Below are 410,233 nucleotides of genomic sequence, written 5' to 3' on the forward strand. Positions count from 1 at the left end.
GCGCCCGCACGACCGGATCGCCCGCGAGCCGCTCCAGCAGCGGCGGCAGGGAACGCCACATCGCGGCCGTCATGGCGTTGCGCTTCTCGGGATGGCGGATGACGACCGTCGCGACCGAGTCGGTCACGCTGTACAGCAACTGCGGCTCCATGCGCCGGATGCTATCCGGATGCCAAACCCGTACAACCCGAATAGTTCGCCGAGACGGCACAACAGGGACAGGACCAGTCCCACAACTGACCGTGTCATACGCCAACGGTCATAAGCGCTCGATAGTTGCTGACTTCTGTTCAGCTCTGGGGTAGGGAGCGCATCCTTACCAACACTCGGGGTGTGGCGACAATCGAGCGCGAGGGTGGCGACCGGACGATGGACAACGACGGGCGTGGGTTCGGCCCACGTCCAGAGGGCGGCGCGGCGCCCCTCGGCCCCGGGCCCGCGGATCCGCTGCCGTACGAAGGAGTCTGGCGGTTCACCGCACCGGCGGTCGACGCCTCGGTGCCGCAGGCGCGGCACGCCGTACGGGACCTGCTGACGCGTCAGGGGGTGCCCGTCTCGGACGATCTGGCCCAGGGGCTGCTGCTGATCGTCTCGGAGCTGGTGACGAACGCCGTGAAGCACGCGGCGGTGCTCTCACCGACCATCGCCGTCGAACTGGCCGTCGGTGCCGAATGGCTGCGCGTGGCCGTGGAGGACAACCACCCGTACCGGCCGACCGCACTGGAGACCGACCACGGCCGGACCGGCGGCCGCGGACTGCTGCTGGTGCGGGAGATCACCCGGGAGGCGGGCGGGGTGTGCGAGGTCGACCACACCGCGAGCGGCGGCAAGGTGATCTGGGCCACCCTGCCACTCAAACCCGTGCGTTTCCCCTAGAGGGCCCGAGGGTCGGTCGTCACCAGCCGGCCGACGTGCCGGTCAGCTCCCTGATCGCCGGCCGGGCCGCGTCCAGGACGGTCATGAACCAGGACGAGAAGGTGTCCTTGGCGTGCCGCTCCGCCAGCTCGGGCGGGGTCACGAACGCCGTCGACGCCACCTCCTGGGGATCCGGCCGCAGCACGGCCTGCACCATCCCGACGAAGAGGTGGTTGTACTCCTGCTCCACCAGACCGGACTCCGGGTCCGGGTGGTTGTAGCGGACCGTGCCCGCCTCGGCCAGCAGGGACGGGGAGGCGCCGAGTTCCTCGAAGGTCCGCCGCGCCGCCGCCGCGAAGGGCGCCTCACCGGGGTAGGGGTGGCCGCAGCAGGTGTTCGACCACACACCGGGGGAGTGGTACTTGCCCAGCGCCCGCTGCTGGAGCAGCAGCCGGCCGTACTCGTCGAAGAGGAACACGGAGAACGCGCGGTGCAACTGCCCGGGTGGCTGATGGGCGGCGAGCTTCTCCGCGGTGCCGATCGTCACGCCGTCCTCGTCGACCAGTTCCAGCAAAATCGCGTCTGCGGTGCCGCTCGACGGGCTGTGCGTCGCGGTGGCAGGTGTGATCGGCATACCCATCCTTCACATCGGTCTTCGCGCCCCAAGTCTGCCGTACGAATCCGGCACTCCCGGCACTTCGCGACGCGCCCGCATGTCCCGCGCGGTGGCGCGGAGCGCGGCGGCGCCGCTCGGACACCGGAAGAGGGACCCAGGAGGGGATCGTGCCCGGCGCGGTGGGCCGAAAATCGTCCCCGCGCATGCGGTGAGAGCCAGGGCGCGGGCGCGCGCCGGAGAGCTGCGTACCCCGGCGCACCCTCAGCACACTGCGCCCCACCAGCGACATCAGCCCCGGAAGTCTCAGGGGCGGCGCGTCAGTGACAGAGGCGCGCCTCGTGCTCCGCGTGCCCGCCCGGCTCCAGCTGGAAGGTGCAGTGCTCCACGTCGAAGTGGCCGCCGAGACAGTCCTGGAGCTCGTGGAGCATCTTCTCGTGGCCTATCGCGCTCAGCACGTCCGAGCTGACGACCACGTGCGCCGACAGCACCGGCATGCCGGAGGTGATCGTCCAGGCGTGCAGGTCGTGAACGTCCTCCACCCCGTCGGTCGCCAGGATGTGGGCCCGCACCTCCGCCATGTCGACACCCTTGGGCGCCGCCTCCAGCAGGACGTTCAGGGTCTCGCGCAGCAGCTTCACCGTGCGCGGCACGATCATCAGGGCGATGACGAGCGAGGCGATCGGGTCGGCGGCCTGCCAGCCGGTGAACATGATCACCAGGGCGGAGACGATCACCGTGACCGAACCCAGGGCGTCCGCCGCCACCTCCAGGAAGGCGCCGCGGACGTTCAGGCTCTCCTTCTGGCCGCGCATCAGCAGCGCCAGCGACACCATGTTGGCGACCAAGCCGATGACACCGAACACGACAGCCAGGTGGCCCTCGGTGTCCGCCGGAGTGACGAAGCGCTGGACCGACTCGTACAGGACGTACCCGCCGACCCCGAGCAGCAGCAGACAGTTGGCCAGGGCGGCGAGTATCTCGGCGCGGGCGTAGCCGAAGGTCGCCTGGTCGCTGGGCGGGCGGTTGGCGAAGTGGATCGCGAGCAGCGCCATGCCCAGGCCCAGCGCGTCCGTCGCCATGTGCGCCGAGTCCGCGACCAGCGCGAGGGAGTCGGCGAGCAGCCCGCCGACGATCTGGACGACCACGATGCCGAGCGTGATCGCCAGCGCGACCCGCAGCCTGCCGCGGTACGCCGAGGTCGCCGTACCGGCCGGCGCGCCGTGCGCGTGCCCGTGATCGTGCCCAGCCCCCATGAAAGCCGCCCTCCGGTGTTCACCCGATTGTCGCTCTGATCGTGATCGAGCACCCCAGTGAACTACGGGGAGGGGGTATGCGCAACGCGGCACTGAACACCGTTGTCATCTGCTCTGACCTGCGGAAACGATGCGCAGGTCAGAGCACCTCAGCGAGTCAGGAGGAGCCGTGGTGCAGGAGCCAGCCGCGCCAGGCCGACTCGGCCATCTCGCGCACTCCGCGCCGCGCGGTCCAGCCGAGTTCCTCCGCCGCCCGGGCCGCCGAGGCGACCGCCCGCGGCGCGTCGCCGGGCCGGCGGCCCTCGACCAGCGGTGGCCGGTGGTCACCGGTGACTTCGCCGATGACCGTGATGAGTTCGCGCACCGAGACGCCCTCGCCCCGGCCGATGTTGACCGTCAGATCGCCCGTGACGCCCCCGTCGGCGAGCCGCCGGGCCGCCGCGAGATGTGCCTCGGCCAGGTCGGCGACGTGAATGTAGTCACGGACGCAGGTGCCGTCCGGGGTCGGGTAGTCGTCACCGAAGATCCTGGGCGCCTCGTCGCGTGTGAGCCGGTCGAAGACCATCGGGACGATGTTGAAGACGCCCGTGTCGGCCAGTTCCGGCGCGGCAGCGCCCGCCACGTTGAAATAGCGCAGACATACGGTGGAGATCCCGTGCCCCCGGCCCGCCGCCCGCACCAGCCACTCCCCGGCGAGCTTGGTCTCGCCGTACGGGTTCACCGGCGCGCAGGGCGTGTCCTCCGTGATGAGGTCCACACCCGGGTCGCCGTACACCGCAGCCGACGACGAGAACACGAAGCGCTCGATCCCGGCCCCGGCGACCGCGTCCAGGAGGGTCACCAGACCACCGACGTTCTCCCGGTAGTACCGCGTCGGCTGCGCGACGGACTGGGCGACCTGCTTGCGCGCCGCGAGATGCACCACACCCGTCACACCGTACTCGGCGAACACCCGTTTCAGCAGGTCACCGTCGAGCGACGAGCCTTCGACGAGCGGTACGCCCGCGGGGAGCCGTGCGGGCACCCCGGCCGAGAGGTCGTCCAGGGCGAGGACGCGCTCCCCGGCCTCGTCCATGGCCCTGGCCACGTGGGCCCCGATGTAGCCGGCCCCGCCGGTGATCAGCCAAGTCATGGTCGCCCACCCTATGCGGCCACGGCCGGACCCGGCCCGATGTCCTCGATGTCCGGTCTGGGGGGCGCGGTTTGTGGGGCGGGCCCCGGATCCACGATGATGATCGCGGCAAAGGCCTGAGCGAACCGCGTCGATCGATCTGCCGAACAGGCGGTGAACGGGGCCCTCCGGGCATCCGATAGCCTCTGCCGAATGCCGCCCGGGAGCTTTCCGGCGCGGGCGCCCCCACCATGTACAGCACTGGCGCGGACGCGTCGGTACCCAGGGAGTGAATTCGGTTGTCGACCGCCATCCTCACCGGTCAGCCGGTCCCCGGATCGTCGATCGAGGGCGATCTGCGGTCCCTCGGCTTCGACGTGCGGGTCGCGGCCGACGTCGCCGAGGCCGAGACCCTGCTCGCCGGGGTGCCGGGCGAGCAGCGCGTGGCCCTGGTCGACGCCCGGTTCGTGGGGCATGTGCACGCGCTGCGCCTCGGCCTCACCGACCCCCGCTTCCCGCTCGCCGCGATCCCCGGCGCCGTCACGGCCCAGCCGGCCGGCCGCCAGGCCCTGACCCGGGCGATGGCCCGCGAGAACTCCGCGGGCGGCGGCACCACCCTGGTCGACAGCCTCGCCGACCGCATCGTCACCTCGCTGGACGCCGACGGCACCGAGGTGCACCGCCCCGAGCTGGGCAGCCTCGTCGCCACCGTCCCCGCCGACCCGCAGGCCCGCAACGAGGCACGGCAGGCCGTGACGGACGTCGACGACGAGGCCGTACGCCTGAAGTCGGCCGTGAAGTCCCGCGACGGCTTCTTCACCACCTACTGCATCAGCCCGTACTCCCGGTACATCGCCCGCTGGTGCGCCCGCCGCGGCCTGACCCCGAACCAGGTCACCACCGCCTCGCTGCTCACCGCCCTCATAGCGGCGGCCTGCGCGGCCACCGGCACCCGCGGCGGCTTCGTCGCGGCAGGCGTCCTGCTGATCGCGTCCTTCGTACTGGACTGCACCGACGGCCAGCTCGCCCGCTACTCCCTTCAGTACTCCACGCTCGGCGCCTGGCTCGACGCCACCTTCGACCGGGCCAAGGAGTACGCCTACTACGCCGGCCTCGCCCTGGGGGCGGCCCGCGGCGGCGACGACGTCTGGGCCCTCGCCCTCGGGGCCATGGTCCTGCAGACCTGCCGGCACGTCGTGGACTTCTCCTTCAACGAGGCCAACCACGACGCCACCGCCAACACCAGCCCCACCGCCGCCCTCTCCGACAAGCTCGACAGCGTCGGCTGGACGGTCTGGGTGCGGCGCATGATCGTCCTGCCCATCGGCGAGCGCTGGGCCATGATCGCCGTGCTCACGGCGGCCACCACTCCCCGCATCACCTTCTACGCGCTGCTCATCGGCTGCGCCTTCGCGGCGACGTACACGACAGCGGGCCGCGTGCTGCGCTCCCTGACGCGCAAGGCCAGCCGCACCGACCGGGCGGCCGGGGCGATCGCCGACCTCGCGGACAGCGGCCCGTTCGCCCAGGGCATCGCGGAGGCCTTCAAGAAGGCCGCGCGCAGGCTGCCGGGCTTCACCGCCCCCGCCGTCGCCCTCCTCGGCGGTCTCGCCGTGGTCCTCACGGCCGCGCTGACCGGCTTCGGCGGACCCTGGCCGCTGGTCGCGGCCCTCGTGTACGCCCTCACCTCCGGCCTCGCCGTCGCCCGCCCCCTCAAGGGCGCCCTCGACTGGCTGGTCCCGCCGTTCCTGCGCGCCGCCGAGTACGGCACCGTGCTCGTCCTGGCGGCCAAGGCGGACGTCAGCGGAGCCCTTCCTGCGGCTTTCGGGCTGGTGGGCGCGGTCGCCTACCATCACTACGACACGGTGTACCGCATCCGCGGCAACGCCGGAGCGCCCCCGGCCTGGCTGGTGCGTTCCATCGGGGGGCACGAAGGACGGACGCTGCTCGTCACCGTCCTCGCCGCGCTGCTCACCGCCTCGCAGTTCACAGTCGCGCTCACGGCTCTCGCCGTGGCCGTGGCCCTGGTGGTGCTCGTCGAGAGCATCCGCTTCTGGGTGTCCGCAGGGGCGCCCGCCGTACACGATGAAGGAGAACCCGCATGATCGGCCTCGTGCTGGCGGCCGGCGCCGGACGGCGTCTGCGCCCCTACACCGACAGCCTTCCCAAGGCGCTGGTGCCGGTGGGTCCTGCGGGCATAGAGGGCGAACCCACGGTCCTGGACCTGACACTCGGCAACTTCGCCGAGATCGGCCTGACCGAGGTCGCGGTCATCGTCGGCTACCGCAAGGAAGCCGTGTACGAGCGCAAGGAAGCGCTGGAGAAGAAGTACGGCCTCAAGCTCACCCTCATCGACAACGACAAGGCCGAGGAGTGGAACAACGCCTACTCCCTGTGGTGCGGGCGTGACGCCCTCAGGGACGGAGTGATCCTCGCCAACGGCGACACCGTCCACCCGGTCTCCGTCGAGAAGACGCTGCTCGCCGCCCGCGGCGACGGCAAGAAGATCATCCTCGCGCTGGACACCGTGAAGGACTTGGCCGACGAGGAGATGAAGGTCGTCGTCGACCCCGAGAAGGGCATGACGAAGATCACCAAGCTGATGGACCCCGCCGAGGCCACCGGCGAGTACATCGGCGTCACCCTCATCGAGGGCGACGCGGCCCCCGAGCTGGCCGACGCGCTCAAGACCGTGTGGGAGACCGACCCGCAGCAGTTCTACGAGCACGGCTACCAGGAGCTGGTGAACCGCGGCTTCCGTATCGACGTGGCGCCGATCGGCGACGTCAAGTGGGTGGAGATCGACAACCACGACGATCTCGCCCGTGGACGGGAGATCGCATGCCAGTACTGACCCGGCTCATCCCCTCGCCGCTGGTCGTGGACATCCGCCCGGGTGCCCTCGACGACTTGGCGTGCGTCCTCGCCGACGAGCGCATCTCGCACTCCGGCCGCCTCGCCGTCGCCGTCAGCGGCGGCTCCGGCGCCAGGCTGCGCGAGCGCATCTCGCCGAGCATGCCCGGCGCCACCTGGTACGAGGTCGGCGGCGGCACCCTCGACGACGCGGTCCGGCTGGCCAGTGACATAAAGGCCGGCCACTACGACGCGGTCGTCGGCCTCGGTGGCGGCAAGATCATCGACTGCGCGAAGTTCGCCGCGGCACGCGTCGGCCTGCCCCTGGTCGCCGTGCCCACGAACCTCGCGCACGACGGCCTGTGCTCGCCGGTCGCCACCCTCGACAACGACGCGGGCCGCGGCTCCTACGGTGTGCCGAACCCGATCGCGGTCGTCATCGACCTGGACGTCATCCGCGAGGCCCCGGTCCGTTTCGTCCGCGCCGGCATCGGCGACGCCGTCTCCAACATCTCGGCGATCGCCGACTGGGAGCTGGCGAACCGCGTCAAGGGGGAGCGGATCGACGGCCTCGCCGCGGCCATGGCCCGCCAGGCCGGCGAGGCCGTACTGCGGCACCCGGGCGGCGTCGGGGACAACGACTTCCTCCAGGTGCTCGCCGAGGCGCTGGTCCTCAGCGGCATCGCCATGTCGGTCTCGGGCGACTCGCGGCCGTCCTCCGGGGCGTGCCACGAGATCAACCACGCCTTCGACCTGCTCTACCCGAAGCGGGCCGCCGCCCACGGCGAGCAGTGCGGTCTCGGCGCGGCCTTCGCGATGTGGCTGCGCGGGGCGCACGAACAGTCGGCGTACATGGCCGAGGTACTGCGCCGGCACGGGCTGCCCGTGCTGCCGGACGAGATCGGCTTCACGACGGACGAGTTCGTCAAGGCCGTCGAGTTCGCCCCGGAGACCCGGCCCGGCCGCTACACCATCCTCGAACACCTCGACCTGAACACCGAACAGATCAAGGACACCTACACCGACTATGTCAAGGCCATCGGTAGCTGAACTACGCCCCGTCGTTCACCCCCCGGGGGTGAAGGACCGGCGCAGCGGTGAGCACTGGATGGGACGCCTCTACATGCGTGAGGTGTCCCTGCGGGTCGACCGTTACCTGGTCAACACCAGGGTCACACCCAACCAGCTCACCTACCTGATGACCGTCTTCGGTGTGCTCGCGGCCCCGGCACTTCTCGTGCCGGGGATCCCGGGCGCCGTGCTCGGCGTGGTGTGCGTCCAGATGTACCTCCTCCTGGACTGTGTCGACGGCGAGATCGCGCGCTGGAAGAAGCAGTACTCCCTCAACGGCGTCTACCTGGACCGCGTCGGCGCCTACCTCACCGACGCCGCCGTGCTCGCCGGCTTCGGCCTGCGCGCCGCCGACCTGTGGGGCAGCGGCCGGATCGACTGGCTGTGGGCCTTCCTCGGCACCCTGGCCGCCCTCGGCGCCATCCTGATCAAGGCCGAGACCGACCTCGTCGGCGTCGCCCGGCACCAGGCCGGGAAGCCGCCGGTCCAGGAGGCCGCCGCCGAGATCCGCTCCTCCGGCATGGCGCTGGCCCGCAAGGCCGCCGCCGCGCTCAAGTTCCACCGCCTGATCCTCGGCATCGAGGCGTCCCTGCTGATCCTCGTCCTGGCGATCGTCGACCAGGTCCGCGGCGACCTGTTCTTCTCCCGGCTCGGCGTGGCCGTGCTGGCCGGCATCGCGCTGGTGCAGACCCTGCTCCACCTGGTGTCCATCCTCGCTTCGAGCAGGCTGAAGTGAGCGGTATGAAGGTCGGCGCCGTCATCATCACCATGGGCAACCGCCCCGACGAGCTGCGCGCCCTGCTCGACTCGGTCGCGGGGCAGGACGGCGACCCGGTCGAGGTGGTCGTCGTCGGCAACGGCTCGCCCGTCCCGGACGTCCCCGAGGGCGTCCGCACGATCGAACTGCCCGAGAACCTCGGCATCCCCGGCGGCCGCAACGTCGGCATCGAGGCCTTCGGCCCGGCCGGCCGGGACGTCGACATCCTGCTGTTCCTCGACGACGACGGCTTGCTGGCCGGCCACGACACCGCCGAGCTGTGCCGCAAGGCCTTCGAGGCCGACCCGAAGCTCGGCATCATCAGCTTCCGCATAGCCGACCCGGACACCGGCGTCACCCAGCGCCGCCACGTCCCCCGGCTGCGCGCCTCCGACCCGATGCGCTCCTCCAGGGTCACCACCTTCCTCGGCGGCGCCAACGCCGTCCGCACCCGCGTCTTCGCCGAGGTCGGCGGACTCCCGGACGCTTTCTTCTACGCCCACGAGGAAACCGACCTGGCATGGCGGGCCCTCGACGCGGGCTGGATGATCGACTACCGGTCCGACATGGTGCTGTACCACCCGACGACCGCTCCCTCGCGGCACGCGGTCTACCACCGCATGGTCGCCCGCAACCGCGTCTGGCTCGCCCGCCGCAACCTCCCCGCACCGCTCGTCCCCGTCTACCTCGGCGTGTGGCTGCTGCTCACCCTCGTACGCCGTCCCTCCGGCCCCGCCCTGCGGGCCTGGTTCGGCGGATTCCGCGAGGGCTGGGCCACCCCGTGCGGGCCACGCCGTCCGATGAAGTGGCGTACGGTGTGGCGGCTGACCCGGCTGGGCCGGCCCCCCGTCATCTGACAAGCTCGTATCGGAGTATCCGGGAGCACCCGGGCCGTACCCTGGCCCCCGGCTCATGCAGGCCCGGACAGGCCGCGCATCTCGAAGACGAAAGTTTCCACTAGTGAGTGAGACAACGCACGACGCCACGGTCGCGGTCAGCGCGCCCGCGGCGCCCGACGAGGGACTCACGGCGAGGGAGCTCGCCGCCAAGTACGGGCTGAGCGTGAGCGGCGCCCGGCCGTCCCTCATCGAGTACGTCCGTCAGCTCTGGGACCGGCGGCACTTCATCCTCGCCTTCTCCCGCGCGAAGCTGACCGCCCAGTACAGCCAGGCCAAGCTCGGCCAGCTGTGGCAGGTGGCCACACCACTGCTGAACGCGGCCGTGTACTTCTTCATCTTCGGCCTGCTCCTGGAGGCCGACCGGGGCATGTCCCGCGAGGTGTACATCCCGTTCCTGGTCACGGGCGTGTTCGTGTTCACCTTCACGCAGAGCTCGGTGATGGCGGGCGTGCGCGCGATCTCCGGCAACCTAGGCCTGGTCCGCGCCCTGCACTTCCCGCGCGCCTCGCTGCCGATCTCCTTCGCGCTCCAGCAGCTCCAGCAGCTGCTGTTCTCGATGATCGTGCTGTTCGCCGTCGCGGTCGGCTTCGGTCATTACCCGGACCTGTCCTGGGTGCTGATCGTGCCGGTGCTCGTCCTGCAGTTCTGCTTCAACACCGGCCTCGCGCTGATCATGGCCCGGGCGGGCGCCAAGACCCCGGACCTCGCGCAGCTGATGCCGTTCGTGATGCGGACGTGGATGTACGCGTCCGGTGTGATGTTCTCCATCCCGATCTTCCTCGAGGACAAGCCGGACTGGATCGCGAACATCCTCCAGTGGAACCCGGCCGCGATCTACATGGACCTGATGCGGTTCGCCCTCATCGACGACTACGGCTCCGAGTACCTCCCCGACCACGTGTGGGCGGCCGCGGGCGGCTGGGCCGTGCTGTTCGCCCTGGGGGGCTTCGTGTACTTCTGGAAGGCGGAGGAGAGGTACGGCCGTGGCTGAGCAGAAGCAGGACGAGCGGATCCCCACCGTCATCGCGGACGACCTGCACATCGTCTACCGCGTCAACGGCGCCAAGAGCGGCAAGGGCAGCGCCACGGCCGCCCTCAGCCGCATCCTCAAGCGCGGCGAGGAGCGCGGCGTGCGCAAGGTGCACGCGGTGCGCGGTGTCTCCTTCGTCGCCTACCGCGGCGAGGCCATCGGCCTGATCGGCTCCAACGGCTCCGGCAAGTCGACGCTGCTGCGCGCCATCGCCGGGCTGCTCCCCGCCGAGCAGGGCAAGGTCTACACCGACGGCCAGCCCTCGCTGCTCGGCGTCAACGCGGCCCTGATGAACGACCTCACCGGCGAGCGGAACGTCATATTGGGCGGGCTCGCCATGGGCATGTCCCGGGAGGAGATCAAGGAGCGCTACCAGGACATCGTCGACTTCTCCGGCATCAACGAGAAGGGCGACTTCATCACCCTGCCCATGCGCACCTACTCCTCCGGCATGGCGGCCCGTCTCCGCTTCTCCATCGCCGCGGCCAAGGACCACGACGTCCTGATGATCGACGAGGCCCTGGCCACCGGTGACCGCAAGTTCCAGAAGCGCTCCGAGGACCGCATCCGGGAGCTGCGCAAGGAAGCCGGCACCGTGTTTCTGGTCAGTCACAACAACAAGTCCATCCGCGACACCTGCAACCGCGTCCTGTGGCTGGAACGCGGCGAGCTGCGCATGGACGGCCCGACCGACGAGGTGCTCAAGGAGTACGAGAAGTTCACCGGCAAGTAGTCCGGTCCGGCCAGGGCCCCGCCGGAACTGCTCCGGCGGGGCCCCGCGTGTGCAAAAGAAGCGTCAACTCCGGGCCTGCTTAGGAATCTTGGGGCCAATCGGTGTGTTCTCGTGATGTGCCGGACACCCTGGCGATCATCGATGCGTTGTACAACGTAAGCTGTACCGGTCCCGAAACGCGGCAATCAGGGCGATAATGCGCGACATCGCTCGTCGCACCGCCGTGCGGACGGCTGGGCGGCGTGTCCGAAATAGTGTGTATTGGGTCGGCAGTGTAGAACGGGAGATGTGACGGCGATGGCTACGGAAACTCCCCAGCTCCACGCAGCACGTGCCGTCCTCGCGCCGGGCAGCCGGCGGTGACGGGAACCGGCACGGCGCGCGCCCTCGACCCGGAGCGCGGCACGCTGGACAAGGCCGCGGGCGAGAACTTCCCGGTGGCCCCGTTCTTCCTGCCCCGGGCCTGGCGCACCGACCTCATGGCCGTCTACGGCTTCGCCCGTCTCGTCGACGACATCGGCGACGGCGACCTGGCCCCCGGCGGCGCCGACGCCCGACTTCTCGGCGTGTCCCCGCAGGAGGCCGAGGACCGGCTGGTCCTGCTGGACGCTTTCGAGGCCGACCTGCGCAGGGTCTTCGACTCGACCCCGCGTCACCCCCTGCTGCGCCGCCTCCAGCCGGCCGTCCGCCGGTGCTCCCTGACCCCCGAGCCGTTCCTCGGCCTGATCGCCGCCAACCGCCAGGACCAGCTGGTCGGCCGGTACGAGACCTACGACGACCTCCTCGCCTACTGCGAGCTCTCCGCCAACCCCGTCGGCCGTCTAGTCCTCGCCGTCACCGGCACCTCGACGCCCGAGCGGATCCGCCGCTCCGACATGATCTGCACGGCCCTCCAGATCGTCGAGCACCTCCAGGACGTGGCCGAGGACCTCGGCCGCGACCGTATCTACCTGCCCGCCGCCGACATGAAGCGCTTTCACGTCGAGGAGGCGGACCTCGCCACGACATCCGCCGGAGCGTCGGTCCGTGCGCTGATTGCGTACGAAGCGCAAAGGGCCCGGGATCTCCTGAATGAAGGCGCCCCCCTGGTGGGTAGCGTCCACGGCAGGTTGAAGCTGCTGCTCGCAGGGTTCGTGGCGGGAGGAAGGGCGGCCGTCCACGCGATCGCCGCCGCCGATTACGACGTACTTCCCGGCCCGCCCAAGCCCGGCAAGGTCCGGTTGCTGCGTGAGGTGGGCGTGACTCTGCGAGGAGAGGGGTGATCCGGACCGTGGAGTCGGAACCACACGCGTCCCCACCGGTACTCGCCGCATACAGCTACTGCGAGGCCGTCACCGGGCGGCAGGCCCGTAACTTCGCCTACGGCATCCGGCTGCTGCCGACGCCCCAGCGACGTGCGATGTCGGCGCTGTACGCGTTCTCGCGGCGGGTCGACGACATCGGCGACGGTGCGCTCGCCGACGACGTCAAGGTGGCCAGGCTGGAGGAGACCCGGGCGCTGCTCACCCGGATCCGCGAGGGCGAGGTGGCGCAGGACGACACGGACCCGGTCGCCGTCGCCCTCACGCACGCCGCCGGGCACTTCCCGATCCCGCTCGGCGGCCTGGACGAGCTCATCGACGGCGTCCTGATGGACGTACGCGGCGAGACCTACGAGACCTGGGACGACCTGAAGGTGTACTGCCGCTGTGTGGCCGGGGCCATCGGGCGGCTCTCGCTCGGCGTGTTCGGCACCGAGCCGGGGGCGCGCGGCGTCGAGCGCGCGCCCGAGTATGCCGACACGCTGGGGCTCGCGCTCCAGCTCACCAACATCCTCAGGGACGTCCGTGAGGACGCCGTGGGCGGGCGCACCTATCTGCCCGCCGACGACCTCGCCAAATTCGGCTGCTCGGCCGGGTTCTCCGGGCCACGGCCACCGGAGGGCTCCGACTTCGCGGGCCTCGTGCACTTCGAAGTGCGACGGGCCCGCGCTCTTTTCGCCGAGGGCTACCGGCTGCTCCCCATGCTCGACCGGCGCAGCGGCGCCTGTGTCGCCGCCATGGCCGGCATCTACCGCCGCCTCCTCGACCGCATCGAGCGCGACCCGGAGGCCGTGCTGCGCGGCCGCGTCTCCCTGCCCGGGCGGGAGAAGGCCTACGTCGCCGTGCGCGGCCTGTCCGGCCTGGACGCCCGCCACGTGACCCGACGGACCGTCAGGAGGCGCGCGTGACGAACGAACCGGTCCAGTCAGCCGCCACCGACCCCCGCCCAGCGGTTGCGGGTCCCCGCTGCCAGGCGGCGCCGCACAGCCCGGCGCCGCACGCCCGGCGGGCCTGCCATGAGACCGAGGGGGTGTTCTCCCTGGTCCGCCGGCGAGGGAGTGTCGGGGTCGTCGGCGGCTGGCCGGGCGGTCTCGCCGGCGTGAGTCCGGTGGCCGAGCGCGCGTATGACGCCCCGCAGGCCCGCCATGAGACGGAACCGGTGCTCTCCCTGGCCCGCCGACGGGGGCGTGTTGGGGTCGTCGGTGGCGGGTCGGGTGGTTCCGCGCGCGTGGCCCTGGTGGCCGGGCTTGGGTACGACGTCCCGCAGGCCTGCCACGGGACCGAGCCGGTGTTCTCCCCGGTCCGCCGGCGCAGGAGCGTCGGAGTCGGGTCGCGGGGTCTCGCCGGCGTGGCCCTGGCGGCCGAGCCCGGGCACGGCGCCTCGTCCGGCCGCACCGTCGCAGACAAGCGGCGGGCAACCCTCCGGCGTGAGGTGGCGTCCCTGACGGAGACGGTCGGTCGTGCGTCGTTCGAGCAGTACGGCCGCCGCGCAGGGGAGGGTGCGCGATGACCCAAGGCAGGGGATCCCGGGGACCGGTCGCCGACGGGCGGCACACCGTCGTGGTGGGCGGTGGGCTCGCCGGCGTCACCGCCGCGCTCGCGCTCGCCGACGCCGGCGTGCGCGTCACCCTGCTGGAGGGCAGGCCGAGACTCGGCGGCCTGGCCTTCTCCTTCCAGCGCGGCGAGCTGACCGTCGACAACGGACAGCATGTGTACCTGCGCTGCTGCACCGCCTACCGCTGGTTCCTCGACCGCATCGAGGGCGCGGCGCTGGCCCCGCTCCAGGACCGGCTCGACGTGCCCGTCCTGGACGCCGCGCGGCCCGCGGGACGACGGCTCGGCAGGCTGCGGCGCGACGCGCTGCCCGTGCCCCTGCACCTGGGCCGCAGCCTCGCCACCTATCCGCACCTGTCGCTCGCCGACCGCGCCAAGGTGGGCCGGGCCGCACTCGCGCTCAAGGGGCTCGACCTCGCCGACCCGGCCTTGGACACGCAGGACTTCGGAAGCTGGCTCGCCGCGCACGGGCAGTCGAGGCGCGCCGTCGAGGCCCTGTGGGACCTGGTCGGGGTCGCCACCCTGAACGCCGTCGCGGGCGACGCCTCCCTGGGGCTCGCCGCGATGGTGTTCAAGACCGGTCTGCTGTCCGACCCGGGCGCGGCCGACATCGGCTGGGCGCGGGTCCCGCTCGGCGACCTGCACGACCGGCTGGCCCGCAAGGCGCTCGACTCCGCGGGGGTCCGTACCGAGGTCCGTACGCGCGTCTCCTCCGTCTGCGAGCATGTGAACGGAGGGTGGAGCGTCCAGGTCCCCGGCGCCACGCTTCAGGCCGACGCCGTCGTGCTCGCCGTACCGCAGCGCGAGGCGCACGACCTGCTGCCCGCGGGTGCCCTAGACGCGCCGGAGCGGCTCCTGGAGATCGGCACCGCGCCGATCCTCAACGTCCATGTGGTGTACGACCGCAAGGTGCTCACCCGGCCGTTCTTCGCCGCCCTCGGCACCCCGGTGCAGTGGGTGTTCGACCGGACCGGGGCGTCCGGACTGCGCGAGGGGCAGTACCTCGCGCTGTCGCAGTCGGTGGCCCAGGACGAGATCGACGAACCCGTGGCCGTGCTGCGCGAGCGGTACCTGCCCGAGCTGGAGCGGCTGCTGCCGCCGGCCCGCGGCGCCGAAGTGAAGGACTTCTTCGTCACCCGGGAGCGCACCGCGACGTTCGCTCCCACCCCCGGCGTCGGGCGCCTCAGGCCCGGCGCCCGCACCAAGGCATCCGGCCTCTACCTGGCCGGAGCGTGGACCGCCACCGGGTGGCCCGCGACCATGGAGAGTGCGGTCCGCAGTGGTGTGAGCGCGGCGGACGCCGTGCTGGGCGCCCTGGGCCGGCCCCGCCCGCGGCACCTCTTCGAGTTCGAGGAGGCGGCGTGATGCTCGCTCAGGACAGCGCGGCAGACGGCCCCCGCACCCCCGGTACCGCAACAAGAGGAGAGACTGTGCCCACTGTGCCCCCGGCCTCGAAGACTGCCGAGGCGGTGGACGTGACCGCGCTCCTGGAGCGCGGCCGGACCCTGGCCACTCCGGTACTGCGGGCGGCCATCGACCGCCTGGCACCTCCCATGGACACTGTTGCCGCCTACCACTTCGGATGGATCGACGCCCAGGGCAGGCCCGCGGAGGGGGACGGCGGCAAGGCCGTGCGCCCCGCCCTCGCGGTGCTGTCCGCCGAGGTCATGTCCACCGCTCCCGAGACCGGTATCCCCGGCGCCGTCGCCGTGGAACTCGTCCACAACTTCTCCCTCCTCCACGACGACCTGATGGACGGCGACGAGCAGCGCCGTCACCGCGACACGGTGTGGAAGGTGCACGGCCCCGCCCAGGCCATCCTGGTCGGCGACGCCCTGTTCGCCCTCGCGAACGAGGTGCTGCTCGAACTCGGCACCGCCGAGGCCGGCCGCGCCACCCGCCGCCTGACCACCGCCACGCGTGCCCTGATCGACGGTCAGGCCCAGGACATCTCCTACGAGCACCGCGACCGGGTCACCGTCGAGGAGTGCCTGGAGATGGAGGGCAACAAGACCGGTGCCCTGCTCGCCTGCGCCAGCTCCATCGGTGCGGTCCTCGGCGGCGCCGACGAGCGCACCGCAGACACGCTGGAGAAGTACGGCTACCACCTGGGCCTCGCCTTCCAGGCCGTCGACGACCTCCTCGGGATCTGGGGCGACCCGGTCGCCACCGGCAAGCAGACCTGGAGCGACCTGCGTCAGCGCAAGAAGTCACTGCCCGTCGTGGCCGCCCTCGCGGCCGGCGGCCCCGCCTCCGAGCGGCTCGGCGAGATCCTCGCCGCCGACGCCAAGACCAGCGACTTCGAGAACTTCTCCGAGGAGGAGTTCGCGGCCCGCGCCGCCCTCATCGAGGAGGCGGGCGGCCGCGAATGGACCGCCGACGAGGCACGCCGTCAGCACACCATCGCCATCGAAGCCCTCGACGCCGTCGACATGCCCGACCGGGTGCGGGAGCAGTTCACGGCCCTCGCGGACTTCGTCGTCGTACGAAAGAGATGATCACTATCGGTCGAATAGCCCTCGCGTAGTCGCCGGCCGGTGCCGCGAGACACCACGGAGCACCGGCCGACGGCGGACCCACAGCAGCTGCACACCTTGCACCACTGCACGAAGGGGAAGCCATGACAGCGACGACCGACGGAAGCACCGGGGCCCTGCCACCCCGCGCTGCCGCGGCCAGCGACACCGCCATCGACAACACCACCCCCGCGGCGGCCGGGGTACCGCAAGCCGCCGCCCGCGCCGCACAACGCGCCACCGACTTCCTGCTCTCCCTCCAGGACGCCCAGGGCTGGTGGAAGGGCGACCTCGAGACCAACGTCACGATGGACGCCGAGGACCTGATGCTCCGCCAGTTCCTCGGCATCCGCGACGAGAGGACCACCCAGGCCGCCGCGCTCTTCATCCGCGGCGAGCAGCGCGAGGACGGCACCTGGGCCACCTTCTACGGCGGCCCCGGCGAACTCTCCGCCACCATCGAGGCCTACGTCGCCCTCCGCCTGGCCGGCGACGAGCCCGGCGCACCGCACATGGCGAAGGCCTCAGCCTGGGTCCGCGAGCAGGGCGGCATCGCCGCCGCCCGGGTCTTCACCCGGATCTGGCTGGCCCTGTTCGGCTGGTGGAAGTGGGAGGACCTGCCCGAACTGCCCCCGGAGCTCATCTACTTCCCGAAGTGGGTGCCGCTCAACATCTACGACTTCGGCTGCTGGGCGCGGCAGACCATCGTCCCGCTGACGATCGTCTCCGCGAAGCGGCCGGTACGCCCCGCGCCCTTCCTGCTGGACGAGCTGCACACCGACCCGGACCATCCGAACCCGGCCAAGCCGCTCGCCCCGGTGTTCAGTTGGGACGGCGCCTTCCAGCGGATGGACAAGGGCCTGCACGCCCTGCGGAAGGTCGCGCCGCGCCGGCTGCGCAGAGCCGCGATGAACAGCGCAGCCCGCTGGATCATCGAGCGGCAGGAGAACGACGGCTGCTGGGGCGGCATCCAGCCCCCGGCCGTGTACTCCATCATCGCCCTGCACCTGCTCGGCTACGACCTGGAGCACCCGGTGATGCGGGAGGGGCTGGCGTCCCTGGACCGGTTCGCCGTGTGGCGCGAGGACGGGGCCCGGATGATCGAGGCCTGCCAGTCGCCGGTGTGGGACACCTGCCTGGCCGCGATCGCGCTCGCGGACGCCGGACTGCCCGCCGACCACCCGCAGTTGGTGAAGGCCGCGGACTGGATGCTGGGCGAGGAGATCGTCCGGCCCGGTGACTGGTCGGTGCAGCGGCCCGGACTGCCGCCAGGGGGCTGGGCATTCGAGTTCCACAACGACAACTACCCCGACATCGACGACACCGCCGAGGTGATCCTCGCGCTGCGCCGGATCGCCCACCACGACCCGGTGCGGGTCGACAAGGCCGTCGGGCGCGGGGTGCGCTGGACGCTCGGCATGCAGTCGAAGAACGGCGCGTGGGCCGCCTTCGACGTCGACAACACCAGCCCGTTCCCGAACCGGCTGCCCTTCTGCGACTTCGGCGAGGTCATCGACCCGCCCTCCGTCGACGTCACCGCGCACGTCGTCGAGATGCTCGCCGTGGAGGGCCTCGCCCACGACCCGCGCACCCGGCGCGGCATCGAGTGGCTGCTGGCCGAACAGGAGCCCGACGGCTCCTGGTTCGGGCGCTGGGGCGTCAACTACGTCTACGGCACCGGGTCCGTCGTACCCGCTCTGGTCGCCGCGGGCATCCCCGCCGCGCACCCGGCGATCCGCCGGGCCGTGACCTGGCTGGAGTCGGTCCAGAACGACGACGGCGGCTGGGGCGAGGACCTGCGCTCCTACAAGTACGTCAAGGAGTGGAGCGGCAGGGGCGCCTCGACCGCCTCCCAGACGGCATGGGCCCTGATGGCCCTGCTCGCGGCGGGGGAGCGGGACTCCAAGGCCGTCGAACGCGGCATCGAGTGGCTCGCCGCCACCCAGCGGGAGGACGGTTCCTGGGACGAGCCGCACTTCACGGGGACGGGCTTCCCGTGGGACTTCTCGATCAACTACCACCTCTACCGGCAGGTGTTCCCGCTCACCGCGCTCGGCCGGTATCTGCACGGCGATCCCTTCGCCGGCCGGCACCAGGAGAGCGGGGCGGCCGGGAAGCCGCTCGCCGCGGGCCAGGGGAGCGGGGAGACCGGGAAACCGCTCGCCGACGCCAAGGGGAGCGGATGAGCCCACAGTCCGCTCCGGCCCCGCTGCTGATCGCCTGCGCGCTCGGCATCGAGCAGTTCGCCCTGCGCGCGGGGGACCGTGGCGGCGCCGGCGGGCCGGTCACCGTGCTGCGGACCGGCATGGGGCCGGCGGCGGCCGAGCGGTCCGTCACCCGGATGCTCGCCGGCCCGTCCCTGCGCGGCGCCGCGGTCCTGGCCACCGGCTTCTGCGCGGGGCTCGCGCCCGGCATGCACCCCGGTGACCTGGTGGTCGCCGAGGAGACCCGCGACCCGCGCGGTACGACCGCCTGCGTCGGGACCGACCTGCTGGTCAAGGAGCTGGGCCGCACGGTGCCCGGGCGGACCGTGCACACCGGGCCGCTCACCGGCTCCGACCGCGTCGTGCGCGGTCACGAACGGTCGAGTTTGCTCGCGACCGGCGCGATCGCGGCCGATATGGAATCGGCGGCCACGCTCCTGAGCGCCGTGCGCGCGGGCGAGCGTCCGGTTGCGGCCGTCCGGGTGGTCGTGGACGCTCCAGAACATGAACTCGTCCGGATCGGCACGGTGCGCGGTGGAATATCAGCTTTCCGCGTTCTTCGTTCTGTCCTACCCGCTTTCTTCGAATGGCACCGTTCCTTGCTGCTCCCCAGGAGGTGAGCCAGATGGCCATGCCGCTCCGACAGTCCATCAAGGTCGCTACGTACTTGGCTGAACAGAAGCTCCGCCGGCGGGACAAGTTCCCGCTCATCGTCGAGCTGGAGCCGCTGTACGCCTGCAACCTCAAGTGCGAGGGGTGCGGCAAGATCCAGCACCCGGCCGGGGTGCTCAAGCAGCGGATGCCGGTCGCCCAGGCCGTGGGGGCCGTGCTGGAGTCCGGCGCCCCCATGGTGTCCATCGCCGGCGGCGAGCCGCTGATGCACCCGCAGATCGACGAGATCGTGCGTCAGCTGGTGGCCAGGCGGAAGTACGTTTTCCTGTGCACCAACGCCCTGCTGCTGCGCAAGAAGATGGACAAGTTCAAGCCCTCCCCCTACTTCGCGTTCGCGGTGCACATCGACGGGCTGCGCGAGCGGCACGACGAGTCGGTGGCGAAGGAGGGCGTGTTCGACGAGGCGGTCGAGGCCATCAAGGAGGCCAAGCGGCAGGGCTTCCGGGTGACCACCAACTCGACCTTCTTCAACACCGACACCCCGCAGACCATCATCGAGGTGCTGAACTTCCTCAACGACGACCTCAAGGTCGACGAGATGATGATCTCGCCCGCCTACGCCTACGAGAAGGCCCCCGACCAGGAGCACTTCCTCGGCGTGGAGCAGACCCGCGAGCTGTTCAAGAAGGCCTTCGCGGGCGGCAACCGGCGCCGCTGGCGGCTCAACCACTCCCCGCTCTTCCTGGACTTCCTGGAGGGCAAGGTCGACTTCCCGTGCACCGCTTGGGCTATCCCGAACTACTCGCTCTTCGGCTGGCAGCGCCCCTGCTACCTGATGAGCGACGGCTATGTGCCGACGTACCGGGAACTGGTCGAGGACACCGACTGGGACAAGTACGGCCGCGGCAAGGACCCGCGCTGCGCCAACTGCATGGCGCACTGCGGCTACGAACCCACCGCCGTTCTCGCGACCATGGGATCGCTGAAGGAGTCCCTGCGCGCCATGCGCGAGACGGTCTCCGGAAACCGGGAGTGAGGCCATGACCGCCATCCCGCTGGGCGTTCCTGAGGTACCGGTCCGGCCGATCGCCGAGCGGCGCGTCTCGCGCCGGATCCAGGTCGGTCCGGTGGCGGTCGGGGGCGGGGCCCCGGTGTCGGTGCAGTCGATGACGACGACCCGTACGTCGGACGTCGGCGCCACCTTGCAGCAGATCGCCGAACTCACCGCGTCCGGCTGCCAGATCGTCCGGGTCGCCTGCCCCACGCAGGACGACGCGGACGCGCTCGCGACCATCGCGCGCAAGTCGCAGATCCCGGTGATCGCGGACATCCACTTCCAGCCGAAGTACGTGTTCGCGGCCATCGAGGCGGGCTGCGCCGCGGTCCGCGTCAATCCCGGCAACATCAAGCAGTTCGACGACCGGGTCAAGGAGATCGCGCAGGCCGCCAAGGACCACGGCACCCCGATCCGGATCGGCGTCAACGCCGGGTCGCTGGACCGGCGGCTGCTCCAGAAGTACGGCAAGGCGACCCCGGAGGCGCTCGTCGAGAGCGCGCTGTGGGAGGCGTCCCTGTTCGAGGAGCACGACTTCCGGGACATCAAGATCTCCGTCAAGCACAACGACCCGGTCGTGATGATCGAGGCGTACCGGCAGCTCGCCGAGAGTTGCGACTACCCGCTGCACCTCGGGGTGACGGAGGCGGGCCCGGCGTTCCAGGGCACGATCAAGTCGGCGGTGGCCTTCGGCGCGCTGCTGTCGCGGGGCATCGGCGACACGATCCGGGTGTCGCTGTCCGCGCCGCCGGCCGAGGAGGTCAAGGTCGGCATCCAGATCCTGGAGTCCCTGGGGCTGCGGCAGCGCCGGCTGGAGATCGTCTCCTGCCCCTCCTGCGGACGCGCCCAGGTGGATGTCTACAAGCTCGCCGACGAGGTCACGGCGGGACTCGAGGGCATGGAAGTGCCGCTGCGGGTCGCCGTCATGGGGTGTGTGGTCAATGGCCCCGGCGAGGCACGGGAGGCCGATCTGGGGGTGGCCTCGGGCAACGGCAAGGGGCAGATCTTCGTCAAGGGCGAGGTCATCAAGACCGTCCCCGAGTCGAAGATCGTCGAGACGCTGATCGAAGAGGCGATGAAGCTCGCCGAGCAGATGGAGCAGGACGGCGTGGGGTCGGGGGAGCCGGCCGTCACCGTGAGCTGAAGAGCACGGAATTCGAAGGGGGCCCGAGCGTGACGATTCTGGAGAGCATCCGGGGACCACGTGACCTGAAGGCGCTGTCCGAGCCGGAACTCGGCCGACTGTCCGACGAGATCAGGGAGTTCCTGGTGCAGGCGGTCGCCAGGACCGGGGGCCACCTGGGACCCAACCTGGGGGTGGTGGAGCTCACCGTCGCCCTGCACCGGGTCTTCGAGTCGCCGGTCGACCGCATCCTGTGGGACACCGGCCACCAGAGCTACGTCCACAAACTGCTGACCGGACGCCAGGACTTCTCCAAGCTGCGCGGCAAGGGCGGCCTGTCCGGCTACCCCTCGCGCGAGGAGTCCGAGCACGACGTCATCGAGAACAGCCACGCCTCCACGGCGCTCGGCTGGGCCGACGGGCTCGCCAAGGCCCGCCAGGTACAGGGGGAGAAGGGCCACGTCGTCGCGGTCATCGGCGACGGCGCCCTGACCGGCGGCATGGCCTGGGAGGCGCTCAACAACATCGCGGCCGCCAAGCACCGCCCGCTGATCATCGTCGTCAACGACAACGAACGCTCCTACGCCCCGACCATCGGCGGCCTCGCCAACCACCTCGCGACGCTGCGCACGACCGATGGTTACGAGCGGGTCCTCGCCTGGGGCAAGGACGTGCTCCAGGCCACGCCCTTCGTCGGTACCACCCTTTACGAGGCCCTGCACGGCGCGAAGAAGGGCTTCAAGGACGCGTTCGCCCCGCAGGGCCTGTTCGAGGACCTGGGCCTGAAGTACGTGGGCCCGATCGACGGGCACGACATCGGGGCCGTGGAGTCCGCCCTGCGGCGCGCGAAACGCTTCCACGGACCGGTCCTCGTCCACTGCCTCACGGAGAAGGGCCGCGGTTACGAACCCGCCCTCGCCCACGAGGAGGACCACTTCCACACCGTCGGCGTCATGGACCCGCTGACCTGCGCGCCGCTCTCGCCGGCGGGCGGCCCCTCGTGGACCTCCGTGTTCGGTGACGAGATCGTCAGGATCGGCGAGGAACGGGACGACGTCGTCGCGATAACCGCCGCCATGCTGCATCCGGTCGGCCTGGGCAGGTTCGCCGAGCGGTTCCCGGACCGGGTGTGGGACGTCGGTATAGCCGAGCAGCACGCGGCCGTGTCCGCGGCGGGCCTGGCGACGGGCGGCCTGCACCCGGTCGTCGCCGTCTACGCCACGTTCCTCAACCGGGCCTTCGACCAGCTCCTGATGGACGTGGCCCTGCACCGGTGCGGGGTGACCTTCGTGCTGGACCGGGCCGGTGTCACCGGCGTCGACGGGCCCTCCCACAACGGCATGTGGGACATGTCGGTCCTCCAGGTCGTCCCCGGCCTCAGGATCGCCGCGCCGCGGGACGCCGACCAGCTGCGCGCCCAGCTGCGCGAGGCCGTCGCCGTCGACGACGCGCCGACGCTGCTGCGCTTCCCGAAGGAGTCCGTCGGCCCGTCGATCCCGGCCGTGGACCGGGTGGGCGGACTGGACGTGCTGCACCGTGCTCCCGAGCCGCAGGTTCTGCTGGTGGCCGTGGGCGTGATGGCGCCCGTCTGCCTCCAGGCCGCCGAGCTGCTCGAAGCCCGCGGCATCGGCTGCACCGTCGTCGACCCGCGCTGGGTCAAGCCCGTCGACCCGGCGCTGCCCGCTCTCGCCGCCGAACACCGCCTGGTCGCCGTCGTCGAGGACAACAGCCGGGCGGCCGGGGTGGGCTCGGCCGTGGCGCTGGCCCTGGGAGACGCCGAAGTCGACGTGCCCGTACGGCGCTTCGGGATCCCGGAGCAGTTCCTCGCGCACGCCAAGCGCGGCGAGGTGCTCGCCGACATCGGCCTGACACCCGTCGAGGTCGCCGGGCGGATCAGCGCGAGCCTGACCGTGAAGCAAGAGCTGTCCAAGGAGCCACAGGAATGACCACCGCCGAACCCGCGTCGGAGTCGTCGCAGGCCGGGGAGTTCGACCTCGGCGCAACTCTGGCCGAGCGCGGAGCCGAGCGCTACGAGCTGCACACCCGGTACCTCAACCACCAGCTCCCGCGCATGCTGCACACCATCGGCTTCGACAAGGTCTACGAGCGCGCCGAGGGTGCCTACTTCTACGACGCGGACGGCAACGACTACCTGGACATGCTCGCCGGGTTCGGGGTGATGGGCCTCGGCCGCCACCACCCCGTCGTGCGCAAGGCACTGCACGACGTCCTGGACGCCCAGCTCGCCGATCTCACCCGCTTCGACTGCCAGCCGCTCCCGGGCCTGCTGGCCGAGAAGCTGCTCGCGCACAGCCCGCACCTGGACCGGGTGTTCTTCGGCAACAGCGGCACGGAGGCCGTCGAGGGAGCGCTGAAGTTCGCCCGGTACGCCACCGGCAGGCCCAGGATCCTGTACTGCGCGCACGCCTTCCACGGCCTGACCACCGGCTCCCTCTCCGTCAACGGGGAGTCGGGTTTCCGCGACGGCTTCGCCCCGCTGCTGCCCGACACGGCCGTACCGCTCGGCGACCTCGACGCACTGGAAAGGGAGTTGCGCAAGGGCGACGTCGCCGCCCTGATCGTCGAGCCGATCCAGGGCAAGGGCGTGCTGGAGTCCCCGCCCGGTTACCTCTTGGCCGCCCAGGAACTGCTGCACCGGCACAAGGCGCTGCTGATCGCCGACGAGGTGCAGACGGGCCTCGGCCGCACCGGCGACTTCTACGCCTACCAGCACGAGGAGGGCGTGGAACCCGACCTGGTGTGCGTGGCCAAGGCACTCTCCGGCGGCTACGTACCGGTGGGAGCGACGCTCGGCAAGGACTGGATCTTCAAGAAGGTCTACTCGTCGATGGACCGGGTGCTGGTCCACTCGGCGAGCTTCGGGTCCAACGCGCAGGCCATGGCTGCGGGCCTGGCGGTGCTGTCGGTGATGGAGAACGAGCAGATCGTCGCGGGGGTCCGTGCCACCGGGGAACTGTTCAGATCCCGGCTCGCGGCGCTGACGGACAAGTACGAGATGCTCGCCGACGTCCGCGGGCGGGGCCTGATGATCGGCATCGAGTTCGGCCGGCCGAAGTCGCTGAAGCTGCGCAGCCGCTGGGCCATGCTCCAGGCCGCGCGCAAGGGGCTGTTCGCGCAGATGGTCGTCGTACCGCTGCTCCAGAAGCACCGGATCCTCACCCAGGTCTCCGGCGACCACATGGAGGTGATCAAGCTGATCCCGCCGCTGATCATCGGGGAGCGGGAGGTGGACCGGTTCGTCGACGCCTTCACGGCCGTGATGGACGACGCGCACGACGGCGGCCTGATGTGGGACTTCGGCAAGACGCTCGTCAAACAGGCGGTGGCGAACCGCTGACTTTGCCTCTGAGGCAACAAATTTGCCGCTCGGGCAAGACTGCGGCTGAATGGAGGCATGAGCTCCTCCGAGACCGAGCGGTCCTCCGGGGCCGCCCCGTCGCCCGACCAGGCGGCGGATGCGCTGCCCGCCGTCGCGCCGCAGCTGCGGTCGCTGCGACGCCAGGCCTCCCTGACCCTGGAGGCCGCGGCCCGCGCCGCCGGACTGTCGCCCGCCCACCTCTCCCGCCTCGAGACCGGGCAGCGCCAGCCCTCCCTGCCGATGCTGCTCGCGCTCGCCCGCATCTACGGTACGACCGTCGCCGAGCTGCTCGGCGAGACGGCCGCCGCCCGGGACGCCGTCATACGCGCCACCGGCATGGAACCGACCGAGGCGGGCGGCTGGACGTACTGGCAGGCCGGCGCGCCCGGGCGCGGGATGCAGGCCCTGCGCGTCCACGTCCCGTACGGGTCCCAGGGCGACATCGTGCGCGTCCATCCCGGCGAGGAGTGGCTCCATGTCCTCCGGGGACGGCTGCGACTGCGCCTCGGCGACACCACGCACCAGCTCGCGCCGGGCGACAGCGCCCACTTCGACTCGCTGACCCCGCACCGGATCGCCGCTCAGGACCCGGACGGTGTCGAACTGCTCTTCGTCCACACCCTCTTGCAGAGTCCCACGGCCGCCCTGTGCCTGGGCCCCACCCCGGGAGACAGGCCGTGAAGGACATGGAGGAGAAGTTCCCCCGCGCCCTGTGGGTGCGGCTGTTCATCTACCTCGTCGTGGGCCATGTCTTCGCGGCCTTCGTGTACCTGCTGTTCGAGGTGGGCGCCAAGTAGCCGCCGGGCCGGTGCCGTACGTCAGTCGAGCAGCCGCTCGCGCAGCCGCTCGCGGGTCTGCGGCGTGAGCCCGAGCCCCTTCTCCAGATACGTGTCGACGCCGCCCCAGGTCTCCTCGATGGTGTCGAAGGCCGCCGTCAGGTACTCGACCCGCGCGTCGAACAGGGGGCTGAGCAGCTCCATGACCTCGGGGGAGTAGGCCGAGGCGGCGGAACTGCTGCGGTGCACCTTGTAGCGCCGGTGCTTGGCGTTGGACTTCAGGTAGTCGTCGATGATCGCCTCGCGCTCGACACCCAGGGCGAGCAGCGTCACCGCGATGGACAGACCCGCCCGGTCCTTGCCCGCCGCGCAGTGCATCAGCGCGGGGACGCTGTCCTGCGCGAGCGCGTGCAGCACCCGCGAGTGCTCGCCCGTCCGCTCCTTGATGATCATGCGATACGAGGCGATCATCCGGTCCGCGCCCTTGCCGTCCGCGAGGATCGCGCGCAGCTGGTCCAGGTCGCCGTCGCGCACCAGCCTCCAGAACTCGGCGCCGTGGGCGGGGTCGCTCAGCGGCAGGTTCACATTGCGCACGCCCGGCAGCTCTACGTCCGGCCCTTCGAGCTTCTGGTCGGCCGCGTTGCGGAAGTCGAAGATCGTGTGCAGACCCAGGGTGGTCAGGAAGGCGGCGTCCTCCCCGGTCGCATGGGCGAGGTGGCCGCTGCGGAACAGCACTCCCTGCCGCACCCGCCGTCCGTCCACGGTCGGCAATCCGCCCACATCGCGGAAGTTGCGCACTCCGGCCAGTTCGGGCTCGGTCGACGGGACCTGCTGCGTCACGAGGGCTCCTCCCCTTCGGCGCCGCCGGCGCGGCTCGTCGACGGGCACCACTCGACGATACGACATGCCTGCCTAGGGCAATGAGTTGTCCACAGGCGTTGCCGGGAGCCCCCACTGCCCTTGATGATGTCGGAGCCTGATCGCACCTGGTTGGGCTTGTTCGAATCTGTGAGGCCCTGATGCTGGACATCTCCGAAGACGGTCGTACATGGGTGCTCTCCGGGCCGGCCAGCAGCTACGCCGTCCATGTCACCGGCCGGGACGAACTGCTGCACCTGCACTGGGGCGCCCGGATCGGCCTCGCCGACGCCGAGGCCCTCGCCGTCCGTCCGCTGCCGGACTACTGGCCCTTCGAGTCACCGCTCGACGGACGCGAGGAGTATCCGGTCGAGGGTGGCCCCCGTTTCACCCGGCCCGCCCTGTCCGTACGCACCGGTTTGCGGCGCGGCACGGAGTGGACCTACGAGGGGCACGACACCGAGGACGATGGGCTGCGGCTGCGCTTCCGTGACGGCGACCTGGCCATCACGCTGCACTACCGGATGCGCTCCGCCACGGACGTCGTCGAACGCTGGGTGACCCTCGACAACCACGGACCGGCCGTCGAGGTGCTGCGTGCCGACTCCGCCACCTGGACCCTGCCCGACCGCGACTCCTGGCGGCTGTCCCAGCTGCACGGCCGCTGGGGCGCCGAGTCCCGGCTGGAGCGCTCCGACCTCACCCACGGCGAGAAGGTCATCGGCAGCCGCCGCGGCCACACCGGTCACCAGCACCTGCCGTGGGTCGCGCTCGACACCGACGCGACCGAGGAGCACGGCGAGGTCTACGGATGCGCCCTGGGCTGGTCCGGGTCCTGGCGGATCGCCGTGGCCCAGCTCCCGGACGCACGCGTGCAGATCACCGGCGGGGCCGGCTACGACGACTCGGGGCTGCTGATGCTGGGCACGGGGGAGTCGTACACGACCCCCGTCTTCGCCGGGCTCTGGAGCGACGGCGGCCACGGCGGGGCCAGCCGCGCCTGGCACGCCTATCAGCGGGCGTACGTGATCCCGGGCGCCGACCACGACCGGCCCGTGCTGTTCAACTCCTGGGAGGCCACCGAGTTCGACATCTCCGAGGAGCAGCAGCGGGCGCTCGCCGAGCGGGCCGCCGCCATGGGCGTCGAGCTGTTCGTGGTGGACGACGGCTGGTTCGGGACACGCACCAGTGACCGGGCCGGACTCGGCGACTGGACCCCCAACCCCGACCGCTTCCCGGGCGGCCTGAAGCCGCTCGCCGAGCACGTGCACGGCCTCGGTATGCAGTTCGGCATCTGGGTCGAGCCGGAGATGGTCAACCCGGACAGCGAGCTGTACCGCGCGCACCCCGACTGGGTGCAGTACCAACCAGGACGAAAGCGGACGGAGTTCCGCAATCAGCTCGTACTGAACCTCGCCCGCGAGGACGTCCAGGAGTACCTCTGGGAGCAGCTCGACGGGCTCCTGTCCAGCGCGCCGATCGACTACGTCAAGTGGGACTTCAACCGCTGCTTCACCGACGCCGGCTGGCCGGACGACCCCTACCCGCAGCGGCTGTGGGTCGACCACGTGCACGCCCTGTACGCCCTGCTGGACCGGCTGCGGGCCGCCCACCCCCGGGTGGCCTTCGAATCCTGCTCGGGCGGCGGCGGCCGGATCGACCTCGGTGTGCTCGGCCGCACGGACCAGGTGTGGACCTCGGACAACACCGACCCGCTCGACCGGCTCGCCATCCAGCACGGCTTCAGCCAGATCCATCCGGCCCGGGTCATGGCCGCCTGGGTGACTGACAGCCCGAACGCCATGCTCAACCAGCGGGCCAGCTCCCTGCGGTTCCGGTTCGTCAGCGCCATGGCCGGGGTGCTCGGGGTCGGCGGCGACCTCACGAAGTGGACGGATCGGGAACTCGCCGAGGCGCGGGACTGGGTGGGGCTCTACAAGGAGATCCGGCCCGTGGTGCAGCGCGGCGACCTGTATCGGCTGCGCCCGCCGGAGGGCGGCCTGAGCGCCGTGCAGTACGTCCTCGGTGACGAGACCGTGGTCCTCGCCTGGCTCCAGGCGCAGCGCTACGGCGAGCCCGTTCCGGCGCTCCGGATGCGGGGTCTCGACCCGGCGGCGTCGTACGAATGCCTCGAAACGGGCGAAGTTCACCGGGGGGCCGTGCTGCTCCAGCACGGGCTGCGGATCGGTCTGCGCGGGGATCTGGACGCCACTGTCGTCCGGCTTAAGCGCAAGTAGCCCTTCTGTCCGAATAGGGAGCGCTTCGGCTGTTTAGGTATAACGTGCCCCGGCTGTAAAGAAGATGAGGCCGGGGTGCGTGAGCATCGTCATATTCGTGACGATGTGTGGTTGCCATGTGCACGTAATTCCGGTGCTATTCAGGGGTATTGCGGGAGGTGGGAGATCGGTAACCCACGCTCCGTGACGGAATTAAGTGCCGGCGCGTCAAGAGAAACGCCGCCAAAGGCAACCGCGAGCTTGTCCCTTTGCGTCCTGGTCGCTTACGTTCCACACCCATCCGGACGGACGCCTAATCCTGCCGCCGCCCGGAGCCCGTACTCACTGACCCGACGTACGGCAGGAGCGGGGGACCCACAGGTAAGACGCCTGTTCCGGTTCCCGGAACGGCTTGGGGTTAAGCCGCGCCTCGGCGTGGCCGGGCATCTCCAGTCCGAACCCGACAGCTCACCTCGCAGGCGACGGAGAGGAATTCGCCATGCCCGCGAAGGGTAAGCATCGCCGCCCGAAGTCCCAGCGTTTCACCCGCTCCATCGCCGTCGCCGGAACCGGTGGGGCGGCTCTCGCCCTTCCGCTCATGGGGGCCGCCGGCGCCCACGCCGCCACCCCGCAGTCGGCTCCGGAAAAGGCCGTCCAGTCCGCGCCGGCCGCCGAGAAAAAGGCCGCCGAAAAGGCCACGGGCGTCCGCTCGTACACCGTGCGGGCCGGTGACTATCTCGCGAAGATCGCCGACGAGCAGAACGTCGACGGCGGCTGGAAGAAGCTCTACTCGGACAACCGTGACGCCGTCGGCGACGACCCGTCGCTGATCCACCCGGGACTTAAGCTGGCGATCGGCAAGAAGGCGGCGGCGAGCGGGTCCGAGTCCTCGGCCCCGAAGGCCTCGGCTTCCAAGCCCTCGAAGGCCCCGGCGTCGAAGTCGTCCGCCGCCGAGTCGCCCTCGAAGCCGGCCGCCGCCAAGCCGGCCGCCGCGACCTCCAGCGGTTACACCCTTCCGGTGGAGGGCGCCACCGTCGGCACCCCGTACCACATGTCCGGCAGCATGTGGTCCAGCGGCTACCACACCGGTGTCGACTTCGTCGTCCCGACCGGTACCTCGCTCAAGGCCGTCAGCGCGGGCACGGTCGTCTCCGCCGGCTGGGGCGGCGCGTACGGCAACCAGGTCGTCATCAGGCTGAACGACGGCAGCTACGCGCAGTACGCCCACCTGTCCTCGCTCTCCGTCTCGGCCGGCCAGACCGTCAGCGCCGGGCAGCAGATCGGCCTGTCCGGTGCCACCGGCAACGTGACCGGACCGCACCTGCACTTCGAGATCCGCACCACGCCGGACTACGGCTCGGACGTGGACCCGGTCGCCTTCCTGCGCTCGCACGGCGTCTCCGTCGGCTGACCGACCGCGTCACCACCTGCCTGACACGCGACCGAAGGCCGGACCCCGATCCCCGGGTCCGGCCTTCGGTGTGTGCGCGCACCATCCGAGCGTCCCAAGGGGTCGACAGCGGGCGGCAGTTGGGACACAGTGACCCCGTCCGGAGCGCAAGCGCTTTCTAGGGCCTTCCAGGCGGATCCCCCAAGGAGACCTGTCCCGTGCCGACCACTCGCAGAGCGTTCGCCACCCTGGCCGCCGGAGCCGCCGCGGTGGCCCTCGTCCCGACGGGCGCCGCGTATGCCGCGCCCCGGCACCGTCGCCTCATCGCCCGGGACGACTTCTGTCACGGTCTCGCCCAGTGGGCGACCGAACTCCAGGACGGCGGCACCGTCACCGCGTCCCGTGGCGTTCTGGAGATCGACGTGCCGAGCGGGGCGACCGTATGGTTCAGGCGGCGGCTCGAAGGGCCGTACGCCCTCGAATACACCGCCACGCCGGTCTCCGAGGGTGGAGCCAACGACCGTGTCTCGGACCTCAACAACTTCTGGAACGCGACCGACGTCCGCTCCCCGGGCGACCTCTTCGCCACGCCGCGCGGTGGGGCGCTGGAGGAGTACGACCATCTGACGACGTACTACGCCGGTTACGGTGCCAACTACAACACCACGACCCGGCTGCGGCGGTACGTCGGGCAGCCCGGTGTCCGGCCCCTGGTCTACGACTACACCGAGCCGCTGCTGGTGCCGGGTGAGCCGAACCGGGTGCGGATCGTCTCCGACGGCTCGACGGTGCGGTGGTGGAACAACGGCAGGCTCGTCTTCGACTACCGCGATCCGGAGCCGTACACGAGTGGGCATTTCGGTTTCCGGACCGTGTGGAGTCACTTCCGGATCACGGGATTCCGGGTGTGGCGACTGACCCCCCAACAGCGCTGACGGGTCTCCTATTCCGGAGTTGGTGAACACTTGGGGAGTGGCTTATCTCACCGCCCGTCAACCCTTTCCTACGGTCGCGTAAGTCACATTAGAAGGTGAATCATGTGCTGCTGTGGCAGACGATTCGAAGAGTGACAGCAGAGCAGTGATCGGGTCGTACGTGGCGGTGGGGGACAGCTTCACCGAGGGCGTCGGTGATCCCGGCCCCGACGGGGCGTTCGTCGGCTGGGCCGACCGGTTCGCCGTCCTGCTCGCCGACCGCCGGCCCGAAGGCGACTTCCAATACACCAACCTCGCCGTGCGCGGGAAGCTCCTCGACCAGATCGTGGCGGACCAGGTTCCGCGGGCCGTGGAAATGGCCCCGGACCTCGTTTCCTTCTGCGCCGGGGGCAACGACATCCTCCGGCCGGGTACCGACCCGGACGAGGTGGCCGAGCGCTTCGAGCGGGCCCTTGTGCGGCTCACCGCGGTGGCCGGCACGGTGATGGTGACGACCGGGTTCGACACGCGCGGGGTGCCCGTGCTCAAGCACCTGCGCGGCAAGATCGCGACGTACAACGGGCATGTGCGGGCCATCGCCGACCGGTACGGCTGCCCGGTGCTCGACCTGTGGTCCCTGCGCAGTGTCCAGGACCGCAGGGCCTGGGACGCCGACCGGCTGCACCTGTCACCGGAGGGGCACACGCGGGTGGCGCTCCGCGCGGGGCAGGTGCTCGGGCTGGAGGTTCCGGCGGACCCGGAGCAGCCGTGGCCGCCGCTGCCGGCTCGGGGGCCTCTTGAGGTCCGGCGGGACGACGTGCACTGGGCGCGGGAGTTTCTGGTGCCGTGGATCGGGCGGCGGCTGCGTGGGGAGTCGTCGGGGGATCATGTGACGGCGAAGGGTGCGTTGTCGCCGGAGGACATCAGGATGCGGATCGCTTCTGTGGCGTGAAGGTGCGGATGCGGTTGCGTGTGCGGGGCGGATGCCTGCGGCGGTCTGCGCGGGTGTCGTGGGAGTGCGCGTCGCGCCTGCGGCTGGCTTGTGGGTCGGGGCCGCGCCGGGGGGTGTCCGTCCTCGGAACGGCGCGATGGGGTCGGATACCGACTGACTGGCGTTGACGCGCCAACCGCTGCGGGCGGACACCCCCCGACACGTCCCCTTCCGTGCGTGCGCGGGTGCGGGCGCGTCTCGGCTGCTTCTCGATCCTTCTGGCTCAGTCCGTCGACGCGGTCCGCTCGGTCCGATGGCCGCCGAACACCTCCTTGACGAGCCTCTGTGTCGCCTTCTGGAACGGCCCGGCCAGGGACATCGCTGCGTCGTCCACGTAATTGAGCGCGGCGGTCAGCGTCTTGCTGCCGTCGGGCGTGCTGTACATCAGCGCCGCGTGGCCGGTGATGCCGCCGTTGTGGGTGATGATCGTGCCGTCGCCCTCCGTGTCCTGCACGAACACCCCCAGGCCGTAGCCCGCCTTGGGATGCGGCGTGCACATCTCGGCCAGTAGCGGAGCAGGCAGGAGCTTGCCGCCCAGGAGCCCGGAGATGAACGTGTGGAGGTCCCGGGTGGTCGAGATCATGTCACCGCCGCCGGAGATCCAGGAGGGGTTCTGCCGGGTGACGTCCACCGTCTTCTGCCGGCCGTCCTCCTCCTCGTACCGGTAGTAGGCGTGGGCATGCGGCTCAGGGACCTCAAGCTGGGTGTACGGCGCAACGGTGCCCGACAGCCCGAGCGGCTCGATGATTCGCCGCTGCATCTCCTCGGCCGGCGAGCGGCCGGTGACCTTCTCGATCAGCAGCCTGGCCAGCACGTAGTTGGTGTTGGAGTAATTCCAGTCCGTCCCCGGCTCGAACCGCGCCGGCTTGGACAACGCCAGCTGCACCAGTTCCTGCGGCCGGTAGGTCTTGAATCGGTTGTCCACCCACTCCTTGCCCCTGACGGGGATGCCCGGCGCGAACGTCCCGTCGTCGTAGAACTCGCCGGTGAAGTTGAACACCCCGCTGGTGTGCTGGAGCAGCATCCGCACCGTGATCCGGCGGTCCAGCCCGAACTCGGGCAGGTAGTCATCCGCCGGGGTGTCCAGCCCGATCCTGCCTTCGGCCACCAGACGCAGGACCAGGGCCGCGGTGAAGGTCTTGGTGTTGCTGCCGATCCGGCAGTGTCCGTCGGCCGGCGGCTCGGAGCTCTCGCCCAGCTCGCGTAAGCCGGCGCTGCCGACCCACTCGCCCCGCTCGTCGTGCACGCGCAGCTGCACCCCGGTGAAACCGGAATCGACGATCTCCTGCATGGCCTTCTCCAACTCCGGGCGACCGGTCACCGTGCTCTCCTTCGTTCGTTGTTTCGGACACCGGAAAAGCTACGTTGCGTTCAATGGAACTGCAACAGTGTTATTGCGTTCGATCGCAGTTTTTGCAGGTGAAAGCGAGGAGATCGTTGCGATGGCTTTGAATTCAATGCAACAACCGTTGTTCTGTCCGTTGCAATATGAGGACAGTGAACGCTATGCTCGCGGCACCTTGGAGCACGAAGGAGTTCGCGATGCCGGGAGGCAGGCTCACCCTGCAGGAGCGTCAGCAGATCGCGCAGGGGCTGGGTGATGGTCTCGCCTACGCGGAGATCGCCAGGCGTCTCGGTCGCCCCACCTCGACGGTCACGCGTGAGGTGATGCGCAACGGCGGCCCGACCGCCTACCGTGCCGACCTGGCCCACCGCGCCACCGAACGCCGGACCCACCGGCGCAGGCAGGCCGCACCCCGGGGCGCGCAGGCGCCTGCGCCGGACCACGGGCGTGACGTCGAGGCCGTGCGCGAGTACGAGGAGATGTTCACCACCCTCCTCATGGGGCAGGGCCTGCCCAAGATGATGTCCCGGGTGCTGACCTGCCTCTACACCACCGACGCGGGCAGCCTCACCGCGGCAGAACTCGTCCGGCACCTTCAGGTCAGCCCGGCCTCCGTGTCCAAGGCGGTCGCGTTCCTGGAGAGTCAGGGGCTCATCCGCCGGGAGCGGGGCGAGGGCCGCCGCGAGCGCTACGCCGTCGACGACGACGTCTTCTACCAGTCGATGATCGCCAGCGCCCGGTCCAGTACCCAACTGGCCGCGGCCGCACGGCAGGGCGTCGGCGTCCTCGGTCCGGACACCCCGGCCGCCATCCGCCTGGAGAACATCGCCCGCTTCGTCGACTTCGTCGCCGAGAACCTCATCCGCGCCGCTGAGCAGGCCCGCGAGGTGCTCCACAGCAGAGCCGAAACGACCTCGGGCGGCACCGACCCTGGATAGGCGGCTGCTTCGGGTCGCGCCCGGTCAGGCGTGGGTCAAGGCCGCCGGTTCCAGGCCCAGTTCGCGGGCCAGTGCTTCCTCGGCCCACTCCCGGGCCCGGGCCCGCGGTACCGCGCCCGGGTAGGAGGTCAGCTGGACGGCGAGGCCGTCGAGGAGGGCGGTGAGGCGCAGGGCCGTGCCGTGGGGGTCGGGGCAGTGGAACTCGCCGGCCGCCATGCCCTCCGCGATGACCTCGGCGAGCGCCGCCTTCCACTGCCGGTCGAGATCCTGGGTGACCTCCCGCAGCGCGGGCTCGCGCAGTGCCGCCGCCCAGCCCTCGATCCACAGCCGCCAGCCCTTGGCCTGGCCGGTCGGGGCGTACCACCGCACGGCCGACCGCAGCCGGCGCAGTGCCGACGTGCGGCGGCCGAGCAGCCGGCGCAGATGCGTGAGGTCGGCCTCGGCCGCGTGCCGGAACGCGGCGGCGACCAGCTTCTCCTTCGTCGAGAAGTGATAGAGCACCAGCGCGTTGCTCACACCGAGCGCCGAGGCCACGTCGGCGATCCTGACGGCTGCCACACCCCGGGCCTCGATCTGCTCGACGGCGGCCCGCAGCAGCTCCCCGCGCCGTTCCGCCACGCTCAACCGGACTCTCGTCACGCCGTCACCCTACACACGCGCACGCACCCTCCTGACCGGTGTATTCGGCCGGTACGGCAAGGGGCCCGGGGCTGCTGCGCCGTCTGTCAGCGGTAGCAGCCGAACCGTTCCGCCATGACCGGCAGCCGGTCCGCCACGAGCGCGTGGGCGGCGGCCCGCGGCGTCGCGCCGTCGGCCTCTGCGCGGGCCAGCATCCGCTCCACCAGGGACCGCATCGAGCGGCGCGTGTGCGCGAACGCCTCCTCGGCGTCGGGGCCGATGTCCCCGAACAGCGTCCACCACCACCAGGCGTTCGTCCCGGAGTTGACCACGACGTCGGGCAGCACGGTCACGCCGCGCGCGGCGAGCAGCAGCTCCGCCTCCGGTCGTACGGGCATGTTGGCCGCCTCGACGACCCAGCGGGCGGTGATCCGCTCCTGGTTCCCGGCGTCGATCGCGTACGAGACGGCCGCGGGGACCATGACGTCCGCGTCGGCCGACACCCAGGCGTCGCCCGGCAGTTCGCGGTCGCCGGGGCGCAGGGCGGAGCGGTCCACGGTGCCGTGCGCGTCCCGCGCGGCGAGCAGTGCCTCGACGTCGAGCCCCGCCGGGTTGGCGATCGTGCCCTTGACGTCGGCGACGGCCACGACCCTGAGTCCCGCGCGCGTGAGGAAGCGCGCGGTGGCCCCGCCCATGGTGCCCAGCCCCTGGAGGGCGACCCGCGTCCCCGCGTGGGGCACCCCGGCGTGGTCCAGTGCCGTGAGGGCCGCCTCGGCGACACCGCAGCCGCCGGCCAGTTCGTCCAGGCCGATGCCGTCCACCTCGACCGCGAAGGCGTCCCGCAGCCGCCGCCGGGCCTCGGCCTCGTCGTCCAGCAGCGGGTAGACGGCCTGGATGGAGGAGACCAGTCCGGCCTCGGCCGCGGCCCGGTCCACCAGGTCCTGGGTGAGCCCGAGGTCCTCGCCGGTCGTCCAGAAGCTCTCGATGCAGGGCCGCATGGCGCGCAGGTACCGCACCAGCAGCGGGTAGGCCTCCGGGTCGCGCGGGTCGCAGTCGATGCCGCCCTTGGCGCCGCCGAGCGGGACGTAGCGGGCGGCGGGGTCGTAGTGCAGCGCCTCCTTCATGGTCATGCCGCGGGCCAGGCCGGTGACCTCGTCCAGGGTGCAGCCCGCGCGCATCCGCAGGCCGCCGCTGGCGACACCGCGCACCAGCCGGTCGACGACCAGGAAGCCCTGGCGGCCGGTGATGTGGTCGGTCCAGGTGAGGGACAGCAGGGGGCTGGCCATACGGGCTCCTTCGCCGCGATTACTGAATACGCGTTCAGTATCACCGTCGTGGGACCCCTGGGTCCCGGTGTTCGTGGAGGGGCCGACCATAATGGAAAGCCTGACCGACTCCACCTGGAGGTACCGTGGCCGGTTTCCGTTCCCCGAGCTCCGGGCTCCGTGCGCTCCGGCCCGGGGCGTTCGGCGCGGATCCGAGCGGTGAGCGCATGGCGCGCATCCGCAGATCGCCCCACTTCAAGGACGGGGTCTTCCAGAACCCCGGAGGTCCCGCGCGGACCCGGCCCTCGGGCTCCACCCTCGAACTCGCCAAGGTCTTCTTCGACAAGGAGACCCGGCCCCGCCGTGCCCCGAAGGGCACCGTGCCGGTGCACGCCACCACCCTCGCCGACATCGCCCGGCCCCCGGCCACCGGGCTGCGCCTGACCTGGATGGGGCACTCCAGCGTGCTCGCCGAGATCGACGGCCGGCGCGTGCTGTTCGACCCCGTGTGGGGCGAGCGCTGCTCCCCGTTCCCGTTCGCCGGGCCGAAGCGGCTGCACCCGGTGCCCCTGCCGCTGGCCGCGCTCGGCCCGGTCGACGTCGTGGTCATCTCGCACGACCACTACGACCACCTGGACATGCCCACCATCAAGGCCCTGGCCGGCACGGACACGCTGTTCGCCGTGCCGCTCGGCGTCGGGGCGCACCTGGAGCACTGGGGCGTGTCCGCCGGCCGGCTGCGCGAACTGGACTGGCACGAGTCGACGCAGATCGGCGGCCTCACCCTGACCGCCACTCCGGCCCGGCACTTCTGCGGCCGGGGCCTGCGCAACACCCAGCACACCCTGTGGGCCTCCTGGGTCGTCGCCGGCGAGGAGCACCGGATCTACCACAGCGGCGACACCGGCTACTTCGACGGCTTCAAGGAGATCGGCGCCGACCATGGGCCGTTCGACGCCACGATGATCCAGATCGGCGCGTACTCCGACTTCTGGCCCGACATCCACATGACCCCCGAGGAGGGCATGCGCGCCCACCTCGACCTCCAGGGCGGACCGGAGCACGGCCCGATGCTGCCGATCCACTGGGCCACGTTCAACCTCGCGACCCACCCGTGGGCCGATCCCGGCGAGGGGACGGTCGCGGCCGCCCGCGCCGTGGGCGCCCGGATCGCCCTGCCCCACCCCGGCGAGCCCTTCGAGCCCACGGCCGAGACCGTCCCCTCCGAGCCGTGGTGGCGCGGGGTGGCGCTCGCCCCGGCGGGTGGCTTTCCGGCCGGCGAAGCCCTTGCCGACGCCGCGATCAAGACCACGTCGGGCGCGGCAGCCGTGGCCCAGGCCGATACGTTGAGTGACGATGACGGCAAGGCGGCGAAGGGTATGGAGGACCCGGAAACGCTTCCGGCGGGCTGAGCCCGGAGCGAGCGGAGGATCGACCATGAGGGCCGGGGAGCCACAGGCTCTCCGGCCCTCGCCGTGCCCGTGTGACCATTTCTGACCAGGTCGGATCGAACTGTTGCCGTTCGCGTTCGGAGGTGTGAGGGGGTTATCGGTCTGTCGTACGAGACCTCATACCAGAGCGGGACGCTCACCGTATGAGTTTGTCAACTGCCCACCGCACATGATGCGCTGACGACTACTGTCAGTGTCCGTCGGGGAACAGGCGGATCAGGGAGTGGGGACCGGTACGTGCAGGCGCATGGCGGACGAGGGAGCCGACGCGAGGGGGATCCCCGCTGCCCGCGCACCACCGACGCCGGGACGAGGGCCGCCGTGGTGGCCACCTCCGGGCCCGGGCGGCACACGGACTCCGGGCCCGGCGGTGCCGGGCGGGAGCTGGACGGGCCCGGGCGGGCAGCCCGGGGCGTGCGCAAGCGGCCGCGTGAGCCCGGCCGCACCACCGCAAGCCCCCCTGGCACCCAGGACCGACGGACCAGTACGAGGACACCGATGTCTCACCTCCGCGCCCCGGCCGCACGCGCAGACCGCCGTGAGGGCGGGCGGCACGGGCGGCCGGCCGGCCGCACCGCACCCGCGCTGCCCGAGACCCATATACGGCCCCAGCTGCTGCGTCTCGCCGTGCTGCCGCCCGTCGCCGTCGCCCTCAGCGGCTGTGCCGCCGTCCTCTTCACCGTCCGGTCCACCGGGGCGCGGCCGGGGCCGACGCTGTGGGCCGTGCTCTCCGGGGCGGTCTCGGTGACCCTCGTCGGCATCGTCGTCGCCGCGGTGGCCGCCAACCGGGCCGCCCGGTCCGTGCACGACCGCATCGGCGTCCTGCGCCGCACCACCGCGCGGCGCGAGGCCGACCTGCGCGCCCTGGTCGAGGCGCTGCGCCGCGGCGACGTTCCGCCGCAGCCCGGCCCGCAGAGCAGTCCACGCGGCGGCCCCGCCGAGGGCGCAGACGACTTCGAAATCCTCGCCTCCGACCTGACCCGCGCGCACGACGGCGCCGTCACCGCCGTCGTCCAGGCCTCACAGCTCTCCAGTCAGGCGGGCAGCGAACAGAAGCTCGAGGTGTTCGTCAACCTCGCCCGGCGCCTGCAGTCGCTCGTGCACCGCGAGATCTCCATCCTCGACGAGCTGGAGAACGAGATGGAGGACCCCGACCTGCTCAAGGGGCTCTTCCACGTCGACCACCTGGCCACCCGCATCCGCCGCCACGCCGAGAACCTCGCCGTGCTCGGCGGGGCCGTCTCCCGCCGTCAGTGGAGCAACCCGGTCTCCATGACCGAGGTGCTGCGCTCCGCCATCGCCGAGGTCGAGCACTACTCGCGGGTCAAGCTCGTGCCGCCGATCGACGGCACCCTGCGCGGACACGCCGTGGCCGACGTCATCCACCTGCTGGCCGAACTCGTCGAGAACGCCACGGTGTTCTCCGCCCCGCACACGCAGGTGCTGCTGCGCGCCAGCCTCGTCACCTCCGGGCTCGCCGTCGAGGTCGAGGACCGTGGACTGGGCATGCCGCTGGAGGAGCAGACGCGGATGAACGCCCTGCTCGCCGACCCGGACCAGGTGAACGTCGCCCGGCTCCTCGCGGACGGCCGCATCGGGTTGTTCGTCGTCTCGCAGCTGGCCCGGCGGCACGGCATCACCGTCCGCCTCCAGAGCAACATCTATGGCGGAGTGCAGGCGGTGCTCGTCGTGCCGCAGGCGCTGCTGGGGGCGGAAGCGGGCGCGCCCGGGGGCACCGGGCAGGCCGAAGGCGGGGCGGGAGATTCAGGCGGGAGCGGGCCCGAGTCCGGAGCCGGAGCGGTCTCCAGGAGGGGGTCGTCCCGAGCCGAGGGGGCTGTGTCAGGGGTCTCGGCGGTGTACGGGTTCTCCTCCGGGTCGGGTGCCGCGTCCGAAGCGTTGCCGTCGGTATCGCGGACCGCCGGCGGGTCCCGGGCGCACCAGCAGGAGGCCGAACGGGCCTCGGGCGGAAGCCGGCAGAGCGGTCGGCCCGCGCCGCCCCTGCCCGTGCGCGGGACCCATCGGGAGCGGCCCAACCCGGCCGAGGCGAGGCCCGGCATCGGCCCCGACGACCGGCGCATCATCGCCGACAACGTGACCGCGCCGCCCACCCTGCGCAACGGCATGGTGCGCGGCACCATGGACAAGCCCCAACTGCCCCGCCGCCGTGCCCAGGAACACATCGCCCCCCAGTTGCGCGACGGTCCCGCACCGCGCCAGGACTCCGAACTCCTCGTCGGCCACGATCCCGGCCTGATGGCGGCCTTCCAGCGCGGCATCAGCCTCGCCGAGGCCCAGCAGCACATGGAGGCCGGGAACATGGACTGGGGCGACACGGCCCCGTCGACGCACACGGAGTCGGCACACATGGAGTCGGCCCACGTGACGCCGCTCCACAGGGAGCCCGCACCAAGGGAGCCCGCACCAAGGGAGCCCGCACACCGGGGCCCGATCCCCATGGAGCCGGTGCACACCGAGTCCCTCCCCACCGTGGACGCGGCCCGCACCACCGAGGCGCGCGGCGCACGGGACGGTGTGACCGCGTCCCGCCCCGACCACACCACCACCCGGCACGACGGGAGCGCACCCGCCGGATGACCACCTCTCTTTCCACCCGCGTTTCCACCTCCACCCCCAGCGCTCCCGCAGACCTTCGTACCCCAAGGAGTCGATCCACCATGGCGAGCGATGCGCCGACCGCCCATGTATCCGATCTCGACTGGCTGATGAGCGGCCTCGTGCAGCGCGTACCGCACACGAGCGCCGCGGTGCTCCTGTCCTGCGACGGACTCGTGAAGTCCGTGCACGGCCTCGACCCGGACAGTGCCGACCACATGGCCGCCCTGGCCTCCGGCCTGTACTCCCTCGGCCGCAGCGCCGGCGTCCGCTTCGGTGACGGCGGCGACGTCCGGCAGGTCGTGGTCGAACTCGCCTCGACCCTGCTGTTCGTCACCACCGCCGGCTCCGGCACCTGCCTGGCCGTGCTCGCGGGCCGCGAGGCCGACGCGGCCGTCCTCGGCTACGAGATGGCGATGCTGGTCAAGAGCGTCCGCCCGTACCTGGTCACCGCTCCCCGCCAGCAGTCCGTCGAATCCCCGGCGATGAGGCCTTGAGCGTGACGGCGGCCGGTGACGGGCCCTGGCTCGACGACGCGGCCGGGCGGCTGGTGCGCCCGTTCACGGTCAGCAACGGCCGCACCCGTCCCACCGTCGCGCTCGACCTCGTGTCGCAGGTGATGGCCACCGGGGCGAGCCCTCTCGGCTACCTCGGCCCCGAGCACGCGCAGGCGCTCGAACGGTGCCGGGTACCCGTCGCCGTCGCCGAGGTCGCCGCCCATCTGAAGCTGCCGGTGGCCGTCACCAAGGTGCTGCTGGCGGACCTCGTCGACTGCGGGGCGCTGACCACCAAGCCCCCCGCGTTCCACCACAACCCGACGGACCGGGCCCTTCTGGAGGCAGTGCTCGATGGACTACGACGACAGCTCTGACTACGCCGACGCTTCCGGCCACGGCGGCGATCCGTTCCCCACCGCCCTCAAGATCCTGGTGGCGGGCGGGTTCGGCGTGGGCAAGACGACCTTCGTCGGCGCGGTCAGCGAGATCGCGCCGCTCAGCACGGAGGAACTGCTCACCACCGTCGGTGCCGCGACCGACAACCTCGACGGCATCGAGAACAAGGTCGAGACGACCGTGGCCATGGAACTTCGGCCGCATCACGCTCGACCCGAAACACGTGCTGTACCTGTTCGGCACCCCCGGGCAGGAGCGGTTCTGGTTCATGTGGGACGAGTTGTGCGCGGGGGCACTCGGGGCGGTCATCCTCGCCGACACCCGCCGTCTCGAGGAGTGTTTCGCGGCCGTCGACTTCTTCGAACAACGCGGCCTCGGCTTCATCGTCGCCGTCAACGAGTTCGACGGTGCCTACCGCTACGACCCGGGGGAGGTGCGCGCGGCCCTCGACCTGCCCGAGGAGATCCCCGTCGTGTGCTGTGACGCCCGGATCTCCAGCTCCGGGGTCCAGACCCTGCTGACCCTCGTACGCCACCTCATCGCCCATGCGCCGGCCTCCACGACCGGGTATGGCGCCCACATGTGATCCCCCAACACCAGTCAGGAAGCCCGTATATGACGCGTGCCCACAGTCCGGGAGGACGCCCATGAGCTACGACCCGCCGCGCCCGGCCGGTCGTCTGCTGCTCACACCCGAGGACAAGGAGGCCCCCGCCCGCGCCGGCCGACTGCGCCTGCTGGGTCTGGGGGAGCGCCCCGAACCCGCACTCGACGCCTTCGCGCACGGTCTCGCCGAGCTCACCGGGGCGCCGTACGCGATGGTCAACTTCCCGGACGAGCGGGGCCAGTTCTACGCGGGCCTGTACGTGCCGGCCGTCGCGCCGGTGGTGCGGAGCGACGGCACCAGCCCCCGGGTGGGCCGTACTCTGCCCCGCGACCATGGCTTCTGCCCCCATGTGGTGGCGCGACGCAAGGCCCTGGTCCTGGAGGACGTCCACGACTATCCGCGGTTCGCGGGCAATCCGGTGGTCGACGAGTTCGGTATCCGCTCCTATCTGGGAGCACCGCTCATCGACGGTACGGGCCTGGTGCTGGGCACGGTCAGCGTCGCCGACGTCGGGCCCCGGCCGTGGGGGAAGCCGGGCCTGACGGCCATCAAGGACCACGCCGCGCAGCTCGTCGCACAGCTGGAGGGCCGGGACGGCATGCTGCCCTACTGACGCGCCCGGCGTTGCGCAGGGCACGCAGGGGGCGTGAAGGAAAGCTGAGGCGGCGCTTAAGAAAACCTCGATGGACCGGTGCGGCCGGCGTACGGCAGATTGCGGTGCGATTCCACTCCTCTCCCGGCTCAGGGGCTCCTTCGGCGTGCCCGGAGCCGGGACTCACCCCCAGGAGCCGTAGCGGTGAAGGCGCTGGTCAAACAGAAGGCGGAACCCGGGCTGTGGCTCGCGGACGTCCCCGAGCCCGCCGTCGGGCCGGGCGACGTACTGATCAAGGTGCTGCGCACCGGCATCTGCGGCACCGACCTGCACATCAGGGCCTGGGACGGCTGGGCGCGGCAGGCGATCCGCACCCCGCTCGTGGTCGGGCACGAGTTCGTCGGCGAGGTCGTCGAGACCGGGCGGGACGTCATCGACACAGCCGTCGGCGACCGGGTGAGCGGCGAAGGCCACCTGGTGTGCGGCAAGTGCCGCAACTGTCAGGCCGGGCGTCGTCACCTGTGCCGGGCCACCATAGGGCTGGGCGTGGGCCGGGACGGGGCATTCGCGGAGTACGTCGTGCTGCCCGCCGCCAACGTCTGGGTGCACCGGGTGCCCGTCGACCTCGACGTGGCCGCGATCTTCGACCCGTTCGGCAACGCCGTGCACACCGCGCTGTCGTTCCCGCTCGTCGGCGAGGACGTGCTGATCACCGGCGCGGGCCCGATCGGTCTGATGGCCGCCGCCGTGGCCCGGCACGCGGGCGCCCGCAACGTCATGATCACCGACGTCAGCGAGGAGCGGCTGGACCTGGCCCGCAAGGTCGGGGCCAGCCTCGCGCTCAATGTCGCGGACGCCACCATCGCCGACGGGCAGCGCACGCTCGGCCTGCGCGAGGGCTTCGACATCGGCCTGGAGATGTCCGGCCGCCCCGAGGCCATGCGGGACATGATCGCCAACATGACGCACGGCGGCCGGATCGCGATGCTCGGCCTGCCCGCGCAGGAGTTCCCGGTCGACTGGGCCCGGATCGTCACCTCGATGATCACGATCAAGGGCATCTACGGCCGCGAGATGTTCGAGACCTGGTACGCGATGTCCGTGCTGCTGGAAGGCGGCCTCGACCTCGCGCCCGTGATCACCGGCCGGTACGGCTTCCGCGACTTCGAGGCGGCGTTCGCCGACGCGGCGAGCGGCCGCGGCGGCAAGGTCATCCTCGACTGGACCGCGTAACTCCCCCTCACCGCCAAGCACTTCAGGAGCCCTCATGTTCGACTCCGTGCGCGACGACCTGCGCGCCACCCTCGACGAGATCCGCGCCGCCGGACTGCACAAGCCCGAGCGCGTGATCGGCAGCCCGCAGTCCGCCACCGTGAACGTCACCGCGGGCGGCCGACCGGGCGAGGTCCTCAACTTCTGCGCCAACAACTACCTCGGCCTCGCCGACCACCCCGAGGTCGTCGCCGCCGCCCACGAGGCCCTGGACCGCTGGGGCTACGGCATGGCCTCCGTCCGCTTCATCTGCGGCACCCAGGAGGTGCACAAGGAACTGGAGGCGCGGCTGTCGGCGTTCCTCGGCCAGGAGGACACGATCCTGTACTCCTCCTGCTTCGACGCCAACGGCGGTGTGTTCGAGACGCTGCTCGGCCCGGAGGACGCGGTCATCTCCGACGCGCTCAACCACGCGTCGATCATCGACGGCATCCGGCTGTCCAAGGCCCGCCGCCTGCGCTACGCCAACCGCGACCTCGCCGAGCTGGAGGCCCGCCTCAAGGAGGCCTCCGACGCGCGCCGCCGCCTGATCGTCACCGACGGCGTCTTCTCCATGGACGGCTACGTGGCCCCGCTGCGCGAGATCTGCGACCTCGCCGACCGCTACGACGCGATGGTCATGGTCGACGACTCGCACGCCGTCGGCTTCGTCGGCCCCGGCGGCCGCGGCACGCCCGAGCTGCACGGCGTCATGGACCGCGTCGACATCATCACCGGCACCCTCGGCAAGGCGCTCGGCGGTGCCTCCGGCGGCTATGTCGCCGCGCGCGCCGAGATCGTCGCCCTGCTGCGCCAGCGCTCCCGTCCGTACCTCTTCTCGAACACGCTCGCCCCGGTGATCGCGGCGGCTTCGCTCAAGGTGCTCGACCTGCTGGAGTCGGCGGACGATCTGCGCGTCCGGCTCGCCGAGAACACGGCCCTCTTCCGCGGCCGGATGACCGGGGAGGGCTTCGACGTCCTCCCCGGTGACCACCCCATCGCCCCGGTGATGATCGGGGACGCGGCGGTCGCCGGGCGCATGGCGGAGCTGCTGCTGGAGCGCGGCGTGTACGTGATCGGCTTCTCGTACCCGGTGGTGCCGCAGGGCCAGGCCCGGATCCGCGTCCAGCTGTCGGCCGCGCACTCCACGGAGGACGTGAACCGGGCGGTGGACGCCTTCGTGGCGGCCCGGGCGGAGCTGGAGGGCTGAAAACCGCCGCCGACCTGAGAGAATCGATCGCATGATCGAAGCGCGGCGGCTCCACATCCTCCGTGCGGTGGCCGACCACCGTACGGTGACGGCGGCTGCCGCCGCGCTGTACCTGACCCCGTCGGCCGTGTCCCAGCAGCTCGCCGCGCTGGAACAGGAGACCGGGCACCGGCTCGTCGAGCGCGGCGCCAAGGGCGTACGCCTCACCCCCGCCGGCGAGATCCTGCTCAGCCACACCAACGCGGTCCTCGCCCAACTGGAGCGCGCGGAGGCCGAGTTGGCTGCCTACAGCTCGGGAGCGGCCGGCACCGTCACAGTCGCCTCCTTCGCGACCGGCATCGCGCTGGTCGTCGCGCCGGCGGTGGCCCGTCTCGCCGAGTCGGCGCCCGGGATCCACATCCGGGTCCAGGACGCCGAGGGCGACGCCAGCCTGCCGATGGTGCTGGACCGGCAGGTCGACGTCGCCGTCGCCGTCGAGTACCGGGGCGCCCCACCCGCCGACGACCCGCGGCTGACCCACGTACCGCTGTACGCCGAGCCCTTCGACGCGGTCGTCCCGGTCACCCACCGCCTGGCCGACACGGCGGAGGTCCCGCTCGCCGAACTGGCCAAGGACGCGTGGATCGGCCCGTACCCCGGCAACCCCTGCCACGACGTGGTGGTCCTGGCCTGCGAGAACGCCGGCTTCCAGCCCCGCATGGAGCACTCCTCGGACGACTTCCGCGCGGTCGTCGCTCTCGCCTCCGCAGACGCGGGCGTCGCCCTCGTGCCGCGCTCGGCGCTGCGCGGCATGGATCTCGCCGGGGTGGTCGTCCGTCCTGTCGACGGCACGGCGCCCACCCGGCGGGTCTTCGCCGCGGTGCGCCGGGGAGCCGAGGAGCACCCCCTGATCCGCCCGGTGCTGGACGCGCTCGGCGTGGCGGCCCAGGTGTGAGGACTCCTTAAGGCGGTTGTCTCATATTCGGGATATCGTCCCGCATATGAGAAGCGACGATACGCCCGCGATCGACACCCGGCTGGGCGCCCGCCTGGCCGAGCTGCGGACCGAACATCGCTACTCCCTGGGTGAGTTGGCAGACCGCAGCGGAGTGAGCCGGTCCACGCTGTCCCGGGCCGAGCGGGCGGAGATCAGCCCCACGGCCTCCCTCCTGAACCGCCTGTGTGCCGTCTACGGGCGGACCATGTCGCAACTGCTCAGCGAGGTCGAGGCCGAGCCGGCACCCGTGCTGCGGGCCGACGGCCAGCCCGTCTGGCAGGACCAGGCCTCCGGCTTCGTACGGCGGTCCGTGTCACCGCCGCATCCCGCCCTGCGCGGCGAACTCGTCGAGGCCCGCCTCGCACCCGGCGCCGACATCGCCTACGACCGTCCGCCCGTCACCGGCCTGGAGCAGCACATCTGGGTCCTGGAAGGGATCCTCGACGTGACCGTGCAGGAGACTGAGCACCACCTCGGCACCGGTGACTGTCTGCGCATGCGGGTGTGGGGACCGACCCGGTTCCGCTGTGCCGCTCCCGAGGGCGTCCGGTATCTGCTGGCGGTGGTGCGGCCGTGATCCGTCTGGACGAGGATGAACTGCTCCGATCCGCCGGGGCATTGGCGGACCTGCTGACCGACACCGTGAACGGCGGTGCGTCGGTCGGCTTCCTCGCCCCGCTCGACCGTGCCGAGGCCCTCGCCTGGTGGCAGGAACGGGCCGCGGACATGGCGGCGGGCCGGCTCGCCGTGTGGGCGGTGTACGACGCAGGCCGGGTGCTGGGCACCGTGAGCCTGGCCTTCCCCGCCAAGCCGAACAGCCGTCACCGTGCCGAGCTCGTCAAGCTCATGGTGCACCGCGACGCCCGCGGCCGTGGTCTCGGACGCAGGCTCCTGACCACGGCGGAGGGCGCCGCCGCCAAGGTCGGCGTCACGCTCCTGCACCTGGACACCGAGAGCGGCAGCCCCGCCGAGCGTCTGTACCGGTCCGCCGGCTGGACGGCGATCGGCGCGATCCCCGACTACGCGGCGAGCCCCGACGGGGAGCTGCGGCCGACGACGATCTACTACAAGCGCATACCGGCAACCGCTCTCACCAGGTGATTGTCAGTGGCAGCCGCTACCGTGCCTGCCATGCCGGATGCCGAAGACGTACGACGTATCGCCCTGTCCCTGCCGGACACGACGGAGAAGATCGCCTGGAGCATGCCCACGTTCCGGGTCGCGGGGAAGATGTTCGCCACGCTGCCGGAGGACGAGACGTCCATCGCCGTGCGCTGCCCCAAGGAGGAGCGGGACGAACTGGTGCTCGCCGAGCCGGGGAAGTTCTGGATCGCCGACCACGAGGCCCAGTTCGCCTGGGTGCGGGTCCGGCTCGACGCGCTGGAGGACGAGGGCGAACTGCGGGACATCCTGGCCGACTCCTGGCGCCAGGCGGCCCCGACCCGGCTCCTGGAGGCACATCCCCGGCTGGGCCTCCCCGCGGTGGAGTGATTCCCTCGCCCTGACGGACCGCTGCTCATCTCGGCCCCCGGAAACGGATGCGCGATCACCGGCGCGAGTGCGGTATTGTTTCCCTGCGCGTTCGGCCGGGGAATCCCCAGGTCAGATGGGCAACGGGACGTGGCGCAGCTTGGTAGCGCACTTGACTGGGGGTCAAGGGGTCGCAGGTTCAAATCCTGTCGTCCCGACTTGTGAGGTCGCAGGTCGAAGGTCATACCGTGCATGACGGTATGACCTTTTCGTTGTTTCCGTGACGGTCACATCATGATGCAGCCATTGGTGCTGACCGATGAGGACGAAGAGACGGTGCTGGCCAGCAGGTCGGGGCCCCGGTGGCTCGCCCGGACCTTGCGGAAACCTTGCAGGGGCCGCTCCGGGAGGCCGGAGCGGCTGTGTCAGCCGCCCCCGTCGAGGTCGTCGCGGCGGCGCAGCACCGTCAGTTCGTGACCGCTGAGCTCCATCTCGTAGAGCTTCCCACGCGCGTTCTCGAAGGGCCGGTGGAGGATCATCATCAGGCGGCCGTCGAAGGTGTGGAACAGCATGCCGTGGCCGCTGTCGTCGCGGACCAGCGGCCGGTGCTGCCGCCACGGGCCCTGGAGGTCCCCGGACCTCGACACGGCGTAGGTCTGCACGTAGCCGCCGCTGACCGTGCCGTCCGGCCCGGCCGTGTTCTTCTCGTACGTCGACCACAGCATCAGCAGGGACCCGTCAGGGGTGCGGTACAGCTGGGGGCCGTCGGTGATGTACGGCGGCAGCTGGTGCGGTACGCCCGCCGGGATCTGCTCGGCGGTCCAGGGCGCGTCCGAGGCCTTGAAGAGGTACACCGGGTCGCCGGCCGTCCGGGAGAGGTCGGGAGCCAGCCGTACCGCCTCCATCGTTCCGTCGATCGTCTGGAGCCACTCGTGCGCGTACACCATCCAGGGCTGCCCGGCCGGGTCGACGTACAGCGTGCCGTCGAGGGTCATGAGGTGCTCGGGCGGGACGGGGCGGGCCGGGTCGAGCACGGTGAACGGGCCGAGCAGTGAGTCGGAGACGGCCGTGATCGTGCCCCGCATATGGGTCGGGGTCCGGAACGGGACACCCCACGGGTTGGGTGGCGGGACCGGGAGCGGTCGCTTCTCGTCGTGCAGCGTGGTGAAGAGGTAGTACCTGCCCTCCCAGGCGTGCACCTCCGGGGCCCATGCGCCGTCCGTCGCCCAGATGCCCTCCTGCTCGGCCGTCAGGAACACCACGCGGGGGCGCGTCCAGTCGCGCAGGTCGTGGCTGCGGTAGACCATCGTGCCCGTGCCGTCCACGCCCGATACGGAGGGGTCGTTGGACGTGTAGAGGTGGTAGGTGCGCGTCGGTACGTCGGCGACGACGAACGGGTCGTGCAGCGGCATGTCGGGAAGCCGCATCAGCTCACCCCCCGGTGCCGGCCCGCCCTCGTCAGATCGCGCAGCCCGCATGGGCCAGCGCCTGCTTGAGCAGCACCCCGTGACCACCCGGCATCTCGCTCTGCACCGCCTCCGAGACGGCCTCCTGCGGGCTGAACCACACCAGGTCGAGAGCATCCTGCCGAGGCCGGCAGTCGCCCGTCACCGGCACGATGTAGGCGAGGGACACCGCGTGCTGGCGGGGGTCGTGGTACGGCGTGATGCCCTGCGTCGGGAAGTACTCCGCGACCGTGAACGGCTGGAGCGACGCCGGGACGCGGGGCAGCGCGACCGGGCCGAGGTCCTTCTCCAGGTGGCGCAGCAGGGCGTCCCGGACGCGTTCGTGGTGCAGCACGCGGCCGGACACCAGCGTCCGGCTGACCGTCCCGTCGGGGCCGATGCGCAGCAGCACGCCGACACTCGTGACTTCACCGCTGTCGTCGACACGGACCGGGACGGCGTCGACGTACAGGATCGGCATACGGGCGCGTGTCATCTCCAGTTCGTCGGAGGACAGCCAGCCGGGCGTGGTTTCGGTCATGTCAGACATCGCTTGATCATACTTTCAGCCGTTCGGACTTCCTGGATAGCCGCTCGGGAGGAACTGTGACCGGCCACACGCGGTTCAACCGTCCTCCGGGGTGGCATCCGGGAACCGGTAGACCCGCAGGGCGTTGTCCCGGCCCGCCCACCGGGCGATCCGCAGCGCGTCCGGCAGGGACAGCTCGTCGGCGTCCACCCGCTCCTGGAGCAGTTCCGCCAGGCCCTGCCGGAAGGCGAGCGCCCCGAGGTGGAAGAACTCCGGCGCACCATAGGCGTCGGAGCTGTACAGAAGTTTGCGGAACGGTGTGATCTCCAGGGCCTCCGCCAGCACCGCACCGGCCCTGGCCGGGCCGACGTGGTGGAGGGTGAGGCCGACGTCGAGATACACCCGCTCGAAGACCGCCGCGAGGTACGCGGCCTGCCGCTGGTACGGCCAGCAGTGCAGCAACAGGACCGGGATCGTCCCGGCCGTCAGACGCAGCCAGTCCGTGAGGCGGGCCGGGTCGGCCCGGTGCAGCCGGATGTCGTTGTCGCCGAACCCCGTGTGCAGCTGGAGCGGCAGGCCGAGGTCGACGGCGGTCCACAGCAGGTGCCGGATCAGGACCGGGTCGTCCAGCCGGCCGCCGCGGGCCGCCCAGTGCCGGGCGGCGCCGGTGACCTCCGCGTCCGAGGGGCGGGCCGGGTCCAGGCCGAAACCGGTGCGGTAGGCCGCCACCGACTTCACGGCCACCACGCCGGGTTTCCGTACGGCGTCCAGCGCCGCCGCGCGGAAGGCGTCGGCGTAGGCGTCCGGCTCGACCCCCGCGGCGCGGACCGACTCGGCGACGCTCTCCAGCCGCACCACCTCGTACGCCGTCCCGCCCGCGGCCTCGGCGACCTCGCCCGGGGTGGTGAGCCGTTCGGCGGCGAAGCCGGTGTCGACGCAGAAGACGCCCGTGCCCGAGGCGCGCAGGAAGCGCCGCTGCACCTCACGCCGGCCGAGCTGCGAACGCCGGGCCAGGTACTGCTCGACGGGGGCGTGCCGCGGCAGGTCCAGCAGGGGCGCGCAGTGGCGGCGCACGGCCACGCCCACGGGGCTGTCGAAGGGCGAGACACCCGGCCACGCGTCGCCCTCGGTGAGGAGCGGCTCGAAGGCCTCCCGGTCGAGATCGGCGGCCACCGTGCCATGGCAGTGGTGGTCGATCAGGCTCAGCGCGTCGAGCGCTTCGCGGACCGCGCCCACGTCAGTACTTCCACCGGTACGCCGCCGCCACCCGGTCGTCGTCGAACCCGGCGACGGACGCCAGCTCTCCCCGCCGTACGGCGATCACCGCGTCGGCCAGGACCGGGCCGAGAGCCGCCCGCAGCACACCGTCCTCGCGGAACTCCTCGACGGCCTGCTCCAGCGAGACCGGCAGCCGCCGTACGCCCCGGGCCGCCGCCTCCGCCTCGCCCAGCCGCGCCGGGTCCCCGGTGGTCTCCCCGGGCAGGGCGGCGGACGACGTCAGGCCGTCCAGCCCGGCGGCGATCAGGGAGCCGATCGCGAGGTAGGGGTTGGCGGCCAGGTCGACGGGTTTGATCTCCAGGTTGGCCGCCTGGTCGCGCAGGCCCGCGGTGCCCGTGACGACCCGCAGGGCGGTCTCCCGGGTCTCGCGGCCCCACGCGGTGAACACCCCGGCCCACTGGGAGGGCCTGAGCCGCAGATAGCTGGCGGGGCTCGGCGCGGTCACGGCCATGAGACCGGGCAGATGTGCGAGGAGGCCGGCGGTGAACGACTCCGCCCCGGCCGTCATGCCGTACGGGCCCTCGCCCCCGGAGTGCAGATTGACCCCGCCGCGCCAGGCGGAGAGATGGACGTGCCCGCCGTTGCCGACGCCCTGCCCCACGACGGCCGGGGCGAAGGAGACGCGCAGCCCGTGCCGCTGGGCCACCGCGCGGATCGTCTGCCGCACCAGCACGCTGCGGTCGGCAGCCGCCACCGGGTCGACGGCCCCCACCGAGATCTCGAACTGCCCGGCCGCGTACTCGGGATGGACCTGTTCCACGTCGAGCCCCTGGGACGCGCACGCCGCCAGCAGGTCGGCGGCGTAGTCGCTGAGCTCGACCTGCCGCGCCGCCCCGTACGCCGGGCCGGTCGTCGCGGGCACGAACGCGTCACCGGGCGCGTCCCCGCGGGCCAGGGTCCACTCGACCTCCACGGCGGCCTTGAACGTCAGGCCGTGCCGCTCGGCCGCCTCGGCGACGACCCGGCGCAGGAACGTACGCCCGCAGCCGGGATGCCGCTCCCCTTCCTGCGTGACCCGGTCGACCGGTGCCCATGCCCAGCCGGGCTGCGCGGCCAGCACCACGAGCTGGTCGAGGTCCGGGTAGAGACGCAGATCGCCGTCGGGGGAGCCGAGGACGTCGGTGGTGACGATGGAGTCGTTCCCCAGGAACGTGTCGAACACCGGGGACATGCCGATACCCCAGGCCGCGGCGGAGGCGAGCCGGGCCGTCGGGATCGTCTTCACCCTGCCGATGCCCGCGGTGTCGACGTAGGACAGCACGATGCCGTGCACCCCCCGCCCCGACAGCTCGCCGCTCAGCGCGGTGGCCCGCTCGACATCGCCGGGACGGCCGCCGGGCACCGGATCGGCCAGGGTCGTCATACGTCCTCCTCGATACGTCCTCCTCGACGGGACGGTCGCCGGGGGTCAGGCCTTGACGGCCACCGCGCCGTACTGCGGCACCAGCACGGCCGAGCCGGCGTCGGCACGCCACTGGCCGCACGACACCAGGCCCGGTTCGAGCAGCTCCAGACCGTCGAAGAACGCGGCGATGTCCGCGCCGCTGCGGGCGGTGATCGGGGGAGTGGCGTTCTCGTTCCAGAACTTCATGGCCGGGATCTGCCCCGCGCCGCCGAGCTCGTCGTCGTGGGTGGGGTGGGTGAGGACCAGGTAGCTGCCGGAGGGGACCGCGGCCATCACCCGGCGCACGATGTCCCGGGCCTTCTCGGTGTCCAGGACGAAGTTGAGGATGCCCAGCATCATGACGGCGACGGGCCGGGCGAGGTCGAGGGTGTGCCCGGCCTGTTCGAGGATGGCGTCCGGGTCGTGCACGTCGGCGTCGATGTAGGCGGTGGCGCCGTCGGAGGTGCCGGTCAGCAGGGTGCGGGCGTGCACCAGCACGATCGGGTCGTTGTCGACGTAGACGATCCGGGAGTCGGGCGCGAGCCGCTGGGCGATCTCGTGGGTGTTGGCCGCCGTCGGCAGCCCCGTGCCGATGTCGAGGAACTGCCGCACTCCGCGCTCGCCGGCCAGGAACGACACGGCCCGGCCCAGGAAGTCCCGGTCCGCGCGGGCGATGTCCCGGATGATCGGGAACATGCCGGCCACCTGCTCGCCGACCTGCTGGTCGACCTCGTAGTTGTCCTTGCCGCCGATCCAGTAGTTCCACACGCGCGCGTTGTGCGCCACACCGGTGTTCAGCCGCGCCGAGCCGCTCGGCGGTGTGTGGCTCTCACTCACGTCTCTTCCTCTCCTCGCACGAGCGACCGGTACCGGTCATCGCCGCCATTGTGCCGCTCCGATGATCACCTGTCCCCGGAATCGGCAGAAGCCCGGGGGCGTGGACACGCGGTGGGGAGAGCCGTGGAATGGGTTACTCGACCTCGCCGGGGTCCGGGGAGGGCGTCCTGCCGGCCAGCACGTCCTTCAGGCGCTGGGTACCGAGCCGCACCGCCTGCCCGACGGAGTCGCTCTCGCCCCCGTCCAGCCCGCCCGCCGTGACGGTGATCGCGTCGTCGCCGACGCGTACCGCGGCGACGTCCAGGGTCAGCGTGGCCTGCGTGCCGCCGGTGGTCCCCCGTACCGTCACACGCAGGCCCTCGCGGGCGTCGCCCACACCGGGCAGCGAGGTCTCGACGACCTGCACGGTGCGCTGTTCGCCCTCGTCGGTGACGGTGAACTGGTCGCACTTCTCCGGCAGGTTCGCCATCCAGTTCAAGGAGTCCTGCGGGCCGGCCGGTTCGTACGAGGCGACCTGGTACAGCAGGCGCGAGTCGCCCTGCTCGAAGCCGCGCAGTCCGGACGCTCCGGACGGCCTGCCCAGCAGATCGTCGTCGTAGAGGGAGTCGAGGAGCCGCTGACAGTCTGCGGCCTGGGCCTTGGCGGTGAGGAAGTCGGAGACGTCGACCCTGCCGATGAGCAGGCTGTCGTGCCAGTTCTCGGCCTCCGTGTCCTTGACCTGGGTCCAGTCGTCCTCGATGTCCGCCTCGGTGATCAGCGCGGTCCGTGCGCCGTCCGTGGTGAGGGTGGCGGTCGGTGAGGGGGTCTGCCGCTTCCCGGCGACCTGTGACGCGGCCACGTCCGAGACACGCGAGCCGTCCGTGTCGCCGTCGTCCGAGCAGGCGGCGGTGGCCAGCAGCGTGCCCGCCGCCAGGGCGGAGGAGAGAACACGGACGAGCCGGTTCGGACGACGGGTCATCGGGAGAGCCTCCTGAGAGCGTGACGCGTGCCCTCAGCGCACCACCGGCACCGACGGCCCACCACCGGCACCGGACTGTTCGGGTGAGCGCCGCCCGCGGCGCGGGCGCCTTCACGCTCCGGCCCGGGCGTGCCCGTTCTGCCAGGCCCAGGCCGCGTTCTCGGCGTTGGTCCGGCCGAGGGCGACCAGGCGGACCACGTCCGGCTCCCGCTGCGTCAGCGGCTCCCGGAGCGGCGGCGCGGGGGCCGGGGCAGCCGGTCGTGGCGCGGTGGCGGCGGCCGTCGGCGCGGTGACGTGCGTGAGCAGCCGGACCGTGACCGACGGGGAGACCAGCGAGTCGCCCGCGGCGGCGGCTTCGGCCTCGTCGGCCTGACGGAACGCGTGACGGCGCTGGGCGGCGGACTGCGTGCCGGGCCGCGGGCGGGGGAGGGCGAGGGGTGGCGGGTGACGGCGACGTTCCCGCCGGCGAGGAGCTGAGGGAAGCGGGGCGGCGGGCTCGCTCGCGTGTGCGCCGTCTCTGGCGTGGCGCACCCCACCGGCTGTTCAATGAGGCTGCACACCCGCTCACTGGGGAGAGGAGCCGCCCGTGTCCCCCGCCGTCGTGCCGCCCGTCGGTGCGCGCATCCGGCAGGCGCGTCTGGAGCGCGGGACGAGCCTGCGCGCGCTCGCCCGGGAGGCCGGCGTGTCGGCGAGCCTCGTGTCGCAGATCGAGACCGGCAAGAGCCAGCCCTCCGTCAGCACGCTGTACGCGATCACGACGGCCCTGGGCATCTCCGTCGAGTCCCTCTTCGACGCGCGGGAGAGCGCCGGACTCCCGCAGCACGGAGCGCCCCCGCCCATGGCGGCGGCCTCCGGCACCGTCCTGCACGCCCTGGCCGCCTTCGCCGCCGACCCGGGGCGGCGGATCGGCCCGCTGGTCGGCGCCGGTGAGCGCGAGACACTGGAGCTGGACTCGGGCGTCGTCTGGGAGCGCCTGGGCCGGGTGCCGGGCGTGGACGTCGACTTCCTGCTGGTGACCTACCGGCCCGGCGGCTCCTCCTCCGGCTCCGGCGCCCTGATGCGGCACTCCGGCACCGAATACGGCTATCTGACCTCCGGCGAACTGATCCTCACCCTCGGTTTCGACGAGTACACCGTGCGCCCGGGCGACGCCGTCTCCTTCGAGTCGACGACCCCCCACCGTTACCGCAACGATGGAGAGGTACCGGCTGTCGGTGTCTGGTTCGTGTCCGGCGATGTTCAGTGACACTTGACACCCGCAGGACCCGGGCGTTCACTCCGAAGTGGGGGTGGTCGCCATGGCGATCCGCACATACGGCCCCAACGCCGTCGACTGGGAAGAGCGCGTCGACCTGGACCGGCTGCGCGGACAGCGCCTGGCCCGGCTGCACGAGTCCCTGAACGGCTCCGAGCTCGGCGCGCTGCTCAGCTTCGACTTCGCCAACATCCGCTACATGACCGCCACGCACATCGGCACCTGGGCGATGGACAAGCTGATCCGCTTCGCCCTCCTGGTGCGCGACGGCGAACCCGTCGTCTGGGACTTCGGTTCCGCCGCCCGCCACCACCAGCTGTACAACCCGTGGCTCGACTACAGCGACGGCAAGGGCGGCCCGCCCACCGGGGCCCGCGCCGGCATCTCCACCCTGCGCGGCGCCTTCCACCCGGACGCGGGCATCGCGCAGGACGTGGCCGCCAAGATCGCCGCCGAGCTGCGCGACCACGGGCTGGCGAACGAACCGCTCGGCGTCGACGTCGCCGAGATGCCCGTCCTCGCCGCCCTGCGCGCCGAGGGCATCGACGTGGTCGACGGGCAGCAGGTCTTCCTGGAGGCCCGCCGGATCAAGACCGGCGACGAGATCGCGCTGCTCACCCAGGCCTGCGCCATGGTCGACGCGGCCTACGAGGAGCTGTACGGGTATCTGCGCCCGGGCGTGCGCGAGAACGAGTGCGTCGGGGTCGTGGCCAAGGTCCTGTACGACCTCGGCAGCGAGTACGTCGAGGGCGTCAACGCCATCTCGGGCGAGCGCTGTTCACCGCACCCGCACGTCTACAGCGACCGCCTGGTCCGCCCCGGCGACCCCGCCTTCTTCGACATCCTGCACAGCCACCTCGGCTATCGCACCTGCTACTACCGCACGTTCGCCGTGGGCAGCGCCTCCCGTGCGCAGCGGGACGCCTATGTGCGCTGCCGCGCCTACATGGACCAGGCGATCGCGCTCGTCCGGCCCGGCGCGAGCACCGCCGACATCGTGCGGGTGTGGCCGCGCGCGGAGGAGTTCGGCTTCGCCGACGAGACCGCCGCGTTCGCCCTCCAGTACGGGCACGGCGTCGGACTGTCGATCTGGGAGAAGCCGATCTTCAGCCGCCTGGTCTCCCTCGACCACCCCGAAGTCCTCGAAGAGGGCATGGTGTTCGCCCTGGAGACCTACTGGCCGGCCGCCGACGGCTGGTCCGCCGCCCGGATCGAGGAGGAGCTCGTCGTCACCGCCGACGGCTGCGAGGTCATCACCAAGTTCCCCGCCGAGGAACTGCTGGTGGCCGGGCGCAAGTACTGGACGGTGGGCGGTGAGCTGAACACCCGCCGGGAAGCGCAGTCCCATCTCAACACCTCTCGTGACGAGGGAGCGGACTGATGGACGCCGCCGGGCTCCTCGCCTGCTACGAGCGGATGGCCGTCATCCGCCGTACGGAGAAGGCCGCCCACGACCTGTTCCTCCAGGGCCTGGTGAAGGGCACCACCCATCTCGCCGCCGGGCAGGAGGCGATCGCCGTGGGTGCGAGCGCCGCCCTGCGCCCGGACGACTATGTGTTCGCCACCTACAGGGGCCACCACCACGCCCTCGCCCGGGGCGCCACGCCCGAGGAGTGCCTCGCCGAGCTGATGAGCCGGGCGACCGGGCTGTGCAGGGCCAAGGGCGGCTCCATGCACCTGACCAAGGCGGCCACCGGCATGCTCGGCTCGTACGCCATCGTCGGATCCCACCTCCCGATGGCGGTCGGCGCGGCCTGGTCGGCCCGGCTGCGCGGCACGGACCAGCTGGCGGTCGCCTTCTTCGGTGACGGCGCGACCAACATCGGCGCCTTCCACGAGTCGCTCAACCTGGCCGCCGTGTGGAAGCTGCCGGTGCTGTTCGTGTGCGAGAACAACCTGTACATGGAGTACACGCCGATCGCCGACGTCACGGCGGTGGCCCGGCCCGCCGCCGACCGGGCGCCCGCCCACGGCATCCCGGGCGAGGCCGTCGACGGCAACGACGTCGAGGCCGTCGAGGAGGCGGTGACGCGGCTCGCGCGGCGGGCCCGGGCGGGGGACGGGCCCGCCGTCCTGGAGGCCGAGACCTACCGGCACTTCGGGCACAGCCGCACCGACCCGGCCGCCTACCGTCCGGCCGAGGAGGTCGAACGGTGGCTCAAGCACGACCCGCTGGACCTCGCCCGGGGGCGGCTCGCCGAGCTGGGGGCCGGGGCGCGGGCGGTGGCGGAGGCCGACGAGCGTGCCAGGGCCGTCGTGGAGCGGGCCGTCGAGGCGGCGAAGGCCGGGCCGCCGCCCGATCCGCGGGAGGCGCTGACCGACGTGTGGGCGGACGGAGGTGCCGCATGGCGGACGTGATCACCTACCGGGAAGCGGTCGCCGAGGGCATCGCGCGCGAGATGCGCCGGGACACGTCGGTCGTGTGCCTCGGGGAGGACATCGCCGCGGCCGGCGGCGTGTTCAAGACGACCGTGGGCCTGCTGAAGGAGTTCGGGCCGGAGCGGGTGTGGGACACGCCCATATCCGAGCAGGCCATCGTGGGGGCGGCGATGGGCGCCGCGATGACCGGGATGCGGCCCGTCGTGGAGATCATGTTCTCCGACTTCCTGGCCTGCTGCTGGGACTACCTCGCCAACGAGATCCCCAAGGTCCGCTACATGACCGGCGGCCAGGTGACGGTGCCCCTGGTCGTGCGCACCGCCAACGGCGGCGGGCTCGGCTTCGGCGCCCAGCACTCCCAGGCCACCGAGAACTGGGCACTGACCGTCCCCGGCCTGAAGATCGCGGCACCGGCCACACCCGCCGACGTCATCGGCATGATGGCGGCGGCGATCCGCAGCGACGACCCCGTGGTCTTCTTCGAGCACAAGGCCCTCCTGGCCACCAAAGGGCCACCGCCACCTCCTGACCATGTCGCCGAGCTGGGCCGGGCCGCCGTCGTACGCGAGGGCGCCGACGTCACGCTCGTCGCGCTCGCCTCGACGGTGCCCCTGGCGCAGAAGGCCGCCGACGTGCTGTCGGGGGAGGGGATCGAGGCGGAGGTGATCGACCTGCGCTGCCTGGTCCCGCTGGACGCCGCGACCGTCCTCGCCTCACTGAGCAAGACCTCGCGGCTCGTCACCGTCGAGGAGAACCCGTACCAGGGCGGCTGGGGCGGCACCGTCGTCTCGATCGTCGCCGACGAGGGCTTCGGCCTGCTGGACGCGCCCGTGCGGCGGGTGGCGGGGGAGTGCGTCCCGCTGCCGTTCGCCGACGCGCTGGAGGATCAGGTCATCCCCACCGCCGACAAGGTCGTCACGGCGGTCCGCGCACTCGCCGCCTATTGAGCCGCCCGCCCACCCACGTACCGAAGACCCCATGGGAGGAAGCGCGATGACCACGAGAACACTTCTGCGCAATGGTCACGTGATCTCGATGGACCCCGCCATCGGGGATCTGCCCCAGGGGGACGTCCTCGTCGAGGACGGCCGGATCGCGGCCGTCGAGCCCGAGATCAGCGCCGACGCCGAAGTCCTGGACATGAGCGGCCACATCGTGATCCCCGGCTTCGTCGACACCCACCGCCACACCTGGGAGGCGCCGATCCGCGGAGTCGCCCCCGACGCCACCCTCGACGACTACTTCGTCGACATCCTCGACACCTTCGCACCCCTCTACACCCCGGAGGACGTCTACGCGGCCAACCTCGCGGGCGCGCTGGAATGCCTCGACGCCGGTATCACCACCCTCGTCGACTGGTCGCACATCAACAACACCCCGGACCACCCGGACGCCGCGATCCAGGGCCTGAAGGAGTCCGGCATCCGGGCGCAGTACGCGTACGGCAGCGCCAACACCTCCCTCGCCGACTACTGGTTCGAGAGCAAGATCGCGATACCGGCCGACGACGTCCGGCGGATCCGCACGACGTACTTCGCGTCCGACGACGGCCTGCTGACCATGGGCCTCGCCACCCGCGGACCCGGCTTCTGCGTAGGCGACGTCGTCGCCTCCGAGTGGGCCCTCGCCCGCGAACTCGGCATCCCGATCACCGTGCACGTGGCCATGGGGCGGCTGGCCGGCCGCTTCGGCATGGTCAAGCAGCTCCACGGCATGGGGCTCCTCGGCCCGGACACCACCTACGTCCACTGCTGCTACCTCAGCGAGGAGGAGTGGCGGATGGTCGCCGACAGCGGCGGCACGGTGTCCGTCGCGCCGCAGGTGGAGCTCCAGATGGGGCACGGCTGGCCGCCCGTGATGCAGGCGATCGAGCACGGGCTGCGGCCGTCGCTCAGCATCGACGTCGTCACCACCGTGCCCGGCGACATGTTCACCCAGATCCGCGCGGCCTTCGGCGCCGAACGCGCCCGCGTCAACGCCGACTGCTGGCAGGCCAACCTGCCCGTTCCCAGCAGCATGCTGACAGCACGTCAGATGCTGGAGATCGCCACCGTCAACGGCGCCCATGTCGCGGGCCTGGAGGACCGCACCGGTTCCCTGACCCCCGGCAAGCGCGCCGATGTCGTCGCGATCGACGCCACCGCGCTGAACGTCGCGCCCGTGCACGACGCGGCGGCCGCGGTGACCCTGTGCGCGGACGTGTCCAACGTGGGCACCGTCCTCGTCGACGGTGTGATCCACAAGCGCGACGGCACGCTGCTCGCCGACGCCGGGCGTGCCCTGCGGCTCGTCTCCGAGGCCCGCGACCGGCTCCTCGCGGTGAAGGAGATGAAGGCGCCGAAGGGGGAGAAGGCCCCGGCATGACGCATCATCTGATCCGCCGCGCGGCCGAGCTGCCGGCTCCGCCGTACGACGCCCTCGGATACCGGCGGCGGACGCTGGTCGGCGAGGGCGACGGCAGCGTGCACACCGGGTTCGGCCTGTGCGAACTGCGCCCGGACGGCCGTGTGCCGGCCCGGGTGCACTCGTACGAGGAGAGCTTCCACGTGCTCGGCGGGGCCGTGGTCCTCGACGTGCCCGAGGGCTCGTACCTGCTGGAGGAGGGTGACTACGGCCTGCTGCCGATCGGCGTCCCGCACGCCTGGCGCGGTGCCGGGGGCACCGGCGGCCGCTGGGCGGCCATGCTCGCCCCCGTGCCGCGGGCCCGCTACGGGTACGACACGCAGACCGTGCCGGACCTGCCCGTTCGCGACCCCGTCCGGGTCGACGTCCGCGACCCGCGCACCCGCTCCTTCGGCCACTTCGAGCCCGCCCAGATGGACCCCGGCCGGCAGTCCCAGGACCTGCTGGCCGTCACCGCGAGCATGCGTACCGCGCTGCTGGTCTACAGCGGCATCACCGTGAAGATGATGGTCGACAGCGACCTGGGCGCGGCCGGCTCGACGATGTTCATGGTGCAGTACGCCTCCGACGGCGTGATCGGCGCCCACGACCACCCCTTCGAGGAGACGTATCTGATCCTGGAGGGCGTCGCCGAGACCACCCTCGACGGTGAGCGGTACCGGCTGGAGCCCGGGGACCTCGCCTGGGCGGGCACCGGCTGCGTGCATGGGTTCGTCAATGCCGGGCAGGGGCCCCTGCGTTGGCTGGAGACGCAGGCGCCGCAGCCGCCGGCTCGGCACTCGTACCGGTTCACCAGGGACTGGGACTATCTGCGCCAGGTGCTTGAGGAGGGGTCATGAGCAGTGTCCTTGTCGTCGGCGGCACGTCGGGCATCGGCCTCGCGTTCGCCCGGGCCCGCGCCGAGCAGGGTGACGACGTGGTCCTCACCGGCCGCGACGCCCACCGCGCCGACCTGATCGCCAAGGAGTTCGGCGCCCGGGGCATCGCCCTCGATCTGGGGCGGCCGCTGGAGATCGCGGCGGCGCTGGCCGATGTGGGACGCGTCGACCATCTGGTGGTCGCGGGCGTCTCCCGCGACGACAACAAGGTGAGCGAGTACGACATCGACGCCGCCCTGCGGCTGGTCACCCTCAAACTCGTCGGCTACACCGAGGTCGTGCACACGCTGCGGACCCGGCTGCACGACGACAGCGCCATCGTGCTCTTCGGCGGACAGGCCAAGGAACGTCCCTACCCGGGGGCGACGACCGTGGCGACGGTCAACGCCGGCGTGCGGGGCCTGATGAACTCCCTCGCGGTCGAGCTCGCTCCCGTCCGGGTCAACGCGGTGCACCCAGGCGTCGTCGGCGACAGCCCGTACTGGCAGGCCAAGCCGGAGAAGGTACTCGACGTGCTGCGCACCGAGACACCCACCGGGCGGCTGGCCTCCCTGGCGGACGTGGTGGACGCGGTCGACTTCCTGCTGCGCAACCGGTCGGTCAACGCGGTGGAGCTGCCGGTGGACGGGGGCTGGTTGCTGGGATGAGTCGGTCGCCGGGATGACTGGGTTGCCGGGATGACTCGGTTGCCGGGATGAGTGATGAGTGCCGTTGAGTGGCGGGCCCGGGATGGTCAGGCCGCCCGCCGCAGTGTGCCGTCGGCCACGTCCTTGTCCACCGCCGCCCTCACCAGCGCCGCGGCGAGGACGGCCGGGTCCGTCCGCCCGGCCAGTTCGATGAGGCGGTCCGTGTCCTTCGGCAGCTTCAGCCGCTCGGCACCCTGAAGGGCCTTGGCATCGAGGTAGGGGGCGGCCTCCGGCCACACGCCCTGCACCTCGCGCAGGAAGATGTCGGCTCCGGCCGGGCCGATCCCGGGGAACTCCTGGAGCAGGTGGCGCAGCTCGGACACCTTGCCGTCCGCCTCCCGGCGCAGTCGCCGCAGATCCCCGCCCCACCGTTCGTTCAACAGCTCGGCGGCCTCACCGAGCTGGGTCGCCGTGCGCTCGTCGTAGCGCCGGTAGCCGCCCCGGCCGAGCGCGTCCACCCGCTCCTGCCAGTCGGCCTGTGCCATGCGGCGCGGGTCGCGCAGCCCCGCCTCGTGCAGGGCACGGGCGGTGGCCAGCGCGATCGAGCCGCGGATGCGGGCGCTGAGCAGATGGGCCAGCACCAGCAGCCGGTACAGCGGCTGCGGGGTGTCCTTCAGCGGGATGCCCGCCTCGTCCGCGTACGTCCGGCCGTGCGCGTCGAGAAGTTCGCGCACGACGCGCTCCTGCCGGTCCACGATCTACCCCTTGAGGGGATCGTGGCCGACCGTCATCAGGCGGCGCCGGCGGCGCGTGTCCTCGGCCGTCACCTCGGGCATCGGCTCGTTCTCCAGGTCCACCTGCGAGGTGACCCTGTCCACGACGTTCCGCATCACGCGCAGATCGTCCTCGGTCAGGTCGGTGCGCCGCTTCTGGAGGATCGCCAGGACGTGCTGTCCGGTCTCGGTCCCGGCCTGGTCGGGCAGCGGCTCCGCGTCCTCGTCGGCGTCCCGCATCCGCAACCAGGCCGCGAGCTCCTGCGAGGTCATGTTCACCACGCGGTGGAAGTCCTCCCACAGCGCGTCCAGTTCAAGGGCGTCGGTCATCTCATGCCCCTTCCGTACGTACGTGCGCGCTGGTCAGCCCTCGCGGGGGAAGTTCTCGGCGTCGAACATCCAGCGCTGCTTCTCCAGCTCGGCGGTGATACTGATCAGCAGATCCTGGGTGACCAGGTCGGCCTTCTCGGTCGCGTCGATGCGCTCGCGCAGCCGGCCGATGGCGTCCTGGAGGGACTCCACCATCACCTGCACGGCGTCCGAGTCGCGCACCCAGCCCTCCTCGGGGGCGGGCAGCGTGAAGGCCTTGGCGATCGTCTCGGGACGGCCGTCCGGCGGGACGCCGAGCGCCGCGGACCGCTCCGCCACCGTGTCGGCGAAGTTCCGCGCGGACGCGACCACCTCGTCGAGCTGGAGGTGGATCGACCGGAACCGCGGTCCGACGATGTTCCAGTGCGCCTGCTTCCCGATCAGCGAGAGCCCGAGCAGATCCACCAAGGTGTCTTGCAGTGCCTCGCACGAGACCCGGCGGGCTTCGTCGGGCAGTGTGCTCCGCACAGCCGTCATAGGGCGCTTCTCCTTCTCGCGTCGTTCCTCATGGTCCGGAGCAGTGCGTCGCGCTCCTCCTCGCAGGTTCCGCCCCACACGCCCGCGGCCTGGCCGCTGCTCAGCGCGAAGCTCAAGCACTGGTCGGTCACCGGGCAGCGCGCACAGATCCGCTTCGCGGCGTCGACGTCGCGCAGGGCCGGACCTGCCGTGCCCACGGGGAAGAACAGTTCGGGGTCCTCGTCCACACAGGCGGCGCTCCGCAACCACTCCATGGACGCGCGGGTGCCCAGGGCGCACGGGGGCAAACTCGATGCGGAAGCATGGAGACCGGTTGTTCCGACCTGCGATAACGCCCTCCGGGAGCACTTCTGCCCCCGGAATCTTCACAGGGAGCGAACCGAGGGTCTATAGTCCGAAACTAGCAGTGCTAATTATGCGGTGTGAGGAGTCCTCTCGTGCGTCCCGTCCACTTCGCGGCCGCCCGCCGCACGCCCATCGGCAAGCTGCGGGGTTCCCTTTCCTCCGTACGGCCCGACGACCTCGCCGCGACCGTCGTCCGCGCCCTGGTCGGCGACGTGCCCGCCCTCGACCCGGCCCGGATCGACGACGTCTACTGGGGTGCCGCCAACCAGGCCGGCGAGGACAACCGCAACGTCGCCCGCATGGCCGCGCTGCTCGCCGGTCTCCCCGAGTCCGTGCCCGGCGCCACCGTCAACCGTCTCTGCGCCTCCGGCCTGGAGGCCGTGACCACGGCGGCCCGCACCATCGCCGCCGGCGAGGCCGACATCGTGATCGCGGGCGGCTCCGAGTCGATGAGCCGCGCCCCCTTCGTCCTGCCCCGCCCCGACGAAGCCCTGCCGCACCGCATCGAGACCGCCGACACCCGCCTCGGCTGGCGCCTGGTCAACCCCGCGATGCGGGACCTGCACGGCCTGCTCTCCATGGGAGAGACGGCGGAGGAGGTCGCCGCGCGCTACGGCATCCCGCGCGGGCGCCAGGACGACTTCGCCCTGCGCAGCCACCAGCGCGCCGCCCTCGCCCGCAAGAACGGCCACTTCGACGACGAACTCCTGCCCGTGGAACGCCCCGACGGGGTGGTCGTCGACACCGACGAGTGCGTCCGCGAGGACACCTCGTACGAGAAGCTGTCCCGGCTGAAGCCGGTCTTCCGGGACGGCGGCACGGTCACCGCGGGCAACGCCTCCCCGATGAACGACGGCGCCGCCGGCCTCCTCCTGGTCAGCGAGGACGCCCTGCGCGAGCTGGGCCTGGAGTCCCTGGGCCGCTATGTCGCCGGAGCCTCGGCAGGCGTTCACCCCGACGTCATGGGCATCGGCCCGGTCCCCGCCACCCGCAAGGTACTGGCCCGAGCCGGCTGGAACATCGGCGACCTGGAGGAGGCCGAGTTCAACGAGGCCTTCGCGGCCCAGGCCCTGGCCTGCGTGGACCAGCTGGGCATCGACCCCGACCTGGTCAACCCGAGCGGCGGAGCCATCGCCCTCGGCCACCCGCTGGGCTGCTCGGGCGCCCGCATCCTGACGACGCTGCTCCACCGGATGCGGCGAACCGGGGCGGGGCGGGGCCTGGCGACGATGTGTGTCGGGGTGGGACAGGGGAGCGCGCTGCTGGTCGAGCGGGCGTAGCCGTCCCGGCGCGGGCAGCCGCCGAGCGCGGTCGGGCCGAGGCCGGCCGGCAGTCGGCGCACGGCCGGTGTCACGGCCTCCTGAGCCGTGCTGAACAGGCCGGGGTCCAAAGTGACGAAGCCCCGAGGGCCGCCCACGGCCGCCGATCGTGCCCGACCGGCGAGACGGCTCCGCGAGGCCCGGTTCGTTGCACATAGCATCAGTGCTCGCATGAACACGATGACGCTCTGGTCCATCACCGGCTGGCAGTTCGCCGCGCTCGCCTTCGCGGCCCTGCTCGTCGGCTTCTCGAAGACCGCCGTGAGCGGGGCCAACACGGTCAGCCTCGCCATCTTCGCCGCGGTGCTGCCCGCCCGTGCCTCCACCGGGGTGCTGCTGCCGGTCCTGATCGCCGGTGACCTGCTCGCCGTCGCCACCTACCGGCGGCACGCCCACTGGCCCACGCTGTGGCGGCTGTTCCCGGCGGTCGCCGCGGGCGTCGTCGTCGGCACGGTGTTCCTGATGTGGGCGGACGACGCGATCATACGGACCTCGATCGGCGCCATCCTGCTGCTGATGGCCGCGGTGACGGTCTGGCGCAGGCGTACGGCGGACGCGGAACAGGAGCCGGAGTCGGTCACGACCCCGGCGGGCCGGATCAAAGCCCGCTCCTACGGCGTCCTCGGCGGCTTCACCACCATGGTCGCCAACGCGGGCGGCCCGGTGATGTCGATGTACCTGCTGTCCGCGGGCTTCCGCAAGCTGGGCTTCCTCGGCACGTCGGCCTTCTTCTTCCTGATCGTCAACGTCTCCAAGCTGCCCTTCAGCGCCGGTCTCGGCCTGATCGACGGCCACTCCCTGCTCCTCGACCTGACGCTCGTGGTGTTCGTCGTGCCCGGCGCGTTCTTCGGCAAGTGGGCGGTCAACAAGATCAACCAGCGGTTGTTCGAACAGCTGGTCATCGCGGCGACGGTCGTGGGCGGACTGCAGCTACTGCTGCGCTGAACCCCGGAGGAGCGCGGGAAGGTCCGCGAAGGAGTCGATCACGTGCTCGGGCGTGCCGTCGGCGGCCCGGAGGGCCTCCGGCTGGAACTTGCCGGTCCGGACGAGGACCCCGGTGATGCCGGCCCGCTGCGCACCGAGCACGTCGGACTCGACATCGTCGCCCACCATCACGGCCTCGCCCGCACCCGCGCCCAGCCGCGCGAGCGCCGCCTCGAAGAACGCCCGGGCCGGTTTACCGGTGATCTCGGCCTCCACTCGGGCGGCCTGCTCCAGCCCGGCCAGGAACGCCCCCGAGTCCAGGCGCAGCCTCTCGGCCGTACGCCAGTACAGGTTGCGGTGCATCGCCACCAGCCGGGCCCCGCGCTGCAGCTGCCCGAAGGCCCGGTCCAGCGCCGCATAGCCGAACTCCGGACCGGCCCCGCCGATCAGCACGACATCCGGCACGGTGGAGGAGTCCCCCGCGTCGACGACGGTCACACCGTCGAGGTCCTCCGTGATGTCGCCGCTGTTCAGCAGGGCGCACCGGGCGCCCGGGCAGTGCTCGGCGAGGTAGGAGGCGGTGGCGGCGGGCGCGGTCAGGATGTCCTCGGCGGACACCGGGAACCCGGCCTCCACGAGCGTCCCGGCGATCGACGCCCGCGTCCGGGACGTCGTGTTGGTGACCAGCAGCACGGCGAACCCGGCTTCCCGGATCTCCCGCAACGCCTCCACGGCCCCTGGCAGGGGACGCCACGAGACGGTCAGCACCCCGTCGATGTCGACGAGCACGGCACGCACGGACTCCATGCCTGGACGATAACCACGGTGAGCCGTCTCCGCCGGTCGGTACCCGCCGCGTGGAGCCGGGTGTCGGACTCCCGGACGATCCGCCGTATGGTGTCCAGGTCGGTACTGTCGATGATCTTGACGGCGACGCCACCGGTCCCGGTGACACGCGCCCCAGCCGTGTCAGTCGCGGGGGTGCCGGCGCAGCAGATACGTGTCCATGATCCAGCCCTTGCGCTCGCGGGCCTCGGCACGCAGCCGCTCGATCCGAGGCCCGGCCTCGGCGATCGGACCGGAGACGAGGATCTCGTCCGGGGTGCCGAGGTAGGCGCCCCAGTAGATCTCGATGTCGTCGTCCGCGTACTGCCGGAAGGCCTGGTGCGCGTCGAGCATCACCACCACGTCGTCCACGCCCTCGGGGAAGCCCGCCGCGAGCCGCCGGCCGGTGGTGATCTGCACGGGCCGGGCGACCCGGTTGAGCCCCGTCCGGTGCCGGGCGGCGAGCGCCGAGACGCTGGATATGCCCGGCACGACGTCGTACTCGAACGCCACCGCGCCCCGCTCCAGCACCTCCTCCAGGATCCCCAGCGTGCTGTCGTACAGCGCCGGGTCGCCCCACACCAGGAACGCGCCCGTCTCCTGCGCGCCGAGCTCCTCGCCGATCAGCCGCTCGTAGACCACGGCGCGGGCGCTGCGCCACTCCTCGACGGCGGGGGAGTAGGCCCCGCCGCCGGCGGTCCGGTCCCGCTCCGGGTCACGGGCCTCGACGACCCGGTACGTCGCCCCGTCCGGTAGGTGCGCGTCGAGCATGTCCCGCCGCAGCCGGGTGAGGTCGGCCTTCACCTCGCCCTTGTCCAGGACGAAGAACACGTCCGTGCTCCGCAGCGCCCTGACCGCCTGGAGGGTGAGCTGCTCGGGGTCGCCCGCGCCGATACCGATGACATGAATCTTCCGCACACCGACGAGTCTCCCGCAGCCCACTGACAACGCCGGGCACGCCCCACTCCGCGGGGCTGCTCCGCCCAGCGCCCGGGGCCTCGCGCGTCCCGGGCGGCGCCCGTGCCCGGCTCAGGTGTCCTGGATCGGGGCTTGCGCGCTCCGGATCGACCGGCCGGCCGCCGGATGCGCGGGGGGCCGGGTGGTGCGGCGGGGCCGTGCCGTCATACGGGGGTGCTCGTGCTCCATGGACCGGGTGGCGCGCTGCTCCCGCCCCGGGGCCCGGATCGGGTCGGGCGGGTCCCTCTGGCCGTAGCCGGGGTGGCTGTGCCAGGGGTGTGGCGGGTGTGGATCGAGGCCGGGTGCCCGGGCCGACACCGGGGTGGCCGGGCCGGGTGTCCCGGGTCATGGCCCCGAGTCCATGACCCCAGCCGAGGCCCTGCACCTCGGGCGCCGGGCCCCGGTCGGCCTTCCGCGCTCGCTTCCACACCCGGCGTGCTCCTGCTCCGTGTCCGCCTGGTCAGCGGCCCGCCTCCGCACCCCGCAACCGGGGCGCCCGGGCCCCCGCGTCCACCGGGCTGCCCTCCCGCTCCACCTCCTCGGCCAGCTCCCGTGCCCAGGCGGCGACGCTGCCGATGTCGATCCCGTGCGGCGTCGCCTCCCCGGAGGCGGACGCCCACTCCTCGGCCGCGCCCGCGCCGCGCCGCAGCAGACGCGCCCCGCCCGTGAGGTTGCCGCGGGCGGTGTGTGTCAGGCCGACCGCGAGCTGGGCGAGGCCGCGCCACAGTTCCCGTTCCGTGTCGGGGCCCGACTTCCAGGCGTCCTCGAAGACCTCGTGCGCGTGGAACGGTTTCCCCTCGTCCAGCAGTCGCTGCGCCTCGGCGACGGTCTCCTCCGGCGCGCGGACGACGCCCTCGGGCTGCCGCGGCACGCCCGGCGCGTCGTACGGCAGGGGCCGGCCCAGGCCGTCCCGCGGCCGGGCGTTGCGCGCCCGCCCCTCGCTGTCGCGGTCCCGGGCGCCACCGGGCCGGCCCGTGGCCGTGCCCCCCGTGTGTCCCGTGTTCTCGGAGTTTCCCCTGCTGTCTGTGCTGCCCATACGGTGATTGTCCCGCTCCGGGGGCCGACTTTCGGCGTGGGCGGGGGTGTGGGGTAAAGTGCTGTTCGCGCGATCACGCGGTTCACCGCGGTGGGCGCGCATCGGGACGTGGCGCAGCTTGGTAGCGCACTTGACTGGGGGTCAAGGGGTCGCAGGTTCAAATCCTGTCGTCCCGACTTGTGACGTAGCAGGTCGGAGGTCATTTCCGGTTCATCGGAAGTGGCCTCTTCGTCGTTCCTGGGGACCAGAGGCGGCCGGGCGTCGATCGGGGCGCTCGCCCAACGCTCTTGACCGGCCGACGTTTCCCTTGCCGCCGCGTCCGGCAACACCCCCTTTCCGCGCGAGCAGGTTCGCCGAGGTGGGCTCCTCCGGTGAGCCATTGGGTGATTTGATGCGATATGTGCTTGGTCGTGCCTTATGGGGCCCCTAGTGTTCGCCGAGAGGGAATCGCTGCGGGGTCCGAGTCCTGTGCCACCGTCCGGAAACGAGGTGTGGAGCGCGTGCACGCGAGGTGCGGCTGCCGGCCCCTTTCGGGTCAGAGGGGACGTCCGAGAGGGACGCGATGGCTGCGGGCGTTCGCAGTACTGCCGTTGCTGGCTTCGGTGCTCGCCGCTTGTGGCAGTGACGAGGGCTCCGGCAGGCCCACCCTGAACTGGTACAACTTCCCCGACGACTCCGGTGCGCTCCAGAAGGCGGCCGACCGGTGCAGCCAGGCGTCGGGCGGTCGCTACCGGATCAGTTACAACAAGCTCCCGCGTGCGGCGGACGGCCAACGCCAGCAGCTTGTCCGCAGACTCGCCGCCGAGGACGAATCGCTCGACATCCTGGGCCTGGACGTCACCTGGGCGGCGGAGTTCGCCGAGGCGCGCTGGATCCGGGAATGGACGGGGACGGCGAAACGGCAGGCCGTCGAGGGCACCCTGCGCGTACCGCTGCAGACCGCGACCTGGAAAGGCAAGTTGTACGCCGTCCCGTACAACACCAACACCCAGCTCCTGTGGTACCGCAAGGACCTGGTGCCCACCCCGCCCAGGACCTGGGCCGAAATGCTGGACATGGCCGGCGCTCTCGCCCGGCAGGGCAAGCCGCACTTCGTGGAGATCCAGGGCGCCCAGTACGAGGGCCTGACCGTCTGGTTCAACACGCTGATCAACAGTGCGGGCGGCTCCATTCTCAACGCGAGCGCGACCGAGCCTGCTCTCGGTCCTCCTGCCTCGCGGGCCGCCGGGATCATGCGTGATCTGGCGAAGTCCCCGGCCGCGGACCCCTCCCTGTCGAACCAGATGGAGGACCAGAACCGCCTCGCCATGGAGTCGGGGGTAGCGGCGTTCGAGCTCAACTACCCGTTCGTCTATCCGTCGATGAAGGCGAACAACGCCGCGTTGTTCAAGAACTTCCGCTGGGCGCCGTACCCTCGGGTCGACGCGAACCGCCCGGCACGGCCCACGATCGGGGGCATCGATCTGGCTGTGAGCGCCTACTCGCGCCACCCCGACCTGGCCTTCGAGGCGGCGCTGTGCCTGCGTAACCGGGAGAACCAGCTCACCGCCGCGCTCGAGGGCGGTCTGCCGCCCACGTTGCGCGGCCTGTACGACGAGCCGGCGTTCATGAAGGCATACCCGTTCTCGCGGGAGGTCCTGGCCTCCCTGCAGGCGGCGAGCGTACGGCCGCTCACTCCGGCCTACCAGAACATCTCGATCGCGGTCTCCCACACGCTGTCCCCGCCGTCGGGGATCAAGCCGGTGAGCTCCATCGAGACCATCAGGGATCAGATCGACGATGCCCTGCGATCCGAGGGTGTGATCCCGTGAGCATGCAAGCGGAACCGGCCGGAGCACCGGCTCCCCCCGAGGCGGAGCAGACACGGCAGGACAAGGCGGCGCTCTCGGTGGGCGCCCGGCAGGAGCGGCGGCTCGGCTGGCTGCTGTGCGCACCCGCCGTCGTCGTCATGCTCGCCGTGACCGCGTATCCCATCGGATACGCCGTCTACCTGTCCCTCCAGCGGTACGACCTGCGCTTTCCGGGGCAGGCGAAGTTCGTGGGCCTGAGCAACTACGGGGCCGTACTGACCTCCCAGTTCTGGTGGGACGCGTTCTGGGTGACGCTGTTCGTCACCGCCGTGTCCGTGGCCATCGAACTGGTCCTCGGCATGTGCCTCGCCCTGGTCATGCACCGCACGATCTTCGCGCGCGGCGTCGTCCGCACGTCGGTCCTCATCCCGTACGGCATCGTCACCGTGGTCGCCGCCTTCTCGTGGCAGTACGCCTGGACCCCGGACCTCGGCTACCTCGCCGAGCTGCTGCCCGCGGGCGAGGCCCCGCTGACCGAGCAGTGGCCGGCCCTGTGGCTGATCGTCCTCGCGGAGGTGTGGAAGACGACCCCGTTCATGGCCCTGCTGCTGCTCGCCGGCCTCGCCCTGGTCCCCGAGGAGACCCTGAGGGCGGCCATGGTGGACGGCGCCACCCCGTGGCAGCGCTTCACCAAGGTCATGCTGCCGCTGATGAAGCCGGCCGTCCTGGTGGCGCTGCTCTTCCGCACACTGGACGCGTTCCGGATCTTCGACAACATCTACATCCTGACCGCGGGGGCCCAGGGAACCGGCTCCGTGTCGATTCTCGGGTACGACAACCTGTTCACCGCGCTGAACCTGGGCATCGGGTCGGCGATCTCGGTCCTGATCTTCATCTGCGTCGGGATCATCGCCTTCACCTTCGTCAAGCTGTTCGGCGCAGCCGCACCCGGCGCGGAGGTGAAGCGCTGATGGCCGCCGTAGGCAAGACGCATGCCGCCCGATGGACCGTCGTGAACGTCGTGGTGGTCCTGTACGCCCTGTTCCCGGTGTGGTGGATCGCCGCGTTGTCGTTCAAGGACCCCAGCACCCTCACGGACGGCGACTACATCCCGAGGGACTGGACCTGGGAGAACTACCGGGGCATCTTCGCGACCTCCGAGTTCACCCGGGCGCTGATCAACTCCATCGGCATCGCCCTCATCGCCACGGCGATCGCGGTGGCGCTGGGCACCATGGCCGCCTATGCGGTGGCCAGGCTGCGCTTCCCCGGCAAGCGGGTGCTCATCGGCATGTCACTGCTGATCGCCATGTTCCCGCCGATCTCCCTGGTGTCACCCCTGTTCAACATCGAGCGGATCATCGGGATCTTCGACACCTGGGTCGGACTGATCATCCCGTACATGACCTTCTCCCTGCCGCTCGCGATCTACACCCTGTCGGCTTTCTTCCGGGAGATCCCCTGGGATCTGGAGAAGGCGGCCAAAGTCGACGGGGCGACGCCCGCGCAGGCCTTCCGGATGGTCATCGTGCCGCTGGCCGCGCCGGGCGTGTTCACCACGGCCATTCTCGTGTTCATCTTCTGCTGGAACGACTTCCTGTTCGCGATCTCGCTCACTTCCACCGAGTCCGCGCGCACGGTGCCGGCCGCGATCGCGTTCTTCACCGGGAGCTCCCAGTTCCAGCAGCCCACAGGGTCGATCGCCGCCGCCGCTGTGGTCATCACCATCCCGATCATCGTTTTCGTCCTGTTCTTCCAGCGGCGGATCGTCGCCGGACTGACCTCAGGGGCAGTCAAGGGGTGAACGGGCCGACCGCGGCAGACAGGCCACCGGTCCGAGACACCGACCGCGGTATCCGGACCCGGAAGGCATGAAGGCAAGGAGGCACCATCGATGGCCGAGATCATCCTTGAGGGAGTCACCAAGCGCTTTCCCGACGGGGCCCTCGCCGTGAAGGACGTGGACCTCGAGATCGCCGACGGCGAGTTCGTGATCCTGGTCGGTCCGTCGGGATGCGGCAAGTCCACCACACTGAACATGATCGCGGGACTCGAGGACATCACCGAGGGCACCCTGCGCATCGGAGACCGAGTCGTCAACGACCTGGCTCCCAAGGAACGCGACGTCGCCATGGTGTTCCAGAGCTATGCCCTGTACCCGCACATGAGCGTCGGTGAGAACATGGGCTTCCCGCTGCGCCTGGCCAAGGTGGACAAGGCCACCATCGACGCCAAGGTGGCGGAAGCCGCCCGGATCCTCGACCTGACCGAGCACCTGGACCGCAAGCCCTCCAACCTCTCGGGCGGCCAGCGCCAGCGGGTGGCCATGGGCCGGGCGATCGTCCGTGATCCCAAGGCGTTCTTGATGGACGAGCCGCTGTCCAACCTGGACGCCAAACTACGGGTACAGATGCGCACCCAGATCTCCCGGCTGCAGCGCCGCCTCGGCACGACCACCGTGTACGTCACCCACGACCAGACCGAGGCGATGACGCTCGGCGACCGGGTCGTGGTCATGAGGCAGGGCCTGGTCCAGCAGATCGGCACACCCGCCGAGCTGTACGACCTCCCGCGCAACATCTTCGTCGCGGGTTTCATCGGCTCCCCGGCCATGAACTTCCTGAACGCCACCCTGGAGGGCGGTGTCCTGCGCTCGCCCGTGGGTGACCTTCCCCTCGACGACCGTACGAGACAGGCACTGGAACGGCAGAACGCCCCGCGCGAGGTCATCCTCGGTCTGCGGCCGGAGGCATTCGAGGACGTGGCCCTGGCGCACGACCGTGACCGAACGGGCCCGGTCTTCACCACCACCGTGGAGGTGCTGGAGTCGCTGGGCTCCGATGTGTATGTCTACTTCACCGCGGAGGGCGGTCCCGCGACGAGCGCAGAGTTGGAGGAGCTGGCCACGGACTCGGGCATGCGTGACACCGGCGCAGACGCCAGTCACCTCGTCGCCCGCCTGGACGCCGCCACGCGTGCCCGCGAGGGTGAACCGGTGGAGCTGCAGGTCGACATGGCCAAGGCCCACGTGTTCCACCCGGGGACCGGAGCCAACCTCACGCATCCTTTGAGGGCGGACTGACGACGCACCACACAGGGCGCGAGTCACTGGGTGCACCCGGCGACTCAAGAGGCGGCTCGTCTTCGCCCTGTTCCCTGTGCGGCCTTCGTCCGCCGCAGGCCCTTGACCTCAAGTGCGCTCCAAGCTGAAGACTCCCCTTCGTGCCCCGGGATCCGGGGCGGCGACGGAGGGAGCAACAGCCATGCGCTACCGCACGATCGGCACGGACCCGCGCACGCGCCGCGAGGTGAGCGTGCTCGCACTCGGCGCGATGCTGTTCGGTTCGGTGACGGACGAGAAGACGTCCTTCGCCGTCCTCGACCGGTACGTCGAAGCCGGTGGGAACTTCATCGACACGTCCGACAACTACGCGTTCTGGGCCGACGGCGGCCAGGGCGGCCAGAGCGAGGAACTCCTCGGCCGCTGGCGGCGCAGCCGCGGCATCGGCGACGAGATCGTCATCGCGACCAAGCTGGGCGCCCGCCCGCTTGCCCCCGGCACCAGCTACGTCGACAACCCCGAAGGCCTGTCGGCGAAGGTGATCCACGAGTCTGCCGAACGCAGCCGCGAGCGGCTCGGCACGGCGAAGCTGGACCTGCTGTACGCGCACATCGAGGACCACGAGGTCCCCCTCCAGGAGACCGTCGAGGGCTTCGCCGAACTAGTCGCCGAGGGCACCGTAGGACTGCTCGGCGTCAGCAACCACGCGACCTGGCGCGTCGAGCGGGCCCGTGCCCTCGCCGCCGCGGCCGGACTGCCCGGCTACGAAGTGCTCCAGTACGCGCACAGCCACCTGCGCCCCCGCACCGACGTACCCGAGGAACTCTTCCCGGACGGCAGCCTCGGCCACGCCGGCCCCGACCTGCTGAGCTACCTGCGGGCCGAGCCCGGACTGACACTTGTCGCCTACTCGCCCCTGCTGAAGGGCGCCTACACCCACCCGGGCCGGCTGCCCGCGGACTTCGACCACCCTGGCACCCCGGCCAGGCTGGTGGCGCTGCGGGAGGTGGCCCGGGAGACCGGCGCGACCGTCAACCAGGTCGTGCTGGCGTGGCAGATCGGCGGCGACCTGCCGATCGTCCCGCTGGCCGGGGTCTCCTCGGTGGCCCAGCTGGAAGAGAACCTCGCCGCGGTGGACCTGGAACTGACCGCCGAGCAGCGGGCCAGGCTGGACGCGGCGCACTGAGCCCGTGGGACCGTGGAGGGAACCGGACATCCGGACCTCCGGAAGGAGCACCGGCCATGACCACCCACCCGGCCCACCTCGCCGCCCGGTCGATCAGGACCACCCCCGAAGGCCTCATGTGGGAGCCCAGCGAGCGCTGGGTGCGCGGCCGCAAGCGCGACATCACCGTCGTCGACAGCCGGCACCCGGTCCTCGTCTGGGAACCCCACCTGCCCGTGCCGCAGTACGCCTTCCCGCACGACGACGTCCGCACCGACCTCCTCCACCCGGCGCAGCACCCGCCCACCGGCAAGCACACCGGCTCCCGGATCTTCTACGACCTCGACGCCGACGGCGAGGTGCGCGCGAACGCGGCCTGGACGTTCCCCGCCGACGACCTGGCCGGCTACATCGCCTTCGAGTGGTTCCCGCGCACCGACACGGGCCTCGACCACTGGTACGAGGAGGAGGAAGAGATCTTCATCCACCCTCGTGACCCGCACAAGCGCGTCGACGCACTGCCGAGCAGCCGCCATGTCCGGGTCGAGATCGAGGACCAGGTCGTCGCGGACACCCACGCCCCGGTCCTGCTCTTCGAGACCTCCCTGCCGACCCGCTACTACTTCCCCCGCGAGGACGTCCGCCTGGACCTGTTCGACGCCACCGACCACAGCACCGGATGCCCCTACAAGGGCACCGCCGAGTACTGGTCCTGGCGCGGCGAGGGCGATGTGCCGCCCAACATCGCCTGGAGCTACCCCGAGCCACTACCGGCCGTGGCGGCGATCCAGGGGCGGGTCGCCTTCTTCAACGAGGCCGTCGACATCACGCTGGACGGCGAGCGCCTGGAACGCCCGGACACGCCGTTCAGCCGGATGCTGCGGAAGCGGGACCGCTCTTGAAGCTGTCGAGCAGGGCGTCGAGCCCGGCAGCGAGGCCCTCGGGGCCGCCCCGCTCGGCGAGCGCCGCCGCGGTCTCCCGCAGCGTCGGCAGCTCCCTGGCGGACAGGCGGTGCAGCCCCAGCCGGAAGGCCGGATCGGTCTCGTCCGGATTGTCCACCATCGGGCGCAGCTCCACGGACACGTAGCCGAGCAGCCAGGCGGTGAAGGCGCGGAACACGGCGGGGGCGGTGGCCTCGTCGAACCCGGCCTGCCGCAGCAGCGTGAGCACGCGTTCATGATCCCTCAGCACCGCGGCGGGCCGCCGGGCCAGCGGGACCGCCAGCAGCCGTGTGGCGAGCAGCGGCACGGCCTGGGGGTGCGCGAGGCACACGTCGTAGGTCGCGCGGGCGATGCGGTGGAGCCCGGCCCGCCAGTGGGCATCCTCACCGGCGTCGGCGGCCAGCTGCTCCTCCAGCTCCAGATACAGGGCCTCGACCAGCCCGTCGAGCAGGGCGTCCTTGCTCGCCGCGTACCGGTAGAGCGCCATGGCCTCGACCCCGAGCTCGGCACCCAGACGGCGCATGCTCAGTGCCGACAGGCCTTCGCGATCCACCAGTTCCAGGGCGGTGACCAGCACCTGCTCCCGGCTCAGCCGGCCGTAGCGGCCCCGGTCGCTGGCGCGGCGGGCCTCGCCCGGCCCAGGGCCGTTCGCCATGCTGCCTCCTCGGTGTGCGAAAGGCGGAGCCGACTCCGCTACGACGTACACATACACGATGAGGGCCGAGTCGCACCTCAGCCACACTGCCCCGATGATAAAAAGAGATGATATGGGCATCTTTGCGGGCATCTGGCTGGAGGGAGTGCCGGATGACGTTCACCGAGGAGCTGAGAGGCCTCCTGCCCCTGCGCCCCGCCGCTCTCCTGACGCGTCCCGCCGACGTTCTCGCGGCACGCAGGCTCGCGGACTCCCTCAGCGCCCAGGGTGTCCGGCACGGTGACCCCGGCAGACCGCGGCGGACCTTCTCCGACCTCCTCGTCTTCCGGATCGACGGCGACGATGCGCCGGCCGCCATGGTCAAGCACCCCCGCAGCGCACGCGCGACCGCGTCGCTGGCGCATGAGTGCGACGCCGTACGCCGACTGGCCGGGGACGAGCGGCTCGGCTCGTGGCGGCGGCTGCTGCCCCTGGTGGAGGAGCGCCGTCTGGAGGGGCCGCTGCCCCTGGTGGTGGAGACCTGTCTGCCCGGTGTGGAGGCCGATGCACTGCTGCGGCGTTCCCCGGAACTGGCCCGTCGGGTCACCGAGTCCGCACTCACGACGATCCATGAGCTGCACCTCGCCACGGGACGGACGGAGGAGGTGACACCCCACATCGCAAACTGGGTGGAGCCCCGGCTGGCCGTCCTGGCCGAGGAGGTCCGCTGGTGCCGCCGAGGCGAGGGCGCGCGGGCCCTGCCGGCGGTGCGTGAGCAGGTGGAGCGCGCCCTGGCCGGGCGCCGACTGCTGGTGGCCTGGACGCACGGTGACTTCCACCCGGGAAACGTGCTGCTGACGGAGGGCCGGGGGCCCCTGTCGGGGGTGATCGACTGGGCGGGCGCCGTCCCCCACGGCCCGGCTCTGCTCGACTGCCACACCTTCGTGCTGACCATGCGGCACCAGCTCGCCGGACGGGAGTTCGGCGCAGTCGTCGCCGACGTGGTGCGGCGTGCCTCCCTCCGGCCCGAGGACAGGCGGCTGCTCGCCGAGGGGAGGGCTCTGGCTCCCGGCCCGGAGGCGGAGACCGCGGTCACGTTGCTGGCCTGGCTGTGGCACGTTGCGGGGAATCTCGAGAAGTCGGCCCGGTACGGGCGCAGCCACCGGTGGGTCGCCGACAACGTCGTCTCCGTCCTCGGTGAGGTACTAGCGCACAACAGCCCGCAGAGTCCACGTTCCCGCTGGAGAACGCCGTGAACACACCCGCTGAACTCCTGATCGACACCGCCGCAGGTCCCGCACACGTGACGACCCCGGCCCCCCGCGCCTCCTGGTGGGAACTGGCCGCGCAGGACGCGGACACGAGCGTCACACAGACGCCGACGTGGCTCGACTGCCTGTGCGAGACGGGGCTGTACCGGGATGCCAGCCGCCTCTACGCGTTCGGCGAGGGCGTCCGGATCGTACTGCCGCTCGTCAGCAGGGGACGGCGTCCACGACTGCTGGACGTGGAGGAGTCCTGGCCGGCCGGCTGGGGGACCGGAGGCCCGGTGGTCCCAGGAGGAGCCGGCCCCGAGCATGCGCGGGCGGTTTTCGAGGACCTGGGGCGCCGGCCGGCCCTGCGGGTCGGCGTGCGCTTCCGGCCGCAGGACGCCGAGACGTGGCAGCGGGCCGCTCCTGGGAACTTCCGGCTGGAGCCCCACCTGACCCAGGTGCTGGATCTGGACGGCGGTTTCGGCGCCGTGTGGCAGCACCGTTTCCACGGCCGGGCCCGGCGTGACATCAAACGCGCCGAGAAGGCGCACGTCGAGGTCGAGGTGGACCGCACCGGCCGGCTCGTCCCGGTCTTCGAGCGGCTGTACGACCGGTCCATCGAGCGCTGGGCCAGGAAGCAGCACGAGCCGCTGGCTCTGGCCCGGTGGCGCCAGCGGCGGGAGTTCCCCATGGGGCGACTGGCCACCGTGGCCGCCCGATTCGGCGAGTCCTGTGCGATCTGGGTGGCCTGGCGTGACGGGGAGCCCGCCGCCTCCATCGTCGTCCTGCGGCACGGCCCGTACGCCAAATACTGGCGATCGGCCATGAACCGGGACCTGGCCCATCGGACCTGGGCCATCCCTCTGCTGACCCGGCTGGCCATCGAGGAGGCGTGCGAGACAGGCTGCCAGGTCTACGACATGGGCGAGTCCGCCCCGGGCTCCTCACTGGAGCACTTCAAGGCGGGATTCGGAGCGGTGGGCCGCCCGTCCCCCCGTTACGCGCGAGAACGGCTGCCCGTCTCCGCAGTGGAGCACGGGGTGCGTAAGGCCGTCAAACGCGTCATCCGGTTCCAGGACGCCTGACGGACCGGTCAGTCGCTGTCCTTCCAGATGTCCAGGGGCTTCGCCTGGGCGCTGTGGCCGAGCGGGTCGAGGTCGTAGGCGTCCAGGATCGTGCGCAACAGCCCGTACAGGTTGTTGGGCTGATCATGGTCGCCCGGCTTCACCTGCTCGCCCACGATAACGGTCGGGATGTGGTTGTCCTCGTCCTCGCCGCCCTCGTCCTCGTCCCACGTGACCACCAGCAGGCTGTTGTGGGACATCGCCCACTCCGCGTAGTCCCCGAGGTTCTCCCGGAGCCAGGCGTCGCCCTGCTTGATGCTCCCGTCGTGCATGTCGTTGTCCAGGTTGGGGACGACGAAGGAGACCTCCGGCAGGTCTGAGAAGTCCTTCGGGAAGTCCGTCCAAGGGCGGTTGACGGAGTCCGGCAGGTTGGTGAAGTTCACCCACGGCGCGTGCCGGCGTACGTAGGGGCCACTGGTGCAGCCCTTGAAGCCGACGCTCGGCAGGCTCTCGGCGTAGCCGGTGAACGCCAGGTCGTCCTGTATCAGCTGGGAGGCGAGGTTGCGGGACGAGAAGTCGTTCGGGCAGTCGTTGTCGACGCCCTGCGTGGAACCCGAGAACAGGGCCAGATAGTTCGGCTGGCTCGGATAGGTGATGGCGAAGAACTGGGTGAGGTTGGCGCCCTTGCGGGCCAGTTCGTTGAGGAACGGCGCCTCGGGCGAGCCGATGATGTCCTCATAACCCCGGTTCTCCTCAACGACCACCACGATGTGGTCCGGCCGGGGGACGCCGTCGCCCTCCTGCGAGGAGCCGCAGCCCGCGACCGGCAGGAGCACCCCCAAGGCGGCGGACGCGGCGACGAGCGACTTCCGCATGCGGTCCACCGGGCGGGACGGCGTCATCAGTCGTGCTGTCACTGCTTTCCCCTGACGGTCGGTCCATCCGCGCTGCCGGTCGCAGCAAAGGGCAGTAACGTAATTTTTAGCACTTATGGCGCATATTGGTCGGCATGGATCGCTGGTGTGTGCCGATGGAGGGAGCGCCGCGCACGGCGCTCCCGGTCTGGTCGTCGCACCCGCCGTGCGGGAGGCATATCCATGGGCAAGCGTTCGCCGCTGACGATGGGTCAGTGGGCGCCGCGTGCTCCCCTGGAGACGCGGCGACCCGGCGGGACGCCGGCGCCGCCGCCCGGCCGCCGGCGGGCCACGGCAGGGCAGTGGGTGGCGCGTGCGGCCCTGCCCGTCGCGCTCGCCCTGTGGCTGCTCTCCCTGCGCCACGTGAACCTGAACGCCATGACGGACCTGGGTCTGCTCCAGGTGCTTCCGGTGCTCTTCTGGGTCGCTCTCGGTCTGCTCGCCGCCGGCTTCTGCGTGGCCCTGTCCGACCGGCGGACCCGGGGCGGCTGGTTCGCCGCCTACGTCCTCGGCCTGATCGCGATCCTGCACGCCACTCCCGCCCTGCTGTACCCCACCCTGCGCTACGGCTGGGCGTGGAAGCACGTGGCGGTCGTGGACGCCGTGATCCGCAACGGCGGCAGTGTGCCCGGCGCGGAGAAACTCGACGTCTACGACCAGTGGCCGGGCTTCTTCCACCTCAACGCCCTGGCGGTGCAGGCCACCGGCCTGGAGTCGTCCCTCGGCTACGCGGTGTGGGCCCCGCCCGTCAACAACGTCCTGCTGCTCGCCCCGCTGCTCCTGATCTACCGGGCCGTGACCACGAACCGGAGGCTCGTCTGGGGAGCCGTCTGGATCTTCTACTCCTGCTCGTGGGTCGGGCAGGACTACTTCGCCCCCCAGGCGTTCGCGTTCCTGCTCTTCGTCACGCTCATCGCCCTCGTCATGGGGCAACTGCGGGGCTGTGCCGAGCGGCCACCGGGCGACAAGGCCAGGGCATGGCCCGTCGGCCGGTACCTGCTCGTCGTACTGATCATGGCCGTGATCGTCTGCTCGCACCCACTGAGCCCGCTGATGATGGTCAGCGCCCTGGTCGCACTGTCGCTTCCGCGCCGCAACCGGCGGGTGCTGCTGCCGGTGCTGGGCGCCGGGGTGCTGCTGACCGTGGTCTGGGACGTCACCGTCGCGCGCCCCTTCGTCTCGGCCAACCTGGGCGAGTTCGTCAGCGCGTTGCTGGAGCCGGACTCCAACGTGGTCTCCGGGCTGGCCGCCCTGGGCACCGCCGCACCCGGGCAGGTGCAGGTCTCGTGGATCGACCGGAGTCTGTCCGCCGCGGTCTTCCTGCTGGCGGCCTTGGCGTTCGTCAGGCGCCGTTGGACCCGCCGTACCGGCTTGCCGCTGCTCGTCCTGGCTCCGCTGCCGGTCCTCGTCGCGAACTCCTACGGCGGCGAGATGATCTTCCGCGCCTACCTGTTCGCGCTGCCCGCCGCCGCCCTGCTCATCTCGGCCCTGCTGTTCGAGTCACGAAGACATCCGCGGCTGCGCGTGTTCCTGGTCGCCCCGCTGCTGCTGGCGATGCTCGGCGGCCTGCTCTTCGGCTACTACGGCAAGGAGTCGGCCAACTACTTCACCAAGGAGGAGGTGGCGGCCACCCACTTCGTCACGGCCACCACGCCTCCCGGGTCCCTCATCGTCTCCCTCACGTCGGACGTGCCCGGCCTGGAGATGAACTACGACAAACATCCGCGGATCCAGCTCAACGAACAGGACCTCAAGGTGCGGCAACGGCTGGTGGAGGACCCGATCGAGGGTCTGGAGCCGTTCATCGACGGTGCCACCGTGCGCGAACCGGCGTACATCGTGCTGAGCCGCGCCCAGGCGGCGGAGTGCTACCTCAACGGCAGCCTGCCCGCCGACACCATGCAGCGCATGGACCGGGCGATGTCGAATACCTACGGATTCGTGCGAGTGTTCCGCAACCAGGACGCGGTGGTCTTCCGCTACCAGAACCCAGACGCGGGAGAAGCGCCATGACCACGCTCCCCACGAGCCTTCCGCCACGCTGGAGATGGCCGCTGCGCATCGCGCTCGCGCTGTCCGGCTGGCTCGCCCTCGCCGCGACCCTGGCCCTGCCGGACGGGGGTGTCCCGCTTCTTCTGATCATCTGCGTGTTCCTGCTGCTGTGCCCGGGGTTCGCGGCCACCCGGTGGGCCAGGCCCACGCCCTGGCACGAGCGGGGGTGGCCGTTCGTCGTGGAGACCGCGTTCCTGGCCGTGGTGCTCAGCTTGTGCCTGGGTGTCCTCGCGGTGGAGCCGTTCTACCTCAGCGAATCCTTCACCACCACGCGCGTGATCGTCACCCTCGCCGTCATGACGTCCGTCCTGGCCCTGTTGCCCGCACCGGGCAGCCGCCGGCCCCGACCGAGGCCTATCGCCCCGGACGACGCACCGCCGTCCCCCGGCGCCCGGCCCGCGTCGGCGACGGACACACCGCACGAGCCGGGCACGACGGCACCGACGGCCCCCGGCAAACCGCCCCCGCGGCCGCGGGGCCCCGGCCCGCCGAGCGACGGAGGCATCGTCGCCGTCGTCGGAGCCGGACCCTACGGCCTGGCCACCGCCTGCCACTTGCGAGCGGCCCGGGTGCGGCTGCGGGTCTTCGGGGAAACCATGGAGTCGTGGCGCGCCCACATGCCCGACGGCATGCTCCTGCAGACCGTCCCGGCCGCCTCGGCGATCGCCACCCCACGGCACAATTACGCCCTCGCGGACTTCCGCGCCGCACTGGGCCTGGACGGGGCCAACGACACCCGCCCGGTGCCGCTCGCCGAGTACATCGACTACGGACGCTGGTTCCAGGAGCACCTGGTGCCGGAGCTGGAGCCGCGCCGGGTGCGCCGGATCCGGGCCGCGGAGGACGGCTTCCGGCTGCTCCTCGACTCCGGCGAGGAACCGCTCGCCGCCTCCGTGGTGCTCGCCACCGGCGCGGTGCCCTACGCCTACGTCCCTCGGGCGTTGCGTGCGTGCGCCGAGGAAGGGCTCGCCTCACACACCAGCCGGCACCGAGATCTGCGCCGCTTCACGGGAGAGCGCGTGGCCGTCCTCGGGGCCGGGCAGTCCGCCCTCGAGTACGCGACCCTGCTGCACGAGGCGCGGGCCCGCCCCACCGTCGTCGCCCGCACGCCGGCCGTGGTCTTCGACCCACCGCCGCCGAACGGCGCGGGCGACCGTTCCCGGCCGCCGGGGCCAGGTTCACCGCTCGGCAGCGGGCACCCGCTGCTGGGCGTCGTGTGCCGGAGCGGGGCGGCCTACCGCCGCCTCCCCGCACCGCTGCGCATGGAGTTGCTGCGCGCCGTACCGCGACCGTCCGGCGCCTGGTGGCTGAAGGAGCGGGCCGCGGGCCGGTTCCCGGTGCTGTGCGGCCGTACCCTGGTCGCCGCCGAGCCGGGGCACGGGGTGGTCCGGCTGCGGCTGCTCGACGAGCACGGCTGGCCGGAGGACATCGTGGTCGATCACGTCCTGGCCGCCACGGGTTACCGGGTCGACCTTCGCCGCCTGGACCTTCTCGATCCGGACCTGCGGCAGTCGCTGCGCGTCTTCGCCGGAGCGCCGGTGCTGACCTCCGGGTTCGAGTCGTCGACGCCCGGCCTGTACTTCACCGGGCTCGCGGCGGCCCCGAGCTTCGGGCCACTGCTGCGGTTCGTCACCGGCACCGGCTTCTCCGCCCGCCGCCTCACCGCCGCCGTGACGGCCGGAAAACGGCGGTAGCCCCGTGCGCGCGCGACGGCTGCGCCCCGCTCTGGCCGCGTTGGCACTGGTGCTGGCCTTCGGCTGCGGCGCCACCGAGCCGGACGTGGCCCGGCCGAAGCCCGTGCCACAGGACTGGGACCTGACGTTCCACGACGAGTTCGACGGCTCGGACCTCGACACCGACCGCTGGGCGACCTGCTACGACTGGAACGAGGACGGTTGCACGAACAGCGGCAACGACGAGGAGCAGTGGTACCTGCCCGGCCAGGTCTCCGTCGGGGACGGTGAGCTGAGCCTGGACGCCGAGCGGCGCAGCACACGCGGCAGCGACGACAAGACGTACCCCTGGCGGTCCGGCATGATCTCGACCGGCAGGGACGACTGGTACGGCGAGCCCCGGCACGTCTTCACCTACGGGTACTTCGAGGCGTCCATCCGCATTCCCGAGCAGGCGGGCATGTTCCCGGCCTTCTGGCTGATGCCGGCGTCCAAGTTCACGCCCCCCGAACTCGACATCATGGAGTTCCTCGGAGGCACCGAACAGGTTTTCATGTACGCGCACTGGCGCAGCCCGGAGGGCGACCAGCGGGCACGTGGCACCTACGGGCCCGTTCCCTTCCCGGACAAGCACCACGACTTCGGCATGCTCTGGACCCCCGACGAGGTGAGCTGGTACGTCGACGGGATCCGGCGCTTCCGCGTGACCGAACCCGAGCGGATCCCGCACGTGCCGATGGAGGTCCTGGTCAACCTCGCGGTCGGAGTACCGCAGTCGCCGCCCCCCTCGGTGGACTCCGCCCGGATGACGGTGGACTGGGTGCGTGTCTGGCAGGAGTGACGGACCCTCACCCGGCGTGCGTGGGCAGCGATGGGTAGGGGTGGTCGATGCCGGCCAGCAGGCGCCGGTAGCCGCGCCAGGCCTTGGTCCTGGCCCGCTCGGGGAACGGAGCCACGGGCGCGCCCGCGCCGTGTGCCCAGGCCAGGAAGCGGTCCCGGGTGGTGTCGGCGCGCACCATCAGCCGGGCAATACGCAAGGGTTCGTCCGCGCCGGAGCTGAAGCCGTAGCGGACGGCCGTGGCCGAGGTCCAGCCCGCCTCGTCCACCAGCCGGCGGACCGAGCGGCTGGAGTAGCCATGAGGGTAGGCGAAGGCGTCGACACGATGCCCGAGGGCGTCCTCCAGACGGGCCTTGCAGCCCTCGACCTCTTCCCGGGCGTCCTGCCGCAGGAGAGTGTCCAGCTGGGGGTGGCTCCGGGTGTGCCCGCCGATCTCGACGAGCAAGTCCACTTCCCGCACCTGACGCCAGGTCAGCATCGGTGCGGGCGGGAGGAGACTGCCCCTCTCCGGCGGCCAGGACGGTCCACCCAGCGCGCCCGTCGTGACGTAGAGGGTCGCCGGCAGCCCCCGGGCGGCGAGCAGCGGAGCCACGGTGGAGTGGAAGTCCGCGAACCCGTCGTCGAAGGTCAGCACGGCCGAGCGGGGCGGCAGCGGCGGACCGCCGCGCAGCGCGGCGACCAGGCGCCGCAGCGGGACGATCTCGAGACCGCTGTCCGTGAGGAGATCGAGCTGCTCGGCGAAGACCCGCGGGCGCACCGTGAAGGGGGCGATCCACGACGCGGGGTCGGCGGACACCGAGTGGTACAAGAAGACGGGGACGGGGTGGTGCGTCATGCCGCCCGCTCCCTCGCCGGAACGCGGTGGGCCGGTTCAGCGGGCGTGGAGCGCCGGGTGCGCACCGAGCCCACGGCGTAACCTGCGGCGGTGGCGCCGACACCGAGGGTCAGGGCGAGGACCGTCCGCGCCGGGGCCGGCCGGGCGCGGCGGAGGGCCTCGCGGTAGGCGCGGGGGATGGTCGACGTGAGGTAGGCGCGCTCGCTGGACAGGGGGGCGGCGCCCTCGCTGTACCTCGCCACCAAGGCTTTGGAGAGCCCCTCGGCGTAGCAGCGGGCCCGGAAGTACGACCATGTGGCGCGTGTGGCGGGGACGCGGTGCCGGACGGCGACCGAGGGGTCGTAGAGCAGGACGGCGTCCGGGCGGCGGGACCTGATGCGCAGGCACAGTTCGGTCTCCTCGCACCCGAGGGGCCGGGTCCCCACCCGGCCCAGGTCCGTGCGGAAGCCGCCGGCCGCGCGGAGCACATCCCTGCGGAAGGACATGTTGGCCCCGATGAAGTTGCGGATCGGTGCGGGTTCTTCGGGCAGTCCGCGGTACGAGCAGCCGACCACCCAGTCGAACTCCGGGGGGAACCAGGGCGGCCGGTCCGTCTCCCACCAGGGCACGACGAGCCCACCGACCCCGGCGACCCGCGGATCGCGGTGGTCCGCCAGGATGCGGGCCGTCCATGACGGATGTGCGGTGGCGTCGTCGTCGAGGAAGGCCACCACATCCCCGACGGCCGCCTCGACGCCGGTGTTCCTGGCGCCGGACAGGCCCTTGTGCTGCTGGTTGGGCAGCACCCGGACGCCGTGCAGCATGCGGGCGGCGAGGCGGTGGAGTCCCGGGCAGTGGTCGACGACCAGCAGGACCTCGTCCGGCGGACGGCCCTGGGACTGGATGGAGGCGATGGCGGCCTGGATGTCCTCCCAGCGGCCGAGCGTGTAGGCGCACACGATGACGGAGAGGCTCGGTGCGGTGTTCATGAGGTACTCCCGGAGTTCATGGCGTCCTGCCGGGAGGGGGCCGTCAGCCAGCGGGACCGCCAGATCAGCAAATACGTGGCGATGAGGCACTCCGCCGCCAGCCAGGCGACACCCGCGCCTGTCACCCCGAGCACCGGCAGCAGCAGATGCACCAGCCCCAGCACCAGCACGCACAGGGCGACCTGCAGCGCGACCACCAAGCGCATGCGCCGGCGGGCACGCAACACGTCCACGGCCACGCTGAACACCAGGTTGGGTAGTGCGGAGAGGGCGAGCAGACGCAGCAGGGTGGTGCCGTTCTCGGCGTAGCCGGGCCCGAACAGCTTCAGGATCCATGGGGCCGCGGCGACGATCACGGCGACACCGATGGCCAGCAGCATCCCGGAGTGGCGCAGCACCCGCAGCCCGTGTTCCGCCAGCCGTTCGGGGCGGCGCACCGCCTCGACGACCAGCGAGCTGCCCATGTTGCGCACCACCAGGAACAGCACGTAGCCGATGATCCAGGCGAGTGAGAAGTAAGCGCTCTGCTTCGCCCCGAGGGCGCTCAGCACCATCAGGGGCACGAGCGTGTAAGCGGCCATGCGGAACAGGGAGCCCGTGTAGTCGGCCGCGGCGTAGCTGAGCAGCCGCGGCGGGCGCACGGCGTCCGGGTTCTCCCGTTCGTGGCGTGGCACCGCCCGTCGCAGCAGGAGGTAGTTGGCCACGAGAAGGGAGACGAGCAGGGCTCCCGCCCAGGACAGCAGGATCCCGGTCTTCAGGACCAGGAGCGCGCCACCGGCGAGCAGCGCGATCTTGACGAACGCGAAGACCATGTTCTCCGCCACCACCCAGCCAGGGCGGCGCATGGCCGTCAGTGCCCCGTCCTGCAGGACGAAGATGGTGTACGCGGCGGTCGCCGCCACGAACCAGACCGCGACCAAGGGGTCGCGCAGGAAGGCCAGTTCGGGCGAGAGGGCGGGCACGAGGAGGACGAAGACGAGGCAGACCACGGCGCTCCACGACGCGGTCACCGCGTAGCAGGTGAGCAGCAGTCTGCGGGTCTGGCGTCCGGAGCACGGCAGGAACCGGATCAGGAAGTCGTTGAGGTTGAGCTGGCCGATGTTGGCCAGGAGCAGGGACGCGGACAGGGCGGAGTAACTCACGCCCACGACCTCGTCGTCGTACCAGTGGGTGGCGAACAGCCAGAAAATCGCGCCGACTCCCGCGTTGACCAGAGAACTGATCGCCAGCAGATGGCCGTTGCGCACCAGCGGCTCGCTGGGCAGGACGCGGGCGATCCCGGCGCGCACCGCCGTGGTCAGAGACCGCCCCGGGCCGGGTGTGTCCGTGGCCTCGGGGCTGTCGGTTGTCTCCCCGGGCATGGTGTCCTGAGTCGTGTACACAATCTCTCCTCAGGCCCCGGCGCTGCCGGTGCGGTTCCGGCGGCGGCTGCGGAGATAGCCGACCGGCCCGTACAGCAGGCCGCGCAGTTCCAGGTGGGCGAGCCGTCGTGTCCGGGGGTTGTCCGCGTGCGCCGACCGGTGCGTCTGTGCCAGGGCGTACCGGACGCCGCGGGGCAGCCTGCGCAGCAGGGCCGGGATCATGCGGGGCTCGTTCACCAGGGCGCCGGTGAGGTACGCGCCGAGACCGGCCCCGTAGCCGAACGCCTGGGCGTCCAGGGCGTCTTGCGTGCGGCGGTGGCGGTGCCAGACGATCGCGTCCGGCTGGTAGGCCAGGGTGTGACCGGCCGTCAGGATCCGGAAGAAGGCGAGCAGGTCGTCGCCGCCGTGGGCCGGGGTCCCGGTACCCGTGGCCGGGTCGAAGCCGCCCAGCGCCCGCAGCGTGGACATGCGGAAGGCCATGTTGGTGCCGGAGCCGAAGCGCCCCGCCGTGAACGGGAACAGGGGGTCCTTCGGCGGGTCGCGCAGGGACCAGGTGCGCGGTGCGTACCCCTTGGCGAAACCGCCATGGTGCTCCAGCGCCGCCTGGGCCGCGGTCTCCAACTCGGCCGGGACGATGAGTCCGGTGACGCAGCTGACGCCGGGATCCTGGGCGAAGCCCTCCGCGATTGCGGTGAGCCAACCCGGATCGACCAGGGTGTCGTCGTCGGTGAAGGCGGCGATCTCGCCGCAAGCGGCGGCCAGGCCCCGGTTGTGCGCGTGGGCCAGGCCTGCCGTCGGCTCCCGGACGTAGCGCACCCGGCCCCCGTACGCGTCGCGGACCAGCCGCTCGGCCGCGTCGTCGGCCGGGGCGTTGTCCACGACGATCACCTCGAAGTGCGGATAGTCCACCCGCAGCAGGGAGTTCAGGCACTCCCGGAGCATCCGTGGCCGGTTGTGCGTCGCGATGATCACGCTCATGGATGGCGGCGCGAGCACGCCTGTCCGGCCGGGACTTCCCGTGTACGGAAGCGGGAACCGCTGCCGTGCCGTGTCCGCCGCCGACCGCCACAGGTCCTCGGGCGTGCCGCCCTTTTCGCCGGCTACCGTGACCAGCCCCAGGGGACGGCCGCGCAGCCGCACCAGGGCCAGCACCGGCGCCGTCGGGCGGACCGGTCCCGGGCCCCCGGGCCGGCGGAAATCGTTGGGTCGTGTCAGATCCATGTCGACGACCGCGACCGGCGCGTACGCCCGCTCGGCCGGACCTGGTTTCGTCGCCGGAGAGCGGGAAGGGACCGCCGGGCGCCGCGTGGCGCTCATGCCAGGCCCCTTGCGGCCCGTTGGGTAGGCCGGGCCCCGGGCCGCTCGGACAGCAGCGTGCGCAGCACCCGGCGGCCGTCCGAGATCGCGTGCAGGTTGGAACGTCCGCTGCGCCGGGGCAGTTCGAGGCTCGGCACCTCGGCGATGCGCAGCCCCGAACGCAGGGCGTGCGCGATCATCTCGGTCTCGATCTCGAACCCCGAGGAGTGCAGGTCGAGGTCGTCGAGGAAGTCGCGGCGGAAGGCGCAGAACCCGTAGCACAGATCCGTCAGCTTGGCGTCGTAGAGGTGGTTCACGGCGGCCAGCAGCACCTGGTTGCCGAGCCGCCGGATACGCGTGATGTCGAGGGAGCCGCCGCCCGCGATGAACCTGGAGCCCTTGACGAAGTCGAAGCCGTTGTCGAGGAAGTGCAGGTAGTGCGGGATCTCACCGGGCAGCATGCTGCCGTCCGCGTCCATCATCACGACGTAGTCGCCGGTCGCGGCGAGGAAGCCGGTGCGCAGGGCGTTCCCCTTGCCCGGGCCGCTCTGCTCGACGTGGCGGACGGTCGGCAGGCACCGGGTCGCCATGTGCACCGTGCAGTCGGCGGAGTCCCCGTCGACCAGGATGACCTCGTCGACGCAGTCCGGGATCTGCTCGAAGACCCAGGGGATGTTGCGCGCCTCGTTGCGGGCGGGGACGACCAGGCTCACGGTGGCGCGGGGCGGCGGGCGGTCCCCGGCCCGGCGCAGGGGGTGCGCGGTCCGATCGGTGCGGGCGGAGCCGCTGGCGCCGGCCTGGGCGACGAAGGAGGGGTGCTCGGTCAGACGATGCGTGTTTTCCATGATGCCGTGTCTTCCGGTGCTACGTCCCCGTGAAGGAGACGACATATATTTACGGCGTATACGTACATATTCCCCCTTTTGTTTCTGAGGTCAAGAGCTGCCTGTTGCCCGCGGCCGGGGAAGTCTGTGCGGGGCGTTATGTCCGGCGTAGGGTGGAAGGAGGCAAAGTGCACGTCGGCGTAACCCCCGATCATGAATGCACCCATCGAGGAATACGCCCTCGTCAGCGATCTGGAGACGGCCGCCATGGTCGGCCGGGACGGGTCGATCGACTGGCTCTGCCTGCCACGCTTCGACTCGCCGGCCTGCCTGGCGGCCCTGCTGGGCACCGAGGACAACGGACACTGGCGCCTGGCCCCCGTCTCCGGCGGCCACTGCGCCCGCCGCTCCTATCGCGCCGACACGCTGGTCCTCGACTCCGTCTGGGAAACCCCCACGGGGACGGTGCGCGTGACCGACCTGATGCCTCCGCGGGCCGACGTACCGTGCATCGTCCGGCTCGTCGAGGGCCTGTCGGGCACCGTGGACCTGCGCAGCGACCTGCGGCTCCGCTTCCACCAGGGCCGGGTCGTGCCCTGGATCCGGGACGTCGGCCACTGCACCGTCGCGGTCGCCGGCCCGGACGCCGTCTGGCTCGGCGCCGACGGCCATGTGCGGGACCGGGGCGACCAGGACGCCACCGTCTGGGAATTCACCGTCACGGCCGGGCGCCGGCTGGCCCTCACCCTGGGATGGACCCCCTCGCACCGCCCCGCCTCTCCGACGCCCATGTCCGTCCCGGCGGAGACCGCCCTGAAGGAGACCGCCGACTTCTGGCGTCGCTGGGCCGCCCGGTGCCGCTACCAGGGACCGTGGCGGGACGCCGTGGTGCGTTCGCTCATCACGCTCAAGGCCCTCACCTACGCCCCCACGGGCGGCATCGTCGCCGCCCCCACCACCTCGCTGCCCGGACGCATCGGCGGCGAGAGCAACTGGGACTACCGGTTCTGCTGGCTGCGCGACTCCAGCCGGACCCTGTCCTGCCTGCTGCGCAGTGGATACCGGGACGAGGCCACGGCCTGGCTCGACTGGCTGGTGCGGGCCATCGCGGGGGACCCCGCCGACCTGCAGACGGTCTACGGCGTCAAGGGGCAGCGGCTGCTGCCCGAGACCGAAGCCCCCTGGCTGCCGGGTTACGAGGGCTCCCAGCCCGTGCGGTTCGGGACCTCGGCGGTCAGCTGCTTCCAACTGGACCTTTACGGCGAAGTCATGGACACGCTGTGGCTCTCGCTGCGCGCGGGCATCCCGATGCCGGCCCATGTGTGGGAGCTGGTCGAGTCGCTCATGGGATTCCTGCTGCGGCACTGGCGCGAACCGGACCAGGGCCTGTGGCAGGTCGGCGGCCGGCGACACCAGTTCGTGCACTCCAAGGTCATGACGTGGGTGGCCGCCGACCGCGCCGTGCGCATGGGCGAGTTGCTCGGGCGCAATGGCTCCTCCGGGCAGTGGCGGGCCATGCGCGAGGAGGTGCACCGGGAGGTCTGCCGGGAGGGTTGGGACACCACTCAGCGGTCCTTCGTGCAGTCCTACGGCGCACCCGGCCTGGACGCCTCGGCGCTGCTCATCCCCCGGGTCGGGTTCCTGCCCGCCGGTGACGAGCGGGTGTGCGCCACCGTGCGCGCACTGAGCCGGCTCGATCACGGCGGGTTCGTCCGGCGGTACACGCAGGGCGCCGGGCCGGATGAACCGGACGACACCGAGGGCACTTTCGTCTCCTGCTCCCTCTGGTACGCCGACGCCCTCGCCGCCACAGGGCACCGGAGGCAAGCACAAGAGGCCTTCGAACGGGTCCTCGCCACCCGTAATGACGTCGGTCTGCTGGCCGAGCAGTGGGACCCGGTCACGGGCCGCCAACTCGGCAACGCGCCAAAGGCGTTCAGTCACATCGCGCTGGTGGAGACGGCGTTCGGACTGTCACCGGCGTCCCCGTGGAGCCGGCGAAGTCCGCGGGCCCGGTGGTGAAGTCGGCGGTCCTCGCCCTCAACCGGCCGTCCGGTGCCCGTCGTTGCGCTGCCGCACCAAGGCCTCGCCCTGTTCCAGCGTCGAGGGCCGGGCGAACAGGAAACCCTGCCCGTACCGGCATCCGATGCCCGCCAGCAGTTCCTGCTGCGGCTCCTCCTCGATGCCCTCGGCGATCACCTGGAGGCCCAGGGTGTCGGCGAGATGGACGATGCCCTCGACCAGGGCGACCTGCTGGGGGTCCTGCGGGACGCCGTCGATGAACGACTTGTCGATTTTCAGTACGTCGATGGGGAAGTCCCGGAGATAGCGCAGCGAGGAGAACCCGGTGCCGAAGTCGTCGACCGCGATGCGCACCCCGCGGTCCTTCAGTGCCTGGATCTGCGCCTCGATCTGCTCGGTCCGCCGCATGAGCACCGACTCGGTGAGTTCCAGCTGCAGCGTGCCCATGGCGAGGCCGGTGGTGTCCAGGGCGGTGCACACCTCGTCCAGGAAGCTGTTGTCCCGCCACTGCCGGGCGGACACGTTGACGCTGAGGTACGGCGGGGCGAACCCCGGCGTGCGGTGCTGGAGCCGGGCGAGGTCGGCCGTGGCCCTGCGCAGCACCCAGGCGCCCAGCGCCGAGATGTGCCCGGTCTCCTCGGCGAGCGGGATGAACTGCCCCGGTGGGACCGGATCGGGTCCGAGTTCCGGCCAGCGGACGAGAGCCTCGAAGCCCACGACCTCGCCCCCCGCGAGGTCCACCACCGGCTGATAGCGCATGCCGAACTGCTCCTTCCTCACCGCCTGGTCGAGCCGTGCCTGCAGGTCGTGCCGCTCCACCACGCGAATCCGCTGGTGGGGCCGGAACCGGCGCCAGGTGCGCTTGCCGGACGTCTTGGCCGCGTAGAGGGCCAGGTCGGCCAGGGCCAGCAGGTCCCCGGCGTCCGTGCTGTCCTCCGCCGTGGCCACACCCACGCTGGCCGAGACGCTCACCGTCTCCACATCCAGATGGAACGGCCGGCTCAGCGTCCGGACCACGTGGGCGGCCAGCACTTCGGCGTCGAGGGGCTGCTCCGCGTCCTCGACCAGCACGGCGAACTCGTCGCCGCCGAGCCGCGCCGCGGTGTCGGTACGGCGCAGCGTCCCCGACAGGCGCTCGGCCACGGCGCACAGCAGCCGGTCGCCGACCGCGTGGCCGAGCGTGTCGTTGACGATCTTGAAGTCGTCCAGGTCGACGAAGAGCAGGCAGGTGGTCGTCGACTCCCGGTGGCCCCGGCGCAGCGCGCGTTCGGTCCGCTCCAGCAGCAGGGCGCGGTTGGGCAGGCCGGTCAGGGAGTCGTGGAAGGCCCTCCGGGTGAGTTCGTGCTCCAGCTGCCGCTGCTCGGTGACGTCCCGCAGGGTGACGACGAGGCCGCCCACGGTCGGGTCCCGGCGCAGGTCGCGGCAGCGCACCTCCACCTCGATGCGGTCCGTGTCCCGGAGCACCCGCCAGCTGTCGTGCGCTTCCTGCGGGCCGATGTCGCTCGTGGCCGCCAGGGTCCGGACGACCCGGTCCTGTTCCAAGGGGTCCACCAGGTCCGGCAGCCGGATGCCGGTGAGTTCGGTGCTGCCGAACACGCTCGGCGCGGACGGACTGGCGTAGCGGACGGTGGTGTCGTCGTCGACGATGAGGATGACGTCCGAGGCGTTGTGCACGAGCGTGCGGAAGTACGCCTCGTTCTCCTTGCGGTTCACCTCCCGTCGCAGAGCGATGCGTTCCGTCGCGAGCCCCACATGTGAGGCGAGCAGCTCCAGCGAGCCGCGCATCTCGCTGAGCTCGCGTTCGGACCCGGCCGCCAGCAGCGAGCCCGGGAGCTCGCTGCCGGCCGGCCGCGCGGACTGGACCATGGGGCAGAGCAGGGCAGTCGGCAGCGCGCCGAGCCGGGCGGCGATCTCGGGCCCGAGTGCGTCGACCGGAACCATGACGGTGCGGCCCCGGGCCACCTCGGCGGCCCCGTCTCGCGTGGCACCGGGGCCGTCTTCCCAGGCGGGGCAGCGCGCCAGGCGCGCGTAGAGGTCCCGGGCCTCCCCGGCCGACAGGAGCAGGGTCACGTGCCGGCCCTGCGGCCCGAAGAGGGCGGTGACCGCGTCGTCGCACACCCGCTCGACCTCCGCCGGCCAGAATGTGCCGACCAGGGACGCGGCCGCGGTGCGCAGGGCCAGCTCTCGCGTCATGGCCCGGCGGTGCGCGACGACCATCAGAGCGAGCCGGAGGATCACCAGCACGAACAGCGCCCCGGAGAACGCGGCCAGCACGGTGGCGTCGTAGGCCAGACCCAGGCTCTCCTCGTGGACGAGGATCGTGGGCGGGATCAGGGTCGCGGCGGCGAGCAGCAGCAGCCGCCACAGGGGTGGCAGCAGGGACGGCGACAGGGAGTCCGGGGCGGTCAGCCGAGCCATGGAGGGATGCAGCGCGGCGAGGCCGCACGCCGTGCAGAACACGATCCAGCCGGCGTCCAGCGGCGTGCCCGCCTGCCAGGTGCCGTTCAGCTGGAGGACGCCGCGGGCGGTGTCGAAGCCGAACAGGGCGCAGATGCCCAGGACGAGCAGCTGGACGGACGGCCGGGCGCCCGGCCCGGAGCCGCCGCGGGCGACGAGCCGGGCGAGGAGGGCGAGCAGCAGGACGTCCCCGAGCGGGGAGGCGACGCTGACCAGGCGCTGCTGCCACGTGAGTCCTTCCTGCCGGGCGAGCGGCTGCAGCAGGTACACCCACACGGGCAGTGCGAGGCCGACCGTGATGACCAGGGCGTCGAGAAGACCGGGTAGGTCACGGCCCCTCCAGCGCACCAGACCGGACAGGCTCACGGCGAAAAGGCCGAACGCGACGAGGTAACCGGCGTCTGCCGGGGAGGGGAACGCATGCGGCGTGGAGAAGTACGCTTGCTGTGCGTTGCCGTAGGTGGCGCCCGCGGTGAAGGCCAGCAACCCGGCGGCGAGCACCAGCCACGGCCGGCGATGCAGGGGCCGGTGGACCCGCACCCCGACGACGACGGCGGTCACCCCCGACAGGCCGATGAGGGCCCACAGCGGTGTCCGAAGCACCGGGACGCTCATCCCGAGCACGGTGAGGATGCCGGCCGGCACGAGGTAGGCGGCCATCAGCCTGCGGGCCGATGACGTCTTCGGACGCCGGATGCGGCTCACCATACGGGTCGCGCGGAAAGCCAGGGGCCGCATGGCGGCTACTCCTTCTTCTCCGGCCCCCGCGCGGTGTCCTCGTAACCGTGCGGGTTGAGTCGCTGGAAATGCCAGGCGTCCAGGCACACGTCGGTGAGATCCCGGGTGGGATGCCAGCCCCAGGCACGCCCCACGGCCGTCGCGTCGGCCACCAGCTCGGCGACGTCTCCGGGGCGGCGCGGCGCGATGTCGTACGGGATCGACCTGCCGCTGGCCCGGGAGAACGCCGTGATGACATCGAGGACCGAGCTGCCCGAGCCTCCTCCCAGGTTGTACACGTGCATGCCCGGGGCACCGCCCAGGTGGTCCAGCGCCACGCGGTGCGCCTCGACGGCGTCCATCACGTGCAGATAGTCCCGGATCCCGGTGCCGTCGCGGGTCGGATAGTCGGTGCCGAACACGCGGAGCCGCTCGCGCCGGCCGACGGCCACCTGCGCGAGGTACGGCAGCAGGTTCTCGGGTGTGTGGCGCGGGTCCTCGCCGAGCAGACCGCTGGGGTGGGCCCCGGCCGGCACGGGATAACGCAGGCACACCACCGTGTAGCCGGGATCTCGGCGGCAGATGTCGGCGAGGATCTGTTCGCAGATCCACTTCGAGGCCGCGTACGGCGTGCCGGGCCGGACGGGCGTGTTCTCGTCGAGCGGACCGCGCCCGGCGTCGCCGTAGACCCAGCAGGAGGACGGATAGACCAGCCGGTGCACGCCGTGCTCGTGCATGGTCCGCAGCAGGGCGGTGGTGCCGCCGACGTTGGTGTCGTAGTACTGGATGGGCATCCGCGTCGACGCGCCCCCGGCCTTGTGCGCGGCAAAGTGCACGACGGCGTCCACGGAGTGTCGGTCGAAGACGGCTGAGAGGGCGTGCCGATCACGGATGTCCAGTTCGTAGACGGCGCCGACGAAGCGGCCGGCGATCCGTTCCACCCGGGCGAAGACCTGCGGAGTGCTGTTGGAGTAGTCGTCGACCACGATCACCTCGTAGCCGTGGTCGAGCAGTTCCACGCAGGTGTGGCTGCCGATGAAACCGGCCCCGCCCGTGACGAGGACTGTCGAGGGTGCCCAGGAGGATCCGGGCCCTCGGGCGGTCGGCGACTGGTTCCTGCGGGCCATGCCAGACTCCCGCGTCAGGTGCGGTCAGGCACCGTATGTTTACGGTGTATATGTACGACTTTGCACCCGGGTTCGGGGTCCGGTCAAGGCCTCACCAGCAACTGGAAGTCGAACGTGTACCGCGACGCCCGGTAGAGGTGCGTCCCGTACTCGACCGCGCGACCCGTGTCGTCGTAGGCCGTGCGCTGCATGGTGAGCAGCGCCGCGCCCTCCTCCTCGTCCAGCCGGGCGGCCTCCTGCGCGGTGGCCGCTCGGGCGCTGACGCGCTGCCGGGCGCTGTGCAGGGTGATGCCCGCCGAGCGCATCACCCGGTACAGGCCCGTCGACTCCAGGCGTGTGTCGTCGAGGGGCACGAGAGACGTCGGCAGGTAGTTGCACAGCAGGGCCACCGGCTGGCCGTGCGTGCAGCGCAGCCGGTCCAGGACGGTGACCTCGCTGCCTTCCGCGACGCCGAGGGCGGCGGCCACGTCGCAGGAGGCCGGGACGACCTCGTGGCGCACGACCTGTGTGGTGGGCCCCTGCCCGGCCTCCTCCAGGTCGTCGTAGAGGCTGCTCAGCTCGAGCGGGCGCTTGACCTGGCTGTGCACCACCTGCGTGCCCACGCCGCGCCGCCGGACCAGCAGCCCCTTGTCGACGAGGGACTGGATGGCCTGGCGGACCGTGGGACGGGACAGTCCGAGGCGCACCGAGAGGTCGACCTCGTTGCCCAGGAGGTCCCCCGGGGCGAGGACCCCGTGCTCGATCGCCGCCTCCAGCTGCTGCGCGAGCTGGTAGTACAGCGGCACGGGGCTGCCCCGGTCCAGGGCGAAGTCCAGCGAGCTGAGCGCGGGAGCGGCCGCGGTGCGGGCCCGGCCACCGGTCCTCGCCATGGATGATCCCCCCTTCGGCGTCAGGAGTTGCTCGGGAAACCGAGATTGATGCCGCCGGCGTCGGCCGGGTCCGGCCAGCGCGTGGTGATCACCTTGCCCTGGGTGTAGAAGGCGATGCCATCGTTGCCGTAGATGTGCAGGTCGCCGAAGAGCGAGTCCTTCCAGCCGCCGAAGGAGTGGTAGCCGACCGGGACCGGGATCGGCACGTTGACGCCCACCATGCCCGCCTTGACCTCCAGCTGGAAGCGGCGGGCCGCGCCGCCGTCCCGGGTGAAGATCGCGGTGCCGTTGCCCCAGCGGGAGTCGTTGATCAGCTTGATGGCCTCCTCGTACGTCTCCGCGCGGACCACGCACAGCACCGGGCCGAAGATCTCGTCCCGGTACGCGTCCGCCGTCAGCGGCACCCGGTCCAGGAGGGAGACGCCGAGGAAGAAGCCGTCCTCGTGGCCCTCGACCGAGAAGCCGGTGCCGTCGACCACGACCTGTGCGCCCTGCTCGGCGGCCGACGCCACGTACGACGCCACCTTGTCGCGGTGCTCGCGGGTGATCAGCGGGCCCATCTCGGACGCCGGGTCGTCGCCGGGGCCGATCCTCAGGTTCTTCGCGCGCTCCGCGATCTTGCCGACCAGCTCGTCACCGGTGTCGCCGACCGCGACCACGACCGACACGGCCATGCAGCGCTCGCCCGCCGAGCCGTACGCCGCGTTGATCGCCTGGTCGGCGGCGTGGTCCAGGTCGGCGTCGGGCAGGACCAGCATGTGGTTCTTGGCGCCGCCCAGGGCCTGCACCCGCTTGCCGTGCTCGACGGCCTTGAGCTGGATGTACTTGGCGATCGGCGTCGAGCCGACGAAGGAGACCGCCTCGATGTCCGGGTGCTCCAGAATGCGGTCCACGGCGGTCTTGTCGCCCTGCACGACGTTCAGGACGCCGTCCGGCAGGCCCGCTTCGGAGGCCAGCTCGGCCAGGCGGAAGGAGGCCGACGGGTCCTTCTCCGACGGCTTCAGCACGAACGTGTTGCCGCACGCGATGGCCAGCGGGAACATCCACATCGGCACCATCGCCGGGAAGTTGAACGGGGTGATGCCCGCGACCACGCCCAGCGGCTGACGGATCGAGGCGACGTCGACCCGGGTGGAGACCTGCGTGGACAGCTCGCCCTTGAGCTGGACGCTGATCCCGCACGCGAGCTCCACGATCTCCATGCCGCGCGCGACCTCGCCGAGCGCGTCGGAGTGCACCTTGCCGTGCTCGGCGGTGATCAGCTCGGCGATCTCGTCGCGGTGGGCGTCCAGCAGCTCGCGGTACTTGAACAGCACCGCCGTGCGCTTGGCGAGCGAGGACTCCCCCCAGGACTCGAAAGCGGCCTTGGCGGAGGCGACGGCGGCGTCCACCTCGTCGACGGCCGCGAACGCGACCTGCTTCTCCTGGGCGCCGGTGGCCGGGTTGTAGACGGGGCCGAAGCGGCCGGAGGTGCCCTCGACGGGCTTGCCGTCGATCCAGTGGGTGATGGTCTTCATGAGGAGCAAGGGCCTTTCGTGGAGCCTGATGTCACGGGGAGTTCGCGGGGACTTCGCGGGTGTTCAGAAGTGGCGACGGCACTTCGCGGGAGTTCAGAGGTGGCGACGGCACCTGGCGGGAGTTCAGAGGTGGCGACGGCGTCCGGCGACCTGCCGGTCGTAGCGCTCGCGGGCCTCGACGGCGGCCTCGCGGGAGGCGGTCTCGGCCACCGGCACGTCCCACCAGGCCTCGGCCGGGGGAGCGGTCGGAGCCGGGTCGGTCTCGACGTACACGCACGTCGGCCGGTCGGAGGCACGGGCCGAGGCCAGCGCCTCGCGCAGCTCGCGCACCGTCTTGGCGCGCAGTACGTCCATGCCGAGGCTGGCCGCGTTGGCGGCCAGGTCGACGGGCAGCGGGGCGCCGGTGAAGGTGCCGTCGGCGGCCCGGAAGCGGTAGGCGGTGCCGAACCGCTCGCCGCCGGTCTCCTCCGACAGACCGCCGATGGAGGCGTAGCCGTGGTTCTGGAGCAGGACGATGTTGAGGGGCAGGCCCTCCTGGACGGCCGTGACGATCTCCGTCGGCATCATCAGGTAGGTGCCGTCGCCGACCAGCGCCCACACCGGCGTACCCGGGGCGGCCTGCTGGACGCCGATGCCGGCCGGGATCTCGTAGCCCATGCAGGAGTAGCCGTATTCCAGGTGGTACTGGCGCGGGCTGCGGGAGCGCCACAGCTTGTGCAGGTCGCCGGGGAGCGAGCCGGCCGCGTTGATCACCACGTCGTCGTCGCCGACGGCCGCGTCCAGCGCGCCGAGCACCTGCGTCTGGGTCGGGACGGCGCTCTCGTCGTCGGCGCGGTAGGAGGCCTCGACGATCTCGTCCCAGCGCTCCTTGCCGGCGCGGTACTCGGCCTCGTACGCCTCGCTCACGCGGTGGCCGGAGAGCTCCTCCAGCAGCCTTTCGAGGCCGGACCTCGCGTCGCACACCAGCGTGCGCGCGGCCAGTTTGTGCGCGTCGAAGCCGGTGATGTTGAGGTTGAGGAACCGCACGCCCGGGTTCTGGAAGAGCGTGCCGGAGGCCGTGGTGAAGTCCGTGTAGCGGGTGCCCACGCCGATGACGAGGTCGGCGGTGCGGGCGAGGTCGTCGCTGACGGCCGTGCCGGTGTGGCCGATGCCGCCGAGGTCGGCGGGGTGGTCGTGGCGGAGCGACCCCTTGCCCGCCTGGGTCGAGGCGACGGGGATGCCGGTGGCGTCCGTGAACGCCTTCAGCGCCGCCTCGGCCTCGCTGTGGTGGACGCCGCCGCCCGCGACGATCAGGGGCCGCTCGGCCGACCGGATCGCCTCGACGGCCGCGGTCAGCTCCACCGGGTCCGGCGCGGGACGCCGCACGTACCAGACGCGCTCGGCGAAGAACTCCTCCGGCCAGTCGTACGCCTCCGCCTGCACGTCCTGCGGCAGGGCCAGGGTGACGGCGCCGGTCTCGGCCGGGTCGGCCAGCACGCGCATGGCCTGGAGCGCCGAGGGGATCAGCGCCTCGGGGCGGGTGATCCGGTCGAAGTACCTCGACACCGGGCGCAGGGTGTCGTTGACCGACACGTCGGCCTCGACCGGGTGCTCCAGCTGCTGGAGCAGCGGGTCGGGGGCGTGCGAGGCGAAGTAGTCGCCGGGCAGCAGCAGCACCGGCAGCCGGTTGATCGTCGCCAGGGCGGCACCGGTGACCAGGTTGGTGGCGCCCGGGCCGATCGAGGTCGTCACGGCCTGCGCGGACAGGCGGTTGAGCTGCCGGGCGTAGCCGACCGCCGCGTGCACCATCGACTGCTCGTTGCGGCCCTGGTGGAACGGCATGACGGCGTCCGGCCCGATGCCTGCCTCCATCAGCGCCTGGCCGACACCCGCCACGTTGCCGTGGCCGAAGATGCCCCAGGTCCCGGCGATCAGCCGGCGCCGCACGCCGTCCCGCTCGGTGTACTGGACGGACAGGAACCGCACCAGCGCCTGGGCGGTCGTCAGTCGGCGGGTGGTGGCGCTCATGCGGAGGTCTCCGGGGCGGTGTAGAGAGGGAGTCGGGGATCGACCGGCTGGTCCGGCCAGGTGTCGCGGACCCAGGCGTGGTCGGGGTGGTCGCAGATCAGCCAGGCGCGCTCGGCCTCCGGGCCCGCCATGACGTTGAGGTAGTACATGTGGTGGCCGGGCGTGGCCATCGACGGCCCGTGCCAGCCGTCCGGGATCAGGACGACATCGCCGTCGCGGACCTCCGCCAGCACGTCGGTGTCCCGGCCCGGGCCGGACGGGGAGACGCGCTGGTAGCCGAGGCCGGGGATGCCGTCGTGGCCCGCGAACTCGAAGTAGTAGATCTCCTCCAGCACCGACTCCTCGCCCGGCCGGTGCTCGTCGTGCTTGTGCGGCGGGAACGACGACCAGTTGCCGCCCGGGGTGATCACCTCGACCGCGATGAGCTTGTCGCACTCGAAGACCCCGGCCGCGCCGAAGTTGTTGACCTGCCGGGAGCAGTTGCCGGTGCCCCGCAGCTCCACGGGCACCTCGGAGGCGGGGCCGTAGCGGGCGGGCAGCCGGCGGGTGCAGCGCGCGCCGGTCAGCGCGAACCGGCCGCCGGCGGCGGAGGTCACGCTCGCCCGGGCGTCGCGCGGCACGTACGCGAAGTCGCTGACGCCGCTGAAGACGTCCCTGCGGCCCTGGAGCTCGAAGGTGTCCTGGCCGAAGTCGTCCGTCACGGCGACCGTGCAGCCGCCGGCCAGGGGGACGACGATCCACTCGCTGTCGCCGGCCTCGAAGGAGTGCGTGCCGCCCGGCGGCAGCTCCAGGATCCGCAGGCTGGAGTGGTCCCAGCCGGCCTTCTCGGGCGTGACGTCGACGGTGTAGGGGCCGCCGAGGGCCTTACCCGCGGGGAGGTGATACGTCATCGTGTGCCTTTCGGGTCACAGCGGAGCGACTCACAACAGACAGATTGAGACCTGTTCACAGCAGACCGACGGCCGTGTCCACTGCCTCTTCCACGCTGCCCCCGGCCGGGTAGAGCAGCGAGCGCCCGACGACCATGCCCTGCACGGTGGGCAGGCGCAGGGCCTTGCGCCAGCGTTCGTACGCGCCCTCCTGGTCGCCGCCGACCTCGCCGCCGAGCAGGACGACGGGAAGCGTGGAGGTCTCCAGGACCTGGGCCATGTCGTCCGGGTCGTCGGTGACGGGCAGCTTCAGCCAGGTGTAGGCGGAGGTGCCGCCCAGGCCCGCGGAGATCGCGATGGACCGGGTGACGGCCTCGGCGGACAAATCGTTGCGCACCTTTCCGTCGACCCGCCGGGAGATGAACGGCTCGACGAACAGGGGGAGCCGCCGGGCCGCCATGGCGTCGACCGCCCGCGCGGTGGACTCCAGGGTGGTGAGCGAGCCCGGGTCGTCGTAGTCGATGCGCACCAGGAGCTTGCCCGCGTCGAAGCGGAGCCGGGCGATGTCCTCGGCGCGGTGGCCGGTGAAACGGTCGTCCATCTCGAACGTGGCGCCGGCCAGACCGCCGCGGTTCATCGAGCCCATGACGACCTTGTTCTCCAGCACCCCGAGCAGGAGCAGGTCCTCCAGGATGTCGGCGGTGGCGAGCACCCCGTCGACCCCGGGCCGCGACAGCGCGACGCAGAGCCGTTCCAGCAGATCGGCGCGGTTGGCCATGGCCAGGCGCCGGTCACCGACCCCGAGGGCGCCGCGCGCCGGGTGGTCGGCGGCCACGATCATCAGCCGGCCGCTGTCGCCGATCAGCGGGCGGCGCACCCGGCGGGCGGCCGCCTCGGCGACGGCCTCGGGATTGCGGGCCCGGACCGTGGTGAGGTCGGGGATGCCGATGTTCAATGCAGGCTCCGTTCAGTGACTCGTGCTCGGCGACGACACCGTGGCGAGGAGGTCCTCGACCTCGGACTCGGCGGGCATCGCGGAGGAGCAGGCGAGGCGGGAGGCGACGAGGGCGCCGGCGGCGTTGGCGTGCCGCATGGTCTTCTCCAGGTCCCAGCCGGCGAGCAGGCCGTGGCAGAGGGAACCGCCGAAGGCGTCGCCCGCGCCCAGGCCGTTGACCACCTCGACCGGCACCGGCGGCACCTCGGCCCGGGTGCCGTCGCGGTGCACGGCCAGGACGCCCTTGGGGCCCTGCTTGACGACGGCCAGTTCCACGCCCGCCTCCAGCAGCGCGTCGGCGCAGGCCTGCGGTTCGCGCACGCCGGTGGCGATCTCGCACTCGTCGAGGTTGCCGACCGCGACGGTGGCGTGGCGCAGCGCCTCGCGGTAGTACGGGCGGGCCTCCTCGGGATCGGACCAGAACATCGGCCGCCAGTCGAGGTCGAAGACGGTGATGCCCGCCTTGTCGCGGGCCTTGAGGGCGGCGAGCGTGGCGGAGCGGCTCGGCTCCTCGCTCAGGCCGGTCCCGGTGATCCAGAAGATCCGGGCCCCGCGGATCGCGAAGAAGTCCAGCTCGTCGGTGTGGATCTCCAGGTCGGGAGCCTTGGGGCGGCGGTAGAAGTACAGCGGGAAGTCGTCCGGCGGGAAGATCTCGCAGAAGGTGACCGGCGTCGGGTAGGCGTCGACCGGGGTGACCCAGCGGTCGTCCACGCCGAAGGACGTCAGCTCCTCGTGCAGATAGGTGCCGAAGGGGTCGTTGCCGGTCCGGGTGATCACGGCCGTACGGCGTCCGAGGCGCGCCGCTGCGACCGCCACATTGGCCGCCGAACCTCCCAGAAATTTCCCGAACGTCTCCACCTGGGGCAGCGGGACGCCGGTCTGGAGGGGATAGAGGTCGACCCCGATGCGGCCCATCGTGATCAAGTCGAAATACTGGGCTGGCTCGGCCATGCGCGACCTCCTCGGGAAGCTGGGGATGCGGGGCCGGGGCCGTCCTGACACCGTGGGGCGTGGATGACCTGGGACCTGCCGCCCTACAGGTGTAGGCGGCGGAGGACGGCCCTGTCAATAGTTTGTACTTACATTCGGACCTGCTTGTGAAATGATGTCTTAACAAAGTATTGACAGCGGGCGCGGCAAGGACTTGTATCCCGTGGCATCGCAACAATCTGTTTGCGGCATCATGATCCGGACTCCGTAAGGCTCCGGGACCACGGATCCCTCGTGATCCCTCCCCTTTCCCCCGCAGTAGCACAGTGAGGTGCCAGGAAAGATGGACCGCTCTTCTCACCCCCGCTCCCGCAGGATCGCGCCCGTAGTCGCCGTTGCCGCGGCGGCGGCCCTGACCCTCGCCGGCTGCTCCAGCAGTTCCGGGGGCAAGAAGTCCGAGGAAGGCGCCGCGAACGCCTCCGCCGGCAAGGCGACCACGCCCCGTATGACCGTCGCCCTGGTCACGCACCAGGCGCCCGGTGACACCTTCTGGGACACCGTGCGCAAGGGCGCCGAGGCCGCCGCCGCCAAGGACAACATCAAGCTCGTCTACTCCGCCGACCCGAACGCGGGCAACCAGGCCAACCTGGTCCAGAACGCGATCGACCAGAAGGTCGACGGCATCGCCGTCACCCTCGCCAAGCCGGACGCCCTCAAGGGCGTCATAGGCAAGGCCGAGAAGGCCGGCATACCCGTGGTCGGACTCAACTCCGGCCTCAGCGACTGGAAGAAGCTCAACCTGCTGGAGTTCTTCGGCCAGGACGAGTCCGTGGCCGGCGAGGCCTTCGGCAAGAAGCTCAACGACGTCGGCGCCAAGCACGCCCTCTGTGTCGTGCAGGAGCAGGGCAACGTCGGCCTGACCCAGCGCTGCGACGGCGTCGAGAAGACCTTCGAGGGCAAGCTCGACACCCAGAACGTCAACGGCACCGACATGCCCTCCGTGAAGTCGACGATCACCGCCAAGCTGAAGCAGGACCCGTCCATCGACTACGTCGTCACGCTCGGCGCCCCCTTCGCGCTGACCGCGGTGCAGTCCGTCGGCGACGCCGGCAGCAAGGCGAAGGTCGCCACCTTCGACCTCAACAAGGACCTCATCAAGGGCATCAAGGACGACTCCATCCAGTTCGCCGTCGACCAGCAGCCCTACCTCCAGGGCTACCTGGCCGTCGACGGCCTGTGGCTCTACAAGAACAACGGCAACTACAGCGGCGGCGGCGAGCAGCCCGTGCTGACCGGCCCGGCCTTCGTCGACAAGTCCAACGTCGACAAGATCGGGGAGTTCGCCGCGAAGGGCACCCGGTGATGAGCATGACCCAGCAGGCCACGCCGGCGGTGGACACACCGCCGGCCCCCGGCCAGAAGCAGTCCGACGGCCGGACGCGGCAGCGCCCCCTGGCGCTGCGGCTGCTCGCCCGGCCCGAGGTCGGCGTCTTCCTCGGCGCCGTCGCCGTGCTCGTGTTCTTCCTGTTCGCGGCACCGCCGGTGCGCGACGGCAGCTCGATGGCCAACATCCTGTACCAGTCGTCGACCATCGGGATCATGGCGCTGCCCGTGGCGCTGCTGATGATCGGCGGCGAGTTCGACCTGTCGGCCGGTGTCGCCGTGGTCACCTCGGCGCTCACCGCGTCGATGCTGAGCTACCAGCTGACCATGAACGTCTGGGTGGGCGTGATCGTCGCCCTCCTCGTGTCGCTCGCGATCGGCGCGTTCAACGGCTGGATGCTGGTCAAGACCGGGTTGCCCAGCTTCCTGGTCACCCTCGGCACCTTCCTGATCCTCCAGGGCGTGAACCTCGCCGTGACCAAGCTGGTCACCGGCAACGTCGCCACCGACGACATCAGCGACATGGACGGCTTCACCCAGGCGCAGAAGATCTTCGCCTCGACGTTCGAGGTCGGTGGCGTCAACGTCAAGATCACCGTCGTGTGGTGGCTGGTCTTCGCGGCCCTGGCCACCTGGGTGCTGCTGCGCACCAAGTACGGCAACTGGATCTTCGCGGTCGGCGGCAACAAGCACTCCGCGCGGGCCGTCGGTGTCCCGGTGACCTTCACCAAGATCTCCCTGTTCATGCTGGTCGGGTTCGGCGCCTGGTTCGTCGGCATGCACCAGCTGTTCTCCTTCAACACCGTGCAGTCCGGCGAGGGCGTGGGCCAGGAGCTCATCTACATCGCCGCGGCCGTCATCGGCGGCTGTCTGCTGACCGGTGGCTACGGCTCCGCGATCGGCCCGGTCTTCGGCGCCTTCATGTTCGGCATGGTGCAGCAGGGCATCGTCTACGCCGGCTGGAACCCGGACTGGTTCAAGGCCTTCCTCGGCGTGATGCTCCTCGGCGCCGTCCTCATCAATCTGTGGGTCCAGCGCACGGCGACCCGGAGGTGACCGCAATGACCAGCAACGAAACCGGCACCCACGGGGCCGTCCTGAAGGACACGCCGCCCGCGGAGGACCGAGCCCTCGTCGAACTCCGCGGTGCGGGCAAGTCCTACGGCAACATCCGCGCCCTGCACGGCGTCGACCTGAAGGTCTTCCCCAACCAGGTCACCTGCGTCCTCGGCGACAACGGCGCAGGCAAGTCCACCCTCATCAAGATCATCTCTGGTCTGCACCAGCACACCGAGGGCGAGTTCCTCGTCGACGGCGAACCGGTGCGCTTCTCCACCCCGCGCGAGGCCCTCGACAAGGGCATCGCCACGGTGTACCAGGACCTCGCGGTCGTCCCGCTGATGCCGGTGTGGCGCAACTTCTTCCTCGGCTCCGAGATGACCAAGGGCCCCTGGCCGGTCCGCCGTCTCGACATCGAGAGGATGAAGAAGACCGCGGACGAGGAACTGCGCAACATGGGCATCGTCCTCGACGACATGGAGCAGCCCATCGGCACCCTGTCCGGTGGCCAGCGCCAGTGCGTCGCGATCGCCCGCGCCGTCTACTTCGGTGCCCGCGTCCTCATCCTGGACGAGCCGACCGCCGCCCTCGGCGTCAAGCAGTCCGGTGTGGTGCTGAAGTACATCGCCGCCGCCCGCGAGAAGGGCCTGGGCGTCATCTTCATCACCCACAACCCGCACCACGCCTACATGGTCGGCGACCACTTCAGCGTGCTGCGCCTGGGCACCATGGAACTGTCCGCCTCCCGCAGCGAGGTCAGCCTCGAGGAGCTGACCAACCACATGGCCGGTGGCACCGAACTGGCCTCCCTCAAGCACGAGTTGGCGCAGGTCCGCGGCGTCGACGTCGAGGAGCTCCCCGAGGCGGGAGACCTCACCGCCCCCGTAGCCACGTCTTCGGAAGGAAAGTCCTGACATGGCCCTCGCGCTCGACCGCATCCGGGTCGGCTCGGCCCCCGACTCCTGGGGCGTATGGTTCCCCGACGACCCCCAGCAGGTGCCCTGGGAACGCTTCCTCGACGAGGTCGCCGAGGCCGGCTACTCGTGGATCGAACTCGGCCCGTACGGCTACCTGCCGACCGACCCGGCCCGGCTCACCGACGAGGTGACCAAGCGGAACCTGAAGGTCTCCGCCGGCACGATCTTCTGCGGTCTGCACCGCGGCCCGTCCGAGTGGGACTCCACCTGGGAGCAGGTCAGCCGCGTCGCCGCCCTCACCCAGGCCATGGACGCGAAGCACCTGGTCGTCATCCCGTCCTTCTGGCGGGACGACAAGACCGCCGAGATCCTGGAGCCCCCGGAGCTCACCACCGAGCAGTGGCGCAACCTCACCACGGGCATGGAGCGCCTCGGCCGTGAGGTGAAGGACAAGTACGGTCTGGACATCGTCGTCCACCCGCACGCCGACACCCACATCGACACCGAGGAGCACGTCGAGCAGTTCCTCGACTCCACCGACTCCGACGCGGTCAACCTCTGCCTGGACACCGGGCACTACGCCTACTGCGGCGGCGACAGCGTCAAGCTGATCGAGACGTACGGCGAGCGCATCGGCTACCTGCACCTCAAGCAGGTCGACCCGGACATCCTCGCCGACGTGGTCAAGAACGAGGTCCCGTTCGGACCCGCCGTGGCGCGCGGTGTGATGTGCGAACCGCCCGCCGGTGTCCCGGAGCTGGGCCCGGTTCTCACGGCCGCCCAGAAGCTGGGCGTGGACCTGTTCGCCATCGTCGAGCAGGACATGTACCCCTGCGAGCCGGACAAGCCGCTGCCGATCGCGGTGCGCACCCGCAAGTTCCTGAGGTCCTGCGGCGCCTGACGACCCGAAAGGACGGCCATGGCTGAGCGCGCCACTCTGGGAGTCGCGGTCATCGGTACCGGAAGGATGGGCGCGGACCATGTGCGCCGCATCCACGAAGTCATCAGCGGAGCACGGGTGGTCGCCGTCGCCGACGTCGACGCGGAGCGCGCGAAGGCCGTCGCCGCACGCGTCGACGGCTGTGCCGCCCACACCGACCCGGCCGCCGCGCTGGCGGCCGCCGACGTCGACGCCGTCCTGATCGCTTCCCCGGGCCCGGCCCACGAGGCCACACTGCTCGCCGCCTTCGAGCGCGATCTGCCCGTCCTGTGCGAGAAGCCGCTCACCCCCGACGCGGCCTCCGCCCTGCGCGTCCTCGAAGCCGAACTGCGCCTTGGCCACCGCCGTGTCCAGGTCGGCTTCATGCGCCGCTACGACCCCGAGTACGCGAAGCTGAAGGCGCTGCTGACCACGGGGCAGCTGGGTCGTCCCCTGATGGTGCACAACCGGCACCGCAACGTCGCCAGCCCGCCCTTCTTCACCAGCTCCATGCTCATCAGCGACTCGGTCGCCCACGAGGCGGACGCGACCCGCTGGCTGCTCGACCACGAGATCACGGCGGTCACGGTGCTGCGCCCGGCGCCGTCCGCCAACGCCCCCGACGGGCTGCGCGATCCGCAGTTCGTCGTCTTCGAGACCGACGGCGGCGCCCTCAGCGACGTGGAGATCTTCGTCAACTGCGGCTTCGGTTACCAGGTGCAGGCCGAGGTGGTCTGCGAACGCGGCACCGCCCGCATCGGCGACGGCCACGCCCTGGTCACCAACATGGCCGGCCGCTGGGGCGGCACCATCGCCCAGGACTGGACCGAACGCTTCGAAACGGCCTACGACCGGGAGGTCCAGACGTGGGTCGACGCCACCCGCCGCGGCGAGGTGACCGGCCCGAGCGTCTGGGACGGCTACGCCGCCGCCGCGGTGTGCGAGGCGGGGGTACGGGCGATGGAGGACGGCGGCCGGGTCGAGGTCGAACTGGTCGAGAAACCCGCGCTGTACACGTGAACGGGCCGAGCGGGCCGGGGGCGCACCCCCGGCCCGCTCGGCGTGTCCTCAGACCCTGGTACGGGGGCGGGGCTCGAACCCGGCCGCCCGGTAACAGTCGTCGATGAGCTCCATCGTCGTCACCGCGTCGTCCGCGCCCAGGGGCAGCGCCGCACCGTCACGCACGCAGGCCGCGAACGCCTCCAGCTGGTACGTGTACGACGAGCGCGTCCCGAGGCGCTCCGTGCGCTCGCCCTCCGGGGTGCGGACCACGATCCGGTCGTCCATCTGCGGCAGCACGAAGTTCGGAGCCGTGGCCTCGCCCCGGGAGCCGGTGATCCGGATGCTCATGTCCAGCCCCTCGTACGCCATGTGGCAGCGGGCCGAGCCCGTCGCACCGCCGGGAAACTCCACCTCGGCGTCCAGCCACTCGTCGACCCCGGGCGCACCCGCGCGCTCTTCGCCCCGTGCCCCGGCCAGGCGGGGTGCGCCACCCGCCCAGGGGGCGAGCATGCGCAGCGCGTGCAGGCTGTAGCAGCCCAGGTCCATCAGGGCGCCGCCGGCCAGCGGGAGCGACCAGCGCGGGTCGGTGTCCGGCGGGGCGGCGATGGCCACCATCGCCTCCACGTGCCGCAGTTCGCCGAGCTCACCGGAGTCCAGCAGCTCGTGCAGGCGGCGGGTGACCGGGTGGAAGAGGTAGTGGAAGGCCTCCATGAAGACCGTCCCGGCCTTCCCGGCGGCTTCCCGCACCTCCGCCGCCTCCCGCGCGTTGCTCGCCGACGGCTTCTCCGACAGCACGTGCTTGCCCGCCGCGAGGGCGGCCAGGTTCCACGGGCCGTGCAGACCGTTGGCGAGCGGGTTGTAGACGACGTCGACCTCGGGATCGGCCACCAGTTCGGCGTACGAACCCGCCACCCGCTCCACGTCGTGCTCCGCGGCGAACGCCTCGGCTCGGTCGCGGTCACGGGCGGCCACCGCGACGAGGCGGTGGCCGGTCGCCCGGGCCGGGTCGATCAGGGACCGCTCGGTGATCCGCGCGGCTCCCAGCACTCCTATGCGCAGTGGTTCCCGGCCCTTCTCGCTCATGCCTGCCGTACCTCCTCGATCGTCACGGGACGGTGCTCGTGCAGCGACAGTGTGCACGCGTCGGCGATCCAGCCCGCCTCCAGGGCGTCCTCGATCGTGCAGGGGGAGGGGCGGGTGCCGGCGACGACCTCGGTGAACGCGGTCAGTTCGGCACGGTAGGCCTCGGTGAAGCGGTCCATGAAGAAGTCGTGCGGAGTGCCCGCCGGGAAGGTCACGCCCGGTTCGACCGAGCGCAGCGGCAGCTTGTCCTCCAGGCCGACGGCGATGGAGTCCGTGAAGCCGTGGATCTCCATGCGGACGTCATAACCTCGGGCGTTGTGGCGGGAGTTGGAGACGACCGCGATGGTGCCGTCGTCCAGGGTGAGGATCGCGCCGGTGGTGTCGGCGTCACCGGCCTCCTTGATGAAGTCGGCACCGCGGTTGCCGCCCACGGCGTACACCTCGGTCACCTCGCGGCCCGTCACCCAGCGGATGATGTCGAAGTCGTGCACCGAGCAGTCGCGGAAGATGCCGCCGGAGGCGGCGATGTACGCGGCGGGCGGCGGCGCCGGGTCCAGCGTGGTCGAGCGGACCGTGTGCAGCGTGCCGAGCTCCCCGCTCCGCACGGCGGCGCGGGCGTTGACGAAACCGGCGTCGAAACGGCGGTTGTAGCCGATCTGGATCGGCACGCCCTTGCCCTGGACGGCCTTCAGCACCTCGACGCCCTCGCTCATGGTCCTGGCGACGGGCTTCTCGCAGAAGACCGGGATACCGGCCTCGACCCCGGCAAGGATCAGCGCGGGGTGGGCGTCCGTGGCGGCCGCGACGACGATGCCGTCCACGCCGGCGGCCAGCAGGGCCTCCGGCGAGTCCACGACCTCGGCACCGAACCGCTCGGCGGCTGCCTTGGCGGCGTCCGCGAACGGGTCGGTGACGACGAGGGACTCGACGACGTCGAGCCCGGAGAGAGTCTCGGCGTGAAAGGCACCGATACGGCCGAGCCCGAGAATTCCGATACGCATGGGGTGTTGCTCCTTGTTGCAGGGTGTGATGCGCCCCCGAAGGGGCGCGGGGAACTGCGCGACCAGCCACAACGGCGCCGCACACGACCAACGACAAAGCGCGGCAAATCCTCAGTCGAGTCCGCCCAACACGTTCTGATCCCAATCAATAACCGACCCGGTAACCACCCCGGACCGCTCCGACAGCAGAAACACAACGAACTCGGCGATCTCATCCGGCTGGCCCAACTTGCCCATGGGCAACCGGGCAGCAGCGACCTCACGCCAGCCATCCCCCGCGCCGTGGAACACGCGCTGCGTGGCGTCCTCGCCTTCCGTCGCCGTCCAGCCGATGTTCAGCCCGTTGATCCGGATCCGGTCCCACCGATGCGCGTGCGCGGCGTTACGAGTCAGCCCGATCAGGCCGGCCTTCGCAGCGACGTACGGGGCAAGAAACGGCTGCCCGCCGTGCGCCGACGACGTGATGATGTTGACGATCGTGCCGGGCGCCTGACGCGCCACCATGTCCGCGACCGCCGCCTGCATCGCGAAGAACGGCCCCTTGAGGTTGATCGCGATGTGCTGGTCGAACAACTCGGGCGTGGTGTCCAGCAGCGTCCCCCGTGAGGTCAGCCCGGCGGAGTTCACGAGGCAGTCGACGCGGCCGTACGCCTCCACGACCCGGGCCACGGAGGCCTTCGCCTGCTCCGCGTCCGACAGGTCGGCCCGCACGTACAGGGCCTTGCCGCCGGCGGCGGTCAGCTCCGCCACCAGGGCCTCACCGGGCCCGGGGCGCCGCCCGGTGACGGCCACGACCGCACTCTCGCGGACCGCGGCCCACGCGATGGCGGCGCCGACACCCTGAGTGCCGCCGTTGACCAGGACGATCTTGTCGTCGAGAAGTCCCACGAGGTTCCTCAGCTCTCCCGCCGTGCGGTACCGGCCCGCAGCTCCGCCCGGAGCGCCTCCGGGGACCACCCCTCGTACAGGGCCCGCCGTACGAGGTCCGCCTGCGAGGGCGGGGCCAGGCCGTCGACCGGCGGGTCGCTGTCGAGGTTGGTCGGGAAGGGGTAGCCCTCGGCGCTCGCCGCGATGACGTTGGCCAGCCACGCGTCGCTCGCGCCCTCGGCCTTCCGCTTCAGCAGCACGGGGTACACCGCGTTCGCCACGGCCTCGCGGTCCACCGTCTCCATCGCGCGCCCGAACGCGGACGACACCTGCAACAGGTTGGCCATGCGCCGGATGTCCGCCGAGCGGTTGGTGCCGGCGGCGTGGAAGAGCGCCGGGTTGAAGAAGACCGCGTCGCCCTTCGCGAGCGGCAGCTGCATCTGGTGCGCCTCGAAGTACGCCCGGAACTCCGGGCGCCGCCAGGCGAGATACCCCGCCTCGTACTTCTGCGAGTGCGGCAGGTACATCGTCGGCCCGGACTCCACCGGCATGTCGCAGTGCGCGACCGCGCCCTGGAGGGTCAGCACGGGGGAGAGGCGGTGCACGTGCCCGGGGTAGGCGGCGGCGGCCTCGTCGGACAGGAAGCCCAGATGGTAGTCGCGGTGCGGGGCCTGGGCGGCGCCGCCCGGGTTGACCACGTTGAGCTGCGAGGTGACCTGGTAGCCGGGACCCAGCCAGGCCGTCGCCACGAGGGCGAGGACGTCGTTGGCGTAGTAGTCGCAGAACACCTCCGCGTCGTACAGGGCCATCTTCTCCAGCGCGTTCCACACCCGGTCGTTGGCGCCCGGCTTCGCGAAGTGGTCACCGGCCGTCGCGCCCGAGGCGCGCTGCTCGGCGATCAGGCAGCCGAACACGGCGGTGGTCCGGTCCACGACCTCCGGGTCGGGAAAGGCGCCGCGGAAGACGACGATGCCGGGCCCGTCGGCGAGCGCCCGCACCAGCTCGGCCTGGACCACCCGGTCGCCTTCGAGCAGGCCGGTGTCGTAGATCAGTACGTTCCGCTCCACGGCGGAGGCGTGCGGATAGTCGGCGGGATCGGTCGCCTGCTCGACCAGCGCGCGGAACGCGTCGAGGTCGCAGTCCTGCTCGGACAGCCAGGCGCGGCGGTGTACGGAAGTGAAGGACATCGTCGTCCCTTCGGGGTCACGGAGCGACGCAGCCCTGTCATTCTTGTCAGTACAAACCCCTCGAACAACCAGCAGTGAGCCATCAAAAACCCCTCAAGGAGCCGGAGCATGGGCCACCCCTTCCCGATCCGGGAGATCGCACGTCAGGCGGGCCTGAGCGAGGCGACCGTCGACCGGGTCCTGAACGGCAGGGGAGGGGTGCGGGAGAGCACGGCCCGGGAGGTGCGCCAGGCCATCGCCGACCTGGACCGCCAGCGCACCCAGGTCCGGCTCGTCGGCCGGACGTTCATGGTCGACATCGTGATGCAGGCGCCCGAGCGCTTCACCACCGCGATCCGCGCCGCCCTGGAGGCCGAGCTGCCGTCCCTGCACCCGGCGGTGCTGCGCTCCCGCTTCCACTTCCGCGAGACCGGCCCGGTCGGGGAGCTGGTGCGGATCCTGGACCGGATCGCCCGGCGCGGCTCGCAGGGCGTGATCCTCAAGGCCCCGGACGTCCCCGAGGTCACCGCCGCCGTCGGCCGTCTCGCGGCCGCCGGCATCCCGGTCGTGACCCTGGTGACCGACCTGCCCGCCAGTGCCCGCCTCGCCTACGTCGGCATCGACGACCGGGCGGCGGGCGCGACGGCCGCCTATCTGACGGGCCAGTGGCTGGGGGCGCGCCCGGGCAACATCCTGACCAGCCTCAGCAGCGGTTTCTTCCGCAACGAGGAGGAGCGCGAGATGGGCTTCCGCAGCGCCATGCGGGCCCGGCACCCCGAGCGCACGCTGGTCGAGATCGCCGAGGGGCAGGGGCTGGACGCCACCCAGTACGACCTCGTCCGGGCCGCTCTGGAACGCGACCCGGACATCCGCGCGGTGTACTCGATCGGCGGCGGCAACATCGCCACGCTGCAGGCCTTCGACGACCTCGGCCGCGAGTGCGCCGTGTTCGTCGCGCACGACCTCGACCACGACAACACCCGGCTGCTGCGAGCGCACCGCCTGTCCGCGGTGCTCCACCACGACCTGCGCCAGGACGTGCGCGAGGCCTGCCACACCGTCATGCGGGCACACGGGGCGCTGCCGCCGGCCGGTCCCTCGCTGCCGTCGGCGATCCAGGTGGTGACGCCGTACAACATGCCCCCGCAGGCGACGGCCGTGTGAGCCGGGACGGTGGCGGGAGCGGGGCCCGGCGTGTATCCGGAGCGCGGTGCGCCACGGCCCCTACGGTCGTCCTCATGTGGACCTCACGCCCGGACGGCGGGCCGGACCGGTTGCTGACGCTCGCCGACGGCGTGTTCGCCATCGCCATCACGCTGCTGGTCCTGGACCTCTACGTCCCGCGGGAACTGGACGCGGACCGGTACCACGAGGCCCTGCGCCGGCTGCTCCCGGACCTCGGCGCCTACGCGCTCAGCGTCGCGGTGCTCGGCAGTTTCTGGCACGACCACCGCAGGATCTTCCGTGACGTACGGGAGGTCGACGGACAGGTGATCATCCTGTCCCTCGCCGGCCTGGGTGTCGCGGCCCTGGTGCCCTTCCCGACCAGGCTGCTCGCGGAGTACGGCGACGAGCCCGTGTCGGTCGCCGTCTACGCGGCGGCGGTCGCCGCGCTCGCCGCCTGCCATCTGGCAGTGGCCGCCGTCCTGGCCAAGCGCCCATGGCTGCGCGACGGCACCTCCTCCGACACGGGCAGCACGCCCTACCTCCTCGAGAGCGCCACGCTGGTGGTGGTGTTCGCCGTGACCGTCCCGCTGGCCCTGGTGGCCGGGGGCCACGCCATGTGGCTGTGGCTCGTCCTCGTCCCGGTGAGGTTCGTCCTGGGCCGCCGCCTCGAGAAGGCCGGCTGAACGTCAGGCCCCCACGGACACGTCCGCCCAGGCGCCGCTCGACGCCGACCGCGCCATCGCGTCCAGGGCGGCCGCACTGCGTACGGCATCGGCGAGGGTCGCCCCGTGCGGGGTGCCCTCGGCGACCGACCGGAGGAACCGGTACGCCTCGATGACCTTCAGGTCGTCGTACCCCATGGCGTTCGCCGCGCCGGGCTGGAACGCGGCGAACTCGCCGTGGCCCGGGCCGACGTACACCGTCGTCACGGCCTGGTCCTGGTACGTCGTGCCCCGGCTGATCCCCAGCTCGTTCATGCGGCGGAAGTCCCAGAACACCGCGCCCTTGGTGCCGTGCACCTCGAAGCCGTAGTTGTTCTGCTCGCCGACCGAGACCCGGCAGGCCTCCAGCACGCCGCGCGCCCCGGAGGCGAAGCGCAGCAGGCAGCTGACGTAGTCCTCGTTCTCCACCGGGCCGAGCTCGCCGCCCGAGGCGCGGCTGTGGCCCGCGGTCGCCCCGGTGGGACGGGCCCGCTCCGGCAGGAAGATCGCCGTGTCCGCCGTCAGGGACGCGATGTCGCCCAGCAGATGACGGGCCAGGTCCGCGCCGTGCGAGGCGAGGTCGCCCAGCACGCCACTGCCGCCCCGCTCCCGCTCGTACCGCCACGTCAGCGCGCCCTCGGGATGGGCGGCGTAGTCGCTGAACAGCCGGATGCGGACATGCGTGACCGTGCCGATCTCGCCCGAGGCGATCAGCTCGCGGGCCGCCTCGACGGCGGGCGCGTTGCGGTAGTTGAAGCCAACGGTGCCCTGCACACCGGCCTCGGCCACCGCGTCCGCCACCGCACGGGCGTCCTCGGTGGTCAGACCGACCGGCTTCTCGATCCAGATGTGCTTGCCCGCCTCCGCCATGGCGACGCCGATCTCGCGGTGCAGGAAGTTCGGCGCGGTGATGCTCACCGCCCGCACCCGCGGGTCGGCGACCACCTCGCGCCAGTCCCGCGTGGTCGACGCGAACCCGAACTGCGCGGCGGCCTCCGCCGCCCGGCCCGGCACCTCCTCGGCGACCGTGACCAGCTCCGGAACGAGGGGCAGCTGCGGGTAGTGGTGCCGCACGCGCGCGTACGCCTGGGTGTGCACCCGCCCCATCCAGCCGAAACCGACGACGGCGACGCCGAGCGTGTCCACCATGAGAGCCCCTCTTTGGACCGTTCCAGAACCTGTCCAGCCCACCCTGGGCGCGGTTTCCCGTCGCTGTCAACCCTTTGACAAGGCCACGACCCGCATGGAACGGTCCATGTCATGAGACCGCCGACGATCCGCGATGTAGCCGAACGGGCCGGCGTCTCCAAGTCGCTGGTCTCCCTGGTGCTGCGCGGCTCCGACCAGGTACGCCCCGAGAAGCGCCAGGCCGTCCTCCGGGCCGCCCAGGAGCTCGGCTACCGGCCCAACGCCGCCGCGCGCAGCCTCAGCGAGCAGCGCACCCGCACGGTCGGCGTCCTCCTGAACGACCTGCGCAACCCCTGGTTCGTGGACCTCCTCGACGGCCTGAACTCGCTCCTGCACGCAGGCGGCCTGCAGATGCTGCTCGCCGACGCCCGCCTCAACCGCCGCACCGGCCAGGATCCGGCCGACCCGCTCCTCGACCGCGTCGACGGCCTGGTCGTGGTCGGCACCCTGCCCGACCCGGCGGCCCTCCGTGCGGTCGCCGAGCGGATGCCGGTCGTCCTGGCCGGCGCCCGCGAGCCCGTGCCGCCCGGGGTGGACCAGGTCGCCGGCGACGACGAGCAGGGCGCCCGGCTGGTCACCGAGCACCTCATCGGCCTCGGCCACCGCCGCATCGCGCACCTCGCGGGCTACGGAGCCGTCGGTGAACTCCGCCGCCGCAGCTTCGAGGCGACGATGCGGGCGCACGGGCTGGCGGACCGGGCCGTCGTCGAGACCGGCGACATGACCGAGGAGGGGGGCTACCGCGCCACCGTCCGCCTCCTCAGTCGTGCCGACCGCCCCACCGCGGTCTTCGCCGTCAACGACATCACCTGCGTCGGCGCCCTCTCGGCGGCGGAGGAACTGGGCCTGCGCGTCCCGCACGACGTGTCCGTCGTCGGCTACGACAACACGAGCATCTCCAGGCTGCGCCACCTGTGGCTCACCACCGTCGACAACGCCGGCCACGAGGTCGGCCGCCGCGCCGCCCGCTTCCTCCTCGACCGCTTCGAGCGGCCCGGGGGAGAGGGACGGATCCATCTGGCGGCCCCGACACTGGAGATCCGGGGGACGACGGCGCGGCCGTCGTAGTCCCGCACGCCTTGCGAAACCTCCACGCACTCCATGGTCTTCATCGGCCTGGCCGCCGTACGCGGTGCGCGCCGGGCGGTGGGGGAGAGGGCGGGGCGGGATCTCACCGGCGCCCATTGAGCGGGGAATCGGCCCACGGTGTCCGTCTCGACCTCTATGCCCTGGTCCGATGCACCCGTTGACTTAGCGTATTGTTTGCGGCATATGCCCACGGGGTGAGGCTCGTGGGCATCCTAGGGCGAAGGGGGAGCAAAGGGTGGATGACGCGCGGGACCGGCGTGTCCGGCGAGCCGAAACGACCGGAGGTGCCGTCACGGGGCTCCTCGCCCTCGCGTCCTGCGCCGGACACGCGACCAAGGCGGAACTGCCCTGGTGGGCCGTACTCGCCGTCGCCGTGTCGACGGCCGGCCTCGCCGGCTGGACCGGGGCGCATCTCGGCCGCCGGCGCGGGGGAGGCGACGAGGCCGTCCTGGATGCCGGGGGGAGTCCCCTCGGCGCGTACGCGAACCTCACGCCGCACCGCGGTCACGCCCCGTGTGACGCCCACGAGGGTCAGGGGTGCGGATGCGGTAGGGTTGACCTGCGCGATCACGCGGGTCACCCCGCGCGAGCCGCATCGGGACGTGGCGCAGCTTGGTAGCGCACTTGACTGGGGGTCAAGGGGTCGCAGGTTCAAATCCTGTCGTCCCGACGTGTGAGGCGGCAGACCGAGAGGCCGTACCGGAACTATCCGGTACGGCCTCTCGGCCGTTCCCTGCGGAGCCGGACCGAGCCCCCAGCCCGCGTGCGTCAGATGAGCTGCGCCTCCGGCGCCCCGTTCCTGCGCACCCACTCCACCCGGTGCTCGGCGGCCAGGGCCAGGCCCCGGCGGCCGGCCTCGGCGGGTACCGGGAGCCGGCACAGGGCGTCGAGCGTGCGCAGCATCGTCTCCGCGAAGTGCCGCCCCAGTGCCGTGAGGCGGCCCGAGGACAGCAGGACCTCCGTGGCCTCCCGGGCGCCCGCCCGCCAACGGGCGAACTGGGCGTGCGCCCGGGCGAGTTCCTCGGGGTCCTGTTCCACGGCCCGGTGCCGGTTCCAGAACTGTGCCACCCCCAGGTGCGCGTACGCCCCGTGGAACAGTCCGATCAGAGGCCGGGGGTCCGGGCGCCAGGGCGCGTAGTACCGCTCCTCGCCGCTGGGCTCGAACAGGTCGAAGAGGTGCAGGACGGCGGCGAACTTGCTGTGCTGCAACTCGTGGGCGAGGGACAGGGCGAGAGCGCGGCCGGTGCGCGGCCGGGACAGCGCCATGGAGCCGAACGCGTCCGCGCTGCTGCCGCTGAAGCTGCCCGTGCGGCCGAGGGGCACCAAGGTGCGCGGGCCGGCGGCGAGTTCGGCGAACGTCCCCGGGTGGTGGTCCCGCAGCAGCCGGCAGGCCTCCCGGGCCGTGGCCTCCCACCAGCGCAGATCGTCCGCCGTCAGACCCAGCGGCCGCTCGGGCACGCCGGGGAAGCGCAGCGGGTCCACATCGTCCAGGAGCAGGGGCGCGCCGGTGTCCAGCACGACGAGCCGGTGCGCCGCCCGCCACCGTCCCGACGGCGCGTACGGCACCTTCGGCACGGGCACAGGGCCGGGAACGGAGCCCCGCCCCGCCACTCCGATCCGGGCCCCGCCGGCGGCATCGGTCTCCACCTCGGCCAGGTCACCGGGCCCGGCGCCGGAGAAGCGGACGCCGCCTAGCGAGGGCAGGAAGACCTGATCCGTCGTCAGGGGCCAACGCACCTGTGCGGACACGCCCGCGCGGACCGCCGCCGCCGCGGCGAGGGAGCTGAACCAGTGGACCGGCGGCTCACCCACCTGCCCGGACGCGCCCTCGACGACACGGTCCAGCCGGGCCAGCAGGCCCGTCAGCGCCGTGCCCGTCGACGGATGGGTGAGGACCGCCGACACCGCCCGGGGATCGGCCCGATGGGCGGCCGCGAGGAGCTCCCAGGCCTGCCCGGCCGCCTCGCCCACGCCGCCGCCGATCTCACGGGCGGCCTCCGTGACCGCGTGCGCGCAGGCCAGGCGGCGGCTGTACTCGGCACGGGCGAGCAGTTCCAGTGCCTCGGCCCCGCCGCCGCCCGTCGCGAGTGCGGTGAAGAGCCTGCCGGGCACACGGATCGGCACGGGGCTCATGCCGCTTCCGCCGGGGCGCTGCGCAGCCGTTCCAGGTCCCCGGCGAGCCGCTCCCTGACCCGCCCGATCAGTGTGGCCAGGTCGGCGCAGTAGACGCTGGGGTTGGCGAACCCGGTGGCGGGCCGGTAGCGGTTGGCGTAGTGGCCGCCGCCGCACACCCGCAGCAGCCGGCAGCCCCGGCACTGCGCGGAGAGACCGTCGGCGCCCCACTGGCGGGCCGCGACGCCAGGATGGCGCAGCAGCGCGTCGAAGGAGTCACGCTCGACATGGAGGCCGGTCCGCGCGGCGCCGGCGTAGGCGGTACGCAGCGTGTCGTCCTGGGCGAGCGCGCCGTCCGTCTCCACCACGGCGTACCGCACCGGCGCCAGGCCCAGCGCCTCCGTCTCCGGGGCGCCGCCGAGCAGCAGCGTCATCATGTCCTCGAGCAGCCGCACCCGGGTCTCCCGCCGCGGGGCCCCGTACCACCGCTCGAACACCCGCCACAGCCAGTCGGCGTACGGTGCGCCCGGCAGTCCGGGCCGCAGTCCTGGCGGGGGAGTGTGCCAGTTGCCCTGCGGCAGCAGGAAGTCCACCGCGGGCGGGCGGTACGTCAGCAGGTGCTCGTAAGCGCGCACCGGGTCGTTGCCGAGGTCGATGGTGCACAACAGGCCCGCGAACAGCTCGCGATGGGGTCCGTCGGCCAGCCGGTGCAGGGCGGCGGCGACCCGGGCGTGGCTGCCGCGCCCGTCGGCGCCCCGGCGGTTCCGGTCGTGTGCGGCGCGGTCGCCGTCCAGGCTGACCGAGATCCGGATGCCGTGGGCGGCGCACAGGTCGAGCCAGCGTTCGGTCAGCCGCACGCCGTTGGTCTGGAGCGCGAGGTGCAGCCGTACGCCCGGACCGGCCGCGGCGCGCAGGACCGAGGCGGCCCGGCCGACGGCGGCCTCCCCGGCGAGCAGCGGCTCGCCCCCGTGCAGCACCACCCCGGCCTCGCGTGTCCCGTGCGCCGCCAGGTGCTCGGCGATGCGCTCAGCCGTGCGGTCCAGTGTCTCCGGTGCCATGGTGCGCGGCTGTTCGCGCCAACTGCTGTCGTGCGAGCGGTACATGTAGCAGTACCGGCAGGCGAGGTCGCAGCGGCTGTGCACCTTCAGCACGAAGGAGTGGAACGCAGTGGGCGTCCATCCGGCCGCTTCCCGCGCCGCGACATCGGCCGCGACCGGCCACGGTGGCTCCGCATGGCGCAGTCGATTCATACGTACCCCCCGGTTCGCATGCCGACCGGCCCGGTGCCCGTCCGGCCGGCCCACGCCATTGGGCTCAGTATTCGGCGCCGGTGACAGACCGTCAACATCGAGATTCCGTCGTCCGGGCCGCCCCCGCCCGAAAGTAGCCGTTTTCCCGGGCCGCCCCGTGGGGACGTCAACACTGGACACGACGTCCCCGGACACGGACGCGCAGGCGTGCGGGACCGCCGCGTACGGCGGTCCGTGGGGCACCGCGGAGGATGGGGCCATGGCAGAGCTCGAGGAAGCGGGTGCCGAGCAGGGCGAGGCGACCCTGGAGTCCGTCGTGCTCGACCTCACCGGCGTGCCGCTGGACGACGTCGCCGCGCTGCCGTCCTCGGTGCTCGGGGAGACCCTGCGCCGGCTGCGGACGGGGCGTACCCCGGGCGACCCCTTCGTGACCGGGTTCAGCGAGAGCCAGTGACCGGCTCCGCGTGCGGACACCCCCTAGCGCGAAACCGCCTGATCAGGGGCAACCCGCCTTATACTGACCGTCCCTGACTGTCGTGCTCCACCGTCCAGCACCTGCCGTCGAAGCGGAGTGGCCATGCCCGACCCCCACGCAGCCGACCGCCCGGGACGGTTCGCCCTCTTCTGCTCCACCGCGGAGAACCTCGGCGTCAGCACGACCGTGCGCAACGTCGCCGACCTGCTGGCCGCGGGCAACCGCAGCGTCCTGATCGTGGACGGCCGCGCCCCGGGCACACCGGAGAACACATCGACGCCCGAGCCCGAGCCCGGACGGACCGCCCTCGTGGCACGCCCGGACGCGGCGTCCCTCCTCGCCCTCGCCTCGGACCCCGCCGCACTGCGCTACGACCATGTCCTCGTCGAGGCGCCGCTGCCCGACGCGCCCGGCGCGCCGCCCGAGGGCAGGCTCGGCTCGCTGGCCGACTCGCTGGTGCTCTGCTTCGCCATGACGGCCTGGTCCATCGACGGCGCCGCCGCCCTGGCCGAGCAGATGAGCGGCGGCCGCTCCGGCCGGCCCGTACGCCTCATGGCCCTCGGCCTGAAGAGCAACGTCGAGTCGCACGACCGGCTGCGCGGCGCCCGCGAACGGGTCCGCCGCAAGTTCGGCCCCCTCACACGCACCTCCGGCACGGCCGAGCTCGCCTTCCTGGAGATCCCGTACAACCCGCTCTACCTGGACACCCGGCAGCTCGCCGTGGAGAGCGAGCCGGAAGGCTCCGTGACCGGTCTGCGCCCCTACTACGAGCGGCTCGCCGACTGGCTGCGCAACCGGCGGCCGGTGCCGCTCAGCCGGGTCACCATCGTCCACTCCCAGCGGCACGCCCCCTGGGCGGCCTGGCTGGAGGACCAGTTCCGGCGCGGCGGCATCCGCACCGAACTGCGCGCCCAGGACGCCTACTCCGGCGACCGGCCGGCCCCCGGCACGGCCCTGCTGTTCCTCTCCCCGGCGGACATGGACCACGCCGCGCTGGCGCAGCTCGCCGCGCTGTCCCACCCCGACGTCCGGATCGTGCTGGCCGACGAGCCCTTCCCGGACCCGGGGGCCGCCCACCACGAGCGCATCGACCTGCGCGGGACCGACGAGGACGAGGCCGTGCGGCGGCTGTGGTCCGGACTCGGCCTCAGCACCCCGCCCCCGGCGGACGGCCACCCCGGCCCACGGTTCCCGCGCCTGCCCGCCGTGACCAACGTGGCCCCCCGCTACAGCGGTTTCGTCGGCCGGGACGACGTCCTCGGTACTCTCCTGGAGGAACTGCACACGGCCGGCCGGGACCGCACCCCGCTGGTCGTGCACGCCGCGAGCGGCTGGGGCAAGAGCGAGACCGTCCGGGAGCTGTGCCACCGTTTCGGCTCGGCCTACGACGTCGTCTGGTGGGTGCGCTCCTGGGAGATCCCGCGCGCCCGCCGCGGCCTGAACCGGCTCGCCGGCCGGCTGGACCTGGTCACGACGGGCGACGGCGCCTCCCCGGAGCTGTTCGAGCACCTCTCCCGCACCGACACCCAGAGCTGGCTGCTCGTCTACGACGGAGCCGAAAGCCCCGACGGGCTGCGGGAGTTGCTGCCCACCCCGCACGCACGCGGGCACGTACTGATCACCAGCCGCACCGCCCCGGCCACGGGCGGCATGGCGGCCTTCGCCCTGCCGCCCATGTCGCCCGGAGAATGCCGGGCCGTCCTGGCGGAGCAGCTCCCGGAGATCGACGAGGACCAGGCCGAGCACGTCGGACAGGTCGTGGGCTTCGTCCCGCTCGCCGTGCGCATCGCCGCCCTCTGTCTCGCCGAGCGCGCCGCGGCACACCGGCGCGACGACAGCATGAGCGAGAGGGCCGCCGCCCGGGCGGCCGTCGCCCATCTCCTGGCCGAGTACCGCACCGCCCAGCAGGCCCTGCTCGAACGCGAGAGCGCGGCGCCGCCCGTGACGGTCATGGTGAAGGTGGCCCGGCAGACGGTGCTGCACACGCCGGGCGCCGCAGCCTGGCGCGCCGAGAGCCGCACCAGCGACGCCCTCGGCTGGCTGCTGAACGCGGCGTCCCTGCTCACCGGGCGCGGCATGGGGCTGGAACTCCTGCGGTCGAGACGCATCCTCGCGGAGCTGGCCCACGACGGTACGAGGGCCCGGAACCCGGGCGCGCCACGGAACCCGGCCGACACGCGGCTGCCCGACGAGCACATGGTGAGCGTCGCCCTGTGGGCCCTGTCCCGGGTCGGACTCCTGGACGTCGACTTCGACCGCACCGAGCAGCCCCTCGGACAGCACCACGCCGTACGGGACGCCGTCCGCGCCGGCATGGAACCGGCAGAGCGCGCCCACATCGAGCACGTGCTGCGCGGCACCCTCGCCGAGTTCACCCCGGACGAGAACCGTGACCTGCCCGCCGACTGGGCGCGCGAGGTGTACTCCCTGCGGCTGTGGGAGGACCACCGGCCCCGCGTCCGGCGGTCCCTGCTGCGCCACCTCAACGCCCTGAGCCAGCGCGGCGAGACCGCCGACCGGGCCCGCATGCTCGACATCTCCGAGCGCGCGCAGCGGGCCTGGTACCCGGAGGGCGACGACCCGTCACCGGAGTACCTGCGCCTGCTCAACCTCACGGCCCGCGCCCACCGCCTCGAAGGCGCCTACGAGCAGGCCCGTCAACTGGCCGAACAGGCCCTGCGCGGCCACCGCCGACTGCTGGGTCCGCTGCACCCGAGAACGCTGCTGTCCGCCGACTCCTACGGCGCCGTCCTGCGCTCCCTCGGCAGGTTCTCCGACGCGCTGTTCCAGGCCCGGCCCGTGCTGGAGGGCCTGACGCTGCTGCTCGGCCCGCAGCACAGCGCGTCCGTACAGGCCGAGCACAACCTCGCGTTCACCGAGGCGCTGAGCGGACGGGCCCCCGACGCACTGGCCCGGCTCCTCGCCCGGCTCCGCTACCGGCAGGCCGTCGGCGGCGAGGACGACCCGGTCGTCTGGCAGTTCGCCGACCTGCTCGCCTGGGTCTACCGGACCCTGGGCCGCGACGCGGAGTCCCAGGACCTGCTGCGGCAGTGGCTGCACCGGCACGGCGACGTCCCCACCGGCACCCGGCTGGGCATCGAACGCGGCCTGGCCATCAGCGAACGGCGCATCACCTACAACTCCGCCCGCTCGCACGAGACCGTCTACGGCTACGAGAAGGCCCTGGAGCGCGACCGGCGGGTGCTCGCCGAGTCCACCAGCCGGTTCGGCGCCGACCAGCTCGAGACCGTCCGCTGCCGTTTCAGCCTGGCGGCCGACCTGCACGCGCTCGGCAAGCACGACGAGGCCGAACACGAGGCCCGCCAGTGCAGCCGCGCCCTGGAGAGCACGCTCGGCGCCTGGCACCCCTACGCCGGACTGGCCGGGATCCGGCACGCGGTGTACCTGCGGGCCACGGGCGCCGTCGAGGAGGCCGAGGCCGCCGGCAGGGCCGCGCTCAACCTCCTTCAGGACCGGCTCGGCGACAGCCACCCCTGGGTGTCCGCCGCGGAGAACTCCCTCGCGGCCACCCTCGCCGCGGCCGGGCGGACGGAGGAGGCCGTCGCACTCGCCGAGCGCGCCCTGCGCCGTTTGCGGGACCTGGACATGGGGCATCGGCCCGACGGGCGGCGGGTGAGTGCCCACCACACCTGGCTCACCTCCCGGACGACCGGATCCACCCCACCGGCCAGGGACTTCGACATCGATCTGGAACTGCCCGGCATCTAGGGGGCTTCTGATGGATCTCCGTGGAAGAAGGAGCGGCGTTCGGTGCGTGCTCTCGGCGTGCCGGGCGTCGCGACGCCGCGGAGATCCATCAGAAGCCCCCTAGGCCCGACTTGCGGGCAAAAGACCAAGGCCCGGCGCCGTCGCCCGGCGACGGTTCCACGACGGAAGGTGAGCGTACGTGGCAGCAGCCCCGCACCCGGAGACCGAGCTCTTCACGGAGTCACACTGGTCCCCGGAGGTCCACGGCCGAATAACAGAGCTGTGCCAAGGGGCCTTCGCCGGCGTCCCCGCCCTCAGGTCGGTGTCCCACTACAGCAACGGCATCGTCGACTTCGTCGTCCGCAGGGGCGACTGCCCTCCGCTGAGCAGCCTGGTCACCGAGCAGGGCGAGGACATCGCGAACGAGTCCCTGCCCGGCAGCCGGCTCCTGCTGTGCACCCAGGATCTGAACGCCGTGATGCGGCCGCTGGGCACGGGCGAGCTGATGCGAGTCGTGCTCGCCAACGCGCGCGGCGGTCTGTGGGGCGGTCGCGTCAAGACGGGGGAGTACGTGTCCGCCCTCACCGACACGCCCGGCGGGATGCCCGCGACGGACGCGGCCATGAACGGCCTCGTCTCCGCCATCCGCACCCAGGTGCTCTCCCTTCCCGACGAACTGCCCGGTGGCCTGACGGGCCCTGCGGAACTGCTGCGGGAACACAAGGAGCGGCTGCGCATCGACTTCGGGACGGCGACGGCCGAACACGACGGACTGTCCGAGATGCGGCTGCGGGCCCTGTGGGGCGGCCACGTCAACACCCTCGACCTGCAGTACGCCGCCTTCTACCGGGACTGGAAACTCGTCTGCGCGGGCGACGTCTTCGAGAACCCCGAGCTCGGTCCCCGCTTCCTCGACGTCAGCGTGCGCTCACGCCGTACCGCCTACCGCGACCTCGCCCAGAACCTGCGCGGCCATCTCGCCCGGCTCACCGACGCCCTGCGGCTGGTGGTGCAGCCGCCCGCCGACCGCCTGGTCCTGGACGTCCAGGAGGGCGCCGTGTTCGTGACCTGGCTGTCGCCGCGGGACTATGTCCTCGGGGTGACGCTGGACCAGCGGCAGGTCGGCCACGCGGAGAGCCGGCTGCACGACCTGGCGGGCGCCCTGCGGGAGGTCACGGCGCCCGAACGGCACTGACCAGCGCGCCCCACACCTCGTCGGCGAGCGCCTCCACGGCGCGCGCCGCCGTGGGCCGGTGCGCAGGGCCGGGACTGCCGAGGGACTGCACGGGCAGCACCTCCACCGCCGTCTCGTACTCCCGGCAGACCCGGCGCAGCCGTGCCCACTGCTCCTCGGTCGGCGCGCCGGGCGCGGCCGAGCGGAACCAGGAGTCGGCGCCCGTACGGAACCGCTCCGTCAGCTGCCGGACCAGGGTGGCGCATCCCAGCGCCGTGAGATCGGCCTGCCCCGCCCGCGGCAGCGGGCCCTCGCCGTCGCCGGCCGGGCGGCCGGCCAGCCGCTCCACGGCCGCGTCGAGCAGCGTGAACACCTCCTCGAACCGGCCCTCGACGGGCTCCGGCAGCGCCGACCGCGCCGGGCCGGGCGCCACCGCGACCAGATCGCGCCGGGCCAGATCGCTCACCGTCCGGCGCAGCTGGCCCAGTTGGGCGCTGTGCTCGCCGAGCGCACCGCGCAGCTCGCTGGTCAGCTCCGCGAGATCGGCCTCCTGGCGAAGCTCCGTGAGGCGTGAGCGCAGCCGGTCCAGAGCCTCGTTCACAGCTCTCGGGAAGTCGCCCGGGCGGTACAGCAGGGGCTGCGAGCCGAGCGAGCGCGCCAGCCGGTCCCGCATGGTCCGCGACACATGGCCGTTGACCACCAGCAGCACCTCGGCCTGGGCCGGATGCAGCGCGCCGCGCAGCGCCCGGACGCGCGCGGTGATGCGTTCCTGGTCGTCCGCCACGAGCACCGAACCGGTGACCACGATCGCGATGTAGGCGTTCGGCACCGGCTCCAGCCAGTACGCCACCACCAGCGAGCCGTCGTCGGACGACGCCCGCGCCGGGACCGGGTCGCGCGACGCGATGCGCCACTGCCCGAGGGCCAGCGCGTCGTGGATCGTGGAGAGCACCTGGTCCTCGGACACGTTGTCGTGCAGCCCGCGTACGGCCCTCAGCACGGTCGCGGCGTTCACCTCCCGCACCGCGCCGCCGCCGTCCTCGCTCAACTGCCAGGCGTGATGACAGGTCTTGAGGATCTCGCGGGGCACCCCGCCGGTGAGTTCCTGAAGGATCGCCACCGACTCGGCACCGAACGGCGCCGGCCATCGCTCGACCGCGCCCGTGCCCTCGGCGGACGCGGGGCGGGGGCCGGAACCGACGTACTCGGCGACGAGTTCCGCGGTGAGTTCCGCACTGAAGCGGGTCGGCCAGAGCTGCACCACGCGCTCGTGCAGGCTCGGGCGGAACGCGTTGAGCCCGCGCGGCGAGGTGCAGAACACCAGCAGACCGCCGCGGCTCACATAGACGTTGACCAGACGCTCGAAGGCGTCGACGAACGTCCGCCGGGACTCCTCCGGCCAGTCCAGCACCTTCTCCAGCGAGTCGATCAGCAGGACGTACGGCTTGCCGACCCTGCCGTGCAGGAAGCCCTGGACGGCCAGCGCGTCGAAGACCGGGTCGATGCCCGTGACGGCGTCCTTGATGCCGCGTTCCTTCAGCTGCTGCGCCGGCTCGTCCCCGGTCAGCCACGCCCACACCATCGAGGTGAACCGCGGGTCCTGGAGCAGGGCGAGCGCGGTGGCGAACCGCCGATGCTCCGTCACCTCGCCGAGGGTGACCCGCAGATCGGCGTGCAGCACCTCGGGGTCGTAGCGCAGGGCCGAGACCACCTTGTCCGGGTCGAGCACGCGGTCGCGCAGCCCGGTGGCGATGTCGTCGAGGGCGATGTCGTCGAGCGGCACGTCGTCCAGCCGGCCGGGCCGCGGGCCGGAGCTCTGCTCGCCGACCCGGACCGCCGTCACATAGGCGTAGTAGTCCCGGACGAGTTCCTCGAGCGCGGCCCGGCCCTCCGGGGTGTCCGCGGGGCCGCGCAGCCGGTCGCGGTACATACGGCCGAAGTCCTGCGCCGGTTCGTCGACGATCCACATGGCCGGGCCGTCCGGACGGGCCAGACCGTTGCACACCTCCCGGGCCGCGTGGCTCTTGCCGAGGCCGAACTCGCCCACCACGGCGATGGCCCGGCCGCGCCGGCCGCCCCGGGGCTGGTCGCGGAGGTAGTCGCGCACCAGGTCCTGGAGTTCCCGCAGGATCCGGGTGGGGACGTGGGCGTTGCCCGAGTCCGCGGCCTCGACCGGAGCGTCACCGAGATCGGCCGAGGGGCCGAGCCGCACGACCGGCACCAGGGGGAAAGGGTTGCTGTACCAGGTGTCTGCGCTGTTTGCGGCCACGATGGCACTCCTTGCGGGTCCTGTCAGGCGCGGTCGAGGTGGCGTGGCGGGCGTCAGCCGCCGGGGCGGGGCCGGATCGGATCGCGGAGCAGGGCGTCGCGGCTCGCCCGCCGCCGCTCCCAGTAGGGTCTGAGCGCGTCGGCGTCGATCGGCCAGGGGTGCGGTGCGCAGCGGAGGGCGTCCGCCGCCGAGTGGAAGACCTTCCGCAGTTCGCGTACGTCGCGCGGCTTCCACTCGTCGTGCGCTGCCATCAGAGAGCTCCTGTCCGGCTCGACCAGGGTGTGCGGTCCGCCGTGGCCCGGCCGGGCGCTGCGGCTGAACCGCCAGATGTCCTCGGAGTTCAGCTCGCTCAGCGCGAGATGGGTGACCGCCGCCGATCCGCTGAGGGCGGCGGCCACTTCCTTCGCCGTCTCCGCCGCGCCCTGGCTCACTTCGACGAACAGTACGATCCTCGGGTGCGCATGACTCAGACAGGTGCGCAGAAACGCCGCCCTGAGGTGTGCGTCGTTCCACCGTATGTGCGGGATCACGGCGAAGAGCAGCGCGTTGCGATGGACCAGCAGATCGCTCATCTCGCCGTAGGCCTGGAACGGATCCTGTTCGTCGATGATCGCCTTGACGCGCGACTCGGGGAAGTCGTGGGTCCGCAGCCGCTTCGCGAGCTCGCGGCGTATGCGGTCGTTGATCAGCCTGGTCGGCGCGAACGACTCGCCGTCCGGATCGACACTGATCCGGCGGCCGTCGTTCTCCAGCCCCGCCGTCGGCACGAACACCGGGAGCGGGTTCCCCACCGCGGCCCCGTCCACCGCCAGGCGCCGCTTCACCTCGTACAGGCACCGGTGGATGAGTGTCGTCTTCCCCATGCCGGCCGGGCCGCTGACGATCACGACACGGCCGTACCCCTTGTTCGAGTCGAGGAGTTCGCCCAGCTCGGACAAGGTCCCGCTGAAGCGGTCCAGTGCCTCCTGGGAGTGGTCCACGTCCACCCACTGGTGCATGTGGTCCGGCTCCTTCCACGGCACCAGGGGGTGGTCGGCGCTGAGCGCGCAGGCGCCGTTCTGACCGCTGTTCATGCCGTTCGGTCCGTACGGTTTGCGCACTCCGTAGGGGTTCGCCCAGTCGGAGCTGGTCATGCGTGAGGTCCTCCGGGGCTTGTGGGACGGCGGTCGCCGCGTAATCTCCGCAGCCACCACAGGGGCGCGGGGCGCAGCAGTTCCCCCACGTCCCGTGCCTGCCGGTCCACAGTGGTGCGCACGGCGCTCGCCTCGCTCTTTCTCTCGTGCGGTCCCAGGAGCTGCCCGCCGCGGCTGCCCGGCAGTGGCTCCGCCAGGGGCAGGGAGTCGGCCAGCCGGCGGGCCGCCTCGCTGCGCGGAGCCGGGCCGGGCACCAGGGCCAGCAGGCCGGAGAGCGCCTCCCTGGCCCGTAGCGCCTCGGCGTGGTCCGCGTCGGGATCCTGCTCGTACGCCGCGAGATACAGCCATGCGATCCTCCGGAATTCCCGTACCGCCGCCGCCAGTTGCCGGCCGCGTGTGCGCCGCTCCGCCGAGATCCGTTCCGTCATCTGCCCGACCAGGGTGAGCGCCGCTCCCGCCGCGAGCAGGTACACCGCGTCGAGGAACCCGCCCTGCCCCGAACCGCCCTTGTCCGCGGACGCCCCCGGTGGGTCGCCCGCGGCGGCCAGCAGCGCGTCGCAGACCCGCTCGAAGTCCCCCCGGTGCCGCTGTGCCCACTCCTCCAGCGACAGCACGCCGCCCTCGCGCCCGGGAACCTCGACGGCGTTCACACCACCGCCCGTCCCCGCCGGCCGTCGCACCACACCGAGCCGCAGTGCCGCGTCCCTGAGGTCGCCCCGGTGCTCGTCGGCCAGGCAGTACACCAGCCGGACATCGCTCCTGCCGGTGTCCGCGACGGCCGGCCCAGCGCTGGCGGGAAGCAGCAGCAGGGCGAGGACCGGGACGCCGAGCACAGCCCGCCGCCCGCCCCCGCTCCCTCTCCGTTCACCCATCCGGCCTCCCCGTGCCCCTGGCCGCGGCCGCGCCCGGCCGCCGCACACCATCCGGTTATGCGGAGGACCGCAGTCCGTCGGCCGTGGCCGGAGGGGCCGGCGGCCCGCCGCCCTCGCCCGCCGGGCGTTCGGGGAGACGCTCCAGGACGCCCCGGGGTTGCCGGTTCCTCCGCGACCGGTGGCGCGACCAGCAGCCGAACCCGATCTGCGCCCCGTAGTGCAACAGGTTGACCGTCACCACGGCCGGGGCGACGATGCCGACCGTCTTCGGGAAGTCGCGTTCGAGGGTGAGGGCGAGCAGCACGGCCGTGAGGCCGTTCTGCTGGCCGGTTCCCAGCAGGAACCGGTCCCTGCCCGACAGACCGCGGACGAAGAGGGGCATCAGCAGCACGGCCACCACCGCCTGCGCCGCGAACGCCGTGGCACCGAGCAGCACACCCGGGGCCGGCGACACTCCCTGGGCGACGAACAGCCCCAGCAGGGCGGTGGCGAGCAGGAAGGCACTGGAGACCGCTCGCGCGAGCGGCCGGCTGAACGCCTTCGTCCGCAGGAACAGACCGGCGACGGCCACGGCGAGCATCAGCATGTTCGCGGCGGCGAGCACGAGCACGGCCACGGCCAGCAGGGCGGCGAGCGGCGTCGCCGGCCGCCGGGTCCCGCCGGCGTCGAGCTCCTTCCGGGCGGGCCACAGCCTGCCGCCCGCCCACCACAACAGCAGGGCACCGGCCAGGAGCAGCGCATTGAGCGCGAGTCCGAGGGCGTAACCGCGGGTGCCGCCGCCCACCACCGAGGGCGTGCCCGCGTGCCCCGCGGCCGTGTAGGCGTATCCGGCGACGTACAGCGTCAGCAGGACCGTCATCGGATCGTCGAAGGAGGCCCACGCGGTGAGCAGGGACCGGGCGCGCTGCGACATGTGCCCGTCCCTGCTGAGGGCGGCCACCGACAGCGGGTCGATCTGCGCGACGACGATGCCGAGGATCAGGTACTCCGGGCGGCCGAAGGCCAGGACCATGACACCGGAGATGATCCCCGCCTTGAGGACGACCCCCAGGGTGACGGCCGCCACCACACCGCGCAGATCACGGCGCAGGTCGGCGAGGTCGATGCCGTACGTGCTGCCGTACAGGCCGACGGCCAGCAGCAGTCCGGTGGCGAAGACGTATCCGGTGGTGCCGACCATGCGCGACGGATCCGTCGCCAGGCCGATCACCGTCCCGAGGACCAGAGCGCCGAGCGCGCCGAGCAGAACGGCCGGAACCGCCTCCGGCAGTCTCGGCCGCCAGGCACGGTTACGTCGGGACGTCTCCACTGGCTCCCCCCATCACCCGGTGTTACGCCGCGAGCGTAGTCGGGCCGCCGGCACCTCGTGCGCATTCTGGTACGTACGTGCAACCGCGAGAGCAATCAAGCGTAGGCTTCATCATCCGGACGGCGTAACGCCATTGCCAGCCGTTCCCTTGCACGATGCCCGGCCGCGGCGGCCGTTGAACGCTCTTCACCCCTGGGGTGGATCCACGGCACCACGGCCGGTGCGCCCCGCGTCCGCCCCGCAGCCCTCGACGAGGCTCTCGACGGCATCGCGTCCGGCGGCCGTGCGCCCCCCGCTCCGGCCGACATCGGCGTGCACGAGCGGAGGGCGGCGCACGCGCTGGAGGGCGGGAACGCGACGGTGCGGGACGCGTGGAGGGGGACAAGACGCATGGCGTGGCCGAGGAAGCATGGCGTGGTCGAGGACGTCACCCACCCCCCGATGAGGTGACGTCCCCGACCGCTCCCCCGGCGCCGGACTGTGGCTCAGGTGTCCGCGCGGCGGGCCCGTGCCGTCACCAGCACAATGCCGAGCGCGTGCCCGATCTCGTGCAGGGCCGTCCCGCGCTTCCCGGGCGCGGTCAGGTCCCAGCCGAAGTTCATGGTGCGCTCGTGCCGGCCGGCCGGCAGCGCGTCCCGGCCCACCGCCGACCAGGAGCCGGCGCCGAGCTGGAACCCGATGCGCAGTTCGGCCTCCGAGCGGTCGCCGACCTCGGCGAAGGTGAGCCCGATCCCGAGGTCCTGCCACTGCGCGAAGCACCCGCGCGCCACGTCCCGCTGCTCCTCGGACCCGGTCCACGGCACGCGTCGCGTCATCCCCGTCCCCGGCACGGGGATGACGGACGCGTCGGTGTCATGGTCGAAGAAGCAGTAGTGCGGGACCGTGCCGTTGACCCACATCCGCCGCCCGCTCGCGAGCGCGCTCAGCCGCTCGGCCGCCGGCCCCGGTGCGAAGGCGGGCGCCGGCGCCTGTGCCAGCGAGCAGTGGCGTGCGGTCATGGCCCACAGCCTGCCCCGCGGCCGCTCCCGGGCGCCTGAGTCGGGGGCTACTCAAGTCGCCCTGTATCAGAAGTGAGTAGCCGCGCTCATGTCTGTGTGACGACTTACGAGAGGGACGCGACGACGCTGGAGCTGCCCTGGCCGTTCGCCGGGCGGGAGGACGAACTGGAGCTGGTCCGCCGGTCGCTGGCCGGCGGACGCCGCGGCATCGTGGTGACGGGCCCGGCGGGCCGCGGCAAGACCCGCCTCGTCACCGAGGCGCTCCGCGGCACCGACTGCGCCCGGGCGGTCGGCACGCCCGGGAGCCGGGCCATCCCCTTCGCCGCGTTCGCCCATCTGCTGCCCGAGTCGGTCACCCTGCACCGTGCGGTCCAGCTCCTGTCGGGTGTACGGACGCTGGTCGTGGACGACGCCCAGCTGCTCGACGACGCCTCCGCCGCCCTGGTCCACCAGCTCGCCGTGCACGGCCGCACCCGCCTGCTGGTCGTCGCCACGGACGGCGCCCCGGTGCCGGGCGCGATCTCCCGGCTGTGGACGGGGGAACTCCTGCCGCGGCTCACGCTGGAGCAGCTGCCCGAGGAGGAGACCGCAAAGCTGCTCACCGCCGGCGCCGGCCCTCTCGAAGCGCTCACCGTCAACCGGCTGCGGCGCCTGAGCCGGGGCGACCTGCGGCTGCTGCGCGACCTGCTCGGGGCGGTGCGGGGGCGGCTCACCCTCGAACCGGACACCGGCGAACGGGCGTGGCGGGGCCCCGTGCCGCTGACCACGGCCGTCCGTGAGCGGACCGCCCCCGTCCTCGGGCGCGCCCGCCCGCTCGAACGGGAGATCCTCGACCGCCTGGCCTTCGCCGAACCGCTGTCGTTGCCGCCGGACGATCTGGACCTCGGGGCGCTCGACGTCCTGGAGTCCGACGGCCTGATCGAGGTCGACGACCTGTGTGGCGTCCGCCTGGCCCATCCCCTGCACGGCCCGGTGCTCAGAGCAGCGGCGGGCCGGCTGCGGGCACGCCGGCTGGCCCGGACACCGGACGCGTACGCCGCCGCCCTCGACGCCGAGTCGGCCGCACTGGCCGACCGGATCGACCAGGACGACGTACGGGCGATGCCCACGCCGGTGGGGGAGTGGCTGGTCGCCGAGGGCGGCCCGCTGCCCGGCCGGTACGCCGCGGTGCGCGCCCGGTTCGCCCGGCTGCGGGGGGAGCTGAGGGAGGCCGCGGCCTGGGCGAGGGAGGGGCTGCGCAGCGATCCCGGGGACGCCGCCTGCCGGGCGGAACTCGCCTGCGCCTGCACACCGGTGGACAGCGGCGGGGACCTGGACCTCGACGCCCTCGCCGATCCCTACGACGCCGTTCGCCTCGGCTGTCCCGAGAAGGTCATCGACCGGCTGACCGGGGTGTTCGCCCGGCACGCCGACGCGCTCACCCGGGCCGACGGTCCGGCCCTGGACGAGGTGGCCGAGGAGCTGGAGCGGCGCGGTTTCACGCTGTTCGCCGCGGAGGCACACGCCCAGGCCGTGCGCGCCCACCGCGATCCGAGCGCCGCCCGGCACTCGCGCACCCGGGCCGTCGCCCTGGCCCGGCGCTGCCAGGGTGCCCGCACACCGGCCCTGTCCGGGCTGGTCCTCGGCGAACTCACCGTCCGGCAACGGCAGATCGTCACGCTCGCGGCGGCGGGCCTGAGCAACCGGCAGATCGCCGAGCGCCTCACCCTGTCCATCCGGACCGTCGGCAACCACCTGTACAGCGCCTACGCCCGGCTCGGTGCGAGCGACCGCGGCGCCCTGCCCCGGCCGGCGGAAGTCCCGGAGGCCCAGCCGGCCTGAGCGCCACCACCCAGACCGGCGGCCTGACCCGCACAGGGGACGGGTCAGGCCGCCCCGAACGCCGAGAACGCCCACCCCGTGGCCTGGTGCAGCGCGTCGCCCGGCAGTGCGGCCCGGGCGTCGCGCAGCGCCTCCGCCAGGGACAGCCCGGCCCCCAGGCCCTTGTGCAGCGCGAGCATCAGCGGCACAACCGCGGCGTCGTTGACGGGCGCGCTGCACGCCACCACCCCGGCCGTGCCGAGCGGCAGCAGCGCGGTGACCAGACCGAGCAGTTCGTCGGCGCCGACGGAGGCGAGGAGGGCGGTGTCGCAGCAGGACAGGATGATCCGGTAGGGACTGCGGGCCAGACGCTCGAAGTCGTGCACGACGATCGGGCCGTCGGCCATCCGCAGCGAGGAGAACAGCGGGCTGTCCGCGCGGAACGTGCCGTGCGCGGCGATGTGCGCCAGGGCGGCCCCGTCCAGCTCCTCCAGCACCCGCGGCACCCGCGCCTCGTCCTCCTCCAGGACCGTCGCGCAGGCGTACCGGCCGGCCAGTTCGGGCACTTCGGCGCCGCCCGTGGCCAGGCCCGGGCCGCGTACCAGCACATGGCGACCGTCCGACGGTGGCGCCGTCTCCCGCGCCCGCAGCCAACTGCCCGCCGACGGCGACACGCTGAGCACCCGTTCCCGCAGCGACGGCAGCAGCGCCCACGGCACCCGGTGCAGCCGTCCCGGCGGCACGATCACCACCGGGCCGCCGCCCAGATGCGCCGCGGCCGGTCCGAGCAGCAGCTCCTCCAGCCGCCGCCCCGCGGCCTCCACCACCGCAAGCCGCGCCTCGGCCCCGGGGTGCGCCAGCCGCCGCAGCCCCGACTGCACGTGCTCGGCCTCGGTCTCCGCGTCGGCCAGCAGCCCGGCCTCGAACCTGCGCACCCGCCCCTGCCCGCACAGCAGCACCTGCACCCGCCCGTCGAGCACGGCGAGTTCCACCAGCCGCACCTCGTCGCCCAGCCGTTCCAGCAGCCGGCCGACCTCGAAACGGTCGCCGCCACCGGGGGCCTCACCGCGCATGTGCAGGGTCCGGGAGCGGATCTGCCGCTCCAGGCGCCGCTGTTCACGCTCCAGTGCGGGAACCGGCCTGCCCTCCATCCGGGCGGCCTCCGCGCGGGAGGCTATCTCACGGAAGGCGGTCATGCCGCTGAGCAGTTCCGGGTCGGCGGGCGGCCGGGTCGGCGGGGTGGACAGCACGGTGGCCCGCCAGCGCTCGCTCCACACCAGCAGCCGCCGCGGCCCGCCGGAGACCAGACTGGCCCGCTGCGCCAACGCGGCCAGTTCCGCGCCCTGTTCGGTGGCACGGGCCCGAAGCTCCGAGGCGCCCAGCGTCATCCGGTGGTCGTCGAGCACGTCCAGGCCGCGCCGGCACGCCTCCAGCACGCCCCGGGTGGAGCCGGCGGCCCGGGCCCGCAGCGCCTGCGCCGCCCAGCCCGTCATCCGCGCCAGCGGCGGGCCGCCCCGCCGGCTGCGGGCGGCGACGGCCAAGTGCCGCTCCGCGTCCGCCGTCCAGCCCAGCCCCAGCGCGATCCGGCCCGCCAGCAGCGACGCCTCCGGCGCGGCCGGCGCACCGAAGGCGGCCAGCTTCTCGGCCACCGCGGCCGCGTCGGCGACCAACCGCCCCGAACCGCGCCCGGCCGCGTGCCGCGCCTCGATCAGCACCAGCCGGGCGTGCGTCTCCCACCAGGTGCGCCGCTGCCCGGCGAACAGCCGCACCGCCAGGGCGGCACGGGCGATCGCGGTGTGCGGGTCCCCGGCCAGCCGTGCGGCCCGCGCGGCGGCCAGCAGCAGCTCCGCCTTGCGGGTGGACTGCCCGCCGATCCCGTCCAGTTTCCCGATCGCCGCGTCCGCCTCGGCCAGCGCCTCGGGAGCCAGCCCGGCCGCCATCAGCACCTCGCAGCGCCGGATGTTCAGCATGAACGTCGGCGTGCCCAGCCGGGCGTACCGCTCCTGCGCCTCGTCGAGCAGCCGCAGTGCCGCCGGCACGTCACCGGACCGGAACGCGGTGAGCCCCCGGCTCTCCACCGCGTCGGCCTTGTCGTGTTCCTGGCCGGTGGTGTCCCACAGGGCCTCGGCCGCGGTGAAGTCCGCCTCGGCCCGCTCCACCGACCCCAGCGCAAGGTGCACGGTCGCCCGCAGGGTCAGCGCCCGCGCCGTCCAGATCACGTCCTCGGCCTGCCGCAGCACGGGGACCGCCCGGCGTACGTCCTCCAGCGCCTCGCGATGGTGACCGAGCACCCACCACACGTAGGCCCGCCGGTACAGCACCCGCGCCCGCGTGTGCCCGCCGCCCCGCGCGACCCCCCGCTCGAACGCCGACAGGCCCTCCCGGGTACGGCCCGCGTGCACCAGCGCCACACCCAGGGTGGCCAGCACGTCCGCCTCCCGGTCGGCCGAGTCCGCCCGCGCCGCGAACTCCCGGGCCCGCCGCAGATGCTTCAGCGCGAGCCGCAGATCACCGAAGTCCCGCTGCCAGATGCCGATCACCTGGTGGGCGACGGAGGCGTCCAGCGGCAAGGGATCGGCGTCGAGGAGCGCCCGGGCCCTCGCGAGAGCCTCGCCCGGGTCGGCGAACACCATCGGCAGCAGTTCCCGCACCGAGCCGCTTCCCGCTGTCACTCCTCGGATGGTAGTGGCCCCCGAACCGCGGCACACAGGGTTGGCTCTGTATCAAAAAGCCGCCCGGCGGCTCTTGTCGACGAGCGCCGACGACCGTTCGCCGCACCGACCGAAGCCGTCGCCCAGTGGGAGGACCCGCATGGCACCTCAGCGATTCCACGAGCAGTTCGACCAGATCCAGCGCTCGATGCCCGACGTCCCCCTGGCCATGGGACCCGACGACTCGGCCGAGTTCATGTACGAGAAGGGCGTCGTCCTCGTCCGCGACGGCGAGGAGGCCCGGGTCGTCGAGGACACCGTACGGGCGCACTTCACGGCGGCACCCGACCTGGACCAGGACCAGGTCCGCCGGGCCGGCCCGCAGGCCAACCGCAGCGGCGTCACCCGGATCCGGGTCGGCGACCCCGGCGAGGGAAGCCGGGGAACCGACCGGGCCGTCGCGCAGGCGCTGCGGGCCGTACGCGAACGCGAGGCCCGGGCCGGGCACCGGATGGTCGCCCGCAACCACGTGGTGCACATCGCGGTCAACGCCTGCCCCGGCGACGAACCCGTGCCCGTCCTGGCGACCGAGCCGCCCAACCCGGCCGCCGCGGACACGGCCCACGACCCGGACAGCGCCGTCGGCGTCCTCGTCGTCGACACCGGCCTCACACACGACTACCGCTCCTGCGCGCTCCTCGCCCACACCGACGGCGACGCCCAGGTCCAGGAGTGCGACGAGCAGGGGATCCTCCAGCAGTACGTCGGGCACGGCACGTTCATCGCCGGGCTCGTCGCCGCCGTCGCGCCCAACACCGACATCACCGTGCGCGGCAGCCTCAACGACGCGGGCGCCGTCCTGGAGTCGGAGTTCGGCGAGAAGCTCTTCGAGGCCGTCGACGCCGGCGGCTGGCCCGACGTCCTGAGCCTGTCCGCCGGCACCTCCAACGGCCGCACCGACGGCCTGCTCGGCGTGGAGAACTTCATGCGGGAACTGCGCGAGCAGCGCACCCTGCTGGTCGCCGCCGCCGGCAACAACGGCAGCGCCACGCCCTTCTGGCCCGCCGCCTACGCCGACCTGCCCGGCTGGGAGGACTCCGTGCTGTCGGTGGGCGCGCTGCGCAGCGACGGCGAGTCCGGCGCCTGCTTCACCAACCACGGCCCGTGGGTGAAGGTCTTCGCCCCCGGCGAGCGCCTCACCAGCGCCCTCACCGGCTTCGAGACGCCCGTCCCGTACGTCTACCAGCACTCCACGTACGACGCCTGCCGCTACGGCTTCTCCTACGGCTGCACCTGCCGGCACCCCCGCCACAGCGGCGTGCTCAGCGACGAGGGCGACGCCGCCAAGCCCGACCAGGTGATGTTCGAGGGGTACGCGCAGTGGAGCGGCACCTCCTTCGCCACCCCCGTGACCGCCGGCCTGGTCGCCGCGCACATGACGGCGCACAAGGAGACCGACCCGCGCGCGGCCCGGCGGCAACTGCTCGCCGCCGTCACCGGGGTCGCGGACGTGCGCGGGGCGCAGGTGCCCGCGCTGCGCCCGCCCACCTGGCGCCCCGTCCCTGTCGTGCGCCTCACCCCCGGGCCGTGAGGGCCGGAACCGCCCCCTCCGCGGCGTACGATGACGTGCCGTACTCGAGGGGTGGGGCTGCCGTGGACCGTACTGATGCCGGCGCGCTCGTCCAGGCCGCCGCCGACGGCGACGCGGCGGCCTGGAAGGCGCTCGTGGAAGGGCTGAGCCCCCTGGTGTGGTCCGTGGTGCGGGCCCACCGGCTGTCCGACGCGGACGCCCACGAGGTGTACCAGACCGCCTGGTTCCGCTTCGCCCAGCACCTCGGGCGGATCCGGGAACCCGTCAAGGCCGGCGCGTGGCTGGCGAGCACCGCGCGCCACGAGTGCCTGAAGGTCATCCGGAGCTCGCAGCGGCTGACCCTGACGGACGACCCGCAGCTCCTGGACCGGGTCAGCGAGGACGGCACGCCGGAACAGTCGCTGCTCGACTCCGAGGAGGCCGCCGCCCAGAGCGAACGCGTGCGGCGGCTGTGGCAGGAGTTCGAGGAACTGGGCGAGCGGTGCCGGCAGTTGCTGCGGGTACTGATGGCCACGCCGCCGCCCAGCTACCAGGACGTGTCCGCCGCGCTCGGGATCGCGGTGGGCAGCATCGGGCCGCTGCGCCAGCGCTGTCTGCGGCGCCTGCGGGCCCGGCTCGAAGCGCGGGGGGCGATGTGAGCGACATGAACGACGACGAGCTGTTCGACGAAGAGGGCTGGGGGGACGAGGAGTTGGACACGGGACTGCTGGAGGAGGAGCTCCGGCGGGCCGCCGCCGTCCTGGACCCCGTGCCGGCGGAGCTCCAGCAGATCGCCGTCGACGCCTACGCGCTGCACGACCTGGACGCCCGCGTCGCGGAACTCACCTTCGACTCGCTGGTCGACGCCCTCCCGGTCCGGGGAGCCGGCGGCCCGCCCCGGATGCTGACCTTCCAGGCGGGCGAGGTGACCGTCGACGTCGAGGTCACCGCACATGGGCTGATGGGCCAGGTACTGCCGCCGCAGCAGGCCAGGATCGAGGTCCTGGGCGGACCACGCCCCGGGTCCCCGCTCACGGCCGACGACCTGGGCCGCTTCACCGCCGCCACACCCCCGTCGGGCCCGTTCGCCCTCCGGCTGCGGACCGGCGGGGACGTGGTGGTGACGGAGTGGCTGCGGGCCTAGGCCGTGTCCGCAAAGTCCCGCCTGCCCCGCGACGCCTGGCACGCCCTCTCGCCGCACCGGACGAAGCCCCAAGATCCAGTACGAGGGACTCCGCCCGGCGCACCGAGAGCACGCACCAGACGCCGCGAGGCCCGCCCTCCGGGCGGAAGAGGGACTTTGCGGACAGCACACCTAGGCCGTGTCCGTCCGCAGAGCCCGCCCCCTGGGCGGGCTGCGGGACTTGACGGACGCCCTCTGGGCGCCGGACTCGGCGGTCGGGTCGAGTCGCGAGCCTGCCGTCGCTGCGGTGCCGGTCAGCCGGAGGCGGCGTCGACCAGGTGGGCCAGCGCGGCGGCGAGCCGCTCCAGACCGGGACCGGCGGGACCACCCGGCTCGGTCATGTAGGTGTCCCGGCGGATCTCCACCATCAGCGCCTGAACCCGCGGGTCGGTCCCGTAGAACTCGAGCGGCACGTAGGCGCCCCTGAAGGGGCTGTCGAGCCCTGCCTCCCCGATGTCCCCGAAGGCCTGCCGCGCGGCGTCCCGCAGCCCAGGAGGGGTGTGGAAGGAGTCGGTGCCGAGACACACCGGCGGCCGCGGCCCCTCCCCGTGCAGCTCGTACGGCAGCCGGGCCCGTGGGTACGAGTGCACGTCGATGATCACGGCCCGCCCGGTGGCCGCCAGCCGGTCCGCCACGGCCTGTGTCATCGCCCGCGCGTACGGCAGGAAGTACCGCGCGACGAGCGGCCCGGCCTCGGCGTCCCCGGACCGCAGTACACCGCCGTGCGTGGTCCGGGTGTAGACCGCGCCCATGCCGACGGCCCGCATCTCCTCCCGCTCGTCGGGGAAGCGCTCCGGGTCGACGACCAGCCGCGACAGCCGGTTGACGAACCGCCACGGAACGACGCCCGCCGCCCGGGCCGCCGCCTCGGCGATCCGAGCCGTGTGCGCGTCGGTGATGTGGTCCAGTTCCCGCGCGAGCTCGTCGTCGCCCAGCACGATGCCCGCCCGTACGGACGGCGGTATCTCCCGCGCCGAGTGCGGGACATGCAGGATGACGGGGGAGTGCCCGGCGCCGGGCAGGACGTCGAAGCACGGGGAGTCGAAGGACGAGGGGTCGTCGGTCACACGGCGGCTCCACGGGGACGTGGTCGGGGGGCTTCACTCGAAAGCCCGGCCTCTTCGAACATAACTCCGCCCCGGCCGGGCGGTGCGCCGGCCGGGGCGGAGCGGGTGGGCCGATGGGGCCCGGGGCGTCAGCTCAGGGACGCCAGCGCCTCGTTCCACGTGGCGGACGGGCGCATGACCTCGGCGGCCTTCGCCGGGTCGGGCTGGTAGTAGCCGCCGATGTCGGCCGGCTTGCCCTGGACGGCGGCCAGCTCGTCGACGATCTTCTGCTCGTTGGTGGCGAGCGTCTCGGCGATCGGCGCGAACGCCTTCGCCAGGTCCGCGTCGTCGGTCTGCCGGGCCAGCTCCTGCGCCCAGTACAGGGACAGGTAGAAGTGGCTGCCGCGGTTGTCGATGCCGCCGACGCGGCGGGTCGGTGACTTGTCCTCGTTGAGGAAGGTCGCCGTGGCGCGGTCGAGGGCGTCGGCGAGGATCTGGGCGCGGGCGTTGCCCGTCACCTTGGCGAACTGCTCGAGGGACGGCACCAGGGCGAAGAACTCACCCAGGGAGTCCCAGCGCAGGTAGTTCTCCTTGACCAGCTGCTGCACGTGCTTCGGCGCCGAGCCGCCCGCACCCGTCTCGAACAGGCCGCCGCCCGCCATCAGCGGGACGACCGACAGCATCTTGGCGCTGGTGCCCAGCTCCAGGATCGGGAACAGGTCGGTCAGGTAGTCGCGCAGCACGTTGCCGGTCACCGAAATGGTGTTCTCGCCGCGGCGGATGCGCTCCACCGACAGCTTCGTGGCCTCGACCGGGTTCAGGATCCGGATGTCCAGGCCCTCGGTGTCGTGCTCCGGCAGGTACGCCTTGACCTTGGCGATCAGGTTGGCGTCGTGCGCGCGGGTCTCGTCCAGCCAGAACACCGCCGGGTCGCCGGTGGCGCGGGCGCGGGTGACGGCCAGCTTCACCCAGTCCCGGATCGGCGCGTCCTTGGTCTGGCAGGCGCGGAAGATGTCACCGGCCGAGACGGTCTGCTCGATGAGCGCGGTGCCGTTCTGGTCGACCAGGCGGACCGTGCCCGTGGTGGCGATCTCGAAGGTCTTGTCGTGGCTGCCGTACTCCTCGGCCTTCTGGGCCATGAGGCCGACGTTCGGCACCGTGCCCATCGTGGACGGGTCGAAGGCGCCGTTGGCCTTGCAGTCCTCGATGACGGCCTGGTAGACGCCCGCGTAGGAGGAGTCCGGGATGACCGCCAGGGCGTCGTGCTCCTGCCCGTCCGGGCCCCACATGTGGCCCGAGCTGCGGATCATGGCCGGCATGGAGGCGTCGATGATGACGTCGGAGGGCACGTGCAGGTTGGTGATGCCCTTGTCGGAGTCGACCATCGCCAGCTCCGGGCCCTCGGTGAGCTCGGCGTCGAAGGAGGCCTTGATCTCGGCGCCTTCCGGCAGGGCGTCCAGGCCCTTGTAGATGCCGCCCAGACCGTCGTTCGGGCTCAGGCCGGCCGCGGCGAGCTTGTCGCCGTACTTCGCGAACGTCTTCGGGAAGAAGACGCGCACCACGTGGCCGAAGACGATCGGGTCGGAGACCTTCATCATCGTCGCCTTCAGGTGCACCGAGAACAGCACGCCCTGGGCCTTGGCCTCGGCGACCTGCGCCGCCAGGAACTCGCGCAGTGCGGCGACTCGCATCACGGAGGCGTCGACGACCTCGCCCTGCTGGACGGGTACGGACTCGCGCAGCACGGTGGTGGTGCCGTCGTCGCCGACGAGCTCGATGCGCAGCGCGCCGTCCTCGGCGATCACCACGGACTTCTCGGTGGAGCGGAAGTCGTTCTGGCCCATGGTCGCCACGCTCGTCTTGGAGTCGGCGGACCAGGCGCCCATGCGGTGCGGGTGGGTCTTGGCGTAGTTCTTGACCGAGACGGGGGCCCGGCGGTCCGAGTTGCCCTCACGCAGGACCGGGTTCACGGCGGAGCCCTTGACCTTGTCGTAGCGGGCGCGGATCTCGCGCTCCTCGTCGGTCTTCGGGTCGTCCGGGTAGTCCGGCAGCGCGTAGCCCTGGCCCTGGAGCTCGGCGACGGCGGCCTTGAGCTGCGGGATCGACGCCGAGATGTTCGGCAGCTTGATGATGTTGGCGGCGGGCGTCTTGGCCAGCTCGCCGAGCTCCGCGAGCGCGTCCGGGATGCGCTGGTCCTCCGTGAGGTACTCCGGGAACAGGGCGATGATGCGCCCGGCCAGCGAGATGTCGCGGGTCTCGACGGCGACACCCGCCTGCGAGGCGTACGCCTGGACCACCGGCAGGAAGGAATACGTCGCCAGGGCCGGGGCCTCGTCAGTGTGCGTATAGATGATGGTCGAGTCAGTCACCGGGTGCTCCGCTCCACGTCTGCAACATTGCTCGACATCAAGATATCTCCTGACCGACCTGGTCTCGACAGGGGTCCACGCCCAGTTTCGCGCCACCGGTCGCCCCGGCGCCCGGGCCGGTGGCGGCGGCGTGGGCTTCTCCGGCCCCTGAGCGCGCCGCCCGGCCGCCTCGCCCGCTCGTCAGCTTCCCGCGAACGCCCGGGCGGGAACGGAAGGGGGCTGCCCACGCCGGCGGCCGGCTCCGGAGCGATCTGTGACCGGTGACCGGCGAGCGGATCGCGTACGCGTACCCGTCCCGCTCGCTCATGACCCCGGGTGGTGCAGGTCACGGTGGCCGACCACCTGCTCAAGAGCGCCGCAGCGGCCCCTGCGAGGCTCAGTCGAACCGGGCCGGGGCGATCTCGTTCGGCTCGATCTCGCCCGTGCGCTGCTGCGGGATGACCACCCCGCCCTGCTGAAGCGCAACCGTGCGGGCCGGAGCGGGGATGCGGATGCCCTCCGCGCGGTAGCGCTTGTGCAGCCGCTTGATGAACTCGTGCTTGATCCGGTACTGGTCGCTGAACTCTCCGACGCCCAGGATCACCGTGAAGCCGATGCGCGAGTCGCCGAAGGTGTGGAACCGGATGATCGGCTCGTGGTCCGGCACGGCCCCCTCGACCTCGGTCATCGTCTCGGCGATGACCTCGTTGGTCACCCGCTCCACGTGCTCCAGGTCGCTGTCGTAGGCCACCCCGACCTGGACCAGGATGGTCAGCTGCTCCTCCGGCCGCATGAAGTTGGTCATGTTCGCCTGGGCCAGCTGCCCGTTGGGGATCACGACGAGGTTGTTGGACAGGTTGCGGATGGTCGTCTGCCGCCAGTTGATGTCCTCGACGTAGCCCTCCTCACCGCTGCTGAGACGGATGTAGTCACCAGGCTGGACGGTCTTGGACGCGAGGATGTGGATGCCCGCGAAGAGGTTGGCGAGAGTGTCCTGGAGCGCCAGCGCGACCGCCAGACCGCCGACGCCCAGGGCGGTGAGCAGCGGGGCTATGGAGATCCCCAGGGTTTGGAGCACCACCAGGAAGCCGATCGCCAGGACCAGGATCCGGGTGATGTTGACGAAGATCGTGGCCGAGCCGGCGACCCCGGAGCGGGACTGGGTGACCGTGCGCACCAGTCCGGCCACCACCCGCGCCGCCGACACCGTCGCCACGAAGATCAGCAGCACGGTGAGCACCTGGTTGGTGGTGTGCTGCACCGTCCGGTTCAGGGGGAGTACCGCAGCGGCGCCCGCCGCGCCGCCCACCACCGCGGCCCATGGCAGCACGGCCCGTAGTGCGTGCACGATGACGTCGTCCCCGCTCCAGCGGGTGCGGTCGGCGTGCCCGCCCAGCCAGCGCAGCAGCATGCGCAGTGCGAAGGCCGCCAGCAGGCCCGACGCCAGGGCGATGCCGGCGAAGACCAGATCGTCCGCGGTGAGCGCCCGGTTCACTTGTCACCTCCGGGAAGAAGAACTGCGGCGAACGCCGTTTCCGGCCGCCGGATGTGAAGTTTCGTCACGTCGTCACCTGTTCGTCCTGCGGGATGTTCCGCCGTGCCGGCCACCCTGACCTGCGGTCGGCACGACCGTTCATCCTGCCGCATTCCGCACGGGGTTTCGTACCGGGGAACGGGCCAAGCCAGGGTGCACCGCGAGGGCACTGCGGGCCTGTCGGGCGGTCAGATCACCTTCAGCCGCACCAGCGCCGCCAGCGTCAGCGCGCCCGGAAGCAGCGGCAGCCAGACCGTGATGACGCGGAAGGCGAGGACCACGGCCGTGGCCACCGCGGCCGGGCCGCCCGCCGCCACCAGCGCCATGACCAGCGCCGCCTCCACCGAGCCGATCCCGCCCGGTGTGGGCACCAGCGCGACGGCGACCGTCGCCGCCAGGTAGGCCACCGCCATGTGCGCGGGCGGTACGTCCAGTCCCATCGCCCGGCCCACCAGCACCAGGACGGTCGCCTGCAACGCGGGGAACGCGAAGGATCCGCCCCACAGGGCGAAGGCCCGGGCCGGACGGGTGTGCACGGAGCGGGCCTCGCCCAGCGCCGTCCGCAGGAAGGACAGCACGGCCGAGCGCACCCTCCGCACCAGGGTCAGCGCGGCCACCGCGATGACGAACACCACACCGGCACCGGCCAGTAGCGGGCCGAACGCCGTCTCCGGAACCAGGGCGCCGAGCCGCAGCGCGTCGGGGAACGCGACGAGCAGGGCACCCAGCAGGGCCACCCGGCCGATGCTCTCCGCCAGCAGATACAGCGCGAGAGCCGCCGACGAACGGGCGAGCGGCAGCCCGCACACCGTCATGAACCGCAGGTTGACCGCGCTCGCGCCCAGCCCGGTCGGCAGCAGGTGGTTGGCGGCGCCGGCCGCGAACTGCGTGGCCAGCAGCCGCCGTCGGGGCAGCCGCTCGACGACCGCACCCTGCCGGGTGCAGGCGGCGGCGACCCAGGTCAGGCAGGTCGCGCCGACCGCGGCCAGCAGCCACGGCCACTCGGCGTCGCCCAGATGCGCGAAGCCCTCGGCGAGCACCGACCGGTGCCGCACGGCGACCACGGTGACCAGCAGGAGCGGAAGCAGACACAGGATCTGGCGCAGGCGGCGGACCGGGACACGGGGGAGCCGTCCCGGGCGGAGTTCGGGGAGTTGTACCGCTGTCACGTCCGCAGAGGCTTCCCAGGCCCCGCCAACGGCGGGTTGCGGACGTGCGGACGGCGTCTTACGGACGGGGAGCGGCTGGGAGGAGAGCGTCATCGGGGCCTTTGCGGGGGGAACGGGGAGACGGGGCCGGGGAGTCGGGCAGCGGGAAGAGAGGGATCGTGCCGATTGTGCGGGATGTCGGGGCGATGTGCGAGCGCCTTGACCTCAAGATTGCTTGAGGTTCTACGTTCTCTGCCATGAGTATGGAGACCACAGCGTGGACACAACTGCACAGCGTCATGAACGCCCAGGAGGAGCGCCGCCCCCTCGCCATCGCCACCCTGCGCCGCATCGGAGCGTTCGCCCGCCCGCACCGGCGCCGCATCGCCCTGTTCGTCCTGCTCGGAGTGGGGACCGCCCTGCTCGCCGTGGCGACTCCGGTGCTGGCCGGGAGCGTCGTCGACGCGATCGTCTCGGACGGCACGGAGGGCACCGTCGTACGCCTGTCCCTGCTCATCGCGCTGATCGCGGTGGCGGAGGCGGCGCTCGGCATCCTCGGCCGGAGGCTATCGGCGACGCTCGGCGAGCACCTCATCCTCGATCTGCGGACCGCCGTCTTCGACCATGTGCAGCGCATGCCCGTGGCGTTCTTCACACGCACTCGTACGGGCGCCCTGGTCTCCCGACTCAACAACGACGTCATCGGCGCCCAGCGCGCGTTCAGCAACACCCTGTCCGGAGTGGTCAGCAACCTCGTCACGCTGCTGCTCACCCTGGCCGTGATGCTCACGCTGTCCTGGCAGGTCACCCTGCTCGCGCTGGTGCTGCTGCCGGTGTTCGTGATCCCGGCCCGCCGCATGGGCAGCCGGATGGCCCGTATGCAGCGGGAGGCCGCGACGCTCAACGCGGCCATGGGCACCCGCATGACCGAGCGCTTCTCCGCGCCCGGCGCCACCCTGGTCAAGCTCTTCGGACGCCCCGAGGAGGAGTCGGCGGAGTTCGCCGAACGCGCCCGCCGGGTCGCGGACATCGGCGTCCGGACAGCGACCGCCCAGGCCGCGTTCATCACCGCCCTCACCCTGGTCTCCGCGCTCGCCCTGGCTCTGGTCTACGGCCTCGGCGGCGCCCTCGCCCTGCGCGGCACGCTGGAGCCCGGAGCGGTCGTGTCGCTGGCACTGCTCCTCACCCGGCTGTACGCGCCGCTCACCGCGCTCGCCGGGGCGCGGGTCGAGGTGATGAGCGCCCTCGTCAGCTTCGAGCGGGTCTTCGAGGTGCTCGACCTGAAGCCGCTCATCGAGGAGAAGCCGGACGCGCGCCGGGTGCCCGACGGGCCCGTCGCGGTCGAGTTCGACCACGTCCGCTTCGGCTACCCCGCCGCCGACAAGGTCTCCCTGGCCTCCCTGGAGGAGGTCGCCACGCTCGACAGGCGGGGCGGTGACGAGGTCCTGCACGGCATCTCCTTCCGCGCCGAACCGGGGCAGACCGTGGCGCTCGTCGGCTCCTCCGGCGCGGGCAAGTCGACCGTCGCGCAACTGCTGCCGCGCCTGTACGACGTCGACGACGGCGCCGTACGCGTCGGCGGCGTCGACGTCCGCGACCTGAGCGCCCGTTCCCTGCGGGAGACCCTCGGCATGGTCACCCAGGACGGGCACCTCTTCCACGACACCGTCCGCGCCAACCTCCTCCTGGCCCGCCCCACGGCCACGGAGAGCGACCTGTGGGACGCCCTGCGCCGCGCCCGCCTCGACGACCTCGTACGGTCGCTGCCCGACGGTCTCGACACGGTGGTCGGCGAACGCGGCTACCGGCTCTCCGGCGGCGAGCGCCAGCGCATGACCATCGCCCGGCTGCTGCTGGCCCGTCAGCGCGTCGTCATCCTCGACGAGGCCACCGCCCACCTCGACAACACCTCCGAGGCCGCCGTCCAGGAGGCACTCGCCGAAGCCCTCGAAGGCAGGACGGCGGTCGTGATCGCCCACCGGCTCTCCACGGTCCGCACGGCCGACCAGATCCTGGTGGTCGAGGCCGGCCGGATCGTGGAACGCGGCACGCACGAGGAACTCCTGGCGGCCGGGGAGCGGTACGCGCAGCTGTACCGGACCCAGTTCGGCGGGACGGAGAGCACGGTCGCGGACGGGGCCGCCGCGTAACGCGCCCGACCTCGGTGAACGGCGCCGGGCGCCCTTTCGTACCCCTGACGAGTACTCCTGCCCGCCCACGAGGGCGGGACGGTCCGCATCCGGAGAGACGACGTGTCCCAGCAGCAACCGCACGCACGATCCAGCCGCCGGCCCCGTTCCCGCACCCTGCGGCTGCGCGCCGCCGCGCCGGCCGCCGCGCTGGTGATGCTCCCCCTGGTCACCGCCTGCGGCGGCGGTGACGACGACAAGCCCGCCGCCGGTGGCAGGACGGCACCCCCGAGCGGGTCCGCCGCTCCCGCCGCCGGCGTGGTCGCGCCGGCGAAGGTGGAGGTGATCGCCGGCCTGACCGGCTGCAAGGTGAAGATCCGCACCGAGGCGGAGGAACTGCGCGAGGGCGTCTGCCACACCGAGAAGGGCGACTACCTCATCACCACCTTCCCCCAGGAGAAGCTCAAGGAGACCTGGCTGGAGGCGGCCCGGGTGTACGGGGGCACCTACCTCGTCGGCATGCGCTGGGTGGTCAGCGCCAAGCCGGAGATGCTGGAGCCCCTCCGCGCGAAACTCGGCGGCACGGTCAGGGAGTTGCGGGGCATCGGCCCGAGCGCGAGCACCTCCTGACGTCACCGCCGCCCGGGCCGGAACCAGCCGCCGGCCCGGGCCGCGGTCCGGGACGTCTCCTGGCACCTCACTTCCGGTTTCGCCTGGCCGGGGTCATGATTGTGCGACTCGGCACATGAGCCGCCCCACCTGTGTCGGCATCGAAGTGAGTTCATTGTGGTCGCCACCTTTCGTCGCCATTCGCTCGCGGGCGAGATGCTGGTGCTCCAGCTCGCCATCGTCGTGATGGTGCTGCTGGCGGTCGCCGCGGTCTCGCTCGCCCAGTCGCAGGCCACCTTCGACCGGGTCGAGGGACGCCGGGTGAGCGCACTGGCCGAACAGCTGGCCGCCAACCCCCTGGTGCGCAGCCAGCTGGCGCGTCCCGCGCCCGGGGAGACGCTCGCCCCGCTGGTGCACGCCACGCAGGCGCAGTCCTCAGTGACCTCGGTGACGGTGGCCGACGCCTCGCGCCGGATCGTCAGCTCCACGAACCCCACGGTGGTCGGCGAGCGGCTGCCCGCCGAGCCGGGCGCCGACCGGGCGCGAGGCTGGTCGGGGCAGCTGACGCTGGACGGCAGCCGCGAACTGGCCGCCCAGGTCCCCGTCCTCGGGGCGACGGAGGAGAACCTCGGCCGGATCCTCGGCACGGTGATGATCGGCGAGGCCGACCCGACCGTCTGGCAGCGGCTCAGCGGTGCCTCCTCGTATCTGCTCGCCTATCTGGGTATCGCCAGCGGGCTCGGTGTGGCCGGCTCCTGGCTGCTCGCGCGGCGGGTGAAGCGGCAGACCCTCGGGCTGGAGCCGGGGGAGATCGCGGGACTCGCCGAGCACCGGGAGGCGATGCTGTACGGGATCGCCGAGGGCGTCGTCGCCCTGGACCCGCAGCACCGGCTCACCCTCGTCAACGACATGGGCCGGCGCCTGCTCGACCTGCCCGAGGACTGCGTCGGCCAGAGCCTGGACGGTCTGGGCATCGACGGACGGCTGCGCGATGTGCTGGCCGGCACCGCCGCGGGCCAGGGGGACGAGGTCGTCGTCCGCCACGGCCGGGTCCTGGTGATGAACCGGATGACCGTCACCAAGGACGGCCGGCTCCTGGGCTCGGTCACCACCCTGCGCGACCGCACCGAACTGGCCCGCCTGGAGCGGGAGATCGGCTCCTTCCGCAGCTCCTCGGAGCTCCTGCGAGCGCAGGCGCACGAGTTCGCCAACCAACTGCACACCATCTCCGGGCTGATCCAGATCGGCGAGCAGGACGAAGTCGTGCGCTACATCCGCGCGTTGAACCAGCGCCGCCAGTCGCTGGACGTCACCCTCAGCCGCCGCGTCCGCGACACGGCCGTGGCAGCGCTGCTGATGGCGAAGTCGTCCCTCGCGGCCGAACGGAAGGTCAGCCTGCGCATCTCGGACGACAGCGCGCTGGAGCGGCTGGCCCCGGAGGACGCCGCCGACGTGGCGACCGTCGTGGGAAACCTCGTGGACAACGCCGTCGACGCCGCGGCGCACGCCGGGGAACGATGGGTCGAGGTGGCGCTGCGCCAGGACGCCTCCAGTGTGGAGATCGCGGTCCGCGACTCGGGGCCGGGCGTGGCTCCCGAACTGGCCCGCGAGGTGTTCTCCCACGGCTTCACCACCAAGGCCGCGCGGGAGGGCGAGCGCGGCATCGGACTGGCCCTGACCAAGCTGGTCTGTGAACGGCACGGGGGAGAGATCTCGGTGGCCAACACCCCCGACGGGGCCGTGTTCACCGCACGCATGACCGTCAGCCACCTCCCCGAAGCGGTGGCGGAAGGAGCGGCCCCATGACCGGACCAGGCGACATGACCAGACCGGGCGACATGACCAGAACAAGCAACATGACCAGATCAGGCGACACGGACGGATCGGGCGACACGACCGGAACACGCCCCAAGGCGGGCACGATCGACGTCCTCGTGGTCGACGACGACTTCATGGTGGCCCGGGTCCACCGCGCGTACGTCGAACGCGTCGAGCCATTCCGGGTCGTCGGCGTGGCGTACACCGGCGGACAGGCGATCGAGGCCGTGGAGGAACTGCGCCCCGACCTCGTCCTGCTCGACCTGTATCTCCCCGACCTCTTCGGCCTGGACGTCATCCCCCGGTTGCGCACCGCCGGCCACGACTGCGACGTCATGGTCATCAGCGCCGCGCAGGAGACCGACACGGTCCGGGGCGCCGTCCGGCAGGGAGTCGTCGACTACCTCCTGAAACCCTTCGACTTCGATGATCTGCGTCCCCGCCTGGAGCGCTACGCCGCCCAACGGGGCCGGCTGCTCATGGCGGTGGTGCGAGGCCAGGCCGACATCGACCGGGTGCTGGCCGGAGCCGGCGTCCCCGCACCTGCCCCCGCGCTGCCCAAGGGCATGAGCGTGGAGACCGCCGAGCTCGTCGAGCGGGCCCTGCGCGAGGCGGACGGCACCCTGTCCGCCTCCGAGTGCGCCGCGCTGACCGGCGTGTCCCGGGTGAGCGCCCGCCGCTACCTGGAGTACTTCCACGGCACCGGCAGCGCGGAGGTGTCCCTGCGCTACGGCGTCGCCGGCCGGCCCGAACGGCGGTACGCCTGGCGGGCGTGAGCCCCCAGGCTACGGCGGGCCGTCGGTCCTGGGCGTCGGGACGCCCGGCTTCCCGGGCGTGTCCTCGGCGATCCGCACGGTGTACAGGCCGGGGCTCTGGTCATGCCACCGCCCGGGTTCCGGTTCGAGGGCCGTCGCGACGGTCAGGGGGAGCACCACGGCCCCGGTGAGGGCCAGGACCCAGCCGAGGACGGGGCTCAGGAACGCGGCGGCGGTCCGGTGGTACGTGTCGTGGTAGGCCAACTGTCGTCCCGGTGGTTCGACTCGACGTCATGTACTGCCCCCATGGGACTCACTGTCGCAGCCGCCGCCCGCCCACGGAATCTTGAAAGTTGAAGTCTCACGCGTTGCACAGAAATTTCACAGTGGACTCAGGGCCGGCTGGTCAAGTAGCCGCCCATGGTGGTGAAGTACTCGGTCGCGGGCAGCTCCCGGCCGTCCTCGGTCCGGACCCGCGTGATGGCCAGGCCGTGGTTGCGGCCGGTGCGGGCGTCGGCTCCGGCGACGATCACCACGCCCTCGCCCTCGCGGTAGAAGACGCGGCCGGGTGTGCCGCCGTACCGGCCCTCGGAGACGACGGCGGCCAGCACCTCCAGCCGCTTGCCCTTGTGGAAGGTGAAGGCGCTGGGGTACGGCTCGGACTGCGCGCGGACCAGCCGCTCCAGGTCCTCGGCCGGCCAGGTCCAGTCGATGCGGCTGTCCTCGATGGACCGCTTGTGGAAGAAGCTGGCCTGGGAACGGTCCTGCTTGGTGAACTCCGTCTGCCCCGAGGCGATGAGGCCGAGCGCGCCGATGGTGACCGGGGCGATGAGGTCGACGGTCTTGTGGAACAGGTCGGTCGCCGTGTCGGCCGGCCCGACTGCCACCGCCTCCTGACGCACGATGTCGCCGGCGTCGAGTTCGTCGTTCATCATGTGCGCGGTGACGCCCACTTCGGGCTCGCCGTTGATCAGCGCCCAGATCAGCGGCGAGAAGCCGGCGTACTTCGGCAGCAGCGAGTCGTGCACGTTCAGCGTGCCGTGGCGCGGCAGGTCGAAGATGCGCGGCGGAATCCACGTACGCCAGTTGTTGGCCACGATGATGTCCGGGTCGGCCTCCTTGAGGCGCTCGAACAGCTCGTCGTCGTCAGGGCGGTTGCGGATCACGACCGGTACGCCGTTCTCCTCGGCGAGGTCGGCGACCGAGTCGCTCCAGATCTTCTCGTAGGCGTGCTCGCTCTTGGGGTGCGTCACGACCAGGACCACGTCGTGCTCGGAGTCCAGGAGGGCTTGGAGGGTGCGGTGGCCCCAGGTCTGGTAACCGAACATGACGACCCGCATGGGGTTCCTCCTCGAGGCAGGGAATAGCCGAGGTCAGTAAAGCAAGGCTTACCTAAGTGGTCAACGGGGCCGTTTTTCAGGCGTGTTGGTGATCGGGCGCTCGCCGCGTGTCCGTTTTGTCTATGGACAGCCCCAGGGGATGAACTTAGCCTTACCTAAGTTTTGGGTGGTGCCTCTTTCGGCCTGCCCGACTTCGTACGATGGGAGTGACATGGCACAGGCTCGTCCTGGCGACGCCCCTTTGATCCACGACCTCATTGGCATCGGCTTCGGGCCGTCCAACGTGGCCATGGCGATCGCGCTCAGCGAGCACAACGCGCGCGCCGGTGGGGAAGAGGCGGTCTCCGCTCACTTCTTCGAGCAACAGCCGCGCTTCGGCTGGCACCGGGGCATGCTCATCGACGACGCGACCATGCAGGTGTCCTTCCTCAAGGACCTGGTGACGCTCCGGAACCCGGCCAGCGAGTACAGCTTCCTGTGCTACCTCAAGAGCAGGGGACGGCTGATCGACTTCATCAACCACAAGAACCTCTTCCCGCTGCGGGTGGAGTTCCACGACTACTTCGAGTGGGCAGCGGCCCAGGTCGACGACATGGTCTCCTACGGCCACGAGGTCGTCGGCGTCATGCCCGTCCTGCGCGACGGTGCCGTGGAGTACCTGGATGTGACGGTCCGTTCGGGGGAGGGCCTGGAGGTCCACCGGGCCCGCAACCTCGTCCTCGGCACCGGCCTGCGTCCCCTCATGCCGGAGGGCGTGGAGCGCAGCGACCGCGTCTGGCACAACTCCGAACTGCTGGGCCGGGTCGACGCGTTGGAGGGCACCTCGCCGTCCCGGTTCGTCGTCGTGGGCGCGGGTCAGAGTGCCGCCGAGAACGTCGCCTACCTGCACCGGCGCTTCCCCGAGGCCGAGGTCTGCGCCGTCTTCTCCCGCTACGGCTACAGCCCCGCCGACGACAGCGCCTTCGCCAACCGGATCTTCGACCCCGAGGCCGTCGACGAGTTCTTCGCGGCGCCGAAGGACGTCAAACGCCGGCTGATGAACTACCACGGCAACACCAACTACTCCGTGGTGGACATCGACCTGATCGACGATCTGTACCGGCAGATGTACCAGGAGAAGGTCCTCGGCACCGAGCGCCTGCGCTTCCTCAACGTCTCCAGGCTCACCGGTGTCAAGGAGACGCCGGACAAGGTCACCGCCGCCGTCACGTCCCTCGTCACCGGCGAGGAGACCTCCCTGGAGGCCGACGTCGTGGTCTTCGCCACCGGCTACAGCCCCGCCGACCCCGTCGGTCTGCTCGGCGAGGTGGCCGACCGCTGCCTGCGTGACGACGAGGGCAGGGTCCGCGTCGAGCGCGACTACCGCATCGCGACGGAGCCGGACCTGCACTGCGGCATCTACCTCCAGGGCGGCACCGAGCACACGCACGGCATCACCTCGTCCTTGCTCTCCAACACCGCCGTCAGGGTCGGCGAGATCCTCGACTCGCTCCTCGGCCGGGGCCGCAAGCCCGTGTCCGACGCGGCCCGGACGGTCGCCGACGGAACGGGCAGCACGGCGCGTTAGCTCCGCTGGTGAGGCCGCATTGCGTGTGCGGGCCGAATGTGGCTGGGCGCGCCGTTCCCCGCGCCCCTTGGGGCGCTGCCGTTCTCGCTGATCAAAGGGATAACGTACGTCGACATGGGCACGATCGCAGTGGAGCGCCCCGCGTCCGAGGTCGCAACTCGGGCCCGTCGGCGGCGAGTTGTGGGACTCGGCGCGCTGGCGCTGGTCCTCGTGGCCGTGGGGGCGGTGTCGTTGGCCGTCGGGGCGCGCGCGCTGAGCCCCGGCGAGGTGTGGCACGCGCTGTTCGCGCGGCCGGAGTCCGACCAGCGGCTCACCGAGATCAGGCTCATCGTCGAGACCGTGCGGGTGCCCCGGACGGTGCTCGCGATCGTGGCGGGCGTCGCCCTCGGGGTCGGCGGGGCACTGATCCAGGGGTACACGCGCAACCCGATCGCCGACACCGGCCTCCTGGGCGTGAACTCCGGCGCCTCGTTCGCCGTCGTGACGGTGATCGCCGTGTTCGGGCTCTCCGATCCGTTCCAGTACATCTGGTTCGCGTTCCTGGGGGCGGCCGTCGCCGGCGTCGTGGTGTTCGGCCTTGCGAGCATCGGCCGGGGCGCCGGGAACCCACTGACGCTCGCCCTGGCCGGGCAGGGAGTCACGGTGTTCCTCGCGGCGATGACCACGGCGATCGCCCTGTCGGACCAGAAGTCGCTGAACGCGCTGCGGTTCTGGAACGCGGGCTCCGTGGCCGGCGTGGGATTCGGCGTCATCTGGCCGGTGACCGGGTTCATCGCGGCCGGACTGGTGCTGGCCCTGATCACGCTGCCCGCCCTCAACCTGCTCAACCTGGGTGACGACGTGGCGCGCGGGCTCGGGGTGAACATCGCACTGAGCCGGACCATCGGCATCACCGCCATCACCCTGCTGGCGGGCGCCGCGACGGCCGCCTGCGGGCCCATCGCGTTCCTCGGGCTCATGGTGGCCCACGTGGCCCGGTACCTGACCGGGCCCGACTACCGCTGGCTGGTGCCGTACGCGGGACTGCTCGGCGCCGTCGTCCTGTTGGTCTGCGACATCGTGGGCCGCCTGGTGGTGCGGCCGAGCGAGCTGGACGCGGGGGTCGTCGTCGCTCTGCTGGGCGCCCCGTTCTTCGCGGCTCTGGTGTGGCGCGGAAAGTTCAAGAGCGCATGAACAGGACAGGTGTGGAGCCGCGCACGAACGGGACAGACGTGAAGCCGTCGGTGACGCCGGGCGTGCGGCTCGGCCGGGTGTCGTTCGTGTGGCGGCCGTGGATCGTGTGCGTCTCGCTGCTGCTCGCGGCGGCGACGTTCCTGGTGTTCTGTCTGTCCATCGGCGTCGGGGACTTCCCCATCGGACTGCCCCAGGTGATCGCCACGCTCCTCGGCCGGGGCGAGCGGGTCGACGAGTTCGTGATCATGGACCTGCGGATGCCGCGGGCCCTGGCCGGGCTCGTCGTGGGCATCGCGCTGGGGGTGTCCGGAGCACTCACGCAGTCCATCGCCCGCAACCCGCTGGCCAGTCCGGACGTCCTGGGGATCACGAACGGCGCCAGCGCGGTCGCGGTGTTCCTGGTGACGGTGTCGGGCGGGACGGCCGCGGCGGTCGTCAACTCCGTGGGCCTGTCGGCGGCGGCGCTCATGGGCGGTCTCGGCACCGGCCTGCTGGTGTACTTCCTCGCCTGGCGGCGCGGCATCGACGGCCTGCGGCTCATCCTCATCGGCATCTCGGTGAGCGCCGTGATGGAGGCCCTCACGACCTGGCTGCTCGTCACGGCCGACATCAGGGACGTGGCCCAGGCTCAGGCATGGCTGGTGGGCTCGCTGGACGACCGGTCGTGGGGCGAGGTCCAGGTGGCCCTCTGGGGCACGCTCGTCCTCCTGGTCGTCGTGGCGGGCGCCGCTTTCCAGTTCAAGCCGATGCACCTCGGTGACGACGTCGCCGCCGGCCTGGGCGTCCGTTACTCGGCCGTGCGGGCGGTCCTCCTGCTGTGCGCCGTGCTGCTGGCCGGCGTGGCGGTGAGCGCGGCGGGCCCGGTCCCGTTCGTGGCGCTGGTGGCCCCGCAGGTGGCGATGCGTCTGGCACGCTGCCCGACGCCGCCCATGGTGGCCTCCGCGCTGGTCGGCGGGCTGCTGCTGACCGGCTCGGACCTGGTCGCCCGCACGGCACTGCCCGTCAGTCTCCCGGTCGGCGTGGTCACCGCGGCGATCGGCGGCCCCTTCCTCGTCTATCTGCTGGTACGGGCGAACCGGCGATAGCTGATACAAAGTCAGGCGAGCCTAAGTAAGGGGGCCTTGTGGTCACTCAGTCCGTCACCGGGGTCGAGTCGAAGTCCGATCAAGCCTCACGGCTGGCAGCCAGGGGCGTCACGGTCGGCTACGGCGCCCGGACCGTCATCGACGATCTCGACGTGGCGATACCCCCCGCCGTGATCACCACCATCATCGGCCCCAACGGCTGTGGAAAATCGACCCTGTTGCGCACCCTGTCCCGGCTGCTCAAACCGTCCAGGGGGACGGTCGTGCTGGACGGCGACGACATCGCCCGGCTCCGGACCAGGGACGTGGCGAGGAAACTCGGCCTGCTCCCGCAGGCGCCGGTCGCGCCCGAGGGATTGACGGTGGCCGACCTGGTCGCCAGGGGCCGCCATCCGCACCAGAGCTGGCTGCGGCAGTGGTCCTCGGACGACGCCGACGTCGTGGAGCGCGCGCTGGCCATGACTGGCGTCTCCGACCTGGCCGACCGTCCGGTCGACGCGCTGTCGGGCGGACAGCGGCAGCGCGTCTGGATCTCGATGACCCTGGCCCAGGGCACCGATCTGCTCCTGCTGGACGAGCCGACCACCTACCTCGACCTGGCGCACGCGATGGACGTGCTCGATCTGGTCGACGATCTGCACGAGTCGGGCTGCACCGTGGTGATGGTGCTGCACGACCTCAATCTGGCCGCGCGCTACAGCGACAACCTCATCGTGATGCGGGCGGGGTCGATCCTGGCGCAGGGGCATCCCCGTGACGTGCTGACCGCCGAGCTGCTGCAGGAGGCGTTCGGACTGCACGCCAAGATCATCGACGACCCGGTGGGGGACCGGCCGCTCATCGTCCCGATCGGTCGCACGCATGTCCAACTCGACTAGCCCGCCAGAAAGTTATGCAAGTAAGGCTAGGCTTACCTTACCGCCTTGCGGTACGGTTTGCCTGCCCTTACCCGGGGGCGTACTGGACAGTGCGGAAAAGCAAGGGGATTGACGGATGCTCCTCCACAGAACGACGCACAGGAAGCCATGGCGGCGGGTCGCGGCACTGCTCTCCGTCGCCACGCTCGGCGTCGGCCTCCTCACGGGGTGCGGTTCCGAATCGGACTCGGCGGACAAGGGCAACGACACCACCTCGACCGCCGCGGCCGGCGCCTTCCCGGTCACCGTGGAGCACGCGTTCGGCACCACGAAGGTCACCGAGGCCCCGAAGCGGGTCGTCACGGTCGGCTACACCGACGACCAGAGCGTCCTGGCGTTCGGCATCAAGCCGGTCGGCATGACCGACCAGTACCCGAACCCGGCGGGCAAGAGCCCCGACATCAACACCCAGTGGCCCTGGGTGAAGGACAAGTGGGGCGACACCAAGCCCGAGGTCATCATGAAGAACGGTGACACCGGCCCCAACTACGAGAAGATCGCCGCCCTGCGCCCCGACCTGATCATCGCGGTCTACTCCGAGATCGACCAGGCCGGCTACGACAAGCTCTCCAGGATCGCGCCGACGGTGGCCCGCACCAAGGCCGAGAAGGAGCCGTTCAGCGCCCCCTGGCAGGACAACGCCCTGCACATCGCCAAGGCACTCGGCAAGGCCGAGGAGGGCGAGAAGATGGTGCGGGACATCCAGGGCAAGCTGGACACGGCCAAGAAGGCGCACCCCGAGTTCGCGAAGCAGAAGGCCGTCGTACTGTCCTGGTACGAGAACTCGGTGGCGCCGTTCACCTCCACCGATGTGCGCGGCCGGCTCGTGACGGGCATCGGCTTCCAGTACCAGACCGAGATCGACAAGGTCGCCGACGGCAGCTTCTACACCAAGCTCTCGCCCGAACGCGTCGACCTGGTCGACGTCGACCGCGTCTTCGTCATCAACGACAAGGCCGACACGGCGGCCCTGAAGAAGTTCAAGCTGTTCGCCAACCTGGACGCCGTGAAGAAGGGCGAGGTGTCCTACCTGCTGGACAGCGAAGGCCCGGCAGTCGGCGCCGCCATCTCCCAGGGCACCCTGCTGTCCATGCCGTACGCCGTCGACGAGCTCGTGAAGTCGGTGGCCGAGTAGCGATGCCGGTCACCCTGTCCTGTCCCCTGCCCGCCCGGGTCGCGGTGTGAGCGCGACCGCCACCCGCCCCGCCCCGGCAGCCCTGCACACGGCGACCGGGCGCGAGGCCTCCCGATGGGTCGCGGCGCACTGCCGCGAGGTGCCCTGGCTGTCGGCGGCCACCGTGCTCACCACGGTGGCCGGCGCGGCGCTCCAGGTGCTGCCGGTCCTGCTGCTCGGCCGGGTGGTCGACGGCGTGGTCGAGGGCGAGTCGCGCTCGGTCCTGGTCACCATCGGGGTCCTGATCGGGGCCGCCGCGCTGCTCGGCGCGGCGGCCACCGCGGTGTCGACGTACCTGATCGGCCGGCTGGGCGCCGACCTGCTCGCGCGACTTCGGGAAGGGGCCGTCCGGGCGGTGCTGGGGATGCCGAGCGCCCGCATCGAACAGGTCGGCCGGGGAGACGTGCTCTCCAGGGTCGGCGATGACGTCGCCGTCATCTCCAAGGGCATCCGAACGGCCATCCCCACGGTGTTCTCGGCCGGAGTGCTGGTCGCCATCGCCACGTTCGGCATGTTCGGGCTGGACTGGCGGCTCGGACTGGCGGGCGCCGGCGCCCTGCCCGCGTACGCGCTGGCCTTGCGCTGGTACCTCCCCCGCTCAGCGCCGCTCTACCGCAAACAGCGGGTGGCCCAGGCCGACCGTGCGCAGGCGTTGATCAGCGGTCTGAACGGGATCGACACGGTCCGTGCGTACCGGCTGGAGGGCGCCTTCCGTGAGAAGGTCACCAGCGAGTCCTGGCGGGTGCGGGATCTCGGTATCGAGGTGTTCCGGTTCTTCGGCCGGTTCGTCGGCCGGGAGAACCGCGCCGAGTTCATCGGGCTGGTCCTGATCATCGTGGTGGGGTACGCCCTGCTGGAGGCCGACGCCGCCACCCTGGGCGAGGTGTCGGCGGCCCCGCTGCTGTTCCACCGGCTGTTCGGCCCGCTGGGCCTCATCATGTTCACCTTCGACGAGGCGCAGAAGTCGGGCGCGAGCCTGACCCGGCTCGTCGGCGTGCTGGGGGAGGCCGGTGAGGGCCGGCTGGTGGGTGACCCGGCCGTCGCGCCAGCGGACGCCGAGCCGCTTCCGGTGACGGTGCGGGGGCTGACGTTCCGTTACCCCGGTGCCGAGGAACCGGTGCTGAGGGAGGTCGATCTGACGATCCCGGCCGGTGCTTCGCTCGCCCTGGTGGGCGCGACGGGTGCGGGCAAGACGACCCTGGCCGCGCTGATCGCGGGCATCGGGACGCTCGAGGCCGGCTCCGTGCGCATCGGCACGACCGACCTGGCCGGTCTGGACGAGGCCGGGGCGCGGGCCCTGGTCAGCATCCTGACGCAGGAGACGCATGTGTTCTCCGGCCCGCTCGCCGACGACCTGCGGCTGTCCGCGCCCGGGGCGACCGACGCCGAACTGACGGACGCACTGCGCACGGTCGGCGCCGACGCCTGGGTCCAGGCGCTGCCCGGCGGGCTGAACACCACGGTCGGCGAGGGCGGTGAGCGCCTGGACGTCACCAAGATCGCCCAGATCGCCCTGGCCCGGCTGGTGCTGGCCCGCTCGCCCGTGGTGGTGCTCGACGAGTCCACCGCGGAGGCCGGCAGCGAGGGCGCCGCCGAGCTGGAACGCGCGGTCGTGGCGGCCTGCGCGGGCCGGACCACCCTGTTCGTGGCGCACCGGCTGACCCAGGCGATGGCGGCGGACCGGATCGCCGTGCTGGACGCGGGCCGCGTCGTCGAGCAGGGCACACACGACGAGTTGGTGGCTCTGGGCGGCCGGTACGCCCGGCTGTGGCAGGCATGGCGCGAGGGTAGTTAGGCAGGCCCGAGCCGGGCTGGGCTTGATTTCTGGTTTCCTTGAAAGGGTGCTGAGTCTTCGATGATGGAACCGAGCGCTCGTCTCGTACGGCTTTCTCCCGCACGCCTGGCCGACGTACGCCGGCGGACTGGCGACCACTCCGACAGGACCATCACCGAAGCCTGCGCCATCGGGCTGTCGTACTGGACGACGGGTGAGAGCCCCGACGGCATCGACCTCACCCCCGGCACCCTGTTCGCCGACGTCCTCGGATGGGTCGACAACGGCGGGGCCGGCCCCGGAGACTGGGAGGTCGGCGCGGACGGCCGGAGCATCCGCGTGCCCGACGGCGTCTCGCCGGCCGAGGCGCAGCTCGCGCTGGACGACCTGGCCGACTTCCCGGACCGGCCTCTCGGCACCATCGGCCCGTCCAGCGTGGCGGCCAGACTCGAACTCCTGGCCCGGTGGAACGACACCGGGGCCGACCGGAGCCGCCCCACCATCGTCGAGATGTTCCACGAGCAGGCGCGTACCAGGCCGGACGCCGTCGCCATCGTGGACGAGCGCCGTTCACTGACCTACCGTCAGGCAGCCGACCTTTCCAGCCAGTTGGCCCACCACTTGATCGAGCGCGGCCTCGGCCACGAACAGGTCGTCGGCATCTCACTGGGCCGCTCCGCCGAGATGGTCGTCGGGCTGCTCGCCGTGCTCCGGGCGGGGTGCGCGTTCGTGCCGCTCGATCCGCAGTGGCCCGCCGCGCGCCGGGCCGTCGTCATCGAGGACGCCCGCGTCGTCGTGCAGCTCAACGACTCGGGTGAGCACGACCCGGCCGAACCGCCGGCCGTGGCCGTCGACCTCGACGACTGGCGCCACGGATCCCACCCCACCGAGGGGACCGGCATCACCGTCCACGGCGACGCCCTCGCCTACGTGATCTTCACGTCCGGCTCCACCGGACGGCCCAAGGGCGCCATGATCCGGCACGAGGCGATCAGCGAGCGCCTGCTGTGGCAGGCGAACGAGATCCTGGGCTTCGGCCACGACGACGCCTCGCTGTTCAAGGCGCCGTTGTCCTTCGACATCTCCATCAACGAGATATTCCTGCCGCTGGTGTCCGGCGCCCGCCTGGTGGTGCTGCGCCCCGGCGGTGAACGCGACCCGCACCACCTGCTGAGCGTCATCGCCGAACAGCGCGTCACCTTCACCTACTTGGTGTCGTCCATGCTGGACGTGCTGCTGGAGATCGCCGGCGACTCCGGGCGGCTGGACAGCCTCAGGCACGTGTGGTGCGGCGGCGAGGTGCTGACCCCGGAGCTGTACGAGAGGTTCCGCACCAAGCTCGACATCCCCATGTACCACGGCTATGGCCCGGCCGAGACGACCATCGGCGTCTCGCACGTCATCTACCGGGGAGAGGCGGAGCGCCTGTCGACCTCCATCGGCAAGGCCAACCCCAACACCCAGCTGTACGTCCTCGACGAGGAGCTGCGCCCGGTCCCCGTCGGTGTCGGCGGCGAACTGTACGTGGGCGGGTTCCTCCTGGGGCGTGGCTACGTGGGCGCGCCCGGTCTGACGGCCTCCCGGTTCGTCGCCAACCCCTTCGCGAACGACGGCTCCCGCCTCTACCGCACCGGCGACCTCGCCCGGTTCGCCCCGGACGGCTCCCTGGACTTCCTCGGGCGTGCCGACAACCAGATCAAGATCCGCGGCATGCGGCTGGAGATCGAGGACGTCGAGGTCGGCCTCGCCGAGCACCCCGGCGTACGGCACACCTGCGTCGTCGCCCGGAAGAACGCGGCGGGCGGCACTTATCTGGTGGGCTACGTCATCCCGGCCGCGGGCAGCGAGGACCTGCGGGCGGACGAGGTCAAGGCGTGGGCAGCCGAGCACATGGTCGAGTACATGGTGCCCGCCCACATCGTCGTCATGACGGAGTTCCCGCTCACCGCCAACGGCAAGCTCGACCGCAACGCCCTGCCGGAGCCCACGATCGGCACGGGCACCCTCGTACGGCCCACCACCGACGACGAGCGCGCGGTCTGCGCGGCGGTCGCGGCGGTGCTGCGGCTCGAAGAGGTCGGCGTCGACCAGGACTTCTTCCAGCTCGGCGGCGACAGCATCCTGGCGATCTCGCTGTTGACCGCGCTGCGCGACGCGGGCCTGTACGTCACGGCGCGGCAGATCTTCACCCACAGCACCGTGGGTGCCCTGGCCGCGGTCGCGAGCCGGGAGGACGTCTCCACGGTCGACCACCGCGACGTCGCGACCGGGCCCGTCGTGGGCTCGCCCATCGTGCAGTGGCTCGGCGAGACCACCGACGCGATCGACGGCTTCGTGCAGTCCGTCGTGCTGAACACCCCGCCGGACCTGACCGCCGACGCGCTCGACGAGATCCTCACCGCCGTGGTCCGCCGGCACGACATGCTGCGCGCCAGGCTGGTGCGCGCGGACCGCTGGAGCTTCGACATCCCGGAGCCGGACCGGGCCGTCACCGGTTGGCAGGAGAGCGACCGGCCGCTCGACGTGTGCGTCGCACTCGCCACCGACGCCCTGGACCCCGACAACGGGCTGATGCTGCGAGCCGTCTGGCGCCCCGCGGCGCGGCAGCTGGTCCTGGTCGCCCATCACGTGGTGATCGACGGTGTGTCCTGGCGGATCCTGATGGACGACCTGGCCACGGCCTGGCGGCAGCTCACCTCGGGTGCCCCCGTCGAGCTGCCCCCGGTGGGCACGTCCTTCCGCCGCTGGACGCAGTTGCTGGAGCGCGCGGCCTTCGACGCGGACGGTTCCTACTACTGGCGCCCGCTGCCGGGAGAGGACCGCCCGGTGGGCAGGCGCGCGCTGTCCGAAGCCGACACCGTCGCCACGGAGCGACTTCGCACCGTCTCGGCCGGCCCGGAGGTCACGGCCGCGCTGCTGGGCGACATCCCCGCGAAGTTCCACGCGGGCGTCAACGACGTCCTGCTCACCGGGCTCGCCGTCGCGCTCGCCCGATGGCGCCGCGACCTGGGACAGGATCAGACCTTCGCGCACATCGAACTGGAAGGCCACGGCCGCGAGGGACAGTTCGTGGCCGCCTCCGCCGGTTTCGAGCCCGAACTGTCGCGAACCGTCGGCTGGTTCACCACCCTCTTCCCGGTCACCGTCGATCCCGGCACGGCGGCCGACTTCACCGACCCCGCCTATCTGACCGCCGCCCTCAAGGCGGTCAAGGAAGACCTCGCCCGGGTGCCGGACAACGGCGTCTCCTACGGCGCCCTGCGGTACCTGACCGACACCGAGTTCGACGCGCCCGCACCGCAGGTGCTCTTCAACTACCTGGGCCGCTTCGCCGCCGGAGAGCCCGGCGACTGGCAACTCGCCCGCGCGACAGGCCAGTTGGGCGAGAAGCGTGATCCGCGCATGCGTCTGCCGCGCGCCCTGGAGTTCAACGCGATCGCCGAACCCGCTCCGACCGGCGAGTACGACCTGGTCACCACCATCTCCTGGCCCGACGGCATGTTCACCGACGAGGACATCGCCACCATCGGCGGCTACTTCCGGGACGCCCTGGCCGGACTGGCCGCACTCGACCCGCACGGCGGCCACTCGCCCAGCGACTTCGGCCTGGTGCCGCTGACGCAGGCCGACGTCGACGCCCTGGACGGCCCGTCGCTGCGGGACATCCTGCCGCTGACGCCGTTGCAGGAGGGCCTGTACTTCCACTCCGTCTTCGACGACGACTCGGCCGGCGCCTACGTCGAACAGCAACTGCTCACCCTCGACGGCGAGGTGGACGCCGACCGGCTCGCGGCGGCGGCCACCCGGCTGCTCACCCTGTACCCGAACCTGGCCGCGCGGTTCGTGGCCCTCGCCGACGGCCGCGTGGTCTCCGTACTGGAGAACGGTGTCGAGGCGCCCTACACCACCCTGGACCGCCCCGGCATCACCGACGCCGAGCTGCGCGGCCTGGCCGAGCGGGACCGCCGCGCCGGATTCGACCTGGCGACCGGCCCGTTGATGCGCTACACCCTCGTGCGCGGCGGCCCGGGCCGCAATGTCCTGGTGCAGACCGTGCACCACATCATCGCCGACGGCTGGTCGGTGCCGCCGATGCTCCGCGCCCTGCTCGCCGAGTACCACGCGCCGGGGACCGTGTACCCGACCGGCGGCTTCGCCGACTACGTGCGCCGGCTCGCCGGGCGCGACGCCGACGAGAGCGACCGGGTGTGGCGCGAGCAGCTCGCGGACCTGCCCGGCCCGTCGCTGGTCGCCGAGGGCCACACCCCGTCCGACCGGTTCGCCGACACCGCCGTGTGCCCGGAGCATGACATCGACGCGGCCGCCCGGTCGGCCGGCGTGCCGTTGAGCGTCGCCGTGCACAGCGCCTGGGCGGTGACACTGGGGGGCATCCTGCACGGCAGGGACGTGGTGTTCGGCTCCACGGTGTCCGGCCGCGACGCGGACGTGCCCGGCATCGAGGACATGGTGGGCCTGTTCATCAACACGATCCCCGTCCGCGCCCGTTGGACCAGCACAACCACCGCCCTGGACCTGCTCGCCTCGGTGCGGGAACACCAGGGCGCGGTCCTGCCGCACCAGCACGTCTCCCTGGCCAGGATCGGCCGCCAGGCCGACGCCGGTTCCCTGTTCGACACCCTTGTGGTGTTCGACGTAGCGACCGACGTCGATGCGCTCCGCCGGCCCGGCGACACCCTGGTCGTCACCGACCTCGCCAACGAGGGCGCACCGCACTACCCGCTGACCCTGGTCGTGGAACGCGCACTCGACGGGCGCCCCCGCTTCAACCTGATCTACGACGGCGAGCTGCTGCGGGAGACCACCGCCCGGGCGATCCTGCGCACGTTCACCTCGACCCTCACCGCCCTGCTCACCCGACCGGACACCCTGGTCGACGACGTGGCGTCCGAGGGCGACCGGCGCCCCGCGCGCATCACGCCGACGACCCTGGGCGGCCTCTTCGACACCGCCGCGCGGCGCGACCCGGCCGCCACCGCCGTCACCCAGTGCGGCCTCGACGGCGGCACCCGGTCCCTGACCTACGGCGAACTGGCGCAGGCCAAGAACGAGTTGGCCTCCGCGCTGCGCGCGGCCGGTGTCGGCTCCGGCCGACGGGTCGCCGTCGCCGTCCCCCGGTCCGTCGAGCAGGTCGTCGCCCTGGTCGCCGTCGTCACCGCGGGCGGCGCGTACGTACCGCTGGACCTGGCGTACCCGGACGAACGGCTGGAGTACATCCTCGCCGACGCCGCACCGCAGGTCGTCCTCGTGGACCGGGAACAGCGCGACCGCTTCACGGAACTCCTGGCCCGCACGGGCGTACAGGCCCGCGTACTCGTCCAGGGCGACGAACTTCCGCAGACCACCCCCGCGCACCCCTGCCGGGAGGCCGGCTGGCACGACCCGGCCTACGTGATCTACACCTCCGGATCGACCGGCCGGCCCAAGGGCGTCGTCGTCCCGCACTCCAGCGTGGTGACGCTGCTCGCCAACACCCAGCCCGACATGGACTTCGGACCGCACGACGTCTGGGTCCAGTTCCACTCCTTCTCCTTCGACTTCGCGGTCTGGGAGCTGTGGGGAGCGCTCGCGTACGGCGGTGAGCTGCTGGTGCCGGAGTACGGGCTGACCCGCTCCCCGGTCGACTTCCACCGGCTGGTCCGCGAGCACGGGGTGACCGTGCTCAACCAGACGCCGTCCGCCTTCTACCAGTTCATCGAGGCCGACCGGCACGCCGGCGAGCCCCTGCCCGCCCTGCGCCGCGTCATCTTCGGCGGCGAGGCACTGGACCTCGGGCGGCTGCGCGGCTGGGTCGAGCGGCACGGCACCGGCTCGCCCGAGCTGGTCAACATGTACGGCATCACCGAGACCACCGTCCACGTCACCCACCGCGTGCTGACCGAGGCGGACTTCGGCCCCGGCGACGACCTCAGCCCGATCGGCGGCCCCCTACCCGGTCTGGTCATCCACCTCCTCGACGACCGGCTCCGCCCGGTGCCGCCGGGCCGGGTGGGCGCCATCTACGTCGCCGGCGACCAGGTGTCGCTCGGCTACCTGGGCCGGCCCGGTCTCACCGCGGGCCGCTTCGTGGCGAACCCCTTCACGGGCGACGGCTCCCGCATGTACCACACGGGCGACCTCGCCCGCCGCACCCTAGACGGCGAGCTGGAGTTCGTCGGCCGCGCCGACGACCAGGTCCAGCTCAAGGGCTTCCGCATCGAGCTGGGCGAGGTCGAGACCGCGATCCGCGAACTCGACGGCGTGATCGACGTCGCCGTGACGGTGGCGGACAGCGGGGATCACCTGGTGGCGCACGTGGTGGGCCGGGTGCCGTGGGACTTCGCCGAGCGACTGGCCACCAAGCTTCCCGTGCACATGGTGCCGGGGCAGGTGCTCACGATCGACGCCCTGCCGCTGACGGTGAACGGAAAGCTGGATCGAAAGGCCTTGGAGAAGCGCGCCTTTGGGGGCGCGGGGAACTGCGCGCCAAGCCACGACGCACTCGCAGACGAAAGCATTGCGGTGGCCGCCCTCACCAAGATCTTCTCAGACACGCTGCCCGGTTCGGAGGTGACCGCCGACACCGACTTCTTCCACGCCGGAGGCGACAGCATCATCGCCATCACGGTCGTCAACCGCGCCCGCACACTCGGCCTGCCGATCGCCCCCCGGGACGTGTTCCTGCACAAGACCCCTCGTGCGCTCGCCGAGTACCTGGCGACACGGACACCACAATCCGCCGCCCCCACCCACCGCGAGGACGGCCCGGTCCACCCGACGCCGATCATCCTGCGCCAACGCGAACTGGGCGGCTCACTCACCCGGTTCGCCCAGGCCAGGACCCTCCAGGCCCCCCAGGGCACCACCTTCACGGACGTCCAGCGCGCCGCGAACGCCGTGGTCGCCGCACACCCGGCCCTGCGCCTGCGGCTCCACACCGAACACGGAGTGTGGACCCTCCGCACGGAACCAGCCCGCGACGTCACCGTCGTACGGGAGCCCACCGACGCCACGACCGCCGCGAACGACGCCGCCGGACGGCTCGACCCCGAGTCGGGCGAGGTCGTCGCCTTCTCGTGGCTGGACGCGAGCCGGACCCTGGTCGTCACCGCGCACCACCTCGCCGTCGACTCGGTGTCCTGGCTGATCCTGCTGGACGACCTGACCGCCAGCCTGCGCGGGGAAGCCCTGGCCGCACCGACCACGTCGTACGCCGAGTACGCCGAAGCCCTGGCCCTCCGGTCCGCCCACGCGACCGACGGCCTCGGGCACTGGCTCACCACGCTCCAGGCGCCCCCGCTGCTCCCCGCCGTCGAGGGACTGCGGGAGACCACGGTCGTGCTCCCGCCCGAAGCAACCGACCGCGTGACGCGCACCGCGCCCGCCGCACTCGGCGTCGGCCTCACGGAACTGCTGTGCGGAGCCCTGCGCACCGCGCTGACCCACATCCAGCCCTCGCCCACCGACCTCGCGATCGACCTGGAGCGGCACGGCCGGGTCCCGGTGCTGGAACACCACGACTACGCCCGCACGGTCGGCTGGTTCACCGCCATCGCACCCGTACGCCTCACCGCGCACACCGACCCCCTCGCAGCCGCGCGCGAGGTCGCCGAACGCCAGCCGGACGAGCGCGCCCACGTGAGCTACGGACAGCTCAGGTATCTCAACCCGCAGACGGCTCCGCTGCTCGACACCGCCCACCCGCACGTGCTGTTCAACTACCTCGGCCGGGGCAGCGAATCCCAGGCGGTGCACCTCACCGGGGGCGACCAGGGCAGCCCGTACGCCGTCGAGGTCAACGCCTGGCTCGACGAGACCACCGGCAGCCTGCACGCGGAGTTCAGCCTCGCCGAGGGCATCCCCGACGAGATCACCGAGCACTGGCGCCGCGCCCTGGAGCGCCTCGCGGACGCCGCCGTCACGGCGGAGCGCACCGCACCGGTCACCCCGCTCCAGCGAGGCCTGTACTTCCAGGCCCAGATGGCGGGCTCGGCCGGGCACTACGTGGCGCAGAGCTGGTTCACGTTCGACCGGCGCCTGGACACGGGCGCGCTGGCCGAGGCGATGGCGTACGTGATCGCCCGGCACCCGGTCGTGGGCGCGGGCTTCACGACCGACTCCGAGGGCAACCCGGTCCAGGTCCTCAAGGCCGGCCGGCGGGTCCACGTCCGTACCGTCGAACTGGCGGCGGACGCCGAGATCGAAGCCCTGCGCTCCCGGGACCGCGACACCGGGTTCGACCCGGGCGAACCGCCGCTGATCCGGCTGACCGTGGTACGTCTGCCCGGCGACCGCGACGGCCTGCTGCTCAGCTACCACCTGCTGCTGTGGGACGGCTGGTCCCGCGAGATCATGCTGCGGGACCTGTTCGACGCCTACGAGGCCGCCGTCCGGGGCGAGCCCCTCGACGCGGTCCCGGGCACACCGAGCTTCGAGGACTACGCCCGGGCGCTCGACGCCAAGGACTCCGCCGTCTCGGAACGCTTCTGGGCGGAGCACCTGGCCGGCCTCCCCGGCCCCACACTGCTCGCCGGACCGGCGCCGTCCTTCTCGGACGACCTGCCGTGCGCGCTCGTGCACACGCTGTCCGCCGAGCAGTCCGACCTGCTGCGGGAGGCGGCCAGGACGCACGGCGTCACCCTGAACTCCGTGCTGACGGGCGCGTTCGGCCTGCTCCTGGGCGCCCACACGGGCCGCAGTGACGCCGTGTTCGGCGTGACGGTCTCCGGCCGCGAGGGCGAGGGGCTGTCCAACATCGTCGGCGTGCTGCTCAACACCGTGCCGATGTGGACGCGGCCCCGGCCGTACGACACGGTCCGCGACTACCTGTCGGCCGTGCAGAGGGCCAGGGTCGAGGCGATGGAGCACGAGCACCTGGGGCTCGGCGAGATCCAGCGGGCCAGCGGGCACGACACCCTGTTCGACAACCTGTTCGTGCTCCAGAACTTCCTGGACATGGACGCCTTCGCCGAGATGAACGCCCGGCACGGCATCACCTCGGTGCAGGCCGACGACTCCACGCACTATCCGTTCACCTGGGTCGTCACGCCTGGCGACCGGCTCACCGTCAAGCTGGAGTACCGCGACCAGGACACCGGCAACGCCCGCCGTCTGCTCGACGACTACCTGCGCGTGCTGGAGGACCTCGCCCGGTCGACCGGCCCGGTGGGCGCGCTGCGGGGCCTGGGGCCGGAGCCCTCGCGGGGCGAGCGCACGGACATCGGCACGGACACCGTCGTCGACCGGTTCGACCAGGCGGCGGACCGGGCACCGGAGCGGGTCGCGCTCGTCGCCCACGGTTCGACGATGACCTTCGCCGAACTCCGGGACCGCAGCCGGGCGGTGGCCGGTGTGCTCGCCCGGCGGGGCATCGGCCCCGAGCGGAACGTCGGACTCGCGATCCCGCGCTCCCTCGACTCGATCGTGGCGCTGTTCGCGGTGCTGCGGGTCGGCGCCGCGTACGTGCCGCTGGAGCTGGACCACCCGGACGAGAGGATCGCCGCGATCGTCGAGGACGCCCGCCCGGAGGTGATCCTCACCGTGAGCGCGGTGTCGCCCCGGCTGGCCTCGCTGGACGCCGACCTGATCGAGCTGGACCGCCCGCTGCTAAAGACCGAGCCGTATCCGGCCTTCGCGCCGGACGACCCCGACCGCCTGCGGCACCCCGCGTACACGATCTACACCTCGGGATCGACCGGCAAGCCCAAGGGTGTGGTGACCGAGTACGCCGGGCTCACCAACATGCTGATCAACCATCAGCGCCGGATCTTCGAGCCGGTGCTGGCGGAACACGGCCACCGGGTCTTCCGCATCGCGCACACCGTGTCGTTCGCGTTCGACATGTCATGGGAGGAGCTGCTGTGGCTCGCCGACGGGCATGAAGTGCACATCTGCGACGAGGAGTTGCGCCGCGACGCGCCCCGGCTGGTCGCGTACTGCCTGGAGCACGGGATCGACGTCGTCAACGTGACACCGACCTACGCACAGCAGCTCGTGGCCGAGGGCCTGCTCGACGACCCGGAGCGTCGGCCGCCGCTGGTGCTGCTCGGCGGCGAGGCCGTCACGCCGACGCTGTGGCGGCGGCTCGCCGAGACCGAGGGCACGGTCGGCTACAACCTCTACGGACCCACCGAGTACACGATCAACACCCTCGGCGTCGGCACCTTCGAGTGCCAGGACCCGGTGGTGGGTGTCGCGATCGACAACACCGACGTGTACGTCCTGGACCCCTGGCTGCGCCCCCTGCCGGACGGCGTCCCCGGTGAGCTTTACGTGGCGGGCATCGGCATCGCGCGCGGCTACCTCGGGCAGCCCGGCCAGACCGCGCACCGCTTCGTCGCCTGCCCCTTCGGGGAACCCGGCGAGCGCATGTACCGCACCGGGGACCTGGTGGTCCGCCGGCCCGACGGCAACCTGATGTACCTGGGCCGCACCGACCAGCAGGTCAAGATCCGCGGGCACCGTGTCGAACTCGGCGAGGTGGAGGCGGTGTTCGCGGCGCACCCGGCGGTGCGGTTCGCCGCCGCGGTCGCCCAGCCCGACCCGCAGGTCGACGGGGCGTACCGGCTGGCCGCTTATCTCGTGCTCGACGGGGCCGAGTTGGCGACGGTGGCGGCCGACGTCGGCGCCGGACTGCCGGACTTCCTGCGTCCCACGCACTACGCCCAGGTCGACAGCATCCCGCTGACGGTGAACGGGAAGGCTGACACCAAGGCGCTGCCGGAGGCCAAGCCGCTGGGCGCGCTGACCACGGCGGGGGAGCGGGGGCCCGCGACCGAGACCGAGACCGTGGTGTGCGAGTACTTCGCCGAGGCACTGGACCTGGACGACGACGAGGTGAGCGCGGTGAGCGACTTCGTGTCCCTCGGAGGACACTCCATGCTGGCGGTGCGGCTGATCGGGCTGCTTCGCCGCGAGTACGGTCCCGTGATCACGATCCGTGATCTGTTCACCCTGCGCACCCCGGAAGCGATTGCCCGCCACCTCGATGACAACTCCTGACACGCAGCGGCCCCGCTCGGGGTCCGACATCCTCCGCACCGCCCTGCGCCGCAATGTCGGCGCCATGGCCGGCGGTACCCTCCTCATGGGCCTGTACCAGGCGGGCGAGACGGCCTTCCCCATCGCGCTCGGCCTGATCGTCGAGCACACGATGCGGGACCGCAGCCTCGGCGCGCTCGGCCTCTCGATCGCCGTCCTGGCCGTGATCATCACGACCGTGTCGCTGTCCTGGCGGTTCGGGATGCGCATCCTGCAGAAGGCCAACACGACGGAGGCGCACCGCTGGCGCGTCAAGGTCGCGGCCTGCGGACTCCAGCCGGTGGCCAGGGACGTCGACCTCAAGTCCGGCGAGGTGCTGACCATCGCCACCGAGGACGCCGACCAGACCGCCGACATCATCGAGGTGGTGCCGCTGCTGATCAGCTCGCTGGTCGCGGTGGTGGTCGCGGCGGTCGCCCTGGGTCTGGCCGACATCCGGCTCGGTCTGCTGGTGATCGTGGGAACCGTCGCGATCCTGTCGTGCCTGAGCGTGCTGTCCAAGCGGATCGGCACCAGCACTCAGGAACAGCAGGCCCGGGTGGCGCGGGCGGGCGCGAAGGTCGCCGACCTGATCACCGGCCTGCGCCCACTGCACGGCTTCGGCGGAAACCACGCGGCGTTCCGGTCCTACCGGCAGGTCAGCACGGAGGCGAAGGTCCAGGCGATCACCGTCGCCAAGGTGAACGGCGCCTACGCGGGCACCGCCCTGGCCCTCAACGCGGTGCTCGCCGGCGCCGTGACGCTGCTGGCCGGCTGGCTGGCGTTCGACGGCCGGATCAGCATCGGCGAACTGGTCATGGCCGTGGGCCTGGCGCAGTTCATCATGGAACCGCTCAAACTCTTCTCGGAGATGCCGAAGTACGTGATGATGGCGCGCGCCTCGGCCGAGCGCATGGCGCTGGTGCTGACGGCCCCACCGGTGATGACGCCGGGATCCGAACGCCCGGCCGACAGCGCGGACGTGGAGATCGACTGCGTCCGGTACGGAACCCTGCGCAAGCTGAAGTTCCAGGTGTCCGCCGGGGAGTTCGTGGCGATCGCCGCCTACCAGCCGCGCGCGGCGGCCGACCTCGCGTCGATCCTGGCCGTGAACGTCCCGCCCGGCGCGTACGAGGGGACGGTGCGGGTCGGCGGCCGGGACCTCGCGGACCTGTCGGTCGAGGCGGTCCGCGAGCACATGCTGGTGAACCCCTACGACGCGGAGATCTTCGCGGGGACCCTCCGCTCGAACATCGACCCGTCGGGCACCGGCCGCATGGTCCCGGAGGCGGTCGAGGCGTCCATGCTGACCGACGTCGTCGCCCTGCACCGCGAAGGCCTCGACTACGCCGTCCGCGACCGCGGCGCGAACCTCTCCGGGGGGCAGCGCCAACGGCTCTCACTGGCCCGCGCCCTGGCCGCCGACAGCGACGTCCTCGTCCTGCACGATCCGACGACGGCCGTCGACGCGGTGACGGAACAGCTCATCGCCCGCAACGTCGCGAAGCTGCGCCGGGGCCGCACCACCCTCGTCCTCACCAGCAGCCCGGCCTTCCTGGACGCCGCCGACCGGGTCCTCGTCCTGGACGACGGAGCCATCACGGCCGAGGACACCCATCGCAACCTCCTGGCCACGAACGAGGGCTACTGCCTGGCGGTGGCCCGGTGACCGGCTGTGGCCGGCGGCCGTCGCGGCCGACTTTCGTTCCCCCGGGTGCCTGTCACGGCGGTACTTGCGTGTGCGCTGAGCTCTCCGCCCGGCGGGCGTACCGCCGGACCCGGCGTACCGCTCGCCGGTCCGCACGCCTCAAGCGAGTGCCCAGGCGACGTCCCTGAGCAGGGCGTGACGCCAGCCCGCCCGGTCGTGGCCCGACGGCGACCGGGACACCCGTACGGTGGCGCCGGCCCGTTCTGCCAGGGTCTCGGTCAGTTCGCAGTGGGGCAGCATCCGCGTCTCGTGTTCCCCCACGTCGAACGCGACCCGCAGGCCGGACAGGTCCGGGCGCTCCCGCAGGCGCGCGGCGATGGTGCCGCCGACCGGCCCGCTCAAGGGGTCGGCCAGGCCCGGGGCGTCGGGGGTCCACCAGAACGACCCCGACTGACAGGCGACGCGGGTCACCAGGTCAGGGAATTCCAGCGCCGCGTACACCGCACTCAACCCCCCGAGGCTCTGCCCGGCGACGACCAGCCGGTCAAGCTCGGCGGTCACCCCCGACTCCGCCACCAGCGGCAGCAGTTCGTCCCGGACCGCCTCCCACAGCTCGGGCCGGCAGGCGAACTCCGCCTCCCTGTCCCTGGTCGGCAGAAAGACGAGCGTGACCGGCGGCATCTCCCCACTTGTGACCGCCGAGTCGAACGCGGTCATGGCCGGGTGCAGATACAGCCAGTCGTCCCCGTCGAGCAGCAGGACCACCGGCCCGCCACCGCCCGCGGGATGCACACGCACGGTCCGCCGCCCGCCCAGCCGTTCACTGGCCCAGCGGATCCGGGTACGGGGGAGGGGCAGCACACCGTCCGCGCCGACGGCGGGCCAGTGCGGCTGGACCGGCGCGTCCGGCGTCGCGGCGAGGGACCGGTCACCGCCGGCCCCGACCGGGTTGAGCGGATCGGCGTACGCCTCCTCGCCCACGCGGAACTGGTACGTCACCCGCAACCGCGCGGGCATGCGCACCTCGGCGTACCAGCAGTCCGTGTCACCGAACCGGGCCAGCGGCAGCGGCTCGGACCAGCTCTCGAAGCCGATGGTCGCCGCACCGGCCCCTCGCCACAGGAAGAGGGTGGTCCAGCCGTCGCCGTCGGGTATCGACGCGGGTGACCGCGCGGCCGCCCAGAACGCGTCGGTCCCCGGTGTGCCGGGCAGTCCGAACGCGGCGAAGGTGTCGTCCCCCGACAACCTCATGGACGTCTCCTTGTGGAGCGAAAAGGCAGAAGGCTAAGCTCACTTGCGATTAGGCGAGCCTAACCTAATGTTCACAGGAGGTACGGCACATGAGCACCAACCCCTTCGACGACGCCGACGGCCGTTTCCTCGTCCTCGTGAACGACGAGGGCCAGCACTCGCTCTGGCCGTCCTTCGCGGACGTGCCCGGCGGGTGGACCATCGCCTTCGAGGAGAACACCCGGGAGGCCTGCCTGGAGTACGTCGAGGCCAACTGGACGGATCTGCGCCCCCGTTCCCTCGTCGAGTCCATGGACGCCTGACACCCGGTGCTCTGCGCCAGACTGACGAACGCCCGCTTCGTCACCATGGACCCGGCCCACCCCGTCGCCCACGACCTGGGCATCTGGCGGGGCCGGATCGTCGGCCTGGACGAGGCCGTGACCTCGCTGCCCGCGCGGGAGGTGATCGACCTTCAGGGCGCCACCGTGCTGCCCGGGTTCATCGACGCCCATGTGCACCTGGCCTGGACCGGCTTCAAGCAGAACACGCCGAGCATCGCGGGCCGCACGCGGATCGACGACGTGCTCGCCGTCGTGGCGGAGGCCGTCCGCCGTACGGCCTCGCCCGACGCCTGGGTCAGCATCGCCGGCTACGACCAGCGGGCCCTGGGCCGCCATCTGACCGCCGCCGAACTCGACCGGGTGAGCCACGGGCGCAGGGTGTTCGTGCTGCACGACTCCGGACACGGCTGCGTCGTCAACACCGCCGTCCTGGACCGGCTCCCCGCCGGTGTCCCCCACGAGAACGGCTTCCTCGCCGAGGGCGCGATGGGTGCCGCCCGCGCCCTGCGCCTGCCGTACTCCCAGGAGGAACTCGCCGAGGCGATCGGACGCGCCGCCCGGACCTGCGTCGCCGAAGGCGTCACCGCCTGCGCCGAGGCAGGCATCGGCGGCGCCCTCTTCGGGCACAGCCCCGTCGAACTCGGTGCCTACCAACTCGCGTGCGAGAAGGGCCTGTTGCCGCTGCGGGTGCAGCTCATGGTCGCCGCGGACCGGCTGCGGCCCGTCGCCGCCCACGAGACCGACGGCATTCCCAGGGCCCTCGACCTCGGCCTGCGCACGGGCTTCGGCGACGACTGGCTCTCCGTCGGCGCCCTGAAGATCTACACCGACGGCGGCATGATGGCCCGTACCGCCGCGCTGAGCAGCCCGTACGAAGGGCTGGACCACACGGGCCAGTTGCAGGACGACCCAGAGACGCTCACCGAGACGATCGTGGCCGGCCACCTCGCCGGCTGGCAGCTCGCCGTGCACGCCATCGGCGACCGCGCGGCCGACGTCGCCCTCGACGCCCTGGAGCGGGCCCAGCGCCTGCGGCCACGCCACGGCGTCCGGCACCGCGTCGAACACGCGGGCCTCATCCGCCCCGACCAGCTGTCGCGCATGGCGCGGCTCGGCGTGAGCGCGGTCGTCCAGCCCAACTTCCTGCGCCATTTCGGCGACGACTACGCGGCGATCATGGGCGAGGAGCGGGCGCCGTGGCTGTACCGGGGCAAGGCATTCCTGGACCACGGCATCACCCTCGTCGGCAGTTCCGACCGTCCGGTCACCGACGGATCCCCGCTGCGCGCCGTCCAGTTCATGGTCGAGCGCGCCTCCGCGTCCGGCCAGGTGATCGGCCCGGACGAGGGCGTCACCGTGGAGGAGGCGCTGCGCGCCTACACCGTGGCCGGTGCCTACGCCTGCCACTGGGAGGACAGCGCCGGCAGCCTCTCCCCGGGCAAGCGCGCCGACCTGGTCGTGCTCGGCGACGACCCGCGGCGCGTCGACACCTCCCGCATCGGCGACATCGAGGTGGTGGCGACGTACGTCGACGGCCGTGACCGACGCTCCGCCGCGTCCGAGAGCGGGGCAGGGAAACCCTGAACTCGGCCACGCCGCCCGTGCGGCCGGCCCTCTCCCTCACCGAGTGCCGGTCAGGTCACCGTGAATCCGTCGGCACACGGCGGGGCTCGTGGAGCGGCTCCGTGCCGCCGCTCTGATCGCGGGCGGCATCCGGGGATGACACCGCGACGCGCATCGGAGCCAAGGGCGGAGCCGCTGCCGGAAGCGGCGTGCGGTGTCAGGCGCGGATGACCTCCACGCCGGCCGCCGTGAACGCCTCGGTCAGCTCGTCCGAGGCGCCCTTGTCGGTGACCAGGACGTCGATGTCCTCCACCGGGCAGATGCGGGCGAAGGCCCGCCGGTCCAGCTTGGAGGAGTCGGCGACCGCGACGACCTGCCGCGCGCGGCGGGCCAGCGCCCGGTTGATGCCGGCTTCCCCCTCGTGGTGGGCGGTCGCCCCGTGGGCCACGTCGATGGCGTCCACCCCGATGAAGACCTGGTCCAGTGCGATCTCCGCGAGCAGTTCGGTGGCCAGCGGCCCGATCAGCTCATAGGACGCCGGCCTGGCCACCCCGCCGGTCACCACGAGCTTCACATGGCGCCGTACGACCAGTTCGTTGGCGATGTTCAGGGCGTTGGTCACCACGGTGACCGCCGTTTCCGCGCCGCTGGAACTCAGGTCGGCCCGTGTGGCCAGTGCGCGCGCCACCTCGGTGGTCGTGGTGCCGCCGTTGAGCCCCACCACGGCGCCGGCCTTGACCAGCCCGGCGGCCGCGTCCGCGATCCGCTCCTTCTCCGGAGCCCTGCGCGCGGCCTTGTAACGCAGGGGCAGGTCGTAGGCGATCGCGTTGAGCACGGCTCCGCCGTGCGTGCGGGTGACCATCTGCTGGCGGGCCAGCTCGTCGAGGTCGCGCCTGATCGTCGCGGCGGAGACTCCCAACTCCGCGGCAGCCGGTTCGACCTCGATCCGTCCGTCGCGCGTCAGCATCTCCAGCAGCGCGCTCCACCGGGCCTGCGGTGCCGCCATGCCTCACAACTCCCTGTCCATGGTGTGCGCCACGATGTGCGCACTTCCATGAAACCACGGCGCTTGATTGGGTGTTTTATGGTCTCAAACGAGCAAAACCCTGCACGCTCCGGCACCACCTTGCCGCTGCCGCTGCCGCTTTGCCCGTCCCCGCGGGGCGAAGGAACCTCTTGGCTTGCTCAAGGGGAGATTGAAGTCGCCGGGGCGGGGGGCATGGTCCGGACAACCGGTGCGCCTGGCCCGGTGGAGGGGGGAAATGATCGTGACTGTTTTGGTCGTGGTGGCCGTTGTCATGCTGGTGATGGCGGTTGTGTGCGCCTGGCTCGTGCGTCGGGCTTGGCGGCGTGCCTGGGCCGATCTGGGTTGGCAGGCATCCGGGTACGGCCAGGGGATTGGGCAGCGGTACGGTGCGGGGCCGGCGATCAGCGGTACGGGTGCGGCATCAGCGGCAGCAGGCGCCGGCATGGCGTCCAGCGGTTCGTCCTGGTACGCAGCGGGTGACGCCTGCGACCCCTCGCCGTCCGGTTCTTGCGGCGGTTCCTCCTCCTGCTCCGGCGGCGGCTCGTCGTCCTGCGGCTCGTCGTCCTGCGGCTCGTCGTCCTGCAGCTCGTCGTCCTGCGGCAGCAGTTCGTCGTCCTGCGGCAGTTCCTGTTGAGGGCTGGGTGTGCGGAGGCTGATGGGGGCGGGGGCAGCCGCCGGCAACGGGTCAGTGTGAGTACTGAAACACCCGGCGACAGCTGACCGGACACGCGAATCGATGTAGCCTCCGTGGACGACCGCCCTTGACCTGCACAAAGCAGGCAGGGAGCAGACATGTCGGGAGTTTCCTCCTGCTTCGCACCATGTTCAAGTCCAAGATCTAGCGTTTGGGTGTTTCTGCAGGTCAGCGGCTTGATAGCTCCGCTCGAGTCAGCAAACGGTCAGCATCGGGCGCGGGAGCGTCCCAGCTTGCTGACCAGGTGGCCGTCATGACGGGGGACCTGGAGACAGGTGCCTGGCCCCCGCTCGGGAGGTTCGCTGCGTGACTCGACAGCTCGTCCGCGGCATGGCGCCTGAGGGTGCGGGCTGCGTTCGGGACCGAAGCGGCGTGCCTCACGAGCGCAGCAGAGAGCGGTCCAAGCGCGTGGTCATGCGCTGCTTTCAGGTCGGCGATGAACGCCTCGACGTGTCACCGGCCGCATGTGCGCGGAATACCCCGTTCACAGACGGAGACAGCGACCGTCGGAGTGAGCCGCCATCGACCGGATGTGCAGTCCCCTGTGCTTGCCACCGAGCCGGTCAAGGCCGGCCCGGCCCTGCGTCCAGTCGTCCTCGACGCCTCTGCGACCAGAGCACCGCATGGTCGAAGCCGGTAAGCACATGTGCTGGTGGGACAGGGGGTCGTCATGGCGCAACGCCGAGTCGTCGTCACCGGAATCGGTGTCGTGGCACCGGGAGGCACCGGAACCAAGGCGTTCTGGGAGCGCATCACGTCCGGCAGACCGGCGAGCCGTGCTATCACTGCCTTCGACCCGGCCCCGTTCCGTTCGAGGATCGCCTGTGAGTGTGACTTCGACCCGATCGTCGCGGGGCTGACCGAGCAGGACGGCCTGCGCCTCGACCGGGCCGCCCAGATGCTCATGATCGCCGCTCGTGAGGCGCTCGCCGACAGCGAGCCGGGCATCACCCACGACATGGCCCACCGGACCGGGGTCAGCATCGGTAACGCCGTCGGCCTCACCCAGAAGCTGGAACGGGAGTACCTCGCCGTCAGCGACGAGGGGCGGGAATGGACGGTCGACCCCGCCGCGGCCTCCGAGTACCTCTACGACTACTTCGTGCCCAGCTCCCTCGCCGCCGAGGTCGCCTGGTTCGCCGGTGCTGAAGGCCCCGCTTCGGTCGTGTCGGCAGGCTGCACCTCGGGCATCGACGCCACCGGTCACGCCTGGGAACTCATCCGCGAGGGCAGCGCCGACATCATGATCGCGGGAGGAACCGACGCCCCCGTCGCACCCATCACGGTGGCCTGCTTCGACGCGATCAAGGCCACCTCGTCGCGCAACGACGAACCCGAGTCCGCCTCGCGCCCCTTCGACCGGACCCGCAACGGGTTCGTGCTCGGCGAAGGCGCGGCCGTCCTCGTCCTGGAGGAGTTCGGCCGGGCCCGCCGCCGCGGCGCCCACATCTACGCCGAGATCTCCGGATACGCCTCGCACGGCAACGCCCACCACATGACCGGGCTGCGCTCCGACGGGCGGGAGATGGCCGCGGCCATCACCTCGGCGCTCGATCGTGCCCGGCTCGATCCGACCGCCATCGACTACGTCAACGCCCACGGCACGGCGACCCAGCAGAACGACCGGCACGAGACCGCCGCCCTCAAACGCAGCCTGGGCGCCCACGCGCACGCCGTGCCCGTCTCGTCCATCAAGTCCATGATCGGCCACTCGCTGGGCGCCATCGGCGCGATCGAGATCGCCGCCTGCGCGCTGGCCATGGAACACGGAGTCGTACCGCCGACCGCGAACCTGCACCGGCCTGACCCCGAACTCGACCTGGATTACGTACCGCTGACCGCCCGTGAGCAACGACTGGAAACCGTCCTCACGGTCGGCAGCGGCTTCGGCGGGTTCCAGAGCGCGATGGTGCTCAACCAGCAGGACAGGAGGGCCGCGTGACCACCGCCGTAGTGACCGGGACCGGGGTCGTCGCGCCCAACGGCCTGGGGACCGAGGAATTCTGGTCGGCGACGCTGCGGGGCGAGTCCGCCATCACGCCGATCGACCGGTACGACACCGTGCTCTTCCCCAGCCGACTGGCTGGCCAGGTCCGGGACTTCGACGCGGCCGGCCATCTGCCGTCGAGGCTCCTCCCGCAGACCGACCGCATGACCCGGTTCGCGCTCGCCGCGGCCGACTGGGCGCTCGCCGACGCGGCCCTGGGCACCGGGGAGGCGGACCGAACCGGTCTCGGCGTCGTCATGGCCGCCGGGGCCGGCGGGTTCGACTTCGGCCAGAGGGAACTGCAGAACCTCTGGAGCAAGGGGCCTGACCACGTCAGCGCGTACATGTCCTTCGCCTGGTTCTACGCGGTCAACACGGGGCAGATCTCCATCCGGCATGATCTGCGCGGTCCCACCGGGGTCCTGGTGGCCGAACAGGCCGGTGGCGTCGACGCCATCGCCCAGGCCCGGCGCGCCCTGCGCGGCGGAGCCAGGGCAGTCCTCACCGGCGGCATGGAATCGTCCCTCTGCCCGTACGGGATGGCCGCCCGCGTCGCCGCCGGCCGCCTCTCCACCCGCGACGACCCTGGGCGCGCCTATCTGCCCTTCGACCCGGACGCCAACGGCCACGTGCCGGGCGAGGGCGGGGCCGTCCTGGTGCTGGAGGACGAGACCCGGGCCCGGGCGCGCGGAGCGACCGTACTCGGTGAGATCGCGGGGTACGGAACCGCTTTCGACCCGCCGCCGCACTCCGGACGGCCCGGAAACCTCGGTCGCGCCGCCGAACTCGCCCTCGCCGACGCCGGACTCACCACCGACGACGTCGACGTCGTCTTCGCCGACGCCGACGGCTCCGCGGCACGGGACAGCGCCGAGGCGGAAACCCTCGTCCGGCTCTTCGGCCCGTACGGCGTGCCGGTCACCGCGCCCAAGACCATGATCGGTCGCCTCTGCTCCGGCGGCGCCCCCCTCGACGTCGTCCTCGCGCTGCTGGCCCTGCGCGAGGGCGTCATCCCCCCGACCACCGGGGTCACCCTGGGCCATCCGCTCGACCTGGTCCGTGACCGGCCCAGGCCCTTCGACGGCACCACCGCTCTGGTGCTGGCCCGCGGAAGCAACGGATTCAACAGCGCCCTCGTACTGCGCGGGCGAGGAAAGGACCACAAGTGAGTGAGCTCACCCTGCCCCACCTGGTCGACATCCTGCGCGAGTGCGCGGGCGAGGACGAAGCCGTCACCGCCGAAGGCGGAGACATCGGTGACGTCGAACTGGAGTACCTCGGCTACGACTCGCTGGCGGTGATGGAGGCCGCGAGCCGTGTCAAGCGCGAGTACGGCGTCGAACTGCCGGACGACGCGCTGGCGGAGATCCGGACCCTCAACCGGTTCGTGGCCGCCGTCAACGAGGCTCTGGCATCTGCCGCGGCACAGCGGTCCGCCTGACCCGGCGGCTTCGATGGACCGGCTCTTCATCGCCGCCACCGGCAGCTGGTTGCCTCCCCGGATCCGCACCGAGGACGCCGTCGCCGACGGCCGGTGCTCCGCGTCCCTCGCGCGGAGCACCGGCAGTGTCTCGGTCGCCGTCGCAGGGGAGGAGTCCGCTCCGCAGATGGCCGTCGGCGCCGCCCGCAGGGCACTGCAGCGGGCGGGTGCCCTCCCCGGCGACATCAGCCTTGTGCTGCACGCCAGCTTCTTCCACCAGGGGCATGATCTGTGGGCCCCCGCCTCCTACGTCCAGCGGGCAGCCCTCGGCAACAGCTGTCCCGCCATGGAGGTCCGGCAGGTCTCCAACGGCGGCATGGCGGCACTCGAGCTGGCCTCGGCCTACCTTGCCGCGGACCCGGGGCGCTCGGCGGCCCTGATCACGACGGCGGACAAGTTCTGCCCGCCCGGCTTCGACCGCTGGCACAGCGACCCCGGCACGGTCTACGGAGACGGCGCCACCGCCCTCGTCCTGTCCCGCCACCGCGGCTTCGCCCGCATCCGCAGCCTCGCAACCGTCTCCGTGCCGGAGCTGGAAGGGATGCACCGGGGCGACGACCCCTTCCAGGACACGCCGTTCAGCCATCGGCCCCAGGTGGACCTCGAGGCCTGCAAGAGGGCCTTCCTGGCCACCACGGGGGTCTCCTACGCCGTGTCCAAGGTCGCCGCCGCCCAGGAGGCCGTCGTCAAGCAGGCCCTGGCCGAGGCGGAACTCGAACTCACCGACATCGACCGGATCGCCCTGCCCCACCTGGGACGGCGCCGGCTCCAGGCCGCCTACTTCGGCCCTCTGGACATCGACCCGCAGCGCACGACCTGGCCCTGGAGCCGGCAGGTCGGGCACCTGGGCGCCGGTGACCCCTTCGCCGGACTCGACCATCTGACCGTCTCGGGGGCGCTGGGCCCCGGCGACACCTGTCTGCTGATCAGCGTGGGAGCCGGGTTCACCTGGTCCTGCGCCGTGCTCGACGTTCTGGAACGCCCGGAGTGGGTGGAGCGGCCGTGAACCAAGGAACGAACGGATACGGAGGAGGGGGACAGTGGCGAACCGTCGGGCGATGGTGCTACTACTGCCGGGGCAGGGGGCACAGCACGTACGGATGGCTGCGGGGTTGTATGGCAGCGAACCGGTGTTCACCGCAGCCCTGGATGAAGTCCTCGACGCCGTCGACACCTGCGAGGCGGGCGAAGGCGAGCGGCTCAGAGCCGACTGGCTGACCGACCGCCCGTCCGTGGACCTCGACCACGTCACCCGCTCCCAGCCGCTCCTCTTCGCCGTCGACCTCGCGCTGGGCCGGCTCGTGCAGAGCTGGGGCGGGCGTCCCGACGCCCTGCTCGGCCACAGCATCGGTGAGCTGGCCGCAGCCGTACTGGCCGAGGTCTTCACTCTGCGGGACGCGACCCGACTCGTGTGCGACCGGATCAGGTCGCTCGCCGCCGGTCCGCCTGGCGGCATGCTCGCCGTCGCCGCCACACAGGAGGAGGTCGAGCCGTTCCTCGGCGGCGACGTCGTCGTGGGCGCGGTCAACGCACCGCGGCAGACCGTCCTGGCCGGCCCCGATCCCGCGCTGGAACTTACCCAGAAGGAGCTGACGGAGCACGCGTTCACCTGCCGGCGACTGCCGTCCCTCAGCCCCTTCCACAGTCCCGCACTGGCTCCGGCCGTCGCCGGAAGCGAGCGGATGGTGGCCGCCCTTCCCACCGCGCCGCCGGAGCTCGTCCTGCAGTCCTGCTACACCGCCCGGCCTCTGCGGTACGAGGATGTCGCCGACCCCGGCTACTGGGCGCGGCAGCCCGTCGCCCCGGTGCTCTTCTGGCCCGCGCTCGACGCCCTGCTCACGGGGCGGGACGCCGTCGTGGTGGACGCCGGCCCGGGGCAGACGCTCGCCCAGCTGGCCCGGCGCCACCCGGCCGTACGGGCCGGCCGCAGCGCCGTCGTGCCGCTGCTCCCGGCCCGTCCCGGCCCTCCCGAGCAGGACCGCGCCTTCGTCACGGCCGCCCGGGAGACCCTCGCCGAGTACGACGTCATCGGCGCACGGTCGCGATGACGTAGCGCACCGGGGTGCTGATGGTCAGCGGCCCCTCACCGTCCCGCATGGTGTCGAGGGCGGTGACGAGGCGTTTCCGCAGCCGTGCGCTCTCCTCCTCGGGCAGATGCGTCCACAGCAGCCGCATGCCCTGGGTGTGGGACCAGTCCACCCACGCCTCGCCGGAGACGGCGATCAGCTCGACCGGCTCGTCCACCACCTCGACGTCGGTGAAGCCCGCCTTCTCCATGGTCCGCCGCAGATCCGTGGCCTGCCCCAGCCAGCTGTTGAACCGGCGTTGCAGCGCCTCCGGCTGCCATTCGGCCGGCAGGTTCGCCAGCAGTGACCGCGGGATCAGCTCGGTGAACACCGGGGGCAGGAACGGGAACGTGTCGTCTGTGAAGACCGGACTCGTGAACGCGATGCGGCCGCCGTCGGCCAGCAGCCGCGCGTAGCGGGCCAGCGCCGCCGGCGCGTCGGGCAGGAAGATCAGGCTGTAGCTGCCCAGCACCAGATCGAAGGAGCGCGGCGGCAACTCCGGCCGCTCACCATCCATCACCCGCAACTCCACATGCGCGGCACCCAGCCGCTCCGCCTCCCGCCGCGCCTCCTCCACCATCGCCGGCGCGATGTCGATGCCCAGCACGGAACCCGTGGGCCCGGTCATCGAGGCCGCCGGGAACAGAGCCGCGCCCCGGCCGCAGCCCACGTCGAGCACCCGGTCGCCGGACCGCGGACCGGTCCGTTCGACCAGTCGCCGTCCCATCGGGGTGAAGAACTCGACACCCATCCTGTCGTAGTGGGCGGCTGCCCGGTCGAACGCCCGGGCGACTTCAGCCTTGTACGCCGTGTCGTCTACCTTGCCGTCAGTGTTCGCTGCCATAGGGCGCAGCGTGCGGATGGTCTCTCGTACCCGCGTCGTGCCCGGCTGGAACGCCGCTCCACCGCCCCTACAGCGGAAGCCGAGGCAGCCGACAGCGGCCCCGCCTAGCGTGGGCGCCCGTCACTTGGCAGACAGGTCACGGGGGAAGGAACGACGTTCACGTGGGACAGCTGACCCGTCGTCATATATTGCGAGTTGCGGCCGCGACAGGCGGAGCCGCCGCGCTGACCGGCCTCGACGGCCCCGTCGAGGCAGCCGCCGAACGGCCCGGGCCGGACTGCCGTCCGGTATCGGGCGTCGTCACCGTGGGCCCGGACGACTTTCGGTACCCGAGCCTGAACAAGAGTCACAACGGACGGTTCACGCCCCGCCCCGACGCCATCCTCGCCGTGTACTCGGCTGAACAGGCCGTCCGGGCCGTCGAAGACGCCGTACAGGCCGGCAAACGGATCGCCGTCCGCAGCGGAGGCCACTGCTACGAGGACTTCGTCACCTCGGCCGACGTCCGGATCGTCCTCGACGTCTCACAGCTGAACCAGGTCTCCTTCGACTCCGAGCACCAGGCCTTCTCCGTCGAGGCGGGCGCCACCCTCGGCAAGGTCTACAAGGACCTCTACTACGGCTGGGGCGTCACCATCCCGGGCGGCAGTTGCCCCAGCGTCGGTGTCGGCGGACACATCGCCGGCGGCGGCTATGGCAACCTCTCGCGACGGCACGGCATGGTGGTCGACCACCTGTACGGCGTGGAGGTGGTCGTCGTCGACCGGGCGGGGAAGGCCCGCCGAGTGGTCGCGACCCGCCGCTCCGACGACCCGCACCGGGACCTGTGGTGGGCGCACACCGGAGGCGGTGGCGGCAACTTCGGTGTCGTGCTGCGCTATCTGCTGCGCTCCCCGCAGGCTCGCGGGAGGCAGCCGGGCGGCCTGCTGCCCAGGCCACCGGCCACCGCCCCGGGCCTGGTCGCGACGTGGCAGTGGGCGCAGACCGACGAACGCGCCTTCACCACCCTCGTGCGCAACCACGGCAGTTGGCACGAGCGCCATCCGCAGACCGAGATCTTCAGTTCTCTCGCACTCACCCACCGGGCCACCGGAACCTTCCAGCTCCTCGTCGGGGTGAACGGCGAACGGCCGGACACCGGCCGGCTCATGGACGACTACGTCGAGCAGGTCACCGCCGGCGTCGGAACACCCGCCGAGACGACGCGCAGCGACCAGCCCTGGCTCACCGCCACGCTCGGCGCCGCAACCTACGCCGGCGGCACCCCCTTCAAGTCCAAGGCCGCCTTCCTGCGCAGGAGGTGGACCGACCGGCAGATCGGCGTCGTCCACCAGTACCTCACGGACGGCGACACCCGCTGGGGCACCTCCGTCCACGTCACCTCGTTCGGCGGCGAGATCAACGCCGTGGCGCCGGACGCCACGGCCTTCCCGCACCGTGACGCGCTGTTCAGCGTGACCTACGGCCACTACTGGACCGACCCCGAGGACCGCGCGGAGATCGAGTGGATCCGCCGCTTCTACCAGGAGGTCCACGCGGAAACCGGTGGAGTGCCCGTCCCGGGCGACGCCAACGGCGGGTGTTACGTCAACTACCCCGACGCCGACCTCGCCGATCCGAAGTGGAACATTTCCGGCGTCCCCTGGCACACCCTGTACTACCGCGACAACTACCCCAGGCTGCAACGAATCAAAGCCCGCTGGGATCCCAGGGACATCTTCCGCCACGCCCTGTCCGTCCGCCCCCAGGCCTGAGGAGGGACCCCCCCAAAGTGGAACTCATCGGCAGCGGATTCCTCGCCCGCCGTCTGCGGCCCCTGAGCGACCGGCACCCCGAGGTGACCGTGCTGGCTGCCGGAGTACCGCGCCATCCGTTGCCGGAGTCCGCTCACGAGCGGGAGCGCCGGCTCGTCGGCGACGCCGTGGCCCGCTGTGTCGCCGGCGGCCGCCGACTCGTCTTCTTCTCCACGGTCTCCATGTACGGAGCGCCCGGCTGCCGGGGCCTCGAAGACGAGCCGGTCACTCCGGCGCTTCCCTACGGACAGCACAAGCTCGACCTGGAGAACCTCATCAGGGACGCCGGAGTGCGCCATCTGATCCTGCGGCTCGGCTATGTCCTCGGCCCGGGCGAGCCGGAGTACCGCCTGCTGTCCGTACTGATCCGCCACCTGCTGGCCGGGCGGGTCACCGTCCAGCAGGGAGCCCGCCGCGACCTGCTCCACGTCGACGACTTCGTTGCGCTCTTCGACCAGTTGCTGAGCACCGGTGTCGAGGACGAGACCGTCAACGTGGCCTCCGGGGACTGCGTGCCGGTCGCCGACATCCTCGACCATCTCGAACTGCGGCTCGGCACCCGGGCCGAGCGGCACACCGCCGGGCACAGCGTCTCCCACTGTCCCTCGGTGACCAAGCTCCACCGGCTGGTGTCCGCGGGGGCGGTGCGCGCGTTCGGCCCCGGCTACTTCCGCACCGCCATCGACCGCTACATCGCCGCCCAACCGCACCGAGCCGGCCTGCCGGCCGGGCCGACACCCTGAGGAGAAGGACCCCATGACCAGCGAAGCCGGCGTCACGCTCCCGTGCCTGGCCGATCTCAGTGCCCCGGTGACCCCCGAGGGACATCAGCTCCTGGACATCCTCGACCCGCATCTGCCACGCATCGCCGCAGCCGCCGCCGACCACGACCGTGACGGCACCTTCCCCGTCGAGGCATTCCGGGCGCTGGCCGCCGACTCGGTGCTGTCCGCCACTGTGCCGCGCGGTTTCGGCGGCCTGGGACTCAGCAGCGTCCACGACGTGGCACTGGCCGTCATGCGGGTCGCCGAGGCCGACGCCGCCACCGCGCTCTGCCTCCACATGCAGCTGTGCCGGGGCATCACCATGTCCTACGAGCTCCGCCACGCCGACCCCGCCGGAAAGGCCCTCGCCGAACGGATCCTGTGGCTGATGGGCACCGGCGGCGCGGTCATCGGCGGCGCCCTGAAGGACGCGGGCCGGACCACCGAGCTGCGCCCCGGCGAGGAAGGCGGCTGGCTGCTGCACGGCCGGAAGATCCTCGTCTCCATGGCCCCGTTCGCCACCCACTTCGTGGTGGCCACGCGCACCCGGCCGGAGTCCGGCCCGGCCCGGCTGGCCTCCGCCTTCCTCGCGGCCGACACACCGGGGCTGACCGTCCCGGACAACTGGGACGGCATGGGCATGCGAGCCTCGGCCAGTTCCGAGGTGGTCTTCGACGACTGTCCGGTGCCGGAGGCGGACCTCTTCCTGCGCGGGCCGGCCGGCGAGGTCAACCACGCCGCGATGGCCGGGCAGACGGTCAGTTCCATCGGGCTGCTCGGCGTGTACGCGGGCATCGCGCAGTCCGCCCGGAACCTGGCCGTCGCAGGGGTCAGGCGCCGCGGGGGCGTCCCGGCCGCCGCCGTACGTACCCTCGTCGCCGAGATGGACGTCAAGCTGTATTCCCTGCGCACCGCGCTTGGTGCCGCCCTGCTGCACACCGACCACCACTCCGGCCGGACCGCCCATGACCCCTCCGAACGCGGGCTGCGGATGATCGCCCCCTTCCAGTACGCCAAGCTGGTCGTCAACCGCAACGCCGCAGCCGTCGTCGAGGACTGTATGACGCTCGCCGGCGGCGCCTCCTTCACCGCGGGACACCCGCTGTCCCGGTGCTACCGGGACGTACGGGCCGGCTGGTTCATGCAGCCGTTCACCTACGCGGACGCCATCGACCACCTGAGTGCTCAGGCGCTGGACCTGGAGTCCTGAGCAGGCAGTACAGGGCCGGGGCCCCGGGAGGAGGGTTCACCTCCCGGGGCCCCGGCGTGTACGCCCGGGTTCAGCCGACGACCGGGAACAGCTTGTCGTCGTCCAGACGCTGTCCCGGACGCATGTGGGACAGGTACCCGTCCGTGACGCCGGGCAGATAGGTGGTGCCGTCGTCCATGAAGATCACGCCGTGACCGATCCGGCGTTCGTCGGTGTCGTTGGCCCCCGCCATGTGAACCGTACGGCAGTGGTGGAAGGCCACGTCACCGGCGCGCAGTGGCACCGTGACCCGGGGCTGCCAGGGGTAGTCGGGCCAGATGTCCTCCGGCGGCCTGAAGTGTTCGAAGCTGGTCATGTGTACCAGCCGCTCCGACTCCTTGCGCAGATGGGAGCCGGGCACATAGCTCAGGCACCCGCGCTCCACGGGCACGTCGACGAGCGCTATCCAGGCGGTCAGCGTCAGCGACAGACCAGCCATGGGCAAACCCGCCTCGTCGTCGTGGACCAAGGTCGGCAGGGCCTTGCGCGGCTCCTTGACCAGCACCTCGCTGCTGTAGAGCCGCAGTGGGCCGCCGGCCAGCCGGGCGGCGATCCCGGACAGGCCGGGATGGAGCGCCAGAGCGCGCAGCGTCTCGTCCTTGCGCCAGGCCTGGGTCACGTAGTTGACCTCGACCTGGCCGCCGTCCTCCCCGCCCGCCCAGATTTCCATGTCCCGTTCCAGGAGGGCCTCCGAGGCGGCGCGGTAGGTCGACACCTCCTCGGCGGAGAGCACCTGGGGGATGTGCACAAAACCGTCGTCACGGTAGCGGCGAACGGTGTCCTCGGACAGATTCTCGGCGGTGGTCAGCTCGCTCAGGGGCGGCACGTGACGATCTCCTTCGAGTTTCGCTCCCGTGGGGAGCACGTTTCAGGGGGCAGAGGGCCGAGTGAGCGCACCGATGAACAGTCCGCGGCCACCGTGCATTCCGTCCACGTAGTCGACGGTCAGGCCGGCGGCGGTGAACGCCGCCTCGTACTGTGCCCGGGTGAACAGGCTGATCAGATGCGTCTCGTTGAAGTGCCGTACGCCCGCCTCTGGATCCGCGACGAGATAGTGCACGTCCATCCGCGACGCGTTCCCCCGGCGCACCGAATGGGAGACCCGCGCCAGCGTCCGGCCCGCCACGGTGGCCGCACCGCCGGCGACGTGGCCGTCCAGGAACGTCTCGGGGAACCACCAAGGGTCGATCGCGACGACTCCGCCGGCGTCCAGATGGCGGGCGAACCGGGCCAGCGTGGCGTCGAGTTCGGCCGCTGACGGGAGATAGCCGATCGAGCCGAACATGCAGGTGACCGCAGAGAAGGTGGAGTCCAGCGCGAAGTCGCGCATGTCCCCGGTGTGCACGGTCACCCCGGGAAGCCGCCGCCGCGCGGCCGCGGCCATCGGCGCCGACAGCTCCAGCCCTTCGACCCGCTCGAACTCCGTGCGGAAGTGCCGCAGGTGTGCCCCCGTACCGCAGGCGATATCCAGCAGCGACCGGGCGCCCGGCAGCAGGGCCCGGATCCGGCGGGCGATGTCAGACGCCTCCGCGGCGTAGTCCTTGCCCCTGCTCTCGTGCATCAGCTCGTAGACCTCGCTGGCCTCAGCGCCGTACAAAGCAACTCCCACCTGCTCGCCCGAACCCTCGCGTCCCGCCATCCTCGGAACGCCGCCTAGAAGGCACGCCGAGACCCGCTGGAGCCGGGGGATGTCGAGCCGTCGTCGACATGGCTGCGAGAGCGGGACGGCAGGCTGTTCACCATGACGAGCTGCCGTATCTGCGGCGGCCGACTTCACGAGTTCGGTGATTTCGGCACGCAGCCGCTGTCCAGCGGGTTCCTCGAGCCCGACTACATCGGGGACGAGTACTTCTTCCGGCTCGCGTTGGGCGTGTGCGCCTCGTGCAGCATGGTCCAGCTGATGGAGGAAGTGCCCCGGCACCTGATGTTCAACGGGCACTACCCGTATCTGTCGTCCGGGTCGTCAGTGATGAGGAAGCACTTCGAGCAGACCGCTCAGCACTTCCTCCGGACCGAGCTGACGTCCCCCGATTCGTTCGCGGTCGAACTCGGCTGCAACGACGGCATCATGCTCCGGGCCTTCGCCGACGCTGGCGTACGGCATCTGGGGGTGGAGCCGTCTCAGAGCGTGGCCGACATCGCCCGGAGGAACGGCATCCGGGTGACGACCGAGTTCTTCCAGGAGTCCACGGCGACCGAGATACGCGAAGCCGAGGGAAGGCCCGCGCAGTTGGTCTACGCCGCCAACACCATCTGCCACATCCCGTACGTGGACTCGATCTTCCGCGGGGTCGACGCCCTGCTCGCCGACGACGGCGTCTTCGTCTTCGAGGACCCCTATCTCGCCGACATCGTCGACAAGACGGCCTACGACCAGATCTACGACGAGCACTTCTACTTCTTCAGCGTCACCTCGGTCTCCGCCATGGCGCAGCGGTTCGGTTTTGAACTGGTCAACGCCGAGCGTCTGCCGGTGCACGGCGGGGAGGTTCGCTACACGATCGCCCGCCAGGGGCGGCGCACCCCCGATCCCTCGGTGGCGGCGCTGCTCGCCGAGGAGAAGGTCAGGCGTCTGGCCGACCTGGACACTCTGAACGCCTTTTTCCGGAACGTCGAGAAGTCCCGCGACGATCTGGTGGAGCTGCTCCGGCAGCTGAAGGCGGAGGGCCGCAGGGTGGTCGGGTACGGGGCCACCGCGAAGAGCGCCACCGTGGCCAACTACTGCGGTATCGGTCCCGATCTGGTGTCGTTCGTCTCCGACACGACCCCGAACAAGCAGGGCCGGCTGACCCCTGGTTCGCACATCCCGGTGCGTCCGCGGTCCGCGTTCGAGAACCCGTATCCCGACTACGCGCTGCTCTTCGCGTGGAACCACGCTGAGGAGATCATCGCGAAGGAGGTCCGCTTCCGGGAGGCGGGCGGGAAGTGGATCCTGTACGTCCCGCACGTTCAGGTGGTGTGACCACAGGTGTGTGGCGGAGGACGGTCCCCCGCCACACATCATGCGCAAGCGAAGCTGTCAGGAGACGGACAGGTGGCCGCCGCCGTCGCACATGGCGGCACTCGCCGCGACGGCGGGCCGCGCCCCCTCGGCCCGCTCCCGAGGTGCGCCGCGCGTGTCCAGCGCGGCGTGGGCGATGGTGGAGTCCAGCCGCGACCGGGCGTACCGCCAGGTCAGGGGCGGATAGGCATAGTGGATGCCGTCATGGTCGTAACGGACGATCCGCAGCAGGTAGCTGTTGACGAAACGTTGCAGCACGCGTTCGACCGTGGCGACTTCACAGCCGAGCAACTCGGCCGCGGCGGAGGCGGTGAAGGCGTCGGCGGGCAGCATGCTCAGCAGCCGGAACGTGGCCTGCTCCGAGGAGTTGAGCCGGTCGTAGACGGCGTCGAAACCGGCCTTCACGTTAAGGTCGCCGAGTCTGAGTTCGGCCAGAACATCCTGAGATCTTCCGATTTGGTCCGCGACCCGGGTCAGCGGCAGCCCGGGCATAGCCGCCAGCCGCCCTCCGATGCAGCGCAGTGCCAGCGGCAAGCCTCCGCTCAGTGCCACCAGCCGGTCGGCGGCCTCCGGCTCCCGCTCGATCCGTCGGCGCCCGATCAGCGAGGCGAGCAGGTCCAGGCCCTCGGGCAGGGCCAGTACCTGCAGATCGACGCTCTGAGCCCCGGCCAGGCCGTGCAGCCGCCACCGACTCGTCAGGATCACCCCGCAGCGTGGGCCACCGGGCAGCAACGGGCGAAGGTCGGCGAGCGACGAGGCGTCGTCGAGCACCAGCAGCAGCCTCCGGGACACGGTGATCGACCTGAGCAGTTTGCTGCACTCCTCCAAGCCCTCCGGAATGTGCGAGTCCCGGACCCCCAGAGAGCGCAGTACCTCATGGAAGACGTCCCTGATGTCCCGGGGGGTGTCGGACGATCCGGCCAGCTCGACATGGAGCTGTCCGTCCTCGAACCGGTGGCGCAGCTGGTGGGCGAGGTGTACGGCGAGCGCCGTCTTGCCCACCCCGGGCATGCCGGCGATCACCACGACCCGGGTCGCGGTGCCGTGCGGTTCGTCGGGGGCCAGATGCGCGGTGATCTCGGTGAGAGTAGTGGCCCGGCCAGTGAAGTCGGCGACATCCGGCGGGAGTTCTGCCGGCACGGTCACGGGCGACAAGGGGACGGTCACCGGTGGGTCGGCCGGCAGCTCGCGGGCCGGGGGAGCACCCGTACGGTCCCCGGCCATGGGCGTCTCGCGGAGTGCCGGGGTGGCGGCTTTGTGCACGGAGCGGGTCTCCGGATCACCGCCCCGGTCCGCTGCAGGCTGGGGGAGCGCCGCGGCATGGGCCGGCGGCATGGTCTGCCGGGTTTCGAACGGCGGACCGATCGGGGAGTCCTCGAGCAGCGCCTGGTGCAACTGCCGTAATTCCTCACCGGGTTCGAGTCCAAGGTCCTCGATCATGTTGCGTCGCAGTGCCCGGAACGCCTCCAGCGCCTCGTGGCGCCGTCCGGAACGGTGCAGGGCGATCATGAGGGATGCGTGCAGATGCTCATGCAGGGGGTGAGTGAGCACCAGGGACTTGAGCTCGCTCACCAGTTCCCGGTGATGGCCGAGCTGGAGGTCGGCCTCGATGCGCAGTTCCAGGATCCGGGACCGGAACTCCTCGAGTCGAGTGGCGTACGAGGAAAGCAGTGTGCCCTGGTCCACGTCCACCAGGGCCGGTGCCTGCCACATGGAAAGAGCCTCGTGCAGGATGTCATGAGCCCGCGTGGCATTTCCCGCTTCGAGCGCGGCCTGTCCCTCCGCTGCCGCACGCTCCACACGGTAAATATCGATGGAGGAGTTTGGTATTTCGAATACGTAGCCGCCCGGGCGGGTATGGAGAAGATCTTTCCCGCCGTGTCGTAAAAGAATTTTACGAAGCTTGTATACGTAGGTTTGGAGCGTGGTCAGGGCGCTCGCCGGAGGGCCGTTCTCCCAAAGCTCGTCGATCAACTCGCTGGTCTGCACAACTGCGTTGCGCCGCATGATCAGCAGGGCGATGACCTGGCGGGGCTTGGGCGCGGTCGGGGCTATGTTGCGTCCTTTGTCGAGCATCTCCAAGGGTCCGAGAACCCGGAAGTCCATGTGGCGTTCCCCCAGTTTGTCAGCAGCTGGTCGAGTTGCTGATGCAAGTGATTGGAAGGGTAGGTTCCTGATACACCTCTGTCAATGGCTGTTCAAATTTTGACCAAGAGAGGGAAAAGCATTTGACGGGCTGCTGCTGTGATGTTCTGCCCGACGCGCCCTGTGTAAAGTCGAGATAAATCGCAGGGGGCACTGTCTATATTCGGCCACGGGTCGTTCCAGAGGGCCAGGCGGTGCCCGCGGCACACGTGGTCGATCGAACGTCGAAAGGGAGTTCACCGTGACATCAGCCGGGCTGTGACATGCCGCTGACTTGCCATGCGCACCCTGTGCCCGGCGACACGCAACGCCCACGCCCGCGAACTCGCGCACGCACGTGGGAGGTTGCGACGTCGTCGTGAACAGGACACGCGTGGCGGTTGCCTTTCCGGTTCAGCTGCGGGCGCCGTCCTCGGCGTATTCCTTCGCACGCACCATGGTGGCGGTGCTGTTGCGGCCGAGTGCGTCGCGGATGAAGGCCCGAGCCTCGGCGATCCCGGCGCCCGCGCCCAGGACGGCGCCGATCGCCTCCGGGTTGACGACCACCGTGTGCCTGCTGGTGATCACGGTGTCCTCGCCGTCCTCCCGGACCGTCCACTCACCCGTGTGTGCGGTCATCAGGGCCGGGGTCAGCAACTGCTTGTAGACGATCCGGTCGTACGGGAAACAGATGCGAACGGAGCGGGTGGTGTGGGTGGAGCCGTCCGCCGTGCGGGTGTCCATCTCCAGTACCTGTTGCTGTGGGACGTCCTCGGTGAACTGTACCCGGGCAACGTGAGGCAACCGGTCGGGCCAGCGGTCGGCCCGGTCGAGGAAGTCGTACACGTCCTTGGCGGCGCCGGCGGCCCGCACGCTGTCGGAGAACGACAACAGCAGCCCGGCCCGCCGCTCCCGCGTCTCTGCCGCGTCCCGCAGTGCCGCCAGTTCCTTGTCGCTGTTGCGGTCCACGGCCTGGCGGATCCACTCCACCCGCGCCGGGTCGTCGTCGACCGCGCGGAAATCGTGCAGCAGCCGGACCAGGGTGCCGCCCCCCGGCTGGGGCTCCAGCACCCACGCGCCGCCCATCGCGGCCACCGGATGCCGGGACACCTCCTGCCGGAACCGTATCCGCAGGCCCGCACGGTCCAGCTCCCGCCGGGACACCCAGCCTTTCACCTCGCCGTTGGCCGTCGCCCAGATCCGGATGCGCTCACTGTCCCCGGACCGTTCGATCCGTTCGGCGTGGACGGTGGGCGGGAACGTCACCGGCCAGTCGCAGACGTCGTCGATCAGTCCGTACACCACTTCTGGGGCGGCTGCCACGGTGATGTGGTGCTCGGTCTCGTGCGTCACCGGCTCTGTCATGGGTCCCCTCTCCCTGCATCCGTGCTCAGTAGTTGCCGAGGCCGCCGCAGACGTTGAGCGCCTGCGCGGTGATCGAGGCGGCCGTGTCGGTGACCAGGTAGCCGACCAGACCCGCGACCTCCTCCGGAGTGGAGTACCGACCGAGCGGGATCTTCGCCTGGAACCGGTTCAGGACGTCGTCCTCCGAGGTCTCCCAGAACTCCGCGTAACCCTGGCGGACCCGCTGCGCCATGGGTGTCTCGACGTAACCGGGGCAGACCGCGTTCACGGTCACTCCCGTCTTGGCCAGCTCCAGACCCAGGGCCTTGGTGAAGCCGACAACACCGTGCTTCGAGGCCGAGTAGGGGGCGCCGAACATCACCCCCTGCTTGCCTCCGGTGGAGGCGATGTTCACGATCCGGCCGGCGCCCCGCTCCAGCATCCCGCCCGTCGTGAGGACCTCCCGGGTCATGCGGAACACGCTGTCGAGATTGGTCTCCATCACGTCCCGCCACAGCTCGTCGGAGATCTGGGCGGTGCTCCCGCCGCCGCTGCGACCCGCGTTGTTCACCAGCACACCGATCGGCCCGTAGCGCTCGACCGCGGCCTCGGCCAACGCGTGGATCTGTTCCGTGGAGCGCACGTCGCAGGTACGCCCGTCCACCTCGTGCCCCTCTTTGCGCAGTCGCTCGACAGCCGCGTCCACCTGCGTCGCGTCGCGGGCGCACAGGAAGACCTGATGGCCGCGCTCGGCCAGCAGGGATGCGACCGCCGCGCCGATACCACTGGTCGCGCCGGTCACCACGGCGACGCCTGGATCCTTACTCGTCATGCCATCCCCTCACCAGAGCGGTGATCGTGACGGCCCAGGCTGCCAGCGGTCCCTCGTACCCCACTGGACTGGACCGCTCCGGTGGTCCGGCGCGCACCCAGCGGTCGTCGAGAGGCTTGCGAGAGGGAGGCGGCACACTCGCGGGCAACGAGCCGGGGCGGAGCCGGCCGGCGACTTCGGGAGACGCCCACGTGACGAGTTCCAGCAGGCAGCACGACGGCACCCCCATGGACACCCTGATCAGCATGTGCGACCTGGTGACCCCCATGGCGCTGCGGGTCGCGGCGACCCTGCGGCTGACCGACCACATGCTCTCCGGCGCCACCGACGCCCCGGCTCTCGCCACGGCGACCGACACGGACCCGGGCGCTCTGCACCGCCTGATCCGCCACCTCGCCGCTGTCGGCGTGTACCGCGAAAGCGCTCCCGGCACGTTCGAGCCCACCGAGGTCGGGCTGCTGCTCGCCGACGACCACCCCGTACAGCAGCGCCACTGGCTCTCCCTCGACCAGCCCGTCGGCCGTGCCGACCTGGCCTTCACCCGTCTGCTGGACGCGGTCAGCACCGGCCTGCCCACCTACGAGGCGCTCTACGGACGCCCGTTCTGGGAGGACCTGTCGGCCGACCCGGCACTGGGCGAGGCATTCGACCGGCTGATGGCCACCGAGGAGGAGGTGGTGCACGCCGTCCCGATCGCCGCGTACGACTGGAGCGGGGTGCGCCATGTGCTCGACGTCGGCGGTGCCCCGGGCGGGTTCCTCCAGTCCGTGGCACGTGCCGCGCCGCAGGTGCGCGGTACCGTCCTCGACCTACCGGGGCCCGCGGGCCGAACCCGCGAGCGGATCGCCGCCGCCGGGTTGGCGGACCGTATCGACGTGCTCGCCGGCGACTTCTTCGACGAACTCCCGGTCCGGGCCGATCTGGTGCTGCTCTCCATGATTCTGCTCAACTGGCAGGACGACCAGGCCGCGCGCATACTCAAGCGCTGTCGCGACGCCCTGGAGCCGGGCGGCCGCATCCTGCTTCGGGAGCGGGCCGAGCCCGCCCAGGGGCCTGACGTCTCCACGTCCGACCGCTACTTCAGCGTCCTGGACCTGCGCATGCTGGTCTTCCTCGGCGGCCGGGTGCGTACCACTGAGGAGTGGTACGCCCTCGCCGACTCCGCCGGACTGACCGTCACCTCCGTGATATCGCCGCTCAGTTCCCCCGTCGTGCCCTTCGACTTCTGCCTGATCGAGATGAGTCCCGCATGACCGAGCGCATCGCCCTGTCCTCCGACGTGCAGCTGTGGAGCGAGGAGCTAGGGGGTCCGGCCCGACCGCCCGTGCTCCTGATCGCCGGAGGCAACCAGTCCTCCCGGGCCTGGCCGCGGGAGTTCGTCGACCAGCTGACCTCGCGCGGACTGCGGGTGGTCCGCTACGACCACCGGGACACCGGCCGTTCCACCGCCCGGGACTTCGCCGCGCACCCCTACACGTACGCCGACATGGCCCGGGACGCGATCGCCGTCCTCGACGCCCACGACATCCCCGCCGCCCATGTGGTGGCCATGTCCATGGGCACGATCATGGCTCAGCTTCTCGCCCTGGACCACCCCGAGAGGCTGCTCAGCCTCACGCTGATGCTCGGTGGCGGCCTGGACGTCGACTTCGACGGCAACATCGAACGCCTCTTCAAGGGCGAGGCGTCCGTCGACGGCTTGCCCCTGCCGAAGCCGGCCCTGCTGGACGTCCTCGCCCTGATGTCCGAGCCGGCTGACGGACCCGCCGCCCAGATCGACCGCCGAGTCGAACGCTCCCGGATCTTCTCCGGCGACCAGATCCCCTTCGACCCGGATGAGTTCCGCCGGTGGGAGCAGGAGGCAGCCGACCATGCGGGCACCGCCACCGAGCCGGTAGCCCACCACATGCTCCCCTCCCACCCCCGGGAACGCGCCGCCGAACTGGCCCGGGTTCGCGTACCCACGCAGGTGATCCAGGCTCTCAACGATCCCATCGCCCCGCCCCCGCACGGCCGCCACCTGGCCGAACAGATCCCCGGCGCCAGGCTCGTCGAGATCCCCGGCATGGGCCATGCCCTGCCCGGCGCCGTGCACACCCCGCTCGCCGAAGCCATCGCGGGGCACGCCATGACCGTCCGGTCCCGAGGAGGCCACTAGCCATGTCACCTGCCGAGAACAAACGCCGCGCCCTGGAGATGGTCGCCGCGTGGAACCGGGGGGAACCCGAGGGGGTCATCGCCTTCTGGGCACCCGACGCCGTCCATTACGACGAGGACGGACGTCCCATGCCCGCCGACCTGATCGCGGACATCATGCGAGGCTCCCTGAAGTCCTTCCCCGACCTCCGCTTGGAGGCGAAGAGCATCGTCGCCGAGGGTGACCGGGTGATGCTGCGGATCACCGTCACCGCCACCCATCGGGGCGACTTCATGGGGGTCCCCGCCACGGGTGAACGCGTCACCTGGCATTACCTGGAAGAGTTGCAGTTCAACGACCGCGGCGAGGTGGTCGAACACTGGGACGTCATGAACTTCTCGCCCCTCTACCGCGCCCTGGGCCGGGTCCCCGAAGGCCTCTGACCCGACGCCCGGACGACCGTGCCGGGTTCCCGTTCCGTGCGGGAACCCGGCACCGGTCGTCTCAGGCCGCCAGCTCCTCCAGTGCGGGGACGAGCGCGGCCGGGCTCGGCATGGCCCGCAGTTCCTCCCGCAGACCCCGGGCCGCCGTGCGCAGCGCCGTGTCCTCCAGCAACCGCCGGCACTCCGCCGCGCCCAGCGTCGCCGCGTCAGTCGCGAAGCCGGCTCCGCTTCCCTCCAGCAGATCGCTGTTGGCCCGCTGGTAGGAACCGTCGGGAATGACACACTGCGGCACTCCGAGGGTCATCGCGGTCAGCAGCGTTCCCGACCCCGCGTGGTGCACGATCCCGGCACAGGTCTCCAGCAACGGCGCGAGCGGCACCCACTCGATGGTCCGGACGTTGTCCGGTAGTTCGCCGAGCAGTTCCGCATCGCCGCCCCCCAAGGTGACGACGAACTCCGCGTCGATCCGGCTCGCCGCCGCCATCAAAGACGCCAGCACGGTGATCCCGCCCCACTGGGCCCCGATCGATCCCAGCGTGACCCCGATCCGGGGCCGTCCGGCCGGGGGCCGGCTCAGCCAGCCGGGCAGGACCCCGCCGCCGTTGTAGGGGATGAACCGCACCGGCCATTCGTGCTCCGGCCGGCGCTCCCCCGGAAGCAGCGGGGCGAGCCGCTCTGGGACGGTGGTGAGCCGCACGGTGCTGCGTGGCGTCCGGGTGATCCCGTGACGTTCGTAGTCGGCCTTCATGGCCTCCCGAAGCAGCGTCGCCAGCCGCGGGTCGCTGTCCGCCGGACCCAACGGCAGTTCCACACACGGTATGTCCAGCGCGGCGGCGACCAGGGCGCCTGCACCCTGCGCGGCCGAGTGCACGACGAGGTCCGGCCGGTAGGACCGGGCCAGCTCCAGAGCCCCGTCGACCTCGGCCCCGGAGACCCTGCCGAACAACTCGGCCAGGAACTCCACCCCGGCGTCCTTGACGTGCATCGGATCGTCGGTGCCTTCCGGCATCCAGAGGGGGGCGTAGTCCAGGCCCGGCGTGATGTCGACGGCGTGCAGGCCCGCCTCGGTGACCGCGTTAAGCGCGTCGCCGATGGCGTAACGGACATCGTGCCCCGCCGCTCGCAGTGCGTGTGCCAGCGGCACTGTCGGAAAAGCATGACTGAGCACAGGTGATGTGACGAACAAGGCGCGCATGATTCCCCTGTCGGCGGTCGACGAAGTGCGCCCGGGCATCCGGGCGGCCGGGGCGCGAGCTCCGGCGAGCGTCCCAGGGGGCTCTCGCGTGACGGCCGACGACCGGTCGATCCGCCGGCCCGTCGGCTCCAGCGGATTGCGGGGGAAAGCCGTGACACTGCGCACATCCTCGGCGGCACGGCCGACTGCTCGAGCCTCCAGGCCGCCCGGGACTGATCCTGTTCCGCGACCGAACGGACCACTCACCATGACCTACCTGATCACCGGAGCCACCGGGAGCGTCGGCCGCCACGTGGTCGACCTCCTGGTGGAGGCCGGCTTACCCGTCCGCGCCCTGACCCGCGCGCCGGAAACCGCGGCCCTGCCCGATGCCGTCGAGGTATTCCCGGGCGATCTGCTGAGGCCCGAGAGCCTGGTCCCCGCCCTGAGCGGCGTGGAGCGGCTCTACCTGTTCCCCGAGCCGTCCACCGCCCCGCGAGTCGCGGCCCTCGCCGCGGAAGCGGGCGTACGGCGGATCGTGGTGCTCTCCTCCGACGCGGTGACCGATGGCAGCGATCCCGACCACCATCGCCCGGTCGAGGAGGCCGTGGAGCGGACCGGCGTCGCCTGGATCCACGTCCGGCCGGGGGAGTTCGCCGCCAACAAGCTGAACCTGTGGGGTCGTTCCATCAGCGAGGAGGGCGTCGTACGCGCCGCCTACCCGGAGGCAGCCGGCGCCCCCGTGCACGAGGCCGATGTGGCTGCCGTCGCGGTCGCCGCCCTGGTGGAGGACGGTCACGAGGGCGCCGTGTACGGGGTCTCCGGGCCCGAGGCCCTCACCGTGCGCGAACAGGTCCGGGCCCTGGCCGCCGGACTCGGCCGCGACCTGCGTTTCGAGGAGATCACCCCGGCCCAGGCCCGGGCGGACATGATCCGGCAGGGCTTGCCGGAAGCCGTCGCCGACTACATCCTCGCCTTCCAGGCGGCCTGGGTGGAACGGCCTGCCCCGGTGTACGACACGGTCGAGCGGCTCACCGGCGCCCCGGGCCGCGACCTCGCCCAATGGGCCGCCGACCACCGGGCGGACTTCCTGTGACGCACGAGGGCCGCTGATGCGCGTACTGTTCAGCACCATCGGTGCCACCACCCACTTGCACCACCAGGTTCCCCTGGCCTGGGCGCTGCGCGCCGCGGGGCACGAGGTGTGCGTGGCCAGCCAGCCCGACATCGCCGACGACATCGTCCGCTCCGGCCTCACCGCGGTCCGGGTCGGGGAGGCCCTCGACCCGGGCCAGTGGGACGACGTCGCCCCACTGCCGGAAGAGGAGGTGAGTGCCGAGGGGAACATCTGGACCGCTCAGGGGGGCATCGCGTGGGACCTGTTCGACCTGTGTGAGCTGCGCCCGGAGAAGCTGACATACGACTACATGCACTGCGTTCTCACCGCCTGGGCCACGCACGGCTTCCGGCCGAACTCCTCGCCCCGGACGGTCGACGACCTGGTTCGCTTCGCCCGGCAGTGGCGGCCCGACCTGGTGATCTGGGATCCGACGACCTTCGCCGGAGCGGTCGCCGCCATGGCCACGGGCGCCGCCCACGCCCGGCTCATGTTCGGTTTCGACGTCATCGGCCGGATGCGCCAGAGCTACCGTGCCGCTCTGCGCGAGCGGCCGCCGGAGCACCGGGAGGACCCGTTCGAGGAGTGGCTCGGCCCGCTGCTCGAACGCTACGGATGCGCGTTCGCCGAGGAGGCCGTGGTCGGACAGTGGACCATCGATCCCGTGCCGGCCTCGCTGCGTCTGGACGTCGACCATCCGTATGTGCCGATGCGGTACGTGCCGTACAACGGACCTGTCACCCTCCCCGCCTGGCTTCGCGCCCCTGCCCGCCGACGCCGGGTCTGCCTCACCCTCGGCCGGTCGTTCCGCGAACTGCTGGGCGGTGACCGCGCGCCGATCGCGGAACTGCTCGACGCCGTCTCCACGCTCGACGTCGAAGTGGTCGCCACTCTCAATGCCGACCAGCTCGCCCAGGTCCCGCGGCTCCCCGAGAACGTCCGGACCGTGGACTTCGTTCCGTTGGACGCCCTGCTCCCCAGTTGCTCGGCGATCGTCCACCACAGCGGCTCGGGTACGACCCAGACCGCGCTGGCCCATGGGGTCCCGCAAGTCGTGGCGACCGCGCCGATGCTGGACAACCTTCTCAAGGCGCAGCGCGTCACGGAGTCCGGCGCCGGACTCCACATACGTGACGCGCGGGAACTGACCGCCGACGGCCTGCGGGACATGCTCGTTCGGGTCCTGGAGGAACCGTCCTTCGCGGCCCGCGCGGGCGCGCTGCGCCGAGAGATGGTCGGTGCGCCCACGCCTCGCGAGATCATCCCCGCCCTGGAACGGCTGACCGAGGCTCACCGGCGTTGATCTTCCCCTGGGGGGAGGCCGGTTCCGGGGGCCCGGCTCGAGGGTGAGGGGTCCGCCCGGTCAGCGCGCCGCCGTAGCCGTCCGGCCGTGGCGGCGCGCCGTCAGCCGTTGAAGCACTCCCACCACCTCGTTCGGGTGGGGTTCCGACCGCACCTCGTCGCGCAGCAGTTCTGCCTGCTGCCGGAACGCGGGTTCCTCCAGGACCCTCACCAGGGCGGCCCGCAGGTTATTCGCCGACACTTCGCCGGGCGGCAGGTACAGCCCCGCGCCCAATTGCTCGATCCGCCTCGCCCGGTAGACCACGTCCCACACGCCGCCGAGCGAGATCTGCGGCGCTCCCGTCGCGGTGGCCGTCGCCCAGGTGCCCGCCCCGCCGTGGTGCACGATCGCCGAGCACGTCGGCAGCAGCGCCTCCAGCGGCACGTGCTCGACGACCCGGACGTTGTCCGGAACGGTGCCGACCAACTCCTGCTCTGCCGCGTTGAGGGTCGCGACCACCTCGGCGTCCAGGCCGTCCACCGCTTCGAAGACCTCGTCGGCGAGGATCGCGTTGGGCGCACCGGTGGCACGGGCGGTCATCCCCGCGGTGACACACACCCGAGGCCGCTCGGGCCGTGCCCACAGCCAGTCGGGCACCACCGTCGGGACCTGCCCGTTGTACGGGATGTAGCGCATGGGCACGACGGCGTGCCCGAGTGACAGCCGGATGCTCGGCGGCATTTGGTCGATCGACCACTGCCCGGTGACGGCCTCTTCGTCGAAGGTGCAGCCGTAACGGCCGAGTGTCCAGCTCAGCCACTCGCCGAGGGTGTCGTCGTAATGCTCGGCGGCGCCGGCCGCAAGCCTGTCGAGAAACAGCCCGCGCGTACTGCCGAACATGTCGGGGAACGACAGCAGCCGAGCGTGGGCTGCCCCGCTCGCGCGGGCGGCGACCGCCCCGGCGAACGTGAACGGTTCCCAGATCACCAGGTCGGGGCGCCAGGCACGGGCGAACGTCACCAGGTCGTCGACCATCGACTCGTTGTTGATCCAGGAGTAGAAGAGCGCCGTCATGACCGTCTCATGGCCCTTCAGGAACGCCGTCGGCAGCTTCTCGTGCCGCTTCTCCAGATAGTCCGCGACGTCGTGCAGCGCCATGATGTCGCCTCCCACCGCACCAAGCACGGTGTGCAGGGCAGGATCGCTGCCCACCGGCACCGCTGTCAGCCCGGCCCCGGTGATCGTGCCGGTCAGCGCCGGCTGGCTCGCCACCCGTACCTCATGGCCGGCCGTACGCAGCGCCCACGCCAGCGGCACCGAGCCGCTGAAGTGGCTGGCCTCCGCGAAACAGGTCATCAATACCCGCATCGGAACCCCTCAGCCGACCGTCGTGACGGGAAAGAACAGCACACCGCCGGTCACCGGTGCGCGAAGGCGCCGGAGTTCAGGCTCGGCCCGGCGCAGCCCGGGGCACCGGGTGGCGACCGCCGTCACCGCGGCCGTGGCCACCGGCACCGCGAACGGCTCCAGCACCCCGGTGTACAGGTCGTCGGTGAAGACGAGCGACTCCAGCGCATCCGTCCTGGAGAGTTCGAAGCGGTCCGGGTTCGTGAACGCGTCCGGGTCCCGCTGCGCGGCCTCCACCAGAACGGTCACCTCGGCACCGGCCGGGACGAGCGTGCCCGCCAGCTCCACGTCCTCGTAGGCGAAGAGCTTCTGCAGGCGCACCGGAGGGGTGTGGCGCACCGTCTCCCGCACGGCCGCGGCGCTCAGCTCCGGGTCCTCGCGGACCGCGGTCCACACGTCGGGACGGTCCAGCAGGGCCGAGACCGTCCTCGTTGTGAGATTGGCGGCCAGGTGCACCCCGGCGACGGCGAGCAGCATCCGCGCCGCGAACCGGTCGGCGGTGACATCCTCGGGTGCCGGCCCCGCGAGCAGACCGCGGAGTTCACGGGCCGCCGTGATCAGCTCCCGGACCGTGGCCATCCGCGGCGGACACACGGTGGCATCCAGCGCGGGAGCCGTCGCCGCACACAGTGCCGCCAACCGCGACGCGTCGGCCATTCCCAGCACCCCGGCCAGGGCGCCTGCGGCGAGCGGATGAGCGAAGTCGGTCATCAGGTCGAAGGCCGTTCCCAGCCGCTCGAGTTCGGTCTCGGGCTGCTCGGCTGTGCGGGCGGCGAAGTCCGTGCCGACGGCCGCGACGGTCACCTCGCGCAGCCGCCGGTAGACCTCACGGTCCATGGCCAGGTACACGTCGTCCAGCGGCAGGATGTCGTGCATGGCAGGGACCTGCCATGGGTTGACCTCGTCGGCACCGTTCGCCGACTTCGGGTACCGGACCCCGAACCGAGGGTCGTTCAGGACCGCTGCCGCGGTGGAGTACCGTGCCGTCACCCAGCTCTCGGCGGTGCTCCACATCAACGCCCCGTGGTCCCTGGCCCGTCGGCCGAGCTCGTGCGGGTCGTCGCTCTCGGCGCGCAGCAGCAGCGCGTACGGGTCGCCCTTGATGCCGTAGATCCACTGCATGCCGCGGAGCGTCATAAGCTCGGGGCCCAGCTCGCTGTCGGTCTTGGTGGAAATCATGCCACTGAACGTAGGCCCGGCCGCTCTAGCTTCCCTCGACTCCCGCTGTGCTCGGCACGACGGGCTCCGGGGCTGCGAGGAGGCCGTGCAGACAGGTCACCAGGCTGCGTGCCTGCACGTTCAGGTAGTGACTGTGCCGCAACAGCTCCATCAACTGATGGACGGCGATCCAGCGGAACTCCGGATGCTCCTCGGTCTCCTCCGCCTCGGTCTCCACGATCATGTAGCGGCTCAGGGCTTGGTAGAAACGCCCGCCCTCCTCGGACAGCACGGTGTCGTAGCGGACCCGGGCGGGAGCCGCGGACAGCACGGTATCGAGGAACGGTGGCCGGGCCTCGGCCGGCAGTACAGCCACACTGTCCGGGATGCACTGCACCGTCGGCGCCAACTCGGCGACGTCCAGGTAGCCGGGCTCCACGCGCGCGTGCATGAGGGCGTGGAGCACACCGTCGATCCGCGCCACGAGCAGCGCGATCACGCCCTGACTCCGGGGCTGGAGCATGGGCTGGGTCCAGTGGGAGACCTCCCGTCCACGCGCGGTCACCTCGATGCCGATGACCGAGAAGAACTGCCCGCTCTCGTGCGCGATGGTCTCAGCGGTGCGCCGCCAGCCCCGCACCGAGTTGAGCGGGATGCGGTCGGTGGACCCGTCCGTCTTGGTACGGACGTCGGTGAGCCAGTGCAGCAGCTCACCGAACGAGTGGTGGGTATGGGCCGACGGATGGCAGGAGCGGACAAGGGCACCTCGGAACCCTGTGCCGTCGCTGCGCAGCACCGTGTCGAGGTCGGGTACGGACAGCGGCAGACAGGACAGCACGCTCCGCAGATCCATGTTGACCCGGTCCTCCTCGGCGAGCATCGCGTACAGCTCGCCGAGTGTCAGCCAGGTGAAGCCGTCACGGAGTTCGATGTCGTCGGCGGTCTCGACGATCATGTTCCGGTTGCGTTTGCGGTAGAACCACGCACCCTGCTCCGACTGGCGCACATCCGCGATCACGTGATGGTTCCGGTGGTCGCGGAAGAACTCGAGATAAGGCACCGCGCGGCCCCGGTGGACTCGCGTGTAGTTGGAACGGGTGGCCTGCACGGTGGGGGAGAGCTGGAGACCGTTGCGGTTCCCCGGCTCGACCTTCGCTTGGACCAGAGCCCGCAGGACGCCGTCGGTCTCCTTGACCAGCAGGCCCAGAACCCCGATCTCCGGCTGGTTGATGATCGGCTGAGTCCACTCGGGCACCGGCCCGCCGGGCAGGTGCGCAGCGAGCCCTTCGATGGTGAAGAACTTGCCGCTGTCGTGGCGGATGTCACCGGTGGCCGGGTCATGGTGCCAGCCCTTGAGGCCGCTGAGCGGGACCGGTGTCACATCGGTGTAGCTGTACCGGCCGAAGTCGGTGAACCACTGCTGGATGTGCGCCACGCGCCCCGCGATGTTCTCGGGATCGGTCCCGTGAGCCAGGGACTCGGCGAGGCGCCGGGGTGTCTCGGCGGATCCGGGGAGCATCCTCATGACCACAGCTCCCGGTCGATCTCCAGGCACTTCCCGTAATCGGGGAGCAGCCCCGCCGCCCGGGCCTCGGCCAGGGTGGGCGCCTCGGTGTCCCGCTCGGACATGATCGGATCGATGTCCTGGGGGATCGGCAGTCCGAGCGCCGGGTCCATCACGGACAGGGCCTTCTCGTCGTCCTGCACGTACTCGCCCGACAGCAGGTACGAGACCACGGTGTCGTCCTCCAGCGCCACGAAGGCGTGTGCCACCCCCACGGGGAAGTACATGGCGTGGCAACTCGTCGGATCGAGGACCGCGCTGTCCGAGGCACCGAAGGTGGGCGAGCCGACGCGGATGTCCAGGGCGATGTCCAGTACCCGGCCACGGGAGCAGTAGACGTACTTCGCGGTGCCGGGCGGGCACACCGTGAAGTGCAGCCCCCGCACCACACCCCGCCCCGAGGTGCTGTGGTTGGTCTGTGCCACGTGGAACAGCCGATGGCCGGTCGCCTCCACGAAGGAGCTCTCCTGGTACGGAGAGGTGAAGGAACCGCGCTTGTCGTCGAACACCCGTGGAATGAATTCGTAGGCGCCGTCGACGGCGAGTGCGCGGGATTTCATGGTGAGGGTCATCTTGTCCGTGTCTCCCGTACTCAGCGGTATTCAGCGGTACTCGGTGGTCAGCCTGACCAGGGCCGGCACGATGTCGCGGGGCGCGGGCATGCCCAGCATCTCCCGGCGGACACCGGCCGCGTTCCGTTCGAAGGAGCGGTCCGTCAGTACGCGGACGATCATGTCCCGCAGTTGGGCGGCGTCGAACCGGTCGACATCCGGCACGGAGAGCCCGGAGCCGGTCGACCGCAGGTAGCGCATCTTGTACTCGGAGTCCCAGAGCAGATCGGGGACGATGATCTGAGGCACACCGTGCAGGTGGGAGTTCTGGAACGTCCCGGCGCCACCCTGGTGCACGATCACCGAGCAACTCGGCAGCAGGGCGTCCAGCGGGACGAAGTCCACCACCCGGACGTTGTCGGGCACCTTCCCCGCTCCGGCCAGTTGCTCCGGCGACAGGGTGGCGACCACTTCCGCGTCCACGTCGGCGACCGCGTCGAGCAGGTCCGCCACCGAGGCGCGGTCCGCGCCCAGCACCTCGCGGCCGGTCGACCCGAGGGTCAGGCAGACCCGGGGCCGGTCCGGCGGCTCGCCGAGCCAGTCGGGCAGTACTGAGGGTCCGTTGTACGGAACGAACCGCACCGGCACATGATGTTGGCCCGCCACCGGCAGCCGCATGCCGGACGGAAGCCCGTCCATGGTCCAGTGCCCCGTGACGATGTCCTGCGTGAACGGTGCGCCGTACGCGTCCAGGACCTGGCCGAGCCAGTCGGCCAGGGGATCGGAGCGCTCGCCGGCAGGCAGCCGGTCGAGTTCCCGCAGGAAGAGCTGACGGGAGTGGCCCAGCAGGTCCGCGCCGAACAACAGCCGGGCATGGGCCGCGCCGGTGACAGTGGCGGCGACCGCCCCGGCGAACGTGTGCGTGTCCCAGATCACCAGGTCCGGTTTCCACCGCCGGGCGAATCCGACCAGGTCCCCGATCATGGACTCGGAGGACAGACTGGGATACACGTAGGACGCCATGAGGTCGAAGGCGTTGCGCAGATAGGTGTGGGTACGGCGCTCGGGCAGCAGCCCGGACAGATCGGCGTCGGCCAGGAAGTCCGGGTCGTCGGCCGGCTCCTCCGTGTCCCGCCGCCGGTTGGCCCCGGCCATCTTGATGTCCAACCCCAGGGGCTCGCCCACCCCCACTGCAGTCAGCCCGGTGTGGGAGATGTACTCGGTGAGGTCCGGCTGGCTCGCGACGCAGACGTCGTGGCCGGCCGAACGCAATGCCCAGGCGAGCGGGATCTGGATGTGCACATGGGACTTGGCGGCGAAGGTCGTGAACAGGACCCGCATCAAGGCTCTCCTCTGCTTCCGCCCCGAAGCGTTCCGGTCGGCCCTCGCAGCCCGATCGACGACGGCTGGACGCCCGTCCCCGGGAAACCGACGACCACGGTCACAGGGGCATGCCGTGGAGCGCGTCACGGCTCCCCAGCATGCCCCCCCTCCGCGAACGAACCGGGTGACGAGAGCCGCCTGGGCGAAGTTTGCTCGACGACGTTCCTCGGCCCTGTCGTTGCATGCCCGACACGGCGGCTTTCTTCATGCCCCCGAGGACTTCGGACCTACTCGTCTAGCCGGTCACGGCCGCGGCCCGGTCCTGGGCACTCTGGTTGATCGTCGCGATGCGCAGTGCCGCCACCAGGTCCCGGTACAGGTCGTCGACGGCCAGGAGTTCCTCGTGTGTGCCGGTGGCTCGGCACACGCCGTCCTCCATGACGAGGATCTGGTCGGCGTCGACGACCGTGGACAGCCGGTGGGCGATGGTGATCACCGCGCCGCGGGCGGCGACCTTGACCACGGCGTCATGGATCGCCGACTCGGTCAGCCCGTCCAGTTGGGCGGTCGCCTCGTCCAGCAGCAGAACCTCGGGCCGGCTGACCAGCGCCCGGGCCAGCGCGATGCGCTGGCGCTCGCCGCCGGAGATCACGGTGCCGTCGAGCGGGGTGTCGAGGCCGTGTTCCAGGGAGCGGACCTTCTCCTCGAGCCGGACTTCCCGAAGGACGGTCCAGAGCGCGTCGTCGTCCGCGTCGCGGTGGGTGTAGCACAGGTTCTCCCGCAGGGTTCCCGGCAGGAGTGGGGTGTCCTGCTCGACGTAGACCACACGGCGGCGCAGTTCGTCGAGCGAGTACTGCTGCAGGGGGACGCCGTCCAGGGCCACGGCACCGTGCTCCGGCTCGAGGAAGCGGAGGACGAGTGAGAACAAGGTGGTTTTTCCGGCGCCCGACGGGCCGACCACCGCCGTGTGTCCCTGGCGGGGGATGTCCGCGCTCACCCCGTTCAACGCCCGCCTGACTCCCGGGGAGTAACGGGCCGTCACGTCACGAAAGGTCAGCACCGGGGTCGCGGTACCCGTCACCGGAGCCGACGTCCGTTGCGGTACCGCGTGGATGTCCTCCACCGGAAGGTCCTGGATCTCTTTGATGCGCGCGGAGGCGGCGACTCCGGACTGGAGAGTGGAGACCGACTGACTGAGCTGGGTGACGGGCTCGACCACCAGGAACGCGTAGAGCAGGAAGGCGACGAGCCCGGACACGGTCAGCTGCCCGAGGCTGACCCGCCAGGCACCCACACCGAGGATCACCAGGATCGCGCCCTGGAAGCCCACCCCCGTCAGGGTCCAGCCGAGTGCCTCGATGCGCACGGCGCGCATGCGCTGCCTGAAGGACTTGTGCGCCTCGGTGAGGACACGGTCGCTCTCCCAGGTCTCGGAACGGCTCGCCTTCACGGTACGGATCGCCCTCAGGGCGCCCTCCAGAATGCCGCCCAGCCGTCCGATCGCCGCCTGCGCTTCCTGCTGGGCCGCCGCGAGCGGGCGCATGACCAGGCCGATCACACCGGCGATCGCGATGATCGCGCCGACCATGACGGCCAGCAACACCCAGTCGAGGGTCGCCATCAGGGCGAGCGAGCCGACGAGTGTGATCACCGCGCTGAAGAAATCCAGCGCGGTGGAGGACGCGGCCTCCCGCAGCAGCAGGGTGTCGGAGGTGACCCTGGTGACGAGTTCGCCCGGTGAGCGCCGACCGAGTCGGCCTATGGGCACGCGCAGCAGGCGCCGCACCATGGTGACGCGGGCATCCAGCACGATCTGCTCGGCCAGCCGGCCGAGCAGGATCAGTCGTACCCACCCCAGGACCCCTCCCACGACCAGCAGGCCGACGAGTATCCACAAGGGGCGTGCGAGTGGCGCACTGTCGGCCAGGCCGTCCAGGATGCTCTTGGTCGCCATGGGGGTGACCAGCATGGTTCCTGTGGTGACGGCGGTCAGGGCGGCGGCCGCCGCCAGGGTCCAGCGGTGCGGCCGTACGAAGGACCAGAGCACGCGGAGGTTGGGGAACCGTCCCGGGGGAGTCCCGGGTGGCGTGTCCGTTAACACTGTGCCGTCCAAGCCCATAGGGTGCCCTTTCTCGCGACACACTCGCTAGTGCATCGAAGTTTAGAAATGGGACATTGATGTCTCACAATAGTATACCGACATCTTAAATGAGTCTGCTTTATGCTAGATTCAGGCCATGGGAAGTTCATCGGTGGAGTCCGGAACGCGCGGTCGTACCCGTCGGGCCATCCTCAGCGCGGCGGCCGAGGTGCTGGCCCGGGACCGGGCCGCGACGCTGGCGGACATCGCCAGGGCCGCCGAGATCGGGCGCAGTACGCTGCACCGCTACTTCCCCGACCGGGACGTCCTGCTGCGGGCGGCCGTCGCGGATGCGCACCTGGTGATCCGGCAGGCGGTCCAGGACGCGGCCGTGGACGAGGGGGCGCCGTCTGAGGCCGTGCGGCGCCTGGCGACGGCGCTGGTCGGTACCGGGGATCGGCTGCTGTTTCTGTACGGCGACCCCCGGGCCCTCGGAGAGCTCGATCCGGGGGAGGACCTGGACTCGGTCGACCGGATGGTCACCGGCCTGATCAAACGCGGTCAGGCGGAGGGGGTCTTCGACCCGACCGCGGCTGTGGAGTGGCTCCAGGACATCCTGTGGGCCCTGGTCTACGCCGGCTGTGAGTCGGCCCGGCGCGGTGTGCTGCCACGGCACGGTGTTGCGGACGCGGTCGTCCGTGTGCTGGAGAACGGCATCCGAGGACAGAGCTGAGAGAGCCGGAGCGGCGTCCGCGGCACCACGCCGCCGACTGTGGGCCGGCTCCCGTACTTCCAGCGCGATACGAGCGGAATCCGCCACCGCCTCTCTACGGTGTCTCCCGAACCGTCGGTCGAGGCAGAGGAGTTGGCATGCGGGTTCTGTTCACGACGTTCGCCGCGCGGTCGCATCTTTACGCGCAGGTGCCACTCGCCTGGGCGCTGCGGACGGCCGGTCACGACGTGCGCATCGCCAGCCAGCCGGACCTGGCCGACACGATCACCCGTACCGGGCTGACCGCTGTCACGGTCGGCGAACCGCTCAACCAGGCCGATGACGCGGCCGCCGCTGACGAGTGGGCCGGACGTGAGGACGAGACGAAGGCCGCTCCGTACGCCGTCGACACGGCGACCTGGCCCGAAATCCTGGACATCTCCGAGACCGCCCCCGAACGGCTCACCCACGACTACACCCAGGGCGTGTTCGCGGCCTACGGCCCGCTCATCTTCCGGTACTTCTCCTGGCAGATGACCGACGACCTGGTCCGGTACGCCCGTTGGTGGCGGCCGGACCTGATCGTGTGGGACCCCCTCACCTTCGCCGGCCCGGTCGCCGCGCTGGCCTCCGGTGCCGCCCACGCCCGCCTTCTGTTCGGCCTCGACCTGGTCGGCTGGATGCGTGGGCACCACCTCGCCGCGCTGGCAGAGCGGGCACCTGAAGTACGGGACGACCCCATGGCCGAGTGGCTGGGCCAGACGCTGGAGGAGTACGGACTCGACTTCACCGAGGAGGCGATCACCGGGCAGTGGACCATCGACCCGGTCCCCTCCCCGCTCGCCCTTCCCAGCGACGTCATGCGCGTCCCGATGCGCTACATCCCCTACAACGGCCCCGCGGTCGTCCCCTCATGGGTGCTCGAACCGCCGAGCCGGCCACGTGTCTGCATCACGCTCGGCGTCTCTCAGCAGGAGGTGTTCGGAAGGGACCGCGCCGCCGTCGCCCAGATCGTGGCCGCCGTCGCCACCCTCGACGTCGAAGTGGTCGCCACGCTCAATGCCGCACAGGTGGCCGCTCTGGGCGCCGGGCTCCCGGCGAACGTACGGGTCGCGGACTTCGTGCCGCTCGACGCCTTGCTGCCCAGCTGCGCGGCCGTGATCAGTCACGGTGGAGCGGGCACATTCCAGACCGCCCTTGCTCACGGTGTCCCCCAGGTGCTCGTCCCCGACATGATCTGGGACACCGCCCGCAAGGCCGAGCGCCTGCAGGCAGCCGGAGCCGGCGTGCGGATCACGGACGTGGACGGGTTCTCCGCCGGGGAACTGCGCGGCCTGCTGGCCCGGGTCCTTGACGATCCCTCGTTCGCACGGCGGGCGGCCGACCTCCGCGAGGAGATGCTGGCCACCCCCGCGCCAGGCGACCTCGTACCGACGCTGCAACACCTGACGGCCCGGCACCGGCGCTTCGGCGCCGCGGACGTCAGGTGAGCGAGAGACCCCCGTCCACCGGCACCACCACGCCGGTGGCATAACGGGCCTCGTCCCGGGCCAGCTGGGTGATCCACCAGCCGATCTCCTCCGGCCGGCCCACCCGGCCCGCCGGGGCCCGGGAACCCATCTCCGCAAGGAAGCCGTCGTACTGTTCCCCGGACATGCCCATCCGGACTCCGATACCGCTGTCGACGACCCCGGGGGCGAGACCGATCACCCGGATGCCGCGGGGCGCGAGTTCCACCGCCCAGGTCCGGGTCAGGAAGTCAAGAGCCACTTTGCTGGCCCCGAAGACGCTCGCCCCCGGCCAGGTGCGCAACCCCAGTGATCCCGACGTGCTGATGTTGACCACCGTCCCGCCGCTCGCCTCCAGCGCGTCCAGGGCGGCCCGGGTCAGCTCGATCGGAGCCAGCACGTTGGTGCCGATCTGGGTCAGGTCCTGCTCGCGGGTGTGATCGGCGAGGGTGCCGTGCAGGGAGACGGCCGCGTTGTTCACCAGTACGTCGATCCGGCCGAAGACGCGCAGGGCCTCGGCCACCACCTCCTCGGCCGAGCCTTCGGCCGTCAGATCGGCGACTATCGTCCGGATCGTGTCGTAGCCCTTGGCCGTCCTGTCCAGGTTGTCCTGGGTACGGCCCACGATGAGGACCCGGGCGCCCTGCTCGGCGAACGCGTGTGCGGTGGCCCGTCCGATGCCGGTACCGCCACCGGTGACCACGACCACCGGGGCCTCGTCGGACGGCGCCCGGCGAGCCGTGCGGCGAGGCGCGTACATCTGAGGGTCGCTGGTGGCCAGGGCCCGCAGCGCAGCCGCATGCCCCTGGAACTCGGGTTGTGCGACGGCTCGCTGCAGGGCCTCGGCGTCCTGCCAGCGGGCGATGTTGACGTACCGCTGCGGGTCCTTCGTGTTCCTGGCGAGCGTGTGCTCCACGAATCCCGGCTGCCGTGCCATGTATTGCGACGTCCGCGCGAACGCCTCCTCGAACTCCTCCGGCGAGCCGGACAGCGTGAAGGTGTTGATGAAGGTGATTCCGTCACCGGTTTCCTGAACGCTCATGGGCCGCACACACCTCTCTGGGGGGCTTCGACTGGGCCGGGCCAGCATGGGCGACGGCTCTCGTGCCTGGCTGGGGGCCCGTTGGACGGCGTCGAGCGGAAGTCGACGCGTCGGCGACTGCGGGATGTCACGTTGCACAGATCCGTTGGATGACGACGAAGGGACGGGGAGCGCAGACGATGAGCAGCCATCAGATAAACGCCGTACGTCGGGTGATCGAAGCCTTCAACACCGGAAAGGCGGACGACGCCGCCGAGTACCTGCACGCGGAGTACCTGAACCCCGCCACGCTCGAGCACGGCATCCCGCCCGGCCCCGACGGCTTCGCCCTGATCGTCAAGTGGGTCCGGGCGACCTTCTCGGAGGAGGCCCGGCTCGAGGAGGTCAAGATCGAGGAGAACGGCGAGTGGGTCCGCGCCTACCTCGTGCTCTACGGCCGCCACGTCGGCAACCTGGTCGGCTTCGCCCCCACCGGCAGGCGGTTCGCGGGTGAGCAGGTGCACCTGTTCCGCTTCGTGGACGGCAAGATCCGCGACCACCGGGACTGGCCCGAGTTCCAGGGAACCCTGCGCCAGCTGGGCGACCCCTGGCCGGAGGCGGGCGGCTGGCGACCCTAGTCCGGGCCTGAGGACCCTGAAGGTTCCGACCGCGATGCCGGGCGTCGTGGTCAGGACCGCCGCAGTACTGTCGGTCACCGGCGGCGCCGGCGCCGGCTTCCCCGTCGCCTCGGCCTCCAGCGGTCTCCGGCCGGTTCACCAACAGGCGTTCCTATCGTGACCCGCATGGGCACCCTCATGATCACCGGCGGGGCAGGATTCATCGGATCGCATTTCGTCAGGCACTGGCGCGGGACCCACCCGGAGGACCGCGTCATCGTCGTGGACGCGCTGACGTATGCGGGAAACCCGGCCAACCTCGACAACGTCCGCGACGGCATCGTCTTCGAGCATGCGAGCATCGACGACCCTGTCGCCATGGAGCGTGTGCTGCGCACCCACCGTGTGGATGCGGTCGTGAACTTCGCGGCGGAGTCCCACAACTCGTACGCCCTGCTGGAGCCGGGGCGGTTCTTCCGGACGAACGTGCTGGGCACGCAGACGCTGCTGGAGGCCGCCCGGCGAGTCGGTGTCGGACGCTTCCACCACGTCTCCACCTGTGAGGTGTACGGAGACCTGGACCTGGACAGCACCGACCTGTTCACCGAGTCGAGCCCCTACCGTCCGCGCACCCCGTACAACGCCAGCAAGGCCGGCGCCGACCACGCCGTCCGCGCCTACCACCACACCTTCGGCCTGCCGGTCACCATCTCCAACTGCGCGAACAACTACGGCTCCCACCAGTTCCCGGAGAAGGTCATCCCGGCCTTCACCACCGCCGCCCTGGACGGCAAACCCCTCCAGATGTACGCGCAGACCCAGAACCGGCGCGAGTGGATCCACGTGCTGGACCACTGCCGTGCCATCGAGGCCGTACTGGAACGCGGCGAAGTAGGCCGGACCTACCACGTGGGCACCGGCGTCGAGGCCTCCGTCGAGCAGATCGCGGACCTCGTCCTCGACGAACTGGGGCTGCCCTCCTCCCTGAAAACGATCGTGCCCGACCGGCCGGGCCACGACCGCCGCTACGTCCTCGACTGGAGCACCCTGCGCGACGAGCTCGGCTGGCGTCCCCGGATCGACTTCACCGAAGGGCTGCGGGAGACCGTCCGATGGTACGCCGAGCACCGCTCGTGGTGGGAACCGCTGCTGGATCGCGCTCCCGTCGCCGAGGGCGGCTGGGCCACGGCCGGAGCGAACCGATGAGTCGGCGGCTCACCGCCGTAGGCGCCCTCGCCGCCACCCTGATCGGCCTCCTCGTCGCACCCGTTCCGGCCCGCGCCCAGGCCGACGGGCCGTCGACCGGGCGCATCGTCTGGGCCCCGTGCCCCGAGGCACCGGAGGATCCCGCGGTGGACTGCGGACGCATCGCCGTTCCGGTCGACTGGGACGATCCCGGTGGCGCCACGGTCGAGATCGCGCTCGCCCGACGCTCGGCTGCCGCGCCCGAGCAGCGCATCGGAGTGCTGTTCTACGGCCAGGGCGCGCTCGGCGGCTCGGGTGTCGACGCCGTCACGCACGACCCCCGGCTCTTCTCGGGCGAGACCGGCCGCCGCTTCGACGTCATCGGTATGGACGTGCGTGGCACCGGACGCAGCAACCCCGTCCTCTGCGACGCCGCCCTCTACCCCGCCGACGTCCCCGTCGTCCCGGCAACCGAGGCCGAGTACACGCGTACGGTCGAGGCGTACCGCGCCTACACGGCCGGCTGCCGGGCCATCACCGGACCAGTCTTCGATCACCTGGACAGCCGCAGCGTCGCCCGTGACATGGACGCCGTCCGGGCGGCGCTGGGCGAGCGGCACCTGTCTTTCTACGGCGACTCCTTCGGCACGCTCACCGGCCAGGCGTACGCCGAACTCTTTCCCACCCGGCTGCGCGCCGCGGTGTGGGAGAGCACCATGGACCACACCGCGGACCTCACCCGCTGGGTCGCCGAGCGGTCGGCGGCCGTCGAGGACTCCTTCCAGGGCTTCGCCGACTGGTGCGACCGCACCCCCACCTGCCCCGGGCGGGCCGACGGTACCGCCCGTTGGTACGACCGGCTGCACGCCCGGGCCGAGCGGGGTGAACTGACCGCCACGGTTCCCGGAGCGCCACCGTTCACCCTGGACGGGTACCTGCTGAGCAGCCAGGTCTCGTTCTTCTTCTTCCAGCGCCGCTGGGCGGAACTGTCCGCCTGCCTCGCCCAGGTCGCGGCCGACCGGACCGGGTGTCTGTTCGGGGACGGCCAGGGGGTGGCCGCCTCGGCGAGCGGGCCGTCCACGATCCACCACCCGCACAGCGCCGTCTTCTGCGCCGATTACCGGATGCGGGTGCGCGGCGCCGCCGACGTCCTGCGGCTGCGCGCCCTGGCCACGGCCGTCGCCCCGCACACCCGGCTCGGCGCCGTTGCCTGGAGCGGAGTGACCGACTGTCTCGGCATGACCGGCCCGACCAGGAACCCGCAGGGGCCCCTCCGGCTCAGTGACGAGGCCCCCACGATCCTGCTCACCAACAGCCGGCACGACCCGTCATCGCCCCACCACTGGGCCGAACGGGTCGCCCGGCAGGCCGGCCCCAAGGCCCGGTTGCTGACCTACGAGGGCTGGGGCCACGGAATCTACTGGGTCAGCGACTGCGTCCGCACACGGGTCGACGGCTATCTGGCCGACCCGCAGACCGCTCCGGCGCGCCGGACGAGCTGCCCGGCGATGCAGGAGCCGTAGTGCCGTGAGTGGAGGGGCCGGACGGTCCGGCCCCTCCACCGAGCGGTCGCACGATGCTCAGCGGCCGAACTCCCCCGCGATCGACATCACGTACTGGCCGTACTCCGACTTGCCGATCGCGGCACCCAAGGCGTGGCACGCCTCCGCGTCGATGAACCCCATCCGCAGGGCGACCTCCTCCACGCAGGCGATCCGGATGCCCTGACGGTGCTCCAGGATGCTCACGTACTGGGCCGCCTCCCGCAACGACTCCGGTGTACCGGTGTCCAGCCAGGCGAACCCACGCCCCAGGTCGACGAGTGAGGCCGTGCCACGCTCCAGGTAGACCCGGTTCACATCGCTGATCTCCAGCTCGCCGCGCGGCGAAGGGGCGATGTTCTTCGCGATGTTGACCACGTCGTTGTCGTAGAAGTACAGGCCCGTGATGGCCCGGTTGGACTTCGGCCGGGCCGGCTTCTCCTCGATGGAGACCAGCCGCCCCTCCTCGTCCGTCACCCCCACGCCGTAGCGGTGCGGATCGTGCACCCCGTACCCGAACAGCACACAGCCGTGGATGTCCCCCGCGTGCTCCGCCAGCACGTCGGAGAACCGCTGCCCGTGGAAGATGTTGTCGCCGAGGACCAAGGCCACGGAGTCCGTGCCGATGTGGTCCGCGCCGATGATGAACGCCTCGGCCAGCCCGCCCGGATGGGCCTGCTCCGCGTAGTCGATCTGCAGACCGAGGTGTGATCCGTCCCCGAGCAGCCGCCGGAACTGCGGCAGGTCCGCCGGAGTGGCGATGATCAGAATCTCGCGGACGTCGGCCAGCATCAGCACCGACAGCGGATAGTAGATCATCGGCTTGTCGCCGACCGGTATGAGCTGCTTCGACACCGCGAGCGTGATCGGGTACAGCCGGGTCCCCGCGCCTCCGGCCAGAATGATGCCCTTCATGCCCCTCCCCGTCCTCATAGCCGTGACCGTCCTGGTTGATGGCCCTTGCTCACGCCCGGCCGGGCCGGTGCGGGAACCGCCGGGCCCGCAGGCGCACCTCCTCCACCAGCTGCGCCTGACGCAGGGTGGTCTCCTCGTGCAGCGGGCCCTCGGCGCCCGAGCGGACCGCCGCGGTGAACGCCCGAACCGCACCGCGTACCTGATGGTCCGCCGTCAACGTCAGCTCCGTATGCCGGTCCTGCTGATGGATCAGCACCGGGGGCCTCAGCTGCTCGGGCGGGGTGAACGCGCGCTCGACCGTGATCCGGCCCGCCCGGCCCCACAAGGCGTAGTGCGACCGGTAGGCGTGGTCGAACCCGAATGCCAGGTGCGCGGCGGTGCCGTCGGCGGCGGACAGCAGGGCCGTGCCGGCGATGTCGACCCCGGTGCGCTCGTCGATCCGCAGCGTGGCTCCCAGCACCTCCAGCTCGGTGCCCAGATACAACTGGGCCGCGCGCAGCGGATAGACCCCGGTGTCCAGCAGCGCGCCACCGCCCAGCTCCGGGCGGTAGCGGAAGCCCGCCGGATCCAGCGGCGGCACCCCGAAGGAGCTGCTGAAGACCTGCACCCTGCCCACCACACCGTCGTCCAGCAGCCGTTGTACCTCGGCGTGCTGCGAGTGGTGGAGGAACATGAAGTTCTCGGCGAGCACGAGACCGTGTTCGTGAGCCCGCTTCATCAGATCCAGGGTGTCGGCGTAGGACGTGGACAACGGCTTCTCGCACAGCACGTGCTTCCCGGCCGCCAGCGCCTCGGTGACCCAGTGATGGTGCAACGCCGGCGGCAACGGGATGTAGACCGCGTCGATGTCGTCCCGCCGCAGCAGCGTGTCGTAGCCGACGGTCCCGTCGCATCCGAAGCTACGCGCCGTCTGTGCCGCCTTGCGGGCGTCACGGCTGGCCACCGCTACCAATTCGGTGCCCGCCTCCTCGACCAGCACGGGAAGCATCCGGCGCAGCGCGATGTCGGCACACCCCAGCACGCCCATTCTCAACGGACCGCGGCGGGTGTCCATCACAGAGCGGCCAGCACGTCGCGCAGCGCGCCGATCACCTTGTCCTGGACGCCGGGGGCCAGGGAGGGGTACATCGGCAGGGAGAAGATCTCTTCCGCGACCTGCTCGGTCACCGGTAGCGAACCCCGCTCGTACCCGAGGTGCGCGAACCCGGTCATGGTGTGGATCGGCCACGGATAGCTGATGTTGAGTGAGATGTCGTAGGCCTTGAGCGCCTCGATGATCTCGTCGCGTCGCGGGTGGCGGACCACATAGACGTAGTAGACGTGCTCGTTGCCCGGCGCGACCGTGGGAAGCACCAGCTCGGTGTCGCCCAGACCCTCCGCGTACCGCCGGGCCACCTCGCGTCGGCCTTGTGCGTAGGCGTCGAGCCGGGTCAGCTTGCGGCGCAGAATCTCCGCCTGGAGTTCGTCCAGACGGCTGTTGTGGCCGGGAGTCCGTACCACGTAGTAGCGCTCCTCCATGCCGTAGTAGCGCAACCGGCGCAGATTGCGCTCCACCTCGTCGTCGGAGGTCACGGTCGCGCCGCCGTCCCCGTACGCGCCCAGCACCTTCGTCGGGTAGAAGGAGAACGCCGCCGCCCGGCCCATCGTGCCGGCGAGTCGCCCGTGGTGACGGGCGCCGTGGGCCTGTGCGCAGTCCTCGAAGAGCACCAGGCCATGCCGCTCGACCAGCGCCTTCAGCGGTGCCATGTCGACGCACTGCCCGTACAGATGCACCGGCAGCACGGCTCGGGTGCGGCTGGTGACGGCCGCTTCGACCTGGTCGACCCGCATCAGGTACGTGTCGGGGTCCACGTCCACGAAGACGGGCGTCGCACCGGTGCCGTCGATGGCGACCACGGTCGGTGCCGCGGTGTTCGACACCGTGATCACCTCGTCGCCGGGTCCGATGCCACAGGCCTGGAGGCCCAGCTTGATGGCATTGGTTCCGTTGTCCACACCGACACAGTGCGCAAGCCCGTGGTAGGCGGCGAACTCCTCCTCGAAGCCGCGGACACTGCGGCCGAGCACCAGCTGCCCGGAGCGCATCACGGTCTCCACCGCGTCGTGGATGTCGTCGCGTTCGTTCTCGTACTCGGGCAGGTAGTCCCACACGTAGGTGGTCATGGGTGGTCGGCCCCTCCGATCGGTCGGTCATGGTGGTCTAGCGGCGGATGCCGACGAACAGCCCCCGGCCGGTCGGTGCGCCGGGAAGGTATTCGACGGAGCAGTCGGCGTCCAGGAACGCCTGGGTGTACTCGTCCTTGGTGAACAGCGACAGCACGTCGATCTCGGTGAACTCCCGGATGCCGGAGGCGTCTCCGACGAGGAAACGCACCTCCATCCGGGTCGCCCTGCCCTGCAGCGTCGAGTGCGAGATCCGGGCGACGGTCAGCCCGTCCTCGCGCCCGAGGTCGCCCGCGACGTAGCCCTCGATGTGGTCCTCGGGGAACCACCAGGGCTCGATGACGAGCACGCCACCGGGGGAGACGTGGTCCGCCATGGCACGCACCGCGGCACGCATCTCCTCGACCGTGCCGACATAGCCGATGGCGCAGAACAAGCAGACCACGGCGTCGAAGGTGCACTCCAGCGCGAAGTCGCGCATATCGCCCTCATGGAGGGTGACACCCGGCAACCGCTGCCGCGCCATCTCCAGCATCGGCGGTGCGATCTCCAGCCCCTCGGCCTGCGAGAACTGCTCGCGGAACGTGGCCAGATGGGCGCCCGTACCGCAGGCCACGTCCAGCAGCGTGTCGGCCTGCGGCATCCGCTCACGGATCAGCCGCGTCACATCCTCCGCTTCCGAAGCCCAGTTCTTGCCACGGCTGCGGTAGAAGATCTCGTAGACCTTGGCGAGTTCCTGTCCGTACATCGCTCTCCCGGAGGTCGGATCGGATGGGTTGGCTCACTCCTCGACGATGGCCACGGCCCTCGCCCAGCCGGCCCCCGCGCCGGTGATCTTCACGGGGAAGCAGGAGACCCGGAAGCCGTACGGGCCGGGCAGCGCGGCGAGTCCGGCGAGCCGCTCGATCTGGCAGTACTCCCGCCGCCGCCCGGCGAAGTGGGCCGGCCACAGCACCGAACGGTCCCTGGTGGCCCGGTAGCGGGCGATGATGTCGGCGAACGGGGCGTCCAGGCTGAACGCGTCCGTCCCGATCACCCGCACCCCCAGATCGAGCAGCAGCTCCACGGCCGACCCGTCGAGGCCCACGAAGTCGGTGAAGTACGAGGGTGTCCCCACCCGGGAGTCCGCGCCGGTGTGCAGCAGCACGATGTCCAGCGGCTCCGGGCGCCGCCCGATGAGGGCGAACTCCTTCTCCAGCCGCTCCGCGCCGACCACGCCGGTCGCCGCGTCGGTCAGATCCAGCACCATGCCCGGGCGGTGGAACCAGTCCAGTGGCATCTCGTCGATGTGCCGGGGAACACCCGTGCCGTACGCCGCCTTGGAGCCGTAGTGCGAGGGCGCGTCGACGTGGGTGCCGGTGTGCGTCGTGAGGGAGATCCGGTCCAGGGACAGGAACTCGCCGTCAGGCAGTTCGTCCGGATCGAAGTCGATGCCGAAGTGCTCCCGCATCTCCGCGCTCATGTGCTCGGCGCCCTGGCGCGGTGTCAGCACGTCATGGACCACCGGGTCGGGCTCGACGAACGAGGAATCCACGGGGGAGGACAGATCGATCAGGCGCATACGTCACCTTCGGGCCGCCGGGACGACAGGGCGATCCGATCCTCAGCGCAGCGGAGCGAGCCCTGTTGGAGAATGACTGGGGCGGTGCATTGAACGGATCTCGAAGCCGGTGGGGGATCGTCCTTCCACTCCCACCGGCTTCGAACACCCGAGGAGAACACGTGTCAGACGCCGTGTCCGCACAAGTGGCCGCCGAAGTACAGCAGTTCTACGCCCGCCACATGCACCTGCTGGACGAGGGGGACGCCGACGGCTGGGCCCGAACCTTCACCGAGGACGGTGTGTTCGCCCCGCCGTCCCTCCCCGAACCCGTACGCGGCCGGGAGGCACTCGCCGCAGGAGTACGCAAGTCGGCCGCCGGACTCGCCGAATCCGGTGAGGTCCACCGGCATGTGCTCTCCATGGTGCACGTCGACCCCCGGGACGACGACACCCTCGCGGTCCGCAGCTACGCGCAGATCTTCGCCACTCCGCGAGGCGGGGAACCGCGGCTGCACCTCCTCTGTGTCTGCGAGGACGTCCTGGTCCGTGAGAACGGCCGGCTGCTCGTCCGCGAGCGCCGGGTCACCCGCGACGACCGCCCCTGAGACCGGGCCTCAGCTGCCCAACCGCACGGTGAACGAGGCGAAATCCCGTAGCGGTATGGACCGTCGGCGTACCGGCTCCTCGGCGAACCGCAGGCCGGGGAGCCGTTCCGCGATCGCCATCAGTACGGCGGCGATCTCCATCCGGGCCAGGTTCATGCCCAGGCAGTGGTGTACGCCTCCGCCGAAGACCAGTGTGCGGGGCGCCTGCCGGTCCGGGTCGAAACGGTCCGGGTCCGCATTGGCCTGCGGATCCCGGTTCGCCGCCCCGAGCAGCACCCGCACCGGTGACCCGGCCGGCACCCGGTACTCCCCGAAGTCCGCGTCCTGAGCCGCGTACCGGAATCCCGCCGACATCGGCGCCGGGGAGTCCCAGCGCAGCACCTCGTCGACGAACCGCAGCGCCCCCTCGTAGGTCCGCAGCGACGCCCGGTGCTCGGGACGGGCGAGCAGGGTGTGCACACTGATGTCGATCGCGGTGGCCGAGGTCTCGAACCCGGCCGTCAGCAGCGCCACGAGGACCGCTTTCAGATCGTCCTCGGACAAGTGGTCCGCGCCTTCGGAACCGTCCGATTCCAGCGCCACGAGACCCGACACCAGGTCGTCCGCCGGCTCCTGGCGGCGCCGTTCGACCAGCTCCCACAGTCGGCCCAGCAGGGAGGCCAGGGCCTTGTCCGCGTCCTGCAGCGCCGCCGTGTCACTGCTCGGATCGACCACGTTGATGATCCGCGGGATCAGCTCGGCGAGCATCCGGTCGTCCTCCAGCGGCAGGCCGATCAGCCGGGCCAGCACCTGAAGCGGTACGGGCACGGACAGCTCCGCGTGGAAGTCGATGACCGCTCCGTCGCGGGCGCGGGCCGCGACCTTGTCCACGTGGCCCGCCGCGATCGTCATCACGCCCTGCTTCAGCGACTCCACCCGCCGCGCGGTGAACGCCCGGCCGACCAGGCGGCGCAGCCTGGTGTGCTCCGGCGGGTTGGCGTTGACGATCGAGCCGACCAGCACCCGGAAGGCCTCGTACTTGCTGTGTTCCGGCAGGAAGGACGCCACCGAGGCGGCATCGGGCGCCGGGAAGAGCGCCGGGTTCTTCATCACGTGGGAGCAGTCCTCGAACCGGGTGAGGACGTAACCGCCCAACTGCGGGCTGAAGTGCACCGGTGCACGGCGGCGCAATTCGGCGTAGAGCGGGTACGGATCGTCCTGCCCGGGCGCGAGGAGGCGGTCCAGGACTTCGTCGACGGTGTTCATACGGGTCTCCCTCGCTCGGTGGCCGGCCGTCGCACCCGCGGACCGGGTGCGGGCGCGCATACGCCGCGCCGGGCATGACGTGCGTAGCGTGGAGGGCTCCGTTCGAGTGTGACTCAACGCAAACTCGATGAGTCTCGGCGATGGTGGCGCGATGACTCAACTTCCCGCTCCCGGCGGCCCCTCGGTCAGCCGGGTCTGGTTCGTCACCGGAGCCTCCCGTGGCCTCGGCCGCGCGTTCACCGAGGCCGCGCTCGCGGCCGGGGAACGAGTGGTCGCCACGGCCCGCGACGTCTCCTCCCTGGACGGTCACGGGCACGACGGCCGCCTGGTGGCGCTCCCGCTCGACGTGAGCCGCCGGGCCGACGTCTTCGCGGCGGTGGACCGTGCGGTGGCGGCATTCGGCCGGCTCGACGTCGTCGTCAACAACGCCGGCCAACTCGTCCTCGGCATGGTCGAGGAGACCACCGAGGAGCAGGCCCGCGACCATTTCGACGTCAACTTCTTCGGTGCGCTGTGGGTGACCCAGGCGGTCCTGCCGGTCCTGCGGGCGCAGGGAGCCGGGCACCTCTTCCAGGTGACGGCGATGGGAGCCGGCGGGGGATCCGCGGGCAGCGGAATCTACAGCGCGGGGAAGGCGGCGCTCGGCGCGATGGGCGAGGCCGTCGCTGCCGAGGCCGGGCCCCTCGGCATTCACGTCACCCTCCTGGAGCCAGGCGCGTACGACACCGGCCTCGGCCACCTCGGCTCCACCGTCGCCCCGCCCCACCCCGCCTACGACGGCGTCCGCGCCGCGCTGGAGGCGTCCTGGGCCGAGTCCCCGCCGCCGGCCTCACCGGCCGCGGCCGCCAAGGTGGTCCTGGAGATCTCCCGCATGGACAGCCCGCCGCGCCGGATCGTCCTCGGCGACCGGGCCTGGGACGAGGTGGTGGCGGGCCAGCGCGACCGCCTGCGCGAGTACACCGATGGGGAGCAACTCAGCCGTAGGGGCGGGTGAGGTGTCGCGATGCGGGTCCTGTTCACCCCGTTTCCCGCCACCGCCCACGTCAACGCGCAGGTACCACTGGCCTGGGCGCTGCGCTCGGCCGGCCACGACGTGCGCATGGCCAGCCGCCCGGACGTGCACGACGACATCCTGGCCGCGGGCATCACAGCCGTGCCGCTCGGAGAGGTGACCGGACGGGACGGGGCGACCGGTCCGGGCCGCGTCGAGGAGTCGCCCGCGTGGTCCGGGCCCGAGGAGGAGGCCTGGCTCGGCGACCTTCCCGTCGACGAGCCCGCCCACGCCCGCGTCCACAGGGCACTGACGGCCTGGGCCCGTCGTGCCCGACGGACCACCGCCTCCCGTCCGGTGATCGCTGAACTCGTCGGCTTCGCCCGGTACTGGCGTCCCGATCTGGTGGTGTGGGACTGGGCGGACCACGCCGGTGCCGTCGCCGCCATGGCAGGCGGTGCGGCCCACGCCCGTCTGGTGTCGGGTCTGGACCTCGTGGGCTGGATGCGGGGGCAGTACCGCGGTCTGCCGGAGGGGCGTCCGGACGCCCCGAGCGAGGACGCGTTCCAGGAGTGGCTCGGCCCGCTCCTGGCGGAACACGGCCGTGTGTTCGCAGAGGAGGCCGTCCTGGGCCAGTGGACCGTGGACTCGCTGCCCGCCCCGCTCCGCCTGCCGGTGAGCCACCGTCACGTTCCCGTCCGTCACATGCCGTACAACGGCTTCTCGCACATGCCCGACTGGCTGTGTGAACCGCCCACCCGGCCCAGGGTGTGCCTCGCCCTCGGCCGCTCCTTCCTCGGCGTCGACGGCCCCCCGGCATCCGCCCCCGCCCTCCTCGACGCCGTCCGCGACGTGGACGTCGAGGTGGTCGTGCCCCTCCCGGCCGGTCTGGCCGACTCGCTGCGGGACGTCCCGGACAACGTCCGACTGGTCGTCGGCGTTCCCTTGGACCTCCTGCTGCCCAGTTGCGTCACCCTCATCCACCACGGCGGACCGAACGACATCGCCACCGCTCTCGCCCATGGCGTTCCGCAGCTCATGCTGCCCACTCGGCGACGGCGTGGGATCCCCGAGGCGCGGCGGGTCGCCGGGTTCGGTGCCGGGCTGTACCGGCAGGCCGAGGAACTCTCCGCTGCCGAACTCCGCAGCATGCTCCTGCGCGTCCTTCACACGCCGTCCTTCGCCAGGGCCGCGGCCGCGCTGCGTGCCGCGTCGCTCGCCGCCCCGTCCCCGGCCGACCTCGTCCCCGTACTGGAACGCCTGACCACCGCATACTGCATCAGCCAAGGAGTGAAGAGCAGATGACCCATGCCAAGCCCCGGCTCGTGGCCGCTGTCCTGGGCGCGACCGGCTGTGTCGGCCGCGCAGTGTGCGCAGCCCTGCGCCGGGACGGATACGAGGTCCTGGGCATCGCCCGCCGGGCCAGGCCGGACATCACCGGCCATGCCTTCCACACCCTCGACGTGGCCACCGCCGACCCCGCCGCACTCGCGGCGCTGCTCGGCTCCGCGCGTGTGGAGGTGGTCGTCAACGCGACCGGGGGGTGGGCGCTCACCGAGGAGGCCATGCAGCTGGCCCATGTCCAGTTGGTCCACCGGCTCCTCGCCGCGACCGCCCCGATGTCCCGCAGGCCCCGGATCGTTCACGTCGGCACCATCCACGAGTACGGGTTCGTCCCCGAGGGCGTCTCCATCGACGAGAACGTCACACCGCATCCGACGACCTCGTACGCGCGCACCAAGTACGCGGGTTCGGAGGCGGTGCTGACCGCGACCCGGGCAGGTGAAGCCGATGGAGTGGTGCTGCGCGCCGTCAACGTCTGCGGGCCGTACACCACCGAGGCGAGCTTCCTCGGGGCGGTCGTCGCCAAGCTGGCAGCGGCGTCCGCCGAGGAGGGACTCGACCTCACGGTCGCCGATTCCCGGCGCGACTACATCGACGTGCGGGATCTCGCTGACGCCGTTGTTCGTGCCGCCCGCGCTCCGGTGGTCGGGCAGGTGATCAACATCGGGCGGGGCGAGGCGGTGCCCATACGCGAGCTCGTCCGCATGCTGGTGTCCGTCTCGGGATTCCCTCTCCACGCGGTGAGGGAGCGTTCGGCGCAGGTGGAGAGCAAGGGGGGCGGCTGGACACGGGCGGACATCACCCTCGCCGGCCGGTTGCTGGGATGGCGTCCGATGGTCGGTCTCGACCAGTCGATGGCCGACATGTGGTCCACTGCGCGTGCCGGGCGACCTGCAATGGACGACCGGCCGGTCGGCTGAGTTCCGAGGGGACCGCGATGTCCGGCCGTCCAGCCGCGGGGGCGGCTGGACGGCGTCCCGGACCGGTACGGGCCGTTCGGATGCGGGTCCGGAGGGCGCGTGTCGCCGGGCCGGCGGAGCGAACGCGCGTCCGCGAGGTCGACGATGGGGGCTCTACGGCTTTCCGCCGAGCGAGGCCTGAGGTTTCGGATTCAGCACGCTGATGCGGTGACGGGATTGGTCAGAGAGCACCGGGCCACTCGCCGTCGCTGCGAAGCAGGGCACGGGCCAGGTTCTGGTAGAAGGAGATGACCGCCGGTTCCTTGGGGCTGAGGTGGCCGCGTGCGGCGAACCGGGAGCCCACGGACCGCTGCACGGCCTCCAGTCCTCGCCGGTCCTCCGCATTGATCATCGCGGCGTACGACTCCACGCCCTCGCGCATCTCCTTGAGCTCGGCCTCACCCATGCCCTGCACCTGGGCACCGGGCACGAGCATGCCGCCACGAACCTGTGTGCGGTCGATGGACAGGGGGATCATGCTCAGCCAGATCAGGGTTTCTCCGGCGGCTGCCAGGCTTCCGGTGGGGAAGACGAAGAAGTCGTAGAGGTGTGCCTTCTCGTCGTCGTTCAAAGGGAGGACGTCCGGTTGCTGCGGCTCGGTGAGGCGGATGCGGAAGCGCAGTGCCCAGGGGGTGTCGTCGCGCAGATCGGTGTCGGAGCGGCCCGGCGTGGATGGTTCCAGCGTTTCCGGGTGGAAGCCCATCACGTGGTAGTTCTCGTGTGCGTTCTCCACTGCGATCTTCCAGTTGCAGTGCCACTCCTCGACCCACTCCCCGACCAGGACCATCTCGTCGAGCCGGTAGTTGACCAGGTCGCTCTCGATGCGGGAGAGGTGCGGGGCGAGCGCCTCCACGGTGTCGTCCAGATTGACGAAGACGAAGCCGTGCCACTCCTCGACGGCGAACGGCGGCAGCCGGCAGGCTGCGGGGTCGAACGCCTCGTTGCGCCGCATGTAGGTGGCGCCGATCAGTCGACCGTCCAGTCCGTAACGCCACAGGTGGTACGGGCAGGTGAAGCGGTCGGTGTTTCCGGCGCCCGGTTCGACGACCGGCATCATGCGGTGCCGGCAGATCGGCGACATCGCGTGCAGCTCGCCGTCCTTGCCACGCGTGACGACAACGAGCTCACCCGCGACGGTGAGGGACACGTAGTCGCCGGGCGTGGTGAGCTGGTCGGTGTGGGCGACGAGCACCCACGACCTGCCGAACACCTTGTGCCGCTCCAGTTCGTACAGTTCCTCAGAGGCGAACGCGCGGGGCGGAATACTGAGGGCGGGCGGATCCTCCGTCAGATAGTTGCCGAGTTCGGCGAGGAGTTCGGAGGTCTCCGGCGACAGGGCGGGAACGGAGGCAGACTCCGGGCGCGGTGCCGCCGAGCCTGTCTGATGGATTGTCAAGTCGGTCTCCTTCGGAGGAACGGGCCGGTGATCTGCAGCCGCCTCAGCGCAGCAGCGGGAATCGATCGCCCGCGAGGGGGGCGCCCTCCCGCAGGGTCTCCGCCCTGGTCCCGGGCAGCTCGTCCAGGAACGGCATGCCGGTCGGCAGGTAGGTGGCCGTGGCGTCCATGTAGACGGCGGACGTCGACAACCGGGGCGTCTCCGTCGTGTTCGCTCCGGCGCTGTGGACGGTGCGGGCGTGATGGAAAGTGCAGTCACCTGCCCGTAGCGGCACCGTGATCCGTGGCATCCACATCTCCCCGGGCCGGGCGAAGGCGCTCGCCCAGGGGTCGGCGCCGGTGTCCGGCGGCAGCAGGTGCGATCCCGGGACGAAAGTCATGCATCCGCGTTCCGCCGGAACGTCGACCAGGGCCACCCACGCCGTCAGGGCCGTGCCGGCTGTGGAGAAGGGGAAGGCGAACACGTCGTGGTGCGGGTCGGTGGGGGCCGAGCCCTGCCTCTCCTTGTGCAGCACCTCCAGCTTGAACAGCCGCAGCGGGGTGCCGGCCAGCCGCTCGGCGATAGCGGCGATCCGCGGATGGGTGGCGAGGCGACGCATCGGTTCGCTTCTGAGCTGGGCGTCGGGGATGTAGTCCATGACGGTCTCGTCACCGGATCCCCACCGGGCCGGTTGGTCGTCGACGAGGAGCCGACGGGCTTCGGCCAGGTACTGAGCGGTCTCCTCGGCGTCCAGTACGCCGGGCACGTGGACGAACCCGTCCCGGCGATAGCGTGCGGCGAGCCGTTCCATGGCTGCCGGTTCACTCTGGGCGGGAGCCCCCGCAATGACGCGGGGTTCGATGTCCTGCACGGCGTTTCTCCTTCTGTTGCTGGAGTGATGGCGCGGTCTTCGCGTGGCCTGCGAGCCGGGGTGGCGACGTCAGACCAGCGACAGGCCACCGTCCACGGGGAGCACCATTCCGGTGGCGTAGCCGGCCTCGGGACGGGCGAGCTGGGTGATCCACCAGGCAATGTCCTCGGGACGTCCGACCCGGCCTGCCGGGATCCGCGCCCCCATGTCGGTGAGGAAGTGCCGGTAGTCCTCCGCGGACATGCCCATGCGGATTCCGATGCCGGTGTCGATCACACCGGGTGCCACCCCGACGACGCGGATGCCGCGCGGTGCCAGTTCGACAGCCCAGGTCCGTGTCAGGTGGTCGAGAGCCGCCTTGCTCGCTCCGTACAGGGCACCGGTCGGAGCGGCACTCAATCCCAGAGTCGCGGCGGTGCCCACGTTGATCACGACACCCCGTGACTTCTCCAGCGCTTCGAGGGCTCGCTGCACCAGAAACAGGGGCGCTGCCAGATGGGTGCCGAACTGGCGTTCCACCGCTTCGCGGTCGATGGCCTCCAGGGCCTCCATCCCCGCGACCGCGGCGTTGTTGATGAGGGCGTCGATCCTGCCGAACTCCCGCAGGGCGGCGTCGACGACCAGCGCGGGCCCCTCGGCCGATGTCACGTCCGCCGTGAGGACGCGCACGCCCTCGTGCCCCTCGGCGGTCTCCGCGAGCGTGGCTTCGGTACGGCCGACGACGAGCACCTTCCAGCCCTGTGTGCTGAAAGCGCGGGCGGTGGCCCGGCCGATGCCCGTGCCGCCGCCTGTGACGATCGCAGCGCGTGGCGTGGGGCCGCTACCGGTGGGGTGGGATTGCGGGCTGTGACCTGTCGCGTCAGTCATGGCTCGACGCTAGATTCGCCGTCTCGACAGGGACTCGACGCCTGGTGGCGCGCCGGCCCACCGGGCGCGTCGTGGCTACCCGCCCACCGCGGGTGCATGATGGCCGACAGGCTGAGCGAGGGGCCGTGGGCCCGTGGAATGCCACGTTCGTATGGCCGGATCCATGTGGTCGGTGCGGATGCACTCTCGGTCTGCCCGACGACGCCTCCCCTTGAGTCCGGGGCGTTCCGGGCAGTCTGGGCGGGGCCGTTGGCCATTCGTTCGAGACCCGGTGGAACTTGAAGGCGTTGCAGGCCGATCCGTCCGCCGGTGCTGCGCGCCGATGGTGTCGAAGATCCGCACCGCCCGTCCGGGCGCCGGCGCCTCGTCCCTGGAGCAGGCGCCACCGCGCTGAGCTGCGGCCGGTCCCTCGGGGCCCTGCCCTGGACTGGACTGGGTCGTCCGCCGCCGGCGGTTCACCGGCGGCGGACGGAACGTTCGTCAGGCGCGGAACTCGTCGGCATGGTCCCGTGCCCATTGGGCGAAGGTGCGCGCCGGCCTTCCGGTCACGGCTTCGGCCGTCGGCATGGGGCCCAGGGACGACAGGTCGAACGCCTCCGCCTCCGCCGAAGGGTCCGATTCGTTGCCGCCGTAATCCTCGAATCCGAGGAGGAAGTCCACGTTCTCCGCAGCGAAGCCGCCTTGCGCGAGATAGATCTCGCGAGCCTGCTGAGGCGTGACCACCTCTAACCGGATCTCCTCGCCCATCGCCTCGGCGATGAGCTCCACTTGCCGCCGGTGGGTGAGGAGTTCGGGACCATTGAGGGTGTACGCCTGCCCGGCATGGCCCTCTTCGGTCAGAGCGAGGACGGCCACGTCGGCGATGTCCTTCTCATGCACCGGGAACCACCCGGCATCCGGGGCCGGCTCACGCACCACGCGCTCGGCGCGGATGGGTGGCCCCCACAGGGCCAGCTTGTTCATGGCGAACTCACCGGGGCGCACATGCGTCCACTCCAGCCCCGACGCCTCGACCGCCCGCTCCACCGGCAGGTGGAAGTCGGTGTCGTAGCCGGCGGTGACCGCACCGGAGGAGAGGACGACGATACGCCGCACACCTGCCGACTTCGCCATACCGACCACCTCCTCGGCGGTCGCCGCCACCGGGAACAGAAAAAGCGCGTCGACTCGCTCCAGGGCGTCCTTGAGCGTCTCCGGACGCGTGAGATCGCCCTCCTGGACCTGGACTCCCTCGGGGGCCGCCCCGGGCCTCGCCCTGCGGGTCAGGGCCCGCACGTCGTGGCCCCGCTCTACGAGTTGCCGGACGACATTGCGCCCGACGTTGCCGGTAGCGCCGGTCACCAGAATGGTCATGGATCACCTTTCGTCTCATCACGTCCGTCAGGTGCCGCACACCCCGATGCCGCTCTCCAGCGTGCGGATGACCCATGCGGAGGCGCCGTGACGTGGCAGTTCCCCCTTGTTGGTGGCCACGCAGCCGGAGGACACGTGGGCCCACATCACCTGCTCGATCCAGTCGCTGCTCACTTCGGGGTCCAACGCTCGTGCGGCCTGGCCGTGTCTGATCAGCCGGCCGATCTCCTCGGCCGCCGGATCAGGGCCGTCCGGCTCGGCGAGGGCATCGGTGATGCGCGGGTCGCCGTACAGGAACAGCACGTGGTCGCCGACGTCGAGCATGGCGGTCACCAGCTGGCGCAGCGCGTCCATGGGCGGGCTCTCGTCGGTCCGCGCCTTCTTCCATGAGTGCTCGAGCCGCTGCAGCGAGTCCTCGACGACCGCCGAGACGAGCTTCTCCCGGTCCAGGAAGTACCGCTGGAGAGTGCTACGTCCGACGTCCGCCGCTATCTCGGCCGGCGTGGCATCGCGCCGAGGGGACAGCAAATTGGCCGCAGCGCTGAGGGTCGCCCGACGCGTGCGTGCGCGGGCTCCCGTTTCCCGAGGAGCACTGGACATGAGCTCACCTTAGCAGCCAGTGCCCCATATTCAGAGTCTAGATTTCCATTGCGGGACGTTGGTGTCTCATTCTAGGGGGAGTGTTATCCATACTGTGCGCTACCGTTTGAAGGGGCGCGCCGTCTTCCAGGAGTCCAAAGTGCTGCGCACCAGCGTTTGGGTGCAGCTCCTGGACGCCCTTCACAGGATCCTCGGTGCGGGTCTGGTCGGGGTGCGACTGCGGTTCCACGGGCAAGATGGCTCCTTGAGGCTGGCCTGAGCCTGCTCGCGGCAGCGGCTCGCGCTCTGCTCTGGCCGAATTCCAAACGTCCTTGGCTATGTTGCCGCGCGCTGCTTCGGCCACTCAGATTCATGGAGCTGTGGGCGCCTCTTCCTTTGAGGCGGGATACGAGGGCCCTGGGTCAGCTGACCCAGGGCGGCGCGTGGTCCGACTTCCGGTCGAGTGCCTTCGCTCCTGACTGCCGTCCAGACGTCCGCGTGACCGTGATCACGGGCGTCCATCGGGGGGTGCTGCGTAGGCTTGGGCCGTCGCCACGGTGGGGTCCGCGAGAGTGGGCGACGCCCTCCCCCGGCCGCCTGACGAGGCGTCAGAAAAGTCAGCAAGTGGTCAGCATGAGTCCTGAAAAACCTGGGGACAGCTGCCCGAACATGCGACTCGTTGTAGGGTATGGAACAGCCCTTGACCTGCAAAAACGCAGGCAGGGAGCCTACTAGTGGGAGTGCCCCGATGTTGCGTACTATGTTCAAGTCCAAGATCCACCGCGCCACCGTCACCCAGGCCGACCTGCACTACGTGGGATCGGTGACCATCGACGCCGATCTGCTCGACGCCGCCGACCTGCTGCCCGGCGAGCTCGTGCACATCGTGGACATCACCAACGGCGCCCGGCTGGAGACGTACGTCATCGAGGGCGAGCGCGGGTCCGGCGTCATCGGGATCAACGGGGCCGCCGCCCATCTCGTCCACCCAGGCGATCTGGTGATCATCATCAGCTACGCCCAGGTGACGGACGCCGAGGCCCGGGCACTCACCCCCCGGGTCGTGCACGTGGACCGCGACAACCGCATCGTGGATCTCGGCGGCGACCCGTCCGAGCCGGTACCGGGTTCGGACCAGCAGCGCAGCCCGCAGGCCGTCGTCCGGGCCTGACCGACGTACAGGGGACAGGAGCGTGTCCGTATGAGGGACCTGGTGATCCGTGACGACCGCGAGGCGGGCCGCCTGGAGGCGGTGTCCGGCGGCGAAGTCGTCGGCCGCGTCGAGTACTTCGTCCTCGACAGCCCCGAACGCGCGCTCGTGCCCGTGCACACCATCGTCGAACCGGCCCACGAGGGCCAGGGCATCGCGGGCGCGCTGGCGCGAGAGCTCTACGGCATCGCCGCTCGCGAGCACAGCGCCGTCGCCCCGCTCTGCCCCTATGTCGCCAAGTGGTCCGAACGCCACCCCGACGAGGCCCCACCGGCAGATCAGGCCCTCCTGACGGCGGCGAAGGACTGGCTGGCCGAACACCCCGGCCGTTTCTGACTCCCGGATCCGAACTCCCGAGCCGGGATACGCGGTGCCCGGCCCCGCCTCCCTTACGCCCACCTGGCCCCTCCCCGTCCTGCGCCGGGGTGACTGGGGAAGGAGCCGACGGGTAGGCGGGGGAGTAGTCCAGAGCCGGAGTCGAGCGACTGGCTGGAGGACCTCATGACGAATCCGTATCCCGACCCCGTGCCGCCGGGGCCGACGCCGGGCCCCGAGCCCCAGCCCCCGGAGCCGCACCCCGATCCGGTGCCGAACCCGCAGCCGCCGCCGGGCCCGGAGCCGAACCCGCCGCCCCCGGCCCCGGTCCCGCCCCCGGGTCCGACGCCCCCGGGTCCGACTCCACCGGGCCCGACCCCGCCGACACCCCCGGGTCCCGACCCGGTGCCGGGACCCGACCCGTCCCCGATCCCGCCGGGACCGGAACCCGTACCGAACCCCGAACCGGGCCCGCCGCTGTCCTGACGGTGGCGCGAGAACGGGGCCGGTGGACAGTTGTCGCAGCCGTCCACCGGCCCCGTACCGTTCGCGTCAGCGCGAGCGCGGAGCGCCTACGCGGAGACCTCCGAGCGGTCCCCGCCCCACAGCGTGTGGAACGACCCGTCCCGGTCCACCCTCCGGTAGGTGTGCGCACCGAAGTAGTCCCGCTGCCCCTGCGTCAGCGCCGCCGGCAGCCGCTCCGCGCGCAGGGCGTCGTAGTAGGCGAGCGCCGCGGCGAAACCGGGCGTCGGCACGCCCTGGCGGGTGGCCGCGACCAGCACCTCGCGCCAGTCGTCCTGGGCGTCCGCGATCTCCTGCGCGAACGTCGCGTCCGACAGCAGGCTCGGCAGGTCCGGCCGGGCGTCGTAGGCCGCGCGGATCCGGTCCAGGAAGGCCGCGCGGATGATGCAGCCGCCACGCCACAGCGCGGACACCGCACCGAGGTCGATGTCCCAGCCGTACTCGTCGCGCGCCGCGTCGATCTCGTGGAAGCCCTGCGTGTACGACACGATCTTCGACGCGTACAGCGCCTGCTCCACCCGGTCGGCGAAGGCCTGCGCCTCCGCCTCGCTGAGCGGCTTCGCCTTCGGGCCGGCCAGCCCGCGCGAGGCCTCCCGCAGCGCCGCGTGCCCGGACAGCGAGCGCGCGAAGACCGCCTCGGCGATACCGGACACCGGCACACCCAGGTCGAGCGCGATCTGCACGGTCCAGCGGCCGGTGCCCTTCTGCTCGGCCTGGTCCACCACCACGTCCACGAACGGCTCGCCCGTCTGCGCGTCCACGTGCGAGAGCACCTCGGCCGTGATCTCGATCAGGTACGAGTCGAGGCGGCCCTGGTTCCAGGTGCGGAAGATCTCCGCGATCTGGGCGGGGGAGTACCCGGCGACATCGCGCAGCAGCTGGTACGCCTCGCCGATGAGCTGCATGTCCGCGTACTCGATGCCGTTGTGCACCATCTTCACGAAGTGCCCGGCACCGTCCGGACCGACGTGCGAGACGCACGGCGAACCGTCGGCCGCCTTGGCCGAGATCTTCTCCAGCATCGGGCCCAGCGAGTCGTACGACTCCTTCGGGCCGCCCGGCATGATGCTCGGCCCGTTGAGCGCGCCCTCCTCACCGCCGGACACGCCCATGCCGACGAAGTGGATGCCCTGCTCGCGCAGGTCGCGCTCCCGGCGCCGGGTGTCCGCGAAGTGCGCGTTGCCGCCGTCGATGATCATGTCGCCGGGCTCCAGCAGCGGGGCGAACTCCTGGATCACCGCGTCCGTCGGCTCACCGGCCTTCACCATCACGACCAGCCGCCGCGGCCGCTCCAGGGCGGCCACGAACTCCTTGGCGGTCTCGCACGCGACGAACTCCCCCTCCCCGCCGAACTCCTCGACCAGGGCGTGGGTGCGCGAGGGCGTCCGGTTGTGCACCGCCACCGTGTAGCCGTTGCGGGCGAAGTTGCGGGCGAGGTTGCGGCCCATGACCGCGAGACCCGTGACGCCGATCTGCGCTGTACTGCTCATTCGGTTGGCTCCTAAAGACCTCGGTATCGGTGCTGCGGACGGTGTCCACCAGAGTGTCCACCAGCATGCCCCCGTCGCCCATCCTGACGTGCCGCTCCTTCGTCCGCACGCGTGGGTCGTACGACGTCGCGCACGCAGATACGCACAAGAGCCCCCGTCGCACTCACCCGAGGTACGCGTCCCCGCGCGCGCCGCACCCGCGCACCGGGTGACGTACACGGTGCACCGCCGGGGCGCACGTCGCGCAACAGGGGCCTCATCCCGGCCATTTGGGCAACCGGGCGGCCGATAGCCGCCTTGTCCTGGCCGGTTCGCAGCGCTTACTTTTGCCCCTCCTGACGCATGTCTAGGGGGGCTCTCGATGGCCGTACGCGGCCGGCATCGCCGGTATCAGCCGAACAGGATCAACCGCGCCTCACTCACCGTCACGGCGGGCGGCGCGGGCATGGCGCTCCCGTTCATGGGTGCCGGCGCCGCCCAGGCGGCGGACGTGGACACCTGGAACAAGGTCGCCGCCTGCGAGTCGAGCAACGACTGGAACATCAACACGGGCAACGGGTTCTACGGCGGGCTCCAGTTCACTCAGTCCACCTGGGAGGCGTACGGCGGCCGGGCCTACGCGGCGCGCGCGGACCTGGCCACCAAGAACCAGCAGATCACCGTCGCCGAGAAGGTGCTCGACGGGCAGGGTCCGGGCGCCTGGCCGGTGTGCTCGGTGCGGGCCGGACTGACCCGGGGCGGAGCCGAGCCCGGCGTCCGGCCGGCCGCCGAGAGCACGAGGCAGAGCGAGAAGGCGGACCGGAAGCAGAGGCCCAGGACCTCCATCGAGGACGTACGGCCGCAGTCCACGCCGCAGTCCCGGGCGGGCAGCGCCGAGATGTACACGGTGGTGCGGGGCGACACGCTCTCCGGCATCGCGGAGGAGCGCAAGGTGCGGGGCGGCTGGCGAGGTCTGTACGCCGCCAACCGCTCGGCCATAGGGGACGATCCCGATCTGATCGTGCCCGGCCAGCGTCTCGCGCTGCGCGGCGAGGGCGCCACGAAGACGCGTCCCGCGCCCGAGCGTGCCGCGACCCCGTCGGCCAAGCCGTCGGCGAAGAAGCCGGCGAAGAAGCCGTCATCGAAAGCCCCGGACCGTGCCAAGGACCGTTCCAAGGACGAGAGCAAGGAGCGCGCCGCACGGTCCACGGCCACCCGGCAGGGCCTGGTCGCCCCCGTCAGCGCCTCCCTGGGGACGCCCTACCGCAAGGCGGGCTCGTCCTGGTCGAAGGGCTACCACACCGGCGTCGACTTCCCCGTGCCCACGGGCACGTCCGTCAAGTCGGTCGCCTCGGGCAGCGTCGTCAGCGCGGGGTGGGGCGGTTCGTTCGGCTACCAGGTCGTCATCCGGCACGGCGACGGCCGCTACAGCCAGTACGCCCACCTGTCGGCGATCTCCGTGCGGAACGGGCAGACGGTGAGCCCGGGCCAGCGCATCGGCCGCTCCGGCTCCACCGGGAACAGTTCGGGCCCGCATCTGCACTTCGAGGTGCGGACGGGGCCCGGTTTCGGCTCGGACGTCGACCCCATCGCCTACCTGAGGGCCGGCGGCGTCAGGATCTGACACGCGTGCGGTGCCGGTCCACCGTGGGCATCGGCACGTACGGAATGCCGTAGCAGGCAGCGTAGGAGAGCGGGCGCTCCCCGCTCTCGTACGCGACGTCCGGTCCGGCCTCGGGTTCACCGGTACCGGCACCGGCAACCGCAGGCACCGGCACGTCCCCCGACGCCCCCCGGCCGACCTCGGCACCCATCGCCCTGGGCAGCGCCCTCACGGCGACGGGCGGCGCGCCCACGGTCCCGGGCAGCGACGCGCCCACGGGCTCGGGAAGCAACGCGTCCGCCGTCTCGGGAAGCAGCGCGTCCACCGTCCCGGCGACCTCCAGCCCGGCGGCTCCCGCAGGCTCCGGCTGGGCGTGGGCGAGCCGTTCCGTCGTCAGCAGGATCAGGCCGCCCGCCGCCACCACGCCGCAGCTGAGGGCCAGCGCCGTGCCCGTCGTGCCGTAGCGGAAGGTTTCGCCGAACATCGTGATGCCGACCGCGGCCGCCACCACCGGGTTCACAACCGTCAGCGTGGCCAGCGGGGCCGCGAGACCGGCACCCCGGTACGCGGCCTGCGACAGCAGCATGCCCGCCGTGGCCAGGACGCCGATCACGGCGAGGGACGGCACGTCCGCCGCCGAGACACCGCCGGTCCAGTCGACCGCGACGGTCTTGGTGAACACCGAGGACATGCCGAACGCGACACCCGAGGCCGTCGCCAGCAGCATGCTGCGGACCGCCGGGTGGCGGTGCGCGGCCCGGCCGGCGATCATCAGCGCCACGACCACACCCGCGGTGACCACGGCCACGGCAACCCGCTCCGCCGCATCCAGCGACCGCGCGTCGGACGCGGCGACCAGGGACAGCAGACCGGCGAGCCCCACCGTCGCCATGATCGCGCCCCGCCACGCCGTGGCGCCCGCCTTGCGGCCGACGAACAGCGCCGCCATCGGCAGGGCCACCACGATGGTCAGCGCGCCGAGCGGCTGCACCAGGCTGAGCGGACCGTACGCCAGCGCCACCACGTGCAGCAGGCCGCCGAGGCCGTTCAGCGCGACCGCCGCCCACCAGCCCGGCCGCCGCAGCGGCGCGTACTGCTCGCCCGGCGAGGACTCCGCCACCCGCTCCTGCACGATCGCCCCGCCCGCGTAGGCGAACGCGGAGACGAGCGACAGCAGGACGGACAACGCGAGGGCGCTCATCGGCTGCTCCTCTGCGTCAGGCGGGGGCGATCAGCCCGGCGCGGTGAAAGGTCGGCTTTCATGACCAACACCCTGCCGTGTCCAGGTCTTCCCGTCGTCGTCCCTGAGCACTCATTGGGTCCTACTGCCGATGGAGTACGAGGGGACCCCCGTCATCCCCAGGGTGGGCGAACCCGCTCGGGGACCACCGGGTCGCATCCCTTAGGGGCCTTGGTACTACTGCTCTTCGTGAACCTCGACCCCGACCTTGCCGCGCTCCGCCCGCTCGGCGGCTACTTCGTGCTGCGCACAGCGGGAGCGGCAGCGGGGCCTCTTCCCACTCTCGCACAGGCCTACGCCACCATGTCACCGGATGTGTACGGAAATCCGCTGATTTTCCGTGTCGGCAAAGTCGCGGACTCCCTGCGCGTCCCGGAGGTGCGCGTCGCGGCGTCCGTGGCCCAGCTGGGACTCGCGGCCCGCCTCTGGTCCGTGGCACTCGGCTGCGCCGCGCTCTACGGCCGTGTCCCCGACCTCGACCCCCGGCTGCTGCACTGGGACGCCGACGCGGGCACCCCCGACGACCTGTGGCTGTCGGACGTAAGGCCGCTCCCCGGGGACGCGCAGACCCTCGTGGACGTGGTCCTGCACGGCCACCTCGACCCCCTCTCGGCCGCCCTGCGCGCCCCCTACCGCCTCGCCCCGGGATTGCTGCGGGGCAACGCCGCCTCCGCGCTGGCGGGCGCCGCCCGGGAACTCGACCGCTGGGCCCGGCGGCACGGCCGAACGGACACCGCCGCCCGGGCCCGTTCCCTGACCGCGGAACTCCTCGCGCACCCCCTGCTGACCGGCGCCGGAACCCTCACCGGCACGGCCTTCCGGCGCCGCAGCTGCTGTCTGTACTACCGCGTGCCCGGCGGGGGCCTGTGTGGTGACTGTTGCTTCACACGGCCGCCCCGCTCTTCCCCACAGGCCCCATCTGGGTGACCATGAAAGGGAACGGCCGCTGAGAGCAGGGAGTTGCGGGTGCGCGTCGGACTGCTGACCCGGGAGTACCCGCCGGATGTGTACGGCGGTGCGGGTGTCCATGTGGAGTTCCTCGCCCGGGAGCTCAGACCCCTGGTCGACCTCGACGTGCACTGCTGGGGCGAGGGCCGCGCCGACGGCGTACTGCGCCACCGCCCCTGGTCCACGCTCGACGGCGCCAACGACGCGCTGCGCACCTTCTCCGTCGACCTGGCCATGGCCGCCGCCCTCGAAGGGCGCGAGCTGGTCCACACCCACACCTGGTACGCCAACCTCGGCGGCCACCTCGCCAAGATGCTCCACGGCATCCCGCACGTGATGACAGCCCACTCCCTGGAGCCCCTGCGCCCCTGGAAGGCCGAGCAGCTCGGCGGGGGCTACGAGCTGTCGAGCTGGGCCGAGCGCACCGCGATCGAGGCCGCCGACGCGGTGGTCGCCGTGTCGGGTGCCATGCGCGAGGACATCCTCGGCTGCTATCCGGCCCTGGACCCGGACAGGGTCCACGTCATCCACAACGGCATCGACACGAGCCTGTACCGGCCCGACCACGGCACGGACGCCCTGGACCGCGTCGGCCTCGACCGCTCCCGTCCGTACGTGCTGTTCGTCGGCCGCATCACCCGCCAGAAGGGTGTGCCCCACCTGCTGCGCGCGGTGCGGGACATCGACCCGGCCGCGCAGGTCGTGCTGTGCGCGGGCGCGCCGGACACGCCGGAGATCGACCAGGAGTTCCGCGAGCTGTTCGGGGAGCTGAGCCGGGTCCGGGACGGCGTCTTCTGGATTCCGAAGATGCTGCCGCGCCCGGAGGTGATCCAGCTCCTCACGCACGCCGCCCTGTTCGTCTGCCCCTCGGTGTACGAGCCGCTCGGCATCGTGAACCTGGAGGCGATGGCCTGCGGCACGCCCGTGGTGGCCTCGGCGGTCGGCGGCATCCCCGAGGTCGTGGACGACGGCAGGACGGGCCTGCTCGTCCCGCCCGGCGACGGCTTCGAGGCGGGACTCGCCCGGGCCATGGACTCCGTCCTGGGCGACCCGCAGGCCGCCCGGCGGATGGGCGAGGCCGGGCGGGAACGCGCGGTCGGCGAGTTCGGCTGGGACGCGGTGGCCCGCCGCACGGTTCGGCTCTACGAGGAGATCCTGAAACAGGCTTAGTACGAGCTGCTCAGGGGCAGGCATCGGGAAATCTGCGTGAGGGGAGCGGCCATGCGTCGTGGTGGTCCTTCGGTCCTGGGAATCGTGCTGGCGGGCGGAGAGGGCAAGCGTCTGATGCCCCTGACCGCGGACCGGGCGAAACCCGCGGTGACCTTCGGCGGTACGTACCGCCTGGTCGACTTCGTCCTGTCCAACCTGGTGAACGCCGACGTGCTGCGCATCTGCGTGCTGACGCAGTACAAGTCGCACTCGCTGGACCGGCACATCACCACCACCTGGCGGATGTCCAGCCTGCTCGGCAACTACGTCACCCCGGTGCCCGCCCAGCAGCGCCTCGGCCCCCGCTGGTACCTGGGCAGCGCCGACGCGATCCTGCAGTCGCTGAACCTGATCTACGACGAGCGCCCCGAGTACGTGGCCGTCTTCGGCGCCGACCACGTCTACCGCATGGACCCCCGCCAGATGCTCACCCAGCACATCGACAGCGGAGCGGGCGTCACGGTGGCAGGGATCCGCGTGCCACGCATGGAGTCCTCGGCGTTCGGCGTGATCACGCCGGGCTCGGACGGCCAGACGGTGGAGCGCTTCCTGGAGAAGCCGACGGACCCGCCCGGCCTGGCCGACGACCCCGAGATGGTCTTCGCCTCCATGGGCAACTACATCTTCACCACGAAGGCCCTCATCGAGGCGCTCCAGCGGGACGCGGAGGACGAGCGTTCCGTGCACGACATGGGCGGCTCGATCCTGCCCCAGCTCACCGACCGGGGCGAGGCCGCGCTGTACGACTTCAGCGCCAACCACGTGCCCGGCGAGACCACCCGCGACCAGGGCTACTGGCGTGACGTGGGCACGCTGGACGCCTACTACGAGGCGCACATGGACCTGATCGCCGAACGCCCGGCCTTCAACCTGTTCAACCGCAGCTGGCCCATCTACACGCACTCGTACCAGCTCTCGCCGGCCCGCTTCAACGCCGGCGGCATCGCCAGCGAGTCCATCATCAGCGCCGGCTGCCTCATCCGCGGGCAGGTCACGCGGTCCGTGCTGTCGCCGGGTGTGGTGGTCGACCCGGGAGCCGTCGTGCAGGGGTCGGTGCTGCACGACAACGTGCACATCGGTCGGGGCGCGGTGGTGCGCGGCGCCGTGCTGGACAAGAACGTCGAGGTGCCGCCGGGCGCGACGATCGGCGTCAACCCGGAGCGCGACGCGGAGCTGTACACGGTGTCCAAGGGCGGCGTCATCGCCCTCGGGAAGGGGCAGCTGGTCACCTGACGAGGAGCGGCCGGCCGGTGTGGCGGGACCTGCCCGCGATGACGGCCGGGGTGAACCCGAGCGCCGCCTCCCGCGCCCGCTACGAGCGCGAGCTGAAGGAGATGATCGACGAGCACGTCAGCAGCCCGTCGGTCGTCATGTGGGTGACCTTCAACGAGGGCTGGGGCCAGTACGACGTGGGCCGGACGGCCGAGCAGGCCAGGGCGTGGGACCCCACCCGGCTGGTCAACGGCCAGTCCGGGCTGAACCTCGGCGCCGACGGCGGCACCGGCGACATCATGGACGAGCACGGCTACCCGAGCCCGGCCCTGCCGCCCCGCCCCGACGGGGAGCGTGCCCTGGTCAGCGGCGAGTACGGCGGCCTGGGCCTCGGGGTGCCCGGCCACGCCTGGTCGGTGCAGCAGTCGTACGTCGACGTCGACCCGGCCACCCACACGGACGACTACCTGGAGCAGCTGGACGAGGTGCGGGCGCTGGTCTGCCGGGGCAGCAACGGGGCCGTCTACACCCGGATCGCGGACGTCGAGGGCGAACCGAACGGCTTCCTCACGTACGACCGGGACGTGCTCAAACCGGACACGGCCCGGCTGAAGGCAGCCCACCAGGCCCTGAATCCGTGACGCCTCCCGGGTGACTCCTACGGGGTGCCCGGCGCAGCGTCCTGTGCTGGACTGACCCCACGTGCACCATAAGTCCCGCCCCTTTCATCGGGGCGGGACTTAATCTGCTGTTAACTGTACGTAGCCTGATCGTACTTGACCGTAATCAGCTGCGGGCGATTGACTGCTGGCCCACCCCGTCGTCGACGCGAGGCAAGCCCTTGACTGCTGACCTGCTCGCTCCTCTCGACCTGGCGTTCTGGAACATCGAGTCCGCGGACCACCCGATGCACCTCGGCGCGCTCGGGATCTTCTCGTCCCACTCGCCCGCCGCCGGCGCCCACGCGGCCGACCTGCTCGCGGCCCGCGCCGCGGGCGTGCCCGGACTGCGGATGCGGATCCGCAACGTATGGCAGCCGCTGCCCGCCGCGCTGCGCCGGCCCCTCGCCTTCGGCGGCGCCACCCGCGAACCGGACCCGGACTTCGACGCCCTGAACCATGTGCGGCTGCACGCCCCGACCGCCGACTTCCACACGGTCGCGGGCCGGCTCATGGGACGTCCGCTGGAGCGTGGCCGGCCGCCGTGGGAGGCCCATGTGCTGCCCGGCGAGGACGGGGTCTCCTTCGCGGTGCTGTTCAAGTTCCACCACGCCCTGGCCGACGGGTTGCGGGCGCTGACCCTCGCCGCGGGCGTCATGGACCCGATGGACATGCCAGCGCCCCGGCCCCGCCCGGTCGGGCCCCCGCGCGGCCTGCTGCCGGACGTACGCGAGCTGCCGGAGATGGTGCGCGGCGCCCTGTCCGACGTGGGCCGGGCCCTGGACATCGGCGCCTCCGTCGCCCGCTCCTCGCTCGACGTGCGCTCCAGCCCCGCGCTCAGCTGCGAGCCGAGCGGCACCCGCCGCACCGCCGGAGTGCTGCTCGACCTCGACGACGTGCACCGCGTCCGCAAGACCGTCGGCGGCACCGTCAACGACGTCCTGATCGCGGTCGTCGCCGGCGCGCTGCGCCGCTGGCTCGACGAGCGCGGCGACGGCAGCGAGGACGTGGCGCCCCGCGCCCTGATTCCCGTCTCCAAGCGCCGCCCGCGCACCGCGTACCCGCAGGGCAACCGGCTCTCCGGCTACCTGATACGGCTTCCGGTGGACGATCCGGGCCCGCTGGCCCGCCTCGCCTCGGTCCGCACCGCCATGGACCGCAACAAGGACGCCGGCCCCAACCGGGGCGCGGGCGCCGTCGCCTTGCTCGCCGACCACGTCCCGGCCCTGGCCCACCGGCTGGGCGGACCCCTGGTCGGCCAGGCGGCCCGGCTCTGGTTCGACATCCTGGTCACCAGCGTGCCCCTGCCCAGCCTCGGCCTGAAGCTCGGCGGCAACCCGCTCACCGCCGTCTTCCCGTTCGCCCCGCTGGCCCCCGGCCACTCCCTGGCGGTGGCGGTCTCGACCTACCGGGGGAGCGTCCACTACGGGCTCGTCGCCGACGGCCATGCCGTACCGGACCTCGACCTGCTCGCGGCGGCCGTCACGGAGGAGGTGCGCACGCTGATCGCCGCCTGCCGGTCCTGAATCGGGCGGGTTTGGCGGTGCGCCCCGCCGCTCGCGTAAAATTCGCCCTTCGAAAGCGGGCGCGACCGGCGCGCCACCACAGCAGAGCAGGGAACGACAGCGGCGATGACGGTGACAGAGGACGGCCCGCAGGCCATGGACGAGGCGAGCGGGCTCTCGTACGGACCCGGCATCGACCCGGAGCGGCTGGCCGTCTGCCTCAGCGTGCTCGAGGAACTCGACAAGCTGGAGATCGACCACCCGGACGCCGTCGCCGTGCGCCGGGCCACCGCGGGCGTCTACCGCACGGTCAAGCAGCGCCGCCGCCAGGAGCGCCGGGCCGCCAAGACCGCCCACGACAAGGCGGTCACCGAGGCCACGGCGACCGGCTCCGCCCAGCGCATCGACGACGAGACCGAAGGCTTGCTGCCCTCCTCGCGCACCGAGGAGGGCCGGATCGCGGGGATACTCCAGCGCCCGCGCTCCTGCTACACCTGCAAGACCCGGTACGTGGAAGTCGACTACTTCTACCACCAGCTCTGTCCCGACTGCGCCCGCGTGAACCGCGAGAAGCGCGACGTCCGGGCCGACCTCAGCGGCAAGCGCGCCCTGCTCACCGGCGGCCGCGCCAAGATCGGCATGTACATCGCGCTCAGGCTGCTGCGCGACGGTGCGCACACCACGATCACCACGCGCTTCCCGAAGGACGCCATCCGCCGCTTCAAGGCGATGGACGACTCGGCGGACTGGATCCACCGCCTGGAGGTCGTCGGCATCGACCTGCGCGACCCGGCCCAGGCCGTGGCCCTCGCGGAGCAGGTCGCCGAAGCGGGCCCGCTCGACATCCTCGTCAACAACGCGACCCAGACCGTACGCCGGCTGCCCTCCGCCTACGCCGCGCTGGTCGAGGGCGAGAGCGCCCCGCTGCCCGCCGGTGAGCTCCCCGCCCACCACGTCATCGGCGCCTTCAACTCCGGCGCGGTCGACGGTCTGGCCGCGCTGCCCCTGGGCACCAGCGGCCTCGACGCCCAGCAGGTCGCCGACCTCGCCCTGGTCGCGGGCAACGCCAGCGTCGAGCGGCACCTCGACGGCACGGCGATCGACGCGGGCGGGCTGGTCCCCGACGTCGTCGACTCCAACACCTGGGTGCAGACGATCGAGCAGATCTCCCCGGTGGAGCTGCTGGAGACCCAGCTGTGCAACTACACGGCGCCGTTCATCCTCATCAGCCGGCTCCGCCCGGTCATGGCCGAGGCCGCGAAGAAGGCGGCGAGCGGACGCGCGTACGTCGTGAACGTCTCGGCGATGGAGGGCGTGTTCGGTCGCGGCTACAAGGGCGCGGGGCACCCGAACACGAACGCCGCCAAGGCCGCCATGAACATGGTGACGCGGACCAGTGCACAGGAGATGTTCCAGACCGACGGGATTCTGATGACCTCGGTCGACACGGGGTGGATCACGGACGAGCGGCCTCACTACGACAAGCTGCGGCTGGCCGAGGCGGGGTTCCATGCGCCGCTGGACCTGGTCGACGGGGCGGCCCGGGTGTACGACCCGATCGTGCGGGGCGAGGCCGGGGAGGATCTGTACGGGGTCTTCCTGAAGGACTACGCGCCGGGCAAGTGGTAGGGCTTCCCGGCTTCCCGGCTTCCCGGCCGACGTCTGGAAACCGCCGGTGCGGGTTTACCCCGTTCGGGTGAGCCGCAAAACGTCCTTCCATGGGCAAATCAGTGCGTAAACCCGAGCTGAACACGGGATGACGCGCGATCGTTACCGCTTGTTTTCAGCCCCATCGAGCGGGGGGCCGCTCATTTGGTTAACCTGGGGCGGACGGACAGCAGCACGGGACCCACACCCACGGTCCGTCATGGGACTTGCCGGTACACCACGGCCTGCGCTCCCGCGAGTTACCGGCGCCACCGCGTCCGAACTGCATTTGGCATCAGACCCGAGCGGGCGTCAGGCGCAGAGCAGGATGGCGCAGACGTCCCGAGGGTGACCGACACATAAGGAGTGCGCGGTGACACCGGAGAAGACGAATCGCGAGCAACGCCCCAAGGAACGCACGGAGCGCAAGGGCCGCCGGTCCGACGAGCTCGGCAGCCTCGACGTGTGGGCCCGGTCGGCCCCCATCCGCCTCGCGGGCTACGAGGAGGACCTCGCGGAGCCCCACATCCTGCCCAGCGTCGACTGACCGGGCGCGGCCCCTCCGCGTTCGCGAGCGCATGGGCGTGCCAGACTCGCGCCCATGCTGATCAGGGAAGCAACGGCTGACGACTGGCCGCGCATCTGGCCGTTCTGGCACCGCATCGTCGCCGCGGGAGAGACCTACGCATGGGACCCGGGCACCTCCGAGGAGGAAGCCCGGGTCCTGTGGATGAATCCGGCGAAACGCGTCTACGTCGTCGAGGACGACGGCGGCGGGGTCGTCGCCTCCGCGTACCTCACCCCCAACTACGGCGGGCCCGCCGCCCGTATCGCCAACGCCGGCTTCATGGTCGACCCGGACCAGGGCGGGCGGGGTTACGGCCGTGCCCTGGCCGAACACCTCCTGACGGAGGCCAGGGCCGCCGGCTACCGGGGCATGGTGTTCAACGCCGTCGTCGAGACCAACCCGGCCGTGAGGCTGTGGACCTCCCTCGGCTTCACGATCCTCGGTACGGTGCCCGATGCGTTCGAACACCCCCGGCACGGCCTGGTGGGGCTGCACATCATGTACCGGGCGCTCTAGATCAGGACATCGGAGGGTTCCATGGCCGGCTTTCGGGTGAGGCGCCTGGACGCGGGCAGCTGGCCGGACTTCGCCGGTCTGGTCGAGCGGCACAACGGAGTGTGGGGCGGCTGCTGGTGCATGGCGTTCCGTTCCACCCCGAGGGCCTGAGCCGCACCAAGAATCCCGAAGAGAACCGCGCCCGGAAGGAGAGCCGGGTCCGCGAGGGCGGCGCGCACGCCGCCCTCGTCTACGACGGCCAGGTCTGCGTCGGCTGGTGCCAGTTCGGGCCGCCGCCCGAACTGCCCCGCATCAAACACCGGCGTGCCTACGAGAAGGACCTCGGCGCCCTTCCGGACTGGCGGATCACCTGCTTCTTCGTCGATCGGGCCCACCGCCGCCAGGGCGTGGCCGCCGCCGCCCTCGACGGAGCCCTCCAGGAGATCGCACGCCTCGGCGGCGGAACCGTGGAGGGCTACCCCGAGGAGGCCGAGGGCCGGTCGGTCTCCGCGTCGTTCCTCTACTCCGGCACGGTGACGCTCTTCGAGAGCCGCGGCTTCGAGCGGAACCGGCGCCTCGGCAAGCACCACTGGGTGGTGGGCGGGACGGTCCCCCGGGCGGACGTCAGGGACGGACGTACGGCCGGGTCATGATCTCCATGTTGTGGCCGTCCGGGTCGGCGAAGTAGGCGCCCCGGCCGCCGAAGAGGTCGTTGACCCGGCCGGGCTCGGTGTGCCTCGGGTCGGCGAAGTAGGTCACCCCCAGCGCCTCCAGCCGGTCGATCATGGTGTCGAACTGCTCCTCGGGCACGAGGAACGCGTAGTGCTGCCCCTGGATCGGCTCGTCGGTCTTCTCGTAGTAGTCGAGGGTCACGCCGTTGCCCAGGTCGACGGGGAGGAACGGCCCGAAGGGGGCGCCGACCTCGAGGCCCAGGACCGCCGCCAGGAACTCCGCCGACCGTTGGCGGTCCGAGGCGAAGACGGCCGTGTGGTCGAGATGGGCGACGGTGGCCGGACGTTCGGGGGTGTGCTGTGTGTGGGACATGAGTCTGAAGGGTCTCCGGGTCTCGGGATCCGTGGTGAAGCGCCGCGGCGGGCGCGAGGGGATTGAGGACATGGAGACGGGAGGCGGGGCTCGCGCCCTCACCGGCTCTCGGCGGGGCCCGGACGGGGTCACCCCCGCCGCGCTCACTCCGAGGCCGGGCGCCTCACTCGTGCATGGCCTACGGCCGACCCGGCAGTCACCCGGCCGACTCTAGTTCATCGGCGCCGTACGCCGCCACGGATTACGTTCCTCCAACTGCTGAGCAAGTTCCAGGAGTTGGTACTCCGTACCGGGCCGTCCCACCAACTGCACGGCGCACGGGGCGCCGGAGGGGAGGGTGCCGCAGGGGACCGACATCGCGGGCCAGCCGGTCAGGTTCCACGGGGGCGTCAGGGGCGAGTAGTTCGTGTTCGCCAGGACGTTCCTCAGCCAGCCCCGCTCGTGCCAGGGTGCGGCCTTGGGGGAGCGGCGGGCGAGCGCGGGCGTGAACAGCACGTCGTACTCGGCGAAGAACGGCTCCAGCCGCCGGCGCAGTTGCTCCCGGGCCGTCCCGGAGCGCACCCTGCCCAGGACGAGCCGGCCGAGTCTCGCGTGGGTCCGGGTGCGCCGGGTCAGCAGACGTGCGTCGAGGTGCCGGGCGTCCGCGGCGGTGCCTGCCGTCCAGTGGGCCAGTGAGGTCGTGGCGAGCGACATCGGGTAGGGCGGGTCGGCGCGCCGGACCTGGTGGCCCGCCTTCATCAGCACCCCGGCGGCCTCCCGCGCGGCAGCCGTGTACGGCCGGCTGACGGTGACGCCGGCCAGCGGACTGCGCAGCGACACGGCGACCCTGAGGGGGCCGGGCTCGCAGCGCAGGGCGGGCTCGTCGTCCGCGAGCACCGAGAGCATCAGACGTGCGTCCTCGACGGTCGTGGCGAGCGGTCCGTTCTCCGACAAGCCGAACCAGCCGCCGTCACCGTCACCCGCCGGGACCACTCCTTGCCCCGGCTTGATGGTGACCAGGCCGCAGTTGGCGGCCGGTATGCGCAGCGAACCCATGCCGTCGTTGCCGAGGGCGATCGGCACCATCCCGGCGGCGACCGCGGCGGCACTGCCGCCCGACGAGCCGCCCGCCGAGCGCGTCGGGTCCCAGGGGTTGCGGGCGATGCCCAGCACGCCGTCCGTCGTGCCGAAGACACACAGTTCGGGCACGTTCGTCAGGCCCACGACCACCGCGCCCGCCGCCCGCAGCCGGGCCACCGTCACATGGTCCTCGGCGGCCGGGGTGTCCGGTGTCGCGGCCGAGCCGACACGAGTGGACTCGCCGCGCACGGCGAGGTTGTCCTTGACGGCCACGGGCACCCCGGCCAGGGGCAGGCGGTCGAAGTCGCCGCGTGCGGCCACCTCGTCGGCCTCGGCGAGCGCCGCCTCGGCGCGCACAGTGCGGAAGGCCCCGACACGGCCGTCGAGGCGCTCGATGCGTGCGAGGTGCTCGGCGGCCACCTCGCGCGGGGTGACCCGCTTCTCGCGTACGGCGGCGGATATCTCGGCGGCGGTGCGGCCGGCCCAGGTGGTCACAGAGGCTCCTCGGCGTGGAAGGACGGGCTTACTGGCGAGTACGTAGGGAGAACTGTGCACCGGCCGGGGGCGCACGTCGAGGCCCTCGGCAGCTCGATGATCCGAGCGGTTCAGCGCAAGTGGCGTGCCAAGAAGGCCTCGGTGAGGTCCATGGAGGCCGGCCACCGTGGCCCGAAGGTGTGTCCCTCGCCGGCGTGGGTGCGCAGTTCGACGTCCTTGCCCGCCCTCTCGAACGCGGCCGCGACCTGCCGTGACCAGGTGAGGGGACAGGTGTCGTCCGCCGTGCCGTGCTGGATCAGCAGGGGCGGAGGTCCACGTCGTTGTCCGGGTCGTCGTCGGAACGGGCGTGGTTGCGGTAGTCGGTGTGCAGGACGACGTAGCCGCTGCGGGCCAGGCGGTCCTGCCCTCGAGGCATGCCCTGGCCGCTGACGTAGCCGACCGGGTCGATCTACCGTGCGCCGGCACCAGCGCCGGGAACGGACCCTCGCTCTCCGGGACGTTCATGCCCATTGTCGCGCACGTCACATTCGTCGATGTCACATCGGGCCGAGCCGCCGGCTCATAAGGGCGTAAGCATCGACAACGACAGAGGAGCTCACCATGAGCGCGCGTCTGGACGTCTTCGCCATCCCGAGCGCCGGCAAGGTCATCAAGCAGTTCATGTCCCTGGGGCGGCTGGTCGTGGAGTCTCCGCTGCCGGCCGCCACCCGGGAGCTGGTCTCGCTGAGGGTGAGCCAGATCAACGGCTGCGCGGTCTGCATCGACATGCACACCAAGGAGGCCGCCGCGGCGGGCGAGAGCTCCGTACGCATCAACCTCGTCGCCGCATGGCGGGAGGCCACCGTCTACACCGAGGCCGAGCGTGCCGCTCTGGAGCTGGCCGAGCAGGCGACCCGGATCGCGGACGGCGCCGGCGGGGTGCCGGACGAGGTGTGGGAGCGGGCCGCCAAGCACTATGACGAGGAGCAGCTCGTCGCGTTGGTGACCCTGATCGCCTTCATGAACACGGCGAACCGGCTGAACGTCGTCCTCCAGCAGCCGGCGGGCGACTACCAGCCCGGTCAGTTCAAGTAGCGGCGGCACCTCGGGCCCTGGGGACTGGTCCTCAGGGCCCGAGCTGTGCCCGCAGCCACTCCTCCACCTCGCCCACGTGCGCGGCCGCCGCCGCGCGGGCCGCCTCCGGGTCGTGGGCGGCCAGGGCGCGGTGGATCGCGGCGTGTTCGCGGCGGGTGCGGGCGAAGGCGCCCTCCTCCTGGTAGCCGCGCCAGACACGGGCGCGGAACGTCCGCGACGACAGGCCCTCCAGGATCGCGGCCATCGTCTCGTTGCCCGCGGCCACCGCGATCTCGCGGTGGAAGGCCAGGTCGTGGGCGAGGATCTCCTCCGGATCGTCCGTGGCGTTCATCGCCGCCAGGTGCTTCTCGACCTCGGCCAGCTGGTCCGCGGTGATCCGGGCGGCGGCCAGTGCCGTCGCCGTCGACTCCAGGATCCGCCGGATCTCCAGCAGTTCCACCAGACGCGGGCCGCGCGACAGGTCGGCCACGACCCCGAAGGTCTCCAGCAGGTCGCCGGCCTCCAGCTGCGTGACGTAGATGCCCGACCCGTGCCGGGCCTCCAGCACGCCCAGCACCGTGAGCGCGCGGATCGCCTCCCGCATCGAGCTGCGGGACATGCCGAGCTGCGCGGCCAGGTCACGTTCGGTCGGCAGCCGCTGGCCCGGCTCCAGCCGGCCCTCGCCGATCATCGCCTTGATCCGCTCGATGGCGCGCTGCGTCACGGTGCCCTTCTGCGGGGCTGTCTCGTCGTCCACGCCATTCCTCCGATCACCGGCTGCGGCGCAGTCTAATCGCCGAGGTGGTCGGACCACTATGCGCCAGAAGCGCGAAAAACTGGCGTCGCAGGGTGTTCCGGTGGGGGAGTGGTCTGATAAGTATGCGGGCATCTGCTGGAAGACCGGTCGATGGGAGGGCCTCAGATGCCCGGAAGCACAGCCCGCAAGCGGAACAGGTCCCGGATCGTCGGCACGGTGGCCCTGGCCGCCGGAGCCTCCCTCCTGCTCGCCGCGTGCGGCAGCACCAAGGACACCGGCGCCTCCAGTGCCGGCGGCGGTGACGGCAGCGGCAAGGTCGGGGTCGTCCTGCCCCTGCTGACCTCGCCGTTCTGGCAGTCGTACAACGACTACGTGCCGAAGATGGCGAAGACCGAGGGCGTGGACGCGATGAAGACCGTCAACTCCAACAGCGACCCCTCACAGCAGATCACCGACATCAACAACCAGCTCAACCAGGGCGTCAAGGGCCTGGTCGTCGCCCCGCTGGACAGCGCCGCCATCGAAGCGGGACTCGACCAGGCCGAGCGCAAGGGCGTACCGGTCGTCGCCGTGGACGTGGCGCCCGACAAGGGCAAGGTCGCGATGGTGGTCCGGGCGAACAACGTGGCCTACGGCGAGAAGGCCTGCCAGTACCTCGGCGAGCACATCACCTCCGGCAAGGTCGTGCAGATCATGGGCGACCTGGCCTCGGTCAACGGCCGCGACCGCTCCGAGGCGTTCCGGGCCTGCGTGAAGAAGAACTTCCCGAAGCTGAAGGTCCTGGAGATCCCCGCCAAGTGGGAGTCCGACGCGGCGGCCTCGAAACTCGACACCCTCCTCAACGCCAACCCCGACCTCAAGGGCATCTACATGCAGGCGGGCGGCGTCTACCTCGCGCCCACCCTCCAGACCCTGAAGTCCAAGGGGATGCTGAAGAAGGCCGGGCAGCCGGGCCACATCGCCATCGTCTCCAACGACGGCATCCCGCAGGAGTTCGACGCGATCCGCAAGGGCGAGATCGACGCGACCGTCTCCCAGCCCGCCGACGCCTACGCCAAGTACGGCATGTACTACATCAAGGCGGCGATGCAGGGGAAGACGTTCAAGCCCGGCCCGACGGACCACGACTCCACCATCGTCAAGCTGCCCAGCGGCATCCTGGAGGACCAGCTGCCCGCGCCGCTGGTGACGAAGGACAACGTCGACGACCCCAAGCTCTGGGGCAACACGGTCAAATGAGCACCCCACTGGCTGAAGCGCGGGGCGTCGTCAAGCGGTACGGCCCCACCACCGCCCTCGCCGAGGGGCAGCTCACCGTCCTGCCGGGCGAGTCCCACGCCCTCGTCGGGCGCAACGGCGCTGGCAAGTCGACCCTCGTCAGGATCCTCACCGGCCTTCAGGCCCCGGACGAGGGCACCGTCCGCTTCGACGGCGACCCCGCGCCCCCGCTCACCGACCGCGACGCCTGGCGCCGCAAGGTCGCCTGCGTCTACCAGCACCCGACGGTCGTCCCCGAACTGACCGTCGCCGAGAACCTGTTCATCAACCGGCAGCCGCTCCGGCGCGGGTTCATCAGCTGGCGCCGCCTCAAGACCGAGGCGGCCCGGCTCCTCGACACCTGGGACGTGCGCGTCGACCCCGGCGCCCGCACCGCCGACCTCAAGGTCGAGGACCGGCAGATGGTGGAGATCGCCCGGGCCCTCAGCTTCGGCGCCCGCTTCATCATCCTCGACGAACCCACCGCCCAGCTCGACAACCGGGAGATCGAGCGGCTGTTCACGCGCATGCGCACGCTCCAGGACTCGGGCGTCACCTTCCTGTTCATCTCCCACCATCTCCAGGAGGTGTACGAGGTCTGCCAGACCGTCACGGTCCTGCGCGACGCCCGCTGGATCACCACCGCGCCGGTCGCCGACCTGCCCCGCCAGGCCCTGGTGGAGGCCATGGCGGGGGAGACGATCGCCGAACAGGCCGAGCGGCTGCGGACCGTCGCGGCCGCCGGGCCCGTCCTCCTCGACGTCCACGGCCTCACCTCGCCCGCATACGAGAACGTCGACCTCACCGTCCGCCGCGGCGAGGTCGTCGGACTCGCCGGATCCAGCGCCAGCGGCAAGATCGAACTCGCCGAGTCCTTCACCGGACTGCACACCCCCACCAGCGGGACGGCCCGGATCGACGGCGACCCGCTGCCCTTCGGGGACGTCCAGGCCGCACTGAAGGCCGGCGTCGGCTTCGTCCCCCGCGACCGGCACGACGAGGGCCTGGTCTTCGGCATGTCCATCGGTGACAACGCCACCCTCAGTGTCCTGGACCGGCTCGGCCGCTTCGGCTTTGTCGGCACCGACCGCAAGCGCGGGGTCGCCACGGCGCTGATCGAACGCCTCGACATCCACGCGGAGGGCCCCGACCAGCCCGTCTCGGACCTGTCCGGCGGCAACGCGCAGAAGGTCGTCATGGCCCGGGCCCTCGCCTCCGACCCACGGCTCCTCGTCCTCGTCAACCCGACCGCCGGCGTCGACGTGAAGTCCAAGGAGTCCCTGCTCGCCCGGGTGGGCAGCGCCCGCGAGGACGGCACCGCCGTGCTCGTCGTCTCCGACGAACTCGACGACCTCAGACGCTGCGACCGGGTCCTCGTCCTCTTCCACGGCCGTGTCGTCGCCGAGCACCCGGCGGGCTGGCGCGACCACGAGCTCATCGCCTCCATCGAAGGAGTGGACCATGGCTGACACCAAGGCGGCCCCGCCGCTCGCGCCCGCGCGAGCCACCGACCCGCGCGCCGCCAAGGCCGTCCTCCTCCGCCGCGCCCGGGAACTCGCCCTCGTGCCCGCCCTGTTGCTGCTCCTCGTGCTCGGCGCGGTGGTCAACGACTCGTTCCTCACCGAGCGGAACATCGTCTCGATCCTCGGTGCCTCGGCCGCCCTCGCGATGGTCGTGCTCGCCGAGTCCCTCGTGCTGATCACCGGCAAGTTCGACCTGTCCCTGGAATCGGTCGTCGGCATCGCACCCGCCGTCGGCGCCCTGCTCGTGCTGCCCGCCGCCGCGTCCGGCTGGGGTACCGAACTCCCGGCTGCGGTCGCCCTGTTGGCGGTCCTCGTCGCGGGCGCCGTGGTCGGCGCCTTCAACGGCGTCCTGGTCGTGAAGTTCAAGCTCAACGCGTTCATCGTGACGCTCGCGATGCTGATCGTGCTGCGCGGCCTGCTGGTCGGCGCGACCAAGGGCAAGACGCTGTTCGGGATGCCCGACAGCTTCTACTCGCTGGCGACCACCACCTTCCTCACCGTGCCGCTGTCGGTGTGGCTCGCCGCGATCGCCTTCGCCGTCGCCGGGCTGGTCCTGAAGTACCACCGCGTCGGCCGCGCCCTGTACGCCATCGGCGGCAACGCGGACGCGGCCCGGGCGGCGGGCATCCGGGTGGAGCGCGTCATGCTCGGCGTGTTCGTCGTCGCGGGCGTCCTCGCTGCCGTCGGCGGCATCATGCAGACCGGGTACGTCGGCGCGATCAGCGCCAACCAGGGCCAGAACATGATCTTCACCGTGTTCGCGGCCGCGGTGATCGGCGGCATCGCCCTCGACGGCGGCAAAGGCACCATGTTCGGCGCGCTGACCGGCGTACTCCTGCTGGGTGTCGTGCAGAACCTGCTCACCCTCGCCCAGGTGCCGTCGTTCTGGATCCAGGCCATCTACGGCGGGATCATCCTGGTCGCCCTCATGATCGCCCGGGTCACCACGGGCCGCGCCCAGGACTGACCCGCCCGCCTCCGCAACCGACCCGAAAGGCCCCCTGTGTCCCCGACGCCCGCCCGCATCATCGCGGTCGACACCCACGACATCCGCTTCCCCACCTCGCGCGAGCTCGACGGCTCCGACGCGATGAACCCGGACCCCGACTACTCGGCGGCCTACGTCGTCCTGCGCACGGACGCCGCCGACGGGCACGAGGGGCACGGATTCGCCTTCACCATCGGGCGGGGCAACGAGGTGCAGGTCGCCGCGATCGAGGCGCTGCGCGGACACCTCATCGGCCGCTCCGCCGACGACCTGTGCGCCGACCCCTCCACCCTGAACAGCGACCTGATCGGCGACAGCCAGCTGCGCTGGCTCGGCCCCGAGAAGGGCGTGATGCACATGGCGATCGGCGCGGTCGTCAACGCCGTGTGGGACCTGGCCGCCAAGCGCGCCGGCCTGCCGCTGTGGCGGCTGCTCGCCGAGGCCGAACCCGAATGGCTGGTCCGCCAGGTCGACTTCCGCTACCTCACCGACGCCCTCACCCCCGAGGAGGCCCTGACCCTGCTGCGCCGGGGCAGACAGGGCGCCGAGGAGCGCACGGCCCGGCTGCTGGAACACGGCTACCCGGCCTACACCACCTCGCCCGGCTGGCTCGGCTACGACGACGAGAAACTCACGCGGCTCGCGGACCGGGCCGTCGCCGACGGCTTCCGGCAGATCAAGCTCAAGGTCGGCGCCGACCTCGACGACGACATCCGCCGCTGCCGTGTGGCCCGGTCCGTCATCGGCCCGGACGTCCGCATGGCCATCGACGCCAACCAGCGCTGGGACGTAGACGAGGCCATCCGCTGGACCAAGGCCCTCGCGGAGTTCGACCCCTACTGGATCGAGGAACCCACCAGCCCCGACGACATCCTCGGCCACGCTGCGATCCGCCGGGCCGTCGCCCCCGTGAAGGTCGCCACCGGCGAGCACGTGCACAACCGGATCGTCTTCAAGCAGCTCCTCCAGGCCGGCGCGCTCGACGTCGTCCAGATCGACGCGGCCCGCGTCGGCGGCGTCCCCGAGAACCTCGCCATCCTGCTGCTCGCGGCCAAGTTCGGCGTCCCGGTCTGCCCGCACGCGGGCGGCGTCGGCCTGTGCGAACTCGTCCAGCACCTGTCGATGTTCGACTACGTGGCCCTGACCGGAACCACCGAGGACCGTGTCATCGAATACGTCGATCATCTGCACGACCACTTCCTCGCCCCGGTCGTCATCAGCGAAGGTCGTTACACGGCACCGACCGCGCCGGGCTTCTCGGCCGCCATGCGGCCCGAGTCGCTGGCGCGGTACACCTACCCGGGCGGCGAGTTCTGGGCCGCCGACCTCGACAAACAGAAGAAGGGTCGGGCTGCATGAGCGACTTCGAGGGCATCAGGGCCCTGGTGACGGGCGGCGCCTCCGGCATCGGCCGGGCGACCGCGGAACTCCTGGCCGAGCGCGGCGCCCAGGTCGCCGTCCTCGACCTGGACCCGTCGCCGGTCGACAAGCCCCTGCTGGCCTACCGGGCGGACGTGACCGACGACGCGTCCGTGCGCGAGGCCGTGGCGGCGGCCGTCGCCGACCTCGGCGGGCTCGACGTCCTGGTCAACAACGCGGGCATCGGCGCCCAGGGCACCGTCGAGGACAACTCCGACGACGACTGGCACCGCGTCTACGACGTCAACGTCGTCGGCATGGTCCGCACCACCCGCGCCTGCCTGCCCCACCTGCGTGCCTCCGCGCACGCGGCGATCGTCAACACCTGCTCCATCGCGGCCACCGCGGGCCTGCCGCAGCGCGCCCTGTACAGCGCCACCAAGGGCGCCGTGTACTCGCTGACGCTCGCCATGGCCGCCGACCACGTCCGCGAGGGCATCCGCGTCAACTGCGTCAACCCGGGCACGGTCGACACACCGTGGGTCGGTCGCCTCCTCGACGCCGCTCCCGACCCGGCCGCCGAACGCGCCGCCCTGGAGGCCCGCCAGCCCACCGGTCGCCTGGTCGGCGCCGCCGAGGTCGCGGGCGCCATCGCCTACCTGGCGAGTCCCCTGTCCGGAGCCACCACGGGCACCTCGCTCGCCGTCGACGGCGGCATGCAGGGCCTGCGGCTGCGGCCGGTGAACCGGTGAACCGGCTCGGCGGCAGCGGCGTCCGGGTCAGCGCCCTGTCCTTCGGCGCGGCCGCGATCGGCAACCTGTACACCGAGGTCGGCGAGGAACAGGCACGCGAGGCCGTGGAGGCCGCCTGGCAGCGCGGCATCCGCTACTTCGACACCGCCCCGCACTACGGCCTCGGCCTGTCCGAGCGCCGCCTGGGCGCCGCCCTGCGCGACCGCCCCCGCGACCGGTACACGATCTCCACCAAGGTCGGCCGCCGCCTGGAGCCCACGGACGGCACCGGCGACGACCTCGCCGGGGGCTTCGCCGTGCCCGCCACCCACCGGCGCGTCTGGGACTTCAGCGCCGACGGCATCCGCCGCACCCTGGAGTCGAGCCTGGAACGCCTCGGCCTCGACCGGGTCGACATCGTCTACCTCCACGACCCGGACGAGCACGCCGAGTGGGCTTTCCGCGAGGGGTACCCGGCGCTGGAGAGGCTCCGCTCGGAGGGCGTGGTCGGGGCGATCGGCGCCGGGATGAACCAGGCGGAGATGCTCACCCGCTTCGTCCGTGACACCGACATCGACGTGGTGCTGTGCGCAGGCCGCTACACCCTGCTGGACCAGAGCGCTCTCACCGGCCTGCTGCCCGCCGCCCAGGAACGCGGGAAGTCCGTCGTCATCGGCGGCGCCTTCAACTCCGGCCTGCTGGCGAACCCGCAGCCGGGCGCGAAGTACAACTACACCGTCGCCCCCTCCGACCTGGTCCAGCGGGCGCTGCGCCTGAAGTCCGTCGCCCACCGCCACGGCACCACGCTGCGCGCCGCCGCCCTCGCCTTCTGCGCCGCCCACCCGGCCGTCGCCAGCGTCCTCGTCGGAGCCCGCTCGGCGCACGAAGTGCGCGACTGCGCCCACCAGTTCGCCGCCCGGGTGCCCACCGGGTTCTGGCAGGAACTGCGCGCCAAGGGCCTGCTGCCCGCCGACGCCCCCGTCCCCGGCGAGGAACCGTCCTCCACGACGGCCTCGGCCAAGGAGCCGTCATGAGAGTCGCCCTGCACACCAAGGTCCGCGCCGACCGCATCGCCGACTACGAAGCCGCCCACCGCGAGGTGCCCGAGGAGCTCACCGACGCCATCCGCGCCGCGGGCGCCACCTCCTGGACCATCTGGCGCAGCGGCACCGACCTGTTCCACGTCCTGGAGTGCGAGGACTACGCCCGCCTCCTCGCCGAGCTGGAGAACCTGCCGGTCAACGTCGCCTGGCAGGCCCGCATGGCCGAACTGCTGGACGTGGTGCACGACTACTCCGGCGACGGCGCGGACGCCGGCCTGCCCGTCGTCTGGGAGCTGCCGTCATGACCGTGGTCGACGCCCACCACCACGTGTGGGACCTGTCCGCGCGGGACCAGGACTGGATCGCGGAAGACAGCCCGATCCGGCGTGACTTCACGATGGGGGACCTCGCACCCGAGGCCCGCGCGCTGGGCGTCGACCGCACCGTCCTCGTCCAGACCGTCACCGTCCCCGAGGAGACCCCGGAGTTCCTGGCCCTGGCCGATGAGCACGAGCTGATCGCCGGGGTCGTGGGCTGGACCGACCTCACCCGCCCCGACGTGGCCGACGAGCTGGCCCGGCTACGGGAACTGCCCGGCGGGCGGTACCTCAAGGGCATCCGGCACCAGGTGCAGGGCGAGCCGGATCCGGAGTGGCTGCTGCGTCCGGACGTGGGCCGGGGCCTGACCGCCGTGGCCGACGTGGGGCTGGTGTACGACCTGGTCGTGCTGCCCCACCAGCTCCCGGCCTGCACCAAGGCGGCCGCGTCCCTGCCGCACCTCACCTTCGTCCTGGACCACTTGGGCAAGCCGCCCATCGCCTCCGGCACCCTCGAACCCTGGGCGTCCGGTCTCCGCGCCCTCGCCGCGCTGCCCAACACCGTCTGCAAGCTCTCCGGCATGGTCACCGAGGCCGACCTCGCGTCCTGGACGATCGACGACCTGCGCCCGTACGCCGACGTCGTGCTGGAGGCCTTCGGCCCGGACCGCCTGATGTACGGCTCGGACTGGCCGGTGTGCACCCTCGCGGCCTCCTACGCAGAGGTGCTCGACACCGCACGCCGGCTGACGGGTCCGTCCGAACACGCCCGGATCTTCGGAGCCACCGCCACCCGCGTCTACGACCTCTGAACCACGCCGGTCAGCCGCGTCGGCGGCAGATACTCCCGTACGTACGTCCGCTCCCAGCACGCGCCCGTCTCCCGCAGCTCGCGCCAGGTCGTGTAGCGGTAGCGGAAGAGGCGGGCGCGGACGAAACGGGGCGGCGCGTCGGGCGGGAACGGCGAGCGGCGCAACAGCTTCAGCGTGTCGCGGTCGTTCTCCAGCAGCCGTTCCACCAGGGCGCCGAACCACGACCCCGCGTACGCGGGGGAGAGGGCCGCGAACCACATCATCCAGTCGAGGCGCAGATGGTACGGCGCGAACTGGCGCGGCCAGCGCCGGGGATCACCGGGCTTGCCCTTGAACTCGTACTCCCGCCAGTCGGAGTCCTCGCGGGGCACGTCGTCGGCCGTGCCCTCGACGACCACCTCGTAGCGGATCCGGCTGACGCTGCCGAACGCGCCGTAGGTGTTGACCAGATGAAGCGGGTCGAAGGAGCGGTTCATGACCTGCCGGCGGGAGATCATGTTGCGGACCGGCTGGTAGCTGAGCCCCAGCAGCAGCGCGGCGACCGCGAGGACCACGACCACGTACCACAGCGGCGCGCCGGGCACCGACGGCGGATCGGTGGGGAACTCGACCGCCGACAGGGCCAGCACGATCGTGATCCAGTTCAGCCAGGAGAAGTTGCCCGACAGCACCAGCCACATCTGGGTGACGATCATCAGCGCTGCGGCGGCCGACGCGACGGGCTGCGGGGTGAACAGCAGGAAGGGCACCATGAGTTGCGTGACGTGGTTCGCGGCCACCTCGACCCGGTGCAGGGGCCGGGGCAGATGGTGGAAGAACCAGCTCAGCGGGCCCGGCATCGGCTGCGTCTCGTGATGGTGGTCCAGGCACGTCAGCTTCCGCCAGCACTCGTCGCCGCGCATCTTGATCAGCCCCGCGCCGAACTCCACGCGGAACAGGATCCAGCGCAGCAGGAACAGCACGACGACGGGCGGCGCCACCTCGTCGTTGCCGAGGAACACGGCGAGGAAGCCGACCTCCAGCAGCAGCGACTCCCAGCCGAACGAGTACCAGGTCTGCCCGACGTTGACGATCGACAGGTACAACGCCCACGGCACCAGCCACAGCAGCATGCCGCCCCACAGGGGCAGCAGCGAGTCGAGCCCGGCCAGCAGCGCCGCCGACACCGCGCAGCCCGCCCACGCGCAGAGGGCGAAGAAGCGGTCCGAATAGTGCAGCTGGAACAGGCTCGGCGCCCGCTTGAAGGGCACCCGCTCGACGAACTTCGGCACCGGCAGCATGCCGCGTTCCCCGAGCAGCGCGCGGAACTGCAACGCGGCCGTCAGGAACGCGACCAGGTACACGGCGGCCAGCGCCCGCTGGAAGACCAGCCGGCTCAGCCAGTAGTCGGATGCGGTGAACCAGTCCACGGCCGTGCGTCCCTCCCAGTGCGGCGCCGGACCCCGGTGTCACGCTCCGTGTACGGACGCTCCGGTTGCGTAACCCGAGTGAGTGAAGCAAACAATAGTGACGAGGGGCCATATATGTGACGTCATGTGACGGAGTGAGCTGGAGGGCGAGGTGCGGACACCTACCGGGGCCTTCGTCACGGCCTGCACGCTCTTCGCGGCGCTCCTCCTCTCGGCGTGCGGCGCCACCAGCGGCGGCTATGGCGACGCCGCGGGCACCGGCGGGGCACTCTTCCTCCAGCCGGCCGCGGCCCAGGGGCAGAACCCCTTCACGGACTCCACGGCCACCACGACGGCTACCCCGTCCCCCATCCCCCGAACGCCACAGACGGCCGACGCGGGCGACGCGGGCCCGGTCTCCGCCGACCTGAGCGGCCTGCGCTCGCTCTCCGGCGGAACACCCGGCCTGTACGGCGGCATCGAGCGGACCGGCAGCTGCGACGTCGCCCGGCAGATCGGCCATCTCACCCGCGCCCCGGCCAGGACGCGCGCCTTCGCCCGGGTCGCGGGCGTCTCCCCGGCCTCCGTCCCGGACCACCTGCGCGGACTGACCCCGGTCGTGCTGCGCGCCGACACCCGCGTCACCGACCACGGCTTCCACGGCGGCCGGGCCGTCGGCCACCAGGCCGTCCTCCAGGCGGGCACCGCCGTCCTGGTCGACGACCGGGGAGTGCCGCGCGTCCGGTGCGCCTGCGGCAACCCCCTCCGCCCTCCCGCGGCGCTGCGCGGCACGCCGGACACCAAGGGCACCCCCTGGCCCGGCTACCGGCTCGGCCGGGCCGTCGTCGTGACCCCCGCCCCGCAGGCGATCACCACCTTCACGATCGTCGACGTCACCACCCGCACGTGGATCGAACGGCGCACCGGCCACGACGTACGCCACGACCGGGCCCTGCCGCCACCGGTCTGGGCGACGGACCCGCCGCCACCGGCTCCGGTGGCGTCCGAGCCGCCGCCCGACGCTCCGCGCGAGTCCGGCGTCTCCGCGGACCTGGACAGCACGTACCCCTGGGACGTGAGCTCCCCGCTGACCGTCACGGACGCACCACCGCCCGACGAGCCCGGCCCGCCGCCCGACGAACCCTCCCCCGAAGACCCCGAAGGCCCCGAAGACCCCGAAGATCCCGTAGACCCCGAAGATCCCGACACCGGCGAGGTCGGCCCCGACGCCGTGCCGGACAGTCCCGATCCGCCCGACGGAGCCGGGCTGATTCCCGACGACCGGGCCGCCGATGTCATCCTCGGCAGCCCCACGGACGTCTTCGGTAACTGAGGACCGCTTCCGCGGAGCGGCCCGTAAACTCAGCACATCTGGTCGAAGAATCGGACGAATCCTGGCAAGGTGGGCCCATGGCTGATCGGGGAGCGAGCGCCGTGTCCCTCCCGGACGACTGGCCCGCCCGCCCGGACCCGATCCTCGCGCTCAACCGGATGGGCAGCTTCGACTGGGATCTGGACACCGGCCTGATGCATATGGACGCCCAGGCCCACGACATCTTCGACGTGCGCCCCGACGAGTACGACGACCATCCCGAGACGCTCGCCAAGCGCGTCCCGCCCGATGAGTCCCGGCGCCTGGACACCGCGGTCTCCCAGGCCCTGAAGGACGGCAGCGAGAACTACGGCGCCTACTTCCGCATCCGCCGCCGCGACGGCTCCCTGCGCTGGACCCACACCCAGGGCTACATCCGCCGCGACCGCACCGGACGGCCCCGCCGCATCATCGGCATCGTCCGCGACGCCACCCGGGAACTCGCCGAGAGCGACGCCCGCGGCGACGAGGCCGCCCAGGACGAGGCCCGCCGGCAGCAGACCAGCGTCGTCGAACTCACCACGGCCGCCCTCGCCCACGCCCGCACCGTCCAGGACGTCATCGACGTCCTCAAGGACACCCACGGCCTCACCCACCTGGGCGCCACCAGCCTCGTCATGGGCCTGGTCGAGGCCGGCCGCATCCGCCTGGTCGCCGAGGGCCCCTCGGACAGCTTCGTGCCCGGCACCCGCATCACCCGGATCGACGATCCCTACCCGATGAGTGAGGCCGTACGGACCCTCGGCCCCTGCTTCATCGAGTCGCCGGAGGAGTTCGCCGAGCGCTACCCGATCCTCTGGCCGCACATCACCGGCCTGAACATCACCTCGGCCGCCTATCTGCCGCTCATCGTCCAGGCACGGCCGATCGGCGCCATCGGCCTGCTCTACAGCGACCGGCGCGGCTTCACCCCCGAGGAGCGCAACATCCTCGTCGCCCTCGGCAGCAGCATCGCGCAGAGCCTGCAGCGGGCCATGTTCTACGAGCAGGAGATGGACCTGGCGCAAGGTCTCCAGCAGGCCATGCTGCCCCGGACCATCCCGAGCGTGCCCGGGGCCGACGTCGCCGTCCGCTACCGCGCCGCCACCATCGGCGGCTCCGTCGGCCGGGACATCGGCGGCGACTGGTACGACCTGATCCCGCTGCCCGGCGGCCGGGTCGGCGCCGTCATCGGCGACGTCCAGGGCCACGACACGCACGCGGCGGCCGTCATGGGCCAGCTGCGCATCGTGCTGCGCGCCTACGCCGCCGAGGGGCACACCCCGGCGACCGTGATGGCCCGCGCCTCCGTCTTCCTGCACGAACTCGACACCGACCGCTCCGCGACCTGTCTCTACGCGGAGGCCGACCTGTCCACCGGCGTGCTCCAGATGGTCCGGGCCGGCCACATCGATCCGCTGGTGCGGCGCACCGACGGCTCCTGCCGCCGCGTCACCGTCCCGGGCGGCCTGCCGCTCGGCCTGTCCGCCGAGTTCGGCCGCCTCGACTACCCGGTGAGCACCGTGGAGCTGGACCCGGACGAGACGCTGCTGCTGTGCACCGACGGCCTGGTGGAGCAGCCCGGCGCCGACCTCGACGACGGTATGCGCACCCTCACCGCACTCGTCGACACCGGCCCCGACGACGTACGGGACCTCGCCGACCGGCTCATCGACGTGGCCGCCGAGCGCGGCGGCGACGACGACGTGGCGCTGCTCCTGCTGCGCCGGCGCGGCCCGGACAGCCCGCGGTCCGGCCAGCGGCTCCAGCGGCACGTCGCCCCCGGCGACCCGGCGGCCCTGGCCGAGGCCCGGCACATGATCCGCACCGCGGTCGGCGTCTGGGGAGCCCGGGAGCGCGCCGACGACGTCGAACTCGTCGCCGACGAGCTGATCACCAACGCCCTGATGCACACCGAGGGCTCCGCCATCGTCACCCTGCGGACCCTCATCGGCTCCGAGCGCCGGCTGCGCGTCGAGGTCGAGGACTCCTCCAGTGCCCTGCCACGCCGCCGTGAGGCGGGCGAGTCGGGCGTCTCCGGCCGGGGCCTGCTGCTGGTCGAGCTGCTCACCGACGTGTGGGGCGTGGAGGCACGCGGCGGCGGCAAGGCCGTGTGGTGCGAGTTCGTGGTGCCCGGCCAGGAAGAAGGACCCTGACCCCGCGTGGCACTCTGGACCTATGCCGGAACTCCCCGAGGTCGAGGCGCTCAAGGACTTCCTCACCGAGCATCTCGTCGGCCACGAGATCGTACGGGTGCTGCCCGTAGCGATCAGCGTCCTGAAGACGTACGACCCGCCCCTGTCCGCGCTGGAGGGGCACGAGGTCTCCGCGGTGCGCCGGTACGGCAAGTTCCTCGACATCGGGACCGCGGACGGACCGCACTTCGTGACGCATCTGGCCCGCGCCGGCTGGCTGCACTGGAAGGACCGCCTGCCCGACGGCCCGCCCCGCCCCGGCAAGGGCCCCCTCGCGCTGCGCGTGGCCCTGGAGACCGGCGCCGGGTTCGACCTGACCGAGGCCGGCACCCAGAAGCGGCTCGCGGTGTACGTCGTGGCGGACCCGCAGGAGGTCCAGGGCATCGCCCGGCTCGGCCCGGACCCGCTGGCCGACGACTTCGACCAGCGGCGCTTCACGGAACTCTTGGCCGGTGAACGGCGGCAGCTCAAGGGCGCGTTGCGGGACCAGGGCCTGATCGCGGGCGTGGGCAACGCCTACAGCGACGAGATCCTGCACGCGGCGAGGATGTCGCCCTTCAAGCTGGCCGCGTCGTTGAGCGAGGAGGAGACCGGCCGGCTGTACGCGGCCCTGCGCGACACGCTCACCGAGGCGGTCGAACGCTCCCGGGGCGTGGCGGCCGGCCGGCTGAAGGCCGAGAAGAAGAGCGGTCTGCGTGTGCACGGCCGCACCGGCGAGTCCTGCCCGGTGTGCGGCGACACCATCCGCGAGGTGTCCTTCAGCGACTCCTCGCTCCAGTACTGCCCGACCTGCCAGACGGGCGGCAAACCGCTGGCGGACCGCAGGATGTCCCGGCTGCTGAAGTGAGCCGCGGAAGTGGGCCGTGCCCGCCCTCACCGAGCAGCGGCTCGTGGACGAGTCGAGGATGGAGTGGATGAGGCGCCGCAGCGTCTCGGGCGCCAGCTCGCCCGCGGCCGTCGCCCGGCTTCAGCGTGATCTCGTGCGTCTGCCGCTGCCGCTGCCGCTGCCGCCCGGCCGGCAGCGAGGGCAGAGGGGGTGCCCGGCGGCAGGGGTGTACGGACGGCAGTCCCTTCGCGGGCGGAGACGGCCTACTGGGGCTGGAGTCTCACCAGGACCTCTCCGGACGCCGAGCGGACCTCGTAGCGGGCGGTCTCGTCGGGATGCTTGGAGGAACTGGCCATCATCGTGCTGGGCCGGTCGTCGTGCCCGGGCCCGTGCCAGCTGGTCGCGGTCTCCTCGGTGCCGTCCCGGCCGACGATGACCAGGTGGCAGGGGCGGGGACTGGCCGCGTCCTTCACCTTCAGCTCGACCTGGCTGCCCGAGGCCTTGTCCTCCACCGTGACCTGGGCCCAGACACCCGACCGCGCGTCGGTCGCCGCGATCCGCACCGGCTCCTCGGCGCCACCCCGCGCCATCATCGCGACGCCGGGTACCGACACGGCGATCACCACCGACGCGGCCAGGCCGAACAGCATGCGCCGGCGTCCGGCGCGGCGCCGCGCCGCCACCTCGGCCAGCAGCCGGTCCAGCATGCGCGGCCCGGGCTGCGCCATCGGGTGCACGAACCGTGGCGTCGCCCGCCGGTACAGCATCAACTGCCGTGTCGTCGGGCCGAATTCCGTCACCTCTGCGGCGCACCGAGGGCACTCCATGAGGTGGTCCTCGAAGCGGAAGGCTTCCGCCTCGTCCAGCACGCCGAGCGCGTAGGCGCCGACGTCGCGATGCCTTTCCAGGGACCTCATGCCGAATCCTCGTGCCGTTGGGTGCGGGTGGGGTTACTCCTTGCTCCCATCGGTACGGACCAGGCAGCGGAATCACTCAAGCCGGTGACACAATCGCAACCAAAGGATTCGGAGCGCTCCGGCCCGCGGATTGGTCCGGGGCCGCAGAAATCTAAAAAAGATGGATGGCGAGGTGTCCCAGCGGCAGTCCGAGCTGCCAGGCGGGCGTCCAGACCTTCGGCCCCTCGTCCTCCCCGACCACCGGAGCGCCGCCCGGCACCGCGTTCAGGTCGGGTGCGAGCAGCTCCGTCTCCTGGAGCCAGCGCCAGGCCTCCTCCGCCAGGTCCAGATCCGGCGCGGGCCGACCCGACTCCGCGGCCGCGGCGGCGAGCTCGGCGAGCCGCTCGCGCACCCACTCCTGCCACGGCTGGTCGTACGCCGTCAGTGACAGCCACGTCTCCAGCTGCGTGACGACGCGGATGCCGGACAGCTCTCCCTCGGTGTCGGAGAGGAAGATGGTCAATGCCAGTGCGTCCCGCCCCGCGCGGAACTCGAAGGACGTCGGCGGCATCAGATCGCCGGTCCGCAGCAGCTCGTCTGCGATGTACTCGGCATACAACCACGCCATGGGGACGGTCAGTTCACCGCCGGCGCCGTCCGTGCCCTCTTCGCTTCTGTGCAGCATCCCTTCCTGCCTTCCTCCGGTACGTGCGCGTCGCCCGACACCGGGCCCCGGGGCGCTGACGGCCCCATCCGGAACACGGATGGGAACAGCCGATTACTCAACCGGGGTCCTCAGCAAGGCGCTTTACGGAGGCTTGACTCGGCCATTGGTTTCAGCGCAGGTCGGCGGCGTATCCCGGAAGCACCCGGCGCAGGGCGCGCAGCGCATAGTACGCGCGGGACTTCACGGTACCGGGCGGGATGCCGAGGGTCGCCGCCGCTTCCGCCACACTCGCCCCCTGGAAGTACACGAGCACCAGGACTTCACGGTGATCCGGAGTGAGTGTCTTCACAGCCTGGCGGACGTCGAGCATCGCCGCGGCCCGCTCGGCGTGGTCGGAGATGACCCGCGCGTTCTCCAGCACCGCGTCTCCGACCTCGGCAGGGCGCGCCTGCCGGGCCCGCCGGGCGTCGATCGCGAGCCGCCGTGCGACGGTCATCAGCCAGGGCCGCACGGAGTCGAAGTCGTCGGCGCGCAGGGCCTCGGGGTGCTGCCAGGCGCGCACCAGCGTCTCCTGCACCAGGTCCTCCGCGCGCTGCCGGTCGCCGTCGCAGAGCCGGAGCAGGAGCGCGAAGAGGGGCCGGCCGTGCTCCCGCTGCAGTGCGGCGAGCTCGTGCTCGGCGGTCGTCCCGTTCGTGAGAGTGGATCCGGCCGTCATGGCCGTATGCCACCGCAGGGCGCAGCCGGGGGACAGGCCACGTACCCGCCTGTGCGGCGGACGGTCGATCGCGTCGACGAACGGTTCGACGAACGGTCGGGGCGTCCGCCCATGTGGGTGCCGGACGGGCTGATGAGCGTGTCGGAGCCGCGTGGGGCGCTGTGCGCCTCCTTTCCTGTTTGCGTGTAAATACGACCACAACGCCCACAGTGGGGTGAATGGATGATCGCACGCAGTCGACAGGTGGCCCTGGCCCTGACCGTCGCCCTCGCCACGGGGGCCGCCTGCCAGGCCCGCAGCCACGAACGGGCCGGCCACGGACGCCCGGCACCGTCCGTGGCCACACCACGCGGCTTCACACTGGTCGCCTCCGGAGACGTCCTCCCGCACAGCTCGATCATCGACCGGGCACGCTTCGACGCAGGCGGCACCGGCTACGACTTCCGGCCGATGCTCGCGGGGATCCGCTCCGTCGTCTCCCACGCCGACGTGGCCCTGTGCCACATGGAGACCGTGTACGGCGCGAACGGCGAGTACACCGGCTACCCCACGTTCAAGTCCCCGCCCGAGGTGGCCCCGGCCCTCGCCGCCACCGGCTACGACGGCTGCTCCACCGCCTCCAACCACACCCTCGACGACGGCGCCGACGGCATCCGCCGCACCCTTGACGCCCTCGACCGCGCGGGAGTCCGGCACGCCGGTTCGGCACGCACCGAGGAGGAGGCCCGCACGGTGACGGTCCTGAGGGCCGGAGCGGCGAAGGTCGCCCACCTCGCCTACACCTACGACACCAACGGCATCCCACTCCCCGGCGGGCAGCCCTGGGCGGTGAACCTCATCGACGAGGCCAAGGTCCTCGCGGACGCCCGGGCCGCACGCGAGGCGGGCGCCGACGTGGTCGTGGTCTCCCTGCACTGGGGCACCGAATGGCAGGACGCCCCCGACGAACGGCAGCTGACCCTGGCCCGGAGTCTCACCGCCGCGCGCAGCGGGAGCCGCCCCGACATCGACCTGATCCTCGGCACCCACGCACACGTCCCGCAGGCCTACGAGAAGGTCAACGGCACCTGGGTGATCTACGGCATGGGCGACCAGATCGCCGGCGAGATGACCAACCACCAGGGCGCCAAGGACCCGCGCGGCAACCAGTCCACCCTCGGCCGCTTCACCTTCGCCCCGCCCGCACGGCCGGGCGGCCGCTGGGAGGTGACGAAGGCCGAGTTCGTCCCGCAGTGGTTCGACGTCGACGCCGGCCGTGTCGTCAACCTCAACCGGGCGATCGCCCAGGGCGCCGGCGTACAGGCCGTCCGCGACCGCATCCACGACATCGTGCTCAGCCGGGGCGCGGCCGAGGACGGCCTGGTGATGGGGGAGTAGGCGAGAGGCGCCCGGTCAGCGCCGCGCCAGCTCCGAGCGCCGGTAGGAGGAGGCGAAGTAGATCACGAGCCCTAGCGCGAACCAGACGGCGAACCGCACCCACGTCTGCCACTGGAGGAAGGTGATCAGCCAGATCGAGAAGACGATGCCCAGCGCCGGCACCACCGGCATCCACGGCGTACGGAACGTGCGCGGCAGGTCCGGCTGCCGGTACCGCAGCACGATCACCGCCGCGCACACCACCACGAACGCCAGCAGGATGCCGATGTTGGTCAGCTCGGCCGCCTCGCCGATCGGCAGGAAACCGGCGATGACGGCCGACGCGACCCCCACGATCCAGGTGACACGCGTGGGCACGTGCCGCGTGGGATGCGTCTTCGCGAACCACCTGGGCAGCAGCCCGTCACGGGACATGGAGAACCACACCCGGGTGATGCCCAGATGAACGTGAACATCACCGTGAGAATGCCGATGATCGCGCCCACCGCGATGACGTCGGCCAGCCCGCTCAGCCCCACCGACTTGAACGCCGTCGAGAAGCCGCTCTCCTTGTCGATGTCCTTGTAGTCCTGCATGCCCGTCAGCACCAGCCAGGCCGCCACGTACAGCACCATCGAGATGACGAGCGAGGAGACGATCGCCTTCGGCATGTGCCGCTGCGCGTCCTTGGACTCCTCACTTTGCGGACCCGACCTAGGGCACCACCGTGACCGGCCACCGGCCGGCCTTCACCAGACGCACCGCCACCGATCCGACGAACCGGTGGCCCGCCTGCTCGGACGCGCCCACGACCACCGCGTCCGCCTTGAGTTCGTCCGCCGCCTTCACCAGACCGCCGAAGGGGTCGCCGCGGAACGTGTGGAACTCCCAGCGGACCTCGAATATCCCCTTGAGCCGCTCGGCGGCGTCCCGGATGTACGCCACCAGGTCCTCGGCGATCTCGTCGGTCGTCTCGGCCACCGGCGCCCCGAGCGCCGCTCCCGCCGCCAGCACCGGCTGCACGTACACCACGGCGAGCAGCGCGTGCTGGCGGCGGGCCAGGCCGGCGGCGTAGGCCGCGGCCCGCAGGGACGAGTCCGAGCCGTCCACCCCGACCACGATCACCTTCGGCCCGTCCGTGCCCCGTTCGAACTGAGGGGAGTGCTGTTCCGTCACGCCGCGAGGTTATCGAAGGCCACAGCTCCGTTCCGGGGGCGGGAGCGTCGAGGGGCGAGAAGACGCGGGTGTCCCTGAACTTCGCCGTCTTCCGCTCCGTGTTCGAGGAGCCTGCCCGCATCGGCGCCGGACCGGTGCTCCGCCTCTGACGCCGCCTGCTGCTGTTCTTCTCAAGTGGTGGCGACTGGAGGCCCCGTACCGGTCCAACGCCAAGTACCGCCCCGAGTGGTACCCCCGCTTCCTCTGCTACGCGGACGCTGGCGCGCTCGCCCAGGCCGGCCTCGCCTCCGGCATCGCCGAGGGCTTTGTCTCCGTACCGTCGACGAGCACGTTGCGGGGAAGAGGAAGAGGGCACCCGAAGGGCGGACAGCGGCCCGCCACCACGCGCGGGCTGCCGTCACTGGCGGCGCTCGGCCTCGCCGGAGGGGACGGGACCGAGCCCGCCGACCCTCTCGACGGCCTGCCCGGCCAGGTCCGCGTCCGGCACCGCAAGCCGCCGCTGACCCTTCCGCTTGGGCCGTTCGGGTGAAAACGTGCCGCCGCACCGGTGTTGCTCAGGTGCGTCGGCCTTCCACCGGGCGACTGATGAGTCATGAAGAAGGATCAGTTGCTCACCCGCCGCCGGCTGTTGATCGCGGGCACCGGCGCCGTGGGAGCGGCCGCCACGGCCGGTGTGTTCACGGCGGTCACAGGGGAAGGCCCCGCCGGGTCCGTCCCGGTGGCGGGGCCCCAGCCCCGCCGCCCTCTCGGCTCCTCCGCGTACCGTCTTCAGCCCCTGACCGGATACGGCCCGCCGCAGGCGGCCCCCCGCCGGACCCTGGTACGCCGCGAACCGCTGCTGCGCGTCTCCGGACGCGGCCGGACCATGGTGCTGACCTTCGACGACGGCCCTGACCCCCGCTACACCCCGGCCATCCTCGACACCCTGGCCGCGTACGACGTGCGCGCCATGTTCTTCGTGTGCGGGGAGATGGCCGCCGACCACAAGGTGCTGCTGGCCCGGATGGCCGACGAGGGCCATGTCGTCGGGAACCACACCTGGTCCCACCCGTTGCTCACCCGCCTCACCCACCGGCAGATCCGCTCCCAGCTGGAACGCACCTGCGACGTCATCGAGGAGGCCTACGGCGAGCGCCCCGAGTGGTTCCGCGCCCCCTACGGCGCCTGGAACCGCGCCACCTTCCAACTGGGCGCCGAACTCGGCATGGAACCCCTCGCCTGGACGCTCGACACCCTCGACTGGACCACCCCCGGCATCCGGTCCATCGTCGACCGGGTCCAGAACGGCGCCGCCCCCGGTGTCGTGGTCCTCTCGCACGACGCCGGGGGCGACCGCTCGCAGAGCGTGCGGGCCCTGCGGCGCTATCTGCCCGAACTGCTCGACTCCGGCTACCACGTCACGGTGCCCCGGCGGCACTACGCCTGAGACTGCCTGCCGTCGGGCCTTCGCCCGCCCCGCCGGGGAACGCTCAGCGCACCTCGACCAGGCGGGCGAAGGCGACGACGTTGCCCTCGTAGCCGTTCTGCTGGGAGAAACCGCCGCCGCAGGTGATGACCCGCAGTTCCGCCGCTCCCTTGGATGCGTAGACACGGTCGCCGGGGAAGTTGTCCTTTGCGAACACCTCGATGCCGTAGATCTCGAACACGGCGGTCTTCGCGTCCTGCCGGGCGACCTCGACGCGGTTTCCCTTCTTCAGGGCCCCGAGCCCGTAGAACACGGCAGGGCCCTGCTGGTTGTCGACATGGCCCACGACGACCGCGGTTCCCTTCTCGCCGGGGGTGACGGCACCGGTGAACCAGCCGGCCAGGTTCGGGTCCTCCGGGGGCGGCGCGCCGACCCAGCCGTCCGCGTCCAGGCCTACGGGAATCATCGGCGCGTCGACCTGGATCGCCGGGATGCGGACCCGGTCCGGGAGGGCGTAGGGGAGGGGCTTGACGGTCCCGGCGAAGGTGGCCCCGGGCACGCGGCTGTCCGCCGCGGCCGCGGTCGCCGGCTGGGGCGGGCCCTCGTCGAATTCCCCCGAACCATTCCGGATGAGCGCGAGGCCGGTCAGCAGAACCAGCGCTATCACGCCCCACGGGGCGCGCTTCTTCGGCCGCGCCTCCTCCTCCGCCTCGGCCAGTTCGGACGCAGACATGGGCCATCCCCTCTCGACGCGGCCGTCGCCGTGTCGTTCGCGCATATCAGAACGCTAAGTGCCGCGCGCGAAACCGGCGACGGGGCGGGAGCGAACGGGTGGTGGGGGGCCGTCCGGGGTGGTCACGGGCCGTCCGGGGCTTCGAAGCCATCAGGTGCGCCATCCGAGTTGCCGCCGCGAGGAAATTTCTGACGGTACGTGACCTGGGGCGATATCCGATTGCGCGGTTCTCCCGCGGTGCCTTCTCTCACCAGGACGGACCAGTCCCGAAGTGCGGGTGATCGCAAGGCGACTGACTGTCTTTCTGGGAGGCGCTTTCTCGCCGATCGACCGGGGACGGGTCCCGGGGCGTCTTCCGCGGAGGTTCACATGCGTAACACTCGTGCCCTGGCGGTCGCCGGCGCCGCGGTCGCCGCCCTCGGCCTCTCCGCCCCCGCGGCCGTCGCGTGGGACACACCCAGCAACATCGTCGTCCTGCCCAGTGTGATCGCCCGCGGCGGCCAGCTGACCATCACGGTCGACGACTGCCGCCACGGTGGCACGGCCACCTCGAATGCGTTCACGACGCCGGCGACGCTCTCGCCCGTCTCCGGCGCCAAGGGGACGGCGAGGGGTACCGCCACCATCAGGAACAACGCCCACCCGGGGCCGTACGACATCACGGTCACGTGCAACGGCAGGAGCCTGACCAAGCCCCAGGCCTTCACCGTCATCGGCGGTGTCCGCGGCGGTATCGGCGGCAGCAGCACCACCGGTGCGACCCCGACCGACATGGCCATCGGCGGTGGCCTCGTGGCCGCCGCGGTCGTCGGCGGCGGGGTGTTCTGGATGCGCCGCCGTGCCGAGCGGCGCGTCTGACGCCTCGCTCCACGCTCCTTGGACTCCTTCGACGAGCCGTCTCGCACGTGAACGGTCTTCGCCCCGGATCCCTCGACGGATCCGGGGCGAAGACCTGTGCGGTGCGTGCCGCGCGGTGCGCGGGGCCGGTCAGCCGGCGTCCTCGTCGGTGCGGCGGCGGGCGAAGTGGTAGGCCGTGCCCAGCGCGCCCGCGATCAGCGCGGCGCCGAGGCCGATCTCCTTGAGGTCGAAACCGCCGAGGGCGCCGCCCTCTCCGGCGTGCACGCCCTTCCACGGGTGGTGAGGGTGGTGGGGGTGATGCGTGGGGTGGTGCGTCGGACGGCCGCCGGCGATGGTCAGGCGCGCGGTGCCGCTCGACTCGTCGCAGGCGAACTCCACGTCGTACACGGCGCCGGGCTTGGCGTCCCAGTCGACCGTGGCCGTCGCCCACGACTCCTCGGGCGGGATGACGACCACGTCGAAGACCGGTGAGGAGACCGCCGCCTCCCCCTCGCACGCTGCGTTGCGCTCCACCCGCAGCGTGACCTCGCCGCCCGCCGCGACGGTGGAGGGCTGGACGCTGAAGCCGAAATCGGTCTGCATGGCCGCGTCGGCGGCCGGCACGCAGGAGGTGAGGGCGCCGGCGCCCAGCAGTACGGCCGAGGCCGAGGCGACGCATATCGCGCGCATGGTGAATCCTCCGGGTCCCCGAGGAGCACCCGCGGACCTGTTCCGCTCACGTCACAAATGCACCTCGATGCCCGAAACGCTAAGAACGTGCGCGCGCCGGCGCGATCGCAGTAGCGCGAATGGGGCACACGTGTGGGCCGCCAGGGGGAATCCCGTTGACGCGAACGGGGGACGGCGACGGTGTGTCGCGCGCCCCCGGCCGGGTTCCGTGATGCGGGTGCCGTCAGTCGCCGACCGCCGGGAACAGGTTCAGGAACGGTTCCGCCGACGCGGTCACGCCCCTGCTGTAGGGCGAGTCGAAGTCCCAGATCAGGAACAGCAGGAAGGCGATCAGTGCCGAGAACAGCCCGGCGAGGATCAGTTCACGCGTCGTTCTGCGGATCTGGAGGACGAAGATCATCCCGATGGTGACGACGGCACCGGCGACCAGCCCGAACCACACGACGCCCGGCATGGTCTCCCCGGTCGACTCCGACCGGGCGATCCGGGCCTGGCTGGCCGCGGTCACCTGGTCGACGAGCGGCTGGTAGGCCTGCGCCTCGAAGTCCGTCTTCGGCTCGTAGTCGGTGACGTCCTGGCGAACGCGCTCGAAGAGCTCACCGCCGCGCGCGGTGACCTGGTCCTGGTCGGCCATGGCGTCCCACTCGGTGGTGACGACGTGGCTCACGTACGTATGGATGTCGTCCCGGATGCGGTCGCGCACGTCGTCGGGGTAGACCCGGACCCGCTCCGAGATCTCGTGCAGCGCCGTGGCCTCCGCCTGGACGTGGTCCTGGGCGGCGCTGCGCCCCTCCCACACACCGGCGATCGCCAGACCCAGGACGATGGCGTACACCACGCCGATCCACATCGTCATGTACTCGATGACGTCGGGGGTCTCGCTGGGGTCCTCGTCGTCGGACGCCGTGCGGTGGCGGACGAGGGTGACGACGACCACCACGACACCGGCGGCCAGCATCGCGAGGGTGAGAACAAGCCATTCCGGCAAGAGATGCCTCCAGAGCTTCAGGGTGTCAGCGCGCGCGCAGCGCGGCGACGGCGACCACCGCGGGCACCGTGACGAGCAGGACGAAGGTGAGCGGCGACATGGTGCGGCTCACCGGTCGTGGCCGCGGCGCGGCCCGGTACCGCGGGTAGTGCACGGGCGACGCGGAAGGCCGCGGGGTGGGCTTCGCCGACGGCTTCGGTGCCGGGGCGGGCGGTGGGGGAGGGACCGGTCGGGGGGCCTGCCGGGGCGGTGGTGCCGGGCGTGGCGGGGGCGGCGGAGGCGGGGGCGGCGGCTCCGGTCTGGCCGAGGGGGTCGGTTTCGGAGGCGGCGGCGAGGGCGGCGGCGGTTTGGGAGTCGGCTTCGGCGGCGGCTCGGGAGTCGGCTTCGGCGGCGGCGGTTTCGGAGTCGGCGGCGGGGGCGCCGGGGTGGGCGTGGGGGTCGGTGTGGGTGTCGGGCACGGCGGGTTCGGCCAGGTCCTGCTTCCGGCGACCGCCACCGCCTCCGTGCCGTCCGGCCCCGTCGAGGCGTACGCGCAGGCGTCGGCCACCGCCACTCCGGACGGTGCGCCGACGAGCGCCCACGTCAGGGTCGCCACCGCCAAGGCCTTTGCGGCGAGGGCGGATTGGGTCGATACGGGTCCATGCACGACGAAGATCATGTGCCTTCGGCCGCCGGGACGTGCCGGAGCGCAAGGGGATTGCCCCGAAAGAGGGATATCCGGGTGCCGCCGGTTTGCCGGGCGGTCGCCCGCGGAGCTCTCGGCCCGTACCCGTGTGCGGTGGTGGGCGGTGCCGTCACAGGGTTCCGGAAAGAAATTTGGCCGGTGGTTGAACACAATCACGCCCGCCATGCGTACTCATGACCGTGCGGCGGCGCAGCAGGGCGCTGCAACACCCTTGCGATTATGGGGAGTTGACGATGAAGACCTCCTGGCGGAGCGCCTCACTCGTGGCGAGCGCCGCGGCGGTCCTGGCGCTGACGACGGCGTGTGGTCAGGACAGCCCTCCGGCGGCCAGCCAGAACGTGGGTGCCTCGGCAGCGCCCGGGGACTACGGAAGCATCGGCACCGGGAACGGGGTCGCCGGCACCGCGGGCGGCCAGCAGGCCGCGCCGAGTCCTTCCAGCCCGTCCAACCCCGCGGGCAAGCTCTCCGTCGCCACCGCCGAGGAGGTCGGCAAGGTGGTGACCGACAGCCTGGGCCTCACCCTGTACCGATTCGACCAGGACGCCGACCAGCCGCCCAAATCGAACTGCGACGGCGACTGCGCCAAGACCTGGCCGCCGGTGCCCGCGGACGACGCGGAGGCCGGCGAGGGCATCGACAAGGCGCTGCTCGGCTCGGTCACCCGGGCCGACGGCACCAAGCAGCTGACCGTCGGCGGCTGGCCGGCCTACCGCTACGCCAAGGACGTCAACGCCGGTGACGTCAAGGGCCAGGGCGTGGGCGGCAAGTGGTACGCGCTGGCCCCCGACGGCAAGAAGGCGCAGGGCGGCGGGGCCGGCGGCGCGGGGGCCGAGGCGCAGCCCGGGCTGTCCACCCGCAACGACCCCAAGCTCGGCGAGATCGTCGTCGACAAGAACGGCATGACCGTCTACCGGTTCAAGAAGGACGAGGCCTGGCCCAAGCCCGTCTCCAACTGCACCGGCGAGTGCCTGGAGAAGTGGCCGCTCGTGGAGCCCGTCGACTACGCCGACACCAAGGGCATCCAGAAGAAGGGGTACATGATCTTCGACCGGACCGACGGCAAGGGCAAGCAGCAGACGATCAACTGCTCGCCGATCTACACCTTCGCCGGTGACAAGGCTCCTGGCGACACCAACGGCCAGGGCGTCGGCGGCACCTGGTACGCCGTGCGGCCCGACGGAAAGCTGGTCGGCGCGTCGGAGTAGAAGAGAAACCTCCCCAGGGTTGATCATCTCGTCCACCCGACGGAGCCGACCCGGTCCGCCCCTCCGCACTGACGGAGGGGCGGACCGTTTTGCCGTGCTTCACCCGAAGCCGTCGCGTGTTCGTCATGTTCGAAGGGCATGCGCCCGGGTATCAATTCGGCACGTGCCGCAGGCAGTGACCGGGAACGGATGGTCAATTTCCGTTTCGGGTCGCTCCATTGGCGGGCGATCAGTAGCCTCTGCTCGAACACCGGATCGCCTACGCCTTGGAGAGATAGATGGAGCGTCCCGCCTGGGCCCCACGGAGCATCGACATCTCGGTGCCCAGCGTCTCCCGGATGTACGACTACTACCTGGGCGGATCGCACAACTTCGAGGTCGACCGGGAAGCGGCCCGCAGGGCCATGGAGTTCATGCCGGGGCTCCCCAAGATCATGCAGGCGAACCGGGCGTTCATGCGCCGCGCCGTGCGGTACGCGGCCGGCCAGGGCATCGGCCAGTTCCTGGACATCGGCTCCGGCATACCCACCTTCGGCAATGTGCACGAGGTGGCCCAGGCCGCCCGCCCCGGCGCGCGCGTGGTGTACGTCGACCACGACCCGGTGGCCGTGGCGCACAGCGAGGCGGTCCTGGAGGGCAACGACGACGCGGCCGTCGTCGCCGCGGACCTGCTCAAGCCCCAGGAGATCCTGCGCAGCCCCGAAGTGGAGCGGCTGATCGACCTGAATCAGCCAGTGGCGCTGCTCCTCGTTGCCATACTGCACTTCGTGGAAGACGAGGACGACCCGTACGGGGCGGTGGCCGAGCTGGGCGAGGCGCTCGCGCCGGGCAGCCTGCTCGTGCTCACCCATGCCTCGTACGAGGGCGTCCCGCTGCCACCGGAGCGGGCCGGGGGCGCGGTGAGCGTGTACCAGGACATCCGCAACCCGCTGATCATGCGCTCGCGCGAGGAGATCGCGCGGTTCTTCAAGGGGTACGACATGGTGGAACCCGGACTGGTGGCGATGCCGCGCTGGCGGCCCGACACCGCACCGGAGGACGAGGATCCGTATGCGTTCTCCGGTTTCGCGGGCGTGGGGCGTACGGCGTGATCGCGGAACCGGACGGGCCGGAGGACAGACTGCGCCGGTTCGCGACGATCTGGAGCCGGGCCGTCTTCCCGGTCACCTCGACGTCGTCGACCCGGCCCGAGTTCGAGGAGGAACTGCTGCCGCTGGCCCGGCGGTTGAGCCGGGCGCTGCTGGCCCGCGCCTTCGACGCCGACGAGGGCAGGGCGGTGGGCGCCGCCCTCGTGGACGCGCACTGCACCGACCCGGAGGCGCTCAGCCGCACGCTGGACTGCGTGGACGCCTACCTGGTCCTGTACTGCGGCGGGGACGGCGACCAGGAGGACCTGCGGGCGCGCTCCGCACGCCTCCAGCACGCGATGGCCGCCGGCTTCGCGCAGGCGCTGCGCGAACGGACCCTGGCCGAGCAGGAGGCCATCGCCCAGGCCGCCCTCCGGGCGCAGGGCGTGGTGGCACAGGCCCTGCACGCGACCGAGGCCCGCTTCCGCGCGGTCTTCGAGGGCGCGGCCATAGGCATCGGCATGGCCGACCTCGACGGAAACATCCTCCAGGTCAACGGCGCGCTGCTGCGCATGTTCGGGGTCTCCGAGCAGACGATGCGCAGCCGCAACGTCATGGAGTGGACCCACCCCGACGACGCACCGCAGACCTGGCGGCTCTACGACGAACTCGTGCGCGGCGAGCGTGAGCACTACCACGTGGAGAAGGCGTTCTACCGCCCCGACGGAACGGTCCTGTGGACCAACCTGACGGTCTCCCTGCTGCGGGACGCCGACGGCAGTCCGCAGTACCAGCTCGCGCTCATGGAGGACACCACCGAGCGGCGGCTGCTCAACCTGAGGCTGCGCTACGAGGCCACGCACGACGCGCTGACCGGACTGCCGAACCGCACCTTCTTCTTCGAGCGCCTGGAGAAGGCACTGAGCGCCGGGGAGGGCCAGCGGTTCGGCCTGTGTTACCTCGACCTCGACGGCTTCAAGACCATCAACGACAGCCTCGGCCACGCGGCCGGCGACCGGCTCCTGGTGGAGGTCGCCGACCGGCTCCAGTCCTGCGCCACCGCACCCGGCGAGATGGTCGCCCGGCTCGGCGGCGACGAGTTCGTGGCTCTGACCACGGGCCCCGACACCCAGCGCGAGGTCGACGAGCTCGCCACGCGCATCATGAACGCGCTGCTCGCCCCGATCAGCGTCGACGGCCGGGAGCTGACGGTGCGCGGCAGCATCGGCATCGTCGAGGGCCCGGCCGGCGAGCGCAGCCCGGCGGAGGTGCTGCGCAGCGCCGACATCACCATGTACCGCGCCAAGTCGGCGGGCGGCAACCGCTTCGAACTCGCCGACCCCGAGGCGGACGCCCGCGCCATCACCCGGCACGGGCTGACCACGGCGCTGCCGACGGCCCTGGAGCGGGGCGAGTTCTTCATCGAGTACCAGCCGCTGGTCCATCTCGGCGACGGCAGCGTGCGCGGTGCGGAGGCCCTGGTGCGGTGGCTGCATCCGCAGCACGGGGTGCTCGGCCCGGACCGGTTCATCCCGCTCGCCGAACACACCGGGCTCATCGTGCCGTTGGGCCGGTGGGTCCTGGAACAGTCGGTGCGGCAGGCCCGCGAGTGGCGGGAACTGCACGGTGGGGCCGAGGCCGCGGGCCCGCTGCGGATCAACGTCAATCTCTCGCCCTGCCAGCTGACCCACCCCGGTCTGGTCCAGGACACCGTCGACATCCTGGAACGCACGGGCATCGAACCGGACGCCCTCTGCCTGGAGGTCACGGAGTCGGCGCTGATCGGTGCGGACGACGACCTGCTGAAGCCGCTGCGCCGCCTGGCGGAGATGGGTGTCGACATCGCCCTGGACGACTTCGGTACCGGCTACTCCAACCTGGCCAACCTGCGCCGCCTGCCGGTCAGCATCCTGAAACTGGACCGCTCCTTCACACAGAGCATGCAGCAGTTCCCGGCCGACCCCGTCGACCTGAAGATCGTCGAGGGGATCGTCTCGCTGGCCCACAGCCTGGACCTCGCGGTGACGGTCGAGGGCGTCGAGACGGGCGCGCAGGCCGAGCAGTTGCGGATACTCGGGTGCGACACGGCACAGGGCTGGTACTACGCAAGGCCGGGCCCCCCGGACCGCCTGCACGAACTGGCACTGGCGGACGCCACTGGCTGAGGTTCCTGGGGGCGCGGGGAACTGCGCGATCAACCACAGACAACCCGCGCCCCGAAGCTGCCGCTCACATCCCACGGTGCTCCCGCATACGGAACGCCCTCACCGCTCAAGCAGCATCCGCTGCAACTCCCGAGCAGCCCGAGGCGGAGCCACATCGCTGCGGTGCGCCAGCGCGATCGTGCGGTGGAGGCCGGGTCTGGCCAGCGGAGTCACCCGCAGGCCACGGCCCGACCTCGCCGCCACCATCCGCGGCACGACGGCAACCCCCAGCCCCGCCCGTACAAAACCCAGCACCGCGTCCATCTCCCCGCCCTCCACCGCGAAGTCCGGCTCGAACCCCTCCGCGCGGCACGCTGCCACGGTCAGTTCGCGCAGGTCGTAGCCGTGCCGGAACATCACCAGGCGCTCGCCCTCCAGGTCGGCGATGCGTACGGTGCGCCGGCCCCGGCCGGGTCTCGGCGCGTCCGGGGAGGAGACCACGACCAGGTCCTCGCGCAGCAGCTCCACCGTCGTGAGCGCCGGCGACGGCGTCGGCAGGGGCAGCACCACCAGGGCGAGATCCAGCGCGCCGCGTGCCAGCTCCCGCACCAGGTCGTGCGAACCGCCCTCCTCGATCAGCAGCCGGATGCCCGGGTAGCGGTCGTGGAAGGCGCGCAGCACGTCCGGCAGCAGGCCCGTGCACAGACTGGGCGTGGCACCGAGCCGCACCCGCCCCCGGCGCAGCTGCACCAGCTCCAGCACCTCGTGCCGGGCCGTGTCCGCGTCCGCCAGGATGCGCCGGGCCAGGGGGAGCAGGGCCTCCCCGGCGTCCGTGAGCGAGATGTTGCCCCGGGCCCGCAGGAACAGGTCCGCGCCCAGCTCCCGCTCCAGCGCCTTGATCTGCTGTGACAGCGACGGCTGCGCGACATGGACCAGATCGGCGGCCCGGGTGAAGTGCCGGGTCTCGGCGACGGCCACGAAGTACTGGAGCTGGTGGAACTGCATCCTCGTACGATAGCCCCAGCCTATGGAATCAAGCTGGACCATGTCTTGGACCGATCGGCTGCGCGTCCGTAGCGTGCTGTGCCATGGCTCTGGCAACGCGGACGGACCGACGGCCGTCCATGGCACGCACCGTGTGGGACTCCACCCTCGGCAAGAAGACCGTGATGGCGGTCAGCGGGCTGATCATGCTGCTGTACCTGGTCGTCCACATGATCGGAAACCTGAAGATCTTCTTCGGGGCCGGCGAGTTCGACCACTACGCCCACTGGCTGCGCACCGTCGGCGAGCCGTTCATGCACTACGAGTGGACGCTGTGGCTGGTCCGGATCGTGCTGGTGGCCGCCGTCGTCGCCCACGCCGTGTCCGCGTTCCAGCTCAGCCGCCGCGACATCAGGGCACGGCCCAGCAAGTACGTCCACAAGAGGCCCCGGGCCAGTTACGCGACGCGCACCATGCGCTGGGGCGGGATCATCCTCGGGCTGTTCATCGTCTGGCACATCCTGGACCTCACGACCGGCACCGTGCACCCCGGCTTCCGGCCCGGCCACCCGTACCAGAACGTCGTGGACACGTTCTCCACCTGGTACGGCAACGTCATCTACATCGTCGCGATGCTCGCCCTCGGCATGCACATCCGGCACGGCTTCTGGAGCGCCGCCCAGACTCTCGGCGCCGGCAGCCGCACCCGCGACCGTGCCCTGAAGACCGTCGCCGACGTCCTCGCGCTGCTGCTCACGGCCGGGTTCGTCGCCGTACCCGTGGGCGTCATGACCGGAGTGGTGAGCTGACATGACCTACACCGACTACACGACCGGGGAACCGGTCGTCGACACCAAGGCCCCCAAGGGCCCCGTCCACGAGCGCTGGGACAAGCGCCGCTTCGAGGCCAAGCTGGTCAACCCCGCCAACCGGCGCAAGCACACCGTCATCGTCGTCGGCACCGGCCTGGCCGGCGGTTCCGCCGGAGCCACCCTCGCCGAACAGGGCTACCACGTCGTCCAGTTCTGCTACCAGGACTCCCCGCGCCGGGCCCACTCCATCGCCGCGCAGGGCGGCATCAACGCGGCGAAGAACTACCGCAACGACGGCGACTCCGTCCACCGGCTGTTCTACGACACCGTCAAGGGCGGTGACTTCCGGGCCCGCGAGTCCAACGTGCACCGCCTCGCGCAGATCTCCGTCGAGATCATCGACCAGTGCGTGGCCCAGGGCGTGCCGTTCGCCCGCGAGTACGGCGGCCTGCTCGACACCCGCTCCTTCGGCGGCGTCCAGGTCTCGCGGACCTTCTACGCCCGCGGCCAGACGGGACAGCAGCTGCTGCTCGGCGCCTACCAGGCCCTCAGCCGGCAGATCGCCGCGGGGAACGTCGAGATGCACCCGCGCACGGAGATGCTCGACCTGATCGTCGTCGACGGGCGGGCGCGCGGGATCGTCGCGCGGGATCTCATCACCGGCAGGATCGACACGTACTTCGCGGACGCCGTCGTCCTCGCCAGCGGCGGCTACGGCAACGTCTTCTACCTGTCGACGAACGCCATGAACTCCAACGCGACCGCGATCTGGCGGGCGCACCGGCGCGGCGCCTACTTCGCCAACCCCTGCTTCACCCAGATCCACCCCACCTGCATCCCGCGCACCGGCGACCACCAGTCCAAGCTGACGCTGATGAGCGAGTCCCTGCGCAACGACGGCCGCATCTGGGTGCCGAGGGCCAAGGGCGACGACCGCCCGCCGAACGAGATCCCCGAGGACGAGCGCGACTACTACCTGGAGCGCATCTACCCGTCCTTCGGCAACCTGGTGCCGCGTGACATCGCCTCCCGCGCCGCGAAGAACGTCTGCGACGAGGGCCGGGGCGTCGGGCCCGGCGGGCAGGGCGTGTACCTGGACTTCGCCGACGCCATCGAGCGTATGGGCCGCAAAGCCGTCGAGGCCAAGTACGGCAATCTCTTCGACATGTACCAGCGGATCACCGACGAGGACCCGTACCGGGTACCCATGCGGATCTACCCCGCCGTGCACTACACGATGGGCGGCCTGTGGGTCGACTACGACCTCCAGACCACCATCCCCGGCCTGTTCGCGATCGGCGAGGCCAACTTCTCCGACCACGGAGCCAACCGGCTCGGCGCCTCCGCGTTGATGCAGGGCCTGGCCGACGGCTACTTCGTGCTCCCGGCGACCATCAACGACTATCTCGCCCGCAACCCGCTGGGGGACCGGGTCGACGCCGGTCACCCGGTCGTGCAGGAGGTGCTGGCCGAGACCGAGGACCGGCTCAACCTGCTGCTGTCCGTCGACGGTGACCGCACGCCCGACTCCTTCCACCGCGAGGTCGGCGAACTCATGTGGGAGTTCTGCGGCATGGCCCGCACCGACGCGGGGCTGCGCAAGGCGCTGGAGCGCATCCCGCAGATCCGTGAGGAGTTCTGGCGGCGCGTCAAGGTGCCCGGCACCGGCGAGGAGTTCAACCAGTCGCTGGAGAGGGCCAACCGCGTCGTCGACTACCTGGAGCTGGCCGAGCTGATGTGCCTCGACGCGCTGCACCGCAGCGAGTCCTGCGGCGGCCACTTCCGCGAGGAGTCCCAGACGCCCGACGGCGAAGCCGCCCGGAAGGACGACGAGTTCGCGTACGCGGCCGCCTGGGAGTTCAACGGCACCGGCGAGGCTCCGACCCTGCACAAGGAAGACCTGGTCTTCGAGTACGTCCACCCCACCCAGCGGAGCTACGCATGAAGCTCACCCTGCGCGTCTGGCGGCAGAAGAACGCCGACGCCGACGGCGCCATGTCCACGTACGAGGTGGACGGGATCTCCCCCGACATGTCCTTCCTGGAGATGCTCGACACCCTCAACGAGGAGCTCACCCTCAAGGGCGAGGACCCGGTCGCCTTCGACCACGACTGCCGCGAGGGCATCTGCGGCGCGTGCTCGCTCGTCATCAACGGCGACGCGCACGGGCCCGAGCGGACGACCACGTGCCAGCTGCACATGAGGTCGTTCAAGGACGGCGACACGATCGACATCGAGCCGTGGAGGGCGTCCGCGTTCCCGGTGATCAAGGACCTGGTCGTCGACCGTTCGGCGTTCGACCGGATCATCCAGGCCGGCGGGTACATCACCGCGCCGACCGGTGCGGCGCCCGAGGCACATGCCACGCCGGTGCCGAAGCCGGACGCCGACTTCGCCTTCGAGCACGCCGAGTGCATCGGGTGCGGGGCGTGTGTGGCGGCGTGCCCGAACGGGGCGGCGATGCTGTTCACGTCCGCCAAGGTCAACCATCTGAACGTGCTGCCGCAGGGGGCGCCCGAGCGGGAGACGCGGGTGCTGGACATGGTGACGCAGATGGACGAGGAGGGGTTCGGGGGGTGCACGCTCACGGGAGAGTGCGCCACGGCCTGTCCCAAGGGCATTCCGCTGATGTCCATCACCAGCATGAACAAGGAGTGGCTGCGGGCCACGCGGAAGGTGAGCAAGCGGTAGGTCCGGGCAGGTAGAACGTTCGCCGTCTGGTGCGGACGGGCGGGGCCGGTTGGTGCTCACCGGCCCCGTCTCGCCTTTCCGGGCCCCAGGCATTCAACGTCCCGGCATCCGCGCTCCCGGCACTGGTCACGCGAAGGTCAGGCGGCATGGGCACAACAGTGACGGCGGCACCGCTCGCCGCCCCCGGCCCGTGACCAGGAGAGAGCCATGACCGGCGTACTGACCGTCGACCGCCCCGCGCAGCCCACGGCCCCCACCCGCTACACCGTCGCCCTCGCCCGGAACGAGGAGGACGTGCGTGCCGCGCAGCGGCTGCGGCACGACGTCTTCGCCGGGGAGCTGGGCGCCCTGCTGGCCGGCTCCCAACCGGGGCTGGACGTCGACCCGTTCGACGCGTACTGCGACCATCTGCTCGTCCGCGAGGAGACGACCGGCCAGGTCGTCGGCACGTACCGGCTGCTGCCGCCGGAGCGTGCGGCGGTCGCCGGGCGGCTGTACTCCGAGAGCGAGTTCGACCTGGGTTCCCTCGCCGGGATCCGGCCCGAGCTCGTGGAGGTCGGCCGCTCCTGCGTGCACCCCGGCCACCGCGACGGCGTGGTCATCAGCCTCATCTGGGCCGGGATCGCCCGCTACATGGCCGACCGGGGCCACGAGTGGCTCGCCGGCTGCTGCTCCGTCCCGCTCGCCGACGGCGGCGCCCTGGCCTCCGCCACCTGGGACCGGGTGAGCGCCAAGCACCTGTCGCCGCAGGAGTACCGCGTCCGGCCGCTGCTGCCGTGGGTCCCGGGCCCCGCGCCCGCCGCCCGCGTCGAACTGCCCGCCCTGCTGCGCGGCTACCTGCGCCTGGGCGCCTGGGTGTGCGGCGCGCCGGCCCACGACCCGGACTTCGGTGTCGCCGACCTGTACGTGCTGCTGCCGATGAGCCGGGTCAACCCGCGCTACCTGCGGCACTTCCTGTCCCTCGTCCCCGCCTGATGAGCACCTGGCTGCCCACCGCGCCCTGCACACCGCAGGCCTGTGTCGAGGCGCCGGCGGGGGTGCCGGCACGGGCCGTGCCGCGTGCCGTGCTGCGGCTCACCGGGGTCGTCCTGCTGCTGCTCGCCGGGATCGCGCTGTCGCCGTTCGGCGCCCGGATGCCGGCATCCCTGATCCGGCGGTGGTGCCGTTGGATCGTGCGGGCCGCGGGGGTCCGGGTCCGCGTCACCGGCGCCGCCGTCCCCACCGGCGGACTGCTGCTGGTCGCCAACCACATCTCCTGGCTGGACATCCCGCTGCTCGCCGCCGTGCGCCCCGCCCGGATGCTGGCCAAGACCGAGGTACGGCGGTGGCCCGTCGCCGGGCCGCTGGCCGCCCGCGGCGGCACCCTGTTCATCGACCGGGACCGGCTGCGGACCCTCCCGGACACCGTCGCCCGGATCGCCCGGGCCCTGCGCGAGGGCGCCGCCGTCGCGGCCTTCCCCGAGGGCAGCACCTGGTGCGGCCGGGCCCAGGGCACCTTCCGCCGGGCCGTCTTCCAGGCCGCCCTGGACGCCGGAGTGCCGGTCCAGCCGGTCCGGATCGGCTACCGGCTCACCGGCGGAACCGCCACCACCGCCCCCGCGTTCGTCGGCGACGACACCCTGCTCGCCTCCCTGTGGCGGGTGGTCACGGCCCGCGGCCTGGTCGCGGAGGTCGAGGTCCGCGACCCCATCCTCCCGCGCACCTGCCCCGACCGCCGGTCTCTCGCCCGCTCCGCACAGCCACAGCAGACGGCGATGCCGGCGTGGACGCACACGGTGCTGGTGGCGTAGCGGCCCCGGACGCTTCAGCGAGAGCCGGACAACGCGCGTGCCAGATACGGCGCCGTCCGGCTCTCCACCGAGCGTGCCACCTCCGCCGGCGGTCCCGCCGCCACGATCCGGCCGCCCGCGTCACCGCCGCCCGGGCCGAGGTCGACGACCCAGTCCGCGCGCGCGACGACGGACATGTCGTGTTCGACGACGATCACGGTGTGCCCGGCGTCGACGAGGCCGTGCAGCTGGCGCATCAGGACCTCCACATCGGCCGGGTGGAGGCCGGTCGTGGGCTCGTCGAGGAGGTACAGCGTGTGCCCGCGCCGGCCGCGCTGCAGTTCGTTCGCCAGTTTGATGCGCTGGGCCTCGCCGCCGGAGAGCTCGGTCGCGGGTGGCCGAGGCGCAGGTAGCCAAGGCCCACGTCCAGCAGGGTGCCCAGACTGCGAGCCACGGCCGGGGTGTCGGCGAAGAACTCCGCCGCGCTCTCCACCGTCAGATCCAGTACCTGAGCGATGTTCCGCCCCCGGTACGTCACCTCCAGCGTCTCGGGGGCGTACCGGGCCCCGCCGCAGTCCGGGCAGGGCGCGTAGGTGCTCGGGAGGAACAGCAGTTCCACGCTGACGAAGCCCTCGCCCTGGCAGGTCTCGCAGCGCCCGCCCGCCACGTTGAAGGAGAACCGGCCGACGCCGAAGCCCCGTTCCAGCGCCCCGTCGGTGCCGGCGAACACCTTGCGCACGACGTCGAAGAGACCGGTGTAGGTGGCGAGGTTCGAGCGCGGGGTGCGTCCGATCGGCTTCTGGTCGACCGAGACCAGCCGGCCCACCCCGGCCGTGTCCTGCGTGATCTCCCCGATGAGCGTCGACTTGCCGGAGCCGGACACCCCGGTGACCGCCGTGAACGCGCCGAGCGGGAACTCGGCGGACACACCGCGCAGGTTGTGCCGGGTGACCGGCCCGGCCTTCAGCCACCCGCTCGGTTCGCGGACCTCGCGCGCCGGGACGGGGGAGCGGTCGAACAGGTAGCGGGCCGTCGCCGACTCCTCGACGGCCGCCAGCCCGGCGACCGGGCCGCTGTGCAGCACCCGTCCGCCGTGCTCGCCCGCGTGCGGACCCACGTCCACCAGCCAGTCGGCACCGCGCACGACATCGAGGTGGTGCTCCACCACGAACACCGAGTTCCCTGCCGCCTTCAGCCGCTCCAGCACGACCAGCAGCGCCTCGGTGTCCGCCGGGTGCAGCCCGGCCGACGGCTCGTCGAGGACGTAGACGACACCGAACAGGCCGGAGCGCAGCTGCGTGGCCAGACGCAGGCGTTGCAGCTCGCCCGCGGAGAGGGTGGGGGTGGGCCGGTCCAGGCTGAGGTAGCCGAGGCCGAGTTCGACGACCGGCGCGATACGGGATGTGAGGTCGTCGGTGAGGACCCGGGCGGTCTGAGACGTCGCGTCGAGCGCGGCGGCCAGCTCCACCAGCGGCAGCGCCGCCAGCTCGGCGATGGTCCGGCCGCCGAACGTCACCGCCAGGGCCTCGGGCCGCAGCCGGCTGCCGCCGCAGGCCGGGCAGGGCGCGCTGGTGAGGAACCGCTCGGCCCTCGCCCGCAGAGCCGGGCTCTTGGAATCCGAGAACGTCTTCATCACGTACCGCCGGGCGCTCATGTACGTGCCCTGGTACGGCCGCTGGATCCGGTCCGCGTCCCGCACCGGGTGCACGGTGACCACCGGCTGCTCGTCCGTGAACAGGATCCACTCACGCGCGTCGGCGGGCAGTTCCCGCCACGGCCGCTCCACGTCGTACCCGAGCGCGTCGAGGACGTCCCGCAGGTTCTTGCCCTGCCAGGCGCCCGGCCACGCGGCGATCGCGCCCTCGCGGATCGACAGCGACGGGTCGGGGACCAGCAGCTCCTCGCTCGTACGGTGCACCCGGCCGAGCCCGTGGCACTCCGGGCAGGCCCCGGCCGCCGTGTTGGGCGAGAAGGCGTCGGAGTCGAGGCGCCCGGCGCCGGGCGGGTAGGTGCCGGCCCGGGAGAACAGCATGCGCAGCGAGTTCGAGAGGTTCGTGACGGTACCGACCGAGGAACGCGAAGTGGGAGCCGCCCGGCGCTGCTGGAGCGAGACGGCCGGCGGCAGACCGGTGATCTCCCCGACCTTCGGCGCGCCGACCTGGTGGATCAGCCGGCGCGCGTACGGCGCGACCGACTCGAAGTAACGCCGCTGCGCCTCCGCGTAGATCGTGCCGAACGCCAGCGACGACTTGCCCGAGCCGGACACCCCGGTGAACACGGCCAGCACGTCCCGGGGAATGTCGACGTCGATGCCCTTGAGATTGTGCTCGCGGGCGCCGCGGACACGGACGTACGGGTCGCGGGGGCCGTGAGGGTCGTGCATGGGCAACGACTCTAACCGGAGGCGATCGCGGCCAGCCGCCGGTAGGAGTCCAGCAGCGCCTCGCGGTCGTACGTGCTGGTGGTGACCAGGACTTCCTGTGCTCCCGTCTCCTTCAGCACCGTCTCCAGTTCGTGCGTGACCTGCTCCTCGGTGCCGGCGATGTGGCCGGTCAGCCCGGACTCGTAGAAGCCGCGCTCCTTGCCGGTCATCGTGAGCGCCTCGACGCTCTCCGCGGACGGCAGGGGCGGGAAGGTGCCGTGGGTGCGGGAGTACGCCATGGACCAGGCCTCGGGGATCAGCAGGCGCCGGGCCTCCTCGGGTGTGGCGGCCACGGCGATCGTGCCGGAGACGACGACGTAGGGCTCGCTCGCCCAGGCCGAGGGGCGGAAGGCGTCGCGGTAGTGGTCGATGCCGCGCCGCATCTTGTCCCGGTTGCGCAGGTCGTCGATCACCATGGGAAGGCCGAGGCGGGCCGCGATGCCGGCGCCCTCGCCCATGGCCAGGACGAACGGCGGCACGGCCAGCCCCTCGGCGGGCCGGGCGTGCACTCCGGTCGGGGAGGTGCCCCGGAACCAGCCGAGCAGCTCCCGCAGCTGGGCCTCGAAGTCCTCGGCGTCCTCCTTGTCACGGCCCAGGGCCCTGCGCACCCCGTCGGTGAAGCCGACGGACCGTCCCAGACCCATGTCGATCCGGCCGGGGAACAGCGACTCCAGCACCCCGAACTGCTCGGCCACGACCAGCGGCCGGTGGTTGGGCAGCATCACCCCGCCGGTGCCGACCCGGATCGTCCGTGTCGCGGCGGCGACGGCCGCCGCCAGCACGGTCGGCGCGGAACCGGCGACCCCGGGAACGCCGTGATGCTCCGAGACCCACAGCCGGTGGTACCCGAGTCCCTCCAGCTCCCCGGCCAGCCGCACGGTGTCACGCAGCGCCTCGGGGTGCGTGTGCCCGTCGCGGGTGCGGGAGCGGTCGAGGACGGAGAATCGGGTCGAGGCGATCAGGGAGCTCACACGGGGTTCAACGCGTGCGAGGCCGTGGCATTCCCGGCACCGCGCCCGCCGCTACGCCGCGTGCTCGTGGTCGCACGCCTCGTCGATGCCGTACGTGTCCCAGGCGGGGAAGGGGTCGTCGTCGGCCGAAGGGGCTTCGCCGGGCGCCGCGAGGCAGCCGGTCAGGGCGGTGTGCAGGGCCTTCGTGTCCAGGTCCGTCCCGATGAACACCAGCTCCTGCGCGTGCGGGGCGTCGGTCTCGCGGGCCGCGGACGGTTCGAAGCGGGCGACGGAGCCGGCCTGTGACCACAGGCCCGTCACGTGCGGGCGGCTCGCCAGGGTGAAGAAGCCCTTGGAGCGCAGGATCCGCCCGTACGTCCCGGCGTCCAGTTGCTCCGTGACGAACGTCCACAACCGCCCCGGATGGAAGGGCAGTTCGGAGCGGAAGACGGTGGAGGAGATGCCGTACTCCTCGGTTTCGGGGACGTGGTCGCCGTTGAGTTCCCTGACCCAGCCCGGCGCCTGCTGGGCGCGTTCCAGGTCGAACAGGCGGGTGCCGAGCACCTGGCGGAGGTCCACCCGGCCGTGCGTCGCCGGGACCAGCCGGGCGAGCGGGTTCAGCCGGGTCAGGGCCGTCCGCAGCCGGGCCGCCGCGTCCTCGTCGACCAGGTCGAGCTTGTTGAGGATGAGGACGTCGGCGAACTCGACCTGGTCGACGAGCAGATCGCTGACCGTGCGCTCGTCGTCCTCGTACGGGGCGAGACCCCGCTCGGCGAGGTCGTCGCCGCTCTCCAGCTCGGTGAGGAAGTTGGCCGCGTCCACGACCGTGACCATGGTGTCCAGCAGGGCCACGTCGTCGAGGGTCGCGCCGTCGTCACGGGCGAAGGCGAAGGTGGCCGCGACGGGCATCGGCTCGGAGATCCCGGACGACTCGATGAGGAGATGGTCGAACCGGCCCTCCCGGGCCAGCCGGTCCACCTCGTCCAGCAGGTCGTCGCGGAGCGTGCAGCAGATGCAGCCGTTGGTCATCTCGACCAGGCGTTCCTCGGTCCGCGACAGGGCGGCCTCGCCGCCGCGCACCAGGGCCGCGTCGATGTTGACCTCGCTCATGTCGTTGACGATGACGGCGACGCGCAGACCTTCGCGCTGGGACAGGACGTGGTTGAGCAGCGTGGTCTTGCCCGCCCCGAGGAATCCGGAGAGCACGGTGACGGGCAGACGTTCGTACGACACGGTGTCAGCCCTCGGGGCGCAGCAGGCCGCGCTCGTAGGCCTTGACCAGGTTCTGCGGTACGAGGTGACGGACGCCGTCGACGGTGACCGGCACCAGGGTCGGCGTGGCGGCCTTCCACTGGGCGCGGCGGTGACGGGTGTTGCTGCGGGACATCTTCCGCTTCGGTACAGCCATGGGACTCCTCCTCGGTGGGCAGGCACCGAGGACGCTACATGAAAATGGATCCCATTAACAATTCGTGTCCTCGGTGCCTCGTGGCCCGTGGCCGGTGTCCCGGTCCGGTGCGTCAGTCGTCGGCGCCCACGAGCATCCGCACCTCGAACTCCTCGTGTGCGGTGCTCTCCTCGGCCGGGCCCTTGTCCAGCACCGTGCCGAGCCAGCCCAGCAGGAAGCCCACGGGGATGGAGACGATGCCGGGGTTCTGGAGCGGGAACCAGGCGAAGTCGACCTCGGGGTAGAACGAGGCCGGGGCGGAGGAGACGACGGGGGAGAACACGGCGAGCAGGACGGAGCAGAGCAGACCGCCGTAGAGGCTGAGCAGTGCTCCCTTCGCCGTGAAGCGGCGCCAGAAGAGGGTGTAGATGATCGTCGGCAGGATCGCGGACGCCGCGATGGCGAACGCGAGGAACGCGAGCGTCGCGGTGTTCGCCCCCCAGGCGACGAGAGCGAGCAGGATGCCGAGGATGCCGATGACCGCCCCGGACAGCCGGGCGACGGTCAGCTCCTCCGTCTCGCTCGCCCGGCCCTTGCGGATCACCTCGCCGTACAGGTCGTGAGCCAGGGACGAGGCCGCGGCCAGGGTGAGGCCCACCGCCACGGCGAGCAGGGTCAGATACGCCAGGCAGGTCAGCAGCGCGGTCAGGACACTGCCGCCCAGCTCGTGCGCGAGCAGCAGGACGGAGGCGTTGCCGGTGCGGTCCGTGCTCTCGATGGCGTCCCGGCCGAGGAGTGCGGTGGCGCCGAGGCCGAGGATGCCGGCCCCGAAGCAGACCGCGCCGACCAGGCCGATGGCCCACAGCACGGAGGAGCGCAGGACGCCGCTGGTGCGTGGAGCGAGCAGCCGCATCAGCACGTGCGGCAGGGCGGCGAGACCGAGGACGATGGCCAGTTCGAGGCTGAGGAAGTCCAGCTTGTTGCTGACGGTGCCGCCGTAGCGCAGCCCGGGTTCGAGGAAGCTCAGGCCCGTTCCGCTGCGGTCGGCCGCCCTTGCGAGCAGGGCGTCGGGGTTCCAGTCGAAGCGGTAGAGCACCCAGCCCGCCGTGAACAGCACGCCCACGATCAGCATCACGGCCTTGATGATCTGGATGACCGTCGCTCCGGGCATACCGCCGAGGGAGGCGTAGAGGATCACGAAGGTGCCGATCACGACCACGCACAGGGTGCGGGTGGTGCCGCTCGGCGCGCCGGTGAACTGGGTCAGCAGGGCGACGCTGCCCACGAGTTGAGCCACCAGGTAGAGGGTCGCGATCGCCAGGATGCAGACGGCCAGCGCGACCCGCACCGGACGCTGCTGCCGGGTCAGGCGCAGCGCCACCGTGTCGCCCAGGGTGAACTTGCCCGTGCGGTGCAGGGGTTCGGCGATGAGCAGCAGCACCATCATCCAGGCGACGGTCGTGCCGCCGAGGTACATCAGCCCGTCGTACCCGGTGAGGGCGACCAGTCCGGTGCTGCCCAGCAGGGTGGCCGCGGACAGGTAGTCGCCGCACATGGCGAGGCCGTTGCGCAGCGGCGACATGGCGCGGTTGCCGAGGTAGAACTCGCTGATCTCGTCGCGCTGAGGCGCCGTCAGCAGTGCCGTGAACAGGGTGATCACGACCACGGTCAGGAACAGGACGAACGTCAGCTGGAGGCTGCTGTCGTCGATGGCGGCGAGCGTCACCACGTGCGGAACCCCCTCGTGCCGGGCTGGGCGGGCTGCCCGGTCGCCTGAGGGGGTGTCGCCGAGCGGGCGCGGCGGCTGTCGTGCTCGTGCTGCCGGGACCTCAGTCCGCGGGCGAGCGGATCGACGCGGGTGCGCATGTGCCGGACGTAGCACCACGCGGTCACACCCATGATGACGAACTGGCCGAGACCGAGGGTGAGTCCGATCGTGAGATGGCCGAACAGCGGCTGGTTCATCACCGCGGGCACAAAACTCGACAACAGCACATACAGCAGGAATCCGCCGACCGACAGGATCGTCGCCCGGGTGCCGAACCGGCGGTGCGCGCGACGCAGGGAGTGAAATTCGGGATGATCGGATATACGGGTCGGCGGAGTGTGTTCGATGTGCGGAAGTGGGAATGTGGGAGTGTCATCCCGTCGCGGTGGAAATTCGGGCACAGGCGCACCTTCTTCGCTGCTTCGTGCCCCGCACTCGACCCCTTCGAGTCAGTGGTCTCGTCCGGCTTTCGAGCAGGGTGGAGGGACGCCGGGCGCACTGCGGGGGTGCGGGCTCTGTGGGGGTCTCGTGAAACCGAAAAAACCGCTGTTCGGATTCACGCGGACTGCCTCGGGGTTCTGTGTGGAGATCCCCGGCCAGCCCCGCCCACGGGTGGGGGCGAGGCTGAATGCGGAGTATGTCAGTGCGGTCCTTGAGCCATCAACTGTGAGGAGCAATTGACGGCTGTCCACGGCTCGTTCACGCCACGGTCAAAGGTGGGCGCTGCTGCCCGCCGGCCTGCTGGGGAAAGGCCGGCCGGTAAACAGTACGGACCATTTCTCCGGCCGGACCGGTCAGAAGCGGGCGCCGACGGCGGTGCCGGACCGGGGGACGAGGAACGCCGGCGCCTTCGGCAGCGAGCCGTCCGCCGCGCGGGGGCCGGTGAGGGGGGCCGGGTCGGTGCCCAGGACCGAGGCGGCGTCCCAAGTCCCGCCGAGGTTCCATGAGTTGCCGCTGGCGACCGTCCCGGACCCGACGGCCGCCGGACGCTGGTCCACGACGGAGAGGTTGCCGGTGAGCCTGGCGGTCCCGCCCGAGATGTCGGCGTCGAAGCCCGTACCGGCGTTGGCGAACGTGGAGTTGCGACTCAGGGCGAGGGAGCCCGGGTTGCCGTTGTCGGTGAATCCGTGCTTGGCGTTCTTGAACGCGACGCTGCCCCGGACGGTGTGGGCCACGGCCGGGGCCGGGCTGCCGCCGCCGAGTTTGAAGCCGTTCCCGTCGCCCGCGAAGTCGGGGAAGTTCCAGCGGTTGAAGCCGTTGCCGTACGCCACCGTGTTCTCGATCGTGACCGGGGAGGTGAACTTCCAGGCGTCGAAGCCGTCGTCGACGTTGTTCCACAGCCGGGCGCCGCGCACGACGTTGCCCGAACCGCTGCCCTCCTTGACGGCCAGGCCGTCGGCGCTCTCGCCGTTCTTCCGGGGGTCGCGGTTGCCGTAACTGTCCAGGTTCAGGATCTGATTGTCACGGGAGGCGCCCTGGAGCTGGAAGCCGGACTCGTAGTTGTCGTGCGTGCTCAGGCGCGCGAAGACGTTGCTGTCGCAGCCGTCGCAGTACACGCCGTACGGGCCGTTGACGATCTCCAGGCCCGAGATCCGCCAGTGCGACGCCTCCATGTGGACCGCCCCGCGCTCGGCACGCGGGATGCTGCCGCCGACCGGGGTGTGGCCGGCGGGCAGCTTCTCCCCGTCGACGACCACGCGCTCGCCCTGGTGGGGCGCGAGGGTGATGGGCTGGGAGGCGGTCCCCGAGGTGGTGATGGTGATGTTGTCGGTGAGGGCGTACGTCCCGCCGCGCACGCTGATGGTGTCGCCGGGCCTCGCCAGGTCCACCGCCCGCTGAATCGTCCTCAGCGGCCGGTCGAGCGTGCCCGGGCCGGAGTCGTCCCCGCCGGGTGCCACGACCAGGGTCGTCCCCGCCGCGGCCGCCGGCCCCGCCGGCCCGCCCAGCCCCATGGCCACCGCGGCCCCCGCCACCGCCATCGACCAGATCCTCACGTTGCGCATACGGCCTCCTGCCTGTACCTGCGTGGGTGTCGCAGACCAGTGGCCGCCCGGGAGGTGAAGGTTGCCGGGGTACGGGAGGCCGCCGCGAGCGAGGGTCCGGCAGGGTGTTCGTGTCGGCCGCGGACGGGGTTCCCGTTCCTTCGGGCTACGGGCTGGGCGGGGGACGGGCTCCAGGTGCGGTCTCGTGTTCTCCACCCGGGGCGGACGACGAGAACCGCCGGACGGCCTAGGGTGGGCTGCGTGAGTGACGATCGCCGTGTGGCCCCGCTGGCCGTGTTCGACCTGGACAACACCCTCGCCGACACCGCGCACCGGCAACGGTTCCTGGAGCGCCGGCCGCGGGACTGGGACGGGTTCTTCTCGGCGGCGCCCCAGGACCCGCCCCTCCCGGAGGGCATCGCGCTGGTCAGGAAGAGCGCGCGGGAGTGCGAGATCGTCTACCTCACCGGGCGGCCCGAGCGCTGCCGGCGCGACACGCTCGACTGGCTCGCCGCGCAGGAACTGCCCGAGGGGCGGGTGTACATGCGGCGCGACGCCGACCGCCGGCCCGCCCGGTTCACCAAGCTGGAGATCCTGCGGCGGCTCGCCCGCACACGCGAGATCCGCGTCCTCGTGGACGACGACGAGCTGGTCTGCGAGGACGCCCGGCGCGCAGGCTTCACCGTCGTACGGGCCGACTGGGCCACCCGGTCCGCCGAGCTGAAGGTGGCGCAGGAGCGGGAAGGGCGCACCTGAGAGCGCGCGTTGGCGGAGCGTTTACCTCCGGCGGGTATCTCCTTGCCCAGGAACCAGGACGCACCGGCGCACTCGTGCCCGGACAGCGGACAGTGGACAAACGGGGGATGCCATGAAGGGAAGTCGCAGGGGCGTGCTCGCGGCAGCCGCGCTCGCCGGCGCCGTACTGCTCACCGGCTGCGCGAAGCCCGACCGGAGCGAGATCGTCACCTGGACCGACGAGCATGGCCGGGCCTGCACGGGTGTGGCGATCGTCGACTCCGAGGACGGCGACCGCGAGGTGAGCAGCATCGACTGCGACTACCCGCCGGAGGGCAGGCAGCCGGGCCGCTCCACCTCGGCACCCCTGCCGGGCTGAGCCGGCCCTTCGCAGCGCGGCGGACTACTCGGCCTCCTCCAGCCGGAAGCCCACCTTCAGCCCCACCTGCCAGTGCGCGATCTGCCCGCCCTCCAGCTGCCCGCGCACCTGCGTCACCTCGAACCAGTCCAGGTTGCGCAGCGTCTGCGAGGCACGGTCGATGCCGTTGCGGATGGCTTCGTCGACGCCGTCGGGGGAGGTGCCGACGATCTCCGTGACCCGGTAGGTGTGGTTCGACATGCCGCTGCTCCTCTTCAGTGACGGGTGTCACACGTCACTCCACCGTGCCCCAAGCGGCGGCGAAGCGCGAGACGTGGTCTCCCGCCCCGCCGCCGTCCAGGGGGTACAGGGGTGCCACAGATGTCAGCGCACCACGCTCAGCGAGAGCGCGAACCGGCCCGCCTCGTCCGTCCACCAGTGGGACAGGTCCAGCCCCGCCGCGGACAGTTCGCTCCGCACACCCTCCTGCCGGAACTTCGCCGACACCTCGGTGCGCAGCTCCTCGCCCGCCGCGAAGTCCACGGCGAGGTCGAGCGCCGGCACCTTCACGGTCTGCGCCGTACGGGAGCGCAGCCGCATCTCGATCCACTCGTGCCCGGCGTCCCACAGGGCCAGGTGGTCGAACGCGGCGGGCTCGAAGTCGGCGCCCAGCTCGCGATTGATCACGGTGAGCACGTTCTTGTTGAACGCGGCCGTCACCCCGGCCGCGTCGTCGTACGCCCGGACCAGCACCTCCTCGTCCTTGACCAGGTCCGTGCCCAGCAGCAGCGCGTCGCCCTGGGCGAGCAGGGCCCGCACGGACGCCAGGAACGCGGCGCGCTCCGCAGGCAGCAGGTTGCCGATCGTGCCGCCGAGGAACGCCACCAGCCGGGGCCCCGGCGTCTTCGGCAGCGTCAGTTCCGCGGTGAAGTCGGCGATCAGCGCGTGCACGTCGAGCCCCGGCCGCTCGGCGGCGAGCGCCTGCCCGGCCTGGGTGAGGGCGCTCTCGCTGACGTCGACGGGGACGTAGGTGTGCAGGTCCGTCAGGGCGTCGAGCAGATGCCGCGTCTTCTCCGAGGAACCGGAGCCGAGCTCGACCAGGGTGCGGGCCCGGGTCGCCGCGGCGATGTCGCCGGACCGCGCGACGAGGATCTCCCGTTCGGCGCGCGTCGGGTAGTACTCGGGCAGTTCGGTGATCTTCTCGAACAGGTCACTGCCGTGCGCGTCGTAGAACCACTTCGGCGGCAGCGTCTTGGGGCGGCCGGTCAGGCCCCGGTGGACGTCGGCGCGCAGCGCGGCGTCCGTGGCGTCCTCGGGCAGCGTGCGGGTGAGATGGAACGGGCTCACGTACGGGGCTCCTTGGGTGAGGCGGGCACGAAGGTGTCGGCCGGCTCCTTCAGCGGCGTGAGCAGCACGTCCGTGCGGCTCGCCGCGAGCAGCGTGCGGTCGGGCACCTCCTGCCAGTGCGGATCGTCGTCGTAGGGCTCCGAGGCCACGACGGTGCCGCCGCCGGGCCGGGTGAGATACCAGAGCGTGTCGCCCCAGGCGGTCGCGGTGACGGTGTCGCCGTCGGTGAGCAGGAGGTTGAGCCGGGAACCGGGGGCCGCGGCGGCGACCTCCACAACCGTGTCGGCCAGCGCCTGGCCCTGCTCGTCGCCGCTCCTGAGCCGGGCCAGGACCAGGGCCCACACGAGCGCCGAGTCGTTGCGGGCCTCCAGCGACAACAGGTCCTCCGGCGGCAGCGTGCGGGACACCGGCGCGAGCGATCCGGGCCAGCCCCTGACCGCTCCGTTGTGGCTGAACAGCCAGGTCCCCGCCGCGAACGGCGCCGCCGCGGCCTCCGCGTCCGCGCCCGACAGGGTCGCGTCCCGCACCGCGGCGAGCAGTGCGGTGGACCGTACGACCCGGGCGAGGTCGGCGAACGACAGGTCCGCCCAGATCGGCCCGGCCCGGCGGTAGCGCGCCGGCACCGGGTCGCCCTCGGCGTACCAGCCCATGCCGAAACCGTCGGCGTTGACCGTCCCGTACCGCTGCCGCCGGGGCGCCCACGACTGCCGGTACAGGCCGTGCGGGGGCTCCACGAGGAACCGGCCGAGCGGCTCCGCCGGTCCCACGTACGCCACATGACGGCACATCAGACGTCCTCCGAGCGGGCCGTGCGGAACCCGGAGAAGATCTGCCGCCGGATCGGGTGGTCCCAGTTGCGGAACGTGCCCCGGCAGGCCACCGCGTCCACGGCGAACGAACCGCCGCGCAGCACCTTGTAGTCGGACCCGAAGAAGACCTCCGAGTACTCCTTGTACGGGAACGCCCTGAACCCCGGATAGGGCAGGAAGTCGCTCGCCGTCCACTCCCACACGTCGCCGATCAACTGCCGTACGCCGAGCGGCGACTCGCCGGCCGGGTAGCTACCGGCCGGCGCCGGGCGCAGATGCCGCTGGCCGAGGTTGGCGTGCTCGGGCCCCGGGGCGGCGTCGCCCCACGGGTAGCGCATCGAGCGGTCGCCGGCCGGGTCGTACCGGGCCGCCTTCTCCCACTCGGCCTCGGTGGGCAGCCGGCGTCCCGCCCAGCGGGCGTAGGCGTCGGCCTCGTACCAGCACACGTGCAGCACCGGCTCGTCCGGCGGGACGACCTCGGTGACGCCGAAGCGCCGCCGCAGCCACTGCCCGCCGTCCCGCCGCCAGAACAGCGGGGCCGTGAGGGAGTTCCGGCGGATGTGGGCCCAGCCGTCCGCGGTCCACCAGCGCGGGTCGTCGTAGCCGCCGTCGTCGATGAACGCCTGGTAGGCGCCGTTCGTCACCGGCGTGGTGTCGATCCGGAAGGGCGCCACCTCACGCCGGTGCGCGGGCCGTTCGTTGTCCAGGGCCCACGGCTCGTCGGAGGTGCCCATCGTGAACGGGCCGCCGGGGACGAGGACTTCGGACGGTCCGGTGAACAGCGGCACCGGCTCCGGGTCGGGCGCGGTCAGCGCCTGCGGACCCCGGCGCAGCTGATGGGTGATCAGCATGGTCTCGTCGTGCTGCTGTTCGTGCTGCGCGATCATTCCGAAGGCGAACCCGGCCTCCGTCAGCCGCGTCCCGTGGAACGCGGCCTTCTCCAGCACGTCCAGGGCGCGGCCACGGACATCGGCCGCGTACGTGCGTGCCTCGGCCGGTGACAGCAGGGGCAGCTTCGGCCGCTCGGCCCGCGGATGCTCGAAGGCGTCGTAGAGGCCGTCGATCTCGGGCCGTATCGCCTCGTGTCCGGCGACGGCCCGCAGCAGCCACTGCTCCTCCTGGTTGCCGATGTGCGCCAGGTCCCACACGAGCGGCGACATCAGCGGCGAGTGCTGCGCGGTCAGGTCCGGGTCCTCGACGCAGCTCGTCAGCAGGGTGGTGCGGTCGCGGGCGAGCACCAGAGAGGCGACCGCCCGCTCGCGCAGGGCCTCGGGGTCGGTGGTGCCGGGGTCGACAGCCGGGCTGGTGTCGGTCATGAGCGCGGGTCCTTCCCGTGGGCGCGACCGTCCGTGCCGCGCTGTCGGTCGAGCAGGTCGTCGGCGGGGCAGCGGCCCAGGACGACATGGCGGTCCAGATAGGCCGTGACGGCCTCGACGACCTCGGGTCCGGCGCCGAGCCGGGGCAGGGCCTCCAGCGCGGCCGTGAAGCACGTGACGGCCACCTCGCGCAGTTCGGCGTCGGCCAGCCCGCTGCGGGCCGCGTCGACCCACAGCGGGTTGTGCGGCGCGGGCAGCCCGAGTGTGCGCTCGGCCAGCGGCTTCACGGCCCGGTAGGCGGTCTCGGCGGCCTCCGGGTCGTCGAACAGCGCCGCGGTCACGGCCAGCGGCACGATCCAGCCGTCGTCGCCGGGCTGCGCGTCGATCATGCGCAGTTCGAGGTGGCCGCGCGGCCTGACCGGCGGGAACAGCGTCGTGACGTGGTAGTCGAGGTCCTCCCGCGTGGGCGGCCTGGGGGCGCCCGTGCGGATCCACTCGCGGAAGCTGAGCCCCTCCGGGACGTCCCAGGGCCCGCCGTCGCGCCGTACGCACATCACCGGTGAGTCCAGCACGTGCCGGGCCCAGGCGCCGCGCGGGTCGGCGTCCAGGGGCGGTCCGCCCGCCCGGCCGGCGCCGATCCGGGTCCACATCAGCTGCCGGGTGGACAGCCAGCCGGTCGGCCGGTGACCGGCGAGCGGGGAGTTGGCGAACACGGCCACCAGGACAGCGCCCAGGTGATGGGCCAGCCACCAGCGCCGCACATGGCCGAGGGGTCCGGGCTCCTCGTGGCCGGCGTCCACGCACACCTGCACGGAGGCCGAGGCGCACATCATGGCGCGGCCGGAGGGGCCGTCGCGGTCGAGGCAGGCCTCCATGGCGTCGTAGCGCGGTTCGCGCAGGAACCGGCGGGGTTCGTGCCAGGGATCGTGGCCGAGGCCGACCAGCGTGAGGTCGTTCTCGCGCAGGACCGCGCGGACGGCGTCGAGGTCGGCGGAGACGGTGGCGATGACGTCCGTCAGCGAGTCGGCGGGGGGCGAGCTCAGCTCCAGCTGGCCGCCGGGCTCCACGGTGAGCGCCGACCTCAGGGACAGGGGCCGCAGTGCGGCGTAGGCCGCGTCGAGTCGTTCGGGTGTGACGGGGAGCTGCGGTGCGCGCAGCTCGTGGACGAGCCATTCCACCTCGACGCCGAGGCGGCGCGGCGGGCCGGTCTTGAAGCAGATGCCGCGGACCAGAGCTTCGACCTCGGCTTCGGACAGGGCGGTGTGCGGCTGGGTACAGCCACCCGCCGGGGCAGTGGGCGCATCGGACATGTCGGGATCCTCCTGAGATTCCACCATGCCACCGGTTCGGGCGCTTCGGCGGCCCGGGCCGGGATCACTCGTCCCACCCAAGTCCCTCGTGTCGCTCGGCACAAGGGGGCGTAGCGGGGCGTTCCGGGGCGGTCATCCGGCTCGACCGGGCGTTTCCCGGCGCTTTCCCCGGTGTTCTCCGATGGCGAAAACTCCGTTGCACCGCGGGTCCGGCATCGCTCACGATGGCTGCGTGAGCACGACAAAACCTGCCGCGCGGCACGCGGTCACGGCGCACACGGGGGTGGCGCCGTGAGCGCGCGCCTGCGCGGTGTCGCGCAGCAGACCGAGCACATCGTGGCGGCGGGCGCCTACCGGGCGCCGGACGGGCGCGAGGTGTCCCTCGCGGCCGAACTCCGGGCGGCCCGCGAGGGCACGCGCATGTACGGTCCGGAACCGGTGCCGGTGCCCTCCGTCCGGGTGACTCGGACGCTGGTCGAGGTCACGGGCGAGAGCAGCCTGGAGGCCGCCCGCCGGCTCGGCGGACACGTGGCCGCCCTGAACTTCGCCTCGGCCCGCAACCCCGGCGGCGGTTACCTCAACGGCGCCCAGGCCCAGGAAGAAGCCCTGTGCCGGGCCTCCGCGCTGTACACCTGCCTGCTCCGAGCCCGCGCGTTCTACGACCACCATCGCGCCCACCGCGACCCGTTCTACACGGACCGTGTCATCCACTCACCCGCCGTGCCCGTCTTCCGCGACGACCGGGGCCGCCTGCTGGACGAGCCGTACACCGCCGGTTTCCTGACCGCGGCGGCGCCCAACGCGGGCGTGGTGCACCGGACGGCACCCGAACGAGCCCCGGAACTGCCGCGGGCCCTGGCCGTCCGCGCCGAACGGGTCCTGGAGACGGCCGCCGCCCACGGCTACCGGCGCCTGGTGCTGGGCGCCTGGGGATGCGGCGTCTTCCGCAACGACCCGGCGCAGGTCGCCGGGGCGTTCCGGACGCTGCTGGAGCCCGGCGGGCGCTTCGCGGGCGCCTTCGAGCAGGTGGTGTTCGGGGTGCTGGACCGAACGCCCGGCGCCGCGGTGCGGGGCGCTTTCGAACGGGCTTTCAGTTCCAGCCGTAGCGCTCCCGCAGCCGGTGCCGGACGAGGTTGAACCGCATACGGTCCAGAGCGCAGGCCTCCCGGCGCATGCCGTCCTCGTGCAGACGCAGGACCCGGTCCACATCGACCCACGACTCGCGGCCCGACCGGTCCCACGGTCCGCTGCCGATCGGCACCCACTCCCGATCGCCGTCGTGCCGCTTGCTGGACAACTGCACGGCGAGGAACGTCCCCGCCGGCTCGCGGGCGACCACGAGCACCGGGCGGTCCTTGCCGCGCCCGTCGTTCTCCTCGAAGGGCACCCACGTCCAGACGATCTCGCCGGGGTCGGGGTCGCCGTCGTGCGCGGGCGAGTACTCGGTGCGCACCCGGCCCGCCTCGCGCGGATCGGCCTGAGTGGTGGCGGTGGGGCCGGAGCGGCCCGGGACGTTCTCATCGGTAAACGCGGTCACGCGGGCACCCTAGACGTTGCTCCCGTGCCCCCGGCCACCGACCGGCCCGCCCGGTGAAACCCCGCACGGTCGCTCAGGCGGCAGCCGAAGGTTCGGCGACCGGCGGCGCAGGCCACTTCTCGTGCCAGCGCAGCTGAGCCTCCAACTGTGCCGCCACCTGCACCAGAAGCGGTTCGCTGTTCGCCGGGCCCAGCAACTGGGCCCCGACGGGCAGGCCGTCCGCCGTGAAACCGGCGGGCACGTTGACGCCCGGCCAGCCCAGCACGTTCCACGGCCAGGCGTACGGGCAGGCGGCGATCATCGCCCGGTCGGTGGCGAAGCCGCTGAGTTCCAGCAGGGCGCCGATCCGGGGCGGGGGAGCGGCGGTGGTCGGCGCGAGGACGACGTCGTACGAGGTGAAGAACCCGCCGATACGACGGTGCAGGACGGTCTCGGCCCGCCGGGCCGCCCGCAGCGGCGCCCCGCCGAGCAGCCGGCCCAGCCTGGCCGCTCCCAGCGTGCGCCGGTCCAGCAGCGCCGGGAAGGGTGCCTCGGCCACTCGCTCGGCGATCCCGGCCGTCGCGCGCGGCACGAAGGTCAGCCCGATCTGCCCGTACGGCGGGTCCGCCTCCTCGACCGTGTGTCCCAACGCCGCCAGCCGCTCGGCGAGTTCCACGACCCGGGTCCGCACCTGAGGCAGGAGCCGGGCGGGAACGGCCGTGAACGGCGGCTTGAGGGCGAGCGCGATGCGCAACCGCCCGGGGTCGCGACCGACGGCGGCCGAGGCGTCGACGGCCGGGGGCCGGTGCGGGTCCTGCGCGTGGTTGCCGCTCGCCGCGTCCAGCAGCAGGGCAGCGTCGGCGACCGTACGGGCCAGGGTGCCGTTGACGGTGATGCCCTGGAAGGACTCGCCGCGCGGCCAGGTGGAGACGCGGCCGCGCTGCGGCTTGATGCCGACCAGATGGGTCCACGCGGCCGGGATCCGCACCGAGCCGGCCCCGTCCGAGCCGAGCGCGGCGGGCACCAGACCGGCGGCGACCGCGGCGGCCGAGCCGCCCGAGGAGCCACCCGGCGTATGGGCCGTGCTCCACGGATTGCGCGTGGCGCCGAAGGCCGGCCCCTCGGTGAAGGGCCACTGCCCGAACTCGCAGGTGTTGGTCTTGCCGACGATCACGGCCCCGGCCGCGCGCAGCCGCCGCACCGCCTCGCCGTCCTCGGCGACCGGCGGGAACTCCCCGCAGCAGCCGAAGGCGGTCGGCTCACCGGCCACGTCCATGTCGTCCTTCACGGCGACGGGCACCCCGAGCAGCGGCCTGCGCACACCCGCGGCGAGTTCCCGGTCGGCGGCCTCGGCCTCGGCGAGAGCAGCCTCGGCCCGGACGATCCGGAAGGCGTTGATGGTGCTCTGCGTCGCCTCGATCCGCGCCAGCGTCCGCTCGACCAGCGCCCGGGACGTCACATCCCCGGCGGCCAGCGCACGGGCGGTCTCCGCCAGGCCTGCGGGACGGTCGAGCGTCATGCGGACACCTCCGGAAGCGACCTCTCTACCGAACGGTAACGTCCGATGGCCGGTGGCGGAACGCCGACGACCGGAATGGATGTCCACCCACCGGCCCACATCTACCTCACTGGGCTCATCCGCTCCTGTTCAAACCATTGACGCCTCTCTGCCTCGCCCTTACTTTCTGATCCCCCACGTCTGATCGAGTTGCCGAACCTTGTTCGGCATATCGATCCCTGTGTCCCAGGGAGAGCCGCCCGTGACCTCAAACCCCGCCCCCCCGTCCCGCCGTACGCTCCTGCGTGCCCTGGCCGCCCTGCCCGCCTCGGCGGTGCTGCTGGGGGAGGCGCCCGGACTCCTGGGCAGCGCCCTGGCCGCAGCGCCCCCGAACGGCTCCGCCACGCGCTACACGATCGTGCCGTTCCTCGACAGCAACGACGGCACGGTCAACGTCTACCAGTCGGACGACGCCACCGACTTCCGGCTGTTGCGCTCCTCCGCGTACACACCACCCGCGAACCGGATCCGCGACGCGAGCGTCATCAGACACACCGACGGCTACTACTACGTCACCTACACCACGCACACCTGGCAGGACACCAGCAGGACCATCGGTTTCGCCCGCAGTTCCGACCGCGTCAACTGGACGTTCCTGTACGACTACACCGTCCCCGTCGCGAACCTCTCCCGCGCCTGGGCGCCCGAGTGGTTCGTCGACAGTGACGGCAGCGTCAGCGTCATCGTGTCCTGCTCCACCACGAACGACGAGTGGATCTTCACGCCGTATCTGCTCAGGGCCACCAACTCGGCCCTGACGGCGTGGAGTACACCGGTCGCGCTCGCGGGCATCGGCGCCAACCACATCGACACGTTCATCGTGAAGATCGGCTCGACCTACCACGCCTTCCCGAAGAACGAGACGACGAAGTACATCGAGTACGCCACCGCCTCGAACCTCACCGGCCCGTACACGATCCGCAGGACGGGCGACTGGGCGGGCTGGGGCAGCTACCGCGAGGGCCCGGCGCTGGTGCGGCTCGACAACGACGGCTGGCGCATCTTCTTCGACGGCTACGGCGACGGCAGCTACTACTACTCCGACAGCTACGACACCTTCGCCACCTGGACGGCACCGGCCGCGCTCCCCGGCATCTCCGGAACGGCCCGGCACTTCACGGTCGTCAAGGAGACGGTCTCCGGCGGCCCGAGCCTCGCCCGCAACACCACCCGCTCCTTCCGGTCGGCCAACTACCCGACCCGCTACTGGCAGCAGCAGTCCGCACTCCTCAACCTGCCCGTGGTCAGCGGCTCCAGCACCACCGCCGAGAAGCAGGCCGCCACCTTCACGGTCGTCGCCGGCCTGGCCGACGCCGGCGGCTACTCCTTCCGCGACGCGGCCGGCAACTACCTGCGCCACTGGGACTTCCGCGCCCGCTTCGACCCGAACGACGGCACGAGCACGTTCGCCAAGGACGCCACGTTCGTCCTCCGGACCGGCACGGCGTCGGGCGCCGTCCGCTTCGAGTCGTACAACTACCCCGGGTACTACCTGCGCCACTACGCCTACCAGCTCCGCGTGGAACGCGCCGACGGGACGGACCAGTTCCGCCAGGACAGCTCGTTCGTGCCGGTGACCGCCTGGGGCTGAGCCGCCCATCTGCTGACCGGTGCGGGGGCGTGAAGAGACGGTCGTGGAGGGCACCTTGGCTAATCTGCACGCGTGACCACCGACCTCACCCTCCTGCCGCGTGTCGCCCATCGCGGACAGGAGATCACCGCGCCCCGGCTCCGCGGCCTCCTCGCGCTGCTCGCCGGCGACCTGCGCACGGGCTGCAGCACCGAGCGCCTGGTGGCGGGGCTGTGGCCGGACCAGCTGCCCGAGCGGCCGGCGAAGGCGGTGCAGGTCCTCGTGTCCAGGGCGCGGGCGCAGCTGGGCGCCGACGTCATCGCGAGCACGCCGACCGGATACCGGCTCACTCTCGCCGAGGACCAGGTCGACACCTCCGCCCTGCTGCTGCACGCCGCCGCGAGCGCGGACCGGGCCAGGGCCGGGGACCACGCCGGAGCGCTGGCCGCGGCCGAGGCCGGACTCGCGCTGTGGGAGGGCGCCCCTGACGAGGCCGGCGACACCGAGGACCCCGTGGCCGTGTTGCGCGCCGAGCGCGCCCCCGTCCGCGGCAGGCTCGTCCGCGCGCGGGCGCTCGCGCTCGCCCGCCTCGGACGGCACGCGGAGGCGGCCGGGCCACTGGCCGCGGCAGCCGCGGAGCATCCGCGCGACGGAGGAGGTACTCGCCGGGCTGCTGCGCGTCGAGGCGGCGACGGCGGGCCCGTCCGCCGCGCTGGCCCGGTACGAGGCCTACCGCCGTGAGCTGCGCGAGACACTCGGCTGGATCCGGGCCCCGGGCTCAAGGCCGTCCAGCGGGAGCTGTTGCGCGGCGAGGCGCCCGTGGCCAGACACGGCGTGCCGCACGAACCGAACCCGCTGCTCGGCCGGGACGAGGACATCGCGGCGGTGCGGCGGCTGCTGGGCGCCTCGCGTGCCGTCACCGTCGTCGGCCCCGGCGGCCTCGGCAAGACCCGGCTCGCGCACGCCGTGAGCCGCCGGGCCGAGCAGCGCGTGGTGTACGTCGTGCCGCTCGCCGGCGTCACGGTGGACGAGGACGTGGCCGTGGAGGTGGCTTCCGCGCTCGGCGCGGGCGAGGGACGGCCCGGCGCCGTGGGCGGCCACGCCCCGGCCGACCCGGTGTCCGGCATCCTCGGCGTGCTCGGCTCCGGGCCCGCTCTGCTGGTGCTGGACAACTGCGAGCAGGTCATCGAGGGTGCCGCCGACCTCGTACGGGCTCTGGTCTCGTCCTCGAAGGATCTGCGGGTGCTGGCCACCAGCCGGGCCCCGTTGGGCCTCACGTCGGAGGCGGTGTACGCGCTGCCGGAACTCCGGCTGGACACCTCGGTCGAGCTGTTCACGCAGCGGGCGGCCCGGGCCGCCCGGCCCGGCGTGGAACTGCCGCCGGAAGACGTGTCCGAGCTGTGCCACCACCTCGACGGGCTGCCGCTCGCCGTGGAGTTGGCCGCGGCGCGGGTGCGCGTGCTGTCGGTGCCGGAGATCGCCCGCCGCCTCGGCGACCGGTTCGCGCTGCTGCGCGGCGGGGCACGGGACGTGCCGGAGCGCCACCGCACCCTGCACGCGGTCGTGGACTGGAGCTGGAACCTGCTCGCCGAGGAGGCCAGGGCGGCGATGCGCATGCTGTCCGCCTTCCCCGGGGGCTTCTCGGGCGAGACGGCGGAGCAGGTACTGGGCGAGGACGCGCTGTTCCTGCTGGAGCAGTTGGCCGACCAGTCGCTGCTCACCGTCTTGGACACCCCGGCCGGCGTGCGGTTCCGGATGCTGGAGACCGACGGGAGTTCAGCGCGGCCCGGCGTGCGGAGGCGGGCGAGGAAGAGGACGCCATCGGCCGGTTCCTCGCCTGGGCTCGGGACTTCGGGGTCGCGTACCACGACTGGCTCTTCCGCTCCGAACCGCTGATCGCCTGGGAGCGGGTCAGGGCCGAGCAGGACAACCTCGTGCCGGCCCTGCGGCACGCCCTGGCCCGTACGGACGGCCCCACCACCGCCGCCCTCACCGCCGTCCTCGCCGCACTGTGGTCCACCGGCTCCCACTACCCCCGCCTCACCACCCTCGCCGCGGACACCGGCCCGCCGCTGTCGCACTACCACCCCGAGCCCGAATACGTCGAAGTCGCCCGCGCCGCCGCGGTTTTCTGCACGGCGAGCCTGTTCATGGGCTACGGCCCGCGCGCCGTACGCCATTCGGGACGGTGTTGCACGCCCTCGGTACGCGGTGGTCTTGCCGGCGCCGTTCGGACCGAGCAGGGAGAAGACGGTGCCCGTGGGCACCGCCAGGTCGATGCCGTCGAGGACCGTCTTGTCCCCGTATGCCTTGTGCAGCCCCTTGGCCGCGATGGCAAGTGAGCGGGATGTCGTCGTCATGCCGCAGAGGTTGCGGCAGGGCGCATTCAGCCCGGTTTCAGGGTGCTTTCAGCACCCTGAAACCGGGCCACGGGAGTCCTGCATCAGTAGCCGTAGATCATCTTGTAGGCGACCTCGGGGAGGAACTGACCGGCCGAGGAGCCGCCTCCGACGCCGCAGTTGCCGTCGGACTCGCCCGGAACCTTGATCCACAAGAGCATCTCGGCGCCTCCGCCCAACTGGGTGGGGGTGCCGATGCGGCGGCCCGAGGGGTTGCACCACTGGCCGTTGGAGCCGTTGCCGTTGCGGCTGGTGTCCACGACGAACGGCTTGGTGTAGCCGTAGCGGGCGCTCAGTTCACGGTTGACCGCGTTGCCGTAGGCGGTGTTCTCGGCGGTGGCGATGTAGTTGGAGATGTTGAGCGAGAAGCCGTGGGCCTGCCGGAGGCCGGCTTCGTGGAGGCGCCGGGCCATGGTCGCCGCGTCGGTCCAGCGTGGATTGCCGGCGTCCATGTACACCCAGGTGTTGGGGGCCTGGCGGTTGAACTCGGCGAGGGCGCCGGTGAGCATGCTTTCGCGTTCGTCGATCTGGGCCTGGGTCATGCAGCCGTAGTCCCCGAGGGAGTCCGGTTCCAGGATGACGACGGCCGGGCGGTTGGCGATACCGCCGGCGAACTGGGCTATCCAGCTCCGATAGGCGGACGGCGAGGCGGCGCCGCCCGCGGAGTGCCCGCCGCAGTAGTCGCGGTTGTAAATGTTGTAGGCGACGAGGAGGGGGAGCTTGTCGACGCGGTCCGCCGCTCCCGCGTACCCGCCCGTGGCGGTGCCGATGGTGCCGCTCCAGGAGCCGAACCAGCGGGCCATCGGGGTGTTGGCGATGGAGGCGTTGATGGCGGCGGCTCGGCCGTCACCGGGGTTGGCGGCGGTCCACCTCTTCGCGCTGGAGTCGGGATCCACGTAGAACCCGCTGGTCATGCTGGTCGGATCGGCGGCGTGGGCGGACGGTGCGGCGGCGAACGCCAGCGGCAGAGCGAGGAGCGCTGCGGCCAAGGCGCGGAGTCTGGGCATGACTGAACCTCGATTTCCTGGCAGGTGGACGTCGCACGCTCTGGTCGTGCGACCTGAGCAGGAGCGGTGTTACGACCGGATCTTGGGAGCGCTCCCATTGGAAGCGATCCCAGCAGCACTGGAAAATCGCCGGGGTGTGTTCGGTATGGTGTTGCGGGGTAGTTGAGGAGTCAAGAGGCGATGCCCGACGCGATTCGTCTGGCGAGAACACGCCTCCCTGACCCTGAGACTGGAAGCGGTCCCAAACTTGTGGAGGTCGAGAACCCTCCCTGGGGGAAAGGCTCGTGGTTCATGGCACAGGACGCGCCGCGCCGACAGCCGACGCTCGACGAGGTGGCCGAACGCGCCGGTGTCTCCCGCTCCGTGGCCTCCCGCGCCCTCAACAACGCTCCGCATGTCAGCCGCGCCAAACGGGAGGCGGTCGAACGGGCTGTCCGGCAACTCGGTTATGTGCCCAACCCGGCCGCCCGCGCCCTGGCCACGCGTCAGACGGGAGCGGCCGCCCTGGTCGTCTCGGGAGAGGATCCGTCGATCTTCGCGGATCCGTTCTACGCCCAGGTGATCGTGGGGGCGTCGGCAGCTCTGGAAGAGGCCGAACTGCATCTGATGCTGTGCCTGGCCGCGTCCGACCGGGGCCGCAAGCGGGTGGAGGAGCTCTTCCGGACCAAGGGTGCCGACGGTGTCATGCTGATGGCGCTGCGCGAGGACGATCCGCTGGCCGATATCGCCGAGGAGGCGGAGATGCCCGTCGTGTTCGGAGGGCGCCCGGTCGGTTCGACTCCCCGGTGGTACGTGGACGTCGACAACGTCGGCGGAGCCCGCGAGGCGACCGAGTACCTGGTGTCACGCGGCCGGACGCGCGTGGCCGCGATCTGCGGGCGCCTGGACACCGAGGCCGGGCGTGCCCGGTACCGCGGATACCGGGACGCCTTGCTGGCGGCCGGCCTCGATCCGTTGCCGCCGCAGGAGGGGGACTTCACCGAGCCCAGCGGAGCCGCCGCCATGGCCGTCCTGCTGGCGCACCATCCCGACCTGGACGGGGTGTTCGCCGCCAACGACAACATGGCGGCGGGGGCGCTGCGCACCCTGCGCTCGGCCGGCCGGGCGGTCCCCGCCGACGTCGCTGTGGTCGGCTTCGACGACCTGACCGTCGCCCAGGTCGCCGATCCGCCCCTCACCACCGTCCATCAGCCCATAGCGGCTCTCGGGCGGGAGATGGCGCGCATGCTCGTCACGGTCGTCAACGGACACGACCCCACCCCGTTGATCCTGCCCACGCGGCTGGTCGTCCGCTCAAGCGCTTGACTGACGAGCATGACGGCGTGGAACGGGCCCGGCCGGCTGATCGACTACCGCGGTCTCGGTCGTCCGGGTGATCGCTGTCCGCGTTCGGTGAGGTGTCAGCCCATCAGGGCCTTGCCGAGCCTGGCGCCGACCGGAGTGCAGGCGGCGTGGATCAAGCTAGTAGGTGTGGAAGCCCCGGCCGCTCTTGCGGCCGAGGTGGCCTGCGGCGACCATGCGGCGCAGGAGGGCGGGCGGGGCGTACAGCGGCTCCTTGAACTCCTCGTACATCGACTCGGCCACGGCCTGCGCGGTGTCGAGGCCGATGAGGTCGAGCAGCCGCAACGGCCCCATGGGGTGGGCGCATCCGAGTTCCATGCCCCGGTCGATGTCCTCCGGCCGCGCGGAGCCCGACTCCACCATCCGTACGGCGCTGAGCAGGTAGGGCACGAGGAGGGCGTTGACCACGAAGCCGGAGCGGTCGGGCGCCTGGATGGCCTGTTTGCCCAGCTGCCCGGCGAAACCGCGGGTGCGCCGCACGGTGTCCGCGCTGGTGGTGAGGGCGGGAATGAGCTCCACCAGCTGCTGCACGGGCACGGGGTTGAAGAAGTGCATGCCGATGACCTGCGCGGGCCGCTCGGTGACGACGGCGAGATCGACGACGGGGATCGAGGAGGTGTTGGTGGCCAGGATCGCCGCGGGGTCTTCGACCGCCTTGTCGAGGGTGCGCAGGACGTCCGTCTTGATGTCACGGTTCTCGGCGACCGCCTCGACGACGAACTGACGGTCGGCCAGGTCACTGAGGTCGTGGGTGAAGGAGAGCCTGGCGAGGGCCTGGTCCCGCTGTTCCTCGCTGAGCTTGCCGCGCCGTACGCCTCGGTCGAGTGAGGCGGTGAGCCGGCGGCGGCCTGCCTCCAGCGCGTCCGGCGTGGCCTCGGCGACCCGGACGTCGATGCCGCTGCGGGCCGCGACTTCGGCGATGCCGGAGCCCATGAGGCCGCATCCGGCCACGCCGAGACGAGTAACGGGATCCATCTGAGGTCCTATCTGGTGAGTCGCTGCGGGGTGGCTTCCGTGGCGGCGGGGCTGGGTCAGACGTTGCGGCGGTACTGGCCGCCCACCTCGAAGAAGGCCTCGGTGATCTGCTGGAGCGAGCAGACCCGGGTGGCGTCCATGAGCACGGCGAAGACGTTGTCGCCGTTCGTCGCCGCGTTCTTGAGGGCGGCCAGGGCGTCGTGGGCCCGGTCGCGGTGGCCGGTGTGGAAGTCCCGCACGCGCTCCAGCTGGGACTGCTTCTCCGCCTCGGTGGCCCGGGCGAGTTCCAGCTCCTGAGGCCGGCTGTCGCCGCCGGGGCGGAGGAAGGTGTTGACGCCGATGATGGGCAGGGTGCCGTCGTGCTTGCGCTGCTCGTACAGCATCGACTCGTCCTGGATGCGGCCCCGCTGGTAGCCGGTCTCCATCGCGCCCAGCACGCCACCGCGCTCGCTGATCCGCTCGAATTCCTGGAGTACGGCCTCCTCCACCAGGTCCGTGAGTTCGTCGATGATGAACGATCCCTGGAGGGGGTTCTCGTTCATGGCCAGGCCCCACTCGCGGTTGATGACGAGCTGGATCGCCAGCGCCCGCCGGACCGACTCCTCGGACGGGGTGGTGACGGCCTCGTCGTAGGCGTTGGTGTGCAGTGAGTTCGCGTTGTCGTAGATGGCCGTGAGGGCCTGCAGGGTGGTGCGGATGTCGTTGAAGTCCATCTCCTGGGCATGCAGGGAGCGTCCGGAGGTCTGGACGTGGTACTTCAGCTTCTGACTGCGTTCGCCCGCCCCGTACTTCTCCTTCATCGCGACGGCCCAGACACGGCGGGCGACGCGGCCGAGGACGGAGTACTCGGGGTCCATGCCGTTGGAGAAGAAGAACGACAGGTTCGGGGCGAAGTCGTCGATGTGCATGCCCCGGGCGAGATAGGCCTCGACGTAGGTGAAGCCGTTGGCGAGGGTGAAGGCGAGCTGGCTGATGGGGTTCGCGCCGGCCTCGGCGATGTGGTAGCCCGAGATGGACACGGAGTAGAAGTTGCGGACCTTGTGGGCGATGAACCATTCCTGGATGTCGGCCATCATCCGCAGCGAGAACTCGGTGGAGAACAGGCAGGTGTTCTGGCCCTGGTCCTCCTTGAGGATGTCGGCCTGCACCGTCCCGCGCACGTTCGCGAGCGCGTGGGCCCGCAGCTCGGCCGCCTCCTCGGGTGACGGGTCACGGCCCTCGGCGGCTCGGAACTTCTCCGTCTGCTGGTCGATGGCCGTGTTGAGGAAGAACGCCAGGATCGTCGGCGCGGGGCCGTTGATGGTCATGGAGACCGAGGTGGTGGGTGCGGTCAGGTCGAAGCCGTCGTAGAGGGCCTTCATGTCCGCGAGCGTGGCCACCGACACCCCGGACGTGCCGACCTTGCCGTAGATGTCGGGACGTTCGTCCGGGTCGCGGCCGTAGAGCGTGACCGAGTCGAAGGCGGTGGACAGGCGGGTGGCCGGCTGGCCCTCGGAGAGCAGCTTGAAGCGCCGGTTCGTGCGGAACGGATCGCCCTCACCGGCGAACATCCGCGCCGGGTCCTCGCCGTCGCGCTTGAAGGGGAACACCCCTGCCGTGAAGGGGAAGTAGCCGGGCAGGTTCTCCCCGCGCCAGAACCGCACCAGCTCCCCGTGGTCGGTGAAGCGGGGCAGGGCGACGCGCGGGACCCTGTTGCCGGACAGGGACTCGCGGGTCAGCTTGGTGCGGATCTCCCTGTCCCGGACCTTCACCACCTGCTCGTCTCCGGAATAGGAGGCGATGACGGCGGGCCAGTTCCCGATCTGCTCCGTGATCTGGTGCGGGAGCCGCTTGCGGGCGTCGTCGAGCAGTGAGTCCACGTTCGCGGCGTCGGAGCCGGCCTCGACGAGCTCGTCCCTGACCGCCTCCAGGCGCTGCAGCCGCCTGGCCGCCTCGGCCAGTCGCTCGGTCTCGGTGTGGTACGCGCGGACCGTGTCGGTGATCTCGGCGAGGTAGCGCACCCGGCCTGCGGGGACCACCTGCCGGATGCCGGAGGAGTGGCGTACCGCGACCGGTGCCAGCGCGCCCTCGGACAGCGGCAGGCCCTTCTCGGCCAGGCCCGTCTTCAGGTGCTGGTAGAGCGCGGTGACACCGTCGTCGTTGAACGTCGCCGCCGACGTGCCGTACACCGGCATGTCCTCGGGCCGTTTGCCGAACGCCTCACGGTTACGGACCAGTTGGCGGCCCACGTCACGCAGCGCGTCCTGCGCGCCGCGCCGCTCGAACTTGTTGATCGCCACGACGTCGGCGAAGTCGAGCATGTCGATCTTCTCCAGCTGCGAGGCGGCACCGAACTCTGGTGTCATCACATACAGCGAGGTGTCGACGAACGGCACGATCGCCGCGTCGCCCTGGCCGATGCCCGGCGTCTCCACGATCACCAGGTCGAACCCGGCGGCCTTGACCACGTCGATGACGTCGGACAGGTGCTCGGGCAGCTCGCGACTGCCACGGGTGGCCAGGCTGCGGAAGAAGACCCGGTTCCCGTCCAGGGAGTTCATGCGGATCCGGTCGCCGAGCAGTGCCCCGCCGCCGCGGCGGCGGGTCGGGTCGACCGCGATCACGGCGATCCGCAGCTTGTCCTGCTGATCGAGGCGGAAGCGGCGCACCAGCTCGTCCGTCAGTGACGACTTGCCCGAGCCGCCCGTACCGGTGATGCCGAGCACCGGCATGACCCGCGCCTTGGCGGTGGCCCGCAGCCGCTCCAGGAGATCCGGGGGCAGCTTGCCCAGTTCCGCTCCGGTGATGGCGCGGGCGATCGCGAACCGGTCACCGGCCAGAACGGCGGACGCGTCGGCCGGCTTGCCGTCCCAGAGGTCGAAGTCGCAGTCCTGGACAACCGAGTTGACCATCCCGGCCAGGCCCATCCGCTGCCCGTCCTCGGGCGAGAAGATGGTCACCCCGCTGCCGCGCAGCCGGGCGATCTCCTCGGGCACGATGACGCCGCCTCCGCCGCCCACCACACGGATGTGGTCGGCTCCCGCCGCGCGCAGCGACTCGACCAGGTACTCGAAGTACTCCACGTGCCCGCCCTGGTACGACGAGACGGCGACACCGTGGGCGTCCTCCTCCAGAGCGGCGTCGACGACCTCCCGCACGGACCGGTTGTGTCCGAGATGGATCACCTCGGCGCCCTGCGACTGGAAGATGCGCCGCATGATGTTGATCGACGCGTCATGCCCGTCGAACAGAGCCGAAGCCGTGACCAGGCGGACAGGGTGCACGGGTCGGTGCAGGTCGCTCATGGGGGCCTTCCCGGACGGGGCGGGGGTACTGCCGACAGAAGAGATACTAGGACGTCCTAGTAAATTGCAGGGAGTGATCGCCGTCACAGATCCAGGACGAGGCGAGTCCCGCACGAGCGGGAGACGCAGATGAGCATGGTGTCGCCGGCGGCCCGCTCGTCCTCGGTCAGCAGCGAGTCGCGGTGGTCGGGCTTGCCGCCGAGTACGTCCGTCTCACAGGTGCCGCACGTGCCTTCCCGGCAGGAGAAGTCCACCGCTACACCGGCCTGCTCCACGGTTTCGAGCACCGAGCGGTCCGCCGGCACGGTGAGGGTGAGCCCGGATCGTGCGAGCTCCACCTCGAAGGCCTCGGCCTGGCCGGTCGCGTCCGCGCGTACCGGAGCGAACCGTTCGACGCCCAGCGTGCCGGGAGGCCAGTGCCCGCAGTGTTCCTGCACCGCCTGCAACAGCGGCTCGGGACCGCAGGCGTGGACCAGGGTGCCCTCCTGGGGTGCGCCGAGGTGGGCCGCGAGGTCCAGCAGGCCGTACTCGTCCTGCGGACGGACGAGCACCCGGTCCCCGTGCGGGGCGAGGCGGTCCAGGAACGCCATGGAGGTACGGGTGCGCCCGCCGTACAGCAGACGCCAGTCGGCCCCCGCGGACTCGGCGGCCTCCACCATCGGGAGGATGGGCGTGATACCGACGCCGCCGGCGATGAACAGGTGGCGTGCGGCGGGCCGCAGCGGGAAGTTGTTCCGCGGTCCGCGGACCCGCAGGACGGTGCCTTCGCGCAGGTGGTCGTGGATGTACGCGGAGCCTCCGCGGCCCTGCGGCTCGCGCAGCACGGCGATCTGCCAGGAGTCGCGCGCGGCCGGATCTCCGCACAGGGAGTACTGACGGATCAGGCCCCCGTCGTCACCGTTCAGGAATACGTCGATGTGGGAGCCCGGTGTCCAGGCGGGGAGCATCCCGCCGTCGGGGCGGCGCAGGGTGAGGGAGACGACGCCGTCGGCGGCGAGGGTACGGGCCGCCACGACAAGGGTCGTGTCGACCGAGGTCAGTTGGACGTTCATGATGATTCGGCTCCGGGTTCAGTCCTGGGTCGGCACATGCAGCAACAGCGCGTCGCCCTGGCCGCCGCCCCCGCACAGGGCCGCCGCTCCGCTGCCGCCTCCGCGCCGCCGCAGTTCGGCCGCGAGGGTCAGCACGAGCCGGGCTCCGGTCATGCCGACCGGGTGCCCGAGCGCGATCGCTCCGCCGTTGACGTTCACCTTGTCGAGAGGGAGGTCCAGCTCCCGTACGGAAGCCAGGGCCACTCCGGCGAACGCCTCGTTGATCTCGAACAGGTCCAGGTCGGCGGCTTTCAGGCGGCCGTCACGGGACAGGGCGTCACGGATCGCGCCGGCCGGCTGGACGAGCAGTGAGGGGTCGGGGCCGGCGACCGTGCCGTAGGCGCCGACCTCGGCGAGTGGCGTCAGGCCCTCGAACCGGGCGCGCTCCGCGCTCATCACGACGACGGCCGCGGCGCCGTCGGAGAGCTGTGAGGAGTTGCCCGCGGTGATGGTTCCGGCGCCGGAGAAGGCCGGTTTCAGGCGCCCCAGGCTCTCGGTGGTGCTTCCCGGCCGTACGCCCTCGTCGATGTCCACCACCGTCTCGCCCCGGCGTCCGGCCACGGTGACGGGGGCGATCTCCGCGGACAGCGCGCCCGACTCCCGGGCGCGGGCGGCCCGTTGGTGGGACAGCGCGCTGTACTCGTCCTGCTCCTCGCGGGACAGGGCGTGCTGGTAGCGCTCGGTGGCCGCGCCCATGGAGACGCCGTCGAAGGCGCAGACCAGGGCGTCGCGATCGAGGGCGTCCTCGGCCGCGGCCGATCCGTACTTCCAGCCGCTGCGAGCGCCGCGCAGCAGGTGCGGGGCGCCCGACATGGACTCCATGCCACCGGCGACGACCACCTCGTGGCGGCCGGAGGTGATCATGAGGTCGGCCAGGGCGATGGCGTGCAGACCGGACAGGCACAGTTTGTTGACGGTGCTCGCGGGGACGGAGAACGGAACGCCGGCGCGGACCGCCGCCTGCCGTGCCGGGTTCGGCCCGGCCCCGGCCTGCACGACATGACCCATGACCACGGCTTCCACCGCTGCCGGGTCCAGACGGGCGGCGGCAAGTGCCGCGCCGATGGCGTGGGCGCCGAGGTCGACCGCGGACACGGTGCTCAGGGCACCCGCCAGCCTGCCGATGGGCGTCCTTGCTCCGGCGACGATGACGGATCCGGGCATGCCGGGACCTCCTGGGGTGTGGGGCGGGTCAGGCGACCGCGTCGACGGCACGTTCGGCGACCATGTGGGCCGTCTCGTTCACCGAGTGCAGGACGATCCGGCCGCCGGGCATGCGCCGCACCCGGCTGACGGACGTGTAGTCGGGGTGGAACCAGAACATCGTGGGCAGCCCGAGCACCGTCGCCAGATAGGTGTTGGTGATACCGCCGTGGCACACGACCGCGACCCGCCCTCCGGGATGGGCGTCGAGGATGGTGTCCATGGCCCGCCGGGCACGGGCGCGGAAGGCGTCCCAGTCCAGTTCGGGCACGAAGTCCTCGTAGCGCCCCTCGGCGAGCGCCGCCGCCCGCGGATCGTCCGCGCCGATCTGCTCCGGCGGCATGTAGGGCTGGGACACGTCGGTGTCCCACTCGCGCAGGTCGTCGAGGACGGTGGCGGTCATGCCGGTGAGGCGTTCCAGGGGTGCCACGGTCTCGCGGGCACGCCGGTACGGGCTGGAGTACAGCGCGTCGACGTCCTCGTGCACGAGCCAGGCGGCGAGGCGCTCGGCCTGGGCGGTGCCCTCCGGTGACAGCCGGGGGTCGAAGACGCCCGCCAGGGGGAGGCCGTGCCGGATGAGGAGGAGTTCGGTCATGGGTGGTCCTTACTGGGGGAGCCCGGCTCAGCCGGCGATGGTGCGTTCGGAGCGCCAGTACGGGCGGCGCATCGCACGCTTGTCGAGCTTGCCCATCGCGTTGCGCAGCAGCTCGGGGACGAACTCGTACGACTTCGGGCACTTGTGGGCGGCGAGGTGCTCGCGGCAGAACCGGTCCAGCTCATCGGCCGGCGGCTCGTCCGCCGCCACCACGACGAGCGCCCGCAGGGACTCGCCGAAGTCCGGGTCGGGCACGCCGATGACCGCGACCTCGGTGACCGCCGGGTGCCGCCGCAGGACCGCCTCGCTCTCGGCCGGGTACAGGTTCACGCCGCCGGAGACCACCACGTCCGCGGCCCGGTCGGTGATGAAGATGTAGCCGTCCGCGTCGACGAAGCCGATGTCGCCGAGCGTGAAGACGCCGGGGGAGAGATAGGCGGACCTGGTCTTGTCCGGGTCCGCGTGGTAGCGGACACCCTGGTCGTCGGGGGCCCGGAAGGCCAGCAGCCCGCGTTCGCCGGGCGGCAGCCGCCGGCCGTCGTCATCGGTGACCAGGACCTCGAACGGGGCCCGGACGCGCCCGACCGAGCCCGGGTGCGCCAGCCATTCGCTGCTGCTGATGCGGGCCACCGTCCCGGCTTCGCTGGCGCCGTACGACTCGGTCAGCACCGGACCGAACCACTCGATCATGGCCCGCTTCACGTCCGGCGGGCACGCCGAGCCGGTGTGGGAGACCTGCCGCAGGCTGGAGACGTCGTACCGGGCGCGGACCTCCTCCGGGACGGCGAGCAGCCGCTGGAAGTGGGTGGGCACCATCACCGTCGAGGAGACCCGCCACCTCTGCACCCGGCTGAGGAACGTCTCCCCGTCGTATCTGCCGAGGACGACCACCGGCTGACCGGCCGCCAGGTGCCGCAGCGAGGTCAGCGGCGCGTTGTGCTGGAGCGGACCGCACACGAGATGCGGCCCCGGCGGGAATCCGGGCCGGGCGGACATCGCGGCGAGGTAGGCGGCGCTGTCGGCGACCGGGCCGCTCACCCAGCGCACCTCGGTGCCGCGCGCCCGACCGGTGGTGCCCGAGGTGTAGACGAGCGGTGGCCGGGCGGGCCGGTCCGACGGGACGGCGCGTCCGGCCGGCGCGGCCGCCAGCCACAGGTCCCAGTCGAAGGCGTGCCCGGCGGCCGGAGTTCCGTGCGTCACCAGCGGCAGGCCCAGTTCCCGGGCCGCGTCCAGCGCGGCACCCGCCCCTGCGGGACCGGTGACGATCGCGGTCACGCCCGCGTCGATGATCTGGTCGACGAGTTCGCCCGAGGTGAGGTTCCGGGACGTGGCCACGGTCCCGACCCCGGCGCGCAGGCCGGCCAGATGGGCCACCAGCGTCGGGATCGCGTTGTCACCGAGGACGGCGATCCGGTCGTCGGGACCGGGTGCGAACTCCAGCAGCCGCGCCGCCGCCCGCGCCACCTGGTCGGCGAGGTCGGACCAGGACAGCACGCCCAGGTCGTCCACCAGGGCGGGGTCCTCGGGGGTCTCCTGGGCGCGACGGTCGAGTGGCAGCGGCGACATGGCTCCTCCGGCGGCTCCTGGGTCCTCTCCCGAATCGAGGGGGAGAGGTGATGCGGAGACTGTAGCGTTTATCAAGAAAGTACGGAACACTCTGTTCCAAGCGGAGGTGTTCCCGCATGCTCAAGGCGCCTGGCTGGCGCACTTCGCCGCCACCGTTACTGAATCTTTCGTCTGGTAAGTGTCCGAGGAGGAGTCATGCCCCAGCCCGATCCGGACGCATGGCGCACGCAGGTACGGCAGTGGCTGGCCGGCGTGCTCGAACCGGCGCGGGCGCCGGAGTCCACCGGAGAAGACGCCGATCTCGCCGTGTTCCACAACCTGCCCGAGGACGAGGAACGCCTGCTGCTGGAGCGGTGCCGCGCCTATCAGCGGGCCCGCTTCGACGCCGGCTACCAGGCGCTGACCCTCCCCACGGACAGGGGCGGCGCGGGCCTGACCGCCGCCCACGTGGCCGCCTTCGCCGAGGAGGAGTCCGCCTTCGAGGTGCCACCCTCCACCGAGCTGATCAGCGTCACCGTGCGCCTGGTCGCGATGGCCGTCTCCCTCTTCGGGACTGCGGAGCAACTCCACGAGCACGCACGCGCGTTCCTGCGCACCGACCTGCTGGCCTGCCAGCTCTTCAGCGAGCCGGGTGCCGGGTCCGACCTCGCCGCCCTGCGCACCCGCGCCCGGCAGACCGACGGGGGCGAGTGGGTGATCGACGGCCAGAAGGTGTGGACCTCGGGCGCCCAGTTCGCCGACTACGGCCTGCTGCTCGCCCGCACCGACCCGGATGTCGTCAAACAGGCCGGCATCACCGCCTTCCTGGTCCCGATGGACGCCCCGGGCGTGGAGGTGCGCCCCATCCGGCAGATGAACGGCGGCGCGTCCTTCAACGAGGTGTTCCTCAGCGGCGTACGCGTCCCGGACCGGCTCCGGATCGGGCGGCCGGGCCAGGGCTGGGAGGTCGCCACCACGACCCTCGCCTTCGAACGGACCGCCTCCGGCAGCGGCAACCGCCGCAAGGGCGGCACCTTCTCGGACGTGCTCGCACTCGCCCGCTCCCTCGACCGCACCTCGGACCCGCTGGTCCGCCAGCGTCTCGCCGACCTGTACGTGCGGGCCGCCCTGCGCGCGGCCACCGTGGACCGCGTCGCCAGGACGAGCGCGGCCGGCGGACGGCCGGGCCCCGAGGCGTCGTTGACCAAGCTCATGGCCTCCGACCTGCTCACCCGCACGGGACAGGTCGCCGCCGAGCTGATGGGGGCGCGCATCAGCGCCGACACCGGGGAACCGGGCACCTTCGCCTGGACACAGCACCTGCTCGGCGCCCCCGGCTACCGGCTGGCCGGAGGCACCGACCAGATCCAGCGCAACCTGATCGGCGAGCGGGTGCTGAAGCTGCCACCGGAGCCGCGGGCGGACCGGGCGCCGTTCTCGCAGCTCCCCGGCAACTGAAGGACTTCTCGGCAACCGGGCTACCGGGACCGTTCCGGCAATCACAAAGGAGTGACATCGATGGATCTGGGACTGACAGGAGCGAAGGCGCTGGTGACCGGCGCGAGCCGGGGCATCGGCCGGGCGATCGCCGCAGCCCTCGCGGCCGAGGGCTGCGCACTGGCTCTGTGCGCCCGGGGCGAGGAAGGGCTGGCCAAGGCAGCCGCCGAACTGCGTGGCGAAGGGGCCACGGTGTTCGCGGACCCGGTCGACGTCACCGACCCGACAGCCCTGGCGGCGTTCGTGGAGCGGGCGGCCGGTGAAATCGGCGGCCTGGACCTGCTGGTGTCCAACGTGTCGGCCGGCAATGTGAAGGGCCCCGAATCCTGGGAAGCCAGCCTGCGCGGCGACCTGATCCCGTTCGCGGGACTCGTCGAGGCGGCTCTTCCGTACCTGGAGGCCTCCGAGCGGGCCGCCGTCGTGGCCATCGGCACCACCAACGCCTCCGACACCGCGCGCCCGGCCGGAGCGAACTCCTACTCCGCGCTCAAGGCCGCCGTCGTCCAGCACGCCTCGGCCCTCGCGCACTCCCTCGCGCCGAAGGGCATCCGCGTCAACACCGTCTCGCCCGGCCCGATCGACTTCCCAGGCGGCGCCTGGGAGACCATCCGCACCAGCCGCCCGGAGGTGTACGAGGAGATCCTGGCCAAGCTGCCGATCGGCCGCTACGGCACCGCCGAGGACGTGGCCGCGGCGGTGGCCTTCCTGCTCGGACGGACCGGCTCCTTCTGCGTCGGGGTCAACCTCGTGGTGGACGGCGGGTTGCTCACCCGCGTCCAGTACTGAGCCGTGGGTGGCCCGGCCGGCCGCCTTGACGCCGTACTGGTCTGCGGCGGCCGCTGGCACGACTTCGACCTCGCGCGACTGCGGCTGCTGGAGCTGCTCGGCGAGCATCCCCGGGTGCGCACCACGGTGTACCAGGACTACGACTGCGTGGCCGCGCTCGACAGGGCCGACGTGCTGGTCACCTACACCTGCGACGTCCGGCCCCGCCCGGCGCAACGGGCCGCGCTGGCACGGTTCGTCGAGCGGGGCGGGCGCTGGCTCGCCCTGCACGGCACCAACGCGGTGATCGAGCCGTCGACGGGCAGCGGCCCGCGGGTGTTCACGACGCCACGGCTGCTCGGGGACCTGGCGGAGGTGCTCGGCAGCCAGTTCCTGGCCCACCCGCCGATCGAACCGTACGAGGTGCGGGTGACCCGGCCCGAGCACCCGCTGGTCGCCGGGATCGAACCGTTCACGGTCACCGACGAGCTGTACGTGTGCGAGCTGCACGGCGAGCTGGAGGTGCTGCTGCACACCGAGTACACGGGGCCGTGCCGCGGTTTCGCCGAGGGCGACACGGCGGCCCTCGACCGCGCGCCCCGGCCGGTGCTGTACCTCAAGCGGCACGGCCTCGGCGAGCTCTGCTACTTCACTCTCGGCCACTGCCGGGGCCGCTACGACGTGCAGGACCTCGGCGTCGACGACACCGGGCGCGTGGACGTGGGGCCCTGGCAGACACCGGAGTTCCTGACCGTGCTCCGGCGCTGTGTGGAGCGGACGGTGGGCGGGCGAAGCCCGGCTCGGTGAAGCACGGGCCGTGGAGTGGGTGCCGGGGGACCCGCGGGGACTGCGCAGGGGTCCAGCCCGACCGTCCGACCTGCGGATTGCCATGGACGGGGCCTCGCAGCAGGCGTACCGTGCCTCCGCACGCGCTCTTTCGCGGGCCTTTTCGTACTCCGCCCGTGGGGGGCCAACCGTCATGTCTGCTTCCGATGAACTCCGTCCGCGTCGCATGCTGCCGAACGGAACACCACGCTCGGTGCGCGGCCTGCTGGCCGCGGCGTCGGTGTCGCTCGCGATCGTCGCCCTGAGCGATCTCCTCGGCATCTTCGCCGGAGCCCGGATCTACCTGCTCATCGACGAGGACCAGGGATTCGCCGCCGCTCCCCGGCAAAGACTGGACGCCGCCTACTCGCTGTACCAGACAGCCGGCAACGTGCAGGGCATCGTGTTCGTGCCCTGCGCGGTCCTCTTCGTCGCCTGGTTCTTCTCGACGCGCCGCAACACCGGGCTGCTGGCACCTGATCGGTTCCGTAAGGGCCCGGGCTGGGCCATCGGGGGCTGGCTCATCCCCCTGGCGAACTTCTGGCTGCCGTACCGCATCGCCGTCGACATGTGGGGTGCCGCGTCACCCCTGCCCGCCGACGGGGAACCGTACCGGGCAGGGATCTGGCCCGTGAACCTGTGGTGGGGCCTGCTCGTCGCCAGCTCGCTGTCCGGCCTGTACGCCGCGTCGCGATACGAGAGCGCCGAGACCCACACGCAGATTCGGGCCGCGGTGATGCAGTACATGGCGGCGGACGTCCTGCACATGGCCGCTGCCGTGGCCGCGGTGTACTTCGCCGTCCGCCTGACGTCCATGCACTGGCTGAAGGCGACCGCGAGCAGCCCTTACGGCGCGTGAGGCGACGAGGCGTGCGGCAGTACCACCGCGCGGCCGTCGATCTCCCCGGCGTGCAGGCGCTCGTACGCCTCGGGCGCCTGTTCCAGTGTGAAGGTCTTGACGTGGGACGACACGAGACCCCGGCCTGCGAGCTCCAGGACCTCCATGAGTTCCGTCCGGCTGCCCCAGTAGGGGAAGGAGGCCGACACCTCGAACGGCAGACCGCCCCCGAAGCCGACGGCCAGCGTGCCCCCGCCGAGGCCGACGACGGTGACATCGCCCGCCACCGCCACCGACGCGGCGGCGACCGCCAAAGTCGCCTCGGCTCCGACGAAGTCCAGGACGACCTGCGCTCCCGTACCGCCGGTGAGTCCGCGGATTCGTGCGGCCGCCTCGCCGTCGGAGAGGAGCGTCTCGTGCGCGCCGACTTCGCGGGCCAGCTCCAGCTTCTCCTTGCTCACGTCGAGGGCGACCACCCGGGCCGGGGTCAGTGCGCGCAGCAGCTGCACGGCGAGGTGCCCCAGACCGCCGACGCCGATCACCACCGCCGTGCTGCCGGGCAGCAGCTTCGGCAGCGATCCGCGGATCGCGTGATACGGGGTCAGTCCGGCGTCGGTGAGCGGTGCGGCCTGCACCGGGTCGAGTCCGTTCAGCGGCACCAGGTGCCGGGGCGAGTCCACCAGAAGGTACTCGGCCAGGGCACCGGGTGAGCCGAGCCCCGGCGGCAGGATGCCGAGCCCGGCGGCGCGCGGACAGCGGTTCTCCTTGCCCTCGGCGCACTGGTGGCAGCGCCCGCAGCCCCACGGGCCGTACACCGCCACCGCCTCGCCCTCCGCCACGGCGGTGACACCGGCGCCCAGCGCCGCCACCGTGCCGACGCCCTCGTGACCGAGTGTCATCGGCAGGGCGTAGGGGAACTGCTCCTCGGGCCAGCCCATCACCGCCAGATCGGAGTGGCAGAGCCCCGCCGCCGTCACCTTCAGCAGCACCTGGCCCGGGCCGGGTTCGGGTACCGGGACCTCCACCACCTCGGGGGCGTGCCCCACGCGCCGGTACTGAACTGCCTTCATCATCCGATCTCCTTGCCGGTGGTCGAGTCCGGCCGGGTCTTCGCCCGGCGGCGCAGCATGGTGGGCAGGGCGATCCGGCCCCCCGTGAGGACCAGCGCCACGATGAGGACCGAGCCGGTGAACAGGCTCGCGGCCCACTGCGCGCTGGTGGCCAGCCCGAGGCCCGTGATGCCGGTGCCGAGGAGGAGGACCGCGAGGACCGTGCCCCAGGCGTTGAAGCGGCCCGCGCGCAACTGGGTCGCCCCGACGAAGGCGGCGGCGTAGGCCGACAGCAGATACGGGGTGCCCGCGGTCGGCGATCCGGAGCCGACCGAGGCCGTGAAGACGACACCGGCGAAACCGGAGAGCAGCGCGGAGGCCACCAGGGTCAGAAAGCGCAGCCGGTCGGTGCGCACCCCTTGCAGCCGGGCCGCGTCGGCGTTGAATCCGGTGGCGTACAACCGGCGCCCGGTGGCGGTGTGTTCCAGCAGGAACCAGATGGCGAGGGCGGCGAGCAGCAGATACAGCACCGGCAGGGTGACGCCGCCGGCGTCCAGCTGGGCGATGCTCGCGAACGGCTCGGCGAGCAGCCGCACACCTGTGATGGAGCTGTCGTTGGTGACCATGGTGATGAGGGACTGGATCAGCGCACCGGTGGCCAGGGTGGCGATGAACGAGTCGACGCGCAGGACCACCACCACGATGCCGTTGACGACCCCGATCAGCAGTGCGGCGGTCATCGCCAGGGTGATGGCCGCGCCGGGGCCGAGCCCGGAGGTAACCATGAAGCAGGCGGTCAGCACGCTGGTGAGCGACATGGTGAAGGCGATGGAGAGGTCGAAGACGCGCGCGGCCAGCGGGGGGACGACGCTGAGTGCGACCAGGCCCGCCACGGCGTTGCCGTTCAGTACCTGCTTGACCGTGATGGTGGTCGGGAACGTGTCCGGCGCCCACACGGTGAAGAGCACGACGATGACCAGCCACACGTACACGGCGCCGATGTTCCGGAACGACAGGGCGGCCGCCGCCCGTCGGACCGGTGTCCCCGGCACGGACACCGGGGACCTCTCCGGTACGGACGGCGGGACCTCCGCCGCCCGGGTGGGGGTGGACGTCATGTCAGTCGGTTCCTTCCAGGGCTCATGTCACTCGGTTCCTTCCATGGCGTGCACGAGCGCGGGTTCGGTGATGTCCCGGCCGCTGATCTCGCGTGCGATCCGGCCGTCCCGCACCACCAGGACGCGGGTGCACAGCGCGAGCAGGTCCTGCGTGTCGGAGGAGGACACGATGACGCCCATGCCCTCGTCGGACTGACGCTCTATCAGGTCGTACAGCTGAAGGCGGGTGGCGATGTCCACGCCCGCCGTGGGTTCGCACAACGCCAGCACCGGCGGCCGCCCGGCCAGGCAGCGGGCCATCACGACCTTCTGCTGGTTGCCGCCGCTCAGCGTGGTGATCCGGGCCCCGGCCGGATGGCGGCCGGCCGTACGCACTCCGACCCGCCGTATCCAGTCCTGCGCCAGGGCGGACTCGCGGCGTCGGCGCAACCGCCCGGACCGGGAGCGCAGCCGGTCCAGGAGCGGCAGCGTGAGGTTCTCGCCGACCGAGAAGTCGCCGATCACTCCCTCGCCCGCCCGGTCCGCCGGGACCAGGGGAAGGCCCAGGCCACTCGCGTCACGCGCCTCGGTCCACCGCTCGGAGCGTTCCGGCAGCCGCAGCCTGCCGCTCACCCGGCCGGCGTGGGCCCCGCACACCGCGTACGGCACGATCTCGTGGCCGGAGCCGACCAGACCGGTGATGCCCAGGCGCTCGCCCCCGGCCAGGTCGAACCCGACTCCCCGCAACGGCCCGGCCCACAGGTCGCGGACCTCCAGCACGGGGTGGGTGGGACCGGAGGGGGGTGCCGGGCGATGGGTGGTCTCCATGTCCTCGCCCGCCATGAGCTCCGCCAGCAGGCGCGGAGTGAGCTCGGCGACCGGGCGGGTGGCGATCCGGCGCCCGCCGCGGATCACGGTGACCCGGTCGGCGAGCGCGAAGATCTCGTCCATCCGGTGCGAGACGTACAGGACACCGGCGCCGGCGTCGCGGACCTCCCGCACGATGTCGAAGAGGCGGGCCACCTCGCCGGGCGGGAGTACCGCGGTGGGCTCGTCGAGCACCAGGACCCCGCGGCGGCCCTCCCAGCCCTGCAGCGCGGCGGCGATGGCCACCACCGTGCGCTGGACGGGGGTAGCCGTCATCAGGGGCCGCCGTACGTCGATGCCGAGGCCGAACCGTTCGACGAGGGCGCTCGTCCGCCGCTCCATCTCCGGCCAGCGGATGTTGCCGAAGGCCGTGCGGGCGAAGCCGTGGCTGAGCGCGAGGTTGTCGATGGCGCTCAACTCGCCCACCAGCCCCAGCTCCTGATGGACGAAGCGGAGCCGGTCGTGGCGGGACGCCGCGACCTGACGTCGGAGGAGAGATGATGGACGAAACGTCGGAGCCGGCCACGGCACGGTGCCCCGGGCCCAGCGTCCAGGACTACCTCGACCAGGACAGCCGCCCCGTTCCCCCCGCCCTGAGGTACGAGCGGAACGACTACCTCGGCAGCGAGGACATCGACACCGCCCGTTTCACCTCCCGCGAGTGGGCCGAACGCGAGATGCGGCAGGTCTGGAGGCGTGTCTGGCAGTTCGCCTGCCTGGAGAGCGAGATCCCCGAGGTCGGCGACCACGAGGTCTACGAGATCGGCGACGACTCCCTCATCGTCGTCCGCACGGCTCCCGACGAGATCCGCGCCTACGTCAACGTCTGTCTGCACCGCGGCCGCAAACTGCGCATCGGCGGCGGCAACGTCAGCGAGTTCCGCTGCTCGTTCCACGGCTTCACCTGGAACCTCGACGGCACCATGCAGAGCCCGCCCTGCGCCTGGGACTTCCCGCACGTCACCCCCGAGAAGTTCGCCCTCCCCGAGGCCCAGGTGGCCACCTGGCGCGGCTTCGTCTTCATCAACATGGACCCGTACGCCGAGCCCTTCGACAGCTACCGCGGCACCTTCGACGACTACTACATCTGGCCGCTGGAGAACCGCTACAAGTCGCTGCACATCGCCAAGGTGCTGCCCTGCAACTGGAAGGTCGCGCAGGACGCGTTCATCGAGTCCTTCCACGTGATCGCCACACATCCGCAGATGCTGACGTGGCTCGCCGACGCCAACTCGCAGTACGACGTCATGGCGGACCAGCCGAACTGGAACCGGATGATCAACATCCAGGGCGCGCCCAGCCCGCACGTGGCGGACTCGGTCACCGAGGAGGACGTCCTGGAGACCTTCTACGACTCGCGCTCGTTCTACGCCGCCGCCCAGGGACGTGACCTGGTGATGCAGGAGGGTGACGAACTGCCGGCGATCCCGCCCGGCGGCACCGCCCGTCAGGTCCTCGCCGCGCGGATGCGCGAACAACTGGCGGCCACCTCGCAGCAGGACTTCTCGGAAACACCCGACACCGAGCTGCTGGACGCCATCAACTACCTGCTGTTCCCCAATTTCAACCCCTGGGGCGGCGCCAAGTCGAACATCATCTACCGGTTCCGGCCCCACGGCCTCGACCCCGACTCCTGCATCGCCGAGATCATCTTCATGTCGTCCCCGAAGCGGCCCGGCGAGACGCCGCCCCCGGCGAAGATCCGCTGGGTGCCAAAGGACACGCTCTTCGCCGACATCCCCGAACTCGGCGTGCTCGGGCCCGTCTTCGACCAGGACTGCGAGAACCTGCCCTACGTCCAGCAGGGCCTGAAGGCGATGCGCAAGCCGGGCATCACCCTGGCGAACTACCAGGAGAGCCGCATCCGCCACTTCAACCAGACGCTCGACCAGTGGATGAGCAGATGACCCACCGGGTGGCGGTCAGGCCCTCCGGCGTCGAGCTCGAAGTCCTCGACGCCGAGGACCTGTTCACCGCCGCCGGACGACTCGGCTACCGCTGGCCCACCCTCTGCGGCGGCAAGGGCACCTGCCGCACCTGCTTCGTCCAGGTCGAGGAGGGCGCCGAGAACTGTTCCCCCGTGGACCCGCTGGAACGCGAGGGCATCGAGGCCCTGCGCAGACCGGTGGACGGCCTGACCCGGCTCGCCTGCCGGCTCCGGGTCGAGGGCCCGGTGACCGTGACCAAGCGCGGCGTACGCCGCCGAGTGCAGGAGTGAGGCCCCCATGTCCAACATGTCCAAACAAGTGATCCACCCGCTGACCGGTCAGGTGTACCGGCTCACCGAGGACGGCCTGGTCGAGGTGACCGATCCCAGGACAGGGGTGCAGGGCGTCTTCGACTTCCAGGGCCGGTGGCAGTCGGGCGAACTGCGCCACGCCGACCTCCAGATGGCCGGCTGGGTCGGCCGCCTCGCCCAGCGGCGCAGCACCCAGCAGCCGGAGGAGTGATCCCGTGACGCCTCGTACCACCCGGGTGGTCTGCCTGGCGCGCCGGCCCGACGGAGAACCGCTTCCCGGCGACTTCGTCGTCGAGGAGCGCCCGCTGCCGGCCCTGGGAGAGGGACGGCTGCTCGTTCGCAACCTCTACATGAGCGTCGACCCGTCCATGCGCGGGCGGCTGTCGGCCACCGAGAAGCACTACACGCACAACTTCACCCCTGGATCACCGCTCGACGGCCGCGCCCTCGGTGTCGTGGAGGAGAGCCGCTGCGCCTCGGTGCCGCCGGGCACCTACGTACGCCATCAGCTCGGCTGGCGGGAGCGGGCCGTGCTCGACGCGGCGGCCGTCGACGGCGCCGGCCGCATCGACCCGCACCTCGCGCCGCTGCCCACCTGGCTGGGCCTGCTCGGCCAGACCGGATTCACCGCGTACGTCGGCCTGACCCGTATCGCGCGACTGCGGCCGGGCGACACCGTCTTCGTGTCGGCGGCGGCCGGTGCCGTCGGCACCGCCGCCGGCCAGTTCGCCCGTCTGCTGGGCGCGGACCGCGTCATCGGGACCGCCGGAGGGCCGGACAAGTGCGCCCTGCTGGTGACGGAGTTCGGCTACGACGCGGCCGCGGACTACCGCGACGAGCCGGTGCGCGACGCGCTGGCGCGGCTGTCACCCGACGGTATCGACGTGTACTTCGACAACGTCGGCGGTGAGCAGCTCGCCGCGGCTCTGCACGCGCTGCGCACCGGTGGCCGGGTCGCCCTGTGCGGCATGATGTCGCAGTTCGGCGACGCGGGGCGGACCGTGGACATCAACCAGTTGATGCAGGCGGTCCTCAAGCGGCTGACGCTGTCCGGGTTCATCGTCCGCGACCACGAGGACCTGCGGCCGGAGTTCGAGCAGCGGGTCGCGGGCTGGCTCACCGAGGGCCGGATCACCGCGCGCGAGACGGTCGTCGACGGCCTGGAGAACGCCGCGGGGGCGCTGCTGTCCCTGCTGGGCGGCGGCAACGTCGGCAAGATGCTGGTGCGGCTGGACGGTTCCCGCTGAGACCACTGGAAACGGCGCCCCGGCCGGGGCGCCGTTTCAGCGCATGGGACGTGACGCGGCGACGGTGTGCGCCGTCAGGGAGACCCCGACCCGGGCCAGCCCCGCCACGGCCGCCCGGAAGTCCTTGATGTGCGGCGTGGCGAAGTGCTCGTCGAGGGCCTGCCGCGAGGTCCAGTACTCGTACACGCGGATACGCCGCTCGTCGGTGGGATCGGCGGTCATCGCGTAGTCCAGACAGCCGGGTTCCTCCTCGCGGGTGCGCCGGCCCAGCTCGACGAGGGCCGCCAGCACGGTGTCCCGGTCGCCGGGTTCGTAGTCCATCCAGCCGGACACGATGATGCCCTCAACCATGGTGGTCCTTTCGAGGTCGTGCCCGCGGGCCCGTCGCTCCGGTGCAGGGAAGCGACGGGCCCGCGGAGTTCTCAGATGCCGAGCGGCGCGGGAACACTGTCGACGGTGACCGTGCCCTGCTCACCGTCGACCGTGATCACCATGCCGTCCCGCAACCGCCGCGTCCCGCCCTCGACGGAGATCACGGCCGGGATGCCCAGCTCACGGCAGACCACCACGGCGTGGCTGTTGAGCGCGCCCACGTCCACGACGGCCGCGCCGGCGACCAGGAACAGCGGGGTCCAGGCCGCGTCCGTGATCGGCGCGACCAGCACCTCGCCGGGCTCCAGCGCCTCACACGAAGCCGGGTCGGTGACCACCCGCACCCTGCCGGTGTACGTGCCGTGGCTGCCGCCGACACCGCCGAGCACATCACCCTCGACGGCCACCTCGGTCCGCTCCTCGGCGCGGCGCGGCCAGGTGTCGATCTCGGTCTGCGCGTCGTCGGCGACGAAGAACGGCGGTTCCAGCTCGTGCAGGCTCGCGTACTCCTCCAGCCGCCGCGCGATCACCGGGTCGAAGGACTCCGGGGCGGCGACGTAGTCGTCGAGTTCGGTGTCCAGCAGCATCATCACGTCCTCGGGCCGGGCGAACAGCCCCGCCTCGACGCCGCGGCGGCCGAGCTCCCGTACGGCCATGCGGATCTCGTTGACGACGGTGACGCAGTTCGCCTTGGTGCGCTCGCGGGCCGGGATCCACACCCGGGAGGCGTGCATCCCGGCGTCGAACATCGGCTGCGTCTCCTCGGGCAGCACGGCCCGGATCTCCCGCGCCGTCCGCTCGCGCCCCTCGGTCAGCCGTTGGTGCCGGGCGGCCGGGGAGTCGTCGTCGGGGCTGTGCCGGATCCGGTCGACCAGGGCCAGCGCCTGCACGGGCGACGCCTCCCACGACAGCGCGTGGATGTCCCACTCGTTGGGACCGCGGTCGCCGGACTCCGCGAGGAACTCCTCGAAGGAGTCCCGGAACGCCTTCACGTCCCCGTTCGCCCCGTCGAGCGCCCGCTCCACGGCCGCCGGTCCCTGGTCGAAGAGTGTGCTCAGTTCGGCCGAGGCCGCCACCTGGCGGGACAGTGTCCACAGTCCGGTCGAGGGGGAGGCGGAGTCGACGTCGCCGAGACCGCCGATGAGGTCGAGCATGGCGCCGGGGCGGTCCGCGCTCGCGCACAGCGGGCCGAGGATCGCCGGTCCGACGGACGCGGGCAGCGACGACTCGACGTGCCGCTGGAAGGTCGTCTCCACCTCCTCCAGCAACGACCGGGCGTGCGCCACCAGTTCGGTGTCCGACAGCTTCGCCAGGTCGGGTCGCGAGCGGCGCAGGGCGCGCAGCCGTTCCCGGTCGGCGTCGGCCTCCGGGAAGCCGGTCTGGCCGAGCATCCGCTGGAGCGTCGCGCCCGCCTTGGCGGTCAGCTCCTCGTCCTGGTCGTCCGGGTGCGCCAGGTACACCGGCGTGTCGGAGCGCTGACCGACGAAGGCCGCGTCGATCTGGTCCGCCGTCTGGCCCATGCGGATGCCGAACAGCCGCATGTGGGACAGGTTCAGATAGAAGTGGCCGCCGAACATGCCGACGAACGGCGGCCGGGGGCCGGCCACCTCCTCCTCGCGGTAGATGCCGAACCCGACGAAGCCGCGACGCCAGCCCTGTAGGCCCCGTCCCCAGACCAGGGTCCAGCCCAGCGGGCTGGCGGGTTCCGGCAGGGTCTCGCCCGCGTTGGCCCGGGTGTAGTGCGGCAGCCGCTCACTGCGCTGCCAGTCCGTGATCCAGCTCTTCATGACCGAGGTCTCCCGCTGTCCGTGCCCGCGCCTACCACTGCGCTGTTCCGCCGTCGACGCTGATCAGCGTGCCGGTGATACCCGCCCCCGCCTCGCTCGCGAGCAGCGAGGCGACCGCCGCGATCTGCTCCACCGTGGTGATCTTCTTGGTGGCGGCATGCTCGGCGAAGCGGCTCAGCCAGTCCTCGTAGGAGATGCCCTCGGCCTCCGCGGCGGCGGGGCCCGCGGCCCGCATGAGGTCGGTGTCGACGGCGCCGGGGCAGATCGCGTTGCAGGTGATGCCCTGGGTGCCGTACTCGAAGGCGGTCGCCTTGGTCAGGCCGTGGATGGCGTGCTTGTTGGTGATGTAGTGGCTGATCGCGGGCTTGTTGGCCTGCTTGCCCTCCACCGAGGAGATGTTGATGATGCGGCCCCAGCCGCCCTCCAGCATCTTCTGCAGGGCCCGGCGGGTGCCGTAGAAGTAGCCGTTGACGTTCAGGTTGAGGGCGTCGTGCCAGGCCTCGTCGCTGAGCTGGTGGATCGGGGCGAAGCCGGAGCTGCCGCCGACGTTGTTGACCCAGATGTCGAGCCTGCCGAAGCGCTCGGCGGCGAAGTCGGCGAGGCCCTCGATGTCCTCCTGGCTGTTGGCGTCGCAGGGGTGGAAGACGGCCCGGTCCCCGGCGTCCATCTCCTCCAGGGCCTGCTTGCCCTTGACCTCGCTGCGGCCGCTGACGACGACCGTGGCGCCGTCGGCCAGGAAGGCCTCGGCGATGGCGCGGCCGATGCTGCGCGTGCTGCCCGTGATCACCGCGACACGTCCGTCGAGGCTGCCCGTAGCCACCATGGTGTTCTCCCGCGAGTCTTGTTGGTTGCTCACCTGGCGGCTCTGTGGGGTGCTGTGTCCAGGTGCTGATGGATGGTGCGGTGGAAGTGCTGGAGTCCGGGCTCGTTGCGTCCGAAGACGAAGTCGGTCCCGTCGAGGGCCTTCAGGCCCTGCTGGACTCCGTAGGTGGTCGCGTAGTCCTCGTCGCGGACCACCTCGTGGAACCACGCGCCGAAACGGTCGGCGGCCTCGCGCTCCTCCTCGGTGACCGCCGGGTCCCGCAGCAGGATGATCTGCTGGGTCACCGACTCGGTCGCCGTCCGGGGGAGCACCAGGGAGACGGCGATCTTCTGGCGCCAGCCGCCCGCGATCGCCAGGCCGGGGAAGAGCCAGTAGATGGGCCCGACACAGTCCCCGGGGTCACGCCGGTCCGGCGGCAGCTCGACCGCCTGCGCGATGGGGCGCAGGGCCGGTGCGATGCGCTGGTGGGGGCCCCAGGTGTCGTGGGCCATCATGTTCGAGAGGTTCGTCTCGAACACCGTCTTCGGGTGCAGCGAGGCGAAGTGGTACGTCTCCAGGTACCCGTCGAGGGTGACCTTCCAGTTGGGACTGGTCAGCTCGCTGGTGGCGTAGTGGTGGCACTCCGCCAGCCGGAGGCCCTCCAGCAGGGGCTGGAGGTCGCCCAGCCAGGCGTCCAGGTCGGGCTCGGCCTCCGGATCCAGCGAGACGAAGACGATCCCCGCGCGCTCCCCGGCCGGGAGCCTGACGAGGCTGCGGCCCTCGCGCGGCACCTCGCCGAACGTCTTCTCGGCGTACACGCCCCGCAGCTCTCCGGCGAGGTCGTACGACCAGGAGTGGTACGGGCAGGTGAGCCGCTTCGACACCCCGCAGCCGGGTTCGAGGAGCTTGGCTCCCCGGTGCCGGCAGGCGTTGATCATCGCGTGCACGGTGCCCTGACGGTCACGGGTGATCAGCACGGGGATGCCGAGCACCTCGATCGCCTTGTAGGTGTTCGGCCCGGGAAGCTCGCAGGACATGGCGAGCGGCAGGGGGACGCTGCGGTGGACGGCGTCGGTCTCGCGCTGCCAGCGGTCGGCGTCGAGGTAGTTGGCGACGGGTTCCGTCCACTGGCCGTCCGCCTCGTGCGTCGTGTTGTCGCGGTAGTGCGTCATCACGCGCTCGACGAGTTCGGCGGCCTCCCGTCGCATCGTCACGGACGCGGCGTCGGTGGACCGGTCCTGGCTGATCCACGACGAGTATTCGGGGGCCGACGGGGCCGGGATCGACGACCTGGGCCCCGCGTCTGGTTCCCGAATCTCCGGCGAACTGGTTTGGACCACGATGTCCTCACATCCTCCCAGCCGCGAGCCGGTGACCGGCTTCGGAATGCGACAGCTGGGCTGTGTCCGAAACGACAACAGGACTTAGTGTGGTCTGTCAATAGAAAGTGGCGAAGTTGCCGCTCGGTGTCCCATGGGGGTGGGTGCGATGGTCATGACCCTGCCGTTCGAGGTGGGCGTGGTGGTACGGGACCTGGAGCTGATGGAGCGCTTCTGCTGCGACGTGCTCGCCTGCCGCGCCGAGCGCCGCTCGGGTGTACCGGAGGCCGTCGGCGGTCCGGCCGGGCTCGGCGGAGAGCTGGTGGTCACCTGGCTGCGGGTGCCCTCCGGGGAGTGCGTCAAGTTGATCCTTCCCCGGTCGGCGGGGGTGCCGGAGCGCGCGTCGGCCTTGCCGGCCGGGCGTCCGGGCCTGTCGTATCTCACCTTTCACTTCGACGACATCGACCCGGTGGTCGAGGCGCTGCGGGCCGCGGGTGCCCGGCCTGTGTCGGACCCGGTCGTCGTCCGGGCGCGCGGCCGGCGGATCAGCTTCTGGGCGGATCCGGAGGGCAACGCCGTGGAGTGGGTGGACGTGCGGGGCCGGCAACCCGGGGCAGAGGCGTAGTAATTAGAGACGCTGTTCAGTAAGGTGCCCAGTGCTGGTTACTGTAGACCAGCACAAGTAAGTCCGATTGTTTGGCAACCTCCCTCGGACGAAGGGGCGGACGGTGGCTCAACGAGTGTCAACGGCGTCGAAGAAATCCGCGCAGGTCAGCGCGCAGGTCATCAAGGACCTGCACGAGCGCATGGTGCGCATCCGGCTGTTCGAGACCGAGGCGGGAAAGCTCATGGAGGCCGGAAAACTGCCCGGCTTCCTGCATCTGTATGTCGGCCAGGAAGCCGTCGCCGCCGGCGTGATGGCAGCCCTGCGCGACGACGACCAGATCACCTCCACCCATCGCGGCCACGGGCACGCCGTGGCCAAGGGCGTCGGCTTCCGCGCGATGTACGCCGAGTTGTACGGCCGGGTCACCGGTGCCTGCCTCGGCCGCGGCGGCAGCATGCACATCAACGACCTCACCCGCGGCATGCTCGGCGCCAACGGCATCGTCGGGGCCGGCGTCCCGATCGCCGTGGGCGCCGCCTTCGCCGCCCGGTACAAGGGCGAGGACAACGTCGCCGTGACCTTCTTCGGTGACGGCGCCACCAACATCGGCGCTTGGCACGAGGGCGCCAACATGGCCGCGATCCTCGGCCTGCCCGTGGTCTTCGTCTGCGAGAACAACGGCTACGCGGAGTTCACCCCCCAGTCCGGGCACATGCTGCTCACCGACGTCGCCGACCGGGCCGCCGCCTACGGCATGCCCAGCGTGATCGTCGACGGCATGGACGCGGTCGCCGTCCACCGGGCCGCCGTCGAAGCCGTGGAACGGGCCCGGGCCGGCGCGGGCCCGATGATGATCGAGGCCAAGACCTACCGCTTCTTCGATCACCAAGGAGTCAAGGGCCTGCGTCACCCCTACCGCTCCGACGAGGAGGTCGCCCAGTGGAAGGCGCGCGACCCCATCGACGTGCTGGAGGTCCGGGCCGTCGCCGACGGCACCGCGACCCGTGCGGAGCTGGACGACGTATGGCAGCGCACGCGCGAGGAGATCGCCGAGGCCATCGCGTACGCCGAGGCGAGCCCGCTGCCCGACCCCGCCGACCTGCTCCTCAACGTCTACTCGGGATGACCGCCATGACCACCACCACCGAGGCACCGGCCGTCACCCCGGTCGCCGCCCCCCGCAAGCTGTCCTACGTCAAGGCCTTCAACGAGGGCCTCGCCCAGGCCATGCGCGAGGACGAGAACGTGTTCGTCGCCGGCGAGGACGTGGCCGGATACGGCGGCGTCTTCCGCATGTTCGACAACCTGCTCGACGAGTTCGGCCCCCGCCGCATGATCGACACCCCGATCTCCGAAGCCGCCCTGGTCGGACTCGGTGTGGGAGCCGCCGCCCGGGGCCTGCGGCCCGTCGTCGACCTGATGTTCATGGACTTCATCGGCGTCTGCCTCGACCAGATCGTCAACCAGGCGGCGAAGATGAAGTACATGTTCGGCGGCGCGCTGTCCGTGCCGCTCACCATCACCACCGCCTCGGGAGCGGGCCTCGGCGCCGCGGCCCAGCACAGCCAGAGCCTGGAGGCCTGGCTGGCCCACGTGCCGGGCCTCAAGGTGGTCATGCCCAGCGACGCGTTCACCGCCAAGGGCCTGACGGTCTCGGCCATCCGGGACGACAACCCGGTCGTCATCATGCTCAACAAGGTCCTGCTCGGCAGCACCAGCGAGGTGCCCGAGGAGATCTACGGCATACCGCTGGGCCAGGCGCACACCGCACGGCACGGCTCCGACGTCACGGTGATCGCCCTGGGCCGCATGGTGGGGGAGGCCCTCGCGGCGGCCGAAGAACTCGCGGCCGAGGGCGTGGAGATCGAGGTGATCGACCCCCGCAGCGTGCAGCCGCTGGACACCGAGACGATGTTCGCCTCCGTGCGCCGCACCAACCGGGTGCTCGTGGTGCACGAGGCCGTCACCTTCGGCGGGCTCGGCGCGGAGATAGCCGCCCAGATCCAGGACTCCGTCTTCGACTACCTGGACGCACCGGTCCTGCGCATCGGCGCCCCCTTCTCCCCGGTTCCCTTCTCCCCGGTCCTGGAGAAGGCGTACGTGCCCGATCGCGCCCGCATCGCCCAGGGCTGCCGGCGTCTCCTCGAAAGGTCGTGACCGACATGGCGGTCGAGGTTCTGCTGCCGAAGATCGGTCTGACCATGCAGGAAGGCACGATCGACGAATGGCTCGTGCCGGTCGGCGCGGCCGTCGCGGAGGGCGACGCCCTGCTGAGGCTGGCGACCGACAAGGTCGACGTGGACGTCGAGGCGGAGGCCGGGGGACTGTTCCACCCGGTGGTGGCGGCGGGCGTCACCGTCCCCACCGGGGCCCTCATCGGCTGGCTGCTGGCCGAGGGCGAGCAGCCACCGGACCCGGCGGGTACGCCGATGCCCGCCGGGTCCGGGGCCGGTGCGGGTGCCGCGCCGCCCGCGCTCAACGGCACCGACGCCGGGGCTGCTCCGGCGGTGAACTCCGTCAACGGCACCGGCACCGGCGCTGCTCCCGCGGTGCCCTCCGCCAACGGCACCGCCGGCCGGCTTCTGTCCTCACCCAACGCCCGGCGGGTCGCCACCGCTGCCGACGTCGACCTCACCGCCGTACGCGGCACGGGACCCGGCGGCCGGATCGTCTCCGAGGACCTGGAGGAGTTCCCCGCGGCCCTCCCCGGCGACCCCGGTACACCGGCCCCGCCGCGCGGTACCTCCTCCTCGCCGCTGGTCCGCAAGCTGGCCAAGGAACGGGGCATCGACCTGTCCGAGGTGAACGGCACCGGGCCGGGCGGCCGGATCCGCCGCTCCGACCTCGACGCCGTCACCCCGGCCCCTCCTCGCCGGGACGCGGCCCCTCGGCCCGGCGACGTCCTCCCGCTCACCGGGATGCGCGGCACCATCGCCCGCAGGATGCACGCCAGCCTCCAGGAGATGGCCCAGCTGACGCACGGCTTCGAGGTGCGGATGGACGCCGTGGTGTCCCTGCGGGACCGGCTCAAGGAGGAGTGGGCCGACAGCGATCTGCCGGTGCCCAGCCTCAACGACTTCCTGCTGAAGGCCGCCGCCCTGGCCCTACGCGAGCACCCGCTGCTCAACGCGACGGTGCGGGAGGACGGCATCCATCTGCTCGACGGCGTCCACCTGGGCTTCGCCGTGGCCGTTCCGGGCGGCCTCATGGTCCCCGTGATCGAGGATGCCGTGGAACTCCCCTTGCCCGAGATCGCCCGCCGGTCCAGGGCCCTGGCCCAGGCCGCGAGCGAGGGGCGGATCTCCCCCGCACAACTGGAAGGGGCCACCTTCACCGTCACCTCGCTCGGCGGATACGGCGTCGACTTCTTCACCCCGGTGATCAACCCGGGCAATGTCGCGATCCTCGGGGTGGGCAGGCTCAGGGACGGCGTCGAGTGGGCGGACGACCGGCCGCTGCGTACGCGCGTGCTCACCCTGAGCCTCACCTTCGACCACCGTGCCGTCGACGGGGCACCCGCCGCCGAATACCTGCGCACAGTCGGTGAGTTGCTGCGCAGGCCCCTCCGGCTGCTGGTGTGATCCGCCGGACGGGCCCTCAGGAGGCCGGGTCGGCGATCCGCTCCGCGAGAGCGCCGACCTCGCGGACGAACGAGCGGTGCCCCAGCGACCGGTACACGTCGTCGCCCCGGACCTGTGAGATCGCCGCGGTCTCCAGCAGCGCCAGCAGGCCCAGCCCGATCACCGCCGCCTCGGCGTCGGTGACGGACGTACGGGCCTTGCGGATCAGCCGCACCAGCTCGTCCAGCAACTCGCTGCGGCTCTCCTGGCGCAGCGCCTCGGCCTCCTGGCTCATGCCGGCCGACGACACGAAGAACACCGTGGCGGCGGAACGGTGTTCGCCCAGCCAGGCCAGCAGCGTGGTGACCGCCGCACCGACGTCCGAGCCGGGTTCATGGGCCTCCGTGAGCGCCTGCAACTGCTCGCGCAGTGCGGTGGCGAACGCCCGCATCCCCTCTGCCAGGACCTGGTCCTTGGAGGAGAAGTGGTAGTACACCGCTGCCGAGGTCATCTCCGCGCGAGCGGCGATGTCGGCCACCGTCACCTCGTCCGGCGGCTGGGTGGCGAACAGCTCGGTGGCTGCTTCGATCACCCACTGCTTGCGCGACGGACGGTGAGCGGCGCGGGCTCCGGAGGTCTTCATGGTGTCAAGTATGCCGGGCGGCGAGCGTCCCGTAAGCCCAAGCGCAGCAGGAATTACTCCGCCGGCCGGTCGGAGTTACTGGATAGCATGGGCAGTACACAGGGCCCGCGGACGCGGGGTCACGGCAGCCGGCAGGGAGCATGATGGCCAGCACGAAGAACGGCAAGCAGCCCGCCCACCGACCCTCGCGGCGGCAGCACATCATCACCGCCGCCGTGCGGGTGTTCGGCCGCAACGGCTTCGCGGAGACCAGCATCCAGGACATCGCGGACGAGGCCCAGGTGGTGCCCACGGCCGTCTACTACCACTTCGACGGCAAGGAGGAGCTGCTCGAACTCGCCATGCGTCGCGTGTTCGACCAGCTGAACGCGGTCGTGGAGGCGGCCCGTCCCGAGTCCGAACCGGGTGACGCGGAGGGGCTGATCCGCGTCATCGACGCCGTGTGGGACTGGGTCGAACAGAACCCGGACGAGGCCCGCCTGTACCAGGTCCAGGTCGCCTCCGCCAACGGCAGCGTCAAGGTGCTGCGGGACGAGTTCGAGCAGCGGCACATCCAGCGTGGCTACGACTATCTGCCCGAGGGCACCACCCGCAGCCCCCGGGCGGCGAAGGTACGGCACGCGTCACAGGCGCTCGCGGTCCGCACCCTGATCAGTACGACCATGCTCGTCACCGCGCTGCGGGCGGAAGGGGGACCGCTGTCCCGGCTGCCCTCCCGCTCGGTGCTGGAGGCGGTCAGGGAGCTGGCACTGCGCATCGTCGCCACGGAGCAGAAACCGGCGAAATCCACGACATCGGCGAAATTCGCGAAATCCGCGAAATCCGCGAAATCCGCGAAGTCGGCCGAGCCGGCCACGTCCCGGAGCTGAGGCGGTTCACCAGGCGAGCGGCCTGCGCTCGGCGAACAGCCCGCCGGTCGTCTCGTCGCCCTCGGGCAGGGTTGCCAGCCAGACCGGGGTGTCCGCCCCCTCCCGCGGACCGCGCGGGGCGGAGGGACCGCCCATGCCGCTGCGGGTCCAGCCGGGGTCGGCGGCGTTGACCAGGACGCCCGTGCCGGACAGCTCGGCGGCGAGCATGCGGGTCAGGGCGTTGAGCGCCGTCTTGGAGACCCGGTAGGCGGGACGCCGGCCGGAGTCCATCAGCGCCAGGGAACCGTACGAACTGGTGACGTTCACGACCCGTCCGTAGCCGGCTTCCACCATGCCCGGCACGACAGCCTGGGCCATCCTCCAGGCACCGGTGAAGTTGGTGTCCAGCGTGGCGTGCAGGACGTCCTCGTCGACCCAAGGGGGCCGCAGATCCCCGTCCAGCGACACCCCGGCGTTGTTCACCAGCACGTCGATCCCGCCGCTCAGCTCCCTCGCGTCCCGGACCGCTTCGGTGACGCTCCTCGCGGAGGTCACGTCCAGGGCCAGCGGCACCGCCGCCGGGCCGATGGCACGGCACGCCTTCTCGGCGGCCTCCGGCTTTCGCGCCGCGACCAGGACCCGCAGCCCCCGGTCCGCGAGTCGCCGGCCGATCTCCAGCCCGATTCCCCGGGCCCCGCCCGTGACGAGTGCGGTTCTGCCGTCGTGCCGCATGGCGGTGTCCGCCCCTTTCACACCGTGAGGACCGAGCAGGCGCTGATCCCGGGCGCCCCGTACACATGGGTGAAGCCCACCCGGGGCGCGCCGGGCACCTGCAGACCGGGCGCCCGGCCCTGCAACTGCCGTACGACCTCGTGGAACTGACGCAGCCCGGAAGCGCCGACGGGCTCCCCGCCGGCCAGACAGCCGCCGTCGGTGTTGACCGGTATCCGGCCCGCGGGATCGGTGTCTCCCGCGGCCAGCAGTGCCTCCTGCTCGCCGTGGCAGCACAGCCCGGTCTCCGCCAGGTGGATCAGCTCCGAGCCGCTGTCGGTGTCCTGCAACTGGGCCACCTGCACGTCCGCGGGCCGCAGCCCCGCCGTGCGGAAGACCGCCTCCGCGGCGTCCACGCTGGGGCTGCGGTGCGGTCCCGGCGGCAGCCAGGGCGAGAACACCTCGAACGAACCGAACCGCCGGGTCCGGAAGGCCAGCGACGCGAGCCTGACCGGTCGTTCGCACAGGTCGAACGCGCGGTCGCCGAGCGCCAGCACCAGCGCGGCAGCGCCCTGACCGGGCGAACAGAACATGTACTGGGTGAGCGGGGGACTGACCTCGGCGGAGTCCAGGATCTCCTGCTCCGTCAGCGGCTTGCGCCGCCACGCCAGGGGGTGGTGCGAGCCGTTGCGGAAGGCCCGCGCCGCCACCCTCGCCAGCGCCCCCTCCGAGATCCCGTGTTCGTACAGGTACCGCCGGGTCTTGAGGGCGAAGAACTGGGTCGTGAGCATCATGCCGGTCTCGGCGTACCAGTTGCCCAGGCCGTAGCGGGCCGCGGAGACGTGGAACGCGCCCCGCTCGTGCTTGTCGAACCCCACCGCCAGTCCCACGGAGGCCTCGCCCGCGCGCAGCGCGCTGGCCACCGTGAGCACGGTGGAGGCGCCGGTCGCGCAGCCGTTCTGCACGTTGACGAACGGCACTCCGGTCAGGCCCAGCCGGCCCACCAGGGTGTCGGGCTTGCCGGACACGTCGGAGCCGCCGGCCGCGTAACCGATGTTCTCCCAGGCGACACCGGCGTCGGCCAGCGCCTCGCGCATCGCACGCTCGGCCATGTCCATTCCGGTGACGCTCTCGTCGCGGCCGAAGGGATGCATCCCGCAACCGACCACGTACACGTCGTCGGGCCGGCTCATCGCTCCCCGTCCAGCTCCGCGCGGAACCCGAAGGTCAGCACGTCGGTCCCGTCCTCGTCCCGGTACGCGGGCACGGTGGTCAGCCGGACCGGCAGACCGATCCGGATCTGCGCGCGGGGGACCGCCAGACGCGCCTCCACGAGCACCTCACCGAGATCCACATAGCCCACGTGGTAGGCCCGGTGGCCGCCGGACGGCGGCCGGTACGGCGGTTTCGGCGGGAACGCCTGAAGCGTCCACGACCACACCCGCCCGCTCACCGGCAGCACCCGCGCGGACATCGCCCCGTCCGGGCACCTGGGGCAGGACTCCTGCCGGGGGAAGACGACGGTGCCGCACGCGGAGCAGCGGGCGCCCACGAGACGCGGTGGATCCCCGTCGCCGAACTCCCCGCTCGCGAACAGTGACTCGTCGATGAGTCTGGTGGCCATGCCGTCCCGCCTTCCACGTCACCAGCCCAGCAGCCCGGCCAGCCGTTCCCGATGGTGTGCGGCGCCGCCCAGCAGGACCGCGTCCGACTGGGCGCGCCGGAAGTACAGGTGCGCGTCGTGCTCCCAGGTGAAGCCCATCCCGCCGTGGAACTGCACGCACTCGGCGGCGACGGAGACGAATGCCTCGCCGCACCACGCCTGCGCCACCGCCGCCGCCTCGGCCAGCGCCTCCGGTGAGCCGTCCGCCAGGACCGCGCGCACCACGGCCGAGCGTGCGGCCTCGACCTGGAGCAGCATGTCGGCGCAGGCGTGCTTGACCGCCTGGAAGCCGCCGATCGCCCTGCCGAACTGGGTGCGGTCGCGCACATGGGCCACCGTCATGTCCAACGCGGCCTGTGCTCCGCCGAGTTGTTCGGCGGCCAGGGCGATCAGCGCCACGTCCAGGGCGCGGGAGACGATCTCCGTTGCCTCGCCGCCGGCGGTCAGTGCCCTGGCCCGGGCCCCGGAGAAGGCGACCACCGCCTGGCCCCGGCTGAGGTCCAGGGTGGGCACCCGGCGCACCGTGACCCCGGGCTCGCGCGGGTCGGCCAGGAAGAGGTCCACGCCGTCGGCCCCCGCCGCGGCCACCACCAGCGCCTCGGCGTCGGCGCCGTCGAGGACGAACGGCGCCGTGCCGTCCAGCAGCGGGACACCGCCCTGCCAGGAGACGGCCACCGGCACGGCGTCGGGCCGCCATCTCCCGTCGGGCGCGGCCACCGCCAGGGCGTGCACGGTCCCCTCGGCCAGCTCGGCCAGCGCCTTGTCGGCCGTACCGCAGCCGGCCAGCACCTGCCCGGCCAGGACGGTGGAGGACAGCAGCGGTACCGGTGCCAGCGTCCTGCCCAGCTCCTCGCAGACGGCGGTGATCTCGGCGAGGCCGCCGATGCCTCCCGCCGACCCGGGCAGGCCGAGGGCCGCGAGGCCGACCTGCCGGCCGAGGGTGTCCCACAACTCGGCGTCGATGCCGGGGGCTTCCTCGGGCATCCGGCGGACCGCGGCGGTGCCGCCGGCGTCGGCGCACACCGACCGCACGGTCTCGCGCAGATCGTCCAGCTCGGTGTCCGACAGGGCGGTGCCCTCGGTCGTGGTGCTCGTCATCGTGCGCTCCCGCCCTCGTCCTGCCGCTGCCGCAGGGCACTGTGCGCGGCGGCCATGCGGGCCACCGGTACGCGGTGCGCGGAACAGGAGACGTAGTCGAGGCCGACGTCGTCGCAGAAGGCGATCGACTCGGGGTCCCCGCCGTGCTCACCGCACACACCGAGCTTGATGCCGGGCCGTACGCTCCGTGCCCGTTCGGCGGCCAGGGCGACGAGTGCGCCCACCCCGTGCGGGTCGAGCCGGGCGAAGGGGCTGGCGGTCAGGAACCCGCGCTCCTGGTACGAGGCGAGCACCTGGCGCTCGACGTCGTCTCGGGAGAACCCGTAGGTGAGCTGAGTGAGGTCGTTGGTGCCGAAGGAGAAGAACTCGGCGTGCTCGGCGAGTTCGCCGGCCAGCAGCGCGGCCCGCGGGGTCTCGATCATCGTGCCGAGCCGGTAGGGGACCTCCACCCCGGTGCGGGCGGCGACCGCTTCGGCGGCTCCGCGCACGTACGCGGCCGCGGCGGCGAGTTCCTCCGGCAGGCTGACGAGCGGGATCATCACCTCCAGCTCAGGCCGTACTCCGGTGGCGGCGACATCGGCCCAGGCGGTGAAGAGCGCCTCGGCCTGCGCCGGGTAGAGCCTCTCGTGCAGCAGCGCCAGCCGCACCCCGCGCAGCCCGAGCATCGGGTTGGCCTCGCGCAGCGCGGCGGCCCGCTGCTCCTCGCCCGCGTCCAGGGCCTGTCCGGGGGCGGGCAGGAACTCGTGCAGCGGGGCGTCCAGCAGGCGCACGGTCACCGGGCGGTTCCCGACGGCGGCCAGCAGCGCGCGGAAGTCCTCGTGCTGCGCGCGCTCCAGCGCCGGCAGGGCTTCGTCGCGGGCGGTCGGGTCGGCGGCCAGGAGCACCCGGCGGATCAGCGGCAGCCGTTCGCCGAGGAACTGGTGTTCCGTACGGCACAGTCCGACCCCCTCCGCGCCCAGGGCGAGGGCCGTTTCCACCTCGGCGGCCGTGTCCGCGTTGGCCCGCACGCCCAGTCGGCGCATGCCGTCCGCCCACTCCAGCAGGGTGGACAGTTCGGGCGGCGGTCCGGCGACACTGACGCTCAGGGTCCCGGCGTAGACGGCGCCGGTACGGCCGTCCAGCGAGACCGGGTCGCCCTCGCGCACCGTCCGCTCCCCGAAGCGGACCGTCCCGGCGGCCGGGTCCACCCGGAGCCCCTCGGCGCCGCACACCGCGGGCTTGCCGGCACCCCGTGCGACCACGGCGGCGTGCGAGGCGATCCCGCCGCTGCCCGTCAGCACGGCAGCGGAGGCCAGCATCCCGGGGACGTCCGCCGGGGTCGTCTCGGCGGCCACGAGCACGACCCGGGTGCCGTCCGCGGCCAGTTCGAGGGCACGTTCGCTGGACAGCACCACCGCTCCGGTCGCTGCTCCCGGGGACGCGGGCAGCCCCCTCACCAGGAGGTCCTCCCCGCCGGTCAGCCGCAGCTGGGGGTGCAGCAGTTCCTGCACCTGCGCGGGGGTGATCCGCCGTACGGCGTCCTCGCGGCCGAGTGCCCCGTCCCGGGCCAGGTCCGCGGCCAGGCACACCGCCGCCCTGAGCGGTGGGCGCAGTTGCGCCGAGGCGGCGAGCAGGGAGATCTCGTCGTCGCGCATCTCGAAGTCGACCGACACCGGTGCCCGCAGATGGCGCTCCAGGGTGAGCAGGGAGTGCTCCAGCAGCGCTGCCCCGCCCGCGAGCCGGTCCAGCGGCTCACCGGTGTGCGGCGGCGGGGCGCTGCGGCGCACTCCCCGGAAGAAGAAGCCCTGGGGGAAGAGCCGCCCGGTGTCGGGATCGCGGCTGACCGCCGTGCCGTGGCCCGAGTGGTCCGCCGGGCCGATGCGCAGCGCCTGCACGTGCAGGGCGAGGGTCAGGTCGGCGGGGAGCCGCTGGGCTCGGCGGGACCTTCGCGCGCGCGGCGATTCCCACCGGTTGAGGAGGGCGCGGGCGGCCAGCGCGAGCTGCTGCGCCGGGTCGTCCGGGAAGGGCCGGGAGCCGTGCCGCGCCACCAGGGAGAGCAGTGCTTCGACCCGCGCCCGCGGCTCGGGCGTGTCCAGAAGAGCGTCGTCGAGCACCGCGCCGGACACGTCGAGGGCGTACTCGGCGATCATCCGTACGGTGGCGGCCCACACCTCGTACAAGGCCTCCGCGCGCCCGATGACGGCACACAGGTCGTCGGCGTTGCCCGTGGTCACGCCGAGACAGGCCAGGTCGGGCGGCAGTCCCGCGATCTCGGTCGGCGCGCTCGCCGACAGACGCAGCAGCAGTGGCCGGGTCGCGTCGCCGATGCGCCGCCCCGAGAGCTGTTCGACCAGATCCACGGCGGCCTCGGCGGTGTCGGGTTCGCCCAGCGACGCGGAGGAGCCCGCGGGTACGGTGAGCCCCGGCACGACCGGCAGCCCGAGGGCCACCAGCCGGTCCATCGCCGCGCCGTGCGCGCCCAGCTCGTCGGCGTCGAGGCCGCGGATCCGGCCCTGTCCGTAGGGCACCAGGACCCGGCCGGGGGCCTCGGAGGGCGCGAGCGGAGCGGCGGACTGGGCGAGCGGGCCCGCTTCGCGGTCGGCGACGCTCACCCCCGGCTCCTGGTGACCAGTGCCTCTTCCAGGGCCTCGTCCTCGGCCCGGCTGATCCCCAGCACGAGCAGCAGTTCCTGGTGCAGCCGTATCCACACCGTGTGGTACGAGTCGCACAAGGGTGAGGCCAGCCACGCCGTCGCGCCGTCGTCGAAACGCTCGAGGGCGTCCTCCAGGGCCGTGAGGTACCGTCCGCTGCCCGCGAGTACCCGCTCCAGCCTGCGCAGCACGGGCTGGATGGCCTCGTGCACGTCTTCCAGCGACTCGCGTACCTCGGCGTCGTAGGCGTCGTCGGAGTGGTCGTTCGCGGTGCCGTCGGGGCGGCACTGCCAGGCCGTGCAGACGTCGCGGATCTTCCGGTTGACCGGCAGGAACGCCTCGTAGGCGGCGGTGATCCGCGCCTCCTGACCGGAGCCGGCGGGGACCCGCAGGATCCGGGCGGCGGCGGCCTTGGCCCGCTCGGTCGGCAGCACCACCGGACCCTTCACCATCGCCAGCCCGGCGTCGACCAGCGGACGGTGCTCGGACTCCGGCCGGCCGCGCCACATGCCCCGCAGAACGAGGTCGACGACGGCTTCGCCGAGCAGCTCGTCGGGAGCGTCCGGAAGGCCCACGGCAGCAGATTGCATCGCCACACCTTTTCCCCGGTTCTGTGGTCACCGGTTCCTCGGATCTGTGTTGCCCGGAGGTTACGCCTCGGCGAGCCTGTTAGTGAAGAGGGACTCAAGAAACACTTTCGGATGCGCCGGTCTCGGTCCGCACGTCGCCCGCCTGCGGGCGCTGCCGCGCGGCGAGGAACGACGCCATGCGGTCCCGCGCCTCCCGGCCGTCCGCCAGGGAGGCGATCAGCCGTGCCTCTTCGGTGAGGTGGCGGGTCAGTTCGTCCGCCGTGCCGGCGCGCAGCAAGCCCTTCGCGGCACGCAGCGCGTCACCGGCGCCGGCGGCCAGGCCGGCCGCGGTCCGGTGTGCAGTGTCGTCCAGTTCCTCGTCCTCCACGCAGTGGGAGACCAGGCCCCATCGTTCGGCGTCGTCGCCGGTCAGGACCCGGTTGGTGAGGATCAGGTCCGCCGTCCTGTGGGGGCCCACCAGGCGGGGCAGGAACCAGGAGGCTCCGCAGTCCGGCGTCAGCCCGATCGCCGTGTACGCCAGCCGGAACCGCGCGGACCGGGCCGCCAGGACGATGTCGCCCACCAGCGCCAGGCCGATCCCGCCGCCCGCGGCCGCGCCGCGCACGGCGGTCACCAGCGGGACGGGCAGTTCGTAGAGGGCCTGTACCGCCGCGTGCGCGGCGCTCGCCACGGCATGGACATAGGCGCCGGTCCCGGCGCCGCGACCGGCGAAGGCGCGCAGGTCACCGCCCACGCAGAAGCTGCCGCCCGACGCCCGCAGCAGCACGGCGCCGCCCGGGTCCGCGGCCACCTCACGCGCGCTGTCCCGCAAGGTCTCGGCCGTCCGCAGGTCCAGGGCGTTGCCCCGTCCCGGGTCGTCGAGTCTCAGCTCGACGACCCGGTCGGGGTGGCGGACGATCCGGACCGGCTCGGTGCTCACGGCAAGGCTCATGGGTGCTTCTCCTGTCGTAGCTTCCCGTCGCCGGGTGCTTCCCGTCCTCGGTGCTTCCAGGCAAGATACTTAAGACGCTATACAGTTTCTAGATGCGACGGGACCCGATGCCCGTACGCCCGTCGGCGGGAGGTCCCGTGTCCATCCAGTTCGATGTAGACCCGACTGTCACTCAACTCGCCTCGGACATAGCCGAGTTCGTGCGCGAGGTGGTCATTCCGGCCGAGCGCGAGTGCGGCGGGTCCGTGCACGACGCCCCCGAGGCCCTGCGGGAGACACTGCACAAGGCGGCCCGTGACGCGGGAGTCTTCGCTCCCCACGTGCCGGCGCGCTGGGGCGGACACGGGCTCGACCTGCGCGGGCAGGCGGTGGTGTTCGAAGCGGCGGGCTACTCCCTGCTCGGACCGCTGGCGCTGAACTGCGCGGCCCCTGACGAGGGAAACATGCACCTGCTGGAGAAGGTGGCCACCGAAGAGCAGAAGCAAAGGTATCTGCGCCCGCTCGCCGCGGGGGAAGCGCGGTCCTGTTTCGCCATGACCGAACCGGCTCCCGGGGCGGGTGCCGATCCCCGCTCCCTGCGGACCACCGCGACCCGGGTTCCCGGCGGCTGGCGCATCGACGGGCGCAAGTGGTTCATCACCGGTGCCGAGGGGGCCGGCTTCGCCATCGTCATGGCCCGCACCTCCGGCAGTCCCGGCGACCCGGGCGGCGCCACCATGTTCCTGGTCGACGCGGGCAATCCCGGCATGCGCCTCGTCCGGACCATCGAGACCCTCGACGAGTCGCTCTTCGCCGGGCACAGCGAGATCGCCTTCGAGGGGTGCGTGGTGGGGGAGGAGCAGGTGCTCGGCGCGGTGGACCACGGCTTCGAGGGTGCCCAGGTCCGGCTCGGTCCCGCCCGGATGACGCACTGCATGCGCTGGCTGGGAGCTGCCCGCCGCGCCCAGGACGTGGCGCTGGAGCGGGCGGGGAGCCGGATGGCGTTCGGCTCGGCGCTGGGCGACCTCGGCATGGTCCAGCAGATGCTGGCCGACTCCGAGATCGACATCGAGGCGAGCCGCGCTCTGATCCTGCGCGCCGCCTGGGAACTGGACACCGGCTCCGCGGCCGCCTCGCAGCTCACCTCGGTGTCCAAGACCTTCGTGGCGGAAGCGGTGAACCGGGTGGTCGACCGCGCGGTGCAGATCTGCGGAGCGCTCGGCATCTCGGCCGCCGACGCCCCACTGGCCCGCCTGTTCCGGGAGGTGCGGCCGTTCCGCATCTACGACGGCCCGTCGGAGACGCACCGGTTCGCCATAGCGCGCCGCGCGCTGCGACCCTACCGGCAGCCGCGTACGGGCGTCGCGGACGGCTGACGACGGAGCTCAGCCCATGCGCAACCATATGTTGCGCATGGCTGCCCCCTGCCGTACTCTGATACGCAACTAAAGGTTGCGAAAGGGTTCGGGCATGGAGTACGGCAGCATCGAGCGCGAGATCCACGTCGACGCACCACCGGAGGTGGTCTTCGAGGTCGTCAGCCGGCCGGAGCACATGCGGGAGTGGTGGCCGGACGACGCGCGGTTCACGTCCGTCCCGGGCGCGCCCGGTGAGCTCTTCTGGCGGGACGAGACGACCGGCCAGACGATGACCGTCGCGCTCACCGTCGTCGAGGTCGACCCGCCGTCGCGCTTCTCGTTCAGGTGGTGCTACACGGGCGCCGAACGCGGCGGGGACTCGTTGCTGGTCACCTTCGACCTGCTCCCGGCCGAGCAGGGGACGCGGGTGCGGATGACCGAGACCGGGTTCCGCGAGATGGGCTGGGAGATCGCCGTACTCGAGGAGCACTACCGCGATCACGCGAGCGCGTGGGACCACTACATCCCCAGACTGGGCGCCTACATCGCGCGGCTGGTGTCGGCCTCATGAGCACGCCGGTCGACGACGAGCTGTGGTCGGCGATCGGTGACCCCACCCGGCGCACGCTGATCGACCTGCTCCTCGCGTCCGGAGCCGGAACGGCCACCTCACTCAGCGCGGGCCTGCCCCTCACCCGGCAGGCCGTGTCCAAACACCTCGCCGTCCTCGACCGGGTCGGGCTGGTCCGTGCCGAGCCGGCCGGTCGTGAGCGGCGCTACCGGGTCGACGAGGCACAACTCGCCCGCGCGGCCGCGCAACTGGCCGCGGTCGGCACGTCCTGGGACGCCCGACTGCGCCGGATCAAGCACATCGCGGAGGCGATCGAACGCAGCCGCAACCACACCGAAGGAGAATGAAGATGCCCGACATCCTGCATCGCATCGGCGCCGTCGCGCCGCTGGACGACGTCTACCGTGCCATCGCGACGCCCGAGGGCCTCGCCGGCTGGTGGACGACCGACACCACCGGCAAGAGCGAGGTCGGCGGTCAGCTGGCGTTCCGCTTCGGCGACGTCGGCGGCTTCGACATGGAGATCCTGGAGCTCGACCCGGTCGGCCGGGTGCGGTGGCGCGTCACGGACGGCCCCGCGGAGTGGATCGGGACCGAGATCGACTGGAACCTCAGCCGGCGCGACGACTACACGATCGTCCTGTTCAAGCACGAGGGCTGGCGTGAGCCGGTCGAGTTCATGCACCACTGCAGCACGAAGTGGGCGACCTTCCTGCTGAGCCTCAAGGACTTCGTGGAGACCGGACGCGGCAGGCCCGCACCCGACGACATCCGGATCAGCGACTGGCACTAGCTGGGGCCACGGTCGTCGTGACCCGCGTGAGCGTGGGTTTCCGGGGCACCGACCCGAAGCCGAAGCGCACGGGTGGTTCGACCGGTGCCATGGCACCGAGGTCGAGGCCCTCGAAGACCGCGGACACCGCGCCGACCGGCCGTATGTCCCGTACGCCGTACCACTCGCGGCGTCGCGCGCCGGTACGGCCGCGGGTGCGTACGTGGGTCGGCAGCAGACGGGCGGGCCCGTTCGTCAGGGCGGCCCATGCCGGGCGGGCGGCGAGCGCGCCGGGCACGGCCGCCAAGAGGACGCCCAGCGGCCCTCGCCGGCCCACGGTGAAGCCCAGCTCGAGAGGCCCCGCGGTGACGGTCCAGGTGTCGTCCGCGACGCTCACCTCCACCGGCACGACACGCACCGTGTCGAAGCTGTAGGCGCCACTGACGAAGTCCGCCGTCCGGCGCGTGGGGGCGAGTAGCAGCCGTTCCCCGTCGGCCCGCTCGATCATCACGTCGCTGAACGGCCCGAACGGCGACCGCTGCCAGTGCCCCACCACGACGCGCGTCCCCGAGGAGGTGCCCACGCCCGCGATCCAGCCGTCGAAGCGCAGTCGCGAGCGCCCTCCGCGGGTGCCGCGCGTGCGGCTCAGGGCGCTACCCCCCGGACCGGCCCGGCGCCGGGACACGCGGCCTCGTCACCCCCAGCCGCACGTGCCGTACTCCTTCCGAGAAGTGCACCAGGGGCTCGGCGCTGGGCGCGGGAAGGCCAGCCGCGCTGGTCAGCGTCTCCTCGAGCACGTCGACGGCGGCGCCGGCCAGCGGCCAGGGCTCGTGTTCGACCGGCGTCTCCCAGAGCATGCCGAGCCGACGGGTGTACGCCCGCCAGCGCGAGGTCAGCCACACGTCCCGCTCGGTGGGTGCGATCGGGTCACCGGGCCGGACCACCAGGCGGTAGGAGGCCTCGCCGGCCCATCTGGACCCGGCGTACGAAACGGCGTCCCCGTCCAGGGAGACGCTCAGCGTGCCCGGATGGTACGGCGCGCCGACGACCCGGGCCGCCAGCATCAGCGGGCAGGCCACCTCGATGGACAGGAACCACAGCCCGTCCGTCCCGTCCCGCTGCCGGACGAAGGTCCGCAGGTTGGTCTCCGCGAATGCCGCGAGCCCCGGCACCCGGGCGGGCACCGCGGGAGGGCGCACATCAGCCATCACGAAGGGAGTGAGCCCCACCCAGGCCGCCCCCTCGTACTCGTCCACCACCAGTTCCTCGGGCAACAGCGCCTGGACCGCGTCCGGCGGAAAGGCCCAGTGGACGAACGTCTGCCTCAGCCAGCCGGCCCGCAGCGCGGGAACGCGCACCCGCTGCTCGGCTCCATAGGCGACCACACCTGGCGGGTTTCCCGGGGTGGCGGACGGAAACGCGAGGTCGGCCGGCCCGGCTCCACGATCATCGTGGGGATCCTCGACGAGAACGGCGAGGCGCAGGTCGTCGGGACAGCACACGGGTGCCGGTGCGTCGTAACCGGACAGCGCCCGGTTGACGCGAGACGCTGCCGCTGGCACCCGCCCCTCACCCCTGACCGCTCACCCCCGGAGTCCGCCATGGCAGCACCGCCGGCCCCGTCCGCCGAGGACGGATACCGCTTCGACGACCTGCACGCCCTCTTCATCAACTGCACGCTCAAGCCGTCGCCCCAGCTCAGCCACACCCAGGGACTCATCGACAAAAGCCGGGCGATCATGGAAGCGCAAGGGGTGGCCACGCAGGTCGTCCGCGCGGTCGACCAGGACATCGCACCGGGCGTCTACCCCGACATGACCGAGCACGGCTTCGCCACCGACGCCTGGCCGGCGCTGTACGAGCAGGTGATGGCCTCGGACATCCTGGTCCTGGCCGGACCCATCTGGCTGGGTGACAACAGCTCCGTCACCAAGCAGGTCATCGAGCGCCTGTACAGCTGCTCCAGCCTGCTCAACTCCCAGGGCCAGTACGCCTACTACGGACGAGTCGGAGGGTGTCTGATCACCGGCAACGAGGACGGCGTCAAGCACTGTGCCATGAACGTCCTCTACAGCCTCCAGCACCTCGGCTACACCGTCCCGCCGCAGGCCGACGCGGGCTGGATCGGCGCCGCCGGGCCCGGCCCCTCGTACCTGGACCCCGGCTCGGGCGGCCCGGAGAACGACTTCACCAACCGCAACACCGCCTTCATGACCTGGAACCTGATGCACCTGGCGGCCCTGCTCAAACGCGCCGGGGGGATCCCGGCCCACGGCAACCAGCGCACGGAATGGGACGCGGGGTGCCGACCGGGGGCGGACAACCCCGAGCATCGCTGAGCGGGACCGGGTCCCGCTGTTCTCCATCCCCGGGGCCGACGGTGCGACGTAAGGATTTCGTCATCAGCCGCGGGGTACTGCCCGGCCGCCGGCCTCCGTTGAATGGGAGAACAACAGGAACGTCACAGGGGGGAGACGAGTGGGGATGGGGCGCGTGCGCAAGGCATGGACCGGGCCGTTGGCCATCGCGGTGCTGGTGGCGGTGGTCGCCGGGGTCGGCTTCGGGCTGTACTGGTTCCAGCCGTGGAAGCTGTGGCAGGACGAGACCGTCCAAGAGGCGCTGCCCGGGGTCGTGGAGAACTCCGCTCCTCCCGCCGCGGCGCCCTCGGCCGAGCCGTCCGAGCCGCCCTCCCCGGCCACCGGCCCGCAGACGCTGGCCAGTGGTGAGCTGATCAGTCACGAGCACGCGACAGCGGGCACGGTGAAGCTCGTACGGCTGGCCGACGGCTCCCATGTCCTCCGGCTGGAGAACCTCGACACCAGCAACGGACCGGACCTGCGCGTCTGGCTGACCGACGCGCCGGTGAAGCAGGGGCAGGACGGGTGGCACGTCTTCGACGACGGGAAGTACGTCAGCCTCGGCAAACTGAAGGGCAACAAGGGAAGTCAGAACTACGCTCTGCCCCCTGACGTGGATCCGTCGAGCTACGACAGCGTGAGTATCTGGTGCGACCGTTTCGACGTCTCGTTCGGCGCCGCCGAGCTTGCCCGAGTCTGACAGAGCGGCCCGGTCGGCCGAGAGCCGACCTGGGCCGCGCAGTCATGCCTTATCGGCGGGATCCGGGCAGAAGACCGGCACCCGTTGGACGAGATTGTTGGCGAACCTTGTGCACCTCTGAGACGCGCGCCCTGAAATTCCCGCCGTCAGGATTTCCTTTCCCAGGACTATCGCGGCCGTCCGATCCGGGGGTCCAATGGTAGGAGTCAGGCTCTCCGCGCCGGCGCCGTCAGGAGAGGCACGCAATGGACCCATGGCTGATCTGGTTGATCATCGCAGCCGTGCTGGCCGCGGCGGAGATCTTCACCCTTACCGCTGCGCTCGGAATGCTGAGTGCGGCCGCGCTGGTCACGGCGGGCTCCGCCGCCGTCGGGCTGCCACTGCCGTTGCAATTCCTGGTGTTCACCGTCGTCGCCACAGTCACCGTGCTGTTCGTACGCCCCATTGCACTGCGCCACCTCTTCCAGCCTCAGACGGAGCGGTTCGGCGTGGACGCACTCGTCGGCAGGGCCGCCTATGTCGTCTCGGAGGTGACGGGCCTGGGCGGCAGGGTCCGCATCGACGGCGAGGAGTGGACGGCCCGGGCCTACGACGAAACGCTGGTGATTCCTGCTGGAAAGACCGTGGACGTCATGGAGATCAGCGGCGCCACCGCGATCGTCTACCCCCGGGACTGAAACCATGGAAACCTCGGCGCTTCTGATTGCCGGCCTGATCGTCGCGCTGATCGCGGTTTTCACCGTGGTGCGGGCGGTCCGAATCGTGCCGCAGGCGCGTGCTCGTAACGTCGAGCGGCTCGGCCGCTACCACCGGACCCTGAATCCCGGCCTCAGCCTCGTGATCCCTTACATCGACCGGGTTCATCCGGTGATCGACCTACGGGAACAGGTCGTCTCCTTCAAACCGCAACCGGTCATCACCGAGGACAATCTGGTCGTCGAGATCGACACCGTTCTGTATTTCCAGGTCACGGATCCGCGAGCGGCTTTCTACGAGATCGCGAATTTCCTTCAGGCGGTCGAACAACTCACCGTCACCACCCTGCGCAACGTCGTGGGATCCATGGACCTGGAAAAGACGCTCACCTCACGGGACACCATCAACAGCCAGCTCCGCGGCGTGCTGGACGAGGCCACCGGCAAGTGGGGACTGAGGGTCAACCGGGTGGAGATCAAGGCCATCGACCCCCCGCAGTCCATCAAGGACGCGATGCAGAAGCAGATGCGAGCCGAGCGGGACAAGCGAGCCGCGATCCTCGGGGCCGAGGGACAACGCCAGTCGCAGATTCTCACCGCCGAAGGCGACAAGCAGGCCGCCGTCCTGCGCGCGGAGGGAAACCGCACCGCCGCGATCCTCCAGGCCGAGGGCCAGTCCCGGGCCATCGACGAGGTGTTCCAGGCCGTGCACCGCAACGACCCCGACCCCAAGCTGCTCGCCTGGCAGTACCTCCAGACGCTGCCCCAGCTCGCGCAAGGCCCGGGCAACAACTTCTGGGTGATCCCCAGCGAGATCACCGCCGCACTCCAGGGGATGTCCCGAGCCTTCACCGAGGTGCTGCCCCGGTCGCCGGCCACCGTCGACAAGCCCTCGGACGACATGGCCGCCCAGGCCGCCGACGACACCGCACAGGCGGCGAGGGCCGCTGCCGCGGCCCTCGCCGACGCCGCCAAGGCCGAGGGCGCCGGCCCCGACGCCCTCCCGCCCCAACCGCCTCGCTGACCGCCGACGGCGTCTCCGCGAGGACCCCGCGGCGGTGGCGGTGCCGGACCGGCGGCCTGCGCGAAGTCGTCCTTCGGCAGCCCTTCAGGCTGCCGGGCCGGGCAGCCGTGTCGGACAGGTGGTGTGCGCCGTCACGGGAGTGTCTCCTTGACCTGCTGGCAGCGGGCGCAGTAGCGGGCCTGCGGCACGATCATCAGCCGTTGCCGGTCGACGGGGCGCCGGCACAGGTGGCAGGTGCCGTAGGAGCCCTGCCGCATGCGGGCGAGAGCCGCTTCGACGTCGGCGAGGACCATACGGGCGGACGCCGCGAGCTTGACGCGGACCTCCGCCTGCGCGGCGGCCTGCCGCCGGTGCCGGTCCTCGGCACGGGAGGTGGCGGGTCCGGCGAGCTGGCGCAGTTGCTCTTGGCGGAACAGACGCTGCTCGTGGAGGTTCTCACGCAGCGCGGCGAGGTCGTCGGCCGACAGGTGGGTCGTGCTCTCGCCGATGGTCTGGTCGGTCACCACGTCACCCCTTTTGAGGCAGGGCGTAGAAGGTCGGTACGGGCGTCGGGCAAGTCGGCCGGTCAGGCGGCGCGGCGGCAGGCGACGCAGTAGCGGGTGTAGGGGAGGATCTCCAGGCGTTCCGCGGGGACGGGCTTGGCGCAGCCCAGGCACGTTCCGTAGGTGCCGTCCGCAAGGCGGGCGAACGCTTCCTCGATCTCTTGGAGGACCCGCTCCATCGCGGCCTTCTGGACGGCCAGCAGGGGGTCGTCGGCGCTGGGGCCGGTCTCGTCGAGGGCCCGCAACTGCGCCAGCCGTGAGGTGCGGGCGTGCTCCAGGCGTTGGCGGGCGTCGTGAAGACGGGGCTCGGCCCGGGTGACATCGAGCGACATGGTCGGTCCCTTTCTCGGCGGCACAAGCGGCACACCTGGGCGGTTGGTGTCTCTTCCACCCTGGCCGGGCCGGTGGCGGATACCTATCGGGCGCGGGGCCCATTTGTGCCGGGGCGGGGCATCCACGCGGCCGCGTCGTGAGTGGTGCACGACCGGCGAAATGGGGGTCGGGCCCCATCGACGGGGCGATCGGGACCTGGCAGGCTCCTTGCAGGGGTTGTTTCCAGGGGTTTTCCGGGGTTTTCAGGGGTTTTCCGGGAGAGAGGCTGAGGGCGGTTGTCCTTGTTCTGGCGGATCTTCGCCCTCAACGCCGTCGTGCTGGGCACGGCCACGGCTCTGTTGCTGTGGGCCCCGGTGACCGTCTCCGTGCCCGTCCTGCTCACCGAGGCGATCATCCTCGTCGGGGGCCTGGTCGTCATGCTGGTCGCCAACGCCGCGCTCCTCAGGCTCGGCCTGGCCCCGCTGGGCCGGCTCACGAAGCTGATGACCACCGTGGACCTGCTGCGTCCCGGCCAGCGCCTGCCCGCATCCGGCGGCGGCGAGATCACCGAGGTCATCCGTACGTTCAACGCCATGCTGGAGCGGCTGGAGCACGAAAGGGCCACCAGCAGTGCCCGGGCCCTGCTGGCCCAGGAGTCCGAACGGCGCCGCATCGCCCAGGAACTCCACGACGAGGTCGGCCAGAGCATGACCGCGATCCTGCTGGAGCTCAAGCGGGCCTCGGACGAGGCACCGCCGCCGCTGCGCGAGCAGTTGCACGAGGCCCAGGAGATCACCCGGGAGAGCCTGGACGAGGTCCGCCGCCTGGCGCGCAGGCTGCGGCCCGGTGTGCTGGACGACCTGGGCCTGGTCAGCGCGCTGACCTCGCTCACCGAGGACTTCGCCACCCACACCGGGTTGCAGGTCACCCGTCGTTTCGATGCCGACCTGCCGGTCCTGGGGCCGGAGACGGAACTGGTCCTGTACCGCGTCGCCCAGGAGTCGATGACCAACGTCGCCCGGCACGCGGACGCCGCCCGGGTCACCGTCGCCCTGCACCACACCGACGACCGGGTGGTGCTGGCCGTCACCGACGACGGCTGCGGCGTCGAGGCCCCCCGAGAAGGCGCCGGCATCCGCGGCATGCGCGAGCGGGCCCTGCTCATCGGCGGCAGCCTCGAGATCACCCCGGCACCCGACACCGGCACCCGGGTCCAGCTCACCGCGCCCGTATCCAGGAAGCAGCCCTGACCATGCCCGAAGCGACCACGACGACCACGACGACCACGACGGCCATGACCGCAACGACCGCCACGTCGGGGACGAGTACGATCCGCATCCTGCTCGCCGACGACCACGCGCTGGTGCGCCGCGGCGTGCGGCTCATCCTCGACCGGGAACCGGACCTCGAAGTGGTCGCCGAGGCCGGGAACGGGGCCGAGGCCATCGAGATGGCCCGCACCCGCGAAGTCGACCTGGCCGTCCTGGACATCGCCATGCCGCGTCTGACCGGCCTCCAGGCCGCCCGTGAACTGGCCGGTCTCAAGCCGGGCCTGCGGATCATGATGCTCACGATGCACGACAACGAGCAGTACTTCTTCCAGGCCCTGAAGGCCGGCGCGAACGGCTACGTCCTGAAGTCCGTCGCCGACCGGGATCTGGTCGCCGCGTGCCGGGCCGCGATGCGGGACGAGCCCTTCCTGTATCCGGGCGCGGTCACCGCGCTGATCCGCAGTTACCTCGACCGGGCCCGCGAAGGCGAGGAGACGCCCGAGCAGATCCTCACGCCCCGCGAGGAAGAGGTCCTCAAGCTGGTGGCCGAGGGGCATTCGTCCAAGGAGATCGCCGATCTGCTGTTCATCAGCATCAAGACCGTCCAGCGGCACCGCGCCAACCTGCTCCAGAAACTCGGCCTGCGTGACCGTCTGGAACTCACGCGGTACGCGATCCGGGCCGGCTTGATCGAAGCCTGAGCCGCCGGCCCGCACCGCGCTCCACTCACCGCGCACCACCATGAAAGGGGACGGTGCATGCACCACACCGCGCGCACCGCCCCCGCCACCGGCGGAGCCCGGCCCCGCGTCACGTTCCTGGCGGCCGTCCTCCTGGCGCTGCTGGCCACTGTCGGCATCGCCGGTCCGCCGCCCGGCACGACGACCGAGCCCGTGGCCGCCGCGGTGGTAGCGGTCGACCGGCACCCGGGCAACGGGCCGTGTGCGGCCGTCGGGGCCAACGCGTCGTGTGCCGACGGCGGGTGTGAGGCTGTCTGCACCAACGCGTCGTGTGCCGACGACGGGTGTGAGGCTGTCTGCACCAACGCGTCGCGCGCCGACGGCGGATGCGACACCCTCCGCGCCGTCCGGGCGACAACCCGCCCGGACCCGCACAGCGAGAACCCCGCCCCACGCGGGCACCTCGCCACCCCCTGCACCCCCAGCACCGACGTCACATCACCTCTCGCGCTGCAACTCCCGGCACCGGCCGCGCACATCCCCTCCTCGGATCCCCACGCACTCCGTGACCGCGGGCGAGCGCCCCCTGTGTCCTCCGGCATCTGACACGCCCACCCCACCCCCTTTCCTCTCCTCGACAGCACCACGGCCACGCCCGCGTGGCCGTGGTCGCGCCTGCCGGAGGCCCCCGTTGAACCGTTCCGTGCGCGTGAGGGCGCTGCTCGCCCTCGCCGTGATCGCCCTCTCCCTCTCCATCGCCGTCACCGTGCCGGTCCGCCTCGGACTCGACCTGCGCGGTGGTACTCAGCTCGTGCTTCAGACCCGCTCCACGCCCACCACCGACGCCGGCCGTGAGGCCACCGACCGCACCCTGGAGGTGCTGCGCGGCCGTATCGACGGGCTGGGCGTCACCGAACCCACCCTCGTCCGCTCCGGTGAGAACCGGATCATCGTCGAACTGCCCGGCGTGCAGGACCCGAAGCGGGCGGCCGAGGTGCTGGGCCGTACCGCGCAGCTCACCTTCCACCCGGTGCTCGGCACCGCCGACCCCTCCACCGACGGCCCCAGCGCCGACCACCGCACCGACCGCCCCGACGAGGCCTCCCAGCCGCTGCCGAAGCAGCCGCCGCGGGAGCGCGTCCTGCCCGACGAGTCCGGCACGCTGCTGCGCCTCGGGGCCGCGGCGCTGACCGGCGAGGACGTCAAGGAGGCCGCCGCCCGATTCGACCAGCAGGGCGGAGCCGGATGGCATGTCACCGTCGGCTTCGAGGGGGACGGCCGCGCCGGCTGGGCCCGGCTGACCGGCGAGGCCGCCTGTCACCCGGCGGGCGACCCGGCGCGGCGGGTGGCCATCGTCCTCGACGACAAGGTCATCTCCTCGCCGCAGGTCGACCCGTCCGTCGCCTGCCGGACCGGCATCCGGGACGGGGCCACACAGATCACGGGCTCCTTCGCCCCGGAGGAAGCCCGTGAACTCTCCCTGCTCGTCAACGGCGGAGCCCTGCCCGTGCCCGTCGAGACCGTGGAGCAGCGCACCGTCGGCCCGACCCTGGGGGCGCAGGCCATCACCGCGAGCGCCTGGGCGGCGGCCGTCGGCACCGCGCTGACCTCGCTGTTCATCATCGGCGTCTACCGGCTGATGGGTGTCCTGGCCGCTGTCGGCCTGGTCTGCTACGGCCTCGTCTCCTACGCCGCCCTGGCCGCGCTCGGCGCCACCTTGACCCTGCCGGGCCTGGCCGGTTTCGTCCTGGCGATCGGCATGGCCGTGGACGCCAACGTGCTGGTCTTCGAACGGGCCCGCGAGGAGTACGCGGCACGCCGAGCGCAGGCACCGGACGCCGCGGGGCCCGCCCTCCGGGCGGACGACGGGGCTGCGCGGACACGCCCCAGTACCCGCTCGGCGCTGGCCGCCGGGTTCCGCGACGCCTTCAGCGCGATCGCCGACTCCAACATCACCACGCTGATCGCGGCCGCTCTGCTGTTCTTCCTCGCTTCCGGGCCGGTGCGCGGCTTCGGCGTCACCCTGGGCATCGGTGTGCTCGCCTCCATGTTCAGCGCGCTGGTGATCACCCGTGTGCTCGCCGAGGTCGCCGTGAGCCATCCCCGGGTACGCCGCCGCCCCGGCCTCACCGGCATCGCCGGCACCGGCACGGTCCGCGACCGACTCACCCGCCGCAACCCCCGGCTGATGCGCCAGCCAGGCCGCTGGCTGGCGGTGTCGGCCGCCGCCCTGGTCCTGGCCGGCTCGGGCATCGCGGTGCGCGGCATCGACCTCGGCGTGGAGTTCACCGGTGGCCGCCTGATCGAGTACGCCACCTCCAGCCCCGTCGACCCCGACCGGGTCCGCACCGCCCTGGCCGACGCCGGGTTCCCCCGGGCCGTCGTCCAGTCGTCCGGCGAAGCGGGCCTGACCGTGCGCACCGATCCGCTGACCAACGCCGAGGAGACGGAGGTCACCGGTGCCGTGCGCGATCTCGCGGGCGGGGCCGACAAGGTCCGTGACGAACTGGTCGGCCCCAGCCTGGGGGAGGAGCTGCGCCGGGGTGCCCTGATCGCGCTCGCCGTGGCTCTGGGCGCCCAGTTCGTCTACCTCGCGGCACGCTTCCGGTGGGTGTTCGGCACGGCGGCGGTCGTCGCCCTCGCCCACGACGTAGTGATCCTCGTCGGTGTCTTCGCCTGGCTCGGCAGGCCTGTCGACGGGGTGTTCCTGGCGGCCCTGCTCACCGTCATCGGCTACTCGGTCAACGACTCCGTGGTCCTCTTCGACCGCATCAGGGAACTCGCCCGCAGGACTCCCGAGGCGCCGCTGCCCGACCTCACCGACCGGGCCATCGTGCAGACACTGCCCCGGACGGTGAACACGGGTCTGGGCGCCGCGTTCATCCTCACCGCCCTCGCCGTGCTCGGCGGGTCCTCGCTCACCGACTTCGCCCTGGCCCTGCTGATCGGCCTCGTGGCCGGTACGTACTCCTCCGTCCTCACAGCCGCCCCGGTGGCGATCCGGCTCCACCACCGCACCCAGCCCCGGCAGCCGTCCGTCCGCACCTGACCCGGCCGGGGGACCGGACGCCGGTGAGGCGGGTGAGCCGTTTGACGCTCACCCGCCTTCCCCCGTCCGTCCGCGCCGCCGTGTCAGTGCGGCTGCCGCTCGCCGTGGTAGCGCTGGGCGAGCCGGGCGAGGGCGACCGCGCCGAGCAGGAGCCCGAAGTCGCGCAGCGCGATGTCGTAGTAGTCCGGGATGGTCAGCAGGTTGACGATGATGCCGGCCAGCCAGCCGGCCACCAGCCAGCCCCCGAAGCGCGGGGCGAGAGCGACGGCGAGACCGGCGACGATCTCGACGACACCGACGGCGTACATGGCGGCCTGGGCGCTGCCGGGCACGATGTCGTCGATCCACGGAGCGAGGTACGCGGGCCAGTCCACGAGCAGGTTGGTGAACTTGTCCAGCCCGAACAGGATCGGCGCCACGGTGAACCCGACGCGCAGGATGACGAACGCCTGGTAGCCGGGGTCGCCGAGCGCGGCCCGCCGGGACGCGACGGACGGGGAGGGGTGGGTTGCGGACGTCATGACGCACCGTTCCTTCTATCGACAACTTTCTCTAACAATAGAAGCGCGGGCGGCTTCTTTAGTCAATGCCCATGGGTTTTACACTGGTGTTCGTGGACCACCCGAAAGAAGCACCCCACCCGGACGTCTCCGCCGTCGCCGCCCTGGACGAGCCGACCCGCAGGCGTCTGTACGACCACGTCGTGCGCCAGCCGGGGCCGGTCAGCCGCGACGAGGCCGCCGCCGCTCTCGGCCTGGCGCGCCAGACCGCGGCCTTCCACCTGGACCGCCTGGCCGACGAGGCACTCCTCGACGTCGTCTACGAACGCCGCAGCGGCCGCACCGGCCCGGGAGCGGGCAGGCCGGCCAAGCTCTACAAGCGCTCCGCCAAGCAGGTCACCGTCAGCCTGCCCGAGCGGCATTACGAGCTGGCCGGCCGGCTCCTCGCCCAGGCCCTGGAGGAATCCGAGGCCACGGGCGAACCGGTCCGCGCCGTCCTGCACCGCACGGCCCACCGTCTCGGCGGCCGGCTCGCCGGACAGGGCGGCCCCGGAGTGTTCGACCTCCTGGAGCGGTACGGGTTCGAGCCCCGCCTAGACGGCGACGCCATCGTGCTGGGCAACTGCCCCTTCCACGCGCTCGCCCGCGAACACACCCAGACGGTGTGCGGCATGAACCTCCACCTGCTCCGGGGCGTCCTCGACGGGCTCGAGGACAGCAGTCTCCACGCCTGCCTGGCGCCCAGCCCCGGTCACTGCTGTGTCCGTCTGGAGCCGGCTTCCGCCCCGCCCGCGACCGCGAGTCCCTGACGCACCGCTCGCCGCCCGCCAGCCCCTTACCCCGTCATATGAGAGGCACGTCATGGAACTCGCCGGACCGATCAACAGCCACGCGTCGGGCACCGCCGACCTGCCCGCCCCCTCCGCGAGCATTCCCCGCCCGCAGACGGCGGCACCCGCCCCCACCCCCCTGCGCGTCGTCCACGACACCGACGGCATAGACCTGGCCGAAGCCGAACGCGCCGCCGCACGCTTCCTCGCCGCACTCGGCATCGACACCAGCACCGAGAGCCTGCACGGCACACCGGGCCGCATGGCCCGCGCCTACGCCGAACTGTTCAGCCCCCGCCCCTTCGACCTGACGACCTTCCCCAACGACGAGGGCTACGACGAACTCGTGCTGGCCCGCAGCATCCCGGTGCGCTCGGTGTGCGAGCACCATCTGCTGCCCTTCACCGGCACCGCCCACGTCGGCTATCTCCCCGGCCACCGCATCCTCGGCCTGTCCAAACTGGCCCGCGTGGTCGAGCACTTCGCCTGCCGGCCCCAGGTCCAGGAACGCCTGACCAAGCAGGTCGCCGACTGGCTCCAGGCCCATCTCGAACCCAAGGGCGTCGGCGTCGTCATCGAAGCCGAGCACAGCTGCATGACCCTGCGCGGCGTCCAGGCCATGGGCTCCAGCACGCTCACCTCCACCCTCCTCGGCACACTCCGCCACGACGCCCGCTCACGCGCCGAGTTCCTCTCCCTGACGGGGCTGCACTCCTGAAGCACGGTTCGACGACCCGGCGCAGAGGCGGCACGACGAGCCGGAGGTGTCCTCCGGACGGCTGACCGGCCTGATCTGAGCGGTGCTCGTCAGCTGTCGGCGGCCGAGGTGGCGGCCGTGACGAACGCGGCGGCCGCGGGCGACAGGCTGCCGCGGCGGCTGACAAGGGCGATGTCCAAGGTGGTCTCCGGCTCCATGTCCAGGACGCGGGCGCCCAGTCGCCGGGCGACGTCCCGCCAGGAATCCGTGACCACCGCGAGCCCGACCCCGGCCAGTACCAGGGGCATGAGCGACACGCGGTGCTCGGTCTCAACGGCGACGGTGAACTCGATGCCCTGCTCCCGCACGCCGTCGACGTAGGCGCGCATCCCGGTACCCGGCTGTCCGACGATCAGCCGCTGTCCCGCGAGCTCCCGCCACTCCACCGCCGTCCGATCAGCGAACGGGCCGTCGGCCGGCACCACCAGCACGAATCGCTGCCGCCCCAGCGCATGGAAGACGACCTCCTTGTCGGAGACCGGACCGGCAGACGCCAGGAGCCCCAACTCCACGGCACCCGTGCGCACCATGTCGATCACATCACGCGACGTGAACGCCGCCTTGATGGCCACCGAGACGCCGGGGTACCGGTGGCTGAAGGCACTCACCAAGGTCGTCAGTGGCTCCACCGCCTGCGACGGCATCGACGCGACATCCAGGCGCCCCGCACGCAGCTCATGCACCGCCGCGACACTGGCCCGCGCCGTCTCCAGACTCCGCACGGCCTCCCGGGCTGGCGCGATCAGAGCCCTTCCGGCTTCCGTCAGGACTGCCCTGCGCCCGATGCGATGGAACAGCTCGGAGCCGAGATCACGCTCCAGTGCCCGCACGGCCTGCGACAGCGACGGCTGCGACACGTACAGAGCCGCGGCCGCACGGTTGAACCCCCCACGATCGACGATCGCAAGGAAGTACTCCAGCTGCCGAACGTCCATACGCGCCCTCTGCCCCTTCAGGAAGTCAAGCGACGACTCAATCGGTCCCGGTCATGGTCGCGTGACGGATCGCTTCGACGTAGTACGAACCACCGGTGCTGACCGTAATCGTCAGGAACCCGGACGTACGCTCGTGGCCGTTCCGGTGCGGCGCGAGCGGGTCAGGACCAGCCGGCCGAGGACCGTGGCGCTCAGCCCCACCAGCATCGCCACATAGGCCCCGCCCAGCCCGTTGCCGGTGCCGAGACCGCCGTCGGCGGTGGCCGCGACCAGCCCGCCGAGGGCCATGCCGATCAGCCCCGCCACCATGGCCGCGCCGGCCACGAGCGAGGGACTGACGGAGCCGAGACGGCCGGCCGGACGAGCCAGGGCCAGCCCGGCGATGACAAGGCCGGCCAGTCCCAGCAGCGCGCCCGTGGCGGCTCCGAGACGCCCGAGACCGAAGGCGAAGACGTCGGCGGCGAACAGGTGGTGAGCAGACATCGAGATGCTCCTTCTCTTCCTGATGACGGGGGTGTCGCCCGAGCATGTCCGCCCGGACCGGCCCCCGTCGTCCGGCGGACGCGGACACTTCGCGCTGCCGCCGACGCCGCAGCGGCCTACCGCGAAAGCCGCAGGCGGCGCGCACGTACTGCGTGTGCGGTAGCCGGCCACTCGCCCGCGAGGCGGACTCGCCCGCGGCGGCGGCCGGTTAGGGTGCGCGCATGAGTGCAGGTGGGACCCGCGCACGGGCCCTTGTCGGAGACTGGGTCATCGCCGTGGGCGTGGCGGGGACGCTGCTGGTCACGGGAGTGTCCGGGCAGCCCTCGGCCACGGACCAGGACGTGCTCGGGTATGCGCTGCTGACCGTCGGCGGCCTGGCACTGGCCGCGCGCCGCCGCGCTCCGGTCGCCGTCCTGGCCGTCACCGGGCTGTGCGCGGTGGCGTATCAGGCGGCCGGCTTCGATGTGCCCGCCGTCGCCTACCTGTTCGCGGTGTACGCGGCCGTGCGGGCGGGACACCGGGTCGCCGCCGTCGCGGCGAGCCTGACCGTGCTGGCCGCTCTCCCGCTCGCGGCTCTCGCCTCCGGTCTTCATGACACGGGTGAGGCGTTCGCGCGGGCCCGGGGCGCCCTCGAAATCGCCTGGCTGATCGCCGCCGGCGCCGCGGGAGAGGCACTGCGGCAGGCCGAGCGGCGGGCGGACGAGGCCGAACGCACCCGGGAGGAGACCGCGCGACGGCGCGCCGACGAGGAACGGCTGCGCATCGCACGGGAACTGCACGATTCGCTGACCCATCAGATCTCCGTCATCAAGGTGCAGGCCGACGCGGCCGTCCATGTGGCCCGCAGACGAGGCGAAGAGGTGTCGGAGGCCCTGCTGGCGATCCGGGATGCGGGCCGCGAGGCGGCCCGGGAGCTGCGGGTGACGCTGGAAGCGCTGCGCGACGACGGCACGACCCCGCCGCGCGGCCTCGACGACGTGCCCGAACTGGTGGAACGAGCCGGCAGAACCGGCCTGAAGGCGACCCTGACGATCGAGGGGCAGCGGCACGACGTGCCGGCCGCGGTGGGCCGGACCGTCTACCGGATCGTTCAGGAGTCGCTGACCAACATCGCCCGGCACGCGGACGCCGGCACGGCCTCGGTCCGCATCGACTGCCGCCCGGACGCCCTCGCCCTCCGCATAGACGACGACGGCAAGGCCACACCCGCTCTCGCGCCGACGCCCGGCGTCGGGCTGCAGGGCATGCGCGAGCGCGTCACCGCCCTCGGCGGCCGGCTGCGGGCGGAGCCGCGCGGCGAGGGCGGCTTCACCGTCCAGGCCGAACTGCCCCTGGACGGGGCGTCATGATCCGCGTCCTGCTCGTCGACGACCAGCCGCTCATCCGCAGCGGATTCCGCGCGCTCCTCGACCTGGAGGACGACATCGAGGTGGTGGCGGAGGCCGCCGACGGCGGCGCGGGCCTGGAACTCGCCCGGGAGCACCTGCCCGATGTCGCGCTCGTCGACATCCAGATGCCCGTCGTCGACGGCATCGAGGCGACCCGGCGCATCGCCGCGGACCCGGCCCTGGCCGGGGTGCACGTCGTCATCCTGACCAACTACGGCCTCGACGAGTACGTGTTCGACGCGCTGCGCGCCGGTGCTGCCGGATTCCTGGTCAAGGACATCGTGCCGGAGGACTTCCTGCACGCCGTACGCGTGGCGGCGCGCGGCGACGCCCTGCTCGCCCCCTCGATCACCCGCAAGCTGATCAACCGGTACGTCACCCAGCCGCTCCCCAGCCACACCGGCTCGGCGCTGGAGGAGCTGACCGGCCGTGAACGAGAGGCTGTCGTGCTGGTCGCGCGGGGCCTGTCCAACGACGAGATCGCCGACCGCCTGGTGATCAGCCCCCTCACCGCGAAAACCCACATCAACCGGGCCATGACCAAGCTCCGCGTCCGTGACCGCGCCCAACTCGTGGTCCTCGCCTACGAGTCCGGCCTGGTGGCCCCACGCGACTGCTGACCCCTGCGGCCTTCATCGGGGTTCCTCGGCCCCTCCCACCCTCGGCGGGCTACTGTACGAACACGCCGCGCTGCTCTCGGTCAACCGAGGAGGAAACCTGTGTCATCGCCCTGCGACCCCGAGCACGCTCCCGCCGGCGACGTGGGCTCAGCACTCATGATGATCGATTCTCGGCTCAAAGCCGTCCACGACGGCAGGTCCGGGGCCGACGCCGAGCAACGAGCGCTGACCGAGCAGTTCGCCGCGTCCTTGGGCCCGCGCGGGGTCGACGACATCCTCGACGGCGCGTGCACGCTCATCTACATGTTCATGCAGTGGCTGCGGATGGCCTACGAGGATCACGGCAAGGACGTCATCGAGTGCGTGGTGCCCAACCTCGTGGCCACGATGCGCATGATGCCCAGGAGCGTCCGTCCCGAGGCCATCCCCACCATGGCCGGACTGCTCGTCGCGGCAGGCACCGGCCTGAGCCCCAGCCTGTGGCGCAAGCGGTACGGAAACTGGACCATGGACGAGATGAATCCCCTGGAGGCCACCGCCTTCCTCCTCGCGGAGCACATCAACCGGCTCACCGACGACCACGACTTCGCCACCCGCCTGATCACCGAGGCCCTGACCAGGGCAGACGAAGCCTGAGAAGTTCCAGCGCAGATCCCGTCGAACCGGGACCGCTCGACCTGGTAGGCGAACGAGGTCGGGTCGGCCAGCCGGGGCGACAGCGCGAAGGAGAGCTGCCAGGGGTCCGGGTTGCGGCCCCAGCGCCGTGCACGGTGGAGGGCAGCAGGGACTCGCCGATCTGGTACCGGGGGAAGGTCTCCTTCTCGACGAGGAGGACGCGGTGGCCGCGCAGGGCGACGGCCGCCGAGACGGTGGCACCGGTCGGGCCGCCGCCGAGCACGACGACATCGAAGTCCTGCGCGGGCTCGGGGGAACTCATCGGTCTTCCTTCGCCGTTCGCGCGGCGATCCAGGTGCGGATCGCCGACCCGGTCGTCTCCGCGTGTTCCCGCATCATCGTCAGATGGTCTCCGGGGACGTCCACGACGTCGTGCGCCGCGGGCCAGGACGTCCGCCAGTCGTCCGCGTCGGCGGAGGCCGCCATGGCGGGCGTGGGCCGTTGCGCGCGTACGAGGAGCGTGGGCGTGGCGACCGGTTCGGGGTCCCAGCCGAGGAAGATCCGGTTGTAGGCACCGATCGCCGCCAGGACACTGTCGTCGTCCCCGGCGACGAGGGGCTGTCCGGTGTCCTGTGAGGGGTGTTGCCGTGGCCGTGGGGCGGCCAGGGACAGCAGCCAGTCCTTGCCGCTGTTGTCCGGCGTGACGTGGTAGGTGTCCAGGAGCACCAGGCCCGCCGGTGCCCGGCCCCTGTTCTCCAGCTCGTGGGCCACCACGTGCGCCACGTTGCCGCCGGCCGACCGTCCTGCGATCACGAAGGGCCCGTCCCCGAAGTGCCGCAGCACGCTCTCGGCCTGCGTACGCGCCAGCGCGTCACGGTCCTGCGGCACGGCCGCACCGGTTCCGATCCCAGGATGCGGCAACTCCAGGATCTCCAGGACCTCCGGGGCGTCCTGGAAAGCGCGGTGGAAGCGAGGGAAGTCCCCGTCGTCCGACGCGAGCGACGGCCGGCCGCCTCGGCGTGGTTCCGTAACAGCTCGGGCACCGGTCGTATCAGCTCGTCACGCCTCATGTCTCCGCCTTCCGAACCCTTGCGCCGCAACGATGTTGAGGCCTATGCGAACGGGGCTACTCGTACGGTCCGCCGCAGTGGTACGGGCGGCAGCAAGGAGGTACCCCCATGGCCAGCAACGCAGCACACGTGACCACCGTCGAGAACCCTGTCCCCGCGCAGGAGCTCTCCGGGATCGTCGGCCACCGCTTCATCTACACCTACGCCAACGGCTGGCAGTACGAGATGTACGTGAAGAACCCGGCCACCATCGACTACCGGATCCACTCCGGCATGGTGGGCGGCCGCTGGGTCAAGGACCAGCGAGTCGACCTCGTCCAACTGGACGACGACCACTACAAGATCTCCTGGAACGAGCCCACCGGTACGTCGGTCTCCGTCAACGTCATGCCCGGCAAGCGCCGCCTGCACGGCGTGATCTTCTTCCCGCGCTGGGTGGAGGAACACGGCGAACGCACCGTCGTCTACCAGAACGACCATCTCGACGAGATGCGCAAGTACCGCGACGAGGGCCCGACCTATCCGGTCTACGTCGTCCCGGAATTCGCCAAGATCACCCTCTTCGAGTACGTCGGCCCCGACGATGACACGGTTATCTCCACGGCCCCCGGAGACCTCCCGCCTGGCTGGTCCGACCGCACCAACTGACCTGGGCCGACGCCGGTGAACACGGGGCGACCCCGGCAGCCATCCGCGACCGGGCCCGGTGCGGCCCGCGGGTCCCGTCGAACTCGACCATCGGCAGCCGGCGGCGGGCCGCGGCGATCGTGTCGCCCTCGTGGGTGTGGGCCTCCTCGCGGACCAGCAGCTCGTCACAGGCGGCCTGCCAGGTCGCCAGGTCGACGGCGGGCGGGCGGCCGGGCTCGGCGGTCGGGTCGTCCGGGGGGCATGGTGTCCTCCGTGGTGTCTGGTTCCGGCCGGCGGCGTACGACGTCGTCCGACGCTCACCAGAACAGACTCGCGAGCCCGCCGAAACTCATCGCGGGGCCGGTCCCACACCCCCGCCCAGCCGGTCGAGCAGGGTTCACGACCAGGCGGGCGGGGCCCGCACGGAAGCCGAGGCATCACTCCCGGCCTTCCGGGCAGGGAGACGGTGTTCCGGTCCGTGTCCATCGAACGCCTCAGGGAGCTTTCGTGTCCACAACCGACAGGGATGCAGCCGCCGCTTCGGACAGAGGGGACGACACCCCGCTGCGGCGTGCGATAGGCCCCAGACTCCTGATTCTGTTCGTCATCGGCGACATCCTCGGCACCGGCATCTACGCCACCACCGGTCAGGTGGCCGGCAAGGTCGGCGGGGCGCTGTGGCTGCCGTTCGTCATCGGGTTCGTCGTCGCCATCCTGACAGCAGCCTCGTACGTCGAACTCGTCGGCAAGTACCCGAAGGCGGCCGGAGCCGCGCTCTACACCCAAAAGGCGTTCCAGGTCCCCTTCCTGACGTTCATCGTCGCCTTCATGGTCATGTGCTCGGGCCTGTCCTCGGCGAGCGCGGCGGCCCGCGCGTTCAGCGGCGACTACCTGTCCGAGTTCACGGACGTCCTCCCGCCCACCCTCGTCGCGATCCTGTTCATCCTCGCCCTGGCGGCCCTGAACCTGCGGGGCGTGTCGGAGTCCGTGAAGACCAACGTGGTCCTCACCGTGGTCGAACTGACCGGCCTGCTCGTCATCCTCACGATCGGCGCCTGGGCCGTCCTGACCGGTGACGGCGAACCCTCCCGGCTCGGTGAGTTCCAGGCCGAGGGCAGCGGTTACACACTGCTCACCAGCGTGCTGGGGGCGACGGCCCTCGGCTTCTTCGCCTTCGTGGGATTCGAGGACTCCGTCAACATGGCGGAGGAGACAAAGGATCCGGTGCGGACCTTCCCGCGCGCCATCTTCACCGGCGTCGCCGTCACCGGCACCATCTACGTCCTGGTCGCCCTGGTCTCCTCTCTGCTCGTCGACTACCGCGTACTGGAGGACTCCAGCGGCCCGTTGCTGGAGGTCGTCAAGGCCGGTGGGATCGACTTCCCGCCCAAACTCTTCGCTCTGATCGCGCTGTTCGCGGTCACCAATTCGGCACTGATCAACATCATGATGGCGTCCCGCCTCTGCTATGGCATGGCGAACGAGCGCATCCTGCCGCGTGCCCTGGGCCGCGTACTGCCCCGGCGCCGCACCCCGGTCGTAGGCATCGTCTTCGTGTCGCTCCTCGCCATCGGCCTGGTGTCCACCGGGGAGATCGAGGGCCTCGGCGACACCACGGCCTTCCTCCTGCTGTGCGTCTTCGCCGTCGTCAACATCGCCGTCCTCGTCCTGCGCCGCGACCGCGTCGAGCACCAGCACTTCCGTACGCCGACCGCCCTGCCGGTGCTCGGCGCGATCACCGCCCTGATCCTGGCCAGCCCGTTGTCCGACCGGCCCGCGGAGGTCTACATCCGGGCGGGCGTGCTGGTGGCCATCGGGATCGGGCTGTGGGTGCTCAACAAGGTGGTGCTGAAGGTACGCGGCGAGGCGTGAACGGCCACGACCGCTCGGCCGTGTCCCGTGCAACGGCACCGGGCCACCACGGCTCCCGCGCGGCGGCGGGAGCGTGGTGGCCCGGCAGGCGGTGTTGCGCGGTGGTGCGGTCAGCGGGTGAACGTGACCCGGTGTTCCTTCTTGGCGCCGCAGTTGGAGCCGTAGACCGCCACGTACACGTTGTTGATGCTGCCGCCCCAGTCGACGCAGTGCCCCTTGCCGTAGACGTAGGTCGGTCCGGCGTAGGACGTGTACCGCCCCTCGTCCGAGTCTCCCGTCTCGGTGTCGGGGACGTAGACCCATGCGGACATGTCCACGGCGGTGCCCGGGTTGTTGCGGATGGTCGTGACGCAGTTCTTCCCGTTGGTGGCGTTGTACGTCAGGTAGACCGTGCCCAGGGAGCCGACGGCCGCCGAGTTCACGGTCTTGTAGGCGCTTCCGCAGACCTTCTGCGGAGTGGTGTTGGGCGCGGCGGAGGCGGGTGACGCCAGGGCGGTCGTGGTCCCCACGGTCAGCGCCGCCAGGGCCGACGCGGCCAGGACGGAACGGGTGAATCGCATATTTCCCCCTTGCAACTCTTCGAGTGGTTGCTCCTGCATGATGTGACCCGCCGGACGCTCAAAGGGTTGTGCGTCAGTTCCCGGGAAAATCAGGCGAGTTGGGGAGTACGAGCGCGCGAGAGTCCCGCTCGGCGGGCCGGGACCGGGTGGCGTCGGGCGGCAGGGGCCCCCGAGGATGCCCACGCCCCGCCGCGTTTAGTCACCAGCCACTTACAGTGCACGCGAGATCCCGAGGATCTGCTCAGGGGTGTCACACATGCTGCACATCCCCCTTTCAAAGTCTCGTTAGCGTTACGGCTCGATCCCACGTGCGAACGTGACCAGGCCGCGGCCGGCGAGCCGCCGGCAACAGCCAGATCGGGAAGACCACACATGGACTACTGCTCCTCGTGCCGTCGGCACCTCAACGGCGCCTTGGTCTGCCCGGGGTGCGGCGCCTACGCCCCGGACATCGACCCCGCCGCCGACGGCCGTACCGGCCCGGCCGCATGGGAGTACCCGGCCGCCTCCGGCGCATGGCGCGACGAGAACGTGTGGGACGACGGCAGCGTGTGGGACACGAACAGCGCCGGCACGCGGGAGTTGCCCCTCGCACACACCGGATCGTCCGGCGGCCGCCACGACGGCCTCGGCGCCAACCCGTCCGACGGCCACGAGCCCCTGGCTTTCAGCTCGTCCGGCGGCCACGAGACCCCGGCCACGGACCCGTCCGACGGACACGGCACCCCGGAGACCGCCGCCGGAACCGACGGTTACCAGGCCCCGCAGCAGGGGCGCGCGGCACGGCGTCGTCAGATGGCCCGCTGGAAGAAGAACCAGCGCCGGGCCGTGGTGGCGACCGCCGTCGCGCTCGTCGGGGGCGGCCTCACCGTCGCCGCCATGAAGGGTGACTCGACGAACGGCGTGCCGTCGGCCACGGCACCCGGGGACAGGACCATGGGCGGCGCCGACGGTCAGGCGCCGGAGTACACCGAACCGACGTCCACCCGGAGCGGCACCGCGCGGTCCGCGGCCACGCCCACCGCTCCGCCGCACGCCGGCCGCACCTCGCAGCGCGAAAAGGCCCGGGACACCACTCCTCGCAGCACACCGGTGGACCCGCGGACGGACGCGGCCGCAGCGCCCCGTGAGCTGCCGAAGACGACACAGCCGAGGACCAGCGTCCCGGACACCGTCGACTCCGCCACCGGCGGCGCCGGCAAGTCCACGTCGACGGCGACCGAGCAGCGGACGACCCAGCCCGGGGCCGGTACCGGCAAGGACTCGCAGCAGGCCACGTCCCCCGACACGACCCCGACCACGGCGAGCCCCACCCCGTCCGCGACGCCGCCCTCGGACTCCGGTTCCGGCTCCGACTCCAAGGAACTCTGTCTGCTCGTCATCTGCCTGGGCTGAGCCGGGCGAAGGCGGTCGCCGAAAACCGGTGGCCACACCGCGGTCACCGTTCCTAGCGTCGGACGCATGGCAGACGAGTGCTTCCGGCATCCGCGGCTCGCCGCCGTCTACGACCCGCTCGACCCCGACCGCGCCGATCTCGAACCGTACCTGCGCATGGCGGAGGACTTCGGGGCGCGCCGGGTGCTCGACATCGGCTGCGGCACGGGTGTCTTCGCGCTGCTGCTGGCGGAACGCGGCGTCGACGTCGTCGGCGTCGATCCCGCCGGCGCGTCCCTGGACGTCGCCCGCGGCAAGCCGGGCGGCGAGCGGGTGCGGTGGATCCACGGTGATGCGACGACCCTTCCGCCCCTGACCGCCGACCTCGCCACGATGACGGGCAACGCCGCCCAGGCGGTCGCCGATCCCGAGGACTGGCGGAGGACCCTGCGAGGGGCCCGTGCGGCCCTGCGGCCCCGGCGGCCGTTTCGTGTTCGAGACCCGGGTGCCGGCCCGCCGTGCCTGGGAGGAGTGGACCCGTGAGGCGACGTACACCGTGACGGACGTCCCCGGTGTGGGCGCCGTCGAGTCCTGGGTCGATCTGCTCGAAGTGCGCGGGCCGCTGGTGACGTTCCGGTCGGCCTATGTGTTCGCCGCGGACGGGCAGGTGCTGACGTCGGAGTCGACACTGCGCTTCCGTGAGCGGGACGAGGTCGAGGCGGAACTCGTCGCACAGGGCTATGCCGTGGAGGAGGTGCGCGACGCGCCCGACCGGCCGGGGCGGGAGTTCGTGTTCGTCGCACGGCGCCCGCGAACAGCCGGCTGAAGCGGGCGCGCCGACGCTCAGAACCGTAGGGAGAGCAGGGGCGACGCGGTCCCTGGCAATTGCCACGGTCGCGCCGGGCAACAGGGGTACATGCGAGGAGAGTTGGTGCCGGACATGAGCCGCGCGACACGGCCGAAAACCGCTCGACGAGCACACCCGCCGCTGTCTACGATCCACCCCGCGGCATCGCGTGCCGGTCACCGGCCGGGTGAGGCATGGAGGCGCCGCGGAGATGCCCGTGGAGGCATTCAACCGTGTCTGTCGAGTTCAATCACACCATCGTCCTGTCCCGTGACCGGGAGAAGTCCGCCCGCTTTCTCGCGGAGATCCTGGGTCTGGAGGTCGGGGCACCGGCCGGGGTGTTCCTGCCGGTGACGACCGCCAACGGCGTCACGCTGGACTTCCTCACCATCGACGCCGACATCCCCATGCAGCACTACGCGTTCCTCGTCTCCGAGGACGAGTTCGACGAGGCCCTCGCCCGGCTCGTCGCGGCCCGGATCCCGATCCAGGCCGACCCGCACGGCAACCACCCGCGCAAGATCAACCGCAACGACGGCGGCCGGGGCGTGTACTTCCTCGATCCGGCGGGCCACGGCCTGGAGATCATCACCCGCCCGTACGGCGCGGACCCGTCCTCACCGCTGAACGGCGTCACGGAGGACGTGCCCGGGGCGATCTGAGCCGACCCGGGCCGGGGGCGGGACGTCGCTGACCGAGCTGCCCCCGGCCCGGCCGGGGACCGGCCGTTCATGCGCCGTCCTTCAGCGCGAGGGGAGCCGGCTCGGGACCGCCGCCGTCCGGCGGTCCCTGGTCGCGGCGGGGGAGCAGGACGGGGGTGAGGAGCAGGAAGACACCGGCGAGGGCGATGGCCGTACGGGCACCGGTCAGGTGGGCCACCAGGCCCCACAGGGCGGTCACGGCCGCGGTCGTGGCCTTGCCGGTGGCCGACCAGGCGGCCAGGGTGCGGGTGACCCGGTCCGCGGGGGTCCGGTCGAGGCGGTACGTGGCGAACACCGGATTGAACACGGCACAGCAGGTGATCAGCCCGAACTCGACGACCATGACCAGCGCCAGCCCGGCCGCACCGGGGCCGACGAAGGCCAGCCCGAGCGACCAGCACGCCCGCAGCACGCCCGCCGTGAACATGACACGGTCCCGGCCCCACCGCGCGACCAGCCGTGGTGCCAGACGTGAGCCGAGCAGGCCGCCCGTGCAGGGCACCGCGAAGGCGAGCGCGTACTGCCAGGGGGCGAACCGCAGCTCACCGACCATGAGGACCATGAGCGGCGGAGAAGCCGCCATGATCAGGGAGTTGGCGAGGACCGTGTTGAAGAACAGCGGGCGCAGCGCCGGGTCGGCCAGGATGTACCGCCAGCCCTCCAGCAGGCCGCCCGCCCGGGGCCGGGTCTTGTCGGCCGCTTGACGCACCGGGGGTTTCTCCTCGCCGCCCATCGCCCGGAGGCCGAACGCCGAGAGCAGATAGCTCACCGCGTCAACCACCACGGTCGTCACCGGGCCCAACAGCCCGATCGCGGCCCCGCCCAGCGGCGGCCCGACCATGCTGGCCGTCCAGGTCGTCGCCTCGAACCGGCCGTTCGCGACGAGCAGGTCCCGCCGCGGCAGCAGATCCTTCAGGAACGCCCCGGCCGCCGCGTTGAAGGTGATGTCGGCCGCCGCGACCGCCACCGACACCATCAGCAGTTGTACGAAGCCCAGCCGGCCCAGGGCGAACGCCACGGGGATGCTCAGCAGCACCGCGCACCGGACCAGGTCCGTCGCGATCATCACCGGGCGTTTGCGGCGGACTTCCACCCACGGCCCGAGCGGCACCGACACGGCCGCGCCGACCGCCGGTCCCACCGCCGCCAGCAGCGACACCTGCGTCGGACCGGCGTCCAGCACCAGGACCGCGAGCAGCGCGAACGCGTCGAACGCGAGCCATGTGCCGGCCGTGCTGACCGCGTACGCGCCCCACAGCCACCCGAACCGCGACCCCAGCGACCGCCTGCCCGCCATACCCGGCGCACACCCCCAGCTCCCGCGGACAACCCGGTGTTGACCGGCAGCCATCCAAGCGGGCGGCGGGGCGCCCGGGCAAACAACCGTCCCCCACCCGTGACACAACCATCGGTTGTGTCACGCGGGTCGGACGGTCCCGTGCGCGGGCCTTCTCAGCGCTGGTAGAGACCCACCAGCGTGCCATCCGCGATGCGGCGCTTCTCGACCTCCTCGTGCACCTGGTCCGCGCGGGGCGCCTCGGGCAGGACGCACGGCTCGGACAGGGCGTAGAGCCGGAAGAAGTAGTGGTGTGCGTCGTCCCCGGGCGGGGGATGCGGGCCGCCCCAGCCCCGCTGCCCGTAGCCGTTCACGAGTTCCGTACCGCCCGGCGGGCAGTGCCCGGCCTCGACGCCGCCGCTGTGCGGGTCGATGCCGACGACGACCCAGTGCGCGAAGGTGCCCGACGGGGCGTCGGGATCCTCGCAGAGCAGGACCAGCTCGGCCGCGTCGTCCGGTACGCCGCTCCAGGTCAGCGGCGGAGAGACGTTCGGTCCCTCGTACGCGTACCGGCGCGCGATGAAGGAGTGGTCGTTGAACGCGTTGCTGCGCAGTTCGATGCCGGTCATGTGCCCCGGAGTACCCCCGCGGGACCCGGACATGCGGTTCGGGACCGACGGCCCCGGGTACCCGTGAGCCGTCCGGAAAACGCGCCGGAAAGAGGTAGGGGACGGAGGATCACGAGGATGTCTCCCCTGGCAGAGGACTCCGCAGCACACCCCCGGGAGGACCGCCGCGCCCCCGCCCGCACCGCACGGCTGCGCAACCGCATCCCCGAGCCCGACGAGGAGCCCGACCTCCTCGGCCAGTACCTCACGCAGATCGCGGCGACACCGCTGCTCACGGCGGAGGACGAGGTCCGGCTGGCCCGGCGGATGCAGGCCGGCGTGCGTGCGCTGGAGGAACTGGAACGGGCCGACGCCGGTGAGCTCGACCTCGCGCCGCAGCGGCGGGGAGAGCTGGAGGAGGCCGCCCGGGACGGGCAGGCCGCCAAGGACCACATGGTCCGGGCCAACCTCCGGCTCGTCGTGTCGATGGCCAAACGGCACGCCCACCGGGGGCTGCCCCTGCTGGACGTCATCCAGGAGGGAAACCTGGGGCTGATCCGGGCCGTGGAGAAGTTCGACCACACCAAGGGCTTCAAGTTCTCCACGTACGCGACCTGGTGGATCCGCCAGGCGATCGAGCGGGGCCTGGCCGCGCACGCGCGCACCGTACGGCTGCCGATGCACGTCGTCGAGCAGCTCCAGAAGGTCGCCAAGATCGAACGGCGGCTGCAACTCGACCTGGGCCGCGAACCGAGCGTCGACGAAGTGGCCCGCGAGAGCGGCCTCGCCGCCGACAGGATCGGCTGGCTGCGCCGCGTCGGCCGGCAGGCCGTCAGCCTGGACACGCCCGTGGACGAGACCGGCGGGACCGTCGTCGGCGACCTCATCCCCGACACCGAGGTGCTCCAGGCTCCGGAGGTCGCCGAGTACCAGGCCCTCGCCGAGGAACTGCACGAGGCCGTCGGCACGCTCGCGCCCCGCGAGGCCATGATCCTCAGCCTCCGCTACGGCCTGCACGACGGCCACACCCGCAGCCGCGACGAGGTCGCCCGCCGCGTGGGCCTGACCCGCGAACGGGTACGCCAGCTGGAGAAGGAGTCCCTCGCCCGCCTACGGGCGCCCGAGAACCGTGACCGTCTGACGGCCTGGGCGGGCTGACGTCCGGCCGAGCCGCCACCCCGGTTCACCCACCCGTCAACGTCAGCGAACCGTCCGGTGCCGCTGTCACCGTCACGCCGTCGCTGATCCGGTCGAGGGTCGTCCGCAGCCATGTGCGGTCCTCGCGGGACGCGGGCTCCAGGCGCATCCGGCGTGCGCGGAGCGGGATCATGCGCAGGCCCGCCAGTCGTCCGCTGTCCGCCTCGACCGAGGCGAGGAACGCGAGGCGCAGGTCGTCGCGGTACTCCTCGTAGCCGGTGATGCCCTCGTAGTCTTCGATGAAGTCGCCGCAGCCGTACAGGATCAGCCGGTCCCGGTACACCTCCAGCGGTCGGGGGTGGTGCGAGGAGTGACCGTGGACGACGTCCACCCCGCCGTCCACCAGGGCGTGCGCGAAACGGGCCTGCTCCCGGGGCACGCGGAACCCCCAGTTCGTGCCCCAGTGCACGGACACGACCGTCAGGTCACCGGCCCGGCGGGCCGGCCGGACGTGCCGCAGTACGGTGTCGGCCGCGGCGGGGGAGAGCTCGGGCAGGTATGCCACACCGGGCCGGTCCGCCGTCGCCGCCCAGCCGGACGGGACGCCGCTGGAGCGCGCGCCGAGGGCGAAGACCAGCAGCCGGCGGCCACCGGGGAGGGGAACCGCGGCGGGGGCGTACGCCTCCTCGGCGTCACGTCCCGCACCCGCCGTCCGCAGACCCGCCCGGGCCAGCGCGTCCAGCGTCTCCAGCAGGCCGGGGCGGCCGAAGTCCAGGACGTGGTTGTTGGCGAGGACGGTCACGTCGGGCCGGGCCACGGCCAGGGCCGGCAGGTTGGCCGGGTGCATCCGGTAGTGGATCTCCTTGTCCGGGGCGAACGTGTCCGCGGACGTCACCGACGTCTCCAGGTTCACGATCCGGGCGTCCGGGGCGGCCTCCTCCAGGACCCGCAGCGCCTCGCCCCAGGGCCAGGACGGGCCGACGGGCGCGGGCACCGGGCCGTGGGCCGACTCAGCCAGCCGGACGTAGGACCGGGCGTCCTCGACGTACGCCTCCCGCAGTGCCGGATCACCGGGGTGCGCCAGAATCTGGTCGACGCCGCGCCCGAGCATCACGTCACCGCACAGGAACAGCGTCACGACGCCGCCGCCCACACCTCCACGGTAGGCGCACCCCGGACGGCAGAGTCACGCGTCGATCGTCACCGCGCACGACCACCCGTAGGGGCCCGGCCTGATCCGCAGCTCGTCCCACGCCACCGCCCTCGGGACCGCCCCGGTGATCTCCACGTCCGCGAGGCCGGTGACCGCCAGCCGTACGTCCAGGCCGCCGTCGGCCTCGTCCGCCTCCACGTCCACCGGCACCTGGCCGTACACCTCCAGCCGGAAGATGATCTCGTCCAGCAGTGAGGCGAGCAGGTCGTCGTCGCTGGCCTCGGCCAGCCGCACCCGGTCCACGGCCGTCGGACGCACCCCGGAGACGTCCGCGAAACACTCCACCATCGCCAGGACGGCCTCCGCCAGACAGTGCTCCCGGCACGCCGCCCACGCCTCGATCCGGATGTTCTCCGGATGCGGCACCGCCCGGTGCCCGCACTCGCCCGCCTGCCGTCCCTGCGCGTCGTCGTCCCTGTCACCGCCCATGAACATCGACTGCCCGAGGCTGCCCCACCCATGCAGCGACCGGCCCGGCGGTGGATCAGCCGGGCTCGTCCGCGAGGTACGGCGGCGCCGGGTCGTACTGGATGTAGCGCCGTACGGCCCGCGCGTGATCCCGGCCGTGCAGCCGCCCGACCAGCCACAGGGCGCTGTCGATACCGGCCGAGACGCCCTGGCTGGTGACCAGGTTGCCGTCCACGACGTAGCGGGCGTCCCGGACGACCGTCACGTCACCGCGGGCCTCCAGGATGTCCTCCTGGCTCCAGTGCGTGGCCACCCGCCGCCCGCGCGCGGGACCCGCGGCGTGCAGCAGGAACGTGCCGGTGCACACGCCGTGCACCCACGCGGCCCGCTCCGCCGTCTTCCCGATCCAGTCGGTGACCACCGGATTGTGCAGCTGCACCTCGCGCGCGCCCCGGCCGCCCGGGACGTGCAGCACGTCCAGCGGTGGATGGTCGTCGAGGGTGTGGTCGGGCAGGACGCGCAGGCCCTTGTTGCAGCGCACGGGGCCGGGGTGCTCGGCGACGAGCACGGCCGAGTCGGCGCCGTCGCGGAGCATGGCGGAGACGGTGAAGACCTCCCAGGGGCCCACGAAGTCGAGCTCCTCGGCTTCCTCGAAGACCAGCAGGCCATAGGTCGTCATACGGGTTCCCCGTTCTGTGAGAGGTGGTGAGCGCCGGCGGGTTCCGCGGTGGAGCGGAAGCGGGCGCGGTAGTCCGACGGCGCGATGCCGAGCCGGCGGTGGAACGTGCGGCGCAGGGTCTCCGCGGTGGTGAAGCCGTTGCGGCGGGCGATGGCCTCGACCGGTTCGTCCCCCTCGGTGAGGGCGCGCTGGGCCGCCTCGACGCGCACCCGCTCGACGTACGCGGCCGGCGGCACGCCCAGTTCGGCGGTGAAACGGCGCTGGAGGTGCCGTGGGCTCAGCCCGGCGTGCGCGGCGAGGCCGGTGATGTCGTGCCGGGCGCCCGGACGGGCGTGGATCGCGGTGACGGCGGCCCGCACCGGGTCCGTCGCCGGCTGCAGCGACCACAACGCCACGCTGAACTGCGACTGGCCGCCCGGTCTGCGCAGGAACAGCACCAGCCGGCGGGCCACCGCGTGCGCGACGTCCCGGCCCAGGTCGTCCTCCACCAGGGCGAGCGCCAGATCCATTCCGGCCGTCACACCGGCCGATGTCCACACCGGCCCGTCCCGGACGAAGATCGGCTCGCAGTCCACCCGTACCTCGGGGTGTTCCCGGGCCAACTGCTCTTCGCGGGCCCAGTGTGTGGTGACCCGGCGCCCGTCCAGCAGCCCCGCCGCCGCCAGCAGGAACACTCCGCTGCACACCGAGGCCACGCGCCGCGCACCGGCCGCCGCGGCGGCGATCCAGGAGACCAGCGCCTCGTCCTGCCGGGCCCGGTCGACACCCCGGCCGCCGACCACCACCAGCGTGTCGATCCCGACCGGGCCGAGGTCCGCCACGCCGTGCCCGGCATGCACCAGCAGCCCGCTGACCGACCTGACCGGGCCCGCCCGGGGCGCCACGACCTCGCAGGCGTAGTCCTCACCCGCGCTGTGGAACACCTCGTGCGGGCCGGTGAGGTCGAGCGGCTGGAAGCCGTCGAAGACGACGAAGACGATACGGCGGGACGTCATGCCCTCCACGCTCCTCCGGCCCGGGTCATGGCGTCAACGACACGCACCCCACGGATCGCGCCATGCGGGCCGGCGAGGCGGGACGGCTGCCGCAGGGTGGGTAGGTGGGCGGCAGGACGAGCGAACCGGGGGGAGAGGAGGCCTGCGATGATCTCCCAGACGGTCACCGTGCCCGCCGGCGGCGCCGCGCTCACCGGCGATCTGACCGTGCCGCCGGCCGCCCGCGCGGTCGTGCTGTTCGCGCACGGCAGCGGCAGCTCCCGGCACAGTCCCCGCAACCGCGAGGTCGCCGCGGGGCTGCGCACCGCCGGACTCGGAACCCTGCTGATCGACCTGCTCACCGAGGAGGAGGAACGGCTGGACGTCCGCACCGCCGAACTCCGCTTCGACATCCCCCTGCTGGGCCGCCGGCTGGTGGCCGCCATCGACTGGCTGGCACAGTCGCCCGGCACCCAGGGCCTGCCCGTCGTCCTGTTCGGCGCCAGCACCGGCGCGGGCGCGGCCCTGGTCGCCGCCGCCGAACGGCCCGACCGGGTGACCGGGGTCGTCTCGCGCGGCGGGCGGCCCGACCTGGCCGACGACGCCCTGGGCGCTGTCCGGGCGCCGGTGCTGCTGATCGTGGGCGGCCGGGACCGGCACGTGCTGCGGCTCAACGAGGAAGCGGCCCGGCGGCTGCACGTCCCGCACACCCTCCACGTGGTGCCCGGCGCCACCCACCTGTTCGAGGAGCCGGGCACGCTCGACCAGGTCACCGAGGTGGCCCGGCGGTGGTGCCACGACCAGCTGAGGACCGCGGCGGGCTGACGGCGGCCCGCGTCAGCCGCTCACGGGCAGGTCGATGCGCAACCGGGCGCCCTGCCGCAGCAGTTCACGCTGCACCAGCCGGTACGGCACACCCCGCGGCCCGTGACCGTGACGCACGGTCAGCGCGGCGCACACGCCGGCCGCCTGCCCGGTCGCCATCGCGATCGGCATGACCCGGTACGACGAGTGCGCCACGTGCGTCCCCGAGATGCAGCGGCCCGCCACCAGCAGCCGCTGCGTGCCCTTCGGCACGAGGCAGCGCAGCGGGATGTCGTAGAAGCTGCCCGCGGGCACCCGCTTCAGGAGCGTTCCGGAGCCGCGCGGGTTGTGGATGTCGACCGGGTAGGCGCCGTGCGCGACGACGTCCGGGAAGCGGCGGGCGGCCAGGATGTCGTGGCCGGTGAGGTGGTAGTCGCCGACGACGCGCCGGGTCTCCCGGACGCCGATGTGCGTGCCGCTCTGCACCACGTACGACTCCTCGAAGCCGGGCACGCGGGTGCGCAGGAAGCGGTCGATCTCCGCGAGCTGGCGCCGGGCGGTGTACTCGGCCCGTGTCAGGTCCCACACGCTGGTGCCGAGCACCCTGTTCACGCGGGTGCTGTTGACGCTGACCTCGCGCGGATGCGGCGTCGCGAAGAACAGGATGTCCTCGCGCGGCAGCCGCAGATCACCGTCGGCCCGGGCCTCCTCGACCAGGTCCCACAGACCGTGCACCCCGCGCCACTGGTCGGGATGCTCCCGCACGTACTGCGCGAAGTCCGGCCGCGCGAAGTCCGCGACCCGGAACATCAGCGTCATCGGCTGCACCAGCCCGTCCTCCGGCCGCCCGATCTCGTACGGCGCCCCGCAGGCCGCCGCGACATCGCCGTCGCCCGTGCCGTCCACGACCACGTCGGCGTCGATCACCACCGGCCCCGACTTGGTCTCGAACACCACACGCCAGCCGTCGTCCAGGCGCAGCGCCGTGGAGGCGAAGGCGTGGAACAGCATCCGCACGCCCGCCTCGTCCATCATCTCGAGCAGGACCAGCTTGAACAGCTCCGGGTCGAAGGGGACCGTGTACCCGGTCCTGGGGGAGGGCTTCAGGCAGCCGCCGCGGCCCATGAGCCGGTCCAGCAGCTGCCACAGCACGCCCTGCACGACCGGCTCGCCCTCGCCGTGGTCGGTGGGCAGCAGCCGGGCCTCGTCCCCGGACTCGGTGAACGTGGCCTGCTTGTGCTCGTTGTGGAACGACATCAGCGGCATGACCAGTGCCGCGGTCGCGTTGCCGCCGAGGAACCCGTAGCGCTCCACCAGGACGACCTCGGCACCGGCGTCGGCCGCCGCGACCGCCGCGGCGAACCCGGCCGGGCCGCCGCCGACCACCAGGACCTCGGTCCGGCCGCCGTGCTGGGCGGGCCGTTCGGGCAGGGTGACGGTGCGGGGCTCGCGCGGTTCTCGAAGGATCGGCATCGGTGTCCTCCCGCGGGCGGGGCCTCGGCGTCGGCGTCACACGCCCAGCGGACGGGGTTCGGCGGTGGGCGGGTGCGGTGGTTCTGCCTGCGTGTCCAGGAGGGAAGCGGCGCCGATGGCCTTCTCCGTGCCGCCGTCGACCTCGTCCAGCAGCAGTCCGCAGCGTGCGCAGGTCTCCAAGGCCTGCGTGGACAGCTCCCGGACGCGGGAGTGCAGCTCCTCACGGCGCTCCGGGTACTCGTCCCACAGCCGGTCCACCTCCGCCAGCAGCAGCCCGGCCTGCTCCCGCGCCACGCCCACCAGGGCGGGAGCCCCCATCCGGCGTGCGAAGTCGAAGACCTTGCCGGAGTAGGGCAGGGGCAGTACCGGCAGCCCGGAGAGCGCCGCGAAGATCACGAAGTGCAGGCGCATGCCGACCGCCAGGTCCAGATGGCGCATGAAGCCGAGCACCTGCCCCGGGCTGTACGCGCCGTGCAGGATCCGCCCCTTGTCGGGAGCGGTCATGTGGGACAGCACGGCGTGCGCGTGCCGCACGTCGTGCCGCTCCATCGGCAGGAACACCACGTGCGCGTCCAGCCGGCGGACGAGGAAGTCGGCGACGTCGGCGAGCAGCGCGTGGTAGTCGCCCTCGTCCAGCTTCTCGGCCGCCCGGCCCGGCTCCCGCACCGACATCCCCACCAGACGCGAGTCGGTGGGCACGCCCTCGTGGCGCATCATCTCGTCGGTGAACGGCTCCGCCTCCAGCAGCAGCGCCGGATCGGCGGTGACGACGACGTCGCGTTCGACACCGACCTCCTCCAGCACCAGCTTGGACTCCTCGTCGCGCACCACGACGTCCTCCATGTCCGCCAGCACCGTGCGCACGGCCTCCCGGTCCTCGGCCTCGCGCAGCGGGCCGGCGCCGATGGCGTAGGCGAACGTGCGGATGCCGCGCTCCTGGGCGGCCCGGACCAGGCGCAGATAACGGCGCGCCTCGCCGTCGAAGAGGAGCCCGCCGCCGCCCAGTACCAGCACGTCCAGCGACGCCAGCGCGTCCAGGACGTGGTTGCGGCTGACGCCCTCCCAGTCCACCACCTCGTCGGCGGACGGATGATGCACCCGGGTGTGCTCGGCGTTCCGGCTGAAGACGACCAGCCGGGCCTCGGGCCGCTGGGTGCGCAGACAGCGCAGGACACAGGTCAGGATCGACTCGTCGCCGATGTTGAAGCCGCCGTACGAACCCAGCACGCCGATGCGCGGGCCTGGCCGGGCGGGCTGCGGATGAGAAGGGGCAGTGGTCATCCGGGTGCTCCCGTCGCGTCGGAGTCTGCTCGGTGGACTGGTGCGCTGCGCCGATGGTGCGGGGAGGGCCGTGCCCGTGCGTGCGGTCCGTGCCGCACGGGCACGGGTTGCCTGCGCGCACCGCCGGAAACACCCCGCGTTCCGAGTGTGACGGAGGTCCGGAAGGTGTGCATTGTCCGGTAGGCGAGCTGTGCATTGTCCGGTGGGCGGGGGGTACGCGGGAGCCGGACCGGCGAAGGGCCCTCTCCGCGCGGGAAGCAGAGGTGACCGTCATGCGCTTCCATGATCGCCGGCAGGCCGGCCGGGAACTGGCCGAAACGCTGCGCACCCGGCAGAGCGAGGGGGCGCTGCCCGATCCCCTCGTCCTCGCCCTGCCCCGCGGTGGGGTCGCCGTGGCGCGCGAGGTCGCCGCGGCACTGGACGCCCCGCTCGACGTCCTCGTCGTACGGAAGATCGGGGCGCCTTTCCAGGAGGAGTTCGGCGTCGGCGCCATGGCCGGGGACGAGGTGCCGCTCCTCGACGAGGACGCCATGCGCCACCTGGGCCTGCGGGAGGCCGCCCTCGCGCCCGTCATCGAGCGGGAGCGCGCGGAGCTGCGCCGCCGCGAGCGGCTGTACCGGCAGGGCCGTCCCGCACCCGATCTGCGCGGACGCACGGTGATCGTGGTCGACGACGGCCTGGCGACCGGTTCCACGGCCCGGGCCGCGCTGCGATTCGTCCGCCGTCAGGCGCCCGAACGGGTGGTGCTGGCCGCGCCGGTGTGCTCCCCGGAGGCGGCCGAGCTGATGCGCGCCGAGGCCGACGAGGTGATCTGCCTGTACCAGCCGGCCGCGTTCATGGCCGTGGGCCTCTGGTACGAGAACTTCGACCAACTGACGGACCAGGACGTCCTGGAGGCGCTGCACGCGCAACTGTGATCCATTGTTCACCCGGCAGGTGTGGCGGAAATCAGCCACGTGGAGAACGATGTCCCACTGTCCACACCTGCAACAGGAGCACCAGTGAACGTCTCCCTCTCCGTGTGGCTGCTGACCGTGGCAGCTCTGTGCCTGCTCGTCGCCGTCGACTTCTTCGTCGGCCGCAAGCCTCACGACGTGTCCGTGAAGGAAGCCGGGACGTGGACGGTGGTGTGGATCGTCCTCGCCGTGCTGTTCGGGCTGGGGCTGTGGTACTTCGGTGGGAGCGGGCCCACCGGTGAGTTCTTCGCCGGTTACATCACCGAGAAGTCCCTCAGTGTCGACAACCTCTTCGTGTTCGTCCTGATCATGGCCAAGTTCGCGGTGCCCTCGCAGTACCAGCAGCGGGTGCTGATGATCGGCGTCCTGATGGCCCTGGTCCTGCGCGCCGTCTTCATCGCCGCAGGCGCGGCGATCATCACCGCCTTCTCCTGGGTCTTCTACATCTTCGGAGCCTTCCTCATCTGGACCGCCTGGAAGCTGATCCAGGACGCCCGCAAGCAGGACCACGAGAAGGAGTACCAGGAGAACAAGCTGCTGAAGATGGCGGAGCAGCGCTTCGGCGTCGCCGACCGCTACCACGGCACGAAGCTGTTCATCACCGAGAACGGCAAGCGGATCATGACGCCGATGCTGGTCGTGATGCTCGCCATCGGTTCCACCGACGTGCTGTTCGCCCTGGACTCCATCCCCGCGATCTACGGACTGACCCAGGACCCGTACATCGTGTTCACCGCGAACGCCTTCGCCCTGATGGGCCTGCGCCAGCTGTACTTCCTCATCGGCGGCCTGCTGAAGAAGCTGGTCCACCTCTCCTACGGCCTGTCGATCATCCTCGGCTTCATCGGCGTGAAGCTGGCGCTGCACGCCCTGCACGAGTCGGGCGTCCACGTGCCCGAGATCAGCATCCCCTTCTCGCTGGGCTTCATCGTCCTGGTCCTGGCCGTCACGACGATCACCAGTCTGCGGGCCTCGAAGAAGCAGGAGGCCGAGGCCGAGGAGGCGGAGCGGGTCACCGGGTCCCGGTAGGTTCCCCCGGCCGAGGGCGTCAGACGACGCCGTCCGCGCGCAGGGCGGCCACCTCCTCGCCGGTGCGGCCCAGCTCGGCGAGGATCGCCTCGGTGTGCTCGCCGACCGCGGGTACGGGGTCCATCCGGGCGGGCAGGCCCGCGAGGTCGGCCGGCGGGAGCAGGGCCTCCACCGTCGCCCCCGGCACCCCGACCTCGGTCCAGCGGCCGCGGGCGGCCAGCACCGGGTGGTTCAGGAACGCGGCGACGTCGTTGACACCGGCGCAGGCGATGCCGATGGCCTCCAGGTCCTTGAGGATCTCCTCGGAACCGGAGCGGGCGAAGCGCGCGGCGACGATCGCGTTGAGCTCCTCGCGGTGGGCGACCCGGTCGGAGGCGGTGGCGAAGCGCGGGTCGCCGACCAGCTCCGGCCGGGCCAGGAACTCGGCGCACAGGGCCGCCCACTCCCGCTCGTTCTGGATGGAGAACAGCACCTCCTTGCCGTCGGCGGCCTCGTACGTCCCGTACGGCGCGATGGTGGCGTGCTGGGTGCCCAGGCGCGGGGGCTGGGTGCCGCCGTGCCGGGTGTAGTAGGCGGGCTGGCCCATCCACTCCGCCAGCGCCTCGAACAGCGACACGTCCACCGGGTGGGCCTCGCCGGTGACGGCGCGGGTGTACAGGGCCGTGAGGATGCCGCTGTACGCGTACATCCCGGCGGCGATGTCGGCGACGGAGATCCCGGTCCGGGCGGTCCCCTCCGGGGTTCCCGTCAGGGACACCAGCCCGGTCTGGCACTGCACGAGCAGGTCGTAGGCCTTGCGGTCGGCCCAGGGACCGGTCGTGCCCCAGCCCGATATCGTGCACGGGATCAGACCCGGGCGGCGGCTGGTGACGGTGGCGGCGTCCAGACCGAGCCGGCCGGCGGCGCCCGGGGCGAGGTTCTGTACGAACACGTCGGCGCCGTCGAGGAGTTCGTGCAGGATCTCGCGGCCCCGTGGATCCTTGAGGTCCAGTGTGAGGGACTCCTTGGACCGGTTGAGCCAGACGAAATAGCTGGAGTGGCCGTGCACGGTCGTGTCGTACCGGCGGGCGAAGTCGCCGCCGCCCGGCCGCTCCACCTTGATGACACGGGCGCCGAGGTCGGCGAGCTGCCGAGTGGCGTAGGGCGCGGCCACGGCCTGCTCCAGGCTGACCACCGTGACCCCGGCCAGGGGATACCGCTGCACGCTCATGCCTCATGCTCCTGAACCTCGTACCGGACGGCGCCCGGACAGTCTCTCCCAGCCGGACGGCGGCGGCACGGCCCCTGGACGCGATCCGGATCACGCCGGCCCGGGCGGGAACGCCACGGCTACGGCCGGGCCAGGTGCCGCATGGCCAGCGCCAGTTGCAGCCGGAGCCGGCCCTGCGGGGTGCGCACCGGCCTGCCGAGCAGGTGCTCGGCGTGGGCCAGCCGGTCCTGGAGCGTCGAGTGGTGGACGTTGATCTCGGAGGCGGCCGCCCGCAGGCTCGCCGTGGCCGCGACCGCGTGCAGAGTCGCTGCCAGCCAGGGCGTGCTCGCCGCGGCCGCCTCCAGGGCGCGGACGTCCGACGGCGGTTCGGCGCCCGGTACGACGAGATCGGCGAGGAGGGCGATGCCGCCCAGCTCCTCGGCGTGCACGACGCGCGGTCCGGGGTCCTGCGGGGTGCCCTCGGCGGTGAACCGCAGGGCGGTCCGGGCCTCGGCCCACGACCGGGGCAGTTCCAGCACGGGCACGGCGGGCCCGACGCCGAGCCGTCCGACCGCGTCGGCCCGCGTCCGGAGGGGACGACCCGTGGGCGCTCGTTCAGCGGGGCGAGACCGCCGAACACAGGGCCTGGTACAGGCAGGAGCGGCGCAGCCCGGGTTCCGTGCGCAGCAGCCGCAGCGGTTCGGCCAGGAGCGCTGGGTAGCCCTGGGAGGAGGGTGGGGACGTCGGGGGAAGCAGGCGCCGACAGCGCGGCCACCGCCAGGGACAGCACGGCGGCCAGGACGTACGGGGCCCCAGCCCAGCCAGTCGCCGAGCGCGCCGCCGGCGGTGCGCGAGAGCAGCATGCCCGCGAGGGAGCCGCTCAGCAGCGTGCTGCCGGTGACGCCACGCCGCTCAGCAGCGTGCCGCCGGTGACGCCACGCCGCTCCGGCGGCACCAGAGCGGCCGCCAGTGGCCCGGCGAGCGGAGCCGCCACCGTCGCCACCCCCACCAGGGCACTGGCGGCGACCAACGGCACCAGCCCCGGCGCGGCACTCGCCGCGAACAGCCCGAGGCCGGTGACCGTGAGGAGGGTGACCAGCAGCGGGCGGTACGGGAGGCGGTCGCCGAGCGGGACGAGCAGGCAGATCCCGGCCGCGTAGCCGAACTGCGTCGCGGTGACGACGCCGGCGGCCGCGCCGGGCGAGACGTGCAGTCCGGACGCGATCAGCGGGCTGAGGGCCTGGGGGAAGTAGACGTTGCCCACGGCCGCGCCGCAGACCAGTGCCAGGGCGAGGATCATCCGGGGACTCGCGCCCGGGTGCGCTGTAGGCTGCCGTCGATCGTGATCGGGTCAGCGCCGTGAACCGCCGATGCTCGCCTACCCCGGCCGGGGCGCCGCCACCCTGTGGGAGCCGGAGCCCGAGCCGGGCGCCCCCGCCCTGACGGCCCTGCTCGGCGCGCCGCAGCACCCTGCTGCGGCTGCTGGCCGAGCCCCTGCCGACGGTCGAGCTGGCCCGGCGCCTCGGGGTGACCCCGAGCGCCGTGTCCCAGCATCTGCGCGTCCTGCACGCGACGGGTCTGGTCACCCGTGCCCGCGACGGCCGCCACGTCCTCTACCGGCGCAGCCCGCTGGGGGAGCGGCTGGCCCGGCACGGCAGGACCTGAGTACTCAGTGGCCCGCCGTACCCGACGGAGCCGGAGCGGAGCCGGACGGCGGCCTGCTGCGTGAGACGACGCGTGTGCCGCAGCCGTCGGCGACCCGGACCTGGAGCGAGCCGCATCCGCAGCGCGTCCACTCCGTGTGGCCGGTCGCGGTGGTGTGCCGGGACAGCACCCGGAACGGCTCGCCTCCGTCCGGCCAGCCGCAGTGCGGGCAGACGGTGCCGGTGGTGCTGGTCATGTCTCTGACTCCTCGTACGTCGTGGCTGGTTGACCGTCGCGACACAGCCAGGGTGCGTCGGAGCCTCCGTACACGTCCAGGTTGACTTTGTGGACTCCATTGTGAAGCGTTGGCTTCATGATTGACCTGCGTCGACTGCATGTCCTCAGGGCGGTCGCCCACTACGGCACGGTCACCGCGGCCGCCCGGGCCCTGCACTTCACCCCGTCCGCCGCCTCCCAGCAGATCCGGCAGCTCGCCCGTGACCTGGGCGTCGACCTGCTGGAGCCGCAGGGGCGCGGCGTGCGCCTCACTGCGGCCGCCGAGAGCCTGCTCGCGCACGCCGACGCCATCCAGGCCCGCTGGGACCAGGCGGAACTCGATCTACGGGCGGACCACGGGGCGCCGTCCGGGGTGTTGCGGGTGACGGGCTTCCCGGTGGCCATCTCGGTGCTGCTGGCGCCGATGGCGGCCCGGCTGGGGGAGCGGCATCCGCGGCTGTCCGTACGGATCACCGAGGCGGGCGTCCCGGAGAGCTTCGACCTCCTCTTCGAGGGTGACATCGACCTGGCGGTCGTCGAGTCGACCCCGCACAACCCGCCGCTGAGCGACACGCGTTTCGACCAGCAGCCGTTGCTCGACGACCCGTTCGACCTGGTCGTCCCCGACGGGCACCGGCTGGCCGGACGGGCCCGGGTCGATCTCGCGGAGGCGGCGCACGAGGCGTGGATCGCGCCGGTGGAGGAGAGCGCCTGCCGCCCGCACGTCCTGTCCGCCTGCGGCGCTGCCGGTTTCACCCCTGACGTCGTCCATCACGCCCTCGACTGGAACGTCGCCGCCCACCTCGTCGCCCACCGGCTCGGCGTCGCCCTCGTCCCGCGCCTCGCCCATCTGACCCCGCATCTCCCGATCACCCGGGTCCGCTGCGAAGGCAACCCCCACCGCAAGCTCCTGACCTGCACCCGCGGCGGCGGCCACGCCCGCCCGGCGGTGGCGACGGCCCTGCGGGAACTACGGGAACTGGCCCCCACGGCAGTCGCCTGAAGCACCGAGCCACTCAGGGGCGCGGGGCTGTGCTCGATTTGCGGCTCCGCCGCGTGGGCGCGAACAGCCCCCACGCACCCGTAGGCGGCAACGGTCAGGCCAGGTGCGCCAGTCCGCCCGTGAAGCCCCGCCCGTTCACCGCCCGGGCGCCCCCACCCGCAGCGCGTCCATCACGAGGTTCAGCAGGCGGTCGGCGCGTGGTCGCCAGTCGGTGTGCGGGTCGATCGTCCACAGGCCGCCGACGGCCAGGAAGAGATCATCCGCGGTGATTCCCGGGCGGATGGTGCCGGCCTTCTCGTTGGCGCGCAGGAGGAGTTCGGCCGCCTCTATCAGCGGCGTAGGGGCCGGCTTCGCGGGCTTCCCCGGCGCGCCGGTGGCCTGGCGCAGTGCGTCGGCCAGACCGGCCTTGGTCATGGCGAACTGTGCGCAGCGGTCCAGCCACTCGCGCAGCGCCCGGTCCGGTTCCCGGCACTCCAGCAGCGGTGCCGCGGTGTCGGCGACCTGCTGCATCTCGTACCGGTAGATCTCCATGACGAGCGCCTCACGGCTCGGGAAGTGGCGGTAGAAGGTCCCCTGCCCGACGCCCGCCTTCTTGGCGATCGCGCTCAGCGGAGCGTCCGCCGCACGCGTCAGTTCGACCAGCGCAACCTCCAGGATGCGCTCGCGGTTGCGTTGCGCGTCCGAGCGCAGAGGAACGTCCCTCTTCTGCCGCACTCGCCCTCCTCGCGGTCCTTGGCCGAAACCCGGCCCTTGTTAAGCGGACAGTTGTCCGTTACGTTTCCGGGTAACGGACAACTGTCCGCTTGCTCCATCGTATCGGCGGGACGTCCGTGCCGACAGCCCCAGACGGCCGTGCCGCGGCCGGACTGCCCCGCATCCTGCACCGTTGCGAACCGGCCCCGCCACCCACGAACCCCCTGCCGCCCGACCTTGCGACGCGAGAAAGAAGGCTTCCATGCCCCCATCGACGTCCAGCGACCTCACCCTGTCCGTCAACGGCGAGAAGTACACGCTGACCGTCGACCACCGCACCACCCTCCTCGACGCCCTGCGCGAGCGCCTGGATCTGACCGGCACGAAGAAGGGCTGCGACCAGGGCCAGTGCGGTGCCTGCACGGTCCTGGTCGACGGCCGCCGGGCCGTGTCCTGCCTGCAACTCGCCGTGGCCGCCGAGGGGCGTGAGATCACCACCATCGAGGGCGTGGCCGAAGGCGATCGACTGCACCCGGTGCAGCAGGCGTTCCTCGACCTCGACGGTTTCCAGTGCGGCTACTGCACGCCGGGGCAGATCTGCTCGGCCATCGCCCTGATCGAGGAGCACGCGGCGGGCTGGCCCAGCGCCGCCACCGACGACATACGCCCGCAAGCGGGACCGCCACCGCTGACGCCGGAGGAGATCCGGGAGCGGATGAGCGGCAACCTGTGCCGCTGCGGCGCGTACGTGTCGATCGTCCAGGCCGTGGCCCGGGCCGCCGAGGCCAAGGGGGCGGTGGCATGAGGGAGTTCGGCTACCAGCGCGCCTACGACGTCTCCGGCGCCGTGGCGCTGCTCGACGGCGACGGGGAAGCCCGTTTCCTGGGCGGCGGCACCAACCTCGTCGACCTGATGAAGACCGGCGTCGAGCGGCCCGCCCTGCTCGTCGACGTCCGGGAACTGCCCCTGAACCAGATCGAGCCGACCGGCGACGGCGGGCTGCGCATCGGTGCCACCGTCACCAACAGCGACCTCGCCGCCCACCCCGAAGTCCGGCTCCGCTACCCGGCGTTGGCGCAGGCGGTGCTGGCCGGGGCCTCCGGGCAGCTGCGCAACATGGCCACCGTCGGCGGGAACCTGCTCCAGCGCACCCGCTGCGGCTACTTCGCCGACGTCACCTCCGCCTGCAACAAGCGCAACCCCGGCAGCGGCTGCCCCGCCGTCACCGGTGAGCACCACAACCACGCCATCCTGGGCGCCTCCGACCAGTGCGTCGCGACGCACCCCTCCGACATGGGTGTGGCGCTCGCCGCCTTCGACGCCGTCGTGTCCTACGAAACGGCCGACGGGCCGGGGGAGTTGCCGCTCGCCGACTTCTACCTGGCCGTGGGGCAGACCCCGCATCTGGAGACGGCGCTGCCGCCGGGTGCGCTGATCACCTCCGTCACCCTGCCGCCCGCACCGGTGGCGGCGAACTCGCGCTACCGCAAGGTGCGCGAGCGCGCCTCGTACGCCTTCGCCATCGGCTCCATCGCCGCCGCCCTGGACGTCCACGACGGCCGCGTGCAGGACGTACGCCTGGCCTTCGGGGCGGTCGCCTCCCGCCCCTGGCGGGCCCGCGCGGCCGAACGCGCCCTGATCGGGGCCCCGGCCGACGCCGAGACCTTCGCGGCCGCCGCGGATGCCGAACTGGCCCATGCGAAACCGCTGCCCCACAACGGATACAAGGTGACCCTGATGCGCAACCTCGTCGTGGCCGGCTTGAGCGAACTCGCCGAGGAGGCCGCCCGATGACCACCGCCACCCAGGGCTCCGTCGGCACCGCCCACACCCGCGTCGAAGGCCGCGACAAGGTCACCGGAGCCGCCCGCTACGCCGCCGAGATCCCCTTCGCCGAACTCGCCCACGGCTGGCTGGTCCTGTCCACCGTCGCCCGCGGCCGCATCCGATCCGTGGACACCGAACCCGTCCTCGCCATGCCGGGCGTTCTCACCGTGCTCCACCACCACAACGCCCCGCGCGTCGACAGCGACTACATCGGCTTGCTGGGCGCCCGGCCGGACCCGACCGTCGCCCTCTTCCAGAACGACCGGGTCGCCCACATGGGCTGGCCGGTGGCGCTGGTCGTCGCCGAGACGTCCGAGCAGGCCAGGGAGGCCGCCGAGGCCCTCGTCGTGACGTACGACGAGGAACCGCACGACGTCGCGTTCTCCGCCGAGCGGCAGACCGAGGCGTATCCGGTCGACGGCCATGCGCCGGGCGTGATGGTCAAGGGCGACCTGGAGGCCCAACTCGCCTCCTCCGCCGTCGTGGTGGACGCGGAGTACACCACCCCGGAGGAGCACCACAACCCTATGGAGCCGCACGCCGCGACGGCCCTGTGGGAGGGCGGCCGGCTGGAGGTCGTCGACTCCAACCAGGGCACCATCTGGGTCGCCGGCGAGCTCGCGAACCTGTTCTCCCTCGACCCCGCCTCCGTGCGGGTGCGCTCCGAGCACGTCGGCGGCGGCTTCGGCAGCAAGGGCGTCCGCGCGCACCAGGTGGCAGCCGTGATGGCCGCGACCGTCCTGCAACGCCCGGTCAGGGTCGTCATGACCCGCCGGCAGATGTTCTCGCTCGCCGGCTACCGCAGCCCCACGGCCCAGCGGGTCAGGCTCGGCGCCGACGCGGACGGGCGGCTGCGCGCCCTGGAGCACCAGTCCCTGAACATGACCTCGTCCGTGCACGAGTTCGTGGAGCCGAGCGCCGCCGCGAGCCGGGCGATGTACGACGCCGACGCGCACCATACGGCCAGCCGGATCGTGCGGCTCGACGTACCCACCCCGACCTGGATGCGGGCACCCGGGGAGGCGCCCGGCTCGTTCGCGCTGGAGTCGGCGTTCGACGAGCTCGCCGAGCGGTGCGGCATCGACCCGATCGAGCTGCGCGTGCGCAATGAGCCCGCAGTGGGCCCGGTGTCCGGGCTGCCGTTCAGCAGCCGCAACCTGATCGCCTGCTTCCGGGAAGGCGCCCGCAGGTTCGGCTGGGCCGACCGGGACCCGCGGCCCGGCGTGCGCCGAGACGGCCGCTGGCTGCTCGGCACGGGCACCGCGGCGGCCTCCTTCCCCGCGGGAGCCATGCCGTCCACGGCGGCCGTCACCGCGGAGGCGGACGGCACCTTCACGGTGGGGATCAACGCCGCGGACATCGGCACCGGCGCCCGCACCGCGCTCACCCTGGTCGCCGCCGACGCGCTGGGCGTGCCGACGGACCGCGTCCGGGTGCGCCTCGGGGACAGCGACCTCGGTCCGGCGATGATCGCCGGTGGTTCGATGGGCACCCGCTCCTGGGCGTGGGCCGTCACGGCGGCCGCCGAGGAGCTGCGGCAGAGCCTCGCGCCGAGCGCCGACATTCCGCCGGAGGGCATCACCGTTCGGTCGAACACGGCCGAGGCCGTCGGCGCCCTGGCACAGAAGGAACGGCACTCCTTCGGGGCGCAGTTCGCCGAGGTCGCCGTCGACCCCGCCACCGGTGAGGTCCGGGTGCGCCGCATGCTGGGCATCTTCGCGGCCGGCCGGATCGTCAACCCGCTCACCGCCCGCAACCAGCTGGTCGGCGGCATGATCTGGGGCATCTCGATGGCCCTGCACGAGGAAGCCGTCCGGGACCGGGCCACGGGCGGTCTCTACGGCGCCGACCTCGCGGGCTACCACGTCGCCGCGCACGCCGACATCCCGCACATCGAGGCCGACTGGGTCGACGACCCCGACCCGGACGACCCGGTCGGCATCAAGGGCATCGGCGAGATCGGCATCGTGGGCGCCGCCGCGGCGGTCGCGAACGCCGTGTGGCACGCGACCGGCGTCCGCCACCGGCGCCTGCCCATCCGCCCCGACCGAGTCCTGATGGCGGACGGCGATGCTTGACCTCGCCGGGCAACTGCACGCATGGGCCGAGGAGGGCCGGGACTTCGCCGTCGCCACCGTCGTGGCGGTCGGCGGCAGCGCCCCGCGCCCTCCCGGCGCCGCCCTGGCCGTCTGCGCCGACGGCACGGCCATCGGCTCGGTCTCCGGCGGCTGTGTGGAGGGCGCGGTGTACGACCTGTGCCTCCAGGCCCTCCAGGACAGGGAGACCCGGGTCGAGCGGTTCGGCTACAGCGACGAGGACGCCTTCGCGGTCGGCCTGACCTGCGGCGGGGTCATCGACGTCATGGTCACCCCGTACGACGCCGACGATGCGGCTCAGACCGCCGCACTGCCGGCCGCCGCCCACGACGAGCCGGTCGCTCTCGCCCGAGTGGTCCAGGGTCCGGCCGGCCTTCTCGGCCGGGCGGTGCTCGTACGCCCCGACGGCACCCACGAGGGCGGCCTCGGCGGCCACCGAGAGCTGGACCGCACGGCGATCGCCCAAGCCCGTGCCCTGCTGGAGACCGGCCGCACCGGGACGGTCGAGGTCTCGGAGGACGGCTCGCACTGCCCGGGCGGACTCACCCTGCTCGTCGAGTCGGCGGTCCCGCCGCCCCGCATGATCGTCTTCGGTGCGATCGACTTCGCCGCCGCCCTCGTACGGGCGGGCAAGTTCCTCGGCTACCACGTCACCGTGTGCGACGCCCGCCCCGTCTTCGCGACCAGGACCCGCTTCCCCGACGCCGACGAGATCGTCGTCGACTGGCCCCACCGCTACCTGGCGGGCACGGACACGGACGCGCGGACGGTGCTGTGCGTGCTCACTCACGACGCCAAGTTCGACATCCCCCTGCTGACCGAAGCCCTGCGGCTGCCCGTCGCCTACGTCGGAGCCATGGGCTCCCGCCGTACCCACGAGGACCGCGGCAGGCGGCTGCGGGAAGCGGGCGTCGGTGAGCGCGAGCTGGCCCGGCTCAGGTCACCCATCGGCCTCGACCTGGGCGCCCGTACGCCCGAGGAGACCGCCCTGTCCATCGCGGCCGAGATCGTCGCCGCGCGGCACGGCGGCACGGGCCGGCCGCTCACCGGCGCGGACACCCCGATCCACCGGGACGAGCGGGCGGCCGGACCGCTGCCGCAGCCGGTCTGAGCGCCGACCACCCCGGCGACACGCCGGAGCCGGCGAGATGCCGTGACCGACGACATGCCGTAACCGACGACATGCCGGAGGGGCCGCAGCCGTCACCGGCCGCGGCCCCTCCGTGGCACCGTGCGCGAGCGGGTCAGGCGGCGGCCGGCTCCGTGGCGTGGCCGTGCAGACGCGCGATGACCTCCGTCAGCTGCGCGGCGACCTCGGCGTCGTCGGCCGGGTGCGTCTCGGCGAAGCGGGTCATCGAGCCGGGGATGGACAGCTTGACGTCCTCCAGCACCTTGCCGCCGGCCACGCCCACGGACTTGCGGGTCTCGTCGTGCGCCCAGACACCGCCGTACTGGCCGAACGCGGTGCCGACCACGGCCACCGGCTTGCCGCTGAGGGCACCGGCGCCGTACGGGCGGGACAGCCAGTCGATGGCGTTCTTCAGGACGGCCGGGATGGTGCCGTTGTACTCGGGCGTGAACAGGATCAGGCCGTCGGCGACGTCGGCGGCCTCGCGCAGCCTCGCGGCGGCGGCCGGAACGCTGCCCTCGACGTCGATGTCCTCGTTGTAGAAGGGGATCTCCGCCAGTCCTTCGAACAACTCGACCTCCGCACCCTCGGGGGCGAGCTTGACGGCGGCCTCGGCGAGCTGGCGGTTGTGCGAACCCGCGCGAAGGCTGCCGACGAGGGCGAGGATACGAACAGACATGCTGACTCCCAGGTAGTGAAAGACGGCTCCGAAATACTGCCGTCACGATCCGGACCGAGGTCCGTTTAATGTTGTAGCACCCTAACCGGACCGCGGTCCAGTTTTGTTCCCGATGCTTTACGCTGGCTTCATGGCCACCCTCCCGCCCCCCTTCCCGACGCCCCAGGAGTCCGTCGGCCACCCCGAACTGCTCCAGCTGGGCACCGCCCTGGAGCCCGACGAGCCCTGCCTGCGGGCCGACGCCGCGCGCAACCGGGCCCGGCTGCTGGAGGCCGCCGCGCGGCTGGTGGCGGAGCGCGGCGCGGACGCCGTCACGATGGAGGCGGTGGCAGCCGAGGCCTGTGTGGGCAAGGGCACGGTCTTCCGCCGGTTCGGCGACCGCACCGGCCTGCTGACGGCGCTGCTGGACCACTCGGAGAAGAAGTTCCAGGCCTCGTTCCTCACCGGGCCGCCGCCGCTCGGACCCGGAGCGCCGCCCGTGGAGCGGCTGCGCGCGTTCGGCCGCGCGATGCTGCGCCGCTCGGCCGACGAACTGGAGCTGCAACTGGCGGCCGAGCCGGACGCCGGCCGGCGCTTCATCGTCCCGCCCCGCCGGGTGCTGCGCCACCACGTGGGCATGCTGCTGCGGCAGGCCGTCCCGGAAGCGGACTGTGAACTGCTCTCCCACACCCTGATGGGCCAGCTCGACCCGGCCCTGATCCACCACCTGACCAGGCAGTGCGGGATACCCATGGCCCGTCTGGAGGACGCCTGGGTCGACCTCGTCGACCGTGTGACGGGCACGGCCACGGGCGGCTGAGTGCCCCTCCGGGCCCCCGTGACCGCTCACGGCTTCCTCACAACTCCCCCGCCCGATCGGCGCATTGAGGCTTCTGCCAAGATGCCGTACGTCATGGTGCAGATACCCAAAACGCCCGCGCCCCCGTCGCCCGCACCGTTGCGCTCCGTGCCCACGAGCGCCGATGTGGCCCGCCTGGCCGGCGTCTCGCGCGCGACCGTCTCCTACGTCCTCAACAACACCAGCGCCGTACGGATCAGCGAGCCCACCCGCCGCCGGGTCCACGAGGCCGCGAAGGAACTCGGGTACGTCCCGCACGCGGCGGCCCGCAGCCTGCGCGCCGGGCACAGCCGTATGGTCCTGATCCCCGCGCCGACCTTCCCTGTCGGCCCGCTCTACAACCGGTTCCTCACCGACCTCCAGGGCGCGCTCGGCAGCCTGGACTACACGGTGGTGCAGTACGGCACCGGTGGCCCGCACGGCGACGAAGCCGCCCGCGCCTGGGCCGAGTTGCGGCCCGTGGCCGTGCTCGTACCCGGTTCCGGTCTCGGTCCGCGCGGGGTGGCGGTGCTCAAGCGCTCGGGGGCGCGGGCCGTGGTCACCCTCGGCCCCGAGACCATCGAGGGCGCGCACGCCCTGCTCATGGACCACGACGTGGTCGGCCACAGTGCCGGCGCTCACCTTTACGACCGGGGCAGGCGCCGCATCGGCGTCGTCGTCCCGCAGGAGCCCGGCCTGGAGGCGTTCTCCGCGCCCCGGCTCGACGGTGTGCGCCAGTCCGTGCGGGACACCGACGCCACGGTGACCGAGCTGCCCCTCGCCTACGACGAGGAGGCCGCCGCAGGCCTCGCCGCCCGCTGGCGGGACCTCGGACTGGACGCCGTGTTCACCTACAACGACGAGTACGCGATGCTGCTCATGCGGGCCCTGAAGGACGCGGGCATCCGGATCCCCCAGGAGACGGCCGTGATCGGCGCAGACGACCTGATGCTCGGCCGACTGCTGCGGCCGCGGCTCAGCACGGTCCGCCTGGAACTGCCCTCCGGCCGGGAACTCGCCGAACTGGTCGACCGCGCCGTGCGCAAGCCCGGTACCGAGCCGGAGACGCACAAGGTGCTGGGCGCGACGGTGCTGCACCGCGAGTCGAGCTAGTCGGCCCTGCCGGGGGCGGCTCAGCGGCGGCTGATCGGGTTCGCACGGCAGCCGGGCGGGTTCGGGTGGTTGGCGCTCGGGTTCGGGTGGCAGCCGGTTCGGTGGCAGCCGGTCGGGTTGGGGTGTCGGGTTGGTCCGCGTGGCCGCCGCTCGGGATCGCGCGGAGACCACTCGGCTTCGCTTGGCAGCCGGTCGGGTTGGCGCGGCAGCTGCTCGGAATCCCGCGGTCACGGTCGGGATTCTGCGGTCACCGCTCGGGATCATTCCGCCGCCGGTCAGGATCACACGGAAGCCGGTCAGGATCGCACGGCGACCGGTCGGGTTCGCCTGGCGGCGGGCTGGGTTCGCGCGGCCTCCGCTCGGCAGCCACTCGCATCGCCGGTCGGTTCGCGTGGCCACCGATCCGGACCGCGCGGCCCCGAGACGGACTGCGCGGCCCCTCGGTCCGGACTGTGCGGCCTCCCGGGCCGGACCGCGCGGCCCTCCGGCCCGGACCGCGCGGCCCTCCGGCCCGGACCGCGCGGCCTTCCGGCCCGGACCGCGCGGCCCCCGCGGAGGCCGATCGGCCGCTCATCGGCCCGCGGCATGACTAGGATGTTGCATGCTCAACAAAACGGGGGCGCGTACGCACGCCGCCGCGGCCCGCGCGGCTGCGGCCCGGTCGGCGCGTCCCGCCCTGTGACCGCCGAACCGGCCGCACACTCACGGGAGTCCCGCTCACCCGTCAGCCGGTGACCGATCGATCGGAGAGCCGTCATGCCGTTGCTCGACACCAGGACCTGGCAGCCCCAGACCCTGACAGGCCCCGGGTACACCGTCACCGAGCCCGCCACCGGCCAAGCCCTCGGCACCCTCGCCCTCGCCGGCCCGAAGGACGTCGAGTCCGCCGCCGACAGGGCCGCCGCCGCCCAGCTCGAGTGGGCCCGCGCCCCGCACTTCGCCCGGGCCGCCGTGCTCCGCAAGGCCGGCGACCTGTTCACGGCACACGCCGCCGAACTGCGCGAATGGCTCGTCCGCGAGTCCGGTTCCATCCCCGGCAAGGCCGACTTCGAACTGCACGTCGCCGCCCAGGAGTGCTACGAGGCCGCCGCTCTCGCCTCCCGCCCGGCCGGCCAGGTCCTGCCCAGCGAGGCGCCGCGCCTGTCGTACACGCGCCGCGTCCCGGCCGGTGTGGTGGGGGTGATCTCCCCGTTCAACGCCCCGCTGATCCTGTCCATCCGCTCCGTCGCACCGGCCCTGGCCCTCGGCAACGCCGTCGTCCTCAAGCCGGATCCGCGCACCGCCGTCTGCGGAGGGCTGTCCCTCGCCGCGGTCTTCGCCGCCGCGGGCCTGCCGCAGGATCTGCTGCACGTGCTCCCCGGCGGCCCGGACGTCGGACAGGCCCTGGTCGCCGACCCGCGCGTGCCGGTCATCTCCTTCACCGGCTCCACCCCCGCCGGGCGGGCCGTGGGCGAGGCCGCCGGCCGCCACCTCAAGCGGGCCCACCTGGAACTCGGCGGCAACTCGGCCATGATCGTGCTGCCGGACGCCGACCTCGACGCGGTGATCTCCACCGCCGCCTGGGGCTCGTTCTTCCACCAGGGCCAGATCTGCATGACCACCGGGCGCCACCTGGTGCACGCGTCCCTGTACGACGAGTACGTCGAGCGGCTCGCCGCCAAGGCCGACTCGCTCGCCGTCGGCGACCCCCACCGCGAACAGGTCCACCTGGGCCCGATCATCGACTCCGGCCAGCTCGCCAAGATCAGCGGCCTGGTCGAGTCCAGCAAGGCCGCCGGCGCCAAACTCGCCGCGGGCGGCACCCACGACCGGCTCTTCTACCGGCCCACGGTCCTCGCCCACGTCGGCGACCACACCCCGGCCTACACGGAGGAGGTCTTCGGACCCGTGGCGCCCGTACGCTCCTTCACCACCACCGACGAGGCGGCGGCCCTGGCCGCGCAGAGCCCCTACGGACTCTCCCTGGGCATCGTCACCCGCGACCCGGCCCGCGGCCTGGACCTCGCCGAGCGCATCCCGACCGGCATCGTCCACATCAACGACCAGACCGTCAACGACGAGGCCGTCGCACCCTTCGGCGGAGTCGCCGCCTCCGGCACCGGCGCCCGCTTCGGCGGCGAGGCCAACCTGGAGGCCTTCACCGAACTGCGCTGGACGACGGTACGCGGAGACGTGGCTTCGTATCCGTTCTAGGGCCTGTTGCGAAAGTGCCCTCTGCCGCGCGACGCCCGGCACGCTCCCCTACTGCCTTGAGGGCGTGGGAGGTTGCCCCCACTTGCCGCACCGCCCGAAAGCCCGAGTACGCCCAGTACGGGGGCTTCCGGGCGGTGCGGCGAGAGCACGCACCGGACCCGGCGGGGCCGCCCTCCGGGCGACGAGGCCACTTTCGCAACAGGCCCTAGCCCTGCGGCGCCTGCTGGCCCTCCTGGGCCTGCTGCTCGGCGATCGCCTTGCGGACGTCGTCCATGTCGAGGTTGCGGGCCTGCCCGATGACGTCCGTCAGGGCGGCCTCGGGCAGGGCGCCCGGCTGGGCGAAGACGGCGACCTGATCACGGACGATCATCAGCGTCGGAATCGACTGGATACCGAAGGCCGCGGCCAGCTCCGGCTGCGCCTCGGTGTCCACCTTGCCGAACACGAGGTCCGGGTTCTCCTCCGCCGCCTTCTCGTAGACCGGCGCGAACTGCTTGCACGGCCCGCACCAGGACGCCCAGAAGTCGATCAGGACGAACTCGTTGTCCGTGACCGTCTGGTCGAAGTTCTCCTTGGTGAGCTCCACGGTGCTGCTCATGGCGTAAATCCCTCTTCCTGGTGTGGGTCAAGCCGTCGGCACAACACGGCCGACCTGGTACGTATTCCGCGCCCCTACCCGTGTGGCCAGGGCGCACACCACCCACCAGACTGACCCCATGACGGAAACGGAAACCAACGCGTACGACGTCGTGGTGCTCGGGGCCGGGCCCGTGGGGGAGAACGTCGCCGACCGCACCAGCGCGGCCGGTCTGACCACCGCGGTCGTGGAGAGCGAACTGGTCGGCGGCGAGTGCTCGTACTGGGCGTGCATGCCCAGCAAGGCCCTGCTGCGGCCGGTCATCGCCCGCGCGGACGCCCGCCGCGTGCCGGGCCTGAGCCAGTCGGTGCAGGGCCCCCTCGACGCCTCCGCGGTCCTCGCCCACCGGGACTACTACACCTCGAACTGGAAGGACGACGGGCAGGTCGGATGGCTCGAGAGCATCGGCGCCGACCTGTACCGCGGCCACGGCCGCCTCACCGGCCCGCGCACCGTGACGCTCACCGCCCCGGACGGCGGTGACCGCGTCCTGACCGCCCGGCACGCCGTCGCCGTCTGCACCGGCAGCCGCGCCGCCCTGCCCGGGATGCCCGGACTCGACGAGGTCCGGCCGTGGACCAGCCGGGAGGCCACCAGCGCCAAGCACGTGCCCGGCCGCCTGATCGTCGTCGGCGGCGGCGTCGTCGCCGCCGAGATGGCCACCGTCTGGCAGGCCCTCGGCTCGAAGGTCACCATGCTGGTGCGCGGCAAGGGCCTCCTCGCCCGCATGGAGCCCTTCGCCGGAGAACTCGTCGCCGAGGCGCTCACCGAAGCCGGCGCCGACGTCCGCACCGGCACGTCGGTGGAATCGGTGACCCGCGAGAACGGCAGCGTCGTCGCCGTCACGGACGGCGGCGACCGCGTCGAGGCCGACGAGATCCTCTTCGCGACCGGCCGCGCCCCCCGCACCGACGACCTCGGCCTGGAGACGATCGGCCTGGAACCCGGCTCCTGGCTCGACGTCGACGACAGCCTCCGCGTCACCGGCCACGACTGGCTGTACGCGGTCGGCGACGTCAACCGGCGCGCCCTCCTCACCCACCAGGGCAAGTACCAGGCCCGCATCGCGGGCGCCGCCATCGCCGCACGGGCCACCGGCGAGACCCTCCTGGCCCAGCCCTGGGGCGCCCACGCCGCGACCGCCGACCACGCGGCCGTCCCCCAGGTCGTCTTCACCGACCCGGAGGCGGCGGCCGTCGGCCTGTCACTCGCCGAGGCCGAGCAGGCAGGGCACCGGGTGAAGGCCGTCGACGTGGACCTGTCCACCGTCGCGGGCGCGGGCCTGTACGCCGACGGCTACAAGGGCCGCGCCCGCATGGTCGTGGACCTGGAGGACGAGATCCTGCGCGGAGTGACCCTCGTCGGCCCCGGAGTCGGCGAGCTCATCCACTCCGCCACGATCGCCGTCGCCGGCCAGGTCCCGATCAGCCGCCTGTGGCACGCCGTCCCGTCGTACCCGACGATCAGCGAGGTGTGGCTGCGGCTGCTGGAGGCCTACCGCGACGCCTGACCTCCGGCCGTCCCCCGACCGGCCCCGGACTTCCGGCGGCCGGTCGGGATCCGTCCAAGGTCACGCGTGCGCCGGCACCACCAGCTCCCGGTAGTCGTCGCTCCACAGGTCCTCCTCCGCCTCCGGCAGCAGCAGCACCCGGTCCGGCCGCAGCGCGTAGACGGCTCCCTCATCGTGCGTGACCATGACGATCGCGCCCGGGTACGTGCCCACCGCGCCCAGGACCTCGGCACGGGAGGCCGGGTCGAGGTTGTTGGTGGGCTCGTCGAGGAGCAGCACGTTCGCGCCCGAGTGCACCAGGCCGGCCAGGGCGAGCCGGGTCTTCTCGCCGCCGGAGAGGACGCCGACGCGCTTGCCGGCGTCGTCGCCGGAGAACAGGAACGCGCCCAGGACCTGGCGGACTTCGCCGTCGGCGAGGTGCGGGGCGGCACCCGCCAGATGCTCACGCACCGTCAGTGCCGGGTCCAGGGTGTCGTGTTCCTGGGCGAAGTAGCCGAGGCGCAGCCCGTGCCCGTGGACCACCCGGCCGCTGTCCGGCGTGTCCTGCCCGGCGAGGATCCGCAACAGGGTCGTCTTTCCGGCGCCGTTGGGTCCGAGCACCACCAGGCGGCTGCCCCGGTCGACGGCGAGATCGACGCCCCGCAGGACGTGCTGCCCGCCGTACGACCTGGTCAGGCTGACCGCGCCGAGCGGGATCCGGCCACAGGGCGCCGGCTCGGGCAGCCGGATCCTGGCCGTCTTCTCGGCGCGCCGGGCCGGTTCCAGGTCCGCGAGCATCCGGTCGGCGCGGCGGGCCATGTTCCGCGCGGCCACCGCCGTCGCGACCCGGGCCCGCATCTTGCCGGCCTGGGCGTGCAGTGCCGCCGCCTTGCGCTCCGCGTTCGCCCGCTCCCGGGCCCGTCGCCGTTCGTCGGCGTCCCGCTGGGCCAGGTACTCGTCCCAGCCGGTGTTGTGGACGTCGAGCGCGGCACGCCCCGGATCCAGGTGGAAGACCCGGTTCACGGTGCCGGCCAGCAGGGACGTGTCGTGGCTGATCATCACGAGCCCGCCCTGGTGGTTGGTGAGGAACCCGCGCAGCCAGGTGACCGAGGCCGCGTCCAGATGGTTCGTCGGCTCGTCGAGCAGCAGCGTGCCGTGCCCGGCGAACAGGATGCGGGCGAGTTCCACGCGCCGGCGCTGACCGCCCGACAGGGCGCGCAGCGGCCGGTCCATCACAGCCGCGGGCAGTCCGACTCCGGCGGCGACCCGGGCGGCCTCCGCCTCGGCCGCGTAACCGCCGCGCGCCTGGAAGTCGGCCTCGGCGCGCACATAGGCGTTCATCGACCGCTCCGTCCCGTCGGCCATCGCGGCCTCGGCACGGCGCAGCGCGCGTACGGCGTGGTCCAGGCCGCGCGCCGACAGGATCCGGTCGGTGACGGTCACCGACTGGTCGGCCGCGCGCGAGTCCTGCGGGAGATGGCCGACGTCACCGGTGCGGGCGACGGTTCCGGCGGCGGGCCGCAGGGCGCCCGCCAGGGTGTGCAACAGGGTTGTCTTCCCCGCGCCGTTGCGGCCGACCAGGCCGATGCGGTCGCCGGGGGAGACGTGGAAGGAGACGCCGGACAGCAGCAGACGCGCGCCCACGCGCACGTCGACGTCACGAACGGTGATCATGAGAAAACGCTCCGAACAAGCAAGAGGACACACGGGTGGCGTGGAAGCGGGTCCTCGGCTAGGAAATTCGGGGCGTAGACATGGACGTCACGGTAACGGAGGCGCCTGCCGCGCGCCTCCGAATTTTCCGCGGCGGACAGCGTGGGGCAGCTGTCGGCGTCATGGCGGAAGTCGGCGTCATGACGAAGTCGGCGTTCATGGCAGCTCGAAGCCGAGCGCCCGCGCGGCCTCCTCCGGCGTCGGCTGGGTCCAGCGCTCCGTCACCGCCCGGTTGGACGACAGCGAACGCGACTCGGCCCGGTCGAGATACAGGACCCCGTCGAGATGATCCGTCTCGTGCTGCACGATCCGCGCGGGCCAGCCCGTGAACACCTCGTCCAGCGCGTGCCCGTGCTCGTCCTGCCCGGTCAGCCGGACCTCGGCGGGCCGCGCCACCACCGCCTGCCAGCCCGGCACGCTCAGACAGCCCTCGAAGAACGCGGCCCGCGCGCCGCCGACGGGCTCGTAGCGGGGATTGACCAGCACCCGGAACGGCTGCGGCACCCGCCCACGCGCCAGCCGCACCTCCTCCGGCACCGGCGCCGGATCCTCGATCACCGCGATCCTGAGCGGCACACCGACCTGCGGCGCCGCCAGCCCGACCCCGGGGGCCGCGCGCATGGTGATCCGCAGGGCCTCGACGAACCGGGCCAGCAGCGCGGGCCCCAGCTGACCGTCGTACGGCTCGGTGCCGCGCCGCAGCACCGGATCGCCGGCCGCCACGATGGTCAACGGACCGTCGACGGCGAGGAGTTCCTCGACCCGCTCGGCCAGGGGCGCGCGATCGCTCGGAGTTCCCATCGCGTCAGGATGACACGGCAGCCCCCACCCTCGTGTGCGGCACGTCACACGCACTCTCCGGGAACTGGACGCCCCTTCGGCCCGACTACTGCACCGCAACGGCCACGAAGACGTCCCCGGGAGAACCCGCCGATGACCACCGCTCCCTCGACCACCACGGACGAGGCCCCGCAGTCCGCCACCCCACCCACCCCGAAGCGCAGTTGGGGCCCCTTGCGCCCGCTGATCCTCCGCCTGCACTTCTACGCCGGGGTACTGGTGGCCCCGTTCCTCCTCGTCGCCGCCACCACCGGCCTGCTGTACGCCGCCTCCTTCCAGGCCGAGAAGATCGTGTACGACCACGAACTGTCTGTCCCCGCGGGTGAGCGGAAGCTGCCGATCAGCGAGCAGGTGGCCGCCGCCCGCAAGGCCCATCCCGAGGGCACCATCTCGGCCGTACGCCCCTCACCCGAGGCGGACGCGACGACCAGGGTGCTGCTCTCCGGTGTCCCGGGCGGCGACGACGGGCACACGCTCGCCGTGTTCGTCGACCCGTACACCGCGAAGGTGCGCGGCTCCCTGGACCAGTACGGCTCGACCGGTGCGCTGCCGTTGCGCACCTGGATCGACGAGTTCCACCGGGACCTGCACCTGGGCGAGCCGGGCCGGCTGTACAGCGAACTGGCGGCCAGCTGGCTGTGGGTGATCTCGGCCGGCGGACTGGTGCTGTGGTTCTCCCGCCGCCGTGCCCTGCGCAAGGTGCGGGGCACGAACGGACGGCGCCGCACTCTCGGACTGCACGGCAGCGTCGGAGTGTGGGCGGCGGCCGGCTTCTTCTTCCTCTCGGCGACCGGCCTGACCTGGTCGACCTACGCCGGAGCCACCATCGACGAGTTGCGGACCTCGCTGGGTCAGGCCACCCCGGCGGTGTCGGCGTCGGCGAGTGGTGAACACGCCGGCCACGGCTCCGCCGCAGGACAGGCCGGCGACGCCGCGCACGGGGTGGGCCTGGACAAGGTCCTCGCGGCGGCCCGGGCGGAGGGACTGGGCGACCCGGTGGAGATCGTGCCGCCGGCGGACGAGAAGTCGGCGTACGTCGTCAGGCAGGTGCAGCGCAGCTGGCCCGAGAAGCAGGACTCCGTCGCGATCGACCCGGCCAGTGGTGAGGTCGTGGACGTGCTGCGGTTCGCCGACTACCCGGTGCTCGCGAAGCTCACCCGGTGGGGCATCGACCTGCACACCGGCATCCTGTTCGGCCTGGCCAACCAGATCGCCCTGATGCTGCTCGCGCTCTGTCTGGTCCTGCTGATCGTCTGGGGTTACCGCATGTGGTGGCAGCGGGGTCGCGGCACCGCCTTCGGCCGCCCGATCCCACGCGGCGCCTGGCAGCAGGTGTCGCCACAGATCCTGGTACCGCTGCTGGCGGGCGTCGCCGTACTCGGCTACTTCCTGCCCCTGTTCGGCATCCCGCTGGCGGCCTTCCTGGCCGTCGACATCCTGCTGGGCGAGATCGCCTACCGGCGGGGACGGCGGACGTACGGGGCGGGCACGCCGGCGCAGTAGCGGACCCGCCGATGCGGCAGGGGACCCGCCGACGCACAGGTGCCCGGCTCCCCATGGGGAACCGGGCACCTTCGGACAGGTACCGGTCAGCTCTGCTCGAAGTCACCCGCGAGCGCCGAGGCGATCCGCAGGTGCGACTCCGCCTCCTCGTGCCGGTTCTGCCGCTGGAGCGTCCGGCCGAGCATCAGCCGGGCGTAGTGCTCGACCGGGTCCCGCTCGACGATCGTCCGCAACTCGGCCTCCGCACGGCGAAGTTGGGCCGAGTGGTAGTAGGAGCGCGCCAGCAGTAGCCGGGGCCCGGTCTGCTCGGGCACCTCCTCGACCAGCCCGCCCAGGACCCGCGCGGCAGCGGCGTAGTCCTTGGCGTCGAAGAACATCCGCGCGCGCTCCCAGCGCTCCGCCGGTGTCCCGTGGGCGTAGTACGTCGCGTCGTAGGTCGTGTTCACTCGTGCCTCCTTCGAGGCCGACAACCGAGCGGGTTGGTTCAATATTCCACTACAGGGCTGGCCGCTACTCGGTCAGGGCGGCCGGCGACACGGGAACGCGGGCGCGGCCCGAATGACGCGCGACGCGGGCCCATCCACCGGACTAGGTTGTGCGCCATGAGCAATCTTGAGCGCGAGGCGGCTCCCTCCCCGTGCGGTGGCCGCGGCTTCGTCGTAGCCGAGCCGGTTCGCGAACTCCTCAGTCCTCGCCACGTCAAGCTGGGCGAATCCAGCGAGGTCCGCAGGCTGCTGCCCAACCTCGGCCGCCGTATGGTCGGGGCCTGGTGCTTCGTCGACCACTACGGCCCCGACGACATCGCCGACGAACCCGGCATGCAGGTGCCGCCGCATCCCCACATGGGCCTCCAGACGGTGAGCTGGCTGCACGAGGGGGAGGTGCTGCACCGCGACTCCACCGGCAGCCTCCAGATGATCCGGCCGCGCGAACTGGGCCTGATGACCTCGGGCAGGGCGATCAGCCACTCCGAGGAGAGCCCGCGCTCGCATGCCCGTTTCCTGCACGGCGCGCAACTGTGGGTCGCCCTCCCGGACGGCCACCGCCACACCGACCCGCGCTTCGAACACCACGCCGGCCTGCCTGTCGTCACGGCGCCCGGCATCAAGGCGACGCTGATCCTCGGCGACCTCGACGGCGCGACCTCGCCCGGCACGGCGTACACCCCGATCACCGGCGCCGACCTGGCCCTCACCCGAGGCGCGGACGTACGTCTCCCCCTGGAACCGGACTTCGAGTACGCCGTCCTGTCCATGTCCGGCGAGGCCCACGTGGACGGTGTCCCGGTCCTGCCCGGCTCGATGCTCTACCTCGGCTGCGGCCGCAGCGAACTGCCGCTGCGGGCCGAGTCGGACGCGGGCCTGATGCTCCTGGGCGGCGAGCCGTTCGAGGAGGAACTGATCATGTTCTGGAACTGGATCGGACGGTCCCAGGAGGAGATCGAGCAGGCGCGCAGGGACTGGATGGAAGGGACACGGTTCGGCGAGGTGAAGGGGTACGACGGAGATCCGTTGCCGGCTCCCGAACTGCCGGTGACCCCTCTGAAGCCACGAGGAAGAGTTCGCTGACCTGCGGAAATAGCTGGTTGCCTGGGACGGCAAGCTGATGTGGGGCGGCTCCTACGACATCGACCGCCACGAGGAGACCGCCACGGCCACCGTGCAGTGGTCCGGCGGGGTGACGGATGAGTTCGGGAGGAAGGACTCCGACCTCTCCCAGGCGCTGGCGTTCGCACCGTACGCGACGTTCTACTGTCGGTGCCGGAGACGTTCCCCACAGACAACAGTCAGGGTTTCCTCGGCAACCACGGTGTTCGTGCGCTGCGACATGGTGTATTCCCCGGCTGGCTGCGTGTTCCGGGACACCGCCAAGACGCCGGCGGCTGCCGCGCACGCCTGGCTGACCCAGACGAAGATCCGCGAAGGTGCGCCGCTGAGCTACCTCCCCGACCGCAGGGGCGATACGGGCGAGGACGGTGAGCGCAACAAGTACGGTCCGCGACCCCGACGCCAACCGCAGGGTCATCTGCCCGGACGGCTGGGCCGCCAAATCCGGCCACCCGGACACCACACCGGTGACCGACATCTCCGCCAGCGACAAGCCGTCCTGTGACGAATTCACCTTCGCGGCGAGTTACAACAGTGGCGGGATGCCCTCCGACATGGGCGGCACCAACCCGGTGACCTCGGGCGACAAGTGCGCGCAGACCTACGCCACCAAGCTGTCGGACGGTAATTGGCGTCTTTGCGATAACGAGCGCACGGCCGCGCCGACGTGGTCCGGCTTTGACATGTGTGCATGTATACCTGGTCGCAGGAGATCACCGGCCCCGGCGCCGACCTCGTCCGCGCTGAAATCGACGCGGCCGGAATCCCGGAGGAGAGGGGGAGGGCACGGCGCACCGTGCCTCGCTCGCCTTTCTGGAGCAGCGCTTCGAACTGGCGCTGGCGCGTGATCTGATCCTCGACGCGTCACTGCCCACTGCGCTCGTCAGAGGCCAGCAGCCGCGATGAGCTGTCCCCTGATCGCGCACGGCCCCCGGCACTCCAGTTGGTTCGGGACGCGCGTGCGACGAGGACGACGGCACGTCCTCCGGCGCCCTGATCGGTGTGATCGTCGTCGCCCTGCTCGTGCTGGGCGGCGGGGCCTGGTGGCTGGTCAAGCGCCGGGCTGCCTCCTCCAGCGAGAGCTGACGTGCACCGTTGGTGTCTGGGGCGGCGGCAGTGCCGCCCCAGACACCAACGGGCACCACTGTGAACGTTCTTCAGCCGCCCGGCGTCACAGCGGTAACCGACCGCAAGGGAGTCACCATGACCGCCGGACGTTCCCCTTCCCGATGCGTGGCCACGGCCGCGCTGCTCGGCGCCCTCGTGTCCGCGACCGCAGCCTGCGGCTCGTCGAAGTCCGCCGGATCGGCCGAGACCAACGAGCCGATGAGCACCTGGGAGGAACCTGCCTCGTACTCGTACACGCTGACATCGAGTACCCAGGTCCTAGCGGGGACGTTCCGGGTGGAGGTGCGAAACGGCAAAGCGGCGGAGGTGATCGGGCTCGACGAGGACAGCCGGAGGCAGGCGCAGGATCTGCGAGGCGAAGTACCCACCATCGGCCAGCTGTTGAAGACGCTGAAGCAGGCCCGCGATCAGGACGCGGACACAGCGGACGCGGACTACGCCACCGACGGGCGCCCCCTGCGGATCTCGCTGGACTGGGACAAGAACTCCATCGACGACGAAGCCCTGTACACGATCAGCTCCTACGAACCGAGCCGCGGCTAGCGCGGCTCAATGCTCCCTGCGGCACCGAGCCGCAGGTTCCAGCGGCCGGACCGGCCGGAGAGCTGCAGGGCGGACAGCGGCGGAACGTCGACGCGCCAGAACGACTGTTCAGGCGCACCCATCGCGTGCAGCACTGCTGCACGCACCACGGCCTGTTCAACCACGGCCAAGACCCGGCCCGCATCCGCGGGCAGCGCTTCCAGCCAGGCGGCGATCCGGCGGCACACTTGCGCCACGGACTCGCCACCGTGCGGGGCCGCCTCCGGATCCGACATCCATACAGCGAGCCCGGCCCCGTCGGTGTCCGCGACCTCGTCCAGGGTCCGGCCCTGCCAACTGCCCATGTCCATATCCCGCAGGACCGGCTCCGCAGCGACGGCGTCCCATCCCAGAGCCTGCACCGTCTGACGGCACCGCTGCGAAGGCGCCGTGAGACACACGGTGGCCGCGGGAAGCGATCCGGCGACTCCTCGCGCCTCCCCAAGTGCCCGCTCGTCCAGCGGAGTGTCCCCGCCGAAACGCACGTCGCGCTCCGCAGGGGCTGCGGCGCACAGCAGCGTAAGCCGGATGGTCATGACGGGCCCTCTCCTCAAGGTCGCTTCATCGTAGGTGGCGTACGCCATGTTGGCCGAAGGCCCTATTGCCCCTACCATCTGGGGCGACAAGGACGACGGCGAAAAGGAAGTCCGGTGCAAGCCCGGCACGGTCGCGCCACTGTGTGCCACCCCGCCCGCCAGGCGAAGGTGGTGAGTCAGACCCAACGCTGTCGTCGAGTGCTCCACACGATGCGGGACGCGTAGTTCCCGAGGAGGTCTCGCCATGGCGCAGTCCACTGCCGCCCCCACCCCCACCACCCAGACCCTCACGCCGCTTCCGCTGCGGGCGATCGCCCCCTGGGCCGTCTTCTTCGGCGTTCTGATGCTGGTCCTGCTGTACTTCGTCGGCGCCGAGCAGGGCGCTACGGCCGTGGTCTCCGGTGAGGGGGTGCACGAGTGGGTGCACGACGCCCGCCACCTCCTCGGCTTCCCCTGCCACTGACGGAGTCCTCCATCATGAACTCCGTCACCGTACGCACCCTGCTGGTGCGCGGCATGCTCGCCGGCCTCGCCGCCGGCGTGCTCGCCTTCGTCTTCGCCTTCCTCATCGGCGAAGGCCCGGTGGATGCGGCCATCGCGTTCGAAGAAGCCAACTCCCATGAACACGGCGGCGAGGAACTCGTCAGCCGCACCCTGCAGTCCACCGCCGGTCTCGCCACCGGCGTCCTCGTCTTCGGCGTCGCCATCGGTGGCATCGCAGCGCTCGCGTTCTGCTTCGCACTGGGCCGCATCGGCCGGTTCGGCGCCCGGGCGACGGCCGCACTCACCGCACTCGCCGGGTTCCTGCTCATCTACCTGGTGCCGATCCTGAAGTACCCAGCCAACCCGCCCGCCGTCGGCAACCCGGACACCATCGGCAAGCGCACCCTCCTGTTCGTGCTGATGATCGCGCTGAGTGTGCTGCTGGGCATAGCCGCGATCCTCCTGGGCCGCAGGCTCGCCCCGGCCTGGGGCAACTGGAACGCCTCCATCACTGCCGGCGTCGCCTTCGTCGCGGTCATGGCTGTCGCGATGGCCGTCCTGCCGAACGGGGACAACACCCCGAAGGGCTTCCCGGCGACCGACCTGTGGGAGTTCCGTCTGGCCTCGATCGGCATCCAGGCCGTACTGTGGGCCGGGTTCGGGCTGCTGTTCGGCTTCCTGGCCGAACGCGTCCTCGAGCCGCAGCCGGTCCGCGGCAAGCTCTCCGCGTCGCCCGTCTGACAAGGAAGCTCTACGGCGGGGTCATCGGGGGCGCGCCCGATGACCCCGCCGTTGCTGTGCGTGTGGCCGGTCAGGCGGGTGTCGGCCGGATGGTCACGTCTTTGGCGACCGTGACCTGGCCGACGTCAGTGAGGCGCACCTGACCCGCATGGTCCAGACGCCGGAGAGCGGTATCCGTAGCCGGTAGGCGGCAGGGTGCCAGCGGAACTGGTAGAGACGCGTCGGCGATTCCACGGAGTTGGCGCGGGACAGCGATGCTCGCGCTGTGGCGCTCTGCTACGTCGTTTCAGGAATCCGGCCGCATCTCCCGTCAGCGCCCACTACGGCCAGGCGCTCGCCCGCAGCTCAGCGCAGCTTGTCCTTGGCCTGGTAGTAGGCGCCGCCGAAGGGAAGGAACCAGGCGGTGCCGTTGTAGAAGGGGACCGGGACCTTGGGGAAGCCGAGGCCGCGCAGGGGGTTGGCCTCCGGGCGGCCGTCCATCATCTCGGCGACCGCACGGCCCATGTAGGTGGCCATCTGGACACCATGGCCGCAGTAACCCATGGAGTAGTACAGGCCGTTGACCTCGCCGGCGTGCGGGATGCGGTCCCAGGAGAAGCCGACCCGGCCGCCCCACAGGTAGTCGATGCGCACCCCTGCCAGCTGCGGGAAGCTCGCGAGCATGTCCCGTTTCAGAATCTCTCCGCTCTTGGCGTCTGAGGCCGGGTTGGAGGGGGTGAAGGCTGCCCGCCCGCCGAAGGCGAGACGGTGGTCGGGGGTGAGGCGGACGTAGTGGCCGATGTTCTTCGAGTCGACCACCAAGCGGGCATTCGGGATCAGCTCCTTGGCGCGCGCCTCGCCGAGCGGTTCGGTGACGATGATGAAGCTGCCGACGTTGATCAGCCGCTTACGGAACCAGGGCAGTGACTTGTCGGTGTAGGCGTCGGTGGCCGCCATGACCTGCTTGGCATGGATGGTGCCGCCCAGGGTCTCGACCACGAAGCCGCCGCCCGGCAGGCGGGTGAGGCCGGTGGCGGCGTTGCGCTCGTGGATCTCGGCGCCGGCGCGTTCGGCGGCCTCGGCCAGGCCGTGGACGTACTTGCCGACGTGGAGGGCGGCGCTGTCCGGGTCGAGCAGGGCGCCGTGGTAGTAGTCCGAGCTGAGTTCCGACTTCAGTTCGTCGCGAGTGAGGAGCTGTGTCTCGTGCCCGAAGTTCTCGGCCAGGTCACGCTGTTTGGCCCGCATTGCGTCGAAGTGCCGAGGCTTGGCGGCGACGGCGAGGCGTCCGGCGCGGTGGAAATCGCAGTCGATCTTCTCTGTCCGCGTGATCTCCTCGACGACGTCGACCGCGTCGCGGAAGACGTCGTACAGCTCGCGGGCGCGCTCCTGGCCGTAGCGCTTGCGGGCTTCGGCGGTGCTGATGGTGATGCCCTGGGTGCACATGCTGCCGTTGCGTCCGGAGGCTCCCGAGCCGACCTTGTCCTTCTCGACGAGGACGACCCGGGCGCCCTTGCGGGCGGTGTGGTAGGCGGTGGACAGGCCGGTGAGGCCACCGCCGATGACCACCACGTCCGCCTCGTCGGGCAGGTCCTTCCCGGAACGGTCGGGCAGGGCGGGGGCTGTGTCCATCCAGTAGGGGATCTGCTTCATGGCGTGTGTCCTGTCGTGTTCTCTGTCCCGTGTGGCCGGGTCGCGTGCCATCGGCAGCCGAGCGGCGCCGGCGGGCCCGTCATGTCGGGCAACTGGTCGTCATGCGGTCGTAGCCGCAGTGCTGGGCGCCGCCTCTTCCGGAGTCGACGATCATCCGGGCTGTGCCGTGTGGATGGCGTGCGGCGGCTCGACGCCCCCGCCTTGCGGTGTGTTCTCAGGGCCCGACCGGTTCGGCGACGGTGACGATGTGACTTCCTCTGAGGGAGCGGTGAGCGTGTCAGTCATGCGCAGGACTCTTTCGGTGATCACAGGATGGTGTGCCACGGGAGCATGAGGCCTGGGTGGTCATATGGTCTCGGCTCCGGGGGTGGCGATGCCGGTCGTGGTTTCGACGGACAGCAGGGAGTTCTGTCGGCCGGAGCCGATCCAGCGGACCAGGGCGACCAGGGCGAGGGCGAGGATGGCGAAGGCGGTGAGGATGGCGCTGACGGCGGTGACGCTGGGGTCGATGTCGAAGGTGAGGGAGTTGTAGACCTGCACGGGCAGGGTGACGGTGTCGACGGAGGAGAGGAACTGGGAGATGTAGAACTCGTCGAAGCTGGTGATGAAGGAGAAGATCGCGGCGGCGATCATGCCGGGGGCGGCGAGGGGGAAGGTGATGCGCCGGGCGATGGTCAGGCGGCTGGCGCCCATGCTGGCGGCGGCGTCCTCGAGGCG

General features: G+C 71.7%; 366 protein-coding genes, 3 tRNA genes, 12 pseudogenes and 1 riboswitch (1 of these 382 cut by a window edge). Of the genes and pseudogenes, 212 read left to right on the forward strand and 169 right to left on the reverse strand.

Annotated elements, in window-relative coordinates:
* On the reverse strand, nt 1-151 hold the beginning of the coding sequence (locus AC07F0_RS07180; RefSeq protein ID WP_478975336.1) for an enoyl-CoA hydratase/isomerase family protein. Its footprint begins 605 nt before the window's first position; 151 of the gene's 756 nt are visible here — the first part of the coding sequence; it begins with the start codon at nt 149-151; the stop codon falls past the left edge of the window.
* Nucleotides 152-369: 218 nt separating this feature from the next.
* Here AC07F0_RS07180 and AC07F0_RS07185 point away from each other — a divergent pair, with 218 nt between their 5' ends.
* Nucleotides 370-876 (forward strand): ATP-binding protein, encoded by a 507-nt coding sequence (locus AC07F0_RS07185; RefSeq protein WP_478976240.1) that lies wholly within the window; start codon nt 370-372, stop codon nt 874-876.
* 19 nt (nt 877-895) lie between these two features.
* On the opposite strand, the gene idi is transcribed toward AC07F0_RS07185, so the two are convergent.
* The 3 genes from idi to galE (AC07F0_RS07200) form a co-directional block, all read right to left on the reverse strand.
* Entirely contained in the window at nt 896-1,489 is a 594-nt protein-coding gene (idi, locus tag AC07F0_RS07190; RefSeq protein ID WP_478975339.1) for an isopentenyl-diphosphate Delta-isomerase, read from the reverse strand.
* Between the two features lie 299 nt (nt 1,490-1,788).
* The gene (locus AC07F0_RS07195; protein WP_478975341.1) at nt 1,789-2,724 is read right to left on the reverse strand and encodes a cation diffusion facilitator family transporter; all 936 of its coding nucleotides are present in this window, start codon (nt 2,722-2,724) and stop codon (nt 1,789-1,791) included.
* Between the two features lie 157 nt (nt 2,725-2,881).
* Nucleotides 2,882-3,856: a UDP-glucose 4-epimerase GalE gene (galE, locus tag AC07F0_RS07200; protein ID WP_478975344.1), complete on the reverse strand. Its 975-nt coding sequence runs from the start codon at nt 3,854-3,856 to the stop codon at nt 2,882-2,884.
* A gap of 278 nt (nt 3,857-4,134) precedes the next feature.
* Between galE (AC07F0_RS07200) and AC07F0_RS07205 the strand changes: the two genes are divergently transcribed.
* The 20 genes from AC07F0_RS07205 to AC07F0_RS07300 all read left to right on the forward strand — a co-directional run bounded on the left by AC07F0_RS07205 (nt 4,135) and on the right by AC07F0_RS07300 (nt 25,718).
* The gene (locus AC07F0_RS07205; protein WP_478975346.1) at nt 4,135-5,940 is read left to right on the forward strand and encodes a DUF5941 domain-containing protein; all 1,806 of its coding nucleotides are present in this window, start codon (nt 4,135-4,137) and stop codon (nt 5,938-5,940) included.
* Nucleotides 5,937-6,689 (forward strand): phosphocholine cytidylyltransferase family protein, encoded by a 753-nt coding sequence (locus AC07F0_RS07210; protein WP_436725893.1) that lies wholly within the window; start codon nt 5,937-5,939, stop codon nt 6,687-6,689. The genes AC07F0_RS07205 and AC07F0_RS07210 overlap by 4 nt, the downstream gene beginning before the upstream one ends.
* Entirely contained in the window at nt 6,677-7,738 is a 1,062-nt protein-coding gene (locus AC07F0_RS07215) for an iron-containing alcohol dehydrogenase family protein (RefSeq protein ID WP_436725892.1), read from the forward strand. Before AC07F0_RS07210 ends, AC07F0_RS07215 begins: the two co-directional genes overlap by 13 nt.
* Nucleotides 7,716-8,495 carry a CDP-alcohol phosphatidyltransferase family protein gene (locus AC07F0_RS07220; protein WP_478975349.1) on the forward strand — a complete coding sequence of 260 codons (780 nt, stop codon included), beginning with the start codon at nt 7,716-7,718 and terminating at the stop codon, nt 8,493-8,495. Before AC07F0_RS07215 ends, AC07F0_RS07220 begins: the two co-directional genes overlap by 23 nt.
* Before the next feature lie 5 nt (nt 8,496-8,500).
* Entirely contained in the window at nt 8,501-9,373 is an 873-nt protein-coding gene (locus tag AC07F0_RS07225; protein ID WP_478976243.1) for a glycosyltransferase family 2 protein, read from the forward strand.
* 103 nt (nt 9,374-9,476) lie between these two features.
* Nucleotides 9,477-10,406: an ABC transporter permease gene (locus tag AC07F0_RS07230; protein WP_436725890.1), complete on the forward strand. Its 930-nt coding sequence runs from the start codon at nt 9,477-9,479 to the stop codon at nt 10,404-10,406.
* Nucleotides 10,399-11,178 carry an ABC transporter ATP-binding protein gene (locus AC07F0_RS07235; protein WP_020272211.1) on the forward strand — a complete coding sequence of 260 codons (780 nt, stop codon included), beginning with the start codon at nt 10,399-10,401 and terminating at the stop codon, nt 11,176-11,178. Before AC07F0_RS07230 ends, AC07F0_RS07235 begins: the two co-directional genes overlap by 8 nt.
* A gap of 359 nt (nt 11,179-11,537) precedes the next feature.
* Nucleotides 11,538-12,440 carry a squalene synthase HpnC gene (hpnC, locus tag AC07F0_RS07240; RefSeq protein WP_478975352.1) on the forward strand — a complete coding sequence of 301 codons (903 nt, stop codon included), beginning with the start codon at nt 11,538-11,540 and terminating at the stop codon, nt 12,438-12,440.
* On the forward strand, nt 12,437-13,387 hold the full coding sequence (gene hpnD / locus AC07F0_RS07245; protein WP_478975355.1) for a presqualene diphosphate synthase HpnD: 951 nt from the start codon (nt 12,437-12,439) through the stop codon (nt 13,385-13,387). Before hpnC ends, hpnD begins: the two co-directional genes overlap by 4 nt.
* Nucleotides 13,384-13,989 carry a DUF6380 family protein gene (locus AC07F0_RS07250; protein ID WP_478975358.1) on the forward strand — a complete coding sequence of 202 codons (606 nt, stop codon included), beginning with the start codon at nt 13,384-13,386 and terminating at the stop codon, nt 13,987-13,989. The genes hpnD and AC07F0_RS07250 overlap by 4 nt, the downstream gene beginning before the upstream one ends.
* Nucleotides 13,986-15,398 (forward strand): hydroxysqualene dehydroxylase HpnE, encoded by a 1,413-nt coding sequence (gene hpnE / locus AC07F0_RS07255; RefSeq protein ID WP_478975361.1) that lies wholly within the window; start codon nt 13,986-13,988, stop codon nt 15,396-15,398. Before AC07F0_RS07250 ends, hpnE begins: the two co-directional genes overlap by 4 nt.
* A gap of 65 nt (nt 15,399-15,463) precedes the next feature.
* Entirely contained in the window at nt 15,464-16,531 is a 1,068-nt protein-coding gene (locus AC07F0_RS07260; protein WP_478975364.1) for a polyprenyl synthetase family protein, read from the forward strand.
* Between the two features lie 122 nt (nt 16,532-16,653).
* On the forward strand, nt 16,654-18,735 hold the full coding sequence (gene shc, locus AC07F0_RS07265) for a squalene--hopene cyclase (RefSeq protein WP_478975367.1): 2,082 nt from the start codon (nt 16,654-16,656) through the stop codon (nt 18,733-18,735).
* A complete protein-coding gene (locus tag AC07F0_RS07270; protein WP_478975370.1) occupies nt 18,732-19,373 on the forward strand; it encodes a phosphorylase family protein in 642 nt (213 codons plus the stop codon). The genes shc and AC07F0_RS07270 overlap by 4 nt, the downstream gene beginning before the upstream one ends.
* A 5-nt stretch (nt 19,374-19,378) precedes the next feature.
* On the forward strand, nt 19,379-20,401 hold the full coding sequence (gene hpnH, locus AC07F0_RS07275; protein ID WP_466205927.1) for an adenosyl-hopene transferase HpnH: 1,023 nt from the start codon (nt 19,379-19,381) through the stop codon (nt 20,399-20,401).
* A 4-nt stretch (nt 20,402-20,405) separates the two neighbouring features.
* A complete protein-coding gene (gene ispG, locus AC07F0_RS07280) occupies nt 20,406-21,563 on the forward strand; it encodes a flavodoxin-dependent (E)-4-hydroxy-3-methylbut-2-enyl-diphosphate synthase (RefSeq protein WP_478975372.1) in 1,158 nt (385 codons plus the stop codon).
* A gap of 29 nt (nt 21,564-21,592) precedes the next feature.
* Nucleotides 21,593-23,488: a 1-deoxy-D-xylulose-5-phosphate synthase gene (gene dxs, locus AC07F0_RS07285; RefSeq protein WP_478975375.1), complete on the forward strand. Its 1,896-nt coding sequence runs from the start codon at nt 21,593-21,595 to the stop codon at nt 23,486-23,488.
* Nucleotides 23,485-24,900 (forward strand): aspartate aminotransferase family protein, encoded by a 1,416-nt coding sequence (locus AC07F0_RS07290; RefSeq protein WP_478975378.1) that lies wholly within the window; start codon nt 23,485-23,487, stop codon nt 24,898-24,900. Before dxs ends, AC07F0_RS07290 begins: the two co-directional genes overlap by 4 nt.
* A gap of 57 nt (nt 24,901-24,957) precedes the next feature.
* Entirely contained in the window at nt 24,958-25,602 is a 645-nt protein-coding gene (locus AC07F0_RS07295; RefSeq protein WP_478975380.1) for a helix-turn-helix domain-containing protein, read from the forward strand.
* Entirely contained in the window at nt 25,599-25,718 is a 120-nt protein-coding gene (locus AC07F0_RS07300) for a DUF6126 family protein (RefSeq protein ID WP_040903800.1), read from the forward strand. Before AC07F0_RS07295 ends, AC07F0_RS07300 begins: the two co-directional genes overlap by 4 nt.
* Before the next feature lie 21 nt (nt 25,719-25,739).
* Here the strand turns inward: AC07F0_RS07300 and AC07F0_RS07305 are convergent, their stop codons facing one another.
* Nucleotides 25,740-26,537 (reverse strand): tyrosine-protein phosphatase, encoded by a 798-nt coding sequence (locus tag AC07F0_RS07305; protein ID WP_478975382.1) that lies wholly within the window; start codon nt 26,535-26,537, stop codon nt 25,740-25,742.
* A 179-nt stretch (nt 26,538-26,716) separates the two neighbouring features.
* On the opposite strand from AC07F0_RS07305, the gene AC07F0_RS07310 reads away from it, so the two are divergent.
* The 4 genes from AC07F0_RS07310 (at nt 26,717) to AC07F0_RS07325 (ending at nt 32,027) form a co-directional block, all read left to right on the forward strand.
* Nucleotides 26,717-28,792: an alpha-galactosidase gene (locus tag AC07F0_RS07310; RefSeq protein ID WP_478975385.1), complete on the forward strand. Its 2,076-nt coding sequence runs from the start codon at nt 26,717-26,719 to the stop codon at nt 28,790-28,792.
* Nucleotides 28,793-29,104: 312 nt separating this feature from the next.
* Nucleotides 29,105-29,268: riboswitch (cyclic di-AMP (ydaO/yuaA leader) on the forward strand.
* Nucleotides 29,269-29,270: 2 nt separating this feature from the next.
* The gene (locus AC07F0_RS07315; protein ID WP_478975388.1) at nt 29,271-30,182 is read left to right on the forward strand and encodes a M23 family metallopeptidase; all 912 of its coding nucleotides are present in this window, start codon (nt 29,271-29,273) and stop codon (nt 30,180-30,182) included.
* 197 nt (nt 30,183-30,379) lie between these two features.
* Nucleotides 30,380-31,096 (forward strand): DUF6250 domain-containing protein, encoded by a 717-nt coding sequence (locus AC07F0_RS07320; protein ID WP_478975390.1) that lies wholly within the window; start codon nt 30,380-30,382, stop codon nt 31,094-31,096.
* A 145-nt stretch (nt 31,097-31,241) separates the two neighbouring features.
* The gene (locus AC07F0_RS07325) at nt 31,242-32,027 is read left to right on the forward strand and encodes an SGNH/GDSL hydrolase family protein (RefSeq protein ID WP_478976246.1); all 786 of its coding nucleotides are present in this window, start codon (nt 31,242-31,244) and stop codon (nt 32,025-32,027) included.
* 262 nt (nt 32,028-32,289) lie between these two features.
* Here the strand turns inward: AC07F0_RS07325 and AC07F0_RS07330 are convergent, their stop codons facing one another.
* Nucleotides 32,290-33,357 carry a serine hydrolase domain-containing protein gene (locus tag AC07F0_RS07330; RefSeq protein WP_478976249.1) on the reverse strand — a complete coding sequence of 356 codons (1,068 nt, stop codon included), beginning with the start codon at nt 33,355-33,357 and terminating at the stop codon, nt 32,290-32,292.
* Nucleotides 33,358-33,608: 251 nt separating this feature from the next.
* Here AC07F0_RS07330 and AC07F0_RS07335 point away from each other — a divergent pair, with 251 nt between their 5' ends.
* Entirely contained in the window at nt 33,609-34,349 is a 741-nt protein-coding gene (locus tag AC07F0_RS07335; RefSeq protein WP_478975393.1) for a helix-turn-helix domain-containing protein, read from the forward strand.
* Between the two features lie 24 nt (nt 34,350-34,373).
* On the opposite strand, the gene AC07F0_RS07340 is transcribed toward AC07F0_RS07335, so the two are convergent.
* Complete coding sequence (locus AC07F0_RS07340) at nt 34,374-34,988, reverse strand: TetR/AcrR family transcriptional regulator (RefSeq protein WP_478975396.1); 615 nt, start codon at nt 34,986-34,988, stop codon at nt 34,374-34,376.
* A gap of 86 nt (nt 34,989-35,074) precedes the next feature.
* Nucleotides 35,075-36,253: a glutamate dehydrogenase gene (locus tag AC07F0_RS07345; RefSeq protein WP_478975399.1), complete on the reverse strand. Its 1,179-nt coding sequence runs from the start codon at nt 36,251-36,253 to the stop codon at nt 35,075-35,077.
* Between the two features lie 125 nt (nt 36,254-36,378).
* On the opposite strand from AC07F0_RS07345, the gene AC07F0_RS07350 reads away from it, so the two are divergent.
* From AC07F0_RS07350 to AC07F0_RS07410, 13 genes and pseudogenes are all read left to right on the forward strand, one after another.
* Nucleotides 36,379-37,644 (forward strand): MBL fold metallo-hydrolase, encoded by a 1,266-nt coding sequence (locus AC07F0_RS07350; protein ID WP_478975402.1) that lies wholly within the window; start codon nt 36,379-36,381, stop codon nt 37,642-37,644.
* Between the two features lie 537 nt (nt 37,645-38,181).
* Nucleotides 38,182-40,278: a sensor histidine kinase gene (locus AC07F0_RS07355; protein ID WP_478975405.1), complete on the forward strand. Its 2,097-nt coding sequence runs from the start codon at nt 38,182-38,184 to the stop codon at nt 40,276-40,278.
* A gap of 80 nt (nt 40,279-40,358) precedes the next feature.
* Entirely contained in the window at nt 40,359-40,793 is a 435-nt protein-coding gene (locus AC07F0_RS07360; protein ID WP_086564018.1) for a roadblock/LC7 domain-containing protein, read from the forward strand.
* Nucleotides 40,794-40,795: 2 nt separating this feature from the next.
* Nucleotides 40,796-41,167, forward strand: coding sequence for a DUF742 domain-containing protein (locus AC07F0_RS07365; protein WP_436725850.1), 372 nt, complete (start codon nt 40,796-40,798; stop codon nt 41,165-41,167).
* A pseudogene (locus AC07F0_RS07370) lies at nt 41,145-41,775 on the forward strand (GTP-binding protein). Before AC07F0_RS07365 ends, AC07F0_RS07370 begins: the two are co-directional and overlap by 23 nt.
* A gap of 61 nt (nt 41,776-41,836) precedes the next feature.
* Complete coding sequence (locus AC07F0_RS07375) at nt 41,837-42,409, forward strand: GAF domain-containing protein (protein WP_478975408.1); 573 nt, start codon at nt 41,837-41,839, stop codon at nt 42,407-42,409.
* 183 nt (nt 42,410-42,592) lie between these two features.
* Nucleotides 42,593-43,621, forward strand: coding sequence for an L-threonine 3-dehydrogenase (tdh, locus tag AC07F0_RS07380; RefSeq protein WP_478975411.1), 1,029 nt, complete (start codon nt 42,593-42,595; stop codon nt 43,619-43,621).
* Nucleotides 43,622-43,655: 34 nt separating this feature from the next.
* The gene (locus tag AC07F0_RS07385) at nt 43,656-44,849 is read left to right on the forward strand and encodes a glycine C-acetyltransferase (RefSeq protein WP_478975414.1); all 1,194 of its coding nucleotides are present in this window, start codon (nt 43,656-43,658) and stop codon (nt 44,847-44,849) included.
* A gap of 31 nt (nt 44,850-44,880) precedes the next feature.
* The gene (locus AC07F0_RS07390; RefSeq protein ID WP_478975417.1) at nt 44,881-45,783 is read left to right on the forward strand and encodes a LysR family transcriptional regulator; all 903 of its coding nucleotides are present in this window, start codon (nt 44,881-44,883) and stop codon (nt 45,781-45,783) included.
* A 46-nt stretch (nt 45,784-45,829) separates the two neighbouring features.
* On the forward strand, nt 45,830-46,402 hold the full coding sequence (locus AC07F0_RS07395; protein WP_478975419.1) for a helix-turn-helix domain-containing protein: 573 nt from the start codon (nt 45,830-45,832) through the stop codon (nt 46,400-46,402).
* Nucleotides 46,399-46,926 (forward strand): N-acetyltransferase family protein, encoded by a 528-nt coding sequence (locus AC07F0_RS07400; protein WP_478975422.1) that lies wholly within the window; start codon nt 46,399-46,401, stop codon nt 46,924-46,926. The genes AC07F0_RS07395 and AC07F0_RS07400 overlap by 4 nt, the downstream gene beginning before the upstream one ends.
* Before the next feature lie 30 nt (nt 46,927-46,956).
* Nucleotides 46,957-47,316 (forward strand): MmcQ/YjbR family DNA-binding protein, encoded by a 360-nt coding sequence (locus tag AC07F0_RS07405; protein ID WP_478975425.1) that lies wholly within the window; start codon nt 46,957-46,959, stop codon nt 47,314-47,316.
* Nucleotides 47,317-47,439: 123 nt separating this feature from the next.
* Nucleotides 47,440-47,513 (forward strand) — tRNA-Pro (locus AC07F0_RS07410).
* A 207-nt stretch (nt 47,514-47,720) separates the two neighbouring features.
* Here AC07F0_RS07410 and AC07F0_RS07415 read toward each other — a convergent pair.
* From AC07F0_RS07415 to AC07F0_RS07445, 7 genes are all read right to left on the reverse strand, one after another.
* Nucleotides 47,721-48,722: a glycoside hydrolase family 43 protein gene (locus AC07F0_RS07415; protein WP_478975428.1), complete on the reverse strand. Its 1,002-nt coding sequence runs from the start codon at nt 48,720-48,722 to the stop codon at nt 47,721-47,723.
* A 31-nt stretch (nt 48,723-48,753) separates the two neighbouring features.
* On the reverse strand, nt 48,754-49,290 hold the full coding sequence (locus tag AC07F0_RS07420) for an NUDIX hydrolase family protein (protein WP_436725840.1): 537 nt from the start codon (nt 49,288-49,290) through the stop codon (nt 48,754-48,756).
* Nucleotides 49,291-49,365: 75 nt separating this feature from the next.
* Nucleotides 49,366-50,505: an amidohydrolase family protein gene (locus tag AC07F0_RS07425; RefSeq protein ID WP_478975431.1), complete on the reverse strand. Its 1,140-nt coding sequence runs from the start codon at nt 50,503-50,505 to the stop codon at nt 49,366-49,368.
* Between the two features lies 1 nt (nt 50,506).
* Nucleotides 50,507-51,910, reverse strand: coding sequence for a type I glutamate--ammonia ligase (locus tag AC07F0_RS07430; protein ID WP_478975434.1), 1,404 nt, complete (start codon nt 51,908-51,910; stop codon nt 50,507-50,509).
* Nucleotides 51,911-51,955: 45 nt separating this feature from the next.
* Entirely contained in the window at nt 51,956-52,768 is an 813-nt protein-coding gene (locus AC07F0_RS07435; RefSeq protein WP_478975437.1) for an SAM-dependent methyltransferase, read from the reverse strand.
* Nucleotides 52,769-52,901: 133 nt separating this feature from the next.
* A complete protein-coding gene (locus AC07F0_RS07440; RefSeq protein ID WP_478975440.1) occupies nt 52,902-53,726 on the reverse strand; it encodes a hypothetical protein in 825 nt (274 codons plus the stop codon).
* A 111-nt stretch (nt 53,727-53,837) separates the two neighbouring features.
* A complete protein-coding gene (locus tag AC07F0_RS07445; protein ID WP_478975443.1) occupies nt 53,838-54,257 on the reverse strand; it encodes a hypothetical protein in 420 nt (139 codons plus the stop codon).
* A 55-nt stretch (nt 54,258-54,312) separates the two neighbouring features.
* Between AC07F0_RS07445 and AC07F0_RS07450 the strand changes: the two genes are divergently transcribed.
* The 7 genes from AC07F0_RS07450 to AC07F0_RS07480 are packed head-to-tail and all read left to right on the forward strand — an operon-like array spanning nt 54,313 to nt 61,288.
* Entirely contained in the window at nt 54,313-54,972 is a 660-nt protein-coding gene (locus AC07F0_RS07450) for a helix-turn-helix domain-containing protein (RefSeq protein WP_478975446.1), read from the forward strand.
* Nucleotides 54,973-55,024: 52 nt separating this feature from the next.
* The gene (locus tag AC07F0_RS07455) at nt 55,025-56,362 is read left to right on the forward strand and encodes a M24 family metallopeptidase (protein ID WP_478975448.1); all 1,338 of its coding nucleotides are present in this window, start codon (nt 55,025-55,027) and stop codon (nt 56,360-56,362) included.
* Nucleotides 56,362-57,339 (forward strand): thiamine pyrophosphate-dependent dehydrogenase E1 component subunit alpha, encoded by a 978-nt coding sequence (locus tag AC07F0_RS07460; RefSeq protein WP_478975451.1) that lies wholly within the window; start codon nt 56,362-56,364, stop codon nt 57,337-57,339. Before AC07F0_RS07455 ends, AC07F0_RS07460 begins: the two co-directional genes overlap by 1 nt.
* Nucleotides 57,327-58,307 (forward strand): alpha-ketoacid dehydrogenase subunit beta, encoded by a 981-nt coding sequence (locus AC07F0_RS07465; protein WP_478975453.1) that lies wholly within the window; start codon nt 57,327-57,329, stop codon nt 58,305-58,307. Before AC07F0_RS07460 ends, AC07F0_RS07465 begins: the two co-directional genes overlap by 13 nt.
* A 46-nt stretch (nt 58,308-58,353) precedes the next feature.
* Nucleotides 58,354-59,724, forward strand: a complete 1,371-nt coding sequence (locus AC07F0_RS07470) for an amidohydrolase family protein (protein WP_478975456.1) — start codon at nt 58,354-58,356, stop codon at nt 59,722-59,724.
* Nucleotides 59,721-60,602, forward strand: a complete 882-nt coding sequence (locus AC07F0_RS07475; protein ID WP_478975459.1) for a cupin domain-containing protein — start codon at nt 59,721-59,723, stop codon at nt 60,600-60,602. Before AC07F0_RS07470 ends, AC07F0_RS07475 begins: the two co-directional genes overlap by 4 nt.
* Nucleotides 60,599-61,288 (forward strand): SDR family oxidoreductase, encoded by a 690-nt coding sequence (locus AC07F0_RS07480; protein ID WP_436725829.1) that lies wholly within the window; start codon nt 60,599-60,601, stop codon nt 61,286-61,288. Before AC07F0_RS07475 ends, AC07F0_RS07480 begins: the two co-directional genes overlap by 4 nt.
* Nucleotides 61,289-61,374: 86 nt before the next feature.
* On the opposite strand, the gene AC07F0_RS07485 is transcribed toward AC07F0_RS07480, so the two are convergent.
* From AC07F0_RS07485 to AC07F0_RS07500, 4 genes are read right to left on the reverse strand one after another with little or no spacing between them, the layout of a single operon-like run.
* Nucleotides 61,375-62,022 (reverse strand): HhH-GDP family DNA glycosylase, encoded by a 648-nt coding sequence (locus AC07F0_RS07485; RefSeq protein WP_478975462.1) that lies wholly within the window; start codon nt 62,020-62,022, stop codon nt 61,375-61,377.
* A 3-nt stretch (nt 62,023-62,025) separates the two neighbouring features.
* Nucleotides 62,026-62,370, reverse strand: a complete 345-nt coding sequence (locus tag AC07F0_RS07490; protein ID WP_478975465.1) for a DUF3140 domain-containing protein — start codon at nt 62,368-62,370, stop codon at nt 62,026-62,028.
* Nucleotides 62,371-62,403: 33 nt separating this feature from the next.
* Complete coding sequence (locus tag AC07F0_RS07495) at nt 62,404-62,886, reverse strand: Dps family protein (RefSeq protein ID WP_478975468.1); 483 nt, start codon at nt 62,884-62,886, stop codon at nt 62,404-62,406.
* A complete protein-coding gene (locus AC07F0_RS07500) occupies nt 62,883-63,140 on the reverse strand; it encodes a WhiB family transcriptional regulator (RefSeq protein WP_436725825.1) in 258 nt (85 codons plus the stop codon). Before AC07F0_RS07500 ends, AC07F0_RS07495 begins: the two co-directional genes overlap by 4 nt.
* Nucleotides 63,141-63,323: 183 nt before the next feature.
* On the opposite strand from AC07F0_RS07500, the gene AC07F0_RS07505 reads away from it, so the two are divergent.
* On the forward strand, nt 63,324-64,511 hold the full coding sequence (locus AC07F0_RS07505; RefSeq protein ID WP_478975470.1) for a thiolase family protein: 1,188 nt from the start codon (nt 63,324-63,326) through the stop codon (nt 64,509-64,511).
* A 210-nt stretch (nt 64,512-64,721) separates the two neighbouring features.
* Entirely contained in the window at nt 64,722-65,495 is a 774-nt protein-coding gene (locus AC07F0_RS07510; RefSeq protein WP_478975473.1) for a sulfite exporter TauE/SafE family protein, read from the forward strand.
* On the opposite strand, the gene AC07F0_RS07515 is transcribed toward AC07F0_RS07510, so the two are convergent.
* The 3 genes from AC07F0_RS07515 to AC07F0_RS07525 form a co-directional block, all read right to left on the reverse strand.
* Entirely contained in the window at nt 65,481-66,281 is an 801-nt protein-coding gene (locus AC07F0_RS07515; protein ID WP_478975476.1) for an HAD-IIA family hydrolase, read from the reverse strand. The genes AC07F0_RS07510 and AC07F0_RS07515 overlap by 15 nt on opposite strands.
* A 162-nt stretch (nt 66,282-66,443) precedes the next feature.
* Nucleotides 66,444-67,217, reverse strand: coding sequence for a precorrin-6A synthase (deacetylating) (gene cobF / locus AC07F0_RS07520; RefSeq protein ID WP_478975478.1), 774 nt, complete (start codon nt 67,215-67,217; stop codon nt 66,444-66,446).
* Between the two features lie 499 nt (nt 67,218-67,716).
* Complete coding sequence (locus AC07F0_RS07525; RefSeq protein WP_478975481.1) at nt 67,717-68,292, reverse strand: DUF309 domain-containing protein; 576 nt, start codon at nt 68,290-68,292, stop codon at nt 67,717-67,719.
* Between the two features lie 102 nt (nt 68,293-68,394).
* Between AC07F0_RS07525 and AC07F0_RS07530 the strand changes: the two genes are divergently transcribed.
* The 7 genes from AC07F0_RS07530 to AC07F0_RS07560 all read left to right on the forward strand — a co-directional run bounded on the left by AC07F0_RS07530 (nt 68,395) and on the right by AC07F0_RS07560 (nt 75,210).
* A tRNA-Pro gene (locus tag AC07F0_RS07530) sits at nt 68,395-68,468 on the forward strand.
* A 414-nt stretch (nt 68,469-68,882) separates the two neighbouring features.
* On the forward strand, nt 68,883-70,103 hold the full coding sequence (locus tag AC07F0_RS07535) for an ABC transporter substrate-binding protein (protein ID WP_478975483.1): 1,221 nt from the start codon (nt 68,883-68,885) through the stop codon (nt 70,101-70,103).
* Complete coding sequence (locus AC07F0_RS07540; protein ID WP_478975486.1) at nt 70,100-71,053, forward strand: carbohydrate ABC transporter permease; 954 nt, start codon at nt 70,100-70,102, stop codon at nt 71,051-71,053. The genes AC07F0_RS07535 and AC07F0_RS07540 overlap by 4 nt, the downstream gene beginning before the upstream one ends.
* On the forward strand, nt 71,053-71,886 hold the full coding sequence (locus AC07F0_RS07545) for a carbohydrate ABC transporter permease (RefSeq protein ID WP_478975489.1): 834 nt from the start codon (nt 71,053-71,055) through the stop codon (nt 71,884-71,886). The genes AC07F0_RS07540 and AC07F0_RS07545 overlap by 1 nt, the downstream gene beginning before the upstream one ends.
* Before the next feature lie 90 nt (nt 71,887-71,976).
* On the forward strand, nt 71,977-73,164 hold the full coding sequence (locus tag AC07F0_RS07550) for an ABC transporter ATP-binding protein (protein ID WP_478975492.1): 1,188 nt from the start codon (nt 71,977-71,979) through the stop codon (nt 73,162-73,164).
* A gap of 181 nt (nt 73,165-73,345) precedes the next feature.
* Nucleotides 73,346-74,329 carry an aldo/keto reductase gene (locus AC07F0_RS07555; RefSeq protein WP_478975493.1) on the forward strand — a complete coding sequence of 328 codons (984 nt, stop codon included), beginning with the start codon at nt 73,346-73,348 and terminating at the stop codon, nt 74,327-74,329.
* Nucleotides 74,330-74,385: 56 nt separating this feature from the next.
* On the forward strand, nt 74,386-75,210 hold the full coding sequence (locus AC07F0_RS07560) for a DUF427 domain-containing protein (protein WP_478975496.1): 825 nt from the start codon (nt 74,386-74,388) through the stop codon (nt 75,208-75,210).
* Here AC07F0_RS07560 and AC07F0_RS07565 read toward each other — a convergent pair.
* Nucleotides 75,176-75,904: a TetR/AcrR family transcriptional regulator gene (locus AC07F0_RS07565; protein ID WP_478975499.1), complete on the reverse strand. Its 729-nt coding sequence runs from the start codon at nt 75,902-75,904 to the stop codon at nt 75,176-75,178. The two genes, AC07F0_RS07560 and AC07F0_RS07565, sit on opposite strands and share 35 nt — an antisense overlap.
* Before the next feature lie 152 nt (nt 75,905-76,056).
* Between AC07F0_RS07565 and AC07F0_RS07570 the strand changes: the two genes are divergently transcribed.
* Together AC07F0_RS07570 and AC07F0_RS07575 are read left to right on the forward strand one after the other, a co-directional pair.
* Entirely contained in the window at nt 76,057-77,139 is a 1,083-nt protein-coding gene (locus AC07F0_RS07570; protein ID WP_478975502.1) for a phosphotransferase family protein, read from the forward strand.
* Nucleotides 77,136-78,221: a GNAT family N-acetyltransferase gene (locus AC07F0_RS07575; RefSeq protein WP_478975505.1), complete on the forward strand. Its 1,086-nt coding sequence runs from the start codon at nt 77,136-77,138 to the stop codon at nt 78,219-78,221. The genes AC07F0_RS07570 and AC07F0_RS07575 overlap by 4 nt, the downstream gene beginning before the upstream one ends.
* An 8-nt stretch (nt 78,222-78,229) precedes the next feature.
* Here AC07F0_RS07575 and AC07F0_RS07580 read toward each other — a convergent pair whose 3' ends face one another.
* The gene (locus tag AC07F0_RS07580; RefSeq protein ID WP_478975508.1) at nt 78,230-79,117 is read right to left on the reverse strand and encodes an alkaline phosphatase family protein; all 888 of its coding nucleotides are present in this window, start codon (nt 79,115-79,117) and stop codon (nt 78,230-78,232) included.
* 180 nt (nt 79,118-79,297) lie between these two features.
* On the opposite strand from AC07F0_RS07580, the gene AC07F0_RS07585 reads away from it, so the two are divergent.
* The 3 genes from AC07F0_RS07585 to AC07F0_RS07595 are packed head-to-tail and all read left to right on the forward strand — an operon-like array spanning nt 79,298 to nt 83,680.
* Nucleotides 79,298-81,127, forward strand: coding sequence for a glycosyltransferase (locus AC07F0_RS07585; RefSeq protein WP_478975511.1), 1,830 nt, complete (start codon nt 79,298-79,300; stop codon nt 81,125-81,127).
* Complete coding sequence (locus AC07F0_RS07590; protein ID WP_478975513.1) at nt 81,124-82,860, forward strand: NAD(P)-binding domain-containing protein; 1,737 nt, start codon at nt 81,124-81,126, stop codon at nt 82,858-82,860. The genes AC07F0_RS07585 and AC07F0_RS07590 overlap by 4 nt, the downstream gene beginning before the upstream one ends.
* 4 nt (nt 82,861-82,864) lie before the next feature.
* Complete coding sequence (locus AC07F0_RS07595; protein WP_478975516.1) at nt 82,865-83,680, forward strand: glycoside hydrolase family 16 protein; 816 nt, start codon at nt 82,865-82,867, stop codon at nt 83,678-83,680.
* Between the two features lie 7 nt (nt 83,681-83,687).
* Here the strand turns inward: AC07F0_RS07595 and AC07F0_RS07600 are convergent, their stop codons facing one another.
* The 5 genes from AC07F0_RS07600 to AC07F0_RS07620 are packed head-to-tail and all read right to left on the reverse strand — an operon-like array spanning nt 83,688 to nt 88,982.
* Entirely contained in the window at nt 83,688-84,512 is an 825-nt protein-coding gene (locus AC07F0_RS07600; protein ID WP_478975518.1) for a polysaccharide deacetylase family protein, read from the reverse strand.
* Nucleotides 84,509-85,480, reverse strand: coding sequence for a glycosyltransferase family 2 protein (locus tag AC07F0_RS07605; protein ID WP_478975521.1), 972 nt, complete (start codon nt 85,478-85,480; stop codon nt 84,509-84,511). The genes AC07F0_RS07600 and AC07F0_RS07605 overlap by 4 nt, the downstream gene beginning before the upstream one ends.
* Nucleotides 85,477-86,862 (reverse strand): lipopolysaccharide biosynthesis protein, encoded by a 1,386-nt coding sequence (locus AC07F0_RS07610; protein ID WP_478975524.1) that lies wholly within the window; start codon nt 86,860-86,862, stop codon nt 85,477-85,479. The genes AC07F0_RS07605 and AC07F0_RS07610 overlap by 4 nt, the downstream gene beginning before the upstream one ends.
* A gap of 9 nt (nt 86,863-86,871) precedes the next feature.
* Complete coding sequence (locus AC07F0_RS07615) at nt 86,872-88,158, reverse strand: glycosyltransferase family 2 protein (RefSeq protein ID WP_478975527.1); 1,287 nt, start codon at nt 88,156-88,158, stop codon at nt 86,872-86,874.
* A complete protein-coding gene (locus tag AC07F0_RS07620) occupies nt 88,155-88,982 on the reverse strand; it encodes a glycosyltransferase family 2 protein (protein ID WP_478975530.1) in 828 nt (275 codons plus the stop codon). The genes AC07F0_RS07615 and AC07F0_RS07620 overlap by 4 nt, the downstream gene beginning before the upstream one ends.
* Nucleotides 88,983-89,174: 192 nt before the next feature.
* On the opposite strand from AC07F0_RS07620, the gene AC07F0_RS07625 reads away from it, so the two are divergent.
* The gene (locus AC07F0_RS07625) at nt 89,175-90,983 is read left to right on the forward strand and encodes a glycoside hydrolase family 15 protein (RefSeq protein WP_478975533.1); all 1,809 of its coding nucleotides are present in this window, start codon (nt 89,175-89,177) and stop codon (nt 90,981-90,983) included.
* Nucleotides 90,984-91,001: 18 nt separating this feature from the next.
* Here the strand turns inward: AC07F0_RS07625 and AC07F0_RS07630 are convergent, their stop codons facing one another.
* The 8 genes from AC07F0_RS07630 to iolC all read right to left on the reverse strand — a co-directional run bounded on the left by AC07F0_RS07630 (nt 91,002) and on the right by iolC (nt 102,491).
* Nucleotides 91,002-94,178: a putative bifunctional diguanylate cyclase/phosphodiesterase gene (locus AC07F0_RS07630; RefSeq protein WP_478975535.1), complete on the reverse strand. Its 3,177-nt coding sequence runs from the start codon at nt 94,176-94,178 to the stop codon at nt 91,002-91,004.
* A 5-nt stretch (nt 94,179-94,183) separates the two neighbouring features.
* Nucleotides 94,184-95,284, reverse strand: a complete 1,101-nt coding sequence (gene galE, locus AC07F0_RS07635; protein ID WP_478975538.1) for a UDP-glucose 4-epimerase GalE — start codon at nt 95,282-95,284, stop codon at nt 94,184-94,186.
* An 83-nt stretch (nt 95,285-95,367) separates the two neighbouring features.
* Nucleotides 95,368-96,153: a GntR family transcriptional regulator gene (locus tag AC07F0_RS07640; protein WP_436727183.1), complete on the reverse strand. Its 786-nt coding sequence runs from the start codon at nt 96,151-96,153 to the stop codon at nt 95,368-95,370.
* A 20-nt stretch (nt 96,154-96,173) separates the two neighbouring features.
* Nucleotides 96,174-97,670, reverse strand: coding sequence for a CoA-acylating methylmalonate-semialdehyde dehydrogenase (locus AC07F0_RS07645; protein WP_478975541.1), 1,497 nt, complete (start codon nt 97,668-97,670; stop codon nt 96,174-96,176).
* A 123-nt stretch (nt 97,671-97,793) separates the two neighbouring features.
* On the reverse strand, nt 97,794-99,677 hold the full coding sequence (gene iolD / locus AC07F0_RS07650) for a 3D-(3,5/4)-trihydroxycyclohexane-1,2-dione acylhydrolase (decyclizing) (RefSeq protein ID WP_478975544.1): 1,884 nt from the start codon (nt 99,675-99,677) through the stop codon (nt 97,794-97,796).
* Nucleotides 99,674-100,567 (reverse strand): 5-deoxy-glucuronate isomerase, encoded by an 894-nt coding sequence (gene iolB, locus AC07F0_RS07655; protein ID WP_478975547.1) that lies wholly within the window; start codon nt 100,565-100,567, stop codon nt 99,674-99,676. The genes iolD and iolB overlap by 4 nt, the downstream gene beginning before the upstream one ends.
* Nucleotides 100,568-100,622: 55 nt before the next feature.
* A complete protein-coding gene (locus AC07F0_RS07660) occupies nt 100,623-101,501 on the reverse strand; it encodes a Cgl0159 family (beta/alpha)8-fold protein (protein ID WP_436727179.1) in 879 nt (292 codons plus the stop codon).
* Between the two features lie 12 nt (nt 101,502-101,513).
* Nucleotides 101,514-102,491, reverse strand: coding sequence for a 5-dehydro-2-deoxygluconokinase (gene iolC / locus AC07F0_RS07665; RefSeq protein ID WP_478975549.1), 978 nt, complete (start codon nt 102,489-102,491; stop codon nt 101,514-101,516).
* Between the two features lie 322 nt (nt 102,492-102,813).
* On the opposite strand from iolC, the gene AC07F0_RS07670 reads away from it, so the two are divergent.
* Genes AC07F0_RS07670 through AC07F0_RS07690 form a run of 5 tightly spaced genes read left to right on the forward strand, consistent with a single transcriptional unit; the run spans nt 102,814 to nt 107,768 of the window.
* Nucleotides 102,814-103,833, forward strand: coding sequence for a sugar ABC transporter substrate-binding protein (locus AC07F0_RS07670; protein WP_466096230.1), 1,020 nt, complete (start codon nt 102,814-102,816; stop codon nt 103,831-103,833).
* Nucleotides 103,833-104,909 carry an ABC transporter permease gene (locus tag AC07F0_RS07675; RefSeq protein WP_436727176.1) on the forward strand — a complete coding sequence of 359 codons (1,077 nt, stop codon included), beginning with the start codon at nt 103,833-103,835 and terminating at the stop codon, nt 104,907-104,909. The genes AC07F0_RS07670 and AC07F0_RS07675 overlap by 1 nt, the downstream gene beginning before the upstream one ends.
* Nucleotides 104,910-104,914: 5 nt before the next feature.
* Nucleotides 104,915-105,826, forward strand: a complete 912-nt coding sequence (locus AC07F0_RS07680; RefSeq protein ID WP_466096229.1) for an ATP-binding cassette domain-containing protein — start codon at nt 104,915-104,917, stop codon at nt 105,824-105,826.
* A gap of 1 nt (nt 105,827) precedes the next feature.
* Nucleotides 105,828-106,730 carry a sugar phosphate isomerase/epimerase family protein gene (locus tag AC07F0_RS07685; RefSeq protein WP_193507310.1) on the forward strand — a complete coding sequence of 301 codons (903 nt, stop codon included), beginning with the start codon at nt 105,828-105,830 and terminating at the stop codon, nt 106,728-106,730.
* A gap of 18 nt (nt 106,731-106,748) precedes the next feature.
* Entirely contained in the window at nt 106,749-107,768 is a 1,020-nt protein-coding gene (locus AC07F0_RS07690; protein WP_478975552.1) for a Gfo/Idh/MocA family protein, read from the forward strand.
* Between the two features lie 48 nt (nt 107,769-107,816).
* Here the strand turns inward: AC07F0_RS07690 and AC07F0_RS07695 are convergent, their stop codons facing one another.
* The 4 genes from AC07F0_RS07695 to AC07F0_RS07710 form a co-directional block, all read right to left on the reverse strand.
* Entirely contained in the window at nt 107,817-108,833 is a 1,017-nt protein-coding gene (locus AC07F0_RS07695) for a Gfo/Idh/MocA family protein (RefSeq protein ID WP_478975555.1), read from the reverse strand.
* A complete protein-coding gene (locus AC07F0_RS07700) occupies nt 108,830-109,834 on the reverse strand; it encodes a Gfo/Idh/MocA family protein (RefSeq protein WP_478975558.1) in 1,005 nt (334 codons plus the stop codon). Before AC07F0_RS07700 ends, AC07F0_RS07695 begins: the two co-directional genes overlap by 4 nt.
* Nucleotides 109,835-109,945: 111 nt before the next feature.
* Entirely contained in the window at nt 109,946-110,722 is a 777-nt protein-coding gene (locus AC07F0_RS07705) for an SDR family oxidoreductase (protein ID WP_478975561.1), read from the reverse strand.
* Between the two features lie 8 nt (nt 110,723-110,730).
* The gene (locus AC07F0_RS07710; RefSeq protein WP_478975564.1) at nt 110,731-111,888 is read right to left on the reverse strand and encodes a phytanoyl-CoA dioxygenase family protein; all 1,158 of its coding nucleotides are present in this window, start codon (nt 111,886-111,888) and stop codon (nt 110,731-110,733) included.
* A gap of 108 nt (nt 111,889-111,996) precedes the next feature.
* Between AC07F0_RS07710 and AC07F0_RS07715 the strand changes: the two genes are divergently transcribed.
* Together AC07F0_RS07715 and AC07F0_RS07720 are read left to right on the forward strand one after the other, a co-directional pair.
* Nucleotides 111,997-113,031: a LacI family DNA-binding transcriptional regulator gene (locus tag AC07F0_RS07715; RefSeq protein ID WP_436727169.1), complete on the forward strand. Its 1,035-nt coding sequence runs from the start codon at nt 111,997-111,999 to the stop codon at nt 113,029-113,031.
* A 74-nt stretch (nt 113,032-113,105) separates the two neighbouring features.
* On the forward strand, nt 113,106-113,717 hold the full coding sequence (locus AC07F0_RS07720; RefSeq protein ID WP_478975567.1) for a TMEM175 family protein: 612 nt from the start codon (nt 113,106-113,108) through the stop codon (nt 113,715-113,717).
* A gap of 3 nt (nt 113,718-113,720) precedes the next feature.
* Here the strand turns inward: AC07F0_RS07720 and AC07F0_RS07725 are convergent, their stop codons facing one another.
* Nucleotides 113,721-114,884, reverse strand: a complete 1,164-nt coding sequence (locus AC07F0_RS07725) for a Gfo/Idh/MocA family protein (RefSeq protein ID WP_436727167.1) — start codon at nt 114,882-114,884, stop codon at nt 113,721-113,723.
* Between the two features lie 111 nt (nt 114,885-114,995).
* On the opposite strand from AC07F0_RS07725, the gene AC07F0_RS07730 reads away from it, so the two are divergent.
* Together AC07F0_RS07730 and AC07F0_RS07735 are read left to right on the forward strand one after the other, a co-directional pair.
* Nucleotides 114,996-115,991, forward strand: coding sequence for a LacI family DNA-binding transcriptional regulator (locus AC07F0_RS07730; protein WP_478975570.1), 996 nt, complete (start codon nt 114,996-114,998; stop codon nt 115,989-115,991).
* A gap of 617 nt (nt 115,992-116,608) precedes the next feature.
* Nucleotides 116,609-116,682 (forward strand) — tRNA-Pro (locus AC07F0_RS07735).
* A 98-nt stretch (nt 116,683-116,780) separates the two neighbouring features.
* Here the strand turns inward: AC07F0_RS07735 and AC07F0_RS07740 are convergent.
* Together AC07F0_RS07740 and AC07F0_RS07745 are read right to left on the reverse strand one after the other, a co-directional pair.
* On the reverse strand, nt 116,781-118,145 hold the full coding sequence (locus AC07F0_RS07740) for an HEXXH motif domain-containing protein (RefSeq protein WP_478975573.1): 1,365 nt from the start codon (nt 118,143-118,145) through the stop codon (nt 116,781-116,783).
* Nucleotides 118,142-119,374, reverse strand: coding sequence for an FxsB family cyclophane-forming radical SAM/SPASM peptide maturase (locus AC07F0_RS07745; protein ID WP_478975576.1), 1,233 nt, complete (start codon nt 119,372-119,374; stop codon nt 118,142-118,144). Before AC07F0_RS07745 ends, AC07F0_RS07740 begins: the two co-directional genes overlap by 4 nt.
* Before the next feature lie 259 nt (nt 119,375-119,633).
* Here AC07F0_RS07745 and fxsA point away from each other — a divergent pair, with 259 nt between their 5' ends.
* From fxsA to AC07F0_RS07760, 3 genes are all read left to right on the forward strand, one after another.
* The gene (fxsA, locus tag AC07F0_RS07750; protein WP_478975579.1) at nt 119,634-119,828 is read left to right on the forward strand and encodes an FxSxx-COOH cyclophane-containing RiPP peptide; all 195 of its coding nucleotides are present in this window, start codon (nt 119,634-119,636) and stop codon (nt 119,826-119,828) included.
* Between the two features lie 123 nt (nt 119,829-119,951).
* Nucleotides 119,952-123,578 (forward strand): FxSxx-COOH system tetratricopeptide repeat protein, encoded by a 3,627-nt coding sequence (gene fxsT, locus AC07F0_RS07755; protein WP_478975582.1) that lies wholly within the window; start codon nt 119,952-119,954, stop codon nt 123,576-123,578.
* 178 nt (nt 123,579-123,756) lie between these two features.
* The gene (locus AC07F0_RS07760) at nt 123,757-124,752 is read left to right on the forward strand and encodes a hypothetical protein (protein ID WP_478975585.1); all 996 of its coding nucleotides are present in this window, start codon (nt 123,757-123,759) and stop codon (nt 124,750-124,752) included.
* Here AC07F0_RS07760 and AC07F0_RS07765 read toward each other — a convergent pair.
* The 5 genes and pseudogenes from AC07F0_RS07765 to AC07F0_RS07785 all read right to left on the reverse strand — a co-directional run.
* The gene (locus tag AC07F0_RS07765) at nt 124,730-127,000 is read right to left on the reverse strand and encodes a hypothetical protein (protein WP_478975588.1); all 2,271 of its coding nucleotides are present in this window, start codon (nt 126,998-127,000) and stop codon (nt 124,730-124,732) included. The two genes, AC07F0_RS07760 and AC07F0_RS07765, sit on opposite strands and share 23 nt — an antisense overlap.
* Before the next feature lie 53 nt (nt 127,001-127,053).
* Nucleotides 127,054-128,133: a P-loop NTPase family protein gene (locus tag AC07F0_RS07770; protein WP_478975590.1), complete on the reverse strand. Its 1,080-nt coding sequence runs from the start codon at nt 128,131-128,133 to the stop codon at nt 127,054-127,056.
* Nucleotides 128,130-129,005, reverse strand: coding sequence for a hypothetical protein (locus AC07F0_RS07775; RefSeq protein WP_478975593.1), 876 nt, complete (start codon nt 129,003-129,005; stop codon nt 128,130-128,132). The genes AC07F0_RS07770 and AC07F0_RS07775 overlap by 4 nt, the downstream gene beginning before the upstream one ends.
* A gap of 55 nt (nt 129,006-129,060) precedes the next feature.
* The gene (locus tag AC07F0_RS07780) at nt 129,061-130,314 is read right to left on the reverse strand and encodes a hypothetical protein (RefSeq protein ID WP_478975596.1); all 1,254 of its coding nucleotides are present in this window, start codon (nt 130,312-130,314) and stop codon (nt 129,061-129,063) included.
* 521 nt (nt 130,315-130,835) lie between these two features.
* Nucleotides 130,836-131,312: pseudogene (locus AC07F0_RS07785) on the reverse strand (zinc metalloprotease); the annotation flags it as partial.
* A gap of 96 nt (nt 131,313-131,408) precedes the next feature.
* Here AC07F0_RS07785 and AC07F0_RS07790 point away from each other — a divergent pair.
* Nucleotides 131,409-133,133: a LuxR family transcriptional regulator AbsR2 gene (locus AC07F0_RS07790; RefSeq protein ID WP_478975599.1), complete on the forward strand. Its 1,725-nt coding sequence runs from the start codon at nt 131,409-131,411 to the stop codon at nt 133,131-133,133.
* Between the two features lie 44 nt (nt 133,134-133,177).
* Here AC07F0_RS07790 and AC07F0_RS07795 read toward each other — a convergent pair whose 3' ends face one another.
* Nucleotides 133,178-135,745: a CHAT domain-containing protein gene (locus AC07F0_RS07795; RefSeq protein WP_478976252.1), complete on the reverse strand. Its 2,568-nt coding sequence runs from the start codon at nt 135,743-135,745 to the stop codon at nt 133,178-133,180.
* A 178-nt stretch (nt 135,746-135,923) separates the two neighbouring features.
* Between AC07F0_RS07795 and AC07F0_RS07800 the strand changes: the two genes are divergently transcribed.
* From AC07F0_RS07800 to AC07F0_RS07810, 3 genes are all read left to right on the forward strand, one after another.
* Complete coding sequence (locus AC07F0_RS07800; protein WP_478975601.1) at nt 135,924-137,354, forward strand: S8/S53 family peptidase; 1,431 nt, start codon at nt 135,924-135,926, stop codon at nt 137,352-137,354.
* Between the two features lie 62 nt (nt 137,355-137,416).
* The gene (locus tag AC07F0_RS07805; protein ID WP_478975604.1) at nt 137,417-137,992 is read left to right on the forward strand and encodes an RNA polymerase sigma factor; all 576 of its coding nucleotides are present in this window, start codon (nt 137,417-137,419) and stop codon (nt 137,990-137,992) included.
* 5 nt (nt 137,993-137,997) lie between these two features.
* Nucleotides 137,998-138,477: a hypothetical protein gene (locus AC07F0_RS07810; protein WP_478975607.1), complete on the forward strand. Its 480-nt coding sequence runs from the start codon at nt 137,998-138,000 to the stop codon at nt 138,475-138,477.
* Between the two features lie 293 nt (nt 138,478-138,770).
* Here the strand turns inward: AC07F0_RS07810 and AC07F0_RS07815 are convergent, their stop codons facing one another.
* The 4 genes from AC07F0_RS07815 to AC07F0_RS07830 form a co-directional block, all read right to left on the reverse strand.
* Nucleotides 138,771-139,583 carry an N-formylglutamate amidohydrolase gene (locus AC07F0_RS07815; protein ID WP_478975610.1) on the reverse strand — a complete coding sequence of 271 codons (813 nt, stop codon included), beginning with the start codon at nt 139,581-139,583 and terminating at the stop codon, nt 138,771-138,773.
* A 128-nt stretch (nt 139,584-139,711) separates the two neighbouring features.
* Nucleotides 139,712-141,931, reverse strand: a complete 2,220-nt coding sequence (locus tag AC07F0_RS07820; protein ID WP_478975613.1) for an NADP-dependent isocitrate dehydrogenase — start codon at nt 141,929-141,931, stop codon at nt 139,712-139,714.
* 376 nt (nt 141,932-142,307) lie between these two features.
* Nucleotides 142,308-143,405 (reverse strand): mechanosensitive ion channel family protein, encoded by a 1,098-nt coding sequence (locus tag AC07F0_RS07825; protein ID WP_478975615.1) that lies wholly within the window; start codon nt 143,403-143,405, stop codon nt 142,308-142,310.
* Between the two features lie 227 nt (nt 143,406-143,632).
* Nucleotides 143,633-144,613 carry a lysylphosphatidylglycerol synthase transmembrane domain-containing protein gene (locus AC07F0_RS07830; protein ID WP_478975618.1) on the reverse strand — a complete coding sequence of 327 codons (981 nt, stop codon included), beginning with the start codon at nt 144,611-144,613 and terminating at the stop codon, nt 143,633-143,635.
* Nucleotides 144,614-144,855: 242 nt separating this feature from the next.
* On the opposite strand from AC07F0_RS07830, the gene AC07F0_RS07835 reads away from it, so the two are divergent.
* From AC07F0_RS07835 to AC07F0_RS07850, 4 genes are all read left to right on the forward strand, one after another.
* The gene (locus AC07F0_RS07835) at nt 144,856-146,742 is read left to right on the forward strand and encodes an ABC transporter ATP-binding protein (RefSeq protein WP_478976255.1); all 1,887 of its coding nucleotides are present in this window, start codon (nt 144,856-144,858) and stop codon (nt 146,740-146,742) included.
* A gap of 102 nt (nt 146,743-146,844) precedes the next feature.
* Entirely contained in the window at nt 146,845-147,351 is a 507-nt protein-coding gene (locus AC07F0_RS07840) for a hypothetical protein (protein ID WP_478975621.1), read from the forward strand.
* A gap of 156 nt (nt 147,352-147,507) precedes the next feature.
* Entirely contained in the window at nt 147,508-149,136 is a 1,629-nt protein-coding gene (locus tag AC07F0_RS07845) for a sensor histidine kinase (protein ID WP_478975624.1), read from the forward strand.
* A gap of 50 nt (nt 149,137-149,186) precedes the next feature.
* Nucleotides 149,187-149,924 (forward strand): response regulator, encoded by a 738-nt coding sequence (locus tag AC07F0_RS07850; RefSeq protein WP_478976258.1) that lies wholly within the window; start codon nt 149,187-149,189, stop codon nt 149,922-149,924.
* A 9-nt stretch (nt 149,925-149,933) separates the two neighbouring features.
* On the opposite strand, the gene AC07F0_RS07855 is transcribed toward AC07F0_RS07850, so the two are convergent.
* Both AC07F0_RS07855 and AC07F0_RS07860 read right to left on the reverse strand, forming a co-directional pair.
* A complete protein-coding gene (locus AC07F0_RS07855) occupies nt 149,934-150,167 on the reverse strand; it encodes a hypothetical protein (protein ID WP_478975627.1) in 234 nt (77 codons plus the stop codon).
* A gap of 128 nt (nt 150,168-150,295) precedes the next feature.
* The gene (locus tag AC07F0_RS07860) at nt 150,296-151,243 is read right to left on the reverse strand and encodes a methionyl-tRNA formyltransferase (protein WP_478975630.1); all 948 of its coding nucleotides are present in this window, start codon (nt 151,241-151,243) and stop codon (nt 150,296-150,298) included.
* 211 nt (nt 151,244-151,454) lie between these two features.
* Between AC07F0_RS07860 and AC07F0_RS07865 the strand changes: the two genes are divergently transcribed.
* The 8 genes from AC07F0_RS07865 to AC07F0_RS07900 all read left to right on the forward strand — a co-directional run bounded on the left by AC07F0_RS07865 (nt 151,455) and on the right by AC07F0_RS07900 (nt 171,618).
* A complete protein-coding gene (locus AC07F0_RS07865; protein WP_478975633.1) occupies nt 151,455-152,810 on the forward strand; it encodes a lysine N(6)-hydroxylase/L-ornithine N(5)-oxygenase family protein in 1,356 nt (451 codons plus the stop codon).
* Between the two features lie 114 nt (nt 152,811-152,924).
* Nucleotides 152,925-153,983, forward strand: coding sequence for a FecCD family ABC transporter permease (locus AC07F0_RS07870; RefSeq protein WP_478975636.1), 1,059 nt, complete (start codon nt 152,925-152,927; stop codon nt 153,981-153,983).
* The gene (locus AC07F0_RS07875) at nt 153,980-155,068 is read left to right on the forward strand and encodes a FecCD family ABC transporter permease (protein WP_478975638.1); all 1,089 of its coding nucleotides are present in this window, start codon (nt 153,980-153,982) and stop codon (nt 155,066-155,068) included. Before AC07F0_RS07870 ends, AC07F0_RS07875 begins: the two co-directional genes overlap by 4 nt.
* Nucleotides 155,069-155,106: 38 nt before the next feature.
* A complete protein-coding gene (locus tag AC07F0_RS07880) occupies nt 155,107-155,946 on the forward strand; it encodes an ABC transporter ATP-binding protein (RefSeq protein ID WP_478975641.1) in 840 nt (279 codons plus the stop codon).
* 115 nt (nt 155,947-156,061) lie between these two features.
* Nucleotides 156,062-157,120 carry an iron-siderophore ABC transporter substrate-binding protein gene (locus tag AC07F0_RS07885; RefSeq protein WP_478975644.1) on the forward strand — a complete coding sequence of 353 codons (1,059 nt, stop codon included), beginning with the start codon at nt 156,062-156,064 and terminating at the stop codon, nt 157,118-157,120.
* Nucleotides 157,121-157,166: 46 nt separating this feature from the next.
* Entirely contained in the window at nt 157,167-158,954 is a 1,788-nt protein-coding gene (locus AC07F0_RS07890; protein ID WP_478975647.1) for an ABC transporter ATP-binding protein, read from the forward strand.
* Between the two features lie 60 nt (nt 158,955-159,014).
* A complete protein-coding gene (locus AC07F0_RS07895) occupies nt 159,015-169,931 on the forward strand; it encodes a non-ribosomal peptide synthetase (RefSeq protein ID WP_478975650.1) in 10,917 nt (3,638 codons plus the stop codon).
* Nucleotides 169,918-171,618 (forward strand): ABC transporter ATP-binding protein, encoded by a 1,701-nt coding sequence (locus AC07F0_RS07900; protein ID WP_478975653.1) that lies wholly within the window; start codon nt 169,918-169,920, stop codon nt 171,616-171,618. Before AC07F0_RS07895 ends, AC07F0_RS07900 begins: the two co-directional genes overlap by 14 nt.
* A 138-nt stretch (nt 171,619-171,756) precedes the next feature.
* Here the strand turns inward: AC07F0_RS07900 and AC07F0_RS07905 are convergent, their stop codons facing one another.
* A complete protein-coding gene (locus tag AC07F0_RS07905) occupies nt 171,757-172,848 on the reverse strand; it encodes an alpha/beta hydrolase-fold protein (protein WP_478975656.1) in 1,092 nt (363 codons plus the stop codon).
* A gap of 89 nt (nt 172,849-172,937) precedes the next feature.
* Between AC07F0_RS07905 and AC07F0_RS07910 the strand changes: the two genes are divergently transcribed.
* On the forward strand, nt 172,938-173,150 hold the full coding sequence (locus AC07F0_RS07910) for an MbtH family protein (RefSeq protein WP_478975659.1): 213 nt from the start codon (nt 172,938-172,940) through the stop codon (nt 173,148-173,150).
* 6 nt (nt 173,151-173,156) lie between these two features.
* Nucleotides 173,157-174,755 (forward strand): amidohydrolase, encoded by a 1,599-nt coding sequence (locus AC07F0_RS07915; protein ID WP_478975662.1) that lies wholly within the window; start codon nt 173,157-173,159, stop codon nt 174,753-174,755.
* Between the two features lie 196 nt (nt 174,756-174,951).
* Here the strand turns inward: AC07F0_RS07915 and AC07F0_RS07920 are convergent, their stop codons facing one another.
* The gene (locus tag AC07F0_RS07920) at nt 174,952-175,740 is read right to left on the reverse strand and encodes a DeoR/GlpR family DNA-binding transcription regulator (RefSeq protein WP_478975664.1); all 789 of its coding nucleotides are present in this window, start codon (nt 175,738-175,740) and stop codon (nt 174,952-174,954) included.
* A gap of 528 nt (nt 175,741-176,268) precedes the next feature.
* Here AC07F0_RS07920 and AC07F0_RS07925 point away from each other — a divergent pair.
* The 6 genes from AC07F0_RS07925 to AC07F0_RS07950 all read left to right on the forward strand — a co-directional run bounded on the left by AC07F0_RS07925 (nt 176,269) and on the right by AC07F0_RS07950 (nt 181,970).
* Nucleotides 176,269-176,481 carry a hypothetical protein gene (locus tag AC07F0_RS07925; protein ID WP_478975667.1) on the forward strand — a complete coding sequence of 71 codons (213 nt, stop codon included), beginning with the start codon at nt 176,269-176,271 and terminating at the stop codon, nt 176,479-176,481.
* Between the two features lie 644 nt (nt 176,482-177,125).
* On the forward strand, nt 177,126-178,397 hold the full coding sequence (locus AC07F0_RS07930; protein WP_478975670.1) for a beta-ketoacyl-[acyl-carrier-protein] synthase family protein: 1,272 nt from the start codon (nt 177,126-177,128) through the stop codon (nt 178,395-178,397).
* Nucleotides 178,394-179,611: a ketosynthase chain-length factor gene (locus tag AC07F0_RS07935; protein WP_478975673.1), complete on the forward strand. Its 1,218-nt coding sequence runs from the start codon at nt 178,394-178,396 to the stop codon at nt 179,609-179,611. The genes AC07F0_RS07930 and AC07F0_RS07935 overlap by 4 nt, the downstream gene beginning before the upstream one ends.
* The gene (locus AC07F0_RS07940; protein WP_478975676.1) at nt 179,608-179,883 is read left to right on the forward strand and encodes an acyl carrier protein; all 276 of its coding nucleotides are present in this window, start codon (nt 179,608-179,610) and stop codon (nt 179,881-179,883) included. Before AC07F0_RS07935 ends, AC07F0_RS07940 begins: the two co-directional genes overlap by 4 nt.
* Before the next feature lie 13 nt (nt 179,884-179,896).
* Nucleotides 179,897-180,928, forward strand: coding sequence for a ketoacyl-ACP synthase III family protein (locus AC07F0_RS07945; protein ID WP_478975679.1), 1,032 nt, complete (start codon nt 179,897-179,899; stop codon nt 180,926-180,928).
* A gap of 94 nt (nt 180,929-181,022) precedes the next feature.
* The gene (locus AC07F0_RS07950) at nt 181,023-181,970 is read left to right on the forward strand and encodes an acyltransferase domain-containing protein (RefSeq protein ID WP_478975682.1); all 948 of its coding nucleotides are present in this window, start codon (nt 181,023-181,025) and stop codon (nt 181,968-181,970) included.
* Here AC07F0_RS07950 and AC07F0_RS07955 read toward each other — a convergent pair.
* Nucleotides 181,948-182,832: a class I SAM-dependent methyltransferase gene (locus AC07F0_RS07955; protein WP_478975685.1), complete on the reverse strand. Its 885-nt coding sequence runs from the start codon at nt 182,830-182,832 to the stop codon at nt 181,948-181,950. The two genes, AC07F0_RS07950 and AC07F0_RS07955, sit on opposite strands and share 23 nt — an antisense overlap.
* 161 nt (nt 182,833-182,993) lie before the next feature.
* On the opposite strand from AC07F0_RS07955, the gene AC07F0_RS07960 reads away from it, so the two are divergent.
* From AC07F0_RS07960 to AC07F0_RS07970, 3 genes are read left to right on the forward strand one after another with little or no spacing between them, the layout of a single operon-like run.
* A complete protein-coding gene (locus AC07F0_RS07960) occupies nt 182,994-184,586 on the forward strand; it encodes an FAD-binding oxidoreductase (RefSeq protein WP_478975687.1) in 1,593 nt (530 codons plus the stop codon).
* A 17-nt stretch (nt 184,587-184,603) separates the two neighbouring features.
* Nucleotides 184,604-185,368 carry an NAD-dependent epimerase/dehydratase family protein gene (locus AC07F0_RS07965; protein ID WP_478975690.1) on the forward strand — a complete coding sequence of 255 codons (765 nt, stop codon included), beginning with the start codon at nt 184,604-184,606 and terminating at the stop codon, nt 185,366-185,368.
* A gap of 13 nt (nt 185,369-185,381) precedes the next feature.
* The gene (locus AC07F0_RS07970) at nt 185,382-186,599 is read left to right on the forward strand and encodes an acyl-CoA dehydrogenase family protein (protein WP_478975693.1); all 1,218 of its coding nucleotides are present in this window, start codon (nt 185,382-185,384) and stop codon (nt 186,597-186,599) included.
* 70 nt (nt 186,600-186,669) lie between these two features.
* On the opposite strand, the gene AC07F0_RS07975 is transcribed toward AC07F0_RS07970, so the two are convergent.
* Together AC07F0_RS07975 and AC07F0_RS07980 are read right to left on the reverse strand one after the other, a co-directional pair.
* Nucleotides 186,670-187,464 (reverse strand): phytanoyl-CoA dioxygenase family protein, encoded by a 795-nt coding sequence (locus AC07F0_RS07975; protein WP_478975696.1) that lies wholly within the window; start codon nt 187,462-187,464, stop codon nt 186,670-186,672.
* 42 nt (nt 187,465-187,506) lie between these two features.
* Nucleotides 187,507-188,277 (reverse strand): class I SAM-dependent DNA methyltransferase, encoded by a 771-nt coding sequence (locus tag AC07F0_RS07980; RefSeq protein WP_478975698.1) that lies wholly within the window; start codon nt 188,275-188,277, stop codon nt 187,507-187,509.
* Nucleotides 188,278-188,379: 102 nt separating this feature from the next.
* Between AC07F0_RS07980 and AC07F0_RS07985 the strand changes: the two genes are divergently transcribed.
* Nucleotides 188,380-189,600, forward strand: coding sequence for a methyltransferase domain-containing protein (locus tag AC07F0_RS07985; RefSeq protein ID WP_478975701.1), 1,221 nt, complete (start codon nt 188,380-188,382; stop codon nt 189,598-189,600).
* Nucleotides 189,601-189,657: 57 nt separating this feature from the next.
* Here the strand turns inward: AC07F0_RS07985 and AC07F0_RS07990 are convergent, their stop codons facing one another.
* The 3 genes from AC07F0_RS07990 to fabG all read right to left on the reverse strand — a co-directional run bounded on the left by AC07F0_RS07990 (nt 189,658) and on the right by fabG (nt 193,939).
* Nucleotides 189,658-191,745 carry an AfsR/SARP family transcriptional regulator gene (locus tag AC07F0_RS07990; RefSeq protein ID WP_478975703.1) on the reverse strand — a complete coding sequence of 696 codons (2,088 nt, stop codon included), beginning with the start codon at nt 191,743-191,745 and terminating at the stop codon, nt 189,658-189,660.
* 432 nt (nt 191,746-192,177) lie between these two features.
* A complete protein-coding gene (locus tag AC07F0_RS07995) occupies nt 192,178-193,128 on the reverse strand; it encodes an aromatase/cyclase (RefSeq protein WP_356030616.1) in 951 nt (316 codons plus the stop codon).
* A 25-nt stretch (nt 193,129-193,153) separates the two neighbouring features.
* Complete coding sequence (gene fabG, locus AC07F0_RS08000; RefSeq protein WP_478975706.1) at nt 193,154-193,939, reverse strand: 3-oxoacyl-ACP reductase FabG; 786 nt, start codon at nt 193,937-193,939, stop codon at nt 193,154-193,156.
* A gap of 191 nt (nt 193,940-194,130) precedes the next feature.
* Here fabG and AC07F0_RS08005 point away from each other — a divergent pair, with 191 nt between their 5' ends.
* The 3 genes from AC07F0_RS08005 to AC07F0_RS08015 are packed head-to-tail and all read left to right on the forward strand — an operon-like array spanning nt 194,131 to nt 196,519.
* The gene (locus tag AC07F0_RS08005; protein ID WP_478975709.1) at nt 194,131-195,192 is read left to right on the forward strand and encodes a methyltransferase; all 1,062 of its coding nucleotides are present in this window, start codon (nt 194,131-194,133) and stop codon (nt 195,190-195,192) included.
* A complete protein-coding gene (locus tag AC07F0_RS08010; RefSeq protein ID WP_478975711.1) occupies nt 195,189-196,097 on the forward strand; it encodes an alpha/beta fold hydrolase in 909 nt (302 codons plus the stop codon). Before AC07F0_RS08005 ends, AC07F0_RS08010 begins: the two co-directional genes overlap by 4 nt.
* A 2-nt stretch (nt 196,098-196,099) precedes the next feature.
* Entirely contained in the window at nt 196,100-196,519 is a 420-nt protein-coding gene (locus tag AC07F0_RS08015) for an ester cyclase (RefSeq protein WP_478975714.1), read from the forward strand.
* A gap of 61 nt (nt 196,520-196,580) precedes the next feature.
* Here the strand turns inward: AC07F0_RS08015 and AC07F0_RS08020 are convergent, their stop codons facing one another.
* On the reverse strand, nt 196,581-197,663 hold the full coding sequence (locus AC07F0_RS08020; RefSeq protein ID WP_478975717.1) for a glycosyltransferase: 1,083 nt from the start codon (nt 197,661-197,663) through the stop codon (nt 196,581-196,583).
* A gap of 298 nt (nt 197,664-197,961) precedes the next feature.
* On the opposite strand from AC07F0_RS08020, the gene AC07F0_RS08025 reads away from it, so the two are divergent.
* Nucleotides 197,962-198,789, forward strand: coding sequence for an NAD(P)H-binding protein (locus AC07F0_RS08025; RefSeq protein WP_478975720.1), 828 nt, complete (start codon nt 197,962-197,964; stop codon nt 198,787-198,789).
* Nucleotides 198,790-198,805: 16 nt separating this feature from the next.
* Nucleotides 198,806-200,113 carry an activator-dependent family glycosyltransferase gene (locus AC07F0_RS08030; protein WP_478975723.1) on the forward strand — a complete coding sequence of 436 codons (1,308 nt, stop codon included), beginning with the start codon at nt 198,806-198,808 and terminating at the stop codon, nt 200,111-200,113.
* 60 nt (nt 200,114-200,173) lie between these two features.
* Here AC07F0_RS08030 and AC07F0_RS08035 read toward each other — a convergent pair whose 3' ends face one another.
* The 6 genes from AC07F0_RS08035 to AC07F0_RS08060 form a co-directional block, all read right to left on the reverse strand.
* On the reverse strand, nt 200,174-201,448 hold the full coding sequence (locus AC07F0_RS08035) for an activator-dependent family glycosyltransferase (protein WP_478975726.1): 1,275 nt from the start codon (nt 201,446-201,448) through the stop codon (nt 200,174-200,176).
* A gap of 21 nt (nt 201,449-201,469) precedes the next feature.
* Complete coding sequence (locus AC07F0_RS08040; protein WP_478975728.1) at nt 201,470-202,678, reverse strand: cytochrome P450 family protein; 1,209 nt, start codon at nt 202,676-202,678, stop codon at nt 201,470-201,472.
* A 25-nt stretch (nt 202,679-202,703) separates the two neighbouring features.
* Nucleotides 202,704-204,182, reverse strand: coding sequence for an NDP-hexose 2,3-dehydratase family protein (locus tag AC07F0_RS08045; protein WP_478975731.1), 1,479 nt, complete (start codon nt 204,180-204,182; stop codon nt 202,704-202,706).
* Nucleotides 204,179-204,793, reverse strand: coding sequence for a dTDP-4-dehydrorhamnose 3,5-epimerase family protein (locus AC07F0_RS08050; protein ID WP_356030588.1), 615 nt, complete (start codon nt 204,791-204,793; stop codon nt 204,179-204,181). Before AC07F0_RS08050 ends, AC07F0_RS08045 begins: the two co-directional genes overlap by 4 nt.
* 30 nt (nt 204,794-204,823) lie before the next feature.
* Entirely contained in the window at nt 204,824-206,113 is a 1,290-nt protein-coding gene (locus AC07F0_RS08055) for an activator-dependent family glycosyltransferase (protein WP_478975734.1), read from the reverse strand.
* 277 nt (nt 206,114-206,390) lie between these two features.
* Nucleotides 206,391-208,142: an ABC transporter ATP-binding protein gene (locus AC07F0_RS08060; protein ID WP_478975737.1), complete on the reverse strand. Its 1,752-nt coding sequence runs from the start codon at nt 208,140-208,142 to the stop codon at nt 206,391-206,393.
* A 190-nt stretch (nt 208,143-208,332) separates the two neighbouring features.
* Here AC07F0_RS08060 and AC07F0_RS08065 point away from each other — a divergent pair, with 190 nt between their 5' ends.
* Both AC07F0_RS08065 and AC07F0_RS08070 read left to right on the forward strand, forming a co-directional pair.
* Entirely contained in the window at nt 208,333-208,908 is a 576-nt protein-coding gene (locus tag AC07F0_RS08065) for a TetR/AcrR family transcriptional regulator (RefSeq protein ID WP_478975740.1), read from the forward strand.
* Between the two features lie 137 nt (nt 208,909-209,045).
* Nucleotides 209,046-210,377 (forward strand): activator-dependent family glycosyltransferase, encoded by a 1,332-nt coding sequence (locus AC07F0_RS08070; protein ID WP_478975743.1) that lies wholly within the window; start codon nt 209,046-209,048, stop codon nt 210,375-210,377.
* Here the strand turns inward: AC07F0_RS08070 and AC07F0_RS08075 are convergent.
* Nucleotides 210,370-211,437 (reverse strand): SDR family oxidoreductase, encoded by a 1,068-nt coding sequence (locus AC07F0_RS08075; protein WP_478975746.1) that lies wholly within the window; start codon nt 211,435-211,437, stop codon nt 210,370-210,372. The two genes, AC07F0_RS08070 and AC07F0_RS08075, sit on opposite strands and share 8 nt — an antisense overlap.
* A 179-nt stretch (nt 211,438-211,616) precedes the next feature.
* On the opposite strand from AC07F0_RS08075, the gene AC07F0_RS08080 reads away from it, so the two are divergent.
* From AC07F0_RS08080 to AC07F0_RS08090, 3 genes are all read left to right on the forward strand, one after another.
* Nucleotides 211,617-212,054, forward strand: coding sequence for an ester cyclase (locus AC07F0_RS08080; RefSeq protein WP_356030569.1), 438 nt, complete (start codon nt 211,617-211,619; stop codon nt 212,052-212,054).
* Between the two features lie 165 nt (nt 212,055-212,219).
* Complete coding sequence (rfbB, locus tag AC07F0_RS08085) at nt 212,220-213,239, forward strand: dTDP-glucose 4,6-dehydratase (RefSeq protein WP_478975749.1); 1,020 nt, start codon at nt 212,220-212,222, stop codon at nt 213,237-213,239.
* On the forward strand, nt 213,236-214,741 hold the full coding sequence (locus AC07F0_RS08090) for an alpha/beta fold hydrolase (protein WP_478975752.1): 1,506 nt from the start codon (nt 213,236-213,238) through the stop codon (nt 214,739-214,741). The genes rfbB and AC07F0_RS08090 overlap by 4 nt, the downstream gene beginning before the upstream one ends.
* A gap of 57 nt (nt 214,742-214,798) precedes the next feature.
* Here AC07F0_RS08090 and rfbA read toward each other — a convergent pair whose 3' ends face one another.
* From rfbA to AC07F0_RS08115, 5 genes are read right to left on the reverse strand one after another with little or no spacing between them, the layout of a single operon-like run.
* On the reverse strand, nt 214,799-215,674 hold the full coding sequence (gene rfbA / locus AC07F0_RS08095; RefSeq protein WP_478975755.1) for a glucose-1-phosphate thymidylyltransferase RfbA: 876 nt from the start codon (nt 215,672-215,674) through the stop codon (nt 214,799-214,801).
* Nucleotides 215,675-215,723: 49 nt separating this feature from the next.
* Nucleotides 215,724-216,701: a Gfo/Idh/MocA family protein gene (locus AC07F0_RS08100; protein WP_478975758.1), complete on the reverse strand. Its 978-nt coding sequence runs from the start codon at nt 216,699-216,701 to the stop codon at nt 215,724-215,726.
* A gap of 26 nt (nt 216,702-216,727) precedes the next feature.
* A complete protein-coding gene (locus tag AC07F0_RS08105; protein WP_478975760.1) occupies nt 216,728-217,837 on the reverse strand; it encodes a DegT/DnrJ/EryC1/StrS family aminotransferase in 1,110 nt (369 codons plus the stop codon).
* A gap of 37 nt (nt 217,838-217,874) precedes the next feature.
* On the reverse strand, nt 217,875-218,585 hold the full coding sequence (locus tag AC07F0_RS08110) for a class I SAM-dependent methyltransferase (protein WP_356030550.1): 711 nt from the start codon (nt 218,583-218,585) through the stop codon (nt 217,875-217,877).
* A gap of 33 nt (nt 218,586-218,618) precedes the next feature.
* Complete coding sequence (locus AC07F0_RS08115) at nt 218,619-219,398, reverse strand: cyclase family protein (RefSeq protein WP_478975763.1); 780 nt, start codon at nt 219,396-219,398, stop codon at nt 218,619-218,621.
* 161 nt (nt 219,399-219,559) lie between these two features.
* On the opposite strand from AC07F0_RS08115, the gene AC07F0_RS08120 reads away from it, so the two are divergent.
* A complete protein-coding gene (locus AC07F0_RS08120; protein WP_478975766.1) occupies nt 219,560-219,985 on the forward strand; it encodes a nuclear transport factor 2 family protein in 426 nt (141 codons plus the stop codon).
* A 9-nt stretch (nt 219,986-219,994) separates the two neighbouring features.
* Here AC07F0_RS08120 and AC07F0_RS08125 read toward each other — a convergent pair whose 3' ends face one another.
* On the reverse strand, nt 219,995-221,230 hold the full coding sequence (locus tag AC07F0_RS08125; RefSeq protein WP_478975769.1) for a cytochrome P450: 1,236 nt from the start codon (nt 221,228-221,230) through the stop codon (nt 219,995-219,997).
* 151 nt (nt 221,231-221,381) lie between these two features.
* Here AC07F0_RS08125 and AC07F0_RS08130 point away from each other — a divergent pair, with 151 nt between their 5' ends.
* The 3 genes from AC07F0_RS08130 to AC07F0_RS08140 are packed head-to-tail and all read left to right on the forward strand — an operon-like array spanning nt 221,382 to nt 224,485.
* On the forward strand, nt 221,382-222,224 hold the full coding sequence (locus tag AC07F0_RS08130) for an SDR family NAD(P)-dependent oxidoreductase (protein ID WP_478975771.1): 843 nt from the start codon (nt 221,382-221,384) through the stop codon (nt 222,222-222,224).
* A 9-nt stretch (nt 222,225-222,233) separates the two neighbouring features.
* Nucleotides 222,234-223,526: a nucleotide disphospho-sugar-binding domain-containing protein gene (locus AC07F0_RS08135; protein WP_478975774.1), complete on the forward strand. Its 1,293-nt coding sequence runs from the start codon at nt 222,234-222,236 to the stop codon at nt 223,524-223,526.
* Nucleotides 223,523-224,485, forward strand: coding sequence for an NAD-dependent epimerase/dehydratase family protein (locus tag AC07F0_RS08140; protein ID WP_478975777.1), 963 nt, complete (start codon nt 223,523-223,525; stop codon nt 224,483-224,485). Before AC07F0_RS08135 ends, AC07F0_RS08140 begins: the two co-directional genes overlap by 4 nt.
* Before the next feature lie 220 nt (nt 224,486-224,705).
* Here AC07F0_RS08140 and AC07F0_RS08145 read toward each other — a convergent pair whose 3' ends face one another.
* The 5 genes from AC07F0_RS08145 to AC07F0_RS08165 all read right to left on the reverse strand — a co-directional run bounded on the left by AC07F0_RS08145 (nt 224,706) and on the right by AC07F0_RS08165 (nt 229,590).
* On the reverse strand, nt 224,706-225,920 hold the full coding sequence (locus AC07F0_RS08145) for an aromatic ring-hydroxylating oxygenase subunit alpha (RefSeq protein WP_478975780.1): 1,215 nt from the start codon (nt 225,918-225,920) through the stop codon (nt 224,706-224,708).
* 43 nt (nt 225,921-225,963) lie between these two features.
* Nucleotides 225,964-226,770 (reverse strand): phytanoyl-CoA dioxygenase family protein, encoded by an 807-nt coding sequence (locus tag AC07F0_RS08150; protein ID WP_478975783.1) that lies wholly within the window; start codon nt 226,768-226,770, stop codon nt 225,964-225,966.
* A gap of 69 nt (nt 226,771-226,839) precedes the next feature.
* Complete coding sequence (locus AC07F0_RS08155) at nt 226,840-227,637, reverse strand: SDR family NAD(P)-dependent oxidoreductase (RefSeq protein WP_356036503.1); 798 nt, start codon at nt 227,635-227,637, stop codon at nt 226,840-226,842.
* Between the two features lie 480 nt (nt 227,638-228,117).
* Complete coding sequence (locus tag AC07F0_RS08160; RefSeq protein ID WP_478975786.1) at nt 228,118-228,990, reverse strand: NAD(P)H-binding protein; 873 nt, start codon at nt 228,988-228,990, stop codon at nt 228,118-228,120.
* Nucleotides 228,991-229,017: 27 nt separating this feature from the next.
* Complete coding sequence (locus AC07F0_RS08165) at nt 229,018-229,590, reverse strand: TetR/AcrR family transcriptional regulator (RefSeq protein ID WP_478975789.1); 573 nt, start codon at nt 229,588-229,590, stop codon at nt 229,018-229,020.
* Nucleotides 229,591-230,317: 727 nt separating this feature from the next.
* On the opposite strand from AC07F0_RS08165, the gene panD reads away from it, so the two are divergent.
* Both panD and AC07F0_RS08175 read left to right on the forward strand, forming a co-directional pair.
* Nucleotides 230,318-230,740, forward strand: coding sequence for an aspartate 1-decarboxylase (panD, locus tag AC07F0_RS08170; protein ID WP_478975792.1), 423 nt, complete (start codon nt 230,318-230,320; stop codon nt 230,738-230,740).
* A 30-nt stretch (nt 230,741-230,770) separates the two neighbouring features.
* The gene (locus AC07F0_RS08175) at nt 230,771-231,115 is read left to right on the forward strand and encodes a GNAT family N-acetyltransferase (RefSeq protein WP_478975795.1); all 345 of its coding nucleotides are present in this window, start codon (nt 230,771-230,773) and stop codon (nt 231,113-231,115) included.
* A gap of 551 nt (nt 231,116-231,666) precedes the next feature.
* On the opposite strand, the gene gndA is transcribed toward AC07F0_RS08175, so the two are convergent.
* Entirely contained in the window at nt 231,667-233,106 is a 1,440-nt protein-coding gene (gndA, locus tag AC07F0_RS08180) for an NADP-dependent phosphogluconate dehydrogenase (protein WP_478975798.1), read from the reverse strand.
* Between the two features lie 361 nt (nt 233,107-233,467).
* On the opposite strand from gndA, the gene AC07F0_RS08185 reads away from it, so the two are divergent.
* Nucleotides 233,468-234,709 carry a transglycosylase family protein gene (locus AC07F0_RS08185; protein ID WP_478975801.1) on the forward strand — a complete coding sequence of 414 codons (1,242 nt, stop codon included), beginning with the start codon at nt 233,468-233,470 and terminating at the stop codon, nt 234,707-234,709.
* Here the strand turns inward: AC07F0_RS08185 and AC07F0_RS08190 are convergent.
* The gene (locus AC07F0_RS08190) at nt 234,699-235,889 is read right to left on the reverse strand and encodes a DMT family transporter (protein WP_478975804.1); all 1,191 of its coding nucleotides are present in this window, start codon (nt 235,887-235,889) and stop codon (nt 234,699-234,701) included. The two genes, AC07F0_RS08185 and AC07F0_RS08190, sit on opposite strands and share 11 nt — an antisense overlap.
* Before the next feature lie 228 nt (nt 235,890-236,117).
* Between AC07F0_RS08190 and AC07F0_RS08195 the strand changes: the two genes are divergently transcribed.
* From AC07F0_RS08195 to AC07F0_RS08235, 9 genes and pseudogenes are all read left to right on the forward strand, one after another.
* Nucleotides 236,118-236,855: a (2Fe-2S)-binding protein gene (locus AC07F0_RS08195; protein WP_478975807.1), complete on the forward strand. Its 738-nt coding sequence runs from the start codon at nt 236,118-236,120 to the stop codon at nt 236,853-236,855.
* Between the two features lie 39 nt (nt 236,856-236,894).
* Nucleotides 236,895-238,046: a glycogen synthase gene (gene glgA, locus AC07F0_RS08200; protein WP_436731001.1), complete on the forward strand. Its 1,152-nt coding sequence runs from the start codon at nt 236,895-236,897 to the stop codon at nt 238,044-238,046.
* Between the two features lie 51 nt (nt 238,047-238,097).
* Entirely contained in the window at nt 238,098-239,318 is a 1,221-nt protein-coding gene (gene glgC / locus AC07F0_RS08205) for a glucose-1-phosphate adenylyltransferase (protein WP_478975810.1), read from the forward strand.
* Between the two features lie 2 nt (nt 239,319-239,320).
* A pseudogene (locus AC07F0_RS08210) lies at nt 239,321-239,993 on the forward strand (glycoside hydrolase family 2 TIM barrel-domain containing protein); the annotation flags it as partial.
* Between the two features lie 145 nt (nt 239,994-240,138).
* Complete coding sequence (locus tag AC07F0_RS08215; protein WP_478975812.1) at nt 240,139-241,482, forward strand: wax ester/triacylglycerol synthase family O-acyltransferase; 1,344 nt, start codon at nt 240,139-240,141, stop codon at nt 241,480-241,482.
* A gap of 105 nt (nt 241,483-241,587) precedes the next feature.
* Nucleotides 241,588-243,090 carry an SDR family NAD(P)-dependent oxidoreductase gene (locus AC07F0_RS08220; protein WP_436731003.1) on the forward strand — a complete coding sequence of 501 codons (1,503 nt, stop codon included), beginning with the start codon at nt 241,588-241,590 and terminating at the stop codon, nt 243,088-243,090.
* A gap of 391 nt (nt 243,091-243,481) precedes the next feature.
* A complete protein-coding gene (locus AC07F0_RS08225; protein WP_010037330.1) occupies nt 243,482-243,655 on the forward strand; it encodes a hypothetical protein in 174 nt (57 codons plus the stop codon).
* Between the two features lie 54 nt (nt 243,656-243,709).
* Nucleotides 243,710-244,192 carry an N-acetyltransferase family protein gene (locus AC07F0_RS08230; RefSeq protein ID WP_478975815.1) on the forward strand — a complete coding sequence of 161 codons (483 nt, stop codon included), beginning with the start codon at nt 243,710-243,712 and terminating at the stop codon, nt 244,190-244,192.
* A 116-nt stretch (nt 244,193-244,308) separates the two neighbouring features.
* Nucleotides 244,309-244,824, forward strand: a complete 516-nt coding sequence (locus AC07F0_RS08235; protein ID WP_478975818.1) for a GNAT family N-acetyltransferase — start codon at nt 244,309-244,311, stop codon at nt 244,822-244,824.
* On the opposite strand, the gene AC07F0_RS08240 is transcribed toward AC07F0_RS08235, so the two are convergent.
* The 3 genes from AC07F0_RS08240 to AC07F0_RS08250 all read right to left on the reverse strand — a co-directional run bounded on the left by AC07F0_RS08240 (nt 244,796) and on the right by AC07F0_RS08250 (nt 247,071).
* The gene (locus AC07F0_RS08240) at nt 244,796-245,215 is read right to left on the reverse strand and encodes a VOC family protein (protein WP_478975821.1); all 420 of its coding nucleotides are present in this window, start codon (nt 245,213-245,215) and stop codon (nt 244,796-244,798) included. The two genes, AC07F0_RS08235 and AC07F0_RS08240, sit on opposite strands and share 29 nt — an antisense overlap.
* Nucleotides 245,216-245,425: 210 nt before the next feature.
* Nucleotides 245,426-246,769: an amidase gene (locus tag AC07F0_RS08245; protein WP_478975824.1), complete on the reverse strand. Its 1,344-nt coding sequence runs from the start codon at nt 246,767-246,769 to the stop codon at nt 245,426-245,428.
* Between the two features lie 110 nt (nt 246,770-246,879).
* Nucleotides 246,880-247,071, reverse strand: coding sequence for an alpha/beta hydrolase family protein (locus AC07F0_RS08250; RefSeq protein WP_478976260.1), 192 nt, complete (start codon nt 247,069-247,071; stop codon nt 246,880-246,882).
* A 298-nt stretch (nt 247,072-247,369) separates the two neighbouring features.
* Here AC07F0_RS08250 and AC07F0_RS08255 point away from each other — a divergent pair, with 298 nt between their 5' ends.
* Entirely contained in the window at nt 247,370-247,843 is a 474-nt protein-coding gene (locus AC07F0_RS08255; RefSeq protein ID WP_436731526.1) for a carboxymuconolactone decarboxylase family protein, read from the forward strand.
* 31 nt (nt 247,844-247,874) lie between these two features.
* Here the strand turns inward: AC07F0_RS08255 and AC07F0_RS08260 are convergent, their stop codons facing one another.
* A complete protein-coding gene (locus AC07F0_RS08260) occupies nt 247,875-248,579 on the reverse strand; it encodes a FadR/GntR family transcriptional regulator (protein ID WP_436731525.1) in 705 nt (234 codons plus the stop codon).
* A gap of 165 nt (nt 248,580-248,744) precedes the next feature.
* Between AC07F0_RS08260 and AC07F0_RS08265 the strand changes: the two genes are divergently transcribed.
* From AC07F0_RS08265 to AC07F0_RS08300, 8 genes are read left to right on the forward strand one after another with little or no spacing between them, the layout of a single operon-like run.
* Nucleotides 248,745-249,818, forward strand: a complete 1,074-nt coding sequence (locus AC07F0_RS08265; RefSeq protein WP_478975827.1) for a sugar ABC transporter substrate-binding protein — start codon at nt 248,745-248,747, stop codon at nt 249,816-249,818.
* Nucleotides 249,815-251,305 (forward strand): sugar ABC transporter ATP-binding protein, encoded by a 1,491-nt coding sequence (locus AC07F0_RS08270; RefSeq protein ID WP_478975829.1) that lies wholly within the window; start codon nt 249,815-249,817, stop codon nt 251,303-251,305. Before AC07F0_RS08265 ends, AC07F0_RS08270 begins: the two co-directional genes overlap by 4 nt.
* Complete coding sequence (locus tag AC07F0_RS08275; RefSeq protein ID WP_478975832.1) at nt 251,298-252,326, forward strand: ABC transporter permease; 1,029 nt, start codon at nt 251,298-251,300, stop codon at nt 252,324-252,326. The genes AC07F0_RS08270 and AC07F0_RS08275 overlap by 8 nt, the downstream gene beginning before the upstream one ends.
* A 36-nt stretch (nt 252,327-252,362) precedes the next feature.
* On the forward strand, nt 252,363-253,706 hold the full coding sequence (locus AC07F0_RS08280) for an L-fuconate dehydratase (protein WP_478975835.1): 1,344 nt from the start codon (nt 252,363-252,365) through the stop codon (nt 253,704-253,706).
* Nucleotides 253,703-254,458 (forward strand): SDR family NAD(P)-dependent oxidoreductase, encoded by a 756-nt coding sequence (locus tag AC07F0_RS08285; protein ID WP_478975838.1) that lies wholly within the window; start codon nt 253,703-253,705, stop codon nt 254,456-254,458. The genes AC07F0_RS08280 and AC07F0_RS08285 overlap by 4 nt, the downstream gene beginning before the upstream one ends.
* On the forward strand, nt 254,455-255,471 hold the full coding sequence (locus tag AC07F0_RS08290) for an aldo/keto reductase (protein WP_478975840.1): 1,017 nt from the start codon (nt 254,455-254,457) through the stop codon (nt 255,469-255,471). Before AC07F0_RS08285 ends, AC07F0_RS08290 begins: the two co-directional genes overlap by 4 nt.
* On the forward strand, nt 255,468-255,785 hold the full coding sequence (locus AC07F0_RS08295) for an L-rhamnose mutarotase (protein ID WP_436731114.1): 318 nt from the start codon (nt 255,468-255,470) through the stop codon (nt 255,783-255,785). Before AC07F0_RS08290 ends, AC07F0_RS08295 begins: the two co-directional genes overlap by 4 nt.
* The gene (locus tag AC07F0_RS08300; RefSeq protein WP_478975843.1) at nt 255,782-256,609 is read left to right on the forward strand and encodes an amidohydrolase family protein; all 828 of its coding nucleotides are present in this window, start codon (nt 255,782-255,784) and stop codon (nt 256,607-256,609) included. Before AC07F0_RS08295 ends, AC07F0_RS08300 begins: the two co-directional genes overlap by 4 nt.
* Here AC07F0_RS08300 and AC07F0_RS08305 read toward each other — a convergent pair.
* Entirely contained in the window at nt 256,597-258,018 is a 1,422-nt protein-coding gene (locus AC07F0_RS08305; protein ID WP_478975846.1) for a lipase maturation factor family protein, read from the reverse strand. The genes AC07F0_RS08300 and AC07F0_RS08305 overlap by 13 nt on opposite strands.
* A 151-nt stretch (nt 258,019-258,169) precedes the next feature.
* Here AC07F0_RS08305 and AC07F0_RS08310 point away from each other — a divergent pair, with 151 nt between their 5' ends.
* The 3 genes from AC07F0_RS08310 to AC07F0_RS08320 all read left to right on the forward strand — a co-directional run bounded on the left by AC07F0_RS08310 (nt 258,170) and on the right by AC07F0_RS08320 (nt 262,390).
* On the forward strand, nt 258,170-259,330 hold the full coding sequence (locus AC07F0_RS08310; protein WP_478975849.1) for a DUF6777 domain-containing protein: 1,161 nt from the start codon (nt 258,170-258,172) through the stop codon (nt 259,328-259,330).
* A 77-nt stretch (nt 259,331-259,407) separates the two neighbouring features.
* Nucleotides 259,408-261,504 carry a SpoIIE family protein phosphatase gene (locus AC07F0_RS08315; protein ID WP_478975852.1) on the forward strand — a complete coding sequence of 699 codons (2,097 nt, stop codon included), beginning with the start codon at nt 259,408-259,410 and terminating at the stop codon, nt 261,502-261,504.
* A gap of 22 nt (nt 261,505-261,526) precedes the next feature.
* A complete protein-coding gene (locus AC07F0_RS08320; RefSeq protein ID WP_478975854.1) occupies nt 261,527-262,390 on the forward strand; it encodes an Fpg/Nei family DNA glycosylase in 864 nt (287 codons plus the stop codon).
* 242 nt (nt 262,391-262,632) lie between these two features.
* Here the strand turns inward: AC07F0_RS08320 and AC07F0_RS08325 are convergent, their stop codons facing one another.
* The 3 genes from AC07F0_RS08325 to AC07F0_RS08335 all read right to left on the reverse strand — a co-directional run bounded on the left by AC07F0_RS08325 (nt 262,633) and on the right by AC07F0_RS08335 (nt 264,647).
* Nucleotides 262,633-263,286 (reverse strand): zf-HC2 domain-containing protein, encoded by a 654-nt coding sequence (locus AC07F0_RS08325; RefSeq protein ID WP_478975857.1) that lies wholly within the window; start codon nt 263,284-263,286, stop codon nt 262,633-262,635.
* Between the two features lie 151 nt (nt 263,287-263,437).
* Nucleotides 263,438-263,950, reverse strand: coding sequence for a hypothetical protein (locus AC07F0_RS08330; protein ID WP_436731107.1), 513 nt, complete (start codon nt 263,948-263,950; stop codon nt 263,438-263,440).
* 151 nt (nt 263,951-264,101) lie between these two features.
* Nucleotides 264,102-264,647 (reverse strand): sigma-70 family RNA polymerase sigma factor, encoded by a 546-nt coding sequence (locus AC07F0_RS08335; protein ID WP_478975860.1) that lies wholly within the window; start codon nt 264,645-264,647, stop codon nt 264,102-264,104.
* A 222-nt stretch (nt 264,648-264,869) separates the two neighbouring features.
* Here AC07F0_RS08335 and AC07F0_RS08340 point away from each other — a divergent pair, with 222 nt between their 5' ends.
* Nucleotides 264,870-266,024 carry a CapA family protein gene (locus AC07F0_RS08340; protein ID WP_478975863.1) on the forward strand — a complete coding sequence of 385 codons (1,155 nt, stop codon included), beginning with the start codon at nt 264,870-264,872 and terminating at the stop codon, nt 266,022-266,024.
* A gap of 15 nt (nt 266,025-266,039) precedes the next feature.
* Here AC07F0_RS08340 and AC07F0_RS08345 read toward each other — a convergent pair.
* Nucleotides 266,040-266,704 (reverse strand): annotated as a pseudogene (locus tag AC07F0_RS08345) (APC family permease); the annotation flags it as partial.
* A 13-nt stretch (nt 266,705-266,717) separates the two neighbouring features.
* Nucleotides 266,718-267,179 (reverse strand): universal stress protein, encoded by a 462-nt coding sequence (locus AC07F0_RS08350; RefSeq protein WP_478975866.1) that lies wholly within the window; start codon nt 267,177-267,179, stop codon nt 266,718-266,720.
* Between the two features lie 65 nt (nt 267,180-267,244).
* Between AC07F0_RS08350 and AC07F0_RS08355 the strand changes: the two are divergent.
* Nucleotides 267,245-267,708: pseudogene (locus AC07F0_RS08355) on the forward strand (phosphatidylglycerol lysyltransferase domain-containing protein); the annotation flags it as partial.
* A 63-nt stretch (nt 267,709-267,771) separates the two neighbouring features.
* Complete coding sequence (locus AC07F0_RS08360; protein WP_478975869.1) at nt 267,772-268,605, forward strand: polysaccharide deacetylase family protein; 834 nt, start codon at nt 267,772-267,774, stop codon at nt 268,603-268,605.
* Between the two features lie 43 nt (nt 268,606-268,648).
* Here the strand turns inward: AC07F0_RS08360 and AC07F0_RS08365 are convergent, their stop codons facing one another.
* On the reverse strand, nt 268,649-269,317 hold the full coding sequence (locus AC07F0_RS08365) for a class F sortase (protein WP_478975872.1): 669 nt from the start codon (nt 269,315-269,317) through the stop codon (nt 268,649-268,651).
* A gap of 369 nt (nt 269,318-269,686) precedes the next feature.
* On the opposite strand from AC07F0_RS08365, the gene AC07F0_RS08370 reads away from it, so the two are divergent.
* A complete protein-coding gene (locus AC07F0_RS08370; RefSeq protein ID WP_478975875.1) occupies nt 269,687-270,175 on the forward strand; it encodes a hypothetical protein in 489 nt (162 codons plus the stop codon).
* A gap of 129 nt (nt 270,176-270,304) precedes the next feature.
* Here the strand turns inward: AC07F0_RS08370 and AC07F0_RS08375 are convergent, their stop codons facing one another.
* The 3 genes from AC07F0_RS08375 to AC07F0_RS08385 all read right to left on the reverse strand — a co-directional run bounded on the left by AC07F0_RS08375 (nt 270,305) and on the right by AC07F0_RS08385 (nt 272,413).
* Entirely contained in the window at nt 270,305-270,844 is a 540-nt protein-coding gene (locus tag AC07F0_RS08375) for a hypothetical protein (RefSeq protein ID WP_478975878.1), read from the reverse strand.
* A gap of 223 nt (nt 270,845-271,067) precedes the next feature.
* A complete protein-coding gene (locus AC07F0_RS08380; protein ID WP_478975881.1) occupies nt 271,068-271,832 on the reverse strand; it encodes a bestrophin-like domain in 765 nt (254 codons plus the stop codon).
* A 17-nt stretch (nt 271,833-271,849) separates the two neighbouring features.
* Nucleotides 271,850-272,413 (reverse strand): hypothetical protein, encoded by a 564-nt coding sequence (locus AC07F0_RS08385; RefSeq protein ID WP_478975884.1) that lies wholly within the window; start codon nt 272,411-272,413, stop codon nt 271,850-271,852.
* Nucleotides 272,414-272,750: 337 nt separating this feature from the next.
* On the opposite strand from AC07F0_RS08385, the gene AC07F0_RS08390 reads away from it, so the two are divergent.
* From AC07F0_RS08390 to AC07F0_RS08400, 3 genes are all read left to right on the forward strand, one after another.
* A complete protein-coding gene (locus tag AC07F0_RS08390; protein ID WP_478975887.1) occupies nt 272,751-273,722 on the forward strand; it encodes an SCO0930 family lipoprotein in 972 nt (323 codons plus the stop codon).
* Nucleotides 273,723-274,000: 278 nt separating this feature from the next.
* Nucleotides 274,001-274,813, forward strand: coding sequence for an SAM-dependent methyltransferase (locus AC07F0_RS08395; RefSeq protein ID WP_436729863.1), 813 nt, complete (start codon nt 274,001-274,003; stop codon nt 274,811-274,813).
* Nucleotides 274,810-276,954: a putative bifunctional diguanylate cyclase/phosphodiesterase gene (locus tag AC07F0_RS08400; RefSeq protein WP_478975890.1), complete on the forward strand. Its 2,145-nt coding sequence runs from the start codon at nt 274,810-274,812 to the stop codon at nt 276,952-276,954. The genes AC07F0_RS08395 and AC07F0_RS08400 overlap by 4 nt, the downstream gene beginning before the upstream one ends.
* Before the next feature lie 99 nt (nt 276,955-277,053).
* On the opposite strand, the gene AC07F0_RS08405 is transcribed toward AC07F0_RS08400, so the two are convergent.
* Nucleotides 277,054-277,938, reverse strand: coding sequence for a LysR family transcriptional regulator (locus tag AC07F0_RS08405; protein ID WP_436729861.1), 885 nt, complete (start codon nt 277,936-277,938; stop codon nt 277,054-277,056).
* Between the two features lie 119 nt (nt 277,939-278,057).
* On the opposite strand from AC07F0_RS08405, the gene AC07F0_RS08410 reads away from it, so the two are divergent.
* The 5 genes from AC07F0_RS08410 (at nt 278,058) to AC07F0_RS08430 (ending at nt 283,210) form a co-directional block, all read left to right on the forward strand.
* The gene (locus AC07F0_RS08410) at nt 278,058-278,726 is read left to right on the forward strand and encodes a succinate dehydrogenase (RefSeq protein ID WP_478975893.1); all 669 of its coding nucleotides are present in this window, start codon (nt 278,058-278,060) and stop codon (nt 278,724-278,726) included.
* Between the two features lies 1 nt (nt 278,727).
* A complete protein-coding gene (locus AC07F0_RS08415; protein ID WP_478975895.1) occupies nt 278,728-280,674 on the forward strand; it encodes a fumarate reductase/succinate dehydrogenase flavoprotein subunit in 1,947 nt (648 codons plus the stop codon).
* Complete coding sequence (locus AC07F0_RS08420; protein ID WP_478975898.1) at nt 280,671-281,420, forward strand: succinate dehydrogenase/fumarate reductase iron-sulfur subunit; 750 nt, start codon at nt 280,671-280,673, stop codon at nt 281,418-281,420. Before AC07F0_RS08415 ends, AC07F0_RS08420 begins: the two co-directional genes overlap by 4 nt.
* A 207-nt stretch (nt 281,421-281,627) precedes the next feature.
* A complete protein-coding gene (locus tag AC07F0_RS08425; RefSeq protein ID WP_478975901.1) occupies nt 281,628-282,395 on the forward strand; it encodes a GNAT family N-acetyltransferase in 768 nt (255 codons plus the stop codon).
* Entirely contained in the window at nt 282,395-283,210 is an 816-nt protein-coding gene (locus tag AC07F0_RS08430; RefSeq protein WP_478975904.1) for a lysophospholipid acyltransferase family protein, read from the forward strand. Before AC07F0_RS08425 ends, AC07F0_RS08430 begins: the two co-directional genes overlap by 1 nt.
* A gap of 14 nt (nt 283,211-283,224) precedes the next feature.
* Here AC07F0_RS08430 and AC07F0_RS08435 read toward each other — a convergent pair.
* From AC07F0_RS08435 to AC07F0_RS08465, 7 genes and pseudogenes are all read right to left on the reverse strand, one after another.
* A pseudogene (locus tag AC07F0_RS08435) lies at nt 283,225-285,572 on the reverse strand (ATP-binding cassette domain-containing protein).
* 11 nt (nt 285,573-285,583) lie between these two features.
* Nucleotides 285,584-286,582, reverse strand: a complete 999-nt coding sequence (locus tag AC07F0_RS08440; RefSeq protein WP_478975907.1) for an LLM class flavin-dependent oxidoreductase — start codon at nt 286,580-286,582, stop codon at nt 285,584-285,586.
* Between the two features lie 51 nt (nt 286,583-286,633).
* On the reverse strand, nt 286,634-287,794 hold the full coding sequence (locus AC07F0_RS08445; RefSeq protein WP_478975910.1) for a GTP-binding protein: 1,161 nt from the start codon (nt 287,792-287,794) through the stop codon (nt 286,634-286,636).
* A 4-nt stretch (nt 287,795-287,798) separates the two neighbouring features.
* On the reverse strand, nt 287,799-287,969 hold the full coding sequence (rpmF, locus tag AC07F0_RS08450; RefSeq protein WP_010043581.1) for a 50S ribosomal protein L32: 171 nt from the start codon (nt 287,967-287,969) through the stop codon (nt 287,799-287,801).
* Between the two features lie 112 nt (nt 287,970-288,081).
* Nucleotides 288,082-289,677 carry a solute symporter family protein gene (locus tag AC07F0_RS08455; RefSeq protein ID WP_478975912.1) on the reverse strand — a complete coding sequence of 532 codons (1,596 nt, stop codon included), beginning with the start codon at nt 289,675-289,677 and terminating at the stop codon, nt 288,082-288,084.
* Complete coding sequence (locus AC07F0_RS08460) at nt 289,671-290,117, reverse strand: DUF485 domain-containing protein (RefSeq protein ID WP_478975915.1); 447 nt, start codon at nt 290,115-290,117, stop codon at nt 289,671-289,673. The genes AC07F0_RS08455 and AC07F0_RS08460 overlap by 7 nt, the downstream gene beginning before the upstream one ends.
* A gap of 393 nt (nt 290,118-290,510) precedes the next feature.
* On the reverse strand, nt 290,511-291,719 hold the full coding sequence (locus tag AC07F0_RS08465; protein ID WP_478975918.1) for a right-handed parallel beta-helix repeat-containing protein: 1,209 nt from the start codon (nt 291,717-291,719) through the stop codon (nt 290,511-290,513).
* Between the two features lie 240 nt (nt 291,720-291,959).
* On the opposite strand from AC07F0_RS08465, the gene AC07F0_RS08470 reads away from it, so the two are divergent.
* Entirely contained in the window at nt 291,960-292,454 is a 495-nt protein-coding gene (locus tag AC07F0_RS08470; RefSeq protein ID WP_478975921.1) for a phosphatase domain-containing protein, read from the forward strand.
* A gap of 112 nt (nt 292,455-292,566) precedes the next feature.
* The gene (locus AC07F0_RS08475; protein ID WP_478975924.1) at nt 292,567-292,812 is read left to right on the forward strand and encodes a twin-arginine translocation signal domain-containing protein; all 246 of its coding nucleotides are present in this window, start codon (nt 292,567-292,569) and stop codon (nt 292,810-292,812) included.
* 24 nt (nt 292,813-292,836) lie between these two features.
* On the opposite strand, the gene AC07F0_RS08480 is transcribed toward AC07F0_RS08475, so the two are convergent.
* The 5 genes from AC07F0_RS08480 to egtA form a co-directional block, all read right to left on the reverse strand.
* On the reverse strand, nt 292,837-293,052 hold the full coding sequence (locus AC07F0_RS08480) for a dodecin (protein WP_436729736.1): 216 nt from the start codon (nt 293,050-293,052) through the stop codon (nt 292,837-292,839).
* A 123-nt stretch (nt 293,053-293,175) separates the two neighbouring features.
* On the reverse strand, nt 293,176-294,138 hold the full coding sequence (egtD, locus tag AC07F0_RS08485) for an L-histidine N(alpha)-methyltransferase (protein WP_478975927.1): 963 nt from the start codon (nt 294,136-294,138) through the stop codon (nt 293,176-293,178).
* Nucleotides 294,135-294,926: an ergothioneine biosynthesis protein EgtC gene (gene egtC / locus AC07F0_RS08490; protein WP_478975930.1), complete on the reverse strand. Its 792-nt coding sequence runs from the start codon at nt 294,924-294,926 to the stop codon at nt 294,135-294,137. The genes egtD and egtC overlap by 4 nt, the downstream gene beginning before the upstream one ends.
* Nucleotides 294,926-296,263, reverse strand: coding sequence for an ergothioneine biosynthesis protein EgtB (gene egtB / locus AC07F0_RS08495; protein ID WP_478975933.1), 1,338 nt, complete (start codon nt 296,261-296,263; stop codon nt 294,926-294,928). Before egtB ends, egtC begins: the two co-directional genes overlap by 1 nt.
* Nucleotides 296,260-297,573, reverse strand: a complete 1,314-nt coding sequence (gene egtA / locus AC07F0_RS08500) for an ergothioneine biosynthesis glutamate--cysteine ligase EgtA (RefSeq protein ID WP_478975936.1) — start codon at nt 297,571-297,573, stop codon at nt 296,260-296,262. Before egtA ends, egtB begins: the two co-directional genes overlap by 4 nt.
* Nucleotides 297,574-297,864: 291 nt before the next feature.
* On the opposite strand from egtA, the gene AC07F0_RS08505 reads away from it, so the two are divergent.
* A complete protein-coding gene (locus AC07F0_RS08505) occupies nt 297,865-298,710 on the forward strand; it encodes a TIGR02452 family protein (protein ID WP_478975939.1) in 846 nt (281 codons plus the stop codon).
* Here AC07F0_RS08505 and AC07F0_RS08510 read toward each other — a convergent pair.
* Nucleotides 298,664-299,110 (reverse strand): type II toxin-antitoxin system PemK/MazF family toxin, encoded by a 447-nt coding sequence (locus AC07F0_RS08510; RefSeq protein ID WP_478975941.1) that lies wholly within the window; start codon nt 299,108-299,110, stop codon nt 298,664-298,666. The two genes, AC07F0_RS08505 and AC07F0_RS08510, sit on opposite strands and share 47 nt — an antisense overlap.
* Nucleotides 299,111-299,183: 73 nt before the next feature.
* Entirely contained in the window at nt 299,184-300,608 is a 1,425-nt protein-coding gene (locus AC07F0_RS08515) for an amidase (protein ID WP_436729743.1), read from the reverse strand.
* A gap of 241 nt (nt 300,609-300,849) precedes the next feature.
* Here AC07F0_RS08515 and AC07F0_RS08520 point away from each other — a divergent pair, with 241 nt between their 5' ends.
* Nucleotides 300,850-302,238 carry a glycoside hydrolase family 43 protein gene (locus tag AC07F0_RS08520; RefSeq protein WP_478975944.1) on the forward strand — a complete coding sequence of 463 codons (1,389 nt, stop codon included), beginning with the start codon at nt 300,850-300,852 and terminating at the stop codon, nt 302,236-302,238.
* A gap of 72 nt (nt 302,239-302,310) precedes the next feature.
* Nucleotides 302,311-304,394 (forward strand): annotated as a pseudogene (locus AC07F0_RS08525) (ATP-binding protein); the annotation flags it as partial.
* A gap of 26 nt (nt 304,395-304,420) precedes the next feature.
* Here AC07F0_RS08525 and AC07F0_RS08530 read toward each other — a convergent pair.
* A pseudogene (locus tag AC07F0_RS08530) lies at nt 304,421-304,577 on the reverse strand (ABC transporter); the annotation flags it as partial.
* A gap of 83 nt (nt 304,578-304,660) precedes the next feature.
* Nucleotides 304,661-305,623, reverse strand: a complete 963-nt coding sequence (locus AC07F0_RS08535; protein WP_478975947.1) for a glycoside hydrolase family 6 protein — start codon at nt 305,621-305,623, stop codon at nt 304,661-304,663.
* A 291-nt stretch (nt 305,624-305,914) separates the two neighbouring features.
* Here AC07F0_RS08535 and AC07F0_RS08540 point away from each other — a divergent pair, with 291 nt between their 5' ends.
* The gene (locus AC07F0_RS08540; RefSeq protein WP_478975950.1) at nt 305,915-306,928 is read left to right on the forward strand and encodes a LacI family DNA-binding transcriptional regulator; all 1,014 of its coding nucleotides are present in this window, start codon (nt 305,915-305,917) and stop codon (nt 306,926-306,928) included.
* 156 nt (nt 306,929-307,084) lie between these two features.
* Here the strand turns inward: AC07F0_RS08540 and AC07F0_RS08545 are convergent, their stop codons facing one another.
* From AC07F0_RS08545 to AC07F0_RS08570, 6 genes are all read right to left on the reverse strand, one after another.
* On the reverse strand, nt 307,085-307,939 hold the full coding sequence (locus AC07F0_RS08545; RefSeq protein ID WP_478975952.1) for a 3-hydroxybutyryl-CoA dehydrogenase: 855 nt from the start codon (nt 307,937-307,939) through the stop codon (nt 307,085-307,087).
* 56 nt (nt 307,940-307,995) lie between these two features.
* Nucleotides 307,996-311,223, reverse strand: a complete 3,228-nt coding sequence (gene icmF / locus AC07F0_RS08550; RefSeq protein ID WP_478975955.1) for a fused isobutyryl-CoA mutase/GTPase IcmF — start codon at nt 311,221-311,223, stop codon at nt 307,996-307,998.
* Nucleotides 311,224-311,306: 83 nt separating this feature from the next.
* Complete coding sequence (locus AC07F0_RS08555; RefSeq protein WP_478975958.1) at nt 311,307-312,275, reverse strand: PDR/VanB family oxidoreductase; 969 nt, start codon at nt 312,273-312,275, stop codon at nt 311,307-311,309.
* 18 nt (nt 312,276-312,293) lie between these two features.
* Nucleotides 312,294-313,478, reverse strand: coding sequence for an acetyl-CoA C-acyltransferase (locus AC07F0_RS08560; RefSeq protein ID WP_478975961.1), 1,185 nt, complete (start codon nt 313,476-313,478; stop codon nt 312,294-312,296).
* A 28-nt stretch (nt 313,479-313,506) separates the two neighbouring features.
* On the reverse strand, nt 313,507-314,112 hold the full coding sequence (locus AC07F0_RS08565; RefSeq protein ID WP_478975964.1) for a histidine phosphatase family protein: 606 nt from the start codon (nt 314,110-314,112) through the stop codon (nt 313,507-313,509).
* 27 nt (nt 314,113-314,139) lie between these two features.
* Nucleotides 314,140-315,678: an AMP-binding protein gene (locus AC07F0_RS08570; RefSeq protein ID WP_478975967.1), complete on the reverse strand. Its 1,539-nt coding sequence runs from the start codon at nt 315,676-315,678 to the stop codon at nt 314,140-314,142.
* Nucleotides 315,679-315,873: 195 nt separating this feature from the next.
* Here AC07F0_RS08570 and AC07F0_RS08575 point away from each other — a divergent pair, with 195 nt between their 5' ends.
* The 4 genes from AC07F0_RS08575 to AC07F0_RS08590 all read left to right on the forward strand — a co-directional run bounded on the left by AC07F0_RS08575 (nt 315,874) and on the right by AC07F0_RS08590 (nt 319,603).
* Nucleotides 315,874-317,115 (forward strand): acyl-CoA dehydrogenase family protein, encoded by a 1,242-nt coding sequence (locus AC07F0_RS08575; RefSeq protein ID WP_478975970.1) that lies wholly within the window; start codon nt 315,874-315,876, stop codon nt 317,113-317,115.
* Between the two features lie 60 nt (nt 317,116-317,175).
* Nucleotides 317,176-317,940 (forward strand): SDR family NAD(P)-dependent oxidoreductase, encoded by a 765-nt coding sequence (locus AC07F0_RS08580; protein ID WP_478975973.1) that lies wholly within the window; start codon nt 317,176-317,178, stop codon nt 317,938-317,940.
* A gap of 3 nt (nt 317,941-317,943) precedes the next feature.
* The gene (locus AC07F0_RS08585) at nt 317,944-318,726 is read left to right on the forward strand and encodes a ThuA domain-containing protein (RefSeq protein ID WP_478975976.1); all 783 of its coding nucleotides are present in this window, start codon (nt 317,944-317,946) and stop codon (nt 318,724-318,726) included.
* A 172-nt stretch (nt 318,727-318,898) separates the two neighbouring features.
* The gene (locus AC07F0_RS08590; protein ID WP_478975979.1) at nt 318,899-319,603 is read left to right on the forward strand and encodes a DUF4328 domain-containing protein; all 705 of its coding nucleotides are present in this window, start codon (nt 318,899-318,901) and stop codon (nt 319,601-319,603) included.
* Here AC07F0_RS08590 and AC07F0_RS08595 read toward each other — a convergent pair.
* From AC07F0_RS08595 to AC07F0_RS08605, 3 genes are read right to left on the reverse strand one after another with little or no spacing between them, the layout of a single operon-like run.
* Nucleotides 319,591-320,652: an NAD(P)-dependent alcohol dehydrogenase gene (locus AC07F0_RS08595; RefSeq protein WP_478976262.1), complete on the reverse strand. Its 1,062-nt coding sequence runs from the start codon at nt 320,650-320,652 to the stop codon at nt 319,591-319,593. The two genes, AC07F0_RS08590 and AC07F0_RS08595, sit on opposite strands and share 13 nt — an antisense overlap.
* A complete protein-coding gene (locus AC07F0_RS08600) occupies nt 320,652-321,749 on the reverse strand; it encodes an ABC transporter permease (protein WP_478975983.1) in 1,098 nt (365 codons plus the stop codon). Before AC07F0_RS08600 ends, AC07F0_RS08595 begins: the two co-directional genes overlap by 1 nt.
* A gap of 27 nt (nt 321,750-321,776) precedes the next feature.
* Nucleotides 321,777-323,021, reverse strand: coding sequence for an ATP-binding cassette domain-containing protein (locus AC07F0_RS08605; protein ID WP_478975986.1), 1,245 nt, complete (start codon nt 323,019-323,021; stop codon nt 321,777-321,779).
* Nucleotides 323,022-323,095: 74 nt separating this feature from the next.
* Between AC07F0_RS08605 and AC07F0_RS08610 the strand changes: the two genes are divergently transcribed.
* Genes AC07F0_RS08610 through AC07F0_RS08625 form a run of 4 tightly spaced genes read left to right on the forward strand, consistent with a single transcriptional unit; the run spans nt 323,096 to nt 326,081 of the window.
* Complete coding sequence (locus AC07F0_RS08610; protein ID WP_478975989.1) at nt 323,096-324,502, forward strand: aromatic ring-hydroxylating oxygenase subunit alpha; 1,407 nt, start codon at nt 323,096-323,098, stop codon at nt 324,500-324,502.
* Nucleotides 324,487-324,813, forward strand: a complete 327-nt coding sequence (locus AC07F0_RS08615) for a 2Fe-2S iron-sulfur cluster-binding protein (protein WP_478975992.1) — start codon at nt 324,487-324,489, stop codon at nt 324,811-324,813. Before AC07F0_RS08610 ends, AC07F0_RS08615 begins: the two co-directional genes overlap by 16 nt.
* Before the next feature lie 7 nt (nt 324,814-324,820).
* Nucleotides 324,821-325,045, forward strand: a complete 225-nt coding sequence (locus tag AC07F0_RS08620; RefSeq protein WP_478975995.1) for a transposase — start codon at nt 324,821-324,823, stop codon at nt 325,043-325,045.
* 4 nt (nt 325,046-325,049) lie between these two features.
* The gene (locus AC07F0_RS08625; RefSeq protein ID WP_478975998.1) at nt 325,050-326,081 is read left to right on the forward strand and encodes an NADP-dependent oxidoreductase; all 1,032 of its coding nucleotides are present in this window, start codon (nt 325,050-325,052) and stop codon (nt 326,079-326,081) included.
* A 36-nt stretch (nt 326,082-326,117) separates the two neighbouring features.
* Here AC07F0_RS08625 and AC07F0_RS08630 read toward each other — a convergent pair whose 3' ends face one another.
* The 4 genes from AC07F0_RS08630 to AC07F0_RS08645 form a co-directional block, all read right to left on the reverse strand.
* The gene (locus tag AC07F0_RS08630; protein ID WP_478976001.1) at nt 326,118-326,432 is read right to left on the reverse strand and encodes a putative quinol monooxygenase; all 315 of its coding nucleotides are present in this window, start codon (nt 326,430-326,432) and stop codon (nt 326,118-326,120) included.
* 71 nt (nt 326,433-326,503) lie between these two features.
* Nucleotides 326,504-328,240 (reverse strand): PEP-utilizing enzyme, encoded by a 1,737-nt coding sequence (locus AC07F0_RS08635; RefSeq protein WP_478976004.1) that lies wholly within the window; start codon nt 328,238-328,240, stop codon nt 326,504-326,506.
* 31 nt (nt 328,241-328,271) lie between these two features.
* A complete protein-coding gene (locus tag AC07F0_RS08640; protein ID WP_478976007.1) occupies nt 328,272-329,096 on the reverse strand; it encodes an SDR family NAD(P)-dependent oxidoreductase in 825 nt (274 codons plus the stop codon).
* Nucleotides 329,093-330,250 carry an aromatic ring-hydroxylating oxygenase subunit alpha gene (locus AC07F0_RS08645; protein ID WP_478976264.1) on the reverse strand — a complete coding sequence of 386 codons (1,158 nt, stop codon included), beginning with the start codon at nt 330,248-330,250 and terminating at the stop codon, nt 329,093-329,095. Before AC07F0_RS08645 ends, AC07F0_RS08640 begins: the two co-directional genes overlap by 4 nt.
* Before the next feature lie 286 nt (nt 330,251-330,536).
* Here AC07F0_RS08645 and AC07F0_RS08650 point away from each other — a divergent pair, with 286 nt between their 5' ends.
* The 4 genes from AC07F0_RS08650 to AC07F0_RS08665 all read left to right on the forward strand — a co-directional run bounded on the left by AC07F0_RS08650 (nt 330,537) and on the right by AC07F0_RS08665 (nt 334,549).
* A complete protein-coding gene (locus AC07F0_RS08650) occupies nt 330,537-330,986 on the forward strand; it encodes a VOC family protein (RefSeq protein ID WP_478976010.1) in 450 nt (149 codons plus the stop codon).
* Nucleotides 330,987-331,089: 103 nt separating this feature from the next.
* Nucleotides 331,090-332,094, forward strand: a complete 1,005-nt coding sequence (locus AC07F0_RS08655; protein WP_478976013.1) for a thiamine pyrophosphate-dependent dehydrogenase E1 component subunit alpha — start codon at nt 331,090-331,092, stop codon at nt 332,092-332,094.
* Nucleotides 332,095-332,099: 5 nt separating this feature from the next.
* A complete protein-coding gene (locus AC07F0_RS08660) occupies nt 332,100-333,125 on the forward strand; it encodes an alpha-ketoacid dehydrogenase subunit beta (RefSeq protein WP_478976016.1) in 1,026 nt (341 codons plus the stop codon).
* Nucleotides 333,126-333,130: 5 nt separating this feature from the next.
* The gene (locus tag AC07F0_RS08665) at nt 333,131-334,549 is read left to right on the forward strand and encodes a 2-oxo acid dehydrogenase subunit E2 (protein WP_478976019.1); all 1,419 of its coding nucleotides are present in this window, start codon (nt 333,131-333,133) and stop codon (nt 334,547-334,549) included.
* 16 nt (nt 334,550-334,565) lie between these two features.
* On the opposite strand, the gene AC07F0_RS08670 is transcribed toward AC07F0_RS08665, so the two are convergent.
* Nucleotides 334,566-335,171, reverse strand: coding sequence for a TetR/AcrR family transcriptional regulator (locus tag AC07F0_RS08670; RefSeq protein WP_478976022.1), 606 nt, complete (start codon nt 335,169-335,171; stop codon nt 334,566-334,568).
* 143 nt (nt 335,172-335,314) lie between these two features.
* Here AC07F0_RS08670 and AC07F0_RS08675 point away from each other — a divergent pair, with 143 nt between their 5' ends.
* A complete protein-coding gene (locus tag AC07F0_RS08675) occupies nt 335,315-336,040 on the forward strand; it encodes a TetR/AcrR family transcriptional regulator (protein ID WP_478976025.1) in 726 nt (241 codons plus the stop codon).
* 6 nt (nt 336,041-336,046) lie between these two features.
* On the opposite strand, the gene AC07F0_RS08680 is transcribed toward AC07F0_RS08675, so the two are convergent.
* The 7 genes from AC07F0_RS08680 to AC07F0_RS08710 all read right to left on the reverse strand — a co-directional run bounded on the left by AC07F0_RS08680 (nt 336,047) and on the right by AC07F0_RS08710 (nt 343,642).
* Nucleotides 336,047-336,751 carry an SDR family NAD(P)-dependent oxidoreductase gene (locus tag AC07F0_RS08680; RefSeq protein WP_478976028.1) on the reverse strand — a complete coding sequence of 235 codons (705 nt, stop codon included), beginning with the start codon at nt 336,749-336,751 and terminating at the stop codon, nt 336,047-336,049.
* Nucleotides 336,752-336,768: 17 nt separating this feature from the next.
* A complete protein-coding gene (locus AC07F0_RS08685; protein ID WP_478976031.1) occupies nt 336,769-337,923 on the reverse strand; it encodes a thiolase family protein in 1,155 nt (384 codons plus the stop codon).
* Entirely contained in the window at nt 337,920-338,354 is a 435-nt protein-coding gene (locus tag AC07F0_RS08690; RefSeq protein ID WP_478976033.1) for a Zn-ribbon domain-containing OB-fold protein, read from the reverse strand. Before AC07F0_RS08690 ends, AC07F0_RS08685 begins: the two co-directional genes overlap by 4 nt.
* Nucleotides 338,355-338,372: 18 nt before the next feature.
* Entirely contained in the window at nt 338,373-339,491 is a 1,119-nt protein-coding gene (locus AC07F0_RS08695; protein ID WP_478976036.1) for an acyl-CoA dehydrogenase family protein, read from the reverse strand.
* Nucleotides 339,488-342,082: a putative PEP-binding protein gene (locus AC07F0_RS08700; RefSeq protein WP_478976039.1), complete on the reverse strand. Its 2,595-nt coding sequence runs from the start codon at nt 342,080-342,082 to the stop codon at nt 339,488-339,490. The genes AC07F0_RS08695 and AC07F0_RS08700 overlap by 4 nt, the downstream gene beginning before the upstream one ends.
* A complete protein-coding gene (locus AC07F0_RS08705; RefSeq protein WP_478976042.1) occupies nt 342,079-342,711 on the reverse strand; it encodes a hypothetical protein in 633 nt (210 codons plus the stop codon). The genes AC07F0_RS08700 and AC07F0_RS08705 overlap by 4 nt, the downstream gene beginning before the upstream one ends.
* Before the next feature lie 94 nt (nt 342,712-342,805).
* Entirely contained in the window at nt 342,806-343,642 is an 837-nt protein-coding gene (locus AC07F0_RS08710; protein ID WP_478976045.1) for an enoyl-CoA hydratase/isomerase family protein, read from the reverse strand.
* Nucleotides 343,643-343,779: 137 nt separating this feature from the next.
* Here AC07F0_RS08710 and AC07F0_RS08715 point away from each other — a divergent pair, with 137 nt between their 5' ends.
* The 4 genes from AC07F0_RS08715 (at nt 343,780) to AC07F0_RS08730 (ending at nt 346,343) form a co-directional block, all read left to right on the forward strand.
* A complete protein-coding gene (locus AC07F0_RS08715; RefSeq protein ID WP_478976048.1) occupies nt 343,780-344,997 on the forward strand; it encodes an acyl-CoA dehydrogenase family protein in 1,218 nt (405 codons plus the stop codon).
* Nucleotides 344,998-345,091: 94 nt separating this feature from the next.
* Nucleotides 345,092-345,550, forward strand: a complete 459-nt coding sequence (locus AC07F0_RS08720) for an SRPBCC domain-containing protein (protein ID WP_478976051.1) — start codon at nt 345,092-345,094, stop codon at nt 345,548-345,550.
* On the forward strand, nt 345,547-345,897 hold the full coding sequence (locus AC07F0_RS08725) for an ArsR/SmtB family transcription factor (protein ID WP_274821440.1): 351 nt from the start codon (nt 345,547-345,549) through the stop codon (nt 345,895-345,897). Before AC07F0_RS08720 ends, AC07F0_RS08725 begins: the two co-directional genes overlap by 4 nt.
* A gap of 2 nt (nt 345,898-345,899) precedes the next feature.
* A complete protein-coding gene (locus AC07F0_RS08730) occupies nt 345,900-346,343 on the forward strand; it encodes an SRPBCC family protein (RefSeq protein ID WP_478976054.1) in 444 nt (147 codons plus the stop codon).
* Here AC07F0_RS08730 and AC07F0_RS08735 read toward each other — a convergent pair.
* Both AC07F0_RS08735 and AC07F0_RS08740 read right to left on the reverse strand, forming a co-directional pair.
* Complete coding sequence (locus AC07F0_RS08735) at nt 346,327-346,971, reverse strand: hypothetical protein (RefSeq protein ID WP_478976265.1); 645 nt, start codon at nt 346,969-346,971, stop codon at nt 346,327-346,329. The two genes, AC07F0_RS08730 and AC07F0_RS08735, sit on opposite strands and share 17 nt — an antisense overlap.
* Nucleotides 346,972-346,975: 4 nt before the next feature.
* On the reverse strand, nt 346,976-347,707 hold the full coding sequence (locus AC07F0_RS08740; protein WP_478976267.1) for a YqjF family protein: 732 nt from the start codon (nt 347,705-347,707) through the stop codon (nt 346,976-346,978).
* 216 nt (nt 347,708-347,923) lie between these two features.
* Between AC07F0_RS08740 and AC07F0_RS08745 the strand changes: the two genes are divergently transcribed.
* The 4 genes from AC07F0_RS08745 to AC07F0_RS08760 all read left to right on the forward strand — a co-directional run bounded on the left by AC07F0_RS08745 (nt 347,924) and on the right by AC07F0_RS08760 (nt 351,098).
* Complete coding sequence (locus AC07F0_RS08745; RefSeq protein WP_478976057.1) at nt 347,924-348,661, forward strand: flavodoxin family protein; 738 nt, start codon at nt 347,924-347,926, stop codon at nt 348,659-348,661.
* Between the two features lie 145 nt (nt 348,662-348,806).
* Nucleotides 348,807-349,379: a DM13 domain-containing protein gene (locus tag AC07F0_RS08750; protein WP_478976060.1), complete on the forward strand. Its 573-nt coding sequence runs from the start codon at nt 348,807-348,809 to the stop codon at nt 349,377-349,379.
* Between the two features lie 245 nt (nt 349,380-349,624).
* Nucleotides 349,625-350,056 carry an NfeD family protein gene (locus tag AC07F0_RS08755; RefSeq protein WP_436729227.1) on the forward strand — a complete coding sequence of 144 codons (432 nt, stop codon included), beginning with the start codon at nt 349,625-349,627 and terminating at the stop codon, nt 350,054-350,056.
* Nucleotides 350,057-350,060: 4 nt separating this feature from the next.
* Nucleotides 350,061-351,098, forward strand: a complete 1,038-nt coding sequence (locus AC07F0_RS08760) for an SPFH domain-containing protein (protein ID WP_478976063.1) — start codon at nt 350,061-350,063, stop codon at nt 351,096-351,098.
* A gap of 131 nt (nt 351,099-351,229) precedes the next feature.
* On the opposite strand, the gene AC07F0_RS08765 is transcribed toward AC07F0_RS08760, so the two are convergent.
* Nucleotides 351,230-351,604: a TraR/DksA family transcriptional regulator gene (locus tag AC07F0_RS08765; RefSeq protein WP_478976066.1), complete on the reverse strand. Its 375-nt coding sequence runs from the start codon at nt 351,602-351,604 to the stop codon at nt 351,230-351,232.
* A 59-nt stretch (nt 351,605-351,663) separates the two neighbouring features.
* Nucleotides 351,664-351,972, reverse strand: a complete 309-nt coding sequence (locus AC07F0_RS08770) for a TraR/DksA C4-type zinc finger protein (protein ID WP_478976068.1) — start codon at nt 351,970-351,972, stop codon at nt 351,664-351,666.
* Nucleotides 351,973-352,248: 276 nt separating this feature from the next.
* Here AC07F0_RS08770 and AC07F0_RS08775 point away from each other — a divergent pair, with 276 nt between their 5' ends.
* From AC07F0_RS08775 to secD, 4 genes are all read left to right on the forward strand, one after another.
* Nucleotides 352,249-353,202 carry a HAMP domain-containing sensor histidine kinase gene (locus AC07F0_RS08775; RefSeq protein WP_478976070.1) on the forward strand — a complete coding sequence of 318 codons (954 nt, stop codon included), beginning with the start codon at nt 352,249-352,251 and terminating at the stop codon, nt 353,200-353,202.
* A 44-nt stretch (nt 353,203-353,246) separates the two neighbouring features.
* A complete protein-coding gene (locus tag AC07F0_RS08780) occupies nt 353,247-353,924 on the forward strand; it encodes a response regulator (protein WP_478976268.1) in 678 nt (225 codons plus the stop codon).
* Nucleotides 353,925-353,981: 57 nt separating this feature from the next.
* A complete protein-coding gene (locus AC07F0_RS08785; RefSeq protein ID WP_478976073.1) occupies nt 353,982-354,509 on the forward strand; it encodes a hypothetical protein in 528 nt (175 codons plus the stop codon).
* Between the two features lie 85 nt (nt 354,510-354,594).
* Nucleotides 354,595-356,952, forward strand: coding sequence for a protein translocase subunit SecD (gene secD, locus AC07F0_RS08790; protein WP_478976076.1), 2,358 nt, complete (start codon nt 354,595-354,597; stop codon nt 356,950-356,952).
* An 83-nt stretch (nt 356,953-357,035) separates the two neighbouring features.
* Here the strand turns inward: secD and AC07F0_RS08795 are convergent, their stop codons facing one another.
* A complete protein-coding gene (locus tag AC07F0_RS08795) occupies nt 357,036-357,473 on the reverse strand; it encodes a DoxX family membrane protein (RefSeq protein ID WP_478976079.1) in 438 nt (145 codons plus the stop codon).
* 86 nt (nt 357,474-357,559) lie between these two features.
* Between AC07F0_RS08795 and AC07F0_RS08800 the strand changes: the two genes are divergently transcribed.
* Together AC07F0_RS08800 and folE are read left to right on the forward strand one after the other, a co-directional pair.
* On the forward strand, nt 357,560-358,261 hold the full coding sequence (locus AC07F0_RS08800) for a helix-turn-helix transcriptional regulator (protein WP_478976271.1): 702 nt from the start codon (nt 357,560-357,562) through the stop codon (nt 358,259-358,261).
* A 52-nt stretch (nt 358,262-358,313) separates the two neighbouring features.
* Nucleotides 358,314-359,000, forward strand: coding sequence for a GTP cyclohydrolase I FolE (gene folE / locus AC07F0_RS08805; RefSeq protein ID WP_478976082.1), 687 nt, complete (start codon nt 358,314-358,316; stop codon nt 358,998-359,000).
* 89 nt (nt 359,001-359,089) lie between these two features.
* Here the strand turns inward: folE and AC07F0_RS08810 are convergent, their stop codons facing one another.
* The gene (locus AC07F0_RS08810) at nt 359,090-359,974 is read right to left on the reverse strand and encodes a LysR family transcriptional regulator (RefSeq protein ID WP_478976085.1); all 885 of its coding nucleotides are present in this window, start codon (nt 359,972-359,974) and stop codon (nt 359,090-359,092) included.
* A 111-nt stretch (nt 359,975-360,085) separates the two neighbouring features.
* A complete protein-coding gene (locus tag AC07F0_RS08815; RefSeq protein WP_478976087.1) occupies nt 360,086-360,457 on the reverse strand; it encodes a DUF6223 family protein in 372 nt (123 codons plus the stop codon).
* A 221-nt stretch (nt 360,458-360,678) separates the two neighbouring features.
* On the opposite strand from AC07F0_RS08815, the gene AC07F0_RS08820 reads away from it, so the two are divergent.
* From AC07F0_RS08820 to AC07F0_RS08830, 3 genes are all read left to right on the forward strand, one after another.
* Nucleotides 360,679-361,806, forward strand: a complete 1,128-nt coding sequence (locus AC07F0_RS08820; protein WP_478976090.1) for a sensor histidine kinase — start codon at nt 360,679-360,681, stop codon at nt 361,804-361,806.
* Nucleotides 361,803-362,465, forward strand: a complete 663-nt coding sequence (locus tag AC07F0_RS08825) for a response regulator (protein ID WP_478976092.1) — start codon at nt 361,803-361,805, stop codon at nt 362,463-362,465. Before AC07F0_RS08820 ends, AC07F0_RS08825 begins: the two co-directional genes overlap by 4 nt.
* Before the next feature lie 99 nt (nt 362,466-362,564).
* A complete protein-coding gene (locus AC07F0_RS08830) occupies nt 362,565-363,101 on the forward strand; it encodes a hypothetical protein (RefSeq protein ID WP_478976095.1) in 537 nt (178 codons plus the stop codon).
* Here the strand turns inward: AC07F0_RS08830 and AC07F0_RS08835 are convergent.
* Together AC07F0_RS08835 and AC07F0_RS08840 are read right to left on the reverse strand one after the other, a co-directional pair.
* Nucleotides 363,067-363,402, reverse strand: a complete 336-nt coding sequence (locus AC07F0_RS08835; RefSeq protein WP_478976098.1) for a tryptophan 7-halogenase — start codon at nt 363,400-363,402, stop codon at nt 363,067-363,069. The genes AC07F0_RS08830 and AC07F0_RS08835 overlap by 35 nt on opposite strands.
* Nucleotides 363,399-364,046, reverse strand: a pseudogene (locus AC07F0_RS08840) (thioesterase domain-containing protein); the annotation flags it as partial. The pseudogene AC07F0_RS08840 and the gene AC07F0_RS08835, both read right to left, overlap by 4 nt.
* Before the next feature lie 212 nt (nt 364,047-364,258).
* Between AC07F0_RS08840 and AC07F0_RS08845 the strand changes: the two are divergent.
* The gene (locus AC07F0_RS08845) at nt 364,259-364,798 is read left to right on the forward strand and encodes a phenolic acid decarboxylase (protein WP_478976101.1); all 540 of its coding nucleotides are present in this window, start codon (nt 364,259-364,261) and stop codon (nt 364,796-364,798) included.
* A 70-nt stretch (nt 364,799-364,868) separates the two neighbouring features.
* Here the strand turns inward: AC07F0_RS08845 and AC07F0_RS08850 are convergent.
* Nucleotides 364,869-365,033: pseudogene (locus AC07F0_RS08850) on the reverse strand (DUF899 family protein); the annotation flags it as partial.
* A 251-nt stretch (nt 365,034-365,284) separates the two neighbouring features.
* Between AC07F0_RS08850 and AC07F0_RS08855 the strand changes: the two are divergent.
* The gene (locus AC07F0_RS08855; protein ID WP_478976104.1) at nt 365,285-366,649 is read left to right on the forward strand and encodes an APC family permease; all 1,365 of its coding nucleotides are present in this window, start codon (nt 365,285-365,287) and stop codon (nt 366,647-366,649) included.
* 110 nt (nt 366,650-366,759) lie between these two features.
* On the opposite strand, the gene AC07F0_RS08860 is transcribed toward AC07F0_RS08855, so the two are convergent.
* Nucleotides 366,760-367,209 (reverse strand): spore-associated protein, encoded by a 450-nt coding sequence (locus AC07F0_RS08860; protein WP_436729570.1) that lies wholly within the window; start codon nt 367,207-367,209, stop codon nt 366,760-366,762.
* A 372-nt stretch (nt 367,210-367,581) separates the two neighbouring features.
* On the opposite strand from AC07F0_RS08860, the gene AC07F0_RS08865 reads away from it, so the two are divergent.
* The 3 genes and pseudogenes from AC07F0_RS08865 (at nt 367,582) to AC07F0_RS08875 (ending at nt 370,092) form a co-directional block, all read left to right on the forward strand.
* Nucleotides 367,582-368,604, forward strand: a complete 1,023-nt coding sequence (locus AC07F0_RS08865; RefSeq protein WP_478976107.1) for an SCO2400 family protein — start codon at nt 367,582-367,584, stop codon at nt 368,602-368,604.
* A 66-nt stretch (nt 368,605-368,670) separates the two neighbouring features.
* Nucleotides 368,671-369,409: pseudogene (locus tag AC07F0_RS08870) on the forward strand (class I SAM-dependent methyltransferase).
* Between the two features lie 254 nt (nt 369,410-369,663).
* Complete coding sequence (locus tag AC07F0_RS08875) at nt 369,664-370,092, forward strand: VOC family protein (RefSeq protein ID WP_020275995.1); 429 nt, start codon at nt 369,664-369,666, stop codon at nt 370,090-370,092.
* A gap of 67 nt (nt 370,093-370,159) precedes the next feature.
* On the opposite strand, the gene AC07F0_RS08880 is transcribed toward AC07F0_RS08875, so the two are convergent.
* Complete coding sequence (locus AC07F0_RS08880) at nt 370,160-371,428, reverse strand: MFS transporter (RefSeq protein WP_478976110.1); 1,269 nt, start codon at nt 371,426-371,428, stop codon at nt 370,160-370,162.
* Nucleotides 371,429-371,583: 155 nt separating this feature from the next.
* Complete coding sequence (locus AC07F0_RS08885) at nt 371,584-372,036, reverse strand: YbhB/YbcL family Raf kinase inhibitor-like protein (RefSeq protein ID WP_436729566.1); 453 nt, start codon at nt 372,034-372,036, stop codon at nt 371,584-371,586.
* Between the two features lie 117 nt (nt 372,037-372,153).
* Here AC07F0_RS08885 and AC07F0_RS08890 point away from each other — a divergent pair, with 117 nt between their 5' ends.
* On the forward strand, nt 372,154-373,173 hold the full coding sequence (locus AC07F0_RS08890; protein ID WP_478976112.1) for a sigma-70 family RNA polymerase sigma factor: 1,020 nt from the start codon (nt 372,154-372,156) through the stop codon (nt 373,171-373,173).
* Nucleotides 373,174-373,198: 25 nt separating this feature from the next.
* Here the strand turns inward: AC07F0_RS08890 and AC07F0_RS08895 are convergent, their stop codons facing one another.
* Genes AC07F0_RS08895 through AC07F0_RS08910 form a run of 4 tightly spaced genes read right to left on the reverse strand, consistent with a single transcriptional unit; the run spans nt 373,199 to nt 376,447 of the window.
* The gene (locus AC07F0_RS08895; RefSeq protein WP_478976115.1) at nt 373,199-374,305 is read right to left on the reverse strand and encodes a CapA family protein; all 1,107 of its coding nucleotides are present in this window, start codon (nt 374,303-374,305) and stop codon (nt 373,199-373,201) included.
* Between the two features lie 33 nt (nt 374,306-374,338).
* A complete protein-coding gene (locus AC07F0_RS08900; protein WP_478976118.1) occupies nt 374,339-374,794 on the reverse strand; it encodes an archease in 456 nt (151 codons plus the stop codon).
* Between the two features lie 55 nt (nt 374,795-374,849).
* Nucleotides 374,850-375,452, reverse strand: a complete 603-nt coding sequence (locus AC07F0_RS08905; RefSeq protein WP_478976121.1) for a DJ-1/PfpI family protein — start codon at nt 375,450-375,452, stop codon at nt 374,850-374,852.
* The gene (locus tag AC07F0_RS08910; RefSeq protein ID WP_478976124.1) at nt 375,449-376,447 is read right to left on the reverse strand and encodes a GlxA family transcriptional regulator; all 999 of its coding nucleotides are present in this window, start codon (nt 376,445-376,447) and stop codon (nt 375,449-375,451) included. The genes AC07F0_RS08905 and AC07F0_RS08910 overlap by 4 nt, the downstream gene beginning before the upstream one ends.
* A gap of 147 nt (nt 376,448-376,594) precedes the next feature.
* Between AC07F0_RS08910 and AC07F0_RS08915 the strand changes: the two genes are divergently transcribed.
* A complete protein-coding gene (locus AC07F0_RS08915) occupies nt 376,595-377,251 on the forward strand; it encodes a dienelactone hydrolase family protein (protein ID WP_478976127.1) in 657 nt (218 codons plus the stop codon).
* Nucleotides 377,252-377,263: 12 nt separating this feature from the next.
* On the opposite strand, the gene AC07F0_RS08920 is transcribed toward AC07F0_RS08915, so the two are convergent.
* Together AC07F0_RS08920 and AC07F0_RS08925 are read right to left on the reverse strand one after the other, a co-directional pair.
* Nucleotides 377,264-378,703: an FAD-dependent oxidoreductase gene (locus tag AC07F0_RS08920; protein ID WP_478976129.1), complete on the reverse strand. Its 1,440-nt coding sequence runs from the start codon at nt 378,701-378,703 to the stop codon at nt 377,264-377,266.
* 36 nt (nt 378,704-378,739) lie between these two features.
* Nucleotides 378,740-379,984 (reverse strand): polysaccharide pyruvyl transferase family protein, encoded by a 1,245-nt coding sequence (locus tag AC07F0_RS08925; protein ID WP_478976132.1) that lies wholly within the window; start codon nt 379,982-379,984, stop codon nt 378,740-378,742.
* Between the two features lie 272 nt (nt 379,985-380,256).
* On the opposite strand from AC07F0_RS08925, the gene AC07F0_RS08930 reads away from it, so the two are divergent.
* The gene (locus AC07F0_RS08930; protein WP_478976135.1) at nt 380,257-380,901 is read left to right on the forward strand and encodes a phosphoribosyltransferase; all 645 of its coding nucleotides are present in this window, start codon (nt 380,257-380,259) and stop codon (nt 380,899-380,901) included.
* Nucleotides 380,902-380,985: 84 nt separating this feature from the next.
* The gene (locus AC07F0_RS08935) at nt 380,986-381,969 is read left to right on the forward strand and encodes a TerC family protein (RefSeq protein WP_478976138.1); all 984 of its coding nucleotides are present in this window, start codon (nt 380,986-380,988) and stop codon (nt 381,967-381,969) included.
* 19 nt (nt 381,970-381,988) lie between these two features.
* On the opposite strand, the gene AC07F0_RS08940 is transcribed toward AC07F0_RS08935, so the two are convergent.
* The 3 genes from AC07F0_RS08940 to AC07F0_RS08950 all read right to left on the reverse strand — a co-directional run bounded on the left by AC07F0_RS08940 (nt 381,989) and on the right by AC07F0_RS08950 (nt 384,458).
* Nucleotides 381,989-383,179: a CaiB/BaiF CoA transferase family protein gene (locus tag AC07F0_RS08940; RefSeq protein ID WP_478976141.1), complete on the reverse strand. Its 1,191-nt coding sequence runs from the start codon at nt 383,177-383,179 to the stop codon at nt 381,989-381,991.
* Between the two features lie 119 nt (nt 383,180-383,298).
* The gene (locus AC07F0_RS08945; protein ID WP_478976144.1) at nt 383,299-383,697 is read right to left on the reverse strand and encodes a helix-turn-helix domain-containing protein; all 399 of its coding nucleotides are present in this window, start codon (nt 383,695-383,697) and stop codon (nt 383,299-383,301) included.
* 341 nt (nt 383,698-384,038) lie between these two features.
* A complete protein-coding gene (locus AC07F0_RS08950; protein WP_478976147.1) occupies nt 384,039-384,458 on the reverse strand; it encodes an MFS transporter in 420 nt (139 codons plus the stop codon).
* Nucleotides 384,459-384,519: 61 nt separating this feature from the next.
* Between AC07F0_RS08950 and AC07F0_RS08955 the strand changes: the two are divergent.
* Nucleotides 384,520-384,823 (forward strand): annotated as a pseudogene (locus tag AC07F0_RS08955) (ArsR/SmtB family transcription factor); the annotation flags it as partial.
* A gap of 4 nt (nt 384,824-384,827) precedes the next feature.
* On the opposite strand, the gene AC07F0_RS08960 reads toward AC07F0_RS08955, so the two are convergent.
* Nucleotides 384,828-385,058, reverse strand: coding sequence for a hypothetical protein (locus tag AC07F0_RS08960; protein WP_478976150.1), 231 nt, complete (start codon nt 385,056-385,058; stop codon nt 384,828-384,830).
* Between the two features lie 117 nt (nt 385,059-385,175).
* Between AC07F0_RS08960 and AC07F0_RS08965 the strand changes: the two genes are divergently transcribed.
* The gene (locus tag AC07F0_RS08965) at nt 385,176-386,081 is read left to right on the forward strand and encodes a LysR family transcriptional regulator (RefSeq protein ID WP_478976153.1); all 906 of its coding nucleotides are present in this window, start codon (nt 385,176-385,178) and stop codon (nt 386,079-386,081) included.
* Between the two features lie 135 nt (nt 386,082-386,216).
* Here AC07F0_RS08965 and AC07F0_RS08970 read toward each other — a convergent pair whose 3' ends face one another.
* Nucleotides 386,217-386,795, reverse strand: coding sequence for a TetR/AcrR family transcriptional regulator (locus AC07F0_RS08970; protein WP_478976156.1), 579 nt, complete (start codon nt 386,793-386,795; stop codon nt 386,217-386,219).
* Nucleotides 386,796-387,036: 241 nt separating this feature from the next.
* Here AC07F0_RS08970 and AC07F0_RS08975 point away from each other — a divergent pair, with 241 nt between their 5' ends.
* Genes AC07F0_RS08975 through AC07F0_RS08990 form a run of 4 tightly spaced genes read left to right on the forward strand, consistent with a single transcriptional unit; the run spans nt 387,037 to nt 391,808 of the window.
* Nucleotides 387,037-387,579, forward strand: coding sequence for a (2Fe-2S)-binding protein (locus tag AC07F0_RS08975; RefSeq protein ID WP_478976159.1), 543 nt, complete (start codon nt 387,037-387,039; stop codon nt 387,577-387,579).
* Complete coding sequence (locus AC07F0_RS08980) at nt 387,576-388,568, forward strand: FAD binding domain-containing protein (protein WP_478976161.1); 993 nt, start codon at nt 387,576-387,578, stop codon at nt 388,566-388,568. Before AC07F0_RS08975 ends, AC07F0_RS08980 begins: the two co-directional genes overlap by 4 nt.
* Complete coding sequence (locus AC07F0_RS08985; RefSeq protein ID WP_478976164.1) at nt 388,565-390,679, forward strand: xanthine dehydrogenase family protein molybdopterin-binding subunit; 2,115 nt, start codon at nt 388,565-388,567, stop codon at nt 390,677-390,679. Before AC07F0_RS08980 ends, AC07F0_RS08985 begins: the two co-directional genes overlap by 4 nt.
* Nucleotides 390,672-391,808 carry an XdhC family protein gene (locus AC07F0_RS08990; RefSeq protein ID WP_478976167.1) on the forward strand — a complete coding sequence of 379 codons (1,137 nt, stop codon included), beginning with the start codon at nt 390,672-390,674 and terminating at the stop codon, nt 391,806-391,808. The genes AC07F0_RS08985 and AC07F0_RS08990 overlap by 8 nt, the downstream gene beginning before the upstream one ends.
* 133 nt (nt 391,809-391,941) lie before the next feature.
* Here AC07F0_RS08990 and AC07F0_RS08995 read toward each other — a convergent pair whose 3' ends face one another.
* Complete coding sequence (locus AC07F0_RS08995; protein ID WP_478976170.1) at nt 391,942-392,505, reverse strand: NAD(P)H-dependent oxidoreductase; 564 nt, start codon at nt 392,503-392,505, stop codon at nt 391,942-391,944.
* Between the two features lie 130 nt (nt 392,506-392,635).
* Here AC07F0_RS08995 and AC07F0_RS09000 point away from each other — a divergent pair, with 130 nt between their 5' ends.
* The 3 genes from AC07F0_RS09000 (at nt 392,636) to AC07F0_RS09010 (ending at nt 396,628) form a co-directional block, all read left to right on the forward strand.
* Nucleotides 392,636-393,304: a TetR/AcrR family transcriptional regulator gene (locus tag AC07F0_RS09000; RefSeq protein WP_478976173.1), complete on the forward strand. Its 669-nt coding sequence runs from the start codon at nt 392,636-392,638 to the stop codon at nt 393,302-393,304.
* A gap of 81 nt (nt 393,305-393,385) precedes the next feature.
* Complete coding sequence (locus AC07F0_RS09005; RefSeq protein WP_478976176.1) at nt 393,386-394,435, forward strand: LacI family DNA-binding transcriptional regulator; 1,050 nt, start codon at nt 393,386-393,388, stop codon at nt 394,433-394,435.
* A 756-nt stretch (nt 394,436-395,191) separates the two neighbouring features.
* Nucleotides 395,192-396,628, forward strand: a complete 1,437-nt coding sequence (locus tag AC07F0_RS09010) for a benzaldehyde dehydrogenase (RefSeq protein WP_478976179.1) — start codon at nt 395,192-395,194, stop codon at nt 396,626-396,628.
* A 205-nt stretch (nt 396,629-396,833) separates the two neighbouring features.
* Here the strand turns inward: AC07F0_RS09010 and trxA are convergent, their stop codons facing one another.
* Entirely contained in the window at nt 396,834-397,226 is a 393-nt protein-coding gene (gene trxA / locus AC07F0_RS09015) for a thioredoxin (RefSeq protein ID WP_478976182.1), read from the reverse strand.
* Nucleotides 397,227-397,344: 118 nt separating this feature from the next.
* Between trxA and AC07F0_RS09020 the strand changes: the two genes are divergently transcribed.
* The gene (locus tag AC07F0_RS09020; protein ID WP_478976185.1) at nt 397,345-398,775 is read left to right on the forward strand and encodes a dihydrolipoyl dehydrogenase family protein; all 1,431 of its coding nucleotides are present in this window, start codon (nt 397,345-397,347) and stop codon (nt 398,773-398,775) included.
* Between the two features lie 60 nt (nt 398,776-398,835).
* On the opposite strand, the gene AC07F0_RS09025 is transcribed toward AC07F0_RS09020, so the two are convergent.
* Both AC07F0_RS09025 and AC07F0_RS09030 read right to left on the reverse strand, forming a co-directional pair.
* Nucleotides 398,836-400,428: an ABC-F family ATP-binding cassette domain-containing protein gene (locus AC07F0_RS09025; protein ID WP_478976188.1), complete on the reverse strand. Its 1,593-nt coding sequence runs from the start codon at nt 400,426-400,428 to the stop codon at nt 398,836-398,838.
* Nucleotides 400,429-400,623: 195 nt separating this feature from the next.
* Nucleotides 400,624-401,268 (reverse strand): peptide deformylase, encoded by a 645-nt coding sequence (locus AC07F0_RS09030; protein ID WP_478976191.1) that lies wholly within the window; start codon nt 401,266-401,268, stop codon nt 400,624-400,626.
* A 132-nt stretch (nt 401,269-401,400) separates the two neighbouring features.
* Between AC07F0_RS09030 and AC07F0_RS09035 the strand changes: the two genes are divergently transcribed.
* A complete protein-coding gene (locus AC07F0_RS09035) occupies nt 401,401-402,810 on the forward strand; it encodes a PepSY-associated TM helix domain-containing protein (protein ID WP_478976193.1) in 1,410 nt (469 codons plus the stop codon).
* 86 nt (nt 402,811-402,896) lie between these two features.
* Here the strand turns inward: AC07F0_RS09035 and AC07F0_RS09040 are convergent, their stop codons facing one another.
* Nucleotides 402,897-403,187, reverse strand: coding sequence for a tetratricopeptide repeat protein (locus AC07F0_RS09040; protein ID WP_399406526.1), 291 nt, complete (start codon nt 403,185-403,187; stop codon nt 402,897-402,899).
* 225 nt (nt 403,188-403,412) lie between these two features.
* Here AC07F0_RS09040 and AC07F0_RS09045 point away from each other — a divergent pair, with 225 nt between their 5' ends.
* From AC07F0_RS09045 to AC07F0_RS09055, 3 genes are all read left to right on the forward strand, one after another.
* Complete coding sequence (locus AC07F0_RS09045) at nt 403,413-404,378, forward strand: pirin family protein (RefSeq protein WP_478976196.1); 966 nt, start codon at nt 403,413-403,415, stop codon at nt 404,376-404,378.
* Nucleotides 404,379-404,415: 37 nt separating this feature from the next.
* Nucleotides 404,416-404,922, forward strand: coding sequence for a hypothetical protein (locus tag AC07F0_RS09050; RefSeq protein ID WP_478976198.1), 507 nt, complete (start codon nt 404,416-404,418; stop codon nt 404,920-404,922).
* Nucleotides 404,923-405,620: 698 nt separating this feature from the next.
* Entirely contained in the window at nt 405,621-406,088 is a 468-nt protein-coding gene (locus AC07F0_RS09055) for a DUF6174 domain-containing protein (protein WP_478976201.1), read from the forward strand.
* On the opposite strand, the gene AC07F0_RS09060 is transcribed toward AC07F0_RS09055, so the two are convergent.
* Nucleotides 406,085-406,663, reverse strand: a complete 579-nt coding sequence (locus AC07F0_RS09060; protein WP_478976204.1) for a histidine phosphatase family protein — start codon at nt 406,661-406,663, stop codon at nt 406,085-406,087. The two genes, AC07F0_RS09055 and AC07F0_RS09060, sit on opposite strands and share 4 nt — an antisense overlap.
* A 244-nt stretch (nt 406,664-406,907) precedes the next feature.
* On the opposite strand from AC07F0_RS09060, the gene AC07F0_RS09065 reads away from it, so the two are divergent.
* Together AC07F0_RS09065 and AC07F0_RS09070 are read left to right on the forward strand one after the other, a co-directional pair.
* The gene (locus tag AC07F0_RS09065) at nt 406,908-407,126 is read left to right on the forward strand and encodes a CbtB domain-containing protein (RefSeq protein WP_046916555.1); all 219 of its coding nucleotides are present in this window, start codon (nt 406,908-406,910) and stop codon (nt 407,124-407,126) included.
* Nucleotides 407,127-407,140: 14 nt separating this feature from the next.
* Complete coding sequence (locus tag AC07F0_RS09070; protein ID WP_478976207.1) at nt 407,141-407,887, forward strand: CbtA family protein; 747 nt, start codon at nt 407,141-407,143, stop codon at nt 407,885-407,887.
* A gap of 345 nt (nt 407,888-408,232) precedes the next feature.
* Here the strand turns inward: AC07F0_RS09070 and AC07F0_RS09075 are convergent, their stop codons facing one another.
* Nucleotides 408,233-409,516, reverse strand: coding sequence for an NAD(P)/FAD-dependent oxidoreductase (locus AC07F0_RS09075; protein WP_478976209.1), 1,284 nt, complete (start codon nt 409,514-409,516; stop codon nt 408,233-408,235).
* Between the two features lie 345 nt (nt 409,517-409,861).
* Nucleotides 409,862-410,233: ABC transporter permease (locus AC07F0_RS09080; protein WP_478976212.1), on the reverse strand; the 372-nt coding region annotated here is incomplete at its 5' end.

The sequence above is a fragment of the Streptomyces sp. NPDC045955 genome, assembly GCF_056430805.1.

Bases quoted from the DNA above. Each gene is read 5' to 3' on its own strand.
- AC07F0_RS08795 (WP_478976079.1), bottom strand. From the start codon at position 357,473: ATGACGTCCGCAACCCACCCCTCCCCGTCCGTCGCGTCCCGGCGGGCC.
- AC07F0_RS07775 (WP_478975593.1), bottom strand. From the start codon at position 129,005: ATGGGTGAACGGAGAGGGAGCGGGGGCGGGCGGCGGGCTGTGCTCGGC.
- AC07F0_RS07295 (WP_478975380.1), top strand. From the start codon at position 24,958: ATGAGCTCCTCCGAGACCGAGCGGTCCTCCGGGGCCGCCCCGTCGCCC.
- AC07F0_RS08030 (WP_478975723.1), top strand. From the start codon at position 198,806: ATGCGCGTACTGTTCAGCACCATCGGTGCCACCACCCACTTGCACCAC.
- AC07F0_RS08960 (WP_478976150.1), bottom strand. From the start codon at position 385,058: ATGACCAGCACCACCGGCACCGTCTGCCCGCACTGCGGCTGGCCGGAC.
- AC07F0_RS07710 (WP_478975564.1), bottom strand. From the start codon at position 111,888: ATGTCCTTCACTTCCGTACACCGCCGCGCCTGGCTGTCCGAGCAGGAC.
- AC07F0_RS08255 (WP_436731526.1), top strand. From the start codon at position 247,370: ATGAGCGCGCGTCTGGACGTCTTCGCCATCCCGAGCGCCGGCAAGGTC.
- AC07F0_RS08565 (WP_478975964.1), bottom strand. From the start codon at position 314,112: ATGACCGAACTCCTCCTCATCCGGCACGGCCTCCCCCTGGCGGGCGTC.
- AC07F0_RS08230 (WP_478975815.1), top strand. From the start codon at position 243,710: ATGCTGATCAGGGAAGCAACGGCTGACGACTGGCCGCGCATCTGGCCG.
- AC07F0_RS08825 (WP_478976092.1), top strand. From the start codon at position 361,803: ATGATCCGCGTCCTGCTCGTCGACGACCAGCCGCTCATCCGCAGCGGA.
- AC07F0_RS07620 (WP_478975530.1), bottom strand. From the start codon at position 88,982: ATGGAAAACACGCATCGTCTGACCGAGCACCCCTCCTTCGTCGCCCAG.
- AC07F0_RS07740 (WP_478975573.1), bottom strand. From the start codon at position 118,145: ATGAGCCCCGTGCCGATCCGTGTGCCCGGCAGGCTCTTCACCGCACTC.
- folE (WP_478976082.1), top strand. From the start codon at position 358,314: ATGGAACTCGCCGGACCGATCAACAGCCACGCGTCGGGCACCGCCGAC.
- AC07F0_RS07210 (WP_436725893.1), top strand. From the start codon at position 5,937: ATGATCGGCCTCGTGCTGGCGGCCGGCGCCGGACGGCGTCTGCGCCCC.
- AC07F0_RS07490 (WP_478975465.1), bottom strand. From the start codon at position 62,370: ATGACCGACGCCCTTGAACTGGACGCGCTGTGGGAGGACTTCCACCGC.
- AC07F0_RS07920 (WP_478975664.1), bottom strand. From the start codon at position 175,740: ATGGCGGCACCGCAGGCCCGGTGGAGCGCGCTGCTGGAGATGCTGACG.
- AC07F0_RS07460 (WP_478975451.1), top strand. From the start codon at position 56,362: ATGGACGCCGCCGGGCTCCTCGCCTGCTACGAGCGGATGGCCGTCATC.
- AC07F0_RS08405 (WP_436729861.1), bottom strand. From the start codon at position 277,938: ATGCAGTTCCACCAGCTCCAGTACTTCGTGGCCGTCGCCGAGACCCGG.
- AC07F0_RS07405 (WP_478975425.1), top strand. From the start codon at position 46,957: ATGCCGGATGCCGAAGACGTACGACGTATCGCCCTGTCCCTGCCGGAC.
- AC07F0_RS08100 (WP_478975758.1), bottom strand. From the start codon at position 216,701: ATGGGCGTGCTGGGGTGTGCCGACATCGCGCTGCGCCGGATGCTTCCC.
- AC07F0_RS09055 (WP_478976201.1), top strand. From the start codon at position 405,621: ATGACCGCCGGACGTTCCCCTTCCCGATGCGTGGCCACGGCCGCGCTG.
- AC07F0_RS07385 (WP_478975414.1), top strand. From the start codon at position 43,656: ATGTTCGACTCCGTGCGCGACGACCTGCGCGCCACCCTCGACGAGATC.
- AC07F0_RS08040 (WP_478975728.1), bottom strand. From the start codon at position 202,678: ATGATTTCCACCAAGACCGACAGCGAGCTGGGCCCCGAGCTTATGACG.
- AC07F0_RS08115 (WP_478975763.1), bottom strand. From the start codon at position 219,398: ATGCGCCTGATCGATCTGTCCTCCCCCGTGGATTCCTCGTTCGTCGAG.
- AC07F0_RS08105 (WP_478975760.1), bottom strand. From the start codon at position 217,837: ATGACCACCTACGTGTGGGACTACCTGCCCGAGTACGAGAACGAACGC.
- AC07F0_RS07640 (WP_436727183.1), bottom strand. From the start codon at position 96,153: ATGGCGAGGACCGGTGGCCGGGCCCGCACCGCGGCCGCTCCCGCGCTC.
- AC07F0_RS08770 (WP_478976068.1), bottom strand. From the start codon at position 351,972: ATGTCGCTCGATGTCACCCGGGCCGAGCCCCGTCTTCACGACGCCCGC.
- AC07F0_RS08885 (WP_436729566.1), bottom strand. From the start codon at position 372,036: ATGACCGGCATCGAACTGCGCAGCAACGCGTTCAACGACCACTCCTTC.
- AC07F0_RS08690 (WP_478976033.1), bottom strand. From the start codon at position 338,354: ATGGCCACCAGACTCATCGACGAGTCACTGTTCGCGAGCGGGGAGTTC.
- AC07F0_RS08725 (WP_274821440.1), top strand. From the start codon at position 345,547: ATGAGCACGCCGGTCGACGACGAGCTGTGGTCGGCGATCGGTGACCCC.
- AC07F0_RS07950 (WP_478975682.1), top strand. From the start codon at position 181,023: ATGGCTGCGGGGTTGTATGGCAGCGAACCGGTGTTCACCGCAGCCCTG.
- AC07F0_RS07930 (WP_478975670.1), top strand. From the start codon at position 177,126: ATGGCGCAACGCCGAGTCGTCGTCACCGGAATCGGTGTCGTGGCACCG.
- AC07F0_RS08465 (WP_478975918.1), bottom strand. From the start codon at position 291,719: ATGCGCAACGTGAGGATCTGGTCGATGGCGGTGGCGGGGGCCGCGGTG.
- rfbB (WP_478975749.1), top strand. From the start codon at position 212,220: ATGGGCACCCTCATGATCACCGGCGGGGCAGGATTCATCGGATCGCAT.
- AC07F0_RS08275 (WP_478975832.1), top strand. From the start codon at position 251,298: ATGGCTGACACCAAGGCGGCCCCGCCGCTCGCGCCCGCGCGAGCCACC.
- AC07F0_RS08395 (WP_436729863.1), top strand. From the start codon at position 274,001: ATGGAGCGTCCCGCCTGGGCCCCACGGAGCATCGACATCTCGGTGCCC.
- AC07F0_RS08925 (WP_478976132.1), bottom strand. From the start codon at position 379,984: ATGACCACTGCCCCTTCTCATCCGCAGCCCGCCCGGCCAGGCCCGCGC.
- AC07F0_RS08265 (WP_478975827.1), top strand. From the start codon at position 248,745: ATGCCCGGAAGCACAGCCCGCAAGCGGAACAGGTCCCGGATCGTCGGC.
- AC07F0_RS07345 (WP_478975399.1), bottom strand. From the start codon at position 36,253: ATGGCCAGCCCCCTGCTGTCCCTCACCTGGACCGACCACATCACCGGC.
- AC07F0_RS07725 (WP_436727167.1), bottom strand. From the start codon at position 114,884: ATGGTGGACACGCTCGGCGTCGCCGTCGTCGGTTTCGGCTGGATGGGG.
- AC07F0_RS08670 (WP_478976022.1), bottom strand. From the start codon at position 335,171: ATGAAGACCTCCGGAGCCCGCGCCGCTCACCGTCCGTCGCGCAAGCAG.
- AC07F0_RS08595 (WP_478976262.1), bottom strand. From the start codon at position 320,652: ATGAAGGCAGTTCAGTACCGGCGCGTGGGGCACGCCCCCGAGGTGGTG.
- AC07F0_RS08745 (WP_478976057.1), top strand. From the start codon at position 347,924: ATGGCAGCACCGCCGGCCCCGTCCGCCGAGGACGGATACCGCTTCGAC.
- AC07F0_RS07990 (WP_478975703.1), bottom strand. From the start codon at position 191,745: ATGGACTTCCGGGTTCTCGGACCCTTGGAGATGCTCGACAAAGGACGC.
- AC07F0_RS08810 (WP_478976085.1), bottom strand. From the start codon at position 359,974: ATGGACGTTCGGCAGCTGGAGTACTTCCTTGCGATCGTCGATCGTGGG.
- AC07F0_RS08480 (WP_436729736.1), bottom strand. From the start codon at position 293,052: ATGTCGAACCACACCTACCGGGTCACGGAGATCGTCGGCACCTCCCCC.
- AC07F0_RS08165 (WP_478975789.1), bottom strand. From the start codon at position 229,590: ATGTCCAGTGCTCCTCGGGAAACGGGAGCCCGCGCACGCACGCGTCGG.
- AC07F0_RS08110 (WP_356030550.1), bottom strand. From the start codon at position 218,585: ATGTACGGACAGGAACTCGCCAAGGTCTACGAGATCTTCTACCGCAGC.
- icmF (WP_478975955.1), bottom strand. From the start codon at position 311,223: ATGAGCGACCTGCACCGACCCGTGCACCCTGTCCGCCTGGTCACGGCT.
- AC07F0_RS08370 (WP_478975875.1), top strand. From the start codon at position 269,687: ATGCGTAACACTCGTGCCCTGGCGGTCGCCGGCGCCGCGGTCGCCGCC.
- AC07F0_RS08685 (WP_478976031.1), bottom strand. From the start codon at position 337,923: ATGAGCCGGCCCGACGACGTGTACGTGGTCGGTTGCGGGATGCATCCC.
- AC07F0_RS08600 (WP_478975983.1), bottom strand. From the start codon at position 321,749: ATGACGTCCACCCCCACCCGGGCGGCGGAGGTCCCGCCGTCCGTACCG.
- AC07F0_RS07480 (WP_436725829.1), top strand. From the start codon at position 60,599: ATGAGCAGTGTCCTTGTCGTCGGCGGCACGTCGGGCATCGGCCTCGCG.
- AC07F0_RS08675 (WP_478976025.1), top strand. From the start codon at position 335,315: ATGGCCAGCACGAAGAACGGCAAGCAGCCCGCCCACCGACCCTCGCGG.
- AC07F0_RS07970 (WP_478975693.1), top strand. From the start codon at position 185,382: ATGACCAGCGAAGCCGGCGTCACGCTCCCGTGCCTGGCCGATCTCAGT.
- AC07F0_RS07685 (WP_193507310.1), top strand. From the start codon at position 105,828: ATGGCCCTCGCGCTCGACCGCATCCGGGTCGGCTCGGCCCCCGACTCC.
- AC07F0_RS07225 (WP_478976243.1), top strand. From the start codon at position 8,501: ATGAAGGTCGGCGCCGTCATCATCACCATGGGCAACCGCCCCGACGAG.
- AC07F0_RS07590 (WP_478975513.1), top strand. From the start codon at position 81,124: ATGACCACGCTCCCCACGAGCCTTCCGCCACGCTGGAGATGGCCGCTG.
- AC07F0_RS07430 (WP_478975434.1), bottom strand. From the start codon at position 51,910: ATGACGACCCTGGCCGATCCGGTGCCCGGCGGCCGTCCCGGCGATGTC.
- AC07F0_RS08880 (WP_478976110.1), bottom strand. From the start codon at position 371,428: ATGGCGGGCAGGCGGTCGCTGGGGTCGCGGTTCGGGTGGCTGTGGGGC.
- AC07F0_RS08185 (WP_478975801.1), top strand. From the start codon at position 233,468: ATGGCCGTACGCGGCCGGCATCGCCGGTATCAGCCGAACAGGATCAAC.
- AC07F0_RS08065 (WP_478975740.1), top strand. From the start codon at position 208,333: ATGGGAAGTTCATCGGTGGAGTCCGGAACGCGCGGTCGTACCCGTCGG.
- AC07F0_RS09025 (WP_478976188.1), bottom strand. From the start codon at position 400,428: ATGATCACCGTTCGTGACGTCGACGTGCGCGTGGGCGCGCGTCTGCTG.
- AC07F0_RS07560 (WP_478975496.1), top strand. From the start codon at position 74,386: ATGACCACCCACCCGGCCCACCTCGCCGCCCGGTCGATCAGGACCACC.
- AC07F0_RS09075 (WP_478976209.1), bottom strand. From the start codon at position 409,516: ATGAAGCAGATCCCCTACTGGATGGACACAGCCCCCGCCCTGCCCGAC.
- AC07F0_RS07545 (WP_478975489.1), top strand. From the start codon at position 71,053: ATGGCCGCCGTAGGCAAGACGCATGCCGCCCGATGGACCGTCGTGAAC.
- AC07F0_RS09000 (WP_478976173.1), top strand. From the start codon at position 392,636: ATGGCCACCCTCCCGCCCCCCTTCCCGACGCCCCAGGAGTCCGTCGGC.
- AC07F0_RS08975 (WP_478976159.1), top strand. From the start codon at position 387,037: ATGCCCCCATCGACGTCCAGCGACCTCACCCTGTCCGTCAACGGCGAG.
- AC07F0_RS07415 (WP_478975428.1), bottom strand. From the start codon at position 48,722: ATGCGGCTTCCCGACATGCCGCTGCACGACCCGTTCGTCGTCGCCGAC.
- AC07F0_RS08320 (WP_478975854.1), top strand. From the start codon at position 261,527: ATGCCGGAACTCCCCGAGGTCGAGGCGCTCAAGGACTTCCTCACCGAG.
- AC07F0_RS07985 (WP_478975701.1), top strand. From the start codon at position 188,380: ATGACGAGCTGCCGTATCTGCGGCGGCCGACTTCACGAGTTCGGTGAT.
- AC07F0_RS09045 (WP_478976196.1), top strand. From the start codon at position 403,413: ATGAGCAATCTTGAGCGCGAGGCGGCTCCCTCCCCGTGCGGTGGCCGC.
- panD (WP_478975792.1), top strand. From the start codon at position 230,318: ATGTTGCGTACTATGTTCAAGTCCAAGATCCACCGCGCCACCGTCACC.
- AC07F0_RS08295 (WP_436731114.1), top strand. From the start codon at position 255,468: ATGAGAGTCGCCCTGCACACCAAGGTCCGCGCCGACCGCATCGCCGAC.
- AC07F0_RS08090 (WP_478975752.1), top strand. From the start codon at position 213,236: ATGAGTCGGCGGCTCACCGCCGTAGGCGCCCTCGCCGCCACCCTGATC.
- AC07F0_RS07745 (WP_478975576.1), bottom strand. From the start codon at position 119,374: ATGAATCGACTGCGCCATGCGGAGCCACCGTGGCCGGTCGCGGCCGAT.
- AC07F0_RS07615 (WP_478975527.1), bottom strand. From the start codon at position 88,158: ATGAGCGCCACGCGGCGCCCGGCGGTCCCTTCCCGCTCTCCGGCGACG.
- AC07F0_RS07335 (WP_478975393.1), top strand. From the start codon at position 33,609: ATGCCGGGAGGCAGGCTCACCCTGCAGGAGCGTCAGCAGATCGCGCAG.
- AC07F0_RS07875 (WP_478975638.1), top strand. From the start codon at position 153,980: ATGAACAGGACAGGTGTGGAGCCGCGCACGAACGGGACAGACGTGAAG.
- AC07F0_RS07675 (WP_436727176.1), top strand. From the start codon at position 103,833: ATGAGCATGACCCAGCAGGCCACGCCGGCGGTGGACACACCGCCGGCC.
- AC07F0_RS07680 (WP_466096229.1), top strand. From the start codon at position 104,915: ATGACCAGCAACGAAACCGGCACCCACGGGGCCGTCCTGAAGGACACG.
- AC07F0_RS07730 (WP_478975570.1), top strand. From the start codon at position 114,996: ATGAGACCGCCGACGATCCGCGATGTAGCCGAACGGGCCGGCGTCTCC.
- AC07F0_RS07795 (WP_478976252.1), bottom strand. From the start codon at position 135,745: ATGGTGTTCGCCGACCCGGGCGAGGCTCTCGCGAGGGCCCGGGCGCTC.
- AC07F0_RS08570 (WP_478975967.1), bottom strand. From the start codon at position 315,678: ATGTCGCCGCTGCCACTCGACCGTCGCGCCCAGGAGACCCCCGAGGAC.
- AC07F0_RS08730 (WP_478976054.1), top strand. From the start codon at position 345,900: ATGCCCGACATCCTGCATCGCATCGGCGCCGTCGCGCCGCTGGACGAC.
- AC07F0_RS07715 (WP_436727169.1), top strand. From the start codon at position 111,997: ATGGGCCACCCCTTCCCGATCCGGGAGATCGCACGTCAGGCGGGCCTG.
- AC07F0_RS07980 (WP_478975698.1), bottom strand. From the start codon at position 188,277: ATGGCGGGACGCGAGGGTTCGGGCGAGCAGGTGGGAGTTGCTTTGTAC.
- AC07F0_RS08190 (WP_478975804.1), bottom strand. From the start codon at position 235,889: ATGAGCGCCCTCGCGTTGTCCGTCCTGCTGTCGCTCGTCTCCGCGTTC.
- AC07F0_RS08985 (WP_478976164.1), top strand. From the start codon at position 388,565: ATGACCACCGCCACCCAGGGCTCCGTCGGCACCGCCCACACCCGCGTC.
- AC07F0_RS07995 (WP_356030616.1), bottom strand. From the start codon at position 193,128: ATGACAGAGCCGGTGACGCACGAGACCGAGCACCACATCACCGTGGCA.
- AC07F0_RS08425 (WP_478975901.1), top strand. From the start codon at position 281,628: ATGACCGGCGTACTGACCGTCGACCGCCCCGCGCAGCCCACGGCCCCC.
- glgC (WP_478975810.1), top strand. From the start codon at position 238,098: ATGCGTCGTGGTGGTCCTTCGGTCCTGGGAATCGTGCTGGCGGGCGGA.
- AC07F0_RS08590 (WP_478975979.1), top strand. From the start codon at position 318,899: ATGTCTGCTTCCGATGAACTCCGTCCGCGTCGCATGCTGCCGAACGGA.
- AC07F0_RS08780 (WP_478976268.1), top strand. From the start codon at position 353,247: ATGACCGCAACGACCGCCACGTCGGGGACGAGTACGATCCGCATCCTG.
- AC07F0_RS07700 (WP_478975558.1), bottom strand. From the start codon at position 109,834: ATGCGTATCGGAATTCTCGGGCTCGGCCGTATCGGTGCCTTTCACGCC.
- fxsT (WP_478975582.1), top strand. From the start codon at position 119,952: ATGCCCGACCCCCACGCAGCCGACCGCCCGGGACGGTTCGCCCTCTTC.
- AC07F0_RS07310 (WP_478975385.1), top strand. From the start codon at position 26,717: ATGCTGGACATCTCCGAAGACGGTCGTACATGGGTGCTCTCCGGGCCG.
- AC07F0_RS08545 (WP_478975952.1), bottom strand. From the start codon at position 307,939: ATGGATCCCGTTACTCGTCTCGGCGTGGCCGGATGCGGCCTCATGGGC.
- AC07F0_RS08325 (WP_478975857.1), bottom strand. From the start codon at position 263,286: ATGAGGTCCCTGGAAAGGCATCGCGACGTCGGCGCCTACGCGCTCGGC.
- AC07F0_RS08750 (WP_478976060.1), top strand. From the start codon at position 348,807: ATGGGGCGCGTGCGCAAGGCATGGACCGGGCCGTTGGCCATCGCGGTG.
- AC07F0_RS07625 (WP_478975533.1), top strand. From the start codon at position 89,175: ATGAATGCACCCATCGAGGAATACGCCCTCGTCAGCGATCTGGAGACG.
- AC07F0_RS08360 (WP_478975869.1), top strand. From the start codon at position 267,772: ATGAAGAAGGATCAGTTGCTCACCCGCCGCCGGCTGTTGATCGCGGGC.
- AC07F0_RS09010 (WP_478976179.1), top strand. From the start codon at position 395,192: ATGCCGTTGCTCGACACCAGGACCTGGCAGCCCCAGACCCTGACAGGC.
- shc (WP_478975367.1), top strand. From the start codon at position 16,654: ATGACAGCGACGACCGACGGAAGCACCGGGGCCCTGCCACCCCGCGCT.
- AC07F0_RS07605 (WP_478975521.1), bottom strand. From the start codon at position 85,480: ATGAACACCGCACCGAGCCTCTCCGTCATCGTGTGCGCCTACACGCTC.
- AC07F0_RS08010 (WP_478975711.1), top strand. From the start codon at position 195,189: ATGACCGAGCGCATCGCCCTGTCCTCCGACGTGCAGCTGTGGAGCGAG.
- trxA (WP_478976182.1), bottom strand. From the start codon at position 397,226: ATGAGCAGCACCGTGGAGCTCACCAAGGAGAACTTCGACCAGACGGTC.
- AC07F0_RS07895 (WP_478975650.1), top strand. From the start codon at position 159,015: ATGATGGAACCGAGCGCTCGTCTCGTACGGCTTTCTCCCGCACGCCTG.
- AC07F0_RS08050 (WP_356030588.1), bottom strand. From the start codon at position 204,793: ATGACCCTCACCATGAAATCCCGCGCACTCGCCGTCGACGGCGCCTAC.
- AC07F0_RS08315 (WP_478975852.1), top strand. From the start codon at position 259,408: ATGGCTGATCGGGGAGCGAGCGCCGTGTCCCTCCCGGACGACTGGCCC.
- AC07F0_RS07555 (WP_478975493.1), top strand. From the start codon at position 73,346: ATGCGCTACCGCACGATCGGCACGGACCCGCGCACGCGCCGCGAGGTG.
- AC07F0_RS07215 (WP_436725892.1), top strand. From the start codon at position 6,677: ATGCCAGTACTGACCCGGCTCATCCCCTCGCCGCTGGTCGTGGACATC.
- rpmF (WP_010043581.1), bottom strand. From the start codon at position 287,969: ATGGCTGTACCGAAGCGGAAGATGTCCCGCAGCAACACCCGTCACCGC.
- AC07F0_RS08980 (WP_478976161.1), top strand. From the start codon at position 387,576: ATGAGGGAGTTCGGCTACCAGCGCGCCTACGACGTCTCCGGCGCCGTG.
- AC07F0_RS09070 (WP_478976207.1), top strand. From the start codon at position 407,141: ATGAACTCCGTCACCGTACGCACCCTGCTGGTGCGCGGCATGCTCGCC.
- AC07F0_RS08175 (WP_478975795.1), top strand. From the start codon at position 230,771: ATGAGGGACCTGGTGATCCGTGACGACCGCGAGGCGGGCCGCCTGGAG.
- AC07F0_RS08580 (WP_478975973.1), top strand. From the start codon at position 317,176: ATGGATCTGGGACTGACAGGAGCGAAGGCGCTGGTGACCGGCGCGAGC.
- AC07F0_RS08270 (WP_478975829.1), top strand. From the start codon at position 249,815: ATGAGCACCCCACTGGCTGAAGCGCGGGGCGTCGTCAAGCGGTACGGC.
- AC07F0_RS07375 (WP_478975408.1), top strand. From the start codon at position 41,837: ATGAGCTACGACCCGCCGCGCCCGGCCGGTCGTCTGCTGCTCACACCC.
- AC07F0_RS08900 (WP_478976118.1), bottom strand. From the start codon at position 374,794: ATGGGCGGTGACAGGGACGACGACGCGCAGGGACGGCAGGCGGGCGAG.
- AC07F0_RS07670 (WP_466096230.1), top strand. From the start codon at position 102,814: ATGGACCGCTCTTCTCACCCCCGCTCCCGCAGGATCGCGCCCGTAGTC.
- AC07F0_RS08420 (WP_478975898.1), top strand. From the start codon at position 280,671: ATGAAGCTCACCCTGCGCGTCTGGCGGCAGAAGAACGCCGACGCCGAC.
- AC07F0_RS07495 (WP_478975468.1), bottom strand. From the start codon at position 62,886: ATGACGGCTGTGCGGAGCACACTGCCCGACGAAGCCCGCCGGGTCTCG.
- AC07F0_RS07630 (WP_478975535.1), bottom strand. From the start codon at position 94,178: ATGCGGCCCCTGGCTTTCCGCGCGACCCGTATGGTGAGCCGCATCCGG.
- AC07F0_RS08390 (WP_478975887.1), top strand. From the start codon at position 272,751: ATGAAGACCTCCTGGCGGAGCGCCTCACTCGTGGCGAGCGCCGCGGCG.
- AC07F0_RS08560 (WP_478975961.1), bottom strand. From the start codon at position 313,478: ATGCCCGGATCCGTCATCGTCGCCGGAGCAAGGACGCCCATCGGCAGG.
- AC07F0_RS07390 (WP_478975417.1), top strand. From the start codon at position 44,881: ATGATCGAAGCGCGGCGGCTCCACATCCTCCGTGCGGTGGCCGACCAC.
- AC07F0_RS08535 (WP_478975947.1), bottom strand. From the start codon at position 305,623: ATGCCCAGACTCCGCGCCTTGGCCGCAGCGCTCCTCGCTCTGCCGCTG.
- AC07F0_RS08755 (WP_436729227.1), top strand. From the start codon at position 349,625: ATGGACCCATGGCTGATCTGGTTGATCATCGCAGCCGTGCTGGCCGCG.
- AC07F0_RS08575 (WP_478975970.1), top strand. From the start codon at position 315,874: ATGCCCCAGCCCGATCCGGACGCATGGCGCACGCAGGTACGGCAGTGG.
- idi (WP_478975339.1), bottom strand. From the start codon at position 1,489: ATGCCGATCACACCTGCCACCGCGACGCACAGCCCGTCGAGCGGCACC.
- AC07F0_RS08930 (WP_478976135.1), top strand. From the start codon at position 380,257: ATGCGCTTCCATGATCGCCGGCAGGCCGGCCGGGAACTGGCCGAAACG.
- AC07F0_RS07835 (WP_478976255.1), top strand. From the start codon at position 144,856: ATGGAGACCACAGCGTGGACACAACTGCACAGCGTCATGAACGCCCAG.
- AC07F0_RS08410 (WP_478975893.1), top strand. From the start codon at position 278,058: ATGGCACGCACCGTGTGGGACTCCACCCTCGGCAAGAAGACCGTGATG.
- AC07F0_RS08080 (WP_356030569.1), top strand. From the start codon at position 211,617: ATGAGCAGCCATCAGATAAACGCCGTACGTCGGGTGATCGAAGCCTTC.
- AC07F0_RS08915 (WP_478976127.1), top strand. From the start codon at position 376,595: ATGATCTCCCAGACGGTCACCGTGCCCGCCGGCGGCGCCGCGCTCACC.
- AC07F0_RS08820 (WP_478976090.1), top strand. From the start codon at position 360,679: ATGAGTGCAGGTGGGACCCGCGCACGGGCCCTTGTCGGAGACTGGGTC.
- AC07F0_RS08075 (WP_478975746.1), bottom strand. From the start codon at position 211,437: ATGAGCGTTCAGGAAACCGGTGACGGAATCACCTTCATCAACACCTTC.
- fabG (WP_478975706.1), bottom strand. From the start codon at position 193,939: ATGACGAGTAAGGATCCAGGCGTCGCCGTGGTGACCGGCGCGACCAGT.
- AC07F0_RS07945 (WP_478975679.1), top strand. From the start codon at position 179,897: ATGGACCGGCTCTTCATCGCCGCCACCGGCAGCTGGTTGCCTCCCCGG.
- AC07F0_RS07955 (WP_478975685.1), bottom strand. From the start codon at position 182,832: ATGGCAGCGAACACTGACGGCAAGGTAGACGACACGGCGTACAAGGCT.
- AC07F0_RS09030 (WP_478976191.1), bottom strand. From the start codon at position 401,268: ATGGGAACTCCGAGCGATCGCGCGCCCCTGGCCGAGCGGGTCGAGGAA.
- AC07F0_RS07645 (WP_478975541.1), bottom strand. From the start codon at position 97,670: ATGAAGACCATCACCCACTGGATCGACGGCAAGCCCGTCGAGGGCACC.
- AC07F0_RS07770 (WP_478975590.1), bottom strand. From the start codon at position 128,133: ATGACCAGCTCCGACTGGGCGAACCCCTACGGAGTGCGCAAACCGTAC.
- AC07F0_RS07315 (WP_478975388.1), top strand. From the start codon at position 29,271: ATGCCCGCGAAGGGTAAGCATCGCCGCCCGAAGTCCCAGCGTTTCACC.
- AC07F0_RS08135 (WP_478975774.1), top strand. From the start codon at position 222,234: ATGCGGGTCCTGTTCACCCCGTTTCCCGCCACCGCCCACGTCAACGCG.
- AC07F0_RS07420 (WP_436725840.1), bottom strand. From the start codon at position 49,290: ATGTCTGACATGACCGAAACCACGCCCGGCTGGCTGTCCTCCGACGAA.
- AC07F0_RS08160 (WP_478975786.1), bottom strand. From the start codon at position 228,990: ATGACCATTCTGGTGACCGGCGCTACCGGCAACGTCGGGCGCAATGTC.
- AC07F0_RS07585 (WP_478975511.1), top strand. From the start codon at position 79,298: ATGGGCAAGCGTTCGCCGCTGACGATGGGTCAGTGGGCGCCGCGTGCT.
- AC07F0_RS08330 (WP_436731107.1), bottom strand. From the start codon at position 263,950: ATGCTGCACAGAAGCGAAGAGGGCACGGACGGCGCCGGCGGTGAACTG.
- AC07F0_RS08285 (WP_478975838.1), top strand. From the start codon at position 253,703: ATGAGCGACTTCGAGGGCATCAGGGCCCTGGTGACGGGCGGCGCCTCC.
- AC07F0_RS08815 (WP_478976087.1), bottom strand. From the start codon at position 360,457: ATGTCTGCTCACCACCTGTTCGCCGCCGACGTCTTCGCCTTCGGTCTC.
- AC07F0_RS08555 (WP_478975958.1), bottom strand. From the start codon at position 312,275: ATGAACGTCCAACTGACCTCGGTCGACACGACCCTTGTCGTGGCGGCC.
- AC07F0_RS08760 (WP_478976063.1), top strand. From the start codon at position 350,061: ATGGAAACCTCGGCGCTTCTGATTGCCGGCCTGATCGTCGCGCTGATC.
- AC07F0_RS08995 (WP_478976170.1), bottom strand. From the start codon at position 392,505: ATGTCTGTTCGTATCCTCGCCCTCGTCGGCAGCCTTCGCGCGGGTTCG.
- AC07F0_RS07800 (WP_478975601.1), top strand. From the start codon at position 135,924: ATGGCACCTCAGCGATTCCACGAGCAGTTCGACCAGATCCAGCGCTCG.
- AC07F0_RS07500 (WP_436725825.1), bottom strand. From the start codon at position 63,140: ATGGAGTGGTTGCGGAGCGCCGCCTGTGTGGACGAGGACCCCGAACTG.
- AC07F0_RS07515 (WP_478975476.1), bottom strand. From the start codon at position 66,281: ATGGAGTCCGTGCGTGCCGTGCTCGTCGACATCGACGGGGTGCTGACC.
- AC07F0_RS08610 (WP_478975989.1), top strand. From the start codon at position 323,096: ATGGACGAAACGTCGGAGCCGGCCACGGCACGGTGCCCCGGGCCCAGC.
- rfbA (WP_478975755.1), bottom strand. From the start codon at position 215,674: ATGAAGGGCATCATTCTGGCCGGAGGCGCGGGGACCCGGCTGTACCCG.
- AC07F0_RS07360 (WP_086564018.1), top strand. From the start codon at position 40,359: ATGGCGAGCGATGCGCCGACCGCCCATGTATCCGATCTCGACTGGCTG.
- AC07F0_RS07885 (WP_478975644.1), top strand. From the start codon at position 156,062: ATGCTCCTCCACAGAACGACGCACAGGAAGCCATGGCGGCGGGTCGCG.
- hpnH (WP_466205927.1), top strand. From the start codon at position 19,379: ATGGCCATGCCGCTCCGACAGTCCATCAAGGTCGCTACGTACTTGGCT.
- AC07F0_RS08035 (WP_478975726.1), bottom strand. From the start codon at position 201,448: ATGACCTGTTTCGCGGAGGCCAGCCACTTCAGCGGCTCGGTGCCGCTG.
- AC07F0_RS08695 (WP_478976036.1), bottom strand. From the start codon at position 339,491: ATGACGAGCACCACGACCGAGGGCACCGCCCTGTCGGACACCGAGCTG.
- AC07F0_RS08055 (WP_478975734.1), bottom strand. From the start codon at position 206,113: ATGCGGGTCCTGTTCACGACCTTCGCCGCCAAGTCCCATGTGCACATC.
- AC07F0_RS08155 (WP_356036503.1), bottom strand. From the start codon at position 227,637: ATGACTGACGCGACAGGTCACAGCCCGCAATCCCACCCCACCGGTAGC.
- AC07F0_RS08335 (WP_478975860.1), bottom strand. From the start codon at position 264,647: ATGACGGCCGGATCCACTCTCACGAACGGGACGACCGCCGAGCACGAG.
- AC07F0_RS08375 (WP_478975878.1), bottom strand. From the start codon at position 270,844: ATGCGCGCGATATGCGTCGCCTCGGCCTCGGCCGTACTGCTGGGCGCC.
- AC07F0_RS07220 (WP_478975349.1), top strand. From the start codon at position 7,716: ATGTCAAGGCCATCGGTAGCTGAACTACGCCCCGTCGTTCACCCCCCG.
- AC07F0_RS08720 (WP_478976051.1), top strand. From the start codon at position 345,092: ATGGAGTACGGCAGCATCGAGCGCGAGATCCACGTCGACGCACCACCG.
- AC07F0_RS08475 (WP_478975924.1), top strand. From the start codon at position 292,567: ATGAAGGGAAGTCGCAGGGGCGTGCTCGCGGCAGCCGCGCTCGCCGGC.
- egtC (WP_478975930.1), bottom strand. From the start codon at position 294,926: ATGTGCCGTCATGTGGCGTACGTGGGACCGGCGGAGCCGCTCGGCCGG.
- AC07F0_RS07905 (WP_478975656.1), bottom strand. From the start codon at position 172,848: ATGAGGTTGTCGGGGGACGACACCTTCGCCGCGTTCGGACTGCCCGGC.
- AC07F0_RS07690 (WP_478975552.1), top strand. From the start codon at position 106,749: ATGGCTGAGCGCGCCACTCTGGGAGTCGCGGTCATCGGTACCGGAAGG.
- AC07F0_RS07470 (WP_478975456.1), top strand. From the start codon at position 58,354: ATGACCACGAGAACACTTCTGCGCAATGGTCACGTGATCTCGATGGAC.
- AC07F0_RS08630 (WP_478976001.1), bottom strand. From the start codon at position 326,432: ATGGTTGAGGGCATCATCGTGTCCGGCTGGATGGACTACGAACCCGGC.
- AC07F0_RS08240 (WP_478975821.1), bottom strand. From the start codon at position 245,215: ATGTCCCACACACAGCACACCCCCGAACGTCCGGCCACCGTCGCCCAT.
- AC07F0_RS07850 (WP_478976258.1), top strand. From the start codon at position 149,187: ATGACCAGATCAGGCGACACGGACGGATCGGGCGACACGACCGGAACA.
- AC07F0_RS08785 (WP_478976073.1), top strand. From the start codon at position 353,982: ATGCACCACACCGCGCGCACCGCCCCCGCCACCGGCGGAGCCCGGCCC.
- AC07F0_RS08965 (WP_478976153.1), top strand. From the start codon at position 385,176: ATGATTGACCTGCGTCGACTGCATGTCCTCAGGGCGGTCGCCCACTAC.
- AC07F0_RS09040 (WP_399406526.1), bottom strand. From the start codon at position 403,187: ATGTTCTTCGACGCCAAGGACTACGCCGCTGCCGCGCGGGTCCTGGGC.
- AC07F0_RS08910 (WP_478976124.1), bottom strand. From the start codon at position 376,447: ATGACGTCCCGCCGTATCGTCTTCGTCGTCTTCGACGGCTTCCAGCCG.
- AC07F0_RS07455 (WP_478975448.1), top strand. From the start codon at position 55,025: ATGGCGATCCGCACATACGGCCCCAACGCCGTCGACTGGGAAGAGCGC.
- AC07F0_RS08540 (WP_478975950.1), top strand. From the start codon at position 305,915: ATGGCACAGGACGCGCCGCGCCGACAGCCGACGCTCGACGAGGTGGCC.
- AC07F0_RS08515 (WP_436729743.1), bottom strand. From the start codon at position 300,608: ATGACGCTCGACCGTCCCGCAGGCCTGGCGGAGACCGCCCGTGCGCTG.
- AC07F0_RS08070 (WP_478975743.1), top strand. From the start codon at position 209,046: ATGCGGGTTCTGTTCACGACGTTCGCCGCGCGGTCGCATCTTTACGCG.
- AC07F0_RS09020 (WP_478976185.1), top strand. From the start codon at position 397,345: ATGACGGAAACGGAAACCAACGCGTACGACGTCGTGGTGCTCGGGGCC.
- AC07F0_RS08860 (WP_436729570.1), bottom strand. From the start codon at position 367,209: ATGCGATTCACCCGTTCCGTCCTGGCCGCGTCGGCCCTGGCGGCGCTG.
- AC07F0_RS08125 (WP_478975769.1), bottom strand. From the start codon at position 221,230: ATGAACACCGTCGACGAAGTCCTGGACCGCCTCCTCGCGCCCGGGCAG.
- AC07F0_RS07290 (WP_478975378.1), top strand. From the start codon at position 23,485: ATGACCACCGCCGAACCCGCGTCGGAGTCGTCGCAGGCCGGGGAGTTC.
- AC07F0_RS08430 (WP_478975904.1), top strand. From the start codon at position 282,395: ATGAGCACCTGGCTGCCCACCGCGCCCTGCACACCGCAGGCCTGTGTC.
- AC07F0_RS07465 (WP_478975453.1), top strand. From the start codon at position 57,327: ATGGCGGACGTGATCACCTACCGGGAAGCGGTCGCCGAGGGCATCGCG.
- AC07F0_RS07550 (WP_478975492.1), top strand. From the start codon at position 71,977: ATGGCCGAGATCATCCTTGAGGGAGTCACCAAGCGCTTTCCCGACGGG.
- AC07F0_RS08025 (WP_478975720.1), top strand. From the start codon at position 197,962: ATGACCTACCTGATCACCGGAGCCACCGGGAGCGTCGGCCGCCACGTG.
- AC07F0_RS08650 (WP_478976010.1), top strand. From the start codon at position 330,537: ATGACCCTGCCGTTCGAGGTGGGCGTGGTGGTACGGGACCTGGAGCTG.
- AC07F0_RS07600 (WP_478975518.1), bottom strand. From the start codon at position 84,512: ATGACGCACCACCCCGTCCCCGTCTTCTTGTACCACTCGGTGTCCGCC.
- AC07F0_RS08340 (WP_478975863.1), top strand. From the start codon at position 264,870: ATGATCGCACGCAGTCGACAGGTGGCCCTGGCCCTGACCGTCGCCCTC.
- AC07F0_RS07510 (WP_478975473.1), top strand. From the start codon at position 64,722: ATGAACACGATGACGCTCTGGTCCATCACCGGCTGGCAGTTCGCCGCG.
- egtA (WP_478975936.1), bottom strand. From the start codon at position 297,573: ATGTCCGATGCGCCCACTGCCCCGGCGGGTGGCTGTACCCAGCCGCAC.
- AC07F0_RS08130 (WP_478975771.1), top strand. From the start codon at position 221,382: ATGACTCAACTTCCCGCTCCCGGCGGCCCCTCGGTCAGCCGGGTCTGG.
- fxsA (WP_478975579.1), top strand. From the start codon at position 119,634: ATGGCAGAGCTCGAGGAAGCGGGTGCCGAGCAGGGCGAGGCGACCCTG.
- iolC (WP_478975549.1), bottom strand. From the start codon at position 102,491: ATGGCCGAGCCAGCCCAGTATTTCGACTTGATCACGATGGGCCGCATC.
- AC07F0_RS08665 (WP_478976019.1), top strand. From the start codon at position 333,131: ATGGCGGTCGAGGTTCTGCTGCCGAAGATCGGTCTGACCATGCAGGAA.
- AC07F0_RS09005 (WP_478976176.1), top strand. From the start codon at position 393,386: ATGCCGTACGTCATGGTGCAGATACCCAAAACGCCCGCGCCCCCGTCG.
- galE (WP_478975538.1), bottom strand. From the start codon at position 95,284: ATGGCCCGCAGGAACCAGTCGCCGACCGCCCGAGGGCCCGGATCCTCC.
- egtB (WP_478975933.1), bottom strand. From the start codon at position 296,263: ATGACCGACACCAGCCCGGCTGTCGACCCCGGCACCACCGACCCCGAG.
- AC07F0_RS07910 (WP_478975659.1), top strand. From the start codon at position 172,938: ATGAGCACCAACCCCTTCGACGACGCCGACGGCCGTTTCCTCGTCCTC.
- AC07F0_RS08940 (WP_478976141.1), bottom strand. From the start codon at position 383,179: ATGAGCGTGCAGCGGTATCCCCTGGCCGGGGTCACGGTGGTCAGCCTG.
- AC07F0_RS08645 (WP_478976264.1), bottom strand. From the start codon at position 330,250: ATGCGACGGGAGGCCGCCGAACTCGTCGAGCGCGTGATGACGCACTAC.
- AC07F0_RS09065 (WP_046916555.1), top strand. From the start codon at position 406,908: ATGGCGCAGTCCACTGCCGCCCCCACCCCCACCACCCAGACCCTCACG.
- AC07F0_RS07810 (WP_478975607.1), top strand. From the start codon at position 137,998: ATGAACGACGACGAGCTGTTCGACGAAGAGGGCTGGGGGGACGAGGAG.
- AC07F0_RS07865 (WP_478975633.1), top strand. From the start codon at position 151,455: ATGGCACAGGCTCGTCCTGGCGACGCCCCTTTGATCCACGACCTCATT.
- AC07F0_RS07195 (WP_478975341.1), bottom strand. From the start codon at position 2,724: ATGGGGGCTGGGCACGATCACGGGCACGCGCACGGCGCGCCGGCCGGT.
- AC07F0_RS07900 (WP_478975653.1), top strand. From the start codon at position 169,918: ATGACAACTCCTGACACGCAGCGGCCCCGCTCGGGGTCCGACATCCTC.
- AC07F0_RS08710 (WP_478976045.1), bottom strand. From the start codon at position 343,642: ATGAGCCTTGCCGTGAGCACCGAGCCGGTCCGGATCGTCCGCCACCCC.
- AC07F0_RS07860 (WP_478975630.1), bottom strand. From the start codon at position 151,243: ATGCGGGTCGTCATGTTCGGTTACCAGACCTGGGGCCACCGCACCCTC.
- galE (WP_478975344.1), bottom strand. From the start codon at position 3,856: ATGACTTGGCTGATCACCGGCGGGGCCGGCTACATCGGGGCCCACGTG.
- AC07F0_RS08680 (WP_478976028.1), bottom strand. From the start codon at position 336,751: ATGCGGCACGACGGCAGAACCGCACTCGTCACGGGCGGGGCCCGGGGA.
- AC07F0_RS09035 (WP_478976193.1), top strand. From the start codon at position 401,401: ATGACCACCGCTCCCTCGACCACCACGGACGAGGCCCCGCAGTCCGCC.
- AC07F0_RS08845 (WP_478976101.1), top strand. From the start codon at position 364,259: ATGGCCAGCAACGCAGCACACGTGACCACCGTCGAGAACCCTGTCCCC.
- AC07F0_RS09050 (WP_478976198.1), top strand. From the start codon at position 404,416: ATGTGGGGCGGCTCCTACGACATCGACCGCCACGAGGAGACCGCCACG.
- AC07F0_RS08045 (WP_478975731.1), bottom strand. From the start codon at position 204,182: ATGAGGATGCTCCCCGGATCCGCCGAGACACCCCGGCGCCTCGCCGAG.
- AC07F0_RS07440 (WP_478975440.1), bottom strand. From the start codon at position 53,726: ATGACCCGTCGTCCGAACCGGCTCGTCCGTGTTCTCTCCTCCGCCCTG.
- AC07F0_RS07565 (WP_478975499.1), bottom strand. From the start codon at position 75,904: ATGGCGAACGGCCCTGGGCCGGGCGAGGCCCGCCGCGCCAGCGACCGG.
- AC07F0_RS08865 (WP_478976107.1), top strand. From the start codon at position 367,582: ATGGACTACTGCTCCTCGTGCCGTCGGCACCTCAACGGCGCCTTGGTC.
- AC07F0_RS07185 (WP_478976240.1), top strand. From the start codon at position 370: ATGGACAACGACGGGCGTGGGTTCGGCCCACGTCCAGAGGGCGGCGCG.
- AC07F0_RS07870 (WP_478975636.1), top strand. From the start codon at position 152,925: ATGGGCACGATCGCAGTGGAGCGCCCCGCGTCCGAGGTCGCAACTCGG.
- AC07F0_RS07570 (WP_478975502.1), top strand. From the start codon at position 76,057: ATGACGTTCACCGAGGAGCTGAGAGGCCTCCTGCCCCTGCGCCCCGCC.
- AC07F0_RS07355 (WP_478975405.1), top strand. From the start codon at position 38,182: ATGTCTCACCTCCGCGCCCCGGCCGCACGCGCAGACCGCCGTGAGGGC.
- AC07F0_RS07395 (WP_478975419.1), top strand. From the start codon at position 45,830: ATGAGAAGCGACGATACGCCCGCGATCGACACCCGGCTGGGCGCCCGC.
- hpnE (WP_478975361.1), top strand. From the start codon at position 13,986: ATGACCCAAGGCAGGGGATCCCGGGGACCGGTCGCCGACGGGCGGCAC.
- AC07F0_RS08660 (WP_478976016.1), top strand. From the start codon at position 332,100: ATGACCACCACCACCGAGGCACCGGCCGTCACCCCGGTCGCCGCCCCC.
- AC07F0_RS07720 (WP_478975567.1), top strand. From the start codon at position 113,106: ATGTGGACCTCACGCCCGGACGGCGGGCCGGACCGGTTGCTGACGCTC.
- iolD (WP_478975544.1), bottom strand. From the start codon at position 99,677: ATGAGCGCCACCACCCGCCGACTGACGACCGCCCAGGCGCTGGTGCGG.
- AC07F0_RS08835 (WP_478976098.1), bottom strand. From the start codon at position 363,402: ATGAGTTCCCCCGAGCCCGCGCAGGACTTCGATGTCGTCGTGCTCGGC.
- iolB (WP_478975547.1), bottom strand. From the start codon at position 100,567: ATGACGTATCACCTCCCCGCGGGTAAGGCCCTCGGCGGCCCCTACACC.
- AC07F0_RS08890 (WP_478976112.1), top strand. From the start codon at position 372,154: ATGTCTCCCCTGGCAGAGGACTCCGCAGCACACCCCCGGGAGGACCGC.
- AC07F0_RS08990 (WP_478976167.1), top strand. From the start codon at position 390,672: ATGCTTGACCTCGCCGGGCAACTGCACGCATGGGCCGAGGAGGGCCGG.
- AC07F0_RS08705 (WP_478976042.1), bottom strand. From the start codon at position 342,711: ATGCAATCTGCTGCCGTGGGCCTTCCGGACGCTCCCGACGAGCTGCTC.
- AC07F0_RS08300 (WP_478975843.1), top strand. From the start codon at position 255,782: ATGACCGTGGTCGACGCCCACCACCACGTGTGGGACCTGTCCGCGCGG.
- AC07F0_RS08620 (WP_478975995.1), top strand. From the start codon at position 324,821: ATGTCCAACATGTCCAAACAAGTGATCCACCCGCTGACCGGTCAGGTG.
- AC07F0_RS08950 (WP_478976147.1), bottom strand. From the start codon at position 384,458: ATGATCCTCGCCCTGGCACTGGTCTGCGGCGCGGCCGTGGGCAACGTC.
- AC07F0_RS08220 (WP_436731003.1), top strand. From the start codon at position 241,588: ATGACGGTGACAGAGGACGGCCCGCAGGCCATGGACGAGGCGAGCGGG.
- AC07F0_RS08415 (WP_478975895.1), top strand. From the start codon at position 278,728: ATGACCTACACCGACTACACGACCGGGGAACCGGTCGTCGACACCAAG.
- AC07F0_RS09060 (WP_478976204.1), bottom strand. From the start codon at position 406,663: ATGACCATCCGGCTTACGCTGCTGTGCGCCGCAGCCCCTGCGGAGCGC.
- gndA (WP_478975798.1), bottom strand. From the start codon at position 233,106: ATGAGCAGTACAGCGCAGATCGGCGTCACGGGTCTCGCGGTCATGGGC.
- AC07F0_RS07475 (WP_478975459.1), top strand. From the start codon at position 59,721: ATGACGCATCATCTGATCCGCCGCGCGGCCGAGCTGCCGGCTCCGCCG.
- AC07F0_RS08365 (WP_478975872.1), bottom strand. From the start codon at position 269,317: ATGTCTGCGTCCGAACTGGCCGAGGCGGAGGAGGAGGCGCGGCCGAAG.
- AC07F0_RS08635 (WP_478976004.1), bottom strand. From the start codon at position 328,240: ATGAAGAGCTGGATCACGGACTGGCAGCGCAGTGAGCGGCTGCCGCAC.
- AC07F0_RS08905 (WP_478976121.1), bottom strand. From the start codon at position 375,452: ATGACGACCTATGGCCTGCTGGTCTTCGAGGAAGCCGAGGAGCTCGAC.
- AC07F0_RS07330 (WP_478976249.1), bottom strand. From the start codon at position 33,357: ATGCAGGAGATCGTCGATTCCGGTTTCACCGGGGTGCAGCTGCGCGTG.
- AC07F0_RS08140 (WP_478975777.1), top strand. From the start codon at position 223,523: ATGACCCATGCCAAGCCCCGGCTCGTGGCCGCTGTCCTGGGCGCGACC.
- ispG (WP_478975372.1), top strand. From the start codon at position 20,406: ATGACCGCCATCCCGCTGGGCGTTCCTGAGGTACCGGTCCGGCCGATC.
- AC07F0_RS07695 (WP_478975555.1), bottom strand. From the start codon at position 108,833: ATGAGCGAGAAGGGCCGGGAACCACTGCGCATAGGAGTGCTGGGAGCC.
- AC07F0_RS08015 (WP_478975714.1), top strand. From the start codon at position 196,100: ATGTCACCTGCCGAGAACAAACGCCGCGCCCTGGAGATGGTCGCCGCG.
- AC07F0_RS07270 (WP_478975370.1), top strand. From the start codon at position 18,732: ATGAGCCCACAGTCCGCTCCGGCCCCGCTGCTGATCGCCTGCGCGCTC.
- AC07F0_RS07525 (WP_478975481.1), bottom strand. From the start codon at position 68,292: ATGGGCAGCACAGACAGCAGGGGAAACTCCGAGAACACGGGACACACG.
- AC07F0_RS08920 (WP_478976129.1), bottom strand. From the start codon at position 378,703: ATGCCGATCCTTCGAGAACCGCGCGAGCCCCGCACCGTCACCCTGCCC.